Origin of the sequence: Larkinella humicola, from assembly GCF_008727875.1 — a bacterium.
Taxonomy (GTDB): domain Bacteria; phylum Bacteroidota; class Bacteroidia; order Cytophagales; family Spirosomataceae; genus Larkinella; species Larkinella humicola.
The window spans coordinates 172,638-634,010 of the sequence record NZ_VTWS01000004.1 but is presented as its reverse complement, the minus strand read 5'-3'; the positions used below and the strand labels follow the sequence as shown (position 1 = coordinate 634,010).

Genomic DNA, 461,373 nt, shown 5'->3' with positions numbered 1-461,373 from the left:
AAGCTGGAAACGCGTCGGTTTGGAAACCCTCGGAAATGAATTATTTTCGCCATCGATGTCGGCAATCTCCTGAAACGGATCGAGCGTCCACTGCGTCACCTTCTTCGTGGTCGCAATCACCTTGTTGATCTGCGCATCGTTGAACCGCCAGATCTCCGCCGGAAACCGCGCCACCGAATCCGTACCGTCCTCAAACTGCATCCGAATGATCACCGGCATCGGCAAACCGCCCTTGTTCTTCAGCGTCAGCGTATAAAAATTGTTCTTCGATTCGAGCGTTTTGCGCTCCTCCTCGTTGAGTGACGCCAGATAATCCTGGTACTTCTTCCGGTCCGCATCCGTCACCGCAAACGGGTCGTAGCGGTTGTAGAAATCGCGCATCGTCGAGTCTTTGGCCACCACGGTCTGGTCTTTCGTAGCCGCGTCGCGAATCTTGCTCATCGTTTTGGCTTTCGCTTCAGCCTCGGAACGGGCCAGGGCTTTCTCGATTTCGGGATTCTGGGTGTTGAGCGTAAACCAGTCGACTTCGACCAGATCCTGATCGACGGGTTCGACGCCGTAGAACCAGCCTTTCCAGAACCAGTCCAGATCGACACCGGAAGCGTCTTCCATGGTGCGGAAGAAATCGGCCGGGGTGGGGTTTTTGAAGGCCCAGCGGTTGGCATATTCCTTGAAAGCATAGTCGAACAGTTCGCGGCCCATGACGGTTTCGCGCAGAATGTTCAGCGCCGTGGCCGGTTTGGCGTAGGCGTTGGGTCCCAGACTGATTACGTTTTCCGAGGAGGTCATGATGGGCGACAGCACCGATTTGTCGGATTTCATGTAATCAACAATCTGCTGGGGTTCACCGCGCCGGGTCGGAAATTTGTAATCCCATTCTTTTTCGGCCAGATACTGACAGAAGGTGTTTAATCCTTCATCCATCCACGCCCACTGCCGCTCGTCGGAGTTGACGATCATCGGGAAAAAGTTGTGACCCACTTCGTGAATAATTACGCCGATCATCCCGGCTTTTACTGCTTCGGAATACGTGCCGTCCGGTTCAGGCCGACCGCCATTGAAGCTGATCATCGGGTATTCCATCCCCCCCCCAGCGGTGCCGTGGCACGAAATGGCGACTGGATACGGGTATTTAAAGGTGCGGTTTCCGTACGATTTCAGCGTGTGTTCCACGGCGCGGGTCGAATACTGTTCCCAGAGCGGATTGCCTTCCTTGGGGTAAAACGACATGCTCCAGATCTTTTTTCCATCGCCGTAGACGTCGGTTTGCATGGCATCCCAGATGAATTTGCGCGACGAGGCAAAGGCGAAATCCCGGACGTTGTCGGCTTTGTAAATCCAGGTTTTCTTGCCGGTCGGTTTCGCCTTTTCAGCCGCAATGGCTTCGGCCTGCGTCACAATCACAACGGGTGTTTTGGAGGTCGATGCTTTCTGCAACCGCTGGCTTTGCGTGGGCGTGAGCACCTGCTTGTAGTTCTGGCACTCGCCCGAAGCCGCCACAACGTGGTCGTTCGGAACGGTGATGGCCACCTTGTAATTGCCAAAAATCAGGGTGAACTCGCCCTGTCCCAGAAACTGCTTGTGCTGCCAGCCGTTCACATCGTCGTAAGCCGCCAGACGCGGAAACCAGTGGGCGATGAAGTAGTTGTAGTTCCCGTCTTTCGGGAAAAATTCGTACCCGCTCCGGCCGTAATATTCGGTGATGAGGTAATTCCAGTCGACGGCAAACACGAAATTCTGACCCGGTTTCAGCGGGGTCGGCAGATCGATCCGCATCATGGTCTGGTTGATGGTGTATTTCAGGGGCTTACCGGCTTTGTCTTTCACAGCGGTAATCTTGTAGCCAAAATCCCGGTCGGCGGTTGGTCCGCGGCCCCGGCCCGCCGTTGCGGTCAGCGCACCCAGCGACGCGGCCGACATGCCCGTTTCGTTTACACTGCCCGTCCGGGAAATGCCGCCAATTGAGCCTTTTTCGAAGAGATTCTGCTCCAGTTGCAGCCAGATGTATTTCAGTTCGTCGGGCGAATGGTTGAAATACGTCACCACTTCCGATCCGATGATCTTTTGATTGGCATCATCGAGTTCAACTTTAATATCGTAGTCGGCCCGGTTCTGGAAGAAATCGCGGCCCGGTGATCCTGAAGCCGTGCGGAAGGTATTGGGCGTGGGTAACATTGGGCCCATTTGTTCAAAACGATCGTTGGCTTTGTAGGTTGGCGAAGGTGGCGCCTGGGCCCCTGCACCAAATACTATTGCAGTCAATCCCGCAACCAACAGGGAGAATCTCAACTTCATAGTTAGGTATCAGAATATAATTTGTAGATGAATATGGCTATGAAGTTACTAAAAACCGCCAAACAATATCTATTGAACGGTTGCCGGGAACCGCAATGCTGCTAAAGTTTCTATTTATCCCTGTTATTTTCCTAGTTTCTTTCGGCGTAAAAAAGCCTGAAAACCAGCATTTGGCCGGTTTGACAGCCGTAGTGCCGTCAGGCGAAATACGGGTTGTTGATGATCAGGGAGAGCGCCATTCCGGCGACGGTACCAGAAACGATGAGATTCCAGTCGTGCCGGCGGACTTTGAGGATTTCGATCAGAACAAAGGCAATGGTCAACACGCCAAGCACAATAAAAATCTGGCCAAGCTCCAGCCCGATATTAAACGCAAACAAGGGTTTTACGATGCTGGACTGTTGCCCCAGCAAACTCCTGAGGTAATTGGAAAAACCCATCCCGTGAATCAATCCGAACAGGAGCGCCAGCACATACCGCCCCTTGGGCTGTTTGGGTTGTTCATTAAACCGGCTTTTGGGGACTTTGAAGAAAAAGTTACTGATGGCCGTAATCAGGATTGTCACCGGAATCAGCAGTTCGATCAACTCCGTGCTGTAGTTGATGAGTTGCAGGGTAGCCAGTGCCAGGGTGAGGGAATGACCAACGGTAAAAGCCGTCACGAGAATCAGGGCTTGTTTCCACTGGTTCAGGCTGTAAATCGCACACAAAGCCACGACAAACAAAATATGGTCATAGCCACCCGGATCGGTAATGTGCGCAAAGCCCAGTTGGAGATAAGCCCAGAATTCACTCATAAGATCGGTTTCGGTTGGTTAGTTGCCGGTGGGAGCCGGTTGGCATTGTGCCGCAAAAATAGAAAGTTTGTTCATTCTGACCTATTATCCGGTCAGTAACTACGGATTGCATTGTACTTTTGTCGAATAAGTGATATTTCGCACACCATTGCTTTTGTCGTATCCATGCAGACGGTCAACTTCTCAACCATCGGTAAACCTGCCGACACGCTCCAGGTCATCGATACCTTCCTGCCCGAACCCGGTCCCGGCGAAGTCCGGATCAAAGTCATCGCCAGCCCGATCAATCCCTCGGATCTGATGTTCGTGCAGAATCTGTACGGCATTCAGCCCGAATTACCCTCGGGCGCGGGTTTCGAAGGCGTTGGCATTGTCGATGCACTGGGGGAAGGCGTCACGATGCGCACCGGTATTCGGGTGAGTTTTACGGCCATCGGAGCCTGGTCGGAGTATGTGCTGGCCAACCAGCGCAGTTTAATTCCGGTGCCGGACGCGCTCTCGGATGAGGTGGCCGCCCAGTTGTTCGTCAATCCGTTTTCGGCCTACGCCATGTTGGAAGAGTCGGGCCTTCAACCGGGACAATGGGTGCTGCTGACAGCCGCCGGATCATCGTTTAGCAAGCTCGTGATTCAGTTGTGTAAACTCAAAGGCATTCAAACCATCGGTACGGTTCGGCACAATGAACTTGACGACGAGCTGAAAGCGCTGGGCATTACGGCCATCGTCAATACGGAAAAAGAAAAACTGACCAACCGGGTGAAAGCCCTCACGGAAGGCAAAGGCGTAACCTGTGTGCTGGAAGCGGTGGGTGGCAACACGGCCTCCGACGCGCTGAAATGTCTGGCGAAAGGGGGTACCATGATTCTCTACGGGGTGCTGAGCATGCAAAATCCGTCTTTCAACGTAGGCCTGATGATTTTCCGGGAACTTACCATCAAAGGTTTCTGGCTCACCGACTGGATGCGCCGGGTCGACAGCCAAACGCGGCAGAACGTGGCCCGCAATGTAATCACGCTGCTCGTTGGTGGACAGATTCAGGTGCCGGTTGAAGCGACGTATCCGCTTTCGGAAATTAAAAAAGCTGTTGAACACAGCGAACAGGCTGGCCGACACGGCAAGATTTTGATTAAGGTCTAGTCAGTAACTTTTCTGACTATTCTGCTTATTGTTTCGTTATATTTGAACAACCGTCACGAACCCTGTCAGCGGTCGCAGACCCTGACAGGGTTTTGGCTACGATATAGTAAAACACGTCTCTAAACCGCTGTCAGGGTCTGCGACCGCTGACAGGGTTTGAAGACAATAAATCCGGCGGGGAGGACGTTGAGAACGAAGACGTTTGCTCGGCTCCGGTTCCATGGCAACCAGTAAAACCGATTTATCTGATTCATAGCACATGATTCTATTACAAGTTCCAACGGCTGGTGCTCCGGCCGTCGATTCCACGGCAGTAGCCCCGGCCCAAAGCATGCAATTATTCGATCTGGTCGCCAAAGGGGGCTGGGTCATGATTCCGATCTCTCTCCTGTTTTTTTTCGCCTTGTACATGATTATCGAACGCTGGCTGTTCATTCGGAACAATACGAAGGTCGACGATAATTTTATCGACAATGTGAAAGACATGGTTTTGCAGGGCAACATCAAATCGGCCGAGTCATTCTGCAAAAACCAGCGGAATTCCATCGGACGAATTTTTGAAAAAGCCGTTGGCCGCATCGGTTCACCGATTCGGGAAATTGAAGGAACGCTGGAAACCGTCGGACAAATCGAGTTGTCGCGGCTGGAAAAGAATCTGGGCTACCTGGGAATTATTGCCGGTATTGCACCGATGCTAGGTTTCATTGGGACGATCTCGGGGATCATCCGGATTTTCTACGATATTTCGCTGTCTGACAACATCAGTGTCGGCATCATCGCCGGTGGTCTGTACGAAAAAATGATCACGTCCGGTGCCGGTCTGATCGTAGGGGTTATAGCCTACACCGGCTACCACCTGCTGAACATGTTCATTGAAAAATTCACGCTGAAGCTGGAAATCAACTCGTTCGAATTTATGGAAGTGTTGCAAAAACCGACTGAAGCCGCCAGAGTTAGATAAGTTTAACCAGACAAGAGAGAATAGACAAGAGAGTAAAGACAACGTAGGGTACGGTCTTTTATCTCTTGTCTCTTGTCTTTCCTCTCCAATAATGAAATTCCGAAGAAAACATAAGTTTGCCGCCGAGGTTGCTACCTCCTCCCTGAACGACATCATGTTTTTCCTGCTGTTGTTCTTTTTGATCATTTCGACGGTAGCGAACCCCAATGTAATCAAGCTGTTGCTTCCCAAAGCGGCCTCTTCGCAGCAATTGAGCAAGAAACAGGTGACGTTGTCGGTCGATGGTCAGAAGCAGTATTTCATCGATAAAACGCCCATTGCTCCCGAAAACCTGGAGATGGAACTGAAATCGGTGTTGAAAGATGTGGCTGAACCAACGATTGTGGTACGGGTCGATAAAACCCTGGCCGTTCAGGATCTGGTCGATGTGCTGCAAACCGGGGCCAAACTGAACATCAAAATGGTGATGGCGACGTCGAAGTAACCGAACTCCATTTCTTCAATTTCCCATTTCGTTCTTCCGTAATCCAGACGCTTACGCCAGGAAACCGTTTTATCAGCCGCTTGCTTTTCTGAATTCCCGCGACACTGAAGACTTTGGTGAGGGCATCAGCCTGTGTGCCATCGGGTGCTAAAACCGTCGTCTGGGCGTGGTGAAGCAGTCCGAGACCCGTCCGCGGATTCATCAGGTGTGAATACCGTTTGCCGTTGTGTTCGAGATACCGGTGCGTGGCGCCCGAAGTTGTGATGCCCACCTGGCGGAGAAGCAAGGTCGTCGTATCGGCAGCAGCCCCGATCAGAATCCGCCAGCCGCGTTCGCCCGGCGGTGGGTCACTCACCAGAATATCGCCCCCGATATCCAGCAAAGCCGATTTGATGCCCAACTGCTGAAGCACTTTCAGTCCCTCATCGATGGCATATCCCTGTCCAATACCGCCCACATCCAGCCGCATACCCGGTTTTTTCAACCGTACAAAACCCGGTTTTTTCAATTCGATCAACCGGTAATCGACCCGTTGGTGGGCCTTTCGGAGTTCGGGTTTTGTGGGAAAGATTTTGCGCCGAACGGCCCGGCGCCAGAGTTGCGACAGTGGTCCGATGGTGGGGTCGAACAACCCGTCGGAGGCTTTGGCAATGGCAACTGCCCGGCTGAGGATGTCGAACAAATCCGGGGAGACTGACACCCATTGACCCGAACCTGCCGTGGCCGATAACCGGTTGATTTCGCTGCCGTCCAGGTAATCACTCATGATGACATTGAGCGAATCCATCCGGGCATCGACCGCCCGGCGAACCTCTTGGGCAATACGGTCGTTGGGCGCGTAAAAAATCTGCCGGAATTCGGTCCCGAACAGTCCCCGGTCGAAGGTGTACCGCTGGAGTGGCTGGGCAACATTCTTCCAGCCAATCAGCGTGAAGCATAGCGAAAGTACCACTGCTTTTGCCCCCAACCCCCTGAAGGGGGCTTTAACCTCCGGCTTTTCTAAAGCCCCCTTCAGGGGGTTGGGGGTAAATTTCAACTTCACACCTTCGCCCCTTTGTTCCGCAAATAAAAGTCGGCCAGCACCAGCGCGGCCATGGCTTCCACAATCGGAACGGCGCGCGGAACCACGCAGGGATCGTGCCGTCCTTTGCCCGAAACCACCACCGGGTCGCCGTTGACATCCACACTATCCTGATCCTGCATAATGGTAGCCACGGGTTTGAAAGCAACCCGAAAATAAATATCCTCGCCGTTGGAAATTCCACCCTGAATCCCGCCGGAATGGTTCGTCCTGGTCCGAACGCGCCCGGTTTCGTCGCCCGGTTCGATGTAAAATTCATCGTTGTGTTCCGAGCCATGCAATTCGACGCCGGCAAAACCGCTGCCGTATTCGAAGCCTTTTACGGCATTGATGCTCAACATGGCCTTGCCCAGTTCGGCGTGCAGTTTATCGAAAACCGGCTCTCCCCAACCTGCTGGAGCGCCCGTGATGACACACGACACGATGCCCCCGATGGAATCCCCCTGCTTGCGGGTTTCATCGATGTAGTCGAACATTTGCTGCGCCAGTTCCGGATCGGGGCACCGAACGGCATTTTCCTCGGCCTTTGCCAGTTCGAGTTGCTGATACGGGGTTTCGAGCTTCAGTTTCCCGACCTGCGACACATACGCCTGAATGCTGACACCCTGTTGTTTCAACAGCAATTTGGCCAGCGCTCCGGCAGCCACACGAGCGGCTGTTTCGCGGGCAGAACTACGGCCACCGCCCCGGTAGTCGCGTACACCGTACTTTTCCTGGTAGGTATAATCAGCGTGGGAAGGACGGAATTGCTGGGAGATGTGCGAATAATCTTTGCTGCGCTGGTCTTCGTTCCAGATGACCAGGCTGATGGGTGTGCCTTCGGTTTTTCCCTCGAAAATGCCGGAAAGCACCTGAAATTCGTCTTTCTCACGCCGTTGCGTCGTGATTCGCGACTGGCCCGGTTTCCGGCGATCCAACTCCGACTGGATGAAAGCCGTGTCTACTTCCAAGCCCGCCGGGCAACCGTCGATGATCACGCCGATCGCTGCGCCGTGCGATTCACCAAATGTGGCTATTTTAAAAAGCGTTCCGTATGTACTGCTCATTTTGTTCCAGATGTGAGAGGATAGACAAGAGACGTGAGACTAAAAACCCGCTGCTGACCTTTCTTTATTCTCTTGTCTAACCTCTCTTGTCTACGCTTATTTTCTCCAAAATAAATACATCATTCCCACAATCATGCCGACCAGCAGGATATTTACCAGCAATCGAAGCATTTCCTGTAAATTGACCGGCTGCTGCGAACTATCGGTTTGCTCGATGCCGGTATAGATTGAACCCGGCAGACTCACCTGCACGGTATCGCCTTCGGGCAAGGCCGTTCCGCCAACCCGTAACGTAATGGCCGATCGCAAAGTGTCATACCGCTGCTGTTTCAGGTCGAAATAAATCCACTGAAAAAAAGACGCCAGGGGAAAGTTGCCGTTCTGGCGGGGAATGAGGGCGTAGGAAAACGTTTTGTAGCCCGAAACGATGCCGTTGCTCCGGTTGATGACAGTTTTTTCACCCGGGGGAAAAATATCGAACGTCGCGGAGTCGGGCACCACCGGAGCGGGCAGGGATGCGATATTTCCTTCGCCTGTAATTCGGAAATTATACTGGACACTCTGCCCAACGGCGGGATTTTTTCGCAGGCTCGTTTCAATCAGCCGGTATTGTCCGACAGCCACCTGATCGCGAAGCGGGTGGACCGGCAGGGGCGTAACGCTTACGGAAAGGGGACGAGTTGCATAGGCTACCATTTCTTTTTTGCGTTCGCCCCCCGGTTTGGCCGCCGGGCGGTATTGCAGCAGGTTCAACCGAACCGACGGAATCTGGATGGATTGCTTATTGAGCGGAAAAAAGGTAGCCTGGTAGATGCGGTATTCGGCGTAGCGCTTGCCGTTGAAAAAAACCGTATGCCGCGACAGGTCGGTTATTCCTTCATTTTCTTCCCAGCAATTGGCCGGGCGCAATGTTTTCAGAAGTTGTTGCAACTGCTGATCAAGTTCATAAAATGTTAACTCGAATGGATAGGATTCGGCCACGAAAAAAGACAATTTTAGCGAAAATCCCTCGCCAGTGTAAACTGAGCTTTTTGAGGTACTTAACGACAGAAAAACGTCGTTTTTGGCGATCGTTTCGGGGGGAGCAGCCACCGCCCTGACGGTATCGCCGGGAGTAAGTTGCGGTTTGACGGTAATGATGACCTCTTCCGATTGAATCGTTGTTTCGCCCACGATCAGTTCAAAGGGAGGCACCCGGAACTGGCCGGGACGTATAGCGGCATATGATTGGGTAATCACTTGTGAAACAACGGTTTTTCCATTCATTTCGGCCGGTGAAACACTGGTGACCGTTCCTTTTTTAATGAAGCCTTTTATGGCAGGAAAGTTGACCACAGGCCGGGAATCGCTGTTTTTTATGACAACGGAAATGGTAAAGGGCCGTTCAATCGAAATGTCCGTTTCACCCAAATCAATAGAAATCGACGGCTCCTGAGCTAACGCTTTCATGCTCAGTAAGCCATAAAAAAATAATGCAACTAAAAATTGGAATTTTAGAAATTTCATCTCTAAATTTGAGCAACAAAAATATATAGAATGCGTTACAATTTTAGAGATGCCGACGGATCATTTCCGATTCTGCCGGACATCTTTTGAATGTGGAGTAGCTCCTCAAAACTCTAACCAAAAAAACCGTAGTATGTGGTATGGCAACAATGCTGGAGTACATCAAGACTATCCTTCAGAAAGTAAGCTTTGACAAGAAATTGTTTGAGAAGGAATTAAAAAAAGCAATCGGTCTCCTGATTCCCGAGGAGGTGAAACAATTAAAATCCTGGTGTTATGAGAAGTTCAGTAATTTATACCTGTCTATTCTCAACCGATGTTTTTACCGACGAAGGTTAGCGTGACCAAGCGAAATACATAGTAAAAAAAGGCCGACTGGAAAGTCGGCCTTTTTTATTACCGGACAAAATATAACCGTTTTCCCGTTACTGTATCGTTAAACTGTCCATTGGCGTAAGCCAGGTGCCCGGAAACAATCGTATGAGTAATGCCCGTACCGAAAACCGTTCCCTCCAGGGGTGACCAACCGCACTGGTACTGAATGTTTTCTTTGGCAACTTCGGTTTTCTGTTTCGGGTCCACCAGCACCAGATCGGCCCAGTAGCCTTCCCGAACATAACCGCGCCGGTCGATCTGAAAACAATCGGCGGGCGCGTGGCACATCTTTTCCACCACTTTTTCCAGCGACAGTTTTCCCTGCTGAACGGCTTCCAGCATGATCAACAACGGATGCTGCACCAGCGGCAAACCGGAGGGTGCCTGCCAATAGGGTTGCTGCTTTTCGTCCCAGGTGTGGGGCGCGTGGTCGGTGGCAATGATGTCCAGCCGGTTGTCGAGCAACGCCTGCCAGAGTTGCGGTTTGTGATGGGGTGCTTTGATGGCCGGGTTGCACTTGATGAGGTTGCCCAGCCGCGCGTAATCATCGGCATCGAACCACAGGTGGTGAACGCACACTTCGGCCGTAATCCGCTTTTCTTTCAACGGAACCGTGTTGTCAAACAGGGCCAGTTCGTTGGCGGTCGAAATGTGCAGAATGTGCAGCCGGGTGTTATGTTTTTTGGCCAGTTCCACCGCCAGCGACGACGATTTCAGGCAGGCTTCCTCGTTCCGTACCAGCGGATGAATGGCGGCCGTGGCGGCATCGCCATACTGTTCCTTGTACCGGGCGGTGTTGGCCCGGATGGTAGCTTCGTCTTCGCAGTGCGTCGCAATCAGCATCGGGCTCTGCCGGAACACCTCTTCCAGCACCGTCACGTTGTCAACCAGCATATTACCCGTAGAGGAACCCATGAAAATCTTGATTCCGCAGACGGTTGTCGGGTCGGTTTTCAGAACTTCCGCCAGGTTGTCGTTCGAGCCGCCCATAAAAAACGAATAATTGGCGAGCGATGTCCGCGCGGCAATCTCGTATTTCTGAGCCAGCAATTCCTGCGTCAGCACATTCGGAACCGTGTTGGGCATTTCCATGAAACTCGTAACGCCCCCGGCCACAGCCGCCCGCGCTTCGGAATGGATGGTCGCTTTGTGGGTTAAACCGGGTTCGCGAAAATGCACCTGATCGTCGATGACACCGGGCAACAGGTAATTACCGTCCGCATCGATGATGGTATCCGCTGGCTGGCTCAGACCCGAACCAAGTTGCTCGATAAAACCGTCTTTGCAATAGACGTCGGTTTCGCGGATGGTACCTTCGTTTACCAGCCGCGCATTTCGTATCAAAATTGTGCTCATGCCTTTTTCCGGAGTTGGGCGACTTCCTTCGCGAAATACGTCAGAATAATTTTAGCTCCCGCCCGTTTCATGGCCGTCAGAATTTCGAGCATGGCGCGTTCGCCGTCGAGCCAGCCGTTGGCGGCCGCGGCTTTCACCATCGCGTATTCCCCGCTGACGTTGTAGGCAGCAATCGGCAGGTCGAAGTTATCGCTTAATAATTTGATGATATCCAGATACACCATCGCCGGTTTTACCATCAGGAAATCAGCCCCTTCGGCGTAGTCCAGTTCGGCTTCGATGAGGGCTTCGCGGCTGTTGGCGGGATTCATCTGGTACGTTTTCTTGTCGCCAAAACGCGGGGCGGAGTCGAGCGCATCGCGAAACGGGCCATAGAAAGCGCCGGCATATTTGGCGGTATAGGCCATGATGGACACGTTGGTGAAGCCTTCTTTGTCAAGCGCTTCGCGGATGTAACCGATACGTCCGTCCATCATGTCCGATGGCCCGATGATGTCGGCACCGGCGCGGGCCTGCGCCACCGCCATTTTGGCCAGCACCACCAGCGTTTCGTCGTTCACCACTTCAAAACCGTTCGCGCTTTCTTCTACGATCCCGTCGTGGCCGTCGGAACTATACGGGTCCATCGCGACATCGGTCATCAGGGCAATCTCGGGAAAGCGGGTCTTGATGGCTTTTACGGCTTGCAGATACAAGCCTGCGGGATTATGGCTTTCCGTCGCGTATTTATCTTTTTTGCTTTCGGGCAAGTTGGGAAACAGGGCAAAGGTTCGCAAGCCCAGATCGACGCATTCCTGCATTTCTTCGAGCAACAAGTCGAGCGAAAACCGGGCAACCCCCGGCATCGACGTAATTTCGGAGCGAACGCCCTGGCCTTCCATCACAAACATGGGATAAATCAGGTCGGACAACGAAAGAAAGTTTTCCTGGACCAGTTCCCGGATGACGGGCGATTTTCTATTTCTGCGGGGTCTTCGTAGCATAACGCAATTGGTTTCTGACTGCAAAGATAGCACACCGAAACGTTACGCCATGAGTTTAAATCCTTCGCCGTGCAGGTTGACGATCTGCACCGACTCATCCTCCTTCAGGTATTTCCGGAGCTTGGTGATGTAAACGTCCATGCTGCGGGCGTTGAAATACGAATCATCACCCCAGATGAGTTTGAGGGCAAAACTCCGACTGAGCGGCTGGTTTTTGTTCTGGGCGAACAATTTGAGCAGGGCAGATTCTTTGCTGGTCAGTTTGACGTCGGTTCCGTTGCGGGTGAGAAGCTGGTGGGCAAAATCGAACGAAAAAGAGCCAATCTGGTAGGTGGCCGGTTGCTGCATTTCTTCGGTTTTGTGATACCGCCGGAGAATGGCCTGAATCCGCAGCAGCAACTCTTCCATGCTGAACGGTTTGGTCATGTAGTCATCGGCCCCGATCCGGAATCCCTGAATGGTGTCTTCCTTCATCGACTTGGCGGTCAGGAAAATAATGGGCACATCCCGGCCTGACATCCGGACTTCTTTCGCCAGTGAAAAACCGTCCTTTTTCGGGAGCATCACATCAAAGAGACACAGATCATAGGCATGATCGACAAACCGCTGCCAGCCCTGATTGCCATCGATAGCCAAGTCGGTATCATATCCTTTCGAGTTCAGGTATTCCTGCAGCAACATTCCCAGATTCGGGTCATCTTCAACCAGTAAGAGTTTAGGCATTGTATATTTTCCCCTGATAACCTCTGATTTCCCCTGATCAACTCTGTGTAATAGCTTTAAATTGTTACACAGAGTTGATCAGAGAAAATCAGAGGTGAGCGGAGCGTTTAGGTGTGTTGGTATGGCAAAACTAACTCAAAAGAACTTCCTTTTCCCAACTGGCTGTCAACCCGAATGGAACCGTGGTGTTCTTCAACCATTTTCTTGACGTAACTCAGCCCCAGGCCAAAGCCTTTGACATCGTGCAGGTTCCCCGTCGGAACGCGATAAAACTTCTCGAAAATCCGGCTGACCTGGTCTTTCGTCATGCCAATGCCGTGGTCGGCGACGGTAATACTCACGCCATTTTCCACGTTCCGCGTTCGAATGGTAATATCCGGTTTTTCGGGCGAATATTTAATGGCATTGTCGAGCAGGTTATACAGAATATTGCTCAGGTGGAGTTCATCGGCTTCCACAATCTCCTCGGCGGCTTCAAAATCCAGGTGAACTTCGCCTTCTTTTTGTTCGATTTGCAACCCGATCGTATTCAAGACATTGCCGATAGCATCGTGAATATTAACCGACGAGAGCTTGAGCTTCACCGCTCCTTTTCCGGCCGTAGCCCGGTCGAGCAGCGCCATCTGCAACACTTTCTCCACGTGTGTCCCCAACCGCCGGGTTTCGTCGCGGATGATGCCCATGTAGCGGGTCAGGCGCGTGGCCGGTTCTTCTGACCTCTCAATTCCGTGGCTGAGTTGTTCCTGCGCCATTTCCACCGCCAGCGAGATGGTCGAAATCGGCGTTTTGAACTCGTGGGTCATGTTATTGATAAAGTCATTCTTGATGTCGGCGAGTTTTTTCTGACGCATGATGGTGTTGATGGCGATGTAAAAACAGGCCATAATAACCAGCACCAGCACCGCCGAACCCGCCAGAATCGCACTCATTTTTCGCAGAATAAACTGCTGCTGATCGGGAAAATAGACGTAAACGTAATTACCCTTTTCCAGAAAGTTGTTCGGAAACAACACGGCTTTGTAAATCTTCTTTTTCCCCTGCATCTGGTTGTCCGAATGCGACGCAAACAGCAGTTGCGGTTTGTCCAGCCCCATGCCCACGTTGGTCCGCACGCCATATTCAAACGGGATAGTGATGCCTCGCTCGGCAATGGACTCTTTCAACAGCGAATCCAGCAAAGTCCGGTTGATGCGGCTCTCGATGGGACGACTGGCAAACAGCAGATCCCGCACCACGCCTTTGACCATTTCCGATTGCTGTTCCACTTTCTGCAAGCCCACTGTAGAACTGGAAACCGCTACGGTCGGAGCTGGTGGCACCGGCACTTTCCGTTTGGGTCGCAGTTTGCGGACAAGCTGTTCTTTTTTCAGCGGTTTTTGCACTACCAACACGCTGTCAGGCTGGGCATACATTAACCGCAACTGGCGTTCGAACACCTGATCAACCAGCGTATTGAAATGCCGTTGCTGTTGCAGTTGCAAATCCCAGAGTTCGTCGGGGCCCAGAGCATCCTGCTGCCGAACCAGGTCTTCAAAATGCCGCTGCTGAACTTCCGATAACTTCTGAACATCCGATTGAAAGGCGTCCGATGGCGAAACCTGCGTTTGTTGCCAGACTTTCACCGGAACCGTGCCATTTGTGCTTTCCGGTTCAGATACCACCGGTTTGGTTTCGTTCGGCGGGTTGGCCGCATACGATTCCTTACGGTTTTTTCTAGAAAACCGGCTGGCGGCTTTGGCCAGTTGGTCACGGTTGTTCAAGGACTGTGCTGCAACCGTGGGCCGGGAGATGGCGATGAGCTGCCGTTGCTGCTGCTGCTGGTTCATGCGCTGGCGGGCCAGATACAGAATTTCCTTCCGTTCCAATGTCCGCACCACTTCCTGCAACCCATCGGTCACTTTATAATCAAACTGTTCTTTCTGCAACGACAGCGCATTGTCGATCCAGTAGAGTTGCAGCGAAATCAGGCCCAGCAAACCTACCGTCATCAACACGGCAATCCAGCGAATGCGTTGTTTTGTCATTTTTTATTCCTCCTGTGCAACCTTTTCGGTTGCCCTCGCATCTATTGATTGGTTACCTCCCTTAAAAGTACGAAACCCGTGGGCCACCGGCGAAACCGGCCCCGGTGTTTTAACAAACTTTAACAGCGAAACAATTCGATTTGACTTAGGTTTGCCCTGTGTTCTGACCGTAAAAACGAATAACGTACCATGCGTATCCCATCTGTTATCCGCTACCGCCCCATCCTGGCCGCTTTGCTGGTTTGCGCCTGTTCGGCCACGGTGCTGGCCCAATCCGACCCGAAAACGGATGCTGATAAAAACAGCGTCAACGTGAAAATTATCGAGCGTACCAACGCTGGAGAAGTCCGCGAACTGGAACGCACCTACCGCCTGGACGGCATGAAAGACGATGAACGGGATGCGCTGGTCAACCGGCTGGTCGATTCGATCCGAACCAAACGTGGCAATAGCAAAGGACAGATCACGATTGTGATTGATGACAACAGCAATAGCAACACTAACAGCGATTCACAGCATCGGCAAAACCGCAATTCCGACCGGGTTACGAACCGCACACAACGCGAACGTGATCTTACGGCCCGTCGGCCCAATCGCGTCACCGGCCCGAATTCATCCCACGGACCGAGTGAATTCCGATATTACAAAGATGGAAAACTGCAAAACCGCTATCGCTTCGATTCCGACTCGCTGGTTGACCGGCTGAAGCGGTTTGAATTCCGGTGGCCGGAAAATTTCGCGGAACGCATGGAAGACTCGTTCCGCAGTTGGAGCTGGTCGCTCGACGACGATGTGAAAGCTCCCACCATCCGCAATTTGCAGGTGTTTCCCAACAACCCGGAAACCAACCAGTTGAACGTTCGTTTTACGGCCCCGTCGAAGGGTGACATCCGCATCCGGGTGACAACGGCCGATGGCAAAGAAGTGGCGAAGAAAGACGTGAAAGACTTCTCGGGAAGCTACTCCGGACAGATCGATGTCGACAAAAAAGCGAAAGGCGTTTTCTTTGTCAACGTCACCCAAAACGACGACGGGGCAGTGAAGCGGATTGTCATTCCCTGATTTCGTCGGACGGATCAGGTGATTTGTCGGACGCTGACGAAATTTCGTCCTTTCTTTCGGTGGGTTGATCGGTTGTTTTGAGCAGTTCACCTATTTTTACTGGAAAGGTGGGAAAAAGACTGACTACCTTTGCGTTACCTTTTAGGAGAACATACGTCTCAAAGTAAATTGGTTGCATTAGGTTTGGCAAGTCAATACCGTTCATCAAGAAATAGTACCGTTTACGAATTATTTTAGAAAAACAAGGTACTATGTATTGCAAGGTACAATAGAAAACCCATATCTTTGTAAAGAACTTAACAAGGGGCAAGCCCGTGAAGAGTATGAAAACTTTGGTAATTTTTTTCCTGTTGATTGGTGCCAGCCTGAATGCTTCAGCCATGGGTCATCCGCACAACCTGTTCTCTGCTCACCGCAAAGCGAAGCAGTACAAGCCGGTTGTCTGCAAAACGACAACGGTTACCGATAAGCGTACCTTCACAAATTGCGTCAAGGTGGCTGCTCCTTCGGTTATACAGACGTGGGTTACGATACGCAAGAAATTTCTTTAGGCCAGCATAGATTACCTTCCTCAAGGGTAGCGGTGCCATGACTTCGGGTCGTGGCACCGCTTTTTTTTGTGGCACAGGAATTGCCGGATACACAGCAGTCGTTAACAGCCAAAATCGCTCCTGTCGCCCGGGAATCGCACCATTTCCGGCAAAAATATTTTCCTAAAAACCGTCGTTTTATGAATAAATAGGCGAGGGGTTACGCGTTTTTATTAGGCATCTTTTCGTTAATTACTTAACTTTATCGTTTGAATGGAATAAACTGTACAACCTGACGTAACTGTATTTCTTAACCAAAATGCGTACTAAAGTTGTCTCTCGGGTAGTGTTGGCTTTTTTGTTGGCCGGTTTTTTGACAGCTTTTGGATGGGACCGTTCCGGATCGACCCGGCCTGTGTGGCACGGATCAGGCTGGCGGTATGCCTTCTCATCCACGGATCTGCTGGCTTCTTTTTCAAAGAAAGCCCCGGTACGCGCAGCGAAAGCCGAGGTATGGCGTCATAAAATTCATGCGCATCCGGTGGAGGTGTGGGGGTCTGCCCCGCAGCAAACGCGGTGGGTCGACAGTGTGTTCCGGAGCATGACGCAGGAGCAGAAAATCGGGCAGTTCTTCATGGTGGCGACGTTCTCGAACCGGGACGAAGCGCATTATCAATACATCGAAACGCTGGTTCGTCATTATAACATCGGCGGGCTGATTTTCTTTCAGGGCGGTCCCCATCGCCAGGCGGTTTTGACCAACCGCTATCAGTCAGCCGCCAACATCCCGCTTCTCATCGGTATCGACGGCGAATGGGGCCTCGGCATGCGGCTCGACAGCACGATGGATTTCCCGAAGCAAATGACGCTGGGGGCCATCTATGACACGTCGGTGATCTACCGCATGGGCGCCGAAATTGGCCGCCAGTGCAAGCGGCTGGGCATTCACATCAACTTTGCTCCCGTTTCCGACATCAACAGCAACCCCTCGAATCCGGTTATTGGAAACCGCTCGTTTGGCGAATCGCGGGAAAACGTCGCCTTGAAAGCGTCGGCGTACATGAAAGGGTTGCAACATACCCATGTGATTGCCACCGCCAAACATTTCCCCGGCCACGGCGATGCCAGCAGCGACTCCCACCTGACACTTCCGACCATTAATCGCTCCGTTACGCAATTAAATGACATCGATCTGTATCCGTTCCGCAAACTGATTGCGGATAGTCTGATGGGCGTTGTGACGGGCCATCTGCACGTTCCGGTGGTCGATAACACCCCCCGGCTGGCGGCTACTTTATCCGAAAAAATTGTTACCGATCTCTTGAAGAAAGAGTTAGGATTCCGGGGTCTGGTCTTTACGGACGCGCTCAACATGGGCGGTATTGGTAAATTGCCCGCCGAAGAAATCAACCTGCGGGCACTGATGGCGGGAAATGACGTGTTACTCTACCCCGAGAATGTTCCCGACGCCGTTCACCGCATTGCCGAAGCCGTCGAAAAAGGGCGGATTTCGCAGGAATTGATTGACGAAAAGGTTAAGAAAATTCTGCGCGCCAAATACTGGACGGGTTTGAACAAATACCAGCCTATCCAGCTCGAAAACCTCAGCCGCGACCTGAACTCGTCGGAAGCCCAGTTGCTCAAACAGGAGTTGTGCGAACAGGCCGTTACGCTGGTCAAGAATACGAACAACATCCTGCCGGTTCATTCGCTCGATACGCTGCGGATGGCGTCGATCTCGATCGGTACCGACTTTGGCAACGCGTTCCAGAAAATGTTGGGACGGTATGCCCCTTTCAAGCAGATTACCTACGGCGAAAAACCGTCGGGCGATCACAACGTCGAGGAAATGCTGACCCAGGTGGGCGATGCCAATCTGGTGGTGGTCAGTTTTCACCGGATGAGTCCGTCGGCCAAGTGGAGCTACGGCGTCACCAACGCATCCCTGAATCTGATCAGCCGGTTGAAACAAAAAGGCGTTCGGGTAGTGGTTTGTGCCTTCGGGCCGGCCTATGCCCTCCGGCCGTTCATCGGTACGGAAGCCGATGCGGTTTTGTGTGCGTACGAAGACGGCGAAGAAATGCAGCGCGTGGTTCCCCAGATTATTTTTGGGGCGGTTCCGGCCAAAGGCGTGATGCCGGTCACCATCGGCGAATGGCGCATCGGCAACGGTTTGCTGACCGCACCCAGTCAACGGCTGGCCTACAGCCTGCCCGAAAGCGTCGGAATGCGCTCCGGGCAGTTGCGGCACATCGAAACCGTCGTTCAGAAAGCCATCCGCGACCGGGCTTTCCCCGGCTGCCAGGTGCTGGTGGCACGCAAAGGGAAAGTGGTTTTTGACAAAAGCTTCGGTACGCTGGCCTACAACAATGCCGAGCGCGTAACCGACGAAACGTTATATGATCTGGCTTCGCTCACGAAGGTGTTGGCGACCCTCCAGGCGGTGATGCTGCTGAATGAACGCGGAGCCATCGACCTGAACCAGAAAGTAGCGTATTACCTGCCCGAATTTCAGAACAACAGCAAACGCAACATGACCGTCAGCGACGTGTTGCTGCACCAGACCGGTCTGCCGGCGGGTTTGTCGCGGGCCATCGAACGGTCGAAGGCGCCGGGCATGTCGAGTTTCCGCTCCACCCGCGACACGCTCTATTCGCTGCAAGTAGGTCCGAACCTGTTTGCTCCCCCCGCCCTGCGCGATTCGATCTGGCAATGGATTGTCCGGACGCCCCTGACCAACCGCGTCGATGAAGCGGGTCGGTACAATTATCTTTACAGCGATTTGAGTTTTGTGATCCTGCAAAAACTCGTCGAGCGGGTGGCCCAACAACCGCTGGATGGTTTTCTGGATTTAAACCTGTACAAACCCCTGGGCGTTTCAACGCTCTGTTTCAATCCGCTCCAGTGCCACCCGAATTGCCGGATTGCGCCCACCGAGCAGGATACGTATTTCCGAAACTCCCTGCTGCAAGGCACGGTTCACGACCAGTTGGCGGCTTTGCAGGGCGGTTTGTCGGGCCATGCCGGGCTCTTTGGCGATGCCAATGATATTGCCAAAATCCTGCAAATGAATCTGCAACGGGGCAATTACGGCGGAAAGCGGTTTTTGATGCCCGGCACCGTGCCGCTTTTTGTCAAAACACAAAGCGACCGTAGCCACCGCGTGCTGGGGTGGGATAAACCCGAAGTCGACGGCAACAGTGTGTACCACGCCACGCAGGTGTCGCCCCGCTCGTTTGGCCATACGGGCTTTACCGGAAATGTGGTTTGGGTAGATCCCGACTACGACCTTGTCTTCATTTTTCTGTCCAATCGCGTCAACCCCAGCGCAGGCAATACCCTGATCAATACCCAAAAAATTCGCCGACAAATTCACGAGATTATTTATCAGTCGATGTAATTTGTATTTTTGGGCAAATATTCTGAATAATACGAAGTTAAAAGGCTTCTCCTCTTCTTAATCTGGTTCCGTATGAATAAATCATTACGTCTGTATTGGCTTTTGCTGGTTGTGGTTTTAGGGATTTTTGGGAGGGCATCAGCCCAGACGATTACAACGGGAGCCGTGTCGGTGTCTGCGGTTTGTGCCGGAGGAACCATTTCCGTTCCGTTTACGACCTCCACCGCTTCGGGAACATTTGCGGCCGGAAATCAATTTAAAATCCAGCTCGCTCCTTCAACAGGAAACACCTATACCGACATCGGAACGGGTGCTACCAGCCCGCTTACCGGCACTATTCCAAACGGACTCAACGGAACCGGTTACCGCGTTCGGGTGGTATCGACCAACCCGGCGGTCAATGGAAGCATCAGTGCCACCCCCTTAACCATTACCGCCATACCGGGTGCGCCGGGGACAGCCGACATTGCCTATTGCGTAGGCACAACACCGGCCTCTCTGACTGCTACAGCCAGCGCAGGCGCAACTCTGAGATGGTGGGGAACCAGTGCCTCCGGAGGAAGTTCTACCCCGACGGCACCCACGCCTTCTGCGGCTGCCGTTGGCACCACCACCTATTACGTGAGCCAAACGATCAACGGTTGCGAAGGACCGAGGGGAGACATCACCGTTACGGTTAGTGGTGTTCCAGCCGCTCCAACCACCGGAGCCGCACCGGTTTATTGCCAGAGTTCCCCCGCGTCTCCACTAAGTGCAACGGCAACCGGCGGTGCCTCTCTGAATTGGTACGGCACCAGTCAAACCGGCGGAACCGCTTCGGCCATTGCTCCGACACCGTCGACGGATGCGGTTGGCACCGTTACGTATTACGTCAGCCAGTCCATTGGAACCTGCGAAGGCCCCCGAACCGGCATTGTGGTCACCGTTTCGGCCAAACCAGCCCCCCCAACCGTCGTCACGCCGGTTTCGGTTTGCCTGGGTACGCCGGTTCCCGCACTATCAGCTACCCCAAGTGGCAGTAACACGCTGAGTTGGTATGGAACCAATGCCACAGGAGGAGTTGGGTCAACCACGGTTCCAACGCCTTTAACCACAGCCGCCGGTACCACCAATTATTACGTGAGCCAGAAAAGCGCTGGTGGTTGCGAAAGCGACCGTGCGGTGATTGCCGTCACGATTAAAGCCGCACCAGCCGCTCCCGGTGTCAGTGCCCTCAGCTTTTGCCAGAACGTTTCCTCATCGGCGTTAACGGCAACCCCATCCAGCGGGGGAACGCTGAATTGGTATGGCACCAGCCAAACCGGAGGAACCGCATCCGACACCGCACCAACCCCACCCACGAGCGCAACAGGAACAACAACCTATTTCGTTAGTCAAACCGTCAGCGGCTGTGAAGGCCCCCGGGCCGCCCTGGTTGTGACGGTAAAAAGCATCCCAGCCGCCCCCGGAACCACTACGCCACCCGCTTATTGCCAGGATATTACGGCTGCTGGTTTGGTTGCGACACCCAGTTCCGGTGGCACCTTAAACTGGTACGGAACCAATCAAACCGGCGGAACGGCTTCGGGTGTTGCCAGCATACCGACGACAACCACAGCCGGCACTACCAATTATTACGTCAGCCAAACCGTCAACGGCTGCGAAGGCCCACGAGCCGCCATTGCCGTAACCGTTACCCCAAAACCCGCTGCGCCAGCCGTTGCGACTTCCTTTAGCTATTGCCAGGGAATCGTGGCCACACAGCTATCGGCGGTGGTCAGCAGCGGAGGAACCATAAACTGGTATGGCACGAACGCGACCGGAGGAACCGCCAATGCGGTGGCACCGATTCCGGCCACAACGACGCCCGGAACAACGATGTATTACGTCAGTCAAACCGTGGGTGGATGCGAAAGTAACCGGGCCAGCATTGCCATAACGGTTTACGCCACGCCTACCGCCCCCGGTGTAGCGCCCCTGTCGGTTTGTCAAAATCAGCCGGTGACGGCCCTGACGGCAACCGTAACCGGGGTGGGTGCCTTAAAATGGTATGGTACTGCGGCTACCGGCGGTACCGCATCAGACACCGGACCAACACCACCCACGAGTGCAACCGGAACAACCACGTACTACGTCAGCCAGATCATCAATGGGTGCGAAGGGCCGCGGGCGGCATTGGCCGTAACAGTAAAACCACAACCGGCAGCTCCCACGGCGGGTGCGAGCCTCAGCTATTGTCAGGGGTCACCGTCGGTTCCGCTGTCGGCTTCTTTCAGCACGGGCAGCATCGCAAACTGGTACGGAACCAGTGCCACGGGCGGTACGGCTTCGTTGAATGCACCTACGCCATCGACGAATACGGAAGGATCTTTTACCTACTACTTTAGCCAGACCCTGGCCGGGTGCGAAAGCGAGCGGGCTAACGTAGTCGTTACCGTCAAAGCAAAACCGGCGGTTCCAACCACGCAGGACATCCGGTATTGCCAAAGCGAACCCTCGGTTCCGTTAACAGCCGTGCCTGAAGCCGGTGGCTCGTTAAAATGGTATGGCACGGCGTCGGGGCCGTCTTCATTGACAGCCGCTCCGACTCCCAGTACGCAATCCCCGGCGGATTTTACCTTTTATGTGAGTCAGAACGGGGCCAACGGGTGCGAAAGTGACCGGGGTTCGATCAAAGTCAAGATTTTCCCGACTCCCGCTGTTCCCGGCGTCCCCACGCTTCCTGAAGTTTGTCAAAACACAGCATCCGTTACGTTGATAGCCAACGGAGCAAGTCTAAAATGGTACGATGTTCAAACAGGCGGCACTGCTTCGGGAACAGCCCCTGTCCAAAACACCAATACCCCCGGAACGTTTACGTTTTACGTCACGCAGACGGTTGACCTTTGCGAAAGCCCCCGGACCCCGGCTAAAGTCGTCGTTAAACCGCAGCCAGCCCTGCCAGGTGTAGAAAATAAAACCGTCTGCCAGGATTCGCCGGAACAAACCCTGGCGGCTACCGGCGAAGCCTTGAAGTGGTTTGATGCCACCGGAACGGTTTTGGGAGGAGCTCCAAAACCAACTACCAACGTCGAAGAACAACTGGTACTGACGTTCAGCGTCACTCAAACCAGCAATGGTTGTGAAAGCCAGAAAGCCCCGGTAACGTACACCGTCAACGTTACCCCCAAACCAACGGTCGTTACGCCGGTTATTTACTGCCAGAACGCCACTGCCAAACCGCTGGAAGCGACAGGCCAAAACCTGAAGTGGACCAGTCCCTACAGCACGACATCGTCCGCAACGCCAACGCCACCGACCACCAATATTTCGACCAAACCCGAAGGAGACTCGTACTTTGTGACGCAAACCGCTGCCAATGGCTGCGAAAGCCGGAAGTCCGAAATCAAACTGATTGTCAACGCCCCCCCCACCGCCAAAATTGAAGGCACGACGACGGTCAACCTGGGCAATACGGTTCCGGTGACGATCTCATTCACCAGCGTTCCGCCGTTTAGCTACACGCTGTCGGACGGCACCAGCGGCACATCGGCAACCATGCAAAAGGAAATCAATCTGTTGCCGACGAGCAAAACCACCATCTACCGGGTCACCAACATCACCAATTCCTGCGGAGCCGGAACGCCCGTCGGAACGTTTACGGTCAATGCCGTCGTCCCGACCGTTACGACCAGCCCGTTGTCGGTCACCACGATTTGTGTCGGTACGCAAATTCAGGTTCCTTTCACCGCTGTCGGGCCTTTTACCGCCGGGAATACGTTCCGGGTTGAGATGGCCCCCGTGGCGGATACGGCTTTTATCAACAAAACGGAGATTCTGACCGGTGCCCTGCAAAGCCCGATTACGGCCCCCATTCCGACCACACTGGCGCAGGGATTGTACCGGATACGGGTTACGGCGACCAACCCGCAGGTGCCGGTGCCGGGCAGCAGCAGTCCAACCATTCTGAACATCCGCGCGCTGCCGACGGTTACGCTGACGGGTTCGAAAGACATTTATGACAACGAAGGCACTCCGCTTTCCTTTGCCCTGACGGGCGACGGTCCCTGGACCTTTGCGTATTCCGACAGCCTGAAAACGACCCAAATCACAACCAGCACCAACCCGCATCTGATTACGGTAACGCCGGTTAAATCGACGACCTACAAAGCGGTTTCGGTATCGAATGGTTGTGGGAACGGTACGGCGACGGGAACGGCCATTGTACGGGTGCTGCCCGTGCTGGGTCTGGAGCCGGACCCGCTCATCACCGCCGTCAAGGTGTTTCCGGTTCCGACCGAAACCATCCTGACCATCGACATCGACCTGCCCCTGCAAAAAGACCCCGCAAAACTTCAGTTGTCCGACGAAACCGGCCGTATTTCCAAACAACTGACGACCCGGCAACGCCAAACCAAACTGGATTTGAGCCAGCAGGCGGCCGGCACCTATTTCCTGCAAATCCAGATTGGCAACCGGACCACGGTTCGGAAAATCATGAAACAGTAACTTTTGGTCAGGCTACCTCCGTAGTCTGACCAGAAACGTTCCGGCGGATGTTCAACGACGAGTACTTTATGGGAATGGCCCTTCAACAGGCGGAATACGCGTTTGAAGAAGGCGAGATTCCGGTCGGGGCCGTCGTCGTGTGCCGAAACCGGGTTATTGCCAAAGGGTATAACCAGACCGAACGGCTGACCGACGTAACGGCCCACGCCGAACTGCTGGCCCTGACGTCGGCCGAACAATTTCTGGGTTCTAAATACCTGACCGATTGCATTTTGTATGTTACTCTGGAACCGTGTCCGATGTGTGCGGGTGCGTTGTTCTGGGCGCAAATTGGGCGCATCGTTATTGGCGCTCCCGATCCTAAAAGGGGGTATTCCAATGTAAAACCGTCGCTGCTTCATCCCAAAACCCGGCTCACAACGGGCATTTTGGCCGACGAAAGTATGCACTTGCTGAGTAACTTTTTTCGAGGCTTACGAACATAAATGAAAAAGTCGCTGTTATCGCGTTTGACAACTTTCATGTATGTCTAACCTTATAACAAATCATAATATGGCTTTTGAATTAGCTCCCCTGCCTTATCCGAGCAATGCGCTGGAACCCAACATCGACCAACAGACGATGGAAATTCACCACGGCAAGCACCACAATGCGTATGTGACCAACCTCAACAATGCGGTGAAAGGCACCGAATTGGAAGGCAAGTCGATCGAAGAGCTGGTCGCCGACATCAGCAAATATCCGGTGGCAGTTCGGAATAATGGTGGAGGCCATTGGAATCATACGTTTTTCTGGGGCATTCTGTCGCCCGACGGCGGTGGTGAACCCACCGGCAAACTGGCCGACGCCATTATGCAGAAATTCGGTTCATTCGATGCGTTCAAAGAAGAATTTACCAAAGCTGCAACCACGCGTTTCGGTTCGGGCTGGGCGTGGCTGATCGTTACGGCCGACGGTGAACTCGCTGTTACCTCAACGCCAAATCAGGATAACCCGCTGATGGACATCGCCGATGTAAAAGGCACGCCCATCCTCGGTCTGGACGTGTGGGAACACGCCTATTACCTGAAATACCAGAACAAACGCCCCGACTACATTGCCGCCTGGTGGAACCTTGTCGACTGGAAAGGTGCCGACGACCGGTATACGAAAGCGGTTTAAGAAACCCAACGATGAAGGATGGATGATGAACGATGAATGAGACGGCCGAATAAAATTTCATCGCCATCATTCATCATTCATCATTTTTTATTACTTTTGCGTCATAATACGGAGGATGTAGCTCAGTTGGTTAGAGCGCCAGATTGTGGTTCTGGAGGTCGCGGGTTCGAGACCCGTCTTTCTCCCTCCCGATGGCCCTGTTTTTGACAGGGCCTTTTTTACGTCTTTTCGCTTCGTTTTTTGATCCTTTCACCCAACCACTCCGTCATGCCCGATCGATTTTACCGCCCCGTGCTGACGCTCCTCATCCTGGCCTATACCGCAGGCGTCATCGGGTTGCAAACGCCCTCGCTGGCTCCGCTCTTCCGCAGCCTGGTGCCGTATAACCTGCTGGGCTCTCTGCTGCTGTTGCTGGCGTTTCATGCCGACTGGAAACCGTCTTTCCGGTTTTACTGCATTCTGGCTATTTTATGGGGGTTTCTGATTGAGGTGCTGGGCGTTCATACCGGTTTTGTGTTTGGCAATTACGTCTACGGCGAAACCCTCGGCTGGAAGCTCTGGGAGGTTCCCGTTGTCATTGGCATTAACTGGCTGATGCTGACCTATTGCTGCGGGGTCATTTGCGATGCCTTGCCGCTCCGGGTGTATCTAAAAACGATGGTGGCGGCCTCGCTGATGGTATTGCTCGACCTCCTGATTGAGCCGGTTGCCATCCGTCTCGATTTCTGGAATTGGTTCGAAGCCGATGTCCCGATCCGAAATTACCTGGGCTGGTGGATCGTGTCGCTGATCATACTCGGCATCTGGTACGGTTTGCCTTTCCGCAAGCAAAACCGCCTGGCGCTGCCGTTACTGATTCTCCAGTTTCTGTTTTTTGCCGCCATGAATCTGGTATTCTTCCTGACTAAACCATAAACATTTTTAGTCCCAGGCAGTTATACAGGATTGATTGGCATTTATTCAATATCCGATTATTACAATTTTAAAGCCCTTGACATTGTAATATATTAGCAATCTTTGGTATCTTGTCCCTGGTTTTTTAGGGTTTAATTTGATTGAATTGCACATAATGACGATTATACGTCGCTTGTTTTTCAAATCAAATGGCTTAGGTCAACTATAATTTGTACAATTCCCATGAGTAGTTACTCGATCAAAGATCTGGAGCAGTTGTCCGGAATCAAAGCCCACACGCTTCGGATCTGGGAACAACGCTATAATATTATTTCTCCCAAGCGGACGGACACCAACATCCGCACCTACGATGACCTCGATTTGAAACTGGTTCTCAATATTTCGCTCCTGAAAGACCACGGTTTTAAAATCTCCGAGATTTCTAAAATGTCGCTGAGCGAAATGACCAGCGAGGTCATGACCATTTCGGATCGAAAGCTCAATTACCCGGATCAGATTCACGCTCTGACCATTTCGATGATCGATCTGGATGAGGAGCGTTTTGACAAAATAATCAGTACCAACATTCTCCAGTTTGGCTTCGAAAACACGATGATCCACATCATCTACCCTTTCCTCAGCCGGATTGGTACGCTCTGGGTAACGGGTTCCATTGGCCCGGCGCAGGAGCATTTCATGTCGAATCTGATTCGCCAGAAAATCATCGTTGCCATCGACGGTCAGGTGAACAAACAACACCCCTTGTCTAAAAAATACCTGCTTTTTTTACCGGAAGGCGAGTTGCACGAAATCGGGTTGCTGTTTGCCAATTATGTAATCCGGGCGCGGAACAACAAAGTGATTTACCTGGGCCAGAGTCTGCCGTTTAAGGAATTGGAATTTGCCTACAAATTGCATAAACCGGACTGTATCTTCGCGTCCATTACGTCGTCGCCCAGCAACCATGAGGTACAGCCGTATGTCGATAAATTAGCCCGCGCCTTCCCGGAGGCTCACCTGCTTTTTACGGGATATCAGGTGGTTGGCCAGGATATTCGCACCCCACCCAACACCACGATCGTCAACAACGCGGAGGATTTGATTCGGATCGCCAGCACCTGAAAAGCAGACAGCCCTAACAGGGCCGTCTGCCGGACTTTTACCGGTTCATCAGCTCATCGAACGTCAGCGAAACGTAATACATCCCGCCTACGCCTGGATTACCCCACGCCTGGGTATACAATTTGCCCAGCACATTCGTACCGCCCACTTTCAAAACCGACTTGATTCCCGGAATGCGTTTGCTCACCTGTGCGTCGAGGGAACCGAAGGCTGGAATAACGGTTTGCCGGAGCAGTGTCGCTTCAGGATTGGCAAAACTCGATTCCCACAGAAACGAATCCTGGTGCCGGAAAACAACGTTAAAACCAAAACCGCTGTTGCGAATATTACGGTTACTAACCGACAGATTGTACCGGTATTTGGGCGAATTAAAGAAGGTTACAAAACCGGTCGGCAGTTTGTCACGATCCACGAGTGCATTGTAGGCCACGTTGCCCCCAACGATGAAATTACCGGGCAGCAAATAATCGGCACTGACAGCCCAGCCCTGGTTTTTCACCTGCACGGGCGCATTGACATAGAAACCGTAGACCGTTCGCGTGGTGTTGCTCAGAAGCTGAAGCAGCGAAGCCGGGTTGTCGACCGTGGCCGGTTGGGTGCCCTGAATGGTAGCCTGAATCCCTTCAAAATTCAGGAAGCGGTTGTAATAATAATAGGCATCGATGAATAACTTATTCTTGATAAGGGACTTATACCCGATTTCATACGTCTCCACCCGCTCCGGGTCCCACTGGGCGTCCTGGTAGCGTTGCAGCAATTGCGACGCCTGTGGCAACGCCGTTCCTTTTTGCAGCGCATCGCCAAAGGCCCGAACCGACTCAATCGTATACGCCGGATTGGTTCCAAAATTGTACTTGTCCCGGAACTGCTTCAACCCACCAATTAAATGGCTGGTAGGCGTGTTCAGGTCGATGTACTGAGACTGTGCCGTCGGAATCCGGAAACCGCGCTGAAACGACGCCCGGACGTTGTGAGACTTGGCCACGGTCAAAACCGCCGACAACCGGGGGCTAAACTGCCCCTTAAAATTGCTGTTTTTATCGTACCGCACCGAACCCGTCAGCTTCAGGATTTCGGCCACGGTTTTGGAAGCCTGCGCATACCCGCCAAACTCATTGATCCGGTACTCATTGTTCTTTTCATCGAGCGCGAAAATGGTTCCGCTGGAATTCAGGGCGTACTGGCGGTAATTTCCACCCACCAGAATTTCGACCGTTTTCGGATCGATCAGCCTGGTGAAGTTGTACATAAACTCCCCGTGGTAGAGGTTCGTTTTGTCCATAAATTTCGCCCCGAGGTTGGGCAATGAACCGGGCAGCGGCCGCCCCGTCACCGTCGTCAAAGCCTGGTTGAATGGTTCCGTTCCCGGCAAAAACCGCCCCTGATCGGCGGTGGTGCGGGCGGTAGTGTGCAAGGTGCCGGAAACCGCATTCACGGCGTTGAGCGCGGTTTGATAGGCTGTGGCCGGATTGGTGGCCAGCGCCTGCTGGAGCGCCGTGCTGAAGGTTTGCAAAGCGCCACCGGCGTAGGCAAACGCATACTGCGGGAACCACGACCCCACTAAATTGCTCTGGTCCAGGCTGGGCTTCCAGGCTTCGTTGATGCCCTGCCCCAAAATCCCGATGGCAAACGAATCGCCGGAACGTTCCTGGGTGGTGTAGCCCCGGATGAAAAAGTTGGACCCGCGTAATTCGGCTTTATACTGACCAATGCTGAAACCTTTAATATAATAGCGGTCCTGACCGGTATAGGCGGTTGTACCGCTTCCCCAGTTGCCTTGCAAAATAGCCTCCAGATTGTCGTTGATGCGGTAATGGAGCGCGCCGTTTAGCTTCAGACTACTGACTTTGTAATTGATCAGATCGCCTTCGTGGTAGCCCGTTCGGGAAACCGTTACGTTGGGCAGCAGCACATCGTTGACGATCTGCGTAGCCGGTATTTTTGTGGCCGCCGAAAGTTGGTTGACACCGCCGATGATGCGGGCCAGGTCCGGCGAAATCAGGGCGATCTGGGCAACGGGAAGCGGCAAAAGCTGCGCTACTGTGCTTTGAAAAGCGTTCAGATTGGCACTGGCGTCACCGTAAACGTTAATGCCGTCATATCCCGGATTGTTCTGCCGGTTGCCATTTCCCAGCGTAAAACCGTTCGCAAAACCCTGGTCGCGGGTGTCGGTAGCCTGCCAGTCGGTTGCGCTGATATAGGAAGCACTGAGCTTGAAAGCCAGCCGGTTGTTGAATGCTTTGGCGTAGCGAATGCCCGCATCGTAAAAAGGCGTGGTGGCCGTTCTGCGGTTGCTGGCCGACATAATACCGGTTTTGGCATACGCGCTCAAGCCCTGGTACTGAAACGGATTTTTGCTCGTCATCAGCAGCAACCCGTTGATCGCGTTCGGACCATAGAGTGCCGAAGCCGCGCCGGGCAGCAGTTCGACGCTTTCGACGTCCAGTTCTGACATACCAGCAATGTTGCCGACCGAAAAGTTCAGCCCCGGCGCCTGGTTGTCCATGCCGTCGACCAACTGTACCACCCGCGTGTTGCCATTGGCACTAAACCCCCGCACGTTCACCGACCGGAACATCAAACTCTGGGTGCTCATGTCGACGCCTTTCAGGTTAAGCAGGGCATCGTAGAAGGTGGCGGCTGGTGCCGACTGAATGGCCCGAATGTCCATTTTCTCGACCGAAACCGGCGATTGCATCACACTTTCTTCCACCCGTGATGCCGACACAATCACCTCCTGCCCCAGCATCACCTGCTCGCTCAGCTCGATTTTCAATGCCGACTGGTTGCCAACCGCAATTTCCCGGGTTTGAAAACCCACCGACGAAACCACCACGGTTAATGGGCCCGAAGCGGAGGTCGTTAAGGAAAATTGCCCTTTGGCATCGGTAATAGTACCGGCCACCGTTCCCTTTATGGTGATACTCACCCCGATCAGGGGAATTTTGGTGTTGCTTTCAGTTACCGTTCCTGAAATTTTTGTTTGTGCAAAACAACTTATGGTAACCAAGAAATGGAATACAACGGCAAAGGCAAGCTGAGTACTGCTTTTTTTCATAATCACGGCCAGTTAAACAACGGTTCATACGTTCCTGAAAGGGGAACGGGAGAAAATTACAATAAATGCCAAAAATTAGCACAAACCCGTGATTAAATTGTTAAATTATTATTCAAACAATTGAATATCAATAGATTAACAAATTAAGTTTTTATGTAGGCAAGCCGTATTGACCCTGAATACCGGGCTGATCCATATACGTTCTTCACTGGTTTTTATCCATTGCCCACCCTGCAGTGTTCATTTAACGAAATCATGACCTCTCTCCGACCGCATTAATTTTACGATTGCGTACATTTGTCCGATAATTCGATTTGGTGTTTCGATAAGAAAGTCCCGTCTTAACTAACTTTTTAACGCATTCCTTGTAGTTTAGGAACCCCTTCTTCAATTTAGAGGGTTAATCCCATACACAGAATTCTTCACTATGAACCATACCTATGTCGTTATCATGGCTGGCGGAGTCGGAACCCGCTTCTGGCCGTTTAGTCGTACCAACAACCCCAAGCAATTTCACGACGTTCTTGGAACCGGAAAGTCGCTCCTTCAGCAAACCGCCGACCGCTTCGAGGGAATCTGCCCGAAAGAGCATATTTATATTGTGACCAGCGCCGAGTACCAGCAACTGGTGAAAGAACAACTCCCGTATCTCAGCGACGATCAGATTCTGTGTGAACCCGTCCGCCGGAATACCGCTCCCTGCATTGCCTACGCAGCCTACAAAATTGCCCAGCAGGATCCCGAAGCCAACATGGTCGTTGCGCCGGCCGACCATATTATTTTGAAAGAAGAGGAGTTCAGAGACACGATCCGGATTGCGCTGGCAGCCACAGCCACCCAGGATATTCTGGTTACGCTCGGCATCCAGCCCAGCCGCCCCGATACCGGTTATGGCTACATCCAGTATATCCCGGACTCGGACAATCAAGGCAGTAAAAAGGTGAAGACGTTCACCGAAAAACCGCACCTGGAGCTGGCCAAACAGTTTGTGGAAAGTGGAGAATTTGTCTGGAATGCCGGTATTTTTGTCTGGAACGTACAGGCCGTTCGCAAAGCCTTCGAGAGCTACATGCCCGAAACGGCGGAGATTTTTGCCGAGGGCGACGAGTGGTATTTCACCGAAAAGGAGCATTCGTTTATCAACAAAGCCTATTCGCTATGCAAAAACATCTCCATCGACAACGGTATTATGGAAAAAGCCGGCAACGTTTATGTCGTGCTGAGTGATTTTGGCTGGTCGGATTTGGGAACATGGAAGTCGCTGTATGAAGTATCCGAAAAAGACGAGAATGAAAACGTCACGGACGGTACCCACATGCTCTACAATACCAACAACAGCATCATCAAAACACCCAAAGGCAAACTGGTCGTTATCAGTGGCTTAGAAGGCTACATCGTCGCCGAATTTGACGGTGTTCTGATGATCTGCCCCAAAGACGAAGAACAAAAAGTGAAAGAGTTCGTGGCCGATGCCAAGAATCATGGAATACACTTTGTGTAGGGAGTGATGAATTAGGAATGATGAACGATGAATGGGGCTAACGCACGTAATTCATCGTTCATCATTCCCTACTAAAAATGTTTCCATCCCTGCGCCTTGATCTGCGTATATTGCCCCGCTTTGGTGGCCAGCAGAATCGATTCCGGTTTGTCGGTGAGGTAGCCGATGGGCGTGATGCGGGCGTGGTTTTTTAGTTTCTCGAACTCCTGAGGACGGATCGTAAACAGCAGTTCGTAGTCTTCTCCACCATTTAAAGCCGCCGTGATGGGGCTGATGTTCAGTTCGGTAGCGGCCAAATACGTCACATCGTCGATCGGCAGGTTTTCGTCGAAAATAACCGCCCCGGTTTTGGATTGCGTGCAGATGTGAATCAATTCCGACGCCAGGCCATCCGACACGTCAATCATCGCCGTTGGCACGATGCCCAGATCCCGGAGTTCATACACAATGTCGGTGCGCGCGGAAGGCCGAAGCTGGCGTTCCAGCACATACGATCTGTCTTCGCTGATTTCGGGCTGCATGGTGGGATCCGCCAGAAAAACCTGTTTTTCCCGTTCCAGCAGTTGCAATCCGCAGAAAGCCGCTCCCAGATCGCCCGTCACGCAGATGACGTCGTTGGGCTGGGCGGTGTTGCGGTACGTGATTTTATCCCGTTCTACGCGGCCCGTGACGGTTACTGAAATAACCAGTCCCGAACGCGAAGACGTGGTATCGCCCCCAATCAAATCGACCTGATAAGCTTCGCAGGCGGCTTTGATCCCTTCGTACAACTCCTCTACAGCTTCGACCGAAAACCGGTTGCTGAGGGCCACGCTCACCGTAATTTGCAGAGGAATTCCGTTCATGGCGGCAATGTCGGAGACGTTGACCGCAACGGCTTTGAATCCCAGGTGTTTCAGGGGCGTATAGGCCAGATCGAAGTGAACGCCTTCCAGCAGCATGTCGGTGGAAAGGAGCAGGTAGTCCGGCCCACCGGTATCGATCACGGCGGCATCGTCGCCAATACCGCGTACGGTTTCGGGTTGGGAAGTTTGGCCAAACGCCCGGTTGATGCGATCGATCAGGGCAATTTCGCCCAGAGAATCCAGTTCGGTTCGTGTATTCATACTGATACTAAAGCAAAAAAGCCGCTTTCGGTTCGAAAACGGCGAAATATACGGCGCAATTCCCGGTTGATCCCAACCCGGAACCGGACAGATCTATGGATTGGCCAGGGTATATTTGTTGGTGGTGCCGCCGGTTTTGCGGTCTGCCGTTGTCCGGGTCAGTTCCAGGGAGGTTTCAGTAGCCGTGCCGATGTTGAATTCAATGGTTGGCCCATCGGTCGGTGCCGGGCTCAGGCTCTTCAGAATGAGCTTGGTATCGCCCTGCAATTCGTATTGCCCGGTCGATGTAAACCCATCGACCTGTTTGATCACCACGGTGGGTGGATTGCTCAAATCCAGTGAATATTGCGAATAGCCCGGCTTGACATTGCTGGTTCCGCCTTTGGTATAAACCACCACGTTGTTTTCCTCCACTTTTTGCGCCGTCCAGTTTTTCTTGATCCGGTCCGAAAGCGGGGTCGTCTTGTCTTTGTTGCAGCCGGTTAAAACCGCAAACAAGGTCAACACGGCAACAAAGGCGATTGGTGTAGTTTTTTTCATAAAACGTAAAAATTTAAAGACGCGACTGTGTTCATTAGTAAGCGGTTAAAGTTAAGTGTTTTTACGAAATCCCTGTATAAACTTCTCGGTAAAGTTGCATTTTTGCCGACTGAACTGTTGATAAGTCCATGAATGTTGGCAAAGAGGATACGCTGAAAGAATACACCCGCTCGCAACTCGCGCTCCGAAACGGCTCCGACCGCGACGAAATCTGGTGTGCGTACCAGGGCATTATTTACGATGTATCACCAAGCCGACTCTGGCGAAACGGAAAACATTATGAACATTGGGCCGGCCAGGATCTCACCGACGAACTGCCCGATGCGCCCCACGGCGAATGGGTGTTTGGGCGTTTCAAACCGGTCGGAAAATTAATCAGTTAACCAGCAACTCACAGTCCGAATATGATACTCATCGCAGACAGCGGCTCCACCAAAACCGATTGGCGAACCATCGACACCACCGGCCGGGTAGACCAGGCCCGCACCATTGGGTTCAATCCCTATTACCAGGACAGTGCTGCCATCGCTGCCGAACTGCAAACCAGTTTGTTACCAACCATTCAAGAAACGGTGACGGACGTTTTTTATTACGGAACCGGTTGCAACAGCGAAGAATCGTGCGGGGTGGTCGAGAAGGCCATTCGGGCGGTTTTTCCGGATGCACAGAACGTCCAGGTCAGCAGCGATTTGCTGGGAGCGGCCCGTGCCCTGTGCCACCACAACGCCGGGATTGCCTGCATTCTGGGAACCGGCTCCAATGCCTGCCTCTACGACGGCCGCGACATTGTGCAACTGAGCGGTTCGTTGGCCTTCTGGCTGGGCGACGAAGGCAGTGGCGGCTATCTGGGCAAAACGCTGGTGGTTCGGTATCTCCACGACCAGCTCCCGCCGGAATTAGCGGAGAAATTCCGGAAACGTTACCCCAAAGTCGACCGGTTAACGGTGTTGGATCATGCCTATAAACAGCCTTTTCCAAACCGGTATTTTGCGTCTTTCTCCAAATTTCTGTTCGACAACCGGAGCCATCCGGTCGCGTATCAGATGGTCTACGACGCCTTCAGCCTGTTTTTCGATACCTACATCCGCAAATTTGCCGATGCCAAAAACCTGCCGATCCATTTCGTCGGCTCGGTGGCCTTCTATTACAGTGATATTCTGCGGCAGGTGGCCAATGACAAAGGCCTGAGCGTTCGGCACATTCTGGAAACACCCATCGCCGGGCTGACGCTCTACCACCAGGATGCCGAGTCGTTACTGTCTGGTAAATAAGGCAGTCTTTTACTGGAAAAACCAAAAAAGCGACGGACATCCGTCGCTTTTTTGGTTTGTAATCTTTTCTCTCAGGTCTATCGTCTTGCCTCTGAACCTATTGCTTCAACACCTTGATCACTTTCAACACTCCCTCGCCATTGTCGACCCGGAGGAAGTACAAACCGGTCGGCAGTTGCAGGGTTTTAACGTTGAGAACGGCCTTGCGCTGGACGGTATTGATCGTGTTGTCCTGCAATTCCCACTGATTTCCGGTTGTTGACGAAAGCGAAAACCGGTAAGGAGTTGGCGTAGAAGACGGCAGGGTCAGGTTGATTTCTTCCCGAACCGGGTTGGGATACACCAGCCACGCGTCACCGTCAGTTTCGGCATTGTCGGTGATGCTCTGAACGGCGATCCGGCCACCGCCCGGTACGAACGAGAAGGCGATGTTTTTGGTGATAATCGTTTCCCCACTGCCATTGGCTCCCGTGAAAGCCGCCAGCCGAAGCACATACGCGCCGGTCTGTGGTTTGAAACCGTCGTCGTCGCCGAACAGGCCAAACGGTGACTGGTTATCAACGTAGTTGTTCTGCGAGGTACCGGTCAATTCGAAGGAAATACTGCCCACCGGCACGTTCGAGGTGCAGAAGAAATTGACCCGGTCCGGCAAATTGGCAATCCCGATCGAGCTGTTGTTGAGCAACTCCTGAATAACCTGGCGGGACGCTGCGTTGCCGGCCTTCATCAACTGAACCGTTAACTGAGGCTCCCGAACCGTGAGCTTGAACGTAATGCTGCTGCTTTTCTGGTCGGGACCCGTGCTTTTCACCGTTACGATGTACTCTCCGGCCGTTTGCGGTTTTCCGCTGGAGGTCCGGTTGGCCGCGTTGTAAGTAATGCCATCCGGTAAACCGGTCACCTCAAGCTGAACCCCGGCACCGGCTTCCGGCAGCGTAAAGGTGTGGAACAGCCCTTTGGTGATGATCTGGTCGCTGATGGGGCTTTTGCCGTCAGCGCAGGCCGTTGTATAGGTGTATTTCACCACCTTCTGGCTTTGCCGGGCTTCAATATCGAACGTGCTTCCCTTCCGCATGGTGAGGTAAAGCGTATGGGTCGAGGTCGTCGTCCAGTCGGTCACACCAACGGCCCGGTATTCGATCAGCGTGTTGTCACCCCCGCTGGTGCGGAAGGTAATTCGGCCGGTCTGGCAATCGTAGTCCGGTGCCAGCACAACCAGCGCCGGGCTGGTCGGGGTGGTGGGCGTGGTGGCGGCCGGATTGACCGTCAGCGTGATTTCGATGCTGGTTTTGGCGTTCTGCGCATCGGTAGCCGTGTAGGTCAGTTTGTAGCTGCCGGCGGTCGTTGGCGTACCGCTCAGGCCCCGGCTGTTCACATCGAACGACAATCCAGCCGGTTGGCCGCTCAGCGCATAGGTCAGCGTGTTTCCCTCGGGATCGGTGAAAACCGGCAGTTGCGTTAAGTAAGCAACCGCAACCGTGGCCGTCAAACTCAACGGAGCTGGTGCCACCGGAGGCTGATTGGTAGTCGGCGTGGTCGGCGTGGTGTTGCCGGTGCAGGTCAGCGTCTTGGGCGAGCCTTTCAGCAGATACGTGGTTCCCTGAACCCGCGCCCAAACCGAGTAGGTCTGGTTGTTCTTCAGTTCGTCGGCCGTATTCCAGAGATACCCGTGGCTGCCATTGCCTTTGCCACTGTCTTTCAAATCCTGACGGAATACGCTGGCTTCGGTGGTCCCCACCAGTTTGGCAGATTCCAGTGTGCTGCCCACCAGAAATTCAAGAACCAGGGGCGTATTGGGGCGGTTGGCGTCCCAAACCCAGCCGGAAATGTTCTGACAACTCACCAGATCCAGATAGCCTTCAAAGTTCCCGCTCACCGGGCTGGTTGGCGTCGTCGGCGTTGGTGGTGTCGTGGAGGCTGCATTAACCGTCAGCGAGATCTCGATGCTGGTTTTGGCATTCTGATTATCGGTAGCCGTGTAGGTCAGTTTGTAGCTGCCGGGGGTGGTCGGGGTGCCACTCAGCCCCCGGCTGTTCACATCGAATGCCAGGCCCGTCGGTTGACCGCTCAGCGTATAGGTTAGTGCGCTTCCCTCAGGATCGGTAAAACCCGGCAATTGCGTTAAGTAAGCGGTATTGGCGGTGGCCGTTAAACTCGACAGAGTCGGCGCCACCGGGGGTTGATTCGTCCCCGGCGTGGTGGGAGTCGATGGCGTGGTCGGACTACCGGCACAGGTCAAGGTTTTGGGGGAGCCTTTCAGCAAATAGGTTGTTCCCTGAATCCGGCCCCAGATCGAATAGGTCTGGTTGTTCTTCAGTTCATCGGTCGTATTCCAGAGATACCCGTGGCTGCCGTTGCCCTTTCCTTTGTCTTTCAAATCCTGACGGAACAGGCCGGCAACCGTGGTGCCAACCAGCTTGGCCGACTCCAGCGTGCTGCCCACCAGGAACTCGATCGTCAGGGGCGTATTAGGCAGATTGGCATCCCACACCCAGCCCGCGATGCTGGCACAGCTTACCACATCCAGAAAACCTTCGAAATTACCACTCACGGGGTTCGTTGGTGTGGTTGGGGTCGTTGGCGTAGTGGGTGGGGTTACACCCGAACCGGTAACCGTCAGCGTAATCTCAATGCTGGTTTTGGCACTCTGGCTATCCGTTGCTGTATACGTCAGCTTGTAAACTCCCGGAGTTGTCGGTGTTCCACCAAATCCCCGGGTCAGGCGATCAAATTGTAACCCCGCGGGGATTCCCGTCAATTCATACGTCAGCGGTCCCGCGTCGATGAATACCGGCAAAATCGTCAGGTAAGCCACATTAGCCGCAGCGGTTAAGGTCGACAGACTTGGTGGTACCGGTGGTTGATTGGTCGATGGGTCCGTTGGGGTGTTCGGTGTTGACGTACCACTGCAGGTCAGGGTCTTGGGTGAGCCTTTCAGCAAATAGGTCGTTCCCTGAACCCGGGCCCAGATCGAGTAGGTCTGGTTATTCTTCAGGTCCTCCGGCACATCCCAGCGATAGCCGTGACTGCCGTTGCCTTTGCCACTGTCTTTCAAATCCTGGCGGAACAGGCCGGCAACCGTGGTTCCGACCAGTTTGGCGGATTCCAGCGTGCTACCGACCAGAAACTCAATCGTCAGGGGCGTATTAGGCAGATTGGCATCCCACACCCAGCCCGCAATGTTCGCACAGTTCACCACATCCAGATAGCCTTCAAAACTGCCATTCGTCGGATTGGTTGGTCGGGCAATGACCAGCAGATTGAACGCCAGCGAACCAATTTCGCTCCCTTTGTCATCCGTAGCCTTAATGATCAGCCGTGTAGCACCGGTTTTTGCAGGCGACCCGGAGATAATCCGGGTTGCCGTATTGTACGTCAACCCATCGGGCAGTCCAGTAACGACATAGCTAACACCGGCACCGGGATCAGGCAGGGCGTACGAATACGCTTCCCCCACGAAAATGGTCTGGTCGGCCAGCGTCGACGAACCCGGTGGCGAACAGGTCGTCGTGTAGGTGTAACTCACTTCGCGGTCGCCCTGGCGAGCCAGTAACCGGAGTTCCGTTCCGCTCAATTGATTAGCCGCAAGCGTAAACGTCGGGTTGGTGTTCCAGTCGGCAAAACCCGGGATCGAGTAGGTCAGGGCGCTCCCGTTGCCGCCTTCGGTGCGAAGGGTGATTCTACCCGTCTGGCAGTTCAGGGTGGGTGCAATCATCACCAGGGGCTGAGAGGCATTCTCCCGAATGGTGATCACAAAGGCATCTTCGGCCTTGCCACCCCGCTCATCGGTAACCGTAATGGTAACGGTGGTTGCACCGGCTTTGGTTGGAGTGCCCGAAATGGCCCGGGTGTTTCTATCAAACGCCAGCCCTTCGGGTAAAGCACTGGCCGCCATCACGACGGTTGTTGAGGTCTGGAAGGTTTCCGCCGGAATTTTCAGAATCAGAAACTGGCCAATCGGATACGACTGATCGCTCATCGGTTTGGCAACCGTTGGCGGCTCATAGCCTTTGCAAGGCGTTGTGTAGGTAAATCTCACTTCTTTACCACTCTGCCGGGCCTGAATATCGAGGGTCGAGCCATTCCGGAGCCAGGGGGCTACGGTGAAAGTGCTGTTGCCCGTCCATTCCGTAATACCGGCCGCCCGGAACTCAACCGCCGTGCCATCGCCCCCACTCGTACGGAATTTGATTTCACCGGTCACGCAATCCATGGTTGGCTCCAGAATCACCAGTTGGGACGTGGAGCTGCCGTTGTTGATGGTCAGCCGGAATTCGGTCGTCACACTGGCGCCCTTGTTATCGTTGGCTTTTACTTTCACCGTAACCGTACCGGCCGTAACCGGTGTTCCCCTGATGGTCCGGCTATCGGCTTCATACGTGAAGCCATTGGTCAGGCCCGACACTTCCAGGCTCGTAATCTGGCCGTCCGGATCGGTGAAGGTTTCGTTTGGAATGGTGTAGCTGAAACTCTGGCCGACGGTGGCTGTCTGGGCCGGAATGGTTCTGCTGACCACCGGTGCTTTGTTGACGTCGTCCTGTTTGGTAACCGTCAGTTTGAAACTCGTCGAAACGCTGGTTCCTTTGTCGTCGGTGGCCTTGAGAGTAATGGTGGAAACGCCTTCGTTAGTCGGTTTGCCGCTGATCGTCAGCGTTTCGGCGTTGTAGGACAGTCCGCCCGGCAGATCCGAAGCATTGACACTGACTATCCGTCCATCCGGGTCTTTAAATGTTTCGTCCGGGATCCGGAACGAATACTCCAGCCCAACGAGTGCCGTACGATCCTGAATCGGTTGCGAAACCACCGGTGCCTGGTTAGCATTCGGCCCCTGCACGGTAATCTGGAACTGCGTCGTTACCGGCGAATTTTTATTGTCAACGGCCCGAACCGTCACCGTGATCGTGCCGGTCCCGTTGGGCGTTCCCGAAATCGTGACGCCGTTGGCCGACAGCCCCAGAGCCGGCAAGCCGGAGGTAACCTCTACTTTGGTGATGGAACCGTCGGGATCTTCGAAGGTGGACGGGGGAATGCTGAATTCAAACGGTTTTTCCACGTAGGCCGTCTGGTTCGGAATGGTCTGCCGAACGCGCGGATCCTGGTTGGCATTGTCTTCCAGCCAGTCTTCGTTGATGGTGATGTTAACGGCCCGGCGTCCGTTCTGAAAATATTGCCTCGACCACTGGTCACCGGCGCGGCCCTCGGGGTCGGAGACATCATCTCTGACCATCGATGACAATTTGTAGCTGGTGCTGCTGGCGGGTTGTACCTGCGTAACCGGCTGCGTGAGCAACCCCCGGCTTACGACCTGCTGAATCACCTGGTTCAGCGCGGGACGGGCGTCCCAGCCCGCAAAGTTAGCGAGCGTAACCAGTCGGGCACCGTGCTCGAAACTTTCGGCCACCTGGTCGTAGAAACGCGAAACCGGCACACTGGCCTGGTACATGCCATCCACTTCATTACAAATCCAGGCGCCCGGCCGAACATTGCTCCGGGCCACATCGATCGAAAAACGGTGGTTGTAGTCGGGTCCATCGTTGATTTTAAGACCGTCCGAGTTTTGACCCAGGTTTTTGAAAGCGAACGTCGACCGCAACCCACTCTGGCGATCCCAGACGCAACCATGCTGGTTAACCACCTGAATCGATCCGTTGACTTCTTTGATGGTTCGCGTCGTTTCATCCAGAAACCGCTTCAGCATCAGGTGGCGGAAAACGTACCAGTCTTCCCCCCAACGCCCGCGGCCGAACGAGATGTAGGGGTCACTCTGGTTGTAGGGCGTTGGCGTAACCGCGTCCCAGCGACTGAAGTCACTTCCCCAGCGCCGGTTCAACGCATCCAGCGAAAACCGCCCCTGCAACCACTGCCGGAATCCCTGTTTCATGGGCTCACTGTAGTCGAAGGGAATGGGGTAGGTCGAGTCTCCGCGTTGGTTCCGGGGCGAATATTCCGCTTCCTGAATTGGGGAAGCGGTGGCCGACATAAACAGCAGTTGATCCTGATCCTGTAAATACTGGTAATGCTGCGCCACCTGCCGGACAAAATCTTTGGCGAGTTCGAGCGTTTGCTGGTGGGCAAAACTAAACTGGACAGCCCCCCCAAAATTCATGACCGTGTTGTCGGCGGCCACCATGGCTTCAGAATTGGAATAGAACCCGCCGAGCGATTGCGGTTCGCGGGCCAGGTGAACCCGGATGGCGACCTTCATGCCCATCCGAAGCGCGGTATTGACGTGGGAATCGACAACCCGCCAGTTGGGAGCGCTGTTGCGGGTGGGATACACCTTGTCCCAGTGTACGGAAATTTCGGCGGCATTACAGCCCATCCGGCCCGCATTTTCGATTATTTCATCGTCTTTCGACGGGTCGGTTTCGTAGTTGAAAACCACAATGGCCAGGTAACGCTGGCGTTCCGGGATTTTAGGTGCTGAAGCCGGGCGGGTCGATGGCTCAGTTCCGCCATCCGCCATTGCGCTCGTGTACACCAATCCGAAAAACAACAAGAAATGGATAAAGGTTACAGTCAAATTCCTGATCATCAGTGCGATGGGCTATATTTTACTTCGTTTTTCAGCTTGATAAGGTTACAAAAAATCTTAGACGCGGGGAAAATTCCACGTATCCGCAAAATTCGGCACTCATCAATGGCTAAGTTCGGTCTGTCGATTTCAACGCGAGAAAATCTCTGTACGCATTGACCGAATGAGTTGATTTGATTACCAGCCCGGCTGTCGCTTAGCAGGCTGTAATTCGGTTTTGATTACTACGAAAGACAAAAATCATTCCAATGTATCGGAATGCCCGGAACGAAGGCGGAACCACTCTTGCTGCTGCGCAAGTCCCGGCATGAATAAATGAATGGATGAAAGTTGTTTACTTGATACACAAGAGCATGCAGATACTGAATTTGTCGTAATCTGACAAATTCTTCAAAAGGTGTAGCGAATAAGGCCCACAAAAATTGTGCAGACTGCTCCTGAATTTATTATGCGGTAGCAAAAATGGTTACTTCAAGTTAACCAAATGTTAGTAAACGGTAACATTTTTCGAAGCAAAACCGGTCTTTCAGAGGGCTAAAATAGCCTGTTCCCATTTTTTTACCTGAATGGAGGCATCAAACTGGTGGCTTTTTTCAATCAGAAGGTCCGGCTGGTATGAATCCGGGTGGGTCATTACCGTCAGCATGGCTTTCCGGAATTGGTCGGGCGTCGGGTAGTCGATCAGCTCGCCCATGCCCGGCACAATAAACTCTCTGGCCCCTCCGGCGTTGGGCGCCACCAGCGGTTTTCCGAGCGACGCGGCTTCGGTCATTATCTTACCAAACGGTTCTTCGCGCGAAGTCATCACCAGCCCGTCGGCGAGTTGCAGGTAATTATAATAATCGTCGGTCTGCACGTCGACGAAGCTCATGTTGGGCAGATTCAGGGCCTTGATCTGGCTATCGACCAGGTAATTCAGACCGGTCGGCTTCGAATTACCCATCCAGATGAAATGACAGGGCTGGTCGGCGAGGGCCTGGGCAATGAAGGGAAAAATATCGACGCCTTTCCGGTAAATGCGCGTTCCGACCATCGTCCAGACGAAAGCTCCCGGCTGGATGTTCAGCTTTTTCCGCAGGGCCTGCACCCGCTCGGTGGAAATGTTCTTTTTGCTCAAATCGACAATCGGATAAAGCAAAGCCGTCCGTTTGGCGCCCATCACCGTCGCCAGCTCGCAAATCTGCTGCGTAACGCCAATGACCAGATCCGAATACGTCATGGAATGGGCCATTTCGTCGTAGGCAATGGATTCGAAGGACGAATGCAGCTCGTGAATCTGCGAAATCACCTTCACGCCCAACTGTTCGGCCAGCTTCGAAAGCGGAAACATCAGCACGGTATTCAGGTACCAGTAATCGGCTTTGTACTGCTCCTGAAGACGCCGGATGTTGTTTTCGTACACTTTCACCCCCATCGCGTGGGTTACTTTTGAATACACTTTTCGGGCAAAACCGCGGTTAAATGGGGAGGTAAACAGCGGAATATCAGCCGGTAGCTGCGCCGTAAGGGGTCCGCGCTGTTCACTATACAAAGCCGATTGAATCTGCTGCCGGTCATAATTTTGCAGATACGTCCACAACACAACTTCTGAGCCGGTAAAAGACCCGTAGGGCGTAAAGAATAGTATTTTTTTCATGGATCGAACGGAACTTCGGCTGCGAATATCTGCCTAAATAATTATAAAAGCGACGCGAATTGAAATTTGGCGTAAAGAACGGCAAACCTGAATCAACTACAATTTGTTACCCAAACGGATTGGCAATTCAATAGTATATTGCGGCTTCGTCGGCCGACAGTCTCCGGAATGGTTTCCAGTGCTGCTTACTCACCGCCACTAAATGAATGAAGAGGAATCGCTCCGGCGATATTGGAATTATGGCAAATCGTTATTTTTTGAAAGTAAAAGAGGTTGTTCGGCAAACACCGGACGCTGTTACCATCCATTTCTGGCATCCCATCAATGAAGAGGTCCGGTATCAACCCGGTCAATACCTGACGTTTATTTTGCCGTTTGAAGGTCAGAAGGTGCGTCGCTCCTACTCCATGTCCAGCTCACCGCACACGGATGTGTCATTGGCCGTTACCATCAAGCGCCTGCCCGGTGGTGCGGTTTCCAACTACCTGTGCGACCATGCCAAACCCGGCGATGTTCTCGAAACGCTTGAACCGCTGGGAACCTTCGTTCCGAAACTAGACCCTAAAAACCGCCGTCAGATCGTTCTGATCGGAGCCGGAAGCGGCATCACACCCCTGATTTCGATGGCTAAATCGATTTTGCACGTTGAACCGCAGACGCAACTCTGGCTGCTCTACGGCAATCGCAACCGCCAGTCGATTATTTTCGAAAAAGAACTGAACGAACTGGCGCAGCAATCGGGCGGACGGTTTCGAATCACGTATATCTTAAGTCAGCCGGAAAGCAACTGGACCGGTCTGGAAGGTCGGCTGAACCAGTCGGCGATTCTGAAACTGCTCGAAGAGCTCCCCGCTGAGGCCACGCGCCAGGCTGAATACTACCTCTGTGGCCCCGACGGCCTGATGGACGAAGCCCGCGGAGCCTTAAAACTTCTGGGCGTTCCGACCGATCAGGTTCACAAGGAAAGCTTTGCCACGGCTCCGCACGAAACACACGGCGAAGTGGTGGAGGCCGAACCGGTCAATCCGTCGTCGTCGAAACCGGAAGTTACCGTCCTGTACGAAGGCAGTGAATACAAGTTTATTGTCGAACCGCATCAAACGATCCTCGAGGCCGCGCTTGAACTGGACATCGACCTTCCCTATTCGTGCCAGGCGGGCATGTGTACGGCCTGCATGGGTCGCTGCCTGTCGGGGAAAGTGCATCTGGACGAAGAAGACGGATTGGCGGAATCCGAACTGAAAGCCGGGTACATTCTGACCTGTGTGGCCCATCCGATGACCCACGATGTCGTGATTGAAATTGAATAAAAAATGTTTCGCGGAGGTGAAAAAGGAAAGCGAAACCTGCGCTTTTTTCTGCGAAACCAGTCAGTAATTGTATGAATATGGAAACGACACTAACCCTGCCAACGCGACCGGCCCGGCCATTTATTGGCGAAGAATTTGTTCTGAAAACGTGGGACGAAGTGAAACCGTTGTACGATAACCTGGTGGAGCGCCCCCTCAACAACGCCGACGAACTGCGCCAATGGCTGGCCGACCGTAGTGAACTGGAATCGTACTTGTCCGAAAACTTCGCCTGGCGGTATATCCGGATGACCTGTGACACCTCCAACGCCGATTTGATCAACCAGTTCAATTTTTTCATTACCGAAATTCAGCCGCAGTTATCTGCCTACGAAAACACGCTGGATAAACGCACCGTCGAGAGTCCGTACCTGGTCGAACTGCGGGAAAAAGGCTTCGACATTGCCCTGCGCGGCATGAAAAAGGCCATTGAAATCTTCCGCGACGAAAATATTCCGCTACAAACCGACATTCAGACCGAGCAGCGCAAATACGGGGCCCTGGTCGGAGCCATGACCATTCAGATGAACAACGCTGAGGGTGTTTCGGAGGAAATCACACTGCCGCAAGCTGGCACCCTACTCCAATCGCCCGACCGCGCCCTGCGCGAGGAAGTCTGGCTGAAAATTCAGGAACGGCGGTATCAGGACAAAGACCAGCTCGACGAGTTGTATACGCGGCTGCGCGATTTACGTCATCAGGTGGCCGTCAACGCCGGTTTTGCCAATTTTCGCGATTATATGTTTGCCGCGATGGGCCGTTTCGACTACACCCCGCAGGATTGCTTCGATTTTCACGCGTCGGTTTCAAAAGCCGTGGTGCCGCTGCTCGATCAGCTCGCGCTGGAACGGAAAGAGAAGCTGGCCAAAGCGGATGTTTCTTTCGACGTGCTGCGCCCGTGGGATGCCAAAGTCGATCCCGACGGTTTACCGGCGTTGAAACCGTTTGAAACCGGTAATGAATTGCTGAACAAAACCATCACCTGTTTCAACCGGCTCGATGCTGCTGTGGGTGGCTCGTACTTCAGTGACTGTCTGCGGATTATGAAGGCCATGGGCCATCTGGATCTGGAATCACGCAAAGGCAAAGCTCCGGGCGGCTACAACTACCCGCTGGAAGAAATCGGCGTGCCGTTCATTTTTATGAACGCAACCTCGAGCCTCCGCGATCTGGTGACGATGGTGCACGAAGGTGGCCACGCTGTGCATTCGTTTCTGACCCGCGATCTGCCGCTGAAACCGTTCCGCAACCCGCCGATGGAAGTGGCCGAACTGGCGTCGATGTCGATGGAATTGCTGACGATGGATTCCTGGGACGCATTTTTTGAAAATCCTGAAGACCTGAAACGGGCCAAAATTCAGCACCTGGAGTCCATCATCGAAACACTGCCGTGGGTAGCAACCATCGACAAATTTCAGCACTGGGTATACGAAACGGCGGCCGACCCGGCTGCGACCGTCGACGCGCGCAAAACCGCCTGGATACGCATTTTCGAGGAGTTTTCGGATACGATCACGAGCTGGGAAGGGCTGGAGCAATACGAAGCCTGTAGCTGGCAAAAGCAGTTGCATCTGTTCGAAGTGCCGTTCTATTACATCGAATACGGGATTGCGCAACTGGGAGCCATTGGCGTCTGGATGAATTTTCGGCAGGACCCGCAAAAAGGCTTACAGGGCTATATGAATGCACTGAAGCTGGGCTATACGGCGCCCATCCGCGACATTTACCGGGCCGCCGACGTTCCGTTCGACTTCTCGGAAGCACACATCGGGCGGCTGATCCGGTTTGTCTGGGATGAAATCGAGCGGTTGAAAAACTGAGTTTTTGCCCCTAAATCCCCTGAAGGGGACTTGGACTCAGCTTAACCCGGATCTAAAAGGCCCCTTCAGGGGAACGGGGTAACGATCAGAATGATAAAAATTTGAAGTATTATTGGCGAATTGGACGGTAGTCTATAGTTTTGTACTGAATTTTGAAACCGTTTGTATGAAAGGTCTTTTGAATATAGGAGTATTCCTGCTGGTGGTTGGTTCGCTGACTTCCTGCGATTACCAGAAATATAATACCATTCGTCAGAAGGATTTCCGGGATGGTGATAAATACGTATACGGCCCCGGACTGGATTCAGCCGCCGTTCAAACCACGTACAAATATGCTTCCCGGCCCGAATTGGCCGACCGCACGAACAAGATTCGTCAGAAACTGTTCGGCAAGTAAGCGAGTGACGCTGCCCTAGCAAAAAGAAATAAACAAGACGATACAGGCGATGTAAAGGCTTCATGAAGTCATTGCATCGCCTTTTGTTCGACTTCCGGTTTTATCCTGCGGTATAGACTATTATACTTTTTTTGATTTACTTTACACCCGATTTCGAGTGAAGAATAGTATTTTTTTGATGTATCCAACCTTATTTAGTCAAGAAGCGATATGAATATTGCATTAGTTACAGGTTCTGCCGGGCTCATCGGAAGTGAATCAGTTGCCTTTTTCTCAGAAAAATTCGATTTGGTAATCGGCGTTGATAACAACCTCCGACAGTATTTCTTCGGCACGGACGGTTCGACCGATTGGAACCGCGACCGTCTGAAAGATTCGTATACCAACTACCGCCATTATAAAGCCGACATCCGCAAAGTCGAAGAACTTGAGCCCATCTTTCAGGAATACGGCACGGATATTAAACTGATCGTTCACGCGGCTGCCCAACCCAGCCACGACTGGGCCGCCCGCGAGCCCTTCACCGATTTCAGCGTAAATGCCAACGGCACGCTGAACATGCTGGAAATGAACCGTCTGCACTGCCCCGATGCGGTTTTCATCTTCACGTCTACCAATAAAGTATACGGCGATAATCCGAATTATCTGCCGCTGGTGGAAACCGAAACCCGCTGGGAAATCGACGAAAACCACCCGTATTTTGCCAACGGTATCGATGAGCACATGTCCATCGACCACACCAAACACTCGCTGTTCGGCGCGTCGAAAGTGGCTGCCGACATTCTGGTGCAGGAATATGGCCGGTATTTCGGCATGAAAACCGCCGTCTTCCGGGGTGGCTGTCTGACCGGCCCGAACCACTCGGGTGCGCAGTTGCACGGCTTCCTGTCGTACCTGATGAAGTGTGCCATCACCGGCAATCACTACACCATTTTTGGCTACAAAGGCAAGCAGGTTCGCGACAACATTCACAGCCATGACCTGGTGAACATGTTTTGGCACTTTTACCAGAATCCCCGCCCGGGCGAAGTCTACAACGCCGGCGGTGGCCGTCACGCTAACTGTTCGATGCTGGAAGCACGGGTCTTGTGCGAAGAAATCTCCGGGAACAAGATGAATTTCAGCTACTCGGAAACCAACCGCATCGGTGATCACATCTGGTATGTATCCGATTTGTCTAAATTCAAGAGCCATTACCCCGACTGGAACTGGGAATATGATCTGCGTCAAACGCTGGTGCAAATGCACGACAGCATGGTGAAGCGTTTGCAGGTTCAGATCTAACGTATTCTGAAAGCAAGGCAAAGGTCAGCCACCTGCGGGCGGCTGACCTTTTTAGTTCGGAAGGTATGCTCAGTTTTGACTCAAACCCCATCGTATTTCTGGGAATTGGCTACGGCTTGCTCTGGCTGACCGGTGCTTTGGCAGTTGGTCCGGCCTGGCTACGTCCGAATACGATCTGGCAAAGCCGGACTTTGTTTTTGGTGCTGGCGTTGGGTTCCGTGGTTTTCATGCGGTTACCGGTGGTGGTTTTTAACCAGGAACTGAATCCCGACGAAAGCCAGATCATTGCCCAGGGACTAACGCTGAGTGTTGACCCGGTTTTCTGGCGCTCGGTCGACGGCACAACCGGTGGGCCACTGGATAGTTATTTGTTGCTGATTCCCGGCTGGCTGGGCTTCACTTTCGACTACATTGCCGCCCGCATCACTGGGCTTATTCTGATTCTGACCACCCTCTGGCTGCTCTTCCGAACGCTGGAACGCTGGTTTGGCGAAGATGTAGCCCGCTGGGCCTTGCTACCCTCCCTGATTTTGCTGGCCATGACCCAGAATGCCGATCTGGTGCATTACAGCAGCGAACACCTGCCCATTTTTCTATTGGGCCTGTTGTATTACTGGTACGCAGGTCTCCAACAGCAATCCGTTCCGTCGCAAAGCCGGATTTTTTTGGTCGGACTGGTGGCCGGGATGGTTCCGTTCGGGAAGCTCCAGGCGGTTCCGATGATGTTCTGCGTGGGTCTGTTCGTCGCCATCGACCTGCTGACGCGCCCGGATCTGACGGTTCGCCAAAAAACCGGGCGGCTCGTCGGGCTGGTGCTGGGTGGAATGAGTTTTCCGCTGCTGGTTGTGGCGTTGACGTCCCTGACGGGCGTTTTTGACGACATGATCACCTTTTACATCATCGCCAATTTCAATTACGGCGGTGGCGATGGACAAGCCTGGGCGCATTTGCTCCGGTTACCGGCTTTTTTCCAGAAAATCGAAGAGTTCAACTGGTTCGTCGTGCTTTCTCTGTTTTTGGGCATCACGTTTCTGGCTTTTCTGATCCGAAACCGGTTCCGGCTGATCCATACCTGGAAAATCTGGGCTTTTTTGCTCCTGCTGATCGGTTTTACATTCATTGCCATCACCCGAACCGGATCGGAATACACCCATTATTTGCTCTTTCTGATCGGCCCCATCGGCCTTTTGAACGGCTGGTTTCTGAGCGAAATCCGCCATTCCGTGCGCAACCGCCCGTGGGTCGCCCCCCGCATTGCCGCCGTCGTGCTGGCCGCAGCCTTGATTCCGTACGGTGTTCGCTACGTAAGCTGGGCGATAAACCGCACGCCGTTCAATGCCTGCGTGCAGAGCAGTCGAAAAATGCCCCAGTCGGTGGTCACCCGGAAGATTCTGGATTATGCCAAACCCGGCGAAAAGCTGGCGGTTTGGGGCTGGATGTGCAAGTATTACGTCGAAGCGCAAATGCCGCAGGGCGTAAATGAAAACCACACCATCCGCTGCGTTTTCGACCATCCGATGCGCGACATCTACCGCAAACGCTACGTCGCGGATCTGCATCGTTCCATGCCGCCGGTTTTTGTCGATGCCGTCGGGCAATCGCTCTGGCTGAACGACCGGGCGACGCAGGGTCATGAATCGTTCCCGGCCTTGCGGGATTTCGTAGCCGCGCATTACCGCCTGGCCGGTGATCTGGACAAAACACGCATTTACGTCCGCGCCGATCGCTATCAACAACCGATCTCAACTACCAACACCCATGTGGATTAAAAAAGGACTGATTTACAAAACCGACGGACACCTTCCGTTTAGCCGCACCCACGCGCAGGTTCCCTTTGCTTACCCGATCAGCGACGAACGGCTGCGGGTGTATTTTGCCACCCGCGACGAAAACCGCTCCTCGTCTACGTCATTTGTCGAACTGGACGCCAACGATTTGTCGAAGGTGCTGTATGTTCACGACAAACCGTGTTTGAGCAAAGGCGCTGTGGGTATGTTTGACGAAACCGGAGCGATGCCTTCGTGGTTTATCAAACGGGGTGACGAAATCTGGCTGTATTACACCGGCTGGAACAAAAGCGAAACCGCCTGGTACCGGCTCGGCATTGGGCTGGCCATCAGCCGCGACGGTGGCCTTACGTTTGAGCGGGCCTACGACGGGCCGCTGCTCGACCGCTCGATTTACGATCAGGTCTGGATTGCACAGCCCTGTGTGATGGTCGAAACCGAGGCCGACGGAACGGAACGCTGGCGGATGTGGTACCTGTCGTGTACCAAAATCGAAATCATCAACGGCCACCCGGAACCGTTTTACAACGTGAAATACGCCGAGTCGAAAGACGGGATTACCTGGGAACGCACCGGCATCACCTGCATCGGGTACAATGAATTTACGGACGCCATTGGTCGCCCGGCGGTGATTAAAGACGGGGATTTGTACAAAATGTATTATTCCTACCGGAGTGCCACCGACTTCCGGACCAGTGTGGAAAAGAGTTACCGCATCGGGTATGCGGAGTCGAAAGACGGCATTACCTGGGATCGGAAAGACGACCAGGCTGGCATTGAGCGGTCGGAAGACGGCTGGGATTCGTCCATGATGGATTATTGCCACCTTTTCCAGCACCACGGCCAGTGGACGATGCTCTACAACGGCAACGGTTTTGGCGCTTCGGGCTTTGGTTACGCCGTTCAGGAAGAGGAGAACTAAGGAATTATTCCATAACGACTGACCGGCAGGCCATTCCGAACAAAGGGTTCGTTTACTAAAATGCCGCTGATTAAGTTGACATTACCAGTGAGGTAAGGTACCTTTGTCAAGAGTCATCCACATCGTTTACATTAGTTTAGTACTATTTTAACTCATTCATACCGTCATGGCATCACTCCGCGATTCATACAAGCAGGAAGGGTACGTTCTGCTGAAAAATTTTCTGGATAAGGACTTAATTACGGCCATTCACCGGGAAGGCCGCCAGATTTTTGCCTATCAGATTCAACGGACCCTCGGCGAATCGGTGGACATCGACGATCTGCCGTCGTTCGAGCAGGCCATGTACCGGTTTTTTGCCGCCGATTTCACGGCCTTTGCCAACACCGGCAAACAGGTTCAGCACATGGTTTCGCTGCACCGGCTGGGGACGGATGCCCGCATTACGGACACCCTGAAAGAACTCGGGCTGGAATACCCCGTGATTGGCGTTCGACCGGCCATGATGTTCAACAGCCGCCACCTCGCCAAACGCGACGATTACTGGCGGTTGGGAGCCCACCAGGACTGGCGCACGGGTCAGGGATCGCTCGACAGCGTGGTCGTGTGGTTTCCGCTGGTGCCGGCCGGAGCCGATCTGGGCGCGCTTCAGATTTTACCACAAAGCCACCGGACAGGCTTATACGACTCTACGTCAGTGGATTACATCGGTACCATTCCCGACGAACTGCTGACCGACAACTGGCAACAGCTCGAGTTTGAAGTGGGCGACGTGCTGTTTTTCTCCGCCTTTCTGGTTCACCGTTCCGGGATCAACTCGACGGAATCGGTTCGCTGGTCGGTTCAACTTCGTTACAACAACTTATTGGAAAGTACATTCATCGACCGGGGCTATCCGCTAGCGTACATTTACAAGCCCCAGGCCGAGCTGATTACACCCGATTTTCCGGCGGTGAATCAGATGAATGAAATCTTCAATTAAGATGAAGGTAAGCGTCTGTATCGTTACCTATAATCACGCCAAATTTGTTCGTCAGACGTTAGACAGCGTTCTGAGCCAGCAGACGAACTTCGACTTTGAAGTGATTGTGGGCGACGATCTATCGAAAGATAACACCCGCGAAATTCTGGCCGACTACCAGACTCGCTATCCCGATAAAATCCGGTTGCTGCTGCACCCGACCAACATGGGCAACAATGGGATGCACAATGCCCTGAGCACATTTGAAGCGGCCCGGGGGGAATACATTGCGCAAATGGACGGGGACGACTACTGGATAAGCCCGCATAAATTGCAAAAGCAGGCCGACATGCTCGACCAGCACCCCGACTATTCGTGCTGCTTCACCAACGCCCGGGTGGTGTTTGAGGACGAAAAGTACGATTCGGTTTTGCTCGTTGAAGACAAAAAACCGGTGGTGATGATGGATGACCTGATTGGTGAAGATGAGATTTTTTTCATGGCCACCTCCAGCATCATGTTTCGGAAAAATGCCATCCCGGAGTATCCGGCCTGGTATTACCAGTCCCAGAGTGGCGACATTCCGCGGAATGTCTTGCTGGCCAAAGCCGGTCCAATCGGATACATCGACGAGGTAATGTCGGTATACCGGAAAAACCTCGGCGGTGCCAGCTACGCCGACAATGAAAAGGACCGGAAGTTTCTGAACAACCGGATTCTGATGTATTCCAACATCAACCGCGAACTGGATTACAAGTATGACAAAGTACTGCGCAAAAACATCGCCCGGTATTATAAATTGATGCTGGATGCGAACCAGTACAGCGAAAGTTACTTCCGCCGGGCGGGCATCGCCCTGAAGTACCTGTACATGGGGAAGCCCAAATCGTCGATTGCCAAGGATATCATACAAAATTATATTGTGCCGGCACCACTCATGAAAGTGTATAGTGCCATCCGGTTAATGCCTTACCGTTTAATGGATCGATTATGAAATTAAGTGTAGTTATTCCAGCTTATAACGAACAGGAATCCATTCCTGAAACGCTGCGATCGTTGTACCAAACGCTGGCCAAATACGGTATTCCGCACGAAATCTGCGTCACCAACGACAATTCCAAGGACCAGACGGCGCAGGTGCTGGAACAACTAACGCACGAAATTCCGACCCTGGTCTATTACACGAATCCGGGGCCGAACGGTTTTGGCTACGCCGTTCGCTACGGTCTGGAACGGTTTACGGGCGACTGCGTGGCGGTTTTCATGGCCGACATGTCCGACGACCCGGAAGATCTGGTGAAGTTCTACTACAAAATGCTGGAAGGCGATTACGACTGCGTTTTTGGCAGCCGGTGGAGCAAAGGCGGCAAAGTGATCGACTATCCGGAGCTGAAAAAAGTCATTAACCGGACCGCCAACTTCATCGTTCGGATGATGATGGGCATTCGCTACAACGACACCACCAACGCCTTTAAACTTTACAAGCGTGAGACGATGGAAGGACTCAAACCGTTCCTGTCTCCCCACTTCAACTTGACCGTTGAACTGCCGCTGAAAGCGATGGTGCGGGGTTACAACTACGCCGTGGTGCCGAATAGCTGGACGAACCGGAAATACGGCGAATCGAAGCTGAAAATCAAGGAAATGGGAAGCCGGTACTTTTTCATTCTGCTGTATTGCCTGATCGAAAAATACCTGTCGCGGGGCGATTACCGGAAAAAAACCGCCAAGCCGGCAGCACCGGTGAGCCGGTAGTTTACGCGTAGTTTCGCTAATTCGTTATGAGTACGCCGGAACAGCTTCTGGACGACAATTTCAACCGGCACATCCAGGCACTGGCTGCCCAAACCGCTGGCATGGACGTTTGGACCAACGACGGAATTACGGTCGTCAATGCGCAGTTACCGTCCGACACCTTCAATATTGTCCACTTTCAGAACACCAGTCAGGCCAGTTTTGACACCCTGAAAACCGTGGTTGCGTACACGAAAGAGTCCGGGCTACCCTTCTGTTTCTGGCTCAGCGAAACCACAGCCACCGAAACGACACGGAGGCATTTGCAGGAACTGGGGGCGTTTTGCGTGGGGTCTGATCCGGGCATGATCCTGGCACTGGATGCATACCGCCCAATCGGTGATTCGAATCACACAGCAATCAGAGTCGTTAAGACCCAGGACGAACTGGCGGAGTTTGCCAGCATAATCGCCCGGAACTGGACCCCACCGGATCAACAGGTGGAAATCTACTACCAACGGGTTGCTCCAGCTTTGCTGAATTCTCCACAAAATGTGTTTCTGGTGTATGATTGGGAAGGCCAACCGGCTTCCGTCCTCGAATTGTTTCCATCTGATTCTAAAACCGTTGGTATCTACAGTTTAGCTACGCTTCGGGCATTTCGCGGAAAAGGAATTGGAACGGCACTGATGCGTCATGCTTTAAATTACGCGAAACAGGCCGGGTATAAAACCGCACTCCTGCAGTCTTCGGAAGACGGCTTTCGGATTTATCAAAAATTCGGGTTTCGGGCCGTTACTACGTATCACGAATACCGGCTTGCGTGATATAGAGCCGGAATAATCTTGCGGCGACTGCCGCTACCCGTTGATTCGGGCGGTTTATACTGCGTCAGTGGCACTTTTTCGCTGATACAGATTCCGAACGGCTGGTAACAGGGCAACAAAAAGAATCGCCACCGCGTAGAACATGTAGAATGTGTGCAGCCAGTGAACGGCCTGAATAATTACCATCTGGACCTGAATCCAGCTAATAAGGGCAAAGGCGACGTAGAGGCTGTATGTCCACGACCAGTGCATATCCGGGTAAAAATTAAGCAGCTCGGCCCCGTCGAAAGTCGGCTTTTTTAGCAAAGCAAATACCAACCCAACCGGAACCATCCCCAGAACGACGAATAAAATGATTCCCGGCACTAGAAAACTGCGAAAAGGCGATTGATCTGACACCGGCATTCCCATCAGTGTACCATCGGGCGAAAGAATGAAGGTCAACCCTCCTCCCAGGGCTCCCAACCCCAGGAACGCCAGTAATATCAGAAGAATATTCTGCGCTGTTGTTGTTTTCATACCCTGTCTTACCGGTTTCTGCTTATATCGACCAGGGGATTTGGTCAACCACCTGTCTCTTCAAAACTACTTTCGAGCAGACCGTCCCGACATGAGCAGGATCAGCAAAATCCATGATTTGGGTGATGTTCTCCTCTACGGCTCCTTCTATAACTTGGCGGCTGATGAACACACGAGAAAACCGCACGAACAACGGCCATGAATTGGTGGTTCTGAAATTGATTCATACCGTCATCTGGTTCTTTTTTGTAAGCGTTATTGGCTACATCCTGTACTGCGGATTGGCGGACGACATCACCATTTACACGGGAATTGCCATTGGACTGGTTGTTCTGGAAGGATTAACCCTGCTGGTATTCAGCGGCCGCTGTCCGCTAACGCTCATCGCCCGGAACTACTCCGATTCCACTCACGACAATTTTGACATCTTCCTGCCCGAATGGCTGGCGCGTTACAACAAGGTGATTTTTACCACCTTGTACCTCATCGGCGTCATTCTGGTCGTTTATCGAATGCTGAGCTAACGGACAAACCGGTTTTCGTATAATTACAACCGAGAATCCCTAAACGGGCGAAATTTAGGACCGAATCACTTTGTAAATCTCGATCCAGCCCACCCCAACCAGCGCAGCCAGTGCACACCAGCCGAACGATGATGCCGGAATGGGAACAAATCCGAACAGCTCCCGGGCGGGTGGAACAAACAAGGTCACCAGCAAGAGCGCAAACGTCAGCCCCAGCATGAGCCACAACAGGCGGTTTGGCAGCCGAATGGTCTGAAACACCGACTGCATAAACGACCGGTTTACCAGCGTCAACAGGATGTTGCTTAGCACCAGAGTCGAAAAAACCAGCGTTCGAACCAACTCAATGCTTCCCCCGGCCTGCATGGCGACGTAATAGACCCCCAGAACGGCCAGCGTAATTCCCAGTCCCTGCGCAATGCTCCGCCCCAGTTCCGGCCCGGCCAGAAAAGTGTCGGTGAGCGGTCGGGGCGGCTGGCGCATCTGCCCCGCTTCGGCGGGTTCGTTCTCGAACGCAATGGAACAGGTCGGTCCCATCACCAGTTCCAGAAAAATGACGTGAATGGGCGTAAACAGATTTTCCCATTTCCAGTTTGCCAGCAACGGCACCGCCACGGTCAGGATAATCGGGATGTGAATGGAAACAATGTAGGCAATGGCTTTTTTGAGATTCTGGTAAATCCGGCGACCCTGCGCGATGGCGTCGACCATGCTGCTCAGGTCGTCGTTGACCAGCACGAGCGAGGCCGCCTGACGCGCCACTTCGGTTCCGCGTTTTCCCATCGCCACGCCAATGTGAGCCGCTTTCAGTGCCGGGCCGTCGTTGACCCCGTCGCCGGTCATGGCCACCACCTCGCCATTCTGCTTGAGAGCCTCCACCACCCGCAGTTTGGCTTCGGGAAACATGCGGGCAAAAACCGCCGTCTGAGTTGCCTGCTGCCGGAGCGTCGCATCGTCCATTTCCATCACCTGCTGGCCCGTCACAAACGTGTCAGCCGCTGGTAGCCCCACCTGCCGGGCAATGGCCTGGGCGGTTTCGGGAAAATCGCCGGTGATCATTTTCACCTCAATACCGGCTTCGGTAAACGCCCGGATCACCGCACCGGCATTCGGTTTCGGTGGATTTTCAAGGGCAACGAGTCCCAGAAAGGTCCACGCAAAATCATCCTGCTCCGCCGGGAAATGGGGCATATCATACGTTCCTTTGGCCACACCCAGTACCCGAAAACCGCTTTCCGACAACTTTTTGGTTAGCTGACGGATCCGGTCGGCCACCGTCGGATCGGGTCGGCAAACCGCCAGAACATGTTCGACGGCTCCCTTCCCCGCCACCATCACCTCGCCGTTCGGTGCCTTCCGGACGTGGGTCATCATGGGGGGCATCCCCGCCAGCGGATATTCCTGCACCATCGGGTATTGATTCACCGTTTTAGCCGGATCGTCTTCGAAGAAAGCCGCCACAATGGCTTTTTCCATGGCGTCGAAAGGTTCGGTTTCACTCGCCCAGCGGGCGTATTCCAGCACCCGTGCCGCCGAATCGGACAACGGGCCGGGTAGCGAAACCAGCGCATCCGTTGCGACATCGTACAACTGCCGGACGCTCATGCCGTCCTGCGTAATGGTGCCGGTTTTATCGGTGCAAATCACAGTAGCCGAACCCAGGCTCTCGACCGTCTGCGGTTGTTTGGTCAAAACGCCCATGCGACTCAGCCGGGCGGCTCCCAGGGCCATGAAACTGCTGAATGCCACCGGAATTTCTTCGGGCAAAATCGACATAGCCAGCGTCAGACTGAACAACAAAGCCGTGACCCAGTCGCCGGAGCGGGCGAAATTGATGGTCCACACCAGGGCGAACGCTCCTCCACCAATCCACGCCATGCGGATGACAAATCGGTTAATCTGCCGTTGCAGGGGCGTTGTTTCGGTCAGAATAGTACCGATGCTCCGCCCGATGCGTCCGAGTTCGGTTTGGCCGCCAACCGCCGTTACGGTCAGCCACGCACTGCCGGATGCCGTGTGGGTCCCGGCAAAAACCGGGTCGCCGGGTGTTTTGGCAACGGAAACCGATTCGCCGGTCAGGATGGATTCATCCACCGAAAAGTCGTTGGTTTCGTGAACCTGGCCGTCGGCGGGGATGCTTTCGCCCTCTTCGACCAGCACCGCATCGCCCACGACGATGTCTTCCACCGGAATGGTGGTCAATGTTCCATTGCGCCGAACCTGCGCTTTGGGCTGGGTCAGGTCCCGCAAAGCGCCCAACGCCTGGTCGCTGCGAACGGATTGATAGACCGAAATACCGGCTACCAGAAAAAGGGCCACGATCAGCGTAATGCCTTCCTCCAGCCGACCAATCCCGAAATAAATCGTACAGGCTACGACCAGCAGGATAAACATGGGCTCGGTTGCAACTTCCCGGACCGTTGCGAACAGGCCGGAACGGGCATCTGTGGTCAGGACGTTACGCCCCTGTTCAGCGCGCGACCGGACGATGGCGTCATCCGTAAGTCCCTGCAAAGGTTGGAAAGTGGTCGGCATCTTTTCGGTTGGAAAGGTTACAGGAAACGAATGGGTGGAAAGATACGATCTTGTCGCGGAAAACCGCCTGATTAGAAACAACCGGCTACCTAAGCAAGGTCATTCCGGCCGGTGTTCAAAGATGCTGATTTTTCATTTTTTATACCGTTTCAGCCACCTGAATTATTAATCTCTGACAAATCGGTTAATATTGCAATTCAATCGTCAGCCCGTTTAATCAAGGGCCAATTACTATACAAAATCCATATACTTAATCTACAAAAACCACCAACACTTTCATGGCAGAAGTAAACAAAAACCAAACCGCCTTGGGTGACGTTGCGGCCCGGCAGTTGGCCATTGCAACCCGCACCGTACCGCAGATGTCGACCATTACCCCGCGTTGGTTGACGCATTTGCTGAACTGGATTCCGGTTGAATCCGGCGTCTACCGGCTTAACAAAGTAAAAGATGCCGACAACGTCGAAGTCGACTGCTCCGGACGGGATGAACGTCCTCTTCCTCAGACATTTGTGGATTACATTGAGAATCCACGGGAATACAATCTCAGTGCTGTCAACACCGTTTTGGATGTGCACACACGGGTATCAGATTTGTATAGCAAACCATATAACCAGATTAGCGAGCAGTTGCGGCTGACCATTGAAACCATCAAGGAACGGCAGGAAAGTGAGCTGATCAACAACAAAGAATACGGTTTACTGCACAGCATTGCTCCGGCTCAACGCATCAAAACCCGGACGGGAGCGCCCACACCGGACGACCTGGATGAACTGATCACCAGGGTCTGGAAAGAACCGGGTTTTCTTCCTGCTTCATCCGCTGGCTATTGCCGCGTTTGGCCGGGAGTGTACGCGTCGGGGAGTGCCGCCACCAACGGTTTCGCTTTTTGGCTCCCAATTTATTACCTGGCGGGGTCTGCCGCTGATTCCGTCGGACAAGGTCCCCATCGAAGACGGCAAATCGAGTATTTTGCTGCTCCGAACCGGTGAAAGCCGTCAGGGCGTTGTGGGCCTCTACCAACCGGGTTTACCGGGGGAACAATCGCCGGGCTTGTCGGTGCGGTTTATGGGCATCAACGAAAAAGCCATCGCGTCTTATCTGATTTCCCTGTATTGCTCCCTGGCCGTGTTGGTAGACGACGCCATTGCCGTACTGGAAGAGGTCGAAATTGGCAAATACCATGAGTATAAGTACTAACCCCTTCGGCCAGCCTCCAGAGGCTGGTTTTCTAGATGCTGAGGCTCTTGAAAGTTTAGCAAACGAATTTTTCAAGACACTCCCCGGCAGCACCGTACCGCCTTTTGGCGTTTCTCCCCAGTCGGTTCTGCCTACCAACGCTGAGCCCTGGCAAAGTCAGGGAAACCGGTTTAATCCCGGAGAACCGCAGACCAGTTTGCCCGACCCGCATTTTGCCGGGGGACAAATCCCGAAATCCGTAGCCGGAAGCGGGGTTTCACCGTCGGCCATTCAGCAGTGGAATATGTTTAACGTGGCTCCCCAACAGACGACCCCGCCCGACCCAAAGTTTGCAGGCCAGGGTAAAGTGCCGCAGTCGGTGGCCGGCAGTGGTATTTCGCCGTCGGCGGGGCATCAGGGCAATGGCGTCGATTTGGCCAATCCGCAGACCAGTTTACCCGATCCGCATGTTACCGGCCAGGGCAAAGTGCCGCCGTCGGTGGCTGGAAGCGGCATTTCACCGTCCATCGCCCAAAAGAACCACGCGGGTTTTGCGCTGCCGTTTGCGGAGCAATCCTTCGAAACAGACTTACTCCAGGCCCTTGCGTCGGTCAACGTCTTTTCGGTTCAACCACAGCTACCGGTTTCGGCTCCTTCCAGGCTGAACGACTATTATTTTCTGGCCGGAAATCATTCGTTGCCGCACGTTCACGAAACGAATCCGTTTTCGACGGTGGCCCCGTCGAACCGCCACGGGATAAGCAGTCTGGGAAGTCCGCCGTTTGATGTTAATCTGATCAAACAGGATTTTCCCATTTTGCAGGAGCGCGTCAATGGCCGCCCGTTGATCTGGCTGGACAATGCCGCAACGACGCAAAAACCGAAGCCGGTCATTGCGCGAATCAGTTATTTTTATGAGCACGAAAACTCGAACATTCACCGGGCAGCCCATGAACTGGCCGCCCGGGCTACGGATGCTTACGAGGAAGCCCGGGAGAAAGTCCGCCAGTTTCTGAATGCCGGTTCGACCAACGAAATTGTGTTTGTGCGGGGCGCAACGGAAGCCATCAACCTGGTGGCAAAAAGCTGGGGTGAGCAAAATCTGCAGGCCGGCGACGAAATCATCGTCAGCCACCTCGAACACCACGCCAACATTGTTCCGTGGCAGCAGTTAGCCGCCAAAAAAGGGGTCAAGCTACGGGTGATTCCGGTGGATGATGACGGGCAAATTTTGCTTGACGAGTATACTAACTTGCTGAATCACAGAACCAGACTGGTTTCGTTTACGCAGGTATCCAATGCGTTAGGCACGGTAACGCCCGCCAGACAGATCATCGAACGGGCTCACCAGGCGGGGGCCAGAGTGCTGGTTGATGGGGCGCAATCGGTGTCGCACATGCGGGTCGATCTCCGTTCTCTCAACCCCGACTGGTTTGTGTTTTCGGGCCATAAGATTTTTGGTCCAACGGGCATTGGCGTGCTTTACGGCAAAGAAGACCTGCTGAACGAGACCCAGCCCTGGCAGGGTGGCGGCAACATGATCAAAGACGTTACCTTTGAACACACCCAATACCACAACGCACCGTCCCGCTTTGAGGCCGGTACGGGCAACATCGCCGATGCCGTCGGGTTGGGGGCTGCACTCGATTACGTCAGCAAACTGGGCATCGACCTCATCAACCAGTATGAACATTACCTGCTCGTGTATGCAACCCGGTTGTTGAAAGAGGTGCCCGGTTTACGGCTGGTTGGAACCGCTCCCGACAAGGCCAGCGTGCTGTCGTTTACGCTGAACGGGTATTCCAACGATGAAGTCGGTCAGGCACTGAACCAGGAAGGCATCGCCGTTCGGACGGGCCACCACTGCGCGCAGCCCATTTTGCGACGGTTTGGTCTGGAAAGCACGGTTCGACCTTCTTTAGCGTTTTACAATACGTGTTCGGATGTGGATGCCCTGGTTTCCACGCTCCACCGTTTGTCGGGAAATCGTCAGAAAAAGTAAACCCCGAACGCTGGCAGAGCAAACCGCTTTGCCAGCGTTCGTCTCTTATCATCCATCGCAAGCCATGTCAACTGTCAACGCCTTTATCGATATCCTCCATCAAACGCATAAAGCCGAATGGGAGGCCACACCCAACGTTCAGGATTCCATTGTCTGGCTGGATAACCTCTTCGAGTTCCTGTTTCCCAACAACCGGTTACACAAGAAAGAAACGTACATCGGGATTCTGAAAAAGAACCAGATCGATCTGGAGAATATTCTGCTGAGCTACCTCGATCCGGAAAAAGTTGACTTGGAAGCGACGGTTGCTTCCTTTTACGAATCGCTGGAAACGCTTTACAACCACCTTCGGCTCGATGCCACCAAAATCAATGAATTCGACCCGGCCGCTACCAGCGTTCACGAAGTCATAGTTTCGTATCCCGGCTTTTACGCCATTGCGGTTTACCGGATTGCGCATCGGCTGACGGAATTGAACATCCCCGTTTTACCCCGCATTTTGAGTGAGAATGCCCACCGAAAAACGGGAACGGACATTCATCCGGCGGCTCAGATCGGTGTTCCCTTCATGATCGACCACAGCACCGGCATTGTCATTGGTGCCACCGCCATCATTGGCAATAATGTATCGATTTATCAGGGCGTTACGCTGGGGGCGCTGCAGGTGGCCAAGGAATTGGCCGAAACTAAGCGCCATCCCACGGTCGAAGACAATGTCATTATTTACGCCCGCACGACCATTCTTGGTGGGAAAACCGTCATCGGCAAAAACAGCGTGATTGGGGGCAGTGTGTTTTTAACCAAAAGTGTAGCTCCCCATTCGCAGGTCTTCAACACCCACCAGCTTCGGATCGAGGTAAAACAACCGGTTTTGGACTAAGGCGGTTTTGTGATTTTTTAACAAATGACTGCCGATTGGTTTTGGTAGGTTTGTGGCCACACCAGCCGATCATGAAAAAACCGTCTATCCATACGCTACACGAACTGCAGTTGCTGCCCCAACAACCGGGTGACAAAAGTATTCTGGGCCTGTTTGGTAAAACGCGAACGTATGGGGGTCGGGATGCGCTCGAGCTCCTGTTGACTTCGCCCTGTGCTACGCTACCCGAGATCAGGGAGCGGCAGGCTCTTTTTCAGTTCGTAGCCCGGCATCTGAAGCCGCTTACCATCGACGTCGCCCACGCGTATGTGCTGGCGGCCGAAAACCACCTCATCAGCAACCTGGCCTGGAGTTCGGCAACGGGTCGGCTGAAAAAACAGCTACGAGCCTGGTGGTTTTCCGGGTTTCATCCGCACGATTTCAACCGGCTGCGGGGCGGAACGGCTGCGATTCAGCTTGTTTTGCGGGCCATCGAAGAAAAAACCGGGTGGCTCAGTACGGCAAAGCCGCTTCCAGCCTGTCTCCAGTCGGTTTTCGAGAAACTGAATACTTTTTTTGACGATCCGGCCATCCGAATCGCCCTGCGTGATTCGGATCATCCGACAGCGGTTTTGCAAGCCGACTTTATCCTCAGGCGGCAGAAGAACGACGCTGTCCGGGTTGTGTTCGACGCTTTTTATCAACTGGATGCGTATGGCACCCTCGCTCGTTTTACACAAACCGCCGGTTGGGTTTACCCCCGATTTATCGATACGGAGCGGGCGGTTTTTCAGGTTACCGGGCTGGAACATCCCCTGCTCAATGCAGCTATCACCAACGACTACAGTCTGGCGGCTCCCTCCTGCCTGTCTTTGGTGACGGGGGGAAATATGAGCGGAAAAACCACCTTTCTGAAAGCGTGCGGAATTGTCGTTTATCTGGCTCATCTTGGTCTGGCGGTGCCGGCTCAATCACTGCGAATCAGTTTTTTCGACGGTTTATTCACCAGCATTCACCTCAGCGATAACCTGGAACTGGGGCATAGTCATTTTTACAGTGAGCTGATGGGTATCAAAGCCGTAGCGGATGCGATCGCCGATCACCAGACGGTTTTCGTCATTGCTGATGAGTTGTTCCGGGGAACGAACCCGGAAGATGCGCTGGCGTGTTCGCGGCAGGTGATCAATGCGTTCATCCGGCAGCGCGGCAGTTTGTTCCTGGTTTCGTCGCACCTCCCGGAAATCAGTGCGACGTATCGAAACAACGACACCGTGCAGCTTAACTGCTTCAGAACGGAGATCATCGACGGAAAACTAGTATGCCGCCACCAGATTGAACCGGGCCTGGCGGCCGAACGAACCGGTCTCGTTTTGCTGGCACAAACGGGGATTCTGAGTGGGTTGAACGAAATCTAGGTTCTGTATCAAGTCACTGGAATGATTATATTTGTGATTGCACAAGCTAATTCCAACGTTTTTCTGTCGACAGGAGTCCTATGGAAAAAGAAAACAGTCTGCTTCCTTCCTAAACACACGAAAATATGTCCCACAAATTGCTCCACAAATTGCTGTATTACAGTCTCCTTACTGCAATCAGCGCCTGTACGAAACCGGAAGAGATTGCGCCTGAAAACATAACCCGCATTGAATACTCCTCCTATTTCGGTTTTGCTGGATGGACCTGGAACCTTGCCGTAACCCCAACGGAATATACCTTAACGCAGAGCAATCGATCTGGGGTCATCTGCCGAAATCCGGTTTCTGCCGCCGACTGGCAAGACTTGATTCAGGGAATTGACTGGAAAAGTTATCTAAAAGAGCGTTCCACGCCCGTTGGGGAGTGCTGCGACCGGAGCTCGGTTTCCATCAGGGTGACTGCCGGGAAAGTGGTTCATCAAGTGGAACGGTATGGTATTTTGAAAGACTCCACCGCCCTCGGAAAACTGTCGGACCGGTTATCGAAACGGCTTGCTGATCAAACGGCGGTTTGTAAGTAATTCATTGGTGCCAGCTACCAGCGGAAGCCTGAAAATCACCATTTGTAGCTTCAAAGTAACTCGTTAGAAACTGGCACTACCGACGGCTTCATCCCAACGCTATTTTTGTAACCGCTGCCACCGATCCGGTTTACGGGCACGGCGGGCAACAACCGCGTTACGCACTACAAACAGAAAACAACACAATGAATCAGAAAACATCGGCCGCTTTTGTGGGCGCGTCATGGGTTGCTCTTGGCACCGGCATGATTGGGTATTTAATCGGACTTTGGCGTTCCGAAATGCTCTTAAACGAAAAAGGATTTTATTTCACGGTTCTGATGATGGGCCTTTTTTCCGTCGTATCGTTGCAGAAAAGCGTCCGGGACCGGCTGGAAGGCTATCCTGTAACGGATATTTATTACGGACTCTGCTGGTTTTCAACGCTCCTCGCCATTACGCTGCTGACCATCGGCCTATGGAACGCGACGCTGTTGCCGAGTGAAAAAGGATTTTACGCCTTTGCGTTTATGCTGGGTCTATTCGGAGCCATCGCGGTTCAGAAAAACACGCGGGACAACCAGGAATTTGCGAAGAAAGATTGACTGGTGAATAAGCCTGGTAGGAGCGGTTTTTAGAAATCAGAAAAACCGGCTTTTCCTTTTTTCGTTCCGGTTTGAGTACCAAACCCGATTGACCGGTTGACCGATTCAGCCGGTCGCGGGTCTTTTACGTTTCATGGCATTTTACAACCTTTGTGATGCAATCCGGGTCTCCACTCGAACCAACCCGGCATACGGTTTTACGATGAAACGCTTTCTCTCACAGCCTTTGCTGATGCTGCTGACGATCTTCCTTTCCTGTAAAGAGAAAGCCGTCGATCCGACCAAACGCGTACGACCCGTCACGTTGCAAATTGGCGTATCAGGCGCTTTCTATGACCTGAGTTGGGAACCCAATCGGGTGGTTTGCGTTACAGCTCCCTGCCCCGATCTGGCCGACGTAGAAGCCCAGGAATATGCCGTTCAGATTGCCAAAAGTGAGTTAGGGACGTTTCAAACCTACCGGATTCTCGACGCTGACGAAAAATCAATCCGGATTCCCGCTTCGGAGATGGGCGAGCAAATAGTGGCCCGCATTGTCTCGAAAAACAAAGGAACACCCTCCGTGAACTCCAATCTGGTTATGGCCAGCACCGCTTTTCTTTCGCAATCGGCTTACTACCCCGGATTTGGCTTTTTAGAAGACGTCTCCGGGGGGGATGTAACCCCCGATGGCGCGAAAGCAACGTACACCGGATTGGTTCAGGAGACACCCGGTACGTATGTCACACCGCTGTATGTGGCTACCCTGCAAAATGAGCAGCCAATTGCTAAAAAACTCGTGAACCGCCAGGGTGCGGGGGCCTCGTTTTCGCCGGATGGCAAACAGTTGGCTTACCCTTCCAGAACGGAGAATGGAATTATTGTATATGATCTGGCGGCTGAGACGAGCCGAACCCTTCCCGTTGCGGACGCGAGCCGGATTGGGTCGGTTGCCTGGTCGCCCGATGGCCAGTGGCTGGCATACACGACGGTTTCCAGCGAAGAATCCCGCTTGTGGAAAATAGCGACGTCGGGTGGTTCTGCCACGCCCCTCACTCCCGTCCTGCCCGTTCGCGAATCGAATTACATCCGGCAAAGCTTCCTGGACTGGTCGCCCGATGGCAAGTCTATTGCCGTATCACGCGCCCGCACCGACAATTCCAATGACAACTGGCGGACGACGGTTTCGCTGTATTCGCCCGATGGACGTGGCGAACTGAGTCATTTTGAAACCCAACCCGGCTGGATCGATACCCATCCGTCGTTTTCGCCCAATGGCAAGATGCTGGCTTTCCTGAGTTCACGGACCGACGGGCTCACGAAATCGTACAGCCTCTGGGTTCGGGATCTGACAACGGGCCAGGTTCGACAAATCAAACTGCTGCCGGGTCTGAACCCATCGGGGGAATTTGCACCGCGCTGGGTTGGCAATGAGCGGTTGATTTTTAGTGCGGTTGTGCAGGGTAAGAAAGGGTATTATTCCGTGTTTTTGTGAGAACTCCCGAACCGCCAATTCTCTTCACTTCCGCAAAAGCCCATTCCCGCCAAAGCGGCTGAATAGCTCCGGCAATTCGTAGATAGCCAGCGTAAACACAATGCCCCAGAATAAGGCACTGATCAGCATGTAACTGAAAATCAGCGAACGGCTCACTTTAAACGAAACCGCCAGGATCGTCCCACCGATGGGCGTCAGCAGCAGGGGCGTCAGGAAGGCAATGCCCATCATCCCGGCGCGTTTCCAAATCTTCACCGCCAGCCGCGTCCGGGAGGTAAATCGTTTGGGAGCCGAACGCCGAAACCGGGCCATCAGGAGTTGCAGGGCCGTTCCGGCATACGTCACCAGCACCACACTGGCCATCATCCCGATTACCGTGCACAGCCAGGTTTCCAGCCACGTCAGACCCACCGCGACGCCGGTTACGGGGCCGCCAACAAACTTCAACATGCTGGCTACTAAAACCGATAAATACTTTGCAATTTCCATAAGGGGAACCAACCGGACTAAATTTCGTTAAAATTAACAGCATTAACGACTAAAAGGTTATGATATGCCGGTTCTCCGACATTCTTCTTACCCCGGAGCACCCCGGTATTTGATCAATGGTCATTTTGAGACCATTATTCCCAGCATCCTCCGCAAAGTGGAAGGGGTGGTGTATGAACGGGAACGGCTCACCCTGGCCGACGGCGACTTCGTGGATCTCGACTGGATCGACCGACGACGTGATAAATTGGTCATCATGACCCACGGGCTGGAGGGTGACTCCAACCGGCACTACATCAAAGCAACGGCCAAACTTTTTGTCCAACAGGGCTGGGATGTGCTGGCCTGGAATTGCCGCTCGTGCAGTGGCGAGATGAACCGGGCGTTCCGGCTCTACAACCACGGCGAAATTGGCGACATCGCCGAAGTGATCACCCACGTGCTGCAGACCAAACCGTACTGCGAAGTAGCGCTCGTGGGCTTCAGCATGGGCGGAAACATCGTGCTCAAATACGCGGGGGTTCACGGCAGGGAGTTGCCCGACGTCATCCGGAAAGTCGTGGCGGTTTCGTCACCGACGGATCTGGAAGCCAGCGCCAAACAGCTCGATCTGCCCCGAAACCGGTTTTACCGCAATCGGTTTATGAAGAAACTGATCATTAAAATGCAGCAGAAAGCCGACCTCTTTCCGGGTAAACTCGACATGACCAAGCTGGATCAGGTGCGGCTCTGGCGCGATTTCGACCACCATTTTTCGGCTCCGGTGAACGGCTACCGCGACGCGGATGATTTCTACGCACAGGCTTCGGCCGTCAACTACATGGCCGGAATTACCGTTCCGACGCTGCTCGTCAACGCCCAGAACGACCCGTTGCTGTCGCCCGAATGTTCGCCCGCCTGGCTGGCCGAGAAACACCCGTATCTCTACCTCGAAACGCCCAAAACCGGCGGTCACGTGGGTTTTGCCGTTCGCGGGGATGAATTCTCGTGGGCGGAACGCCGGGCATTGGCGTTTGTGATTGGGTCTGTTTAGGAAAAAAATAAAGAATGATAAATATCAAATGATAAATGATGAATGTAAAAGTAGTTTCCAATCCGGCACTTTTACATTTATCATTTATCATTTGATATTTATCATTCTACGAAGCCCATTTTCCCCGTATCTTTCAGCATTCTTTCCCCTTTGCTCATGAACCTCGTTTACGCTGACGCCTACACCCTGAACCCCGGCGACCTCGACTGGACGCCCCTCACCTCCCTCGGCACGGTCACGCTACATGACCGCACCGCGCCCGACCAACTGATCGACCGACTGAAAGAGGCCGATATGGTGCTGGTCAATAAGGTAAAAATGAACCGCGAGACGCTGGAACAACTTCCGAAACTGCGGTACATCGGCGTGACAGCCACTGGCTACGACATCATCGACGTAAAAGCCGCCCGGGAGCACGACATTGTGGTGACGAACGTGAAAGGCTACGGCTCTCCGTCGGTGGCTCAGTTGACCATTGCGCTGCTGCTCGAACTCACCAACCGGGTGGGCTTACACGCTGACAGTGTGCGGGCGGGCGACTGGACCCGGAACCCGGATTTCTGCTACTGGAAAACGCCCCTGGTCGAGCTGGCCGGCAAAACGCTGGGCATCGTCGGTTATGGCGATATCGGAAAAAGCGTGGCGGCCATTGGCCTGGCCTTTGGCATGACTATTCTCGTCAACCGCCGTCACACCGACGAGGAGCCGCCAGCCGGTATTCGCTACGTCGATCAGGCGACGCTTTTTGCCGAAAGTGATGTGGTGTCGCTGCACTGCCCGGTCACCGACGAAAACCGCGCCTTTGTCAACCGCGAGCTGCTGAACCAGATGAAGCCCACCGCATTTCTGATTAATACCAGCCGGGGTGCTCTTATCAACGAACCCGATCTGGCCGAAGCCCTCAACCAGGATCGGCTGGCGGGGGCCGGGCTCGACGTCGTGTCGGTAGAACCCCCGTCGGCGGGCAATCCTCTGTTTTCGGCCCGGAATTGCATCGTTACGCCCCACCTGGCCTGGGCCACGCAGGAATCACGCCAGCGGCTTTTACACGAAACCGCCGAAAACATTCGGGCCTTTTTTGCCGGAAAACCACGAAACGTTGTGAATTAACCCACCAGCCTCCTTCCTTTTTTCTTCGCCCCGCAACGCTTTGCGGGGCTTTTCGGTCTTATACAGTATACCGTTCCGTCAATTTAGGTAACTTATAGACTCGAAACTTCGTATATTTTCGATTCATACGAATACACACCCTATTCCGTCAGCAAGTTTTTTATGCTTCAACCTTCTACGAAACTGTATTATGACCGTGTTGTTGGGTCGGTTCACGTCAGGTGTTCCGGCATTTCGGTGGCTTTGGGTTGCCGTTTGTAGTTTATTCCTGAACCTTGCTCTGCTGCCAGCTGGCTTCGGGAAACACATCTATGGGGGAGACATGAGTCTGCGGGCAACGACCCGTACCAATTATTACACGCTGACGCTCACCTTGTATCTGGATCAGGCCAACTCCACGCCCGACACCTACGAACGCGAGATTATCCTTTATATTTTTCGAAAAAGCGATCACGTCCGCGTCAATACCGCAACCGTCCGGCAAACCGGTTCCCAGCGGGTTCGGTACGACAACCAGGCCTGCGCCGATCTGCGCAACCTGAGTGTCCTGGGCATGAACTACAGCACCGACGTTTACCTCAATCCGGCCACCTACAACGATCCCGGCGGTTATTACGTCGTCTGGGATCGCTGTTGCCGCAGTGCCGACATAAGCAACATCCAGAATCCCGGTGGCGAAGGCATGGTGTTTTACATGGAGTTTCCGGCCATCGTGCGCAGCGGTTCCGCCTTTCTCGACTCCAGCCCGGCGTTCAATTTTCCCAACGGCGAATACATCTGCGTTGGTAAACCGTTTAAACTGGATTTCAGCGCCACCGACGCCGACGGCGATCAGCTCCGCTACTCGCTCGTTACGCCACTGGCCGGTTACACCGACAATACCCCCCAAAACACCGTTGGCGACGGGCGGTCGCACACGACCTACCCGGAAGTAAACTGGTCGCCGGGCTACAGTGCTGCCAGTTCCATTCCCGGAAACCCAGCCTTGAAAATTGACCCACAAACCGGCCAGTTGAGCGTAACGGCCAACCAAACGGGGTTATTTATTTTTGCGGTTTTGTGCGAAGAATACCGCAATGGCGTTCGGATTGGTGCCATCCGGCGCGAGTTTCAGATGCCGGTGGTCGATTGCGGCAACACCACGCCCCCCCCGCCCATCATCAGTTATCGCAACGTCGAAACGCTGGATTTGCCTTTTTGCGAAGGCGCCACCGCCCTGCTTTCGACCGAGTCGAACCCGCTCTGGTCGTATCAGTGGCAACGCAACGGCTCCAACATTCCGGGGGCCACTGCCCCGACACTGACCGTCACGGAAGCCGGTGATTATGCAGTCGTGAAGAGCTTCGCCACCACCTGCGGCAATGATACGACGTCAAAAATCACCCGCGCCAGGGTTTTGCCTCCACCCGCAGCCAAAATTACACCGGATAAAAAACCGCCCATTTGCGAAGGCGCATCGCTGGTGTTGTCGGTTCCGCAGGAAAACGCGGTGACCTACCAATGGACCGCAGACGGCGCGGTTTTGCCGGGAGCCACCAGCACCTCGCTCACCGTTACCAAAACCGGTTTGTACGGCGTCCGGGCTACGTCTTCAATGGAATGCACCAACCGCGACAGTCTCTCGGTTGTCGTCAATCCGAATCCCAAAGCGACGCTGACCAGTTCGGCTTCGGCGATTTGCCAGGATCAGGAAGTCCGGCTGAATGCCCCTGTCGGAAACCCGTATCAATACGAATGGTACTTCAATACGGCCTCGCTCAACACGAGTGATGCCGCCACCCGGCTGGTCGGACAAGGGGGCACCTATCAGGTTCGGATCACGGACGGCAACGGTTGTCAGGCCCTTTCGCCCCCCTTAACGCTGGCGGTTATTCCGCGTCCGGCCATGCAGTTCGACAGCCTGGCTCCCGTGTGCGCCACGCGCTCCGAACCGCTGCTGCTGGTGGCCAGCCCGGCGGGTGGGACGTTTTCGGGGCCGGGCGTAACGGGCAGTCAGTTTGATCCGGGCAAAGCCGGAGCCGGTTTGCATACCATTACCTACACCTATGCAGCAACCTCCGCCTGTCCGGTTACGATCAGCCGGCAAATCCGGGTTGAACCGCCCGCCGATGTGAACCTGCCGGAACGGGTAAGTGTGCTCATGGGCAGTACGGTAACGCTGAAACCGACCGTTAAAGGGCAGACCACCAGTTTTCTGTGGGAGCCGCCCGAACGTCTGTCGGACCCCACCAGCCAGAATCCGGAGGCCAGTCCGGAAGTTCCAACCACCTACAAACTGACGGTTTTGGCCCCCGGTGATTGCCGGACGGAGAAAAGTGTGCGGGTCGATGTGCTGAAGCGGATGTTTATTGCCGACGTTTTTTCGCCCAACAACGACGGCATCAACGACGCGTTTGAAATCCGCAATACCGATCAGTTTCCCGATTGCGAAATCACGATTTACAACCGCTGGGGCGAGGTCGTTTTTCATTCGAAAGGCTACGACAAACCGTGGGATGGCACCTACCGCAGTCAAAAGGTTCAGGCGGGGAGTTACCATTACCTGATCAAAACCAACCAGCCTTTGCTGCCGGAATACCGGGGGGCGGTTTTGGTAACGTATTGATTCACTTCGCTATTCGTTCTCGTTCATTTATATACCATCCAATCCGCTTGGTCTAAAGAATTGGATTTGTAGCACTTCTGTTTACCCCGGAGGGGTCTTCGTAAATAGAAACAGCCCGTAAATCCGTATTCCAAGCCCCGTCAGGGGCGTTCTGATAAAACGTAGTACGCCCCTGCCGGGGCTAAAATCAGCGGTATAGATCGCGCATTTCTATTTACGGAATACCCCTCCGGGGTAACCAGAAGGGCTAAATCCTGAGGGTGATTATCAAATGGAAAGTAGTATCTAAAAGGCTACCGGCTTTTACGGATGTATTACCCGATACCAACGCCTGAGCCATGAACCGGTACTTCCTGAAAACCAGCCTTCTGATTCTCCTATTCACTTATTTTGCCTCGAACCCGGCAGCGGGACAACACAAGGCTGCGGTATTCAATCCCCAAAAAAACGACCACATCATTCTGCTCGGCAACACCTTTGCCGACCGGATGCGGTATTACAACTATTTCGAGACTTTACTTCAGAGGAATTATCCGGACCGGCAACTGACGCTGCGGAACATGGGCTGGAGTGCCGACGAAGTGGCTCTTCAACCGCGTCCCCTCAACTTTCCATGGTTTGGCGAAGACGCCCCCAAAACGACCGAAGACCCGCAGGACCTGTCGTTCCGAAGCTGGTACGACAAACCGATCAAAATGCCGGTCGCCCTCAACATCGAAGGTTTGTATCACGACCTGACCGAGCAGAAAGCCGACATCATTTTCCTGTGTTTCGGCATGAACGAGTCGTTCAAGGGAAAAGCCGGTTTGCCGCAGTTTGAACAGGATCTGAGCCGGTTTATTCAGCTCCTGCAAGCCCAAAAATTCAACGGACGTTCGATTCCACAACTGGTGCTGGTGTCGCCGATTGCCCACGAAAAACGCGGTGGCCACTGGCCCGACCCGGTTTCACACAACGAGAATCTGGCGGTTTATACCGAAGCCATGCGGAACGTAGCGGCATCGCAACACCTCGTTTTTATCGATTTGTTCAAACCGTCGCTGGCCCGGATGACCGCAAAACCGGGCGAACCGATCACCATCAACGGTATCCACCTGAATGACAAAGGCTATCAGGAAACGGCCCGCTGGATGGCCCGGCAACTGGGTTTCGACGCAAAAACCGTCGCCTTAAACCTCACAACGGAGCATTCAACGAAGCTGCGGCAGGTGATTAAAATGAAGGACGATCATTTTTTCTACCGCTGGCGGGCCGTCAATGGCGAATACATCTACGGTCGGCGGAAAGAACCGTTCGGCGTCATCTCGTTCCCGCCCGAATTACGGAAACTAAACCGGATGGTGGCCTCGCTCGATTCGGTGGTCTGGAAACTGGGGAAAAGTCCGGGAACAGAAGCCTATAACCGGGCCGTGGCGATTGTGGACGAACGATCCAACCCGGCAGCTCAGGCGGCTTTTCTCGTGACACACATGACCGGAAAACAAAGCCGGCCGCTCGCCAAAGACGCCCACGCCCACCACACTTCCATTGCCGAAGGCGCATTGCAACCCGCCACGACGGAGAAATTTACGCTACCCAAAGGCTACGAAATCAACCTCTTTGCTTCCGAAAAAGACTTTCCGCTGGCCAAACCGGTTTCCATGGCGTTCGATGCCAAAGGACGGTTGTGGGTTGCCACGATGCCGACGTATCCGCAGTATATTCCCGGCATTCCGGTCCACGACAAAATCCTGATTCTGGAAGATACCAACGGCGACGGACGGGCCGATAAGCACACGGTTTTTGCCGACAATCTGTACCTGCCGCTGGGGTTTGAGTTTGGAAACGGCGGTATTTACGTGTCGCAGGAACCAGATATTCTGTTTTTAAAAGACACCGATGGCGACGATAAAGCCGATGTGCGCGAGATGGTTCTGACGGGTTTTGGCGCAGAAGACAGCCACCATGCCACCCACGCGTTTACGTACGGTCAGGATGGCGCACTGTATTTTCACGAAGGGACTTTTCTGAATACGCAGGTCGAAACGCCCTACGGCCCGGTGCGCACCTACACGGGTGCCACGTATCGCTATGAGCCCCGAACGGGCAAATTGAGCCAGTATATTTCGTACGGCTACAACAATCCCTGGGGAAACGTGTTCCAGCGCTGGGGCATTCACCTGATCGCCGATGCGTCGGACGGTTCGAATTATGACGCCACGCCCCTGCGCGGGAAAATCGATTACCCCGATAAACACCCCCGAATCAACACGTTTACCACGACGCGGGTCCGCCCGACGGCGGGTATCGAGATCGTATCGAGCCGCCAGTTTCCGGACCATGTGCAGGGAAATTTCCTGATCAACAACGCCATCGGTTTTCAGGGCATCAAACAGCACCAGCTCATCGAAACCGGGTCGGGGCTGACGAGTAAGGAAGTGGAACCGCTGCTGCAATCGTCGGACCCGAACTTTCGCCCGGTTGATTTGAAATTTGGTCCCGACGGCGCCCTCTACGTGGTCGACTGGTACAACCCGCTGATCTCGCACGGCGAAAACCCACCGCGCGATCCGGCACGGGATAAACGGCACGGACGCATCTGGCGGATTACCTACAAAGCGAATCCGTTGCTAACAACCAAGGACATTTCCGGGCAGACCATTCCGAACTTACTGAACAATTTGAAAGGGTACGAAGACCGTTTTCGGTATCGCTCGCGGATGCGGCTCCGGGAACAGAGTCCGGAAAAAGTGGTGCCGGAACTCAGGAAATGGGTCACCAAGTTAGATAAAAACCAGCCCGATTATGAACTCCATTTGCTGGAAGCGCTGTGGCTTTTTCAGGATTTCGACGTCGTCGACGAAAGCCTGCTAACAACCTTGTTACACGCCAAAAATTACCGGGCCCGAGCGGCTGCAACCCGCGTGCTGTTTTACTGGCGAGACCGGCTGACCTCTCCGCTGGACCGGTTTCGGGAGCTAATCAACGACCAATCGCCCCGGGTTCGGCTTGAAGCCATCATCGCCCTGAGTCATTTTTCCGGTGAAAAAGCACTGACCACCGCGCTGGATGTATTGAACTACCCAACGGATTATTCCCTCGACTATGCGATCAATGAGACGTTTACGTATCTAAAACCGGTCTGGTTAGCCGGTTTCAAACAAAATCCGGCGTTTCTGGCCGACCACCCCCAAGCCGCTGCCTATTTGCTGGAACGCGCCACGGCCGATGAACTGCAATCATTCCCCCAAACAAGCCCGGTTTTAAACGCCTTGCTGACTAAAAAAGACGTAAAACCGGAGCTAAAAGTGCAAGCCATCCGCACGCTGGCCCAGGAACGGTCGATCAGCCCGGTGGAATTCCTGATTGAAACCCTACAGAAAAAACCGGAACTGACGGGCGACACTGACATCGTTCCCATCCTGTTGAACTGGAATCCGGCAGAGTTAAAAGCGACTGATAAACAATGGATTGGCTTATTGTCTTCCCCGAATCAGGTCACGCAATCAGCCGCTTTTGCGGCACTGATCACCCTCGACCAGTCGGATCAACGGGTTTGGGGGACGGCTTCACAGAATCCAGCAAATCTCGTGAATTACCTGCACGGTATTTCCCGGCTGACCAATCCAAATCAACAAACCGCGCTTCGTGAAAAAGTAAAAACACTGACCCGCGAGGTGCCCGAAGAACTCCGAAACACACAATCGGATCCGGGACTGAAAGGAACGGTTTCGCCTTTTTACCCGGTTCATGCCACCGCCTACGAGGTGCTGTTTTCGATGCCGGGCCACGAGGCCGAACGCGGTGCGGTTCTGAAAAACTTCATCGCCTGGCTGGAGACTACGCCCGAAAGCCAGCGCAATACTGTTCCTTATAATCAGGCGATTACGCTCGGCAAAAAACTGGCGCAAAAATTACCGCCCCGGGAAGCCGCTGCTCCACTGGCCATGCTGGAAAACAGCGGAACCAAGGAGGTTCGACTGGCGGCTGTTCCGGCCAAAATGCTTTTCGATCAGGACACCATTCGCATGCAGACGGGCCGGTATGTTTCGCTGGTATTCGAAAATCCGGACCTGATGCCCCACAATGTGGTCATTCTGAAACCGGATGCCGTAGAGAAAGTGGGCCAGGCCGCCGACGCCATGGCGACCCTGAAAGACGGCTTTGAGAAGAACTTTGTTCCCAATCTGCCCGAAGTCCTGTTTGCGACACCACTGGTCAACGCGGGCCAAAACTACCGGCTTGAATTTAAAGCCCCGGATGTTCCCGGCCATTATCCGTTTATCTGTTCGTTCCCCGGCCACTGGCGGGTGATGAAGGGAATTCTGAAAGTAGTAAAACCGCCGGTCAACTGAGTAGGTGATGGTTGGACGAGATTATCCCTACAATTTTTATAGAAAAAGTATAGTATCGATTGGCGTATCCTATTTTTTTGTACTTTTCAGGGTCAATTGGGCTGAATCACCGCCGTAATCAATCGACTCTATTGGTACGGTAGACCATTGACCTTGTCGTTAAAACCCATGAATGTAGCCACTTCGCGTGCCTTGTCCTCCAAATTACCGTGGGTGGGAACAACCATTTTCACGGTTATGTCGAAATTAGCAACCGACACGGGGGCCCTTAACTTGTCGCAGGGATTTCCCGGTTTCGACTGTTCACCCGAGCTGGTTGCTTTGGTGGACCAGTACATGAAAACAGGATTTAACCAGTATGCACCGATGACGGGCGTTCCGGCCTTGCGCGAAGCATTGGCCCGGAAAACGGAACAACTCTACGGCGTTTCCTACCATCCCGAAACCGAAGTGACCGTTACGTCCGGTGCCACGGAGGCCTTGTTTGCCGCCATTACGGCGGTGATCCGGCCCGGCGACGAAGCCATCGTTTTCGAACCGGCCTACGACAGCTATGTTCCGGCCATCGAACTGAACGGTGGTGTGCCGGTTTATGTGACGCTGAAACCACCCACCTACGGCGTCGATTGGGAGGAAGTTCGCAGTAAAATCACGGACAAAACCCGGCTTATTGTCGTCAATACGCCCCAAAACCCAATCGGCCGCGTCTGGACGGCGGAAGATCTGGCACAACTGGCCGCGCTGGTGCACCACCGGGACATCTGGATCGTGAGCGACGAGGTGTACGAGCACATCCGGTTCGATGGCCGACCGCATCACTCGCTGGCCACCCACCCGGTTTTGCAGGAGCGGACGTTTGTCTGCGGCTCCTTCGGAAAAACGTTTCACGTTACGGGCTGGAAAATCGGGTATTGCCTGGCACCCAAAGAATTAAGCGTAGAGTTCCGGAAAATTCACCAGTACCTGACGTTCAGCACCATCACACCGGTTCAATACGCGCTGGCCGATTATCTGAAAAATCCGGAACACTACGAAACGCTGCCGGCTTTTTACGAACGCAAGCGGGATTTGTTTCTCGACTGCCTTCGCGGCTCCCGGTTTCAGTTCCAGCCCACGGAAGGCAGTTTTTTTCAAACCGTTTCTTATCAGGCCATTACGGATGAACCGGACTATGACCTGGCCATCCGGCTGACCAAAGAAATTGGCGTTGCGTCGATCCCGGTTTCGGTGTTTTACCGCCAGAAGAATGACTACAACATCCTGCGTTTCTGTTTCGCCAAAGACGACGATGTGTTGCGGGAGGCCGGGGAACGTCTCTGCCGGTTATAGCCGGAATTCCCATCGCGATTAGCCGGGTAACGTGCAAATTAAATCGACTGACAAATATCATTAAAGAAAGATAACACCTGAGCGAACTGTTTTAACGCGTATATACGTTATTCGCAGAATGAAGCCGCAACGATTCACTGCATTTCCTGGTCCATAGACTCGAATCGTTGTTTGTAAAGCCGGGAGCCTTATTGCTCTCTCTCTGCGAATTGACACAGACTCACGTATGAAAACGATTAAAAGATAATCTTCTAGTCAGTTTTTTTATAATTTTTTGTAGACAACACGTATGGAATCTCTGGGACTAAACTGGATGGCTTTCGCTGTCCCTTTTTTTCTGTTCTTTATGGGTTTGGAATATCTGGTTTCCAAATGGCAGAAAAAGGACTATTTTCGATTCAACAATTCAGTCGCCAACATCAACGTTGGCATTGCCGAACGACTGCTTGACACCTTCACCGTCGGTGCTTTTTATTTCGTCTACGACTACATTCACAAACACTACGCGATTTTTGATCTGAAACCGGGTATTCTGGGCTGGGTGGCGCTCTTTCTGGCAACCGACCTGGTCTGGTACTGGTATCACCGGCTGGCCCACGAGATCAATTTGTTCTGGAGTGCCCACGTCGTTCACCACCAGAGTGAGGACTTCAACTACACGACCTCCGCCCGGATCACGGTTTTTCAAGCCCTCATCCGAACCGGTTTCTGGACGATTCTGCCCCTGATCGGTTTTCCGGCCGGGATGATTTCGACCATGCTGATTCTGCACGGTTTATACCCGTTCTTTATTCATACCCGCACCATTGGCAAACTCGGCTGGCTGGAATACATTCTGGTGACGCCCTCGCACCACCGCGTTCACCACGCCAGCAACCCCGAATACCTCGACAAAAATTATGGCGATGTGCTGATCATCTGGGACAAATTGTTCGGCACGTTTGTCGAAGAAAAAGAAGACGCCAACGAGTTGGTTTACGGGTTGACCAAACCGCTCGAAAGCCACAGTTTTTTGTGGCAGCAATTCCATTTTATGATGGAACTGGCCGAAACCGTTCGGCGCACACCGGGTTTTGTTCCCAAAATCAAAGTCCTCTTTGGCCGCCCGGACGATATCGACCCGGAAGTTCGGGATGTCCTGGAAAAGCGGTTTTTGTCCCGGTCGACCGTTCATGCCACCAGCCGCCGGTTTCGGGGTTACGTATTGGGGCAACTCATTGGTATTCTGAGTATTCTATTCGTCTTCCTGCTTCTGGAAAACCAGGTTATGGTCTACCATCAGGTGTTGATTTCCCTGTTCATCCTCATTACGCTGGTCAACTGCGGGGCCTTGCTCGAACAGCGGCAGTGGGTGTTTTACCTGGAAATCAGCCGGTTTTCGCTACTGATTCTGATGGCCATTCCGTATCTCCATGATTCCCTGTCGTTCAGCGCCCTGTTCATTGGATCCTTACTCCTCTGGACGTATTTTTCCAACTTGCAGAAACGGTATTTGCGGCTGGTTTACGGCCCGGTTTCGTATTAAGACAAGAGAGGATAGACCAGAGAATAAAGACCATTAAACACAGCGGTTTCGTCTCTATTCTCTGGTCTATCCTCTTTCTTGTCCCTTTTTATCGAATCCGCCCCATCACCTTGTCCAACTCCACCGACGCGGTCAGGAAATCATAAACCGCCTGCAAATGGTTGGATTTGGCCTGGGTGAGCGACAGTTCAGCGTCGGAAAGCTCCAGCCGCGACGCAATGCCCTGTTTCCAGCGGTCGCGGGTGATGCGGTAACCCAGTTCGGCCACCGTTACGGTTTGCCGCTGGGTTTCGATCCGAAGCCGGGCCTCTTCCACGTTGGAAAGGCCAATTTTGACCTCGGCGCGAACCATTTCCTTCAGATTGACCAACTGTGTTTCGCTCTGCTGCCGGGTAATAACCGCCTGCTGAATTCGGGAAACCGTTCGAAAACCGCTGAAAATCGGCACGTTCACTTGCAGACCGACGTACGAACTGAGCGGCCAGCTATAGTCCGCCAGCTTTAAATGATTGGCTTGTGCCTGCGATTGCAGCAGGCCAATCGCCGACAGTTTGGGCGCGCGTTCGGCGGTTTGTAAGGCAATTTGTTCCCGGTTCAGTTTCTCCGTCAATTCCAGCCGGTGCACTTCCGGCCGCGCCTGAACGGCTTCAAAAAACGCATCGGTTCCGGGTGTGACAAACCCGGTTTTATCATACCGCAACGAATCCTGCAATGCAATCGCTTCCTGCTCGTCCAGCCCCATCGTGCGTTTCAAAATCGTTTTGGTGATTTCCACCCGGTTGTTCAGGCGACTGATTTCCGGTCGCAGGTTTTCGGTCGACACAAACGCCCGCAACGTATCCACCCGCGACGCCCGGCCCTGCGCCAGCAGCGAGCGGGAATCCCGCAGCGCCTGTTCGTTCCGCAAAAGACTCTGTTCCTGAAGCCGCAGTTGTTCCTGCGTAATCAACACATCCAGATACGCTTTTTTAACCTCGGTAACCACCCCGGCCCGAACCTCATTCAAACCTTCAGCCGATGCGTTTTCGTAAATCTGCGCGGCCCGAATCCCGGACCGGATACCGGCCTGAAAAAGCGGTTGTGACACCGCAACACCGCCCACAAACGCATTCGATCCGCCGACCCGGAACGTGGCCAACTGATTTTCGCCCAGACCGACGAAACTGCCCGGCAAAAACGAAACCTGCTTCTGGGGAAAATACAAGTATTGGGCCGAAGCCGCCACCGTGGGTAAGGCGTAACTCCGGGCTTCGCGGACTTTCTGTGTGGATTTGGCGGTTTCCAGCGTCGCCACCTGCAAATCACGGTTTTTCTCTAACGCCAGCTTCACGGCGTTTTCCATCGTCAACGGTCGCACCTGCGCGAAGGCCGGTTCTCCCGTGAGGAGAAGAATCGAGATGGTAAAAAGGATCATCTTATACACAAGCGGTTTCATGAGTTTTTATGATTTTCGCTTTTTGCCCCTCAATCCCCTAAAGGGGACTTCTGCTTCCGGATTAAGCTGCGTCCAAGTCCCCTTTAGGGGATTGAGGGACAAAAAGCGAGATTTTCTGTCGTAATACGGTGTTCAGACTAATTCCAGCACTTCTTCTTTTTTCGTTTTCGGGACCCGCGAAAAATAGGAATACACGGCAGGGATGATGTAGAGCGTCAATAATCCGGCGAACAGCAGACCGCCAACGATGACCGTTCCGAGGGAATTACGGCTGTTTTCGGTGAGCGCAATAGGGATCGCGCCAAAAATCATGGCCAGACTGGTCATCAGAATCGGGCGGAACCGTGAGGCTGCTGCCACTTTGGCGGCTTCCAGCGTACTCAATCCCTGCTCCTTGCTGTGGTTGGCGAACTCGACAATCAGAATCCCGTTTTTGGTAATCAAACCGATCAGCGTGATGATCCCGATCTGGCTGAAAATATTCAGCGTTTGGCCGAAAAGCCAGAGGCTGAGCAGCGCACCGGTCATCGCCATCGGCACCGTCAGCAGAATGATAAACGGATCGACCAGGCTTTCAAACTGGGCCGCCAGAATCAGATAAATCAGCACCAGCGCGAAAATAAAGGCATACAACAGGCTCGATGAACTTTCCGAAAAGTCCCGGGATTCGCCGGCCAGCGAGGTTTTGATGGTGGGCGGCAGGATTTTTTTGGCAATGCGGTTCATCTCTTCAACGCCGTCGCCAATGGTTTTTCCCGGTGCCAGACCGCCCGAAACCGTCGCCGAAATCGCCTGATCGTAGCGGTAAATAGCCGCCGGACTGATGCTTTCCCGGAACGAAACGAGGTTGTCCAGCGAAACCATGTCACCGGTTCGGGTGCGGACAAACATCGCTTTCAGGTCATACGGCGTATCGCGTTCCTGACGTTGCAGTTGCCCGATGACTTCGTATTGCCGGTCGTTGTAAATGAAATACCCGTAGCGTTGACCACTCAGCGCCAGTTGCAAACCGCGCGCTATTTCGACCACGGAAATCCCCAGTTCGGCGGCTTTGTCCCGGTCAATTTTCAGGACCAGTTCGGGTTTGTTTACTTTCAAATCCGAATCGACAAACCGCAACACCTCACTTTTTCGGGCTTCAGCCAGAAATTTGGGCAACACTTCGGTGATGGTCGCCAGATTCTGCGCCTGCAACACATACTGAACGGGTTGCGCCTGACCAAACCGGCTCCCGATGGTGGGCGGCTGAACCGGGAAGACCAGTACGCCCCTGAAATTCTGCGCATTGCGGGCGTAAATCTGAAAGACGTCGGCCTGGGTCGTCGTTCGCTGGTCCGCTTTTTTCAGAAAGGTGTTCTGAATCGCGAGGTTGACCGGAGCCGGTGGGCCAAACGTCAACGCCAGAATGGAATAGGTCTGGAACAATCCGGGTGTGGAATCGACCGAAAATTTAGCGATTTCGCTCATGTATTTTTCGGTGTATTCGTACGACGAGCCTTCCGGAGCCAAAACCGCCAGACTGATCTGGGAGCGGTCTTCCAACGGCGCGAGTTCCGACGGGAGTTGTTTGCCAATGACATAAATGAGGGCAAAAGTAGCCGCCAGCGCGACGAATGCCGTCCAGCGAAACCGTAGAAACCACGCCAGCGATTTCTCGTAACCCCGGTTCAGAGCGACAAAATACGGTTCGGTTTTGCGGTACAGCCAGTTCGGTTTTTCCTGCCGTTTCAGCAAATACGCGCTCATCATGGGCGAAAGCGTCAGGGCCACGAAAGCCGACACCAGCACCGAACCGGCTACAACAATGGCAAATTCCTGAAAGAGTTTGCCGGTGATTCCCGGTAAAAAGAGGATCGGCAGAAAAACCGCTGCCAGCGTAATGGTAGTCGAAATAACGGCAAAATAGATTTCGGACGATCCCTGGAGAGCCGCCTGAATCGGGCTCATGCCTTCTTCGACTTTGGCGTAAATGTTTTCCAGCACCACAATCGCGTCATCGACCACGAGGCCAATCGCCAGCACCAACGCCAACAGCGTCAGGATGTTGATGGAATAACCGACCGCGTACATGATGAAAAAAGCCGAGATGATGGAAACCGGGATGGCCACCACCGGAATGATGGTGGAACGCCAGTCGCGGAGGAAAATGAACAGAATCAGAATCACCAGGCCAAAGGCGATGAACAGGGTTTCTTCCACTTCGGCAATGGAATCGCGGATGGGTTCGGTAAAATCTTTGCCAATTGTCAGTTCGTAGTCAGCCGGAATTTCCTTGCGCAGTTCTTTCAACCGCCGGTAAAACTCATCGGCAATGGCGACGGCATTGGCGCCCCGCTGCGGTTCTACAAACACCCCGATCGTCGGGGAATTTCCTTTCAGGCTGTTCTGGATGGCGGTCCGCTCGTTTTCGGCGCCCAATTCGGCAAAACCGATGTCTTTAAACCGAATGATGGTGCTACCCTCCTGTCGGATAATCATGTTGTTAAAATCCGCTTCCTGCGTCAGTCGGCCCAGCGTCCGAACTGTTAGCTCGTTCTGATCCCCTTCGACCCGGCCCGATGGCAAATCGACGTTTTCTTTGCGCAATGCCTGCTCAATATCCGAGGGGGTCAGTTGGTAAGCCGCCAGTTTCGACGGGTCGATGCGCAGCCGCATGGCGTATTTTTTCTCACCCGCAATCCCCACGCGTTTCACACCGGGAATGGTTTGCATCCGTTCTTTGATCACCGTCGAAGCAATGTTGCTCACTTCCAGAATGCTCCGGGTTTTGCTTTCCACGGCCATAAAGATCACAATATCACCGGCATTGGCTTTTTCCACGATGGGCGCATCCACGTCGCCGGGCAGCAACCGCCGGGCTTTGGTCACTTTGTCGCGCACATCGTTGGCGGCCGCTTCCAGATCAGCATCCAGATTAAACTCGACGGTAATGACGCTGGCGGCTTCCCGCGAAACGGACGAAATGGTGCGAATGCCGTTGGCTTCCCCGATGGATTCTTCCAGCGGTTTCGTAATCTGGTAAGCAATGACGTCGGGGCTGGCACCCGGATAGGTGGTCGTGACGGTCACAATGGGCGAATCCGTGACCGGATATTCGCGGATTCCGAGGTATGAAAATCCGACAATTCCGAACAGAATAATCAATACGGACAGCACACCGGCCAGCACGGGCCGCTGAATACTAATTCCTGATAAACTCATGGTTGGTTGTATTAAAATCCCTTATTCGAAATGAACAAGCAGAATGGGACGTAACGATTGTTGGTATACGCAGAAAAGTAGAAATGTTGGTTTTACCCCGGAGGGATAGTATGTCAATAGCAAAAACCACCCGCAACATTTACCTAAGCTCCGGAGGAGCGTCCTATTTTCAGGTGTTGAGGCCGCCCCGCCGGGGCTTGTATCCGTTCGGTGATTGACTTCTCTATTAACAGTATGCTCCTCCGGAGCAGCATTGGCAATTCAATTCCTGGTTCGATTTTGTTAATTCAAACCGGCAGCTTTCACCGGCACACCCGGTTCCAGACGCAGCAGGTTGGTGGTCAAAACCGTATCACCCAGCGACAATCCTTCCAGAATCTGAACGGTTCCTTTGGTCCGGTTGCCGGTTTTCAGTTCCCGCTGGTCGGCTTTGCCGTTTTTGAGCGCAAACAGCGAATAGCCTTTGGCACTGGGAATCAGGGCCTGCGTCGGAATCAGAATGCCGTCGTTGGTGGTGTGCAGCGTAAAGGCGATTTTGGCCGACGAACCCGGGATGAGCTTGCCACCCTTGTTGGCACTGATGGCTTTCACCAGCAAACTCCGCGTGTTCAGATCCGTTTTGGGTTCGGTGGCGACGACTTTTCCGTGGAAAGGCTGGCTGCTGTTTTCGGTCGTAAACTGAATTGGCTGGCCAATCCGAACGGCAGAAGCGTATTTTTCGGGAATGGTGAACGCCACTTCGACCTGACTCACATCGTTGAGCGACGTTAAAACCGTCGAGGGCGTCACATACGCGCCGACATCGACTTTGTTCAGACCCAGTTTGCCGGAAAATGGCGCGCGGATTTCGGTTTTGGCCAGATCGACGTCCACCATCGCCATTTCGGCCTGCAAAACGTTCAGGTTTGTCAAAATCTGGTCGTATTCCTGCTGATTGACGGCTTCGGTGGCCAGCAACTCGCGAAACCGTTTTTCATCGATGCGGGCCAGTTTCTCCTGAAGCGCGATTTTTTTCTTTTTTGCCAGCAAATCCGCATCGTCCAATTTAAAAAGGAGGGCACCCTGCTGAACAAAACTGCCTTCGCGGACATACATTCGCGTGAGTTTGCGGGCCACTTCACTCACCAGATCGACTTCCTGGTTGGCGGCAATGGTACCGGTGGTTTGTAGTTCGTCCGTCACGAGTTCCGGTTTTACCACGAAAATATCCACCATGATCCGTGGATCGTTGGCGAGTGCCGAACTAACGGCCTGTTTTTTGATCGGTTCGGCTTTGTTCGAGAATAGTTTGGGCGTAAACACAAAAAAGGCCACCGTCAGGACAATGATCCCGATCATGAGTGACGTTGTGCGAATGGTTGATTGTTGAGATTCCATAGAGGTTGTCCTTATCGTTCCAATGTTTTATAACTATCGAACTTTATTGTTCTATGGATGTCGAACAATACGGCTAACGAAATCGGTTCCATGATTCTGAAAAAGAATTGAATTTTTTATCCGCCCTTCGTCGTTGTAGTATCGATTCATGTAGCTACTCTTTTTTTTCAGCGGCTACCGGCAAGAAATGGAAAGACTCAAATGAAACCGTATCAGCACCCTACCGTTGACCAAATCACGCTAACGGGCTTACTACACGCACTCAGCGATCCCGTCCGCCTGAACTTTGTCCAGTGTTTGGCGACCCGGATGTGCGAGCAACCCTGTGGAGCGATTCCCACGCCGGTGGCCAAATCCACCATGTCGCACCACCTGCGGGTTCTGCGCGAAGCGGGCGTCGTTCGCATTCGGACGGAAGGCACCCAAAGCCTGACCTCGCTGCGGCTGACGGAAATTGAAGCTAAATTTCCGGGGGTTCTGGGAGCGGTTTTGAAAGCGGCCGACGCTGAAAAACCGTTGGAAGAGCATTCCTAAAAAAAAACCGGTCTGCAAGCAGGCCGGTTTTTTTAGTCCATTAATTCGCGCTCCCTTACCGGCTCATCAGCAGGCGTTTGGTCAGGTTTTGCTGGTTCGTTTTCAACTGAATCAGATACAGCGTCGTTCCTGATGAACGCAGATCGACGGCTTCGCGCTCGATTTGACCCGTTCCCGTCACCGATTTCTGCCAGACGGTTCGACCCATCGGATCAACAATCTGCAAATCAGCCCGCTGTTCGGAAATAACCCGGTATCGGATTTCGACCAGGCCCGGACTAGGGTTAGGGCTCACGCTTAGCTCCAGACTTGTTTCGGCACTTTCAACCCCTTGCCGACCTCCGTTGGGGCAGGTGAGGGTTTTGGGCGACCACTTCAACGTAAAATTGCTTCCCGGCACCCGACCACTGATGACGTGGGACTGGCCATCTTTCAGCGAAACCGGTACATCGAAACTATAGCCATGCGCCCCGTTGCCCTTACCAGCAGCTTGCAAATCCTGGCGGAAAATATTGGCGTCGGTGCGACCGATTACCGTCGTCCCATCCATGAACTCCACGGTAATGGGTGTATTCGGCCGGTTGCGGTCCCAAATCCAGCCCCGGATGCCGGTGCAACTGACCACATCCAGATAGCCCTCGTAGTTGCCCGCACCACTGCCTCCGCTGGTCGGCGGAGGATCGACCGGGCCGCTTCCACCGGCGTTGACCGTCAGCGTAACGGTAGTTGCTACGGCATCACTCTTGCTGTCGGTCGCCGAATACGTCAGACTGAAGGTCCCCTGGCTGGTTGTCGTGCCACTGATTACCCGCGAACCGCTGTTGAAACCCAGTCCGGCGGGCAATCCCGTCAGCGCATACGTCAGCGGGTCCTGGTTGGCATCGGTAAATGCGGGTAAGGCTGCGGAAGCATACGCCGTGTTGGCCGTGGCAGTCAGCGCCGAAACCGCCGGAGCCACCGGGGGCTGATTTGCGGGAGGGACGCTGGTTCCCGCACAGTTGATGGTTTTGGGAGCCCACTTCAAAACAAACGTAGAACCCTGCACCCGCGCCCAGATGCGGTGGTTTTGTCCATCTTTCAGTCCGGCAGGGATCGGAAAATCATACCAGTGTTCCCCATTGCCCTTGCCCGCATCTTTCAAATGCTGCCGGAAGTCGCTGGCCAGAATGGAACCGATCAGCGTGCCGTCGGCAATGGAAGGGCCGTCGAAGAATTCCACCGTAAACGTGTTGTTGGGTTTGTTGCGGTCATACACCCAGCCCGACAGCGTGATGCAGTTGGCTTCCTGCGTCAGATACCCGTCGAAGTTGCCCGTAACAACGGGTGGTGTTCCCCCGGCTACCGTCAGCGTAATCGTCAGGCGGGTTTGCCCATTTCCATCACTGGCCGTGTAAACCAGCGGAAAGTTACCCTGCTGCGTCGGTATTCCGGAAATTGTCCGGTTGCCCGCATCAAAGGACAGACCCGACGGCAGTCCCGTCAGCCCATACGTCAGCGGATTGTTCTCTGGATCCGTGAAAACGGGCAGTGCGGCCGGAGCATACACCACGTTGGCCGTTGCGGTCAACGCAAAAACCGGGGGTGCCACCGGCGGCTGATTAGTGGGTTGGGGCGCAGGATTGACCACCAGCGAAACGTTGATACTGCTTTTTCCCCCTGCCTGATCGGTCGCCGAGTAGGTCAGTTCAAACGTACCGGCCGTGGTCGGTGTCCCGGATATTACCCGCGTACCGCTGTCAAAATCCAGTCCGGCGGGCAAGCCCGTCAGCGCATACGTCAGGGGTGTGTTTTCCGGGTCTGTGAACACCGCCAGCGGATTCGTTATAAACCCGGCATTGATGGTTGCGGCCAGGGCAGAAACCGAAGGCGGAACAGGGAGCTGATTCGCGGGGGGAACGCTGGTTCCCGCACAGTTGATGGTTTTGGGAGCCCACTTCAAAACGAACGTAGAACCCTGCACCCGCGCCCAGATGCGGTGGTTTTGTCCATCTTTCAGTCCGGCAGGGATCGGAAAATCATACCAGTGTTCCCCATTGCCCTTGCCCGCATCTTTCAAATGCTGCCGGAAGTCGCTGGCCAGAATGGAACCGATCAGCGTGCCGTCGGCAATGGAAGGGCCGTCGAAGAATTCCACCGTAAACGTGTTGTTGGGTTTGTTGCGGTCATACACCCAGCCCGACAGCGTGTTGCAACTGACTTCCTGCGTCAGATACCCGTCGAAGTTGCCCGTAACCGGTGGGTTTTCCGTTGGAATTTCTTCAACCGGTTGCGCCGTAGAAAGGGCAGACAACACATACGGAGTCGAATTCGCGAAAAAGGCATCGTTCAGCGCAGTTGACCAGTATTGGGCGGCTTTTGCCGCACCCGCTAATGTCAGGTGAACCCCATCGGCCCGGTCGTTCGACGTAAGCTGGTCGTAATCAGGGCCGGGAAAACAGTTTTGCGTTTGAATCATTCGCTCCTGAGCGCGCCGGATCACGGAATATTTCTTGTAGGGCGTCTGCCGGTTCACCACCACGGCCAGCGACGGAAAACCGATGTCGGAACGGGCCTGATTAACCCAGGTCTGGTAGTAGTGCAACACCTGGTCTTCATTGGTATTGTTCCAGTCGTTTTGCCCCTGGTCGGAAAGAATACCGCGGATGCCCGTTTGGCTGCAATAGACCTGCAGCGCATTCTTGACGTTGATGTAGGGCATTCGGATGGACGAGTTGACGAACGGATGTTCAAATGACTGCCCAAGGGCGGATTTCGCCCAGTGTTCCAGGCTGGTTCCCCCATAGGCCGCATTGAAAAGCAGAACGGGAACATTCAGACGCTGCGTCAGGTACTGCCCCATTTTGGCCCAGAAATAGGTACCGTGCGCAAAGGGAGCGGGCGTTACGCCTGATTCATAGAGGCCAAAACTCCGGGGAAGATAGACCTGGTTGGCCGTACTTTCATAGGACGCATAGGCGGGAGTTCCCGGAAAAACCGGTACCGTATTGACCCGATCGTCGTCGCTGCCGGCCAGGTTGTTCTCCTGTCCCTGGGCAACAGAATGACCGGCCACCACGAACACCTCGCCGACGCCGACCCGTTCGATGCTGGCAGTGCCGACCGGCGTGCTGCCGGCCATGGCGCGCACCTCCAGGGTATACCACCCCCCGGCGGCTGGCAAACTTCCCTGAAACTGCCCGTCCTGGGCGCTGGTCGCAATGGTAAACCAGCCGGTCGTCTGGCCTTGCCCATTCCGGGCAACGGCTCTGGCATCGATCCGCGTGGTGTTGGCGGGCCAGTTGCCGCGGATCGGAATAGCCGCCTTGTTGCTCTGATTACGCTGGTAAACGATGCGGTTGAGGGGGGAAGTCAGGCTGAGCTGAGCCCAGGCATGCAGATGGAAAAGCAAGAGTGCCGACACGAAAGCCAGCCTCTTCAGGTGGTAAAATGTTGAATTCATAAAATTACGTTGAGTAGATAAAACCGGATGCACTAAGAGCCTCTACGGCCCATCATGCACGACCAATTACGGATAGTCGGAGGCAATAATTGAGCCATTCCTTTTTTTACTTGTATTTAAAAAAGCAGGGAAGCTTTCTGAAAGGGCAGTATACCCATAAAGCACAGAGAGAGAGTCCGATACGGCTGTGCGTAGAATCCGCCTTCGGTTTTAGAGAAAAGGGTATCCGTGAACTTGCAACCGGATTATCCCGTTAACCAGTTCGTGTTGCGAGTAATACTACCCGAAAATTTCCTTTATAGAATTTCGACCTTTTTACCATGATAAAACCGCTGCTTCTGCTGCTTTCAGGCCTTGTTTTTTGTTCCGCCATGCTGCCTGATCCGGAAAATGAGCTGGAAAAAAGTATAGCGCGGGGCAAAACGCTCTATGCCGGAAATTGCATCAATTGCCACATGGCCAAAGGCGAGGGCGTGGTCGAGACGTTTCCGCCCCTGGCAAAATCCGATTACGTACTCAAAACGCCCTTAAAAGCCATTCAGGCCATCAAATTTGGCTTGCAGGGACCGATTCAGGTGAATGGGGTTACGTACGACAATATGATGCCGGAACCCGGTCTGGATGAACAGGAAGTGGCCGATGTGATGAATTACATCCTGAATTCGTGGGGGAATTCGTCCGACAAAAAACTGATTACGGCGCAGATGGTGAAGGAGGTAAAACCGGCTGAATAAGCGGTTCAGAAGCTGATGCCAAACTGAAAACCGATGGTGACGCTGGTGGGATGGTTGTTGCCAAACCGCACCGGCACCGGAACGGCCACGAAATACCCGCTGTTTTTGTTCTTTTTGACGATCTTGTTCAACACCGGCGTAAAACCGTAGCGCCCGGCGGTTTCGAAAGCCGCCCGCCCTGCCAGCGTAAAACCGTGTCCCAGACTCACCAAAACGCCGGGATGGAACAACAGATTCGCGACTTTACTGGTCCCGTTCTCGGCCCGGATTAAGGGCACAATTTCAACCGAAAAACCAATTTTCGGGCTTTTCCAGATGTTGATTCCGGTTGGCAGACCCACGATGTAATAGGTATCGAAATTGGTGACGGTTTCTTCCCCGCTGAACGTTACCAAAGGATGCAGAATGCCGACATACCCGGCGATTCGGGGATAAACGGGCGGGGTTTCCTGGGCAATAGCGGTTTTCGATACACCGGCCAATCCCAAACTAAGCAAGCTTAGAAAAGCAATTCTCCTAAAAAAGAACACGACAATCAACGCATTTTGGTGAAACATACCGACACCCGACTCATCGACGGGCATCCTCACTGCAATGCTAGAAAGTCCTGCGCTGGCAAAATAGAACAGAATTAACCTTTGGGATCGGCTTTACGTTTGGCGAGATTTTTCCGGAATTCAGAAGGACTTTTTCCGGTATGCTGCCGGAAAATGCGGGTAAAATGGCTCTGGTCCGAAAAACCGGTCAGGTACCCAATTTCAGAAAGGGAATGGGTGGAGGTGTCGAGCAGTTGAATCGCTTTTTCGATCCGGAGTTTGCGGATGTACTCACCGAACGAGAGGTCATCGAAATACCGGGAAAACTCCCGTGACAAATACGTCGGATTGATGTTCAAATCTTCGGAAACGGTTTTCAGATTCAAACTCAGATTGGTATCGATGTGATTCTGAATCATATTCCGCAGTTCGGCGGTCCAGGCGGGGACTTTCGTTTTTTTCTCGCCTTTTTGGGTCAGGTAGGTCCGGTAAATTTGCAAAAGCAGGTGCTCCGTCGGGCTCTGGACGTGTTTCATCTGCGGCAGATAAGTGGCCCACGTGTAGAGTGAATCGTAGATGAACATCCCTCTTTCCAGCAGTTCGTAATCGTCCCGGATCAGAAACGCCATGCCCGCCGAAATGGCCCATAAACCGGCCGACTGGCTGGCCGCGGCATGGTCGTCGGTATCGGCTCCCCGAATAATGGGCGCCATGACGTGCAGGGCCGGGTCTTTCAAGTCGTATTTTTTCAGAAAATAGTCGAACGTGCACTGGTTTTCGTAGTGCGTAAACTCGACGCCGGGAATGTCGAACGGAATGGCCTGGAGCGTTTCTGCCTGCAATTTCACCTGCGAATCAGGCACAAAAATAATCTCGGCTTCGGGGTCGATAAACCGCCTGATGAGCCAGGGACAGGCAATGCGGTCAATTTTTGGCCGTTCGCGGGTGATCCATTTCATCGCAAAACAAGGAAAAAAGAAAACGGGGTTGGTTACTGATCCCGCACACACCGAAAGCCCAGGTTGTCGCTCCCGCTGCTCACTTCGCCCTTGCCCCGGCTCCCGGCTTTGTAGCGGATGCAATACTGATCGCTGCACAGGAACGAACCGCCCCGCTGGACGTATTTGACCGCGCCCGGTTCGTCGGGATCATAGCTATCGGTTGGGCCTTTGGGGTTTTCTTTCGGACTATTTCGGTAATAATCAGGGCGATACAAATCCTGACACCATTCCCAGACGTTACCGTCCATGTCATATAGGCCGTACGGATTGGCCGGAAACGTCTGAACCGGCGCAATCCCGGCAAAACCGTCGTCCGTCGTGTTCTGATTCGGGAAATTACCCTGGTAAATATTGGCCACCCATTTGCCCGCCGGTTTCAGTTCTTCACCCCAGTAGTATTTCCGGTTGCCTTTGCCGCCCTGCGCGGCAAACTCCCATTCAGCTTCGGTCGGCAGTCGCTTGCCGGCCCATTTCGCATAGGCAGCGGCATCTTCGTAGCAAACGTGTACCACCGGCTGGTTTTCGCGCCCTTTCAAATCACTCTGCGGTCCGGCCGGTTTCTTCCAGCTGGCTCCGGCGACATACTGCCACCAAACCAGTGGATTTTCGAGTGAAACCGCCTGATTTGGTGGCGTAAAAACCGCCGATCCCGGCACCAGTTTATCCGCCGGAACACCGGGGTAATCCTTCGGATTCAACGGTCGTTCGGCTACGGTTACGTACTTGGTTGCTTCCACAAACCGGGCAAATTCGGCATTGGTGACCTCGTGCTTGTCCATCCAAAACCCGTTGACCTTTACGGTATGCAGCGGACGCGAATCGGGAAATTCATCGGAACCCATCTGAAACGAACCGCCGGGAATCAACACCATGTCATCCGTGCTATTTTCGCCCGACGCCGTTACGGAAGCCGCCTGCCGAACAGCTGCCGACCGCGACGGCATTCCCTTCGCCACGCAGTGTGCAGCACTGTCGAGTTTTGCGGCTTCTTCTGCCGATTGATTCTGCGAGTTACAACTGAGTAAGAACCCAGCCAGCACCACAAATACCCCCCATCCCCCTAAAGGGGGCTTTGCACACTGAGTTGAAGCCCCCTTTAGGGGGATGGGGGGTATCATTTTACAACCCACTTTCCACAATTTTGAGTGCTTCATCATCCTTGTATTTCCGGATTTGGTCTTTGAGTCTCGCTTTCAGGTCAGCGGTGATCGCTTCATACCCTTTAACGCCGTAGATGTTCCGAAGTTCCTGCGGATCTTTTTTCAGATCAAACAGTTCCCAGTAATCTTTCGGCCCGTAAAACCGCACCAGTTTGTACTGTTCTCCCCGCAATCCGATGTGCGGATAGACGTGGTGCGGCTGCGGATATTCGTAGTAATGGTAATATGCATCCTTGCGCCAGGCCACTTTTTTCCCGGTCAGCAACGGCAGAAACGACTCGCCCTGGATTTCTTTCGGAATGGCCGTTCCGGTCAGGTTCAGCAGAGTGGGTGCCCAGTCGATGTTGGAAATCAGCTCGTTCACCTGCGTACCCGGCTTGATCACGCCCGGATAGCGAATCACAAACGGCGTTTTCAGCGACTGTTCGTAAATAAACCGCTTGTCGAACCAGCCGTGTTCGCCCAGATAAAAACCCTGATCGGAGGCATAAATGACGACGGTATTTTTGGCCAGACCCGATTTATCCAGATACGCCAGCAGTTCACCGATGTTGCGATCCAGCGAGTTGGCCGTCGCCAGATAATCCCGCAGATACCGCTGGAATTTCCACTCGACCAGGGCTTTTCCGCTCAGCTTTTTCTCGTCAAATTCCCTGCTGATTTTGTTCTCGTAATACGCGTAAAACGCTTTTTTCTCGGCGGGCGAAAACCGGTTATAAGTGCCATTTTTCTCGTAATCCGCGTGTACTTTCAGGTCTTCCTTCAACCGCATCGTTTTGTCGATGGTCATGTCCTGATTCTTGGCGGCTTCCCGGCCTTCGTAGTTGTCATAAAACGTCGCGGGCAGCGGAAAATTCACTTGGTCATACGCCCCCAGATCCTGCAAATCGGGCAACCATTCGCGGTGTGTTGCCTTGTGTCCTACCACCAGAAAGAACGGTTTGGACGTATCCCGCTGGTTGAGCCAGTCCAGCGAAAGTTTCGTCACGACGTTGGTCACATAGCCCGGATATCGGGTTGTATCGCCGTTGGAATTGATGAATGTTGGGCCATAATAATGCCCCTGCCCCGGCAGCACGTTCAGGTAATTGAACCCGTGGGGCAAACTGCCCAGGTGCATTTTGCCTACCCAGGCGGTTTGGTAGCCGTTCTTCTGCAACTCTTCCGGAAAAACCGGCTGGTTGATTTCAAACTTCCGCTCGTTGACCTTATAGCCGTTGAGGTGGCTGTATTTCCCGGTCAGAAGCGTGGCCCGGCTGGGTCCGCAAATGGAATTGGTGACGACGTTGTTGTGCAGAATCGCTCCTTCCCGTGCAATCCGATCGATGTTGGGCGTTTTGGCAAGTTTGCTGCCGTAGGCGCTGATGGCCTGGTAAGCGTGGTCGTCGGAAAAGATAAAAATCACATTAGGCCGGGTTGCCTGAACGGTTTCCGGTTCCTTCGGCGAATACCCCGGAATCACCACCAACACGGCCGCCAGTGCCGAAATGACCACGAGAATTCCTACTCCAATTTTTAAATTCATTATCGTTACTTTTTGATTCCTAGTTAATTGTAGTTTACGGTTTTCGGTATACAGTTGGCTGACGCATTCCAACAAAACGGAGTAACTTGCCGTAAACCGTTCACGGAATTACCTCTTCCGGCCATGCCACCGCTTTACCGGTTTTTTTGAACGTCGGCATCTGCGCGTTCCAGGTCTTTAATTGTTTAGTAAGCAACAAAGCGAGCTGTTTTACTTTATCGGGATGTGCTGTCGCCAAATTTTGTTGTTCGCCAATATCGCTTTTCAGGTTATACAATTCCAGGGCCGCAGTGCGATGGTCATACACCAGTTTCCAGTCGCCCTGCCGAATCCCGCTCGCCCAGTGCAGCATTGGCCCTTCGGCCGGAATCCAGCGGTTGGGGTGGTGCCAGACGAGCGCCCGCGTCGTGTCGTTCACCGCCGGATTTTTCAGCAGCGGCAGAAACGATTTTCCATCAATCGGCTGCACAACCTTCGGTTTTTTCACCCCGGCAATGTCCAGAATGGTCGGAAAAAAGTCTTCGACAATGATATACTGCTCCGACACTCCACCCGGTTTGACCACGCCCGGCCAGCGCACCAGCATCGGCTCGCGAATACCGCCTTCATAGACCGACCCTTTTCCGGCTCGCAACGGCAGGTTGTGCGTGTGTTCTTGACCACCCCGCAACGGCGTGGTACTCAAACCGCCGTTGTCGGACATAAAAATCACCACGGTATTGTCCGTAAGCTTGCGTTCGTCCAGAAAATTCAGCAGGTCACCCAGGCTTTTGTCCATGCCTTCCACCAGCGACGCATACTTGGCTTCGGTGCTGTCCAGACCGGCTTTCAGGTACTTGTCAATAAACCGCTTGTCGGCCATAATCGGCGTATGAACGGCATAGTGGCCGAAATAGAGAAAGAACGGCTGTTTTTTCTGAATCGGCACCTCCACGGCTTTGATGGCTTCGCGGGTCAATGCCTCGCTCAGGAAAACGTCTTTGCCGTGGTAGGCTTCCAGGCCCGGAACGGCGTTGCGGTTGGGCTTCCCATTGCCGGGCCGGTCGTAATTGTCGGTTCCCAGATAACTGGCCGGATGACCGATTTCACTGCCGGCAATGTTCACCTGAAATCCCAGATTTTTGGGGTCAGAACCGGGCGTTCCGGCCGAGCCGAAGTGCGCTTTTCCGGTGTGAATCGTGTAATACCCGTTTTGACTCAGCAACGTTGGCAGGGGCGTCGCATGAAACGTGTGTTCAATTCCGGCGACCGGACTCAAGCCGTTGTAATTCCAGTCGACGGGATTCAGCGTGGTATCCGGGTAATCGGTGTTTTTGTCTTTATTAGGTGATGTCCAGTGCGTAATCCGGCTGTGGGCCGCGTTGACGCCACTCAGCAGACTCGTGCGGGTGGGCGTACAAACCGGCATGGCGTAGGCATTCGTAAACTTCAGCCCTTCCCGCGCCAGCCGTTCCATGTTGGGCGTCCGATACCGCCGGTTCAGCTCCGTCACCTGTTTCCAGAACGGCACCGACGTATCCTGCCAGCCCATGTCATCGACCAGAAAAACGACAATGTTGGGCGGTGTCGGTTTTTGGGCGAACGTACCGCTGATTGCCAGTACTATCAAGCCAATGATCAACCCGGTTTTCATCCAAAATTTACCCATCTCTAATTAGATCTATACGCGAACAAAAAGCCCAAAGGGCTGACCTCACTAGCCCCGGGTAACACCCGGGTAATCCCATGATCCCCGGTTGAACCTCGCCATCCCCGGGTAATCCCGCGATCCCCCGGACAATCCTCACGATCCCCGGCAATCCCGCGCCCCCGGGTGTTACCCGGGGCTAGCGATGTCAGCCCTTTGGGCTTTTTTAGGGAGTGTGAGTCGTTTATTTATACCCTTCATTCTGTTTCAGGCTCGGGTTCCGGTCGATTTCGCTTTGCGGCAACGGAAACAGAACCTGGTAATCGAAAGCGACTTTCCCGCGTGCTTTGGCGTATTCGATGAATTTGCCGTGCCGGATCAGGTCCTGCCGACGGAGTTCTTCCGAGAAAAATTCCCAGCCGCGTTCTTTCAGCAAATGCGCCCGTAATGCGTCTTTGGAGGCAAAATCGCCCAGTTTCAACAACGCAACGCCCGCTTTCGTCCGTACCTGGTTGATCAGGTCGATGGCTTCCGGCGTCGGGCCGCTCAGTTCATTGAGGGCTTCGGCGCGGCTGAGCAGGATATCGGCGTAGCGATACACCGGAAAATCGTTGCCCATCACCTCGCCGGTCGCGCTCAGGTCTTCCTTGAACTTAAAACTACGAACATCATCGGTTCCGAGCTTGATAATTTTTCCGTTGACATCCTCGTACTCCGTAATGATGGCCTGCCGCCGTTGATCAGCCGGGTCGAAAGTATTGTAAAAAGCCGTCAACGTTTTCAATTGCGTCGCATAATTGGTTTTGGGCGCAGTTTTGAATTTGTAATTCGGCGGGGCCGCGTGCGGCATGTAATTATCGCCCAAACCCGGCTGGGCCAGATTGGGACGAATGTAGATAAACTCGCTGTTTTTTTCGTTGGCAATATCGAACAGATTGGTCCGATTCGTTGTATTAAACAACTGATACACATTCAGATCGATGACTTTCCTGGCGGTTTCGGCCGTTTCCTGCCATTTCTTGTTGTTCAGATGAAACCGGGTCAGCAAAGCCAGCGCGGCCCCTTTCGTAGCCCGTCCGTATTGGGTCGAAACCGCCGGCAACACGTCAGCAACGGCTTTGAATTCGGTTTCGACGAAGGCGATAAACTCTTCTTTGGTGGCGCGGCTGGGCCGGTCGTCGCTGCTGATGGTGCTGCTCGTGATCAGCGGAACCGGCCCGAAAAGGTCATACAACGTCTGGTAGGCGCTGGCGCGTAAAAACCGGGTTTCGGCCAGAATCTGGGCTTTCCGGGCGTCAGGCATCACAATCGCAGGCACCTGATCCAGAATCAGATTCGTGCGGTAAATGGTCCGGTAATGCAGGGTCCAGGCGGTTTCGAAAAACTCGTGCGACGCATTCCAGGTAAAATCTTCCAACGGTTGCGCCAGACTCCGCAAACCGCCTTCCCGGTCGATCAACAGGTCGGTATTGACCTCGGCCATCAGCAGATAATTCCGAAAACCCCGGCGTTGTTCCACCGAATAGGCGGAGTTCAGCAAGCCTTCCGCATCGTCGGCTTTCTGGAAGAAGTTATTGGGGCCGAAAGCGGAATAGACTTCTTCTTCCAGCGGGTTTGCGCAGCCGGTCAACAAACTGACAATGAGCAAATAGAATATCTTTTTCATGCGATTTTTACTATTTGGAATGACATTTAGTTCTTTCGATTTGCCCCGTTCCCCTAAAGGACGGTCGGCCGCTGCCGGACTTTAAATCTGGGATGTCAGCGTCCAAGTCCGGCAGCGGCCGACCGTCCTTTAGGGGAACGGGGCAAACTGATTAAAAATTAAGATTCAGACCCACGGTATACGTTCGCGTCAGCGGATACGAATTGTAGTCCGCCCGGACGTTCGACGTGCCAAATGCGCTCACTTCAGGGTCGGAACCGGTGTAGTTCGTGATCGTAAACAGGTTCTGGCCGGTCACATAAAGCTGGGCGCTCCGGATAAAATTCAGTTTTGCCAGCGGCAGGTTATACGCCAACTGAATGGTTTTCAGACGAATGAACGAAGCATCTTCGACGGCGCGGCTGTTGATGTTGGTCGCATACGCCACCTTCGGCGGAATCCCGGACGGGTTGGCGTTGGTCGGGTTCGTGGGCGTCCAGCGGTCGGTGTAGGATTCGGCCAGGCGGTTACGGCGGAACGAGATCGGGTTTTCGGATTCAGTGCGGTTCAGGTTGAAAACGCTGCTGCCCTGAACGCCCTGCAAAAAGAACGAGAACGTCAGTGGACCATAGGCGAAGTCGTTGTTGATCCCAAACGTGTAGCTCGGAAACGGTGATCCCAGAATCGTGCGGTCGGCGGTCGTGATCTGTCCGTCGCCGTTGACGTCCCGGTAGCGGTAATCGCCGGGGCTGGCCAGCGGCTGCGGAGACGATTTGATGTTGTCGCCCAGTTGGTAAACCCCGTCGATGACGTAGCCGAAAAACGAGTTCAGCGGTTCGCCTTTTTTGATGATGCTGAAGTCTTTGGAAAACCCGGCTTCGCCCTGCAGGATGTACGGAAGCCCCGACAGATCCGTCACTTCGTTGCGGATCAGCGAGAAATTGACCGACGACCGCCAGGTGAACGGTTTCTGAATGTTAACCGTGCTCAGCGTGATTTCAAGGCCCTGGTTTTTCATGCCGCCTACATTTTTGAAGGTGGTCGAAAAACCGGTTGTGCGCGGAACGGGAAGCTGCAAAAGCAGATCTTTGGTGTTTTTATTGAAATAGTCGATCGAACCCGTCAGGCGGTTTCCAAAGAAGCCGAAGTCAAGACCGATGTCGAGCTGGCCCGTGGTTTCCCATTTCAGGTTGGCATTGGGCAATTGGGTGGTGGACACGCCGACGTACGAAACACCGTCGAAAATGGCGTTCCCCTGCGGCCCCAGCAACACCAGGGATTTGTAACTCCCGATGTCCTGATTTCCGGTTAACCCGTAGCTTCCGCGCAGTTTCAGATCCGACAGAACCGCTACACGTTTCAGGAAATCCTCTTCCTTGATTCGCCAGCCGAGCGCCACGGAAGGGAAAAAGCCGAATTTGTTGTTTTCGCCAAACCGCGACGAACCGTCGGCCCGGAACGAAGCCGTCAGCAAATATTTATCCAGCAAATTGTAATTGACCCGGCCCAGATACGACTGAAGCTGGTTCTGGTTCCGGCCCGAAGCCACATCGAAGGTCGAGCGGGCACCAGCGGCTAAGTTGTTGAATAACAACGCATCCGACGAGAAATTCTGTGAACCGGCTCCGATGTAATTGTTCTCGAACTGCTGGTAGGTATACCCGCCCAGCACCTCTACTTTGTGAATGTCGCTGAACGTTTTGCTATACCGCGCTGTCAGTTCGAGCAGGTAATTGCTGGCGCTGCTGGATTGCGCATCGGCAATCCCGTTGGTGGCCTGGCCGCGCCGGGTCTGGCGCGAAAGGTAGCTGTCGCGACGGGCGGTTTGCCGATCCGTTCCGGCATTAACTTTCACCGATAGTTCGGGCAAAATGAAGTATTCGGCAAAAATATTCCCGAACGTGCGGTTGGTTTCAGCCACATCCGTCACTTCGTTGGCCAGCGCCACCGGGTTTTCGAGGTTCACGATCAGCGTCTGGGCATAATTGCCATTCGCGTCCCGGATCGGCAACGTTGGGTCCTGAAAAATAGCGGTATTGACCACCCCGGCTCCTTCGTTGATGCTGACGCCGTTCGGTACAAAATCGTCTTTTACCAGACTCGAATTTAGATTCAGCCCAAACTTAAACCGGTCGTCGTTGTAGGTCAGATTGGCGCGGCCAATGTATTTTTTGATCCCCGAACTGATGATGACGCCCTTCTGATCGTAGTAATTGACCGACGCGTAATAGTTGAATTTATCCTGCCCGCCCGAAAAGGCCAACTGGTGATTGCGCGTGTAGCCCGGCCGGTAAATTTCCTGCTGCCAGTTGGTTCCGTTGCCGATGGCGGCAATTTGTTCGCTCGTAAATTCCGGCGCCAGTCCCTGGTCTTTTTTAATATCGTTCAGCAAGCTGATGTACTGGTGCGTGTTCAGCATCGGGATGGTTTTGGTCACATTCTGAAAGGCGGTGTAGGCGTTGTAATTGACTTTCAGCTTGCCCTTCGTTCCTTTTTTGGTGGTCACCAGAATGACGCCGTTGGCACCCCGCGAGCCGTAAATGGCCGTGGCTGAGGCATCTTTCAGAATCTCGATCGATTCGATATCCGCCGGATTGAGCGCATTGAGCGGGTTGCGCACCGCACCGTCTGTGATCACCGGCGAGTTGGGTACCACCGGCGAGTTGTCGATAGGCAAACCGTCGATGACGTACAGCGGTTCGTTGTTGGCGTTGATGGAGTTGGCCCCCCGGATGCGGATGGTGACACCCCCGCCCGGTTCCGCGCTGGCCTGCGTAATCTGCACCCCGGCGGCCCGCCCGGCAATCAACTGATCGACCGACGTTTGCACACCTTTGTTGAATTCTTTTGAATCCAGCGAGCTCACGGCTCCGGTCAAATCGCTCTTCTTCTGCGTGCCATACCCAACCACGACGACCTCATTCAACTGCCGGTTATCTACCACCAGTTTCACGTCCAACTGGCTTTTGCCGTTGACCGGCACTTCCTGCCGAATAAAACCGACACCCGAAAAAACCAGAACGGCATTCGATTCCGTCTGAATCTGGAAGTTACCGGCAGCATCGGTCACGGTACCCTGGGTCGTGTTTTTAATCAGAACGTTGATCCCGGGAATGCCCTGTCGGTCGTCTTCAGAAATAACCTGTCCTTTAACCGGACGTTGGGCATAACCGACCAGGGTGGTCAGCAGTAAAAAAGCAGAGAGAACCCATTTAGGAATAGCGCTCTCATAATCAAGTACATAAAAATGTCTCATGGTGACTGATTTGTTAAACAGGTTTATTTCTATTAATCCTACAGAATATATATATAATATAAACCCATTTCAGGACAAACCGGGCTAAAACCGGAGTGATCGAAAAATGAAAAAAAGAGGAAACGAACTACGGAATTACAGACAGCAACAACAGCAGGAAGAAGGGGCTGTTGGGAAGAATGGGAAAAGACAAGCGACAGCCAGCGTATCTTTCGGGCGGGAATGCTTGCTCAGTTGGGTAAACTTTTTCATGGCGACAGTCCAGTACAAGAAAGGAATTTTATTCCTCTTATTCCAGCAACTTAATGGAGTAACAAAGAAATGACTTATCCGAATTAAAATCAAAGTCGAACCGGCAATAGCTCCGATAAATCAAAGACATTATTTGATTTATACCATTGTTTACCCAAAGTTGGCAGCAATCAACGCCCCAAAACTATGAATGAAGAGACCTGCTATCCTCTTCCTATCAACCTATTTTTACTACTTATCCCGTTTTAATTATAATTATTTTAGTAATCCACTCTCCTTTTCAAAATAATTCTTCTAACGACTTGCTTTGTTAGCCCCGGAATACTTTACTTTGTCTCCCTATTAAGTAGAATTAAAAATATCCATCTTTCCAACCCTTTGTTAACCACCAGCAAAGATCGTTGGATACAACTAACTTTTTTCATTTACTGCAATGAAAAGGATCTCTACGTCTTTTTCGTCATCGCTCCCGGTGACGCAGGTGGTGGTTTTCTCCTACCCCAAATGGGCTGATTCGGCCCCGGTACGCTCCTCCTGTTGCTGTTGTTGCTGACAGCCGTCGCTGCTTTTTGCTTCTGAACACGTATTTGCTGGCTAATCCCCCGACAGGCAGGCCCAACAGGCCCAGCTGAATGGTCGGTGGTTGATTATTCTTAAGGGTCTGCTGGCCTGTCTATCGGGGAACCGCCGGTTCATTTTCTTTTTCATTCTATTACTATATTATGTATATGGAATATATATATTTTATTCATATTTGTCAGAAGGTCTCCCTTAGACGATTCTCCACACTACTTTCCCAGAAAACCGGGGCGGTTTCGGCTTTTATGGCGGGTTTCTGGCTCGTGTTGGCGCTGACGCAGTCTCTCCCGTCGTTCGCCCAGGGTTCTTATCGCATCGAGGGGAAAGTGACCGACAAAACCGGCGAAACCCTGCCGGGTGTGAACATCCGCATCAAAGGCACCAACCGGGGAACGACCTCGGAGGCCGATGGAACCTTTCGGCTTACGCTCTCAGACCAGACGACCCCACTGGTTTTTTCATTTATCGGATATCTAACGCAGGAAGTGAAGGTTGGCAATCAAACGGCGTTAACGATTGCACTGGAACCCGATCAGCGGCAACTGAGCGAGGTCATCGTGGTGGGCTACGGTACGCAGGAACGCAAAAACCTGATTGGCTCAATTGCTAAAATTGATCCGACCGCCACCAAAGACATTCCGACGGGCAGTTTCGACGCCCAGTTGCAGGGCAAAGTTTCCGGAGTTCAGATCAGCTCCAATACCGGTGTGCCGGGCGAAACCGTCAACATCCGGGTGCGCGGAGCCACGTCGATCAATGCTGACAACGATCCTTTGTATGTGGTCGATGGCGTTTTTATCAACAACAACAGCCTGCAAAGCGTGGGAACGGGCGGAAAAGCCACTTCACCCATTGCCGATATCAATCCGTCTGATATTGAGAGCGTTGAGATTCTGAAAGATGCCGAAGCTACGGCGCTGTACGGGTCGCGGGGGGCCAACGGCGTGATCCTGATTACGACCAAACGCGGCAATTTTAATCAGAAGCCGAAAATCAATTTCAATGCGTCGTATGGCGTGGCCAAAGCCGCCAAACTGTGGGAACTGACCACCGGCCCCGAACACGCCCAACTGGTCAACGAGTGGTGGATCAATACCGGAAAAGATACCCCCAGCCTGAACCGGACCGCCGAAAACCGCCCGTTCCGCCCCGTTGCTGAAGGCGGCCGCGGACTGCCGGAAGAGCAGAAAACCTACGACCGGCTGGGCGAATTGTTCCGCACCGGACGACTCCAGAACTACGACCTGTCGCTGTCGGGTGGCACCAAAACCACCAAATACTACATCGGGGGCGGTTATAACCGGCAGGAAGCCATCATCAAACCCATTTATTTTGAGCGGGCTAGCTTTAAGGTCAACATCGACCAGCAGGTGAATGACAAGGTTCAGGTGGGCGTCAGCAATACATTTTCACGGACGTTCCGCAACCAGGCCCGGGCGGGCGACGGCCCCGCGGGGGGCTTGCTGCAGGCAGCTTTGCATACGCCAACCTACCTGTCACCACTCAACGAGCAGGGCGTTCCGGTGGGCCGGGCCGGTTTTGATAACCTAACGTTGCTGATTGACAATTACGACGTTCAGTCAGCCAGTCTGCGGTACATCGGGAATCTGTATGCCGACGCGCAAATCCTGCCCAACCTGCGTTTCCGCACGAGCTGGGGCATCGACTACAACAATTACAACGAGTCGGAATACTGGAACAATCTGCTCATTTCGGGCAGTCCGGCCGGTCTGGCCACCTCCAGCATCACGCAGTTTACGACCTGGCTCAACGAACAAACGCTGACGTACCGGCAGAAATTCGGAAATCATACCGTCGGTGTTTTGGTTGGAAATACGTTGCAAAGTGACGTTTTGACCCGAACTTATGCTGAAGGCCGGGGGTTTGCCAACAACCTGTTCACCCAGATTTCGTCGGCCGCGACGACTGCCAGTTCCCAAAGCTGGTCGAAAAGCAACCTGGCGTCGTTCTTTTCCCGCATCGATTACAATTTTGCGGGGAAATACCTGGTCGATTTCAGCATCCGGGCCGATGGCTCATCCCGGTTTGGAACCCGTAACCAGTGGGGCTACTTCCCGGCCATCGGGGCCGCCTGGCGCATCAAGCAGGAAAACTTCCTGAAAGACTCGCGGATCATCAGCGATCTGAAACTGAAAACCAGCTACGGAACGACCGGGAATCAGAACGGCATTGGCAATTTTGCGGCTCAGGGCCTCTGGACGGGTGGCGCGTCCTACCAGGGCAGCCCCGGCATTGCACCCCAGCAACTCGCCAACCCGAATCTGCAATGGGAACGCACCAACCAGTTCAACATCGGTCTGGATGCGTCCTTCTTCAACGACCGGTTATCGGCGGAATTCAATGTTTACAACAAGTATACGACGAACGGGCTGTTGCAACTGGCGCTGGCCGGCACCACCGGTTTTAGCAATTACTGGAGCAATGCGGCTGAAATCAGCAACAAAGGATTTGAACTGGGCATTCGATCCGAGAACATCCGGCGCGGTGGCCTGACCTGGACGACCAGCTTCAACGTAGCCCAGAATAGGAACAAAATCGAGAAGCTGGAAAACCCGCTGCGCTACGGCAGTCGCGACCTGATTCTGCAGCAACAAGGAACGCCACTCTATTCCTTTTGGGTCTATAAACAACTGGGTGTCAACCCACAAACCGGCAATGTCATTTACGAAGATGTCAACAACGACGGCAAAATCACCGTCGACGACCGGCAGATTCTGGGCAGCATCTGGCCGAAATTCTTCGGTGGTCTGACCAACAACCTGACCTACAAAGGTTTCGATCTGGCGGTATTTTTCGCGTTCCAGTATGGCAACAAGATTTACAACCACAACAAATTCTTCGGCGAGGGCGGTGGTGCCCGCGATGCCGCCCGCATCATTTTTGCCAGCAATAACGCCCGCTGGCAAAAACCGGGCGACATCACCGACGTGCCCCGCCCGGACGGCATCAACATCAACAACTACCGCGACGGCGGCAGCCGCTGGCTCGAAGACGGTTCGTTTCTGCGACTGCGCTCGCTCAACCTCGGCTACACGATCCCGAAACGGCTGACCGAAAAAGCAAAAATTGAAGCCGTTCGCGTCTATGTCGCCGGAAGTAATCTGTGGCTGCTGACGAAATACACCGGTCTCGACCCCGAATCCAGCGCGAGCAGCGACGCCAACCAGCAGGGCATCGACCTCGGAACGCCCCCGCAACCCCGCAGTGTACAAGTCGGTATTAACGTAACCCTCTGATCATGAAACCCATCACCTACTTTTTCTCCATCCTCACGCTGGCGGTTTTCAGTGCGTGCGAGTCGTTTCTGGACGTACAACCCTTGGAATCCATTTCGGATACGCAGACCATTGTTGATAAAGCGACGGCCGAAACGGCTGTTCGCGGCATCTACAGTGCCCTGGGCAGCGCCAATTATTACGGCACCGGTTTTCAGTCCATCGGTTATCTGTCGGGCGACAACATCCAGTGGACCGGTTCGCAATCGCAGATTCAGGAGTTTATCAACCACAACGTGAACGCCGATAACGCGACCATTGCGGGAAGCTGGATTGCCATTTACCAGACCATCAACCGGGCCAACAACGTGCTGGCCAAAGTGCCGGGTGTCACCGATCCAACCTTGACCCAGACTCTCCGGGATCAGTATTTGGGCGAAGCGTATTTCATCCGGGCACTGGCCTATTTCGACCTGGCCCGCACCTGGGGCGGGGTTCCGCTGATTACGAAACCGACGCTGTCTCCCGCCGAAAACTCGGGCATCAAACGCAGCACACAGGCCGAAACCTACGCCCAGGTGCTGGCCGATCTGGAAGCCGCCGAGCCGCTGCTCCCCGCCACCACCGACCGGTACCGGGCGACCAAAAAAACCGTCTGGGCTCTGAAAGCCCGGTATTATCTGTACCGGAAAGACTGGGCCAAAGCCGAGGAGTTTGCCACTAAACTCCTCACCGACGCAACGAATTACGGCCTTCTGAAGCCCTACAACGCCTTCTTCGCCAACGATGCCCGGGGCACACGGGAGTCGGTTTTCGAGTTATTTTACAACGGCACGACGGAAGTCAACAGCCACCGGGGTCAGTGGCAACCGCAAACCAACGGCGGCACCCGGCAGTGGGCACCGAATGACGCGCTGGTGGGGTTGGTGAACAACCCGGCCATTGGCGGCAACCGCAGTGTGCTGGTGGCCAAAGACAACCAGAATCGCTGGTATGGCACGCTCTATTACCGCAACCCGGCCTCCGATCCCACATACCTTTTCCGCATCGCCGAACTCTACCTGATCCGCGCCGAAGCCCGCGCCCAACTGAACAAAACGACCGACGCCCTCAGCGATCTGAATGCCGTTCGCGACCGCGCCGGTCTGCCCGCCAGTACGGCCGCAGCTCAGGCCGCTCTGTTGCTCGCCATCGAGGACGAACGGCGGGTCGAATTTGCGCTGGAACCCCACCGCTGGTTCGATCTCGTTCGAACGGGCCGGGCCGCTGCGGTCCTGAACGTGACCGACCCGAACCGGCTTTTACTGCCCATTCCAGTCAATCAGCTCCTGACTGACAAGACGTTAGAACAAAACCCCGGCTATTGATCCTACGAAGATGAAAGACGTGAGACCTGAGCGTATCGACATTGAGCCGAAAAACGGGGCGGTTTTCAGCCGCCCCCAAACCGGTAGCTCCGACCAGACCGAATGGCCGAGCTACGAGAAAACCCTATTCCGGATCGTTTTTTTGTATTTCATCCTTCAGGCCGTTCCGCTCGACCCGAAGTTTTACCGGGACCTGTTCTCGGTCAACTGGGCCGCGTTGTCGTATGGCGACATTTTTCAGCTCGCCCGCTACCAGCCCCGGTTTTTCGACGGCCCCGACACCTTCGCCAACTGGGTGGTTATCTTCGTAATCGCGTTGCTGGGGGTCATCATCTGGAGTTTCCGGGATCGGGATCGGAAAGAATACAATAGGCTCTATTATTGGCTGCGCGTTGTGCTGCGGTACCGGCTGGCGGTCGGTTTGCTGGCCTACGGTTTCATCAAGCTGTTTCCGATTCTGGCCCCGGCACCGTCGATCAGCAACCTGAACACCAACTACGGCGACCTCACCGACTGGAAGCTTTTCTCGCTGAGTCTGGGCATTGTGCCATCGTATGAGTCGTTTCTGGGCGGGGTCGAAATTCTGGCGGCTCTGTTGTTGCTTTACCGGAAAACCGCTTCGATTGGCGCGTTTCTCACGGTGTCGTTTCTGGGCAACGTCTTCATGTCGAATCTGGCCTACGAAGGGGGCGAATACATTTACAGTTTCTACCTGATCACCCTCGCGCTGGTGTTGCTGGCATTCGATGCCCAACGGATTTTTACGTTGCTCGCCCTCGAACGACCCACGATTCCGAATCGGTTCAACCCCGATTTTTCGGACCAGCAGAAAACCGCCCGGCTGGCGCTCAAAAGCATTTTTGTGCTGTTTTTTGTGGGGTTATATGGTTACAAAACCTACACCGGTTACCGGGAAGGCTCCTACCAGTTTCCGCAGGAACCCGGTTTGACCGACGCCAGCGGGCTGTATACCGTCAGTGAATTCCGCATTAACGGGCGGGAACTGCCCTACTCGGCGACGGATTCGGTTCGCTGGCAGGATGTGGTTTTCGAAAAATGGGCCACGCTCAGCATTCGCTCCAACCGCCCGGTAACGCTGGATCGTACGAACGTTGAATTCATCCAGGTGAACGACAGCGACCGAAATTATGAGTTTTCGGGCTCGGCAGGTCGGCATTATTACCACTACGATGCCGACGCGTCCAACCAGCAGCTAACGCTCCGGAATCGCAATCCGAACCATGCCACCGAAACGCTGCAACTGCACATCAGCCGCCCCAATCCCGGCACGATTGTCCTGTCGGGTGTCGATCAAAACCGGGACTCCGTTTATGCGGTCTTGCAGAAAATCGACAAAAAATACCTGCTCGATGAGGCCCGGAAAACGGGGCGTCGCGGGGCCCTAAAACTCTAACCAAAACCGGTCATGGCCATTCAAAAAAACACCTCAGACGGTTTCGTACTGGAACCAAAACCGGCTCGCGACGGGCAACCCGGCGCAAACAAAACCGCTTCGGATTCACTCGGCCGCCCCTGGACGACGTTCCAGAAAGTGCTTTTCCGCGTCGCCTTCGTCTTTTTCGTTTTATTCTCCATACCGCTCAGCCCCGAGTGGTACCAAAATCTGTTTGAACTCGACTGGCTGCATCTGCATTACCGTGATCTCTACGAAATCGCCCGGTTTTCGCCCAGTTTGCTGCGGTATTTCGTCGGTGGCCGGGGCGGTGGTGGCGAAGGCGGTGGGGCCTTGCTGCTGGGGTATGCAGATTGGTTCATCGTGCTGGGGATCGCCATCGTCGGCGGACTGATCTGGACGGCATTGGACCGCAAACGTCAGGAATACAACATTTTATACTACTGGCTTCGGGTCATCGTGCGCTACCGGGCCGGTATCGGCATCATCGGTTTCGGTTTCACCAAACTGTTTCCGACCCAGATGCCCTATCCGTCCGAGGGCCTGCTGAACACCGATTTTGGCGATTTCACGGCGCAGAAAATCTTCTGGTTATCGGTCGGCATCGTGCCCTGGTATCAGGTGTTTACGGGGCTGGTCGAGATTCTGGCGGGCGCGTTGCTGTTTTTCCGGGGAACCACCACCATCGGGGCCGCTTTGCTGCTCGGGGCGCTGGGCGACATTGTTTACGTCAATTTCGCGTACGACGGCGGGGTTCACGTCTACAGCTCCTATTTCGTTGTGATGGCCCTTTTTCTGCTGGTTTACGACGCCCGGAATATCTACAACCTGCTGATTCTGGAGCGGTTTACGGTTCCCCTTCGCTTTTACCCGGATCTGTCGAAAGGCTGGAAACGCTTCACCCGCATCGGCCTGAAAACCGCCACGTTCGGCATTTTTCTGGTCTGGCTGACCTACCTGCAATGGGTCAACCTACGCTACGACCCCTACAAACAACCGGCAGTCAAAGGCGTTGCCCAATTGCGGGGTTTGTATAACGTGACCGAATTCCGGATCAACAACAAGGTAATCCCTTATTCCCCTTTGGACACGGTTCGCTGGCAAAATGCGACGTTTGAAAAATGGTCGTCGTTCACCTTCAAGGTCAATCGCCCGACGAAACTGGATCTGTCCAACGGCGGTGGTTCGCCCATGCGCGACATCAACCGGACGTTCGAGGTGTCGGGCGTGGCCGGTGGCAAACGAGTGTTCTACTACGATGCCGACACGGTGAACCAGGTGTTGTATTTGCAGGATAAAATCCGGCAGACGAACCGCGCTACGGTCGATGGGCGGGAACTGAGCGGTCGGGAAGGCCGAAACCGCCGGGAGAGTCAGGAAGCGAAGCCCGACAACTGGATTACCAAAGCAGCACTGGCCAACATTGGCGATGAAGACCACAAAATTGACCCCAGAGCCTGGTCAACCCGCCGAACCCGGGGCATCGCCGAGGAATCCCGTCCCGTGAAACGCAACCGCATGATCCTGACGTATTCCACCACCGACGGATCGCATGTCATTCTGACCGGGATCGACGATCGAAAAGACTCCATTTACGTGGTTCTGGACCGCGTCAACCGGAAATATGCCCTGTCGGAAAGTAGCTTGCAGGCGGGAAAGTATTGAGGAATAATTCTTGAAAATAACGAAAATAACCCGCTTCAGGAACCGGTGTCAATCGCTATTTTTGATCAGCATATAGCTTGGTTCGAATGCGGGTTCTCTGTTTTCATCTGGTATAACATGATTCCTAAAACCGCCTGCTTAAAAATCCTGGGTGCCGGGCTAACTGGTTTTTTACTCGTCGCAGTGCAGGCCAGTGATCAGGCCTGGGGCAACAGCCCGGTATCCGAACAATCGGTAAAACCGGATACGCTCGGCTGGCCCGCCCGGTTTGGGTTAGGTCGCCCGGCCACGGCGAAGGAAATTGCGGTTGTAGACATCGACGTTTGGCCCGACGGAACCGGTTTGCCCGCTGGTTCCGGCACCGTTTCAGCCGGAAAAGCCCTTTATACCGCCCAATGCACGGTTTGCCACGGGGCTACGGGTACGGAAAGCGCCACTCTTGGTGGTCGGCTGGTGGCCACGTCGCTGACGGGACGAGAAAAAGCGATTGGCAATTACTGGCCGTATGCGACCACCCTGTTCGATTACATCCGCCGGGCAATGCCGCTGACAGCACCCGGTTCGCTGTCCAACGACGAAGTGTATAGTTTGACGGCTTTTTTGTTACAGGCCAATCAAATCATCGATTCAACGGTGGTAATCAACGCCAAAACCTTACCCAAAGTGGTAATGCCCGCGCAGAAATTCTTCGTGCCGGACGACCGAAAAGGGGGGCGAGAAATTCGGTAACCCGCCTGCACCTGCAAGGTCTTGAAGACCTTGCAGGTTTTCTTAACGAATGCCTGCAAGATTTCAAAGACCTTACTGACTTTTGCAAACAACACCTGTAAGGTCTTGAAGACCTTACAGGTGTACGGAATCAAGTGTACTGTATCATTACTTTATGCGCAAAAAAATAAGCCGTCGGATGTTGCTGGGCGGAGCCGCCACAGCCGCCGTTGCCATTACGCAAACCTCGTTTGCCAAAGCGGTACAGATCGGTATTCCGGAGAAAGCGTTCGGGCCGGATGACCCGACCAAAGTGCCGGGCGCTCCGCCGGGCGAGTTGGGCACGCGCTCAAAGTTCGAGAAACTGCTCAAAAGCCCGTCGGAAATCTCGTCACGGACGCCCTTGCAGGATTTATACGGCATCATCACGCCCGCGGATCTGCACTTTGAACGACACCACGGCGGTGTGCCGGTGATCGACCCGGCGAAGTACGAACTGGTGATTCACGGGATGGTCGACAAACCGACGGTGTTCACATTGGCGGATTTGAAGCGGTTTCCGTCGGTTTCACGCATCTGTTTTCTGGAGTGTTCAGGAAATTACCGGGGCCGGGGTACCAATCAAAAACTGAGTCCGCAGGATATTTGCGGGCTAACCAGCCAGAGCGAATGGACGGGGGTGCTGCTTTCGACCCTGTTTCGGGAAGTGGGCGTCCAGCCCAAAGCCACCTGGTTTCTGGCCGAAGGCTCCGATGCCGCCGTCATGACCCGCAGCGTTCCCGTCAGCAAGGGTTTTGACGACGCCATGATCGTTTACGCCCAAAACGGCGAACCGCTGCGACCGGAACAGGGCTACCCCGCCCGCCTGTTTCTGCCCGGTTGGGAAGGCAACGCCAGCGTGAAATGGCTCCGCCGACTCGAACTGGCCGACCAGCCCTTCATGACCCGCGAGGAAACCTCAAAATACACCGAACCGATCAGAAACGGAAAAATCCGGCAATTCAGTTTCACCATCGACGCACGCTCGGTGATTACGTATCCGACTTATCCGGCCACCATTCAGAAAGGCTGGCTCGAAATCCGGGGCCTGGCGTGGAGCGGTCGCGGAAAAGTCCGGCAGGTGGAAGTCAGCACCGACAACGGAAAAACGTGGCACCTCGCCCAGTTGCAGGGACCGGTGCTGGACAAAGCCCACACGCGATTCCGGTATCTGTGGCAATGGAACGGCAGCGAAACCGTCATCATGAGCCGGGTAATTGACGAAACAGACTATCTCCAACCCACACTCCGTGAGCTTCTTACCGCGCGCGGGGCCGACACGGGCGGGTATCATTTGAACCCTATTACGGCCTGGGAGGTTAAACCCAACGGGCAGGTGCTTTTCCGGCCGGAAGTTTAAACTGTTACACAGAGTTGAGCAGAGGATATTTAAACAAAAACTCTACTCAACTCTGCGAAATAACTCTCAAAACGTGCATAAAACTGACTTTGACGCCGTCGTTGTGGGTTCTGGTCCGAATGGGCTGGCAGCCGCCATCACCTTGCAACAGGCCGGGCTTTCGGTGTTGGTGCTGGAAGGCAAGCCCGAAATCGGGGGCGGACTGCGGTCGGCGGAACTGACACGGCCTGGTTTTATCCACGACACCTGCTCGGCCATTCACCCGCTGGCGGTCAACTCGCCGTTTTTCCGAACACTACCCCTCGGCGCTTTTGGCCTGGAATACATCGAGCCCCCCATTGCCGCAGCCCATCCGTTCGACGACGGCACAGCGGCCCTTTTGACCCGATCGGTGGAAGAAACCGCCCGCTGGCTGGGGCCGGATGAAAAGACCTATCTGAACCTGTTCAAACCGCTGATCGAGCAGTGGCCGCGCATCGACTTCGATGTGTTAGGTCCGTTAACGTTCCCGAAACACCCGCTGGATTTTGCCCAATTTGGTCTGAAAGCCCTGCCGCCGGTGACCTGGCTGGCAAAAGCATTCGAGACCCCACAGGCCAAAGGGTTGCTGGCGGGCATGGCCGCCCATTCGATTCAGCCCCTGTCCAATTTTGCAACCTCAGCCATTGCTGTCGTGCTGATGACGGCGGCTCACGTGCGGGGCTGGCCCTTACCCAAAGGTGGTTCTCAGCAGATTGCCAGGGCATTAGCCGCTTACTTCACCTCGTTAGGCGGCAAAATCGAAACGAATTTTTACGTCTCTTCGCTGGCGCAGCTTCCCTCCTCGAAGGCGGTTTTGTTCGACATCACGCCTAAACAACTCCTGCAAATCGCCGGACACCGGTTTTCGGCACTTTACCGCTGGCAACTGAACCGATACCGCTATGGCATGGGCGTTTTCAAGGTCGACTGGGCACTGGACGGCCCGATTCCGTTCACCGCGGAAAGCTGTCGGCAAGCCGGTACCGTTCACCTGGGAAATACGCTGGAAGAAATCGCCGACTCGGAATTGCGGGCTTCGAAGGGCCAGCATCCCGAAAAACCGTATGTTCTGCTCGCCCAGCAAAGTCTGTTCGATGCGACGCGGGCTCCGGCGGGGAAGCACACCGCCTGGGCCTATTGCCACATTCCCAACGGCTCGACGGTGGACATGACCAAGGCCATCGAAAACCAGATCGAACGCTTTGCTCCCGGTTTCCGCGACCGGATTCTGGCCCGGCACACCATGAATCCCGCTCAGATGGAAGCGCACAATCCCAATTACATCGGGGGCGACATCAACGGCGGCATCATCGACATCGGCCAGCTTTTCACCCGGCCCGCGCTGCGCTGGTCGCCCTACCGAACTTCGGCAAAAGGGCTGTATATCTGCTCGTCATCTACCCCACCGGGGGGCGGTGTGCACGGCATGTGCGGGCATCATGCCGCGCTGAGAGCCTTAAAGGATGTTTTTACCCCGTAATTTCGGCGACTAGTCGGCTATTCCATTCTGCGGTTTATAATTCCGGTTCACGAAAGCCGGTTTTGAAGGGATCGCAATGGCCGTATCGCCCAAACCACCCCGGCGCTGGTGTTCCCGGTAGCCGGTAATCTCCTGCGCCTTGCGGTTCCGAATCCGGAATTCAACGCCCGCTTCCGGCTCCCACTGACGGGCAGCGGTTATCTTATTCGGATGTTTATAAGCAGCCGTCGAATACGTCAGATCATTTTTCAATCGATTCTGCGCAGCCACCTCAGTCACCTCATTGGGAGCGACGGATTTGGAGAGGTCAGCCTGGGCGGAAGGAACGCTCATCAGCGTCAGGGAAGAAGCAACGAACAGGGAGTGGAGGATCGTTTTCATGGCGTAGGAAGTTTGGTTTGGTTGTCCGTTTTGGATGCATGAAAGGTCCGCTTTCGGATGGAAAAACGCTGTCACAAATGCGTCAATCCCTGCTACTTTTGAGAAAAGACGGGGATGTCCGGGTAAACCCCGGCGGGCTGCGCCATGTCTTCGCCCAAATGCGTCCTGCCTGAAAGAAAGTACCAGAATTGCACCTAAAAGTAAAAGAATAGCCAACCGGCAGAGGTTACTTTTGTACAGCATCGGTGACCCTACTGGCGGAAATCACCCCACATTCCCTTAACGAGTTGTCATGAGATCTGAAAAAATGAAAACCCGGCGAGACTTCCTGCGGACGGGTTTGATCAGTGCCACGGCCGTTCCGGTCTTGCCAAATCTGCTGGAAGGTTCATCAGAAAACGAGCCGGTTTCGTCCACCGGTGAGCAACTGGCTACACCGCCCAAAAAACCGGCATTGGACAAACACCGCAACCTGTTCAACGGCGACACCTGCGTGTATTTTTATAACCCGGAACTCTGGCAACCCGAAGACTATTCATTGAAAACCGTTGCCAATCCCCGCACCGGCAAGATGGGCACGAAACCGGTGGCGGTGGGCGGGCCATTCAAAGCCAAGGCGATTCACCGGTACGTGGACATCTTGGCCGACAACGGCATCGATACCTTCGTGATCAACGCCAACGCCAACCGGGCCTGGTATCCCAGCAAAAAAATCCCCAGCATTCTCGACGGCTACAAACGCGGTGACCGTAACTATTTCCGGGGTCACGCCGTCTGTCAGGGCATTACCGAACCCGAAGCGGTGGAGGAATTTCTTGACAATTTCACCCGCTTCATGAACCGGTATCAGGATTTGATCGACGCGGGCGTGGACTGGCTGGCCGAAACCTCGAAAGCGTGCCGACGCCGGAAAATCTCGCCCTGGGTCAGCATCCGGATGAACGACATGCACGGGAGCCGCAACCCGGAAGGCAGCTTTTTCAATCTGCCGCTTTTTAAGAAGAAAGAGATGCGGCTGCAACACGCTTCGTACGGGTTGCAGAACGCGCAGGACCGGATCGGGTTGAATTACGAAAAACCGGAAGTGCGCGCCCTGATGTTCGAGCAGATTCGGGAAGTGGTGGAAGATTACGACTATGAAGGCCTGGAACTGGACTGGTGGCGCCAACCGCTCTGCTGCGAACCCGGTGCCTCGCCCGAAACCATCGCGATGATGAACGACTGGTTTCGCCAGATTCGCGCGCTCACGCAGCGTCAGGCCAAGAAAACCGGAAAACCGTATCCGTTCGGGATGCGCATACCGGGGGCACTCGATCAACTGAAAGCCATTGGCGTGGATGTGGTCACGCTGTGTCAGGAAGGCACCCTTGATTTCGTCATTCCGGCGGGTTTCTGGGCCACCACCTGGGACATGCCGCACGATGAATTCCGAAAACGCCTGGGCGACCGCGTAACCATCTACGGTTCCGTGGACGATGGTGCCAACAGCCTCCCCACGCAGAACGAATCGGGAACGGTCAAAGAGCGGATGCGGTACATTAGCGCCAGTCCGGAAATTGTGCGGGCCAATGCGGCCGGGAAACTGGCGATGGGCGCACAGGGCATTGAATGGTTCAACTTTTTTTGTACGGATCAACCGCTGATTCCGGGCATTCGGTCCGATTACACGGCCTTGCGCGACATCGACAAGCCCGATTTCCTGCGGGGAAAACCCAAACACTATTGTTTCAGCACCGCCGGAGCGTTTTTCAACCCAACCCCGTTTGAGCTTCCCGCCCAGTTGCCCGCCAGCATCGGCCCTTTCGCACAACGTTCGTTCCAACTGGCCATGTGCGCCGAACCCGCCGACCAGAATCTGGAACTGCTGGTGCAGGTGGTGCTGAAAGCCGGTGAAAAACCAATGTATATGCCGGTTTCGATCAACGGCTGCTGGCCGAATCTCAAAAACGCATCGACCGACAAACTGCTCCGCCCCTGCGGCTCGCTGACGCATTTGACCAACGATCATGTGGGCTACACGTACCGGTTTCCGGTTTCGCTCATCACCGACGGCTGGAACAAGATTGTCGTTGAAAACCAAAGCAAAGAACCCATTACAGTGGCCGCCCTTGAAATCGCCGTTCAATCGAAAGCGGTTTAAAAGTTGCCCCCAACCGAAGCGTCGGCCCGCCCCAAAAGCTACTATTGCAGGGAATTATATGTAATGAAAATGATTGGTAAAAAGTAACTCCGGAGGTGTTCACGGTTAATAGGAATTCATTAATCGCAGTTCGTCCAGCCCCGGCAGGGGCGTCCTAAAGTGTGACTTTGATTGAGGACGCCCCTGCCGGGGCTGGAACAACGCGTTGGTACATTTGACTATTAACAGAAGACCCCTCCGGGGTAAATTTGCAAGATCCCTGCAAGAGTAACCCTGAAGGGGCTAAAAGTACTCGGATTGTTAAAAGCCGCCTTTAGTGGCCGACCCGACGCTTTGGGGTAACTGATTAAGCGGTTTCTTAAAGAAGTCACCGAAGCAACTCATGAAAATTACCAACGTCGAAACCATCCTGCTGACGGGTCCCTGCACGAACGACCCGTATCTTTCCGAAGCGCGTCAACTGCGCAGTGCGGCTTTTATTCGCATCGAAACCGACGCCGGGCTGACCGGTTTGGGCGAAACCTACGCCGGGTATTTTTTCCCGGAAGGCGTCCCCGCTATCGTGGAGTTTTTCAAACCGATTCTGATCGGCAATACCGTCGATGACATTCCGGCATTGTGGCAACGCATGTACCAGTGCGGCAATTTCTGGTGCCGCGTCGGCCTGGGCGCCATCGTGCTGGCCGGAATCGAAGCCGCTTTGTGGGATTTGAAAGGGAAATTGATGGGCGTTCCGGTTTACAAACTACTGGGCGAAGCCTGGAAAGGCAGTTTTCCACAAACCGCAGGAAACCCATTTGCCGCCCCGGATTACCTTCCCTGCTACGCAACGGGTGGCCCCAGTAATTATCCCCTGGAAAAACTGGGCGACAAAGTGGACTTTTACCAATCGCTGGGGTTTCGGGGGGTTAAAATCGGAGCCGGAGCGTATTGGAAAGCGGGCGGTTTTCAAATTTCCATTGACCCCACGGAAGCGGCTGAGCTGGAAGCGACGAAAGCCGCGTATGTCCGTCAGCAATTTGGCAACGACCTCTGGCTCTTGTTCGACGCCCACATGGGCAACAGCCCGACACTGACCTGGGGACTCGAAACCGCCACGGCGGTCGCGCGGGCGCTGGAACCGTATGCGCTTTTCTGCCTGGAAGAACCGCTACACTACACCCGGCCCGATCTCTACGCCGAACTGCGCCGGAACACCCAAACGATCATTGCCGGGGGCGAGTGCCTGACGGCGGTTTGCGAATGGCAGACGTTCATCGAGCAGGACAGTTTTGGCATCGGCCAGCCGGATGCTTCCTTTACCGCCGGTCTGGATCAGTTTATGCTGGTCGCGTCCAGTCTGGCGCAACGCGGACAGAAAATTGCACCCCATGCCTGGGGTGCGGGCGGTTCGCAAATGCAGAATATCCATTGCGGTTTTGCCTGCCCGAACACGGTGATTCTGGAAGTCGCCCCGGCCTACGGCCCGCTGCACAGCGAAGTCATCGGCGACAGTCTGCAACTGAAAAACGGTTACGTAGTGCGTCCCGAAAAACCGGGTTTGGGCATTGAACTAAGTGAAGCGACGATTCGCCGGTTCCCGTTTATTCCCGGCAGCGGTGAATTTAACAGCGTTCCCGGCAAAATTCTGACGACCTGAAACCATGCTGAACGTATTGATTGACATGCCGGTTTACGAACCGGTCTTCCGTTCGGTGCAGCAACTACCGGGCGTTTCGGTAGCGGTTGTGGAGCAGCCGGAAGAAAAGGTTCGACCCTTGCCGGTCAGCCAGATTCAGGATTGTGACGTCCTTTTCTGCACGTTTCTCCCCGAAAACCACGAAGAAATGAAGCGGCTGAAGCTGGTGCAGATCAGTTCGGCCGGGTACAGCCAGTTGTTCGGCAAAAATCTGGTGGAACGGGGCATCCGGGCCTGCAATTCCCTGGGCGTTTTTGATGTGCCGATTGCCGAATGGAACATCGCCATGATGATTAATCTGGCCCGCGATCTGCGCGGTCTGGTTCGGAATCAGGAGGGCCGGATCTGGGATCGGTCGGCCCGGTTTCAGAACGAAATTCGCGGGTCGGTGGTGGGCATCTGGGGTTACGGCGGGATTGGCCGCGAAACCGCCCGGCTGGCCAAAGCCCTGGGCATGACGGTTCACGTGTTGGTTCGGCAGCCGATTCAGCCGAGGGATGCGGTTTATAATGTCCCCGGAACTGGTGATTCCGAGGGCAATCTACCCGACCGCGTGTTTTACGGTTCCGAGAAAGAAGCGTTTCTGAAGAGCCTGGATTTTCTGGTGATGGCGATTCCACAAACGGGAACCACCACGGGAATCATGGGCGAATCCGAACTTCGGCTGCTGAAACCCACGGCTTTTTTGCTGAACCCGGCGCGGGGTCCCTTGATTCAGGAAGCAGCCTTGATCAAAGCCCTGGCGGAAGGCTGGATTGCGGGCGCGGCTCTCGATACCCATTACCACTATCCGATGCCGCCGGACCATCCGCTCTGGCACTTCCCGAATGTCATCCTGACGCCCCACATTTCGGGCTCCAGCCTGAGCCCCCGGTTTCTGGAGCGGGTTTCTGAAATCTTTTTGCAAAATGTAGAGCGGTTTCAACAGGGAGAACCATTGTTGAACGAGTTGACGGCTTCGCAATTGGCGGGGAATTGATCGATTTTATACAGTTAAAAACCAACGCTGCATTGTTGAATCCCTCCGGGATTACTGAATATAACCATCCAAACCGTGGTCAGTGTCATCTCCTAAAGTATATACACATCTTTAGGTGGGTTTTGGGTCAGTAATAATCCCTGCCAATATTCGTAGAATCGCTGTAAGCCCATAAAGAAGTCTGTACGGCTCTCCCAACCCGAAGGTCCTGCCCCCGTTTCGTAAACTCAGTTAATTAGATCGCTGATTGGTTTCCAGCCAGTATTGACAAATCAGCGAGAGGGTCACTCTTACTGATTCACGAAGGGTCGTTTTCAATTAAAACGAATTGGTGCCTGCTTAGTAGCGATCCATTTCCTTTGGTGATGGATCGCTACTAAGCATCAATGCCGGAACGTCATTCGGATTGAAGAATGACGTTCCCATGACTCCTCATTGGGGTTTAGTGTAAAAATGCCCAAATGGTATTCCAGTAAATTGGTATCGTTTTAGCAAAATGGAACATCCCTTATGGTATTTGGAACATGGGTTATGTTCAGTCCGTTTTTCTTCCCGTAGGTTTGTGAGCCGTTGTTTATCCTGATCTTTTCCAATCACCATCCTCTTTTCTCATGGCAATCGGAGGCTTGCCATAGGTTGTTTTACCGAACTAAAAATCCCACTCAGTGCCAGTCCGATTGATGGAATCTCAACCAATCACCTAATCTCAAAATAGAGCATGACAGAAAATAGTCTACTTCCTGCCCATTGTTAACGGAGTCGTTGGGCGGTTCTGTTTTCTAATTTTATCCCATTTTACCCTAACATCCCATGCATTCATTTTTAATACCGAAAATTAAATACCCTGGTTTCGTCCCGGCTCTGTTCCGAACTACTCCCGCCCGGTGGGGGCTCGTTTTTCTCCTGCTGGCCGGACTTCATAGTGGAGCCCGGGCCATTGGTTTTACCGCTCCCATCCATTCCGTAAAGACAGGATCAACACCTTCGAAGAGCAAAGTCGGCGGGGCTGCCCATTTCGGGCGCACCAGACCCCAACTGGCCAATCCCTGTTCAATCACGATGGCGGCTCCGGCCAGCCAGACCCTTTGTGCGGGCAGCACCACCGCTCCCGTTCCTTTTACCGGAAACGGAACCGTTTACCGCTGGACCAATTCCAACCCCTCGATCGGCCTGCCCGCCAGCGGCACCGGCACCATCGACTCCTTTACCGCACTCAACACCACCCCTTCAACCCAGACGGCCACCATCACCGTCACGCCCCTGGGGCAGGGACCGACTTTAGCCTATACTGTTAATAATAATTATCGAGATTATAACGATCAGGTCCCGAGCAACATAAGCGTGATCGATGTAGCCACCAATACGGTTTTGCCAAACACCATCCCGTTGCCGGGTCGTTCCCCATCAGGCATGGCTGTGAGCCCCAACGGCACCCTCATCTATGTTGGCAATTATTTGTCGGATAATGTCACCGTAATCGATGCGGTCACCCAAACGGTGTTGACGACCATTGAGGGGATAGACGGCCCGACTGCTGTCGCGTTTAGCTCCGACGGCACTCGCGTCTTTGTCGGGAGTTTTAATTCGCCTACCGTCAGCGTGATCGATGTGGCTACCAACACAATCACGGCCACTATCCAGGTGGAGGGTGAGCCAAATGGTGGTGCCGTTATGAGCCCTGATGGCAAGCGCGTTTATTTTACCATGCAAAATTTGGGAAATCCGTCGTATGGTTTCAGTGTGGCGGTGATCGATGTAGCTACTCAAACGTCGATCGCCACCATTCCGGTGCCCGATGGCGCGGGTGCCATCTGCATAACTCCCGACGGCACCCGCCTTTATACCACGTCTGTTCTAACGAATAAAGTTACCGTGATCAATACGGCCACCAATACCGTTTCGGCCACCATTGAAACGGTTCAATATGGATTCCAGTTTTCCCTGGTCGTGAGCCTGGACGGCCAGCGAGTCTATGTCTCGACAAACCCGAAAAGGGTGACCGTGATCGATGTGGCTACCAATACCGTCTCGGGCAAGATCGATTTTGAGCCTTTTTCCCCGGCAGGACTTGGTATTACCCCCGATGGGAGTAAAATCTATGCAGTGGAACCTACGCAGGACAGGGTGAGCGTGATCGATGTGGCTACCAACACGGTTTTGCCAAACACCATTCCGGTGGGAAACAATCCGAGTTTCGGTGGTTTTGGAACAATCCCCTGTGAGGGTCCTTCCCAAAGTTTCACCATTACCGTGGATCCGGCCGTAACGGCCAGCATCACTCCGTCATCACCGACCCTTTGTGCAGGCTCCAGCACCACGCTTACCGCCACTGGCAGCCCGGCTTCCGGTACCAGCACCTACCGGTGGAACACGGGCGCTACCACGTCTACCCTGCCGGTTTCCACCAGCGGTCCCTTTTCGGTGACCGTAACCACGGGCAGCTGTTCCGCCACGGCCTCCACTTCAGTAACCGTGAACACACCTCCCACGGTCAGCATTTCACCCAGCCTCTCCACCACCGTCATTCAGGGCCAGAGCGCCAGCCTGACGGCTTCCGGGGCCGATTCATACCGGTGGTCGACCGGAGAAACCAGCCCGATTATTTCCGTCAGTGTCGCCGGACCCTATTCCGTGACGGGAACCACCGCGGGTTGTTCAGGCAGTTCCAGCGTGACGCTGGTGGTCACCAATCCGGCCTCCGCCAGTCTTTCGGGCAGTACTACCCTGTGTCCCGGCCAACCCGCCACACTCAGTGTTGACCTGACCGGAACGGCTCCCTGGTCGCTCACGTACACCGATGGGACCACGCCGGTCACGCTCGACGGAATCACCAGTTCTCCCTACACCTTTACGGTCAATCCGGCTGCCACCACCACCTTCAACCTGCTGGCGGTTGCCAGCTCCGAAGCGCCCACCGGCGGAACCGTTAGTGGGTCGGCCACCGTCACTCGCCCGGAAGTGCCACCCGTTCCCACCCTGACGCCCTCCAGCACCAGCGTGATTCAGAATACGCCCAATGTGACACTGACCATCAGCGGTTGTCCGGGAGCACTCAGTTGGTCGGGCTCCAACGCGACCAGCGGAACCGGAACCACGATTTCCGTTCCGACTTCGGCCATAGGTACAATTGTGTATTCAGCGAGCTGCGTCAGTACCTGCCCCGGTGTACCCGGTTCGGCCACCGTCACGGTTACGACACCAACCGCCACCGGTTCTTTCGACGGCTTTGTCAACGGCGCCGATTGCGGCAGTTTCCGGGGCTGGGCCTGGGATCGGGGCAAGGGAAATACTGCCGTCTCCGTTGAAATCCTGGATGGTTCCACGGTGATCGGGACGTTGCTGGCCGGGGATTTTCGCCAGGATTTGCTCGATGCAGGGAAAGGCAATGGCAAACACGGTTTTCGCTTCACGATTCCCGAATCGATCAAAGACGGTTTGTCACATACTCTCTCGGCCCGCGTCGCTGGCAGCAGCTTTATCCTGAAAGACTCACCCAAGGCCCTGATCTGTCAGGGCAGTAGTACGCCCAGCAACAAAGCCCCGGTGCCGCCTTCACCCACGGTCCTGGTGGCACCCCTGAGTGCGCAGGTGGGTGTGCCATTCTCGGGAACCCTGGTGCCTTTTACTGATCCGGAAGGACAGCCGCTAACGTATGCACTAACCGGTTTACCCGACGGCTTATCGATCAACATGACCAGCCGCGTGATCGCGGGAACACCCACACAGTCGGGCTCCTTCGTGCTTACCTATTCCGCCAACGACGGGGTGCTAACCAATTCGGTGAGCTTTCCGTTGACAGTTAATCCGGAATCAATGACTACAGTGACGGGTAGTTTCGAAGGCTATCTGGACAAAGTGGAATGCGGTAGTATCCGGGGGTGGGTCTGGGACCGCAATAAACCCAACACGCCGGTAACGGTGGAGTTTTATACCAGCAGTGCCGTTTTGGGCAGTGTGGTAGCCAACATCTACCGGGCGGATCTAAAAACCGCCGGAAAGGGCAATGGGGTGCATGCTTACAGTTTCGAAGTGCCGGCCAACTTGAAAGATGGGACGATGCGGGTGATTTACGGCCGGGTGCAGGGCAGCACCTATGTGTTGAAGGATTCGGGAAAACCGTTGACGTGCAATTCACCGATACGTCTGTCGGCAGAAAGCAGTCCGGAACTTCAGGTAAAGGTGTTAGGCAATCCGGCACATGATGAGATAAAAGTAGAAATTCGCGGAGCGGAAGGCCAGCCGCTCCGGTTGCAACTTACTGATGCCAGTGGCCGACTTGTCAGTCAACGATTGATCGAAATGACAAAGCCGGTCGAGCAACAGTCGCTATCGGTTCAGCAGCAACCGGCGGGACTACTGCTGTTGCGGGTTACTAGCGGTGTAAAAAGCGTGACAATGAAAATAGTGAAGCAGTAGCGTTTTAGAGAGTATTCCTTGAAGAAATGGCGCGGGTCGGTGATCTGCGCCTTTCTGTGAGTCAACTTACTGAAACTGGTATAAACAACGCCGGCTGCTGGAACAACTATTCAGGAGCCTCAAAAGCAAGTATTTGCGATTTGAATCCAGTCAGTTAAGCAGGTATGAAAAACTGCTTGAATTGATGATCGTGGCCTTAGTGGAAGCTGTCAAAGTGCGGCAATTGATCAAAGCGCGCGATGGCCAGACGGGTCAGGAACCGGGATCTGTTCTGGGCTTGAGGAGCAGGCTTTTTCACGGGTGCTCAGTCCGGGTCTGGCCGGCAAAACGGATCGACTGATAAATCCTCACCCGGCAAGGAGTCTGTCTATCGGAGTCAGCGACCACCAGGACCACCGGACTTCTTTACGGGCTTACAGCGATTCCACGAATATTGGCAAGGATTTTTACTGGCCCAAAACCCACCTAAAGATGTGTATATACCGTAACTTTAGGTGAAGACACAGACCACAGGTTTGTCTGATCACGGATTTAATTGATTCTTATTGAATAGCTGAGCCAATCTCGTAGGATTGTAGGATTAAACAGCACAGCGTTGGTAGTAACTACGCTGTGCTGTTTAGCCTCTGAAGGGGCTACAAACGACTTCTCTATTACTCAATAAGTTTGAGCTGTCAAAATAATCTATGCAACTCAAAAACCGTTTCTACCCTAGGCCAACTATGTACCATCAAAAAAACCGAAGAAAGATTATAACGCTAATCGCCTTTCTGATGGTTGGGAATTGGTCGGTTTTGGCGCAGGAAATCAACTGGGACAGCACCGTTCGGCCCGATATTTACAAGGCTAGGGTCGATCTGTTCCGATCGCTGCCGCATTCGCGCAAAGACGTGGTTTTTCTGGGCAACAGCCTGACCTTCTGGGCCGACTGGAGCGATTTACTGGGCGATACGCGGTACAAAAACCGGGGCATTCCGGGCGACATCACCTTCGGGGTGCTGGAACGGCTCGACGAAGTGATTCAGGGAAAACCGGCGAAGGTTTTTATCCTGATCGGCATCAACGATCTGGCACGAAACATCCCCGACGCCGTCATTCTGCAAAACTACCGGCGGATGGCCCGACGGTTGAAAACCGGCACCCCATCCACCCGGATTTACTTTCAGACGCTGCTGCCCACCAACGATTCATTTCAGAAACTCAGGAGCCACTACAACAAAGAAGGCCACATCCAGACGCTGAATGCGGCCCTGAAAGAAATGGCCCGTACGGAAGGTTTCGAAGTCATCGACCTCCACCCGCATTTTGTGGATGAAACCGGGAAGCTGAAAAAAGAATATTCCTGGGACGGTGTTCACCTGACGCTGGCGGGTTACCATCGGTGGGCCGAGGTACTGAGCAACGGCAAGTACGTGAAGTGGCGGCATTAAGCATTCAAACCGCCGTCCATCAGAATGTTTTCACCATTGATGTAGGCCCCCGCCTGGGAAGCCAGCAGCACGATCAGCCCCTTGATGTCGTCCTGGTTCGCCATGCGTCGCAGGGGGACTTTTTTGGTGTAATTCTCCAGAAACCGTTCCGGCTGGTGGTTGAACAAACCACCCGGACTGACGCAGTTGACGCGTACGTTTTTCCCAGCCAGAATCTGGGCCATGTATTTTGTCAGGTTGAGTAAACCAGCGTTGTGAAAGAAATAATCGGGGGGCGGATTGCCCATCGTGGTGCCTTCGTAATTCGACAGATCCGGGCCGAACATGCCCATCATCGAGCCGATGTTGATGATGCTGCCACCCCCGTTTTCGACAATCAGGTCGGCCATTTCGCGCAGAATGTCCATCGAACCGGTCGCATTGACCCGCATCGATTCCGCAAAATCCGAGAGGGGCGCATCGTAGCCCTTCATGGGCCGCGAAACCGCATTGTTGACAAACACATCCAGCTTGCCGAACTGCAAACGGATTTGGGTTTTCAGGTTTTGCACCGAATCCGGATCACCCTGATCGACCGGCAGAGCAAACACCTCCAGCCCACGAGCCTGAAACTGGTTGGCGACTTCCTGCCCGGCGGCCAGGTTTCGGGAAGCCGTGATCACCGTCGAACCGGCTTCCGCCAGCCCTTCCACGATGCACTTTCCGTAGTTGCCCGCGCCACCCGTTACCAGACTCACTTTGCCGGTTAAATTGAATAAATCGTTGATATGCATAAGGTTGTTCGCAGTTAGTTTAACCAGCCCATCCGGTCCCAGTGGGGCAGGTTGAGAAAAGCGGGGTCGGGATAGGCCCGATCTTTCGCCCGGGCCAGGGTTTCAGCATCCAAGTGAGGACCGTTCACGGCCGCCAGCGACTGGTGCAAATAAGCCGGTTTGTCGATGCCCACCAACAGGGAAGACACTTCCGGAAAGGTAGCCACGAACCGAACCGCCAGCGTGGACAAATCCGGAAAACCGGTAGCCACCAGGTCATCAAACCGGCGGAGGTGGATTTCGACGTCCGCCAGGGCCGGGTGCAGGTGCTGGCCTTTGCTGGTCAGTAAGCCTTTCATCAAAACCGACCGAACAACGATGCCGACGCCCTTTTCTGCGGCAAGTGCAAACGCCTGCGCCTGTCGCTGGTCCATTAGGTTGAACGGCAGTTGAATAACATCCCACACCCCGGTTTCGATGGCTTTCTGCGTTTCTTCAACCGAATAGGTTGAGACGCCCGTACTCCGAATGGCACCCTCTGCTCTTAAATCGGCAAAAATTTGAGGAATTTCGGCATTCTCCAAAATGCCCAAATCGGCCTGATGGAGCATGAAAATGTCGACATAATCCGTCTGCAAAGCCGTTAAGCTCTCCATCAGTGAGGTTTTAATGAGCTTTTTCAGGGCAAAACCGGTCGGAAGTTCGCCGTTGCTATCGCGCAACTGGCGGCATTTGGTCCCGATTACGACCTGTTCGCGCCGGTCCCGAAAAGCCTTGCCCATGATGGTTTCACTCGCGCCATACAGGCGGGCGGTATCGAAAAAATTGACACCCGATTCCGTGGCTTCGTGCAGCAATCGGATCGATTCGTCTTCCGAGAGCATATCAGCTTCGCTTTTGACGCCAATGCCGTAGGGCAGTCCGATTTCAACCCCACCGAAAGCCAGTTCTGAAACCGCAATGCCGGTTTTTCCCAGTTCCCTTTTTCTCATTATTTATAGCCACCCTGAGCTGATTGAGCCGGTGTTGTTTCTTTGTTGAAGCGATTGATCAGACCGTGACAATAGTTACTGACGCCCACGACATCGGCACCCACGCTGACGAACTTGTAGCCCATCGCGACGAACTCTTCCAGCCGGTCGATAGGCCCGGTGGTGGCGGCAAATTTGCCGTGTTTGACGCACACTTCGGCAACGCGTTTGCGGGCCGCAACGAGCCTGGGGTGGTTCCATTCGCCGGGCGCACCGATGGCCTGACTGAAATCGCCGGGGCCGAAAAAGAGCATGTCCACGCCATCGAGGGCGGCAATTTCCTCCAGTTCGTCGAGCGGTTCGGGGTCTTCGATCTGAAGCGCGACAAACCGCTGCTGGTTGGCCTGCCGGAGGTATTCGTGGAAATCCAGGTTGGTGTAAGCCCCGTCGGCATTGCCGCCGTCGATGGCCCGCAGACCCAGGGGATGAAAACGGGTCATCTGAACCACTTTCTTCGCGTCTTCCAGGCCCATGCAGTGCGGCACCAGAATACCGGTGGCGTCCAGTTCCAGCGGTTTGACGTAATCGCTGTAGCTGCCGCGCGGCACCCGAACCATGATGTCGGCATCCTGCGATTTGGTCGCCCAGATGTGCGAACTCACCACCGACCAATCCTGTCCCTGGTGTTCGCGGTCGATCCAGATGCAGTCAAAACCGGTTAAGGCCACCAGTTCGGAAGCCTGACCATCGCCAAAATTCACTTTAAAGCAACTGACCACTTCGCCAGCTCGTAACTTCTTCAATACCCGGCTTTCGCGCATTTTCATGGTAAAATCTGTTTTTCCGTTTCGTTATACCCGCTTTAACTGCATGGGATACACGTTATTGGCATTCCACTGGCAAACGTACACGTTCTCGTCCGCGTCGATGCAAACGTCGTGCGGATGGACAAAAACCGGGCGGTGTTGCGATTGCGTTTGTAAGATACCGTTTTCATAGATCGGTTCGGTGCCACCCGGCGTCGAGATCACCCGATCATGTTCATCCAGAATCGTGATGTAGCCCGAGCCAATAGCCCGGTTGGTGGTCGACCGAAAGACAGCCGCAAAAACATAGTGATCGTGTAGAACCGGTCGGCAGACAAACGAACCAGGCAGCGGAATCGTGCTGACATACTGCCCATCCAGCGTAAAACGCTTGAGCACATTATGGTTCCGGGAGGTAATCAGCAGGCTCGGCTGATCCGGTTTTCGGGTGTCAAGCGCAATCCCGTGTACGCAGTCAAACTGCCCGTTTTCATCGCCCCGCCCGCCCCAGTGCCGGATGTATTCGCCCTGGCTGGTGTACTGAATGACGTATTGCAGGCCGTAGCCATCGGTTACATACAGATCACCGGTGGGGCCAACTGCGGTTTGGGTCGGCAGAAACTGGTCGGCGGAGGTATAGGCACTGATTTCTCTAGGATAATCCAGAACCATCACAACCTGACCCGTTAGCGTCGTTTTAATGACCTGGTGGCGATCAATGTCCGTAATCAACAGAAATTCTTCACCGTTTTCGTTAACTAACGTCAACCCGTGGCCGCCCGGATAGTCCGTTCCCCACGAATCCAGCAGTTTTCCCGACCGGTCGTAGAGCAGGATGTTGTTGCGGGTTTCATTGGTCAGCATAAAAATCCGGCCTTTGGCGTCGATCACCATTTCGTGGCAATCCTTCACCGGATGCGTCGCCGGATTCAGCTTGCCCCAGTCCGGGAAAACCTGATACCGGTGCGTGCCGTGACCAATAAGCGTGTCCGGATCGATCATCTCAGAGGGTTTCAGCGTGTAATTTCTTCTGGTAAGCCGCTTTCGCTTCGGCATCTTCCTTCGCCGATTCGGCCCAGTAAATAAGGCCGATGGCTTTGCGGGTGCGGTTTTCGGTGCGGTTGGCTTCCGCCCAGTGAATCGTCATCGAATGGTGAATCAACAAATCACCCGGTTTGGCGGGAAAAGCGACGGCCTTGGCCTGATCGTCTTCGGTCCAGAAATCCGTGATGCCCTGCGAGAACCCGAGCGTCTGGGTCCGGCCGTGCGGTCGAATGCCGTTTCGGTGCGAACCGGTCACGTAGCGAACGCAACCGTTTTCGGCATCGACATCCTCCAGCGCCAGCCACATCGTCACCGCTTCGGTCGGTTTCAGCATGAAATAATAGTTGTCCTGGTGCGGGGGCGTCGGTTTGCCGATTTTGGGCGGTTTATTGAAATATTCAAGGGTTTTAGGAATAGCCACATCGTCCAGCAGAAACTCGGCAATTTGCTTGAATCTGCTGTTATTCAGCATCACATCGAAATAGGCATTGTATTTCTGCATATCGATGAGCTGCTTCAAGGTCGCCGGATCGTTCTTGTCTTCGTAGAAGACGAGTTCTTTGGGCATCGCGGGGACTTCTCCGCTGATAAAATTTTTAACCTGCTCATTGAGTTCACCCACTTCGGCGGGGGATAAAAAACCGGGTAGAAAAACGTATCCGTCCCGGCGAAAGGCTTCTTTCAGGTCTTGCGCGTTTCCTGTTTCCATGCGAATTGAACCGTTAGTTGATCGTTATACTTCGTAGTTTACTGCCTCTAAATCCTTTTTATCCAGCAAGTCCACCAGTTTAGTTCGAATGCGTTCCTCAGCGCTTAGTTCCAGAAAACTGGTCCGGCACCGCCAGGTTTCGTAACCGCCCCGCTGAATTTCATGCGCGGGTGGCACGTAGCCTACGTAACCATTGGCCATGGTGATGGTGAAATAAGGGCTGCCCGACCGGTTTTGTTTGAGCCGCAAACCGGTTTCGGCAAAAAACTCTCCACCCAACGCCCCAATCTGCCCGGTACCGATTTGGATGGCCTGTACCGGAAACAGAATCGTGTCCGGATAATCATTCAGCAACACCTGTTCGCGGGCATAAATCCGGTGCAACGCATCGGCATCGACCTGTTGAATGGCTTCATACTGCGACACGGCCACCACACTCCGGGCGGTTTCCAGTTCGTCGGCCGACGGCTTGCGAACGCCCGTCGGAACCTCGGCATAGCGGGCAAAAAGATCTGGATTCGTCTGCCAGTCAACGATTTGCAACGCTTTGCCAACCCGGGCGGCAATGTCCTCTCCAATCAGATTACTTTTGGCAAAATGCTCTTTCGGATAGCGGTCGGGGTCCAGAAAATCCCAGATGTTGGCTTCTCCGCTCGTGCCGTTGCTCATCATGCCGACAAACGCCGAACCCGCACCCAGTTGACGGCGTAGTTCATCGGAAAACACCCCAAAGTAATCAGCGGTGATCGTGCCGTTTTCCCAATCGCCGACGTAATGCAGCGAGTAATTTGCCAGGACGCTGATCCATTGGTCGTCCAGTCCTTTCACGGCCAGAAAACCAACTTGCGGATCGATGGGAACCACACGCCGGTCGATCTGTTGCTCATCGCCAAACGGGTTGGTTTTCACGCCATCGAGTCCGCCGGTGACGGGATTGCGGGCGGCATAGCCTTCCTTCATGAAAAACCGGCGGCAAACCACGTGTTCCGGCACTTCCACCGCCCCGAATCCGACTTTGGCCGGACGGAGTTGCTGCGTCGCTTCCACGACGGCTTCCACAAGGAAACCGGGTAATTTTTGCCGGTAGGGTAAATCGGCCGCTCCTAGCAACAGACTCGCGACGGAGCCAGCCGCGTGGGTGTGCGTACTGGCAATCAATACATTCTGTGGGACAATGCCGGTCTGGTTCTGGATGAGTTGTTTGACTTCGTCCAGCAAATCTTTCGGCATGGCGCAGATGTCGACCATCACCAGGGCCACCAGCGTGTTGTTCCGTTGCAGAACCAATGCCTTGGCGTACAAGGGGTCGTGGATATAGCGGGCGTAATGGGTGATAAAATCGCCGTTGATCAACGTTCCCAACGGCGGGGTAATATCCACCTGAGCCGCACCGGCCTGAAAGTTCATAGTTTTGTTCGGTTTGCCCCCAACCCCCTGAAGGGGGCTTAGCTCTGCCATTTTTAAGCCCCCTTCAGGGGGTTGGGGGTATTTATTTCCAGGCTTTGCGTAAAAACCGCAGCCAGTTTCCGTGAAAAATATTGTCGATATCGGTGGGTTGGTAGCCCCGACGGGCCAGAATGTCCTCGTATTTCCGCAAATCGGCAATCGAGTTCATGTCCCAGGGCGACTGCTCGGTTCCGAAAATACCGTCCAGATCGCTTCCAATGGCCACGTGATGGCTGTTGCCGGCAATCTGACAGATGTGATCCCAGTGATCGACAAGGTTTTCGAGCCGGATGTCCAGTTGCCAGGGGTCCGACACCGTATCGATAAACCGGATGTCCATCGCCCAGCAGTCCAGCATTCCGCCAATCACGGCGTCCCGTTCAATGAGTTGTTTAATCTGCTCATCCGTCAGCTGGCGCTGGTTCGGTACAATCTTCCGAACGTTGTGGTGACTGGCCCAAACCGGCCCCTGATAGCGATCCATCACCTGCCGGAAGCCTTCGTCGGTGAGGTGGGTGACGTCCAGAATCAGGTTGAGTTTGTCCATTTCGGCCAGTAATTCCAGCCCCGACGGCGTCAGCGGTCCTTCCATTTTCGTACCCGGTGCGTATCGACCCGGCCCGAAATGCGACAATCCCATCGCCCGCAACCCGTAGTCATAGGCCCGGTGCAAATACGAAATATCCACCAGCGAATCCGCGCCTTCGAGGCTCAGAATATACCCGATCGGTTTCTCTTCGTCCGCTTGTTCGGTATTGTTCCACAACGCCAGATGGGTTTCCAGTTCCGTCCGATTGGTGATCTGGACCATCTCGCCGAGGGCTTCCATCTCGCGGTACCAGACCAGCTGTGCCTGGGTCATGGCCCAGGCTTGCTGTGGCGAGTGCCAGCCGGGCAGCGAACTTCCCAAAGGCGTCACCCGCGACAATTGCGTGGCCACCACCAGACCAATACCGCCTTTGCGGAGTTCGGGTAAACAAACGGTTCCTTTGCCCCGGTCGGGTTTGTCTTTCATGCCCATTTCGCGCTGCCGGATTTCGACCAGCGGGCGCGACAGATCCCGGTTCCATTCCAGGGCGTTCATCGCCAGGTCGAGGTGGGCATCAAAAATCAGGCGCTTCGTCATACTACCACGGTCTGTTTGGCCACTCGCTGCGGAGTTTCGGCGTAATTGAACGGGTATTTGCTGATCAACTCCTGAATCTGGAGGCTAAATTCCCGAAACGATTCTTCCCATTGTTCCACCTCCCCGGCTTCGTATGCGTAGAGTCCTTTTTCGGTACTCATGCCCAAACCGCCGTTCTCCACGATTTCGGTAAAAAACCGGGGGACGTGACGGGCTTTCGACAATTCGGGAAACAGATCCTGCATGACGACGCCGTAAATGAACGTTCCCATCAGGTCCATATACCGAAAATTGCCCGAAAAGGGCAAATAATAGCCCGGATCATTCCGGCAGGCGCGGTCGACATCCTCGACGGAAACGTAGCCGTTTTCCACCAGATAAAACGCTTCCCGAATCATGGCACACAGCATCCGGGTTCGAATACCGGTATCATTCTGAACCACATAGGGGTCTTTTTGCCAGAATAATTTCGCCGTGGTATAAAAGTCATCGACCCGCTTGGTGTCGCTTTTTTCGTTGGTGATGATTTCCAGAAAATACGTCGTATCGGCGGGTTCCGTCCAGTTTACGCCGATGATCCGTTCGGGATGGCGGGCGTCCTGCTGGAGACTGCTGAGCGGAATGCTTTCCGTATTGATAGCAATCAGTGCCTGGGGCGAAAGAACCGCTTCCAGTTGCCGGATCAGGGCTTTTTTCTGAGCCTCATGCTCATCCGTACCGGCAATGACCAGATTGACCGGCAACGGACTATCCAGGTGCCGGATTTCCTTCACCTGCCGGTCCGAGGCATCGATTTCCACCAGGGTAGGCGAAACCGGGCCACAGTCGGTCGTGTCAACCGGGCGGGTGGTATATACCGTAACCGGGTGGCCAGCCTGGCGCAAACAGGCAATGATCCCCGTTGTCCGCTTGCCCCATCCCGTTACGACGATTTCCTCTTTTTCAGGTGATGTGTTACCCATAATTCGTTGGTGTTAAAACGCTGAAAATAAGCGCAGCAGCCGTCTTCTTTTCGTATCGTCACCAGCCCAGCTCCTCACTTCCCAGCACTTCCCGGGCCGTTTTGATGGCGTGATCAATATCGTCTTCGGTATGGGCCGCACTGATGTACCACAGGCCCCGGCCAATGACCCGGACGCCCCGATCGTGCATACCCGCAATGAATTTAGCAAGTTTAACCCGGTTATACCCCAGCGTACCCCGGTAATCGGTTGCGGATGGCTGGTCGGTAAAACCGGCGTGGAACATCGGTCCGAGCCCCTGCACGCGCAGATTCTGGCCCGTTTCGGCTGCGGCTTGTTCCAGACCCGTCATCAGTTTTTGACCAAACCGGTACAAGCGTTCATACGGCTGATCTCTTTCCAGTACCTGAATCGTGGCTAAAGCGGCCGCGATGGTCGGGTTGCTGGCATTCATCGTGCCCGCGTGGATCACCTTCGCTTCCTCGACCAACTGCATCCAGGCACGTTTGCCCACGATGGCACTGATGGGATACCCGCTGGCGATGGCTTTGGCAAAAATGGACAGATCGGGCGTGATGCCGAAATAATCCTGGGCGCCTTTGAGTGAAACCCGAAAACCGGTGATGACTTCATCGAAAATCAGCGCCATTCCGTACTGATCGCAGAGGTCGCGGAGACCTTGCAGAAAACCGTCCTGCGGCAGAATGCAGCCGTTGTTGCACATAATTGGCTCGGTGATGATGGCGGCCAGTTCGTGGTGGTGCTCGGCGACGGTTTTCCGAACCAGTTCCAGATCGTTCCAGGGCAGAATGATGAACTCATCGCGGGAATTCGGAGCCAGACCGGCGCTCCAGGGATACACGTTCGGGGCTTCCCGGTCGCCCAGGGCTTCTACCGAAGGCGTCGACAACCCCCAGGCGACGTTGTCGAGCCAGCCGTGGTAATGTCCTTCAAAACGCAGAAATTTGGTTTTGCCAGTTTTGGCACGGGCCACCCGAAAGGCGGTTTGCACGGCTTCGGAACCGTCCAGGCAAAACCGCATGAGGTCGGCAGACGGAATCAGGTCGGCCAGTTTTTCGGCCAGTTCAATTTCTTTGTGGTGCTGGCCGGCAAAAAGCTGGCCCTGTTCGGAATAGTCGTGGATGGCCTGCAACACCTCCGGGTGCGAATGCCCGAGCAACAGCGGCCCCTGGCTCAGCGTAAAATCCAGGTATTCGTTGCCGTCTACGTCGTAGATCCGGCTTCCTTTTCCGTGCGTATAAAAAATGGCGTGGGGATGATTGTACTTGCGAAACTCGGACGAAACGCCCCCGGCCAGCACTTTTTTTGCCCGTTCGAGCAAGGTGGCCGATTCGGTGTAGTGTGTCATTACGTTGGTTTAACCGATTCGTTGGTCAGTCCGGAACGGATACCGGGCCGCCAATTGATAAATGTCTTTATTAAAAACCGCAAAGGCTTTGTCCCACTCCTTCGCTTCTTCTTCGGTGTAGTCATACAGGCCCTGCGCGCTCTGGGTGCCCCGCAGCTGCCGGTCCACGAGGTGCTGCATCAGCTTCGGAACCGCTTCGGAATTGCTCAGTTGGGGGAAAATGCGCCGGAAGATTTCGGGGTAATCCTGCAAACCGGTGTAGTCCATCCGCCGGAAAATGCCCATCATTGTAATCCAGGAACCGGCATCGTAGCGAAACGCCTTGTCGACATCGTCCAGGCTGGCGGCCCCGGTTTCCACCAGGTGCAGTCCTTCGCGGTAAATGGCATACATCAGGCGGTTGGTTACAAAACCGCGAATGTCCTTTCGTAACAGGGTAGGCTCTTTTTTCCAGTGGTGGGCCAGTCGAAACACCCAGTCGGCGAGGTCCACCGAGGTGTGGGTGCCGCAGGTGATTTCCATAAACCGGGTCATGTAGGCCGGTTCGGCCCAGTGAACGCCCATAAACCGCTCCGGATTCGGCACGTATTGTTGCAACATACTGATCGGAATGGCCGATGTATTGCTGGCCAGCACGGTATCGGTGCTCACCACGGCGGCTATTTTCTCGTAAACGGATTGTTTGATCGGTATTTTTTCGGTAACACACTCCAGCACCAGCCGGCAGTCGTGCAGTTCGCCATAATCCGCCGAAAGGGTCAGCAGGGTGACGGTTTTTTCCAGCGGCTGCGTGAGCAGTTCGGCTTCTTCGCCGTGTTGCAGTTGGCTGGTAATGCGCTGGAGGGCGTCGGCCAGTTCATTGGGCAGGGGGGCGATGGCTTTAACCGGGTGACCAGCCATCAACAGGGCGGCCACGATACTGCTGCCCATCAACCCAAGCCCCACAACGCCTACGCTGATCTCACTCGTTTGTATAGTCTCATCCATTCGCCGAACAGGTTTTCAGGCCGGGAGTTTAACAATGCAATCAATTTCTACTTTCAACCCCTCAGCCAGCACCGATTGCACGGTGGTTCGGGCCGGTTTTATCCCCGGAAAATAGTGGGCATATACCGTATTATAGCGGTCAAATTCGGCGATGTCAGCCAGGTGAACGGTGCATTTGACCACATCCTCCAGCGTGGCGCCCGCCGATTCCACAATCGTTTTGATGTTCTGTAAGGTACGGTGGGTTTCGTCTTCAATGGTACCCAGCAAAAATTGAGACGTTTTAAAATCAACGGCCGCCTGTCCGCTGACAAATAGAAAGCCGCCGGCAATCACCCCGTCTGAATAGGCTCCGGTCGCAAAGGCAGGGTCACGGTCAGGGTGAATCACTTTTGTTTTACTCATGCGTGAAAAAGCAGATAGAAAGGTTGTATTCATCAGGGCCGACAGGTCGACCCTGTACGTATCAGCAAAAGTAGTTGGGAGAGTTTGCTATTTCTGTTACTTTTATCCATATTTCTGATACTATTCTTCATAAGTTTCTGACCAATTCAACAATTATACTATACTTACTGACCGGTTTTACTTTATACGTCCGATTCGCCATGAAAACTATCGAATTTCGGTTACCACAGGAATACGACAAATCTTTTATTGTGTTTCAGGAGATTGGCCAATTTTTCCCCTGTCCATGGCACTACCATCCCGAGTACGAACTGGTGCTGGTGCTGAAAAGTACGGGTCGCCGGATGGTAGGCGATCACATCGGGTATTTCGACGCGGGCGACCTGGTGTTTATGGGGCCTTCGCTGCCCCATGTCTGGGTGAACGATCCCGAATTTTTCAAGGGAGAAGCGGGCTACCAGGCCAACGCCATCGTCGTCCAGTTTGTCGATTCCTTTCTGGGCAAAACGTTCATGGAAATCCCCGAAATGGAAGCCTTCCGGAGTTTCCTGATGCGGTCGAACCGGGGGATGGTCATCAAGGGCGATACCCGGGAAAAGATCGCCGATACGATGACCCGGATGCTGACGATGAACGGTTTACAGCGGCTATCGGCCCTGTTGTCCATTTTCGATCTTCTCGCCCAAACCACTGACTATGAGTTACTGGCCAGCCCCGGTTATGTCCAGAATACCCACCTCAAATCCTCCGACCACCTGCGAAAAATCAACCAGTATATCATGCAGAATTTTCAGGAAGAAATCTCGCTGCCCGAAATTGCGAGCGTTGCCAACATGGCCCTGACGACCTTCTGCTGTTTTTTCAAGGAACACTACCGCGTCTCCTTCGTCGAATACCTGAATACCGTCCGGATCGGGTACGCCTGTAAACTGATTTCCGAGAAAGACCTGAACATTGTTGAAGCCGCCGGCGAAAGCGGTTTCAATAACCTGGCGAACTTCAACCGGCAATTCAAAAAAATCAAGAACATGACGCCCAGCGAGTACCGAAAGACGCTGAATCTCGTCTAATCTTGTTTTCTTCCGAAAAAAAGTACCTTTCCGGCTTTTCCGAAAAATAGTATTACAAATACAGATAAAAGTAGCAGGATGCGATAGAACCGAAACTTAATTTTGCTATCGTCAAATTTGGTATGACTTTCTATCTAAGATACTATGGAAAAGAAAACTTTACCTGCTCTTTCTTTCGGAAAGCGCTATTTTTTGTTGGTTACGCTACTCGTCAGTAGCCTCGCTGTTTTCGCCCAACAAGCGCGCTCGGTCAAAGGTAAAATTACCGATGAACGGAACGAAGGTTTGCCCGGTGTCAGCATCGTTGTGAAAGGCACAACCAGCGGAGCCACAACGGACGCCAACGGTCAGTACACCATCAACGTTCCCAGCGACCAGTCCGTCCTGGTCTTCAGTTTTCTGGGGTATGAGTCGCAGGAGGTCATGGTGGGCAACCAGGCTCTGCTCGACATTACCCTGAAAGGGGACAGCAAAACACTGAACGAAGTCGTGGTAGTCGGTTACGGAACGCAGTCGCGCGAAGTGCTGACCACATCCGTTTCCAAACTGGATACCAAAGTGCTGGAGAACACACCCTATGCCAACGCGGCTTCGGCCCTGCAGGGAAACATCCCGGGCGTTCGGGTACAGGCCCCCGCCAACGGCGGTCAGCCGGGCGCAGCTCCCCGGATCATTGTGCGCGGAGGAACCTCCATCAACAACCCGAATGGCGCGGCACCGCTGTACATCATCGACGGCATCATTCGGACCAACATGAATGACATCAACCCCGACGATATTGAATCACTGCAAGTATTAAAAGATGCCGCTTCGACGGCTATTTACGGCGCCAGAGGGTCAAATGGCGTCGTCATCATCACCACCAAAACCGGTAAAAGCGGCAAAACCAAAGTAACCTATTCCTACGACCTGGTTTTCTCCAAACCGGGTAAAATGTATGAAATGGCGAATGCCCGCGACTACATTTACCTGCAACGGCTCGGAGCGGTTCGCTCGGCGAAAAAAGACCCGACCGCTACGCGCCAGTTGACACTGGCGACGGGAGCCGGAACTGGTAACGACCTGACCAACAACACGATTTACACGACCCAGTATCTGTCGGACGCCAACAAGCACAAGCTGAACGAAGGCTGGGAAAGTATGCCGGACCCGCTGGATTCCTCCAAAACCATCATCTTTCAGAATACGGACTTCCAGAAACTGATTTACCAGGACGGCGTTTCGCACAACCATTATGTGGCCCTGACCGGCGGGACCGAAAAGGCGACCTTCAATGCGGGTGTCGGGTATCTGAACAACCAGGGAACAGTTATTACGACCAAGTATGACCGCTTGACGTTTAACCTGAACGGTGAACTCAAAGTGCGGGACAACCTGACGTTTTTCGGGCGGACGATGTTTACCCGTTCAAGCAATAACGAGGTCTATAACATTTCGCAAATCTTCTACCGCTCAGCCGCCAACGTGCCGACCTCGAAGCTGTATTATGAGGACGGCACGCTGGCACCGGGTGCCAACCGGGGCAACGGAAATGCCGCGTACTTTCTGAACAAAGACAAACGGGGCAACTCCATCGAAAACATGACGCTGTCGGTCGGTGGGCGCTGGGACATTTTGCCGGGTCTTTCGTTCGAGCCACAGATTTCGATGTATAAATTAGCCACGGATGGCTATTCGTTCCTGCCATCGTATTACAACGGAACCACGGCGGTAACGACCCGGGCAGCCTCGGCGAGCTACACAAAACTAACTCAATATCAGGCAGATGCGGTATTGTCGTACGATAAAACGTTTGCGTCTTCCCATAATCTGTCGATAAAAGGCGGTTTTTCCTACTTTGGACGGAATAGCTACGCCATGTCGGCCAGCGGCCAGGGGGCGGCTACGGACTTGATTCCAACGCTGAATGCGGCTACTACCCCGGTTTCGGTGGGTGGTTCGGTCAGTGACCAGGTGATTCTGGGTTATTTTGGCCGGGTTAACTACGACTACAAACAGAAGTACCTGTTCTCACTGAATGCCCGCTACGACGGAGCTTCCAACCTGGGAGCCAACCACAAATGGGGCTTCTTCCCGGGCGTTTCGGTCGGCTGGAACCTGCATCATGAAGAGTTCTGGAATGCGCTTCCTGCCGATTTAATTCAGTTAAAACTACGCGGAAGCTATGGGGTCAACGGGAATATCAGCGGACTTTCCGACTTCCAGTCGCAGGGCGAATACGGTGTCGGTGCGCGGTATCTGGGCGTTTCGGCCGTGCAGAATACCGTGATTCCGAACCCGGCACTGAAATGGGAGCAGTCCAAAACGTTTAACGTGGGGGCCGACCTCGGTTTGTTCAAAAGCCGGGTGAATGTGATTGTCGATGTGTACCGGCGTGTGACCGACAACCTGCTGACCAGCCTGACGCTGCCGCCATCGACCGGTTTTTCCAGCATCTTTACGAACCTGGGTAGCCTGGAAAACAAAGGGATTGAACTCGAACTCAGCGCACAGATTTTATCACCTTCTTCCCCGCTGCAATGGCAGATTGGCCTGAATGCCGCCAAAACCAGGCACAAAATTCTGACCCTGCCCTACAACGGCACGCCCAATAACCGGATCGGTGGGTACAATGTGTATGACCCCGCCAGCGCATCGTACGTCTGGGGTGGTGGCTTGCGCGAAGGAGGACGGATTGGCGACCACTATGCCTGGAACCAGATTGGGGTGTATGCCACGGACGAAGCCGCCAAATCGGCCCCGGTGGATCAGCTCATCACCTACGCTGATAAAACCAAATACGGGGGGGACGCCATCTTTCAGGATGTGGATGGCAATAACATCATCGATGAACGGGACCGCGTCTACATGGGTAATCCGTTCCCGGTCTGGACGGGCGGTATTTCCAACACCCTGTCGTACAAGAACTTTAACTTTGTTGTTCGACTGGATTACGCAACAGGACACACCATTTACAATTACGCCCGGGCGTTCATGGATGGTCAGTGGGCCGGGGTGAGCATGACGAAAGAAATGGTCGAAAAGTCCTGGAAAAAACAGGGTGATGTCGCCAGCATGGTACAGTATCAGCCGGGTATCGGGAACTACAGCAACTGGCGCGGATCGGCCTGGCACGAGTTGACGACCAACTCGACCTATTATGAAAAAGGCGACTACCTGTGTCTCCGGGAAATTACACTCAGCTACAGTGTTCCAACGGCGGTTTTGCAGAAATTTAAACTCAGCAACCTCCGCTTCAACCTGACCGGCAACAACCTGCATTACTTTACGGCCTACAAAGGACTGAATCCGGAAGATGGCGACCGGGACAACGGACGGTATCCGATTCCGAAAAACATCGCGTTTGGAGCTTCTCTTACCTTCTAATCACTCGCTGAACCATGAAATCACGCTATAAACTAGTTTCGGGATTAGTACTGGGGCTGCTGATCAGTACCTCATCCTGCACGGATCAATTAGAACTCGACCCGACGAGCGTAATCACCAATGCGTCGTTCTGGAAAACGGAAGATGACGCCAAAGGCGGTTTGAACGGGATGTACGTAAAACTGCGGAATGAAGCCCTGCTCAATCTGTACATCTATGGCGAAGGCCGCAGCGAGGTGATGCAGAAGTCGCTGGCCGGCACCCTGGATTATGACCGCTTTTATCTGAACACCCTCAACCAGGCAGGTGCCGGTCCCGACTGGATCGGCCTGTATTCGGCGGTCAATGCCGCCAACCTGATTCTGAAATACGTACCGACGATTACCTTTAATTCGGAAAGCACGAAAAACAGCACCCTGGCGCAGGCGTATGCCATGCGGGCTTATCTTTACTTCGTCATGGTCAGAACCTGGGGCGACCTGCCGCTGCGAACCACCCCCACCGAAGGTTTCGACCCGGAAACCACGTTTCTGGAACGATCGCCCGCAGCAGACATCTATAAATTAATCAAGGAAGATATTGAAAAAGCCCTGCAGCTCTTCCCCGACAATGCCTTTACGAACGGCCGGAGCATGTGGTCGAAACCGTCGGTCAACGCTCTGAAAGCCGATGTATATCTGTGGACGGGCAAACGCGCCAACGGTGGACAGGCTGATTTTACGACGGCCTTAGCGGCCTGCGACGAAGTGGCCAAAGCCGACGTTTCATTGCTGGCCGACTATGCCAGTCTGTTCAAATATGCCAACAAAGGCAGCAAGGAAATCCTGATGTCGGTGGGCTTCCGGTATCTGGAAGTCGGGGACAATTACTTCAATAACATCTACATGGCCGTTGGGGCGCTACCCGCCAATGCTGAAGCCGCTTCCAAAGCCATCGTCGGGGTGTCGGGGGGCAACAACGTCTGGGAACCCAGCGCACTCGTCCGAAACCAGTTTTCGACCGATGATCAACGCCGGGCCGGTACCTTTCACGAGGTCTACACGACGGGTGCCAATGGAGCCCGAAACTATTTCATCTCGGTGCAGACGAAAGGACAGGGAACCGTTGAAGGGGGCGTCCGGTTTTTTGTCGACGACATCATCCTGTACCGTTACGCCGATGTGCTATTGATGAAGGCTGAAGCCAAAAACGCCTTGGGCCAGGACCCGAGTACGGAAATGAATCTGGTGCGGCAACGGGCTTATGGGGCAAAATTCGATGCCTACAAATTCGTCAACGGAACCAAAGAGGCCAACGATGCGGCCATTTTGAAAGAGCGACTGCTGGAACTGATGCTGGAAGGCAAACGCTGGTGGGATCTGGTCCGGTTTGGCAAAGCATTCGACATCGTTCCGTCGCTGCAGGCTCAGAAAGGCAAGGATCATTTGCTGCTGTTCCCGATTTCGAGCAACGTACTGAGTCTGGAACCCAAGATCAAGCAAAATCCGGGGTATTAACAACCGGCACTAAATTCAGGGCACCTCCTAAACCCTTTTACAGACCAAGACGATGAAGAAGAAAATTCTTTTTCTTACCGGTTTAGTGTGCCAATGCTGGGCCGTTCAGGCCCAGCATTCTTCCCCTACAACCTGGAACGAAAACACCGGCGCGCCCCTTACCATCCAGCCCGAAATCCCGGTATTTGGCCAGTCGACCATTGAGTATAAACGGAAAGGAAAATCCGTTTTAAAGGTTCAACTCGCGGAACCCGCCCTCATCACCGTAGCTTCTAAACCGGAAAAATGGGGCTACGTTCAGTTTCCGGACATCACCCGCACAACGGACGGCACCATCGCCACCAAATGGAACATGGCCGACGATGCGATGGAAGCCTATGGACATGCCCCGACGCCGTCGGCGATTTCGACCGATGGCGGAAAAACCTGGAAACAGAATCCGAATCGGTGGGAAGATTCCGGGGCGGGCGAAGGCGTGCAACTTCCCAACGGCGACTGGATCAAAATCATGACGCCACCGGCAATCAAAGACGAAGAGCTGACCCTGCCGAAACCCGCTGGTACCGTTATCCGGGGCAAAACCGCCTACACGATGTATAAGATAAGCGAACTGCCACCCAACCGGCAGGGCGTTTTTCTGGCCCGGCGCAGGAAAGGCGAACGGACGTGGCAAGCCGAACAGGCTACCCTCGACGATCCACAGGCATTGCGCTACAGCCTTCGCGGCATGATTCCGGTCGTGTGGTGGGGCGATCTAAAAGTGGCGGCCGACGGCTCGGTCATCGCGGGGGTCTATCCCGGATATTACCTCAAAAACGACGGCATGCCGGACCAAAAAGGCGGCACTTTTTTTTACCGCTCAACCGACAACGGCCATTCCTGGAAAATCCTCAGCCGGATTCCGTACCAGCCCGACCTGCGCATCGATACCAGCGGTCATCGGCATCAGGGATTCACGGAACCGGCTTTTGAGATTTTAAACGATGGTACCTACCTGTGTGTGATGCGCACCACCGACCGCGATTACGGCCCAATGTATGCCAGCCATTCGACCGATGCCGGAAAAACCTGGTCGAAACCGAAAATCATCACTCCGAATGGCGTATTGCCCCGGTTGCTGCAACTGAAAAACGGGGTCACGGTGGTTTCGGCGGGTCGTCCGGGCGTTCAACTCCGGTTTTCGACGGACGGCAAAGGCGAAACATGGACCAATGCGTTCGACATGCTGCCCTACGAAAAAGGCGAGAGCGTTTCGTCCGAGCGGATTACCTGCGGCTATACCGGCTTACTGGCCACCGGAGCCAACACGTTTCTGGTCATCTATTCGGATTTTGCCCATAAAAACGAGCAGGGCGAAATTCGCAAGGCCATTAAAGTCCGCGAGGTAACGGTCTCTCCGCTTTGACCACCACCCACTTTTTGAAACCGCTTAACCCAATGCATAGATTTCCTCTCGTTGTTCTGCTCTGCGCCCTTGCTTTGACCGGCCGAAGTCAGGAAAAACCGCCGGTTTCTTCCCTAAGCTGGGAGGAACGGAAAAATACCTCCCTCTCGAACATTACGCCCGGCATTCCGGCCTTTGGCAAAACGGAAGTCCTGTATAAACAGAATGGCAACGACAAATACAAGGTAACGCTCGGGCAACCCGTTGTCGTGACAGTAGCCGATAAGGCAGTAGGCTGGGGCTATTTCCAGTTCCCATCGCTTTACCGAAGCGTCGACGGATCGCTGGTAGCCTCCTGGGCCATGCACTCCGATCATGCCGAAAGTTACGGCAAGGATAGCAATGGCTACGCCCTTTCGACCGATGGCGGAAAAACCTGGACCCCACACCCGGGTTCACGTCCCCTGGGCGACGGTCTGGTGTTACCCAACGGCGATCGGATCAAGAACTATACACCAGCCGCACTCGACACCAGCACCCTGAAACTCCCCAAAAAAGTGGGGACGACCCCGGAAACGTACGGCCGGAGTTTCTCCTATTATAAAGTGGATGAATTACCGGAAAAGCTACAGGGCGTTTACATCAACCGGCTGAAAAAAGGCCAAAAAGAGTGGACGCTGGAACACAACCAACTCATTGATCCAACGGCGGTTCGCTACACCGACGACAAGCTTTTTCCGCTGGTGTGGTGGGGCGACATGCGGGTGGAAGCGACGAAGGCAATCATGACGGGCACCTACCCCGGTTTTTCGATTCAAAACGGAAAAGTGGCGGCATCCGGGGTGCATTTTTACCGATCGACCGATCAGGGTAAAACCTGGAAAATCGTCGGCCGAATTCCTTACGCGCCGGATTTAACCCATGACCCCAACGGCAACAAACGACTCGCGCTGGGTTTTACAGAACCCGCCTTCGAAATTCTGAAAGACGGTTCTTACCTGTGCGTCCTCCGAACCACCGACGGACTGGGCAACAGCCCGATGTATGTCAGCCGGTCGACCGATAAAGGCGCAACCTGGAGTCACCCGAAGGCGTTCACGAGTTCGGGGGTGTTGCCCAAATTGCTGCAGTTAAGCAATGGCGTCACGGCTTTGGCTTCGGGTCGGCCTGGTATGCAGCTCCGTTTTTCAACCACCTCGAACGGTTTGCAATGGACCGACGCTTTTGAAATGCTGCCCTTCGGTGACCCAAAAGACGCGGTTTCGTGCGGATATCCGGAACTGTTGCCAACGGGGCCGGACAAATTTTTACTGATTTACTCGGATTTCAAATACAAAAACGAAAAAGGCGAAATCCGTAAAGCCATCAAGGTTCGGGAGATCACGGTTTCTCCCCGCTAACTCCCCCTTTTATTCACTCAACACCCTCACTTTCAATGACGAAACCCTACCTCCTTCTCCTTTTCGGGCTTATTTTGGGCGGCTGCAAAACCGCCCAAAAAGCAGCGGTTCCCGCCCTGGAATGGACCGAACGAAATGAGCCCCTTTCCGTCATCAGGCACGGGATTCCGGCGTATGGCAAAACCGATGTTCTGTATAAACAGAATGGCAAGGAAACATACCGGGTAACGCTGGGTGAACCGGCGGTGGTGAGTGTCGCCGATAAAGTAGAAGAATGGGGCTTTTTCCAGTTTCCAACCATCGCCGGCACTGCCAACGGGGCGATTCTGGCCAAATGGCACATGGCCAAAGACGCCATGGAATCCTACGGAAATACCCTGTCTCCCTCATCTATTTCCACCGATGGCGGGAAAACCTGGAAACAAAACCCGAAAAGCTGGGAAGAAACCGGCGCCGATGAAGGGTTGCTGCTGCCCAATGGCGATCGCCTTAAAATCCTGACCCCGAAGCCCCTCAAAGAATCCGAGCTGGCGATGCCCCAATCGCTCGGTTCGATGACCCGCAGAAAATACGAACACAAGTTTTTTAAGTTGTCGGAAATGCCGGCGAGTCGGCAGGGGGTTTTTCTGGCCCGCCGGAAGAAAGGCGAAACCGCCTGGCAGGAAGAACATGCCACCCTTGATGATCCGCAGGCCCTGCGCTACAGCCTGCGCGGTATGGTGCCGGTGGTGTGGTGGGGCGACATGAAAGTAGCCGCCGACGGCGCGGTCGTGGCCTGTATCTATCCGGGATTCCACATTCGGGAAGACGGAAGTGTGGACATCAAGGGCGGGGTTTTCTTTTACCGATCCACCGATTCGGGAAAATCCTGGAAAATTCTGAGCCGCATTCCGTACCAGCCCGACACCAAAATCGACACCAATGGCGTGAACAAGTACTGGTTTACCGAACCAGCCTTTGAAATTCTGGCCGACGGCACCTACCTCAGCGTCATCCGTTCGCACGATATTTACAGCGGCCCGATGTACGCCAGCCGCTCCACCGATCAGGGTAAAACCTGGACCAAACCGAACGTCATTACGCCGAACGGTGTACTGCCCCGCTTGCTGCAGTTGGCCAATGGTGTCACGGTGGTTTCGGCCGGTCGCCCGGGCGTTCAGCTCCGGTTTTCGAACGATGGCAAAGGCGAAAAATGGACCAACGGTTTCGAGATGATGTCCTTTGGTCAATCCGATTCGGAACCATACATCGAAAATGACCGGGGCAGAACTGAACCGGTTTCCTGCGGCTACACGGGTTTGCTGGCCACCGGGCCGGACAAATTCCTGGTGATTTATTCCGACTTTATGCATAAAAACGCGCAGGGACAAACCCGCAAGGCCATCAAAGTGCGGGAGGTTACGGTTTCTCCACTTTGAAAAGCGACAACTTTCTTATGGGAGGTGATGTGGCTGGTCGCGTAGCGACCGAATGTTTGTAGCCGGAATGCCTTTGTCGTCGCTGTGATCGCGTAGCGATCGAACCTGCCGGAACAGTTCGATCGCTACGCGACCAGTGTTTACGTTCAGTGAGAATCTTGCTACAAACATTTAGTCGCGTAGCGACCGGAATTTTATAAGTTAATTCAAACGGTTTTGCAATACTTAAATTCATTCAGCATGAATTATCGCATTTGGCCTTTTCTGGTCCTGGGTTTAGTTTGCACGGTAGCTGTTGGCGCCACGGATGGGAAAGTTGCGGTTGCGGCTCAAAAACCGCTAACCGCCGATTCGAGCCAAACATCCCGCACAAAAAAGCCAAAGAAAGAAGCCGTACCGTTTTTATACAGTCCACCAGCGGCACCATCGCCCCGCTTGCTGTTTGATTATTACCACCGCAAAGGACCCAGCACCAAAGTCGGCAACTACATGGTGACGGGTTCCTGGACCACGATTAACGGTCGCTACGGCTGGGACGATTTCGTGCATACCAACACGTTTGACCCGGTTTTTGTGGCTTTGGAAAAAGAATATGCCATTTCGATGGCGCAGGAACCGTATTCCGAAACCCTGCTGGCGACGAAAGACGCCGTTATCATTGTCAATCCCGACAATCCGAAACTGGACCCCACGGCCAACCTCATCACCGATGCCGAGATTGCGATGCTTCGGCGGTATGTCGAGAAAGGCGGCAGTTTGATGGTGATGATCAACAGCGGGGGCGACGACCGGGCTGCTGAAGATTTTGAAGGCGTCCAGTTGCGCAAACTGGTGCGCAGTTTCGGCCTCGACTGGAACAGCGACGACACGCATTATTCCGACGTGGTGATCGGCGAAAACCACCCGTATTTCTACGACGTACCCATTTTTCACTACGGTTCGGGCTGCACGCTTAAGATTTTGCCGGAAGCCAAAAATCCGACGGTTCTGATGCAGGTTGCTTCCGACGCGGGCTACCCCGACCGCAACGTCAAAGGCCCCGGCATCGTGATGACGCGACCGGGAAAAGGAAAATTCATTCTGGTGGGCGACAACGGTTCGTGGACCGGCAACATGTCGCGCCCCTGGGCCGAGAACGAACGGATTCTGAAGCAGTTGTTCCGGTATTTAAAACCCGACCAGGGCGTTAAAGCGCCCCAGTTACCGGCCGAAAAAAACTTCACCTACGAAGTAACCGTGGCCGAATTACAAGGCATTCCGGTGACAAACACGCTGACGAAAGTTGAGCACCCCCATTTCAAGCTATTTTCACCCCGACCGGCCACCAACATGCCGTACCTGGAAGCAACCGCCAGCCTGACGCTGAAAATTGGCAAACACGGGGCCGAAGAAGCCGCTCCGCTGACCGCCGAGGTGAACGGTTTTCGGTGGTTCGACGAAAGTCCTCAGGCAAAACAGCAGATTAATTTTGTGGCCAGCCGGCAGGGAAAAGTGAGTCAGATTGCGGCAAAAGGTCAGGCGGCTCAGTGGCTGGCGCCGGACATTCCGGTGTTGGTGCCGCTATTGCCGGTGGATGGCATCCGTCCGGGCGATCACTGGGAAAGCCTTGAGAACGTGCGGATTCCAATGCTGAACGGCACGGATTTGCCACCGGTTAAACCGACCACCATGAGCATGACCTACATCAGCGACACCGAGCTGGCAGGCCGGGCGTGTCGATTGATTCGGGCCACCGGCGAAGTCTGGCTCAGTAACCTGGGCGTTCAGGTGGAAGATTTGTTGCCCGACGAAGAAGCCCGACAGGTGGGCGGTTCCCGCTACCGGTTTTTCAACGAGCACGGTGGGAAGATACTGTACAAACGCGAGCAGTGGGTGGACCGGGAAACCGGGACGGTGATCAAGGGCCGGGTTCAAACGCGGATTGTCGCCTGGATTCAGGACAAAACCGTACCCGTCGGCAGCAGCAACGCCGTCAAAGACCAGCAAATGATCGTGTCGATGGCCCACAGCACCACGTTTACTCTGAAGGAAACAAAATGAGAGGTGAATTAGCGGGAACAATACTTCGTGCCTTTCTAATCGCAGAAACGCTATTTTCTTCGCTCACGATGGCGCAGGAAAACCGGGCGTCGAAAGTGCCGTTTTACACCTTTGGAACGACGCTGGAGGAGCAGGAAAAGCAATTGAAAGCCAATCCGATGCTAAAGCGGTTCGATGATTCTCGCAAAGAACTCGCCAAAGACCACCACCGGCCCACGTACCATTACGTGAGTCCGGAAGGAATCATGAATGATCCGAACGGATTGTGTTTCTGGCAGGGCCGGTGGCACCTGTTCTACCAGGGTTTTCCGCCGGAAGACCCACGCGTACACTGGGGACACGCGGTCAGCACCGATCTGATCCACTGGCGGGATTTGCCGTACGCCATTTACCCCAATCCCGAGGACCGGGTGTATTCGGGAACGACCTTCGTGGAAAAAAACCGGGTGATCGCCATGTACCACGGCGTGGGTTCCGGCACGATGGTAGCTACTTCCACCGATCCACTGTTGCTGAACTGGACCAAACTGGGAAACAAACCGGTGATCCCGATTCCGAAACCGGGCGAGCAACTGCCGTACAACGTTTTCGATCCGGCGATCTGGAAAAAAGGGGATCAGTATTACAGTGTGCTGGCCGGTCGGCGTCCGGTTGGGCCGGGGGGCAAACTGGTCCGTGCGTTGTTCCTGTTCCGCTCACCGGATCTGGCTAACTGGCACTATCTGCATCCGTTTATTGAAAACGATGGGTATGGGATGGTCGGGGATGACGGCGCCTGTCCGTATTTCTGGCCGATTGGCGACCAGGGCAAGTATATTCTGCTGCATTTCAGCCACATGAGTGGCGGCAAATACCTGCTGGGCGATTACGACCAGGTCCATGACAAATTCATCGTCACCGACGGGGGTAATTTCAACCACGGTCCGATGCTGCCCAACGGGGTGCATGCGCCCTCGGCATATCCCGACGGGAAAGGCGGTATTAACGTCATTTTCAATATCAACGAAGGCAAGACCGACAAAACCTGGGGCCGGATTATGACGCTGCCCCGGCTGCTGACGCTGGACGAAAACGGAAAATTACTAATGTCTCCCACGGGCGATATTGCGTCTTTACGGTCGAAAAAAGTAACCGTGGCTGAAACGACGCTGCCCGCCAATCAGGAAATCGTGTTGCGGGCGGTTTCCGGGAATGCGCTGGAAATGCATGCGGTTATCGATCCGAAAGATTCGCCCACGATTGAACTGAACGTGCTCCGGTCGCCGGGGAAAGAGGAATACACCCGGATTCTGTTCTACAAAAACGGTGGTTTCTGGGATCGGTCCGAAGCTAAAAACGTGCAATACAGCGCGATTTCCATCGACAATTCGACGGCTTCAACGCTGGAAGGCGTCCGGTCGCGGGTGCCGGAAACCGCTTCGGTTTTTATAAAAGATGGGGAATTGATCGATCTGAGGATTTTTGTCGATAAGAGTATTGTGGAGGTATTCGTCAACGGTCGGCAGTGCGTGGCGGTGCGCATGTATCCGGGTCGGAGCGACAGCCAGGGCGTTTCCATTCAGGCGCACGGAAGTGGCGCAACGCTAAAATCGCTGGAAGCCTGGCAAATGGATAACCTGTTCGCCAAACCTTGAGATTGATACAATCATTCAAAAACCGTCCGACCAATCGGTAATCCTGTCGGTAACTTTGAAAAATAGTACAACAAATCGAAACAAAAGTAGCAGGATGACTAATGGACAAAACTTAATTTTGCATACGTTCCATCGCAAAGAATAAAATACCGTTCAATTTCAAATCGATAAACGAAATCCGATAACCCTAACCCGCCCTCATGATCGTAAATCTGAAAAGTGCCTGTTCGTTTTTCCTGCTTTCCGGCGTTATTGCCCTCGGCCTGATGTCGTTTGTTTCGGAAAACGCCCCTGCCCCTCAAACCACCGCTGTTCCGCCCGCCCGGAAAGTAAAGGATTTCGTAATTTATAAGGACGAGCGGTTTTATGCTTCGTTTCCGTCGATTGTTAAGAAACCAAACGGCGAGTTGCTAGTGGCCTTCCGGCGCGCACCGGATCGAAAAGGGTTTGGCGAAAAAGGAACAACGCACGTAGACCCCAATAGCTACCTGGTGGCGCTCCGGTCGAAAGACGGCGAAACCTGGACGAAAGAACCGGAACTGATTTACTCCCATACATTCGGCGGCTCGCAGGACCCCTGTCTGCTACAACTGAAAAACGGCGATATTCTGTGCGCCAGTTACGGCTGGGCATTCCTCCGTCCCGACGGCATGGCCAATCTGAAAAAACCGTATTTTGAAGCGGGTGGGGCCATTTTTCTGGGCGGCTACCTCGTTCGCTCGACCGACGGAGCCAAAACCTGGCAGGGGCCGATTTACCCAACCCACATTACCCCCGAAATCAATTTCAGTCCGCTCGGCGGAGTACCCATTCCGGCCTATAACCGGGGGGCATTGTATGAGGGGAAAAGTGGCCGGATTTTCTGGGTGGTGGCCGCCAGCGATTCCCAGTCACCGAAAAAGACCTCCAACCACCTGATCGTCTCGGACGACAAGGGACTGACCTGGAAATATGAAAGCGTCGTCGCCATCGACGATAAAATAGCGTTCAACGAAGCCTCCGCGTACGAAACACCCAAAGGCGACATCATCGGTTTTTTGCGCACCGCAAACATGGACGATCAGGCGTGTATTGCCCGCTCGACCGACGGCGGGAAGAGCTTTAAATGGGAATCGATGGGTTTTCAGGGCCATCCGATGCAGGCCACGCGGCTGGCCGACAACCGCGTGTTGCTGGTTTACGGCTATCGCCACAAACCGTTTGGCATCCGCGCCCGTATTTTGAATGCCGAATGCACTGATTTTAAAACTGCCCCCGAAATCATCCTGCGGGAAGATGGTGGCAACAGCGACATTGGGTATCCCTGGTCGGTGCAGCTCGACAAGAAACGCGTGCTGGTGGTGTATTACTACAACCTGGAGAACAACACCCGTCACATTGCCGGCTCGATTCTGGAGCTTCAGTAAACAGACTATTCCTGCGGGCATTAACCTCCGAAACGTTATATGAAAACCGATACGCTAGCTATTCCCCCGAAAGTTTCCGCCCTGCCCGCAGGGGCCTGGCTGGCCGTAGCGCTTCTCTGCGTGGTCGGCTGTCTGAATTACCTCGATCGTACCATGATCACCACCATGCGCGAATCGATCAAGACGGCCATTCCGATGACCGACGCCCAATTTGGGCTACTGACGGCGGTTTTTCTATGGATTTACGGCCTTATGAGCCCTTTCGCCGGTTTTCTGGCCGATCGTTACAACCGCAGCCGGGTTATCATCGGCAGCCTTTTCGTCTGGTCGCTGGTTACGTGGCTAACTTCCCAGGCCACTACTTTCAACGAATTGCTGGCGACCCGGGCGCTGATGGGCATTAGTGAAGCCTGCTACATTCCGGCCGCCATGGCCCTCATCGTCGATTACCACCGGGGCTCCACACGCTCGCTGGCGACGGGGATTCACATTGCCGGGGTTATGGTGGGGCAAAGCCTCGGTTTTGTTGGCGGCATGATTGCTGAAAGCCACGACTGGAGTGTCGCTTTCAGTGTTTTCGGGCTGGTCGGTGTGGTGTACTCGGTCATTCTGCTTTTCTTTCTGCGGGATGCGCCAAACCCGGCGGAAACGCCAAAAACCGCTACACAATCGGTAATTCCCGTCCGATTCGGCGATGCGGTTCGTCATTTATTCAGCAATCCTTCGTACCTGATGCTGCTGATTTTCTGGGGCTTGCTGGGTGTGCTCGGCTGGCTGATTGTGGGGTGGTTACCAACCTTTTATCAGGAACAGTTTAATCTTTCGCAGTCACAGGCCGGTTTATACGCGACCGGTTATTTTCACACGGCCGCCCTCGTCGGCGTTCTGACCGGTGGTGCTCTGGCCGATCGGGTGAGTCTGAAAAACCCACGTGGACGGATTCTGGTGCCGGCCATCGGGCTCTGCATTGCCGCTCCGGCCATTTTTCTGGCGAGTACAACGGATATTCTGTCGGTGGCCGTTGTCGGCTTCGTCTTCTATGCCTTCACCCGCGTTTTTAGCGACGCCAATATGATGCCTATTTTATGTCTGGTTGCTGACCCCCGCTACCGGGCCACCGGCTACGGAATTCTGAATTTGTTCAGTTGTATCATCGGCGGACTTGGCCTCTACGCCGGTGGTGTTTTGCGCGATGCGCAGGTTAGTTTCAGCCAGATATTCCAGGTTGCTACCGGACTGCTGGTCATCTGTGCGGTTATTTTATTTCTGCTTAAACCTAAACTAAATCCCGAACAGTGACGCAATAGATACGATGAAAAAATTACTGCTATTCCTAAGCCTGATTTCTTGCTGTTTCTGGTCGGCGCGCGCGCAGGACGGGACGTTCCCGGACTACGTGCGTGTCGCCAAAATCTGGGACCAGCCGCCCCACAGTGCGTTTACGGACCTGGTGTTGTTCAACAATGCATTCTACTGCACGTTCCGCGAAGGGTTTTCGCACGTCGATACCACCAACAGCGGCAAGGTGCGTGTGCTGAAATCCAGGGATGGGAAAGACTGGACGAGTGTCGCGCTGCTGGCGATTCCGAAAATCGATTTGCGCGACCCCAAACTGACCATTACGCCGGATAAAAAGCTGATGGTGACGATGGCCGGGGCGGTTTTTGCGTCGGTCAACAACAAGAACAAAGTGCAGCGGATTGCACCGATGGTTTCATTTTCAGACCTGAAAGGCGCGAATTTCTCAGTTCCGCAAAAATCGACTCTGGACCCCGCCATTTCGCCTTCATTAGACTGGATCTGGCGCACCACCTGGCACAACGGCGTTGGTTACGCCATTGACTATCAGGTCGTAACGGATGACAAATGGGTAATTTATCTACTCAAAACCAAAGACGGGATCAAGTATGACAAAGTCTCGGATTTAGAAGTGAACGGCAGGCCGAACGAATCGACCATCCGGTTTGACAAAAACGGCAAAATGGTTGTGCTGATTCGCCGGGAAGCCGAGGATCAGATGGGCCTCGTGGCGGAAAGCCCGGCCCCCTACACCAACTGGACGTACCACAAAATGGCCATTCGGCTGGGTGGACCGAACTTTCTGTTTTTGAATGATCAGAAACTGGTGATCGGCTCCCGAAATTATGCCTCCCCGAACAAAATGGCGTTGTATCTGACCGATCGGCAGGGCAACATCACCAAAACGATTCCGTTCCCGAGCAGTGGCGACGCGAGCTACCCCGGCATGGTCATTCACCGGAATACACTCTGGGTTTCGTACTATTCGACCCACGACGGAAAATCCGCCATCTATCTGGCGCAGGTTCCACTCGATAAACTTAACTAGTTCGCGATGCCTGTTGAACCACCTTCCGCAACCCGCCCGCTTGAAGCCGCCGATATTCGCGGCACCTGGGCCACGCTGATGCTCCCCATCAACGCGGATGATTCCATCGACTATAAACGGTTGGAAAAGGAAATCGATCGAGTCATCGGGTTCGGCGTCAACGGGTTGTATTCCAACGGCACGGCGGGTGAATTTTATAACCAGACTGAAAGCGAATTCAGGCGTATTCACCGCTTGCTCGCCCACCGTTGTCGCGAAGCCGGTCTTCCGTTTCAGATTGGCGTGAGCCACATGAGTCCGTGGATTTCCCTAAACCGCCTGAAATGGGCGATCCGGCAGGAACCGGGTGCCGTTCAGCTCATTCTGCCCGACTGGTTTCCGCCGACCGAAGCCGAAATCATTTCATTTTTGAAGAAAATGGCCGCCGTTTCGGCGGACGTACGGATCGTGCTGTACAACCCGCCCCACGCCAAAGTGCGGCTGACGCCCGGGCAGTTCGGTCGGCTGAAAGACGCGGTGCCGCAGCTCGTTGGCGTTAAAGTGGCGGGTGGTGATGCGGTTTGGTATGAGCAGATGCGCGAACACATGGCCGGATTATCGGTTTTTGTACCAGGCCATCGGCTGGCGACCGGTTTTCGGGAAGGCGCCCACGGTTCGTATTCGAATGTCGCCTGCCTGCATCCGCAACTGGCGCTGGACTGGTACCACCTGATGCAAACTGATTTGCCCCAGGCACTGGAATGGGAACAGCGCATTCAGCAATTCATGACGGACTACATCGTTCCGTACATCCTCGACCAGAAGTATGCTGACCCGGCCTGCGATAAGTTTTTGGCCGCCGTGGGTGGCTGGTCGTCGGGCGATTGCCGGATGCGCTGGCCGTATCGCTCCATTCCAGCGACCGGCGTGGCGGAAGCCCGGGCCGGAGCGCGGGCCTTAATCCCGACTTTTTCAACCCTTGTTCCCGAATGAAACGAATCCAAACCCTGCTATTTTTTTTTCTTTTTATGATTGAATTTGCCTCTACGCCGGTTTCTGCCCAATCCACTTCCGATGCCTTACGGAACCAGTGTCTTCAGGAACTGCGGACGGTTTTGAAGACCGAACAAGAATGGATCAAAGTACACGCGGCCGAGTATTTGCTCTGGATCGGCGAACCGGCTGGCGTCCGGGAAGTTTATCTGGAAGAACTGCGACAGTTCGAGAAAAAATCACCGTATCGCATCGGCATCTGGCGGGTGCTGGCGCAGGCTTCCACCACCCCGGCGGAAAAGAAAAAATGGACCGATCAAATTGCCGCAGCGTTTGCCGACCCCAACGGCACCGACCGCATCCATGCCGCCGAAACCCTGGCCAAACTCGGTATTTCACCCACCACGGTCGATGCTGAAGCCGCCAAAAAAGCGATTGCCGGAGAAAACCGGGCGTTGTCGCTCTACACGCTGTGGGGAGCAACGCTGTCGGATGCGAAATCGGCTCCGGCCAACCGGCAGAAATTTCTCGATCTGGCCCTCGCCCGCTCGGAAGAAACCGCCCCCCGAAAACTGGGGGCTTTTATCATCCGCCGTTTGGGTGGGCTGACCACCGCCGAGTGGAACCGTCTGGCCGAAGCCGCCTTGTCGGAACCGGTTTCGTCGGGCCTTCAATTGAATCTGGTGCATGCCGCTCTGGTGACGGCTTCGCCGAAGGGCCGGCAGTCGGAGCCATACCGGCTGCTCCGGATCAAAATGTTAGCCGCGAAGGCGTCCCCGGCCCTCGGCGACCAACTGGAACTGGCAACTGCACTGTCCGAAAGAGGCATTGCCGCCGACCTGCCGGTTTTGATTCCGATGCTGAAACACGAAAATGCCGATGTGCGCGCCGGGGCCGCATACGCAATTTTGAAAATTACGGCGAAAAAGGAATAAAACGCATTTGTTTGGAACCGCACGGGCGGGATATGAATACAACCTATAAAAACTGTGGTAAAACTCGGAATCATTGGAATGAGTGCGGGCAACGCCCATCCGTACTCCTGGTCGGCGATCATCAACGGTTACTTTGATGCGGCTGAAATTAATCGGGTCGGGTATCCTGGTGTATCGGCGTATCTGACGGCTAATCGCGATCTGCTGGGCATTCCGGGAGCGCGGGTAACACACGTCTGGGCGCAGGATCGGGCCATTTCGGAAAGCATAGCCAGCGCCGTCCAGGTGGAGCACGTGGTGGACAAAATGACGGATTTGATTGGTCAGGTCGATGCGGTTATTCTGGGTCGCGACGATATAGAAAATCACGTCGAAATGGCCCGACCCTTCATCGAAGCCGGGGTTCCGCTTTTTATCGATAAACCACTGGCAGGCAGCCCGGAAGATCTGGCGTATTTTTCGGAACAGGTCGCCAAGGGCAAGTTCATCATGTCCTGCTCGTCCATGCGCTACGCAACGGAATTGCGGGCGGTGAAAAACGAGTTCGGCGCCCTGGGAAAACTGCAACTTGCCACGTCCGTAGGGAAAAAAGACTGGATCAAGTACGGCGTTCACATGCTCGAAGGCTTGTTCATGGTGCTGGACGATCCGACGCCCGTTTCGGTCCGGCACGTCGGGCGCGACGGCGGGGATGTGGTGTACCTGGAGTTTGCCGACGGTTTGCAGGCCACGGTGCATCTGTTCATGGACATTGCCCTGACGTTCCAGATTTCGTTGTTTGGCAAGGACGGCTGGCGGCTGATCGAAGTCAAAAACTGGTTTGGCATGTTTCGGGATAACCTGATCGAGTTTATCCGATCGGTCGAGGAAAACCAGCCCCGGCTGTCGTTTGCCAAAACCGAAAACATCATCAAAACCTTGCTGGCGGCCCGGGATAGTCTTTCGCAGGGCGGCAAAATCATTTATTTAAATTCGTAGCATGGCGGATTTATTCACGGACGCATTCGGCCTGACCGGGAAAGACATCTGGGTCATTGGCGGGGCCGGTTATCTGGGCCAGGCCACGGTTCGCTTGCTGCAGGCTGCGGGGGCCAGCGTCCTCTGCGCCGATCTGGACGACCGTGCAACTGCCTTTGTAACCTCCGCCCAATTGGGTCCGCAGGTTACCCCGGCCACGCTCGACATTCGCCAGGGCACTGCCATTCAGGTATTTGTCAGCGAGCAAATTCAACGTCGGGGCGTCCCGCAAGGTCTGGTCAATCTGGCCTTTGCCTCGACCGGCAAAAAACTCGAAGAGTTGACCGAGCAGGATTTTGATGATGTAAACCACGGCGGACTCACGGCCACGTTTTTGCTCGCCCGATCGGTCGGTCAGGAAATGGCCCGGCTGGGTCGGGGGAACATCGTGCTGTTTTCCAGTATGTACGGTTCTGTGTCGCCCGATCCGGCTGCTTATGAATCCCCGATGAACAAAAATCCGATTGAATACGGCGTCGGCAAAGCTGGCATTATTCAGATGACCCGCTATCTGGCGGTGCATTGGGGTCGGCAGGGCGTGCGGTGCAACTGCATTTCGCCTGGCCCGTTTCCCAATCCGGCGGTGCAGCAAAACGAGCCGGCGTTTGTCGAACGTCTGGCGCAAAAAACGCCCCTGGGCCGCGTCGGACAGTCGACCGAAATCGCGGGTTCCGTGGCTTTTTTACTCTCCGATGCCGCATCGTACGTGACGGGCCAGAATTTGATGGTGGATGGTGGCTGGACTTCCTGGTAGAATTTTCTGTTATTGTATTGGGTTCTTCTTATCTTGGTTGTTTGAAAATTTGCGACCGGATATGAAAACCGCCTTAACCTTAAACTTCTTCCTCCTCAGTCTTTCCATCGTTTCCGCTCAGGATAAGACCAAATCAAATATTCCGGCCGACGCCCAAACCGCCGTTCAATCCGTAAAACCGGAAGCCATCCGCGCCCACATGCGCTTTCTGGCCGACGACGCCATGGAGGGCCGGAAACCGGGAACGCGCGGCTACCGGCTGGCGGCCAATTACGTAATTTCGCAGTTTGAAGCCCTCGGCCTGCAACCGGCGGGCGACAACCAGACGTACTTACAGAAAGTCCCGCTGCGCCAGTGGCGGGTAAACGAAGAAAACAGCTCGCTGACGTTGATCGGCAAGAAGGGCGAACAAACGTTGAACTTCGGAAAAAACTACATTTTAGCCCCGGTGTATGGCAGCGAAAAAAGTGAGGTCACCGCTCCCGTTGTCTTTGTCGGTTTTGGCGTCACGGCACCCGATCTGAACTACGATGATTATAAAAACATTGACGTCAAAGGCAAAATTGTGGCTTATTTCAACGGCGCTCCGGCGGCTTTTCCGTCTAACCAGCGGGCGTATCACGGTTCGGCCAAGCTGGAAAATGCGGCTGCCCACGGTGCGGTTGGCGTGATTTCGTTCAGCCTGCCCACCGACGTCCGAAACCGCATGGAAGCCTCGGCTCCTCGCGCCCGGCAAGGCACCTACCGCTGGCTGGACAAGGGCGGCAAACCGCAACGGGTTTTCCCGGAACTAAAAGGCGTCGCTTCGCTGGGCGACTCAACGGCGCGGACGATTTTTGCGGAATCCGGCCACGCCCTGGCTGATGTCATTGCAGCCGCCAACAAAAGCATTCCACAAACGTTTCCACTCAATTTTTCGGTTCGGATGAAAACCGAAACCCAATCCGGGGGCGACATTGCCGGGTATAACGTGGTCGGTGTGCTGCCCGGAACCGACCCGGTTTTGAAGAACGAATACGTCGTGTACGTTTCGCACCTCGATCACCTCGGCATTGGCCGCCCCGTCAAAGGCGACTCCATTTACAACGGCGCACACGACAACGCGTCGGGCGTTGGCATCAACCTCGAAGCGGCCCGGATGTACGCGTCGCTGCCGACCAAACCGAAGCGTTCGATTCTGTTTGTGGGCGTCACGGCGGAGGAAATGGGGCTGTTGGGTTCCGATTATTTCGCCAGCAACCCCACGGTTCCGAAAGAATCGATTGTGGCCAACCTGTGTCTGGATATGCCGTTTTTCTTTCACCCGCTGGTCGACATTGTGCCGTATGGCTACGAGCATTCCAGCATGGCGAAGGCCGTCAATGCCGCAGCTTCGTATCTGGGCGTGAAGGTCGCCAAAGACCCCATTCCCGAGCAGGTGGTGTTCATGCGCAGCGATCATTTCAGCTTCGTTCGGCAGGGCATTCCGGCTATTTACGTGAAAAGCGGGACGGATTCGGGCAACCCGCAAGTCGACGGATTGAAGCTGAACCTCGACTGGCGGGCGACGATTTACCACTCCCCCCAGGACGAAATCGACCAGCCGTTCGACTTCAACGCGGCCGCCAAACACGCCCAGCTCCAGTTCCTGATTGGGTATCTGACCGCCCAGAATCCGGAGCGGCCCACCTGGAATCCGGGGGATTTCTTCGGCACTAAATTTGGGACAAAACCGGGGAATCAAGTACCGGCGGATAGCGGAAAGTAGGTGTCTTTATCGTCCGAAAACTCAGGTTAACGGGTAAAACAGTCTGTTACGGTTTGCCATGGAACATGCCGGTGGCTTGCGGTGAATGCGTTGCTAGGCGTAGTTTTTACTACTTTTTGTTGGTCGTTTTCTAGTTTTTTGTTGGCGCAGTTTCTTCTGCATCCGAATATATTCGCTGATCTTCTGATGTTCTTCGAGTGTCAAATCACGGCCATCAACTATAAAATCAACGTCTTTGGGTTCTTTAATGAGTCCCATTTTGATTAAGATTTGAAGTATCGGTTAATTAGTTTCAGTGCTTCTGTTGTATCGATAACCATGGTGTCACCGTACAATATTTTAGCCCCTAATGTTTGCTCATAATGGGTTTTTAAAGCCGTTTTAGCAATAAACGAAATAAAGCCCTCGTATCCTTTTTCCAGGGAAACCCTACAGGCAAAAGCAACCAAATTACCAGGAACACCCAGATACACTTTGTCTTTACCTTTATTAAACACTGCACTTTCAATTAAGTGCATAAACACATGATCTCCTTTGTCCTGAATGCTTAATAAACCCTGAATAATAGTCGGATTGTTGACTGTCGTCAGTTTGTAAGCTTCCCGGTTTGGGTCTTTAAGCTCTTGCTTCCAATTAAACTGCCAATCTCTCTTTTTGATTTGTTTTTCGTTTTGGGGTATTAATCGAGTGACTACTGTATCGAAAACTTCGCCAGTAATGGCATTTTCGATGGAATTAGTCAACTTGTCAATTTCTATATTAAGTGGAAACGGCGGATTAGCAAGCATAATTAAAGATACAAAAAAAACAGGGTTGTGGCCAACCCAAGTTTTTTCTTACATAAATTAACTAAAGGTATGTCAGTTGCTTGCGGGCTAGGTGAATTAATGATCCAGATACCGCTTTAGTTCCGAATTGGTCCGGATGCCCAATTGCTCCGCCTGTGACTCGCGCATCATCAGGGCGTAGGTGTTGTTGAAACCCAGCGGTTTCAGCCAGCTTAACTGGTATTTTTGGGCAAACTCCCGGCTGACGTACTGATAAACCGCTTTGGTGCTCACTTGCAACGTGTCGGATACTGCCAGCGGAGGTTGCAGGATGACCAGCAAGCCGGTGCCGGTGTATTCCGGATAGAGATCAAGATCCCCGGCGATCAGAGCATCGAAGCAGATTTTGGTGCCGCCCAGACCGGTTTTCGTAATGACTTCCAGCGCCGTCCGGTTTTCGACCAACTGCCGCACGATTTCGGCCAGGATATACTGCTCCGTAAAGATCATGGCTCCGATCACGATATTTCCCTGCCGTTTCTGGTCCTCCCGTTTCCGAAGCAAACCGGCGCTGGTCAGAAACTGCCGGGCCACGGCGGCTGGCGATTGGTGCAGGTGATCGACCTGGTAGTTCAATTCGGTCATGGACGAATCCGAAAGCTGCCCGGCCAGCAGATCCAGCGTGGGTTGCAGTTCCGGGTGCTGTTTCAACGTATTCTGCCGAACGACCAGGGCGGCTTCGTAGGGCGGAAACGCGTGTTTGTCGTCCGTCAGCGTCCGCAGATTGTAGGCTTTGATGCGCCCGTCGGTTGAATAGCCGCTGATGATGTCCACCAGATCGGTGCGGACAGCTTCATACATCAGATTCTGGTCGATCAGCCGCGACGCCAGATGCAGGTTATACGTCCGAAGCAGAGCCGGGTAGCCATCGGCCCGCCCGTAAAATTCGTGGGCAAAACCGGCACTTAGTTTAGGACGGCCCGCGCCCGGCACCAGATAGAACGACGACAAAACCGGCACCAGCAGGAAGAAAACCGCCATCACGCGATACCGTCCCAAACCGCGCAGTTTCTGCAAACGTGCCAGCCCGGCATCCAGCAGAATCGCCAGCAGGGCCGACGGAATGGTACCGGCCAGAATCATGTTGGTGTTATTCAGGGCAATACCGCCGAAGATGAACTCCCCCAGCCCGCCAGCCGCGAGGTAAGCCGCCAGTGTGGCCACTCCGACATTGATGACCGTGGCCGTGCGGATTCCGGCAAAAATAACCGGCAAGGCCAACGGAAATTCAAGCCGGACCAGCACCTGCCAGGGCGTGAGGCCCATGCCCCGCGCGGCTTCTTTCAGCGCCGGACTCACTTCCCGAATGCCGACGTAGGTGTTCTGAACAATGGGCAGCAGGGCATACAGGAACAGGGCAACAATGGCCGGTCCCGGACCAATCCCCAGCAGTGGAATCATGAAACCCAGCAAGGCAATGCTCGGAATGGTTTGCAGCACGCCTACCGATCCCAGAACCACCCCGACGATGCGGGGACGAAATGTAATCAATACACCCAGTGGGATGCCAATGATGAGTGCGATGCACAGCGACAGGAACGTCAGGCCGATGTGGGTCAGCGTTTGTTCGGCCAGTTTATCCGCATGTTCAACGATGAATTCGAAAAATTCCTGCACGGTCGGTACGGTTTACGATACGGATTGATTCTGGAGCAATTGTCCCAAAGCGGGCCAGATCGTGGCCGACTGAATGGTTATAAACCGTTGATTGGATTGGAAAACGATGGTTTCGGGGCCGGACAGTTCGCTCATCACATCGGCCAGTTGGGTGTGGGCCGGAAAAAGCCGCGCTTCGGGGGGCGAAGTGGCTTCGTCGGGCAGGTAGGGCGATAAATCCTGGAGCGAAAAGGCGTGCAACTGGAGCGACAGCCACTGGTCGGCGAAAAAATTGCGGACAAATTCATTGACTGGGCGCAAAAGTAGCTCGCGGGGTGTTCCGATCTGCTGGATGCGTCCGCCGTCCATCAACGCCACGCGGTCGCCGAGTTCGAACGCTTCCCGGATGTCGTGCGTCACCAAAACGATGGTTTTCTGGCGTATTTCTTCCAGATTCCGGAATTCCCGGCGAATGGCGCTTCGCGTAACGGGATCGAGCGCACCCAGCGGTTCGTCCATCAGCAGAATCGACGGTTGAGCCGCCAGTGCCCGGGCTAAGCCCACCCGCTGCCGTTGTCCGCCACTGAGCTGGCTGGGATAGGCTTTGAGGAAGGTTTCGGGCAGGCGGAGCATCGCCATCAGTTCGCGAATCCGGTCCTGAATTTTCCGTTCGTCCCATTGCAACAACCGGGGCACCAGCGCGATGTTTTCGCCAATGGTGTAATGCGGAAACAGGCCGGTTTCCTGAATCACGTAGCCAATTTCGCGCCGGAGTTCGTGGAGTTTCCGCTCGCCGATTGCCGTTCCGTTCACCTCGATGACACCCGACGTCGGCTCAATCAGCCGGTTGATCATCTTCAGTGTAGTGGTTTTGCCGGAACCGCTGGTTCCCAGCAGCACCAGCGTTTCGCGCGCGCCCACTTCGAAGGAGACGTCATCGACGGCCAGGTGCGTCGGGTATTGTTTGGTCAGATGGCGAACAGCAATCATAGAAACAGGGTTAAGAATCAGCTTATTCCGTAACTTCCCGAATTACCCGGCACGGATTTCCGGCGGCAAACACATTCGCCGGAATGTCCCGCGTCACGATGCTCCCGGCCCCAATTGTGGTGTTGTCGCCGATGGTTACGCCTGGACAAACGACGACATTGCCAGCCAGCCAGACGTTGTGGCCAACTGTGATGGGTTTCGCAATATCCGACCCCTTCTGAATGCGGTGACTCGCCAGTAGCGGATGGGAGGCAGCATACAGGCTCACATTGGGGCCAATCAACACGTTATTGCCAATGGTGACCGGGCAGTAATCCAGGATGGTGCAGTTGTAGTTGATGAAAACGGTGTCGCCCAGATGAATATAAGCGCCATAATCGCAATAGAAAGGCGGCTGAATGTCGGGGTTTTTGCCAAATGATCCCAGCAGAGTGCCCAATATTTCTTCCCGGAGCGGCTGTTCACTGTTCAGCGTTTGGTTATACCGCATGAATAATTCCCGGGCGCGCGCCCGCATCGCCAGCAATTCGGGGTCATTGGCCCAATACCATTCCCCGGCCAGCATTTTTTCCCGTTCGCTCATACGTTGGTTTAGGTAAAAATACCGTCATAAATCAAGCCAATATCATACGATTTTCTGCACAAAGCATCCTGTCCCTGAAAAAGATAGCGAACGGTTTTTTCTCCTCCAGGCAAAACCCACAACGACTTCCGCTTTGTACATAAGTCTAGTATCGAAACACCGTCGGCTTCCTGCCGTCACGTTCCCAAAATACGGTTCCCTGATTCACAAAATCTCCCCCACGAGTAAATCCGCGCCCAAATTTCCTTAATTTGGCAGATTAGAACCTGGATCCTAAACCGACCCTTCATGAAAACCAAACGCAGAGCTTTTTTACAACAGACCTCCGGCCTGCTGGGACTCGCCGGCTTGCTGAGCCTGGCCGAAAACGAAGCCCTCGCCAACCGACTGAAATCTCCCGCCAAAGCCGGAAAACCGTATATCGTTTTTGTTGCGGGCGACCATGAATACAGCGGTGAGCAAACCCTGCCGCTGATTGCCGCCGAATTGGAAAAAAATTATGGCTTCCGGACCAAAGTCATCAAATCGGCTCCGGACCAGAATGCCGAAAAAAACATCCCCGGTCTGGAAGCCCTGCGGGAAGCCGATCTGGCGGTATTTTTCCTGCGCTGGCGGCAGTTGCCCCCCGACCAACTCCAGTACATTGACGAATACCTCAAATCGGGAAAACCGGTGATGGGTTTCCGGACGTCCACGCACGCGTTTAATTTCCCGAAAGGCGATACTTCGGAGGAATGGAATGCCTTCGGCGAACGGGCTTTTGGCTCACCTCCCGGTTGGGGAAAGGCGGGGCATACGCACTATGGCCACGAAAGTACGACCGATGTCACGATCATACCGGAAGCGGCCAAGAACCCCATCCTGACGGGCGTCGCCCCTTCGTTTCACGCGGCTTCGTGGCTCTACCGGGTCCGTCCGGACTATCCCCCGAAGGATGCGACGCTCCTGCTGATGGGCAAATCGGTCAATCCGGACAAACCGGCCATCGATAACCCGGTTGCCTGGACGTGGAAAAACAAAGCCAATGCCAAGGTGTTCTTCACCACCCTCGGACACCCCGAAGATTTTCAACAGGAAAGCGTTCAACGGCTGACCATCAATGCCATACACTGGCTTCTGGGCAAGCCGGTTCCTAAAAAATGGAAGGGTAAAATAGCCATCAATGTGCCTTACCGGGGTATCGTGAAGTAGTTACCCAAAGTCCCGCCGTTTCGAATCCGTATTACACAATAGAAGTTATAGAAATGTCTAAACCCAGGAAAAATAGCCTCATCGGACTGCTGATCGCCGTTGGATTGGGGCTCATCGCGTTCAGTGCTTTTCAATCGAACCGGGGTTTCTTTTCGGGAGCCGAACCGATTCCGCTCAAAAAAGGGTCGCGCATCATGCTGCTTGGCAACAATCTGGGGTCAAGGATGATGAATTACGACAACTTTGAGACCGAACTACAGGTTCGCTACCCCGATAGCGAGCTCTTCATCCGGAACATGTGCGACGGGGGCGACACCCCCGGTTTTCGGCCCCACGCCAGCCGGAATTCTCCCTGGGCGTTTCCCGGTGCCGAAAAATTTCAGACCGAATACGCCAATCCCTCCCAAAGTGAAGGCCATTTCGAAACGCCCGATCAGTGGCTCACCCGCCTGAAAACCGATGTTATCGTCGCTTTTTTCGGGTATAACGAATCGTTTCAGGGGCCGGCCAAACTGGACAACTACAAAGCCGAACTGGACGCTTTTATCAAATGGACACTGAGCCAGAAATACAACGGCACGAGCGCTCCGCAACTCGCCATCGTTTCGCCCATCGCCTTTGAAGATTTATCCGCCAAGATGGACCTGCCAAACGGCAAAAAGGAGAATGAAAACCTGCTGCTGTATACCAAAGCCATGAAGGAAGTGGCGGAGCAGAACAACGTACTCTTTGTCGATGCCTTTACCCCTTCCCAGCAATGGTATGCCGACAGCGCCGAACCGCTAACCATTGACGGTTCGCAGTTGAACGAAGCAGGCTACAAAAAACTGGGTGTGTTGCTGGTTGATCAGGTTTTTGGAAAGGCAGCCCCCAAAGCGGAAACCAACCGGAAGCTGATTCACGAGGCCGTGATGGAAAAAAACTGGATGTGGCACAACGATTTCAAAATTCCGAACGGCGTGCACGTCTACGGACGTCGTTACAATCCGTTTGGTCCGGAAAACTACCCCGCCGAAATTCAGAAAATTCGGGAACTGACTGCCATTCGGGACAGTGCCATCTGGCTGGCGGCTTCCAAAGGTGAGAAACTGGATCTGGCGGTGGCCGATAAAAATACCTCCCCGCTCCCACCCGTAAAAACCAACTACAACCCAGAGAAAAACGGCAGTTTGACCTACCTCTATGGCAAAGAGGCTCTGGCAAAACTCAAAGTACCCACGGGTTACAAAATTGAATTATTCGCTTCCGAAGAAGAATTTCCGAACCTCGCCAAACCGATGCAGATGTCGTTCGACGGCAAGGGGCGGCTTTGGGTGGCGGTGATGCCAAGCTATCCGCACTACAAACCGGGCGACTCCAAACCCAATGACAAGATTCTGATTTTCGAAGATACCGACGGCGATGGCAAGGCCGACAAGGAGACGGTTTTTGCCGATGGATTACACCTGCCGCTGGGCTTCGAAATCGCGAAAGAAGGCGTTTATGTTTCGCAGGGAACCAATCTGAAGCTCTTTACGGATACCAACGGGGATGACAAAGCAGACAAAAGCGAAATTCTGCTGAGTGGTTACGATGACCACGACACCCACCACAACAGCCACGCCTTTTGCGTAGATCCTTCCGGCGCCATTTACTCGGGCGAAGGCGTGTTTTTGCATACCAATGTCGAAACGTCATATGGCCCGGTTCGGGCCACCAACGGCGGTTTTTACCGGTATACGCCCCAGCGCCACAAGCTGGAACGCACCGCGCAACTGTCCATTCCGAATCCCTGGGGTATTGCTTTCGATGACTGGGGACAGCCGTTTTTTGCCGAAACCTCCAGCCCCGATGTTCGTTGGATGATGCCGGGAACGGTATTGCCGCGCTACGGTCAGGCCACGCATAAATCCGTACAGTTGATCGAAGAAGCGCACCGCGTGCGTCCAACGTCCGGTCTGGAGTTTGTTTCGAGCCGCCATTTCCCCGACGAATTGCAGGGCGATTTCCTGATCAACAACACCATCGGTTTTCTGGGCATGAAAGAACACACGCTGGTCGACGATGGAACCGGCTATAAAAGCAAGCATCGGATGGATCTGGTGGTGAGCGAAGACCGCAACTTCCGGCCCGTTGACATGGAGTTTGCGCCCGACGGTTCGCTGTACCTGATCGACTGGCACAACATTTTGATCGGTCACATGCAGCACAACGCCCGCGATCCGCTGCGCGACCACTCCCACGGTCGGGTCTACCGGATTACGTATCCCTCACGTCCGCTGGTCAAACCGGCGAAAGTGGACGGGGCCACGATCGAGGAATTGCTGGATAACCTGAAACTGCCCGAATACCGCACCCGCTACCGCACCCGGCGGGAGCTGCGCGGCCGCGATGTGAATCAGGTGTTGGCCAAACTGAAAACCTGGGTGGCGAAACTGGACAAAAACGATCCGCGCTACGAACACCACCTGCTGGAAGGGTTGTGGGTGAGTTGGGGAATGAACAAGGTCGATCAGCCGCTGCTGCGCCAGGTGCTCAAGGCGAAAGATTACCACGCCCGGGCCGCAGCCGTTCAGGTCGTTCGGTACACGGGCCATCAGGTGCCCGACCAGGCGGCTTTGTTGATGCAGGCGGTGAAAGACGACAACAGCCGGGTTCGGCTGGATGCGATTGTGGCAGCATCCTGGATCGGAAAGGAAAAAGGACTGCCCATTCTGGCCGAGGCCAAGAAAAAACCGCTCGACGACTGGATGATTCACGCCTATGAAACCGCCGTTGCGCACCTGAACGACGTCAATGTCAAAGCGGTAAAAGAAGTAGCTGAAAAATCCACGCTGAAAGGTGCCGAACTGGCGCTGTTTAACCAGGGAAAAGAAATTTACGGCAAGGAAGGCTATTGCACCACCTGCCACCAGCCCGATGGCAAAGGACTGGCGGCTTCCGGTTTTCCTCCGCTGAATGGCACGAAGTGGGTGTCCGGCAACGAAGACCGTCTCATCAAAATTGTGCTGAACGGGCTGCTGGGACCTATCGAAGTAGCAGGCAAAAATTACCCCGGCCAGGTTCCGATGACCCCTTTTGGCGGTTTGCTGAAGGACGATGAAATTGCAGCGGTATTGACCTACGTCCGAAATTCATTCGGAAACCAGGCACCGGCCATTCTGCCGGCGAAAGTGAAGCAGGTCCGGGCGGCTATTGGCAGCAAAAAGGATTTTTACGCGCCGGATCAGTTGCTGAAAGAACACCCGATGGAGAAATAAGTCTATTCCCCACAGTCTGATGGCTGTGGGGAATACATAAAAAATGGTGATAAAGGAATACAATTCATGGTTTTTGTGTTATTAAACGGTAACAAACTCGGTTTTTTTCGTAGATTTGTCATTCAGGAGTTGTTACAACCCGCCGGAAATCCCTACTTTTAAGTCTCTGCGCACCTCGTTGAGGTGATTTAAGTTTAGTATTTACTCAATGTCAATCGCACCGCCGAAGCGGTAGATTTCCTGAATGAACGTGTTATTAATCGTTGCAACGACTTTACTTGCTTATCTGTTGGGTTCCATTCCGACTGCCGTTTGGTATGGAGAGGGTTTTTTTGGATTAGATATTCGTAAATACGGAAGTGGAAACGCCGGTGCGACCAACACCTTTCGCGTTCTGGGCAAACGGGCCGGTACGGTCGTCATGCTGATCGACGTACTGAAAGGTTACACCGCCACCATTCTTGCCTCCCTGTTGTGGTATTTCGACGTGATCGGGACCCACGAAATCCTGACGTTTAAACTGGTTTTTGGCCTTGTGGCCGTTATCGGGCACGTTTTTCCGATCTGGGCCGACTTCAAAGGTGGCAAAGGCGTTGCCTCGCTTTTGGGCATGGTTCTCGCCATTCACCCCGAAGTGGCGGCTGTCTGCATTGGCATTTTTCTGGTGGTGGTCATTGCCTCGCAATACGTTTCGTTGGGTTCGATGATGGCTGCTCTGGCCTTTCCGGTGCTGTTGCTGCTGCGGGCGTTCGGGCAAAAAGAACATCCGCTGCTGATTGTTTTCGGAGTAGTCGTTTTCCTGTTTGTGGTACTGACCCATCAGAAAAACATCACCCGGCTGCTGAACGGCGAAGAAAGCCGGACACGGCTGATCAAATTCCGGAAGAAAGAAGACGAAGAATAAGTTTCAAGCTATTCCTGGTTGCATGACGCCCCGAAGTGATTAACTTCGGGGCGTCATTTTTTGGTACTATTTCCTTTGTCGATCCGACAAAAACCCGTCAACACCATGTTATCAACCTATTTTGCGGAACATAAAGAGCGGTTTCTGAACGAACTCTTCGAATTGCTGCGGATTCCGTCCGTGAGTGCCGATTCTAAATTTAAACCCGATATGCGCCGGGCGGCTGAATTTGTCCGGGATAAGTTGACGGCCGCCGGTCTCGACAACGCTGCGCTGCACGAAACACCGGGCCACCCGGTCGTTTACGCCGAAAAACTGATCGATGATGCGTTGCCGACGGTTTTGGTGTACGGCCACTACGACGTCCAGCCCGCTGATCCGTACGAACTCTGGAACACCCCGCCTTTCGAGCCGACCATTCGCAACGAACGCATTTATGCCCGGGGTTCGTGCGACGACAAAGGCCAGTTTTACATGCACGTCAAAGCGCTGGAAGCCATGCTGGCCACCGACGGTTTGCCCTGCAACGTCAAAGTGATGATTGAAGGCGAAGAAGAAATTGGCTCCGATCACCTGGGCAATTTTGTGGCCGCCAACCGCGATAAACTCAAATGCGACGTGATTCTGATCTCGGATACCAGCATCATTGCCAACGATGTGCCGTCGATTGAAGCCGGTTTACGGGGTCTTTCCTACGTCGAAGTAGAAGTCGTTGGGCCGAACCGTGATCTGCATTCGGGCGTTTACGGTGGCGCGGTTCACAATCCGCTCAACGTGCTGTGTCAGATGATTGCCTCCCTGCACGATGAAAAAGGCCGGATCACGATCCCGGGTTTTTACGATAAAGTTGATGAATTGACACCCGAAGAACGGGCGGCTCTGGCCGAAGCCCCCTTCGATGAAGAAGAATACAAACGCGATCTGAACCTTAAGGCGGTTTTTGGCGAAGAAGGCTATTCGTCGCCCGAACGCGCTTCGATTCGCCCGACGCTGGATGTGAACGGCATCTGGGGTGGCTACATTGGCGAAGGGGCCAAAACCGTGTTGCCGGGCAAGGCGCAGGCCAAAATCAGCATGCGGCTCGTGCCGCGTCAGGACCCCGACGAGATTACCGAACTGTTTACGAAGCATTTTATTTCCATCGCTCCGCCGACGGTAACCGTAACCGTTACACCCCACCACGGCGGTCAGCCGTACGTAACGCCCACCGACTCGGTCGAATTTGAAGCCGCCCGCCGGGCCTTCCGCGAAGCCTGGGGCAAAGAAGCCATTCCGACCCGGGGCGGTGGCAGCATTCCCATCGTGGCGCTGTTTGAGCAGGAACTGGGTGTCAAATCCATCCTGATGGGGTTTGGTCTGGACATCGACGCGCTGCATTCGCCGAACGAGAGCTACGGTTTGTTCAATTTCTACAAGGGAATCGAAACCATTCCGTACTTCTATAAACACTACGCCGAATTGAAGAAAACGGGCGTTGAGGCTTAAAAAAACTCTCTGTTGTCACCCTCCGGCCTGAAAACCGGAGGTTTTTATTGCGCGATGAAACCTTATTTACTGTCCTTTCTTCTCTTCACCGGATCGGTGGGTGCGTTGGCGCAGGAGCTGCCCGACACCCTCGTGATTCGCCACGCGACCCTCACCGAGCCGACGTTTCCGCGCCGGGAATTTCTGCCCAAAGGCCACCTCTTCGATCCCATTTTGCTGGACCCCATCGAAGCCCAAACCAGCGTCAGCGTCCTGCCCGGCTACTGGATGGACGGCGACAAATACGACGGCACCATCGTCCCGTTTGCGTTCGGACTTCGAAAACCGCTGATTCGCTGGTACAAATCCGCCGACCGCAGCAGCGAGTTTTCGTTCGACGTGGCTTCGTTTACGCAGTTTGAAGTGTATCACGACGACAAGCTGAACAAACAGAAACGGCAGTTGATGAACACCGATTACCGGCTCAGTTTCCTCTACAACATCAAAGTCCGGAATCACAGTTGGCGGTTGCGGTTGTATCACCTCTCGTCGCACCTCGGCGACGATTATCTGTTTCGCAACCAGATCAATTATTACCTGCCCAATCCGGTTAATTACGAAGTGATCGACGTGACGTACAACCACGAGAAGAACGGTTTACGGAAATACGTAGGCGTCGGCATTGGTCTGCGCAAACCGGAAGAACGCGAGCGGCTGAGCGCTCAGGCGGGTTTTTATTACCGCAAACCGTCGCAGGCCTTTGCCCGGTTTGTGGGGGGGGTGGATCTGAAAGTCTGGCAGCAAACCGACTTCCGGCCTGGCGTCAAGGCCGGTTTGGGGCTGGAGCTGGGCCGCACAACTAACAACCTGACGTTCCTGCTGGAAAGCTACACCGGTTTCCGGCCCTACAGCGTCTACGAAAATCAGAAAACCCGCTGGTTCGGCATCGGCGTGTATTTCAATCCGATTTAGATTCATTTTGCCCCTAAATCCCCTGAAGGGGACTTGGACACTTATACTTCAGATGCAAAAAGTCCGGCTCCGGCCGCCCGGCCTTCAGGAGATTTAGGGGCTATCCAAGCACAATCATGCAGGATTTTTTCGACTTTTTGGTTCAACAACGGGACAAACTGGCCGAACAAACCCTGACGCACATCGGCCTGACGTTTCTGTCGCTCTGTCTGGCGTTGCTGGTTGGCCTTCCGCTGGGCATCCTCATCACATACCGCCCGCGTTTGGCTTCCGTCGTCCTGGCAGTCGTGGGCATTCTGCAAACCATTCCGAGCATTGCCCTGCTGGGTTTTCTGATTCCATTATTGGGAATCGGCATCTGGCCGGCCATTACCGCCTTGTTTCTGTATGCTTTATTGCCGATTGTTCGAAACACGTACGTGGGCATTCGGGAAGTGAGTCCGATGCTGAAGGAAGCGGCTCTGGGCATGGGCATGACCACCGGGCAGATGCTAATCCGGGTGGAACTGCCACTGGCTCTGCCGGTTATTTTTGCCGGGATTCGCACCGCCACCGTCATCAATGTGGGCGTGGCCACGCTGGCGGCTTACGTGGCCGCCGGGGGGCTGGGCGAGTTTGTCTTTGGTGGGATTGCCCTCAACAACAGCAACATGATTTTGGCGGGCGCTATTCCGGCGGCTTTGTTAGCGATTTTCTTCGATTTTTTGCTGGCCCGGCTGCAACAGTTGCAGGGATTACGGCTTCGCCGGGTTGCCCTCGCTTTTCTGCTGATCACTCCCATTTTATCGGCTTTTTACTGGGTACCGCTGGGGAGTCAGGCAAAGCTGACAGCCGGTTTTGCCCACGAGTTTTACGGCCGCGCCGACGGGTATCCGGGCCTGGTTCGGGCCTACGGTTTGCAGATGACACCCAAACTCATCGACCAGAATTTGATGTACGAAGCGGTTCGTCGCGGACAGGTCGATCTCATCAGCGGGTATTCGACCGACGGACGGATCAAGGCGTTTCAGTTGCGGGTTTTGGAGGATAACAAAAATGCGTTTCCGCCCTACGAAGCCGCGCTGGTGGTTCGAAATGCGATTCTGAAGCAATATCCCGACGTTATTAAAACGCTGCATTTACTGGAAGGGCGGCTGTCGGATTCGGTGATGACGGAGTTGAACTACCGCGCGGATTTTCTGCACGAATCACCCGAAGCCGTGGCCCGGCGGTTTTTGCAACAAACCAGATTGCTGATTCCACCGGTGCAAACCAAACGCGCCGGAAAGATCGTGATCGGCACCAAGATTTTTACGGAACAATACATTCTGGCCGAAATTCTGCGGCAATTGCTCGAAAACCGCACGACGCTGGAAGTGATTACGAAAACCGGTCTGGGCGGCACCAAAATCTGTTTCGACGCCTTGGCGGCCGGCGACATCGACCTCTATCCGGAATACACCGGAACGGGTTTGCTCGTGATTCTACAACCGCCCCCGGCCCTAGCCGATTCCATCAAATCCGACCGAAAAGCGGTTTTTCAGTATGTCAGTCGCGAATTTCAAAACCGTCATAAACTGACCTGGCTACCTCCGCTGGGTTTCAACAATACCTACGCCCTGATGATGCGCCGGGCGCAGGCCGATCAACTGGGCATTCAATCCATTTCAGATTTGAAACGGTATCTGGGCCGGTAACCGTCAGAAAAAACCGTCAAAATCCCCCGCTTTCTGAATCCGGTATGACTTCAGCCACTGCTTCATCAGGGCAGCGTCCTGAAAGGCTTTCAGATCATTTTTCAGGTTCTTGATGCTGCGTTTTAACTCCTGCACGTCGGTTTTGAAGCTAAATTCCAGACTCATCGGTGATGAGACAAACAGCAGCGATTTTCCACTGATGGCTGCAAGCTGCGATTGCAGGCCGTAAAGTTGCTCTTCCAGTTCCTGCGTCTGCTGTTTCAGAATTTTGTTGTAATACTTTAACTGTTCTTCGGCCAGCGTTTCGAGGTGGTCCTGATCGATTCGGTTAAACTCCAGTTGTAACCGGAGCAAGGTCAGCAAATCGCTTTTTTCGTAGGCTTCCGTAATCCGCTTCATCACCTCGGTTTTGCGCAGTTTCTCAGCTTCATCCGGTTCCCGGTCGGGGTGAAAGGCCTTCACCAGATCCATGTAAACCGTCCGCACGGCTTTCGTCGTGCTGCGTTCTTCGGTCTGTTTTTTAGCTTCCCGCTCCAGTTGTTTTTTGGTTTTGGGCCTCTGGGCGCGTCGCTCCTCGGTTTGCCGTTGCTGTTCCTCGAAGGCAGTTTGCTGCTCTTCCAGTTTTTGCCGCAGGTGTTCCGCCATTTTTTCGGGGGAACTCACGTCTGCATCGTCGTCAAACTCAACGCCGAACATACTGCTGTACATCGCCTTCATGGCCTCCGACGTCAGCTCATCGGCTTCGGCCGTGGTGGCATCGAAACCGTCGGGGTCATATTTGTCGTAAATCGGCTTCAAATCATCCCGGCCGTGTTCGGAAATGAGGTCATACGTTAGATTCAGGATGATGTCGACCAGTTTTTTCCGTTCATTGGCCTTGAACGCGCCGGAATCGTGGGCGCGATCAAAAACCCGAACCAGCGCGGCCCGTTGTTCCTGAAATTCGGTCTGCAGCGGCAGGAGTTCGGTCTGAATGCGTTGCTGAATGCGGGTTGAAGCCTCCCGGTATTCCACCAGCTCTTTTTCCAGCGTCTCGATTTTCCGGGTCAGGCGGTTAAACTCCTTCTGGGGTTTCGACAGCATGTCCTTGTCTTTCGTACTCCCGATCCGGATAATCTGCTGAGCTTGTGGTTGCATGGGGCGTTGACGTGATAATTGGCAAAAGTAAGAAAACCCGGTTTGGAAAAAATTCCGGAGAACCGCTCATCCAAAAAAAACCGTTAGCAGCTTCTGGTTGCCGGGTGCCGTCAATCGCCGAAATTTCCTCAATCTCTTTGCTAATCAGAACGCCCGTTTTTACAAATTCCCCAACGCTTTCCGAACCTGAACCTGCCCGAGTAACACGTCATAAACCGCCCGCAGGTAGTTGTTTTCGGCCTGTTGCAGGCTGTATTCGCTGTTGCGAAAGTCGGCCAGCAGCAGCGCCCCGGCGTCGAAACGGACGCGGTCGATGGCCAGAATGTTCTGGGCCTGGGTGATGTTCTTCTGCGTTTCGGCGAGGTTCCCGCGGGCTTGATCGAGCGTGTTCCGGGCCGCCCGGAGTTCGTAGTCAACGTCGTTTTTCAGTTGTTGAAGCGTATTCTGATTGATCTGGGCCCGCCGGACGTAATCCTGTTTGTTCAACCGCGTTTGTCGCCCGTCGAACACCGGGACGTTGACCCGCAAACCGACATAATTGTACGGAAACCAGGTTCCGCCCTGGAATGGATTGAAAGCATCGGAAAATTGCTGGGCGAAATACGCGCCGTAGGCCGTTACGACCGGTGCCAGCCGGGCCTGTTCCCGGCGCTGGTTGAGTTCGTTGACCTGCCGGTTCAGCTCTTCCGTCCGCAGTTCCGGGCGATTACCGGCCGTTAGTTCCAGCGTTTGAAATTCCGCAAACAAGGCCCGGAGCGAATCGGCGGGTTCAATGGGTTGCGGGGCGTTGATGCGGTAGCGGAGATTTTCCAGACTCAGTGTATAGTCGCGCTGGTCGTTGCGGTAGGTCAGTTCGGCATTGCTGAGGTCCAGCGAAAACCGGTCGAGCTCGCTTTCCAGCAACGTTCCGGCCCGAAAACGGATCTGCGCCTGTTCCAGATAGCCCTGCGCCCGGCTGCGGGCGCGTTCCGACAGCCGCTGTTTTTCGCGATTGAAAACCGTCTGGTAATAGGCTTCGGTTACCTGTTGACGCACCTCGACATTCCGTTTTTCCAGCGTCGTCTGCTGATTTTCGGCGTTCAACCGGTTGATCGAACGATCGATGCGGCTTTGGGCGTCGTAGACCTTCTGCTCGGCCTGCACGTTCAGGATGTTGTTGAAAGGCGTACCAAACCGCAACACCAGATCCTGCCCGTTGGCGAACGGCGCGTTTTTGATTACGCTTCGCTGAATCTGTGTGTTCCAGCGAAAATCGGCTCCGGCATTGAGCTGCGGTTGCCATTGGGCGCGTCGCCGGGCTTCGTCACTCTCTGTAATCTGCGTCTGTAACCGCTGATTCGTCAGTTCCAGCCGATTCGCCTGCGCCTGCTGCAACGCCTGAGCGAGCGTGATTTTAGTGACCGGGCCGCCGGGCGGTGATTGAGCGAATGCGTGATGGAGTGAAAGCAGGCCGGCGAGCAAAAGCGCGAATCGGGCTACGAAAGTGGAGTTAAAATGCAGAAGATATTCTATGTGGGCTATTCGTTTCATGTTACTTTTGAAGAGTAAGATGGCACAATAAGTATTAACTAGCCGAGCCTGATCACTCAATCGCTCAACCACTCATTCACTCAATGAAATTAGCCCCTGAAAACCGTGGCCGGTTCCAGCGAGTTGATGCGCCGGATGGCGAATACCGAACCGCCCAGCGAGATGACCAGCGTGATGACGAACAGGGCGTATTCAAACCAGATCGGGAAGAAAAACAGCGTTCCCGACTGCGCAATGCCCAGCCGGAAAGCCTCGGCCAATCCCCGACCCACCACGTAGCCTACGACAGCAAACAGCAGTGCCTGGGTCAGAATCAGGCGGCTGACGTAACCGTTGGTAGCGCCAATCGCTTTGAGGGTGCCGTAATCCTTGATGCGGTCAATGGCTGCCGAATAGAGCGTTAGTCCGATGATGACCAGTCCGGAAATGACCGCAAAACCGATCAGGCTACCGAACGAAGCCGCAATCCCGTTGGTAGCCAACACGGTTTTGACGGTAACCTGCGAGAGGTCATCGGCATTCCAGGCCCGCACACCGGTGATGCTCTGGTTAATCTGCTGAATAACCGTTGCTTCCAGGACACCGGTTTTGGGTTTGACGAGGTAAAAGCTCACCTTGTTGGTCGGGATGTTGGCCAGATACCGGGCGCGTTCGATGGTCGTGAAGGCCAGTAATCCCCCGCCAAACGAGCGCGCGCCCCGCGTCAGCCCGGCGTTGTACACCTTCTTCCCGTTGACTTCGAAATAATCGCCGGGTTTGAGTCCGCCGAGGGCTTTGGCATCGTAGAAATCAGTAATCAGAGCGCCTTCCGGAATCATATCAGCCGGTTTGGCAGTGTAGAGCCGCCACGGGCCACCGGCAAAAGCGGGGGCTTCGGAGCCAATCAGCGAAAAACCGCTCGTGGTGCCGTTGGCAAATTTGGCCCCGGCTCCGGCGATGACCACCGGATACACCCGCTCCACGCCCGGCAGCGAACCGATTTCGTAACCTTTCCGAACGTCGAGCGGACTGAGCTGGTTGGCGTTGGTCGTGGTTTCGTCCGTCACCCAGATGTAGCCCTTGTTGTTGTCAACAATGCTCCGCATGGCGTCGGTCAGGAAGATGAAAATACCGGCCTGCTGCCCCACCAGAAACACTGAAATAACGATCCCCGCCAGTGCGCCGAGCGACTTGGCCACATCGTACCGGATGAATTTGAACGCGATTCTAAACATGGTAAAAGGCGGTTTTTGCCTTATTGAATTGAAATGAGACATTCGACCCGGGCGCCGATGATGACGTTGCCGGGGTCGTCCAGTTGCACCCGAACTTCGCGAACGCGCCGGTCTTCGAGGTTGGCGGCATTGTCGGCAAAGAGCGATTTTTTGCGGAGGTAGGGCGACGTCAGCACCACCGTGCCCGTGGTCAGACGTTCGTCGCTGCCCTGGGGCCGGATGTAGGCTTTCTGGCCCACTTTCACCTTTAGCGCAAACAGTTCGTCGATTTCGGTCAGGGCCACGAGCGGACCCGCCGGGGCAAAATCGCCGATGGACTGGTTGCTGGACAGAAACTGGCCGACTTTGGCATCCAGGCTCAGCAACGTTCCATTTTCGGGTGCTTTCACGGTTTTCAGCCCGGCCACCGTCGAGGCATACTGAATGTCGGCCCGGAGTTCACTGATGCGCCCCTGAGCCTCCCGAACCTGGGCTTCCGACGCCCGGATTTGCTGTTGCAGGTTCGTCACTTCATACTTCGAATCGTCCAGATCCTTCTGCGTCAGCGCTTTTCCGGCAAACAGCGTCTGGTTCCGTTGCAGATCGGCTTCGGCTTTCTGGAGTTGTACGCGCAACGTCTGCACGTTTTGCCGGGCGGTTTCAATGGCGTCCTGCTGGGTTTTGATTTTGACGCTGGCCTGTCGTAGTTGAGCCGATTCGACGGCGTTATCCATCGTCAGAATCACCTGCCCTTTTTTCACTTCCTCGCCGATGTTGACGGCAATGCTTTTGACCAGCCCACCGGTTTCGGCCGATAGCTGGCTGATTCGCTTTGCCGGCTCGATCACCGCGATGCCCAGCACCTCGTCGATGCGCTTCGGCGTTTGCACCGTCCGAACAGAATCCTGCGACTCCGCAGTCTTGTCTTTGCTGCCTCCACAGGACGCGAGTCCAATCAGTAGACCAAATAAGTAAACCGGTTTCATAGCCTTAGTCGTTAAATTCGTTCACTTCGTTTACTACCCCGTTATCGACCTCCACGATCCGGTGGGCGTATTGTTTCAGGCGGGGATCGTGGGTTACGACGGCCACCGACTTGCCTTCGTCGGCCAGCGCGCGGAGTTCCTGCATGACAATGCCCACCGAATTTTTGTCCAGCGATGCCGTCGGCTCGTCGCACAGCACCAGTCGGGGGTTGGTGACGAGGGCGCGGGCGATGGCGATTCGTTGTTGCTGCCCGCCCGATAATTGTTTCGGGAGGTTCCGACGCCGGTCGGTCATGCCCACGGTTTTGAGGGCCTGTTCGGTGCGGGCGCGGGCTTCGGCGCTGTTCACGCCCTGCAGTTTCAGCGGCATGATCACGTTCTCTTCGGCAGTGAGCGGAGCCAGCAGGTTGAAATTCTGGAAAACAAACCCGATGGTATTCAGCCGGAGACGAGCCAATTCGCTCTGATTCAACTTATTGACGTTTTGTCCATCGACCCAAAGGTCGCCGTAGCTGGGATAAATGACACAACCCAGCAACGAGAGCAAGGTCGTTTTGCCCGAGCCCGACGGCCCAATGATGAGCAACAGTTCACCCTCGTTCAGTTGCAGGGTGGTGGGTTGCAGGGCCACAATGGTTTGATCGCCGGTTTGGTATTCCTTACCAACGCCTTTTAATTCTGCTATCATCGGTTTTGATAAGCTAAATGCATTCTGTGATGACACTTCGACCAGGGAAGCAAAACTACGATTTCGTAATTATACACTGTATACATTTGCAATATTACTACGAAAACATAATTAATGTTTACTATATTTGAAAAAATATTTTATTTCCGTAGTTAAACACGAGTGCTAATCCGTTATTTTGTACGAAATCATAGTGATATGGACCGGGGAGAACAGCAACTTATCGATTTAGTGAATGCGTGGGCCAAATACAGTGAGGCTACGCCCGATGCGGATGTGGCCGGCTTTTGTCTGCATTATTTAACCGAAACCGCTCAGCCTGCTGTCCTCAATCAGCACAGCCCGGTGGCTTCTCCTGACGGGTTATACGATGAAAAATGGGTGGAGAGCCTGACGGGAACCGCAAACCGGTCGCTGACGGAGATCCGGCCATCGTCGCGGCTGGCTGCGTTGGTCGGGCGGTTGTCGAAGTACGGTTATTTTTATTCCAAAAAAGCCATGTTTCCACTCAACTTCAAAAGCATTGAGGAGCCGGTTTATCTGATCGTGCTGGCGCAAATGGGAACGCCCAAGAAGAGCGAGTTGATCTACGAAATGATGGTGGAGTTTGCCTCCGGAATCGACGTGGTGAACCGGCTGGTGGGCATGGGGTATATTGAAGAATTTCCGGACGAAAACGACCGGCGTTCCAAACGCCTGCGCATCACCGAAGCGGGTCTGACCATCCTGCAAGAGTGTTTTCCGGTGATGAACCGGGTGGCCGATGTCGCCTACAGTTCGTTGACCGAGGGTGAAAAAGCCCTGCTGATTCAGATTCTGGACAAACTCGACCGCTACCACGCGGAGCATTACAAACTAAGCAAAAACGCCGGGTTCGACGAGGTATATGACCGCATGGTGACGTAGAATGATCTTTTGCTAAAATCCTGGTCAAGACCAAGATTTCTGACGAAAAACGTCTGCAACTTTGCCTCGTAAACCAACAACTACGACGAACATGCAAACGCAAACGATTGCAAAACGGGCCGCCCAGGTATTCATCCTGCTGTCGGCTTTGGCTCTCCTCTCGGTCAGTATGATGGCTTTTGCCGACCCCCAATCCGTTATGGATCTGGTTCACGTTCAACTCAACAACACGGATGCTTTTAGCTCCATTCGGGGCGTGTATGGCGGAGTTGGTCTGACCCTATTTATCAGCCTCATTTACCTCATGCTCAATGACGTCAACAAGGGTCTGGCTTTTCTGTGTCTGCTGTGGGGCTTTTACGCACTGTCGCGCACCATCACGGTTTTCGCCGAAGGGGCTTTGGGCGATTTTGGCCGGCAATGGCTGGTGACCGAATCGGTATTCTTTGTCATTGCGCTGATGTTGCTACGGGCCAATTCCCGAACCACGGCGGTTTCGGTTCGGGTGAGCCAATAGTGAAGGAAAAAGAAATTTTAAATGTTAAATGATGAACGCTAAATGTAAAAGTTAGGAGCTTATCACACCAATTTTACATTTAGCGTTCATCATTTAATATTTATCATTTCAGTATAATCCTCAGGCTGCTACCGACGCCTTCTCCGGATTCCATTCCAAAATAGGCCGCACCCGGTATTTCATCAACTCGATGATTTCCTGTTCGTTCTGAAACGCACCGTTGACGTTGACGACGTGTTTGGCCAGTCGATTATACTGTTTGCTCAGGAGTAAGCCGAAAACCTGTCCATAGTCGAGTCCTTCGAAAACAATGGCTTTGTGGGCCGCATACTGGTCGAGGGTTTTTAGGAAAAACCTGGGATGCTCGCTCCAGTGCATGGCCGGGCGGCAGTGGTGGCTGATGTGGTACCCGTCGTTCCAGCACATGCGGTTATACTTGACGTTGATGCAGGTAATGCTGTTTTTGTAGGCATTCGCCGGATCGTTCCGGTCGATGAAAGCGTGTTGCGTCCAGTTGCCGATCATACCAAAAACGCGCGTCATGACAAACGGAAGCAGAAACACCACAATCGTAGCCGGGGCATTTACCCACAGCAGAACCGCGCACATCGTCAGAAAGAGGATTTCACCGCTCATGGCTTTCTCCGCCATTTTCTGGCGGTTTTTCCGCTTCAGATAACCGATCAGTGTGATTACGCCCAGAAAGAAAAAGTTAGCCAGATACATCAGAAAGCCCCTGACGCTGTCGCGCTTGTAGGTCATCGTACTGCTCAGATCTTCGGGCATGTTATTCTCGGGATGGTGCATACCGATGTGGTGACTCTGGTAGGTGTCGGGCGACATCCCGAAGAAAAGCGCCAGAAATGTCGGCATGTAATAGTTCAACGCACTGTATTCCCGTTTGAACAGCGGCCGGTGGGCCGCGCAATGCACCATGAGTCCAAATGGCCCTTTATAAATAGCATACGATGCAAAACAGGCAAATGCCAACACGCCCCACACCCAGCCGGTGATGCCCGGGATGAACAACAGAATACCCAGCGGAACCAGCGTAAACGAGATTTTCAGCGTCAGGTAGACGAACGGCAGGTCGCGGCTGTCCCGGATAAAGCGCAGTAAAAAACGATCGATAGCGGAGGAAGGTGGGGCTACGGAACTAGGATCCTGAAGGGCAGGCAATCTTCTCATTGGCAAACAAATTTCGTGATTCGCAGAGTAAGGTAGGCATTTTCAGCCAAAACCAAGCCTTTATCCCAGTATAGTTATCCTGCTACCCCTGTTTCCCGTCGTCGTTCGAAATCTTTTTCTTCTCGCGGTTTTGACCGGCGTTCATTTTTCCAAACCGCCAGTTGACCGACAAACGGATGTTTCGGATGACGTTGTAGTTGGAGCCATCCGAGATGAACGTGGGCGTGCGGAGCAAGGTCACAATGGTGTTATAGCGCCGAAAGGGATTCTCGGCACTGGCGGTGATCGTCACTTTCTGTTTTTTGAATTCCTTCCGGCCCGAAAAACCGTAGTAGTAAAAACCGGACGATTGCCCCTGCAACAGAATCCGGCGCGAATTGTAAGAACCGTTGGCCTGCAGGCTGATGTCGTGGGGCAACTGGAGCGAGGTGTTCAGGTTAACCCGATAACTCCAGTTTTCGTTGGTAATGTTCAAGGCGTTGCTGTTCAAAATGTTGTAGTTCAGCCCAAACGACCCGCTGATGTTCCACTGTTTCACCGGACGCGCCGACCCGAACAGGTTCATGCCGTAGGTCGAATTCTGGGCGATGTTCCGGTAGGTGCTGCTCGAAATGCCGCTCGTGTCGACCGTCGTGATGCGCTCGATGGCGTTGTTGGTTTGCCGCCCGAATAGCATCGCGTTCACAGTTGTTCCGCCTTTGGTAAAGGTACTGTACGACAATTCGACCGAATGCGCCAGTTCCGGGTCCAGATACGGGTTGCCGGTCTGGATGTTTTTCGGATCGGAGTAGTTGACGTACGGGTTCAGGTAGAAAATAGACGGCCGCTGAATCCGCTGGCTGTAATTCAGTTTCAGCCGTCGTTCTTCGCCAAACCGCTTCGAAATGGTCACGTTCGGCAGGAAATTCTGGTAGCGGTCGGTAAATTTCGTGCTGGTCGAAATAAAATTGGCGTTGATGTTCGTCATTTCCATCCGTCCGCCGAGGCTAAAACCCCACATTTTGCTGGTTCGCATCCGAAACGACGCATATGACGACCAAACCCACTGCTGGTAGTCGAACGTATTGGCGCGGGTGGGGTCTTCCCGGTAATTCAACGAGCCGTCGGGCGCATTTTCCAGGCGGTAATCACTGCCCACATCGCGCAGAATGGCCTTGGTTCCAACTTCCAGAATCCGGCGTTTGACAGTGGAGAACGGATGGGTGTAGTCGGTCTGGATTGTGAATTCCTTTTGCTGGTTGTCGTTGTTGTTGCGCTCCCGGTAGTCGATCACCTCGCTTTCGGGCAGCGGAAACTGGTTCAGCGAATAGTTGCTGTGGTTGTTGTTGCGGTTATACTGCGCCAGAAAGGTGTATTCCTGCTCCGGACTCCGCTTGAACGTTTTCGTGTAGTTGAAATTGACGTCCATGTTGCGGTTGCGGTTTTGGGTATGGTTATACCGCCGGAAATTCTGCGGATCGTCGGACGTTACCCGCGTATCGCGCGTGGAATTCGTGTTCCGTCCTTCCCCACCAAAGCTGGCATCGACGCCAATGCGGTTTAGTGAATCGAGGTCATAATCGACACTCACGGAGCCAAACCCCGACCGCCCTTTGTTTTTGTAGGCATTGATCTGTTCAATCGTGCTGATGACCTGACCGTCCAGCAGGTTTTGCCGCATGGTTTCGGAACCACCGAAATAATTATTCACGTTACCACCGCCATACGAGGTGATACTCAGCTTATTTTGCTTGAAATTAAAGTTTCCGCCGAGGTTGTTCCGGCGGCTCCCAACCGAGGCATTCACCCCGCCCGTCAGGCCCTGCAACTGGTTTTTGGTGATGATGTTGATCACACCGGCGGTTCCTTCCGCGTCGTATTTGGCCGAAGGAGCCGTTACGACTTCCACTGATTTGATCAGCTCCGCCGGAATCATCTGGAGGGCTTCGCTGATGCTGCGGGCCATGATGCTCGACGGTTTGTTGTTGATCAGCACTTTAATGCTGCTGCTGCCTTTCAGGGTAACCGTCCCGTCGGGATCAACCGTCAGCAAAGGCACTTTTTTCAGCACGTCGATGGCCGTGCCACCACTGTTGGTGATGTCTTTGTCGGCATTGTAAACCAGCCGGTCGTCTTTGTCTTCGACCAGCGGTTTTTCGGCCGTCACCACCACCTCGTTCAGCGTCCGCGAATCGGTTTGCATCTGCACAACGCCCAGCGCCACCTCGGCCCCTTCCGAACCGACCTGGACGGTATTGATGGTCTTATTTTCGTACCCGATAAAACTGATCACGACCCGATAGACACCGGCATCCACCCCGCTGATGGTAAATTTACCGGCTTCGCTGGTGGTGGTTCCGCCAACAATTTTCTCGGTTTTGGGATTCAGCAGGGCCACCGTAGCAAACTCAACGGGTTTGTTCTGAGCAGCATCCATCACCACGCCCGTGATTTTCGCTTTCAGGCTGGCCTTAATGGTGGTTTGAATCGCCGGTACGGGCGGCATGGAAGCTGGATTTTGAGCCCGAGCTGAAACAACTATACATAATACTAGCAGGAGTAGGATTTTTTTCATACTTCGGGCAACCACTTCAACCAACAACCAAGGAGATTATAAACAGACAAGAAAATTAATGAGCTAATTTACTGATCTTTTTATAAAAATAATACCAATGTTAGTTACTGGAACTTATCTTAATAAGATTGCCCGGTTTTTGGATTTTAGAACGGTTTTAATTGGCAGGGAATACCCTTTACGGAACCATCAGCCCCGTTTGAATCAGCCAGTGGCGACACCGGCCAAACCACTCGTCGAAGGCCGGTGTTTTCAGATACCCATGTTCGCCTTTGGTATAGATATGAAGATCGGCAAGCACTTTATTTTGCTGAAGGGCTTCGTAGAACAGCAGACTGTTTTTGACCGGCACCACCGTATCGTCACTGGCGTGGGTGATGAAAGCCGGCGGAGTGGATGACGTGACCTGCAACTCATTGGAATACAACGTCACCTGTTCCGGTTTGGGTGAAGCACCCAACAGATTTTTGCGGGACCCGGAATGACCAACCTGGTCTGTAAAGGAGATAACCGGGTACACCAGAATCATGAAATCCGGCCGAACACTGACTGCTTCCGGATTGTCGATCACTTTCTGGTTAAAATGCGTTCCGGCGGTGGCTGCCAGGTGGCCGCCCGCCGAGAAACCCATGATGCCAATTTTTTTCGGATCAACGCCCCATTCCGCAGCCCGTTGCCGCACGGTTTTGAGGGCTTGCTGCGCGTCCTGCAACGGCCCGACGGACGGGTCGATCATGGTTTTTTCGTTCGGCAGGCGGTATTTCAGTACGAAAGCCGTCACGCCCATTTTGTTGAAGGCTTCGGCCACATCGTAGCCTTCGCGTTTCATCACCAGCACGCCGTAGCCCCCACCCGGACAGATGATCACCGCCGTTCCGTTGGCCTGGCCGTTCGGCGGTTGATAGACTGTCAGCGTAGGCTGAATGACTTGGCTCACCACCTGATCGGGTCGTTTCACTTCCTGGACGTCCGACGGTTTCGCATTCGGCACTGGGCCGGAATACAACGGCATTTCGGTCTGAGCCAGGGAAAGCAGGGCCGAAAGGCCACAAAAGGCGCTCAGCAGCAGTTTTTTAAACATTATCATTCAGGGTTAGGAGACAGCTAAAATAAGCAACAGAAATCTGAAACCGTTGCTTGTTGAATAGAATTTATACCAATTAAAGTTTTACTGAACAACTGAACGGGTTTATCTAAAGCGTTTAATCTGCACGCCTGTCTTAGCCCCCTATCAGTTTGCCAATTCAAAAACCAATAAAGTGTTTGTTGATTAGGGTGTTGTCTATTATTATTGCCTAATTGTGCAATTTCAACCGTAGCTTCTGTGACTGCCGTTAAAGCTTATCTAAGTGCTTTTTTTATTCTCTTGCTCGGTTCAGTTCTTCTTTTAAGGGGCGAAAAGGATAAAAACGAATTCCATTCAATCTCGGGCAAAATTATTTATCAGGGAAAGCAGTTTGAACAGCATCCTAACCGAGACCTTGGAAAGTATCGGTATATTCAGATTAAAGAATATCCTTACCCATTTGAAATCTTCATTGGTAAGGATGCTGGGGATTTTAAGCCAAAGTTCGAGAGAATCGACGAGTTAAAGGTCGGGGAAATAATCACGGTTTATTACGATGAAACACAAAATACCAAAGATGAGCGTCTTAACCGACTTGTGCAGTATATAGACAAGCAGACAGAACCCTATTACGCAAGAGGAACCTGGGATAAAACCCTGGGGAAATTCATAATTGTGTGCGGAGTACTCATTGCAACGGCTGTTTTCTTTCTAAAAAAAGCCGGAAAGTTATCTTAGCTTATACGCTGGCGAAGCAGCTAATTGCACAGAATAGTTATTTATGACTGCCAAGAGCAATAAATTTGGACGTTACCAATGTCCGTGTTGTGAGTATTTCACCTACTATGAGCCTCCTTTGGGCCAATACGGTATCTGCCTGGTATGTTGGTGGGAAGATGATCCAATTCAACTGGCCGAACCTGATTATGAAGGCGGTGCGAATACTATAAGTCTTCATCAAGCTCAATCAAATTTCAAGCTATATCAGGTTTGTGATCCCGCTTTGAAGCATCTGGCTAAAAAGCTTAATCCTCAAGAACTTCCGGATTGATTACAATTCTGGAAGCTGATAGATAAGACTTTTTTTGGCGTTATAATTACCTGCTTTGGCTAACATTCAGAATTTAATCTACTTCGTAAGTGGTTCCCCAAATGATACTTACCTGGGGTTTAAGAGTAAGAAGAAAGTCCTTTAATAAGGTATCACGATGAAAAGTCACTTTAAGATGTTCACTTTTGGATTCTTTCAAAATTTGGATGGCCTCAATGTTGTGTAGGCTGAGAATAAGTTTTGCTTTTTTGATTACTAACCAACGTTAAGTCTAAATCTCCATAGGCTGGTGAAAACGTACAGTATAACAATTCATCAGCGTACTGTTTTTGAAAGGTAATAGTATTGTAAAACCAAGGTACATCAGTATCTAACACCTCTGGCTCTACCTCAAAAAAACTGATTAGATCATAGTCTTCAGGGAATACGTTTACTGCCATAATAGTTTAGGAATTTCCAGAAGCGTTAGTGCTGACTATTATTCCCATATTGAAAATTAATGCAAAATATCATTTATTCACTCGCTTCTATTACACTACCTGAAGAATCATGCCAAACTTGTTTCAGTGTATAGTTTATTAGATCATGGTCAGGATAATTACCATCGAATGACCAAATTTCTAATCTATCGACTATACCATCTCTTAGAAAAACTGTAGCATCAGCACCAATTTTAAGCTCTGGTGAAACTATAGTTACACCGTTGAGAACCAGGTCGTCTTTAGTAAGTTTGTGCTCAAAAATCTCTTCTGAATGTAAGAAGCTAACAAAAACACCGCCACCGTTTGTATACTCATACTCCGCATCACTTAAGAAGGGGATTTGTAGTTTAGCCGCTTTTCCATTTTCATCACCATCTAATAGCAATTTTAAAACATCTAAAATGTACTTTGATACGATCATATCTCTGATAGTAGCGTGCTGGGTATCTATATACCAGACAAGTATCTTATAATAAATGAAATTCGCCGAATATCAACGGTGGATACAGGGTTGTAATCATCAGGAGTCAGTTTCTTCAATTCCAGGACTGTATCCTGCAAGGAGCCAAGATTTAGATCCTCCGAATTGATATCAGCGTATACGTTATAGAGACTATTTTTCTCAATATGCCAGAAATAGTCTTTAGTAATAGCGATTTCCTGATCTGGGAAATTTTGATCTAAAAATGCTGAAACAAGCTTACTAATTATCAAATTCAGTTCATCTTTCCCAATAGTTATATCCATCTCCGAGTGTTATTTCCTGTATGAATCAAACGATTTAGCGTTAGGCGGTGAGCCCGGGAGACGATCTCCCGGGCTTTTTTGTGTTCTACAGGATCAAAACAAGCTACTATTTTTGGTCAAAAACAGCAAACTTCTGACCGGATTAGAGATCGGACCGACTAAGCGTAGTAACCTCGAACTCTTTTCCTTCCGATGACTTTCTGACCCCTTTCTCCTTCAGCATCTGACTTATTTGATTCACCAGATCGATCGAAGCCTCGATCTCTGCTTTGCGAATGGCAACACTTTCGATATTGAAACCAAACGGGATGGCGTGTTTCAAACAGATGGTGGTCAGTGCCGAGGCAATGTCGAGGCAAATTCTCACCGATTTCTCCAGCATATCGTCCGATGCGTTCAGTTCTGCTTTCACTTCATCCGGTATGTGGATACCCAACCACTCCATAAAATGCAGGGTTTTGGCCGATCCGCAGGCGGTAATCGTGAAAATGAGCGTCGGTGGAGTGACCCCTTGCCGTTTACAACGGATGGCCAGATCTTCGATCACTTGCCGGGCATAGTCCAGATTGAAGACACATTGGGAAATAAAGTACGAAACCCCGTGGTTCATTTTATCCAGCACCCTCACTTCTTCATCTTTCAGCACATGATGCCTTTCAGGAATGGTAACAGCGCCCATAACGGACGTGTCCCGGTGCTTGCTCCAGAGTTGATAGGCTTCCGGAAGGCTCGTTTTTACCGGAAAATCCGGGGCCGGAATGCCGACAAAAACGGGATAGAACTGCTGTCTGTGCAGCTCTTCCAGCCAGTCGGACAACTCATTGGCAGAAAATTTTCCGGCTGGCCGATAGACTATTTTGGGAATGCATAAAGTGCTCAGATAATCGGCGGCAAAATCCAGCGGGTCCAGTGCATTGATAAAGGGAAAGGGCCTTTCTTCATTTGTCCGCGCCGACTCATCCTGTACATCATACACCACCAGCGCATCAATATCCAGAACAGCGAGTCGGTCGATTGTTTTTTGGGCAATTTCGGCAATTCGATCAGGAGCGGTACTGACTTTAGGAGGTGTAATGCCATACAGCAGCACCCCTGATTCGCCGGATTTGATTTTTTCTATAAACATATTGCAACGTAAATAAGGACTTGAGGCTTCGGGGAACATTGCTTCCGATACTAAAACCCGTGCGCTGGTATCCGTCAATTTATCCCTTTTTCTAAAGAAAATCCTGCTAAAATATACTTGCCATTCGACTTATCCCGGTATTCCCATAGAGTTTCACTCCCACACCTCCGCCGGAAACGGTTTTTCCAGCAAATACCGGTAAATGAACCGGGCGGTCTCGGCCTGGGCGTGTTTGACCTTGCCGGTTGTACCAAAACCGTGCCGCGCACCGGGATAAATCATGAATTCAAAATGCTTGTTGAGCGTTTCCAGTTGATCGACCAACTGGACGGAATTCTGCATGTGGACGTTGTCGTCCATCGTACCGTGGACAATCCGCAACGTTCCTTTCAGCCGGTCGGCATACGGCAGCACGGAGCTTACTTTGTAGCCTTCGGGGTTTTCGGCGGGGGTATCCATGAACCGTTCCGTGTATTCGGTGTCGTACAACTGCCAGTCCATGACGCCGAAGTTGGCGATTCCGTGCGTAAAAACGTCGGCACCCCGCGTCAGGGCCAGCGCCGTCACGTAACCGCCGTAGCTCCCGCCCGTAATCGCCACTTTTTTGGGATCGACCAACCCTTTGTCAACCAGCCACTTCACCGCCGTACTGTAATCCTCCAGTTCCCATTTTCCCAAGTTGCGGTGCATGAAATTCTGCCCGGTTTTGCCAAAATGCCCCGAAGCCCGGTGGTCGATGGCGACCTGCAACAAGCCGTCCTGGGCATACCACTGCGCAGCCGGGGTGTAGCTCCAGCGGTCATAAACCGACCCGGCATTGGGGCCGCCGTAGATGCTGATCAAAACCGGGTAGCGTTTGCTGGGGTCGAAGTTCGTGGGATATTTGATCGTCATCGGGAGCTGAAACCCGTCGGTCGTCGGCACCCGCACCAGTTCGGTTTTGGCGACGGTAAACTTGTCAAAATCAGCACCTTTCGCATCGCCCAGTTCCCGAATCAGCTTGCCATTTTTGTCCAGCAGCGCCATTTTCGGCGGGGTCTGGAGGTTGGAATAGGTCGTAATGAAATGACTGCCGCCGGGCGAAACCTGTACCTGATGGCTGAACTCCCCGAACGTCAGCCGCTGCAATCCCTTGCCATCGAGTTTCACTTTATAGAGATCCGTCCGGGCCGAATTTTCCTTGCGGGCCGTGAAATAGACCAGACCGTTTTTGGCATCGACGAGCGAAACGCCCGTCACCGTATAGTCTCCGCTGGTCACCGGGTTTTTCAGCTTGCCATCCATCGTATGCAGGTAGAGGTGCATCCAGCCCGACGCGTCGCTCATCCGGATAAACTGCTTGCCATCGCTCAAAAAGTGAACCGTCGTCAGCCAGTCCACCCAGGTTTTCTGACGCTCATCGACCAGTTCGGTTTTGCTGCCGGTTGCCGGGTCGATCGCAATCAATTTCAGGTTGTCCTGACCCCGGTTTTTCCACTGCATCCAGAGGTCTTTTGAGTCGGGTGTCCAGAACGGCGTGCCGAAATAGTGATCAGCATTAGCGTCGTAATCCGCCCAGACGGTTTTTCCGGTGGCGACTTCCACCACGCCCATTTTCACCAGTGGGTTCGGATCGCCCGGTTTGGGATACCGCTGGCTTTCCAGATACCCGTGTTGCCCGGTGGCTCCGGCAATCGGAAAAACCGGCACCTTGCCCTCATCAAACCGCATGAATGCCAGGTATTTACTATCTGGCGACCACCAGAAAGCCTTGTGCTGCGTGGCCCGGCCCAGCACTTCCTCCCAATACAGCCAGGCTGCGTAGCCATTGTAAATGGTTTCCGAACCGTCGGTGGTCAGTTGGTTTTCCTTCCCGGTTTTCAAATCCCGCAGGTAAAGGTTTTTACTGTCACGCGTGTACGCCAGCCACTTCCCATCGGGCGAATACGTACGGTTCTGGCCTTTGTCATCAGGCGAAGCCGATAAAGGCGGATAAATCACCCAGCCACCGGTTTCCTTGTGTTCGCTTTCCTGCCCGGTTTTGACATCGACGGCATAGGTTTTCTCACCCTTCGTCAACAGATAATGTGCATCATCGGCCCAGCCCTTGATGGCAGGCAGCGTTTGCAGGGTATTTGTTTTTTCGTTTTTGAATAACTGAGCCGCCGTAAAAGGTTGTTTTTGGGCGTAGGAAGCTCCATTGAGCAGCAAAAACAACACACTAATCCTGAATTGCATGAAGAACTACTTCGTTTAGGTTGATGAAAGGACGTCGGTTTGGGTCCGACGCGAAAACAAAAGTTACTTTTTTCTCTCACATAACCAACAGCGACAGACCGGGCTTGGGGATTTTCAAAAAACCGCGTATTATTGCCTCATCGTACAGGAAATGGTGTCTTCCTGCTGAAACCGCCCCGCTCCGGGGATGATGGCGCCTATTAGGTTCAAAAGCTGTTTTGTATCCCTGATAGGTATTTTTATGATGGCCTCGTCTCGCTTTCGTCTTTTTCGCCCGCTTACCCCGCTTTTCTGGCAGCAACCGATTCTTTTTTTTCTGGTTAAATGGCTGTTGCTCTCGGCCATCGTTGGCCTGTGCGTCGGCTCCGCATCGGCCCTGTTTCTGGTGTCGCTCGATTGGGTTACGCACTGGCGGGAAAATCACCGCTGGATCATTGCCTTTCTGCCCCTCGGCGGTTTTCTGATCGGTTGTCTCTATCACTATTGGGGGAAGGACGTCGAAGCCGGGAATAACCTGCTTCTCGAAACGATCCACCGACCGGCCCAAATCATTCCGCTGAAAATGACTCCTTTCGTGCTGATCGGCACCCTCGCCACGCACCTGTTCGGAGGCTCGGCGGGGCGCGAAGGAACGGCTTTGCAAATCGGCGGCTCTCTGGCCGACCAGTTCACCCGCCTGCTGCGGCTGCGTCCGCGCGACCGGCGACTGCTGCTCGTGGCTGGCATCGCGGCCGGTTTTGGCTCGGTTTTCGGCACTCCGTTGGCCGGGGCGGTTTTCGGGCTGGAAGTGTTCCTCCTCGGCCGCCTGAAATACGATGCCCTGTTTCCTGCCTTTGCCGCTTCCGTTTTTGCGGATCTCACCACACGGGCCTGGCAGGTCGGGCACACCCACTACCACATTCCGCTGGTGCCGGAACTCTCCGCCGGGGCGGTTCTCTGGTCAATGGTCGCCGGGGCGGTTTTCGGGATTTGTTCAGTGGTTTTCAGTGGCCTGACGTACGCCATCAGCGGTTTTTTCAAACGCAAAATTGCCTATCCTCCCTTGCGACCCCTGATTGGCGGAGCACTGGTGGCGCTGGCGGTGCTGGCCCTCGGCACAACGAAATACATCGGACTGGGCATCCCGACCATTCTGGACGCCTTTTTGGTTCAGCTTCCGCCCTACGATTTCGCCCTCAAAATCCTGTTGACGGCCCTCACGCTGGGAGCTGCGTTCAAGGGCGGAGAGGTAACGCCCTTGTTTTTCATTGGCGCGACCCTGGGCAATGCGCTTTCGTACATCGTTCCGCTGCCCACCGGCTTGCTGGCTGGCATGGGGTTCGTGGCGGTTTTTGCCGGAGCGGCCAATACGCCCCTGGCCTGCACGCTGATGGCCATTGAGTTGTTCGGGGCCGATTGTGGCGTTTATGTAGCCCTGGCCTGCGTTGTGGCTTATTTTTTCTCCGGCCACCGGGGCATCTACGGTTCTCAGGTGGTGGGGCAGCCCAAACATCTTATTTATGGCCGTCATGAAGGCCGGAACCTGGCCGCGCTCCGGGGCAACCCCAAAAACCGCTTTCCCGACAAACCCTGATTCCGCTTTTCGCCCTTGATAGATACTGTAAATTGTGGAAAAAGTGATTTATTATATGTCTATACAAGAATTTTTGCGTATACTAGTTGCTCGAAAAGCAATCCATTTTCAATCAAATCCTGAAATTTTATGAAAAAAGTCACCCTATTTATTGCCTGTCTATTCGCATCCGCAGCCACTTTTGCACAAACCTGGACCGTGGACAAAGCACACGCCAAAGTTGGTTTTACGGTTACTCACCTCCTGGTTTCGGATGTCGATGGGAATTTTAAGACGTTCGATGCCAAAATCACCTCCTCGAAACCCGACTTTACGGATGCCGTTGTTGAACTGACGGCCGACGTAAACAGCATCGATACCGGCAACGACCGCCGTGACGCCGATTTGAAAAGTGATAAATACTTCGATGCGGCCAAATACCCCACGCTGACCTTCAAAAGCAACTCGTTCAAGAAAGTAGAAGGCAAGAAATACAAAGTGACCGGTGATCTGACGATGCATGGCGTGACTAAACCCGTTACGCTGGACGTTACGCTCAATGGCCCCATTCCGCATCCGATGAATAAGAAAGAGATTGCCGGATTCAAGATTGCCGGTGAACTGAAACGCTCGGATTTTGGCATCGGAACCGGTACGCCGGTGGCGGTGGTGAGCGATGAAATTACCATTCGCGCTAACGCCGAATTTGGCAAACAATAAGCCCGGTGACGTTTTCTGAAAAGAAAGAAGAAGGACAGGCCCGTTAACGGCTTGTCCTTTTTGTTAGCTTTGCGATCTGATTATTCCCCTTGACGAATGAAAAAATTATTCACGGTAACCGCCCTGCTCTTTAGCCTGATGGTCAACGCGCAATCCCCCAAAGAAGTCCTCTACGTCGGAACGTATTCGACCCGGGGCAGTGAAGGCATTTATGTGCTGGAATTTGACCGGGCCAATGGCTCACTGAAACAACTCCAGACGGTTTCGAACGCCAAAAGTCCTTCGTTTCTGGCCATTCATCCAACCGGCAAGTATCTGTATTCGGTCAACGAAGCGGCTCCCAATTCCGGGGGCGTTAGTTCCTACACCATCGAGCCCAAAACCGGCAAGCTGACGATGATGAACCAGCAGTCGTCGCACGGCCGCGGCCCCTGCCACATTGCCATCGACCAAACCGGCAAGCTGGCGTTTGTGTCGAACTACGGCGGTGGCACGTTCACGGTTTTGCCCATCCAGAACGACGGCACCCTGGCCCCCGCGACGGACACCCTAAGCTACGAAGGCAAAGGCCCCAACACCCAACGGCAGGAAAAACCGCACATTCACTCGGCCACGGTGTCACCCAACAACCGCTTTGTGTACGTCTGTGACCTCGGCACCGACAAGGTTTATATTTACGAATTTGACAAGGCCACCGGCAAAGTAAAACCGGCGGCAACGCCCTACGCGACGGTTTCGGCGGGTTCAGGACCGCGCCACATCACGATCCATCCCAACGGGAAATACCTGTATCTGGTGGAAGAACTGACCTCCAGCGTCGCGACCTTCGCGCTCGACAGCAAAACCGGTGCGCTGACGATGATTCAGGACAATGTAAAAACGCTTCCGGACGATTTTACCGACAAAAACACCAGCGCCGACATCCACACCGACCCGAAAGGCAAGTTCCTGTACCACTCGAACCGCGGTTATAACGCGCTGGCAATCCTGTCGATTGCCAACGATGGCAAGGTCACGCTAATCGGCCAGCAGCCCACCGAAGGCAAAACGCCCCGCAACTTTCTGGTCGATCCGAAAGGCGAATACGTGTTTGCCGCCAACCAGGATACCGACAACATTGTGGTGTATAAACTGGATTCGAAAACCGGCAAACTATCGCCGACCGGTACGCAGGTGAAAGTCCCGGCTCCGGTTTGTCTGAAGCTGTTTTCGGTGAAATGACCGCATCAGAACTCGGTCAGTTTGTTGACTCCCTCCATGAAAGCCTTGCTCCTCTGATCTTGAAAAAGCTGGAGGAGCAGTTGCAAACCAGTTTGCTGCAAATTGAAAACCGGCCGGAAGCCTTGCTGGACACGCTGTTTCTGAAAGCGATCCGCGATCATGTTCAGCCACAGGCCGGTTCACACGAGCATCTGTATCTTCAGCAGTACGAGATTCCGCAGATTATTCTCTTCGATCTGTTGATCAATCAGTTGCCGTTTGTAGTGATGAGTCATGCCCTTACGAACCGGGCAATGGTCAACGAGCTGAAGCTGGCGGAACAGGCCGTGGTGATGGATGTTGGTATTGGGCGCGGTATTCAGATTGCCCGCCTGATCGACGAATTAGTGGCCACCCGAACCCGACTGAAACACCTGACGGTGGTGGGCGTCGAACCATTTGCGGATGCCGTAGCCTATGCTGAAACGCTGATCCGTCAGGCGGCTGAAAAAGCTCCGTTTTCCGTTGAATTTATGCCGGTCGTTTCGCTGGTTGAGGAGTTGGCTCCCGATGCGTTGCTCCGGGCTTTCCCGAAACACTACGACGTCCTGGTAGTCAACAGTTCGCTCACCATTCACCACCTGCCGACGGTTGCGCAACGGCAAGCTTTTTTCCATTTCATGCGCTCGGTCAGGCCCAATGCGTTGCTCCTGACCGAACCTCATTCGAATCATCTGGAACCGGACTGGCGTCGGCGTACGCTGAACGCCTATGAGCACTACCGGGCAGTATTCGGTGTTATCGACGGTTTGGCCATTGATCGTACCGCCAAAAACGGACTGAAAATGTTCTTCGGACGCGAAATTGACGACGTGGTCGGGAATCCTGACGACAGTCGGTTTGAGAAACACCAGGAAGGGTACCAATGGGTTCGGTATTTACAGGAAAGCGATTTTTGGCTCCAGCCCAACCTGGAGATCCCGGCGTCATTTCCGCCTTCACCGGTTACGTTACGAACCCATCCCGACGGCTATTTAGTGCTGGAGCATGATGGTGTCACGGTAGTGTCGATTTTTCGGGCGGTGGCTGGCGGTTGCTGATCAAGCTTACAAACGTGATCAGCACACCTACACTTTCTCAAACACCAGCCGGTAATGATCCATCGTCTCGCGTTCGAAGCAAACCCGGTTTGGGCTGACCCGGAAAACGGCGATCAGATCCCGCATGGCCTTGTTGGTTAGAAACCGGGGCAACAGCGAAGCGTACAATGCGTATTTCTTTAGATTGAATGCCCGAAACCGCTTCCGCCATTGACCGATGGTTTCGATGTAGTCGAGCCGCCCGCTGCTTTGCGAAATCAGCTTGAAATGAGGGGCCGCGTTCCGGATCACCTGCTCGGGGCCGTAAGGCAGCCACGAACCCGGAAACTGGGCAATCATCAGCGCGAGGGCATAGGAATCCGAGTCTTTGGGTGCCTCCAGACTGATTTCTTCCAGCGGCAGCATGTTCTTGCTGAAAACCATCGTCTGCATGTAAAACCGCCCACCCACGGGAAGCAGGTTGTAAAGATTTTTGAAAAAGTCGGCATACACCGCATTCTGCTGACCGGCTTTGTACTGCTCGATCGAACAGAAATGCTCCATGCCCCCGATGCAACTGACGGCATCGAAGGTGCCGTAATCGGCGGGGGTAATCAGGCGGCAGTCTTTCACTTCCACCGTCAGGCCATTCTGCACACAGGCCGCAGCCTGCGCCGACGACAGCGTTACACCCCGGCCAATTGCCCCCTGGCCCTTGATGTAGGTCAGGAACGGCCCCCAGCCGCACCCCATGTCGAGCACTTTTGTGCCTTTGGTAATGCCCAGACTCTCCGCGATGAAACGGTGTTTCTGGCGTTGAGCCTCCTCCAGCGTCAGCTTAAAATTGCCGTTGTACATCGCCCCGCTGTAGTCGCCGGTCTGGCCCACGCTGAGACGGAAAATTTGGTCAATCGTGGAATACGTAAATTCTAAATCGTTCTGGGAAGCCATCGGTGAACAAGCGGGTGTTCGCCAATTTAGTTTTTTTATTTCTCCATTGAACGATTCATTCGCGAAAAATTTCCGGTATCGGGTTGAAAGACAACCGGAAAAAGAAACCGCTTTGCTCCCTTTTTTTATCGCCATCACGGCCAGCGTGGCCCTCTCGCGATTGTCGCAATCCACCCCGTAGATTGCCGTTTTCACACGCTCTCCGAGTCCGTATCCGGTGGTAAATTTGTCCTGTAAACAAACAACACCTACTGCCATGAAAAAGACGAAAATTTTGTACTGGGTTTTTACCGGATTATTCGCGTTTGTTATGCTGGGTTCTTCTATTCCCGATATTTTGGTTATACCGCAAGCCGTCGAAGGGTTTAAACAGATCCATCTGCCCGCCTACCTGCTCCCGTTTCTGGGGTGGGCGAAACTGCTCGGCGTGCTGGCCATTCTGATTCCCGGTTTTCCCCGGATCAAGGAATGGGCGTATGCCGGACTGATTTTTGATTTACTGGGTGCCACCTATTGCGTCTTCAGCGCGGGAAAAGCCCCGATGGATTGGGCACCGATGCTTGTTTTTGTGGCTTTAGGGGCTGCCTCGTACGTTTTTTACCACAAAAAACAGGTGTCTGCAACTTTCCCTGAATCCGGAAACCAGAATTCTCTGCGAGCGGTTTTAGGCTAGCGGACCGTTTGCCCCAGTAAACAACAGACTCATGACGAACCGATTTTACGCCCTTCTCGCCAATACGCTAACCGCTTCCGTCATCAACAATTGCGTCTGGTTTGCGTTGACGTTCTGGTTATACCTCGAAACCAAGTCGGTGGTCGCCACGTCGATCATGGCCGGCATTTACCTGGGAACCGTTGCCGTTTCCGGCTTTTTTCTGGGTTCACTGGTCGATCACAACCGCAAAAAAAACGCCATGATGCTGTCCAGCGTCGGTTCTCTGGTGTTTTATCTGGTGGATCTGCTGCTCTACAGCGCGTTTCCGTCCTCCACGTTTTCCAACCCGTCAAGTCCCATCCTGTGGCTCTTCATCCTGTTTGGGCTGCTGGGCGCCATTGCCGGTAACATTCGCACAATTGCCATTGCTACCCTCGTGACGATTCTGATTGACGAAGACCAGCGCGACAAAGCCAACGGGCTGGTCGGAACGGCCAACGGCGTGTCGTTTCTGGTCGCGTCGCTCTTCAGCGGTTTGGTGATCGGTTTTCTGGGCATGTTCTGGATGCTGGTGCTGGCCATTGCGCTGACAGCCCTGGTCATCGTTCACCTGAGCCTCCTTTCGATTCCTGAACCGGAAATTGTCGTTGCGGAAACGAAACCCAATCACCTCGACATCCGGGGCACGCTGAAGTCCGTACAGCAGATTCCGGGTTTACTGGGACTCATTTTTTTCAACACCTTCAACAATTTCCTGGGTGGCGTTTTTATGTCGCTGATGGATGCCTACGGCCTGTCACTCGTTTCGGTACAGGTTTGGGGGACATTGTGGGGTGTGTTGAGTCTGGGCTTTATTGTCGGTGGCATGGTGGTGGCCCGTAATGGGCTGGGTGCCAAACCGCTGCGAACGCTTTTTCTGGCCAACCTTGCCATGTGGACGGTTTGCATTTTCTTCACCATTCAGGCGTCCATTATACTGCTTGCCGTTGGCATGTTTATTTATCTCTGCCTGATTCCGGTGGTGGAAGCGGCTGAGCAAACCATCATCCAAAAATTGATTTCGCCCGAACGGCAGGGCCGGGTTTTCGGATTTGCCCAGAGTGTCGAGCAGGCGGCCTCGCCCATTACCGCCTTCATCATCGGACCCATTGCCCAACTGGTGTTTATTCCCTTCATGACCACCGGTGCGGGCGTGGATTTGCTGGGGTCGTGGTTCGGCACCGGAAGTGCCCGGGGGCTGGCGCTGTTGTTTACCGTAACCGGCGTCATTGGTCTGCTCGTTACGCTGATCGCCATGCGCTCCGATTCGTACGGAATCCTTGCAAAAAAATACCAGCAGGCCCCCGAACTCGCTAATCAGGACCGGGCAACCGGCGCCGTTGCATCCTGATTCGATCCTTCACGAGTGTAAGAAGCCATTCACAATGGTTCCAATCCGGTAGCTATGGACCGAGTTCAAAACCTGATCGTGGCTGGCTTCCAGCCAGTGTTCTTCAAAACCGGTTTTAGCAAACAACTGCCAGCGAAAATCGGGCCGTATCTCGTACTGAAAAGCGGACGAATCGCTCGCCCGAAAGAGCACAATGGGGCAGGCAACCGGAATTTTTACCTCGGCCTGCCGCGCGTATTGGTCGACCGCAGCGAAACTCGGTTCCTGCCAATTGACGGCCTGTGTCCCCCCATCTGCACGGGTCGTCCGACTCGTTAAGCGGTTGCGATACCGCGCAACGGCCCGCTGCCAACTGGCGTTCCAGTCAACCGGCCGCTCCGTTTTAAAACCCGCAACCACCTTTCGCCCGATCCGGTGTACATCTTTCCGTAAGGATTCCCGAAACGTGATTCGCCGGTAGAGGGGCGTGTCCAGTAAAACAAGCCGGTTCAGGGTCGGTTGCTGGCTTTGCTCCAGGGCCAAAGCCACCTGATAGGCCACCAATCCGCCAAACGAAAACCCAATGAGCAGGCTATCCGCCGGTCTGTCAATCGCCCGGGCGATCTGCCCAACCAGATCAGCCAGCGGAATCAGCGTCCCATCCGTTGTATACGGCTCGTAATGAACATAGTATACATTACAATGCTGATTCAGATGGCTTTCAATGCCGCGATACATGCGCCGATCGCCCGGCAATGGCGGGATGAAATAGACGTGTTTTCGGTTGCGTTCGGGTTTATTCAACGGAATACACTGAACCCGATGCCGCGCATAGCCCGTGAGGTAATGCGCTAACGCTTTAGGCGTCGTATACGAAAAAACCGCCTGAACCGGCACGGTTTTTCCGATCCGGTTTTCCAACCCGGCCAGACAGCTCTCCGCCATCAGCGAATCGCCCCCGAGGTCCTGAAAAAAGTCATCATAGTCCGACAGAGCCGTTGTCAGCCCCAGTTCTTTTTGCCAGACGGACTTAATCAACGGAACGAAATCCCAGGCATCGGCTTCATCGGCCAGCGGATGATCAGAAAGCTGACTTTCCGGCTCCGGCAGCGCGGCCAAATGAAGCCGGTCAATTTTACCCGTTTTAGTCTGTGGCAATGCATCGAGCAGGATATACCGGTCAGGGAGCATAACGACCGGTAACCGCTGCGCCAGGAATTGCCGGAAACCAGCCAAATCAAAATCGGGTTCGGTACACAGAAACGCTTTCAGAATGAACCGGTTTTCGTGGGAAGTATCGTAAAGAACCGCAGCATTTTTTACGCCCCTCCCGCTTTTCAATTCCTGTTCGATTTGAATCAGGCTTACCTTTTGTCCGTTGATCTTGACTACAAAATCCGTGCGGCCACACCAGAACAAATATCCATCGGCGTCCAAAAAGCCCAGATCGCCGGTCGCATACGCGATCATCCCGTCGGGCAGGCGTTGGTAGGCCCGTTGCGTAGCATCCCGATTATTCGGATAATCTGAGGGAATCCCCGACGCCTGAACGATAATTTCACCCACCTGATGGCGGGGTAGGGGCGCACCCGTTTCGGACCGAATCCAAACCGTTCGCCCGGACACCGGTTTGCCCACCGAAAAAAGATGATCCGTTACCGGCGTGTCGGTTCGCACTTTATAATCCGAAATCGTCCGGGTTTCAGTCGTCGCATAGGCCACCTGCAGCGTCGTATGGGTCGAAAAACGTTTCTGAAAGCCTGTAATATCGGAGGACTGTATGGGTTCGGCACCGATGGAAAGCATCCGCAAGCCGGATAAAGCCTTAAAATCCGTACCGGTTTTTAACAACAGCCGAAACGTACTGACCGACAAACTGCTGAATGTGATTTTCTGCTGCTGCCAGAAAACCGGCAACGACAACACGCCTTCTTTCTTCAGGTCGTAAAACACCAGCGTTGCGCCCGTCAGCAAAGCCGGAAAAATACAGGCCAGTGAGGCACTGAATTCGAGCGAAAACAGCAGGTCGATCCGGTCGGTAGCCGTAATTTCGTTGTCGGTTATTTGCCGGAACGTGTCGGCCAGAACACTCGCGTGCGAGTGGATTACCTGCTTTGGCTGGCCGGTGCTGCCCGAGGTCATAAAAAGGCAAAAAGGCGTTTCCGGCGAAACGATCGGGCACGACTGCGGGGCAAGACGATCCGTTGGCAGCGTTTCGGTAAGGAGCGTTGGCAAGCCCGGATGGTTCGGAACTACCAGCGGCAACCGACTGATCAGACCGGGGCAGGCCCGCGACTGCACGACGTCGCCCAAGGATTCGACTGATTGCGGATGGACTGAATGGTAGTAATTACCGGACAATAAAACTCCGATCAAGGCGGCAACGTGTTCCAGCGGATCGTCGAGCAGAACGGGGATGCACTGCTGTCTGAAATTCCGAACCAGCAGCGCATCAGCATACTGATGAGCCCGGTGGAACAGCATTTCATAGGTTATGGTGCGGTTTCCCTCGCAAAAAGCAGCTTTGGTGGAATACCGTTGAGCGATTTCCGTCCACCGAAGCCGAAATTCATCGTTCATACAGGCGGTAACATTTATAAGGCACTAGTCCCACTTTTAACATGTTTCGGTAACTTGCGCCACCGTCGTAGGCCCACGAAATAACGCTCCGGGCGTTTTGGGCATTTGCCTGGTTGAGACGCGTTACCAGCGCGGTCGTATGATACCCCCGGTTTCGGAAGGCCGGCAGGATGGCCCCGCCCGCCAGAAAAAAATCGCTTTCAATTCCGTACAAAACCGCAATCCCTACCGGCTCGGCCTGATCCCTGACCCGAAACAGAGCAATGTTTTCATTGTCTAGCAATTGCCTGAAATTAGTGATCACAGGTGCCGTATTTTTCTGTTCCGACTCAAAAGCGGCCAGATAATCGCTTGTAAAATCCGGAAGCGTAGCCGCCTGAACCCGTTCGAGTTGAAGATTTTCCGGGATCGGCTGCGAACGGTGCTGAAGCATTGGATCCTCAACCGCCATCAGCCGTTCTTTCAGGCGATATCCGTTGTCCAGCAAAAACCGGTACTGGTTCTCATCGCTACGGGCTTCATCGAGGAGGAGTTTGTGGTGATGAATGGATCGGGAGGAATAAAACGCATTGGCTTGTCCGACAACATCAACGATCTTCGCCGGTTCGTGGCATACGCAATAATTGAAATAGCCAACCTCCGTAAAGGAAAGCAGCAAATGAGTAGGATACGATTCGATGGTGATTTTACCGGTATTTTCGACAACACCAGCGTAGCGACGAAGTCGTTCGATATCGTATTCAAAAAATAAATCCATGAATGGGTACTATAGGTTTAGAAAATGCAATAGTACCATTTTTTGGAAAAAGTAACTTTATGTATACTCAATCTACTTATTAAGAAATGATCCAATGTTCCTTTTAAGGCATGAATCGTGCTGAAAAAACTGAAAAAATTTGCCACTTATTTTTCAAACCGAATAACAATTTACGCCGGGGCGCGTTATATATCTGTATTTCGCTCGTGGTAAGGATATTAACGGAGACGTGGATTATCCTTACAATCGGGTGAAACAAAAAAGCCAGGTGACTTCGGTCGTCTGGCTTTCTTTTTTGGCAAAAATCATCCCCTTTGCTGCCTGATCGAATCGCAGTCCGATTTCCCTACCCCTCTTTTTTCGATGCAAACCAGATTTGTGTCAAAAGACTGATCAGTCTGTTTGCTTGCGAGAACGGAACCTGAACGACCATGCAGGAACCATCAAGCGGTTCGCTGTCGCCCACTGAAAACCATCCCAACACCGCTCTACTTTATACAACCCATCCTTATTTGGGTTTGTCTGCTTTGGGTTTGAGGCTTCCCCGGGCAATGGGCTCCGGTTTTGATTTGGGGTCCGTGAAACGTAGCAGCGTCGCCGTTGGAAATACCGCTTTGGGAGCCTTGAGAATAACGAGTTGATACGACCGCGTGCCAATCACCAGATTGTAATACGACATATCGTTCTCAGCCGCTTGGGGCAATCCCCAATTCGCCACTGGTTCTTTCGCGAGCAATTTTTCGTCCTCCTGCGACAAGGCGGCAAAAACCGTATCGGGTAAAAACTGTTTGCCGGTAACCCCTTCAATAGCCGTGACGACGGCGGGTGGGGTGGATTTGGTTTGCGCCTGGGCTGACACTCCGATCAGCAGCAAAGGCAATACAAAAAGCAGTATTTTCATGACGTTGAAGTAGATTCGTAGGTAATAAACTCATTTGTGGTCCGCTGGTTTTCAAAACCACTCCTGTGGTCTTTGGTGAGTTTGTAGAAGCAGGCTCTCGTCGTACCCATTGTCCATCTCGCCATTGGTGTTAATTTTACAGCTTCTCGACCAAACACATTGACCAACCTGATGATGAAACGACCGCACGGTATTCTGACACTCCTTTTTCTGGCTCTTTTTTACCAATCCGTCCTCATTGGGCAACCGGTTTTGGGCCAGTCCAAACCCAAAAAATACGTTCTGATCGGCTACGTCGGCGGGGGCGGCTGGACCAAAAACGACATCGAACCCCAGAAACTGACGCACATTAATTACGCATTTGCCGTACCCGCCCAAAATGGCGAACTGGCCCCAATCAAGGCAAAAGATTCGGTCAATCTGGCTACGCTGAACACCCTGAAAACGATCAATAAAGACCTGCAAATCCTGATTTCCATTGGCGGCTGGGGCGGTTGCCGGTATTTTTCCGATGCCTCGCTGACCGATGCAGCCCGGAAGAAATTTGCAAAAAGTGCGGTTTCGTTCATGAAAAAACACCGGCTCGATGGCGTCGATATAGACTGGGAATATCCGGATCAGATTGGCGAAAACAACATCTTCCGGCCCGTAGACAAACAGAACTTCACGCTGTTACTGAAAGAGTTACGGGAGCAACTGGATGCGCAGGGCAAAAAAGACAATCGACCCGCATCCCGCCATTACCTGCTAACGGCAGCCACCGGGGGCGACACGGCTTTTGTAAACCACACCGAACTGGGCAATGCACAGAAATACCTTGACTACGTCAACATCATGACCTACGACTTGTATCACGGCAACGATAAAAAAACCGGTCACCACAGCCCGCTGTACCAATCGGCCCTGAGCGACCGGTCGCGCAACAGCTCCGACGACGCCGTCAACGGCCACATCAAAGCCGGGGTTCCGGCCCGCAAAATTGTGCTTGGCCTGCCTTTTTACGGACGCGGCTGGACGGCGGTCAATCCGGTCAACAAGGGCTTGTTTCAACCCTCGGCGGGCAAACACATGAGCCCGAATTATGATGATCTGGTGGCTAATTACGTCAACAAAAACGGGTATACCCGGTATTGGGACGACAAAGCCAAAGCGCCGTATCTGTGGAACCCGGAAAGCCGTACGTTCATTTCGTATGCCGACAAGGAATCGATGAAACACAAAATTGATTACGTCAAATCCAAGGGGCTGGCCGGGGCCATGTTCTGGGAATACACCCTTGATTTAAAGGAGGATAAACTATTGGATGTGCTGGTGAAAGAATTGGCGAAATGAGTAAAAGTTGTATCGCGGAGTTGAGCGGAGTGAAAAGAGTTAAGCGGAGAAAATTAAAAAAACTCTGCTTAACTCTTTTTACTCCGCTCAACTCCGCGAAATAGTTCTTCTTGTTTAGTTAAACAGGTACGTTTTAGTTAATATCCCATTGTTATCTTTCGACGAAAGACACCTGATTTTTAGCCAATACCTTATTCATTGCAGGGTTCTCTGTTACATTTGTGCAGGTAATCCGCTAAACCGTATGAAAACCGCTTGTTTCAATTTCATCACCGTCGTCACCCTGTTTACCGGTTTCGCGGTTCAGAGTATGGCACAAACCAAAGTGATTGCCCACCGGGGCGCCTGGAAAAATACCGGTGCCCCCCAAAATTCGATTGCGTCGCTGCAACAGGCCATCAAACTGGGCTGTTACGGCAGTGAGTTCGACGTTCACATGACCGCCGATTCGGCCCTGGTGGTCAATCACGATCATACCTTGCAGGGCGTCAACCTTGAAACGGCCCCGGTTGCCGACATCAACGCTCTCAAACTTAGCAACGGCGAATCGCTGCCGACGCTGGAAAGCTATTTGAAAGCGGGTTTGAAACAGAAGAAAACCCGGTTGATTTTGGAAATCAAGGCGTCGAAGGTGAGCAAGGAACACTCACTGGCGCTGGCAACCAAATGCGTCCAGGCCGTGAAAGCGCAAAAAGGCCGGAAATTGGTCGACTACATCAGTTTCGATTATGACGTCTGCAAAAAGGTGAAAGAACTGGACCCATCGGCCAACGTGGCCTACCTCAATGGTGATAAAGCCCCCGACCTACTGGCCGCCGACGATTTATACGGACTTGATTACCACCAAAGTGTGATGAAAAAGAACGAAAACTGGATTCAGGAAGCCCACCAGAAGAAGTTGACCGTGAACGTCTGGACCGTCAACGACCCGGAAATGATGGCCTGGCTGCTGGAACGCAAAGCCGACTTTATCACGACCGACGAACCGGAGAAATTGCTGGAACTAACGAAGTAATTGACCGTAAATTTAGCTCCGGAGGAGCGTTCTATCAATAGTTCCCGGATTCATAGAAGCGTCAAAGCCCCGGAGGGGCGTCCTAAGATCAGCCAGGACGCCCCTCCGGGGCTTTACCGTTTTTAGAGCATATTTTTCTATTAACAGAAAACCCCTCCGGGGCATAACCCCTACATTCGTGTACCTAACCCTTATTCCGCCGTTTTGACTTTGCCCGCCATCAGCGCCACGCACAAACCCATACCGGCAATGATGACGAAGGAAATGCGGAGACTGGTAGCTCCGGCGACGAAACCGATCAGCGGAGGGCCGATCAGAAAGCCCAGAAAACCGATGGTCGAAACAGCGGCCAGGGCCACCCCCGGCGACAGAACCGTGGACTTTCCGGCCGCACTATACACCAGCGGCACCACCGACGAAACCCCAAAACCGACCAGAAAAAAGCCGACAATAGCCGTACCCAGATACGGAAACGAAACGGCGGTCAGCAAGCCCGAAGCAATCAGAACGCCACTCAGTTGCAGCGTGCGCTTTAACCCGTAACGTGTGGCAAACCAGTCGGCGATGAACCGCCCGAGGGCCATCGTGCTCATGAAAGCCGTGTACCCCGCGCCCACCATCGCTTTTTCGGCCAGAATGACTTTCTTGAAATAAATACCGCTCCAGTCGAACATGGCACCTTCACAGATCATCGCACAGAAGGCAATGATGCCCAAAATCAACAGGGCTTTGTCGGGTTTGGCAAAAATGGGTTGATCCGAATTCGTGTTGGCGTCTTCCGGTAAAATATACCGGGAAGCAACAGCCAGAGCCGCCAGAGCGAAGAACAGGACTGCCGCAAAATGCTGATAAGGGACGATGCCCGCACCAATCATAACCGCTCCCAGCATGGCTCCCGCAAAACCCGCCAGACTCCACAGCCCGTGAAACGAAGCCATAATCGGCCGTTTGTAGAGGGCTTCAACGCCCACCGCCTGCGTATTGATTGCAATGTTGGCCATGTTGCCGACCAAACCAAAAACGAACAGACAGGCCATCAGTTGCAGCGTCGTTTGCGCAAATCCCAGACTCAGGAGCGTGAGCGCGTAGAGACCAACGGCCAAGGTGGCCACTTTACGACTTCCGATTTTGGTCGTCAGCCAGCCCGCAATCGGCAGCGAAAGCATCAGACCTGCCGGAAGAGCCAGCAATACCCCACCCAGTTCTGCATCCGACAAACCCAGCGTCTGCTGAATGCTCGGAATCCTGGACGCCCAACTGGCAAACGACAGTCCCTGGAGGAAAAACAATGCCCCAACAGCCCCGCGGTGGATGGTACGCGTGGAAACCCGGGGTGAAAGAAGATGACTAACGGTAAAATTCATTATTGAAAAAATTCAAATTTCAGGTTGTATTCAGATCACTCTTAATGAGTAGAAAGCGCAAAAATAGCTTTATAATCAATACTTAAAGCAGCTTTCTCTGACCATAAAATAAAAATCACCAAAATTAAGTTCTTAGATTTAGTCAATTCTGGAAGAGTTCGTATAGATTGTACGGATAATACAAAAAAGACGCCGATCACCAAAAAGCCTGAAAGGCTTACATCACTAGCCCCGGGTATCGCCCGGGGTTTTGGTGGGCGGAACGGGGGTTGGCGAACGCGATGGGGATTGGCGAACGCGATGGGGTGACGGGAATTGATGGAATGGCGATTGATGAACGCGATGGTAATTGATGAACCGGATGACGTCCACCAACCCCGCCCCGGGCGATACCCGGGGCTAATGATTGAAGCCTTTCAGGCTTGTTTGATCTGGGCTAAATCGTTTTTGGGGCTGTTTTGTGATTGAGGACTCTTTTTGACTACCTGTTGCATCCTTTTATCCCATAGCTTTGCCGGATGAAGTCACTGGTTTGTTTGTTGATGAGCGTTCACCTGCTGGTGTTGTCCGCCTGGCCCTGCGCCGACGGCTGCCTGGGCGTGCGCGCCGATCAACAACGTACGACTACCGTAGCCAGTGATGACCACCAACACGACGGCGACCCGGCGGGAGCGGATTTGTGTTCGCCTTTCTGCGGCTGTGCCTGCTGCGGCACGGTGCTGGAATCCATGCCGGTTTTTACCTTCACTTTTTCGGCTTTCTCTTTTTCTTCCGTTCAGTACGCTACCCTCCAATCCCGCTTACCCTCTCCCCCGGTTTCCTGCTGGCAACCACCCCAAATCGGCTAAGACAGGATACCTGCGCCCCATCGGTTCTGTGCAACCGGGTTGCATTTATCGCCCTTGATCGGCGATTTCACTCCTTCTCTATCTTAACGCCGTACCGGTATGCTGGATTCTATCATCCGCTTTTCCATCCGTAACAAACTCATTGTCGGCCTGTTGACGCTGGCGCTGGTGGTGTGGGGCGGTTATTCGCTCAGCCATTTGCCCATCGACGCCGTCCCCGACATTACCAACAACCAGGTTCAGATCATCACCCGCTCGCCCGCGCTGGCGGCCCAGGAAGTGGAGCGGCTCATCACCTTCCCCATCGAACAAACGATGGCGACCATTCCCGAAATCGACGAAATCCGGTCATTTTCCCGCTTTGGTCTGTCGGTTGTCACGATTGTTTTTCAGGAATCGACTGACCTGTACTGGGCACGACAGCAAATCAGCGAACGGCTTTCCAGCGCGCGAAGCCAGATTCCGGCGGGGACGGGCGAGCCCGAAATGGCCCCGGTTACCACCGGTTTGGGCGAAATTTACCAGTATGTCATCTACGCCAAACCGGGTTATACGCAGAAATATTCCCCAACCGAACTGCGTTCCTTACAGGATTGGGTTGTCCGGCGGCAGTTGCTGGGAACACCCGGCGTGGCCGACGTCAGTAGTTTCGGCGGATTACTCAAGCAGTACGAAATCGCTATCGACCCTGACCGGCTCCGCTCCTACGGACTCAGTATCAATGACTTGTTCACCGCTCTATCCCGCAACAACCAGAATACCGGGGGAGCCTACATCGACAAAAAACCCAACGCCTATTTCATCCGCTCTGAAGGACTGGTGGGCAATCTGGCCGACATTGGCCGCATTGTCATTCGCCGGACCAAAAACGGTACGCCGGTTCTGATTCGCGATGTGGCGCAAGTCAATTACGGTTCAGCACTGCGGTATGGCGCACTGACGCGCAACGGACAGGGTGAAGCCGTGGGCGCACTGGTGCTAATGCTGAAGGGTGAAAATGCCAACGAAGTCATTGGCCGGGTCAAAAACCGCATGGATCAGATTCGCAAAACCCTGCCCGAAGGTGTTGACATTCACGCGTTTCTGGACCGGAGCGAACTGGTAGGCCGGGCCATCAGCACCGTCACCCGCAACCTGATCGAGGGCGCGCTCATTGTCATTTTTGTGCTGATTTTGTTTCTGGGCAACTGGCGGGCCGGGCTGGTCGTGGCGTCGGTCATTCCCCTTTCGATGCTCTTTGCCGTCGGCATGATGCAGATTTTCGGCGTATCCGGCAATTTGATGAGCCTCGGAGCCATTGACTTCGGCCTGATTGTCGATGGTGCCGTCATCATTGTCGAAGCGACCTTGCACCATTTACACAAGCGAGAGGGTGAAAGAATGAAAGAGCGAAAGAGCGAGCCATCGCACACGCTTTCGCTCTCTCGCTCTTTCGCTCTTTCACAAGCCGAAATGGACGAGGAAATCTACCAATCCGCCAGCCGGATTCGCACCTCGGCAGCTTTCGGCGAACTCATCATCCTGATTGTCTATTTACCAATTCTGGCGTTGTCAGGCATCGAAGGCAAGATGTTCGGCCCGATGGCGCAGGTCGTCGGCTTCGCCATTGCCGGGGCGTTTATCCTCTCGCTGACGTATGTACCCATGATGTCGGCCCTGGTTCTGAGCAAAACCGTTTCCACCAAACGCACCATTTCCGACCGGATGATGGACGTTTTTCAGCGGCTGTACGAACCCGTTATTCAAGCGGTGATGCAACGAAAGGCCTTGGTGCTGAGCGTCGCGGTTTTGCTGCTGGCGGGTGCGGGCTGGCTGTTCACCACGCTGGGTGGTGAGTTTATTCCAACCCTGGACGAAGGCGATTTTGCCGTTGAAACCCGCGTTCTGACCGGTTCGTCGCTGAGCCAGACGGTAGACAAAACGACCCAGGCGGAGCGGGTTTTACTGCAAAAATTTCCGGAAGTAAAGGAAGTTATCAGCAAAATTGGCGCGGGCGAAATTCCGACGGATCCCATGCCCATTGAAGCCGCCGACATGATGGTTATCCTGAAACCGCGTTCGGAATGGACTTCGGCATCGAATCGCGAGGAACTGGCGGAAAAAATGACGGAGGCTCTGGAAGCCATTCCGGGCGTCACCTTCGGCTTTCAGCAACCCATTCAAATGCGCTTCAATGAGTTGATTTCGGGAGCGCGGCAGGATGTGGCCGTTAAGATTTTTGGCGAAGACCTGGATGAACTCACCCGCCTGGCCAAACGCGTGAGCGGTTTGATCACGGGCATCAAAGGAGCCACGGATTTGTACGTAGAACAAGTGGAAGGACTGCCCCAGATCGTCATCAAACTGGATCGCGAAGCCCTCGCCCGCTACGGGTTATCGGTAGATGATGTCAACCGTACGATCAGCACGGCTTTTGCCGGCGAAAGCGCGGGGCTGGTTTACGAGGGCGAACGGCGGTTCGATCTGGTGGTGCGGCTGGCGGGCGAAAACCGGCGGAGCATCAACGACGTTCAGGCACTGACCATTTCCGGAACCGACGGCCCGGCCATTCCACTCTCGGAAGTCGCCACCGTCGAACTGATTCCCGGCCCCAACCAGATTCAGCGCGAAGACGCCAAACGGCGGCTTACCATCGGTTTCAACGTTCGTGGGCGCGATGTGGAAGGGATCGTGAGCGAGCTGCAACAGAAAATCGGTCGGCAGGTCCCGTTTCCAACCGGCTATTACGTCACCTACGGCGGTCAGTTCGAGAACCTGATCGACGCCCGGAACCGGCTGCAAGTGGCAGTTCCGGTGGCCTTGAGCCTAATTTTTCTTTTACTCTTTCTAACCTTTCATTCCTTGCGACAGGCATTACTGATCTTTTCGGCCATTCCGCTGGCGGCCATTGGCGGGGTTTTGGCCTTGTGGCTGCGCGGTATGCCGTTCAGCATTTCGGCGGCTGTCGGGTTCATTGCGCTGTTTGGCGTGGCGGTTTTGAACGGTATTGTGCTGCTGGCCGAATTCAACGACCAGCGCCGGAACGGCATTACGGATCTCAAACAGGCCATTTTCCGGGGAACCCGCATCCGGTTGCGCCCCGTCCTGATGACGGCGACGGTAGCATCACTCGGTTTTTTACCGATGGCGTTATCCAATACCGCCGGGGCTGAAGTGCAGAAACCGCTCGCAACCGTCGTCATCGGCGGCTTGCTCACGGCAACGCTGCTAACATTGCTGGTCTTACCGGTTTTGTATTTACTCATCGAACAGCGGTTTGGGAAACGGGATCAATCGTTACTGCCTCAACCCAAAACCGTCGTAGCCATCGGATGGCCTTTCATCGGTTTGCTGACGCTCGGATTCAGCCTTGTTTCGCCGGGAAGTAAGGCGCAGGCAACCGCTCAACCAACACCCCTTTCGCTGGAACAGGCGCTGAAACAAACGTTTCAGAACAATCCACAGGTACGGGTTTCGACCCTGAACGTCGATTATCAGCAGGCGTTGCGCGGTACGGCTTCTGACGTTGGCAAAACCGACCTGATGGTAACTGCCGGGCAATACAACAGCCGCTACGTCGATCAGTCGCTGCAAATCGGCCAGCGGCTTCCCGCACCGGGTTTGATCCGAAGCCAGAAAGCCCTGGCCGACGCCCGGATTGGCGGAGCCGAAGCCGAAAGCCGCGTGACGCGTCAGGAACTGGCTTTCCAGCTTAAATCGGCGTATTACGGACTCGTTTACCTCCAGACGCTGCACCGCGAACTGACCCGGCAGGACAGTCTTTTTGCGGCCGTCGCCCGGGCGGCTGGCATCCGGCGACGAACGGGCGAAGGCTCCCTGCTCGAACAAACGACGGCCGAAGTGGAAGCACGGCAACTCCAAATGACGCTGCTCCAAAACCGCGCCGACCAGCAAATACAGTCCCGGCGACTGCAAACACTGCTCGGAACCGACCAACTGCCCCGGATTGCGGATTCGGTCTTGATCGCCCGCGTCATTCGCTTGCCGGATTCGGTTGCGTTAACGCAAAACCCCGAGCTGGCGCTGTTGCAGCAGCAGATTGAGATGGCCCGGCGCGAAACCGAGGTCGAACGGGCGCGGCTCAAACCCGATTATTCGTTCAGCGTGGTGAATCAGTCGCTGCGGGGCATTCAGACGATCAACGGCACCGACCGGTTTTACACGGGCGTCGATCGGTTTACCTACGGGCAGGTTGGCATCTCGATTCCGATTGTGGCCAAACCGCTCCGGGCGCGCGTTCGGGCGGCTGAACTGGGCCAGCAACGCACGGAAGCACAGCTCAACGCCCGTCGGCGCACCCTCGAAGGTGCTTTTGCGGAACTCCTGCAAACGTATCGCAAAAACCGCGAGACGCTGACGTATTACGAAGAGTCTGCTTTGCCACAAGCCACGCTGATCCGGCAGCAGGCCGACCGCTCGTACCGTGCCGGAGAAATTGGCTACATCGAACTGTTCCAGAACCTCCGAACAGCAAGCGGTATTCAGACCGGTTATCTGGCTGCCCTAAACGACCTGAATCAGACCATTATCCACCTTGAATACCTTCTGGGAAGCACTGAACCATGAAAAATACGCTAGTAGAATTAAAAGACCGCCTGCATCAACTGCCCCTAAATCCCCTAAAGGGGACTTGGACACGGCTGACCGGGATGTTGAAAGTCACTTTTAGGGGATTTAGGGGCAGTCATCGCCTGTCTTATTGTATGCTTCTTCTCCTAACGGGCATCACGCTCAGTTTTTCAGCCTGCAACCGCCAAAAGGACACCGCAACCGAAGCCCATACCGATACGGCTGAAAAAGGCGAAGAACACCACGATGAGCACGAAGAAGGGCTGGTGGAACTGACCGACGAACAGTTCAAAACCGTCGGCATCCGGCTCGGCGGACTGGAAGAGCGGACGCTCAGCAACCTCATCCGCGTGAACGGGGTTGTGAATATACCGCCCCAGCAAAAGGTGTCGGTTTCGACGCCCTACGGCGGCATTCTGACCTCGACACCCCTGCTGCCGGGGCAGGCCGTCAAACAGGGGCAACTGCTGGCAATGCTCGAAAATCCGGAATTCATCCGGCTGCAACAGGAATACCTGGAAACCACCAGCCAACTAGAATTTCAGGAGCAGGAATACGAACGCCAGCGCGAACTGAGCCGCGAGAACGTCGGAACGCTCAAAACGTTTCAGCAGGCCACGTCGCAGGTCAAAATTCTCCGGTCGCGGGCCGAAGGATTACGTCAGCAACTGGCGCTTCTGGGCGTATCGATGAACGCGTTATCGTCGGGGAAAATTACGCGAGCCGTTGCCGTCCGCTCGCCCATCACCGGAACCGTGACGGAAGTCAACGTGAACCGGGGGCGGTTTGTCAACGCCAACGATGTGTTGTTCGAATTGATCAATACATCGGGGCTGTATGCCGAATTAACCGTTTTTGAAGGCGATATTGCGAAGGTGCAGGTCGGGCAGCGGGTTCGGCTTTCCATCATTGGCGAAAACGGCGGGGGAACGCCGGGCGAACGCATCGGGCGCGTGCGGTACATTAACCGCGAAACCGGTGCCGACCGAACCGTGCGGGTGTTTGCCGCGCTGGAAAAACCGGATGCGCAACTCCGCCCCGGCACGTTTCTGAAAGCCCTGATCGAAACCAGAGCCGCTCCCGAACCGGCTTTGCCCGAGGTCGCGGTGATCAAATCGGGAACGGGTTCGCAGGTTTTTGTTTATGAAGGGAAAGAAGAACACGAAGGCACCGTCCACCACCAGTTCCGGCCGGTTCCGGTCCGTACCGGGGTCAGCCAAAACGGTTATCAGGCCGTGACGTTACCCGAATCGATAAAAAAAGATGCGCAGATTGTAGTGGCCGGTGCGTATGACCTGCATTCCGTTTTAAATAATTCGGAGGAAGCGGGCGGTCATGTTCATTAAGAAGAAAACCCATGCTTTTCAATCTATTGATCGGTAGTATTTTGCTGGGAGCCGTCCACGCGGCCATCCCGAACCACTGGCTTCCCGTGGCCCTCATCGGTCGCAGCGAGGGCTGGACGATGCGCGAAACACTGGGGGTAGCAGCTTTGAGCGGTTTTTTTCACACGCTCAGCACGGTTATTCTCGGGGTGTTGATTGGCGCGATTGGCGTGGAATTATCGGCCCAACTGGAGGACCAAACCCGCTGGATTGCGTCGCTGATCCTGATTTTTATGGGACTGGTGTATTTCGCCGTTCACAACCCACACAGCGCCCACGAACACGTTCCGAAAGGCTTGTCCGGTCGCTCCAAACGGGCGATCATCGGCACGCTGGCACTGGCTATGCTGCTGTCGCCCTGTCTGGAAATCGAAACATTTTTCTTCACGGCGGGTACGCTCGGCTGGCCCGCCGTTGCGACACTCAGCGTTGCGTATACCGCCGTCACCATCCTGTGCATGGTCGGGCTGACGGCCTTGTCATTCCGGGGGCTGGCCAAAGTGCAGTGGCATTGGCTCGAACACCACGAAAAACAGATCACCGGCGGCATCCTGATTGCCCTCGGTATCCTCAACTTTTTCATTGAACTTTAAGGACTATGGCAAAGCATCACGATCATTCCCACGACGACGGGCATACGCACGATCACGATGAGCTGGATCTGGACGAAACTGAATCTTCGGAGGAAACGATTGGTTCAGAAAAACCAAAATCTATATTTGGCAGACTGGAAGAATACATGCCGGTTATCATCAGTTTTTTGCTGCTGCTGGGCGGTATTTTACTGGATCATTACGCGCCGAACCGGTTTCGGGATCCGTGGCGGTTTTTCTGGTATTTAGCGGCTTATTGGCCTGTTGGCCGACCGGTTCTCCGCCGTGCCGGAATGCGAATTTTGAAAGGCGATGTCTTCACCGAATTTTTCCTGATGGGTGTCGCCACCATGGGTGCGTTCCTCATCCGGGAATATCCCGAAGGCGTCGCCGTGATGCTGTTCTACACCATCGGCGAGTTGTTTCAGGATGCCGCCGTGATGCGGGCGCGTCGTTCCATCAAGGCGCTGCTCGACGTTCGACCCGACACGGTGACGGTTTTGCGCGACGGAAAAACCGTACCTACCAAAGCCGCGCATGTGAAAATAGGCGAAGTCATTCAGATCAAACCGGGTGAAAAAGTGGGTTTGGATGGCAAATTGACGTCCGACATCGGTTCGTTCGACACGGCGGCTCTGACCGGCGAAAGCGTTCCGCGCACCATTGCCAACGGCGAAGACGTGCTGGCGGGGATGATCAACCGGCAAACCCTGGTGGAAATGGAAGTGACCACGCTCTACCAGGATTCCAAGCTGTCGCGCATCTTGAAACTGGTGCAGGAAGCCACCGGACGCAAGGCGCAGACGCAGGAATTCATCGCCCGGTTTGCCAAAATCTACACGCCGATGATCTGCGCGCTGGCGCTGGCCATAACGCTGTTGCCGTATTTTTTTGTGGCGGATTACCGCTTTCAGGACTGGCTCTACCGCGGTCTGGTTTTTCTGGTCATCGGCTGTCCCTGTGCGCTCGTGATCTCCATTCCGCTGGGCTATTTTGGCGGGATCGGCGCGGGATCAAGGCATGGTATTCTGTTCAAAGGCTCGGTTTTCCTGGATCTGATTACGCAGGTCAAAACCGTCGTCATGGACAAAACCGGCACGCTCACGCAGGGCGTTTTCAAGGTGCAGGAAGTTCGGGCGCAGGGCCTGACAACGCCCGAATTAGCCCAGTTGACGGCTGCTCTGGAAAGCAAATCCACCCATCCGGTGGCCACAGCCATTCTCGCCTACGCGGGGCCGAACGAACCGCGTTTGCCGGTAGAAAATGTGGAAGAAATTCCGGGGCATGGCTTGAAGGGAACCGTAGACGGCAAAACCGTGCTGTCCGGAAACGCCAAATTGCTGCAAAAATTCAACGTAACGTTTGACGAAGCACTCACGGCAATTCCCTTTACGGTGGTGCTCGTCGCCGTCGATGGCCAGTTTGCCGGGTATTTCACGATTGCCGACGAGGAAAAACCGGATGCCGCCGACACCGTTCGGCAATTGCACGCGCTGGGTCTGAAAACCGTCATGCTGTCGGGGGATAAATCGGCGGTGGTTCAGGCGGTTTCCCAAAAAGTCGGCGTCGATGAGGCCGTTGGCGATCTGTTGCCGGAGGATAAAGTGCGGGAAGTCGAGCGATTGAAAAAGGCCCTTTCCGGTAACCCTAAAGCCAAACTGGCGTTTGTGGGCGACGGCGTCAACGACGCACCAGTGGTGGCGCTGGCCGATGTGGGCATTGCGATGGGCGGCCTGGGCTCCGACGCGACCATTGAAACCGCCGACGTGGTGATTCAAAATGACCAGCCGTCGAAGATTGTCACGGCGGTGAAAATTGGCCGGGCGACGCGGCAGATTGTCTGGCAAAACATCACCCTCTCGCTGGTCGTCAAAGCCATCGTTTTGTTGCTGGGGGCTGGTGGCATTGCGACCATGTGGGAAGCGGTTTTTGCCGATGTGGGCGTCGCGTTGCTGGCGATCCTGAACGCCGTTCGGGTGCAGAATCTGAAGTTTTAAGTAGTTTCGTATCCGCAGGGACTTTAATATACAAAATCTAAGTTTCAGTTTATCTGTGTATACTGCAACTTGGCAAAAGCGGACATTATAGGATTAGAAATATTAGTTACATTTACTAATTAATTAGAGATTTAAAATCTACTAACGTGCACCAATTAAACATCAGCTACAAATATTTTATTGATCCTAAAAATGGCATATCCTTAGAAGTTGACAATGATTTAAAGGATTTTACTTCTGAATTGCTAAATATTGGCGATTTGAAAACTCCGTCTAAGCCTGTAGAAGTACTTGCCGTAATAATGGACTTGGAAGGGTTCACTACCTTTACAAGACAAGTAGATCCTAAACTAGCCATTCCCAGTTTTGTATCTGATTTTTTCAACTGGTTATTTGACAAAATAAGGGATGAAATGCACATTTCAAAAGAAAATAAAACACTTTGGGCAGAGTTGCCATTTTTCTCTAAGTTTTTAGGGGATGGCGTCTTGTTTCTTTGGAGAATTGACACTGATAAGATTTCAGCTATAGATAGTCAACTAAGTTCTGAACGAATAAATCACCTAACTCAAGAATTAATTTGTAACATTATTGCGACTTTATACGAAATTTGTAGAGATTACCCCAATTTTCTTAAGGAACGAGAATTAAACTATGTAGACCCTCCAACTCGACTAAGGTGTGGTATTGCTAGAGGTGATGCATTTCCATTGGGAATAAATAAAGATTTTGTCGGACCATGCATCAATATTGCTTCAAGGTTACAAAAATTTAACGATTTATCGTTTGGAGTTAGTGCTAGAGGAATAGATCATAATTATTTTGGTGAAGGCTATAAAAAATTTTTCTTAAAAAAGAAAGTATATATAAGAGGCATTGGAGAAAATGAAATCATTTATCTACTTAATGACGAATATAAACAGCTCTCAGAAGAGGCAAAAATGATATTTAAATAGAAAAACATTTGTATCTATATATAGATATTAACAGAAAAAGGCTCTGTAAATAGTTCACATACCGAATAACAATACGTTTTTTTACAAAAAAACGTATTGTTATTCGGTATGCCTCGATTAAAAATTATTTTATGAGCTTTATTTATAAATAAAAACCATTAACTATAGGCCAAGGCTGATAGATGCCAACCTTTTTCGCAACACCCGCCGAGTTCCGCCAGTGGCTGGAACAGCACCACGAAACCGAGAAAGAATTGTTCGTCGGTTTTTACAAAGTGGGTTCCGGCAAACCCAGCATCACCTGGCCGCAGTCGGTCGATGAAGCCCTGTGTTTCGGCTGGATCGACGGTATCCGGAAATCCATCGACGAAACGAGTTACATGATCCGGTTTACGCCCCGGAAAACGAAAAGCATCTGGAGTGCAGTCAACCTTAAACGGATCGGTGAACTCATCGAACAAGGGCTGGTAAAACCCACCGGTCTTGCCGTTTATCGGGAACGGGATTTGAAAAAAGCCGGACTCTATTCACACGAAAAAGAAGACCAGCCACTGGCCGCAGCTTTTGAAACGCAGTTGAAAGCAAACGAAAAAGCCTGGCAGTTTTTTCACCAGCAAGCCCCCTCCTACCAGAAAACGGTTCGACACTGGATCATGGGCGCCAAGCAGCCCGAAACCCGTTTAAAACGCCTGATGAGCTTGATCGAAGACTCGGAAAACGGGCGGAAAGTGGCACCATTTAGGCGTAATGGCGAATAACGTTGCCTTTGAATTCTGTCAGACAATCGTTAAAATGAGTCGCAAACAAGCCCGGATGACAAAATCCGCCAGCGTTTTGCGGTATATATGGAAACTTTTGCACTTCTCTTTTCCCGAAACCCATTTCTCATCCGGTTTTTTCAAACCCTGACGTTTGCTGCGGTTTTTCTCGTCACCATCCCGCATGCATTCGGACAAAAAAAAGTGGGAAACCTGGCGTTTACAGTTTCAATGGAAGACCCCGCCACACACCTCTACCACGTTACGTTTCGTTGCGAAGGCATCCCGGGTGATACGCTGAATTTGAAGATGCCGGTCTGGACACCCGGGTATTACCAGTTGATGAATTACGCCCAGCAGGTGCAGAACTTTCAGGCGACCGATGGTTCCGGCAAGCCTTTGAAATGGGAGAAAACCGCCAACAGCCGCTGGAAAGTCTATCCGAAACAGACCAAATCGGTTACGCTCACCTATGACGTCAAAGCCACCCGGAATTTTGTGGCCGGAAATTATCTAGACGAAAACCGGGGCTATATTTCACCGGCAGGTGTGTTTCTATACCCCGAAGGACAACTCAACCACCCGCTTACCGTGACGCTAAAACCGTATGCGAAATGGAGCGGCCCCATTGCCACGGGTCTGGATTCAATTACCGGACAGGACCATACGTTTGTGGCACCCAACTACGACAGTCTCTACGACAGCCCGATTTTGATGGGGAACCTCGAGCAATTGCCGTCGTTTACGGTGCAGGGAATTCCGCATTATTTTATCGGCTATAACCTCGGCAACTTCGACCGGCAGCAGTTTATGGCCGATCTGAAGAAGATCGTCGAGGGTTCGGTGGCCGTGATTGGCGACATTCCCTACAAACACTACACCTTCATTGCCATTGGGCCGGGCGGGGGCGGCATTGAGCATTTGAATTCCACGTCGATCAGTTTCAGCGGGGATCAACTGAAGACGAGAGCCGGAAAAAACCAGCTCTACAACTTTCTGGCGCACGAATATTTCCATCATTACAACGTCAAGCGCATTCGCCCCGTTGAACTGGGGCCGTTCAATTACGACCAGCAAAACCGCACCCGGATGCTCTGGGTTTCGGAAGGGTTTACGGTCTATTACCCCTACCTGATTCTGAAAAAAGCCGGTTTAATGACGGAGGAAGAGGTTTTTGGGGCGTTGCAGCGAAACGTTGCCAGCTACGAGAACAAACCCGGCCACCGGTTTCAGTCGGCCACCCAGGCCAGTTTCGAAACCTGGGAAGACGGCCCTTTTGGCCGAACGGGCGACGAAGCCTACAAAACCATTTCGTATTACAGCAAAGGTCCGGTTTTGGGTGCTATGCTCGACTTTAAAATCCGGCATGAAACCCAGAATAAAAAGTCGCTCGACGACGTAATGCGGGCGCTGTACCAGACCTATTATCAGACAGAGAAGCGCGGTTTTACGGAGAACGAATTCTGGGCGGAATGCGAAAAAATCGCCGGAACGTCGTTGAGAGAACTGTTCGATTATGCTTCGACCGTGAAGGAAATCGATTATCCAAAATACTTCGCGTATGCTGGTTTGGCCATCGACGCCACACCCAAAGACGTACCGGGCTCGTGGCTGGGCATCTCGTTTACCGAAAAGGTGGACAGCCTGCTCGTCACGGAAGCCGAATGGGAATCACCCGCCTGGAAAGCCGGGCTCCGCAAAGGAAGCGTTATTCTGACGATCGACGGGCAAAAAGCGGACATTCAGGCCCTGAGCGCGCTAATGAAAGCCAAAAAACCGGGTGATCCGGTCAACCTGCTGGTTTTGCAGGGCAACCAGCCCAAAGAAGTACGGGCGGTTTTAGGTAAAAAATCCGAACGGAGCTTTGAAATAAGCCGACTTCCCAACCCGACGGCACTGCAAGCGGCCATTTTGAAAGCGTGGCTGTGAAGGAGAGTAAAGAGAATAGACAAGAGAATAAAGATCCGAAAACAGTTCTTGTTATCCTCTAACTTCTCTTGTCTTACCTCTCTTGTCTTTTACACCGTTTCCGATTGCAGGCTTTCGACGGAAGCGCTTTCCTGGTAGCTGTCATAATCGGTGTTAATTTCCCACAAATCGTGCTTTACCCCGGAAACGATGTTCTCAGCCGCCAGGATGCCCATCAGAATGGAGTGGTCCTGGTTGTTGTATTTGAAGGAGCCATACCGGCCAATGACGCTCAGTCCTTTTAAACTTGAAAGATACTCCTGAATCGGTTTCAGGATCTCTTTGTAGCCTTTTGAGTAAACCGGATAACTCCGCGCCAACCGCTTGACGAAACCGGCCGAAATGGTCGCGCCGGGAATCAGCCCGGTTTTGGTCAGTTCGTTCGATGCCAGTTCGATCAGTTCCGCATCCGTTTTTTTCCAGATCTCGTCCTGTTCATAACACCAGTATTCCAACGTCAGAATGCTGGCTTTTTCACCGTTGGTGATTTCCGGAACCCAGTTCCGGAAGTTGGTAATCCGCCCGGTCAACAGTTCTTTCGAGTGGATATACAGCCAGTTATCGGGAAATAAATCACTGGATTCTACTTTCAGATACACCAGAATCGTATTGCGAAACCGCAGACGGCTCACCTGGTTTTTAACAGCAACCGGCACATCCGGCAACCGGTTGACCAGCAGCGTCAGGGGCATGGTCGAAATCACGTGGTCGAACGCTCTGACGGTGCCGTCTTCCAGCTTTACCCCATACCGCCCCTCGTGGTCGGTAACCACCGAATGAACCGGAGTTTTCAGGTGAACCGCTCCGCCGTAGCGTTTAACGTAGTCGGCCATCCGCTCGTAAATCATCCCGTTGCCACCAACCGGGTAGGCAAACTGGTCGATCAACGTTTTGTGCGTATTGCCTTTTCCACCTTTGAAAGCATTTTTGACGGCTTCCCCGAGCGAGAGTTTTTTGATCCGCTGGGCTGCAAAATCTTCGTCCAGATCGGTGCAGGCAATCCCCCAGAGCTTTTCGGAATAGGTCTTGAAAAAGGTGGAATACAGTTTGTAGCCAAACCGCCGAACCACCCACGACTCGAACGTTTGCTGGTCGGGCGTTGGAGTTATTTTCTCCCGAAAATAACTATTCATGCTGCTAATCGACTGGCGAACCCCCAGCTTGCGAAGGGCATCGAAGGGTTTGAGGGGGTAATAAAAGAGTTTGGAGTTGTAATAAATTCGGGTCAGGCGGTTTACCATCCGGAAATCAGAACCGGCGACCTCGAACCACACTTTGTTGATGCGGGCATCGCTGCTAAAAAACCGGTGCGGTCCCAGATCAACCGTTTGATTCCATAACTGGAAGGACTGTGATAATCCGCCTACAGTAGGCCCTGCTTCAAACACCTCAACGGCAATTCCTGCTTTGGCGAGTTCATAGGCTGCCGTTAAACCCGCCGGGCCAGCCCCGATAATTCCAACTTTTTTGTCCAGTTTTGTGCGCATCTGTCTCTCTGATAGCACGGGCTACCAGGGTTTAGGCCCCGTTTGCCTTCACTACCATCCTCACGGATTCATGCCAAAAGGGGCCGCTCTGTTTTTCATTGTGAACGTGAATATACTTATTTACCTTAATAATCCTTTCGGTAACATCCACTTCCACCAAATTTTGAGCAACCGGCAACGGCAATCGGTTAGTTTTCTTTCTCTTTCCACAGCCACCGCAGCGATTCCGGCAGAATAGAACCACCGTGTTTGCCATTGTGTCCACCCGTCCCGCCGACAAATCGGTAGTCGTATTGGCGGAATTTCAAAGCCGCATCCATCTGCAGATTTCCCAGCCACCAGTTTCCGTGGGCATTGTCGAGGTCGTTACTGCCGTCTTGCAGAAACACTTTGATGTCGCGTTTGGGAGCTTTTCGGATGAGCGACGGATAAACGTGTCCGCCTTTGATGTTCGTAAAACTGCCGACATGGCTCAACACTTTCTGGAAATAATCGGGCCGTTGCCAGGCCACCGTGAAGGCGCAAATACCACCGGAAGAAATCCCGCCGATGGCGCGCATCTTCGGCGAATCGGCCAGCTTGTAGGTCTTGCCGAGTTCCGGAATCAGTTCTTCGATGAGCAGCCGGGCGTACTGGCTGGTGAGTGTGTCGTATTCAAAACTCCGGTTATCGGCCCGCCAGGGATCGTTGGGCAGGTCGTTGCCGTGCTGACCGGGATTGATGAACAGCCCAATGGTCACCGGCATGGCTTTCTGGTGAATGAGGTTGTCGAAAACCACCGGAACCCGAAAATCGCCGTCTTCTTTCACGTAGGCATGTCCGTCCTGAAACACCATCAGGGCCGCTGGGCTGTCGGCCTTGTACTGCGCCGGTACGTAGACATAATACTCCCGAACGGTATTCGGGAAAACCGTACTTCTCCAGACGAACTTCGTCACCTGCCCTTTCGGAACGCCCTCGTGCCGCTGCGAATCCGGGCCATAGGTGGCGGTTTCGGGCTGCGCAAACCCGGCGGTAAACGCCAGCACCGTCAGGCACAGACCGGCTGCGAATGGTAGAAAATGGTTCATGGGAGGGAAGGGATAAGGGGTTAATTTTAAATGACAAATGATGAACGCTAAATGTAAGAATAGGCTGACGCGGTCCAAACACTTTTACACTTAGCGTTCATCATTTGAAATTCTTATACAAGCTGTTTGAGTTAACCGGGGAGAGCCCTAGAAGGGCGGTCTGTCAATAGTCAGTAGACGATATCAACTCGTGGTAGCTCCGGAGGAGCGGTCTAAAGCATCATCAGGCCGCCCCTCCGGAGCTACTACGAGTTGATATCGGCTATTGACTATTGACAGGACAGGCCTCCGGCCTTCATTCAAACAACTTCTTAGTGATCAGCTCCGTTTCATTGCAACCCGGTACAGAATAACCGCCAGCCCCAAAAAGAGCAACGCACCCAGCAGTTGATAGCCTTCAACCCCCAGGGCGCTCTCCAGCGCGGGTTCCAGGGTCAATCGGGACAGAAAATTGTAAACCGATTCATTCACCGACAGCAGGGCGACGACCACCCCCGCCAGGGCGCCACCGGCTACCAAACCGGTTGAAAACAAACTACCCCGGCCGAGGTCGGCGTCTTCTTCGACTATGCCCTTCCGCTTGAAATTCCAGTCGACCAGCGCCTTGACGCAGCCCCCGGCGAAAATCGGCAGTGTTGTCGAGAGCGGCAGATACAACCCGACGGCAAACGCCAGCGCGCTGATGCCGCAAATTTCGACCACAAACGACATGAACGCGCCCACGAGCACAAACTGCCAGTCGAGGTTGAACGACAGCAGCCCTTTGATGAGCGTGGCCATAAGCGTTCCCTGCGGAGCCGGAAAACGGTCGCTGCCGATGGCGTGGGTGATGCCCTGGGCCACAAGATCCGGCGTAGGCGTATCCAGAATTTTGACCGTTGCCCCTACCGCCAGCGACGACACAATTACGCCGATGAACAGGGCGATTTGCTGGTATTTGGGCGTTGCTCCGACGAGGTAACCGGTTTTCAGATCCTGAGACGTTCCACCGGCGTTGGCCGCTGCAATGCAAATCATTCCGCCCACCACCAGCACAGCGGGTTCGTAGACTTTACCCGTCAGCCCCACCCCGATGAATACCAAAGCCGTTCCCATGATGGTAGCGATGGTCATCCCCGAAACCGGCGAGGAACTGGAGCCGATCAGGCCCACAATCCGGCTGGCCACGGTGACGAAGAAAAAGCCGAACACGATCACCAGAACCGCAATCAGCAACTTGGTCAGGACCGAATCACCGGGAATTTGCGGTAAAATGACCATCAAAGCCGCCAGGGCGATGCTCCCGAAAATAACCACGCGAACCGACAGATCCTGCTCCGTCCGCCGAACCTGCGTTCCTTCGGCCGCGACATCTACTTTTTTGAAGCTATCGCGAAACGACGAAACGATGGTCGGAATGGTTTTCAACAGGGTCATAAAACCGCCCGCCGTAACGGCCCCGGCCCCAATTTGCCGGATGTAGGCCCGGTAGATGGCAGCAGCCGTATCGCCAAAGCCGTGTGTTTCGGGATTCCAGCCGCCGGGGCCACCGGCAGTTTGCAGATTGGTGAGATACCCCAGTTTGATCAATTGCAAGGCAATCGTGTCGCCTGGCACCAGCGTTGCCAGCAGCGGAATCAGGGCCAGCCACGCCAGAATGCCGCCCCCCACCAACACCGCCGAAATGCGAAACCCGATGATGTAGCCAACGCCCAGGTACTCCGGAGTGATTTCGCCGGACACCTGCGCTGACGGAAAATAGCGGTTTACCTGGTTTGTTGCCCAGACTGGTGCTTCGGCAATGACGTGCAGCACTTTTTGGAGAATGGCGTAGAGCAAGGCCACGCCCAGGCCCCGGTAGGCCATTTTGGCAAAATCACCACCCCGCTCCCCCGCAATCAGTACGGAGCCACAGGCCGTGCCTTCGGGATAGGGCAGTTTGCCGTGTTCCTCCACGATGAGCGCCCGGCGCAACGGAATCATCATGAGCGTGCCGAGCAGCCCGCCCAGAATGGCCAGGGTCAGAATGGTCCAGTAATTGAAGAAATCGTCGCCAACGCCGTCGGTCAGAAACAGAAAACCGGGTAGGGTAAACACCACGCCCGACGCGATGGACTCCCCCGCCGAGCCGGTGGTCTGAATGATGTTGTTTTCGAGAATGGTGGTTTTCAGAAACCGCCGACCGAGCGAAATCGCCAGCACCGCAATGGGTATCGAAGCCGACACCGACAATCCGGCTTTCAGGGACAGATAGACGGTGGCGGCTCCGAACAGGACGCCGAACAACGCCCCGGTGACCACGGCTTTGAACGTAAATTCGGCCGTGCTGGCATTGTCGGCAACATACGGTTTAAACGCGGGCGGTTTGGTTTCCATAAGAAGGGTCAGGATTTGCGCGTAAGATCAAACGATTTTGGAATAATACAAAGCCCCCACCCCCGGAGGTGGCGGAATCCGTGAATTTACGCGGATAAATTTTTAGTTGGCGGCCAAAAAGACGGGACACTCGGTTGTCGCTCGGGATTCACCGAAATCCCTTGACTTTTCCATTCTTTCTTTAAACATTTGTAGTCCATCAGCGGGAGTAGCTCAGTTGGTAGAGCGGCAGCTTCCCAAGCTGCAGGCCGTGGGTTCGAACCCCATTTCCCGCTCGTTTTTAGTTCGCTGTAAATGAAGTACTTAACTGAGAGGTTGGGTACTTTTTTTAGTCTAATATGAATTGAGGTCCTCCCGAAAAGCGTACCCGTCAAAGATTTAGGATCGGACGTTCATTTGTTAATGTTTCTTTCCCCATTCCGCCCTCACCCGGCGTTCGTCCTCCTAATGAACTGTGAGGGCGAAAGGCGTTGTACTCTTGACGCCAACTCTCAATTTTTTCGCGGGCATCTTCGAGCGATAAGAACCAGTGGGCGTTAAGACACTCATCCCGAAAACTCCTATTAAACGACTGCGCGGGCAGCCCCGTCAATAAATGGGTTATCAGTAGGTTTCCCTGGCCGAGAAAAGTCCAGTGTTACATGGTTATCATATGCCCATAGATCCAATGCTTTGGAAATAAATTCACTGCCGTTATCGACTTGGATGCGTCCAGATACCGATAACCAATTTTAATTGATTCATCACAGCCACCACGTCTTCGCCTTTCAACGACTGGCCGACATGAATGGCTACGCACGGGCGGCTATAATTATCGACCACACGGGCGGACCCGTACAGTTAAGGCTCGGATTTTTCGCCCACCAAAGAGCTGATCAGCCACAAAGTCCATGCTCCAGCACTGATCGATACTGGAGAGTTCAGGGCGATCCAGCCGATGCGCGGCTGAGCGTTTACGGCGAGGCCGCTTGCTACGCAGATTTAGCCCTTCTAGACGATACAGGCGGTGGATTCGCTTATGGTTATCGCGCCAGCCCTCCCGTCGGAGTAGCGTGAAAATGCGTTGACATCCGTACCGTACTCGGGTTTCCGCAATCTCTCGAATCCGGTTTTTGATGACGGAATCATCTCGGGACCGAGCCTGGTAGAACCAAGTCGAGCGCTGTAGGAGGACGACTTCGCAGGCTCGACGGTTGGATATCTGGTAATCATTCATTAAGCCTTGGGCCAGCCCCCGACGTTGAACTGGCCTTAAAGCTTTTTTTTGATTACCTCTTGAAGCATCTGCTTATCCAGACTCAAATCGGCGACTAATTGCTTCAACTGCTGATTCTCTTCTTCAAGCTGGCGAAGCCGTCGGAGTTCAGGAACACCTAGACCACCGTACTTCTTCCGCGCGGGCGGCCCCGTTCCAATTATAAAAAGTGGCCTCACTAATTCCCATCTTTCGGCAAATCTCAGCGACGACTGTTCCTGTGTCAGCTTGGCGAAGCGCAAATACTACGCTTCTGTGAATTTGGTCTTCTTCATAGCGATTATTTGGTTATTAAAATACCGAAAAATCGCCCGAAAACTCTGCTTTAGATTGGTCCAGTTTTTAGGGAGGACCTCAGTGTTTTCAGAGTCGGCTTACCCGAAGGTGGTGCAAAAAATTCTTGAAGCGGTCCGACCAACGCTGAGATTTAGTCAGAAAGCACATCGAACCATTTCACGGTATAATGTCCGCTTAGCGACAAGTTGAATGGGCCGATAAACCCGGCCATCTCAATTAATCATCCGATAGACATAGCTCTATTCCTGAAGTAATTATCAGTCGCTTGTTTTTTGATTTGGCTTCTGAAACTATCTGCGACACTTTTTCTTTTTCCTTTTGTAATTCGGGAATTCTTTTTTGAGCCGCTTCGTCTGGCCTTCCAAACCGTTCCCGCGAACTAAAATCTCTCATTCGATGGAAATTGATTTTGGCAGAATAAAGAGCCATTAAGATCTCCCAGGCTTCTTCTTCTGAGAAATTGCCTTCGATCAAGCTTAACGTTTCAAGTTTATTCATTGCTCCTGTTTGTTTTGAGTTGATAGATTGTCAGAGGCAGCAGCGCTGGGTCTTTTTTATGAGCTTATGTTCATCAAACGAACGGATGCAGGCTCATGCAGGGACACACACTGGCGAAAAAGCCCCAGCATTTTCCGAATCGTGACGTTGAGACCTTTGTAACTGCCCCCCTGTGGGGTTGCAATGGGTGCTTTAAGAAACACTTTGTTACGCCGGATTACGTCCCAGGATTCAGTAGAAATACCGGACATATTTCCGGCCAGATAAACCTGCTCGCCCACTTCAATCTCATCCAACTCGATCTGAGCGTCGGCGGCCAGCAGAATGGCCAGGGTAGCATTCATAATTTCAGGACAGATTCCATCGGTCGCTACGCTTATTCTTGTCATTTACCTACTTGTTGAAAGATGTGCCGCAAAGGTGTAGGAAGATATTTATAAATAAAAATTTATATATTTTATGATTATCATAATGATTTTTTATGCATTACACTTTGCACCAACTACACGTCAATGTCAAAATCTCACAAACCTTGAGCATCCCCCGATCTCCCGGGCGGCCGAAGAACTCCATCTGACTCAGCCCGCGGTATCCATCCAGTTGAAAAACTACCGGGATCAATTTGATATTCCATTCGTAAACTTTGCACGATGGATAAGTTCATGGCTTCCTCGGTGCAACCCCAATCCATAGCTGAATAAAGGATTGACCTTCGTTTATAAGTTAGTTTGCTTTACTACCTTTATCGTTTTACCAAACACATTTATGACTAAACAGCGAATCTGTTTTACCGGGGGATCTGGGAAAGCCGGTAGGCACGTCATTGCCTACTTACTGAAGCAAGGCCATACCGTGATGAATGTTGACCTGAGTCCGTTGCAGCACCCGGGAGTCACCAATTTGATCGCCGACATTACCGATTCGGGTCAAATGTTTAATGCGCTCAGTGCCTATGCCAGCTTCGACGAGTTGGAACCCGGTACGGGCATACCCCGATTTGATGCCGTCGTTCATTTTGCCGCCGTACCCCGCATTTTACTCAAACCCGATAACGAAACCTTTCGGGTCAATACCCTGGGTACCTACCATGTGATTGAAGCCGCGGTTAAACTGGGGATTCAAAAAATTATTATTGCTTCCTCGGAGACCACTTATGGCATCTGCTTTTCGGATGGGCAAACCAACCCGAAAGTTTTGCCCCTGGAAGAGGACTATGACGTAGATCCCATGGATAGCTACGGCTTATCGAAGGTGGTCAATGAACAAACGGCCCGCAGCTTTCAGCGACGCTCGGGCGTGGATATCTATGCCCTGCGGATTGGCAATGTGATTGAACCCCATGAATACGGGGAGCTGTTCCCTTACTATCTGGCTCACCCTGAAGTACGTCGCCGTAACGCTTTTTGTTATATTGATGCGCGGGATCTGGGCCAGATTGTCGACTTATGTTTGCAAAAAGATGGGCTGGGCTACCAAGTATTCAATGCCGGGAACGACCACAATGGGGCCATTCTGTCCAGTAAAGAACTGGCGGAACAATTCTTTCCCGGTGTACCACTCCGTCGCGAGTTGGAAGCGCATGAAGCCCTATTTTCCAATCGCAAAATCCGGGAAGTGCTGGGCTTTAAGGAGCAACATAACTGGCGGAAGTACGTAAAATGAGGTAACCTACGGATGTATTATTCATCCCATTGGCCAGGCTAATCGTAGGCTTGATCATAGAGAAGTAAAGGGGAGTCTACTAACCGAATCGCGATTATCCAACCGATCCGTTCGAGGCTCCGGCGGGTCGGCCGGGCGATGCTGGAAAGCCAGCAATACACCTGCCAGATTTCGGAATTGCCCCTCTACCACTATACGGCGTTGCTGCTGCCGCTGAAGGGCTACCCGCTCTGCCAGTGGGATATGTACGTGGCCGAGGACATCGGGTTTGCCAAGTGTGCCCCTGCCACCCAAAACCGGACCCGGACACTGAAGAGTAGCAAAATCAGGCCATTAAGACTAAACCGCAAATACAAACCGCGCCAAAGCCTGCTCAAGTTTCCCGGGAACTACTAATTTTAGGTCCATGAACCGCAGAAATTTTCTGGCCCTGGCCGTCGGTGCTTCCGCTGCGACCGGGCTTTCCCCGGCGGACCGGACGGAGGATACCGCCATCCCGGTCATTGACACCCACATTCATTTGTTCGATACGGATCGCCCGCAAGGGGTGCCCTGGCCGACCAAGAAAGACGGCATTCTGTATAAACCCGCGTTGCCGGACCGCTACCGCAAGATTGCGGTGCCCCTCGGCATTGTGGGCGCAATGGTCGTGGAAGCCAGTTCCTGGGCCGAAGACAACCAGTGGGTACTCGACGTTGCGGCCACGGACAAAATCATCGTCGGAACCGTGGGCAATCTTGAGCCGGGCAAGCCGGACTTCCGCCAGCAACTCGAACGCTTCCAACGCAATCCGCTGTTTCGGGGAATTCGCTACGGAAATCTCTGGGAACACGATCTGTCCCGCCAACTAGCCAATCCCCGGTTCGTAGCGGACCTTCGCTTCCTGGCTCAGGCCGGACTGGTGCTGGATACGGCGAATCCGAATCCAGCGCTCCTGGCGGCCATCGTGCGGGTTACGGATCTGGTGCCGGATCTGCGGGTCATCGTCGATCATCTTCCCCAAATGACCATGCCGGAAGCGGCTGCGGCCCGAAAAACCGCTGAAGCCGACCTGCAGGCGTTGGGCAAGCGGCCCCAGGTGTATGCGAAGATTTCTGAAGTCCTGCGCCGGGTGGACGGAACGATTCCACAGACGCTCAGTTTCTACAAGGCACGGCTGGATGAGCTCTTCGATCTCTTTGGCGAAGATCGGTTGCTTTATGGCAGTGATTGGCCGAATAGCGACCAGTGGCGGCCTTTTCACGTCGGATTGGGCCTGGTTAGGGAATACTTCAACGCGAAAGGCCGAACCGTAGCCGAAAAGTACTTTTGGAAGAACTCGGTTGCGGCCTATCACTGGCAAAAGCGCGACCCTTCACAGCCCGGGTGAAACCAGTATAACCCGCTGACGGACAAGATCCCATTTCCTGCCAAATTTACACTGAGTCAATATCCGCCACGGCTAATATATACAGGAAAAGCCTGTTTTCTATATATATTAGCCGACACATGTATAGAAAACGTACGTTTTTTATACATGTGTCGTAACTATTAATTTCCGTCATGCCATTTATTCTAGAACCCTTACCCCCAATCGCTGATCTTGAATCCCGCGCCATCCTCCGCAAAGTAGCGGCTGCTCATCGGTATCTGGCTGAGTTGAAGGGCGTGGCTGCTACGATTCCAAATGAATCAATTTTAATTAACACACTGGCATTACAAGAAGCGAAAGATTCATCAGCAGTAGAAAATATAATCACAACGCACGACGATCTTTTCCGGGCTGAGCTGTTTACAGGCCTCCTCACCAGCCCTGCTACGAAAGAAGTGCAACGTTACGCCAACGCGCTCAAAAAGGGCTTTGCGCTGGTGCGTGAGCAAAAGCTGCTAACATTACGGCATATTCTCGCTATCCAACAAGAGTTAGAGCAAAACAATGCTGGTTTCCGTCGCTTACCGGGAACAGTACTTCGCAATGGTCAAACGGGAGAGGTTGTCTATACGCCACCGCAGGAAGCAGACATGGTGATAAAACTGATGAGCAACTTAGAGTTATTTATCAACGATGATACGATGCTTGATGTCGACCCCCTCGTAAAGATGGCCGTTGTGCATTACCAATTTGAAAGTATTCACCCTTTCTACGACGGCAACGGCCGCACCGGGCGTATCATTAATATTCTGTATTTAGTGCAGAAGGAGCTACTCAACCTACCGATTCTTTATCTGAGTCGTTACATTATTCAGAACAAAGCCGGTTATTATGAACATCTTCAAGCTGTAAGGGACCAGCAGAATTGGGAAAGCTGGATACTCTATATACTGGACGGTGTAGAGCAGACCGCCCGGCAAACGATTGTGCTCATACAGGCTATTCGAGATATGATGCAGCAATATAAGCATAACCTTCGTGTACAGCTGCCCAAACTCTACAGCCAGGATTTGCTAAATAATCTATTTCGGCACCCTTACACCAAGATTGATTTCCTGATGGACGACCTTCGCGTAACCCGTCTGACAGCGACACGCTACCTGGAACTGCTGACGGAGCAGGGTTTTGTGCATAAGCAGAAAATTGGCCGCAGTAACTATTATGTTAATCAGCCACTGATGAAGCTCTTTGTTGAAGTAGGCAATAGTTTACCCCAAACACCGGTTCCGCTGATCCGCACAATAACTAACCAGTAATCAACCTCTAATTTAATGATAGTTAGTGCTTTATATAATTAACGAAACCATAATACCTTCCCAAACAGACCTCAGCCAGTTGGTTATTAAACCTGTACTCCACAAAAACCCGCCCAACTCTGGTGAATCGGGCGGGTTCATTTATACTTAAAATCGAGAAAATCAGGCGACTGTGGCAGCTTTGGCTTTCGGGTCGGCACCATATTCATTGACGCCACGCGTGCCTTCGGTGCAGGCCAGGATCAGGTTATAAAACGGAATCAGAGCATACCAGCCGCTCTTGCCGACATCGTGCATCCGCCGGATCGCTACGGCAACCGAAGGAACCAGGATCGCCAGGTTAAACAGCATTGTTATCCAGCCAATCACCGCCAGACCGTCGAAAAGCAGGATGTTGGTAAAATTGATCGCCTGCGTAACCAGCATGTTGATCAGGAAAAAATACCAGTACTCGCTCCGCCGGGCGCGCCCGTTGAAATCATTGTACTTTTTCAGGACCGAAACGTAATTGTCCAGAATCGAATTGGTGGTCGAAGAAGGGATGGATGTGTTCATCGTAGTGTTTGTAAGGAATTGTTTGGAATGATGTGAGAGTCCGGGTTTCGCTGTTTTTTGGCCCGTTGTTGCATCAAAAGTAGTGGGTCGGCCAAGGGGCCACAACGCCGGAGTGGTAACTGGTAGCAAAAATCTGGTAACTGGTGGACCCATGGCAGTAACTGGTTGACAACCACCTGAAAACCGGAAATTAGCCCATCCTTTCGGCACAAAAAAACGGCCTGCTCGGGGAGCAGGCCGTCCGGCTTAGCCGATTTCGATGCGTCTCGGGCCTTTTTGTTTGGCCTCTTCCCGCTTGGGAATTGTCAGATGCAGCAGGCCTTTTTTGTATTTGGCCTCAATCCGGTCTTCATCCACCACGTCTTTGGGAAGCACGAAGCTGCGCTGGAAGGATTGGTAGCTGAATTCCCGGCGCGAATAATTTTGCGCTTCTTTTTCCTCGCTGTGCTGTTTTACTGAGGAAATCGTGAGCTGATTGCCGTCCAGTTCAACATTGAAATCTGTTTTTTCCATACCGGGCGCTGCCAGTTCTACCTCAAACGCTTCGGTGGTTTCCTTAATGTTGACCGACGGAATGGTCGTTTGCGTTGTGGAAAAATTGCTGTTGTTCCAATTAAAAAGATCCCGGCTAAAAAAGTCATCGAACAAAGCCGGAAACGCCGGGGACGAAGCCCCATTCCTTTTGATGAGTGACATATCAACCTCCTTTTTTAAAAGTTAAACAATACAGAAATGAACATCGATGAGCGGTTTTCACCGTCAGAAACCGGTTTTTCAAACCCTGTGCCAACGGGATTTCTGGCAGAAAAAGTGGCAGAATCAGGACCGGTTTTCTGCCAAAAGTACCGTCAAAAAAGAAATTTTGTCAGTAAGAATGACTTGACCTACACCGCGTTGCTCCTGCTGACAGACTTTGAAGCGTCTCTCCTTTTCAGTAGCTTTACCAGAGCATAAAAACCGCGGGGAGACGCGATCCAACCCGATTTAAATCCGCAAAGGCATGGAAATTTCCGCTTCCCTCAAAAATACCTTCCAGCAGCACGAGGTGGTCGTGCAAACCAACGGCGATGCAAAAACCGTCCAGATTTCCCCGAAACCGTCGGGCTACGGATCATCGCTCAACGGGGGCGAACTTCTCCTACTGTCGCTGGCAACCTGCTTCTGCAACGACATCTACCGGGAAGCCGCCGAACGAAACATCACCGTGTCGGAAGTGGAGGTTGTTTGCACCGGCCAGTTCGGGGGCGTGGGCGAACCGGGGAGCAATTTTCAATACAAAGCCCGGGTCGTCTCCGACGCTCCTGCGGAAGCAATTGACGCGCTGATTAAACACACGGACCGCATTGCTGAAATCCACAATACCTTGCGGCAGGGACTGAGCATCACGCTGGTTTCGTAAGCGCAAGTGAATGTTGGCGATGTGGATTTTTTGCACACATTTGCAGTGTTTTAACGCCCTTGCCTAAACACACCTTCATGTTGGACCGACTCCATAACCGCGGGCTCCGGATTGGTGGCATTCTGCTGTTGACACTGCTGAGTGTCAGCTCAACCGGGTATTTGCGCCCGCCGATCACCCAGCTCGGTCTGATCAAAATCGCCATTGCTCTGGTGTTCATGACCGTCATTTGGGAAATGAACCGGTTATTGATCGGATTTTTTCTGAAGCGGTATCCACACCGCTCGCAGGTAATCAAACGCCTGGTGTGGACCGCACCGGTCTGCTTTATAACAACATGCGTTATCCTGGTTCTGGTTAGCGGGATTTCGTCGTTCCTGTTGACGGGGCGTGTGTCGTTTCAAACCCGATCAAGTGACAGTCTTTTATCCAGTGCCACCACCATCACACTGGTGATTCTGGGCGTCTACGAAGCCTTTCGCATTTCGATCCTGCTCAGCCAATCAGAAAAAGAAAAGGAGCAACTCAAAATCGCCAACCTGCAAAGCCAACTGGAAGCCCTGAAGCAGCAGGTCAATCCGCATTTTCTGTTCAACAGCCTGAACTCACTCGGCGCCCTGATCGAAGAAAATCCGAAACAGGCGGGTCAATTTCTGGAGGAACTCAGCAGCGTTTATCGGTATTTGCTGCGCTCCAACGAGCAGGATCTCATTTCGCTCACGACCGAACTTGATTTTATCCGCTCGTATTTTCACCTCCTGAAAACCCGCCACGGCGATGGGCTGGAACTCCGGTTGCGCGTAGATGAACGGTACCGGAGCCACCAACTGCCCCCGCTGACGCTCCAGCTTCTGGTGGAAAATGCCGTCAAGCACAACATGATTCTACCCGACCAGCCCCTGCTGATTGAGATCGCAACCACCGACGAAGGCACGGTGCGGGTCGCCAACAACCTGCAGCGGAAACCCTCCCGCATTTTTTCGAATGGCGTCGGAATCTCCAATATTTTGAGTAAATACCAGATGTTAAATCAACCCCGCCCGACCGTACACGAAGAGAATGGACAATTTTTGGTCACGCTCCCCCTCATCAAACTGGATTCCTGACGTTCTGATTTTCACTCTCTATTTCTGTCCTTCCATCCGCCTTAACCAACCATCCATCACCCCCGGCTTGCGTCCTGCCAATTTGTCTTGTTCCTTGCGATTCCTGAGATCAAAACCGGCTAGGATTGATTTTTGCAGTATTCTTAAAACATTGCCGTTGAATTTTTTATTATCCGTTAAATAGTCTTTCTCAAGCGCTAACCCCTTGATTCTATGAAACATCGCTACTTGTCACGCATCCGTATGTATTGAACCCGAGAAAAAAATGGATGCCATTTAATTTTCATTTGTAATTTTATGACGACGATGCCCGAAATTATGTCAGATACGCAACTCCAAGGGTATACAGACGAACAAAAGTACCAGGTCTTCAACAAGGAGTTCATGCCCCACATCGACTCCATGTACAACTTTGCCTTCCGCCTGACGATGGACGAAGATGACGCGAACGACCTGGTGCAGGATACCTATTTAAAAGCTTTTCGATTTATCTCCTCCTTCGAACAGGGAACTAACGCGAAAGCGTGGTTGTTCCGCATTCTGAAGAACAGCTTCATCAACGATTATCGCAAGAAAAGCAAAGAACCGGCGAAGGTTGATTATCAGGATGTAGAGACAACCTACAATTCTGACGAAGCATCGGAAACCGAGCACACGACGGACCTTCGGTTCGAAACGGTGCAGGACATGATTGGTGACGAAGTGGCCTCCGCGCTCAACTCGCTGCCGGTCGATTTCCGGACGGTTATTATCCTCTGTGACATCGAAGGATTCACCTACGAGGAAATGGCCAAAATTCTGGATATTCCGATTGGAACGGTTCGCTCACGGTTACACCGTGCCCGGAATCTATTGAAAGACAAGCTGAAAGAATACGCAGCGTCAATGGGTTACAACAAAAATGATGACTAACTGAAACTTTTTGAGATAGATACTTGGTTGTTATGTCAAGTTACATATTGTAGAACAATTTCTGGAATAAATTAAACATTTCCAATGTCAGGCACATTGCATTCGTCGACTACGGTTGGTGTAGAGGGTAGGCAGGCGACCGCCCCCATGAAGGAAAGCTGCGAACATCAGGCCGAGTGCCTGAAACGGATTCAGTCGATTCTGGACGGTGGGGCTACCGAAGAAGAAAAAGAACATTTCAAGCAACATATCGATATCTGCAAACCATGCATCGATATGTACCACCTTGAAAAGTGTATCAAAGAAGCCCTGCAGGGCAAAGTTGAAAAGAAGTGCTGCCCCGACAAAATTGCGGCCGCAATTCGATCCGAAATCACTAAATAAGCGGCATTGGACGGCAAACTGATTATTTTTTCGGCACCCTCCGGTTCAGGTAAAACCACCATTGTCAGGCACTTGTTAGCCACAAACCCGAATCTGGGTTTTTCAATCTCCGCCTGCACCCGCGACCGCCGGGGCCGCGCAGAACAAAACGGCAAAGACTATTACTTTCTGACTCCCGAAGATTTTAAGGAAAAAATTGACAACGACGAGTTCGTCGAGTGGGAAGAAGTGTATGTCGGCGCCTTCTACGGAACGCTCAAATCCGAGATCGAACGCGTCTGGAGTAACGGAAAGCACGTTTTGTTCGATGTCGACGTTCAGGGCGGGTTGAAACTCAAGAAATACTACGGAGACAAAGCCCTGGCCATTTTTGTGAAAGTGCCGGACGAAGAAACCCTGAAACAACGCTTACTGGACCGTGGAACCGAAACCGATGACAGCCTGTCAAAACGGCTGTTTAAGGTCCACTTCGAAATGAGCTTTCAGGATCAGTTCGACGTTATTCTGGTGAACGACGACCTGGAAACAACCCTGGAAAAAGCACAGAAACTGACGGATAATTTCCTGAACGAGAACATCATTCCGGAAAAAGCTACTGTCGTATAATACGAACCGGATGGTAAGTCTGAACGCGGTCTGCTCATGAAAATCGGCTTATTCTTCGGCTCTTTCAATCCCGTACACATTGGCCATCTGATCATCGCCAACACCATGGCGACCACCACCGATCTCGAACAGGTCTGGTTTGTGATTTCTCCCCAAAATCCGTTTAAAAAGAACAAAAGCCTGCTGCACGAGTTCGACCGCATCGATCTGGTGGAGCGGGCTATTGCCGACAATTCGAAACTGAAAGCGACGGACATCGAATTCTCCATGCCCCGCCCCAGCTTCACGATCGACACGCTGATCCGGCTGCAGGAAAAATACCCGCAGCACGCGTTTAAACTCATCATCGGGGGTGATAACCTGGCGCAGTTTCCGAACTGGAAGAACCACGAACAGATTCTGGAGTATTTTGGGCTGTACGTCTACCCGCGCCCGAATAGCGAACCCAGTCCGCTGGAGCAACACCCGAATGTGCGGTTTGTGCAGGCACCCCTGCTCGATATCTCCGCCACCTTCATCCGCGATTCCCTGAAAAATAACCGCTCGATTCGCTATCTGGTCCCGGACGTAGTGGGAGAGATTATTGAACGGAAAAAGTTTTATATTTAGATTCGGTGGGTTTTAACCGGGGGAGGAGCATGGAAACGTCAGGGCCTCCCTCGTTGAAATGTAATCTCCGTCACCAATCCAATCGCACTGATCCGCAGCGCCACCGAGCGGCTGTCGGTTTTCACCTTTGGGTCCTCGCAGTGTACGCCTTTTTCGAGAAAGTAAATGTAGAATTTCTGGTTGCGGTCGTCCAGTTGCTCACTGTCCGGGCGACCCAGAATCTGGCCAATTTCATTCGAGGATTTTCCTTTCAATTCCTGCCGAACGGTTTTGAAATCATCGACCAGTGTGGCTCTAACGCCGTTGCAACCACCCCGATCCGTCCGCCATTTGACCAGATCCAGCTTACCAAGCTGATCCGGCGGAGGAGAGCAGCTTGCTAGAAGGAACAAAGCACCCGGAAGGATGAACAGCCGAAGAAAAAACCGCCGACCCGTCCTGAAATCAAATGCGGTTAACGGTTCATTGTTCATTGTATAGCGTTTGCAGCAATACCTGGCCGACGGCTTTGAGCGTGCCGCGGTCAATGTTGTCCATGTCGTCGTGGGCCGTGTGCCAGTCTTTGAAGAAACTTCCCGACTCCACTTTCAGGTGGATAATATCGATCATCGGAATTTTAGCGACTTTGTTGACCGGCAGGTGATCATCCGTAATGGCGGGACCCGATTGGCCCGTGTCGACAAAATACTGGTTGTAGCCCATGCGGCTGGCCGTTTCCCACACTTTGTTGACCACCGTGGGCGCATACTGCATGGAATTGCCTTCTTTCAGGAACGTAGCCCCTTTGGCACCCACCATGTCGAGCAAAACGCCGTAATAAGCTGCATATCCCGGTTTATGCTTATTGGCTGCCCAATATTGCGACCCCAGGCAAAAACCGCCGTATTCGTCTTTCGCCTGTTCGGAATTACCCCAGTCCTCGGCATCGAAGAAAATCAGATCGATACCCACATCGGGCTTCACGCCGGATTGCTGAATGGTCCGGGCCATTTCGAGCAAAACACCGACACCACTGGCCCCGTCGTTGGCACCGATCACCGGTTTGGTCCGGGCCACGCTGTCCTGATCGGCAAACGGGCGGGAATCCCAGTGGGACGCCAGAACAATCCGCTTGGGCGCATTCGGATTGATGCTGCCGATGATGTTGCGGGCGTTTAATTTGAGATTGTCGTAGGTCGTAGCCGTAAAGTTCTGCACCGTGACCTCACAGCCGAATTGCTTCAGTTGGGCAATCAGGTAGTCTCCACAACGCCGGTGCGCATCGGTATTGGGCACCCGCGGCCCAAACGCCACCTGCTTCGCAACGTACGCGTAAGCCGAATCCGCATTGAACGCCGGAGCCGTAACCGTTTTGACTTCGGTGGCCTGATTTTCCTGCTGATCCTGTTTTTTGCTTTTGCAGGAACTGACGGTGATCACCGCAGCCAGCCAAAAGAGAATGATTTTCCTGTTTAGGCGCATGTTTTACCGATAAGATTTGACTACTCTTCGTAAGCCCAGTCGATCCGGTGCTTCATATCTTTGATGGCCAGCCCCTGCGCCTTGAAATAGGAACGGACCTGATCCACTTTATCGTATTGCTTCTGGTCTTTATACTCCCGGTATAACGTCAGCATACCATCCAATACCGCATTACTCTCGGTCTTTTCTTCGGTCAGTCCCAAAACGCCTTCCATGAATTGAATGAACGACTCTTTCAGTTCCGTAAAGATTTCTTCTCCCAAAGCCGCCGGCTGAAGCTGATTTGCATACAGCATGTTAACGTATTTCAGCAACGCAAACAGTTGGGCAATGCCCACCGCCGTGTTCAGATCGTCGTTCAGGGCACCGTAAAAATCGGCGATCGCCTTGCGAATTTCCTGCTGCTTTTTCTCATCAACCGTCACGTCATCGGCTGCGGTATAGGTCAATGTCTTCGCGATTCGCAACCCGTTTGCCAGCCGTTTGTAACCTTTCTGGGCCGCTTTGAGGGCTTCGTTCGAAAAGTCGAGCGTGCTCCGGTAATGCGATTGCAACATGAAAAACCGCACCGTCATCGGGCTGTAGGGCTGTTCGAGCAGGTGGTGCGTTCCGGTCACCAGTTCCGACGGCAGAAAGGAGTTGCCCAGTGACTTCGACATTTTCTGTCCGTTCACCGTCAGCATGTTGGAGTGCATCCAGTACCGCGCCGGTTCTTCGCCGTAAATGCTTTGTCCCTGCGCCACTTCGCATTCGTGGTGTGGAAATTTCAAATCCATTCCACCCCCGTGAATGTCAAACTGTTTCCCCAGGTATTTGGTACTCATGCAGGTACACTCCAAGTGCCAGCCCGGAAAACCGTTGCTCCAGGGCGACGGCCACCGCATCAGGTGTTCGGGGGCGGCTTTTTTCCAGAGGGCAAAATCCAGCGGATTCCGCTTTTCCGACTGACCATCCAGATCGCGGGTTTCGTTCAGCAGATCCTCCAGAATCCGCCCGGACAGTTTGCCGTAGTTACCGCCCTGCTGGTTGTATTGCAAAATATCGAAATACACCGAGCCATTCGATTCGTAGGCCAGCCCTTTGTCGATCAGCACGCGGACGGCTTCGATCTGCTCGACCATATGGCCCGTTGCGGTGGGTTCGATGCTGGGCGACAGCAGGTTGAACAGCTCCGTTACCGAATGAAAATCGTTCGTGTAGCGCTGCACGATTTCCATCGGTTCGATCTTCTCCAGTTTCGCCATCCGCCCGATCTTATCTTCGCCATCGTCGCCGTCGCCCACCAGGTGGCCCACATCCGTAATATTCCGCACATACCGAACTTTGTAGCCGATGTGCGTCAAATACCGAAACAGTGTATCGAAAGTCAGAAACGTGCGGACGTTGCCCAAATGCACGTAGTTATAAACCGTTGGCCCACAAACGTACAAGCCCACGTAAGGCGCGGCAATCGGTACAAACAGGTCTTTCCGGCGGGTGAGCGTATTGTATAACTTTAGCGGCTGTGTCGGTGTTGTCATTCTTCAATCGGTCGATCCGACCCTACGGTTTTCTTCGACCACAAATCTACACAATGTTCGTCGGAAGTCAGCGCGTTGTGACGAGTGGCAAATGGCGTAGTTTTCCTATCTTCGCAACAATCTGGGGCTGGCAGTCAGCCTTCTGTTCGTTCAACAAGTTAGTTCACACTGTATTTATTCAATCAGCATGAGTTTGTTAACCGTTGGTTCAGTGGCTTTCGATGCGCTGGAAACGCCTTTCGGCAAAACCGATAAAATCATCGGCGGAGCCGCCACGTACATTACGCTGTCAGCATCGTATTTTACGAATGAAAACAACCTGGTAGCCGTCGTCGGCGACGATTTCCCGCAGGAGATGATCGACATCCTCGAGAGCCACGGCGTCGATACCACCGGGCTGGAAATCCGGAAAGGCGAAAAAACGTTTTTCTGGTCGGGGAAATACCACAATGACATGAATACGCGGGATACCATCGATGTGCAGTTGAATGTGATGGAAAAGTTCGACCCCGTTATTCCCGAAGCTTACGGCAACTGCGAATTTCTGATGCTGGGCAACACCGCCCCAGCCATTCAGAAACTGGTCATCGAACGGCTTCCGAACCGCCCGAAACTGATCATGCTCGACACCATGAATTTCTGGATGAACATCGCCTGGGACGACCTCATGGACGTGATCAAACTGGTGGATGTGCTGACGGTGAACGACGAGGAAGCCCGCCAGTTGTCCGGCGAATATTCCCTGGTGAAAGCAGCTGCCAAGATTGGTGCGATGGGACCCCAAACCGTGATCATCAAGAAAGGCGAACACGGCGCGCTGCTGTTCCACGGTGGCCACATCTTTTTTGCGCCCGCGCTGCCCCTCGAAGAAGTCTTTGATCCAACCGGTGCGGGTGATACGTTTGCGGGCGGTTTTATCGGCTACCTGGCCAGCACCGGCGATGTGTCGTTCAACAACATGAAACGCGGTATTATTTACGGTTCCGCCATGGCGTCGTTCTGCGTCGAAAAATTCGGTGCCGAACGGCTTTTCAATCTAACGACCGACGAAATCAACGAGCGTGTCGCGAAGTTTGTGGAGTTATCGGCGTTTGAAATTCAGTAAGCACCCGTGGACTTATTGATTTAAACAAAATAATCGCTGGATTCATATTTGGTTTATCAGCCCACAGCTAAAGCAGTGGGTTGATAAACCTTCACTTCGGCGGTTATTTTGTTTAAATCAATAAGTCCGTGAGTACTATTTCCCCCCAACCACCACCTCAATCAATGACCCATCCGGCAAATACCGGTTGGCCATTTCCAGAACCTGTTCGGCCGTGACGGCACGAATGTGTTCGATGTAGGTCGAGATGTAATCGGCGGGTAAACCGTCGAAGAGCAACGCTTTGTAGCGGTCGGCAATTTCAAACGGCGTATTGAGATTGCCCACGTAGGAGCCCGCCATGTAGTTCCGAACCGTTTCCAGTTCGTTTTCCGGCACCAGTTCCTCGCGCAGCCGCCCGATTTCTTTCCCGATTTCGTCGAGTGTTTCCTGCGTATTTTCGCGTTTGACGTCGGTTCCGATCAGGAACGATCCCTCATTGGGGTGCATCGCCAGGTTCGACCAGATTCCGTACGTAAATCCTTTTTCTTCCCGAATGTTTTTCATCAGCCGGGAGCCGAAATAACCACCCAGCACTTCGTTCATCACCAGCGTCGGAAAATAATCCGGGTGTTTGCGGGTAAACAGCAACCGCCCCAGCCGGATCGACGATTGCAGGCTGTCGGGTTTGTCGACCAGACCCGGCGATAGATCGCTGATGGCGGTTTTGGCCGCATTAGCGGTTTCCGGAACGGTTTCAACCACCTGATGGCCCAGGTATTGATTAATCAGGGAAATTTCGGTTTCGGTAATTTGTCCGGCCACCATGACCCGGAAGGGCCGTTGCCGAATGCGTTGCCGGTAATACGCTTCAATACCTTCCCGCTGAATCGCTTCCAGCGTTTCCGGTTTCTGGTTATGGCCGTAGGGATGGTGAGCTCCAAAAACCTTTTCCCGAATCAGGCGGCTGGCAACGAAGTTGTTTTTTTCCAGATTCACCCGCAGTGTTTGCAGCGTAATGTTTTTCTGGTGATTTAGTTCTTTTTCCGGAATAACCGACTCCATCAGCATTTCCTGAATCATCGGCAACAACGCCGGCAGGTGCTTTGTCAAACCGTAAACCGTCAGGCTGGCGCGGTTGGTCCCGCTTTGCTGCTCGACGAAAGCCCCGTAGCGGTCAAAATATTCACTGATTTGGGCCGAAGAGTGAGAATGGGTTCCTTCCGTCAGCATTTTCATCGCCAGCGACGACAGCCCCGGTAAGGGTTCATACCACGCCCCGGCGTCGAAAATCACTTCCAGCCGGATAACGGGCTGTTGTCCGGCGTTGATCCAATACAGCGGCTGACCATTGTCCATCGTCAGCGTCGCGATGGCTGGCACCCTGACCTCTTCAATTCGTTTGTATTCGGGTGCTTCGGTTCGGTTTACAACTTCCATTGTTCAATCAATTGCAATGCTCAGGCGGTAAAAAAAGAATGGCACGCCCGAAGGGTGCCATCGTTACAAGTGGAGTTAGGTTCGCTTATTCAAGATTGTCATCGGCATCGTCCACTTCGGCCGATTTGGCTTTTTTGTCGATGTCGATAATCAGCGAAATCCGGAAGGTTTGCGCCAGCGGGCTACCCTGCGTGACCGGAATCAAATAGGCAAAGTCGATCCCGTATTTCTGTTGCAGCCGAATGCCCAAACCGGTGGTAAAGTATTGGCGGCCACCTTTCAGGCGAGGTTCGTGGTAATACCCGACGCGGGCAGCGAACTGTTCGTTATACCAGTATTCAATACCGGTGGCAATGTTGATTTCCTTCACCTCTTCCGAGAAGCCGTCAGGCGCATCGGAGAATGAACCAAAAATGGAACTGAGCGTAGCCCGGTTCGGATCTTTTCCCTGCGCAATGATAGGCGTGGTACCGTTGTACTGAACCACCCCATTGACGGTTTTGTACACCGGCGGAGTAGGTACCATCAACTTGTTCAGGTCAAGGATAAAGTTGAATTTGTTGAATTTATCGGTATACAACGTCAGCGCCGTCCCTAATTTCAGGTTGGTTGGGATGGGCGCAGGTGTAGACGTACCATACGTTACTTTACCGCCAATGTTGGAAATAATCCCGCCGAAAGCCCACTTGAACCCTTTGCCGGTAATATCGTCCCGCACTTCGTTCTGGTAGAAAGCACTGATGTCGAAAGCCGCCGTCGACGCCGGTTTCAGCGAGACGCCATTGACCGAGTAATTGCCGGAAAGGTTCGAGTTGATGTACCGCAGGTTGACGCCCATCGAGAAGTTCTGAAACAACCGGCGGGAATACGAAGCCGTAACGGCATATTCTCTGGAGTTGAACGAACCGGCCGGCTGACCCAGAATGGTGGTAAAGTCGATGGTTCCCATATCGAAATACATCAGTGAAAGACCGATCACATCGTTCTTGCTCACTTTTTTGTAGCCCGATAAGAACGTAAAATACATATCGTCTACCCCGATACTCCGCAGCCAGGGCGTATACGACAACGCCAGCCCCTGATTCTTCTCGGCAAAAACCAGCTTCGCCGGATTCCAGAAAACCGCATTGGCGTCGGCACCCAGCGCGGCACCGGCATCTCCCAACCCGGCACTACGGGCGTCGGGCGTAAAGTTCAGGAACGGCAAAGACATTTGAGGAATCCGGTACGCGACCGTGTCCTGCCCCAATAACCCCCCACTAACCTGGGCATTTGAAACAAGCGGAAGTGTCAGGCAACCAAGTAAACAAATTGACGATAAGGTACGTGTCATAAAAGAGGTTTAATTAACTCCCGAATCAGCGCGTTCGTTGGGTAACCAGGGTAAGAACGCCAAATTTACGATGTTTAAGATAGAATATAAAAGGACGATTAGAATATATTTTTATAACTATCTAACGTAGAGCAACTTGCCCGAATGCATGGCCGACGAGCCATCCGACATTGAACGCAAAATAAGCCGATATACATACAAACCGGGTATAACGGCAGCTCCGCCCGGCATGGTTCCGTTCCAGCTTAGTCCGGTAATAGACGCGTTGCAGTTGGAACATTGATCGATTCGTTCGCTCACCGTTCGGCCGCTCAAATCGGTAATCAGCAGCGTACTCTCTAACGCATCGCCGGGCCGATTGTGTTGCAAACCGAAGTTTGCCTGTTCCTGAAATGGGTTGGGTGTTACAGCAACCGACCGAATGACCAGGGGCGGTTGTGCGGAAACTACAAAAGTCAACGTTGTTTCCGACGGATTATTGTAAACATCCCACGCTTTTACCTGAACTGTGTACGCACCCGGTGGCAGGTTCGGCCAGTCATACTGAACCGTCCCGCCCCGCGAATCATCCAGATTGGGGGTAAAATACGCATTCACCACAACCGGCGTCCCCTCGTTCAACCGGACCGTTATTTCGTGACCAATACCGTTACGCGCAATATTGATGCCATTTTCGTCATTAAGTTTGGCAATCAGTGTAGTAATCGGTCCAAAAACCGTTCCGCCGTCTACAAAAGTCGTATCGTTCATAAACAGCCGGATGACCGGCGGCTTCGTATCGGCCACCGGATTAGGGACACTGCTACCAATTAATAAATTATCGTAACTCCCGGCGGCTTCGACCAGACTGTCCGCCTGAACAGCATACAGAAACAGTTTTCCCAGACCAACGCGGTAGTCCAGATCTTTGGGCATCACAAACTGACAGACGAACCGGCCATTCTGAACGCGCACCTGACCGGCATATAACGGACTTCGGTAGTCGGCATAGTTCATGGGCGGACTGAACTCGGTGCCGTTGGTCGTTACGGTGTCCGCTTTGTCGAACAGCGTCACTTTTACGTACCCATTAAATGGATTCAGAACCGACCGGCCCTGCTGAACTTCGCCTTCCAACCGAACGGTTTCCAACGCCCGGAGCGTGTCGGCCTGGGCTCCAACGGTTTTTCCGTTGATGCGGGTCAACACGGCCTGGGCCGTTGGAAAAGCCAGTTGCATGGACGGATCGCCCAGAAGCGTAAAATTGCGGTTCAGACTACCGCTGAGGCTACCATTTTTAGTTAGACGGATCAAATCGCCCAGCCGGGGCGCACCGTCGGCGGTGTTTTGGGCGAGGGCATCGTAAAACGCGTTGTTCAACAGATAATTCGTACTGGCGTAAACTGGTCGGGCCGTCGTCAGGAGGGCAATGCTGCCGCCCTGCGGGTTCAGTAAAGCCAGTTCGGCTCCGGACGTCTGCGCCGGATCGTCGTAGCGACCAAACTGGCAGGTGGCCGTCACAAAAATCGGGAGCCGTTGGTTGGTCCAGCCCAGAATATCCTGCAAAGTCACCACCTGTTCCTCGGCCCAGCCCGACTCGCCCCCGTGGCCCGTATAATTGACAATCAACCGACCGTCGTTCAACGCTTTCGTTATGGCCTGATTCACGAGCGGAGCTTTTTGCCCGCCAGGGCTCGACTCCTGGGTAAAACTGTCCAGATACAGCTTTTCGGTCCGAAACGGCGGTCGTAAGGTCGTTATTTTCTGGGCCAGCCGGTCGGCATCGGTTTGGTGAATGTTCGGAAAGTCGCGGTCGCCATCGTCGGCCACAAACGATATTTTCGTCTGCCAGTCGCCCGGCAGTTTCCCCGTAGCGGCATAGCGGATCAGCTTATCGACCATCGTCCGGGCTTCTTCAGCGGATTTCACCGGCAGTCGGCCCACGCCAATGTCCAGTGAATGGTCGCCCGAAAAATCTTCCGTCCATTCGCCCTCGGCGGTTTCCAGAAACCCGAAATAATCGTCGGAACTGTAGCTCAAAACCGGGTGCAGCGACTCCCGGCTTTCGTAGGTTGGCAGCGTAGCCGCCAGTTGAGCCGGGGTCAGCAACTTCGAATAGTTTTTGTAATCGAACGTCGCATCGCCAAACAGCAGCAGGTATTTGAGCTTACCCGGTGTCTGGTTATTCAGCAAACGGGCGAAATCCCGAAGGGCCGTGGGGTCGGGCTGACCGGACGCAAATTCGTTGTACACTTCCTGCGAACTGACAACCAGCACCGTGAGCTGATCGTTTTTCCGGCGAAAATCAGCCAGCCGTTCGGCCTGCACTCGCCAGCTTGCCGGGGTAATGATCAGCAAATCGGGCGTTTCGCGGCTTTGGAGATTCTGGTTGGCAACCGCAACGGCGGTTTCGGGCGCGCTTGCCTGCTCCGGCGAAAAAATCAGGTATTCCCGCAAGCGGTTTCCCACGGCCGGCAGGCTTCCCTCCTGCTTGTCATTGACCGTGACGGGCATCGAAACCGGCCGTTGCCGGTTGGTCACATCCCACACCTGCATCGTCGCATTGGCCTGTTGAATAACATAGCGAACGGTTGCGAAACGGACCGATTCCAGCGATCGGAAAAGAAAGGGTTCGTCATACCGGCGAAGGATGCGCCGGGTCTGAAGCGCCAGCGATTGGAGATAGCCCTGCCCGTTTCTGTCGTACGTCAATGTCAGTTTCACCGCACTTTCCAGCGAAACGGGCGTTAGGGTAAACGTCTGGCGGTTTTGACGGCCTTTCCGATCATACTGGTAATCCGTTACGCTTTCGATGGCCTGGTTTCCAACGGATTGCGCCCCCCATTTCAACTGAAACTGGGTATTGATCAGCGCACGCCCTACGACATCGGAGGTCACCAGCGCACTCGAACCGGTTACTATACCAGGCAAATTGAACGATACGGTTTTATCGGTTCCAATGCCGAGGTATTCCAGCCACTCCCGGCCCGACCGAACCAGGTTGGTCATTTCCCCGCCCGCTTTGTAAAACGCGTAGTCGTCAAATTCGGTGATTACCGTACCGGTTTGCGGCAGCGTAGGCTGAGTGGCGATGCGTTTGCCGGTTTTCTGGCCGAACGTCAGAAAATAATACGTCGTATCGGTGTAGGGGTTGATCTGGTGCGAAAATCGCCGGGTGGTCGAATCGTAAGAAATGGGGTGCGGACTTTCGGCAAAAAAATAGACGGCATCGCTGGCATCGAACCGGCCGTCGGTTTCGCCGGTTACCCAGGTGGCATTTTCGGTGAGGTCGCGCGGACGGTCTTTGTGGTTGGCCTGCGGTAAGGCAGCCCCGCCGTTGCCAAAAAGTCGGATCGTGCGCGGGTCGACGGTCGAAACCGGGACGCCCGATTTCGTCAGAAAAGCCGCATCGAGTTTGTAGATACCGGTTTTAGTAATCCCTATTTTCAGCCACGCCCCCTCGGCCAATGCGGACGGTATCGGTTGCGCCTGCGTAGCCAGAGCCCATCCGATTCCAAGCAGCCAAGCAGCCAACCCGCATCTAGTCCGTTTTTTCCACCCAAACATGCGCCCAAATCGATACTCTCAATCCTGTAGTTTTCTCCGTACAAACGACGCGGGTTCGCCGTTTCATGCCCCGGATGTATTCTTTCTGCAAAAAACGAAACGTCTCCCCTTCCGGCATCTCCACCAGCAACTGTTTCCCGGCAGGTTGCTCGTCCATTTCCCGCAACGAACGGGTGAGCGTCGGATGTGCCCCCGTCGAAGCCGCCGGGTTACTCAGGTACTGTTTCAACGGAATCAATACGGTTTTGGGAAAAACCGACTCGTGCAACACAGGCTGCATGACTTCCCGGAAGGTTTTTTTCCAGATCGGTCCGTGCGGCTGCCCAAACCGGCGGTAGCGTTGATAAACGAGCAAATGAGCCACTTCGTGCAGGTACGTAATCAGAAAAGCGTAGGGATTCAGGTCGCTATTGACGGTAATGGTCAATCCTTTTCCGGGCTCGGCCCGAAAATCGCCCAGCTTCGTACGCCGGGGACGCGACGCAACAAATGTGAAGGGATGGTTTTTCCACAAATCGTAACAATAGGTGACGGCATGGCCCGGCAGGTGTTTTTCAAATAGACGAAGTACTTCCATTCCCACTAAAAACAAAAAAGCCCTATCATAAAGATAAGGCTTTTTCCGTCAGTTCGTTTTCAGATCGTCGGATTACTTCGTCGTATCGGCAGCCGCGCTGTCAGCCGGAGCAGCCGTTGCGCTGTCGGTCGACATGGTGCTGCTGTCTGATGACATCGTAGCCGTGCTGTCTGTCGTTGTCGTTTCTTCCGTTTTGGGTTTGCTTTGGCAAGCTGCGAAAGTAAGCATGCTGCCTACGAACAGAAGTGCGAATACTTTTTTCATTTCGTCTCGGGGCGTTTAAGGTTTGAGTCGTAAATTTAACATAAAATCAAAAAATACAATAACATCCTGCCTCTCAACTGGTAAAATATAGGATAGGCTTCTTATTATCACATTACATATGGTATTTATTCAGTACCACGACCGGATCGGGCTTTGAACCGGTCATACATGCCGGTGCTGCGGAAGGTCAACAGTTTATGCCCAAAATAATTGGCCAGAAAGCTGAATCCCATTCCGACGACGTGTGAGCTTTTTTCGCGCCAGAATAACGATACCGCTGGAAAATACGGATTGGCCACCCATTTCAGCGTCGCAACGGCCATGCCCACCTGTACGCCCCAGGCAACCAGTGCGATCACCAGAAACTTGACGACTTCACGACCGGTGTTGCCGGTTTCACGGGCCGCAAAAGCGTAATTCTTGGTCGGGAGAAAACTGACCACCGTGGCTGTCAGGTAGCCCAATAAAACGCTGGTGTCAAAATTGAAGAATTTCCGGTAAAAGATCTGGGAAACGAAATTGACCGTTGCCCCTAAAAGCGCCGTTAAAAAGAATGTAAAAAAGCTTTTCCCTTTTACTTCTTTGGTTTTAGGTTGGCTGTTATTCACACTGATCACCTGGTGCAGAGGATTTTAGTTGTCTGAGAACTCAAAGGTAAATAACTGCCCGGCTTACACCTTTACTGGTGAGGAGTTTATGAGCCAACGGTTACCATGCTCTACATCAAATTCTGAAATAAACCGGGCACCAGCCCCAGAATGATCGTGATGGCCGTGGCCGCGATCAACACAAACCGGTAGAACGGAGCCACCTGAATGTAGGTCGATGAGCCTTCCCGGAAATACATGGCGATCACCACCCGGAAGTAGTAATAAATCCCTACCGCCGACATCAACACCGCCAGCACCAGAATCCAGACCATGCCTTTGTCGATTGCCGCCGAGAAAACCATGAATTTGCCCCAGAAACCGGCCGTCAGCGGAATCCCGGCGAGTGACAACATGGAAACGGCCAGAATGAACGCCAGCAACGGGTTCTGCCGCGATAATCCGTTGAAAGCGGTATAGGTGTCGTCGGGGCGTCCGTCGAAAGCACGCTGTTTGGCCACCACCAGCAGAATGCCAAAGGCCGCGATGGTAGCAACGGAATAGGCCAATGAATAGAAGACCAGCGCCTGCTTCGATTGTTGACCCAGAGCCGCCAAACCGATCAGCAAATAACCGGCGTGGGAAATGCTCGAATAGGCCATCATTCGTTTAAAGCTGTCCTGGTAAGCTGCTGTCAGGTTTCCGATCAGCAAGGTCAGCCCGGTAATAGCCGCCAGCGTAATCCACCAAAAACCGTAAATGGCCCCGAAAGCAACCGACAGCAACTGGAGCAAAGCCGCAAAACCGGCGGTTTTTACGACCGTCGACATAAAAGCGGTAAATAAGGTCGGTGCGCCTTCGTAAACGTCGGGTGTCCAGAAGTGAAACGGAGCCGCCGATACTTTGAAGAGCATGCCGATCAGCACCAGCAATACGCCCATATACAGCAGCAGCGAAGGACGACCCTGCGCCAGCGCGATGTAGCCTTTGATATCGGTCAGCGTGAACGAACCTGCCGCTCCGTACAACAACGCCATGCCAAAAAGCATGATGCCGGTGGCAAAAGAACCCATCAGAAAATACTTCAAAGCCGCTTCGTTGGAACGCAGATTCCGCTTGTCGCTCCCCGTCAGGACGTACATGGAGACCGATAGAATTTCGACGCCAACAAAGAGCATAATCAGGTTTTCGTAGGCGATCATCATGATGGCACCGACGATGGAAAACAACAGAATGGCGTAATATTCAGCGGGTTGAGCGGCTTCATCGTCCAGAAAATCGCCGGAAAGGGCAACGACCATAAACGCTGAAATCAGCACGATGCTGGTAAATAAAATGGCAGTGTTGCTGATCAGCAGCATGTCGCCGAAATACAGATACGATTTATTCCACTCCAGAAAACCGGCTCCCAGGGCAAGCAGGATAAAAAATAAAGTCGCCGGTAACAGAACCGCCCGGGACTTCAGAAAGCCCAGGTACAGAAGTACGATTCCAAATACAGACAGCAGTATAATCGAAAGCATATCTTTTATCGTTTGAAGTATCAGGTCTAAAGTTTAACGTTTAGTCTGTTATCAAGATGGTCGATCTTTAAACATTAAACTTTAAACGTCAAACTATTTTATAAACTGTAACAGATTCGCGACGGCCGGTTCGGTCAGTTTCAAAAACGAGTTGGGAACCAGACCAATCCAGAAAACCATGATGCAAAGTGGAATGAACACCCAGCTTTCGCTTCCGGAGACGTCTTTGAAACCGGTCGTTATCTCCGTGGTTTTGCCAAACATGGCCTTTTGGAACAACCGCAGCATGTAAACCGCCCCAAAAATGATGGTCAGACCGGCTACGGCACCGAGAATGTTGTTGTATTCGAACACACCGGCCAGCAGCAAAAACTCACCGACAAAACCGTTCGTCAGTGGCAGGGCCACACTGCCCAGCAGCAGAATCATGAAATACACCGTCAGTTTCGGCGTGTAACGGGTGATGCCGCCCATCTGGTCAAGCAGCCGGGTGTTGGTGCGCGACGCGATGATGTCGGCCACGAAAAACATGCCGACCACGTTAATCCCGTGAGCCAGCATCTGCACCAGCGCGCCCTGAATACCATAGGACGTTTGCGAGAAAACCCCGGCGGCCATTAAACCGACGTGCGAAAAGGATGAATAGGCAATCAGACGCTTGATGTCGCGCTGGCGAATGGCGATGATTGCGCCATACACGATGCCGATTACGGAAAGAACGATGGCCGTGGTTCCCCAGAGGTTGACGCCTTCGGGAACAATCGGTAATAAAAGACGAATAACGCCATAAACCCCCATTTTCAGCATAATACCGGCCAGCAGCATGGTGGCGGGGGTCGGTGATTCGACGTAGGTATCGGGTTGCCAGGTATGAAACGGGAAAACCGGCATTTTGATGGCAAAGGCGATGAAAAAGGCCCAGAAAATCCAGGTCTGCTCGGTTGCGCTCAGCGTCAGGTTATACAGATCCGTTATCGCTGACGAATGCAGGCCGGCTGCGGTCGACGTTTTGAAGTACAGATAAACCAGTGCCACCAGCATGAAGAGACTCCCGAAAATCGTGTACACGAAGAACTTGAACGTGACCGCGATCCGGTTTTCGCCCCCCCAGGAAGCGGCCAGGAAGTAAATCGGAATCAGAGCCGCTTCGAAATACAGGTAGAACAAAAACGCATCCCGCGCCGTGAAAACCCCCATCAGGGCGGCTTGCATGAACAGAATCAGGGCGTAAAAAACCGCCGGCCGTTCGTAGGTATGGCGAAAAGCCGATAGAATGATCAGGGGGGTCAGGAGGCCGGTCAGCACCACCAGCAACAGACTGACGCCGTCGATCCCGGCACTGAAGCGAATGCTGCCCGCGGCAATCCACGGGTAATCGAAGGCGAATTGCGACGTTGCGTCGGGGACAAAACTAAAAAAAGCGTAACCCGACAAGCCCAGTTCGACCAGAGCGCCCAGAAAAGCGATTTGTTTGGCCTGTTTCCCCCCAACAGCCAGCACCAGCAGGGCCGCCAGAATCGGAAAGAGCAGAATAGAAAGTGTAAGCATCTACTAGTTGTATGATAAGTGACTGTTGACCAATCCGCCCATGCATTAAAACTTGATAAAAAACCGCAGCCACAGAATGGTGGCAATGCTGACGACCATCGCGAAAAGGTAGAAACCGATTGAACCGGTCTGCATTTTCCGCAACTGCCCCGACGTTTGTTTGACGCCCCAGCCGATGCCGTTCACGACGCCGTCGATGATAAATTCACCGAAACTATAGAAGGCATCTGACAACCCGCGGGTTGGTTTCACAATGATGGTTTCGTACAGTTCGTCGATGTAATATTTGTTGTACAGCACTTTCTCGACCACCGGGCGATCGACTGTATCCGGCTCGGGCATCGTAACCCGCTGGATATACAGAACGTAGGCCACCACCAGCGACAAAATGGCGACACCCGACGAAATACCCATTAGCATGTATTCCTCGCTGTGGGTCAGTAGGGTTTCGTTAAACGCTTCGGGTCTGACTTTGTGCGATAATTCAAAAATCGGGTTCAGAAACTCCGCCAGATGGGCGCTGCCGCCCAGGGCTTCCGGCACATTGAAGAAACCGCCGATGACCGACAAAACCGCCAGTACCAGCAACGGAACCGTCATTGTTGCGGGAGATTCGTGCAAATGTTCGCGCGTGTGCTCCGTGCCACGGAACCGTCCGAAAAACGTCAGGAACAGCAGTCGGAACATGTAGAAGGAAGTCATGGCCGAGCCGATCACACCCAGAATCCAGAGGAATTTGTTGTGCTCGTAGACGTGCATCAGAATTTCGTCTTTCGAGAAGAAACCGGCGAACGGCGGAATACCGGAAATGGCAATGGTGGCAATCAGGAAGGTCCAGTAGGTAACCGGCAGGTATTTGCGCAAACCGCCCATTTTCCGGATGTCCTGCTCATCGGCCATCGCGTGGATCACGCTACCGGCTCCGAGGAACAGCAAGGCTTTGAAGAAAGCGTGGGTCATGACGTGGAACATGCCGGACGTATAGCCCATCACGCTCAATCCGAGGAACATATATCCCAATTGGCTGACCGTGGAGTAGGCCAGTACTTTCTTGATGTCGTTTTGAACCAGACCAATCGACGCAGCCAGCAAAGCCGTGGCGATGGCAATGCCGCCCATAATTTCGAGCGTAATCGGCGACAGGGTGTAAAGAACGTTCGAGCGAACGACCATGTAGATGCCCGCCGTCACCATCGTGGCTGCGTGGATCAGGGCCGAAACCGGCGTTGGCCCGGCCATCGCGTCCGGAAGCCAGGTATACAGCGGAATCTGCGCTGATTTTCCCATCGCTCCGACAAACAGCAGCATCGTGATGGCGACGACCGTGGGATCGCTGACGGGAAAACCGGCTGCCTGTTCGAACACTTCGAGGTATTCGACGGTGCCGAACGCGCCCATGATCATGAAAATACCGAGCAGGAAACCGAGGTCCCCGATGCGGTTCATGACGAAGGCTTTCCGGGCCGCGTTGTTGTAACTCGTATTTTTATTCCAGAAACCGATCAGCAGGTACGAGCAAAGCCCGACGCCTTCCCAACCGATGAACATGACGACGTAGTTAGACCCCATCACCAGCAGGAGCATGAAGAACAGAAACAGGTTCAGGAAAGCCATAAACTTTCCGTAACCGTCGTCGTGTTTCATGTAGCCGATGGAATAAATGTGGATCAGCGATCCGACACCGGTCACAATCAGCAACATGATCAGCGAAAGCTGGTCGATCTGGAACGAAAACGGAATGTTGAAGTGGCCGACCGTGATCCAGTCGAACAAAACCGTTCGGATGGGGGCGGCATTCCCTAGTTCGGAAATGGTGGTAAAACCGTCGAACACCAGCAGAACACAGGCAAAAGCGGCCAGCGGCCCCAGGGCACCAATGATTCCGACCAGACTGGTGGGTACCTTCCGAAAACCAATTCCATTGATAATGAATCCGATTAAAGGCAACAGCGGAATCAAGAGTATCAGTAAATCCGTCTGCATTTCTTAGAGCTATAGCGTTATTTTGAATGATGAATGATGAGTTATGAATTATGAATTAAATACGTCAGCCCAACGTGTGGACGGCACCGTCATCGTTCATCATTCATAATTCATCATTTATTAAAACTTACCACTTGAGTTTATTGAGCAAGCCGACGTCAATTGAACGGGTATTGCGGTAAATCATCACGATGATGGCGAGCCCAATGGCTACTTCGGCCGCAGCAACTGCCATGATGAAAAAGACAAAAACCTGACCGGTAGGATCGGCCCGGTAGGATGAGAAAGCAATGAGCATCAGATTGACGGAGTTGAGCATCAGCTCAATCGACATGAAAATGATGATGGCATTTCGCCGGGTCAATACACCGATAATGCCGATGACAAACAGCGCCGTGCTAATGATGAGGTAGTATTTCAAGTCGATCAGTTGGATCACTTCGGGTACTTGAATCGGCACTTGGGTTGGCTGCATACGACTCTGAAGTTCGATTACTACTGGTTAAGGCCTTGTTCCGGTTCTGGCGGAGCAGCGGAGAAGACCCGGCAAAGTTAAGTAATATTCCCGCTTACTCAAACGGTTTGGGAATTTGGAATGAGTACAGGTTACCGGACGGTTTTCTGCCGCGATTACCGTTTGTTGAACATCCGCAGTTTGATCTCCGTCAGTTTCCGTTTGGTATCGAGCGGAAATTCACTCTTCAGAATCCAGTCGTAGAAAGACGGTTCTTTTTGCAGCACATCGACCACCAGCGTGCCTTTGTGCTTGCCAAAATTGACCACTTCCTTGCCTTCTTTGTTGTAGACCATATGCCCCCGCAAGTCGACGTTGTTGTTCAACATCAGCTTGTTAAGAACATCCACATCGTTGCCAATGATGATTTCGTTGCCTTTTTCGTCGTTGACAATGGCGCCATCGTAGCGAACCACCATCGACTCCAGCACCTCAAAGGTGGCAACGGTATCGGCTTCCGCGCTGTGGGCGTTGATCAGGTCTTTGCCACAATAAAACTTGTAGGCGGCTTTCAGCGTCCGCGGTTCCATCATGTGAAAAATCCGCTGGACGTCGATCAGACGCCGGTTTTTGAGATCGAAATCGACATTGGCGCGCAAAAATTCTTCCACTAACAGGGGAATATCGAAGCGGTTGCAGTTGTAACCACCCAAATCGCAGCCGTCCAGAAACTGGGCCATGGAGCGTGCCACGGTTTTGAAGGTCGGTTCGTCTTTTATGTCCTCGTCGTATATACCGTGAATCAGACTGGTTTCGATCGGGATGGGAATGGTAGGATTGATGCGCTGGGTTTTGATGACCACTTCGCCATTGGGAAGTGCCTTGGCGATACTGATTTCAACAATCCGGTCTTTCATCGGGTCGATACCCGTGGTTTCCAGATCGAAGAAAGCCAGTGGTTTTTTAAGAATGAGCGTATGCGTCATAGCCGGTTTACGTACGTGTACGGGATGTACGGCTGCAAAAATACGCAGGAGTATGGTCTCCGCCCTCCTGTAGTCACCGAATTAATTCAGTGACTACAGGAAGACTGGTTAATTTTCCCAGCCAAACGACCGTTCAACGGCTTTTTGCCAACCGCGATAAAACCGTTGTTGATCGGCCTCGGCCATCTGGGGTTCGAAGGTTCGGTCGACGCCCCAGTTCTGGCGCAGGTCGTCAAAATTGCTCCAGTAGCCCACCGCCAGACCGGCGGCATAGGCCGCACCCAGGGCTGTGGTTTCGGTCATTTTCGGTCGAATCACGGGGACACCCAGCATATCGGCCTGGAACTGCATCAGTAATTCATTGACCGTCATGCCCCCATCGACCCGCAGCGAACTCAGTTCAATACTGGCGTCTTTTTCCATTGCCTGCACCACGTCCAGCGTCTGGTAGGCCGTGGCTTCCAAAACCGCCCGCGCGAGGTGGGCTTTGGTAACAAACCGCGTCAAACCGGCAATGACGCCCCGCGCGTCGGCTTTCCAGTAGGGGGCGTACAAACCGGAAAACGCCGGAACGAAATAGGCCCCGCCGTTGTCGGCCACGGTTCGCGCCAGGGTATCGACCTCGGCGCTGGTCGAAATCAGGCCGAGGTTATCGCGCAGCCACTGAACCAGCGCCCCGGCAATGGCCACGCTGCCTTCCAGGGCGTAGTGAACGGGCTGATCACCAAACCGGTAGGCCACCGTCGTCAGCAAACCACAGGTCGAATGGCGCAGTTCGGTGCCGGTATTCATGAGCAGAAAACAGCCGGTTCCGTAGGTATTTTTAGCCTGACCCGGTTCAAAACACGTCTGCCCGACCAAAGCCGCCTGCTGGTCGCCCAGAATACCGGCAATGGGAACGCCTGGCAGCACTTCCGAGGTCACGGTGCCGTAGACTTCACTGCTCGACCGGATTTGCGGCAGCATCGCCCGCGGAATGTCGAAGGCTTCCAGCAAAGCATCGTCCCACTCCAGCGTTTCCAGGTTCATCAACTGGGTCCGGCTGGCGTTGGTCACATCGGTGATGTGCTGCCCGTTGTAGATCCCGCCCGTCAGATGCCAGATCAGGAACGTATCCATGTTGCCAAACAACGCCAAACCGCGCTCCGCATCCTCGCGCACACTCGGAACATGGTCGAGAATCCACTTGATTTTCAGGCTGCTGAAATAGGTGGCCATGGGCAATCCGGTGGCCGTCCGAAACCGATCCTGCCCGGCTTCTTCTGAATAGCTGGCCACCAGATCGCCGGTGCGGGTATCCTGCCAGACGAGGGCATTGTAGTACGGTTTTCCCGTTTTCCGGTTCCAGACCACGGTGGTTTCACGCTGATTCGTGATCCCGACGGCGGCAATGTCGCTGGCCTGAAGCTGGGCATTGATGCGGGCCCGCGCAATGACCTCCTGCGTATTGCGCCAGATTTCCTCCGGATCGTGTTCCACCCAACCGGGTTGCGGATAAATCTGGGAATGTTCTTTCTGTCCGATGGAGACGATGTTGCCCTGGCGATCAAAAACGATGCAACGGGTACTGGTGGTGCCCTGGTCGATGGCGGCTATGTAAGTGGGCATAAGGGGCTGAAATTCGGCTGATTTTAGGAATGATGCTGCAAAAAAGCCGTAATATAGGAATTTATCGCTATCGAATAGGATTTCGACAAATTCGTTAGCGAGATGATGGTAAGGAATAGAGTACGTGGAGAAGCAATTACCTTAACCGTCTTATTCTAATTTTGTGGGGAGTAATTGTCGTAAAACAACCAATAAATTCGTCAAACCGCTCAGACAATAGCTTTGATAAAATAGCGGTTATTTCCTGGATGTCTCTAAAATGGTAACGTAAAAAAATGACGCTGATATCATTTACCTGGTGAGAAAAGACCCACTCTCCAAAATCTTTATCCTCTGTCAGGATGATTCGGGGCGGATTTCGAGACGACTCAATGATGTCTTCATCCCGGATGCCACGATCGGACTCATAAATAGAATAAATCTCTATTCCTGCTGAGCGCAAAGTAGCGATTATGGAGTGATCGATGTTTTCGTCTGCGATAATCATGCCGCCGACAAATCAATCATCTCTTCATTTGCCATTAAATCGGAAGCATACATCAACGCAGCCAACACATCTTCTTCCTGCAAATGAGGATACATTCTCAGCAGATCGGGAATGGCTGCACCTTCGGACATTTTACGCAAGATCAGTTCCACAGTAATTCGCGTTCCCTTGATTACCGGTTTTCCCAACATAATTTGATGGTCAGCAATAATTCTCTCTCTGTAGTTCATATTTCAAATTGGACATGTAAGTTTTATTAACATTTGCATGCCACTAGTTTTAACATGTCCAAAAATAACAAAAAGATATGACCCAGAAGCCAGAGAATTAATTCCGCGAAAAATACTGCACCAGCATAATCGTTACGGAGGTGAATACCGTACTGGCGACAATTTTTACCATGGCTGGCAGAAAAAGGAGGACGTTATTGGCTTCGATCAGGAAGAGCGCGAAGTGGTGGATGAAGGTGAGCATCAGGACGTAGTAAAAGAAATTGCGCGAACCCATTTCGTGAATCGAAAAGACAATCCGGCTGTCGAAGCCCCGCTGGGCCGCCTGAAACCGCACCACCGCCGGCCGAACGTAAGCCATCAATACCGTCGCGGCCGCGTGCATTCCGAGCGTGTTGTAAAACGTATCGACGACAATTCCGACCCCAAAAGCCGTCAGTAACGTAGCCGACAGGCTCATTTCGGCGGGCAGTAACAATATACAGGCCACGTAAACAAAGCAAAACGCCACATCGAACAGCACCAGATTCCGGACAATCAGAATCTGGAGGGCCAGGTACAACACAAACAGGAAAATGATGTTCAGTATTTCGCGTAACGTCATGGGTTTGTGTTGACTTTATCTCCGTTCCGGTTCGGTGGTTTCTTCCAGTTTTTCCTGTTCGCCCTGCAATTTATTCTCGACAACGTAAACGAAAGACAGGTTATTAAAATCCGTCCCCACGGACAGGGTGACATCGTGGAAAGTTTGATTGGGCATTTCGCCAACCCGGATGACGCGGCCCACCAGAAGCCCCGACGGGAAAATGGCGTTGTATTCCGACGTGACCACCGAATCGCCCCGGTACATTTTCGTGTTGCGCGAAATGTCCAGCATTTTCATCCGGGTCGGATTGATGCCATCCCATTTAACGGTCCCGATGACCCCGGCTTTCACCAATTTGGAAGAAACCATGTAATCCGAATGCAGAATGGAAGTAACGATCGAAAGGTGTTCGGAACAAATTTTGACTTTGCCGACAACGCCGGTGGGCGAAATAACCCCCATGCCGGGTTTGATGCCATCGGCGCTGCCTTTGTCCAGCGTGATGTAATTGTTGGGGTGCTGCGTGGTGTTGTTGATCACCCGGGCCACTCGGTACTGAAACCGGGTGGCGAAAATCGAATCCGTCTGGTAGCTGGTAGGAGCTTGCGGTTTTTGCTGCTGAAGTTGGGTAACGAGCGTATTGAGCCGCCGGTTTTCTTCGGCCAGATCGGTGTTAACCTGCCGCAGCCGGGCATATTCCTGCGCCTTGTTCGACCAGTCCAGAATTTTGGCTGCGTAATAATTGGAAGTATTGAAATACCGAACGCTCCAGTAGTTATTGGTATTGATTATAAAATAAAAGCTCAGCACCTCGAGCAGAACAAACAAAATGATGTTCCGGCTTCGGACGATGAACTGGAATAACTCGAACATGAGCTAAAAATGATGAATGATGAACGATGAATGATGAACGATTATAATAGAACATCATTCGTCGTTCATCATTCATCATTTCTATTAGCTAATTAGGACGGATTTGTACATGTCGAGGTTTTTGATGACCTCGCCGGTTCCTTTCACAACAGCCTTCAGCGGATCGTCGGCCACGTGGATCGGCAGCTTGGTTTTGGCACCGATCCGCTTGTCGAGACCGTGTAGCAATGCGCCACCACCCGTCAGGTGAATCCCGTTCGTATAAATATCGGCGGACAATTCCGGTGGCGAAATTTCCAGCGCCTTCATCACCGCTTCTTCAATCTTCGAAATGGATTTATCGAGGGCGTAGGCAATTTCGCTGTAAGTAACCTTAATTTCTTTCGGAATCCCGGTCATCAAATCGCGGCCCCGGATTTCGTAGTCTGCCGGTGGATTGTCGAGTTCGGGCAGCGCCGAACCCACCTCCATCTTGATTTGTTCCGCCGAGCGTTCGCCGATCAGCAGGTTGTGTTCCCGGCGCATGTAATCGACAATGTCACGGGTGAACACGTCACCGGCAATCCGGATCGACTGTTCGCAGACGATTCCTGAGAGGGCAATAACCGCAATTTCTGTGGTTCCTCCGCCGATGTCGACAATCATCGTTCCGTTCGGTTGGGTAATATCGATCCCGATTCCGATGGCTGCCGCAATCGGTTCGTGAACCATGTACACTTCTTTGGCTCCGGCGTGTTCGGCAGAATCCTTGACGGCCCGCTTTTCCACTTCTGTGATACCAGACGGAATGCAGATCACCATCCGGTGGGAGGGTGAAAACAGCCGGTTGCCCGTATCGATCATCTTAATCAACCCGCGAATCATCAGCTCAGCGGCCGTAAAGTCGGCGATGACACCGTCTTTAAGCGGGCGGATTGTTTTGATATTCTCGTTCGTCTTTTCGTGCATTTGCATCGCCTTGTGACCAATCGCCAGGACTTTCCCATTAATTTTGTCCATAGCGATGATCGAAGGCTCATCCACCACAATCCGGTCTTTGTGAATAATCAGCGTATTGGCGGTACCGAGGTCAATCGCAATATCGCTTGAAAGAAAGTTAAATAGTGCCATTCGTTATTTTCGTGCAAGCACGGTGTAGCTCCTGTTTTTGGAGGTGCAAAAATATACATAATTCGAGACAACTATCGCTAAATAATTGGATTTTTATTATTTTTTATCCATGGGGGTTGTTTACTAAAAAAACGACGGTTTGGAACACCGGGCCGGGTTGTTCAGAATATCATTCCCCCGGGATACATTAGCGTAAAACTGTTACCTTTGCGGGGCTATGGGAATCCGATCAGTATTGAGCAAGCCACTGGCGCAGTTTGTCGTACAGCGGCAAAAGGAGTGGATGCACCGACCGGGCGAGACGCAGCAACGGTGGTTTCAGGCCCTGCTCGAGGGGGCCAAAAATACCGCTTTTGGCCGCGATCACCGGTTTAAAGACATTAACTCCTACCCCGAATTTCGGCAGGCCGTTCCCATCCGCGACTACGAAGACCTCAAACCGTATATCGAGCGGATTCTGGCCGGTGAGTCGGATGTATTGTGGAAAGGGAAGCCGGTTTATATGGCCAAAACGTCCGGAACCACTTCCGGCACAAAGTACATTCCAATCACCAGAGAGTCGATTCCCAACCACATCAACTCGGCCCGCGACGCCCTGCTGAACTACATTCACGAAACCGGAAAGGCGGCTTTTCTGGACAAGAAGCTGATTTTTCTGTCGGGTAGCCCCGAATTGGTCGTCAAAAACGGCATCAACATCGGGCGGCTTTCCGGTATTTCCAACCACCATGTTCCGGCCTACCTACGCACCAACCAGTTGCCGTCGTACGAAACCAATACTATTGAGGACTGGGAAACCAAACTGGAAAAGATCATCGACGAAACGCTGACGCAGCCGATGTCGCTGATTTCGGGCATTCCGCCCTGGGTGCAGATGTATTTCGACCGGATTCAGGCGCGAACCGGGAAGAAAATCAAAGACGTTTTTCCTGACTTTTCGCTGTTTGTCTACGGCGGTGTCAACTTTGAACCCTACCGGGCGAAATTGTACGAATCCATTGGCAAGAAAATCGACAGCATTGAGACGTACCCGGCTTCGGAGGGCTTCATTGCCTACCAGGATACGCAGTCAGAAGAAGGGCTGCTGATGATGCTGAACAGTGGGATTTTCTTCGAATTCATCCCGGCTGAAGACTATTTTTCCAAAAACCCGCGTCGGTTGACCATCGAGCAGGTCGAACTGGGTAAGAATTACGCCGTGGTCATTCACAACAACGCCGGTTTGTGGGGTTATTCGCTGGGCGATACCGTTAAGTTTGTCTCGAACGACCCCTATCGGTTGCTGGTAACGGGGCGCATCAAGCACTTCATCTCGGCCTTTGGCGAACATGTCATCGGCGAGGAAGTTGAAAAAGCCCTGTACTACGCGATGGAGCAACACCCCGAAACGGAAGTGGTCGAATTCACCGTGGCCCCGATGGTTTCGCCCCGCGAAGGACTGCCGTATCACGAGTGGTTTGTTGAATTTGCGACGCCACCGCACGATGCCGAAGCCTTCGTCCGCGACCTCGACCGCCGGTTGACCGAATTGAACGTCTATTACAAAGACCTGATTTCGGGGAGCATCCTGCGTCCGCTGAAGCTGACGGTTTTGCCCCGCGAAACGTTCCGGAATTACATGAAGTCGCAGGGCAAACTGGGCGGTCAGAACAAGGTACCCCGGTTGTCGAACGATCGGATGATTGGGGAAGGGTTGTTAGAGACGATGCAAACGGTATAGAGATGGAAACAAGCATTAATCCTGCCGGCCATTTGGCAACCCTTCCAGACCACATCCAGTCCCTTATTAAGGCAGTAAAATCAAGGCTGGAAATCTGGTATAAAAGTCGGCTTGATCGAATTATTTTATATGGTTCTTATGCACGTGGCGATTACCATGAGGAATCTGACATTGATCTACTTATCATATTGAAAGACAAAAAAGTATCAAGATTACAAGAGATCAACGACCTTGTTGCCTTAAAATATGATTTGATGATCAGCAACAACATACTATTGTCGACAAAGGCCGTTACTGAAAGCGACTATAAAAATAGACCAAACGCGATCTATTATTTTATCAGACGTGAAGGCATTGTATTATGAAAGATGCCATCCGGTTACGAATTAAGAAAGCGGATGAAAATTTGGCCGCTACAAAATCAAATCTTGAGGATGGGTTCTTTGGAGTCGCTGTCAATCGAGCTTATTACGCTATGTTTTGCGCTACGCAAGCCTTGCTACTAATTCATGGTTTGCACGTTAAAACTCACAAAGGAATGCATGTAAAGTTTGGAGAGCTTTATATACAATCAAATATACTTCCTAAGGAAATGGCGACGTTATTGACTGCTACCGAAGATTTGCGGATAGAAGCCGATTATGATTTTGACGAAACGATAACGCATGAAGAAGCCTCCGTTGGCTTTCAGAATGCAACTTTTTTTGTCAATAAAGTTAGAGAATATCTACGTTCACAAGATTTACTGGATGACTAACCCCAAACGCCATATCGCCATTCTGGGCTCCACCGGCTCCATCGGAACGCAAACGATCGACGTGATTCGCGCCCATCCCGATGCATTCGAAGTCGAAGTGCTCGTGGCCAACAACAATGCCGAACTGCTGATCGAACAGGCCGCGCTGGTGCGCCCTAACGTGGTGGTGATCTGCAACGAAGACCGCTACGACCAGGTGTTTTCGGCGCTCGATCCGCTGGGCATCAAGGTCTATGCCGGTGCGGCAGCGGTTTCGTCGGTGGTGCAGATGGAACGCATCGACATCGTGCTGACGGCCATGGTCGGCTACGCGGGTTTGCTGCCCACCATCAAAGCCATCGAAGCCGGGAAGCACATCGCCCTGGCCAACAAGGAGACCCTCGTGGTGGCCGGCGAACTGATTACCAAACTGGCGCAGGAAAAAGGCGTCAACATTCTCCCCGTCGATTCGGAGCATTCGGCCATTTTTCAGTGCCTGGCCGGTGAACTGCATAATCCGATCGAGAAGATCATTCTGACCGCTTCGGGCGGGCCGTTCCGGGGAAAAACGCGGGAGTTTCTGAAAACCGTGACCAAAGCCCAGGCGCTGAAACACCCGAACTGGACGATGGGGGCCAAAATTACCATCGATTCGGCCACGCTCATGAACAAGGGGCTGGAGGTCATCGAAGCCCGGTGGCTGTTTGGGCTGGAACCGTCGCAGATCGAGGTGATCGTTCACCCCCAGAGCATCATCCATTCGATGGTGCAGTTTCAGGATGGCAGCATCAAGGCGCAGATGGGTTTGCCCGACATGCGGCTGCCGATTCAATGCGCGCTGGCGTATCCCTACCGGCTGCCCTCCGATTTTCCGCGCTTCGACTTCACGAAATACCCGTCCTTCACATTCGAACAGGCTGATCTTGAAACATTTCGTAACTTGCAACTCGCTTTTGACGCGCTCGGACGGGGTGGCAACGTTCCCTGCATCGTCAACGCGGCCAATGAGGTAGCGGTAGAAGCCTTTTTGCACGACGAAATCGGGTTTCTGGAAATCTCCGAAATCATTGAAGAAGGTATGCAGAAAGTGGCTTACATAGCCCGGCCAACCTACGAAGACTACGTTCGGACGGACGAAGAAACCCGGCGCATTGCCACCGCCCGAATTAAAAGTTTCGTTTAATTGTTTCCCGATAAAAGCGAATTAATTCGTGGCTTTTCGGAAGTTTTTTAACTACGCAACGTTATCTACGTATGGATTTTTGGGTTTGGTTTATCATTGGGTTGGTGATTGGCTTCGTTCTGCTCAAGGTATTTCGAAGAGAAAATAAAGGCCGACCTTAAAAATAAGGAGAGTATGCTGCTGATCAATCAGGCCTTCTGGAGTGGGTTTATCGAGGCCCTTGTGGTCTGTTCAGTCATTTATGGCATTACCTACCTCCTGAAATTTAGAAAGCAGAAGCAACAATAGAATAAAAACTAATCAATTAACAAGCAGGCGGTTCGCTGCAATAATCAAAGTTTGAACGAATGGAAATAGTAATCATGGCAGGACAGCTCATTTTGGGCCTGTCAATATTAGTGGGTTTGCACGAATTGGGACACCTGCTGGCCGCCAAGGCGTTTGGGATGCGCGTGGAGCAGTATTTCATCGGTTTCCCGCCGAAAGTCTGGAGCATCAAGCGCGGAGGAACGGAGTATGGTCTCGGTGCCATCCCGCTCGGTGGTTTTGTCAAAATCACCGGGATGATCGACGAATCGCTCGATACCAAAGCGATGCAGCAGGAACCGCAGCCCTGGGAATTTCGCTCCAAACCCGCCTGGCAGCGGCTGATCGTTATGTTGGGCGGCATCATCATCAACGTCATCACCGGGATTGTCATCTTTGTTGCCCTCACTTACAAAAATGGAGAAACGTATCTTTCGGCCCGCGATGCCAAATACGGTATTGTCGCCTACGAATTGGGCAAAGAAATCGGCCTGAAAACCGGTGATAAGATCGTTCGCATCAATGGCAAACCTTTCGACGATTTCAGCGACATCCGGAGTTCGGAGGTCTTTCTGGGCTCCGACAGCTACTACATCGTTGAACGCACGGGTGCCGACGGGAAAGTGGAGGAAGTGACCATCGACATTCCCAACGACTTTATCAACAAGTTATCCGACAAGAAGAATGCCGGGATGTTTGTTGAGGCCATTCAGCCCTTTCGGGTCGGTGAACTGGTACCGGGAATGCCCGCCGAAAAGTCAGGTCTGAAAAAAGGCGACATCATCACCGCCGTCAATGGGCAGCCCACACGGTTCTACCACGAGTTTCAGGACATTGTCAAGGCGAACGTCAACAAACCAATTACGCTGACCGTACAACGCCCGAACGTTCCCCAGCCGGTTTCGCTCAAAACAACCGTGACCGACAAAGGTCAGATCGGTTTTGGTGCCGAAACGCTGCTGAAAAAGACCCACATTGACTACACGTTTGGCCAGGCGCTGGTGAAAGGAACAGAACAGGCTTTCGGCGTGGTTTATGACAACATTAAAGGTTTCGGCAAAATCTTCCGGGGCGACGTATCCGCTTCCAAGGCGTTGAGCGGCCCGATTGGCATCGCCCAGAATCTTTTTGGCGGTGTCTGGATGTGGGAGCGATTCTGGTTCGTAACCGGCCTGCTGTCCATGGCACTCGCTTTCTTCAACATTCTGCCGATTCCGGCCCTCGACGGCGGTCACTCGACGTTGTTGCTCTACGAAATGGTGTCGGGACGGAAACCGTCGGACCGGTTTCTGGAAGGAGCCCAACGGGTTGGCATGGTGATTCTGCTGAGTTTGATGGCGTTTGCAATCTTCAATGATGTATTCAAAGCGGTTTTTTAAGTTAGTACACAGAGTTTATCAGAGAAAATCAGGGTTTATCAGAGAAAAATCTTTTTTAACTCTGATTTTCTCTGATAAACTCTGTGTAATAGCTTTTTTATTACTCACCGCTAGTCGGCCGGTGCATCCGGTGCATACCAGCATTACGCAAATGCAGTACAATGCGGCTGAGAAAACGTTTGAAGTCAGTTTGCGGGTGTTCACCGACGATCTGGAAGAAGCCCTGACGAAAGAGAACAACAACCAGCGCGTGCGGCTCAGTGATAAAGACGCCAACGGCCCCCTCGTGGAACGCTACGTCCGGAAGCATTTTGGCCTGACCAGCGCCAGCCGTCAGCGCAAACCGTATCGGTATGTGGGCAAGGAACAGGAAGTGGATGCCACCTGGATTTACATCGAAATCCCGTATAATGAACCGGTTCAGGGCAGTTTACTCCAACAATCTATGCTGACGGATTTATTCGATGACCAGATGAATCTGGTGAACGTAAGCTACCTGGCCGAGAAAAAAACCGTCCTGTTTCGAAAAAGCAATACGCAGCAGGTACTGACCTGGTAGGTGTACTTACCCGGAGGAAATGCATTGATTCTGCGTACGCTTTGAGTTTCATTTGCTTTTTTGTTACTTGTATCGATACAGACAATTCTGCCTGTTTTTTCACACAAAATCTTTGGCATACCCCTTGCGCTAGTTATCAATCTTTGTTTCTCAATACCTATTAAGCCTGTATGATACGTTAAGACTGTCAGTTTGGCAGGCACCTAATTATGAGTGTAAACAGTAAATACGATACCCAATTGTGGTTAGCTGAGTCGGATCTGGACAATCTCGAAATTGTTCCGTTGGGATCAGCCGATGATGCCGACGACGACTACATTGTCCCCAGCGACCTGTCGATCCTGCCCGTACGGAATACGGTTCTCTTTCCGGGCATGGTTATTCCGGTGACGGTGGGGCGGCAGAAATCGATTAAACTAGTCAAGAAGGCTTATAAAGGAAACCGCATTATTGGCGTCGTAGCGCAGTCGAACCAGCAAAAAGACGAGCCGACGGCCGACGACCTTTACCGTCTGGGAACGGTCGCGTACATCATCAAAATGATTACGCTGCCCGATGGCAACATCACCATCATCATTCAGGGGAAAAAGCGGTTTGAAATTGTCAACTACCTCCAGGAAGAACCGTATCTGACGGCCAACGTCCGCCAGATCGACGACCATTTTCCGAGCCCGAACCGCAAGGAGTCGAAAGCCCTGATTCAATCACTGAAAGAATCAGCCTATAAAATTCTGCGTCTGAATCCGGAAATTCCGCAGGAAGCCCGGATTGCCCTCGACAACATCGAAAGCCCGATGTTTCTGATGCATTTTCTGTCGTCGAACATCGAAGGGGAGGTTGCCGATAAACAAAAATTACTGGAAACGACTGAAGGCGCGCAACAGGCGACGCTTCTGCTCGAATTCATGCTGCGGCAAATTCAGTTGCTGGAGCTCAAACGCGAAATTCAGACCAAGGCTAGTTCAGACATCGATCAGCAGCAACGCGACTATTTTTTGCGGCAACAGATCAAGGTGTTACAGGACGAACTCGGCATGGACAGCCCCGACCGCGACCTGGAAGAAGTCCGGATGCGGGCCGCCCGCAAAAAGTGGACCCCAGCGGTTCAGGCCCATTTTGACAAGGAACTCAACAAACTGCAACGGATCAACCCGATGGCACCCGAGTATCCGGTGACGATGAATTACATCGAGTTGATGGTCGATCTGCCCTGGAACGAGTATTCAAAAGACAACTTCGATCTCCGCCGGGCGCAGAAAGTGCTGGACAGCGATCACTTCGGGCTGGAGAAAGTGAAGGAACGGATGATTGAATACCTCGCCGTTCTGAAACTGAAAAACGACCGGGCTTCCGAAGGCATGAAAGCCCCGATTCTGTGTTTATACGGCCCTCCGGGTGTCGGAAAAACCTCACTCGGCCGTTCGGTTGCCAAAGCCCTGGGCCGGAAATACATCCGGATGGCGTTGGGTGGCGTTCACGACGAAGCCGAAATTCGGGGTCACCGGAAAACGTATATCGGCGCGATGCCGGGCAAAATCATTCAGAATATCAAGAAATCCGATTCTTCGAACCCGGTTTTTATTCTGGATGAAATCGACAAAGTAAGCTCCGATTTCCGGGGTGATCCGTCGTCGGCCCTGCTCGAAGTGCTCGACCCGGAGCAGAACTCGACGTTTATCGACAACTACCTCGAAGTAGAATACGATCTGTCGAAAGTATTGTTCATTGCCACCGCCAACTCCCTCGACACCATTCACCCGGCCCTGCGCGACCGGATGGAAATCATTGAACTGACGGGGTACACGGTGGAAGAGAAAATTCAGATTGCCAAGAAATACCTGATTCCGAAGCAGCGGAGAGAACACGGTTTGAAGCCGAAAGATCTGATGGTAGACGATAAGGCCATTCAGCGGATTATCGAAAGCTACACCCGTGAGTCGGGTGTTCGGAATCTGGAGCAGAAAATCGGCGCGCTGGTTCGCAAAATCGCCAAGTCGATTGCCCTGGAAGAAGACTATCCGAAAACCATCAAACCGGCAGATGTGCTGAAAATGCTGGGCGCCGAAATCTTCGACCGTGACCTGTATTCCGACGACGACATTGCCGGTATTGTGACCGGTTTGGCCTGGACGCAGGTGGGCGGTGAAATCCTGTTCATCGAGTCGAGCCTGAGCCGGGGCAAAGGGAACCTGACGCTTTCGGGCCAGTTGGGCGATGTCATGAAAGAATCGGCGGTGACGGCCTTGTCGTACCTGAAAGCCCATTCCGACCAGATCGGTCTCGATTACAACGTTTTCAGCCACTACGACCTGCACGTTCACGTGCCGGCCGGCGCCGTGCCAAAGGACGGCCCTTCGGCAGGGATTACAATGCTGACGTCGATGGCATCCATTTTCACCCAACGGAAAGTACGGCCTTTTCTGGCGATGACGGGAGAAATCACGCTGCGCGGAAAGGTGTTGCCGGTGGGCGGTATCAAAGAAAAGATTCTGGCGGCCAACCGGGCGGGTGTGCGCGAAATTCTGCTTTGCTCGAAAAACCGGAAGGATGTGGAGGAAATCAACCAGAACTACATCAAGGATCTGACCATTCACTACGTCGATACGGTCGATCAGGTGCTGGAAACGGCCCTTTTGCCCCAACAGGTTTCCAAACCGATGAAATTTGTGTTCCCGAAGGATAAAGAAAGCGAACCCGCCGTTCCGGCCACCGTAACGGTTTTGTGATCTTTTAAGTTAATTACAAATGCAAAATGATGAATGCTCAATGTAAAAGTGAAGAGGCTAGCGCACTCTACTTTTACATTGAGCATTCATCATTTTGCATTTGTAATTCTTAAAAAAGAGAGGTCATCGATACGATGACCTCCTTCCAATAACCTACCTTAAAACATAGTATTAGTCAACATCCCAGAACAGTTTGGTGCTGAAGGCATCAATTGTCCCTTGTGCGGTTACGTTGGTACCGTTTGAACCCAACTCGGTATTGGGGTAATAAAAGCGTACGGGACGTTTTGCATCCGCAACCTGAATGCTTTGGGGCAGAACCGGCAGGTTCGTACGGCGGTATTCCGTCCAGGCTTCCAGACCACTGAAGTTTGTCAGGGCAATCCATTTCTGAATGGCGATGGCCGTCAGCTTGTTCGTAGAGGCATCCCAATCGTAGTTCTCAATTTTACTTCCCTTGAAAGCTTCTGCACCGGCGACATTCGCACCCAGCACACGGAACGACTGAGTGATGCCCGCTTCAAAATACGATTTGGCAGTCCCCGGCAACGTTACATCGGTAAACCGTTGTTTGGCTTCGGCCAGCAGGAATTGAACTTCCGACGCCGTCATCAGAATGGCGGGCCGGTTGTATTCTCCTTTCACAATCAGGCTGGGTCCCAGCGAAGTAGTATTGGCTGGCAGATAACCGGAACTAACCCCAAACGGCGTACCCGAATAGTTGGCCGACACTTCTTTCAGAATACTGGTGCCCGGAACAGTCGCGTTTTCGCCACTGTTGGCATACGCAATTCGCTTCATCCGCAGCGTATCACCGGCAGCTTTCAGGCCATCGATGAGAAATTTGGTGGGGCGTGGAAAGTTGTTCAAGGCTCGTTTGGCCCCGTTGGCGTCATAACCCCAGCGGTCGTAAACGCCGTTCAACTTTCCGGCGGTTGCCAAAAAGAAAGACGGTCCACCGACACCCACCTCTTCACCCGTGATGAAACCCGAGCCTTCGGTCACAATTTTATTGATCTCCGTTTTGATATACGTCTCTTTTCCGGCCACTTTCGACTGACGAATCAGGATTTTCATCTTCAGCGAATTGGCAAACTGCGCCCACTTGGTAACGTTGCCTCTGAAAACGATATCGGAACCTGTGAAGGCGCTGGCGAAGGGATTGGCTTTTAAATCGACAATAGCTTCATCCAGCAGCGTAATCAGCGATTCATAAATGGCCTTCTGATCATCGAATTTCGGAGCCAGCACTTCGCCCCCTTTCAGAGCTTCCGTATACGGCACGTTTCCATACATATCGACCAATTGCTGAAACAGCATGGCTTTCATCACCTTCGCCGGCCCTTTCAGGTATTTTTGATTATTGGCGTCGGCGTTGTTGATCACAAACTGGTAATCCTGCAGGTTGTCGTAGTAGGCATCCCAATACGTGAAATCACCGTTGGTAAAGTTGTAAGCAAAAATGGTCGTGTTGATAATGTACCCGTTCCCCTGCGACCACTGGCCCGCCCAGTAATAACCGAGTTCGTTAGGCTGGGTTCCGGTTGCACTGTTTCCGATCAGGTTCGTAGACGTTGTGTTCAGCGCATTCGTGAAAACAAAGCTCGGCGACGCCGTTGGCAATACGTTCGGGTTGGTATTGATGTCCAGAAAAGATTCTTTACACGAAGTACCAAGCAGGGCCACAACGGCAACTATGAAGAATGATTTTAATTTCATGTCAAGACAATTTCAGTGAATACTAAAATGTAAGGTTGATATTTACCCCATACTGACGCACCGGCGGAGTCTGGCCGGTCGTGTTGATTCCCACACTATTGGCGGTCGTCGTGCCTGGAATGGCCGTATTTCCCGGTGTCTGATTCCCGACGTTGCTGAATTCAGGATCCGTGTAGTAATTAAGCTTGTCCACGATGGTGAACACATTCCGTCCGTAGATGGAGATACTGGCACCAGACAGGAACTTCGTTTTAGTAAGCAGATCGGACGGAAGACGATACGACAGGTTGATGTCGCGGAGTTTGATAAACCAAGCTGGTGCCACGAAGTTTTCGGAGATCAGCCGGTAGTTATCCACCCAAAGGCCGTATTCCGCTTCACGCACGTTAACCGTTGTATTGTTGACCACGGTTTTGCCATCAGTATCCAGATAAGCCGAGTTCGGGAAGATGTGCGGAGCGCGGTTTTCGGTCCATTTACCAGTTCCGGTGAAGGTCATCTGGCGGCCCAGGTCGCTAAACATCACGTTGCCACCCCGGTATTCGAAGTTAAACGTAAAGCCAAAGTTGCCATACTCCATTTTGGAACCCAGACCGGCAATGTGCTTGGGCAATACACCACCCCGGGTTGACAAGGCCGCATTGCGCAAGGGATACCCCGTGGTGGAATTTACCAGCACACGGCCCGATCCGTCCGCAGCGTACTGATACCCATCGGTTTTCAGCATTGGGAAGCGGGACCCTTTAATTACGTTGGTGTTGGCGTAGGCAAAGGTGCTGTTGAGCTGGAATTCATTCACGCCCGGATAGAGATCATTCACAATGTTGTCGTTGAAAGAGTAGCGAACGCTGGCATCCCAGGAGAACTTACCGCCCCGCGCAATCAGGTATTTCAATTCAGCCTCGTAGCCCCAGTTTTTGGTCTCTCCCACGTTGATCAACAGGTTATTAAAACCGGTCGAGTTCGGAACCTTAACCGTGATCACCTGTCCTTCAGAACGTTGCGAGTAGGCCGATACATCCACGTTGATGCGGTTGTTCAGCAACTGAAATTCACCCCCGATTTCGGTCGAGTAAACTATTTCGGGCTTCAGATTGCCATCGGGTAATACGTTCCCGACCGACAGACCGACTACGTTACCGTACGGGAAGTTCGCGCCATTGGTATAGGCCAGATCAAGTCCATACAACGGGATGTTGTCGTTGGCATTTTTGTTGGCGTTTAACCGGAGCTTGGCGTAGTTCAGGATATTGCTTTTGAGCGATGGAAAGGCATCAGTTGCAATGAATGAAAGGGCAGCACCGTAGTACGGATACGACCAGGTGTTGGCCGGACGATCGGGTTTGTAGAACCGGGACGTCGCATCGAACCGGAAGGTACCGTTCAGAATCAGCCAGTTTTTATAATTCATGGTCAAGTCAGCATAGTACCCAAACCGGCGCTCCTGCGAGCTGATTTCACCACCCTGCAATTCGCCCTGGCGGTTGGCGACGTTATACACATCGGGCACTACAATGGAGCTGGAACCAACCCCAATGGCTTTGGTCGTGCGTTGGTAAACGCTGTTTCCCAGAATCAGTTTGTTCGAGAGCGGACCAAAGTCTTTCGACAATTGAATCAGGAATTCATTGTTGATGACATTTTCCGTACCCGAATAATCCAATACCGAGCCGAGTTGGTCCGTAATGGCCCGGTAGACGCCCGTACCGTCGCCATCCCGAAAGAAGGGAGCCGGAATAAAGGCTTTGGTTTTAGCCCAGTCCGTATACAAAAACTTCCCAACCGTGTTCTTGCCCGTCCGGGAGTTGTTCATGGCTCCCAACCGCTCGGTAAACATCAACCAGGGAGTTGGCTTGAATACCAGGCTCACATTCCCGTTCAGGTTGGAGTCCTTGTATCGCATCCGCTGGTTATCAGCGTTGAAATACGGGTTGTTATAATAATCGTTATAAAAACCGTTGGGGTTTGCAAACTGATTCGTCTGCCAATCGCGCAGATCTTTCAAAGGCAGGTTGGCGGGCTGGTTGAGGACGTCATTGTAAAAGTCAGCCGAGGTCCGGTCATAAGCCGCCTGGGTATAAGCAGCATTGAAGCTGGTGGTTAGTTTGCCGTATTCTTTCGTTGCCGACAGACGCGCACCCGTCCGATCGCTCTTGTCGTGCGGTACAATCCCGTGTACGGTCTGGTTTTCAATCGACATATAGAACGAACTGGTTTCGTCGCCCCCCGAGAAATTGACCTGGTTGTTCATCGATATACCCGTATCGAAGGCCTTCCGGCGGGCGTCTTTGATGGCGGAGTACGGCAGCATATACTGACCACCGCTTTCCGTTGTCCGGCCCTGCATCCGCATAGAGCCATCGAAGGCGTCGCCGTACTGCTGGTTTTCATAGGAGCGCCAGTTGTCCTTCATCCGTTCCAGGTAATCGGTTTTATAACCGGCTCCCCCGAAGGAGGTCGCATAGTGAGATCCCGAGCCATATTTGTCCTGGAGCTTGGGCAGAAAGCTGATCTGCTCAAAGTTCGTGCTGTTTGAATACGACACTTTCAGCTTTCCTTTGGCTCCCCGCTTGGTGGTAATGATCAGTGCGCCATTGATCCCGGCCGATCCATAGAGGGTAGCCGCCTGGCCCCCTTTCAGAATCGATACACTCTCAATGTCGTTCGGGTTGATGATGGCCAGTACGGTGGAGGTGGTTTGCATTCCGTCCAGCACCACGAGAGCTTCGTTGTTCCCCGTCAGGGAGCGATAGCCCCGCAAGACGACCTTCACGGCCGGATCGACGCTGTTGTTGACGTTGTAAACGGCCAAGCCCGTTACTTTTCCCGAAAGGGCCTGAGCCAACTGGGGCGAACGGCCTACGGTTACGTCATCGGTGGTTACATTCGAATACGCATACCCGATTTCCCGCTGGTTTTTCCGAATGCCCTGGGCCGTTACTACGATCTCCTGCAATTGGGAAACGTCGGATTTCAGGGCAATATCGACCTTGGTTTTTGTATCAATCGTAACGCTTTGGTTCAGAAAACCGATGAAACTGAATTGCAATACCGTTCCTTTTCCAACCGTAATCTGGTACGTACCATCGGCACTACTCGTCGTGCCTTTCGTGGTTCCTTTCACAATCACATTCACACCGGGAAGTGGCGAACCATCTTCAACAGCCGTGATCCGACCCGATACGGTAAGATCCTGCGCCCACAAAGGCAGGCAGAACACCAGTGACAGCAGCAAGCTACTGAGTAAATTTCTTTTCATAATACAATTGTAGTTTGTTTGGTTAATTCAACGAACTGGCAACCACGGTGACGACACGCGATGGTCCGTTCCCGTCATCCTGTTTCAGAAAAGTTTCCCGCAGAAAGCAGGCAGTATGGACTCTTGTTCATACATCCAAAAACCGTATAGTCATGGTCGACCAGCCACGAATCGAATCGGGTACGGAATCGTACCGAATCCAGAAGTGATCACTCCGGTTGACAACCTGGTTTTCAGGATCTACGCAACTACCAATGCTGTACTATACGCTGAGATTGGGGGTGTAATTTTTTAACTCCGCTGCTGACCAGCACAGTTGGCAAACGATGAGTGGAATGACCCGATGACGCGATCGGAACGTAGTGAGCCCTCTTCTCCGGAAATCATTTCATCCGGCCGGGATCTCTGTCGTGGAGGAGACTCGACCACCGTATCGGAGAGATACAGTGGGTTAAGCAGTACATTTATCTTCATGTTTTTAGCGTAGGTTAATGAATAATAACGGCCAATATACAAAATATACTATCCGCAAATATTCCAAACCGCAAAATTTTGTTCTCCTGTCCTGCGTTACTGTAAAATTTAATGCGTTTTTAATCTCATGCCTGAAAAAGTATCGTCGGCTCTTCATGTTTCATCGAAGTAAATGCGTTTCTCCAGCCCTCTCTAAACAAAAGACTTCCTCCCCGCGGTGGCAGAGAGGAAGTCTTAACGAGTGAGTAGCCTGAACCAGGTTGCTTAGGGCTTATCCCACCATACCCGGGTATACGGATCATCGGCTCCCTGGCTGGCGATCACGGCGTTGTAGTTGGCCGTGTTCAACGTTCCTTCGGTCGAGACCGGATAAGCCAGACGACGGGGGATAGCCGTGCCGCCATTGAGGGGTGAAGCCGCCGGTTTCAGCGTCGGGAAGCCCGTCCGACGCCAGGAGTTCCAGGCCGATGTTCCCTGGTTGAACAACGCGATCCAGCGCTGGGTCGCAATTTGCTCGATCCCTTTAGCTTCCGTATACGCCACATCCGGCTGAGCGACATACGTCGTGTAAACGGCATCCGTATAGGCAGTGCCCATCCATTGTTGCAGCGAAGCCTTGATGGCGGCTTCGTACAGCGTTTTGGCAACGCCTGTTGTCCAGCCCAGCTTGGCCGCTTCGGCCTGCGCGAACAAAACCTCGGCATAGGTTACGATGTTGGCCGGAGCGTTTTGCGCAGCAACGGTCGTTGCCGCCAGCGAGAAGTTCTGCGCCGGGCCTGTAGCCGGGAAAACCGCATACGGAACGCCTACGTATTCACCGCGCTGGTTGGGAGCCGCCAGGTAAGGCAAACGTGGATCGCTCACTTTCTTCAGATAATCCACAAACGTGTTGCTCACCGCGAAATCTTTCCGATTACTCCGGACATAGTTGGTATACAACGGATTCTCGTTATTGGCATCCGACAGAAACGTGTAGCGGACGTTATCCGCATTCGACGCCAGAACGCCATCGGCCACAGCAGCCGTAAATTCGGCTTTCCCTTTCGTAGGGTCCACTTTCGACAATTGCAGCGCGGCCAGCATTCGTTGTGTCGCGGCAAACTTTTTCCAGCGGGCAGCATTTCCGCTGAGCAAAATATCACCCTTCACGGTGGCACCGGCGTCAAACTGGGCCGCAGCTTCCTTGTATTCCTTAAACAGATCGGTATAAATATCCTGCTGTTTGTCGAAAGCCGGTGAGAAGTTCTGATCGCCTTTCAACGCCTGTGAATACGGAATATCGCCCCAGCGGTCGGTCATCCACTGATAAATATATGCTTTCAGAATCCGGGCAATGGCAATCTGGTTGTTGTTCGATCCGTACGTCGCCACACTGGCGCGGGTTGCCTCGTTGGTATTCTGATCGATGATGGCCTGCAGGTTGACCAGCGGCCCGGCATACAAGCCGTTGTAGCTGAAGTTGATGGTCTTATACCGCGAGTCCTCGATATAGGTTACATCGCCAAACTGCTGGACATACAGTGCCGGGGTGATGTTGAATCCGGCAGGCCCCACCTGGCTGTTCATCGTTCCGACCGTTCGGATGGCATTCGTAAACAAACTGGCCGTGTTGGGCAACAGCGGACTGTTCGGGTTGACGTTCATTTCTTCGAAATCGCTGCAGGCGACTGTCGTCAGCATCAACCCGGCAAAAAGAATGGACTTATAAAGTTTCATGATGTCTGTTTTTGAAGTGTTGATTAAAGACCGAGACGCAGGTTGATACCGAACGAGCGAACGGGCGGCAACTGACCGCCTTCATACCACAGGGTCTCCGATTCAGAAATATCGATACCGCCACCAATCGCACTGTAAATCAGCAGTGGGTTGCGGGCGATCAGCGAAATATTGGCCGATTTGATGAATTTACCCAGCATGCTTTTCGGGAAATTGTACCCTACGGCTACCTCGCGCAGTTTGATGTAGGATTTATTGTAAATCCAGTACTCGTTCAGGGCGAACAGCCAGTTTTCGTACAGGTTCTGGGCATCGACGCGCGTTGTGTTTGGCTGGCCATCTTCGGTTACACCATCCAGCAGCACACCACCGCCATCCGCTACCGCATCACGAATGGGTTTGCCCAACTCGTTCAAACCAGCGGTTTCAGCACCCAGTCCGGAGTAGTTGTTGAACATTTTCGTGGTCGAGAAGAATTTCCCCCCGGCGATAAAGTCGGCATTGACCCGCAACGACAGCCCCTTGTACGTGAAGGTATTCAGGAATCCACCCTTGAATTTCGGCAGAACAGAGCCCAGCGGCACGTTCTCTTCCTTGATGTATAAACCGGCATTGGCGCCACTGCCGTAGACCAGTTTGTTGCCGTTGGCATCTTTCTTGATTCCCTGCCCCACCAGCAGACCCCAGTCTTCGCCTTCACGGGCGTTGAGGGTCAACGTCCGCCATTGGGGGCCGTCGATCTGGTAGTTGGTCAGCCCTTCCCGCAATTCAACGACCTTCGAGCGGTTGCGGTCCAGGTTGATGTCAAATTCCCAGGTGAACCCGGAAGCCGACCGAACCGGCGTCGCGTTAATGTGCAATTCCAGACCGCTGGTTTGAATCAGACCGGCGTTGATAACGGCGTTGGTGTAGCCGCTGGTCGGTGTAACCGGCACCGGAATAATCTGGTTTTTGTTGTCGTTGCGATACGCCGTAAATTCAAAACCCAGTCGGTTATTCAGGAAACGCAGGTCGATACCCCCTTCATAGGATGATGACAGACCCGGTTGTAGATTCGCATTCGGCAAAAGCGTCGGTAAAGCCAGCGTAGCATTGCTTGAATACGGCACCCCGGAATTATACGCCAAGGCCGTCTGATACGGACCAACGTCCGTACCAACCTGGGCATAACCGGCCCGGATTTTACCGTACGACAGAATGCTGTTCTGCGGAATCAACTCCGAGAAGACCAAACCGGCCGACACCGACGGATAGAGATACGAGTTGTTGGCTTTCGGCAGAGTCGACGACCAGTCGTTCCGAATCGACGCTTCTACGAAAACAAAATCTTTGTAACCGACACTCACGTTCCCGAACACACTGTTGACCTGTCGTTCGTATAAGTAGTTGTTCGACAACGGCCGGTCAATGGAAGCAGCAATGTTGTAGAAATTGGGTGCCGAAAGTCCCCCTACCGTGGCCTGGAACTGGCCGTCGATGCGGTTGTAGCGAATGTTTCCCCCGGCGTTAGCGACCACCGACAGGTTGGCAAACTCCTGGTTGTAACTGGCCAGAAACTCGTAGTTGTTCTCGCGGGCACTGGCTCCCAGGGTTGAGTAAGCACCCAAACCGCCGGCATTCAGCGTTCCCTGTGCCACGCGCGATTCCTGGGTAAAGTAATTCTGGTCGCGCCGGACGGTGGCCGAAGCTTTCAGGAAAGGCGTAAATTCATACGTCAACCCAATGTCTCCAAACAGCCGGTCACTGCGGTTGGTGTTCGTATTTTCGTACACCTGCGTATACGGGCTATCCCAGTATTTCGGCCGGGGGTCGGTAGGGCTGCCAATGTTCCAGCTCCGGAACGTACCATCCGGATTCTTGTAGTTCTTGAGGTCGTCGATGCTGAGCTGACGCTGAAACCACTGGTTAAACGAACCGATCGTCTGGTTATAGCCATTCAAAGTAGCGTTCGAAATACCGATCGGGCTGTTCGACGGTGTCGTGCCACCCGTCGAACCGTAGCGGTCAGCCGGCAGGTTGTTCGTTTTGAACGCCGTATAATTGACATTCAGGTTGGCCGACAGTTTGGTGCCAAATTTGATCGTGTTTTTGGCACTGACAAAATCGCGGGTTTGCGACGAGTTTGGAACAATCCCGTTATTGATGATGTGCGTGTACGAAATCCGGCTTTGGAACGCTTCCGTTCCGCGCGAAAAGGCGATGTTGGTGTTGTTGCTGATCGGTTTGGCGAAGAAATCGCGCACGTTGTTGGGGTTCGCCGAATACGGCGTCAACTGTCCGAAACCGGGGCCTTGCTGCCAGGATGCCGCCGAGCGGTGGGGCGAGTTGTCGATACGGGGACCCCAGCTTTCATCAGCCGAATAATCCAGGATTTTCTGCCCGTTAAAGGCTGACCAGGCAGCCGGATGCAGCGTCGGATCGTATTCAAACGTTTCCCAATCCTGCGAGTAGCCCCCGCCGTATTCGTTCTGGTATTTGGGCAGCAGACCCACCATATCGATGGTGGTGCTGTGGTTGATGTCCAGCCGGGTTTCGCCCGCTTTGGCCCGTTTCGTCGTGATGACAATCACCCCGGCCGAAGCCCGGTTTCCGTACAAAGCCGTTGCCGAAGGGCCTTTCAGCACCGACAGCGTTTCCACATCGTCCATGTTGACCTGGCTCACATCGGTGGGCGTTCCGTCTACCACATACAACGGATCACCACCCGTCAGCGAGTTGACCCCCCGAACCCGAATGCTGGGGCTGCCAAATTTGGCGGCCGACTGGCCCAACACCTGGACGCCCGCAATCTTACCAGCTAAGGCATTTCCCACATTCTGATCCCGGGCAATGTTCAGTTTTTCCTGTTTCAATTCCTGAACGGCGTAATTGAGGGCCTTCTTCTCCCGCGAAATACCGAGGGCCGTTACCACAATTTCCTGAAGTGTCGACGCATCGGGCTGTAGCGCCAGATCAACCGTCGAGCGATTACCGATGGAAACATCAGTCGTTTTAAATCCAATAAACGAAAACGTTAACGTTCCGGCATTATCAGGCACGCTGAGGGTGTATTCGCCGTTGGCATCGGAAGTAGCTCCGCGGGAAGTTCCTTTGACAACAATGTTTACGCCGGGAAGTGGAGAGGTGTCTTCGGCGGAGGTCACTTTGCCTGAAACCGTACGGGTTTGAGCAAAAGAGAAACCAACCGTGCCCAATAGGCACAGTGAGGCAATGAGTAAACGCTTTAACATGTTCTTAGTTAGGTTAATGAAGCAATGCACAAAAATAGCAATACACTAATTTTGTATAGTGAAATTACTACAAAATTTTGTTTTGTCAATCAGTAATAAGACACTAATCCAAGCTAAAATATTTTGCAAAATGAATGAACACCCATAGAAAAACACTCTAATTATAGGTTAACTAATTGTTAACCAAATAATTAATATCAGTAACATTGCTTTTACATCAACCTGAATTCCTATTCAATGGCCATTCTGGTGTAAGCGAACAACTCAGAAAAATTATATATTTGTCCGATGAGTGACATTCCTTTACCTGCCCAATTCCGGCACCAAATGGAGCAGCAACTGGGGCCTGATTATCCGGCTTTCCTGGCAGCTTTGCAGCAATCTCCCCCCGTTAGCATCCGGGTGAATCCCCAAAAGATGGCGTTGCCAACGGCTGATCTGGAATCGGTTTTGTGGTGTCCCGAAGGCTTTTATTTGCCGGAGCGGCCGGTTTTTACGCTCGACCCTTTGTTTCAGGCCGGTGCGTTTTATGTCCAGGAAGCATCGTCGATGCTGGTAGCAGAAGCGCTGCGCCAAACGGCCCGGTTAAAACGCCCGCTGCGGGTGCTGGATCTGTGCGCGGCTCCCGGCGGCAAAAGTACCCTGCTCGCATCCCTGCTAAACGCCGACAGTTTGCTGGTCTGTAACGAAGTCATTCGCAGCCGGATCCCGGTTTTGAAAGAAAATATGGAAAAGTGGGGGCATCCCAATGTTGTCATCAGCAACCACGATCCGGAAGAGTTCAAGGCGCTGAACGGTTTTTTCGATGTCGTGCTGGTGGATGCCCCCTGCTCGGGCGAAGGACTGTTTCGGAAAGATCCGGAAGCCATGCTCGAATGGTCGCCGGACAGCGTTGTGTTCTGTGCCGCCCGCCAGCAACGGATTCTGACGGCCGCCACGCCCCTGCTGTGCGACGATGGACTGCTTCTTTATAGTACGTGTACCTATAATGACGAAGAAAACGGACAAAATGCCGCCTGGCTCAGCAAACATGGTTTTGAAAACGTGCCGCTCCAATTACCCGAATCCTGGGGAATTGCTGAAAAAACGCTGGACCAAACCGTCGGCTACCAATGTTATCCTCACCGGGTGACCGGCGAGGGATTTTTCCTGAGTGTGTTCAAAAAGAAACAACGGTCCAGCCCGGAAATGAACGTTCCGCGGTCGTTTCGGTCGCTCAAACCGGTTCGCAACTGGCAGGAGAAAATCTTAAAAACCTTTCTGAAACATCCCGACGCCTTTTCGTTTTATGTGAAACCGAATGAGGACGTTTTTGCGATCCCGGAAACCCTCTCGGCCGACCTCCGCGTGCTGGATGCAGCCCTCCACAACAAAGGATTTGGGCTGGAAATGGGCACGTTCAAAGGCAACGATTTCATTCCGTCGCACGCGCTCGCGCTCAGTAACGCCCTGGCCGAAAACCGGCCGGGATTTGACTTATCCAGAGAAGATGCCCTGCGGTATTTCAAGAAAGAAAACCTGGTGTTGAACGAACCGGTGAAGGGCTGGCTGCTGGCCCGCTACAACGGACTGAACCTGGGCTGGCTAAAAGGCGTGGGCAATCGGGTGAATAATTACCTGCCGAAAGAATGGCGCATCCGCATGGATATCAAGGAATATTGATCCGCAAACCCGGCCCGGTGCAAACGCCGGTGTTGGCATTCCAGCAAAAAAAGTAGTTACTTTGCCCCCTTCTGAATCGACACGATCACCCAACAAAGCAACTCAAATTCATGGCTTACGGATTATTGAAAGGCAAGCGAGGAATCATCACCGGAGCATTGGATGAAAAGTCCATTGCCTGGAAAGTAGCACTGAAAGCGAAAGAAGAAGGCGCAACATTCACGCTTTCCAACGCACCGATAGCCATGCGAATGGGTGCGATCAAACAACTGGCGGAGCAATGCGACGCCGAAATCATTTCCGCCGACGCAACATCTCTGGAAGATATTGAGAACCTGTATACCAAATCAATGGACGTGTTGGGCGGCAAAATCGACTTCGTGCTACACTCCATCGGCATGAGCCCCAACATCCGCAAGAACAAACCGTACGGCGACCTGAACTACGAATGGTATCAGAAAAGCCTTGACGTTTCGGCTCTGTCGTTTCATAAAATGATGCAGACCGCCGAAAAACTGGACGCCATCAATGAGTGGGGTTCCTTCGTTGCCCTCAGTTACATTGCCGCTCAGCGGACGTTTCCGTTCTATACCGACATGGCCGATGCCAAAGCCGTACTCGAATCCATCGCCCGGGGCTACGGCTACCGCTATGGCAAACTGAAAAATGTGCGGGTCAATACCGTCTCGCAGTCGCCGACCATGACCACAGCCGGTTCCGGCGTGGGTGGTTTCGATGTTTTCTACGAATATGCCAACCTCATGTCTCCTTTGGGGAACGCAACCGCCGAAGATTGTGCCAATTATGTCATTACCCTCTTCAGCGATCTGACCCGCATGGTAACGATGCAAAACCTGTTGCACGACGGCGGTTTCTCAAGCGTCGGCATTTCGGAAGACATGGCTGTAAAACTGACTGCTATTCAGCAGCAGCAACAGTAGACTTTGAAGGGTATGATTGGCTGGGCTTTTGTTTCTGCCCCTAAATCTGCAAAATCATACCCTTCACACTTCAATCACGCTGATCTTACTATTTCCGTCCATTCCTTTCTCCACCTGAATCTGCACGCTGATCCGCTCCTTGATCTCGTGCCGGTGGGAAATGATGCCAATGGTTTTTTTGCTGTCGTGCTGTAGTTTTTCCAGCATAGCAACCGCCGTATCGAGCGAATCCGGGTCGAGCGTTCCGAAGCCTTCGTCAATGAACAGGCTTTCAATCTGTACGTTTTGGGAAGCCAGATCGGATAAACCCAATGCCAGCGCCAGACTGAGCGTAAACGTTTCGCCCCCCGACAGGCTGGACACCGAGCGTTCGGTGCTGCCCTGGTACATATCCACGACGTAGAGTTCATCCTGCCCGTCGCGCGGTTTCAACAACAAATACCGATCCGACAGCTCTTTCAACCGCCGATTCGCCAAACCGATCAGTTGCGCCAGCGTCAATCCCTGCGCAAACTTGCTGTAGTCATCGCCTTTCGCGCTGCCGATGAGCCGGTCCAGCTCGCGCCAGGGCCGGGCTTCGGTTTCGAGCTTTTCGAGGTCTTTGGTCAACTGCTTGAATTTCCGGCGTTTCTCCTTGTCTTCCTCCAGTTGTCGTTTGTAATACCCGATATTTTCCCGCTCACCGGATTCTTCTTTTTTAGTCGCCAGCAGTTTGGCCGTCACCTCATCCAGTGGCAAGGCGGTTTGGCAGGCTTCGGCGGCTTCCCGGCGTTTCAAGGTTTCTTCCTGCTGCTTCCGGATAATCTCGTCGGCTTCTTTTTCCAGGGCGGTTTTCAGTTCCTGCAACTGCCGGACTTTCGGCGTTTCGAGCAAACAGGCGCGGGCGTCGGCCAGGTCATTAAAACCACGTTCGACCAAAACCGGCTGTAATTCCGTGGTCAGCGTTTGGTAGTTTTTGTCCGAATCGGCATAAGTGGCGGTGGCTTTTTCGAGCAGACTCCGCTGCGTACTGATTTTCGCCCGAACGGTAGTATACTGATTGACAAGCTGTTCACATTGAAACCGCACATCATCGCCTACAAACAACTGCTCCTTTTGCGCTTTCAGCACTTCCGCCTGATTTTTACTCTGCTGCACGGTTTCCAGGTCACCCGAAAGCCGTCGCAACAGACTTTCTTCCTCCCAGAGCGTTTGAATCTGGTTCAGTTCTTTCCGCTGAATCTGAATCTCCTGCTGAGCATCTTTGATCTGTTCCGGCGACAGCGTGGGGTCCAGCGCGAGCGTGGTCAACCGGTTTGAAATGAAGTTCCGTTTTTCAGAATAGGCTTTTCGAAGTGCGTTCCGCTGTTCAGAATACAGCTCCAGTTCCGACTGTATTTTCAGCAATTTGCCCTGTAAGGCATCAAATTCCTTTTTCTTATGCTCCAGATCCTTCGTAGCCAGCCGCAATTCCAGTTCCAGTTTGCCGGTCTGGTTGATGTAATGCTGGGCGTACGGATGATCCAGCGAACCGCATAACGGACAGGGTTCGCCATCCTGCAACGCTTTTCGAAGTTCTTCCAGATCCGCTTCTTCGGCCAGGCGTCGTTTGGTATTCTGCAACTGCTCAATTTTCTGCTGAAGCACTTCCACCTCCGCCAAAAGCTGACCCAACGGTTTTTGGTGTTCGTTCAGAAAAGCCGTATGGTCGTTGATTTTGCCGTTCAGCGTCGTTCCGTCGAGCAAACGTTCCTGTTGCTGAATGAGCAACGTCCGCAGTTCGGCCAGATTCCCGTCCTGCTCCAGCAGCCGGTTTAATTCGTCCTGAATCGAAGCCGGGCTTAGAGCCGCATACTCCTGTTCAATCTGCACCAACTGAACGTTCAGCTCATGCAATCGCCCGTTGACCAACGCCGTCATCTGGTCGACATCCCGCAGATCGAGCGACTTAAACCACGTCAGTTTCGTACTTTCCAGTTCTTTTTTGATCGAACTGAATGCCGGTTTGGCTTTATCGCGTTCGGTTTGGTACCGGTTGGTCAGATCCAGCACGGTTTCCCGAAAGTCATTCAACGCTTTTTCAAAGGTCTGTTCCGACAGCCCGGTTTTCTGCGTCAGCGTTTGCGCTTTCCCCATCAAAACCGTCTGCTGTTTCTCCAGATCGTGCAGATTCGTGCGGGCCGCTTGCTGATCCTGTTCGGCGGTTTTTCGGTTGCGTTCGGCGTTGGTAATGTCGGAGAAATGAGCGGCCAAATCGGCAACCTGCTCGTGGCGTTGCAGTCGCAGCGCATCCGGCACAAAGGCCTGTTTTTTCTCTTCCGACACCTGCTGCCGCTTGGTCAATACCGCAAGCTGCTGATCGGCATCGGCAATCTGGCGCAGGAATTTTTCTTCGTTCGTATAAAAGACAATCTCTTTGGCGAGTTCATCCAGCCGACTACCAATCGCTTTCTGGCGGCTTTTCAACTCGTCGACCTGCTCGTCGTTCAGCACTTTGATCAACTCGACTTCCTGCCGTTTGTCCTTAATTCGTTCGTCGTAGGTTTTATTGACCTGGTGCGCCCGCTGGCCCAGTTGCCGGTAAATTTCGGTTCCGGTGATCCGTTCCAGCATCTTGCTTCGTTCAGCCGCCCGCGACTTTAGAAACTGGTCGAACGCACCCTGCGCCAGCACGATGGACCGGATAAACTGGTCGTAGGTCAGGCCAATGAGTTCTTCGTTCTTCTTCGGAAATTCACTTAAACCTTTGATCGGCAGCAACTGACCTTCTGTTTGCCCTTCGGGGAGAAAGGCAATTTCCATTTCGTAGTTGTTCCAGTTGCCGTTGCGGTTTTTCTTGATCGACCAGCGCGAGCGGTAGGCTTTCCCGCCCACTTCGTACTCAATCTCCGCATAAGCCGACGTTCCGGGTTCCCGGGCCGCCTGCTGATTGACCAGAATGCCTTCGTCGATGATGCTGGTATTGGAAATGCCACCCGAAATCCGCGGCACCCGGTTGAACAACGCCAGCGTAATGACGTCCAGCAAAGTCGATTTTCCGGCACCGGTGGGCCCGGCAATCACGAACAGGCCGGTACTGTTCAGCAGCCCTTCGTTAAACTGAATCGGCGGGTGTTCGCCGTAAAAGGAATTGATGTTACGAAAGCGAATTTGTCGGATTTTCATGCAGGAGTACAGGATGGGCTGCTTGTTCCGTAACCAAACGATACAATTCTTTATACGCTTCCAGAAGTGCCGTCCGCTCGTCGCCTTCCACCAGCGATGCATCCAGCCGACGGCCAAACACATCGAGGTAGGAAAGGTCCTGCAACTGCGTGTCGGCCACGTAAAGCGAATCTAACCCTTTTAATTTATTGCGAAAAATCAACCGGGATTTGGCAATCAGAAACGGCGCTTCGGCATAATCGCGTTGCAACTGCTCAAAATGCTGTCGAACTGTCAGACTTTCGTTTTCTTCTTCGACCAGAATTTCCACCATCGTGGCCAGCGCGTCGGTTTCTTCCAGTTTTTCCAGCGTTTCCCGAACGGCATCCAGCGTTCCGGCCACCTGACGCAACGAGCGAAAATGCGGAACCGGAACGGATTCGATGGTTTTGATCTTCCCGTTTTCGACGGTTAATTCCAGCACCTGATGCCGGTTATCGCGTTCGGCAAAACTCAGCGGAAGCGGAGCGCCACTGTAGCGAACGGTTTCAATCCCGCCAATCTGCTGCGGGACGTGAATATGTCCCAGCGCCACGTAATCGAAACCGGGTGGAAAATGCTCGGACGAAAAAGCCGCCTGTCCGCCCACCGCGTGAATTTCCCGTTCGCTTTCCGGCGAAACCGTGGCACCATTCACGTATAAATGACCCATCGCCAGAACCGGCACATCGCGGTATTCTGTCTGGCAATGATCGACAATGCGTTCGTAATGATTCCGGATGCCCATCCGCACGGCGTCGATGCGCTCTTCGTAGGTCTGCCCCGAAATGGATTGTCGCAAATCGCTGTCGCGGAGATAGGGAACGGCAGCAACCAGCAAATCGATGGAACCAGTGGTCAGCCGGATCACTTCTTCGGCGCAATCGCCGGTCGTACAGCCAACAACATGAATATTGAGGTGCCGGAGCAGTTCGCGCGGGGCGTTGAGTTTACTGGGCGAATCGTGATTGCCGCCGGTGATGATGATTCGGCGTTCCAGCGGCAGCATTCGGGTCAGAAACTGGTAATACAACTGCATCGACCCGTCGTTGGGGTTTGTTGTATCGAAAATATCCCCCGAAATGATCAGCACATCGATCTCCCGACTTTCGACGGTTTCCGCCAGCCAGTCCAGAAACCGGACGTGATCGTCGCGGAGTTCATGCTTATACAGTCGTTTCCCTAAATGCCAGTCTGCGGTATGCAGAATTTTCATGAAATCGGAGCGAGAAACCCCGCGCCTTTAGGGCGGGGAGGAAAGTGACCGGTGTCAGCCGAACCTTCCGGTGAAACATAACTTTTCAATGACTGAATGACTTTTCGTATCTTTGGGTTGTGAAGCTGACTGCCAAAATAAAACTCCTGCCCACCCCCGAACAGGCTCAAAACCTGATTGATACACTCAGTCGAGCCAATCAAGCTTGTAATGCTTTGAGTGAAATTGCCTGGGAGAATAAACAGTTTAAGCAGTTTGGACTTCACAAATTGGCCTACTACCCCATCAAAGAACAGTTCGGGCTGTCGGCGCAAATGATTGTCCGGGGCATTGCCAAAGTGGTCGATGCCTACAAACTGGATAAGAAAACCAAACGGGAATTTCGACCCACCGGAGCTATTGCCTACGATAGCCGGATTATTTCGTACAAGCCCCCTAGAAAGACCGTGTCGATCTGGACTATTCAAGGTCGCCAATCGATTCGCTACGCAGGAGGTGAGCACAATGAAGCCCTTTTGAAGTTTCAGCAGGGTGAATCGGACTTGCTGTGCCGCAAAGGCAAGTGGTTTTTGTTGGCCACCTGCGATGTGCCGGATGAACAAACCAGTGAGATTAATTCTATACTCGGCGTCGATCTTGGCATCGTCGATCTGGCAACTGACTCGGACGGTCAACGGTTTACGGGCTCTGAAATTCGGAAATATCGAAAGAAACGAGCCTCTATTCGTGCCAGTGTTCAGGCCAAAAAGAACGCGAAGGCTTCTAAGTCTACCATTAAGAATACCCGCCGTTTGCTCAAACGAATCAGTAAAAAAGAGCAAACGACCTCTACCATCATTAACCACACGATCAGTAAAAGATTGGTTAAGAAAGCCCAATCTTCTGTTCGTGGCATTGCGTTGGAGAACTTGAAAGGCATACGGGATCGAACCGTACCACGGCTCCGCAAGAAACAACGCAATGAACACAGTTCGTGGCCATTCTCTCAATTGCGTCAGTTTATTGCATACAAAGCGCAATTGGCCGGTGTTCGGTTGGTAATCGTTCCACCGGCTTATACCAGCAAAACGTGCCACGAATGCCATCACCTCGGACACCGTTCTGGCAAGTCCTTTACGTGTACAAACTGCGGTAATTGCTCGGATGCTGACCATAATGGCGCACAGAACATTGCTGCGGTCGGGGCTAGTGTAACTTGGCCTGAAAACTCGACTCTGTATTGCGCGTTGCATCGGTGTTAGGGTAAAAAGCCGCCTTGCTTTTGCGGGCGGATTAGTTACATGCCAGAGCTTCTAATACCGGAAGTTAGCGAAAAATACCGGATGCTGGCGAAAATCAAATGCGGAAAATGACGAATCAGGCTTGGTACAGGGCGGGTTGTGACTCGGCTTTTTCGAGTTCGGAGCTATAATACAGGAGGTTCCAGTTGCCGTCGTGATCTTCGACCAGCGCACTCAGCGATTCCACCCAGTCGCCGGAATTCATGTAAATCAGGTCGTCGAACTGGCGGATGGCCGGTTGGTGAATGTGGCCGCAAATGACGCCGTCGCAATTGCGGGCTTTGGCCAGTTCGGTCAGTTTTTCTTCAAAATCCGAGATGTAGCTCACCGCCTGTTTCACCCGGCTTTTGATCTTTTGCGACAGCGAATAATACGAAAGTCCCCGCCAGGCGCGGTAGTTGTTGTAAAATTTGTTGACCCAAAGCAGAAACGTATAGCCGATATCACCTAGGTAGGCCAGCCATTTCATCTGCGTCGTGATGGTATCGAAAACGTCACCGTGGGTAATGTAAAACCGTTTTTCGCCGGAATTTAGGACGTAATCTTTCCGGATGGAAAAGAATTTACCGAGCCGCAACGGCATGATCTGGTCCAGAAAATCGTCGTGATTGCCGCGCAGGTAGATCACGCGGGTGTCGTGCCGGTCCATCGCCTTTAAAATGGCCCGCCAGAACGCCGTGTGTTTCTTTTTCCACTCGCCCCCCCGGCGCAGTTGCCAGCCGTCGATGATGTCGCCATTCAGAATTAATTTCTGACAACTGTAGTACTTCAAAAAGTCAGTGACTTCCTTTGCCTTCGAACCGCTCGTTCCCAAATGCACATCCGAAATGACGATCGTTCGGAAATGAGTGTTTTGTTTCATGTCCGAAAATACGGTTTGCGTATGAGTCCGGTATTTCCTCAATTTTACCGGATTGCAAACTTTTTCGGACGGTTATGTGGTTTGTTAACAATACCTTAATGTAATTCAATCAACATGGAGAATCCGGTACTCATCTTGGGAGCAGGCAGTTTAGGCGTCACGGCGTTGGATATTTTTCAGCGCAACGGTGTAGTCGTCTACGGTTTGCTGGATGACGATAAAAAATTACACGGCAAAGAATTCGGGGATGTGACGGTGTTGGGCGAAACCGACGACGACGGTTTTCTGAAGCTCATCGGCCATAAATGTGAAGCCTTCGTGGCCGTGGACGACACCCGCGTCCGGAAAAAACTGGTCAAAATGCTGAACGACCGGCGGCACGTTCAACCCGTCAACGCCATCCACGATACCGCCATCATCGCGGCTACGGCCACCCTCGGCCACGGGAATCTGATTGCGGCCCGGGTCGTCATCAACCCCTTTGCTGAAATCGGGCAGCATTGCATCATTCAGTCGGGTTCGGTGATCGAGTCGCAAACCAAACTCGGCGATTTTGTTCACATCGGAACGGGCAGTTCCATTAATTCGGCGGTCACCATTGAGGAAGGTACTTTCATTGGTACGGGTGTAACGGTGATTGCGGGCGTCACGATTGGCAAAAACGCCCGGATCGGGGCCGGTTCCGTGGTGATCGAAAACGTGGAAGCCGGGACGACGGTGTTCGGTAATCCGGCGAAGAAAGTCGGGTAAAAGAGTTTAAGAGTTATTTCGCGGAGTTGAGCGGAGAAAAGGGAGTTAAGCGGAGTTATTAATTTACTCTGCTTAACTCCCTTTTTTTCTCCGCTCAACTCCGCGAAATCTATTTGAATTGTATTTCCGCAATTCTTACCGCATTCCCGTCGATTTTTACCGGTCCTCTCCCGACCATCAGCCGGATCTTTGTCCCGGTCATTTCGAGTAATCATTCTAAAATCATACCTCATGAAAAACGCCACCTCAAAAACCGTCGTATTCATCACCGGTGCATTTGTCAGCCACACCTGCTGGGACGAATGGCGGACCTATTTTGAAAGCAAAGGCTACACCACCTTTGCACCACCCTGGCCTTACAAAGACGCCCCGGCCGTCGAACTCCGTGCCCGCCAGCCCAATGACAAGCAACTGGCGCTGTTAACGCTGGGTGAACTGGTCGATCATTACGCAGACTTCATCCAGGCACTCCCCGAAAAACCCATTGTGATCGGGCATTCGTACGGCGGAATGCTGACGCAGATCATGGTAAACCGGGATCTGGCTGCGGCTGGTGTCGCCATCCACTCCATCCCGCCCCTAGGTGTGTTTCCCTACGAGTTTTCGTTTCTCAAAGCTGGCTGGAAATCGCTGGGCATCTTTACCGACCTGGAGGAAACGTATCTGATGTCGTTTGAAGACTGGCAATATGCCTTCGTCAACGGCATGCCGCTGGAGGAACAACAGGCTTCGTACGAAAAATACATCATCCCGGAATCAAAAACCGTTGCCCGGGGCGCCCTGACAAATGTCTCCAAAGTGGATTATGCCAAACCGCACGCGCCCCTGCTGTTTACGGCGGGCGATCTGGACCACATCACCCCGGCTCACCTGAACATCCGCAATTTCAGAGCCTATGAATTCAACGGTTCCGTGCTGGATTACAAGTTATTCAGTGGCCGCAATCACTACGTGCTGGGGCTTCCGACCTGGCAGGAAGATGCCGATTTTATTCTGGACTGGATCGATACGAAAGTTATGGTGAAAAAAGCCGCTTCAGTGTAACCGCCAAAACCGCTGCGTATACAAAATACCGTTCTTTTTCTCCACACCATTCTTTTTGATTCTAACCACACTTTTTATCTCATAAACAAGTCTGAAATCATGAAATTTCTACTGATGCTTATTGTCCTGGCCTGTCCGTTTCTGGCAACGTCCTGCGACGACGACAATACAGAAGCGGCCCCCAAACCGACTTTTGTCTTTGTGCATGGTACCTTCGCCGATGAGTCGGCCTGGCAGTTAATCAAGCCTAAGCTGGAACAGGCTGGTTATTCGGTGGTTGCTTTCAATTTGCCCGCCCACGGCACCGATCCGACGCCCGTGAGCAAAGCCAATTTTGAGCTGTATGTCAGTACCGTCGTCCAGAAAATCAATGCCATTTCGGGGAAAGTGGTCCTGCTGGGTCACAGCATGGGCGGGATGGTCGTTACCCAGGTGGCGGAGCAGATTCCGGCCAAAATCGAGAAGCTGGTGTATCTGTGTGCTTTTCTGCCTAAAAACGGCCAGACGTTGTACGAACTGGCCAGTTCCGATACCGAGAGTTTGCTGGGACGCAGTCTGCACCCGGAAGCGGATGGCCTGACGGCTTCTCTGCCGCCGAATGTGCTGGTTCAGGTTTTTGCCGTCGATGCGCCGGAAGCCATTCAGAAAGAGGTGGCGAAAACCCGGCCTGAACCGCTGGCGGTTTTTGCGGCCAAGGCCAGTCTGACAGACGCCAACTTCGGCAAGATCCCCAAATACTACATCAAAACGCTGAAAGATGAGGGCGTTACGCCCACGTTACAGCAACGCATGATCGACGGCTACCCGGGCAAAATCGCGAAAATCTACACGATGAACACGAGCCACAGCCCCTACTGGGCCAAACCGGACGAGCTGGTGACCATTTTGAAGGAGATTAATTAAGTCACTTCACCCACTTCTCTTTAAACAAACATGGAAATACAGATACTGCCCGTGATCGAACCGCTCGATCCGGCAACGGACCCCGCCATGGAGAGCCACACCAAAGCTTTTCTGAACGCCCTGAACAGCGGTGGAGGCACGCCGATGGAGCAACTCAGTCCGGCAGAGGCCCGGGCGGTGCTGGAATCGGCCCAAACGTCGGTCGAGGTCGATTTGTCCGGCGTTTATGTTTCGCAACAGACCATCTCGCAGGACGGTTTAAGTGTGGATCTGGACATTGTTCGCCCGGCGGGTGTCGCCGGGATTCTCCCCGTTTTCCTGTTTTTCCACGGCGGAGGCTGGGTGCTGGGCGACTTTCCGACCCACCAGCGGCTGGTGCGCGATCTGGTGGTCGAGTCGGGGGCCGTAGCGGTCTTTGTCAATTACAGCCGCTCGCCGGAAGCCCGGTTTCCCATCGCACTCCATGAGTCGTATGCCGCCCTCCGGTGGGTAGCCGAAAACGGGGCGGAGCTGAATGTCGACGGTTCGCGGCTGGCCATCGTTGGCAACAGTGCCGGGGGCGACCTGACAGCCGCCGTCGCGCTGATGGCCAAAGACAAAAACGGCCCGAAAATCCGGTTGCAGGTGCTGCTGTGGCCCGTTACCAACGCCGATTTTGACACGGTTTCGTACCATCAATACGCGACCGACCGGTTTTTGACCCGCAACATGATGATCTGGTTCTGGGACAGTTACGCCCCAAATCCGGAAGACCGCCGTTCGTATTATGCGGCCCCGCTGCAAGCCACGCTCGACCAGTTGAAAGGATTACCGCCAACGCTGGTCCAGGTGGCTGAAAACGATGTGCTGCGCGACGAAGGCGAAGCGTATGCCCGCAAGCTGGACGAAGCCGGGGTGCCCGTTACGCTAATTCGCTACCAGGGCATGATTCATGACTGGGGGTTGCTCAATCCGTTGAGTTATATTCCGGGAACGCGCTCGCTCATCACCCACGCAGCGGCTGAGTTGAAGAAGTTTTTGAGCAGATAACCGCCTTGTTGCTCCGTCGGCGACTCCGCATGGGTTCTGTAGTAAAATTAAAAAGAGAAAAACCGTTGATTCAAAGTCGTTTACCGGCGTATTTTTAAGAAACAGAAACCAAGTTCACACCGTCGACCTATTTCGTTGAAGCAACACTCGTCCAAAAGTGTTGCTTCAATTTGTTGTTCTAACTTCCTGCGTTCTGATGAGACGATCCATTTTTTTCTTTCTTTTTTGGGGAATATGGCTGCTTTGTAAGCAGGTTGCTCAAGCGCAAACAAAGACTCATTCGATCGATAGCTTAAAAGTGCTGCTCCAGCAAAGCCGTCCCGACACCAATCGGGCCAATCTGTTGCTGGAAATGGCCCGGAGCTACATCCTCAAACCGGGCGAACAGGCAAGCGATCTGGATACGGCCTTGGTGCTGGTGCGTCAGGGGTATTCGGTCAGTCGGCATTTGCAGTATGAGAAAGGAGAAGGAACTGCGTATTTGATTGGCGCACAGGCATATCGGGAAAGCGGAAATACGCAGCAAGCCCGCCGGTTTGCACAAACGGCCATCCATCGTTTTACAAAAAACCACCATATAGCCGAACTGGCGGCAGCGTACATGGAACTGGGCAACACTTATGGCAGTTCCGATGAAGATCTAAAGCACCGAATCAAGTATTACGAACGGGCGCTGCCTTTATTTCGGCAGGTTGGCAATCAAGAGCGTGAGGCCACTACCTTACGGGAGCTTGCCGACTTTTACCATATCCTTTTAAATACCACCAAAGCAATTGAACTGGTGAAAAAATCACTGGCGATTTATAAACAAATCAACTATCCAAATTTGCAAGGTGTGTATGATTTATTAGGGGTATTATATAACACGACCGGCGATTTTAGAATGGCGACAAAATATGGGTTATTAGCCTTGAAAACCGCTGAATTACAAAATGATACCACTCTGCAGCTATGCACCATTTATAACCGGATTGGCATAAATTACGATGATGCGCGTGATCACAAACAGGCCATTTTTTACTTCCTTCGCTCGCTGGCTGTCGCCAGGCGGTACAATGACCTGCCCTCCATCGGTCTGGTGGGCGCGAATCTGGGCACATCCTATTTTAAATCAGGCCAATACGATCTGGCCATTGCCTTCCTCTCGAAACTGAAAAAAGAATATACCGCGCCTGATTTATATTTCAACATCAGGGTAAATAGCTTATTCCTCAAGATTTATCAAAGCAAGAACCAGTATAAACAGGCCCAGTATCATTACAATCAATTGATCGATCAGGTTGCGCAATTTAAGAAGACATATCCAGGCTATCTATCCATTATCCTAGTTTACCCGCCCCTGATTGATTTCCTGATCAACACGCATCAACTTGAGCAGGTGAAACCCCTTTTAAAGGAACATGTTGAAAATGCGGAGCAGATGGGAAATAAAAGTATTATCGCCACCAGCCATCTTATGCAGTTTCGATTGGATTCCGCGCAGGGCCATTACCTAACCGCCATCAATCACTTCAAGACCTACAAATCACTTCAGGATTCGCTGTATAGTGAGAATAAAAACAAGGAAATTGCGCGATTAAATGTAGAGTTTCAAACCGAAAAAAGAGAGCAGCAACTCGATCTCAACCAAAAAAATATTCAACTCCTGACCAGTGCGAATCTGGCGCAGAAATCCCGCAATGAAATCGAACGCAACAGCATGGTTGGCGGGGCCGTTCTGCTCACCCTGCTCCTGGGATTGACCTATAACCGTTACCGGCTGAAACAACGCACCAACCAGCAACTCGAAACGAAACAGCGGCTGATCGACCAGAAAAACCAGTCACTCCAGGAGGTATTGAGTGACAAAGAACGACTTTTGGAAGAACGGGAATGGATGTTGCGGGAGATTCACCACCGGGTTAAGAACAATTTGCAGGTCATTTCCAGCATGCTCAATTCCCAGTTTGATTTCCTCAACGACCCGACCGCTTTGGCCGCCATCCGCGAGAGTCAGAACCGGGTGCAGGTTATGGCGCTGATTCACCAGAAACTCTATCAATCCGACAATCTGGCCCAGATTAACATGCGGGAATACATCCACGAAATTGTGGATTACCTCATCGAATCCTTCGATCGGTTCAACACCATTCATCCCCAGGTCATGAGTGTCGATGTCCAGTTCGATGTAGCCCTGGCCACGCCTTTGGGCCTGATTATCAATGAGGCCGTTACGAATTCGCTCAAATACGCTTTTCCCCAAAACCGTCCCGGCACCGTTATCGTCACCCTTACCAGCGTCGAAGACCAAACCTACCGACTGATGATCAGCGACGACGGGGTGGGATTGCCTGCCGGGTTCGATGTTACCCGCAGCAACTCACTGGGCCTGACGATGATTCGCGGGCTTAGCAAACAGATCAAGGGGCAATTGGAGATTACACAGGAAAACGGGGTAGAAATCAGCCTGTTATTCAGCGTGGCTAAAAAACCGGTGCGTACGGTTTTGCAGACGAGCTAATGGATTAAACGGGCCGAACGGTGATGTTCAGCTTTTTCATGCGCGCTTCCAGCGTCGTCGGTTTGATGTTCAGGAGTTCGGCGGCTCCGCCTTCGCCCCGGATGCGGTTACCGGATTTTGCCAGAGCCGCCAGAATCGCCGTTCGCATCGTGGTTTGCAAAGGTTCCACACCCGCAGCAGACGGTGAAACAACCGACGGAATCGCCAAACCCGTCAGCAGCGGCTCGGCGAGTTCCAGCGTGGTGGTGCGCGACAGAATGGCCGCCCGCTCCAGCACGTGTTCCAGTTCCCGAATGTTGCCCGGCCAGGCATAGTGCCTCATCTGTTGCAGCGACGAATTGGCAATCCCGGTCAGCGGTTTTCCCAGTTTTTTGCCGATTTTTTGCAGGAAATGCGTCGTCAGCGGCAGCAAATCCTCCAATCGCTCGCGCAGGGGCGGCAATCGGATCGGAAAGACATTCAGTCGGTAATAGAGATCCGAGCGAAACCGGCCCGCCGTCACCTCCTGCTGTAAGTTTCGATTCGTAGCCGCAATGATCCGGACATCCACTTGGATCGGTCCCTTTCCGCCCAGCCGTTCAATCTCTTTTTCCTGAATCACCCGGAGCAGTTTGGCCTGTAGTTCAAGGGGAAGCTCCCCAATTTCGTCCAGAAAAATAGTGCTCCCGTTCGCCAGTTCAAATTTGCCAATTCGCTTTTCGGTAGCCCCCGTATAACTGCCGCGCTCGTGGCCAAAAAGTTCGGATTCAATGAGTTGTGGGGGTAGTGCCGCACAGTTGACTTTCACCACCGACCGGTTTTTGCGGTTCGACTGGTTGTGGACTGCCCGGGCAATCAGCTCTTTCCCTGTGCCGGTTTCGCCCGTAATCAGTACGGTAGAATCCGTTTTAGCGACCTGCCCCACACTTTCAAACACGGTTTTCAGGGCCAAACTGGTCCCAATAATCTCCTCGAAATTATGACCGGTTTTTATTTCCTCCGTCAAATACGTCTTCTCCTGTTCCAGTTGTTCGCTTAGATCCCTGATTCGCTCATAGGCTATCAGATTTTCCAGGGCCAGCGCGATCTGACTGCTGATTTCCTGCAAAACCAGTACATCTTTTCGGGTAAACGCATACGGGGCTTTGCTGCCCAGCAACAGCGATGCCACCGTCTGGCCTTTACTCATAATCGGGACGTAGAGGAACGATTTCCAGTCGGCTCCTTTGCCATACACGGCCTCGGCCAGTCTCCGCTGCTTTTCCGTTTCCGGCGATTGTTGGTCCGCAGGTTCCGTAAACCAGGGCGTCATTCCAGTCAGAGCGGCCACGGAGTCCTGGGCGGGCAGCAGAGTGAACGAACCGCCGACTTTCTGTACCACGGTTGTTGTGGCAGATGATGCCGCCGTGGATTCAATCCGAAAGATCGCCAACCCGTCGATGGGCAGGAGGTTGTTGAGCGCTTTTGCTACCAGCGGAACGATCTCGCCCCGGTCTTTGCCATTCCGAAAAGCCGTCACGATGGCCAGTTCCGTCGCTTTGGTCTGCCGGTGGGCTTCGATTTCCTCGTAGGCCAGCAGGTTGTTCAGGGCCAGGGCAATCTGGGGAATAATCAGACTAATCGTATCATACTCTTTCCGGGAAAAACCGTCGGCAAGCGTACTGGACAAAAGAATGGTGGTAGACGATTCCCGCTTCAATTGAATCGGAAAAACCGCCAGCGAACGAACGCCGAAACGGTCCCGGCAGGAGCGAATGGTCGGGTACCGTTCGCACAGTTGATCAAAGGCGGTTTCGGTGAAAATGCCGCCCTGCGCACCCGGTTGGCCTACTGATTCCCGTTCCAGTTCGTCGATCCTTTCGTGCCGCAACTCACTTTGCACCAACGACGTGAACGCAATGCGCTCAAAGACTCCGGGAGCGATCTTTTGCAGCATCAACCAGTAACTGGCGGTTTCATCGGACAAACCGATGCGGAGGTTGAAGAACGAAAACGGAACAATTTGATCGATTTGATCGGCAATAGCCAGACAAAGCTGACTGCGATCCTGAATGGTTACAATGGCATTGTTCACGGCCATTTGCAGCGCCTGTTGCTGCCTCAACCGGGCTTCTTCGCTATGTGCGTGCCGGTAGCGGGCGATTTCCAGTGTGGACAGAACGTCTTTTTCGCGAAACGGCTTGTTCAAAAACCCGAACGGGTGCGTTTCTTTGGCCAATTCCAGCACACGGCTCGTCAGGTTGGCCGACAGGTAAACGAAGGGCGTATTTTTTTCACGCAACCAGTGCGCCAAATCGATGCCGGTCTGATCGCCATCCAGAAAAATGTCCAGCAAGACAATATCCGGTCGCTGCTTTTCGACCATCGTGATCGCTTCCGGAACCGATCCGGCCAACCCGATAACCTGGTAGCCCGCCTTTTCCAGGATGCGCCGAAGGTCGTTGGCAATCATAAATTCGTCCTCGACAATGAGCAAGGTAGGCGACGGGACCAATTCGTTCGGAGACAGCATTTTTTCTGGATTTTGGATTCGGTTCCCGGTACGGTGAACCCAAAGATACGAACAAGAATACACGGGTGTAACCTCCAAAATCCAACTCCACTATACTGGAGGCACTCCACTATGTTGGAGGACATTACCAGCCACAGGCAGGCTTAAGGCAATATATAAAATACTGAAAACCAGATCATTAACTATCACCTACGGTTTACTTTCATTCGTAAAGGAGGGGTGGCATTTCATTGGTATACAGCGTCTGTGAATTGATCCCTAACAACCTGAAACGCTCCCCGGTATGAAACGCTACCTCCAACAAGAACCGCTGCTCGTTCAGCAAGTCGAAACCAGTCAATGGCTTTTGCCGGTTCATACGCACGACTTCTATGAACTCATTCTGATCGGCAAAGGCAGTGGGTACCACATCATCAATGATAACCGCTTCCCGTATACGACGGGCGACGTATATTTTCTCGGCCCTTCAGACCATCACTCCTTCAGCGTGGTTGAAAAAACCCAGTTCTGTTTTCTCACGTTCACCGATGCGTACCTGAGTGGTTTGGCCAACGTCAAAAATACCGTCTGGAAGCGAATCAAAACCTATAGCCTGCACACCACGCAGGGTTTTACGGGGAGCCTGGTTAAAACCGCAACGGATCAACAACACCTGAATGCCCTGTTGTCTATTCTGCTGAGCGAACAAAAAGGCCCCCGCCAGCTCTCTTCGCCGATCGTTGATGCCCTGATGGGCGTTATGCTGAGTCTGATTGAGCGTCAGATTACGCAACAACAACTCAAATCGATCCACACGTTAACGCCTTCTGCCGATCTGATCCCGAAAATTATAGCCTACATCTGTCAGCACATCATGCAACCCGAATCCCTGCGCATCGAGCAGTTGGCCGATGTTTTCCATTATTCACCCGGTCATCTGAGTGCACTGTTCAAACAGCAGGTCGGCGAATCGTTGCAGCACTACATCATCCAATACAAACTGAAGCTGGTTGAAAAACGGCTGCGGTTGAGTTCACTGACGGTTTCGCAAATCGCCGACGAGTTTGGGTTTACCGACATCTGCCACCTCAATAAACTCTTCAAACGGTATTACCGGCATACGCCAATGGTCTATCGAAGGGTGCGGGTGTGATTTGAGTTGTTTCGCGGAGTTGAGCGGAGAAAAAGGAGTTAAGCGGAGCTATTTATTTTCTCTGCTTAACTCTTTTTACTCCGCTCAACTCCGCGAAACAACTCAAATCACTCCACATACAACTCCACATTCGCCAGGAAATCCTGGTACGTCTGTTCCACACCGTCTTTCAATTCTGTAGTGTGTTTCCAGCCCATGTCGTGAAGCCGTGAGACGTCCATCAGTTTGCGGGGGGTGCCATCGGGTTTGTCGGTATTCCAGCGGACTTCGCCTTCGTAGCCCACCACCTGCTGCACCTGCTCCACCAACTCCCGGATCGTGACGTCTTCGCCGGTGCCGATGTTGACAAACAGCTCCTCGTCGTAGTTCTGCATCAGGAAAAAACAGGCGTCGGCCAGGTCATCGGCGTGCAGGAATTCCCGGCGCGGTGTCCCCGTCCCCCACACTTCCACGAACGGCTGGTCGTTGACCTTGGCTTCGTGAAATTTGCGAATCAAAGCGGGTAAGACGTGCGAGCCCTGCAAATCGTAATTGTCGTTTGGCCCGTAAAGATTGGTCGGCATGGCCGAAATGAAGTTGCAACCGTACTGACTGCGGTAGGCTTCACACAGTTTTATGCCGGTTATTTTGGCGATGGCGTAGGGCTCATTGGTCGGTTCCAGAAAACCGCTCAGCAAATATTCCTCTTTCAACGGCTGGGGAGCCAGTTTCGGGTAAATGCAGGAGGAGCCCAGAAACAGCAGTTTCTTGACGCCAGCCACGTAGGCATGATGAATGATGTTGGCTTCAATCAGCAGGTTATCATACAAAAACTCGGCCCGGTAGGTGTTATTGGCGACAATACCGCCCACTTTTGCCGCAGCCAGCACCACGTAATCCGGCTTTTCGGTTTGAAAAAAATCTTCGACGGCGGCCTGGTTGCGCAGATCCAGTTCCGACGAGGTGCGAACCAGCAGATTTTCAAATCCTTCCGCCTGTAATTTCCGGACGATGGCCGATCCAACCATCCCCCGGTGACCAGCTACGTATATTTTAGCGTCTTTTTCCACAATTCAGTATTTTAGTACTAAAGTTAGGCACGGTTTCTGACAAAATAAAACCACATCAAAAACGTTGCATTGATAAGGTTAAACCGGTCAAGCCGCTGAGACTGATTTACGCTGCATGAAACGAATTACGATACTTGGGTTATTACTGGGTAGCGGGCTGGTGGGAACAGCCCAGACGACTACCTCACCCGTTCAGAACTCCTTTACCACCTCGCAAGCACCGGTTACGGAGAAGTCGGCCAAGGGCGACAAACCCGGCCTGTCGCTGGTGCCAACGGGTGTGGAGAATCTGGTGAGCGAAACGCTACCCGATCTGGGGCTGAAAGTCAAGCAATTCAAGAAAGACCAGAAGGATAAATCCGAACGCAAGAAGAAACAAAGGCTGGCCCGGACGGAATACGAAGGTATCCCGATCGTGGAACAATACACGAAGTTTGGCAGTGGCGACCGCACCATCATCGAGAAGTTTACGGTTTTGAAGCAATACCGCCAGCCGAATGCCTACGTCCGCGAAACCTACTGGTTTGACCCCAAAGCCCAGCGGATTTCGTCGGCGTTGATCAAAGACAAGGAAAAAGTCATGATCATGCACGGGCCGTATAAGCGGTATCAGAACGGGATTCTGCTCGAAGAAGGCTACTATTATGTGGGCGCCAAAGACGGTCGCTGGGAAAAATACGACGCCAACTACAAACTCCTCGATAAGCAAAAATGGGATCGCGGTTTTCCTGCCGAATCCGAGATTACGTATTACGATTCCGCGCATACGAAAGTCAAGGAAGTGCTGCCGAAGGAGTTTGGGAAAGTCAACGGGCAGTACATGGCGTTCTACGAAGGGGGCCAACTGGCGGCTGAAGGCAAGTATGACAACGGCGTGAAAGTCGGTCGCTGGATCGAATATTACCAGTTCCGGCGGCAACGCAAGAAAATCACCCAATACGGCCGCGACCGCTGGACCGAAGAATTCGAACCGTACGTCATCAGTGAGTGGGACGACAAAGGCAAGATCACCTACGAACGCCCGAAAGAAAAAGAGGTCACAGAAGACGATCAGTAAAGCTACAGCAATTTCTTGACCACCGGCAGGGCTTTTTCGGCCCACTGGCGGTATTGTTTCCCCGAAAAATGCAACCCATCTTCGGCAATTTGCGACGGATCACCGGCCGCCGTGCGCGACGTTGGCGTAATATCCACGTACACAATACCGGCTTTTTTGCATTCATCCAGCGCCACGGCATTAAAGGCGTCAATCTCTTTCGCGATCTGCTGCCGATCCCGGCCTGACCCGGCGGCATAGGGCGTTACCCCCCAATCGGGAATAGACAACACAAAAACCCGCCCCGGTTTTCCACCCGCAAACCGGGTGGCGGTTTGCAGCAAGGCTCGAAATTCCGTGCGGTATCGCTCGACGTCCTGCCCCCGGTATTGGTTGTTGACCCCAATCAGGAGCGACACCAGTTGGTACGTTTTCTGGTTTCCGCTCTGTTTGATGGCATCGCTCAATTCGCTGGTGGTCCAGCCGGTCCGGGCAATGATGTCAGGATCGGTGATGGTTAAACCGTCTTTTCGCAGCAAACCGGCCAGCAGAACACTCCAGCGGTCGGCTTCCGGAACGCTCTCGCCAATGGTGTAAGAATCGCCGAGGGCGAGGAAGTTGGCGTCAGTCGACGCGCCGGGCTTGGGTGTCATAAGGTTGTCTTCGGCACCGGGTTGGGCGCAGGCCAGAAGGAGAAAAAGAAACAACAGCGTTACGCAGCATCGTAAAACGTTAAAAGTCACCGGAATAAAACGGACTGAAGACGTAATAACTGCTGTCGCGTTTGGCCCGTTTGGGCGCGGTTTTGATAAGAAGCGCATACCGGCTTTGGCGTTTTTCAGTCCGCATCCAGTTCGTAAAGGGCCGTTCGTGGGTGTAAAGCCGGTCTACTTCGCGGACATGCACGGTTTCCACCTCTTTCGGATCAACCGGAATGCCGTTGATGAAGACGTCGATGTCGCTGATAAACTCCTCCTGAATTTTCAGGTGCTGGTTTTTCGTCCGTTTCACGAATACGTCTTTATACCCGAAAAAGGTGGCTTCCAGCAGTTTATTCATCGTATACGTGTGCGTAACGCCCAGCGGATGATCCGACATCCCCGCAGCCTTCAGCATCGCGACCAACTGCTGGCGCTCCGGCCTCATCGGAATGGATTGCTTACTGATTTGAATCAATATACGATACGGATGGGGATCCGGATTGTCGATGCCGTCAAACTGGTGCAGAACGAAAAGCTCCTCGATGTAATCGATTTTCAGCTTCGCCAGCAGAGCCGCCGACACCGGTTTGCCGTTGATGTACACCAGCGTTTGGGTTTTGTAGTTTTCCGCCAGCGTCAGAACGTTGTCTTTCAGGTTGATAATAAACGGGGCATTGAATTGAAAAAAGGTTCCGGTTTTGAGCTTACTTTTCCGTTGGTAGTACGTCAGTGACCGTCCCCAGAGCGGACCGTCTTCCAGTTTGGTCACCAGAATGCGGGTCGGGTTGATCAACGGAAAATCAGGACGATGGGTCACGTTCACTTCGCGGGGGGTCTGTTCGCCCTGGCACGCCATCACCACCAGCACCGTTGCGACCCAAAGGAGCATATACCGCCACCAGGCTTCATCAGAACGGGCCTGGTTCATCATCTGAATGCGGTTTTTCAATCCGGCGTATTCAAATTGGTTCGTGAACCGGTAGCGGCATGGGCGTTTGTGCTTCATGATCATCTCTTTACCAGGAAGATACTCACCTTGATGAAGGTAGTCAAAATAGCCCTGAATTCCCTAATTCGATTTCAAAAAAAACCGTTCTTTAACCTTCCCCTGGTTTGAATCGGGGCTACAAAATGAATCATCCCTCCGGGATTATTAAATTCAACAATCCGGAGGGATGATTCATTTTGTAGCCCCCGGTTGATGAACAACGCGGGGTTTAATACCCGAAAATCTCCTCCAGCGACACCTTTTTTACGTTACCATATTGGCTCAACTGATCCGCGTTCACCCGTTTTTCCGAGGCTACAATGCAATACGTATACGGTTTGTTGGCCAGGTGCTCGTCACTGAACTTTTTCAGGTCGGTATAGCTCAACTGGTCGAGGGCGTCGTAAATTTTCCGGCGTTCGTCGTAGTCCAGGCCTTTTTCTTCGGCGGCCAGGTAGCTGTAAATCACGGCGTCCTGCAAAACCCGCTCGGTTTCGTAGCCTTTTTTCATCCCTTTCCGGGCCGCATCCAGGGCCACCGGCGATTCGGGCAGGGCATTCAGCAACTCATTCATCCCGGCGACGGCTTCGGGCAGTTTGTCAGCCTGACTGCCGATGTAACCGATCAAAGTATACTGCTCGTCTTTTTTGGCAGGTGTGTCGTAATAGGCATAGGTCGAATAGGCCAGTGCTTTCGATTCGCGGAGCGTCTGGAACACCACCGAAGCCATGCCGCCCCCGAAATAGTTGTTGAAAAACTCGACAACCGGGGTTTGAGCCGGATCATAGGCCCGGGTGTTGCGCACCCACGAGATTTCGGACTGCACCATGTCGTAATCCGCAAACAAAACCTGGTTTTCATTCTGCGCAACCTGCTTGAAAGCCCGCTTCGTGGGAACGGCGGCAAACGTCGCAGGCAGTTTGTGCAGGCTCACGATCTGCTTTTCAAAAACCGCCAGCGGTTTCGGACCGTAATAAATGATCTGATGCGGCAGATTGACCAGATTATGCAGAAAAGCGACCAACTCCGCAGCCGTCACCTTTTGCAGTTCGTCGTTGGTCAACTGGTTGTTGAACGGATTTTGGGGACCGTACTGCGCGTATTGCATCAATCCCTGCATGATCGTCTCTTTGCTCAATTTGGCGTCGGAGCGTTGTTTTAACACCCGTCCTTTGAGTTCTTCCAACGCTTTTTCATCCGGTTTACAGGTCCTCAGCAACGTTTCGAGCAGGTTCACTGCCGGTTCGAAATTTTCCTGCAAGCCACTCAACCGGATGGTCGTATACTCATTGCCGGGCTGAATGGAGTAGCTACAGGCCAGGCTGTAGAACTCGGTACTCACCTGCTCGGCACTCAGATTCGGTGTACTCAGGAAAGCCAGGTATTGCGTTGCCAGGCCCAGAAGTTTGCTGTGGTAGGTCCCTATTTTTAGCCGGTAGCCCAGTCGGAAAATCTCGTTTTCTACATTGGCCGCATACAGCACGTCCGCCATTCCGGCTTTGCCGCGTTTCACGTCTTTCTTGTAATCGAGCCACACCGGTTTGATCGGGGCCATCGGCAGGTCGTTGACGGTTTCCAGAAACGGCGATTGCTTGTCGGTATTGGTCGCAACGGGCGTAATGGCCGGTTTTTCCACTTTCTGAATGCTCTTGTCCTCGCCTTTCCGTTTGTAAACCACCACGTAATTGTCTTTAAACCACTGATTGGCAAAAGCCACCACGTCTTTCTTCGTGATCTTGCTCATCTCGTCCAGGCGACGCGTGTAGTCGACCCAACTTTCGCCTTTGTCATTGACGAACGCATCCAGCATCGGAGCGACCCGGCTGTAGTTGTTTTCCAGGCCACGAATGGCGTTCAGTTTGTAATTGTTAATGATGGCCCGCAGGATTTTCTCATCGAACTCCCCGCGCTTCAGTTTCTCCACCTGCCCGATCAGCAGATCTTTCACTTCTTCGAGCGTCTGCCCCTGTTTGGGTCGGCCCGACATCGTCCAAATGGAATAATCCTTCAGTTTTTCGATGGTCGAGCCACCACCCAGAATCTTTTGCTGTTTGTTGAGGTTGAGGTCAATCAGACCAGCTGCCGAGTTCGACATCACCTCATCGGCCAGCGTCGCCAGCAACGATGATCGCACGTCGAGCACTCCCGGCAGGCGGTAGCCGATCCGGACGTTGTCGGGCGTGGGGCCAAACACTTCCCGGGTTTGAATCCGGGTCAACGGGGCTTCGGGGGCCGGATTGTAGAGTTTTACGTCTTTCGGTTGCCAGTAGCTGAATTTCTCGTCAATTTTTTTGATGACCTCATCCGGGTTCAGATCCCCCGCCATGATGATCGCCATGTTGTTGGGTACGTAGTAGTTGTTGAAATACTTCCGGATTTCGAGCAGCGACGGATTTTTGAGGTGTTCGACGGTTCCGATGGTGGTTTGCTGGCCGTAGTTATGAACCGGAAACAAGGCCGCCATCAGGGTTTCTTCCACTTTCCAGGGATCGTTGTCGAGACTCCGGTTTTTTTCTTCGTACACCGCTTCCAGTTCGGTGTGGAAAATGCGCAGAACCGGATTACGAAACCGTTCAGCCTGCAACGTCAGGTAACGATCGATGGCGTTGGCGGGAATGTCTTCGAGGTAGCAGGTGACTTCATAACTGGTGAACGCATTGGAATTCTGCCCCCCCATGCTGGCAATCATTTTATCATACTCGTTGGCAATGGCAAACTTCGCAGCCTCACCCGATTTCTGGTCAATTTCCCGGTAAATGGCCTTCCGTTGAACCGTGTCCGTCGTTTGGTTGTAGCGTTCATAGAGCGCATCGATCTGGTCGAGCAGCGGTTTTTCCTTCGCCCAATCCAGACTACCGTAGCGGTCGGTGCCTTTGAACAGCATGTGTTCGAGGTAATGCGCCAGCCCGGTATTGTTTCGCGGATCGGTGTTGGAACCGGCCCGCGTCGGCATGAATGAGAAGATGCGCGGTTCTTTTTTATTGACACTGAGGATAACCGTCAGTTGGTTTTTGAGGGTATAAAACCGGGTTTGCATCGGGTCGTTGGTCACGTAGCGATACGTATAGCCGTTGCTGATGGCGGTTTTCCATTCGGTAGCCACGCCGGTTTTCTGGCCCATTATTGACGGCACGATTACCAGCAACAGGCTCAGCGATAACAGAAATTGTCTCATTTTCAGGGGAAGTAAAGTTACGTTTTATAGAGAATGGGAACACGGATTTAACGGATGGAACGGATTTACACCGATTAAAATAAAAATCAGTTTTTTGATCCGTTAAATCCGTGTTCCCATCAAACACTATTGGCTGAAGAAAAGCTGGACATACCGCTTTTTCCGGCCCGGTCCGGCGGATTCATCCCGAACATCGTTGATAATGACCGTATGAAGCTGCTTCGGATCAAACATCGCTACCTGGTCGGCACTCACCGCCTGTCCATCGATGAACAACGAAACATTTTCCGGGTGATATAACTGAAGCTGGCCATTTGCATTGATAAAAACGCCCAGCCCCTCATTCCGGCGGCCAGGGTTATCGCGCAGCCACTGCCCTTTTACTGTCGACTTGCTGCCCGCCATAAATTTCTGATTTTTCTGGATCAAATAAGCCATTCGGCTTTCGGTCACCAGGCCCGCAACGGACGCTTCATCTTCTTTCACGACCTGGGCCAAACATCCGGCATTCCAGAACCGGCCATGCCCATGCCCAGCGAACCGCTCTCGGCTAGATAGCCGCCAATCGACTTGATCGGTTCGCCAGTCTCATCCCCATTCGACGTTGAACCGGAACTACCATTCTGTTTATGAACTTTTACGCCAATGGCATTGATATAGACCTGAAACGGATCAAATTTGACGTGTGTAAAATCAAAGGTAAACCGGGATTGTTCTTCTATCGTTTGTTTCAATTCCGCAAGGTCTTTGAACGACATTTTGGGCGTAATTACCCAGTACAGCAACTTCCCTTCCCGGACAACATACCGGCTTTGTTTTTCCGTATTCACTACCGGTATTTCATTAGCAACCTGCGCCGAATCGGGAATCGCCACGGATTTTTCGCCCAGTTCTTCCACCGGTTTCGGCACGATTTTCAAGTCGGATTCTATGGGCGAATCAGCCTGCTCAACAACCGCAGAAAAAACGGGTTTTGGCTTCGCGATCACTACCGGCTTCTTCTTTACCAAAGCCGATGACGGTTTTTTCGGCTTTTCCACCGCAGCCATCGTCGTCACCAGTCCGGTAACCGTAAACAACACCAGATAGACCAGCCACGACCACCGGGATTGGGATGCCTGATTCATCATTTGAATGCGGTTTTTCAAAAACCGGGGACCGAACTGGTTGACGAAGCTGAACTGCTCCGGGTGCTGCCGAAAAATACCATTCGTTTTCATACGCGGGTTCAGAAAAACCGATTATTCCGCCAGCAACTGGCGCTTGGTTGTAACCACCACAAGACCTTTGGTCGTGAACATCGGCTTGACCATTCCCGCCGATCCTTTGTCAAAAACCGCTACCGAAATCTTGTCGTCGGCAGCCAGTTCCCGAAACGCCTGGTATGAACCCCGCTTGCCGTCGATCAGAAAGGTAAAGTGGGTGAGTTGTTCCGGTGAGAGTGTTTTCCTGTACAAAAGCTGGCGGCCCATCGCCATCACCTCCGGATTGGCCGAAAAAACCGCATCCAGAATTTTTCCGTCGATCATCGTGGCCCCGTAGCGCCCGGTTTTGCCGAACCGTTTCATGGCTTCCTGCGCCGTCAGCACGGTGCGTTTGTAGTCGGACACGGAACCAAAACCAAACGGCTGACCCGGCCGCAGGTTCAGCACCCGGCCGTTGAGCACCACCACCGGTTTTTCGTGTTCCCAAATCGAAAACAAGGTATCGGGCAACTGCATCACCCGCCGGGTGGTTTGCACCACAAACGGCTTCGACGGGTCGGGTTGAATGGCCGTGATCACAAAGGGCGGTATTTGGTTGAGCGTCCGGGCAACGACCTGTTTCCCATTTTTCACTTCCACCGAAATGTGATCGATCTGGCCGGAACGATTGACGTCGGCCTGGTAACGCATCATGATGCCCCGTTCCGCAAAAACCGCCTGCATCACGTCCAGATCCTGCACCGAGGTAACCGCCGTAATCAATCCGAACACACCAAACCGGTTGTCGACCACGTACCGGGAAACGGTTTTTGGCGTGGTAAAGGCCGAACAGGAGAGGATAATACTAACGCTAAAAAGCAGGTAGGTTTGCCATCCCCGGTTCGACCGGGGCCGGTTCATCATCGAAATCCGGCTTTTGAGCTGCGGCTGATTGAACGAATTGGTCGCCGGTCGGACGGGAACCGGCGTTTCGCCCGAAAGGCTGGCTTTCAGCAGGTAATACTGGTATTTTTTCTTCTCGATGCCTTCATCCAGCACTTCCCGGTCGACCAGGTATTCCAGGTTTTCCTGCACCAGCCGCTGGTGCCACCAGGCAAACGGATTGAACCAGAAGATGACCCGCAGCAACTCGGCCAGCAGCATATCCAGGCTGTGCCACTGCCGGCAATGCACCCGTTCGTGCAGCAGAATCTGGTCGAATTCGTCCTGTTCATACAGTTCCGGATTCAGAATGACCCAACGAAAAAAGGAAAAAGGAGCATCGACCTCCGCGTTGACCACCAGCCAGACATCATCCTCCCACGAACGCTCCGAGCGCGCAATCAGCCGCGCCAGCGACAAAAGTTGCACCAGCAGTCGCCCGCCCAAAAAGATTACTCCTGCCAGATACGCCCACAACGCCAGTTTCTGCCCGCTAAAAGTCGATTCTTCCGGCTGGATTTCCGGGACGACATTCGGCACCTGAGCGGGCGGTTTTTGAAATTGGGGAGCGGGTTGGGCCGGTTTCAGCCGCGACCAGTCCAGAACCCGCAGGTTCGGAACGGTTTGCTGCACCAGATTCCGGACGGGCGCAGGCCGAAAGTCGGGCAACTCGACCAGCGGCAGCACCAACGCCAGCGCCACGTTCAGCGCGAGCAAATACCGGTTCAGGCCAAACCAGGTGGCCCGGCGGAGCAACAGCCGGTAGCAGAGCGTCAACACCGCCAGAATCAGACCCGCTTGCAGGAGGTAAATCAACAGGCTCATGGCTACTGCCCCTTCTCGATCATCGTGATGATTTCTTTCAATTCGTCTACCGAAATTTTATCCTTTTTGGCAAAGTAGCTCACCAGGTTTTTGTAGGAATCATCGAAATAATCCGACACGACTTTCTTCAGCACAAAGCGGTTCTGGTAGTCTTCCTTGCTGATAATCGGGTAGTATTCGTGGGTGTTGCCATACGCCTGATGGCCGACATATCCTTTTTCTTCCAGATTCCGGATAATGGTCGAAACGGTGTTGTAATGCAGGGGCGGATCGGTGAAATAGGCCAGCATGTCTTTTACAAAAGACTGTTCGACTTTCCACAAGACCTGCATGATCTCTTCTTCTTTGGCAGTTAACTTTTCCATCGCGCTTATTTTAGGTTAACAAAGTGCTGTCCGGACAAAAAACCGGTGACCCTTTACAAGGTCCTGACTCCATAATGACGAATATAGAACGGTTTGCGTAGCTTGCAAACTATTTTCGTAGTTTTTTATTCTACCCCCCGGCAACCGCCTTAATTTGAATCTACGCGGGAGGGTCGTAGTTTTGTGGAAAGACAGCTTACGCTCCATGAAGAAATTACCGATAGGATTACTGGCCGGTTTGTGGCTGCTGCTGGCGGGTTGCGACGAAAAGGCGGTTTATAAAGGAATCGATGACATCGAAGACGGCACCTGGTACATCAAAAATACGCCGGAGTTTACGTTTGAGATTGCCGATACGACAGTCACCTACTCCATTTATTACAACATCCGGAACAGCGTTTCGTATCCGTACTACAACCTGTACATCCGTCGTTATTTGCTGGACGGAACCGGAAAAATGCTGGAGTCGAAGCAGGACGAGCTAACGCTGCTCGACCCGAAAACCGGAAAACCGTATGGCGACGGGTTGGGCGATCTGTTCGACCACCGGATCAGCATGATGAAAAAATACCGCTTTCCGCGAAGTGGAAAATACACCATCCGCTTGCGGCAATACATGCGCCAGAACCCCCTGCCGGAGATTTACAGCGTGGGCGTGACGGTGGAAAAAGACTTGTAGTATGGAAATTTATTTGCCTCTCTTCCCGCTGAATCTGGTTGTGTATCCCAACGAAGATCTCAACCTGCATATTTTTGAAGAACGCTACCGGCAGTTGATCGCGGAATGTCTGGAAAAAGACCAAACCTTTGGCATTCCGGCGTTTATCAACAACAAACTGCCCGGCTATGGCACCGAAATGAGCGTTACCACGCTGCACAAACGCTATGACGACGGACGGATGGATATCAAATCGAAGGGAATCCGGATTTTTCGGGTTGCTAACTTCGAAAATCCGTCGCCGGGGAAACTCTACGCAGGCGGCACGGTGCAGGTGGTGGAAGTCGAACCCGAAATGGGCGATCACCTGGATGAACTGATTGTCAAACTGACCCGGCTGTACCGGCTGCTACAGATCAAATCTGAAATCGACGAAGAAACACCCCTCCTGTCGTTTCGGGTGGCGCACAAAATCGGTTTGTCGGTTGAGGAAGAATACGAGCTGCTGACGATCGACCACGAAAACGAACGCCAGCGGTTTCTGATCCGCCACCTCGACCGGGTGTTGCCGGTGGTTTCGGAAATGGAGCGCACCAAAGACCGCATCAAAATGAACGGCCATTTCAAGAACCTGGACCCGTTGAAGTTTTAATAAACCCCTGAAGGGGACTTGGACACAGCTTAAACCGAATGCCAAGTCCCCTTTAGTCCGGGCCGACGTTTCGGGATTTAGGGGCGTCAATCCACCAAATCCTTGACCTTTTTCGGCAGCTTATCCGTCAACTCCTTGACATTCATCGGTTTTTTCTGCCGCTCGGCTTCACCCAGCAGGAAACCGTACGGTTTGAGCGGTTCGACGGCATCGAAAACGACTTTGAGGATGGCCGTCATGGGCAGCGCCAGAATCAGGCCGGTTACGCCCCACAACTGCCCCCAGAGTAACAGGACGATAATGGCCGCCAGCGGGTTGATGCTGACTTTGGATCCTACGATGTAGGGCGTAATGAAGTTGCCTTCCAGAATCTGGACGAACGAAAACACGCCGATGACACCCAGGGCGACCAGCGGATTGTCGTGGGTCAGCAGCGTGAACAACGCCGGCAGCAGTGACCCAATCAGAATGCCGATGTACGGGATCAGGATCATGAACGCGCCCAGAAACCCGAAAAAGACGGCGTAATCGATGCCCAGAATCAGCAGACCGACCGTGTTCAGCACGCCCACAATGATGATGACAAGCACCAACCCAACCAGATAATCCTTGACAACGGTGTAGATCCGGCCAAAAACGACGTCGATCTTGGCCCGCTTCGTGCTGCTGAATACTTTGTAGAAAAACGACCGGAAGAAGTCTCGGTACAGCATCAGAAAGAAGATATACAGCGGCACAATCGAGATGGTCGACAGCGTGTTGGTGGTGGCCAGCAAGGTAGAGGTCAGAAAAGAACCGCTTTCGCGAATCAGGTTGTTGACATAACTCCGGGCTTCGGCCACCATTTTCGAGCGTTCGATGTGAAACCGGTCTTCCCCGAAGGTCTGCAGTTTGTCCAGAATCTGATTGCCCCGTTCGAGCAATTTGGGAGCCTCACTGGTGAAACTGGAAATCTGCAGGGAAATGAGGTAAAAGAGCAGGTAAAAAAAGCCGATCATGATTACCAGACACACCAGAATAGCCGGTACGCGCGGCACCCGCCAACCTTCGAGCCGGTGATTGATCGGATACAGGATCATGGCGAACAGAATCGAAAAAACCAGCGGAACGATCAGTTCCTGCATGGCCGACAGCCAATAGACCAGAATCGTTAGCACAATCATGATGCAGGCAAACCGGACGTACGACGGCAAATTGACTTCAGATACTTTATTTTCCATACTTTTAGGTGCGGTGTTCGAACTATGACCTCTTTTCTTCTTTTTTTATTTTCGCTCAAGGTGGCCCTTTGCTCCTGCCACTCGGAGAACAAACGCAGCGGTTTTCGCAGCGGACGAACTCAGTATGCGGTTTCGCGGGTTGGTCAGCTGGCACCGGTAGTCAACGAAAGTTCGGGGCTGTCGTATCGCGCCGGTCGCAACACATTCTGGACGCACAACGACAGCGGAGGCCGACCCACGCTCTACGAAGTGTCCCGCGACGGTTCGCTCGTCGATTCGCTGCCCCTGCCAATGCTGAAAAACCGGGACTGGGAAGCCCTGACGAGCCAGGACACGACGGCGGTGTTCATCGGCGACATCGGCAATAACGCCAACGCCCGAACGGATCTCCGCATTTACCGGGTCGATCCCAAACAACCTAACGATTTTCAGTCCATTCCGTTTCATTACGCCCGGCAGAAATCGTTTCCGGCGTCGAAAGATACGCGTAATTTCGACAGTGAAGCCCTTTTTGCCGCCAAAGACAGCCTGTACCTCATCTCAAAAAACCGCTCGCAACCCCGGCGGCCAGTCAATCTTTACGGGATGCCCGCCCAGGGCGGGGACCACCCCCTCGTTCCTACCGACAGCATTTTCCTGAACCGGATGGTGACCGATGCCGCCCTCAGCCCCGACGGCCAAACGCTGGCGGTGTTGACTTACGGCAAGATTTTCCTGTTTGAGCAGAAAAATAACCGCATCGATTTTCAGCATCCGACGCGCTGCCTCCGGATTCCACGGGGACAAACCGAAGGGCTGGCGTTTGTGAACAACACGGATTTGGTGATGACGAATGAACGGGGAAGGATGTATTTGATTCGGAGGAAGTGATCGTATTGAGTCCGTTGTTACTTTTATTTTGCCCCTAACAAAAGCACAGTTCTTCATTTATTAATTTGAAAAGTTTATATTCGACCCGACAAACCGCCTTTATTATCTTTTGAAGCCTTTTTGAGTCCTGACTAAAAACGTTGGTAATCATGAGAATCAGCTTCTACCTTCTGGCAGCAATGGGCTTGTTTTGCAGCCAATGTACCCAACAGTATACGGCAACGCCAAAACCGGTAACTCCTAAAATAGATTATGACCAGGTCAGTATTCAACTCATGCAGAATCTGGCTCCTGAAATCATCGGTACATGGACGCTTCAAAAAGTAGTCGTAAAGCACAATCCAAGACGCTATTTCCGTGAACACGTCAAGTTGACCAAAGACAGCACTTTTCTGAACCTAGCTACATTGACCATCCGGCCAGCAGCGGTTGCCCGGTCTACTCCCAGAGACATCCGGCGCGGGGAATACGATGGCACGATTGAATACGGCGGAAAAGCCTATCCGGTTCAGTTAAATTTACGCGCTGATTTTGGCTGGCTGGTCAATAGAGAAGGTCCCCAGGCCATTTCGCTGTTTGAGTACCATTTTCCGAATGGCACGCGTATCGTTGAACCCGAAGAAGCGTTCCTGAAAGACCTTGGTTTGATCAACGATAATTTTTCAATCGAAGTCATCAACGGACAGCGGAAAATGGTTTGGCGTGGCTTTGATCGCGGGGTTGAACAGGTTGATCTCGTAAAGCAGTAACCTAGCCAGGCTCATTACCACGGTTTAGATCGACAGGTCTACCTCTCGCTATTTGTCGCCCGGTTTTTCTTAATCTGCTAAAACCGTCTTTAGGGTACGATCCTGCCAACCGGATCATCAAGGCAAATAAGGCTTCCCGACCACCAGTTTATCGCCCGAAAAGTCTACTTCGAACAAATGCGGAACCCGGTGCGTACGACCGTTGGTACTTTTATGGCTGTGAAGCGACATCAACCAGTTGCCGTTCAGGGTCCGAAACAACATGCCATGACCAAAATTGGGCGGGGTAATGGGCTCTTTTTCGTGGAGCCAGGGGCCATCCAGCGTGCCGCTTTTCGAATAGGCAATGCCTTGTGTGTAGACATCCCCGATCCAACTCGTCCAAAGCATGGCAAGCCTGCCGGTTCCGGTACGGAATAAGTACGGTCCGTCCGTCACTTTGTTGGGGCCGGTCCCGCCGTTCTCACGACTCCAGGGGCTTTCGCTGGCCCGAAACAGCAGTTTTCCTTCGCCAACCGACCCGCTTAAATCCGGTTTCAGTTCGATCTTCTCAATGGTTCCATTCAGGTTTTGCAGCCATTCGTAACAATAAACCATATACGGTTTTCCGTCCTTCTCCACCCATAAGGTGCCATCCAGCGTCGGCTTATCGGCAGGCAGGTAGGTAGGGTCTTTCATCGGAACGTAAGGCCCTTCCGGCTGATCGCTGACCAGAACATGGCTGGCACGACGCTCGATGATATTCTCGCCGACCGTATCGATTTTCACCGCCCGGTTGGTGAAGGTCGCAAAATAGTAGTATTTGTCTTTGTACTGATGAAGTTCGGCCGCCCAGATCATCGGGTTCGGCCCCATCCAGGAGCCAGGATCGGTGCGGGTTACTTTGAAAGGGCCGGTCCATTTTTTCAGGTCTTTGCTTTTCCATAGCATGCCCCCCGTACCGGTCATGTAGTACGTCGATGTATTCTTGTCCGCCAAAATAAACGGGTCGCTCAGGCGAATGGAATCCAGCGGCACATCCTGCCGCAACACAGGCTCCCGGTTTTGCGAAAAAACCGGGGTCAGATGAACGGTAAGCAGGACGACGATCAATACGGCTTTTTTAATCATGGGGCTGCGGTCTGCTAATGATCGGACAATTCAGTTCTTTTCAGCGATTTATCACGCTAAATGTATCACTATTTTAGTCGTTTTAAACAGGAGAACCAAAGAATACCTTCTAGTTTGACCGTGTACTTGTTCCCCCTTTTTTTTAATGCTTCGTATTGTGCCGGGTAACGCCACTGCGTGTTAAGTTTTTGTTAACAATAGAGTTAACTTCGTAAAATTGCTGACACAGCACGTACCTTCGATTCCAAATTACACCAACAAACCGTAGAATGAGTGCCACGAAGACTTCCCAACAACTCCACCGTGTGCTGGTGGTCGACGACGACCCCGACATTGTCGAACTGTTGCAATACAATCTGGAGAAAGAAGGGTACGACGTCCGCACCGCGCCCGATGGCCGAAAAGCCCTCGATACCGCCCGCTCGTTTGTTCCCGAACTGGTGTTGCTCGATATCATGATGCCGCAACTCGACGGGATCGAAACGGGTCGTCAACTCCGCAATTTGCCTGATCTGCGCCAAACGTTTATTCTCTACCTCACCGCCCGCTCCGAAGAATATTCGGAGGTGGCCGCCTTTGAAATCGGGGCCGACGACTATATTACGAAGCCTATCAAACCGCGCGCGCTGATGAGCCGCATCAACGCCCTCTTCCGGCGCGAAGCCCAGAAAGCCGATCCGGGCGAGAAAATCGAAATCGGCGGGCTGGTCATCAACCGCCTGAACTACACCGTGACCACCAGCGACAAAACCGTCGTGCTGCCCAAAAAGGAGTTCGAACTGCTGTTTTTCCTCGCGCTGTCGCCTAACAAAGTATTTGGCCGGGAAGAGTTGCTGCAAAAAATCTGGGGAGTCGATATCTACGTCCTCGAACGCACCGTCGATGTGCACATCCGGAAATTGCGGGAAAAAATCGGCGAAACCTACATCAAAACCCTGAAAGGCGTGGGGTACATGTTCAATGATGAAGGTTAAGCGGTTATCTTTACTTCATGTCGCTTAGCCCCCGTATTGCTGCGTTTCTGCTGGCCGGTCTGATTTCGGCCCTGACGGTCGTGTTTCTGACGTTTGTGGAAGGCGTCACGCGCAGCATGTTGTTCGTGGTGGCGATTTCGTCGTTGATCGTTTCGTTTTTCCTGATTCTGTACGCCATCGAAATTCTGGTGTACCGCGAGGTGAACAAACTTTACAAAACCATCCACAAACTGCGCATCAAGGATTTCACGATTTCCCGGACCACCATCGTTAAAAACAGCAATCCGTTCAAGAAACTGAACGACGAGATTTTTGTCTATGTGGCCCGCAAACAGAAGGAAATCGAGGAACTCCGGCGGCTCGAACAGTTCCGGCGTGAGTTTCTGGCCGACGTCTCCCACGAACTGAAAACGCCTATTTTTGCCGCGCAGGGCTTCGTACACACGCTCATCGACGGGGCCATCGATGACGAGAAGGTGCGGGATAAATTTCTGGCCAAAGCCGCCAAAAGTTTAGACGGGCTGGATGCGCTGGTGAAAGACCTCGTCGCGCTGTCGCAACTGGAAACCGGTGAGGTGAAGATGCATTTTGAACCGGTGGATATTTACCAGATTACGCTGGAAGTGTTTGAGCAACTGGAAAATAACGCGCTGGCCCGCCAGGCTTCCTTAAAAATCAAATCCGATCAGCCCGGCGGTATTCTGGTCAAAGCCGACCCGCAACGCATCACGCAGGTGCTCACCAACCTGATCGAAAACGCCATTAAATACGGCAACAACGGCGGCAAGGTGGTGGTCAGTTTTGAAGAGGAAAAGAAGCAGTACATCATTCAGGTGCGCGACAACGGCCCCGGCATTCCGCCCGAACACCTCAACCGCATCTTCGAGCGGTTTTACCGCGTCGACAAAAGCCGCTCGAAAGAACGGGGCGGCACCGGTCTGGGACTCGCCATCGTGAAGCACATTCTGAACGCCCACAAATCGAAAATCACGGTGATGAGCAAACCGGACAAAGGAACGGTTTTCAGTTTCAAGCTCGACAAAGCCGATTAACGCCCCGCGGCCCATAACGGCTTTTTCTCCAGCACTTTTTCAAATACCGGACAGTCGGCCGCGTGGGCGCCGGGCAGATAGCCGATGCTCATCAGGAACTCGTTCACGATTTCACCGCCCGTAAAGCGAAACGTTTTTTTGAACAGCTTCACCCAGTCTTCTTTGGTTTTGGGATGGTGAAGTTCCAGCCAGCTTTCAAACGAACCGTGTTCTTTTTGCAGTTCCAGAATGGTTTTGGCATTTTCGATGGCGGCATTGACTTTCAGCCGGTTGCGGATGATGCCCGCGTCGGCCAGCAGTCGTTCGCGGTCGGCGTCGGTATAAGCCGCCACCTTGGCAATGGAGAAATGATCGTATGCTTTCCGAAAACCGGCTTCCTTTTTCAGGATCGTTTCCCAACTCAAACCGGCCTGATTGATTTCCAGCACCAGCCGGCAAAACAGCTCGTCGTCATCGTGGATCGGAAAACCGTAGAGGTGGTCGTGATAGGCTTTGTGGAGGGCCTTCCGGTCGGCGGGCATGAAATCGATGGCGGTGCAGTACGACATTGGAAAACGGATTGGTCAAATTTTAAGCCCACCGTTAAAACGGTGGGTGGTGAGGCAAAAACGGCGTCGATAAAAACCGTTTCAACGGTTTCAGGATCTCAAAACCGTTGAAACGGTTGGGCGTTCCGGCGTTATGCCCGGTTTTCCCACGGTTGAAACCGTGGGCTAAATTAAAACCTGATCCGGTTATTACCCAATAAAATCGATCGTTACCGTTATCTTACAAGGTCATCATTCAAACCACACATCACGCCTTTACGCGTTAATGAATGGCACAAAATTCCTGAATTGTGAAAGATAGTGTACCCAAAAGCGCGACATCAATCACCCGGTTTTTCGACAGGGAATCTTTTTGGCTTGGATAGCATTCTGTTGTTCAGGACCTTTGTACTATGAAACTGAATTTTGAAGAGCTGATTGTTTTCGAGAACGACGATTATATTTTAATCAATAAACCCGCGAATATTGCTTCGCTCGACGAACGGAATGCCGATAAGTCGCAGAGTATCCTGCGATTAGCCAAAGCTTACCACCCCGACGCCCAGCTCGGCCACCGCCTGGACAAAGGCACGTCGGGCATTCTGGCGATTGCCAAAAACCCGGCTGCCTACCGCCACCTGGCGATGCAGTTCGAACACCGGGAAGTAACCAAACGGTACCACGCCGTCGTGGATGGCATTCACGATTTCGAAGGTATTTCGGTGTATCTGCCCATTTCGCCCATCAAAGACGGAACGGCGGTGAAAATAGACCGGCAAAAAGGGAAAGAGGCTGAAACTATTTTCAATACGCTGAAAGTATACCGGATGCATACCTTGATGGAGTGTCTGCCAATTACGGGCCGGATGCACCAGATTCGGGTTCACCTCATGTGTTTGAAAGCCCCCATTGCCAACGACCCGACGTACGGCGGAAAACCGGTTTTTCTGTCGGATCTGAAGCGGAAATTCAACCTGAAAAAAGACACCGAAGAACAGTCGCTCATTCAGCGCGTGGCCCTGCACGCCCGCTCGCTGACGTTTACGTTGCTGGATGGTGAACGAACGATTTTTGAAGCGCCCTATCCGAAAGATTTCGAAGTATTGGTGAAGCAGTTAGAGAAAAATAGTTAGTTTTCAGGCTCAATTTGGCGTTAACTCCTAAAACCGTACCGGCGAACCGGTCGAAAAACAAGCATGTTTGTTCATACCGTATATTTCTGGCTCACGAACCCCGAAAGCGACGACGACCGCCAGGCGCTCCGCGCCGGCCTTGAAACGCTCAAAGGCATTACGCATTTTGAAGCGTTGTACATTGGCAAACCCGCCGACACCCGTCGGCCCGTGATCGATCATTCCTACGACTGGTCACTGACCTATATTTTCAGTGATCAGGCGGCCCACGATGCGTATCAGGAAGATCCGATCCACCTGAACTTTGTGGAAACCTGCGCGCGGTACTGGAGCAAGGTTGTGGTGTATGATGCGGTAGAATAAAAACTCATCTTTGAGAAAACGAAAAAACCGGCCTTGCGACCGGTTTTTTCGTTTTTAGGCTTTTCCGTTCTCCGGGCGGCCGTTCGAAGCCGTCGGCTCACCACCACCGGCTGACGGTTTTTTCTTCTTCCGTTTCTTCTTCCGATCGCTGCGGTCGCTGAATTTTTTGTCCAGCTTTTCCAGATCGCTGTTGAGGGAGTTCAACCCTTTGGCGGTTTCTTTCCGCTCGGCCATCGGTTCCAGCAGGTCGAACGATTCGGGAATAATGCCCTTTTTGTTCAACTCCTGAATCTCCATGACACGCGCGATGGGCAGCGGATACCAGGTGCTTTCAGTGCTGTAGCCAAACCACATGATCCGCCGGAAAATGTCGGTTTTCTGGAGCGACGCCCGGCCTTTCTGGGTTTCGAGCGGTTTTTCCACCTGCGGAATATCGCGCAACGCATCCACGTAGGTTTCGAGTTCGTAGTTCAGGCAGCACTTCAAACGGCCGCACTGGCCCGATAACTTACTGGGATTCAATGACAAATTCTGATACCGGGCTGCCGAGGTCGTGATGTTTTTGAAATCGGTCAGCCAGGTGGAGCAGCACAGTTCGCGGCCGCAGGAGCCAATCCCGCCTAGCCGCCCGGCTTCCTGCCGCAGGCTGATCTGCCGCATTTCGACCCGGATTTTGAATTCGGCCGCCAGAATCTTGATCAGTTCCCTGAAATCGACACGCTCGTCGGACGAATAATAGAACGTCGCCTTCGTGTTATCCGACTGGTATTCAACGTCGGACAGTTTCATATTCAGCTTGAGTTCCTTCACCACTTCGCGGGTGCGGTACATCGTCGTCAGGTCGCGAGCGATGGCCTGCTCGTGTTTTTCGAGGTCTTTCTGCGACGCCACGCGGTGAATCACTTTCAGATCGTCGGAAAACGGGATGTTTTTCTTCAACATCTGCAAGCGAACCAGTTCCCCCTGGAGTGATACGCAGCCGATGTGATAGCCCGTCTGCATTTCACAGACGACATAGTCGCCCGTTGTCAGATTGATCTGGTGCGGGTTGCGGTAATATTCCTTCCGCCCACCCTTGAATTTTACTTCTACGGTTGCATCGTACCGGCGCGTGGAGGGCGTCTCCATGTTGCTCAACCAGTCGAACACATTCATTTTATTGCAACCGCCGGTGCCACAGGCCCCATTATTTTTGCATCCGCCCACGGCTCCGGTTGCGGTTTTGGTCCCACAACCGCCGGTCGTACATGATTTGCATCCCATAACTCTATCTATAGTTAAGAGCTAATAGTGAAAAATTAAGCGTGAAAAGTAAAAAGTAGACTAGAGAACCGTTTACTTTTAATTTTTAACTCTTAACTCTTCATTCATAACTCGTGATCGTGCGGGCGGCCCCGCCTTCTTTTTTTGCCTTCATCCGGATCACATTTTATATAGATCCGAATTCGGCTGTGAATACGCTACTCAACCGGTTAATGCCGTTCACGAACCGATCACCTCAAAATTATACCCTAAATTAATAAAAAAAGGCATAAATGGCTGCATGATCCTAACTACCCCGGGCAGGTCGGGGAAAAATCGCATCCATGACAGTCAGAGATCAGACCAAAACCGTCGTCTACTTGCTTTTGTATTCCCGAATGTAGTCGCTGGGAGACATGCCCGTGGTTTTTCTGAAAACCCGGTTAAAATTGGTGGCACTGTTGAAACCGGTCGAATAGGCGATGCTGGAAATTCCGTCGTTGCTGCTGTTAATGATTCGCTTGCAGGCTTCGTTGATCCGGATTTCGTTCAAAAATGTGTTGTACGTTTTGCGGGTGTGTTTCTTGAAGTATTTACAGAACGCGTGCGGGGTAATGTGGGCGATGTCGGCAATTTTGTCGAGCGTGATGGGCTCGGCATAATGATCGAGCGTATACTGGAAGACGTCATTCATCCGCATGCCGTCCGAATCCGAGAAGGAATAGTCGGCGAAACCGGTTTGCAGCGACTTCCAACCTTTTACTTCCTTCGAAAAATATTGGAACAACTGAATAACCGCCAGCAGCCGGTCCAGATTGGTTTTATCTTCCAGGGATTTCAGGACTTTGGCAACGGATTCGGCGTGTTCAGCCGGCAGTTGCAGGCCATTCTGAATGAGGTCGAGAAACCGGCTGATCGACTCCATTTCGGGCAGGGCCAGAAAGGCTTTGGGAATCCGTTCCAGGTCGAAAAAAATGTGGATGGCATGGGCGTTTCCAAGCCGGGGATTCGTAAAATGCCCCGGTTCCGATTTGAACATGTGGGGCTGGTTCGGCCCCAGAATGTAGACTTCGCCGGGCCGGAAAGCCTGGCTGTAGTTTCCCACCATCAGGATGCCTTTTCCTTTGAGGATGAGCGTGATCTGGAGTTGTTTATGCCGGTGAAAATGATTGTAAAAATGGGTCAGGAAATCCTCGTCTACAATTACGGAATCCTCTTTGGGGGCAGGCGGAGTAAATTGTAGTACTTTCATACAGTCAAATCATATAATTGTATACCTATTAAATCTACAAATAATACAATTAGAGATGGCGAGGTATTGCAGGAAGACCGGCAATATTCATTGACCGGGCCTTCTGTGAATTGGGCAGTTGCTGCGTAAAGGATATACCAATATTATCATTGCTTTATCTGTATTGCAAGTTTTGGGATAATATTCGTTGAACAATGGTTAATCCTGTTAAAAAAGCAGGCATCAAAGCCCTCTACCAGAACCGGCTTCCAGTCGGGTAGCGGTTTCGTTTCGACTCTTGGAATGATTACAATTTCGGAATAGCACCCTTGTAGCGTTTCCTTCTGGCTACTTCTTTCCGGATCAGAAATAATTCCCGGCTGGTTTGCCCGGCCACCGAACTGTTTTCCTGCGCTCGTCTCATCAAATACGGAATGACATCGGCAATGGGCCCGTAGGGTAGATACTTGCTGACGTTGCACCCCATTTTGGCGAGGTTGAACGTGATGTGGTCGCTCATGCCGAAAAGCTGGGAGAAATGGAGGTGCGGGTGGTTGAGCAGCAGGCCAGCGTCCAGCAATTTTTCGACGGTGTGTTGCACGCTGTATTCATTGTGCGAGGCTACAATCAGCGAAATCCGGTCGAGATGATCCAAACAGAAATCAATCGCAGCGTTGAAGTCCCTGTCACTGGCCGCTTTATCAGGCTGGATCAAAACCGTTTCGTTGCGCTCCAGCGCCCGTTTTCGCTCTTTCTCCATGTAGGCACCCCGAACGATTTTGACACCCAAAATAGCTTTGCGGTTTTGGGCCAGCGCAAAGCTCCGTTTCAGAAACGCAAGCCGATCGTGGCGGTATAGCTGGACGGTATTGAAAACGACGGCGGCCTTTTGGTTGAAAACCGTCATCACCTGCATCGTCAACGCATCGATCGTATCCTGAATCCACGATTCTTCAGCATCTATTACTATTCCAATGTTGAGATCAGCGCCCGTTTCGCAGATTTCAACCGTTCGGCTGACCACCCGCTCCCATTCCTGCCTTTCGGCAGACGTCAGCGAACCGGTATCGATCTCGACGGTCTGATCGGTCAGCCGAACCAGGGTGTTCAGCTTTTCCAGTAAGGCAAACCGCGCCAGGCCCGTAATCTTGATGCCCATCAACGGCACATTGGGGCGGGTAGCGGCAAACCGAACGACCCGAATGAACTCTTCCTTCGTCCGGTCGAAGTCGGCTTCGGTTTCCTTGCCTTCCGCGCCATAATCCAAAATGGCCTCCACGTTGAATTGCTCCAGCGTTTTGATGGTATCTGTCGTTTGATCAAGGCTTTCCCCACCAACAAATTGCTCGAAAATGGTGGATCGAATCAGGCCTTTGACCGGCAGATTCCATTTTACAGCCAGGGCCGTAAGCCCCGCTCCCAGCCGCACCAGCCAGTTTTGATTCATCAGGGTGAACATCACCTGCGCTTTCCGCAACTGCTGATCGGTTTTATAGGCGAACGCATCGGCGGTATTGGTCAGGTCTATTTTCGTTCCGTTTTTCATCGTCTGTATTTTGTCCCCTAAGGTATAGCGGGAATTTCGGGTATGGCGGTTTTGGCAATTTTGGATGACATTTGGACAATTTTGGATGCAAAGGAAAAACCGGGGTACCATACCTTTGAAGGACTGATTTAATCACCACTAGTTTATGTCAAAAGGATTTTTCCGTGTTCCGGAGCCCCGGAATGAACCGGTTTATTCGTATGCACCCGGGACTCCCGAACGAGCCAACTTGCAGGAAGCCCTGGCGAATGCCCGGGCGCAGGAAGTGGACATCCCCCTCTACATCGGGGATCGCGAAGTACGAACGGAAACCAAACGAGCCATTCGCCCCCCCCACGACCATCACCATATTCTGGGCTATTACCACGAAGGCGATGCCAGCCACGTTCAGGAAGCCATCGAAGCCGCCCTTGCGGCCAAACCCCGCTGGGAAGCCCTGCCCTGGGAAGAACGCGCGGCTATTTTCCTGAAAGCCGCCGAACTGGTCGCTGGACCATATCGCTATAAAATCAATGCAGCCACCATGCTCGGCCAGTCGAAAAATGCCTACCAGGCCGAAATCGACTCCGCGTGTGAGCTAATTGACTTCCTGCGGTTTAACGTTTCGTACATGGCAAAAATTTACGACATCCAGCCCAATTCTTCGCCGGGCGTCTGGAACCGGCTGGAGCAACGTCCCCTGGAAGGCTTCGTGTTTGCGCTAACGCCCTTTAATTTCACGGCCATTGCCGGCAACCTGCCAACCTCGGCAGCCATGATGGGAAACGTAGTGGTCTGGAAACCGTCTGAAAACCAGGCGTATGCGGCTCAGGTGATCATGGACGTGCTGAAAGAGGCCGGTTTGCCCGCTGGTGTCATCAACCTGATCAACGTGGATGGTCCCGTTGCCGGAGCCGTTATTTTTAGCCATCCGGATTTTGCCGGTATTCATTTCACGGGCTCGACGGCGGTTTTTCAAACGATCTGGAAAACCATTGGCAATTCCATCGCTACCTACAAAAGCTACCCACGCATTGTGGGCGAAACCGGCGGGAAAGATTTTATTCTGGCGCACCCTAGCGCCAATGTAGAAGCCGTTGCCACCGCTCTGGTGCGGGGTGCGTTCGAATACCAGGGACAAAAATGCTCGGCAGCTTCCCGGGCGTATTTGCCCGCATCGTTATGGCCCGCGATTCGGGACAGAGTGGTGCAGGATCTAAGTACCATTAAAATGGGACCGGTCGAAGATTTTGGTAATTTTGTGAATGCCGTGATTTCCGAACGCTCGTTCGACAAGCTGGCCCGCTACATCGATCAGGCTAAAAACGACGAGGGCGTTGAGATCGTGGCTGGCGGATCGTATGACAAAACCGTTGGCTATTTTATTCAACCGACGGTTTTGCGGGTCGACAATCCGCAGTACGTGACGATGTGCGAAGAACTGTTTGGCCCGGTTTTGACAGTCTACGTCTACGAAGATGACGAATATGAAGCCATGCTGGACCTCATCGACAAAACGTCCATCTACGCACTCACCGGATCGATTCTGTCCCGCGACCGGTATGCCATTGACTTGGCAACCAGTCGCTTGCGGAATGCTGCGGGCAACTTTTATATCAACGACAAGCCGACCGGCGCGGTGGTGGGTCAACAACCGTTCGGGGGCGCACGGGGATCGGGAACAAACGACAAAGCCGGGTCGGAGCTGAACCTGTTACGGTGGGTGTCGGCCCGAACCATCAAGGAAACCTTCGATGCTCCTAAAAACTACCGCTATCCTTTTTTAAATCCCGATTGATCGCACCCCCGCTTACTCGCTGTCGGCAGTGAATGTACCGGTATGACAACCCCGTCATACCGGTATTTTTTTTAGATAAAATAGGGATTTGCTTTTATCTTTTCCCGATTCGGAAGGCATTTTGAAAAAACAGAAATTCATAATTTTAAAGCCCTTCTCTTTTCCAGATTGGCCGAATATTATTCTACGATAAAAGGAGTTGGGGAGTAATTCTTTGGAGGCTTAACAAAAATTATCTATTGATAAATAGATTTTAGCCGAATCCCCGTGCCCCTATTTTAGGAAGGAAAATGTTGCTTTTCTTTGTTTGAGACCACTAAACCGTAGTCACTATGAAGCAATCTATCCTATCAACCCGTGGCCTCCTGCCCATGCTTATCGCCTTTTTCTGCCTTTTGACGGGGACTAGCGCCATTGCAGGTGGGCAACCCGCAAAATTGGCGGACATTGAAGTCAATGGTGTTGTGACTTTTAAAGAGGATGGCAACCCACTGCCGGGGGCGTCTATTTTAGTGAAAGGCACTACCAATACCGGCACCATCACGGATGCCAGCGGTAAGTTCCGGCTTTCCGTCCCCGAAAACGCCACGCTGGTGGTGAGCTACATCGGTTTTCTGCCCGTGGAAATTCCGGTCAACGGACGGAGTACGATTTCCATTGCGCTGGAATCAGATGCAAAGCAACTGAGTGAGGTGGTCGTCACCTCGTTCGGGATTGCCCGCGACCGGAAAACGCTGGGCTACGGCGTCAGTGAAGTGAAAGCCGAACAACTCAGCCAGGCCCCAACCACGGATGTAACCAACTCACTGGCCGGAAAAGTAGCCGGAGTGCAGGTCACCGGTGCGGGCGGTGGTTTTGCCGGTTCCAACGTAACCATTCGCGGTTTCTCCACCTTTACGGGCAGCAACCAGCCGTTGTACGTGGTCGACGGGATTCCACTGGACAATTCCGGGGGTGGCAACTCCGTTAATACCGGCGTGGTGAACTCCAGCCGGATTTCGGACATCAACCCGCAGGACATCGAGAGCGTCAACGTCCTGAAAGGGGCGGCTGCTACGGTTTTGTACGGTTCGCGGGCGGCTTCCGGTGCCATCCTGATCACTACCAAAAAAGGCAAGAAAGGCGTCAAAAAGCAGATTTCGTTCTCGACCAATGTCGCCGTCGGAACGGTGAGCCGGTTTCCGAAATTTCAGAACGAATACGCCCAGGGCAGCAACGGAAATTACATTAACAACGTGGCTGGTTCCTGGGGACCCCGGATTGCTGGACAAACCGTAACGAACTGGTTTGGCGAGTCGGAAACCCTGCAGGCGTATCCGAATAACATCCGGGATATTCTTCAAAGCTCCATTTCTTCGCAGAATGACCTGAGTTTTTCGGGCGGAACCGATAAGTACGATTACCGGGTTTCCTACGGTTTTTCGGCCGAAACCGGTCTAGTTCCGAACAACAAACTGAACCGGAACAACCTCTCGGTGAATGCCGGAACCCAACTGACCGACAAATTCAGAATCTCGACCTCGTTCTCCTACGCCAACAACGTTTCTGACCGGACGCAATCCGGCAACCAGGGAGCGAATTCGCTCTGGCGCGGGATTTATACGCCCCGCAGCTATGACCTGACCAACAAACCGTTCCAGGATGCCGCCGGAAATCAACTGTGGTTTGCCGCCGAAGATCACCCCTACTGGTCGCTGGAGCACATCAAGAACCACCAGGAAGTGAACCGGTTTTTCGGAAATGTGAACCTGAAGTATGACATTCTGGACTGGTTACAGGCCGATCTGAAAATTGGTACGGATATTTTCAATTTCACCACCAAAGGGTTCGACGACAAAGGCGTTCGCAGCAACGCCAACACCAACTCGGCTGGGGCCGGTGGGGTGCTGGACCGCTCGCAACTGATCCGAAACCTGAACTCGTATTTCACGCTGACCGGAAACCGGAAAATCACGCCCGACATCAACCTGATTGCAACGGTTGGGAACGAAATCATTGCCAACTACAACAGCGAAATGCAGAACATCGGTCTGGGAATCGTGGTGCCGGGCTTCGACAACATCAAAAACTTCCTGACGTTCAACCCTACTTCTTCCGTTACCGAGCAACGGGGCGTCGGGGTGTTTGCCGACCTCGTTTTCGACTACAAAAGCTGGCTTTCGGTGAACGCCAAAGCGCGGAATGACTTCTCTTCTACGCTGGCTCCGGGCTACCGTTCCATCTTCTACCCGGCCGTCGCCCTCAGTTTTGTACCGACGGAAGCGTTTCCATCCCTGAAATCGAAAATCCTGTCCTCGGCCAAAATCCGGGCCAACATGGGCGAAGTGGGCAAGGGAGCCAGTCCGTACGCCATCAACACCTATTACGGCAAAGCGAGTGCGGGTGACGGTTTGGGCTCGACGGCGGTCAACTTTCCATTTGGCGGACTGGCGGGTTATACCTACGACAACAGCACGGGGAATCCGCAGTTGACGCCGGAATTTACGCGGGAAATCGAGTTGGGCGCGGAAGTAACGCTGTTTAACGGTCGTCTTTTCATCGACGGATCGGTTTACAAACGCGACAGCCGCAACCTGATCTTCTCGGTTCCAGTTCCTTCCACCTCCGGTTTCACCAGCCTGGTAACGAACGCGGGTAAGCTTTCGACCAATGGGATTGAGTTGCTGATTTCGGGAAATCCGATCCAGAAAGAGAACTTCACCTGGGAATCGTCGCTCAACTTCACCAGTTTCCGGTCCATCGTGAAAGAACTGGCCCCTGGCGTCGCCAACATCTCGATCGGTGGCTTTACGTCACCCAACATCCGGCTGGTGTCGGGCGAGGAATATGGTCAGATCTGGTCGAATGCCTATCAGCGGGATGCGCAGGGTCGCATGATCATCGGCGCCAACGGACTGCCGAAAGTAACGACGGCGGTGCAGCGGGTTGGAAATCCGAATCCACGGTTTACGGCCGGTTTTACCAACACGTTCAATTACAAGAATTTCAGCCTGTCGTTCCTGCTCGACTACAAACACAAAGGCGATCAGCTTTCCCGTACCATCGGCGATTTGCGCATCAATGGCGTAGCCGCCGAAACGGCCGAGTTCCCCCGGTTTAACGCCGACGGCACGCCCAACCGGCCCTACATTTTCGATGGCGTTCGGGAAGACGGCACGCCAAACACCATTGGCGTAACGGCGCAGCAATACTACAGTTTGCAGGGCAAATATGTGGCCTGGGAGGGTTACGTGCTGGACGCTACGTACCTGAAACTGCGGGAAGCAAATCTGACCTACAAAATCCCGGCCTCCGTTCTGGATCATGTAAAATTCATCAAAGGACTTCAATTGTCGGTATACGGTCGGAATCTCTTTATTCATGCCCCGAATTACCCCCACCTCGATCCGGAACAAAACCTGCTGGGTGTCAGCAACGCGCGCGGTCTGGAGTTTGGCATTCAGCCCACCGCCCGAACCATCGGCGGAAGTTTGAGAGCGACGTTTTAACGGGTGATTACGAATCGTACAAACCATTGAGATCATGAAGAAATTACTTTATACTTCCCTTCTTGCCACGGGGCTGTTTTTCAGCTCCTGCAGTTCTTACCTGGATGTCAACGACGATCCGAACAACATCCAGCGTGTTCAGGTGTCGCAGTTGCTCCCTTCCGTTACGGTCAACATCGGCTACATGGGTGCCAGTGACCTTTTCCGCTACGCCAGCCTGCTCTCGCAGCAGTTCAGTGGCCAGGGACCCAATACCGGTTTCGGGACGTTTAAAGAATACGAGCGGTACAACATCAACGACTCCGACGTCAACGGGCAGTGGGTCCGGATCTTCGGCACGACGGTGAGCGACCTGGAGCTGATGATTGCGCAGGCCACCCGCGAAGGCAGTCCGCATTATGCCGGGGTCGGAAAAATCCTGAAAGCGTATGTTTACCAGATTGTTGTCGATGCCTGGGGTGATGTTCCCTATACACAAGCCGGTAAGCACAGCGAGAATTTCTACCCGGCTTTTGACGACGACGAGGTGATTTACAAGGACCTGACCCGCCTGATCGACGAAGGACTGACGGATGTCAATGCCGCCACCTCGGCGCTGTCGCCCAACCAGTTCAGCACGATTTACAGCGGAACGACCTGGGCGGTTTCCAAAGACAAATGGATCAAGTTTGCCAATACGCTGAAACTGCGGATCTTCCTGCACTATTCGGCCAAAGACCAGGCTTATGCTTCCCAGCAAATCACGGCGCTGGTGAACAGCGGAGCCAAATTCATGGAAAGTCCGGCGGACAATTTTCAGATGGCGTTTCTGGCCGAATCGCAACGGCAGAATCCGCTGTACAGCATGGAAAACGGCCAGTTCAAGAACCAGTTTTTCCCGAACCGGTTCATCGTCAACCTGATGAACGGCAAGAGTGACCCCCGCCGGTCTGCGTATTTCATTCCGTTTCCGTTCAACTCCAGCCCGGCTACGTTCAAGGGGGCCAGTGTGCTTGATACCGATCCGTCGTCAGCCTATTCCCGGAACTATCAGTATATTTACGGAACGCCTTCGGCACCCAATACGGCCATGATCAATCCGGATGGTAGCCTGCGGGACGGAGCCATTACGTTCTCCGGGGCGGGTCCGGCCCGGTTGCTGACTTTTGCTGAATACAACTTTATCCGGGCCGAAGCGGCTTTGCTGTACGGCGCACCCGGCAATGCCCAGTCGTTTTTCGAAGCCGGTATCCGGGCATCCATGACCGACGCGGGCGTGGCCGCAGCGAATGTGACAACCTACCTGGCGACTCAGGGAACCCTGACCGGAACCAACCAGCAAAAACTGGAGCAGATCATTACGGAGAAATATGTAGCGAACCACGCGGTTTTGATGGAACCCTGGACAGATTACCGCCGGACGGGCTATCCGGCCCTGACTCCCCACAAAACACCAATGGCCATTTACGACGAAGTGCCCCGGTCGCTGTTTTACGCGCAATCGGAGATCAACAACAATCCGAATGCGAAGCAAAAGGCATCCATGCTGGATCGTGTTTTCTGGGATACCCGCAAGTAAGCTTGTTCCGATTGGACCTAAACCTTTTTTTACATGCTGAAAAAGTCTATTTCGCTTCTTTTCCTGCTCGCCATTACCACTGCGGTAATGGCGCAGCAGGTTGGTGATACACGCCGGGTGCAGGCCGATCTCGAAAAAACACGCGCGGAGTTGCTCAGTCAGGTGAACCACACGACGGGCAAGGCCAAAACCGTCAAAAAAATGCTGGACCTCGGGCTGTGGCCGCAAGCCCTGGCCGAGATGAAAACCGGAAAAGGGCTGACGGTGGTTGAAAAGCTGTTGCTGCAGGCCGAATACGACTGGTTGAACAATGACTTCAAAAAGGCCGAAGGCTCCGTCACAAAAGCCCTGTCGCTGGATAAAAATAACCGCTGGGGTCGGCAATTGAAAGCGGTTTTGGCCATTGAAGCCTGGGATTTGCAAAACGCGGTCGAGCAGTGCCGGTCCATTCTGGCCAGCCATCCAACGGATGCAGAAACGTCGATCGTGCTGGGCCGCGCGTTGCTGTTGCAGAAGAACTACACCGAGGCTATGGCCGTCGCCAAAAAGCTTCAGAAGCAGAATCCGTCGCTGGCAGCCGCCTACCAACTGGAAGCGAATGTGTATTTCTGGGATCAGCACCCCGAAAAAGCCGAAGCGCCCCTGGTGAAATCGCTCACGCTCGATCCGTTCAACGCCGATGCCCGTTTCAGCTACGGCTACGCCATCTGGCGCCGGATCGATGCTACGCAGCTCAACGACATGGCAGCTCAGTGGCAACTCGCCCTGAACATCAATCCCCTGCATTTCCAGACGCACTGGCATTGGGGCAACGGCCACACCAACCTGACCTATGCCGACTATGCCGACAAGGATGAGAAAGAAATTCGGGAAAAGCTGAAGGAAGCCGACCGACTGTTTCGGACGAACCAACTGGCCAACGCCCTGGCCGTGACGCACCGGGTCGGCAAGGAATATCCGCAGTCGGTTTTGCCCGCCATGCACCGCGCTTCACTGTATTACAGCGATTTTGACAACCCGAACCGGAAAAGCAACCTGGATTCGGCCGAAACCATCTTCCGGTCTATTCTGGCTACCAAAACCCACTACGGCCCGGCCCACAACGGCTTGTCGGCGGTGATTAAATCCAAGCGAATTCCGTATCTGATGACGTACGATTCGACCACGAACATACTGAAAACCACCCGCATCAGCGACCCGGAGAACTTTGTCAATGTGTTTCCCGACCTGAGCTATTATCCCGGCGACCGGGCCAAGGCTATGGTCTGGAATCAGATGTACACCAGCGTGGTGTATTTCCCCTTCCTGTCCAAACAGGACAATGCCTTTGTGGTGCCGCCCCTGCACATCGACCTGGCGCTGGCCATGCGTGCGCCCCATTTCCGGTACAACACCACCTTTGACAACCGCCAGTGGATGGACATTCGGGGCGTGGGAAGCGGGGCTGCGGCCATTGAATACGTCGAGCGAGGAGCGTATCAGGAACGGAATGTCGTTTTGCACGAATATGTCCACCTGTTCCACGGCCGCGTGCTGACCGATGCCGAAAACCGGCAAATTCGGGCCTTGTATTACAACGCCATGAAAAACGGATTGACGCTGGACTATTACTCCCAGAACAACGAATCGGAGTATTTTGCTCAGACCTACCCGGCGTATTTCGAACCCATGAAAGTGCATCCGCTCGACTTCAAGTCGATGAACACGACGGCGGAACTGAAAAGCCGGGACCCGAAAATGTATGCCTTTCTGGATGCGCTGGTGAAAAAGGAACGGGCGTATCTCAACGGCGACAAGGCGGTGATGGCTTCCAACTGGGCGCAGGTTTACCTGAACATGAGCAACAAAGTTGTCAGAACCGATCCGGCCAAAGCCGCTGCGTTTCTGGATACGTCCCTGGTCTATGATAAAAAATACCAGCCGACCTATCTGGCCTACGCGCGTCTAAAACAGCAACAGAAAGCGTATGATCAGGCCTTCACGTATATCAAAACCGCCGAAGAAATCGACCCGAACTACGCGCCGGTGTATGCCGCCTATGCGCAGTGGGAAGAAGCGAGCCATACGCCGGACAAAAACCACGTCGAGCTGATCAAAACCCAGGCGCGTTGGCTGCAAAAGGCGCTGGACCTGGAAAAAGATTACCAGACCCGGGCCATGCTGTCCATTCAGTTGCGGGAAATGTATGTGCAAAATGCCCTCCTGGGACCGGCCATCAAAGCGGCTGAGGACTACGCAGCCAACGGGCCGGATGTCTCGACCTACCTGCGCGACCGGCGTGATGATGCCCGCGCCTTTGCTGCAGCCCGACGCGCCATGCTGGGCCATGCCGACCAGCTCGATGGGCTGAAAAAACTGGTGTTGCAACGGCCCCAGAATTATGAGTTACGGGGTTTGTACGCCGACGCCCTGCTGGCGAATGGTCGCTACCAGGAAGCGATTGAAACCATGAAGCAGGTGCAGCGGATTCTGGATGCGGGGAAAAACGCCCGCCCGGATTTTGATCTGCGGATTGCGGAGGGCTATGCCAAACTGCAAAAACCGGACTCCGTTTCCTATTTCCTGACAAAAACACTGGCTGACAAACAAACCCTGACGGGGCTGTATAAACAACGCCTGGTGCGGCTACTGGCCGAATCCAACCGGTTGCCGGAAGCCGAAACGCTGTATAAAACCCTGTCGACGGAGGGCGATGCGGTTTACCAATCGGCGGCTTTGCAATCGGATGGGGTGTTACTGCTCCTGAATAAAAAACCCGAGGAAGCGGTAGCTGCCTTTAAAAAGTCGCTGGCGCAAAATCCGTATAATACCGAAAGTTATGTAGCGCTGGCAAAACTGTATAAGCAAACGGGCCAACAAACCGAGTTCAATGCCTTAAACGCAACGGTCAACCTACTGGACATCAAACCTGGAAAACTCACGGGCTTATGAACACAGGACTTTCGCTTTTGCCCCTAAATCCCCTAAAGGGGACTTGGACGCAGCTTAATCCGGATGCAAAAGTCCCCTTTAGGGGATTTAGGGGCAAAAGCGAAAGGGTGATAGAATTATCAGACATAAGTCCTGAACCAGTAATACCTAAAAATCAGTCCTTTTAACCCATCACATCATGAAATACCTTGCTCCCCTCTTCTGGGCGTGCTTTCTGACTACCCTTTCTTCCTTTGCCCAAAACCGCATGCTGAAACTGGATGCGGCCGTAACGACCACCGATCAGGTTACCATTAAAGGCAAAGTAGTTCCCTACAAAGCAACCGCCGGAACGCAACCGGTTTATGATGAAAACGGCAAGCCCATCGCCAGTTTGTTTTACGTCTACTACGAACGTTCCGATGTGACCGACCGGACGACGCGGCCCCTGTTCATTTCCTTCAACGGTGGGCCGGGCGCAGCTTCCTGCTGGATGCACATCGGCTACACCGGTCCCAAGCGCGTCAAAGTCGACAGCGAAGGTTACCCCGTTCAGCCGTACGGCGTCACGGACAATCCGCATTCCATTCTGGATGTGGCCGACATTGTGTATGTCGAACCCGTCAACACCGGTTTTTCGCGGCCCGTCAATGATTCGATTCCGAGGTCGAAGTTTTTTGGCGTCAATGCCGACATCAAATACCTGGCCGAGTGGCTCAATATGTTTGTGAGCCGCAAAAACCGCTGGCCGTCGCCCAAATACCTCATCGGCGAAAGCTACGGAACGACGCGGGTTTCGGGCTTGGCGCTGGAGTTGCAAAATGCCAATTGGATGTACTTGAACGGCGTGATTCTGGTGTCACCGACCGATTTGGGCATCGACCGGAAAGGGCCGGTAGCCGCTGCCAACATGCTCCCGTATTATGCCGCCACGGCCTGGTACCACAAGGTGTTGCCCACCGATTTGCAGCAGAAAGATCTGGATGCCATTCTGCCGGAAGTCGAACAGTTTACCATCAATGAATTGACACCGGCCATCGTCAAAGGCGGTTTTCTGGAGCCGGAAAAAAGAAAGCAGATGGCGGCTAAAATTGCCCGGTATTCCGGTTTGTCGGAGAAGGTGGTGCTCGAACACAATCTGGCGGTTCCTTCGTCTTTTTACTGGAAAGAACTGTTGCGGGATAAAGGCTTCACGATAGGTCGGCTCGATTCGCGGTATCTGGGAATCGACCGGCAGGGCGCGGGCGAGCGGCCCGACTATGCGGCTGAGTATGATTCCTGGAAACATTCGTTCACACCCGCCATCAATTACTACCTGCGCGAAAAACTGAACTACAAAACCGACCTCAAGTATTTCATTTCCGGCCAAACCGGGCAGTGGGATCGCGCCGGGCAGAACACCGACCGGACGGGCGAAAACCTCCGGCAAGCCGTGGCCCAGAATCCGTATCTCCACGTGATGATTCAATCGGGCTATTACGACGGCGCGACTGATTATTTCAATGCCAAATACAACCTCTGGAACATGGACCCGAGCGGCAAACTGAAAAACCGCCTGCAATGGAAAGGCTACCGGGGCGGTCACATGATGTACCTGCGTGACGAAGACCTCGCCACCTCAACCGAAGACATTCGCGAATTCGTCAAAAAAACCTTGCCAAAACCGGACCAACCCGCCAAATACTAAACCGAACTACTTGATTTTATAACCCCAACAAAACATGAAACGAATTGTAGTTTTACTCCTGCTGGCCGTTACCACGGGTTCCTTGTCTTTTGCGCAACGCCGACAGGGCGGTCCGCCACCGGCGGCTGCGGAAACCACTCCCCGGCCAGCGGGTGCGCCTTCGGCCAAACCCGGCCCCAATGATTTGAGGCTCCCGATGGACTCCACCATAACGACATCGCATACCGTTACGATCAAGGGCGTCAAAGTGCCTTATACGGCGATGGTGGGAACACAACCGGTTTGGGACGAAGAGGGCAAGCCCATTGCTGGGGTGTTTTATACCTACTACGAACGGTCGGATGTGAAAGACCGCACCACGCGCCCGCTGGTCATTTCGTTCAACGGGGGGCCGGGAACCGCATCGGTGTGGATGCACCTGGCCTATACGGGGCCTAAATTGCTGAACATCGACAGCGAAGGTTATCCGTTGCAGCCGTACACGCTCAAAGACAATCCCAACTCCATTCTGGACGTGGCCGACATCGTCTACATCGATCCGGTCAACACGGGCTATTCCCGCCCGGCCAGCAAGGACGTGCCCCGCTCGAAGTTTTTCGGGGTCAATTCCGACATCAAATATTTGGCCGAATGGCTGAACACCTTCGTAAGCCGCAAAAACCGCTGGCCATCGCCCAAATACCTCATTGGCGAAAGCTACGGAACCACGCGGGTTTCGGGCCTGGCACTGGAGTTGCAAAATGCCAACTGGATGTACCTCAACGGCGTGATTCTGGTGTCACCGACGGATCTGGGGATCGAACGGTCCGGACCAGTGGCGGCTGCCAACATGCTGCCTTTTTATGCGGCCACGGCCTGGTATCACAAAGTGCTGCCCGACGACCTGCAAAAGAAAGACCTGACGGCCATGCTGCCGGAAGTGGAGCAATTTACCATCAATGAGTTTATTCCGGCGCTGACGATGGGCGGTTTTCTGGACCCGCAGAAGAAAAAGCAGATTGCCGCCAAAGTCGCCCGCTATTCCGGTTTGTCGGAAAAAGTGGTGCTGGAGCATAACATGGACATTCCGGCGTCTTTCTTCTGGAAGGAGTTGCTACGCGACAAAGGCCATACCGTTGGTCGGCTGGATTCGCGCTATCTGGGGATCGACCGGGAAGATGCGGGCGAGCGTCCGGATTATTCCCCGGAGCTGACGTCCTGGCTGCACTCGTTTGCCGCTCCCATCAACTACTATTTCCGGGAATTCCTGAACTACAAAACTGACCTGAAATACTACATGTTCGGGCCGGTGCATCCCTGGGATCGCGCGGGGCAGAACGCCGACCGGTCAGGCGAAAACCTGCGGCAGGCGATGGCCCAGAATCCGTACCTGCATCTGCTGGTCCAATCCGGCTATTACGACGGGGCCTGCGATTACTTCAATGCCCAGTATAATATGTGGCAGATGGACCCCAGCGGAAAACTCAAAACCCGGATGGACTGGAAAGGCTACCGGAGCGGCCACATGATGTATCTGCGTCAGGAGGATCTGGTGACGTCCAACGAGGACATTCGGAATTTCATCAAAAAATCAACACCGAAGCCCAATCAACCTGCGAAGTATTGAGGTTGAAGCGGTTTTATTCAACCCATCAACTGACTTCAATTCATAGTAGCTAGCTTCAGGACATTTATCTGATCAGAAGAAAGGCCTGAAGCTAGCTGAAAGGCAACAAAAAAACCGCCCCACTTTGGGGCGGTTTTTTTGTAAAGAGGTGTCGGATTAATCCTGGTAGCGAATCAAATCCAACCCAATATCTTTCCGGTAGTATTTTCCTTCGAACTGCACCGCGCGGGCCGCTTTCTGCGACTTCATCACGGCATTTTCGAGTGAATTGGCGACGGCCGTCAATGCCAGCACGCGGCCCCCGTCGGTCAGCACGTGGCCGTTGAAACCCGGTTTGGTTCCGGCATGAAAAGCCGTTACGTCGTCCAGCATCGTGAGTTCGGTGATCGACTTGCCTTTCTCGTATGCATCCGGGTAGCCCCCCGACACAACGACGGTGGTGACGGCCGTTTGTGGGGAGATCAGAAGCTGAATTTTATCCAGTTCGCCGTCGGCGGTTGCCACCATCAACTCTACAAAATCATTCTGAATCCGCGGCAGCACGACTTCCGTTTCCGGGTCGCCCATCCGGGCATTGTATTCAATGACGTAGGGTTCTTCTTTAACATTGATCAAACCGACAAAGATAAAGCCCTGATAGCGAATCTCTTCCTTTCGCAAACCCGCCAATGTAGGCTTGACAATTTTTTCTTCGACTTTATTTAAAAACTTGGCCGTGGCAAATTTTACGGGGGAAACGGCCCCCATACCGCCGGTATTCGGGCCGGTGTCGCCCTCGCCGATGCGCTTGTAATCTTTGGCTTCGGGCAGAATTTTGTAGTTGACGCCATCGGTCAACACAAAGACCGACAACTCAATGCCTTTCAGGAATTGCTCGACAACGACTTTATTTCCGGCTTCGCCAAATCGTCCGCCGGTCAGCATATCGGTCAATACCGCCCGGGCTTCGGCAATGGATTCGGCAATGATAACGCCTTTTCCGGCCGCCAGACCGTCGGCTTTCAACACCACCGGCAGTTGATGCGTGTCCAGATACGCCAGCCCTTCTTCCAGCGTTTCAGCGGTAAACGTCCGCGATGCCGCCGTCGGAATACCGTGCCGCTGCATGAATTGCTTTGAAAAATCCTTGCTGCCTTCGAGTTGGGCTCCGCGTTGATCCGGTCCGACAATCCGCAGTTTTTCCAGATTTTTTCGAGTCCGCAGCGTATCGACCAGCCCTTTCACGAGCGGTTCTTCCGGGCCAATAATCAGCAAATCGATTTGGTGTTGTTGAATGGCCTCCGCGATGGCATCGGCATCGTTGAAGGCAATCGGCAAATTGGTGGCGACCAGGGCGGTTCCGGCATTACCGGGTGCGACAAACAACGTGCTACACAGTGGACTTTGCGCTATTTTCCAGGCAAATGCGTGTTCCCTTCCGCCCGATCCAAGTATGAGTATATTCATTCTCTGAGTTAAGAGTTAAGAGTTAAGAGTTAAGAGTTAGAACGTTACACTGCGGTTTAATCCGTCAGCCAACCGCACGGGCGGCCCCGTCTTCACTCTTCACTCTTCACTCTTAACTTAATTAGCTACTTCCGATAAAAACTTGATACGCATTAACCGCAATTCTTCTTCTGAATAATCGTCGTTGGCAAACTCCCGCATGGCCACCCCGATGTTGTCGGTTTCGGCCCGCATGAAGTAGTCGTAAATATCGTCCTGCCGGTCGCTGTCCATGATCTGGTTGATGTAATAATCCAGATTCAGACGCGTTCCCGAATAACAGATGTGTTCGATTTCTTCAATCAAATCTTCCATCGTCAGGCCTTTCGACTCCGAGATTTCCTCCAGATCCACCTTCCGGTCGATCTGCTGAATGATGAAAATCTTGACCTTCGACTTGTTGACCATCGACTTCACCACGACATCCTTCGCCGTTTCGATGTCGTTTTCTTCAACGTATTTGGCAATCAGGTCGATGAACGGTTTGCCAAATTTCACCACTTTCCCCATGCCGACCCCATTGATCTGGGCCATTTCTTCCCGCGTGGTCGGGTAGGTCGTTGCCATTTCCTCCATCGACGGATCCTGGAAAATGACATACGGGGGCAGGTTCTTTTCTTTGGCGATTTTCTTCCGCAGGGCTTTGAGCAGACCCAACAGGGCTTCGTCGTAGGCACTGCCCGACGACATGCCGCTGTCCTTGTCTTCGTCCTCGGCCTTTTCCTCGTCGATCTCGTAGTTGTGATCTTTCGACAAGGTGATGGAATACGGATCCTCGATGTAGTGTTGCCCTTTGGCCGACAGTTTCAGGACGCCGTAGTTGTCGACATCTTTATCCAGATACCCATAAATCGTAATCTGCCGGATGAGCGAACACCAGAATTCAACGCTTTCGTTGAACTCTTTGCCCTTACCGTAAACGTCGAGTTTATGGTGCTCATAACTCGTAATATACTGGTTTTCAGTACCGGTCAGCACATCGGCAAGGTGGGCGGCATCGAAGCGATGATCGGTTTGCAAAACCGCCTGAAGCGCCAGCACAATCTCGTCCTGGGCTTTAAACTTCTCAGTCGGTTTCATGCAATTATCGCAGAATCCGCAGTCCTTGTCCTGGTATTCCCCGAAATAACTCAACAGTTGCCGACGACGGCAGACGCCCAGATTCGCATACGACACCATTTCCATGAGCAGGTGTTTGGCGTTGTCGCGTTCCGTAACCGACTTGTCTTTGTTGAATTTCTCCAGTTTAACAATGTCATCGATGCTGTAGAACATCAGACAGTTGCCTTCCAGCCCGTCGCGACCCGCCCGACCGGTTTCCTGGTAGTAGCCTTCCAGCGACTTGGGCGCGTCGTAGTGAATCACAAACCGGACGTCTGGTTTGTCGATGCCCATACCAAACGCAATCGTAGCCACCACCACATCCACATCTTCGTTCAGGAAGGCATCCTGGTTGTGCATCCGCGTCTGCGAATCCAGCCCGGCATGATACGGCAGCGCCTTGATGTCGTTGACATTCAGCAACTCTGCAATCTCTTCCACCATTTTCCGGCTCAGGCAATAGACAATGCCTGACTTGCCTTTGTTGTTCTTGATGTAGCGGATGAGCTGCTTTTTCGCGTCGGCTTTCGGGCGAATTTCGTAGTAAAGATTCTTGCGATTGAAGGACGTTTTGTAGATGTGGGCATCCTCCATTTGCAGGTTTTTCTGGATGTCCAACTGCACTTTCGGCGTTGCTGTGGCTGTCAAAGCAATCACCGGCAGATTCCCAATGTTGTCGATGATGCCCCGGATTTTGCGGTATTCAGGCCGGAAATCGTGGCCCCATTCCGAAATACAGTGCGCTTCGTCGATGGCCACGAACGAGATGTTGGCTTTCTTCAGAAAGTCGAGGTTTTCTTCTTTCGTCAGCGATTCGGGGGCGATGTAAAGCAGTTTCAGCGTACCGTTCAGGGTATCTTTCTTGACTTTGTTCATCTCCGCCTTGCTCAGCGTCGAATTCAGAAACTGGGCGTTGATACCAAAGGCATTCATTTGATCGACCTGGTTTTTCATCAGGGCAATCAGGGGAGAAATGACAATGGCCGTTCCCTCTGAGGAAATGGCCGGAAGCTGGTAGCACAGGGATTTGCCAGCTCCAGTAGGCATAATTACAAATGAATTGATCCCTGCCAGAATATTGTGGATAATGGCTTCCTGGTCGCCCCGGAATTGGCTGAATCCGAATATATCTTTTAGCTTCTCTTTTAGAGATACCTGCACCGATGGATCTAACTGCGTCGTCGTCATCTCAAAATTGCGGAAGGTTACTACACTTTATTTGGTTGTATCTTTGCCTTTATAAAATTAGTCAAAAACCGATTGACAAAAGCAACATTGAAATTAGTTAAAAAAAATATTCAGTCTACCGCCCGAAATGTGCTGCTGGCTGAGTCGGAAGCCATTCGGCAGGCGATGGACTGCATCGACGACCAATTTGAGCAAATCGTTGAAACGATTCTGCAAACTTCCGGTCGAGTCGTGGTCACCGGGATTGGAAAGAGTGCAATAATCGGACAAAAAATTGTTGCCACTCTCAATTCCACCGGCACGCCCTCGCTTTTTATGCACGCAGCCGACGCGATTCACGGCGACCTGGGAATGATTCAGGCCAACGATGTGGTGATTTGCATCTCCAAAAGCGGGAACACCCCCGAAATTAAAGTTCTGGTGCCGCTTTTAAAACGAACCGGTGCCAAATTGATCGCACTGGCTTCCCAAACCAGCTCCTACCTCTGCGTACAGGCCGATTTTGTTCTGAAAGCCTATGCCGAACAGGAAGCCGACCCGCTCAATCTGGTTCCGACCACCAGCACCACCGTGGCCCTCGCACTCGGCGATGCGCTGGCCGTTAGCCTCCTCAACGCCCGGGGATTTACCAGTCAGGACTTTGCCCGTTTCCACCCCGGCGGGTCATTGGGCAAAAAGCTGTACCTAAAAGTTAGTGATATTTATCCACATCACGAAATTCCGACCGTTCCTCTCAACGCGACGGTTCACGAAGTGATTATCGAGATGACCTCGAAACGGCTGGGAGCCACCGCCGTCGCCGACGAAAACGGTCAACTGGCGGGTATTGTCACCGACGGTGATTTGCGACGGATGCTCAATCGCTTCGATACGCTGGACCTCGGGCATCTGCGGGCCTGCGACATCATGACCCCTTCGCCCCTGTCCATCGACCCCGACGAATACGCGACGCACGCCCTCAAAATGATGCAGGATCGGAGCATTACGCAGTTGATTGTCGCCGTCGATAACCAAATCAAAGGCTTCATCCACCTCCACGATCTGCTGAAAGAAGGCTTGGTTTAAGTTAAAAATTAAGAGTTAAAAGTTAAAAATAGGGTGACACATCACACTCTACATTACTTTTAATTTTTAACTCTTAATTTTTAACTCCTCTAGCGCAGGCGGTTCGACTCCTGGACCAGCTTTTCGTCCCGGCGGATAAACCGGTTGGCCAACATGTTGAAAATCAGGGCGGCTACGATGGCGAAAAAACCGTAACGGAAATGGCCCTGATCATCCGGGTTGAAAAAATCCTTGCCTTTGTAGAGCGTCAGGTACAGAACAAACCCCATCAGGGCGGTCAGCACGATGGCATTGATGGCGCAAAGACCCATTTGCAGCAACCGGTTCCGGTATTTGAAAATGGTGAATAACGAAACCCCGGCCACCACCAGCGCCATAAGAGCGAGGTAATAAACCGGCGTAATTTGTGAGCTAATGCCTTGGGTATAGACCAGTTGCCAGGCCGTCAGGCTGGCGGTTTCGGTGGGAGCCGCCCCGGTTTTTTCCCAAATCGGGAAGCCCAGCACCACGGCCATGGAAACGACAATGAGGAACAGAAATATGGTTTGGATGCGTTGAAGCATAGTATTGAATTTTTGAGCTTGCGAAGATACATGAGGAATCCTGAAAAGAAAACAGAAACTCGCATCGTTCTAACCCACGACGGTTCTAGTTCGGCTTACAATTCGGAATTTAAGCAGCATTATCACTCCGTTTTTGGGGCCTTGCAGGAATCGCAGCGGGTTTATATCGAACTGGGTTTGTATGAAGCTTTCAAACGGTTTGAACAGATCAGCATCTTCGAAATGGGTTTGGGGACGGGTTTGAATGCTCTTTTGACGCTGTTGGAAGCCGAAAAGTCACAACGGGCCGTTACGTATACGGCGGTGGAAACCCAACCGCTGTCGCTGGAGGAAGCCAGCCAGCTTAATTTCGATGCTTTGCTGGGCAGTCACTACCTGAATTCAGTGCATGAAGCACCCTGGAATCGCCCGGTCGCGATTACGCCTTTTTTTCAAGTCCTGAAACACGAAGGCTGCTTGGAGGATTTTCGAACCGAAAACCGGTTCAATCTGGTCTATTTTGATGCTTTTGCCCCGGAAGCTCAACCGGAACTCTGGACGCAGGCGGTTTTTGAACAACTGGCCGCCATGATGCATCCGGGCGGATTACTGACGACCTACTGTTCAAAGAGTTCGGTGAAACGGAATCTGAGAGCCGCCGGTTTTCTGGTTGAGAAACACCGGGGGCCCGCCCATAAGCGGGATGTGTTGCGGGCGGTTAAGCTCGCCTGAACGGACGGTTTTAAACGCGGCTGCTTTTTTACAGGAACGAGGTGATGAGCGCGGCTATTTTCTCCAGTTCCCGTGCGTCCACCTCGCTGAAATCGTTCAGTTGGTCGCTGTCAACGTCCAAAACCATCGCGACAGCACCGGTTTTGTCGAAAACCGGCACGACCACTTCCGATTTTGAAGCGGAACTGCACGCAATATGCCCCGGAAACAACTCGACATCTGACACCAGAATGGTTTCTTTGCGCGAATAACTGGCCCCGCAAACGCCTTTATCAAACTGAATCCGGGTGCAGGCAATCGGTCCCTGAAACGGCCCCAAAACCAATTGATTGCCTTTTTTGAGGTAAAAACCGACCCAGAAAAAACCGAAGGCTTCCTTTAAGGCCGCCGAAATATTCGCCAGATTGGCAATCAGATCCGGTTCACTGTCGGTCAGGGCCCGGAGTTGCGGCAGCAAACTTTTGTAGATTTCCTGACGGTGGGCGGTTTTCGGAAGTACCAGCGATTCGGCCATGATGCAATCAGACGGCTACGTTTTTGAAATACCGTTTCAGCCACGAATCAGCGGCCTTGATCTGCCAGTTATTGCGCAATTCCGCTTTGGTGGCAACGAGGTTATTGAAAACCGTGGTGTCGGGCGTCAGGCGTCCTTCAGCGACGGCGGTTTTGATCTGTGGCAGGGCAACGGTTTCAATCGACCCATCAGCCGTTACAAAAGCCGCCGACCGGTCAAAAAAATCGGTGTTGAGCGTCTGCCCGATTTCCCGCACCCAGCGAACGGACGAATCGATGGAGCAACCGCTCGGCAGGTGATGGCCCTCATCGACGGCAACGATCAAAAACCGGTTGTTCAGCAATTGGGCCGAACCCAGCAGCGGTGTTCCGTGAGCGGCCCAGCCATCGACGGCGGGTTGCAGATCGGTTTCAATGGCCGCCACTTCGGCGTCGGTCAGCGGGCGGGCCGACTGGTAAACCCAGACGCGGGCCGTATCAGGAAGTTGGTTGAAGGAAATCCACATAGCGTTTCAAATCTTACTTTACAAACTCTGCGCCTGCGCAACGAGTTCCGCGAGGTCGTAGACTTTGACCGAATCCTCCCGGTCTTTGTTCTTGATGCCGTCGGTCATCATCGTCATGCAAAACGGGCAGGCCACGGCAATGGTGTCGGCACCGGTCGAAAGGGCTTCTTCGGTGCGTTCCACGTTGATGTCTTTCCGGCCGGGTTCCGGTTCTTTAAAATACTGCGCACCTCCGGCTCCGCAACACAGCCCCTTCGTTCGGGAGCGTTTCATTTCCACCAGATCCGCGTCCAGCGCCTGCAACACCTCGCGGGGTGCTTCGTAGACTTTATTGGCGCGACCCAGGTAACACGAATCGTGGTAGGTAATCCGGCGACCTTTAAACGCCCCTCCTCCCTTGAGGGTCACTTTGCCTTCGTTGATGAGTTGTTGCAGAAACTGCGAATGGTGGATCACTTCGTAGGTGCCACCCAATTCCGGATACTCATTTTTGAGCGTATTGAAGCAATGCGGACAGGCCGTCACAATTTTTTTGATTCCGTAGCCGTCCAGCACCTGAATGTTGGCTACGGCCTGCATCTGAAACAGAAACTCGTTGCCCGCCCGACGCGCCGGGTCTCCGGTGCAGGTTTCTTCCGTTCCCAAAACGGCGAATTTGATGCCGACGTGGTTCAGGATTTTGACGAAAGCGATGGTCACTTTTTTATATCGGTCGTCGAACGAACCGGCACAGCCCACCCAGAAAAGCACGTCCGGGGTTTCGCCTTTGGCGGCCAGGTCGGCCATCGTCGGCACCTGGTAGTTGGTTTCGGTGTTCATCGTTGGTTATCGGATTGTTGGAAACTCGGCCGGTGCATTGGCGTGCTGGAATTGATTGTGACTGATCATTTGGTAAAGGTGGTGGAGAAAATACACCAGACAACCCATAATGGTCAACTCCATGGCGTATTCGATCAGGTTCGCCATCGACGTCAGATCGCTCCATTGCGTAAAAATCGGATTGCCCATGCGCCACCAGTACGAAGGCTGGATCACCACCAGCGCATTGAACAGGATCAGCACCGCCACCTGTCGTCGACTTCTGAGATCGACCGTATTGAGCAGCATCGGCATCAGAAAGATAAACGCGTAGTTACTGAACGAGTTTTTATGGATAAACATCATAAAGCAAAAACACAGGGTCCACAAAACCGGCAACGCTTTGGCGTATGACATCCGCTGCTTCAGTATCATGGCGCCCAGGGTGGTAACGACCACGGTCAAGCCAACGCCACCCCACAGCAACAGACTGGAATAGCTCCGAAAATCGCCGGTGATCGGACTCAATACCGTCCAGAGATTGGGCGCAAAAGGCAGCTCGGCAATCGACATGGGCGTCGTGAATTTGGTTCCCACGAGTGCCACCAGAATTCCCAGCGCGGGCAAACCGGTGATGGCTAATCCGAGAATATAGCGCAACGGTTTTTCAACCAGAAACAGAACCGGGATGATCAGTAAAACCGGCAGGGCTTTGGTGAATATCAGGGCCAGAGCCAGCACCACGCCAATCCATAAACTGTCGCCCGTGCGTTGCCATACCAACACGGACAGAGCCCCAAAGAGCCACATCCAGATGTCTTCCTGCCCCCCTAACACACACAGCACCATCGGGCCGACGAGCGTAAGATACGTCAGCATTCGCAGAAAAAGGCCCCGAATTTCGGTTCGGTAGGCGCGCCAGGTCAGCCAGAGCGCCACGCCTTCCATGAGGATCATCAGAAGGACAATCGCGTTCGGGCTATTCCAGAAAGGCAGCAACAGTGTGGTAACATACGGAAATAGCGGGCTGTAAGGCGTCCAGAAATCGCGGTAGACCACTTCCCCCTGCATGGCATGGAGGGCGGCATCGTAGAAAACCGGGATGTCGGAACCCGATTTCTGGCCCATCAGAATGTAGACGACGATAAACGGGATGATTCGCAGCAACACGAAAACCGTCAGCAGAATCGGTCCCTGTTGCCGCAGGCTCACCTGATCAATCGTTTTCCGGAAACGCACGACCCCGATCGTCACCAACGAACCAGCCAACGCAATAGCGATCTTCAAAAAAAGTACGGACATACAAAAGTGGCAACGACCCCGGGAGTTGTTATCTCCTCCTTCATTTTAGTTAGGGAGTAAAAGTAGCCAGTTTTTTCAGGATGGCGCAGAGGCACCCTAAAAATCCAGCCGACGGCCAGTGTCCCTCGTCTACGGATTGACCTGATCGGCCCAGTTGAACCGGTCGCCGGGCGAAAATTTCCACGGGGCCATGTTGTTTTCAACGTTGCTGAACATGGCGTTCCACGAAGCCGGCGCCTGCGCTTCTTCCATGATTTTATACCGGCGGAGTTGCAGAATAATGTCCAGCGGATTGATGTTCACGGGGCATTCCTGTACACAGGCCTGGCAGGTCGTGCAGGCGTTGATTTCTTCGGCGGTAATGTAATCGCCCAGTAATGTTTTGCCATCGTCATGCTCGGGGCCGTTTTGCTGCCAGCCGCGCTGAATGTCTTCCAGCCGGTCGCGGGTGTCCATCATGATTTTGCGCGGAGACAGTTTTTTGCCGGTGATGTTGGCCGGACAGGCGGCTGTGCAGCGTCCGCATTCCGTACAACTGTAGGCGTCCATCAGGTTTTTCCACGTCAGATCCCGTACGTCTCTGGCGCCAAACCGCCCGGGTTCTGCCGGGGTCTCGTTCGGATCGGCCTGAGCGATGCCGAGCGCCAGTTGCACCTCCTTCGTGATGTCGGCCATGTTCTTCATTTCGCCTTTGGGTTTCAGGTCGGAGAAGTAGGTGTTCGGGAAAGCCAGCACAATGTGCAGGTGTTTGGAATAAGTCAGATACACCGCAAAGAAAAGAATGCCCAGAATGTGGAACCACCATGTAAACCGCTCGCAAGCCACCAGTGCCGCGTCGCTCCAGTTGGCAAACAACGGCATCAAGAACTGGCTGACGACAAACGTGCCGACGGTACTCAACTCGCCATAATGCCCCACTTCGCGTTCGCGCAGAACGCTGTCCGACGCATTCCAGGTCAGGAAAGCCGTCATGAGCAGAATTTCAAGAATCAGGATCAAAGCCGCGTCGGTGCGGGGCCAGCGGGCCATTTCGCGGTGCCGTTCCGGTTGGAAACGCGGCACTTTCGTCACAAACCGCCGGATCAGAAAAACCACGCAGACGATCCAGACACCCAGCGCCAGAATTTCGAAGGTATTGATCAGGAACGGATACAGCGCTCCGGTGTAGGGCGCAAAGAGCCGGTGGGTGCCCAGAATTCCATCGAGTACAATTTCCAGTACCTCGATGTTGACAATGATAAAGCCGACATAAATGACAAAGTGCAGGAGCCCAACGGTGAGGTTGGTCATCATTTTTTTCTGTCCGAAAGCCACGCGCAACATGATGGAAAACCGCTCATTGGGCCGGTCGGTGCGGTTTTCCGGTTGCCCGAGCTGAATGGCGCGCCGGATCAGTCCAGCGCGTCGGATGAGAAACCAGGCCGCCGTTGCCAGGGCCGCTACAAATAAAATCTGCTGAAGAATTGCCATACTATTTGGTATAAAAGAAAAAAGCTATACATTTGCACCCACAAAAATTGCTACCGACAATACCTGGTGATGTAGCTCAGTCGGTAGAGCAAAGGACTGAAAATCCTTGTGTCGGCGGTTCGATTCCGTCCATCACCACTCTTAAAATGAAGCAGTTACGACGAAAGTGGTAACTGCTTTTTTTTTAGGTCGTAACCGGGTTGGTAAATCCATTTATAATCGCCTTGGTGTAGTAATGAGACCGGCAAGTAAATTCATGCTATTGTGCAGTCCAACATTCTGCCTGAAAAGATTTTTTTCAGCCCGCTCTCTGCAACGGCCGAATTGCTAAAACGGCACATTTCCTTAACAGCAAAAACCTTATCCCCATACATAAAAATAACCTAAAGCATTCCTTTCGGAATACCTTAGGTTATAGACAAAGTCACTCGGTTACTTAAAAGCGGAAACCGAGGTTGAAAGCAAACGTCCGGCGTTTGGCATCAGCATCATCGAACACATTCTGAAAGCCGTGGTTATAAACCGCATCCAGCGTCAAAGGTCCCAGATTGATACCGGCGCCCAGCAGACCATTCAGAATCGTGCGATTCAGATCGTCTTTCTCCAATTGAAAATTGTTGTCGCCAATCGCCACCAGCGAAGACAGTTCAGCCCCTGCCTGGACCCGCAAGCCTAATGCACTGCCAATCCGTAGGCCGACATAAGCCGGAATCGCTAAAAAATGCTGGTCAATTTTGCCACGAATTTCGTTGGAAACCGATCCCGGCGTAGTGCCTTGGCCCGTCCGGATCAAATCGGTGGTTGAATTTCGGTATTCAAGACCGATCTGCCCAAAAACCGTTCCGCCCGTCCGACCGTAAAGGCCGGCCTGCCAACCAGCCCGGTAGGAGCTGGCGGGGATGGGTTCGTTCATAAAACGGGAGAAGTTGACCCCCGCATAGATCCCGAATTTACCGTCTTTTCCCGCCGGTCTATCCGCCTTATCCCGGCTGTTCCGGCTCATTTGGTCGTCCGCCGATGAGGTGGTCGTCGTCGTTGTGGTCACGGTATTGGCGCTGTTCGCAGCGGGAGCAGGAGTCGTTGAATAGGTCGTACCCGTTGTCTGCGTTGCATTGTTGTCCGTCGACACGGTGCTTGGCGTCGTTGAATAAGTCGTACCGGTTGCTCGGGTCGTGTCTGTCGCCGGTGCGCTATAGGTCGATGTGCTCGTTGTAGACGTCGTGTTGGTAGTGTTCTGACCAGTAGCCAGTTGCGCCCCCAAAAGACAGGTTGCCATTAATGTGAATTGTGCTTTCATAACGGTTTGGATAACGTTGATTAATAATAAGGCGCAATATGCATTGCGCCTTATTAAACCGTGTTCGCCTGTACAATGTTTTTCTACCTAAACTTCAATCCATGAGTCCGGATAGAACAATTAGATTAATTAACTGATAATCAATTTATTAAAAAATAGAATATTGTATGGGTAAAAAAAATTACATGGTGAAGTTTATAGTAAGACACGCGCTTTGGCCAGCCAAACGTTCTTGGTATTGAACGCAGTATCCGGTGTTCAGCCCGGACGACACACGCGCTACCGGAAAGTCCGGCCCAGTTCTGATTCCCGAAAAGGTTTAATACTTTTGTTCCATAAACCCCTACTTCATGAAACGACGTACCGCCTTAAAAAGCCTGATGATGGCAACCGGGAGTTTGGTGACGCTACCCGCCTGGGCCACCGGCTGGACGCCCGAAACCGTTGGCCAGACCACCTTTGCATCCCGCGCCGAAGAAACGATGCTGGCCGAACTGGTCGAGACGTTCATTCCCGAAACCACCACGCCTGGCGCCAAATCCCTGAAAGTACATCAGTTCGTCATGCGCATGATTACCGATTGTTACGATCAACCAGCGCAGGAACTCTTCAAAACCGGCCTGGCCAAAACCGACCAGTTTGCCCAGCAGACGTACAGCAAACCGTTTACGGCCTGCGATGCCACCCAACGCACCGACCTCCTGCGGCAACTCAGCGCGGCTGTCGAGCCGGAAACACAGCAATTCACCAACCTAATCAAAGGCCTGACCATCCGGGGGTATACCAACTCGGAATATTACCTCGTCAACGTCCGAAAATACGTCATGGCACCCGGTTTTTACCACGGCTGCGTGGACCTTATCAACAACTGACCCTTCCTCTCCTATGTCATACTTCAATATCGATTCGGTAAAAGACCGCACCTACGATGCCATCGTCATCGGCTCCGGCATCAGTGGCGGCTGGGCAGCTAAAGAACTGTGCGACAAAGGCCTTCGCACGCTGGTGCTGGAACGCGGCCGCGACGTCAAACACGTGACCGACTACCCCACGACGATGATGAATCCCTGGGAATTTGAACACGCGGGCCAGATTCCGAAGGCGCTGAAAGATGCCAATCCGATTGCCAGCCGCTGCTACGCCTTCAACGAAGACGCGGCCCATTTTTTCGTCAAAGACGCCGAACATCCGTACGTTCAGGAAAAACCGTTCGACTGGATTCGGGGCTACCAGGTCGGCGGGAAGTCGCTGATGTGGGCGCGCGGCACCCAACGCTGGTCGCAGTATGATTTCGAAGGTCCCGCCCGCGACGGTTTTGCGGTGGAATGGCCCATCAGCTATGCCGACATCGCGCCCTGGTACAGCCACGTGGAGCGGTTTATCGGGGTGGCCGGCAACAAAGACGGTCTGGCGCAATTGCCGGACGGCGAATTCCTCCCTCCCCACGAGCAGTCGTGTGTGGAAAAACACTTCACCGACCAGATGGCGACGCATTACAAAGGCGCGCGACCCATCATCATCGGCCGCTGTGCGCACCTGACCCAACCCAAGGAAATTCACCTGAAGCAGGGACGCGGACAGTGCCAGAACCGGAACCTGTGCCAGCGGGGCTGTCCGTTTGGCGGGTATTTCAGCAGCAACTCGTCGACGCTGCCCTGGGCCGCCAAAACCGGTAAAATGACGCTCCGGCCCGATTCTGTGGTGCATTCGATTCTGGTTGACGGCAAAAAGAACAAGGCGACGGGCGTACGCGTGATCGATGCCAACACCAAGCAGGAGACGGAATATTTTGCCAAAATCATCTTCGTCAACGCGGCTTGTCTAAACTCCAACCTGATTCTGTTGAATTCCAAATCCAGCCGGTTTCCGAACGGTCTGGGGAATGACAACGGTTTGCTGGGCAAATACATGGCTTTCCACAATTTCCGAACAACCATTTCAGCCGAATACGAAGGCTTGCTCGACAAAACCACCGACGGTATCCGGCCCAACGGCAGCTACATTCCGCGTTTCCGCAACGTCTTCAAGCAGGAAACTGACTTTCTGCGGGGCTATGCCGCCGGTTTCAGCGGCAGCCGCGTCACCAGCAACGATACGGCGGGTATTGGTGAAGAACTGAAGGCAGGTCTGTTCAACCGGAAATACGGCAACTGGCGCGTCGGCTCGCACATGATGGGCGAGACCATTCCCAAAGAAGAGAGTTTTGTGGCCCTGGATTCGGAGTTGAAAGACGCCTGGGGCATTCCGCAACTGCGGGTGTCGGTGGGCTATGACGATAACGACGAAAAGATGATCCGGGATTTCCACGAGCAAATGTCAGAAATGCTGACGCTGGCCGGTTTCACTAACATCCAGACCCACGACAAACCCGACAAAGCCCCCGGCCTCGACATCCACGAAATGGGCGGTGTGCGGATGGGCAAAGACCCAAAAACGTCGCTGCTCAACAAGTGGAACCAGTTTCACACCTGCAAAAACGTCTTCGTCACTGACGGCGCCTGCATGACGTCCACCTCCACCCAAAACCCGTCGCTGACCTTCATGGCCATCACGGCGCGGGCGGCCAATCACGCGGTGAGTGAGCTGAAAAAGGGGAATTTGTAGGAAGACGGGTGATAAGCTAAGAGTTAGCTTATCACCCATTCTTTTTAGTATTTTAAATGCTTGCTCAAGCATTTAAAATTATCCCAATCATTTGATCATCCCGTAGGGATACAACACTAATAACCTCCACCACCATGCCAAACACCTACACCCAAATTCACCTGCATTTGGTCTTTGCGGTGAAACACCGAACCGCCGTCATTTCGCCATCGTGGAAATACAAACTGTACAATTACATGACGGGCATCATCCACAACCATACGCACAAACTCCTCGCCATCAACGGCCCGTTGGAATGAGGTTCCATCCTGTCGTTGTTGTAATTCTCACAAAATAGCGGTTCCATTTGTCCCGAAGGGACATAACAGCGCAGCGTTGGTAGCAACGACGATTTCCCCAACGCTCCCGCGTGCCGTATGGCACGCAACGATTCCCATTAAACAGCCGGTTGTGTGCCATACGGCACACGGGGAGGGCGGGGAATAACCGAATCGGCTACCGACGCTACGCTGTTCAGCGCCTGACGGCGCAAAAAAGCGGCACAACAGTCCCGGCTTGTCGATAGATTTGTCTTGCTATGATTTACCTCGACAACAACGCCACCACGCGGATTGACCCTAAACGTTCTGCAATTCTCGACCACCTCATGGAAGACATGCCCTACACTGTTCAAACAATCCAGCGAAAAATTGACAAATTTGGAGGTTTACAGTATGCCCGGGAGGATGCTTTTAAATACGTCTCAAAAAAGGACGGACAGCTCGGGTTATTTGATTGGTTATCGCCTAAAGCGTTCCCTCAAATGCCACCCGAAATGCTCCGTTTTCGGGTAATGAACTTCCCCAATGGGTAACTGCAACGGTTTTCCGTGGAACTGCCGCAGGTTATAGGGGCTTTGTGAATTCTCCGCTATTAACGGCGAAATTACTACCCGCAACCGGTCGTCCACACTAATCATCCCCCTGTCAAAAGCCGTATGTAAATTCGGGCAAAGGGCAATCCCATTCGTAACTTTATCATCACCGGAAATACTGATCGGTACAATATGACAGGCTTCCACCAGCGAAGATCCGTCTACAGCAATTACTTTCATTCCTGAAATAGCGCAGGTGAAATCATATACTTTTGGTATTAATCTTTTAAACAAGCCACCCCGGACGAAACGCGTTTCTTCGTCCTCAACTGGCTGCAAAACCGGGTAAGTGGCTTCTTTTTCATTTAGCAGATCCGATTCCAAATCCTGCAAGTAGCTCCGCCCGTAGTTTTTGATTTGGAGAAATGCCTGTTTAGTTTCGCCAAAATAAGTGTCGAGAAGTAGTTGCTTAAGTTGGAAATGAGCATCACTGATTAGCAGATTAAATAAATCATCGGCCAGAAAAGCATACTCCAATCGGTCACTTAAGGTTTGAACACTACGGATATACGTGTCAATCTGAAAACCCGGTTTTGCTTTTAAAAACCAGAAACCTTCACTTTGGAGGTAATAAAATGGTTGTGTAAAGTCATCTTTATGGGCGGTTTTAACCAACAGAGCAAAGTTTTCCTTGAATGTCGCAACGAGTTCAGGCGTGATAAGCAGACGGTTTTCGGTGATAAGTCGTTTTTCAATGAGTTCGATTATAGTCAACAGAAAAACCGGCTTGTGTGGCGCTTTGCCATACCGTGTTCCGCCTTGCTTCAACTTCTGAAAGGCGCGAATGTATTTTCTAAGAATAGATGGTTCAGGAATCATAAACTTACAATTTATAGAGCTTAGCGCGAAAAACCCAAAACCTGTAAGGTCTTGAAGAACTTGCAGGTTTCTAAACTCCCCTCACCTTTCCTAAAAAAAACAGGGGCCAGTTCCCAAAGAACCGCCCCCGCTTTCACCCAATACCAATTCCGAAACCTACTGCTTCGTGTAATACGGATCGAGAAACAGATACCGCGCCCGGTTTTTCTCCGTCTCCAGGCGGGTGTTCACGTCGATTTGCATAAACTGAATGCTGTTGCCGCTGTTGATGGCGGGCCAGTTGGGCAACCCGGAACCGTTCGGATTCCCGGTTTTGACGAAGTTGGCGAAATACTTCTGCATCACCTCGGACACTTTGTAATCATCGGGTGTCCAGGCGTAAACCTTGTTTTTTGGCAGGTTCCCCATCGCATACTCGATCTCGGCCGAGTGGACGGCCCCCCGCGCGGGCGGTACTTTTACAGCATTAGCATCCGTTGATTTTACCACGCCACCCGCCAGACCGGGAGCGGCATTCCCCATTTCGGGCACCATCGCCGGGCGCGGACGCGAGTAGTAATAGCGGTAGACCGGTTTACCACCGCCCGTTTTGCTCTGCAAATCCGCCCATTTCCAGGTGCTGTAGGCCAGAAAACGGTCACCCGCCAGCGCCGTCGCCGATTCCAACACTTCTTCTTCCGTCGAACCGGGATACAGTTTCAACACCTCCTCGGCGCGGTCGTTGTAGAGTCGTTTCACGGCATTGGCATAGCCTTCGGGCGTCGGTTTTTCCTGTCCCAACACCGCCCGGGCGTTCATTTCTTCCGAATTCCAGCCCGCCAGCAACGGCACCTGCGCCTGCTCGCCAGCGGCAAAAATTTCCATTGGCGGTTTCGGGAAGAAATATCCGTCCACCGTCGCGCTAAACCGGGGGGTGCCGGGTTTGCCCGTAGCTTCGAGCAGTTTTTCCGCTGGCATGGCCCGTAACTCCGCTAAGGAACCGGCACCTACGCCCTTCGCAAAAGCCGCTCCGGCTTCTTCGCCTTTCGCCAGCGGAACGGGCGGCAACCCGCCCAGCAACGAACCGCTTTCGCCAATGGCTCCGGCAATCAGGCCTTTCGACAAGGGCGACGCCATCAGGCCGCTCACCGCAATCGACCCCGCCGACTCTCCGGCAATGGTCACCCGCTTGGGATCACCGCCAAAAGCCGCAATGTTTTGCTGCACCCAGCGCAAAGCCGCAGCCATGTCCAGATACGCATAATTCCCGGACGACTGATGGGCCGACTCCTTCGTCAACTCGGGATGCGCCATGAAGCCAAACACATCGAGCCGGTAGTTGACCGTGAGGGCCACCATGCCCTTGGCTGCCATGCTCTCGCCGTCGTAACGGCCTTCGGAGCCGTCACCCGCGATAAAACCGCCCCCGTAGAAATACACCAGAACCGGCAGTTTCTCCTTGTCCGACTTCGCGGGTGTCCACACGTTCAGGTACAGGCAATCTTCACTCATGCCATTCGACCGGAATCCCATGTCGCCAAAAACCGCGCGTTGCATGGCCCGGGGTCCAAACTGAGTGGTTTTCCGGACGCCCTGCCAGTTTTTAACGGGCTGCGGTTCTTTCCAGCGTAGCTCACCAACGGGCGGCTGGGCAAACGGAATGCCTTTAAAAGCCCGGATTCCCGTAGGCTCAGTAACGCCCTCGACCACGCCATTGGCGGTTTTGGCTTGCGGGGTCGTCTTGTTCAATTGCGCATTTGCCATCTCGGCTACCTGAATCGTCAATACCGTCAGGATTAAAAAGGTTTTCATAGTCTTTTGTTTCGTATAAAATGAGAACTTGCAAAGCATCCATCCAAAGCACACGACTTAGGAATAAGCGAATCTTTTATTGTCTCATTTTGTGAACAATAATAGAGATTTACCCCAACCTTTACAACGGCAGGCCGTAAAGACCTTGATCCGATCGACCCTGTATGGCTTCCATCCGCTTCGAACTCACCACCCCCGACGACGACCGACCCGTATTTATTTCTGGCCCATTTTGCCAGTGGTATCCGGATGTGGAGCGGTTTCAGCTACAGAAAACCGGGCCGGGGAAGTATGGTATTGAACTGCCAGCCGGTTTTGCTCCGCTGGAATACAAATACACGCGCGGAAGCTGGGATTCGGTCGAGCTGAGCGCGGCTGGCGAAGGCGTTCCGAACCGGGTTTCCCGTCGCCAGATTGGCACCCGCCGGGATGTGGTTCTGCACTGGCGGTGGCATGGCTTGCCGTTCAATCCGGCTTTTCTGCCCAAAATCAGCTTGGTCAGCGATGCCTTTGACGCGCCACAACTCAATACGACGCGCCGGATTCGGGTGCTGTTACCCCACGACTATGACGCTTCCAGCGCCCACTACCCGGTTTTGTATTTGAACGACGCGCAAAATCTGTTTGGCGAAGGTTCATCGTTTGGCAACTGGACCATCGACCAGAAACTGGCGATTCTGGCGCACCGGCATCACCACCAAATCATCATTGTTGCCATCGACCACGGTGACAGTGAACGTGTTGCGGAATTTCTGCCCTACAACACCCGGCTCGCCGATGGAAAAGGACATCATTACCTCGACTTTATCGTTTACACGCTAAAACCGCACATCGACGCCCGGTATCGTACCTTGCCCGACCGAACTCACACCGGTATGGGCGGCAGTTCGATGGGCGGTTTAATTACCGTTTACGCCGGTTTATGGCATCCGTCGACCTTCGGAAAGCTGCTGGTTTTCTCGCCTTCGCTCTGGGCGGCTCCCAACGTGTACGCCGATGCGATGCGGTTTTACCATCCCGAACCGACGAAAGTGTATTTGTACGGCGGGAAAAAGGAGTCGGCCTACATGATTCCGGCCCTGCAGCGGTTGCAGGAATCCCTGCTGCGGCCCAAGAGCCACCCAAATCTGAAAATGCACTTATCCGTCGATCCGAACGGAAAACACACCGAAAGCCGCTGGGGCCGGGAATTTCCGCAGGCCGTAGAATGGTTGTTTTTTTGATCGTTACCTTTGCTGTAACCTTATTTTCCGATGCAAATCCAACTCACGACCACCCAGCCGCTGTCTGCCGACACGCTCATTCTGCCGATTCAGCAAACCGATGACTTGCCGGAAGTGCTGAATGCCCTGGCCGACCGGTTTAACCTGACACCGGCGGCTTTGCAGCACGATTTCAAAGCCGATTTCCGGGAAATTCTTCCGCTCTATCAATCCGAAGGACGAAAAACGTATCTGCTGGGCTTGGGAAAAGAACTCACTGCCATGATCTGGCTGCGGGCGTTTCGAGATCTGTTTTTCCGCCAGAAAGACCGGCTGACCCCAACCGTCGGCGTCGATCTGAGCGGTTTTGATGCCGACGTGATCGAAAGCGTGGTGCTGGGCATTCGCTGGGGTGGTTATGACCTGAAACTGCACAGCACGGCTAAACCCAAAACCACTGAGTTTTATTCGGAAGAAGGAGTTCTGGAAATCTATATCACTGATCAACAGCAGGGTATCGCCGAAGAAGTTCTTCACCGCGCGGAAGCCATCGCGGCCACGCACCGGCAGATGCTGGATCTGATGAATTCGCCGTCCAACTACAAAATTCCGCAAGTCCTGGCCGACTGGGCCATTGCTTCCGGCCAGCAACACGGTTATTCGGTGACGGTTTTCGACAAAGCCGAAATCGAACGACAGGGACTTTTGGCTCTGTTGAGCGTCAACAAAGGCAGCGAACATCCACCGGTTTTTATTATCGCGGAATACAAACCCGACAATCTACCGGACGCTAAAAAAGTGGGACTGGTGGGCAAAGGTGTTACGTTCGATACGGGCGGTATTTCCATCAAACCGTCGACCGGGATGCACCTGATGAAGAGCGACATGGGCGGAGCGGCAGCGGTTTTGGGAACGATGGAAGTGGCCGCTAAACTCCGGTTACCGGTTCACCTGATTGGCATTATTCCGGCAACGGAAAACATGGTCGACGGCCACGCCACCAAACCCGGCGATGTCATCGGCTCCTACCTCGGCAAAACCATTGAAGTGATCGACACCGACGCGGAAGGCCGCATCATTCTGGCCGACGGCTTGGGCTATATGGTCCGAAATTTCCAACCCGACGTCCTGATCGACCTCGCCACCCTAACCGGCAGTGTGATCGGCACACTGGGGTATCATGCCGCCGGTTTGTTCAGCAACAACGACGATCTGACCAGCCAGCTCCTGAAATCCGCAACCCAAACCGGCGAACGGTTGTGGCCGCTGCCACTCTGGGATGTGTACAAGGAGGACATTCAGTCGGATGTGGCCGACCTGAAAAACTTCAGTGGAAAACCGCTGGCCGGTGCCATCAGTGCCGCCAAATTTCTGGAAGTCTTCACCGAATCGCACCCCGCCTGGGCGCACCTCGACATCGCCGGCATGGCGTTCACCGACACGGAATTTGGAACGCAGAAGAACGCAACCGGTTTTGGGATTCGGTTGTTGATTGATTTTTTAAGAAATGGTTAATAATAGATGGTTTGATGGTTAAAATGGTTTTGATGGCTACATTGTTAAAAATGGTTAGATTGGTAAGGGGCATCGTGAAAAAAAATAGCCCCGGATTAAAATCCGGGGAAAAGAAATCGCGAAATTGACGATGAACCGTTTCAACGGTTTAAGCGCTCCAAAACCGTTAAAACGGTTGATAAACCGGGCACTTCCATCACGAGCCCCACGGTTAAAACCGTGGGCTAATTATCAACCATTCAACCACCAAACAATCATTATAACCATTCAATCATCAACAACCATCCCATCTTCATGAGCCAGAAACTGTCCTTTCTCTGCATCTCAACGTATTTCAAAGGCGAAGCTTTTCTGAAAGCCTGCAAGGAAGCGGGCAACACCGTGTATCTGCTGACCTACGAGAAACTGGCCGATCATCCGTGGCCGCGGGAAGCCGTCGACGAATTCTTTTATTTGCCGTCGCAGGACAATTCGTCGCAGAATCTGGATGTGATGATTAACGGTCTGGCGCACATCATGCGATCGCATCAAATGGATCGGGTGGTGGCAATGGATGATTTTGATGTCGAAAAAGCCGCCCTGGTGCGCGAAACGTTCCGGATTCCCGGCATGGGCCAAACCACGGCGCGGTTTTTTCGGGATAAACTGGCGATGCGGATGCGGGCGGCTGCCGATGGCATTCGGGTTCCGGCGTTCAGCAGTCTGTTTCACGACGAAACCATCACCGACTTTCTACGAAATACGGAAGCGCCCTGGCTCATCAAACCGCGGGCCGAAGCGTCGGCGACCGGGATCAAAAAAGTGCATTCGCTGGACGAAGCCTGGCAGGTGATTCATTCGCTGGGCGACCTGCGGCATACCTTTTTGATCGAACAGTTCAAACCGGGCCGCGTGTTTCACGTCGATTCGCTGTCGCAAAACGGGAAAACGATCTTTACCCGCGCCAGCCAGTATCTGGCTACGCCGATGGACGTAGCCCACGGCGGGGGCGTTTTCCGAACGGCTATTTTACCCTTTGACTCCGACGAAGCCCAAAGTCTGTACGAACTGAATGATGCCGTAATGGCCGCGTTTCGGATGCAGTCGAGTGCTTCCCATTCTGAATACATCCGGGGTGATCACGATGGCGAATATTATTTTCTGGAAACGTCGTCGCGCGTGGGTGGGGCCAACATTGCCGAACTGGTCGAAATCTCGTCGGGCGTTAACCTCTGGGCCGAATGGGCCAAACTCGAATCTGCCATGGCCCGGAATGAACCGTATCAATTACCGGCCGTTCAACACCACTATGCCGGGCTGATTATTTCGCTCGCCCGCCAGCCGTGGCCCAACACCGACGGTTTTACGGACAGCGAAATCCAGTGGCGCATGAACAAGGAACACCACGTCGGTTTCATCGTCCAATCGCCCGACCGCGAGCGGGTTTTGCAACTCCTCGACAACTATATGGAACGGATTTATCAGGAATACCACGCGTCGGCGCCGGTTCCCGACAAACCGACGAATTAGTATTCCCCCCAACCCCCTGAAGGGGGCTTAAAATTCAAACGGTTAAGCCCCCTTCAGGGGGTTGGGGGTGTCTTCCTGAAATTTGTGCATTTCAATGCCAATGGATTCCATCAACTGGCTGGCGTTGAAGCTGCGGCAGACGCCGTTTCGTAGCTGGTAGTCGAAATGCAGCTTGCCATCGATTACGTCAGAGTTAAAACTGTAGTTGTGGACAAATGGATGCATAGCGGCTAAATCGCCCAGTTCGACATCGTGGGTGGACACAAAACCGGAGGCTGAGGTTTCGTGCAATTGGAGAATCAAGGCCCGCGCACCCCGGTGACGGTCGGCGGAGTTGGTACCTTTCAGAATTTCGTCCAGAAAATACAAAACCGGCCAGTTGGACGTTTGCCGCGTGCGATCGATGAGCGTTTTCAGGCGTTTCAGTTCGGCGTAAAACGAAGAGGTGTTTTCTTCCAGCGAATCCTGCGTCCGCATGCTCGTAAACACCTGCACCGGCGAACAAACCAGCTTCTCTGCCGCCACGACCGAACCCGCCAGGGCCAGCACGACGTTGGTGCCAATCGTCCGGAGAAACGTACTTTTCCCCGACATATTCGAACCGGTAATCAGCATCGTTTGCCCGTTTCCGTCGATTTTCAGGGAGTTGGCGACACTTTTGTTGGCCATCAGCATCGGATGCCGGGCCTGTTGCGCATCGAGTTGCAGCGGTTCCTCTCTAAACTCCGGAACGGCGTATTCAGGATGGGCGTAGGCCAGACCCGCCAGGCTGTTCAAGGCTTCGGCTTCGGCCAGCGCATCGAGCCAGTCGTTCAGGTGTGGGCCGTAGGTGCGCTGCCAGCGATCGAGGGCCTGCAAATAGTGAATATCCCAAAGGGTAACAATACCGACGAGCAGAAAGAAATACGGATTCCGGCGAAAATTGAGGTTCTCCACCAATTGGCTCAGCTTGCCAATGGCAGCCGCTGCCGACCGGTTTTCAAGATTCGTTACGGCCTGCAACCGGTGCAGAATGGCCGATTCAAAGCGCGGACTTTCGAGGTGCTTCAACAGATCGCGGTACGTTTTCAGGGCCTGCGACATGGCAAACGTCTGTTCACTCACGTTTTTCGCCCGTTCAGCCGCCTGCCCCAGCAACACGCCATGCACCAGCAGCGAAGCCGTAACGGCCCAACCCGGCAAATAACCGGTCATCCAGAGCGCCAGCAAGGTTAGCGTGATGGCGGGAAACAGCCAGCGGGCGATGGTTAAATATACCGGCAAAGGTTCGGACGGTTTGGTTGCCCAGTTTTTCAGGGCCTGCGGGGATTCGCCAACGGACGGATTGAGGTACGACAGAGCCGCCAGTTCCTGCCGCCAGTCGAGCAGAGGTCGCAACTCAGCCACGGCATCCTGACGAAGCAATACCTCATCAACGGGAACGGGCGACCGCAGATAAGACGCCAGTTTGCGGCTCCCTTCGTACGTATACGTCCGGTTGAGCAATCGAAAAATGGAATGATTGCCGAAAATATCGAGATCACCGGCGTAGGGATGGTTGGCATCGGCAAACTCAAGGCCGGTTTCAGGGCGCAGAAATTTGCGTTCCAGCCGGGCGGTTTCGTCGCGGTTGATAAAGGCCAGCCAGCGGACGCGATCGCGTCGGCGCTGAACGGCCTGGTGGCGTTTCAACAGCACAAGAAAACCGATAATGCCCAGCAAACCAACGCCGATGGCGAAGCCATCTTGTCCGCGGTCGGCCAGAAAATACACCAGAAAAGCCACGCCAACAAACCAGATTACCCGGATGATGGACAGGCGGTTGTAGCCCGCACGGGCTTTTAGTTCTTCCTGTAAAAACCGGGTTTCACGTTCCGCAAAAATCGAATGGGGCATTACAACGCGATGTTTTTATTACAAAGCGAACACACGCCCTGAATCAATAGATTGGTTTCTTTGCGACTATATCCGGAGGGTAAGCTGACCGCCGGAATCAGGGTATTTTCCAGACAGGTCGTTTGTCCACACTGTTCACACTTGAAATGAACGTGGTCGTGGTGGTGGTGATCGTGGGCGCAGGCTTCGCGGCAAAGGGCGTATTTCAAACCGCCTTCGTCGTCCAGCACTTTGTGCAGAATGCCCTTGTCGACAAACGTTTTGAGCGTCCGGTAAATCGTCACCCGGTCGAAGTCGTCTTTCAGGCTTTCTTCAATATCGTGGTGCGCCAGGGCATAATTGGCGGTAAAAAACGTATCCAGCACTTCCTCCCGACAACTGGTATGTCGCAGGTGAAAGTCATTCAAAGTCTGTTTAATGGCAGTGTTCATACGCTTAAAAACCGGTTGATCCTGTTTACCCCCAACCCCCTGAAGGGGGCTTCAAATCCGGTTTTTTTAGCCCCCTTCAGGGGGTTGGGGGCAGTGAGGTGCATTTTAACTATCCGTCGTTTCAAACTGTAATTTAACCAAATTCGCGTACAAACCGTCTTCCAGCGTGCTCAGTTCGTCGTGCGTACCGGTTTCGGTTATCTGCCCTTCGCGGAGCACGTAGATGGTATCCACCTTCCGAATCGTTGCCAGCCGGTGCGCGATGATGACGGTCGTGCGGTTTTGCATTAGCACGTCCAGCGCTTCCTGCACCAGCCGTTCCGACTCGGCATCGAGCGAACTGGTGGCTTCGTCCAGAATCAGAATCGCCGGGTCTTTCAGAATGGCGCGGGCAATGGCAATCCGCTGCCGCTGACCACCCGACAATTTAACGCCCCGCTCACCCACAATCGTCTGGAATTTCTCCGGAAACGATTCGATAAAGTCCAGCGCATTGGCTTTCCGGGCGGCTTCCATCACCTCGGCATCGGTCGCACCCGGTTTTCCGTACGAGATATTTTCGAGAATCGTCCCGCCAAACAGAATCACTTCCTGCGGAACCACGGCAATATTCTGGCGCAAATACCGGATGTCGATCTCCTGAATCGGTCGTCCGTCGATGGTGATCGAGCCGCCCGTGGTGGCATAATACCGCAACAACAACTGCACGATCGTCGATTTACCGGCTCCGCTCTGACCCACCAACGCAATTTTATGACCCGCCGGAACCTCCAGCGAAACACCTTTCAGCACTTCGACGTCGGGGCGCGACGGGTATGAGAAATGAATGTTGCGAAACCGGATGTCGCCCTGCAACGGCATGGCCAGTCGAATCGGTTCCGTTTCGGGCAGTTCCACTTCCGATTTTTCTTCCAGAATGTCCAGAATCCGTTCCGAAGCCCCAATCGTCCGCTGAATCTGGGCGTACAGATCGCCCAAACCGCCAACGGCCCCGCCGATGTACATGGTATAAATGACAAACGTGACGAGTTGCGCAAACGTCAGCTCACCCGCCAGCATCAGTTGGGCACCGTACCAAACCACGCCGACAATGCCGCCAAACAGCGCAAAAACGATAAACGACACAAAACCGCCCCGGTAGTTGGCCACCCGAAGCGAGTTCTGCACCACTTTGTCGAGCGCCGTCGAATACCGCCGGATTTCATACGGTTCGTTCGTGAAGGCTTTCACCACGCTAACCGATTGCAGCGTTTCTTCCACCACGACGTTGGCCTGGGCCAGTTCGTCCTGCGCTTTCCGCGACAGTTTGCGGATGAATTTTCCGAAGAAAATAGCCGCCACGATCACCACCGGCACCGTTGCCAGCATGAATCCTGTCAGTTTCAGCGACGTGAAGGAAATGAGGGCTACCCCAGCCAGCAGCGTAATAATCTGGCGAAGAAATTCGGCCAGCGTGGTCGATAACACATCCTGCAACTGGGTGACGTCCGACGAAATGCGGCTGGTCAGTTCACCAACGCGCCGTTGTTCGAAGAAGAAAATCGGCAGGGTCACAATTTTCTTGTAAACCGCCCGCCGAACATCGGCCATCGACCGTTCGCTGACCTGCGCGAACAGGTAGACCCGCGCAAACGAAAACGCCGACTGGATTACCAGCAACCCGAATAAAAGCAGCGTCAACTCATTCAATGAACCAGCCGACAGCTTGTTTTCAACTACTTTCAGGATATCGCCCAGCAGTTTCGGAAACACCAGCGTCGTGGCCGACGACAGCAACAGGAATACCAGCCCCGTAATGAAATACCCCTTATACGGTTTGATGAACCGGAACAGCCGCAACGATTTTTTCAGCGCATCCCGGTTCACCTTCACTTTTTTATCTTCTTCGTTCTCTTCAGAACCCCTTCCTCTCTTTGCCATTCTTTTTTTCCTGTAAAGTCGGCGAACCGATCATTTTATTTTACTCCTTGTCGTCTTTGAGTCCTTTATAACCGGATTGCTCAAAAATCTGCCGGGCGTTCGCGTTGTCCATCAGCGCTTTAATACCGGGTTCTTTTTCGTCATAATATTTCCTGACAATCCGCCAGCCCAGCCAGCGGCCAATCGCTCCGGGACTTTTCGAGCTGATTTCTGCCGTAAAAGGCCGTTCGCTCAGGTACCGGTTTTTGATGGCCGGACTCACTTCGTAGAGCAACTGGGCGTCGATGAAATAGGCCCAGATGTCCTCCTGAACGTTGTTGGTCTGCGTCAGTTGCTGGTCGGTGTAGCCGATGATGAGGCTGTCGGGCGTGGAGGGCAACATGGTTTTCGTGAACACGTAGCTTTTCCCGTAATAAATCATGTCAGCCAGTAACGTCTGGTCCTGCTGATTGGTCTTGTTAAACCGCTCAGACAGCGCAAAGAGGACGGTTGGCACGATGAATGCTTTCTGATACCGACGTAGAATATAGGCCGGTAATCCTTTGGGGCGGTATTTGGCCTCGGGGCCCGCAAAATAATCCAATCCAATCACCACCAGCGAGTCGCTGATGATCAGATCCGGCCCCATGAAACCGGAGACCATCGTGACGACTCTCGGCGGCCTGAAATCCGGGAAGTTTTCGTGCATCCGGTTGAAGGCTTCCGACAGTTGATCCTGCACGTCGCCGAGCGTTCCAAACTCCGCATTAACCTGCTTATACAATACGTCAAGCTCCTTATCGTTAACTCGTTTGAGCAATTCGTTCACCAGAGCCGTATCCTTGCCGAAGGTGGTGGTTCCGAAATAGACTTGAGCAATATCTTTGTGATCGTCCAGCCACTCGCGGATGGCTTCCGGCTTTCGGGAGCCAAAAAGCGTCTGTTCCGGCCGTTCAATCGTTACCAGTTCCTCGGTTTTGGAACACGCATTGAAAATGAGTATACTTACTAAGCAAAAAACAACGGGTGAAATCTTCATCCTTCCTAATGGGCGTTCTCTTGGAAACATACAAATTTATGAAAAAGTTGGGTTCATACCGGTGTTCCGGGCAGATGATTGCGGTGGCCGTCCTGCTTTTGGGCTTGGTGGGGAACGCCCATAGTCAGGGCCGGGTAACGGTGCAGGAACCCAGTAAATCGAACAAAACGACGGATGACGATGGCTGGGGGCAACCGGCACCCCGGAAAAATAACCGCCGGGCCAATGAGCAAAACCGCCCCAGTCGCGAAACCGAAAAGGTATTTCGCCGGATTCAGGAGGATGATATCGACTACGCGCCCCCGCAAAAGCTGATTGAAATGAGTTTTCGTGTAGCGCCCTCCGTGACGCTCAATACCGCCGAAGGCTTCAATTCGTATGCAGGGTTCCGTGACAATGGAGCCGCCCTGCGCATGAGCATTGGTCCCAGCATCGATTATTTCTTTTTTAAAGACCGGTATTCACTCAGTTCCGGCATCTGGTATACGATTCACCGGTCGGGGTACCGGATTCCGGGGCAATTCGGGCAGACCGTGTGGGACCCCGGGGCCAAACTTCAGCAGTCTTCCTATAATTTGCAGTATATCCAATTGCCCCTGGCGGTTAAAATGTACGCCAACAACCTGTTTCCCAACGCCCGTTTCTATATTCAGACCGGTGGTTTGATCAACATCAAACTGGCCGAAAAACCGCTCGACTCTGTGCATAACGCTCTGTTTCAGAATGCCGAAGATGGTGGTAACTACAGCCGTCAGTATAGCCGGGGCAGTCTTAGCCTGTTGCTCGGAACAGGCATCCAGTACCGGCTAAACCAGAGTCAGGCGTTGTTGCTGGGCATCAGCTACCAGCGCGGATTGACGGATGTGGCCCGGGCGCGCGATCTGGTGTCGAAAAACCATGTCGTTTCGCTGGATCTGGGGCTGAAATTCTAACGGTTCTGGTTTTCTTTCAGCAACCAGTCGATGTCCTGAATGATGCGGTCGGCTTCCACCGCCAGCGTGCCGTTGTAGAGTCCACGAATGTGACCCTGTTGATCGACCAGAATCAGATTTTCGGAGTGTAAAAACCGGGCAGAATCGGCGAGAAAACCCTGCTCCTTTTCCACAAAATAACTCAGACGCGCTACGGTATTGATCGATTTTCGTTTACCGGTTAGTAAATGCCACTGATGCCCCTCAATGCCTTTCCGCTCGGCATATCGCTTCAAAACGGTGACGCTATCCCGCTCGGGCGTTACGCTGTGCGACAGGAATTGCACCGCCAGATTGCCCCGGTAGTGATCATAGACGACGCGCACGGTTTCCATCATTTTCGGACAGATGGAGGGGCAGGCCGTGAAGAAAAAATTGGTCAGATAAACCGTGTTCGCAACGGTTTGTTCCGTGATCGTATCGCCAAACTGGTCGGTCAGCCGGAAAGGAAAAACCGTATGCAGCGTGTCGATCTGGTTTTGATCCGTTGTCCAGATGGGCGTAAAATCGGCCGTGTGGTAATACGGAACACCATCCGGTTCTGAACAACCCGCCACCCACAGGCTACTCAGCAGCCACCCGAACCGAATCGTTCTGCCAAATCGACTGGCAGTTTTTCCGGCCAATGTTCCCGTAATTCCGTCCCTTTCGGGCTTCATAATTCGCAAGGAGGGCGCCGTCGGTATCCCAAACCCGTTGCAGCCCCTGTTCGTAGCCCGCCTGATAGTGTGATTGTTTGAAAAGCTGCCCGTTGGCGTGCCATTCGTGCTGAACACCGCTCCATAAATCCTGCTCAAACAGGTAGTCAAACCGCTTAGTCCCATTTTCCCAATAGCCGATATGCCGGCCTTCTTTTTCTCCCTGATTAAAAAGCCGGACCTCCCGCAACCGCCCTTTTGCATACCAACTTTTCTGAACACCGTGTTCCAGTCCGTTCTGGTAGGTGCCAAGAAAAACCGTATCCGCCCACTCGTTCAGTTGGTAGAACTGGCCGGTAAACGGTTTTTCATTCAGGTAATACCGTCCATTTTTCACCGATACGGTGGCCGTATCGCGGTTCATAACCAACCGGTTTGGGCTTGTCAAATCCGCGCACGAAGCCAGTCCCAGGAGGGCAAGAGCCAGCATCGCAACCCGGTTATTTGGTATACGTCCCCGGCGTCCCATAATAGTCGTTGCCGTTGATGTAGGGCTCGGTGGCCGTGATGTGGTAATGGTAAATGCCTTTCGGATAATCTGCTGTCGCGTGGGAATGACCGTGGTATTTATCCAGATCGCTGTTTGTAACGGTTTTGCCATTTTCAACGGGCCCGTAGACCGGAAAACCGTCGAGCAAAAAACCCAGCAGGGCTTCTTTGCCTTTGTTGGCGGTTAGGTAAGTCGGTTCGGCGTGGTAGTGGTAATCTCCAGCCTGGGCGGGGTGGCCGTTATACTGATCGAAACCGTTGATTTCATCCGTAAGTGGAGCCTGCATGGCGGCATATTGGTTGAAGAACGGAACGCCGTTGAGGGAAACGCCAATGGGGCCGCCCGCCGTCGCCGATTTGGTGGTTGCTTCTTTCGGCGAAACCGGCAGCCGGAAGGCATAGCTAAAGGACACGATTTTGTTCGGATTTTGCTTCCAGGCGGTATTGGTCCCGGTATAGGCTTCGTATTGCGCCGTGGCCCAGCGGGTATTCTGAAAATACGGGCTTTTATGGTCGGGAACGCCCGTTGTTTTGATCGTTATGTAATCGCCGGAACGCGTGATGCTGGTGGCACCGTAGATTTTTTGATACACCTCCGGCACGTCCGTCAAAATGATTTCAAACTCGGGATCGGGATCATCCTGGCAGGCAATGGGTATACCAGCAGCGGTTAGCAGGATCAGGCCGGTCAGAAAGATGGCCAGGTTCTTTTTTCTCATCGGTCAGTTTGCGAAGGGCTTTCCCTTTAGACGCGCGGAATCGCCAAAGGCACATTTTCCGCCAAAAACTTTTCATCACGAACTCAGGTAGCCCCGGTCTTTCAAATCCTGTTCCGGAGCCTCCAGCCGGACGGTTCGCCCGCCGGTATTAAGAAAGTAGACGGAATCGCTGAGATCCAGCACGGAGCGATAGAGATGATCGGACAGAAGAATGCCTTTGCGCCGGGATTCCTGCCGGATCGTCGCGTGCAACTGCTCAATCTGAACCGGCATCAGGTGTGAGAAGGGTTCATCCAGCAAAACAAAAGCCGTATCGGATTTTAGAACCAGCAAAATCTCCGCCAGCCGCTTTTCGCCCCCCGACAAACGGCCCATCCGCTGGTTTTTCAGGGCAGCAATTTTTGGATAGTCCCCGGCGATTTCGTCCAGGTTCACGCCGTACCAGTCGAAAGCCGCCCGGATGGTCAACGAGGGGGGAACGAACGAATGCTGGGGCAGATAACGGATCAAATCAGGCTGCTGATACGGTTTTTCAACGTAGTGACCATCAACCCGTACGGACCGGGTTTCGGTCGGCATCAGGCCCATCATGCTTTTCAGGAGACAGGATTTCCCGCTCCCGTTGCGGCCCAGCAAACCTGTCAGGTGGCCAGTTTGCAGTTTGATGTATACACTCTGGAGAATTTTTCGACTGCCGAACTGCAGCCAGATTCCGTCGGCTTCCAACACAGTCGACTGGCGGTTCATAGGACGCGCATGAGTTGATACGCCAGACCGATCAACAGAAAGGCGATCAGCAGATCGATTGCAAAAGCCCCAGCGAACAAGGCGGTTTCTGACAAACCCAGATTGTGGTAAAACCAGAACCGCGGTTGGTAATTTTTCCGTACCAGATACCAGACCGCCACCTCGGAAAGCAGCTTGAACCACAGGAAATAAACCAGAAAAAGCGGGAAGTATTCGACAAGCTTTAGCAGACTAACGCCGATCAACCCCACGGTTACGAGGTTGCTGACTACCCAAAACGTTCGGTAAAAGAGGAAAACGGCCTGTAATTTCAGAAGACGCATGCGGAGCTGATTTCGGGCAAAATACCGGAATTCCATGACCTGGCGAAATGCCTTAACAAACTTTAACAGCCACTAAAAAGGGCCGGACGAACGGCGTTTAAATACCGTGTATACCCTCTGTTTTTTGCCAAACCAAATGCTTAATTTGCCGAAAACCGTAAGCCCATGAAGCCGCACCTCCAACTCCTCTCCTCTCTGATCCTGCTCGTTCTTTCCGGTTCATTCACCCTGGCCCAATCGCCCAAACTGGCAATCCGGGCCGATTCACTTTTTCGGGAATGGAAAAAAACCGGTAGCCCCGGAGCTGCCGTCGGGGTGGTGCATCAGGGCAAGCTGATTTATGCCAAAGGATTTGGTGAAGCCGACGTGGAAACCGGGGCGCCGATTGGCCCGGAAACCATTTTCCACGTGGCTTCTTTGTCGAAACAGTTTACGGCCTTCGGGATTGTGCTGCTGGCGCAGGAAGGCAAACTATCGCTGGACGATGACATTCACAACTACCTGCCGGAAGTGCCCGATTTTGGCAAAAGGATAACCATCCGGCACCTCATTCACCACACCAGCGGCTTGCGCGACCAGTGGAATCTGCTGGCGATGGCGGGTTGGCAACTGGACGACGTCATTACCAAAGAACAGGTTTTCAACCTCGTCAAACGGCAGCAGGAACTGAATTTTGAGCCAGGTTCGGCCTACACCTATTGCAATACGGGGTATACATTACTGGGTGAAATCATCGCCCGCGTAACGAAACAACCGTTTCGGGAGTGGATGCAAGCGCGGGTTTTCAAGCCGCTGGGCATGAAAAACACCTTGTTTTACGACGATCACGAACGGATTGTCAAAGGTCGGGCGTATTCGTTTTCGAAAGGCGACGGCCCGAATGCCTACAAAAAAAGCGTGCTGAGTTACGCCAACGCGGGTGCCACCAGTTTATTCACGACGGTGAACGATCTGGCGCACTGGATTGGCAATTTCCGCTCGCCCGCCGTCGGCAACCAGGCCACCATGACACAGATGCTGGAACGGGGGCGGCTTACCAAAGGCGACACCCTGCCCTATGCTTTTGCGCTCGTGCATGGCCAGTACAAAGGGTTGTCGCACATCAATCACGGGGGCAGCGACGCCGGTTTTCGGTCCTTTCTGTGCTATTTTCCGAAAGAAGACTACGGTTTTATCGTGTTGAGCAACCAGGCCGAGTTTGATCCGGCCAAAAAAGCCTTCGAGCTGGCCGATATTTACCTGGCTTCGCAGTTAAAAACGGACAAGGTCGTGAAAGCCCCGACGGCTCCGACTCTTGCCAACGTGCATGCCATTGACCCCGCGCTCTTCGATACCTATGCCGGTGAGTATGAACTTTCCGAAGCACCCGGTTTTATCCTGTCGTTCAAGCGGGACGGCAACCGGTATTTCACACAGGCCACGGGGCAGCCTCAGGCCGAGGCCGAGCTGTTTCCATCGTCCGACACCACGTTCTTTTTAAAAGTCGTGGATGCCAAAGTAATCTTTCATCGCCCGCAAACCGGAAAAGTGAGCCAGATCACGCTTATCCAGAATGGCCATCATCCGGGAAAACGGGTCAAACCGTTTGAGATTTCGGCGGAGCAGAAGAAACAACTCGTCGGCCAGTATTACAGCCCGGAACTGGAAACCATTTATACCATCATTCAGAAAGACGATACGCTGAAACTAAGGCATGTCCACCACGGCGAAGTGTCCATCAGTGTTGTTTCTAAAGACCGTTTGCAGGCTCCCTGGTGGTATGTGCAAACCATCGATGTGGTTCGCAACCCGGCGGAACAGATTTTGGGCATCCGGATGTCGAACGGGCGGGTTCGCAATCTGTGGCTCCAGCGACTGCCCGATGATTTTGGCACCGGAAAACCACCCATGACGGGCAAATAGATGATGAAAGGGAATTAGTAGTATTTTTTATACCTTAGATGCCAAAATTTTCATATCCACCCATGAAACGTTGTTTTTACATCCTGTTTTTGCTATCAATGTCGTTGGCGGTTCGCGCCCAGACCGCTTACAAAGATTTCGAAGTCGATTCGGCGGCCCGGCCCATTGGCGGTATCGCACTGCTGGAAAAGTTTATCGACGTTAACCTGCGAATGCCGTATCCGGCCGAAGTGAGCCGGATCAAAGGTATCGTCATTCTGTCGGGGGTGGTTGAACCCAACGGCACGGTTTCGGAAGTAAAAACGCTCCGCAGCCTCCGCCCCGATTGCGACCGCGAGGCCATGCGGGTTTTGAGTCTGTTCAACGCCTGGAAACCGGCGTTGAAAGGTGGCCAGCCGGTTCGCCAGCAGTTTACGTATCCGGTTCGGTTTGCGCCAACGGGTCTGGACTACAAACAGGATAGGGTCAGCCGATATTTTGATGACAAAGCACTCTTGATTACGGATGAAAGCAAAGCCTCGTACCTGCTTGATACACCGGTCGATACACTCGGTTATCCAAACGGAGATCCCATTATTTACCGGAAATCAGGAAAGAACTGGAAAGAATTTGACCGATATCAGTTTAAGAAAGCGCCCTTTACCTACCACAACGATCATGATCCGGCTCTGCCCGATTCAGTAGAGGCTTATCGTCTTCAAACTTTCGATAAAAAAGGCATAGTTCAGGAAACGCAGTATTCTTTTTTTGCAGATGGCTCACTGCTATCGGTAGAACCCCATAGTGATGGCCTAGGCTCCCGATCATCACTTTATTATTACCGAAATGGGACGGTAAAGCGTCTGGAGGAGTCGATCGATGAGAAGAAAACCCAGGAATGGCTCTGGTATCCAAATGGTCAACTTCGTCAAATTGCCTTGCGCGACCTCAGTGCAGAAACTTCCATTCATTTTCAATTGATCAGCCAGTTTGACTCGACGGGTCATCCTACAGTTATAAAAGGAACCGGACAAGCAACCTATGCTTCACGAAGCAACGGGAAACTGCTTCTGGAAAGCGGAGCACTGAAAAACAGTTTAAAAGATGGTGAATGGATCGGGCGATTCAGAAATGATCAGTTAGCTTACCGGGAAACGTACGAAAATGGTAAGTTTCTCACCGGCAAGCTGTATAACGAAAAAGGTGATGTTATGACGTACGATGAACCTGAAAAACAGCCGGAATTTAAAGGTGGGATGTCGGCATTGGGAAGGTTTTTAGGCAGCACTATTCGTTATCCGGTTGAAGCTTCCCGAGCGAGAGTTCAGGGAAGAGTTGTTATCGGCTTTGTTATCGACACGGAAGGGAATGTTGAGGATGTAAAAGTTATGAAAGGTATTGGTTATGGTGCGGATGAAGAAGCTGTTCGAGTCGTGAAAGCCACCAGTGGAAAATGGACTCCAGGTATTCAACGCGGCCGAAAGGTAAAAGTTAAATACACCATGCCAATAAATTTTGCTTATCAATAATGTGTAATAGTATTCGGTTAAGTGGTTGTGGCCCATCAACCAGCCCCTAAAAACGTGAGAAGCCCTTCGCTCAGCGTCAGTTGCAACGCCCGGGGCTTTTTGGATTTAATCAATTGGTCGTCCAGGTGCATTTCGACGCCTTCCCACTGCATGTGGATGGATTTTCCTTTCAAAACCGTTCCCCAATAGTCGCCTTCGACGCCCTGGAGCCGGTTCTGCACGTAGGTCAGCAGCCCGTCGCGCTGGCTTTCCGAAACCAGCACCACCTCGAACAGCCCGTCGCCGGGATCGGCGGCCGGAGCCAGCACCAGATTGGGGCCGATGGAGCGAATGTTCATCACCTCCACCAGCAGATACTCGCCCGAATAATCGACGCCATCCACTTCAATCCGGCACGACTGAACCTGGTACGTCTGAACGATTTCCGAAAGGATTTCCAGCGCTATACGAAGTTTGTCTTCCGGCGAATCGGACGAATTGACCGGATGCTCCTTCATCTCTTTCATTAACTGGGGAAAAACGCCGTACCCGATTCCCTCCAGGAAAAACTGCTTTTTGGGTAAGCCTTGCACCAGCCCGACATCGAACCTCTTCCGCTGATCCGTGCGCCAGCTTTGGACAACTGGTTGTGGATCGTCAGCCGGAATGTTCAATGTCCCCGCAATGTTATTGGCCGTTCCGCTGGGCAACAGGGCAATTGGCAACGGTTTTTCGATTAGCTTCCGGTTCAAAAGATGTTTGGCGACCTTTCGCACGGTGCCGTCTCCCCCCGCAACGACCAGAAAATCGACGTCGGATTTCAATTCTTTCCAGTCGTTTTTCTTCGTAGAAGCATATCGGCAAACAAAACCTTCCGATTCAATGAGTGCCATGAGTTCTTTCCGGGAATGTTCCTCATCACCGGCACCGGGATTATGTAAGAGCTGAGCGATTTTCATAAAGTCCGTTCGAATGATCTATTAAACATCCCGAACGGTTTTTCTGTTGGAATAAGAAGACAAAAATGGTACTGCCATGAGAATTTTAATCACCAACGATGACGGCATATACAGCCCGGGCATTGCCGCTCTGGCCCAAATAGCCTCCCGGTTCGGGGAAGTTCGTGTTGTCGCTCCCGACGTAGAGCAATCGTCGATGGGCCATGCGGTCACCCATTCCCGACCGCTTTCCTACAAAACCTCCCCCATCAAGTTTGAAGGCATCGACGCCTACCGCGTCAACGGCACCCCCGCCGATTGTGTGGCACTGGGAACGCACTTGTGGGGACATACTGATGTAGTGTTGTCGGGGATCAACATGGGGCCGAACCTGGGCAACTCCATGTGGCATTCGGGAACACTGGCGGCTGCCAAGCAGGCGGTTTTGCTCGGCATCAAAGGCATCGCGCTCAGTACGCCGGTCGGCAAGACCGAGCCGGACTTCAAGGCCCTGGAGCCGTTTGTGGCCAAAACACTGGAGTTGTTACTGAAAGATACGGAGTTGTCGCTCTACAACGTCAATTTTCCCCAGCAACCGACCGAGATCCGGTGGACCCGGCAGTCGGTTCGGCTATACGATGGTACGATTGTGCCGGGTATGGACCCGTTGGGGCGCAAACATTACTGGTTTACGGTAACCCCGTTGGAACCGGCCGAAGAAGGAACCGACCGCTGGGCTATCGATCAGGGCTATGTATCCATCACACCTTTGCGGCTTGATTTAACCGACGAAAAAGTGCTCCGGAAAGCACTGGAGCAACCCGCTATTGTCTAGAAAAAGCGAGCGACGCTTCCGGACAGCCGGAAGCGTCGCGCCTAATTGATCATGTCAAACCCGCAATACGGCACCAGCACCTTCGGAATCCGAACGCCTTCCGGCGTCTGGTTATTTTCCAGAATGGCCGCCAGAATCCGGGGCAACGCCAGGGCCGAACCGTTCAGGGTATGCAGCAGTTGGGTTTTTCCCTCGACCCGTGAGCGGAGTTTCAGGCGGTTGGACTGATAGGTTTCAAAGTTGGATACCGAACTCACTTCCAGCCAGCGTTGCTGAGCCGCCGACCACACTTCCATGTCGTAGGTCAGCGCAGACGTAAAACCCATATCGCCCCCGCAAAGCCGCAGGACGCGGTAGGGCAGTTCCAGTTTCTGCAACAATAGCTGGACGTGCAGACTCATTTCTTCCAGTGCCTGATACGATTCTTCCGGTTTGCGGATTTGCACAATCTCTACTTTATCAAACTGGTGCAAGCGGTTCAAACCCCGAACGTGTGCGCCCCAGGAACCGGCTTCGCGCCGGAAACAGGGCGTGTGCCCAACGTTCTTGACCGGCAATTGATCGTCCGATAAAATGACGTCACGGTATAAATTAGTGATAGGTACTTCCGCTGTTGGAATCAGATACAGTTTGTCCTCGGTGGCAAAATACATCTGCCCTTCTTTGTCGGGCAACTGACCCGTGCCAAACCCCGAATCTTCGTTGATCAAAATCGGCGGCTGAATTTCGAAATAACCGGCTTTCAGTGCCTCGTCCAGAAAGAAATTGATCATCGCCCGCTGAATCCGTGCGCCTTTTCCCCGGTACACCGGAAAACCGGCGCCGGTGATTTTATTGCCCAGTTCAAAGTCGATGATCTCGTATTTTTTGATCAGATCCCAGTGCGGCAATGCGCCTTCGGGCAAGGTTGGAATTTCGCCATGTTCCAGAACCACCTCATTATCCTCGGGCGTACGACCTTCCGGAACGCTGCTGTGGGGCAGATTCGGCAAGGTCACCAAAACCTCCTGCAACTGCTGCTCGGCGATTTTCAGGCTTTCTTCCAGTTCTTTCGAGCGCGTTTTGAGTTCGGCGGTTTCGACTTTGGCGGCCTCTGCTTCGGCTTTTTGTCCGGCTTTCATCAACGCCCCGATTTCTTTGGCTTTGGCGTTGGAGCGGGCCAGGACGTCTTCCAGTTCTTTTTGGGCATCGCGCCGTTGCTGATCGAACGCCAGCACCTGCTCGACGGCGGTTTCTGCATTGGCAAACCGTTTCTTTTTCAGCCCCGCCAGGGTGGCTTCTTTATTGTCGCGAATGAATGGAAGTAAAAGCATGTTATTCAGCTACTAACTGCCGGACGGCAGCAATGAATTGTTCGGTTTCGTCTAGTAATGGCAAAATCTTTTCTGACGAATGATAGATAAAATTGCCATAATCGCCACTTTGACGTGTATTAAATAGGTGACCGTAAATCTTACTAAATCGGACGTCTAGCCGACCGGTTTTCACAAAATGCAGGCCGAGCATATGTTTTGCACCATCGTGGGAAGTAATCTTAATTTCATGTTTTACCATGAGTGCGACTACCACATAGTAAGCTGCATAATAAAGACGGTTTGCGGCACCGTTCCAGCTTTCTATCGCAATTAGGGCCTGTGCATCTTGCAAAGATTCAGTTGGGCGGGATAGTCTGTACTTAATCTCTTCCTCCTTGTAATTATTCATATTGGTTTACCATCAGTAAGAACGTTCCAATAGAAAGGAGAAAAAGGGTGTTTTATCCACTCCTGCTTTTCTTGCACCACGGGATTTATAATCTGCTCAGACGCTAATTCCAGTTCTGTAAACGTATCCCAGATCGCATATTCCAATTGCTGGTCTAATTTCTTCTCAGTTAACACCAGAAAATCCCAATCCGAATCCTTGCGATGATTACCCCGCGCCCGTGAACCGAACAGATAGACATCAGCCTGTGGATCAATCGAATGCACCGATTCTTTGACCTTTTGCAGAAATGCTTTGTTGGTAAGGCGGTTCATGGCCGTAACGGTTTGGGGACAAAATTAGCCAGACCTGACCGGTTTTGAAAACCGGTCAGGTGTTCCGTTTTTTCAGGCTTCTTTCAGTTCAAAAAGTCCTTCGTTCAGCGCATTCAGGGCTTCGGCTTTGTAGCGACCATGAACGAGCAGCGAAATATTGTGTTCGGTACCGCCGTACGAAATCATCCGGATCGGGATGCCTTCCATCGCTTTCAGAACCTGTAAGGCAATACCGGCCTGATCGGCACTGAAATTTCCGACAATACAGATAATGGCCTGGTCGTAATCCGGTTCTTCCAGTTCGCAGAACGTCCGCAACTCCGCCATCAGTTCCGTCAGGTTGTCGGTTTTGTCAATCGTGACCGAAACCGATACTTCCGAAGTAGCAATCAGATCGACCGGCGTTTTGTATTTTTCAAATACTTCAAAAATCCGGCGCAGAAAACCGTAGGCATTCAGCATCCGCAGCGAATGAATGTACAAAGCCGTGATGCTGTCTTTGGCCGCGATGGCCTTGAACACCTGATCGGACGTTTTGTTGGCAATCAGCGTTCCTTCCGCCGTCGGGTCCATCGTGTTCTTCAACCGAACCGGAACGCCAAACATTTTGGCCGGCGTAATGGTGGACGGGTGCAGGATTTTGGCCCCAAAATAGGCTAATTCAGCGGCTTCTTCAAACGTCAACGCCCGGATCGGGAAGGTCTTCTTGACAATCCGGGGGTCGTTGTTGTGCATGCCGTCGATGTCGGTCCAGATCTGGATTTCGTCGGCGCGAATGGCCCCGCCAATCAGCGAAGCCGTGTAGTCCGAACCGCCCCGTTTCAGGTTGTCGACTTCACCGCGCGGATTCCGGCAGATGAACCCCTGCGTCACAATGAGTTTTTTATCACCGTGCGCCCGCAGCAATTCCCGCAGTTTGCGTTCCGTATAATCCAGTTCCGGTTCGCCATCGGCGTCGATTCGCATAAACTCCAGCGCAGGCAGCAGAATGGAGTCGTGCTCCAGTTCTTCCAGATACGCCTGAAAAATTTGCGTGCTCAGCAATTCGCCTTCGGCCACCAGCTCTTTTTCCTGTTTCAGCGTAAACGGTTTGATGCGGGTCAGCGATCGAATGAACGAGAATTCGTTTTCGATGATCTTCTGTCCCTTCGTCAATCCTTCGCTGGTCTTGTACAAATCGCGAACGAACGAATCGTAATGCGCTTTCAGGTGCTCGATTTTCTCGGCCGCTTCACCGGGCTGATCCGCTTTCAGGGATTCGCCGATGGACAACAGGGCGTTGGTAGTGCCGGACAGGGCCGACAGAACGATGATTTTTTGCTGATCATCGGAGGTAATCAGGTTGCGAATCGAATGCATCCGTTCGGGCTTGCCAACGGACGTTCCGCCAAATTTCCAGACTTGCATAATTAATGAGTGAATGAGCGAATGAGTGAATGAGTGAATAGCTCCGCGAAGACCAAAATTTGGGAACGCTATTCACTCATTCTATCATTCACTCATTCAAAATTAGATGATTATAAACTGTACACTTGCTGTTGTAATCCTAACATTTTGATGGCGGTCATGGCGGCTTCGTCGCCTTTGTTGCCGTGAACACCGCCCGCGCGGTCGAGAGCCTGCTGCTGGTTGTTCGGTGTCAGAACCCCGAAGATGACCGGTTTTCCGGTTTGCAGTCCAACGTTCGTCAATCCCTGCGCCACAGCGTGGTTGATGTAATCGTTGTGTTTGGTTTCGCCCTGAATCACGCAGCCCAGCGCAATAACCGCATCGATTTCCGTGCGTTGGGCAAACCATTGTGCGCCCAAACTCAGCTCGAAACTCCCCGGAACATTACCCCGGACGATGTTCTCGACCTTCGCGCCGTAGTTGATCAACGTCTGGTAGGCACCCGAAAACAGGGCTTCGGTTACTTCTGCATTCCACTCGGCCACCACGATGGCAAACTGGCGATGACTGATGTCGGGCAGGTGATCGGTTGAAAAAACACTTAAGTTCTTTAATTCGGATGCCATTCTGAACCAGGATTTAACTGATTAAAGGGATTAACTATGATTACAATAAGTGAGTACGGTTGCCGGGATTAGTAAAACGATTGACAAGATAAATCAGAGTTCATCATTCCAATCAGCTAAATCCTGGTCAAAAAAAAGGACAAAACCCGGTCGGCTTTGTCCTTTCGCAATGGTTGAATTAACGCTGCTTACGACTCACCGACCGTGCTTTCCAACACCGATTTATACTTCTTGGCGTTAGCGGCTTCCGAAGAGGTAGGGTATTTGTCGATAATCGAACTGTACGTATCAATTGCATCCTGGTTTTGCTTGTTTTGCTCGTAGGCCAGTGCCAGCTTCATCAGGTAAGCAGGTGTAAAGTATTGGTTGGGCTTGTAATCAGCCGCTTTTTTGTAATACTCGATGGCGTCGCCGTAGGCTTTCTTTTCCATGTTGGCATCACCAATCAGGGCGTAGGCACGGGCTTGCACCAGCAAATCCGACGATTTGAAACTTTTCAGTTTTTCAATGGCCTGGTCGTACTGGCCTAATTTCAGGAAAGCGACTCCAGCGCGGAAACTGGCGACGTTACCGGTAGGAGTGGCGCTATATTCTTCAGAAACGGCGACGAGACCTTCGTTAGCGCCGTTACCATTCAATGCTTTTTTCAGTGAATCGGCCTCCCATTCGTAAACCGACGGGAACACGGCCGTTTGCGCTTCCTGGTCCTGGCTGCTCACCCAGTAGCGATAACCGATAAAACCGGCCACCACCAAGACAATACCGCCCAGCAGACCCAGAATCAGCTTCTGATTTTTTTCAAAAAACAACTCCGCCTTCCCTAACGAACCCGCCAGAGCAGCGGGATCTTCCAGAAACTCCAGTTTGGAGTTTGTTTGTGTCTTACTCATTTATAATTATCCAAAATTTCGGACTGCAAATTTAGTAAATCTCTGGATAATAGAAAGAACATAGACAAAGTTTTGCTACCAAAGCCCGAACAATCGACATGAAAAAAGGAAGATGGCGTAGAAAGAGACCAGCCGAAAACCGTTTCTTTCCTTCCCCTTCCCTTTCTACGGGTACGCTTCTTTTGATTATTCCATGATAAACGGATAATCTTTCTGCATGTAGACGTCGCGGAAAGCCTCTTCCGGTCCCGGATAGGGCGACTCTTCGGCAAACTTCACCGATTCGTCCACGATGCCTTTGATTTTCTGATCGATGGCCGCCAAATCCTCTTCGGTCGCCAGTTTCTCTTTCAGAATCGTCGCCCGGACGTTCTCGATCGGGTCGCGTTGTTTGTATTGCTCCAGCTCGTCTTTCGTGCGGTATTTCTGCGGATCGGACATTGAATGACCCCGGTACCGGTAGGTTCGGAATTCCAGGAACGTCGGCCCGTCGCCTTTGCGCGCACGCTCGGCGGCCCGGCTCACGGCTTCGTGAACGGCTTCCACATCCATCGCATCGACGGGTTCCGACGGCATGTCGTAGGCTTCACCCAGCGTATACAGATCCGTTACGTTCGACGTACGGGCCACGGACGTTCCCATCGCGTAACCGTTGTTTTCCACGACAAAAATAACCGGCAGTTTCCAGGTCATGGCCATGTTCAGCGTTTCGTGGAACGAACCTTGCCGAACGGCACCGTCGCCCATGAAACACATGCACAGGTTGGTGGTTTTGTTATACTTCTCGGCAAAAGCGATCCCGGCTCCCATCGGAATCTGGCCACCCACAATGCCGTGGCCGCCCATGAAATTCACCGACTTATCGAAAATGTGCATCGAACCGCCTTTTCCTTTTGACGAGCCGGTTTGTTTGCCAAATAACTCGGCCATAATGGCTTTCGGGTCAGAACCCAACGCCAGCGGAATACCGTGGTCGCGGTAGGCCGTAATCCATTTATCATCTTTGGTCAGGGCTGAATACGACCCTGAAGAGCAGGCTTCCTGCCCAATGTAGAGGTGACAGAAACCCCGGATTTTCTGCTGTCCGTAGAGCTGACCGGCTTTTTCTTCAAATTTACGTTGCAGCATCATCGACTCATACCAGTACAGGTAGCGTTCTTTCGGATGCTTGGTTTTTGCAGCGGCTGGCGATGCGTCGCCCGGCGAAGCGTCGCCCGGCTTAGATTTTTCCTTTACACTTGCCATAGAGTTCGTTGGGCGTAAAAAAAGGATAACCGAATAAAACGGAAATCGTTGTGCGATACAGGTAACCGGTCCTAACGTAACAAACGACCTGTATCTTTGTTGCTTAAACACGCGGCTGTTACCACCACGATGCCGCGAAAATACGCAATTCCTGCTAACAACCATACCGATGTATTTGGAAAAACTCAACCTGACCAACTTCAAAAACTACGAGGAAGGGAGTTTTACATTTAGCGAACAGATTAATTGCATCGTTGGACCGAATGGAAGCGGGAAAACCAACCTGCTCGACGCCGTTTATTTTTTGTCGCTGAGCAAGAGTGCGTTTCATAACCAGGATGCCTTGAGCATTCACCACCAGAGCGATTTCTTCATCATCGACGGCATTTTCCGCCACGACGATAAACCGACGCAGATCACCTGCAGCCTGCAACGCGGACAGCGGAAGGTGTTGTTGTCGGACAAAAAACCGTATGAGCGCATCAGCGAACACATCGGGCGGTTTCCGGTGGTGATGCTGGCGCCCAACGACACCGATCTGGTGCGCGAACACAGCGAAGAACGGCGGCATTTTTTCGACGGCGTTCTGTCGCAACTGGATGCCGACTACCTCCGCGATTACCTGTTCTACCAGCAGATTCTGAAACAGCGAAACGGTACGCTAAAACTGTTTGCCGAACGGAATTACCTGGATGAAGAGTTGCTGGAAACCTACAACGAACCGCTGCTGCAACTGGCCGGGCGAATTTACCAACGCCGGAAACAGTTCATCAGCGACTTTCTGCCCATTGTTCAAAAGCATTATGCCTACCTGAGCGACGCCCGCGAAGCGGTCGATATCATTTACGAATCGGAAGTGGGCAACGAGGAATTCCCGAAAGATTTCCGCCGAAACCGCCAGCGGGATATTCAGTTGCAGCGTACCAACAAGGGCGTTCACAAAGACGATTACGTGTTTGAAGCCAATGGCGTGGCGTTGAAGAAATTCGGTTCGCAGGGGCAACAGAAAACCTTTGTCATTGCTTTAAAACTCGCGCAGTTCGAGCAACTGCAAGCCGAAAAAGGCGTAAAACCGATGTTGCTGCTTGACGATATCTTCGATAAACTCGATGACCGCCGGATCGACAAGCTCATCACCTTGATGGAACACCACACCTTCGGCCAGATTTTTATCACCGACGCCCGGCCCGACCGCACGCGGGAACTGCTGACGTCGGTAAAAGCCGATGTGGCGTATTTTCGGACGGAAGGGTAAATCATGGCCAAATCCCGGATTGTTATGATATTCTAGGATTGAAATCCAGAAATATCATACTAAAAATGGATTTGCACTCACCCCGCCCAATTCTCCCGGTCCAGACTCCGGTATTGAATGGCTTCAGCCAAATGCTCAATTTCGATGTGTTCCGCTCCCGCCAGATCCGCAATCGTACGCGACACTTTCAGAATCCGGTCGTAGGCGCGGGCCGACAAGCCCAGCCGTTCCATGGCGGTTTTTAACAACGCCAAACCCGCCGGGCTGATGACGCAAACTTCCTTCACCATTTGCGACGGCATCATGGCGTTGGAATAAATACCGGATTGCTCGCCAAACCGCTTGGTCTGGATTTCCCGCGCCTGGATCACTCGCTCCCGGATGGTTTCGCTGCCTTCCGACGGGCGGTTGGCAGTCATCTGGTCGAACGAAACCGGCGTCACTTCCACGTGCAGGTCAATGCGGTCGAGCAAGGGCCCGCTGATTTTGTTCAAATACCGCTGTACGACGCCCGGGCCGCAAACGCATTCTTTTTCGGGGTGGTTGTAATACCCACACGGACACGGATTCATGCTGGCGATCAGCATAAAATTGGCCGGAAATTCCACCGCCCATTTGGCGCGCGAAATGCTCACTTTCCGTTCTTCAAGCGGCTGGCGCATCACTTCCAGCGCGGTCCGCTTGAACTCCGGTAATTCGTCCAGAAACAAAACGCCGTTGTGCGATAACGAGATCTCGCCGGGCTGCGGAAAACTGCCGCCACCCACCAGAGCCGCATCGCTGATGGTGTGGTGCGGTGACCGAAACGGACGCGTGGCAATCAGCGTGGCCCGGCTGCCCAACTTGCCCACCACGGAATGAATCTTGGTGGTTTCGAGGGCTTCATGCAGCGTCAGGGGCGGCAAAATACTGGGCAACCGCTTCGCCAGCATGGTTTTCCCGGCCCCCGGCGGACCAATCATGATCACATTATGACCACCGGCAGCCGCAATTTCCATCGCCCGTTTGATGTTTTCCTGCCCCTGAACGTGGGCAAAATCGGCATCGTAGGCATTTTGGGTATTCGTAAACAGTTCCCGTGTGTCGGTCACCAGCGGTGTGATTTCTTTTTTACCCTCAAAGTATTCCACCGCATCCATCATGGTTTCGACCCCGATCACATCGAGGTTATTGACGATAGCGGCTTCCGGTGCATTCTCGGCGGGCAACACAAACCCTTTAAAACCGCGTTTCCGGGCTTCGATCGCAATGGGCAACACGCCTTTGATGGGCCGCAACTTGCCGTCGAGCGACAGTTCGCCCATGATGACGTAGTCTTCCAGGTTGCGCACCAGCGTAATTTGTTCCGATGCCTGCAGCACGCAGAGGCCGATCGGCAAATCGTAGGACGAGCCTTCCTTGCGGATGTCGGCCGGAGCCAGATTGACAACGACTTTTTGCCGGGGCATCCGGTAGCCGAAATATTTCAGGGACGATTCGACCCGTTGTTCGCTTTCTTTGACGGCACTGTCGGGCAAACCGACCATGAAAAAGTGTAATCCCTGTGCCACCGTGATTTCAATGGTAATGATGGTGGCACCAACGCCGTGAACGGCGCTTCCAAAGGTCTTTGCCAGCATAAAAGCAGGATTTGGATTGTGATCGTTACTCTGCTTAGACGCGTAACCAATCGAAAGGACACAGGAAAACCGGGACTTTCTTTGCCATTGCCGTTCGAAGGCGTAGCAAAGTTTTTTTGTCTGAATCGACAGATTTCCCACGGGCTTGTTTGTAAACTGTAAAAAGGCAGCAAAATTTGGAACCGAATTGGAATCTCTGTTAATAAAAAAGTCCCTTAACACTCATACTATGATTGCTCAGCATCCTTACATTCACCAGATTGAGGCTGTTTTTCGGAAGGAATTTAACCGGCAACCGGCGTTGCTGCTGCGCGGGCCGGGCCGGATTAACCTGCTGGGCGAACACACGGACTACAACGGTGGCCTGGTGCTGCCCGCCAGCATCGACAAGGAAATTATCTTCGCCATCGCCCGGCGCTCCGACCGGACGGGTCGTATCGTTGCCGAAAATTTGAATCAATCCTTTTCCTTCGCGCTCGACGATTTTACGCAGTCTCCGCTGGGCTGGCCCAATTACCTGATGGGCGTGGTCGATCAGTTGCAGAAAGCCGGGCATCAGCCGGGCGGTTTTGACCTGGTTTTTGGCGGAAACATTCCCTCCGGGGCGGGTTTATCGTCGTCGGCTGCGCTGGAATGCGGGCTGGCGTTCGGCCTGAATGAACTGTTTGGTCTGGGCCTTTCGACCATCGACATGGTGAAATTCAGCCAACGCGCCGAAAATCAGTTTGTTGGGGTCAATTGCGGCATCATGGATCAGTTTGCCTCCATGTTTGGGCGCGAACAGTCGGTGATTCAACTGGATTGCCAATCGCTGCACCACGAATATTTCCCGTTCCAGACCACCGATTACGCCCTGATTTTGTGCGATACGGGCGTAAAACATTCCCTCGGCGACAGTGAATACAACACCCGGCGGGAAGAATGCGAAACCGGGGTTGCCATTTTGCAAAAATACCAATCGGACATCCGCCTGCTGCGCGACGCCACCACAGAACTGGTGGACGCCCACCGCGACGAAATGCCGGGCAAGGTTTACCAACGCTGCCGGTATGTGACCGAAGAAATTCAGCGCGTCCGGGAAGCCTGCGAATTTTTACTGCAAAACGATCTGGCCGCTTTTGGCCGGAAGATGTACGAAACCCACGAAGGTTTGCAGCACGACTACGAAGTCAGTTGCCCGGAACTGGATTTTCTGGTTGACCAGACGCGGCAGGACGCTGCGGTTTTGGGCGCGCGGATGATGGGGGGTGGTTTTGGCGGCTGCACCATCAACATGGTCGAACGCGAAGCTGTCGATGCGTTTATTAGCCGCATGAGTACGGTTTATCAGGAAGCCTTCAACATTGCGTTAAAATGCTATCCGGTGCGGATCACGGACGGGACATCGGCGCTTGCGTTTTCTGCTGGCCAATAACCACTTTCAGCGGCAAAGAACGCAAAAGGACTCCGCTCAAAATGCTATCTTTGTAAAAAGAGAAAATTATGGTCATTGAGCGTCAAAATAATGAAATAGTCATTCGACTCAACAGTTCCTTAATTGACATGGAGGAAGTGCAGAAGTTTGTCAATTATTTTAGATTTCTGGAATCCAATGCCAGCAACCAGGGAACAGAAGAACAAGCTACAGAATTAGCACGGGAAGTGGACACGAAATGGTGGAAAGAAAACAAGCATCGTTTCATTCCATGATTGTTACCGTTGATGCGAATATTTTGTTTAGCGCCCTAATTTCAGCCAACGGCAGAATAGCACGCCTTCTGACTGATCCTTCTCTCTCGCTCCGACGCGTCAGTTGCCATTATGCAGTAGTCGAGCTATTCAAACACCAGCCAAAAATCGTCAAATACGCCAAAAAGCCGCTTGAGGACGTAATCGATGATCTCTCTATGCTCATTGGTAATTTGAAACTATATAATGAAAGCCTGATTGAGCCTCACCATTGGCAAGAAGCGGAACGCCTTACAACCAATGTTGATCATTTCGATATCAGTTACGTTGCTCTGACCTTGCAGACCGGTGGATGGCTCTGGACTGGAGATAAAAAACTGACCACCCATTTGCAGGCATTGGGCTTTAACCGGGTTCTCAATACGGAAGAGTTGTATCAGATGCTGAATCAGCCTGAGAAAGAAGACTAATTACGCTCTTTCCCAAGCTGACATCAGGATTACCTACAATAACCGATTCTTAGTACTGCTCTTCATAAGGCTTACACCACCAAACTCCAACCCTCCCGATACTCCCGCTTCACATACTGGTTGGCCAGGTCGTAATTCGTGATTTTCATGTTGGCAGCATCCCAAAGCAGCTTTTTCCGGCCATTATACCGATCCGCCGAGCGTTTCGCCGTCGGATTGTCGCGCAGCATCCAGCTCCGCAGGGCCAGATTCCCGATCAGAATGCTTTCGGCAAACGGCGCAGCGTATTCGAACGGCGAACTCGTTACGCCTTTGCCATACCCGGCGATGCAGGCATCGACCCATTGCAGATAGTGATCTTCGTTTGGCACACGGGCAATGGTTTCCGGAATGTTAAGCGTCTCGTTGGCTTTCAACGGCAGCAGTCGCGGATTGGCACCGTAACAGTCGGCCATCAGTTTCCCTTTCGACCCAATGAACAACACGCCCCCGTCGGAATTCCCGAAGGCTTCGCCCGGCTGGAGTTCTTCCGGGAGTTCGGGTAAAATGCCGCCGTCATACCAGCTTAGTTTAATGTCGCCTTTGTTGTCTTTCCGGGGATAATTCAGGTGAATCGACGACGAGAACGGCGTCCAGTCCGGGTTATGATCCTGTTCGCGGAGCGTAAAGGTCCAGGTACCGGCCACGCTGCATTCTACCGAATTGGGATAATCGAGCGGCAAAATCCGGAAAACCGGGTCCAGAATGTGGCAGGCCATATCGCCGAGCGCACCCGTTCCATACGGCCACCAGCCCCGCCAGTTCCACGGCAGATACGACTGATTGTACGGCACTTTTTTGGCAGGACCCAGCCACAGATCAAAGTCCAGTTCTTTCGGAATCTCGTACGACTGATCGGTTGGAACGGCTTGTGGCCAAACCGGGCGGTTGGTCCAGGCCAGCACTTTATGCACCTCGCCAATCGTGCCGGCATCGTAGATTTCTTTCATCCGTCGAACGCCGTTGCCCGAACCGCCCTGGTTACCCATCTGGGTGATTACCTTGTATTTTTTAGCCGCCTGCCCCAGAATCCGGGATTCGTAGATATCGTGCGTCAGCGGTTTTTGGGTATACACGTGTTTGCCCAGTTGCATCGCGGCCAGCGTAGCCACAGCGTGGGTGTTGTCGGGCGTCGAAATGGAGCAGGCATCGATGTTCTTGCGTTCTTTCGACAGCATTTCCCGAAAATCCTTGTAATACGTCGCTTTGGGATATTTGGAGCGGGAGTCAACCGCCTGACGGTCATCCACATCGCAGAGCGCGACAATGTTCACATGAGGACTTTTGGCAAACGATGCCAGGTCGCTTTTCCCTTTTCCGCCTACGCCAATCCCGGCAATGTTCAGTTTATCGCTGGGGGCGATGAAGCCTTTTCCCAGGACATGCCGGGGAACGATCAGAAAAGAAGTAGCCGCCAGTGACGACGTTTTCAGGAAATTCCGACGACCGGAATCTTCCGCAGTAGCGTGGTTGTCTTCCATAAAAAGAGGGTTTAGAAAGGAGAAAATGCAGGCTTGTACGCATGGCAATGCGCTAAGGCTGAAATCAATACGACAAAAGGGCGCGATTGGGCTAGTGCAACCCCAAAATAGTGGTCAAAATTTTGATCGCATAACCAAAAAAACGCCCCCGTTAAACCGAAACCGGTTTAACGGGGGCGCTCAATCTGATGCGTTTTATTGGAAAGGGAACTTACTCCTTCCAGCGCCATTCGTTCGCGATTTGCAGGGGCGTCCTGAGGCCCTGCGCAATCAGGAAATCGCGGGTTTTGGTGTCGTCCATGCGTTGCGTCGGAATTGCATCGGCGTTGGCGAGCGCGTAGAGCAACATCGCCGAATAACGGACAGTATTTTTCAACTGGTCTTTGTTGACCAGATTCATGTTGTCACAATTGGCGTGGTAACAATCCAGCACGTTCCGGTCCAGATGACCACTCATGCCGACCACCGGCACGCCTTCCATCATAAACGGCTGATGATCACTGTGCAACCCGGCCTGATTCGATACCGTATTCTGGAAACCCGGTTCGACCAGCTTGACCGTTTCGCCAATTTCAGTCAGGAAAGGCACCATTTCGCTCCGGCCAAAAGCATTAAAACCGCTCGGGTCGTTGGTCATGTCCAGATTCAGGATGTACCGGACGTTGTCCAACTGGCCGCTTTTTTTCAAATCGTCCACCAGACTGCGCGAACCCAGCAAGCCCTGCTCCTCGCCCATGAACATCACAAACTCGATGGTGCGTTTCGGCTTTATTTTCAGGGCTTTGAACGTGCGGGCAATGTCGAGAATGGAGAACGAGCCAATGCCGTTGTCGATGGCGCCCGTGGCCAGATCCCAGGAGTCGAGATGGCCGCCAATGATGATTTTTTCGTCGGGAAACTGCGACCCTTTCAGCGTTGCGACGACGTTCCGCGCCCGGATTTTTCGGCTCACGTTGGTCATGTCGATCACCGCCTGCAGGTTTTTCTGCTCCTGCATCCACTGGCGGATTTCCTGACCACTTTCCAGCGAAATGCACACCGATGGAACCGGAATGAGCTTGCCGGTTACGGAGGCCGTTCCGGTCAGCAGCACATTGCCCGGCACCAGATTGACCATAATCACACCAATGGCCCCATGCTGAATGGCGAGAGCGGTTTTTTCGGAGCGGTGGAGGTTCCGGGCGCCCTTCGTGGGAGCCGCCAGACCGATGTTCACCAGCGCAATTTTCCCTTTGATCCGGTCTTTCAGTGCCGCAAAATCACCTTCCAGCCCGTTGCCAATGTCAATGATTTCCCCCTGAACGTGGGCTTCAACGGGCGAATGCGCCAGGGCAACCACTTCGACATCCCGGAAATTATCGCTTTTCCGGGGTACCACCGCCAGCGTCACTGTGTCGCGCATCCACGATTCCACTTCAAAAGGGGCATATTTCGTATCCGAATAGCCGTATTGCTTCAGCAGGTTATAGGTATATTCCTCCGCGCGGCTTCCGTTGGCACTGCCCGTCAGCCGGTGGCCAATTTTTTGCGTGGCATCGGTGAGGGTTTCAAAAACCCGGCTGTTTTGCAGTACTTCCTGATTGATTTTGGCAAAAACTTTTTCCAGCGTTGGGCGGGTTTGTCCTTCGTCGATCCGGTCACCCTTTTTTTTCAGTGTGTAGGCACTCAGCAAACAAATACCGCCAGAAAGCAGCAGATAAGCGTAGACTTTTTTTCGCATAGTGAGGATATCCGTATAACTCCTCAAAATAACAAAAAAGCGAGGGAATGCCGCGTAAGTGGCGAAAAAACTTTAAGTTTCTTGCCCAAATCGAAACACCTCAACGAATCCTGAAAAAAAGGTGTTATTGGGTTTCGTATTCAGTCCCATCGAATTCTATGACAAACGCGCAGACGACACCGGTTTTGCCCCAGGCGGCCATCAAACCGACCGAACTGACCACTCACGGCCACACCCGGATCGACAATTACTACTGGCTCAACGAACGGGAAAATCCCGAGGTGATCGACTACCTGAAAGCCGAAAATGCGCATCTGGAAGACGTATTGGCACCCGTCAAAGACTTTCGGGAGAAGCTGTTTGAGGAAATGAAAGGCCGCATCAAACAGCAGGACGAATCGGTACCCTATAAGGAAGGCAACTATTACTATTATACCAAGTTTGTCGAAGGGGGTGAATACCCCGTGTATTGCCGGAAACCCGGTTCGCTGGACGCCGAAGAGGAAATCATGCTGGATGTCAACGAAATGGCAAAACCGTATTCGTACTACAACATCGGCGGCCTGGAAGTGTCGGACAATGATGAACTGGTGGCCTACGGCGAAGATACCGTTAGTCGGCGGATGTATACGCTGCGCATCAAAAACCTGAAAACCGGGGAGATTTACCCGGATGCCATTCCCGACACCGAAGGCGGCAGCTACGCCTGGGCGGCTGATAACCAGACACTTTTCTACATCCGGAAAGACCCGCAAACGCTGCTGGGCTATCAGGTATACCGGCACGTGCTGGGCACCGATCCGGCGCAGGACGTGCTGCTTTACGAAGAAACGGACAACCAGTTTTACATGGGCCTGGGCCGCATGAAGTCGAAAAAATACATCGCCGTGGTGTCTGACCACAACGGCGTGGCGACGGAATACCGGCTTTTGGAAGCGAGCAACCCGACGGGCGAGTTTGTCGTTTTTCTGCCCCGCGAAAAAGGCCACGAATACGACATTCAGCACCTGGAAACGAGCTTCTACGTCCGAACGAACTGGAAAGCCGAAAACTTCCGGCTGATGGAAGCGAAGGAAACCAAAACCAACGACCGGTCGGCCTGGAAAGAAGTCATTCCGCACCGCCACCACGTTTATTTACAGCAACTGGATGTCTTCAAAAACCACCTGGTTCTGGGCGAACGCAGAGAGGGATTGATTCATCTGCGGGTGATCGATCGCCGGAACAAGGAAGAACATTACCTGGATTTTGGCGAACCGGCTTATGTGGCCGGGATTGGCTATAACCCGGATTTCAATTCCACTACCCTGCGTTTCGGTTATTCGTCGCTGACGACGCCCAGCTCGACCTTCGATTACAACATGGAAACGAAGGAAAAAACGCTGATGAAACAGCAGGAAGTGCTGGGTGGTTTTGATCCGGCGAACTACACGTCGGAGCGGTTTTTCGTCAAATCCCGCGATGGTGCCCGAATTCCGGTTTCGATTGTCCACCGAAAAGACACGCCCAAAGACGGTTCCGCTCCGCTGCTGCAATATTCTTACGGTTCCTACGGTTATTCGACCGACCCCGGTTTTAGCTCCACGCGCCTGAGCCTGCTCGACCGCGGTTTTCTGTTCGCCATTGCCCACATTCGGGGTGGTCAGGAAATGGGCCGGAAGTGGTACGACAACGGCAAAATGCTCAAGAAGAAAAACACCTTCAACGACTTTGTGGACGTTTCGGATTATTTGATTCAGCACAACTATACGAGCGCCGACAAGCTGTTTGCGATGGGCGGCAGCGCGGGCGGTTTGCTGATGGGTGCGGTTGTAAACCAAAAACCGCAATTGTACCGGGGCGTCGTGGCGTCGGTGCCGTTTGTCGATGTGGTCACAACCATGCTCGACGAAAGCATTCCGCTGACGACCGGCGAGTTTGAAGAATGGGGCAATCCGAAGATCAAGAAATACTACGATTACATGCTGTCGTATTCACCTTACGACAATGTGAAGGAGCAAGCCTACCCGAACATGCTGGTGATGACCGGTTTACACGACTCGCAGGTGCAATACTGGGAACCGGCCAAATGGGTTGCCAAACTCCGCACCATGAAAACCGACACCAATCAGCTCCTGCTGCACACCAATCTGGAAGCTGGCCACGGTGGGGCATCGGGGCGGTTTGAAGCCTTGAAAGAGATTGCGTTGGAATACGCGTTCATGCTGAACCTGGTGGGAATCAGGGAGTAAAATAGCAATTTCAAAAGTAAAAAGTCCCCGGTTGCTGTGACAATCGGGGACTTTTTACTTTTGAAGGAAAGGGTACGGTCTCGCTGCCTTCCCAGTGTCGATGGATCCGGATGGACAGGAAGCCCGCAGGGCAAGGGCCGTTTTTGTCTTGGCCGACCTGCCAAACCAGACCGCAACCTGAGACTTAACAAGCCCCGGCAGCCTGATCGCTTGCCTAACTTCTCCGCTCTGCGTACTTTGCACCTCGTTTGTATCTGAACCTTGCGTACCCCATGTATCTCCTTGGATTTGATGTCGGCAGTTCGTCCGTAAAAGCCTGTTTGCTCGAAGTTGAAACCGGTGCGGTGGTGGCCTCCGCTTTTTTCCCCGAATCGGAAATGCCCATCGACGCGCCCCTGCCGGGCTATGCCGAGCAAAACCCCGATGCGTGGTGGAAAAATGCCTGTCTGGCGTCCAAAACCGTGTTGTCGAAAACCGGCGTGAAACCGGAAGACGTGAAAGCCATCGGCATTTCGTACCAGATGCACGGCCTGGTGATTGTCGACAAGGAGTTAAACGTGCTGCGTCCGTCCATCATCTGGTGCGACAGCCGGGCGGTTTCCTACGGTGAAAAAGCCTTCGAAACCGTTGGTCGGACCAAAAGTCTGCAACACCTGCTTAACTCGCCGGGCAACTTTACGGCCGCCAAACTGGCGTGGGTGAAGGAAAACGAGCCCGCGATTTACAGCAAAATTCATAAATTCATGCTGCCGGGCGACTACCTGGCCGCCCGCATGACCGGCGAAATCGTCACGACGCCCTCCGGGCTGTCGGAAGGCATTCTGTGGGATTTTCAGAACGAAAAACCGGCGGATTTTCTGCTGGATTATTTCGGATTCGACCCCTCGCTCGTTGCCGACATCAAACCGACATTTTCCGTCCAGGGCGAACTGACGTCGAAGGCCGCCAGCGAGTTGGGCCTGGCCACCGGAACGCCCGTGACCTACCGCGCGGGCGACCAGCCCAACAACGCGTTTTCGCTCAACGTACTGGAACCCAACGAAATTGCCGCCACGGCGGGTACGTCGGGCGTCGTCTACGGCGTCAGTGATCAGGCCAAATACGATCCACAATCCCGCGTCAACACCTTTCTGCACGTCAGCCACACGCCGGAAGCCCCGCGCTACGGTGTTCTGCTCTGCATCAACGGCACCGGCATTCTGAATAGCTGGCTGCGGAATCACCTGCTTCGCGGTTCGGTTGGTTACGCCGAAATGAACGATCTGGCGGCCCACGCGCCCGTCGGTTCCGACGGTTTGCTGTGTTTGCCCTTTGGCAACGGCGCCGAGCGCGTGCTGGAAAACCGCGATTTAGGCGCTTCATTCCACGGTTTGCAACTGACGCGCCACAGCCTCCCCCACTGGATTCGGGCTGCTCAGGAAGGCATTGTCTTCTCGTTTTACTACGGCATTCAGGTCATGGAGCAAGTGGGCGTTGGTCTGAAAACCATTCGCGCCGGGGAAGCCAACATGTTCCTCAGTCCGCTGTTCCGCGACACGCTGGCGAACCTGACCGGTGCCGAAATTCAGCTTTTCAATACCGATGGTGCACAGGGTGCGGCCCGGGGTGCCGGATTGGGACTCGGTATTTACAAAAACCGCCAGGAAGCCTTCACCGGTTTGAAAGTAACGCGCACCATCGAACCGGATATGCGGGCGCAGGAAGCCTACCGCGATGCCTACGAGAAATGGCGGAACGTGCTCGCAGACTGATAATGATCTGTCTATAATTACCCCGGAGGGGTTCAATGTCAATAGTCCTGTTTTTTTAATTACCCCGGAGGGGTGCTCTGTCAATAGAAAAACGCTATAAATAGTCATTCAAGCTCCGGCAGGAGCGCCCTGACAACGCCAGGATTTAGGTCGCCCCTGCCGGGGCTTAAAACCATCGATGATACCGTTTTCCTATTAACAGAACACCCCTCCGGGGTACGTAAAATGCCTATATGTAAAAACGTCGCCGACTATTGACATTAGCCTAGTCAGAAAAGCTACGTTCAGAAAACCGCACTCTGCTCCCGAACCACTAGCTCGGGCTCCAGGATTACATTTTGCAAATCCGTTGGAGCAATCTTCCCGTTGATCACGTTGAGAAGAATTTCAGCTGCCATAAACCCGATCTGGTACGGATGCTGTTCGACCGATGCCAGGGGTGGGTGTTCGAGGTAGGTATTGAGCGGCAGATTGGCAAAACTGACAAACGAAATATCCTGATTGACGACCAGACCGTAACTGCGGCACACCTGCATGGCATCCAGCGCGACATAATCGTTGAACGTCAAGACCGCATCCGGCCGGGTGGGCGATGACAAAAGCTGATTCATTTTCAGGACGGTTTCCGGCGTTGTGAGATCACTGCGCTTGATCAGGGCGTTTTCGACAGGCAATCCTTCTTCCACCAAGGCCGTGATATACCCCCGATACCGCTCCTCGCTGGCGATCAGGGCGTGGGGGCCGTTCAGCAGCGCAATGCGTCGATGACCGCGCCGGGCCAGCCATTTGGTGGCTTCATAGGCCCCTTTCTCCATATTACACTCGACCCGGTGAGCCGCAATGTGGGGCGGAATGCGGTCGAACAACACCAGCGGAATCTGGCGATCCAGTAATTCCTGAATGTGGTGGGTCTGCTGGGTTTCTTTGGCAACCGACAGCAACACGCCATCCACCCGATTGGAAGCCAGCACGGTCAGAATCTGCTTCTCGCGGTCGAACCGGTCGTGCGATTGGTAGAGGGCCACCGTCACCTGGTGTTCAAACGCCAGTTCTTCCACGCCATTGATCACTTCCGAGAAAAAATTCTCCCGAATTTCCGGCAACACCATCCCGATCACGCCCGTCCGGCCCCGCTGGAGATTGCGGGCCGTCGTACTGGGCAGGTATTTCAACTGATCGGCCAGCGCATGAACGGCATCGCGGGTGTGTGCGCTGATGCGGGGGTGGTTCTGCAAAGCCCTGGACACGGTGGATGGCGACACATGCAATTGCCGGGCAATCTCCTTAATCGTAATAACATCCTTCATCGCGCGTCCTGTTCAGCCTTACAATTTACTCTTATTCCTAAAAAACGCAAAATTTCCTTCGGTTTTGCACAAACGTTTGCGCAGGTCTGAACAAACGTTTGCGCAGGCCAAAACCGTCAGAATCAGAGCCCTGAAGCTCCGGTTTTGATTGATCGGTTGTCGGCTTTTCGCCAATTTCAGCATGGAATTGAACCTGAACCCTCAACCTAACGCATTCGTCCACTCAGCTAACTCCCCCTATGCCTGTTTCTTCCCGCCGAAATTTTCTGCGTACGGCCGCCCTCAGCACCGCTGCTGCGCCCTTTATTCCTTCGCTGTTCGAACCGGCCGCAGCCGCTTCGAAACCGTCGGCTTTGTCACAGGTCCGTCTCGCTTTTATCGGGGTCGGTTCGCGGGGTCGCAGCCACGTCCGCCAGGCCCTTTTCCGCGACGATGTGGTGATCACGGCCATCTGCGATCCCGACCCGGAAGCCATCAGCCGCACCAACGCCATGATCGAAAAAAGCGGCAAAAAAGTGCCGGTTGCTTTCACGAAAGGTGGTGAGGATTTTGTGAACATGCTCAAGCGCGACGACATCGACGGCGTCGTGATTGCCACCCCCTGGGAATGGCACGTGCCGATGGCCGTTGCCACCATGAAAGCCGGGAAATATGCCGGAGTGGAAGTATCGGCGACCGTCACCCTGAAAGAATCCTGGGATCTGGTCAATACGTTCGAAAAAACCGGGTCGCATTGCATGATTCTGGAAAACGTCTGCTACCGGCGCGATGTGCTGGCGGTTTTGAATATGATTCGTCAGGGTATGTTCGGCGAAATGCTGTATGCCCACTGCGGGTACCAGCACGACCTGCGGAATGTCAAGTTCAATGGCGGCATGGGTAAAGAAGGGGTGGAATTTGGGGCCAAAGGGTATTCCGAAGCCCGCTGGCGGACCCAGCACTCCGTCGATCGTAATGGTGATTTGTACCCCACGCACGGTCTGGGGCCAGTCGCTCACTGGCTGAACATCAACCGGGGCAACCGGTTTTTGTCCCTGACCTCAACCGCCACCAAAGCCCGGAGCCTGCACAAATATGTGGTCGATAAAGGTGGGCCCGATCATCCCAACGCCAAGGTCAATTTCAAGCTGGGCGATGTGGTTACCACCGTGGTCAATTGCGAGAATGGCGAGAACATCGTCATCATGCACGACACGAACTCCCCCCGCCCCTATTCACTCGGTTTCCGGGCGCAGGGAACGCAGGGCATCTGGATGGACGACGGCAAAACGATTTACCTGGAAGGAACCAGCCCGAAACCGCACCAGTGGGAACCGTTCGCGGCCTACCAGGATAAATACGACCACCCGCTCTGGAAACAACACGGCCAAACGGCCCAGAGTGGCGGCCACGGCGGGATCGACTTTTTCGTGATGCGGGCCTTCATCGAATCCATCAAAGCCCAAACCGCTCCACCGATCGACGTCTACGATGCCGCCGTCTGGAGTGCCATCAGTCCGTTATCCGAACAATCCATTGCGCAGGGCAGCAAACCCATCGAAATCCCGGATTTCACCCGGGGAAAATGGAAGACGAACCGCCCCATTTTCGGCCTGAACGAAATTTACTGATCTGATTTGCTCAACTATTCCACCTGGTCAAAACCGTCCGGTTTTGACCAGGCTACCCTTCGCTTGTCTTTACCGAATGCCCTAAGCCCTTGACCTTCTGATTTTTTACGCTCCACTTTATCAATCTTCCAACCCATGAAACAGCTTTCCGTAAGTTTACTCCTATGGCTCTCGGTAACCGTTTGCGGTTATGCGCAGTCAAGCCTGCGGGGCACCATCCGCGACGATGCCGGGCAACCACTGCCGGGCGCCACCATCATCGTCCGCGGCACCACGCAGGGCACCACCACCGACGACAAAGGCACCTTCACAGTTCGAACGACGCCAACGGACGTGCTGGAAATCAGTTCCATTGGCTACCAGGGAACCACCGTAACGGTCGGAAACCGCACGACGGTCGAGATTGCCCTCAAAAAAGCCGACACCATGCTCGATGAGGTGGTCGTGATGGGCTATACCACTACTAACCAGCGCAACCTGACGGGTTCGGCGCAGGTGGTGACGGCCAAAGAATTGAAAGACGTGACGGCCAACAGCGTCGGCCAGATGCTGCAAGGCAAAGCGGCCGGCGTCTTCGTCGGCAACAGTTCCGGCGACCCGCGCAGTACGCCCAAAGTACTCGTTCGGGGTGTCGGCACGCTCACGGCCAGTTCTAATCCGCTTTATGTGGTCGATGGTGTCATTGGCGGGCTTCCCAACCCCAGCGACATCGAATCGATCACCGTGTTGAAAGATGCCTCGGCAACGGCTCTGTACGGAGCGCGGGCGTCCAATGGGGTCATTGTCATCACCACCCGCCGGGGTGTGTCCGGCAAAACCCGCCTGACTGCCCGGCTGAATCAGGGCGTCGGCACGCTGAGCCTGGGCAATTTCCGGTTGCTGGACGGTCCGCAACTGTATGACTTGCAGAAAAAAGTATTTCAGCGCGACCGGCCAACGGGCGTTCTGAACGATTATCTGCCCACGCCGGAAGCCAACGCCAATACCAACTGGTTCGATCAGGCTTTCCGGACGGCCAGCAACACGCTCGCGGAACTGAGTGCCTCGGGCGGTAGCGACAAAACCAAGTTCTTCCTGAGCGGGAACTACTACAAGGAGCAGGGCATTTTGCAGGGAACCGGCCTCGACCGGTTTGGCGCACGGCTGAACTTCAGCCACAACATCAGCGATAAATTCCGGGTGAATGTCAACGGGGCCGGGTTGTCGACGCGCGGCTACGACAACAGCAACGGCGGTCTTTATGCGGCTTATACGTACCTGCCCTACGACGATCCGTACTACAACGGACAACCCTACAACCCCGTAACCGGTGCCAAAAAATGGTATGGCCGCGATAATGCCAACTTCATTTATAACCGCCAGTTCAACACGTTCAAGGAAAATACGCTGTCGGGCGACTTGTTGTTCAAAGCCGAGTACGACGTATTGCCCTGGCTGACGCTGACGACCACCAACCGCGCCCAAACCAGTTATTACGGCAGTGAAAGCAGTCAGGACATGCGTGGCCCCAGCGCCCTGGATGTGCAGGGACGGCTGGCCAGAACCAACACCCGCGATTATACCTTACTGACGTCGAACCTGTTGCGCTTCCGGCATAGTTTCAACGGCGGGCATACGCTGGACGGTTTGGCGGGTTACGAATACCAGACCTACTACTATGAATCGCTGGCGGCCACCGGAAAAGGCATTTTCTCCGGCCTGAGCATTCTGGATGCAACCTCGCAACCCGAAACCATCGGCGGAACCAAAACCGACAACGCGTTCTCCTCGTATCTGTTTCAGGCCAACTACGGCTACCAGGATAAATACCTCGTTACAACCTCGTTCCGCCGGGACGGTTCGTCCAAATTCGGTCGGGATAAGAAATACGGCAACTTCTACGCCGTCGGCCTGACCTGGAATGCCTCCAACGAAGCCTTTCTGCGCAGCAATCCGCTGCTGACCAACCTCAAATTCCGGTTGAGCTACGGAACCACCGGCAACGCCGATGGCATCAACGATTATGCGTCGCAGGGCCTGTATAACCTGACAGGCCAATACGCCGGTATTCCATCCGCCTACCCAACCCGCATCGAAAACCCGAACCTGTCGTGGGAAGTATCGAACAATACCAACTTCGGAATCGACGCCAGTTTGTGGAACCGCCTTTCGCTCACCGTTGATCTCTACAACCGCCTGACCAATAACTTATTATTTAACCGCCCGCTCCAGGCCACCAGCGGTTACACGTTCATTACGGAAAACGTAGGCGCGGTTCGAAACAAAGGTCTTGAAGTGGTTTTATCGGCCGACATTTTGCAGAAAACCGCCCTAAAATGGCGCATGGACATCAATGCGGGGATGAACCGAAACACCGTAACCGCGCTTTACGGCGACCGCGTTCTGGTGGCCAACGGCCAACGCCCTTACGCCCTCGATCGGCCGCTCAACAGTTGGTATCTGCGCCGGTGGATGGGCGTCGATCCGCAAACCGGTGGACCGCTCTGGGAAAAAGTGGGCACCGACGGCACCAGCACCACGACGAACAACTACAACGATGCGACCATCCAGTTTATCGGCAACAACGCCAACCCCAAACTGTTCGGCGGTTTTCGGCAGGTGTTGAGCTGGAAAGGGCTGGAATTGAACGCCTTCTTCACCTACAGCACCGGTTCTATTCTCTACAACGGCGACCGGAACCTGTTCGACAACGACGGTGCCTACGATCGCTATAACCTCATGGCGTTGCAGGAGGGTTGGAGCCGCTGGGAGCAGCCCGGCGACATTGCCACGCATCCGAAGTACGTCATCGGCGGGAACAACAACGCGCAACGCCCCTCATCCCGGTTTCTGGAAAACGGCAACTACCTTCGTCTGCGGAACATCAGCCTGACGTATGACCTGCCAACGGCGCTGGTCAACAGAGCCAAACTGGATGGGGTTCGGCTGTCGGTTTCGGCGGATAACGTGTTCACGATCACGAAGTTTTCCGGTATCGACCCGGACGTAACCGAGACGGGCGAAGTGGGTACGAAATACCCGTTCAGCCGGAAATTGGTTTTTGGTCTCCAGTTTAACTTTTAATCATCAACACCCATGAACTTCTCTCTTTCGCGCTTTTTGTTGCTGGGCTGTGTGGTGGTAACCACCTCCTGTGAAATTGATACAACCCCGTACAACGGTTTATCCGAGTCGGCCATTCTGCAAGGGGTGCAGGGGCTTCGGGCGGCTACCGACGGAAATTACACCTTCCTGAAAGAGTCCGACTACACCCGTAACCTGTTCATTATGAACGAATATCCGGGCGACAACCTGACCCTCAGCGGAACCACTACCGATGCGCTTTTTCTGACGTATACCTACCGGCACACCTCCGATCAGGCCAACGCGCTCCAGATTTACCGCAAAGCCTATCAGGTTATTGTCGGCGCCAACAAAGTGATTGCGGCCGTTCAGGAAGGAACATCGAAGGAAATGGATCAGATTCTGGGCGAGAACATCTTTCTGCGCGCCATGGTCCATTTCGAGCTGGTCCGGCTTTTCGGACGGCCGTATGCCCAAAGTCCGGAAACGAATCTGGGCGTAATCATCAAAACCGACACAAAAGCCGACGACAATGCCGCCCGGGCGACGGTGAAAGAGGTCTATGCGTTTGTGGTCAGCGAGTTGCAGAAAGCCGCCAAGCTGATGACGGTGACGCGCACCAGCAGTTATGCCACGGCTGCGGCCGCCAACGCGCTGCTTTCGCGGGTGTATCTGTACATGAATGACAATGCCAACGCTATTAAATACTCCGATCTGGTGATGGCGGAAAACCGGTTTACGCTGGCCACCCCGACGCAGGTTCCCGATTTTTACACGGTGGAAAATGAGCAGAACAAGGAAGTTATTCTGGCCATTAAACACACGCTGAAAGACGACCGCGCCTGGAGTTCACTGGGTTCGATGCTCTACACCTCACCGGGTGGCGTCGGCTGGGGCGAGGTTTACGCGTCGCAGGACTATCAGGATCTGGTGAACAAAAACGCGAACGACAAACGACGGACGTTTCTGGTTCGGAAACTGACGGCGCAGGGAGCGCAGGAAAAGCGGAACGGCATCGACAAAGTATACGTCACGAAGTTTTCCAACCAGGGCGGTATTGCGACGCTCAGCTCACCGATTCTGCTGCGGCTTTCGGAAGTATACCTGAACCGGGCCGAAGCCTACGCCAAAACCGGGGCCACGGACAAAGCCATCGCGGATGTCAACCTGATTCGGCAACGGGCGGGGCTGACCGGCACCGAACTGTATTCAGCAACCGATCTGAAAGGATTGCCAACGGTTCTGGACGTGGTGTTGCAGGAACGTCGGCTGGAACTGGCGTTTGAGGGCCACCGGGCGTATGACCTCTACCGCAACGGCCGGAGCCTGGTTCGGAATTATCCCGGTTATCACAACACCACAACCGGCCAGCAAACCGTTCCGGCGACCGACAAACAAGTGGTTCACCTGATTCCTGAAGCGGAAATTGTGCTAAATTCCAACCTGAAACAGAACCCCTTGTAGTGACCTTCGAATGACTATCCTAAATCCAATCCTTTTTTTAGTGAGTACCTGGTTTTTCACGCTGACCGGCGATTCGCACGATGCGAATCGCCGGTCGGTTCCCATCGGCGGCAACGCCTGGGTAACGAAACCGTCTCATTCTCCCGAAAAAATCACCAACGACGGCCTGACCGGCTGGACCCATCCGGAAAGTGTCGTTTCCACCTACATCCGGTTCGACCGCGCCGGAACGCTGAAACTATCGGCCACGATGAGCGTTCCGGAAGGCGAAAGCAAGATCCGGGTGAGTGTATTGAATAAAGCCGTCGAGTTTTCGGCCAGCGGCAGTACTGACAAGGACTATTACGTCGGCGAATGGGCCGTTCAAAAACCGGGCTATGTCCGGATTGACTTACAGGGCCTGACCAAATCCGGCCCGGTGTTCGGGCAGCTTCGTGAACTCGGTATCAGTGGCGATTTAGTCGATGACAGGACGGTTTTTGTCCGCAACAACCAGGGCAATTATTTTCATTGGGGCCGGCGCGGGCCGTCGGTTCACCTGAAATATGCCACCCCGGACAATTCGGATTCGGAGTGGTTTTACAACGAAATCACGGTTCCGGAAGGCAACGACGTGCTGGGTTCCTACTTCATGGCGAACGGTTTTGCGGAGGGCTATTTCGGGATGCAGGTCAATTCGCCGACCGAACGGCGGATTTTATTCTCGGTCTGGAGTCCGTTCAAAACCGACAATCCGAAAGACATTCCCGACGATCAGAAAATCTTGCTGGAGAAAAAAGGTGAGGGCGTAACGACCAACGATTTCGGCAACGAAGGGTCCGGTGGCCAGAGTTACCTTCGCTATCCCTGGAAAGCGGGCCGAACCTACCGGTTTTTGCTCCGGGGCCGACCAACGGAAAACGGGTACACCACCTACATCGCCTATTTCTCCGATGCTAAAGACAAAGACTGGCAGTTGATCGCCAGTTTTAAACGCCCGAAAACGACGACGTACCTCAAATCGCCCCACTCGTTTCTGGAGAATTTCATGCCGAATACGGGTAATACGTCGCGGCAGGTGGCTTTTGGAAACCAGTGGGTTCGGAGCAAAGAAGGCGTCTGGCAGGAATTGGCAAGCGCCAAATTTACCGGCGACGCCACCGCCCGGGCCGGTTTTCGGCAGGATTACGCGGGCGGTTTACAAGCCGGTGAGAAGCAATTTTTCCTGAAAAACTGCGGTTTTTTTGACGACAATGTCCCACTCAATACCGATTTTACCCGAAAACCGCTCAAAAAAGCACCGTCGATTGATTTTTCCCGATTACCCTAATTTGTGATTGTTTGATTATGTCCTTTCCGCTGTCTATATCCACGCCGGGTCGCATCTGTCTATTCGGAGAACACCAGGATTATCTGGGCTTGCCCGTTATTGCCGCTGCCATTTCCCAACGCATCCGGATTACCGCCGAACCCACCACGAAGCCGGAGATTCGGCTGTTTCTGCCCGACATCGACGCCGAAGAGCGGTTTTCGTTGGCAACACTGCCGCTGACGTACCGGCAAGACCGGGATTACTTCCGCAGCGCGGTCAACATTCTGTTGCGGGAAGGTTTCCGGTTTTCGACGGGGGTTCAGGGCGAAATCCGGGGAGAGATTCCCATCAATGCGGGTACATCCAGTTCCTCGGCCCTGCTGATCACCTGGTTGGCCATTCTCGCTCAATTCGCCGACAACCCGAAAACGCTGGCCCCCGAAAAACTGGCGGAACTCGCTTATGCCGCCGAAGTGCTGGAATTTGGCGAACCCGGCGGCATGATGGACCACTACGCCACGGCGGTTGGGGGCGTAATTTACCTGGAATCCGTTCCGAACATTCACCTCGAATCGTTTCAGCCCCAACTCGGCGCGTTGGTGCTGGGCGATTCGCGCCAGCCGAAAGACACCATCGGCGTTCTGAAACACGTCAAATTCGGGATGCTGCGGGCGATGGAAAAAATAAAACAGTATGACCCGGCCTTTTTGCTCACGACCTACCCGCTGGAAGCCGCCGACGAATACCGGTCGATCCTGACGCCCGACGAAATGGCGTTGCTGAAGGGCAACCTTTCCGACCGAGACGTCTTGCGGGAAGCCCTGACGATGTTCAAAAGCGGAACCGTCGATCACCAGCGGCTGGGCACTTTGCTCACCACTCACCAGGCCAGTTTGCGGGATGCCAAGCGCGTTTCGACGCCTAAAATCGACCACATGATCGACGAAGCCCTCAAAGCCGGTGCGTACGGCGGAAAAATCAACGGTTCCGGGGGTGGGGGCTGCATGTTTGCCTACGCACCCGAAAAACCCGAAGCCGTGGCCGAAGCCATCGAGCGGGCGGGCGGCAAGGCGTACATCATCCGGGTCGATCAGGGCGTTTCGGTTCTGCCGCAACCTCTGTCGGTTGAAGATTAAGCCTGACACATTGAGCATTGTTCCGGTGCCGTTAGGCATCTGATGTTTGTAGGCACACCGCTACGGATGCTTTCAGCCGCCTGCCGTAGGTAGGGGATGGTTGACTACCTACAGCAGGCGGCTTTTAATGAGGCTATTGATCTAGAGACATTCTGCCTCTACGAGACGATTCACAGTGAAAATTTATTTATTTCACTATTACCCTATAAAAAATATAGATTTAGTTTGGAATATAAAAAATCGTGTTCTACTTTTGTATCGTTATCTCAATTACTACTTCTGGTAACCAGTAATTGCCGGTGCGCCGGTTCGAGATTTATACAGAAAGGGGGAGAGACAGGCTCGATGAACCCTTAGCAACTTTCCGAACGATCCGAGGAATCAGTGCTAACCTGCCTAAATAAATTAGGAACTATAAATTAACAACCATCATGAAAACGCAAACAACGCAGCAACGTTGTGACCCCGATCAGGACTGGCATCTTTGTCCGATCCGGTAAGTCACACACCACACAAATGCGAATAGCCAACGACCAGAGTCATTGGCTATTTGCATTTTCAGCCTTTCTTTTTCGTTCAATAGGCCAGCAAGCGGCCACAGGCAATGGTCCCCAGCCAGAGTAGAATGGAACAAACGGCCGCGGCTTTTGCGCCAACCGGAATTCGACCGGTTTTCCAGGCAGTCGTTGAGCGAAAGGTTATTCGGTGAAAAACCGCCACGTTGATGCCAGCAACGGCCAAAAGCGCCATTTTCAACCAGAAGGTCGGGTCTTTTCCCAGCGCTTCAGCGTTGGTGCTGAACAGCAGCAAACCGGAGGGAATCACCAGAATCATCCCCCTCCGCGACCAGGGCAGTACGTGTGTGGCTAGATCGGCAACCGGTATTTTTTTCGAAAAGCCCAACAGCCGGAAATCAAACAGAAACGCTCCGCCCACCACCAGAACGATCCCGACGATATGCACAATTTCCAGGACCGGATACAGCCACAGCGACTGACGAACAGCAACGGCCAGCGTACTGTTTTCAATGCCTTGCAGCCACTCGGCGGGAATGCTCAGCCTCATTTACGCAATTCGTACTTCTTCCCGTCGATGAAGATGCGTTCCGCCCGCATTTCATTTTTGACGGTTTTATGTGGATAACCCACCACCCGCATCGAACTGCCTTTTTTCAGCATGGCCGCGCTTACTCCCCGCTCGTTCATCCGGCTTGTGGGGGCCAGGTATACCAGCCACGTTTTGTCCTTGTCTTTCACTTTGGCCGTGGCATGCGGATTTTCGTACTTCGATTCCTCGATGGTGCCGGTATAATCCAGCACTTTGGTCTGGTCATAATCACCCCAGCCGTGGTGGAGGGGCGCAAAGGCGGTTCCGAAGAAAAAGAGTAGCGCGAACGAAGCGATTTTGAGCAAGTTCATGATTGGCTGGGTTTTAAGAAGAGCAAAGACCGGAGAGCAGAGATCAATATCTCCTCAATCAATAACGTGCAAAAAAGCAATTTGTTGATGTCAGCCTTTCTCCTGCACGAGAAAATCCTTCAGGCAACCGCGAATCGCGACGATCAGGTCATATTCGGTTGATTCCAGAACGAATTTTTCAGGAAGTTTACAGAATTGCATGAAAGCCGTCAGCCGCTCCTCTTTTAGCTCCGTGATGCGCGAAATCCAGATGGGGTCCAGCCGCGCCTGGTAGCGTTTCCTGTTTTGCTCGGCTTGGGTGAATTGCTGTAATTTCCGCTCGTTTTTGGCTTCTTTGCTGAACTTGCCGTACAGCGCAGAAACCGGCCCTTTCAGCGTCATTTTGGGGGCCAGAGTCGCGTAGTCGTAGCCCATACGCCCAATGTTTCCCATGGAAATGCCGACGAGTTCCGGCGGTGTCTTGATTTCGATGAGCGGTTTTTCGGCAATGTTCAGCTTCATAAATTCCTGCTTGAAGCGGCTTTCGGTCCAGCCTTTGATGACGACTTCGTTCAGCATTTTCACATCCTGAACCATCTCAATCACCAGTTCCTGCTCCGTGGGCGGAACGGGGAGCTGGACGGTTTTATAACCAATGCAGGAAATCAGCAGGGTGTCGTTGGGGAAAGCCGTAATCCGAAAATGACCGGCTTCGTTGCTGAGGGTGGCCCGGCGGAGCGACGTGTTTTGAACGGTGGCCGACACGATCGGTTTCTGGCTGCTTTTATCAACTACCGAACCGCTTCGGATGTCCTGAGCGCTGCCGACCGCTGCCGTTAGTACCGAAAACAAAAAGAAAAGTAGTGCTTTTTTCATACCCGCTGGAAACCTGTGCTATCAACCGAACGCAAACTAACCGTTTTTAGGATAAGCCGCGTGGATTTTAACATTTTTTAGGTTTCCGGGAGCCGCCGAATCAGCGCCAAACCGTCCGGTCAATGTTCTTCTTCGGCCGTCTGAATGAACGCTCTGGCTTTGCGGATATTGGCGTTCATGAGGTCGGTTTCAATCAGCCCATCCCGGAGCCGGACAATGCGGTGGGCGTATTCGGCAATGTCTTCTTCGTGCGTCACCATAATAACCGTGTTGCCCTTGCTGTGAATCTGATCGAAGAGATCCATGATTTCGTACGACGTCTTGCTGTCGAGGTTACCCGTCGGCTCATCCGCCAGCAGAATACTGGGATCGTTCACCAGTGCCCGTGCCACGGCCACGCGTTGCCGCTGACCACCGGAAAGTTCGTTGGGACGGTGGCCCGCCCGATGTTCCAGCCCGACGTTTTTCAGGGCCTGCATGGCTTTTTCTGTGCGGTCGGCTTTGTTAAACCCCGCATAAATCAGCGGCAAGGCGACGTTTTCCAGCGACGTCTGGCGGGGCAGCAGGTTGAAGGTCTGGAACACAAAACCAATTTCCTTGTTCCGAACTTCCGCCAGCGCATTTTCGCTCATATTGCTAACGTCCAGGCCATTCAGAATATACGTGCCGGACGTGGGCGTATCCAGGCAACCAACGATGTTCATGAGCGTCGATTTGCCCGAGCCCGACGGTCCCATAAACGCCACGTATTCGCCTTTTTTGATCGTAATGGTCACCGATTTCAACGCTTCGATGACTTCACTGCCCATCACATACCGTTTTGAGATCTCGTTGGTTTCAATAATATTCTTGCTCATGATCAGTTAGAAACGTCAGCGCCATACGAAAACCGCATGACAACGGTGACTAGGTGGCGGCAATTTTGCGTTTACGCAAAAAATAATTTCGGACAAACAAGCCCGTCAGGATCAGCATTTCGGCATTCGGCAAGTCGGTCACCAGCTCAATGGTCCCTTCATCGGCCAGGAAAAGCCGGGTGCGGTCGTAATGAACAATTTCTTTACCGGTTTTTGATTCCGGCGTATCAGCCACGATACTCCATTCGTGCATCATGAAGTTTTCACGTTGCCAGGTGTATTTTTCACCGTTTTCGAGATGCACGACCGCGCCATTGAAACCTTCAAAATCAATCCGGCCAATGATTTTATTACCGGCGTTTTTGTCATGAATGTTGACCGAGTGAACCAGAAAACCTGCAACGTCAAAAAAAAGTTGAACCCCGTTCAGATGTGCATCGACATCCCGAACCAACAGGTCGCGGTGCATGCCCCCGACGACTTCCTCGCCATTCATAATCACCACGCTCCGGCTGAACGCTGCTTTAACCCAGTGAAGTTGCTTTTCCATAAAAGATGGGGAGTAGAAACCACCTCTTAAACTTACTCAATTTATTGAAATGCCTCCCGCTGTTTTTCAATCAACGCTCGTTTAGCCTGATAGCTTACCAGAAATGCCTGATAATCGGCAGGAGACGTGGCCGCCCGCAACCGCGCCAGACTCTCTTCGGCGTAATCGGCCAGGCCCAGATCGAGGCAAAGCAGGGCATACAGTTTCAGCAGGGCCGGATTCCGTTCATTCAGGGGCAAGGCTTCGAGAACCTGATTATAGGCTTTTTCGGACTGGCCGTTTTCCCGCTCAAAACCGGCTGCGGCTGCCACCAGTTCGGCCTGGAACGGTGCTTGCCGAAGCGCGCTTTCATACAACCGGCGAGCCTCAGCCGGTTGTTTTTTAGCCTCATAGGCCTGCGCGACTACCCGTTCTTTTTCCGCCTGAAAAGCCGCTATAACCGATTGCCGGGCGTCCGCAATCGTTTGGTCATATTGCCCTTTCGCATTCCGCAGCTGCAGGTAAGCGACGGTCATCGCGGAGCCGGCATAGGCATTCAGTTTCGCTTCCTGCGGGATTTGTTCGTACCAGCTTTGGGCAACCGGTACCTGTTTTAAAACCAGATACCGGCTGGCCAGTGTCGATGCAACAATCGTTTTCAGGTTATCATCCCGCATGGATTGGTACAACGTCCGTTGCGGCCCGGCCTGATCGATTAGGGGGTCATACAGCAGCACAAAGGCTTTTTCGAGATCGGACGAGGGTTGCTTTCGGCCGTATAAAACCTCCGCCAGACTCCGCACACCGGGGTCGTTCTGTGCGGCAATTTCCCAGAGCGGCCGGGCCATGAGCGGATCACCGGATTTGGTCAGCGCCAAGGCCTGATAATACATCGAAAGTGTATCGGCATTTTGCGCCAGCATATCGGCGGCCTTGCGATTCAGGCCCTGTTCCATCATCCAAAGTCCCGAGATGAAATGGTAAAACGCCCCGTTCTGCTGGTTGTCGCGGGCCAGTTGCTCGGTAATTTCAAAAGCGACGCGTTTGTTACCGGTATAATACTGGGTTGCCGATCGGGCAAAGAGCAAATCGTCCGTAAAATCCTGATTCGCCGGATTCTCGCCCATTCGTCTCAGAACCGTGAGCAAAGTCGTGTCGGCAGTCCGGTTTTGAACGGCATAATTATACAACCGGGCAAACCGTGACACATTCAGTCCTTCTTCCGTGTGCGGTTCATTGAGCCAGGCCGGACGCGGAACGCCCACGCTGTCGGCGGTATTCCGGAAAAAAGACAACGCGGCCCGGTTGGCTTCATACGATTCATACGTGCTTGGTTCGGCAGCATACGCCAGCGAATCGAGCGAAACCAGCCGTGGATTACGCGCCCAGAACGCCAGCAGATTGGTTTGCGGAACCTCTTCGCGAGCGGTGTTGCCGGTCGAAGCCGCCAGATAATAGTAGGCCGAATCGGCCACGCTGGTCCGGGCGTAGAGGTAGCCGAGGTTATTTTGCAATTCGCCGTTTTTGGGGAAAGCACGAATGCCCCGTTGCAGCATTTTGATTGCTTCAAACAACAGATTATCACCCAGCAACACCGACGTCAGCCCCACATAGGCCTGGGGTGAGGGCTGTTTCAACAACGCCTGATTGAAATAATAAGCCGCCGTGACCTTGTCGCCCTGCGTCAGGGCCAGCGATGCCAGGGCGTAATTGGATTTATGGTTTTGGAATTCACTGGCTAACGCGAGGGTATAATATTGCTCCGCCACGCGCAGTTCGCCCGTAGCGGCATGAAAATCACCCACGGTATTGAAATACCCGGCGGTGGCCTGCTTGAAGGTGAAGAAACTTTGGTAGGCCCCAATCAGAACCGTCAGCACAGCGGCAATCAAGCGGGTTTGCTGCAACGAAAGCTGAGTCGGTTTGTACAACACCTTGTAAACCGGCAGGCCCTGGCGGTAGATCGGCAGAAAATTAAAAAACACGTAAACGACAAATAACAATCCGCCAGCCAGGTGGGTATACACAATCATGTCTTCCAGAGCCTCCACCAGCGGATCGTTGGCCGAGGCAAAGGCGTAGGTGATGGTCATAACCGTGATGAGGGCCAGACCGAGGTACAAAAACGCCCCGCCATCACGAAACGACAGAAAGGCTTCATTCTGGCGCAATTGCTGCCGAAACCCCCAGATGCCCAGCACCAGCGAAACTATAAACAAAACGAAGGGGCTGATCACCACCGGATTCCAGGCAATCACTTTGGTGTTACTCAGCCAGATCAACAGCAGGTTGACGAGATACAACAAACTGATCAGCAGGAAATTGTTCATGCCCAGCGGGCGTCCCGAACCGTCGCTGCGGTTGGTGCGGGTCACCGAAGTGAGGTAGACCAGAGCGGCAATGCTTTCCGTTGAAATCCAGAAAATGAATCCCAGCGAGATTACCAGCAAACCCGGCAGCGCATAGCCCACAAAAGCCGATGCTGGTAAGGGCTGCCCGGCCAGCCGGTCGACCACCAGCCAGCCCAGCACGATCATGCCTGCGAAAACCGCAAGCCGAACGGGCAGCGAAACGTACGATTTGAACGCATGGAAATAATAGCTGACCAGACCGAGCGCCAGCACGACGAGCACAAACGGCAACCGCCCACCGAAAGCCGTTCCTAAAAAACCGGGTAGTTGCAGCACTTCCAGCCGGAACGTAGCGACGAGCACAATCAACACGCCCATGGCGATCAGATACGGCCAGCGTTGCAGCCGCGTGACCGCCGACAGAATGAATGCCAGCCCCAGGCAAATGCCCAGCGTAACCAGCTTGGCGGCCACCACATTCACCTGCATGGCTGACGCAACGAACTGTTCCGTAACGACATAGGCTTTACCCGCAACGGAGTAATCAAACAAACCGTCGGTAAAGGTGCCGATGGACGTCGGCAATTCCGTCAGCTCGCTCAGCACATCCCAGCGAACGACGTTTTGCAAACCTTTCATCCAGGCCCAGATCATGCCCGTGATGGCCGTAACGAATAGCAATAAACCCGCCCAGTAGGCGATTCGATGGGCGGTATTCCAGTTTTTCCAGAAAAAAAGCATAGGATCAAAAACGAACCGGCAAGTTTCAAAAACTTTGCCGGTTAAACTATCCATAGCAACGCTGGGGCGGATGAGTTAGTGCGTAGTGCCGGGTTTGATCCGGTAAATCCATTTATTTTTACCGCCCCGTAGCCAGGCGGATCAATTCCTCTTCAACGGTCCGAAGACGAGCCGCTTAACCTGTTTACATACAAATAAGACGGATTCCGGCGGGAATCTTTGTTTTGTGCAAACCGCAGGATTCGGGTTATTATCAGCGAACTAACTGGAACAAAAACGATTTCGTCTTGTAAATCTTAAAAATAGATTAAAAGGCAACTTGGGTTTAAGCAAATTATCATCTAATTTTGCGGTCGCATTGAGTACGCTTTTCCTATTAAAATTTCTCAACTTCATAGCATGACAACTGCAACAGCAACGAATACGGGTAAAATCACGCAGGTGATCGGCCCGGTTGTTGACGTGAGTTTTGAGGGCGAAGGGTCGCGGCTACCGTCGATTCTGGATGCTCTGGAAGTCACAAAAGCCAATGGCCAAAAAGTTATATTGGAGACCCAGCAGCACCTCGGTGAAGACCGCGTCCGGACGATTTCGATGGATGCCACCGAAGGACTGGAGCGCGGGATGACCGTGGTCCACCTGGGCACTCAGATTACCATGCCGACTGGCGACGGAATTCGCGGACGGTTGTTCAACGTCGTGGGTACGGCCATCGATGGGATTCCCCAGCCGAAAAGCACCGGCGGTTTGCCCATTCACCGGAACGCTCCGAAGTTTGAGGACCTCGCCACATCGACCGAAGTACTTTTCACCGGGATCAAGGTTATCGACTTGCTCGAACCCTACGCCAAAGGGGGAAAAATCGGTCTGTTCGGTGGTGCCGGGGTAGGAAAAACCGTATTGATTCAGGAATTGATCAACAACATTGCCAAAGCATACGCTGGTCTTTCGGTATTTGCCGGTGTGGGAGAACGGACCCGTGAAGGGAATGACCTGCTGCGCGAAATGATCGAAGCCGGTATTATCAAATACGGCGACAACTTCAAGCACTCCATGGAAGAAGGCGGCTGGGATTTGTCGAAAGTTGATCCGGAAGAATTGAAGGAAAGCCAGGCTACCTTCATTTTCGGTCAGATGAACGAACCTCCCGGAGCCCGCGCTCGTGTTGCCCTGTCAGGTCTGACCATTGCGGAACACTTCCGCGATGGGGACGGAACCGGACAAGGCCGTGACATTCTGTTCTTTATCGATAACATTTTCCGGTTTACGCAGGCCGGTTCGGAAGTATCGGCCCTTTTGGGTCGGATGCCTTCGGCGGTAGGGTACCAACCCACGCTGGCCACCGAAATGGGAACCATGCAGGAGCGGATTACGTCGACCAAACGCGGCTCAATTACCTCGGTACAAGCGGTTTACGTACCGGCCGATGACTTGACTGACCCGGCACCGGCCACGACCTTTGCCCACTTGGATGCTACGACGGTATTGAGTCGGAAAATTTCCGAGTTAGGAATTTACCCGGCGGTGGATCCGCTGGATTCAACCTCCCGGATTCTGACCGCCGAAATCCTGGGTGATGAGCATTACAATACCGCTCAGCGCGTGAAGGAGATTCTGCAACGCTACAAAGAATTGCAGGATATCATCGCCATCCTCGGTATGGAAGAACTTTCGGAAGAAGATAAGCAGACGGTAAACCGCGCACGTCGGGTGCAACGCTTCCTGTCGCAGCCGTTCTTCGTGGCCGAGCAGTTCACCGGTTTGAAAGGCGTACTGGTTCCGATCGAAGAAACCATCCGGGGCTTCAACGAAATCATCGACGGCAAGTGGGATCACCTGCCCGAAGCAGCCTTCAACCTCGTTGGAACCATCGACGACGCAGCCGCCAAAGGTGAGCGTCTGTTGAAGGAAGCGGGCAAATAAAGGTCGTTTAAGGTTTAAAGTCTAACGTTTAAGGTAGAACTTAGGCGTTAAACCTTAAACCTTAAATCTTAAACGATAAAAAAATGCATCTCGAAATCATTACACCCGATAAGAAGGTCTTTACCGGTGAGGCTACCGCCGTTACTTTTCCGGGTACCGAGGGTCAGTTTCAGGTTCTGAACGACCACGCCCCCATTGTCAGCACGCTGGCGCGGGGACCGGTTACGGTGGCTACCAGCTCCGGCACCCAGACGTTTACCGTCGATGGTGGCGTGGTGGAAGTACTGCACAACAAAGTATTGGTGCTGGCGGAAGCGGTTATTGCGGCTTAATCGGTTATCGATTATACTACACGAAAAGCGGACCGGTCTGGAAAGATCGGTCCGCTTTTCGTGTAGTATAATCCGGGGTTATTATCCTGAGTCAACCCTGAAAAGGTTGTTGGGACCTGTCTTACCGCGCCGTCATTTTCCGTTTTCCATCCTGAATTAGTTCCAGTGCTTTTTCCAAATCCCGGTCGCGCTGCTTGATCCGGTCCGTAACGGTGTAGTCAATGGGGTAGTCGGGCATCACACCGCGCCCCTGGTCGGGATTTCGGCTGGCGGTGGCAATCCAGAAAACCGGAAACCGCACCCGGAGCCGGGTTTCGGGCAAGGTCAGGGTTTGAATAATGCCGCCATTGCAACCCGCTTCGCCCCCACCGGTTTCCTGCCCGATGATGGTAACGGGCCGCTGGGCTTTCAGGCTGGCGGTAAAAATGGAAGCTGCCGAGAAGGTTCGGCCACTGGTGAGAATATATACTTTTCCGCTAAACCGATGATCGGAAGCCGGTTTGTTCCAGCCAACATTGGATTTACCAAACTGGTAGCGGCCACCGTCCGATTTCATGTAACGGAAATTCTGCCGCAACAGCCGCTTTTCTTTCCGGTCGAAATACGAACAGGAATTAGGCCGACGGACGCGGCATTCGGCCCGGTCGACCTGCCGGAAATCCGACTTCATCAGGTACGACATCAGATCCGAGCCGATTTCGGCGTTTCCGCCGGTATTCTGGCGCAAATCAATGACCAGATCCTGCACTTTCAGTTTTTCCAGCGTTTCAAACACCTCCCGGTGATAGGATCCGTAGTGATCGTAGCCAAAACCGTTGATGATCAGCATAGCCGCCGTCGAATCACCGTTCAGAAAATGCAGCGAGCGCATGAGTTGCAATTTGGCATCCTCATCGAAAAAAGAAGCTTCCGTTTTAGACCGGTTTTTCCGGCTTCGCTTGACGGTCGCCGGGGCTGGCGTCGTCGGAATATCCCCCGTACTGACCGGACGGCGACGAACGGTGGTGATGCGTTCAGAACTCGTGGTGTCCCGTACGGTCAGCGTCCAGGGCGAATGGCCGTCAAAATGTCGCCAATAGGTTTCTTCCAAATGGTATAATTCCAGAAAATAATTCTTGAAAGTCTGGTTATAACCGTCTGATGGCCAGCGGTCCCGGGCGGCCTGAATAATTTCTTTGACCGGATGCCCCCCCATTTTGAGCACTTCCGTACCGCAAACCAGCGAAGAATCCGTGCTCCGGTTTCGGCCAATGAACATCCGGTCATTTTGCAGAATGATATCGAAGGGTAACCATTCGGGCTGTGGTTTTTGCCCTTTCCGGCTGGAAGAGAGCGATTCCTGTACATCCGTGTGGCCACACCGAATCTGGACAATCAGCGGGCGTAGCAACTCGCGAAACTCCACTTCAGACATCGGGCGGTAGAGTTGCCGGGCCACGGCGTCGAACTTTTGGTTCATCTCCTCGCGCGGGGCATACCGGTACATGCTCGGATGGCGCTCTTCCAGCATCTTCCGCAGTACCGCAAAGTCGCTCCGCAACTGCTCGACCGTATACATCCGGGGGCGATACGTCGCTTTTTTCGGATGACCCGGAAACCCATAAGCTGTGCTGATGGTGAGTGCCAGCAGCAACGCAAGGAACCGCATACTCGTTTTCTGACTAAATCAGTAAATTCGGTTCCCGAAACTACCTTTTTTTTTATGGGAAACAAAATTAGTAAAAGGCATCTTCAATGTGTTTCACATTCACCTCTTCCGGCGTCATCGTCACGGCAACAATGTCGAAACGGACGTCGTGTTGCCAGTCTTTCGCGAAAATATAATGCTCGGCTGCTTTCATGACCAGCCGCGCTTTGGCGGAGTTCACAAACTCTTCCGGGTAGCCGAAACGGGTGCTGGTCCGCGTTTTTACTTCCACAAAAATGACCATCTTGCCTTTCTGGGCGATCAGGTCGATCTCGGCGTGTTGGTGGCGGTAATTGCGTTCCAGAATCTCGTAACCGTTCTGTTGGAGGTAGCGAACGGCTTCCTCTTCGCCCTGTTTGCCTGTGTCATTGTGCTGTGCCATCGATCGTTTTTACTACTTAGACGGAAAACCGATTGAATGGATACGAACGAAACCGACCCGCTTTGGTGTTTTTTCTGTATTGATTACGCAAAAAATGAATAGTCATTGCAATAAACAGGTACAGATTCAGGATCTGGGCCTCCTCGATTACCAGATTGGCTGGGATTACCAGGAGCGGTTATTGGCAGAAATTGTGGCGGCAAAAATCGCCAACCGCAGCCAGCCCGCCGACCAGCACCGTCTGACGTCCAATTACCTATTATTCTGCCAGCACCCCCATGTGTATACGCTGGGGAAAAGCGGAAAGGAAGATCATCTGCTCGCGAACGCTGCGTTTCTGGAAAGCATCGGGGCCACCTATCATAAAATAAACCGGGGAGGTGACATCACCTACCACGGGCCGGGCCAGTTGGTGGGCTACCCGATTCTGGATCTGGATAATTTCTTTACGGACATTCACCGCTACATGCGCTTGCTGGAAGAAGCCATCATCCGAACGCTGGCGGATTACGGCCTGAATGCGGGCCGAATCGACGGGTTGACGGGGGTTTGGCTGGGGTATGAATCCGACGAAAACCGCCGGAATGGAACCGCCCGGAAAATCTGCGCCATGGGCGTCAAAGCGAGCCGTTGGGTAACGATGCACGGATTTGCGTTGAATGTCAACACGGATTTGCGTTATTTTAATCATATTGTGCCCTGCGGCATTGCCGACAAGGCCGTTACGTCGATGCAGGCTGAACTGGGCCGGGAGGTTCCGGTTTCGGACGTGATGGAACACGTCAGCCAACATCTGGCGGATTTATTTGAAATGGAGTTAATTCGTTAGAATGAAGAGAGATATTTCGTTTTTACCCGTTGAAGGAGTACAAGTCGTCATTGCCCGGAAACCGACGGAACTGGATCAGTATGACTGGCAGGTGTATTTGATCAATCAGAATGACGCGATGATCCGGAACGTTTTTGTGACGTCGAAAGGATACGGTTTTCTGGATGAAACCCAAAAAGAGCAGCAAACGACGTCGACATTGCGGCATTATTTTGCTGAACTTCAGCCGAATGAGTACGTTGCCGTCGAAACCATCATGCCGGATGTGTTTCACCTGAACAACCAATATTGGGTTAGCTATTACATTGGCGACCAGATTTTTGACAAAAAGTTTATCTTCGTGCCGGACAGCATTACCGAACAGAACCTGATCTTGATCAGTGAATTGGGGCTGGAAGGAATCCTGCACGCCTGAACCTGGTCATTCCGCTTTTTTGCTATTCCATTGCCATGCCCGTATCCTGGAAAAAACGCCTTAAAAACCTGTTGTTTATCGACATTAAAACCGTTGCCGGAGCGCCTTCCTACGATGAACTGGACGAGCGAATCCGGCAGCAGTGGAGCCAGAAAATCAGCTATTTCCAGAACGAAGAACACTGGTCGGTCGCGAAATGGTACGACAACCGGGCTTCGTATTACGCCGAATACGGCAAAATCGTCTGCATCGGCATCGGCGGTTTATACTGGGACGAGGAAGAGAACGTATTCCTGAAAGTGAAAACGCTGGCCAACGATGACGAAGAGGCCCTGCTCGGCGAGTTTATCAACATCATCGAAAAATACCCGCCCAGCGAATTGGTTCTCTGCGCCCATAATGGCAAGGAATTTGATTATCCGTACCTGTGCCGCCGGATGCTGGTTCATCAGCATCAACTACCGGCCACGCTCCGGCTGTCGGGGCGAAAACCGTGGGACATTCCGCACCAGGATGTGCTGGAAATGTGGCGGTTTGGCGATAGTCGCCACTTCGTCCCGCTCGATCTGCTGGCAGCCGTTCTGAACCTGCCCATTAAACCGCTCGAACTGACCGGCGACCAAACCAGTTTAGTCTATTACCAGAAGCAGGGAATGGCCAAAGTGCGCGAATACGCCCGTTCGTCCATTGTGACGCTGGTGCAGGTGTATCTGCGCTTACTGGGCGCCCCGTTGGTGAAAGACCAACACATCACGCGCTTGGAGTAAGGGCTATAACACAGAGTTAAGCAGAGAAAATCAGAGTTAAGCAGAGAAACTTTGATAACCCCTGATTTTCTCTGATCAACTCTGTGTAACAACTCCTTTACCGCCAACGTCTTTTAAACGAAAAACATGAGAAATAACCGAAGTAAACCACGAGAACAACAAAGCCGCAGAAGCCCGCAGAACCGCCCGGTTCCGTCGGCCGACTCATTTCTGGACGAAATGAAGAACGACATTGCGGCTTTTTTTGAAATAAATAGCAAAGATTCTTTTTCCCAAAACGATGTCCTCGACAACTTCGACATCGTTGACCGGAAAACGAAATTTATCGCCCACGGCTTGCTGGGCGAACTCGCCGACGAAGGCCAGTTGACCCGCCACCCCGACGGAACGTATCAGTTTAACGAAACCGACCGAACAACCGAAGGTACCGTCGACCACGTGAACCCCCGGTTTGCCTTCGTCAGCACCGGCAGTGGCGACCGCGACAATGATATTTACGTCAGTACCGACGACCTGAATGGAGCCATCGACGGCGACAAAGTGAAAGTGGTGCGACTGAGCGGATCGTCCAATTCCGGCGGTTTTTCGCGCGGTTCGCAAACCCGGAGCCGCCGGATCGAAGGGAAAGTGGTCAGCATTGTGGAACGCGGTCGTTCCGAGTTGGTTGGCCGGATTTCGACCTGGCCGAACTACGGGCAGGTGATTCCCGACAGCAAGAAAATTTACGAAGAAGTTTATATTCCGAAAGATAAACTGAGCGACGCGAAAGATGGCGACAAAGTCATTGTTCGGCTCACGCGTTTTCCCGACAGCCGCCACCGGCCCGAGGGCGAAGTCATCTCCGTGTTGGGACCCGCCGGGCAAAACAATACCGAAATGCACGCGATTCTGGCCGAATTTGGCCTGCCCGTGGACTTTCCGGATGCGGTAGAAAAAGAATCGAATGGGATTTCGGAGAAAATTCCGAAGAAAGAAATCACCAAACGGCGCGACATGCGCGGCATTACGACGTTTACGATTGACCCTGACGACGCTAAGGATTTTGACGACGCGCTGTCGATTCAGATGCTGGACAATGGCAATTACGAAATCGGGGTTCACATTGCAGACGTCACCCACTACATTCAGCCGGGTACGGCTTTAGAAGATGAAGCCTTCAAACGCGGAACGTCGGTGTATCTGGTAGATCGCGTAGTGCCGATGTTGCCCGAAAAACTGTCGAATAACCTGTGTTCGTTGCGGCCGAATGAAGATAAACTGACGTTTTCGGCGGTATTTGAACTGACGCCCGACGCCAAAATCAAAAAAGAATGGTTTGGGCGGACGGTGATTCACTCCGACCGCCGGTTTGCCTACGAAGAAGCGCAGGACATTGTCGATCGCGGTCACGGGGATTACCTGGAAGAACTGCGGCTGTTGAACGACCTCGCCTTCAAGTTTCGCGACGACCGGTTTCGGCACGGTGCCATCAACTTCGAAACCGTTGAGGTCAAGTTTAAGCTGGACGAAAATGGGGTTCCGCTGTCGGTTTATCCGAAAGTACGGAAAGACGCCCATAAGCTGATCGAAGAGTTCATGCTGCTGGCGAACAAGCGGGTCGCCGAATTTATCCACGGTTTGTCGCGCGGAGAGCACCCAAATGTGATGATTTACCGGGTCCACGATTCGCCTGATTTCGAGAAGCTGAAGACGTTTGCCACGTTTGCCGGGCGGTTTGGGTATAAACTCCAGATCGATAGCGAAAAAGAGCTGTCCAAGTCGTTCAACACGATGATGGAGAGCCTGGAAGGACAACCCGAGCAGAATGCGTTGCAGCAGCTCGCCATTCGGACGATGGCGAAAGCCCGGTACAGCACGGAAGACATTGGCCATTTTGGTCTCTCGTTTCGGCGGTATTCGCACTTTACGTCGCCCATCCGTCGCTACCCTGACATGATGGCCCACCGGCTGTTGCAGCACTACCTCGACGGCGGTAAATCGGTCGATAAGGAAGAATATGAAGCGCGCTGCAAGCATTCGTCCGACCGCGAACGCGTGGCCGTCGAAGCCGAACGGGCTTCTATCAAATACAAGCAGGTCGAGTTCATGAACCGCATGGACCGCGACCAGGAGTTCAAAGGGATCATTACGGGCGTAACGGATTTTGGTCTGTTTGTCGAAATCACCGAAACCAGCGCGGAAGGGCTGGTGCGCATGACCGATCTGGGCGATGATTTCTACGATTTCGACAAGGACAATTACCGGCTGATTGGCAAACGGAACAAAAAAATCTTCGCGTTTGGCGATGCCGTAACGGTTCGGGTGAAAGAAGCCAATCTGGCCCGCCGGAGTCTGGATCTGTTCCTGGTCGATGACAAAGGATCCTTGAAAACGCCCCTCAAAAGCCGCCTGACCCGCCGGGAAAACACGGAAGGCGAAGGTCGTTCGCAACGACGTTCCGGTTCGTCGTCGGGTAGCCGTCCGAAAGCCGAGAAACCGGGTAAAGACCGCCGACGGCGTTAAATCTGTAAAGCCCCAAAGGCTGCAGGCGTTTCATCACTAACCCAGGGAAAATCCCTGAGAATTTTATGAACGACGAATTCATGCAGGAAGCCATCCGTCAGGCCCGCAAGAGCCTTTCGGAAGGCGGCATTCCCATCGGCTCGGCCCTGGTGAAAGACGGCAAGCTGGTGGCTTCGGGTCACAACAAGCGGGTGCAGGAAAACAACCCCATTCTGCATGGTGAAATGGATTGCCTCAACAACGCCGGACGGGTGGGTTCCTTCCGCAATACGGTGATTTATTCGACGCTTATGCCGTGTTATATGTGTGCCGGAACCATCGTGCAGTTCAAGATTCCGAAAGTGATTGTGGCAGAATCGCGAACGTTTCCCGGTGCACGGGAGTTCATGGAAGAACACGGCGTGGAAGTCATCGACCTCGATCTGGCGGAATGCGTTGACATGATGAACCAGTTTATCGCTCAGAAACCGGAGGTGTGGAATGAGGATATTGGGGAGTTGTAGTCGCGCGGAGCAGCCGCGTGGAGCAGTCACGCTGTGCGAATCCAATTGAACCAATCACCATGTACAATCTGAAAATTATCAATTCGACCGTGCGGCCCAGCCGCAAAGGCCCGCTGGTTACGGCCTGGATCGCGGAAGTAGCCCGGCAGCACGACGGTTTTACCGTCGAAGTGCTGGATCTGGCCGACATTAAGCTCCCTTTTATGGATGAACCCGCTCATCCGCGTTTGAAGCAGTATGTTCACGAACACACGAAAAAATGGAGTGCCAACATCGACGAAGCTGATGCCTTTATTTTCGTGACGGCCGAATACGACCACAGTTATCCGGCACCCTTGAAAAATGCCCTGCAATACCTGGTGCAGGAATGGGCCTACAAAGCCGCCGGTATTGTCAGTTACGGTGGCATTTCGGCCGGAACCCGAGCCGCCAGTCACCTCAAATCAGACTTGATCGCGCTAAAGGTAGTTCCCCTGTTCGAAGCCGTCAACATTCCGTTTTTCGATCAGTTCATCAACGAGCAGGAAGAATTTGAGCCCAATGAATCAAGCCAGCGAGCAGCCCAGACCATGCTTACTGAGCTGGTACGCTGGACGAAAGGCATGATGGTCATTCGCAAAAACGAGTGATCAGTCCGCTTTCACATCCAGCAGCCGACGGTGGTAATTGATCTGCCCCAGGTGGTAGGTTAAATGAGTGGTCAGATGAACCAGGAAGTATTCGGTGCTGGTTTTTTCGTCAAACACCAGCAGGGGATACTCCTCCTGAAGCTGCTCTTCCTGCACCTGATCGAGGGCATGGAGAACGACTTGGAGCGTATCATCTACGCTCTGAAGCAGTTCACTTCGGGGAATGTCACGGAGCGAAAACTCGAGTTCACGATGCCGGATGTAGCCGGTATGGCCCAAAACCGCCCCGATATAGGTGTTCAGATTGCCTACGAGATGCAAACACAGATTGCCAGCCGGGTTGGTAATGGCCCGGTCGGCAATCCATAAGTTCGCTTCATCCTGATACAGTTCGATTTCCCGTTTCAGCCGGAGAAGGTCTCTGTTGAAGAGGGATTTTAGGGTTTGAATCATAGCGGTTCGGGAGACGCAACTCAGTGGTCTATCGGAAGTTCGTTGCTTACCAGCCCACGGTTAAAACCGTGGGCTAATTTTATAATACCTTACAGCCGGTTCAGTCGCTTCACCAGTAAAAACAACGGATAACTCAGGATGATGAACCCAACGGCGTAGGCACTACTGTAGAGATCGCTGTAAATAACGCCCACCAGAAACGCCAGCGACGCAATCAGCATCAGCCAGGTCGTCAGCGGGTAGCCCCAGGCCCGAACCGGGCGCGGGAGTTCCGGGGCGGTTTTTCGCAACCGGATCAGCGAAGCAAAAGCCGCTGCGTAACAGAGCACGAAAAAAAACGAGGCTACATCCGACAGTTTGCTGTAGGTGCCGGTCACAATCATCAGAATCGACATGGCGACGGTCAGAAACATGGCCGGAGCGGGTGTTCCGCCGGTATTGACGCGGGTAAAGGCTTTGGCAAACAACCCATCACGGCTGATGGCAAACAACACCCGCGGGTTGAACATGATCTGTGCGTTGATAATCCCCATAATCGAAATCATCAGTAACAATGTCACCACTTTCGCGCTGGCGGGGCCAAAAAGCACCTGAACCGCGTCGGCAGCCGGGAGTTTCGATTTGGCCAGTTGCTCGATGGGCAGCACATGAAACAACGCCAGATTGACCAGCAGATAAATTCCGATGATCAACAAAACGCCGATCATCATCGAACGCGGCAGGTTTTTGTTGGGATTGATGTCTTCTTCCGTGAAATAAGCCGCCGTGTGCCAGCCATCGTATGTATAAAAAACCGACTGCAAAGCCGCCAAAATACCGACCAGCAGCGACCCTTCGATAGGAATGGTGTTGTCGCCGGAAAATTGCAGCGGTTTGTCAGGTGTATACGCAAAGCAAATGACAACAAAGGCCAGTAAACCCAGCGCCTTGATGAAACTCATGACCTCCTGCGCCCGGCTGGCGAGCCGGACTCCGATCAGGTGAAAGGCCGTGAAAGCCAGCAATATCCCAATCGCGATGACCTTGATATACGCCGTCAGGGGCGGCACCAGCAGCGCAATGTACTCCCCCATCACAGCCGCGCCAAAGGCCATGGCCGCAATGCTCCCGAGCCAGCTACTGATCCCGATCACAAATCCGACGTAATCACCAAACGCCCGGCGCGCGAACACATACCACGCCCCCGCTTTCGGAATCATGGTGCCCAGTTCAATCACCTGCAGCGAGCCAATCAGCGCGTAAACACCCACCAGCGCCCACACCAGCAACGCAAGCGACGGTTGCCCCAACTCCTGCGCAATGGTACCGGGTCGGCGGAGAATACCGGTGCCGATGGTGCCACCAATGGTGACGGCAACGCCGAAGCCTACGCCCAACAGGCGGAGAAGTTGGGAAGGACGGTTTGTTTCGGGGGGTGTCATGCTACAATAATAGGCTTTTTCGCCAAAAACCGGCTATTTTTAGCACCAGATTTGGCAGAAACGATCAGGAATCCATTTCGACCGGTTTTTTTACGGGATTCACAGCATAAACGAATGACAAAGATGTTGAAATCTACTACCGCCTTTTCGATCTTTGCGTTTAATTTAGTCATAATGACCACCGCATCCAGTCAGGATTTGACCTTCTCCCGGCACTTATTCGATACGTACGACACGTACCGCGATACGGCCCTCACCCACCGCCGGTTCAAGCAGGCCGACATTCTACCACTCATCGACAAGCTGAAAACCGACAGCCGGTTTGACATCACGAAAGTGGGCGAATCCGTCGAGAAACGGCCGATTCAGATGATTAAAGTCGGCAATGGCCCGCGGAAAGTGCTGCTGTGGTCGCAGATGCACGGCGACGAACCCTCGGCAACGATGGCGATTTTCGACATCTTCAACCTGCTTCGGGCCGATGGAGAATTTGAGGAGTTCAAAACCAAGCTGCTGGCCGAAACGACGCTCTATTTTGTGCCGATGCTGAACCCCGACGGTGCCGAACGGTATCAACGCCGGAACGCCCTGGACATTGATCTAAACCGGGATGCGTTGCGGCTGCAATCGCCGGAATCGGTGATTTTGAAAGGCTTACAACAATCGCTGAAACCGGAAGTGGGTTTTAACCTCCACGACCAGAGCACCCGCTACAGCGTCGGCCATACGCCCAAACAAGCCACCATTTCGTTTCTGGCGACGGCCTACGACGAAGCCCGGAACATCAATCCCGTTCGCGAACGGTCGATGCAGTTGATCGTGGGCATGAACCGGGTCTTGCAGCAATTTATTCCGGGGGGTGTCGGGCGGTATTCCGACGAATTTGAGCCGCGGGCCTTCGGCGATAACATCCAGAAATGGGGCACGACGCTGATTCTGATCGAATCGGGCGGTTATCCAAACGATCCCGAGAAGCAATTCATCCGCAAACTGAATTACGTGTCCATTCTAACGGCTCTACAGGCCATTGCGACGGATTCGTACAAAACCGAATCCCGCTCGGAATACAACACCATTCCCGAAAACGAGCGGTATTTGTTCGATGTGCTGATTCGGAAAGCGCAGATCATGCGGGGTGGAAAACCGGTTACGGTCGATATCGGCATCAACCGGTACGAAGTGAACGTCGGCAATGCAGCCACGTTCGGCTACCGCAGTTCCATCGACGATTTTGGCGATTTGTCCACCTTTTTCGGAATTGAGGAGATTGACGCGACCGGTTTGACGGTTTCTCCGGGGCAGATTCACCCGGACACGTTGCGTTCGCTGGCGGATTTGAAAAAATACCAACTGGATTCACTCGTGCAGAAGGGCGTCACCACGTTCCGGCTGGCCGCACCATCGCGCGCCACGACACATCTCGCGCCGGTTCACCTGCTCCAACCCACTACCTCGGCGGCCCGGCCCATCCAGACCGGCCGGATTCCGACCTTCGTCCTGCGCCGGGGCAATCAGTTGCGGTACGTCTTTGTCAACGGATTCTGGCTGGATGTCAGCAACAATGCCAATAAACTAGGCACCGGCGTGGTGGAATAATCGTCTGGAAGTACTATCCAACAAAGCAATTTCATGAATTTTCCCGCACAATACTGGATCGATGCCTACCGGATGCAAGCCCATCCCGAAGGCGGTTATTTTGCTGAGACGTACCGCTCCGCCGAAAAAATACCGCATGAGGCCCTGCCTGCCCGGTTTTCCGGAGAACGGAGTTTCAGCACCGGCATTTTCTTTTTGCTGGAAAACCACAACCTATCAGCTTTGCACCGCATTCAGGCCGACGAAATGTGGCATTTCTACGCCGGTGGCCCGCTGCTGGTGTACGTCATTCATCCGTCGGGCGAACTGGAAATCATTCGGTTGGGGAATAATCCGGAACGGGGTGAAGTCTTTCAGGCCGTTGTGCCAGCCGGGTGCTGGTTTGGCTCGAAACCGGCACCGGAAACGGCCTACTCGCTGGTGGGTTGCACGGTGGCCCCGGGATTTGATTTTGCGGATTTTGAGCTGGCCAAACGGGCTGATCTGTTAAACGACTATCCGCAGTGCCCGGAAGTGATCGAGTTGCTCACGCCCTATTGAAATTTCACGTCGCCGAAGGTTGACACCACGCGGACTTTGGTGGCGGTTCCTTTTCCGACTTTGCCGCTGTATTGTTTCTTCAGTTTCACCCCCCGATCGTCGTCGTTGGGCTGGGCGTTGATCATGATCCGGCCATCGGAAGGATACTTGAATCCGCCGTAGCTCACCGTCACGTCAAAATTGTAATCGCTGCTCTGCGCCATCGGCAACACAACCGACGAATAATTGGCCTGGATGTCGATGTTATCGACCGATTTGTTCAGTTGGTCAATCTTGAACCCGCCCGAGAAATCCAGTTTGATGTTGCATGACTGTTTGATCGTTCCGATTTTGGCCCCCGAATAGCCAATTTTGCCATCGAGTCGGCTTACTTCACCAATCCAAAGTCCGCCAAACTGGTTGTTCAGGTTGATGTTGTTGGCCTTCTCCAATTGCAGTTTTGAATATTGAATGTTCAGTTTTCCGTTACCCATTTCCTGAATATCGGCTTTCCCGAAGCGTACGTCGACATCGACCTGATTGCCATTCAGTTCCGTAGTCGAGAAATTACCGTACTGCTGATTGATGGTCAAGGGAGCGCTGAACGTCGGAATGGTCGTGTTACCGAAGGAGTTTTTCACCGTCAACGCGTTGGTTTTCGGCATGGAAACCTGGTAATCGATCTGAACAAAATTCTTCTCGCCGTCTTTGTTGCGGTTCATGATCCAGTTTCCGCCGAAACCGCTTTTATCGATGGTCGTTTTCAGGATAATCTGGTCGCCGTTGCGTTTTTCGCTGATGTCGACTGCATCAAGGTATTTCTGAACACGGTCTTCGGAGCTGGAACTCGCTTTGATGGTAATGTCTACCCGGATTTCATCCCGGTTCCACAAGTTGATATTAACGTTACCGAACTGATTTTCAACCATTAAGTGATCTTTGGACGTTACGTCGTATACTTTTACGATCGTCTTTTTCCGCTCGCTCAGTTCCGTGTTTTCGGCCATAACCAGACCGACAGACAGGGTGCTGACCAGCAGAAAATTACACAGGAAGTTTATTCGTTTCATTGTTTTGTTGCTTAATACGCTGAATAATCATCAACTGCTGGTTTAGCAAGTCGATTTGGGTTTTCAGGTTTTGTACCATCGCCTGAATCATCATTTCCTGATTGGGTGTTTTCGGAAGCTCCTGCTTTAAGTTCTGGTAGGTTTTCTCCAGCCGGTCCAGATCAGACGCAAACTGTTGGTAGAGAGCCGGGTTACTTTCCAGGACCGTTTTCAATTCGCCCCGTTTGTCTTCAATCAGACGGGTATACTGCTGGACTGTCCGGGCATAGGTTGGATTGAAAGCCATCATATCCGGCTGCTCCGTCACGCCATACTTCTGGTTAACATACCAAAAACCGCCCAGCCCGAGAATCAGCAAAACGGTGGCCGCAACCTGCCAGACCATCCGGCGGGATGCGTTCAAGCCTGACCATCCCAACCCCAACGGACGTTGCCACAACGGACGTTCTTTGTGCCCGAGTCCTTTCTCCAGATCTTTCCATAAATCTGCTCTGGGCTCAAATACATCGAAATCTTCCCGGTTATCCCGGACAAATCGTTCTAATTTGTCTTTCATCATAACTCAATGAGTGAATGAGTGAATGATAGAATGAGTGAATATTCTCCACGGAGGTTTTATTCTATCATTCACTCATTGTGTCATTCAAAATTTATTTTAATAACTCCAAAAGCCGCTTTTTTGCCCGCATGTACTGCGTCCGGGAGGTGGTTTCGCTGATGCCCAGTACGGCTCCGATTTCCTCATGATCATAGCCTTCGAACAAATACAGCGATAAAACCACCCGATAGCCTTCCGGCAGCCCCTGCATGGTTTGGCGCACCCGATCGACTTCCAGTTGAATACCGTCCTCGTCAAACGGTTCGGTGTCGGCCACATCCAGGCCATCATCTTCTCCCAGACGCTGCGAGTCGAGATCGACCCATTGGAGACCGGAGCGGCTTTTCCGGCTCCGAAGGTGGTTAATAGCCCGATTGACGACGATTTGCTTCAACCACGCTCCAAACGTCGATTGATTGCGGAACGAATGGAGATTGTTGAAAGCATCTAAAAAGGCTTCCTGCAACACATCCTCGGCCTCCCCCACGTGGTTCAGGATGCGCATACAGACGTTGAACATGGCTTTCGAATAATGCTTATACAATTCGTATTGAGCACGTCTTTCACCTTGTTTACACCTTTCTACGAGTTCGACATGTCGGTCTATATACAACTTTGTTTCCAAGCGGCCTGAGGAATCGGATGCGGCTAATTTTCTTCTCAATGACACAGCGTGATGAGTCAACGTTGCACAAGGTATTATTTTTTTTCAACGGACTGTACTAAAACCGTTTGCCGACCGTTTTTCGAAAATTTCATATGAAGAAAAAGGATCACCCAATCGAAGCGGCCCGGATAAACGTCATGATCAGGGGACTAAAACCGGAATCGAACCGGTGGTCTGACAACCGTTTAGCGTGGCGGTAAACTGGTAGGTAAAATTGCCCGAAGACAGGGATTGGGTGATGGTGACCTGATCGATGCCGCTGCCCGCGTCGGGCAAGGGATTTCCGCCCGGCGTTCGGGTCCAGGTAATGGTTGCTCCGGCGGGAGTCGTTTTGGCCACGACGGTTGAGGTATTGCAATTGCAGCCCGTCAGCGACACAGAACCGGGCAGAAGTGTGAGTTGCGGTTTGGGGGTAACGAGTACTTCAACGACGGCGGTACCGGAACACTTCCCAGCATCGCTGACAATGACCGTATAACTGCCGCTGGCAGCCGTTGTCGCATTCGGAATCGTCGGGTTGGCACTGGTGCTGGTAAAGGCATTTGGCCCGCTCCAGGTGTAGGACGGACTGGTTCCGCAGGTAACCGACGCACTCAACGCCACCGTACTGCCTTCACAAACGGTTTGGCTGCCAGCGGGTGAAACATTCACGCAGGCATTGCTTGAACACACAACATTTTGTTTTAAAAAGAGACTTCCCTCCTGGTCGATTTGGGCAAGAACAGCCGCGTTGGCATAAATGGCATTGTGGTCTCCACCAGCAACGGTATACAATTGATTGGGTACACCGGCGGCCGTAGCCTGGGTGGCCAGAACAGAACTTCCAAATACCGGTGTAATATTGACCACCACGGGAACCTGGGGCGGTGAGGTCAGAAAACCGGCGCCGTAGGGAACCACCGCATCCTGGTCGCCGTGGGTCATAAACAAGGGAGGATCACAGGCATCGATGTAGTTTTGTGCATCGATCGCACCCGACAAACTCCAGACGCCCTGTACGTCGGACGAATAACCGGCCGCCGAGCTAACGGGGTGATCCGTATTGCCGTTGATGCCGCCATTGGCGGCAAAAACCGGGGCCAGATAGGCCGGTATTTCGGCGGCATCCACGTAGCCGGCATGCAGGGCCGTTATGGCTCCGGCTGAATAACCGCCAATGATGATGTAATTGGGTTCGATGCCGTAGGTATTGACGGTAGAAGCATCCTTCCGGAAAAACCGCACGGCCGCTTTCATATCCGACACGGCTTTCACCACTTCATCCATAAATACCGACTGATTTATATACGCAAACAGATTTCCATCGTATAAACGGTAATCAATGGTGGCAACCACGTAGCCTTTCCGGGCAAATTTGCGGGCATAACTGTCCATATCCGTGCGTTGGCCACCCAGAAAGGAGCCGCCAAAGGCCAGAATAATCAGTGGACGCCGGGTCGACACATCGCCGGCAGGTTGATACACATCCGCCAGCAGCGTTTTTGTAACCCCGCCAACGGTGACATTCTGTCCATAGGTAACGCTGGTGGAGACGGTTACGGTCGGAAAAATGTCCGTAGAATACCGCTGGGCATCGCAGTCGGGAAGTTGGGCAACCGCTCCGGTTGTGAAACAAAATACGGCACAAATGAATAACAAACGGGCATAGAGTTGGCTCATGGCGCTGACTTTTAACGTGGTGAAATTATGTATGGCGTCAACGTTGAGCAACCCACCTGATTTTATGGTTCTAACTCCAGAATCGTCTGTTCAATCAGATCGCACGCTTCGTGCATCTGTTCGTCGGTAATGACCAAAGGCGGAGCAAACCGGATTTTGTCGCCGTGGGTCGGTTTGCACAGTAAGCCCTTGTCTTTCAACCGCAGGCAAATTTCCCAAGACGTTTTTTCGCCGTAAGCCGGATGTTCGCCAATAACGATCGCGTTCAGCAACCCTTTTCCGCGCACCAGTTTCACCATGCCCGTTTTATCAACCAGCGCATTCATGCGGCTCCGAAAAACCTCACCCAGAGTTGCAGCATTTTCAGCCAGCTTCTCGTCTTCTACCACACGCAACGCTTCTAATGTCACGGCGCAGGCCAAGGGGTTTCCGCCGTAAGTAGAACCGTGTTCCCCCGGTTTGATGGTCAACATCACCTCGTCGCTGGCCAAAACCGCCGAAACCGGCATGGTTCCGCCGGACAGGGCTTTTCCCAGCACCAGCAAATCCGGTTTTACGTCTTCGTGATCGCAGGCCAGCCGTTTGCCGGTTCGTCCGATGCCGGTTTGCACCTCGTCGGCAATGAACAGCACATTGTATTTTGTACACAATTCCCGAACGCCTTTCAAATAGCCTGCGTCCGGCACCACCACACCGGCTTCGCCCTGAATCGGCTCCACCATAAACCCGGCGATGTGGGGTTCTTTCCGGAAAATGGCTTCCAGGGCATTCAGATCGTTGTACGGAATCAATAGATACCCCGGCAACAGCGGTCCGTAATCATTGGTACTTTCGGGATCGGTCGACGACGAAATGGCCGCCAGCGTCCGGCCCCAGAAGTTGCCGGTTGCATACACCGTTTTCGCCTGGTTCTGCGGAATGCCCTTCACTTTGTAGGCCCACTTCCGCGTCAGCTTCAGGGCGGTTTCGCCACCCTCCGCGCCCGAGTTCATCATTAAGACTTTATCATAGCCAAAATAGTCACATAGGTATTTTTCGCATACGCCCAGTTGATCGGTATGAAAAGCCCGGGAGGTCAGCGTCAGCCGCTGGGCCTGTTCAACCAGGGCGTTGATGATGCGGGGGTGGCAATGCCCCTGACTAACCGCACTGTAGGCCGACAGAAAATCGAAGTATTTTCGCCCTTCCACATCCCAGAGAAAAATGCCTTCTCCGCGATTCAGCACAACCGGAACCGGTTTATAATTGTGCGCGCCGTATTTCCATTCCAGGTCAATGGCCTGTTGGGTCGCCGATATCGTTGGTAGAGTTTCCATAGTGCTATGCAGGAGGTGAGTGGGTAAATTGTTGGCGGATGCGTAATTTTAGAGCCAAGCCGATGGGTAGTCGATGGCTTCAAAAGTACAATTCCTTACTCAGTCAGACAAACAATGCCGTCTACTAACCCCAAAAAGCCCCAAATTGAAGGGCTGGATGATGAAGATTACTACTACAACGAACAGGGGTACGTCGTTTTCACAACGGTTTATCACCTGAAACGCGGCTACTGCTGCAAAAATGGCTGCAAACACTGTCCCTGGCGGGGGGAGTTAAAAGTTAAGAATTAAGAGTGAAGAGTTGGCTGACGCAAGCTGTAAGTGAATGCGTCAGCCAACTCTTCACTCTTAATTCTTAACTTTTAACTCGTTACGGTTGTATTTGAATAAAATATTCCCCAATTTTGCAGGCTCATTCAGAAAAAGGTATTGTCATGGCACGAGTTTGTCAAATTACAGGAAAGCGGACGCGGGTTGGTAACAACGTATCACACGCTAACAATAGAACAAAACGGAAGTTTTATCCCAACTTGCAGAAGAAACGCTTCTTCCTTGAGTCTCAGGGAGCATGGATCACGTTGAAGGTAGCTACTTCAGCCATGCGTACCATCAACAAGAAAGGTCTTGAAGCCGTGTTGAAAGATGCACACAGCAAGGGAACGCTGTCTGTTTAAATAATTCACGGCAGTTGACGGTTTTCCGGGTAATTGATCCTGCGAAATCCGGTCACTTCTTTAGGTAAAACGCAAAATACAGGCGAATAAATGGAAAGGCATTCTTTCACATTCATTCGCCTGTATTTTGCGTTTTATTGATTTACAGCGTTCAAATCATTCGCTTCAGCGCAAATTGCGCAAAAACGATATTGCCATTGCGCCGAACAAGGATGCTGACTTCTTTGCCTTCGCCTTTTTGCAGCATCTTGTAGATCTCGCTCACGTTCAAGTCGCCCGCTGGCATGTTGTTGATAAACAGAACCTCATCCCCATCCCGCAACCCGGATCGGCTGGCTGGCGAATCGTCGATCACTTTCTCGATGTAATAATTCCGGAAATTATCCCCGCGCGCTTTCAATTCGAGTCCGCTCATGTCGTGTTCGAACGATTGTTTCAGAATGCGCTTGATGGGTTTCAGAACCATGTATTTGTCCTGGTAATTGAACGTGACCCGGAACCGTCGCAGGATTTCACACCCCAGATTGCCGTTCCGTTCGGCGGCATGTTCGGCGATTTTCAGGCCAAATGACGTGCTGTCGGGAAAAGACGCCACGACATTGTCCATCTCGAAATTACCCAGCCGGATTTTCTCGATTCGCCCCAGATTTCCGTTGATGACGCCACTTAACCCACGGCCCAATTGCGCCCGGATCACTTTGTCGGGCAGCCGAATGTCGTCGCCATTGCTGCGATTGATGAGCAGCGCGTGGCCCGCACCCGTATCGATCACCACGCGGATTGGCAGGGTTTTGCCACCTTCGAGCAATGCCATCACATCCGTATACGGTTTCGTATCCTGAATCGCAATGGGATAACGTGACCCGTGCGACCGGCGATAGCGGTAGTTTTTGGGCGTATTCAAGACCAGTTCACGGCGCTGAAAATCAATGGTTACCACAAAATTATTGAACACTTCGTAGCCAAAAATACCATGAATCGGAACGCCGACGTATTCCGACAGCCGCAGAATGTCATCATCCAGCACAACGATATTCTGATGCGTTGCCCGCATGTGTCCCATCATCAGCAAATTGTCGATCGCTACCGACGCCATCAGTTGACCGCCCTCGCCGGCACCGGTTAACTTCACTTTCCGCGTGAAACGCAGGGGCTGCCGCCGGATGGCTGCGGGGTCCGTTATGATCACCGAACTAACGCCGGTATCGAGAATAAAGTGGAGTGTGTCAGAATTGTTAATCTGAATCGGAACGATGATCAGATTGGAATGCAGTTGGAACGGAATCCGGGTTTGCTTCCGGTTATTAGCAATGAAATACCCATATCGCTCACTCAGCTCGTCATTATTTGCTAAACCCCCCTGCCAGCAAAGCAATAATCCGAAGAAAACGACAAACAGCTTCATGGCTTTTTTTGTGAATACGTAAGAAAGTTACAACTATTTTGTCTAATAACACAATTTTTTTAAAATCGTTGCGCAACAATTTTTATACTTTTTATTTGAATGGCAAATGCTGTTGAAAAACCGCTAATTTCGTCCTGCGAGTGGCTGAACAAGAAACCGTAAAATTAAGTTTAGAGGCCCCCTGTTTTCTGTATTCGATTCGTAATCAGGGCTTAAACCATCCAATAACCAATGCGTAAAAAAATTGTTGCCGGAAACTGGAAAATGAACAAGACGCTCGACGAGGCTGTCGCGTTGGTGTCAGAAGTGGTCAATATGATCAAAGATGAGGTAACGGGAGAGGTAGACGTCGTGCTATGTCCCCCGGCTCTTTACCTCACCACCCTCAAACCCTATCTGGAAGGACAGACACGGGTGGCACTGGGTGCGCAGAATTGCCACGAAAAGGCTTCCGGAGCGTATACGGGTGAAATTTCGGCTCCCATGCTGAAGTCAATTGGTGTTCGGTACGTGATTCTGGGCCACAGCGAACGGCGGCAGTATTTCGGTGAAACGAACGCGCAACTGGCTGAAAAAGTAAACAGTGCGCTGGCCAACGGCCTGACCCCCATCTTCTGCTGTGGTGAGTCGCTGGAACAACGTCAGACCGAAGTCCACCTGGATTTCGTACGCGCCCAACTGACCGAAAGCCTGTTCCACCTTTCCCCGGAGCAGTTTGCCAACCTCGTCATTGCCTACGAACCCATCTGGGCTATCGGCACGGGCCTAACGGCCACCTCGGACCAGGCGCAGGAAATGCACGCCATGCTGCGGCAACACATCGCCAGCCAATACGGCCAGGAAGTAGCCGACGACACCTCGATTCTGTACGGGGGTAGCGCCAACGAGAAAAATGCCGCCGAACTCTTCGCCCAGCCGGACGTCGACGGCGGTCTGATTGGCGGTGCTTCCCTGAAATCCCGCGAATTCACCCTTGTCGTGAAGGGAGTGAAGAATTAAGAGTGAAGAGTTAAAAATTAAAAGTAGGCTGACGCACTTTTTTCAATCTTGCGTCAGCCTACTTTTAATTTTTAACTCTTCACTCTTAATTCTTTTGCCGCCACTTCCAGACGGAGAAGCCGATCCAGGCGATGGAACTCCGGTTATCGCCTTTGCTGCTAAAAAGCCGTCCCATATCGCTGAAGCCGAGCGTGATGGGGCCTAAGCGGGTCGACATCCCAACCGCAACCCGGCTGTCGGCACCGATAATGGAAATCGGCAGGCCAAACTCAACGTCCTCATCTTCAAACCGGGGCGTGATAATCAACATGTTTGGCATCTGAGTCGATGAAGCCGCCGACAGGTTCTTCATCAACAAACCGTTGACGTAAAAGGACGGCATCAGGCGCATATCCGCTTCAAAATGAACCATACGCGGTAGGGCAACCTTGCCAGGATTGTATTGCTGCGGACTACTACCGGCTTTGGTAGTCAGATAATCCGTCGGCGCGTTGCCGAATTTCTCCAGTTCTTCCTGCTGAAACGTCAACCGACCACTTCCGGTTACCGACTGGCCCGCCGGGTAGTTGATACTTCCCCCATTCATCAAAGCCGCCGATAACCGCAGCCAGTAGGCCGGACGCGGATCTTTTGTCGACGCATACGAATCATAGCCTCTTCCGGTGGTTCGGCGGCCAATCTCATACGTAGCGCCGAGATCATATCCCCAACCGCTGCCATAGGCGCTGGAAAAAACGGACGAAAGGCCAAAATCCTTGCGGGGCGTCGTTTGGCCTAATTCGTATTGTAGATTGGTAATGTCCAGCGTTTTCTCCACATCGCCGTTGTTCTGGAGAATCGCGTAATTGCCCTGGGCGTTCAGGTAACTGAGCTGAGCCCCCACAATCCGCCGAACCGTAGCCCCCACATTCAACCGGTGCCAATGCCCGTCGAAAACCTGCAAACCGTAGGTCAGGCCAATTTCGCCGTAGCTGTTGTGCGCCAGGTTGAAATCCATGCTTCCCGCCGACGGTTGTAAGTTTTTGTAAAAAAGCCGGTTGCGATAGGCTTCGGTTAAATTTTCGGGCAAAGTGGAGCCATACAGGTAACTTTTCATCCGTGTGTGGAGCGCAATCGTCTGGTTGCCGTCGACATTGAGCAAAATGGACGGCCCCAGAATTTCGGAATACGACGTGGTTCGGGGCGCATTCGTAATGGAACCAATCGTTCGAAGCGGCAGGCTAAGTCCCTGGCTATAGGGTAACTGAATCGTTTGAAACAGGCCCTTCGCTACATATTTCGTGTATAGCGAATTAACGGAAGATGTGCCGGTGAAGGCAATGATCTGAAATTTGTACCGCGAACCGGCAATGGAGGACGGATTCTGAAGCATTCGGTGAATACCACCGTAGTTGCTGCTTACTAAACCCGGCTGGTATTGTGCCCGGACCATCAAGGAAGTAGAACCCACCAGAACGGTCAGGAGCAAGCGTAAAACAGAGTTTTTCATGTACTTATCGTTGATTCATTGTGTTCATTCTGTGCAAATTACCGACGGCATCGATCCGCAACTGCTCGTCGGCCAGCATCTGGCGGAGAACGGCGGAAAGCCGGTCGGTGGTCAGATTCAACCGATCGGCCAGCAACCGGGGTGCAAGCCCCTGTCCGCCCGCAGCATCGAGGTGCTGCAAAATCCGCTGCTGGAGTTCATCGGAATCCGGCGGGTGCTGGTTTTGACTTAAACAGTGGTCGCAAACTCCGCAGGCATCGCCGGGTGTTTCGCCAAAATAAGCCTGCAACAAACGCGTTCGGCACTGCACCGGGTTTTGAACGTAATCGACCATCGCCCGCACTTTGGCCAGGTCCCGCTGCTTTCGCTGTTCCAGTTGCATGACGTTGACCGGCAAATTCCGGGCATCGAAACGCGAGGTCAGGAACGTCAGTTGCGGTTTGTCTTTTTGTTTTTCATACACCACAATCGACCGTTGCGACAGTTGTTCCAGATACGAAAGAACCTCGGGTTCCGGCATTCGCGTGGTTTTGGCCAGCGAACTTTCCGAAATGCTGACGAAATTGGTGAACAGCTCGCCCCCGTAAATCCGCAGCAACAGCTTCAGAAACGAATCGTAATGCGGATTCATGACCTGAAACTCATACAACGCCCGGTTATCCACCGCAATCATCACTTTCGATGGACTGAAATAGGCTTCACTCAACTCAATAAAACCTTCCAACTGCAACTGTTTTAGCGCATAATGCGTATCCGTTACCGGCAATTGAAACGCCTGACAGAACGCTGTCAAATCAAAATCAATGTCGGAGAATTCCCCCCCGCCGATGGCCAGGTTGGCATAGTTCGCCAGTGCCTGATACACCCGCCGGAGCATCTCAACCGGTTGGTATTGCTGAATAACCCGCTGTTCGATGTCACTTAAGTCCTTGTGGCTGTACAGTAAAACCGCATACGCCTTTTTCTCATCGCGACCCGCCCGCCCGGCTTCCTGGTAATAGGCTTCCAGGCTATCCGGCACATCCAGGTGAACAACCGCTCGGACGTCGGGCTTGTCGATTCCCATGCCAAAGGCATTTGTAGCCACGATCACCCGTATACGGTTATGAACCCAGGCATCCTGTTTATCAGACCGTTGCTTCGCCGTCAACCCCGCGTGGTAATAATCGGCACGGATGCCCTGGTGGTGCAGCCACTCGGCCACGTCCTGCGTTTGCCGCCGACTGCGCACGTAAACAATGGCCGAACCTGGAACCCCCTGCAACACTTTCAGCAAGCGGGTTTCTTTATTCTCTTCGTAAAACGCAGAATACGACAAATTCTTGCGGGCGAACGTTTGGCGAAACACCTGCGGCTGTCGCATTTCGAGCCTTTCAACGATATCCGATTGCACCTCCGGCGTGGCCGAAGCCGTCAGGGCCACCACCGGAACGCCCGGCAGCAGGTCGCGAAAAGCTGCAATCTGGAGATAAGGAGGCCGAAAATCGTAGCCCCAGGCCGAAATACAGTGCGCTTCGTCAACGGCCAGCAAACTAATTTTCATCTGCTTGACCCGTTCAATCAGAATTTCGGTCTGGAGTCGTTCGGGCGAAACGTACAGAAACCGGACGTTGCCGTAGATGCAGTTGTCGAGCGCCCGATCGATTTCCCGCCAGTGCATGCCCGAATAGATCGCTACCGCCGAAATACCGCGTTTCCGCAATTGCTCGACCTGGTCTTTCATTAAGGCAATTAGCGGGGTTACGACGAGGCAAACACCGCCCAGCGCCAGGGCCGGAACCTGGAAACAAACGGATTTTCCCCCGCCGGTGGGCAGCAGCACGAGCGTGTCACGCCGGTCGAGCACGGAGCGAATGATGTCCTCCTGCAAAGGCCGGAACGACTCGTAGCCCCAGAATTGTTTAAGAATTTGGTGGATGGTCATAACCGACTGTAAAGATAAATCAATCTAAAATTAGTTTATGTTCGTAACTGAACTTTCGCTGAACGACTACAAAAGTTATCGGCTGAAAAGGTGGCGTACAACCAAATAAAAATCATGATCACGAAAGTCATTAAAACCGATGAAGAATGGCGCCAGCAACTGACGCCTGAACAATACCGGGTTGCACGCCAGAAGGGGACCGAACGGGCCTTTACGGGCGAATACTGCGAAAGCCATGACCCCGGTGTTTACCAATGCGTTTGCTGCGGCACCGACCTGTTTGAATCCAAACAAAAATTTGATTCCGGCACCGGCTGGCCCAGTTTTACCGAACCCATGGATCCGGAATTGATTCACCTCGAAAACGATTATACCTACGGGATGTCGCGGGTCGAAGTGCTGTGTGCGGTTTGCGACGCCCACCTCGGCCATGTTTTTAACGATGGACCTCCGCCAGCAGGCCTACGATACTGTCTGAATTCCGTATCGCTGAAGTTGAAACCAGCGTGATTTTTAGGAAAACCGCCCGGATCACAACGATTCGGGCGGTTTTTTCATTCTAGAGGATTTAAGTAATCCATCTTTCCGGTCTTAGGACTTCCGTCTGATAATTCTTTACACTTTCGCATTTGCCCCTAAATCCCCTGAAGGGGACTTATAGCATCCAGATTAAGCTGTGTCCAAGTCCCCTTCAGGGGATTTAGGGGCAAATGCGAAAGTCCTGGGTCGATTCGCTCTGGTAAACGCAAAAAACCGTATTTTGGGGTATGCGATTCACCGTATACCTCCTCTGCCTTTGGCTGGTGCTGACCGGCTGCTCGACCTACCGCCCGATTCAGCGCCAACTTCGCCAGAATCCCCAACTCACCGATCATGCTACCGGTTTTGCCTTGTATGACTGGGAAAAGCAGAAAATGGTCGTGCAACACCAGGCCCATCTGTATTTTACCCCGGCATCCAACACCAAGCTGTTCAGTTTTTACGCCGGTTTAGTCACCCTCGGCGATTCCATTCCGGCTTTGCGCTACGTCACGCGCTCCGACTCCCTGATTTTCTGGGGAACCGGCGACCCTTCCCTGCTGAACCAGAATCTGCCCGACACCACGGTGTTGCGGTTTTTGCGAAACCGTGCCGAACGGCTGGTTTTTTCAACAACGAATTACAGCGGCCAACGCTTCGGACCCGGCTGGGCCTGGGATGATTTCAACGATGACTATTCGGCAGAATTGGCCCCGCTTCCCTTATACGGTAATTTTGTTCGCTTCGGTTCGCCGGATCGTATCGCGCGGCTGGACGTCGAACCCCGGTTTTTCCGGGATAGCGTGTCGGCGGTTTCGGAGCGGAAATTTTCGAGAAACGTTCAGCGCGACGAGCATCGCAATCGTTTCGACCGTCCGGCAGCCGTGCGGCCGTTCCATCAAGACGTTCCCTTTCGCTGGTCTCCGCAACTGGCCGCGCAATTGTTGGCCGACACCCTGCACCGCGAGGTTGCCACGGCTTCCATCCCTTTCGACCACTCGGCCAAAACATTGTATAGCCAACCCGCGGATTCGCTTTACAAACGGATGTTGCAGATCAGTGACAACACCCTGGCCGAGCACCTGATGCTGTTGTGTTCGTCGGTACAAGACACGCTGAATAGCACGCTGGGCATTCAAACCGTTCTGAAAAAGCATCTGGCGGATTTGCCGGACAAACCCAACTGGGTCGACGGTTCGGGCCTGTCGCGGTACAATCTGTTCACCCCGCGTTCGATTATCAGTTTGTTGCAGAAAATTTATAAAACCGTGCCACAGGAGCGGCTGTTTCAGTTGCTGGCGATTGGCGGCTCAACGGGAACCATTCAGCGGGTCTACAAAACGGATCGCCCGTTCGTGTTTGCCAAATCCGGATCGATGACGGGCGTTTATAACCTGAGCGGTTATTTGATTACGAAGAAAGGGAAGGTGTTGCTGTTCAGTATGATGCATAACAATTTCGCCGGATCGGTGGCCGATATGCGGAACCGAACGGCGGCTTTTCTGACGGAAATCCACCAGAACTATTGAGTGAATACCGTAAATTTCTCTAAAAAAACGGGCGGTTTCCGTTGAAAGCCACGGTTTCACCTGCTAATTTTGGTCCTGCACAATGCCCCACCGAATCAGACCATACACACCATGCAGGAGGACTACAACCTCGACCAGTTGCGCCAGAAAATCGCGACCATCTCCGGGCTTGAGCTGATCCGGTTGCAGTCGTTTCTGGAAAGTGAAATCCGACGGCGAAAACAGATCCTCAGCGAAATTCCCGCCATCACCCTTGAACAAATCCCGCTGCGGGTGCAAACCCGAATGACGTTTTACTCCATCGTCCGGCGCCGGAAAGTCTGCAATCTGGCGGAAGTGGGGCGACTGACGCTCATCGAAACCCTGGCGGTGTTGAAACCGGCGGATCTGCAAAGCCTGAAAAGCCTCAACCAACGGGCTTATAACGAGTTGGTCAATGAGTTGTCCAAACTAAACGTTTCCCACGATTCCATTGCGCTCTGGGACCAGAAGATGCTGGATACGAAGCCGGTTAGCCCGCTTCCCTCCCGAACCATCAACCCCACGGAGCCCGCTGCCAACCGGGGCCATACCGATCAACGATAGGTTTCCCAACCCGGTTTACCTACGAAAAACAGCCGCAGTAAAACCGCATCAGTAGGTGATGCGGTTTTACTGCTTTTTGGGATAACTCCTTATCCTATAGCCTCGTTCAATGGATCTTTTTCAACTCAAAAAAGCCCCGACGGTTTACGACGCCATCGTCGTCGGATCGGGTGCCGGGGGCGGCATGGCAGCCTACATGCTGACCAAAGCCGGGGCCAAAGTGCTGCTCCTCGAAGCCGGCGGGTATTTCGATCCGGCCGATCCGAAATACATGACCCAGCTTAAATGGCCGTATGAATCGCCCCGGCGCGGGGCCAGCACCACGCGGGCGGGCGGTGATTTCGATGCGGCCTGGGGTGGCTGGGAAATCGAAGGTGAACCGTATTCCTCAAAACCCGGTGCCGATTTTCACTGGTTCCGCTCCCGGATGCTGGGCGGTCGCACCAACCACTGGGGCCGGATTTCGATGCGCTTCGGTCCCGACGATTTCCGGCGTGGTTCCCTCACCGGAATCGGCGACGACTGGCCCATCACCTACGACGACATGAAACCGTTCTACGACCGGGTGGATAAGCTCATCGGCGTTTTCGGGTCGGTCGAAAACATGCACAACGAACCGGATGGCCATTTTCTGCCACCACCCAAACCGCGTCTGCACGAGCTGATGCTCAAAAAAGCCGCTACCGGCATCGGTATTCCGGTAATTCCGTCGCGTTTATCCATTCTGACCCAGCCCATTAACAAGGAGCGCGGGCAGTGTTTTTATTGCCGGCAGTGTAACCGGGGCTGCTCGGCCTACGCCGATTTCTCGTCGTCGTCGGTGCTGTGCATTCCCGCCATGAAAACCGGAAATCTGACGCTGCAAAACAACGCCATGGTTCGGGAAGTGCTGACGGACTCGAAAACCGGTCTGGCGACGGGTGTTTCTTACGTCGATACGATCAGTATGCAGGAAGTATCGGTATACGCCAAAACGGTTATCCTCGGGGCCAGTACCTGCGAATCGGCGCGGCTGCTGCTCAATTCCAAATCGGCGCGGTTCCCGAACGGGCTGGCCAATTCGAGCGGTGTGGTTGGTAAATACCTGAACGATTCGACGGGGGCGTCGCGCTCCGGGTTTGTGCCCGCGCTGATGGACCGCAAACGCTACAACGAAGACGGCGTGGGCGGGATGCACGTCTTTACGCCCTGGTGGCTCGATAACAAAAAGCTCGATTTTCCGCGCGGCTATCACATCGAATACGGCGGTGGCATGGGCATGCCGGGCTACGGTTTTGGCGGTGGCATCGAAGCCCTGAACGGCAAAATTCCCGGCCGCGATGGCAAGATGAAAGCCGCAGGCGGCTACGGTGCCGGATTGAAAGACGACGTTCGCCGGTTTTATGGTGCCTACGTGAGCATGTCGGGCCGGGGCGAACCGATTCCGCTGGAGAGCAATTACTGCGAAATTGATCCGAACACGGTCGATAAATACGGGATTCCGACGCTGCGGTTTCACTACAAATGGTCGGATAACGAGGTCAAGCAGGCCAAGCACATGCAGGACACGTTCGAGCAGATCATCGAAGCGATGGGCGGGATGCCGATGGGCAACAAACCGGGCAAGGAGCAGAACTACGGGTTGGCGGCTCCCGGCCGCATCATCCACGAAGTCGGGACGGTGCGGATGGGCAACGACCCCGCCAAGTCGGCACTGAACAAATACCAGCAGGCCCACGACGTCAAAAACCTGTTTGTGGTCGATGCCGCGCCGTTCGTTACGCAGGGCGATAAAAACGTCACCTGGACCATCCTGGCCGCATCCATGCGCACGAGTGAGTATTTGATCGATCAGGTGAAAAAGAAGAATATTTAATCGGTTTACGGTTTTCAGTTTACGGTATACGGTTTTTCGGTATGCTGTACTAATTCGACAAATGGCCAAGATTAACCGATTTGAGGATTTGGAAGTTTGGAAACTATCCCGAAAACTAGCTGAAGACATCTTCTGGCTAACGCAGGAAGGGAGCTTTTCAAAAGATTTTGAGCTAAAAAATCAGATAAACCGGGCAAGCGGTTCGATTATGGACAACATTGCCGAAGGCTTCGGCCGGGCGAATCGGGCGGAATTTATTCTGTTCCTTGGTTATTCAACCGGATCGGGTACAGAGGTTAAATCACAATTATACCGGGCTCTGGATCGTCAGCATATTAGTCAGGAGCAATTCGAATTGCTCTATTCAATGGCAGATCGTGTTGGAAAAATGCTTTTTGGCTTAATTCAATCCCTGAAAAAATCGCCAGTACGCGGTCTGAAATACAAAGTTTCTGAGGATGAAGTAACCTATGAAATTGAGGAGGATGTCGATTTGCTACCGAAAATTGAAAACCGTATACCTTTAAAAACATGAAACGCAGAGATACACTTAAAGCCCTATCGGTCGCGTCATTTGGTATGGCGGTCGGACCAGTCGAAGCGGCTGTTCCCGAGCCGCCCGAACCCAAACCCGCCGTCAAACTGCTGCCGGGGCGGCAGAAATTCGAGGCCGAACGCGATCTGAAACTCCTCGCGGCTGAGAAATTCTTTACGCCGGCGGAGTTGCAAACCGTTACCATCCTGAGCGACATCATCATTCCGGCCGATGCCAAATCGGGCAGCGCGTCGCAGGCCGGCGTACCGGCTTTCATCGAGTTCATGATGCGCGATCAGCCCCGCAACCAGACGCCGATGCGCGGTGGACTGCGCTGGTTGAACGCCAAATGCGTCAGCCGCTACGGCAATCCGTTTGCGAAATGCACCAAAGCGCAGCAAATCGACATGGTCGAGCAGATTGCGTATCCGGCCAAAAAAGTACCGGCTGACCTGACGCAGGGCGTCGCGTTTTTTACCATGATGCGCAATTTCGTGCTGGGCGGTTTTTACACCAGCAAAATGGGCATCGAAGACCTCGGCTACGTCGGCAATACGCCCAACAAATGGGACGGCGTCCCGGACGACGTGCTGAAACAGTACGGATTGAGCTACGACGAACCGAAGAAATAGCACATGACCGCTTTTGGACGGGTTCTGACACTGAAAACATAGCCCCTAAATGGTTACCTTAGTGGTATCTTATAACGGTATTCTATGTTCGATCGCCTGAAAGCCAGCTTAGACCGTTTACTGCCACTTACGCAGGAAGAGTTTATTCACTTTGTAATGCTGTTAAAGCCCCGTAGGTTAACTAAGAATGAGCATTTTCTTCGGGCGGGCGAGATTTGTACACACCTCGCCTTTATCAACCTCGGCTGCCTGCGTTATTATTATCTCAAAGACGGGGAAGAATTCAATGGGCAATTTTTCTTTGAAGGGGCCTGGGTAGGCGAATACCAAAGTTTTTTGACGGGCCAGCCAGCAGTTCAGTATTTCAATGCGTTGGAAGACACAGAACTGCTGGTCATGCACCGTAGTGACCTTCAGCAGTTGTATGCTGACGTACCCAAGTTTGAGCGCTTTGGCCGTGTCTTGGCTGAGAACGTTGTCATTGGCTCCCAACACCGAACGGCCTCTCTTCTATTCGAAACGCCCGAAGAACGGTATTTAAAATTACTGAAGGAGCGCCCTAAAGTAATGGAGCGGGTTCCGTTGCACCACATCGCGTCTTACCTCGGCATCAAGCCCGAAAGCCTTTCCCGAATTCGGAAACGGATTGCCGAAAACCGGTAAAAGCCTTTTTTCTTAACTCAGGTTAAGTAAATGAACAGCGTTTCTAACCCACGTCAAGGCACGGGGCCTCGCGATGGTTGACCTTTGTAGCATCCAAACAAAGATCAACCAAATCAGCTATGCGTATCAAAACCGGCCTTCTGCTTCTGTCTACCACTCTGGCCATCCTCGCTAACACATCTACTCTGAAAGCGCAGGGGACCGAATCGAAATTATCCAAACTACCTATCTACGGAAACATCAGCATCGGGTATGGAAACACCTTTTTTTCGGGTACACTGGCCGAAAAAGAAACCATCAATGATGATCGGGGCTATGGCCGCAATCAGGGAAACACGCTAACTACCTGGTTTTATGTAGCCCCCGTTCGCTGGAAAGGCCTGGGAATTGGTACAGGTGTCAAAGGATTTTTCGCTACACCCAACAATGGCGGCACGAACGAAACCTACCTGTTCAATTATTACCACGTTGGCATCGGCGGCAAATATTACCCGTTCTCCAGGGTTTTTAACAAAGGCTTTTGTCTGAAAAGTAGTTTTGGTATCGGTCAAATGACCGAAAAAACCAAATTTAACAATACGCTTACCTACGAGCATCAGTTTGCTATCGGCACCACGCTACTGGCGGGGCTTGGCTATTCTGTTCCAGTGTTCAAAGGGAAATCGGCTCTGAACATCGACTTTGATTATGAAGTTTCCAACCGACGTGGCGATGTTACCGGCATTGGCGAGAATCAGTCGTTCAATAACAGCCATATCAGCCTGAACATTGGACTAGGCTTCTGACAAAGCGTTTACCCATAACCACGATCCGTTTATAACCCGGCAACGCATTAAATTTTCTTCAAACCTTCCGCTTTCTCAATTTCTTTTGCGTACTTACCGATCCTCATTTTTTTAGTTTTTAGTCGTAATCGTTATCCAGAATGTCCATCGTACCGGCGATTCGAAGCAAATACGGGTTCTATCGGAAATTGCTGCGGGAGCATAAGTATGTGCTGCGGGATACGGTCGATGTCGTCAAAATGCCCGGCAATTCAACCTTTCTGGAGGGAAAAACCGCCGTGTCGCACAGCGATCTCGACGCGGAAATCACGCTGACGGTTCGGGTCAAATGCAACGATCACGATTTTTTCCGGTTCGAACTGCGGTGCCTTGAACTGAGCGAAGAACCGTTTTTTGAGTTTCACAGCGACGGTTGCACCCACCGGAACGCCGACGAGTCGATTCCGCTCGCCCAGCAACGCGTCACCACGCCCCACTTCAGCCAGTATAACCAGCAGGGAGCCAATGTGACCTATCCCGTGCCGGAAACGACGGAGGATACGGATATTACCCGTAGTTTGGTGTATTTTTGTCAGGAAGCGAAGCTGAATCTGCGCGACGACGAATTTCCCATGATCCGGGTGTTGCCCAACGCGCTGCCGCTGCACGTGACCCAAAAAGACCCCAACTCAACGGTTTTATTTCTGTAATGGTATTCGAGGAGATTTACAACGACATCAAAACCGCCTTCGGCCAGCTCTGGACGTTCAAAGAGCGGGGAAAATCACTGGAAATTATTACGCCGTATACCACGACGACGCAGAAATTCATTTCCGTTTTCCTGTCGTTCAAAGACGAGGAATACATCGTTTCCGATGGCGGCTGGCTCGACAACGGGTTCTACGAAAACTCGTTCAATCTGGAAGACGACACCTTCCGAAAAATTGCGCACCACTATTTCAACGCGTTCAGTATCAAGGAGATCAAAGGTCCCAGCCAGAAGACCTATTTCTACAAAAAAACCATCACGCCCATTGCGGTTCCATCGCTGGTTTTCGATATGGCCAATTTTATTGCGGCCATGGTCAGCACGTCCGAAATCGAGTTTGTGGAACGCGAGGAGCGGGAAACCAAGGAGCAATTCCGGCGGTCGGCCAACGAATACCTGCAAACTGTCATTCCCAAAGAGAAAATCGATCTGGGCGTTTACCTGGACGAAAAGAAGCAAATCCGGCTGCACGCCGTCGTCAAACAGTCGTCGTCGCGACTGGTTTTGATCAACTACATCACCGGCAGCAATCCGTATTTTTTCAACAACAGCATCACCAAAACCAATTTTCTGTTCGAACTGGCGGAGAAATCCACCGTGGGCCGGTTTGTCAAACGCAAGATTTCGCTGATTGACACCACGGCATCCGGCTACGTTCCCACCCGGATTGCGACGTTCATCAATCACCTGCTGGAAAATACCGGCTCCGAAAAGATTGACTGGTCGGAGCGCGAAAAACTCCACGACATGGTCTGATCACTTGATCACTTTCGTGACCTCAAATGTGCCCTGCCGGCTTCCGGCCCGGCCATCGGCCGTAATCCCGTTGATCATAAACCGGTACGTTCCTTCTTCATCCGACGTATAAAACTCCAGTTTTCCTTTGCCCTGTCCATCGGTTTTCAGCGTGGGAGCCCAGTGTAGCAGGTTGCGCAAATCCGGCATCCGGCTTCCCGACCGCTGGGGCGTATCGTAGCGGGGCGTGTAGAAATCGCGCGGAATCTGCAAGCCTTCGTAGTCGGCCAGCAAGGCTTTGGCATCCGGCCGATAGCCCGCCAGATCGCCTTTGTAGGTCGTAAAACTGATGATGCCGTCGAAAACCAGCGGCCCAACGATGTAGCGCCGGGTCATGACGTCCAGCCGCTGCACTTTCCGCGGATCGATTTCCATCACTTTGTCCATGTCGAAAATCGGAACGCCATCCAGCAAGGCCAGGGGACTTCCGTCAAAGAACTGCTTGTGGGGCGTATCGAGCAGGCTGATCACGTAACCATCCCGGCGTTTTCGCGCCATCACCCCCGGCACATATTCGCGAAAAACCTCTTCCATCACCGGAAACCGGGTGAAATCGTCAAGCCGGTATCGTTCATCCGGAACGCCATAAAACGCCACGCTATCGACTTGGGGCAAGCGGTAGCGGCTCAGATTTTCGCGGTAATAGGCGTTCTGCACCTGCATCGGAATGCTGCGGGCCAGCAGCGGCTCTTTCAAAGCCGTCGGAAAATCGAAAACCGGCAGCCGGGAAGCCGAAAACCGGTCGTAAAAAGGACTCAGCAGTTCAATCCGGAACAGGCTGTCTTTCGGATTGAGCTGCACAACGAGGTCTTTGGGGCCAAAAAACTCCTTCATTTCAAAGTGAATGCGTCCCGTTTTGTCCGACCGGGAACCGTATAACAGAATGTGTTTGCCCGGCACCGACAGATACGAACTGATGTTGTATCCCGGCTGGCCCGTTCCCGGATGAATCACTTTTCCGCGGATAAAATGCCCGTTCACCTCCGGCAAATGCGCTTCGGCTGGGCGGTCGGTTTGCAAAACCGTCTCCCACCGAAACCGGCGCCAGCCCTGGGTCAACATTAGATTATCCGTCACGTCATTTACCTCGGCTCCTGTAGCCTGAAAATAATAGTCCGGCGATTCGACCCCGCCCCGCAGATCGGATGTCAGGAGCAAATAACTCAGAATATCCCCGGATTCTGCCGGTTGGAGCGAATCGAGCCGGTAGACCGCCACGGAAAGATCCGTGAGCGCGGGTTTGCCGGTTTCATCCTGCGTCGTAACGTCAAAAACCGCTTTTTCACGGGTCGATAGCGCTCCGCTCGTCAGTTTGGCGTCGATCGTCAGCCGCCGTTCCGGGCGTTTGAAATACAGCCGTTCGCACACCGGTTTCCGGCTGGCTTCGAAAACCGTCAGGTGTGAAATGCCTTCACCCAGCGTCTTTTTATCGATCAGAAACGAGGCCGTATGGTCGCGCAGGCCTTGCTCATCGGCACGAATGGCCGCCAGTCGCGTGTGTGTCAGCAAATACACCAGCGAAGCCGCCGGAGCCGTGGTTTTCACCGTCACCCGAAGCTGGTCTTTGCCCTCCTCTTCGACCTGCATCGTGTAGCCCTGCTCCTGAACGGCGGGCAGCGGACGCGTGAACGTCTTCCCGGCGGCATCGGTCAGCACCGCCCGGTATTGCTTTCCTTCAGCGGGGGTCAACGCAAAACGCCCCATGCCGAACTTCAGCGGTTTAAAGCGGACGACGGTGTCGTTGCTTTGATCCAGAACAACACCCTGTAAATCAACGCCTTTTCCGGTTGTTCCAACCATTTTGAAGGCCACCTTGCCGGGCAGGTTCCGAACCAGATTACCACCTTCCGGAAAAAACTGAACATCATAGGCCAGCGAATCTTTCAAAACCGGCAATTCCAGTTTCCGGAAGGTGTTGACAACCGTGACCGGTTTTTCGAAGAAATAGTCGGGGTCGGTGTTTTTCATCCAGTTGGTATACGCCCGGACGAGGTAATTCCCCGAACCCAGCGTGGTGGGCAGAAACAGGGAACCAGTGCCCGAACCATCGGCCAGGGCCACTTTGGTTTGCAAAACCGGGCGGTTTTCTTTGTCGAACACCTCCAGATAAGCCACTTTACTCAACGACAAGGGCTGGTGAAACGTCCCATCGACGTAATTGATCTTGAACCACATCAACTCCCCGGCTACGTAAAACGAGCGGTCGAGGTGGACAAACAGTTTTTCCTGCAACGTCTGGTTTCGGTAGGCATCGAGTTTCGTCTGGATCGGATTCTCCGATTGTCCCCAAACCGGCACGATGCCGACGAGCGTGAGGAGGAGGAAAACGGCCTGAACGGTTTTTTCAAGTGAATTCATGGTTTTTGAGATCATCACCAGAAAGTCGGTTTGACGTTGGTACCCGATGTCCGGCAATCGACGCAATAGGCCGAGCTCATCCGGTAAGCGATTATTTGCCCCATGGGAGACAGAATTTCATCGATGGGAATGGCCCCCGACTCCGCCTGATCGGCCGCCGACGGTTTTTCCGGCGTTCGGAAGAGGGGAGCGGTATCCGGCAGACAGGCTTCGTACATGCTCGGAATTCGCCAGGGCGGCAGTTCGGAGGCATTGACGAAAATACGCTTTTCTTCCACCGAATAGCCGCTCAGATAACCCACCACGGGTTCGTTCGGGTCGGTTACGCCGTGGAGATTACCGATGACCTGAAACGGCTGCGGATCGAAAATCGACCCCAGACTTTCGGTGTTTTTCCGCAGGTTTTGCCAGTATTCAAACGATTCTGCGGTTTGGGCATACTGCTTGACCAGCAGGCTGTACCGAACCTTCAGGCGATTGGAAGACGTATTGGAAACGAATACCAGCGGAAATTGATTGATCACGTCCTGCGTCAGTTTCTCCGACGAACCGATGAAAATACCGGTCGATTTTCCGTTACTCCAGCAATGGTTGACGTCGTCCATCCGGGAAACGAATTGCTTCTTCTGGTATTCGACCCGGGAGTAAAATGCGGAATAAAACTCCCAGGTTTCTTCGTACTCCCAACGGTAATATTTCGTGTTGTTCGTCGGATCGTGGGTCGTTACATAAAACTGCACGCCCTGATCCTGCGCCTTCCAACTTACGTTATCGATTTTGGGGGTTTGCTTGATGGTTACGTAGTCGGACTGATAACTGCGCCCGGCGGCTGTTTTGATGCTCAGGCGGTATTTTTGATTAAACTGCAACCCGCCAGCGGCCAGCGTATACGTCCCGTCGCCTTTGTCGACGAAGGTTTGGCTCCCCCCTTTTTCGCCCTCCACTTTTACCGTCGCTTTGGTCTCCACCGTGGGTTTTCTACCGTCCGAGAGGTTCTGCGTACGCGTCAGCCGAATGCTGCTGACACCCGATCCATTCAGAAAACCGTCGACCACCAGATAGGTGTTGGGAGCCGAAACCGCTGGTGGCCGGTACGGATCGACGCAACCATCGATGAGGATGGTTGCGATCAAGAGAAGACTACGCCAACTAAAGTTGATTCGATTCATGAGCTAATTGAATATCAATCGATAACACTATACATCCATCTACGTCTTTTACCAGAAACCGGGTTTCACATTCACCCCTGCGGTTCGGCAATCGATGCAGGTGGGCGACCCCATCAGGTACGCAATTAAAATACCCTGCGGGGAGAGGTAGCCCTCGATCGGAACCCAGCCCGCCCCCGCCATCTCTGCGGCCGATAAGTCGGGCGGAGGGGGCGCGAGCAAAACCGTATCCGGCACACAGGATTCGTAGCCACTTGGAATTCGCCAGGTGGACGGCAGTTGCGTCGGGCTAACAAAAAGGCGTTGTTCCTCCACCGAATAACCGCTCAGATACCCCACCACGGGTTCGTCGGGATCGGTCACGCTGTAGAGATTACCGACGACCTGAAACGGTTGCGGATCGAAAATCGACCCCAGACTCTCGGTATTTTTCCGCAGATTCTGCCAGTATTCGAACGCTTCCGCCGTCAAGGCCGACTGCCTGACCAGCAGACTGTAGCGGGTCTTCAGGCGATTGGAAGACGAATTGGAAACGAACACGAGCGGAAATTGATTGATCACGTCCTCCGTCAGTTTGACCGACGAAGCCACAAAAATGCCGGTCGATTTTTCGGTCCGCCAGCAATGGTTGATATTTTCTGCCCGACTCACAAACTGCTTGTTCAGGTAGTCGACGCTCGAATAATAAGCTGAGTAAAACTCCCAGGTTTCTTCGTACTCCCAGCGGTAATATTTTGTGTTGTTCGTCGGATCGTGGGTCGTCACATAAAACTGCACGCCCTGATTCTGCGCCTGCCAGCTCACGTTGTCAATTTTCGGCGTCTGCTTCACGGTTACGTAATCTGACGCATAGCTGCGCCCGGCGGCTGTTTTGATGCTCAGGCAGTATTTCTGACCAACCTGTACGCCACCGGCAGCCAGCGTATACGTCCCATCACCCTGGTCGACAAAGGTCTGGCTCCCGCTTTTTTCGCCTTCCACTTTCACCGTCGCTTTGGTCTCGATTGCCGGTTTTTTGCTCTCCGACAGATTCTGCGTCCGCGACAGGCGGATGGTGCTCGCCCCCGTAGCGTTCAGAAAACCGTCGACCACCAGGTAGGTGTTGGGAGCCGAAACTTCCGGCGGCCGGTACGGATCGACGCAACTCCCGATCAGTAGTGTAATCCCTATCGTCACGTATTTTCTCATGCTCAGAATTTGAAATTGTACGTGAGCGTCGGAATCGCCTGCCCAAAAATGGAAAGTTTGTAGCCTCGTACTACTCCGCCCAAGGAGGTGAAATACACCGAATAGGCGTTTCGTCGGCCTGTCAGGTTGTAAACGGCCACCGTCCAGGAGCTGTGCGCCAGCTTTTTAACCTTGTGGTTGCCCTCGATGTTGAGCGATAAGTCGGCGCGGTAATAATCCGGAATCCGGTACTGGTTCCGCTCCGAATAATAGACCCGGGGCGAACCCGCCAGCTCATACTTCGCCAGCGGCAGCGTAATGGGCCGACCCGTACTGTACGTAAAATTGAGTGAAACGCTAAACCGGCGGTTGATGCGGTAATTGCCCACCCAGGTCACGTCGTGCGGTTTATCGAAATTGCTGGGGTAGTACTCGCCCTGATTGATGTTCTCCTGCGGCACGCTCTGATCCACACGCAAAAACGTGCGGGAATACGTGTAACTCAGCCAGCCGTTGAACCGCCCGGTGATTTTTTTAACCAGAAATTCAACCCCATACGCCATTCCTTCCGCCCGAACCACCTCCGTTTCGGGGTGATGATTCATGATCAGCGTGGCACCGCTGCGGAAATCCAGCACGTTGTCCATCGTTTTGTAATAGCCTTCGACCGAGGTTTCGATGGTGTTATTTTTGAAGTTCTTGTAGAGACCGACCGAAAACTGATCGCCCACCTGCGGCAAAATATTCGGATCGCTCAGCTTCCAGATGTCGGTGGGTGCCATTGCCGTGGTGTTCGACAGCATGTGGAGGTATTGCCGCATCCGGTTGAAACTGACCTTGATCGACGCATCGGGCGTGAACGCATACCGCGCCGAAATCCGGTATTCCGGACCATGATAGGTTTTGATGTTTTTTCCGGCTCCGTACGAAAGCGTGTCCAGGATATTGGCTTCGGTTTTGGGCGAACCGTTGGGATACACGTAAACATCTTTTGGGCCGAGGTAATTGAACAGCGAATACCGCAAGCCGAAGTTGATCGAAAACCGGGGCGAAATATCAAACCGGTCGCCCACATAAAACGCGCTTTCCAGCGCCTGCTCCGTCGGCACCACATCCGGCCGAACCAGCGACTCGCCCCCCAACGGCTGAAATTGACCCGGACGCAGTTTGTACAGATTCGAACTGACGCCAAAATCGATGGTGTGTTTGGCCGTCGGATAATAGTTAAAATCGGTTTTGAACGTTGTCTGATCGATCTGAAACGTAAGCTTGTAGGCATTGACCGGATTCTGGTCGCTGGAAACGGAATATTTATACCGGCTGGTGGTTCCCGTAAAAACGCTGTAGAGCTTGGTGTTGAAGATGTGTTTCCACTTCAGCGTCGCGTTCATGTTGTTGTAGTTGTAAACCGTATCGCTGTTGAGCCGAAACTCATCCTGGCTGTAGTAGCCGGTGAGGTAAATCGTATTTTTCTCGTTGAATTCGTGGGTAATGTGAGCGTTCAGATCGTAGAAGTTCGCCCGGCTGTTTTTGAATGCCGGATTTTTCAGGCTGCTGAGCAACCAGTCGGAATACGTCGACCGCGCTCCGATCAGAAACGACGATTTTTCCTTGACAATCGGCCCTTCCAGCGTCAGCCGCCCCGTCAAAACGCCAATTCCGCCGGAACCCGACAGCTTTTTCTTGTTGCCGTCGCGCGTGGTCACCTCCAGCACCGATGACAGCCGCCCGCCATACCGCGACGGAATACCGCTTTTGTAGAGTTCGACGCTTTTGATCATATCCGGATTGAAGGCCGAGAAAAAACCGAACAGGTGCGACGGGTTATAAATCGTCGCGTCATTGTATAAAATCAGGTTCTGGTCGGTCGAGCCACCCCGCACGTTCAGCCCCACGCTGCTCTCTCCCACCGACTTGACGCCCGGTAAGGTCAGCACCACTTTCAGCAGATCGGCTTCACCAAAAGCCGTCGGCACCTGCCGGAGCGTTCGGATGTCCAGCCGTTCGAGGCCCATTTGCAGCCCCGACACGTTCACGTCCTTCTCCGCTTCGATCACCACTTCTTTCAACGCAATCACGTCGTCCTCCATCTCAATTTCCAGCTTCCCGTCCGAATAGAGCATAATTTGCCGTTTCGTATCCTTCATCCCGATGCTGCGCACCCGGAGTTCGTGCCGACCGCGCGGCAGCGTAATCGAGTAATAGCCAAACTGATCGGTGACGACGCCGATGCGCGGTTTTTCGATATACACCGCCACGCCAATCACCGGTTCGCCCGAAGCGGCATTCCGGATGTGGCCCGCGAGGTTGGCGTTGCCGGGTCGAACGGGGTTGGTGGCCCGGCCGATGTTGAACAAGCGGGTTTCGAGCGTAATCCGGCGTTTTTCTTTTTCAGCCAGGTAATCGACCACATTCGTGTCGCCCTCGCCTGTGCTGTTGCCCCGGTCAAAAAAACCGATGGGCAACTCCGTCCGAATGGCGCGTTCCGGCGTGATGAAAACCTGTCTTCTGGCGTCGATGGCGTAATACAGGCTCATGCCTTGCAGCACCTCCTGCAAAACCGCCGGCAGTTTCTGGCCGCTTTTTTCGTAGTTGACCCGGATGCTGTCGACATCGCGGAGGTTGTAGAAAAACCGGTAATCGGTCTGGGTTTCCACTTCCCGGACAAACTGCTCGAAGGATAGGTTGGTGAACGGCCCGCGAATGGTTTTTTCAGCCGCCTGCTGCCCGAAACCGGCGGTGAGCGAGCCCGCAAAACAGCACAACAGGAATAAGGTGCGGTAGAATTTCGTCATAACGATCGGGTTGCTGCGTCGTACTGCTGCGTGAGTTTTACAATGGCGGCTTCGCGGTTTTTCGCAAATTTGATGCGGTTTTCGCGGAGGTATTTGCGCAGTATTTTCTTTTGATCGGCAAATAGATTCAAGACCGATCGTTTGGTTTTGACGGGATAGAAGAGGCCGTTTTTGCCGATGTAGAAACTATTTTCCGATAAGTACTCCTCCTTGACGGCGTTCTGTACCAGCTCGGTTCGGATGGTTTTGACCCGTTTTGCCAGCACTTTCGACCGCCCATCGTACAATTGGTCGTAAAAGCCCGTTCGCAGGCCGATGTTGTGGGCCGTATCCCGCACAATCCGAATGAAGTGGTGGTCGGCAATCGAAAACTGGCTTACTTTGATGTTTTGTAACTGCATCCGGTATACGCTGTCGATGTGGGGCACCACCACGACGTCATCCACCAGATCGTAGAGCAGGCGAATATTCTGGTAAGTGATGCCATCGTAGGTGACGGAGCCGGTGCGCCAGAGCGAGTCGAGGTAGGGATAGCCTTTGATGGTCGGAAGGTGGCCGACGTATTCGGCGCCATTGTACAACCGCGCCTGGTCGGCGGTTGAACGAACATAACGGGCGTGTGCGTACCGAATGGCCTGTTCCCGGAATGAACTGTCTACCGAAGCACGCTGTCCGAAAACCGTGCAGGGCAGAAGAAGGGCGATCAAAATAACCCAGATAACACGATGATTCATTAGCAAGGGGAGTCGGTCAGGGAGCTTAGGTTGTAATTAAACTAGATTAACTTAGCAATTATACTGTAATTTCCGGTTCTTTCGGTTACTTCCTGCTTTATAGTAGCCGTATAGACAACTTTTTGCGTCAATCCGTTGGAAAACACCTCAATTAAATTTCCTGCTGCTTTTCAGGAGCTTCTTTCGGCCCAACTGACGCTAACGCCGTTCGAAACAACAGCCCATACGCCGTTTTCCCTGTTCCGCGTTGCAGACACCTCTCTTCTTCTGCACTGCATCGACTCGGAGACCTATTCCCGACTCCGGCAGCAAACGGAGGTACGGTATTTTTTCCAGCAGCTTTCCACCCGGTTTTCCATCGACAACCAGCAGTTGATTCATCTTTGGGAAGATGTCTGGCGGCAACGCCCGGCCGTTGTCCTTTCACGCCTTCGGGCGATGGTGGGCCTTTCCGAACGGATTCCGGCCCGGCTGACGCAGGTTCGACGCATCGACAAGCCCACTGCCGGGCGGTTTTTGCAGGAAAATCATTTGCAGGTCGCGACGAACGCCAAATACAAATACGGTTTGTTTCTGCCCGCGCGGTATTTTCGGGTTCTGTCGCCAGATTTTCCCCTACAACCCGCCAACGCGACGGAACTGCTGGTGGCCGTTGCCACTTTTAGCCATCCAAGGTCGATCACCCGCAACGGCATAACGCATCGCTCGGTCGAACTCGTGCGGTTTGCCAATCACCTGAATTGCACGGTTGTTGGCGGACTGGACAAACTTCTGAAAGCCTTTGTGACCGACGTTCGGCCCGACGACATCATGACCTACGCCGACCGCGACTGGTCGAACGGCCGGAGTTACGAAAAACTGGGTTTCAGCCGATTGGAGTTAACTGAACCCAACCACTTCTGGGTTCGTCCGGGCGAGTGGATCCGGCATTATCCCAGTCAGTTGCCCGGCGGTTTAACGGAAATCGAGAGGGCGGATAGCGGGTACATTCCGGTTTATAATGCGGGGAGTGTTAAGTTTGTAAAAATTCTTTAACGGTTTACGGTTTTGGGTTTACGGTATTCGGTGGGCTGACGCATCCATAGCCGCTTGCATCAGCCCACCGAATACCGTAAACCCAAAACCGTAAACGAATCCGCTACTTGAAAACCATCGTCATCCTCGGTCCGACCGCGAGCGGAAAAACCCGGTTGGCCGTGCAGCTTGCCCGGCGGCTGAAGGGTGAAATCATCAGCGTGGATTCCCGGCAGGTCTACCGGGACATGGACATTGGCACCGGCAAGGATCTGGACGAATACCGAATTGATAATCAATCGATTCCGTATCATCTTATCAACATCGTCGACGCGGGTAGTGATTACAATTTGTTTCAGTATCAACAGGATTTCAACCGCGTTCTGCCCGAAATCCTGGCGCGGGGCCACGTTCCGATCCTCTGTGGCGGTACCGGTTTATACCTGGAAGCGGTTTTGAAAGGGCATCGGTATACGGCTATTCCCGTCAATCAGACCTTGCGCACGGAACTGGAAACGAAAAGCGACGACGATTTACTCGAACGATTTCGGAACGTTCCTTCCGAGTATAGCAATCTGGCCGATACGTCCACCCGCAAGCGGCTGATTCGGGCGATTGAAATTGCGACGTATTTAACCGAAAATCCGTTGACGGATCTGTTGGCCCCGGTTTCGCAACCCGACGCGGTGGTTTTTGGAATCGATTTACCCGTCGATGTTCGGCGGCAGCGAATCACCGACCGCTTGCTCCAGCGGTTGCAAAATGGTCTGATCGACGAAGTTCAACGCTTACTGGAAAGCGGGATTCCGGCCGAAAAACTGATTTTTTACGGATTGGAGTATAAATTCATCACGCAGTTTCTGCACGGCGAACTGGATTATGCGACCATGACCGCCCGGCTGGAAACCGCCATCCACCAGTTTGCCAAGCGCCAGATGACGTTTTTCCGCAAACTGGAACGCGACGGTTTGTGCATTCACTGGCTCGGCGGTTTACAGCCAACGGCGTACTTAGTTGATCGTATCCTATCTGAAGCACAGGCTATTTCCTAAACTCTTCACTCATAACTCCTAACTAGTAACTCCCATTCCGGCAGTTTTCCGTATTTTTGAGCCATGACCCAAACCACCAACCCGCTTGTTTTTTTAGAAGCGCTTCATCAGGAGATTCAACAAACGAAATACGGCCAGCAACCCGCCGAATTATACGACCCGATCAGTTACATCATGAACCTGGGCGGCAAGCGGATGCGACCGCTGCTGACGCTCATGGCCGCCTACCTGTTCGGGGACAACTGGCGAAAAGCCCTCAAACCCGCCGTGGCCGTTGAGGTTTTTCACAATTTTACGCTCATGCACGACGACATCATGGACCAGGCTCCCCTGCGCCGGGGTCAGCCGACGGTGCACGAGAAATGGAATCACAACATCGCCATTCTGTCGGGCGACGTGATGCTGGTCAATGCCTACGAATTGCTGCTGGATGTCGAAACGCCGTACTTGAAAAAAGTGCTGGCCCGCTTCAACCGCACAGCCGCCGAAGTTTGCGAAGGCCAACAGTTCGACATGAATTTTGAGACCCGCTGGGATGTTTCGGAAGACGAGTACATCGAGATGATCAAGCTCAAAACGTCGGTTTTGCTCGGTTTTGCGCTCGAATTGGGCAGCATCATTGCTGGCGCCGACGACGTGGAAAGCCAGCGGCTGCGCGAAGGCGGTATCAACATCGGGCTGGGATTCCAGTTGAAAGACGATCTACTGGATGTCTACGGAGATCCGGCGAAGTTCGGAAAGCAGGTTGGAGGGGATATTATTGCCAACAAAAAAACGTTTTTACTCATCGAAGCCCTGCAACAGTCGGGTGGCGCGTTGAAAAATGAACTCATCGGCTGGCTCAGTGCAACGGAATTTGACAAGCAGGAAAAGGTTCAGGCCGTCACCGCCATCTATGATCAGCTCGGCATCCGGCAACTGACGGAAGCCCGAATCAATGACTTTTTTACGCGGGGCTTTGCTAATTTCGAACAACTTTCGGTCGATCCGGCCCGGAAAGCCCTGTTGCTGGATTTTACAGAACAGCTTATCGGACGGGAAAGCTAATAATGAAAGACCAGGCTTCGTCTGAATTTCTGCCTGATTACCCCGTACTCGCCAACTTCTTACTCCACAACACGTTATGACCGTTACGCTTGCCATTATCGTTATTACCGGACTCGTGAGCTTTTACGCCTGGCGAAACGAGTCTTTTCTGGACAGTATGATTCTAAACCCGCAAAAAGTGCTCAAACGGGGCCAATGGTACCGGCTTCTGACTTCGGGATTCATTCATGCCGACCTCAGCCATTTGCTGTTCAACATGTTCACGCTGTTTTTTTTCGGAACCTTGATCGAGCAGGTTTTCGGGTCCCTGTTTGGTCCTTCCGGACCACTTTATCTGCTGATTTTCTACCTCGTCGCGATTGTGGTGTCTGATATTCCTACGCTGATCCGGCAACGCAACAAATCCAATTACAATTCACTGGGGGCGTCGGGGGGTGTTTCGGCACTGCTGTTTGGCGCAATTATGTTCCAGCCCACCGAAAAGATTTACCTCATGGGCATCATCGGCGTGCCCGGTTTTATTTTCGGCGCCCTCTACATGGGCTATTCCTTCTATGAATCCCGGCGCGGACGCGGCACCATCAACCACGATGCCCACTTATACGGTGCCATTTTCGGAATTTTCGTCGTTGTTCTGCTCTATCCGCCCGTTGTTCCGTATTTTATCCAACAGATTTCGAACTGGAAATTGTTTTGAAAATTGACGATTGACCATCGTCCATGGTCAATCGTCAATCGTCCTCAAACCATGTGGCAGCTACTGAATCAACCGTATCCGTGTGAAGACCCGGTTCGCCGACGGTGGGCCAAGGCGTTTTGGATCGGGGTTTTTGTGGGATTGTTTCTGCTGATTTTCCAACCTTTTGGACTGAATAGCTGGGTAACGCCTTACAAAACCGTCAAAATCCTGGGGTTTGGCCTGATTTCGTTTCTGGTGACGGCCGGTCTCAGCCTGCTGCTGCCAGTTTTTCTCCCGAAGCTTTTCACCAACGAACGCTGGACGGTGGGGCGCGAAATTCTCTGGATAACGGCCCACATCACGCTGATCGGGCTGGTCAACTACTTCTACATCAATGCACTGATCGCCAACCCCATTCACGCGATTGAGCTGTTCGGGATGATCGTCGTCACGTTTGTGATTGGCATCTTTCCTTCGGCGGGGTCTGTGCTGGTCAATTACATTCTCAAACTCAAAAAGTACCAGCAGGCCGCCCGGGAAATACCGGTTCGGGAACACCAGGCAGACAACCCCGGTGCGGAGTCGGCCCAACCGGTTTTGATGACGCTTACGGCCGAAAACGAAAAAGATACGATCAGCTTCCCGCCCACCGACCTGCTCTATATCGAATCCAGTGACAATTATTCGACGGTGGTGTATTTGAAAAATAACCAGCCCGTCAAAACCTTGCTTCGCAGTAGCCTCAGCCGACTGGAAACGCAGTTTGCCGGCAACGCCGTTCTGGTGCGGTGCCACCGGTCGTTCATTGTCAATCTGGAAAAAGTGGAAAAGGTGACGGGCAACGCACAGGGCTACAAACTCCATCTGCACGACGGTTCTTTTCAAATACCGGTAGCCCGGAAATACAATGATACGCTGGTGGCCCAACTCAAATCGATGGCCTGAGCCCTTGCCAAACGTCCCAGCCGCTTTGCCAAACACCCTGAAGCTTGCCAAACGCCCCAAAAAACCGCTATACACCCCGTTAATTTGCCCGATTTAACGGCTCCACGTAGGTTTGTTTCAACGAATTGACACAACTAAACACTTTCGGAGTCATGAATCTCTTGTTAAAACTCATGTTAATTATCCACATCACGGCGGGTTTTCTGGCCTTGCTGGTGGGCATTGTTCCTATGGTATCGAAAAAAGGGGGTCGCCTGCACAAACTAACCGGGCAGGTGTTTTACTGGTGCATGGCCGCAGTCTGCCTGACGGCCGTTTACCTGGTTTTCTTCAAACCCAGCACCTTATTTCTGCTTTTCATTGCGATCCTGAGTTTCTACTTCTGCTTTTCCGGCCGGCGCATTCTGCGGCTAAAAAAAGCACAAAACCGGTTGACTCAAACGGATCAGCTTGCCGCATATGGAGCTTTGGGCGCGTCGCTGGTCATGTTTGGTCTGGGTGTTCAAGCGGTTGTGGGATGGTTTTCGACGGGCAGTCTCTCTACGTTTGGCATCCTCTATTTCTTCTTTGCCGGTCTTCTGTTTACCAATGCCCTATACGATGTCAGGTTATTCCACAATCCGGAAAAAGCCCGGTACGGCAAGATGGAGTGGTTCTTTGGGCATATCAGCCGCATGTGCGGTTCTTACATTGCCACACTAACGGCTTTCGCGGTGGTCAATACCCGGTATTTGCCCGACCATCATTTCATGATCGACATCGCAGCCTGGGTATTGCCGGGGGTTATTGGGGGCATTCTGATTGGTCGGACGATCCGGTACTACATGCAGAAGTTTAATCCGGACCAAGCAAAGACCGTTGCGGTTTAAATCAGCCACCCGTATTGGGTATTTATTTGAAAAAGCCTTTGGGATCGGGCATTTTCTCGCGGAGTTCCTGGAGGTAAACGAAGTCAACAGCGCCCAGATCCAGTGCGCGGCCTTTGTGCAGGTTCTCCCAGGCTGCGGAATAATCGCCCTTGGAAAAATTGGCCCACGACAAGCGCATGAAGGTATTGGCGTTCGTTACGTCGTACTGAAGCGCTTTGTTGAGTACCGAAATGGCATCTTCGAGCAGTTCGGCATCTTTGTTTTCTTTGTACTGCTTGAGTTCTACCGTGGCGAGGTCGGTCATCAGAACGGCATTGCTGTCGGCCACGGCCAGTCCTTTTTTCAGGAGTCGAATCGACTCAGGCATCTTGTTTTGCTGGTAGCTGATAACGCCCAGACCCCAATACGTATCGGAATTTTTGTCGTCCAGAAGCCAGGCGAGATTAAAGCGGTAGGTAGCGGTATCCAGTTGCCCTTCCGTCAGGTATTCCCAGGCGCGGGTCGAGAAAAACTGGCTCGCTTCCTTCCGGTTGGCAAAGCTCTGGTCGCATTCGTTCAAAAACCGCACTTCCCAGTCAATGTGCTTGGCCGATTTTGCCTGTTCCCCAAACAAAGGCGTCACCATGGGGTTAGCTACTGTGCGGCTGGGCTCTTTGGAAACCTCAACAACGGTATCACTCTTACCGGCTTCGACCTTCCGGGCAGAACTTACCAGTGATCCGGTCTGTGCAAAAACGCCCAGGGGCAGGCAAAGCAAAAGACCGAAAAACCGTATTCCTTTTGTCCGATTATTCATGTGACGTTCAACGTACTAACCCCTATAAAACGTAGGGGGATTCAATTTAGTACAAAATATTGAAAAACGGTTACGTCTTCCGGCGCCGGGGTGGGCCGGTTTTGGGTTTGCCACTGCGGGCCGTCGGACTTTTGGGGGCTTTTCCGCGCGTCGACGTGCTGCGGGTGGGCGCTGTTTTGTTGGAATTTGTACGGCCTTTGACGGGAATTCCTTTTTTCTCGTGAAACGCCCCCTTAAACGTTGGATCTTCCTTTTTCCGCTGGTCGTCGATCTCCCGCAGATAATCCTGCTGTTCGTCGAACGGGGTTTCGGTAATCGGCACGGCCTCCGGGATGGGTTCGCGTGGAATCTCCATCCGGATAATTTTCTCAATCTGCCGGATGTGGTACTCTTCCGCCATCGTTACAAACGTAATGGCTTCGCCAGTATGGTTGGCGCGGCCCGTCCGCCCGATCCGGTGGACGTAATCTTCGTAAATCAGTGGCACATCGAAATTAATGACGTGACTCACCAGGTTGACGTCGATGCCCCGCGCCGTCACGTCGGTGGTCACCAGCACCCGAATGTTTCCTTCCTTAAAGGCTTCCATCGAATTGATCCGCGTATTCTGGCCTTTGTTGGCGTGCAGAACACGAATCCGGTCGTCGGCAATGACTTTTCGGGCCAGAAATTTATAGATGTTATTGGCGGTTTCTTTGGAGCGTGCAAACACAATTACCCGGCTGGCGGCTTCGAAACTCATGAGATGGGCCAGCAAGTCGATCTTGGTCCTGAAATTAGGAACGGCGTAGATTTTCTGCGTCACCATATCGGCGGTCGACGCCTGGGGCGTCACCTCTACCCGCATCGGAAACTCCAGAAATTCGTAGGACAGCTCTTCTACTTTTGGCGGAAACGTGGCCGAAAACAGCAGGTTTTGCCGTTTCACCGGAATCACTTCCAGAATTTTCCGGATCTGCGGCATGAATCCCATGTCCATGATTTTGTCGGCTTCGTCCATCACCATCGTCGTCAATTGCTTCACCACGATTTCGCCCCGCGAATAAAGATCCGAAAACCGTCCCGGCGTTGCCACCAGAATATCGACGCCTTTCTGAACGGCTTCAATCTGCGCTTTCGGTCCAATTCCGCCGTAGAGCGCCATATGCCGGATGTCGGTGTATTTGGCCAGTTCCGTAATGGCGGCATCGATCTGCATCGCCAGTTCGCGCGTGGGCGCCAGAATCAAGGCCCGGGGATGTTGCCCCTGCGCGTATTTGATTTTCATCAGCAGCGGCAACAGGTAAGCCGCGGTTTTGCCGGTGCCGGTCTGCGCAATGCCCAGCACATCGTGCCCCGCCATCGCCAGCGGAATGGCCTGTTGCTGGATGGGGGTGGGTTGCTCATACCCCGCTTCCGCGACCGCCGTTAGCAACTGTTTATTGAGCTTAAAATCTTCGAATGAGTTGATTTCCATATAACTACGTAATTTGAACCGGACTGATTCAAAACCGATTCAACACCCGCTCAATCCCACTGAGGTAACCCGTTCCAAACAAGTTGAGGTGTACCAGCAACGGATACAAATTGTAAATCGGGATCCGCTCCTGAAAACCGTCTTCCATCGGAAACGCTTCATCGTAGGCATCGTAAAACCGCTCATCGAAACCGCCAAACAAGGTCGTAAACGCCAGTTCAGCTTCGCGCAAACCGTAATAAACCGCCGGATCGATGAGGGCTGCGTCGCCCTGCTCGTTCACCATCACATTGCCCGACCACAAATCGCCGTGTAACAAGGCCGGGCGTTCGACCGGTAATAAATCAGGAAGCCGTTGGTATAATTTCTGAAACTTAGCGTATAACTCTTTCGAAATAAGTCCTTTGTAAAGAGCCATACCGGCCTGCGGCTGAAGACGCTGTTCGATGTAAAACGTGATTCCGTTGTCTGTTAATGTGTTGCTTTGCAGCAGCGAACCGATGTAATTATCAAAGTGTAATCCGAATTTGGACTGCGTGTGTGAATGTAACAACGCCAGCGACTGCCCGAATGATTCCCAGTAGTTGGATTTAGGCACGACCGGATCGATGTATTCGAGCACCAGATAGGTCTTGTCGCGGTATTTTCCGTAGCCAATGACTTCGGGAATGTAGATGGCTTCCGTTGACCGGAGCAGGTCCAGCCCGCGCGCTTCCCACTCAAACATGTCGACATTCTCTTCGGGGTTCCATTTTACGAAAAACAGCCCTTCCGACGAAAAAACCTGCGCAGCCGTGTTGACATTACCACCCACCAAAAACCGGGCTTCCAACACCTCGACCGATCGGCCCAGGGTCTGGAAAAATACCCCCTCAAAAAAATCAAACTGTTCTTCTCCCAGCCACATCGCTAGTTACTGTTTCGGTTGTCGTGGTTCACTGTTTCGATTTACAGTTTCAAGTTGGTACTTTTGCCAACTTGTCCCCGCGCTATGAACATCCAGATACAACACCTTTATGAATTGGCCCAACGCCCGGAACGCCGGATCGTCGGGCTGATGTCGGGTACTTCGATGGACGGTCTGGACGTGGCCCTTTGCCATATTAAAGGCTTTGGCCCCCAAACCGACGTGTCGCTCACCCATTTCGAGACCGTTCCGTATACCGACGACCTGAAGGCGGAAATACGGAAAGTTTTTGCCAAAAAAGAAATTGATTTTCAACATCTGTGTCTGCTCAATGCCTGGATTGGGCAATTGCACGGCCAAATGGTGACCGACTGCCTTCGCCACTGGAACCTGACGGCCAGCGATGTCGATCTGGTGGCCAGCCACGGCCAGACGGTTTTTCACGCGCCCAAAAGCCAGCACAAACTCGCTCAATTCCCGAATGCAACGCTCCAGATCGGTGACGGTGACCACGTTGCCGTGACCACGGGCATCATAACCCTCAGTGATTTTCGTCAGAAACACATTGCCAAAGGGGGCGAAGGCGCTCCACTGGCCGTGTATGGCGATTATTTTATTTTTTCAAAGAAAGACGAAAACCGCCTGATGCTCAACATGGGCGGTATTGCCAATTTTACCTACCTGCCGGGCAACCTGGACGCCAACGAAGTCTTTACGACCGATACCGGCCCCGGTAACACGCTCATCGACGCCTTTACCCGGCAGCTTTTCAACAAACCGTACGACGCCGATGGCCGGATTGCCGCCAGCGGGTCCGTGAATCAGGATTTAGTGCAACTATTGAAAAAAGATTCGTTTTTCAAGGCTTCCTTTCCAAAAACTACAGGACCGGAAGTATTTAACCCCGATTACGTCGAACAGGCGCTGCAACGCAGCCAGACCGGCAACCACCTGACGCCCGAAGATCTGATTGCAACCCTGACCCGGTTCAGCGCGGAAACCATCGCCGAAGCCATTCAAACCGTCATCAAACCGGGGGAATCGTATGTCGTTTACCGCAGCGGGGGCGGCATGCACAACCCGGTTCTGACTGGCGCGATTCAGGAATTGTTGCCCGACTGCCGCTTCGCCAACACCGACGATCTCGGTATTTCCGGTGATGCCAAAGAAGCCATTCTATTTGCGGTTTTAGCAAACGAAGCCGTCGCAGGAGGCTTCACGTCGTTCGGCAATCGGCAGGGCGTTCCGACGGTGTCGATGGGCAAGGTTTCTTTTCCGAATTAAATAGTAAGCGGTTTTTTTTTGCTAAAAAACGCTAAATGTAAAATGATGAATATCAAATGTAAAAGTGTTTCAGCAACGCATTCTTAACTTTTACATTTGATATTCATCATTTTACATTGATTATTCTGTTTTTATGATGTTTCATCCTCCAAAAGTAAAGTGACATGAATGACATCATTATCATCGGGGGCGGTATTGTCGGGCTGGCGACGGCGCTGCAAATCAAGCGCCAGCGGCCCGGCCTTTCGGTCACCGTCATCGAGAAAGAAAACCGGCTGGCCGCCCACCAAACCGGCCACAACAGTGGCGTTATTCATTCGGGGCTGTATTACAAACCGGGCAGTCTGAAAGCGACCAACTGCATCCGGGGCTACTGGATGCTGCTCGAATTCTGCGAACAGGAAAATGTTCCGTATGAACTCTGCGGCAAAATCGTCGTGGCGACTAAACCGGAAGAAGTACCACTTCTGGACAATTTATACCAGCGCGGACAGCAAAACGGTCTGGAAGGACTCAAAAAGCTAACGCTGTCCGAAATGCACGAAATCGAACCGCACGTTCGGGGCGTTGAAGGGATGTGGGTGCCGCAAACCGGTATTATCGACTACGTACAGGTGTGCGAAAAATACGCCGAAAAGCTGCGCGAACTGGGGGGAGAAATTCGGCTGGGCGAGAAAGTGACCCAGATCACCCCGGGCAACACGCTCTCGGTGGTGGTGACCGACCGGGCCACCTACGAAACGAAGCTGGTCATCAACTGCGCCGGGCTGTATTCCGACAAAATCGCGCAACTCACCCAACGCCAGGAGATTGACGTCCGGATTATTCCCTTCCGGGGCGAATACTTCAAGATCCGACCTGAAAAAGAATACCTCGTCCGGAACCTGATCTATCCGGTTCCGGACCCGAACTTTCCTTTTCTCGGCGTTCATTTTACGCGCATGGTGCACGGCGGTGTCGAAGCCGGGCCGAATGCGGTTTTGGCGTTTCAGCGGGAGGGCTACCGGAAGTCGGATATTAATTTAAAGGAGATGTACGAAACCCTGAGCTGGCCCGGTTTTCAGAAAGTAGCGGCCAAATACTGGGAAACGGGGCTGGGCGAAATGTACCGGTCTTTCTCGAAGTCGGCTTTTACGAAAGCCTTGCAGGAATTGATTCCTGAAATTCAGGAAAACGACTTGATGGAAGGCGGTTCGGGCGTCCGCGCCCAGGCCTGCGACCGAACCGGCGGCTTGCTCGACGACTTTGCGATTCTGGAAACCGACCGGGCGATCCACATCTGCAACGCGCCGTCTCCGGCGGCCACCTCTTCCCTGTCAATCGGGCTGACGGTCTCGGAAAAAGCCCTGGCGCGGTTTTAAAAGACCGAATAATTAGAAAAAGCTTAAAAAGAGAAATAATGCAAAAATCCATTTGTTACCTTCCCCATTTGCTTCGTAACTTGCAGAGCTTTAGCGTTAACCCTAAAATAATTTTATTATCCCTAACAAAAAATATGAAAAATTTCCTGCTTGCCATTGCCCTCTTAACCGTAATTACCTCCTGTAAAAGCAAAAAGCGATTAGCTGAATTGCAAACCGTTCATGATAAAGTAAAAATGGAATTGGAAGATTGCGCCAAAAAAACGGCCAGTCTGCAGAGCACCATCGGAACCAAAGACGCGGAACTACTCACCAAAAACGGCCAGATTACGGATTTACAGAGCCAGTTGGATTACCTGAAAAAAACCAACACAAACCTGTTGGACCGGATGGCTGATCTGTCGATTGTCAGCAAAGCGGGTGCCGAAAGCATCCGTCGGTCACTGGAAACGCTCTCGAATGTTTCCTCTTCTGCCCAAAGAAGAGATTCCATCAACCTGTTATTGGTGAAAAACCTGAAACGGTCTCTGTCCGACATCAACGACAGCGATGTACAGGTGGAAGTGAAAAAAGGCGTTGTATACGTTTCTATCTCCGACAAAATGTTGTTTCCTTCCGCCAGTTATGTGCTGAACAAACAGGCAGAATCGGTATTGGGTAAAGTAGCGCAGGTGATCAACGACCACCGCAACCTGGATGTGCTGGTGGAAGGCCACACGGACGTTTACCCGATCTCGACGCAATTCCTGAAAGACAACTGGGATTTGAGCGTTATGCGGGCAACTTCGGTGGTTCGGACCCTGCAAACCCAGTTTGGCGTAGCACCGTCCCGCTTAACGGCGGGTGGGCGTTCGGAATTTATCCCGAAAGAAGACAACACCACGGAAGCGGGTCGTCAGGCCAACCGCCGGACCGAAATCGTTCTGTTGCCAAAACTGGACGAATTCTTCAACCTGCTGACGGAGCAGAAATAAATTAAAACAATGCTGATTCATCCCAAAATTTGGGGTGGTTTCTGCAAAAGTAAGAAAAGCTCCTGTTGTGTGGTTTTGCGGCCACACGACAGGAGCTTTTCGCATAAATAAAAGACCCACAATTCTGATATTATTTTCTTTTCGACTCCAACCTATTGGCCTGCCAATCGGGTCTTTGAATAGCAGAAGGTCATTCATCAGAACCACTCGTTTCTGGTAGCAAAATGAAGATTCTGCATTCACTTACTACTTTAAACCTGGCAACTTTATGAAGACTTTACTTTTCCTCTTCGTGGCCTGTACCCTTCTGTTTTCGTGTGCAGAAATCAAACCGGCCATTCGGGTTAAATTCGTCAATTTGACCGGCAAGACCCTGACTCACGTTCAGACCACGAAAGGATCAATAGGGACGCTTATGCCTCAGGCTACCAGCAAAGAGGTTCGTTTTCAGGAGTTAAAATCAATGACCCATCCTCAACTGGAAATTAAATTTTCGGCTGAAATAGATGGTCAAAAATACATCCAATTACCTGAGCATTTATTATTTGACCCAATGTCCGCTTCTCAATCACCAGGCAAGTATCTATGTGAAATACGACTTTCAACAACCCCTACTCAAATTAATGGTTTTTTCATAAAGTGGGTAAAACAATCTTGACGGTTAGCCTTTGCCAGCCATTAGTGATTGTCACGCTTTTTAAGCGGAGGTCATTATACCCCAATCGTATACCCGGTTTCAAACAAACCATTCGGCTCAACGTGCTGAATGGCTTCTTTTTCTTCGAACGGCACGGGCGTTCCCTCGCGGTCGGCACAGCCCAGCCAGGGTTCGATGCAGACAAACTTCCCGCCCGGTTTGGCCCAGATGCCCAGATATGGAAACGCCGGAAAGCTAACCGTTACGGCATGATCGTGGTTGCGGCTCCGGATCGTTACGCTCCGGGAAGCCAGGTTTTTGAACACCAGCGCGTCGTCATTGAATAAATCGGCGGTCAGCGGCAACTGTTTGTCGACGGTCAGAACCGGCTCGGTTTCGCCCGTAAAATAGCCTTTGGCCGACAGCATGTGGCGTTCCAGCGGTTCTTCGTTCTGAAATTCCAGGTAATAATCCTCGTATTTTTCGTTCGGAAAAAACGGCACCGCAAAGGCCGGGTGCGAGCCCACGGAGAAATACATCCGTTTGTTTTCCCGGTTGAAAACGCGGTAAATAAGCGTCAGCACCTGGTTATCGATCTGGTATTCGATCTGGAAATCAAATTCATAGGGGTAAACCGCCCGTGTTTTTTCGTTGGATTTCAGGGAAAAACAGGCCTTGGTTGGTGTGGCTTCAACCACCGCAAATTCAGATTGCCGCGTAAAACCGTGCCGTTCCATCGGATATGGTTCTCCTTCGACGATAATCTCGTTGTTCAGGCAGCCGCCCACTACCGGAAACAGATTCGGCGCGTGCCAGCCCCAAACTGCCGGATCGGCCTGCCAGAGGTGTTCAAGGCCCGTTTTTTTGTTATAAATGGAGGTTAGTTCAGCGCCCTGGGAACGGATGCTCACTTTGATAAAGTCGTTTTCGAGTGTTGTCATCGTCGGAATGAATGGTTTCGGCAAGTTCGTGACAAAAATGGGCAGAAAGCCGTAACTTTGGGCAAAATTTTACCGCATGGCTCCACAACGCAACCGGGCGCTGACGTTCATCTTCATTACCATTCTGATTGACTGCACGGGCATTGGCGTAATCGCTCCCATTGTTCCCCGATTGATTGAAGAACTGACCGGCGGGGACCTCAGTGAAGCATCGCAGTATGGCGGCTGGCTTACGTTCTCGTACGCCATCATGCAATTTGTATTTTCCCCAATTCTGGGCGGTTTAAGCGACCGCTTTGGCCGACGGCCGGTTCTGCTGATTTCGCTCTTCGGCCTGGGCCTCGATTATGTCTTCTGTGCCTTCGCGCCCACCATCGCCTGGCTATTCGTGGCCCGGTTTATTGCCGGCGTTTGCGGAGCCAGTTTCACGACGGCATCGGCCTACATTGCCGACGTCAGTCCACCGGAAAAACGGGCGCAGAACTTCGGTTTGGTCGGCGCAGCTTTTGGGCTGGGGTTCATCGTGGGTCCCATCATCGGCGGGGTTTTCAGTCAATACGGCAGCCGGGTTCCCTTCATGATTTCGGCGGGGCTGTCGCTCCTGAATTTTATCTACGGGTATTTCATCCTTCCGGAATCGTTGCCCCAGGAACACCGCCGGACATTTGAATGGAAACGGGCCAATCCGATTGGTTCGCTGGCTCGGCTGAAGCGGTATCCAACCATCCTGGGTCTGGTCAGCACGATGGTGTTGCTGTACATTGCCGGTCAGGCTCCCCAATCGACCTGGACGTATTATGTCATCGAAAAATTTCGATGGAACGAAGCGTGGGTAGGCTATTCGCTCGGCTTCATCGGGCTGAGCGTGGCCATTGTTCAGGGCGGTTTGATTCGGGTGGCGATTCCGAAACTAGGGCAGCGAAAGGCGGTTTTTACCGGAATGATCTTCTCCATCATTGGGTTCACGCTGTTTGCGTTTGCCACGCAGGGCTGGATGATGTTTGCGTTTATGATTCCGTATGCACTGGGCGGTTTGGCGGGCCCGGCCGTTCAGGGGCTCATTTCGTCGCAGGTGCCGCCCAACGAACAGGGCGAACTTCAGGGTGCGCTGACGAGTCTGGCGAGCATGACTTCCATCGTTGGCCCCTTGCTAATGACGCATTTGTTTGCGTATTTTACCAAACCCGAAGCGCCGGTGTATTTTCCGGGAGCGCCCTTTCTCATGGGCGCGGTGTTGACGCTCATCAGCGTCTTTTTAGTGGCAAAGGCCTTGGGAGCTGATCCAGTACTGGTACCCAAAACGGAAGAAGCATCTTCCCGCCTTTAACCACAATATGCAATACCGTACGATTTACGACATCGCTGCCCAAGGCTACGAAGAGTGGTTTTTTGCATACATTTCTGCCGGATTTGCTATCGCAACGCTTATTGTTTTCCTCTTTTTTCGGACCTGGAAACACCGGAAGGTCCTTCTCATCGTTACCTGTGTTCTTGCTGCGGTCACTGTTGGGATACCCTATTGGGATTACACCCATCTGAAAAGCAAGTTGGAAGACCCGAACTGCCTGAAAGCCGAGGGCATTGTAACCGGCTATTGGGAGAAAATCTGGCGCGACAAAGATGCCAGCAACAAATGGCAGAATTACCATTATGAGAGCTTCATGGTCAATAACGTGAAATTTGGCTATTACATCCGGGGAGGAGGCAGTGCGGCTGGTTTTCAAAACAATAATGCGGTTCGAATTCCGATTCGCGACGGAATGTACATGCGGGTTCATTACTACGACGAACCCGTCATCACCGATGGAACGGTTAATAACCGGATTCTGAAGCTGGAAGTCGCCCCGTGAAATAACGATCTTCTGAGTTTGTGTCTCACAAGCCTTTCCGGCTTGCCTGTGGATAACCCCGGGTGCAACCCGGGGCCATCCCGGAGCCATCCGGACTCTCCTCACCCGTGCTCCTGCCCCGGTTGCTCCCCTCATTGTGCGTGCTCCTGCCCCGGGTTGCACCCGGGGTTATCCAGAGGTAAGTCCTTTGGACTTGCTGTGACGACGATCCTCCTTTCCCACTTGTCGTTCAGTACGTAGAAGTACCTGTTTTGAAGAATCCGTACATTCCCTCTAAAAAAAAGCCGCGCCATCCGCCACCTTTGTAGCGTCGAAAGACACAGCAACAACAACTACTGAACAACAAGAACAACAACACGTACTAATGAAAAAGCAAGCCTGGGCCGAATCGTGGGAAGATTCGAACACCCGCTTTCACCGTCCGGACGTTCACCCGTACGTACTGAAACACCTGACGCCGTTTGCGTTGATGGAAAAGTCGATTTTTGTGCCGCTCTGCGGCCGGTCGCTCGACCTGATGTATTTCAGTCAATTTGCGGAACGCGTCGTGGGTGTGGAGAAGGTTGAGAAAGTGATCCTGCAGTTTTTTGCGGAAAACCAGCTTGCGTATGAAAAAGTCGGGGAGCGGTATATCTCGAACAATCTGACCATTTTTTGCAAAGATCTGTTCGCCTTAACGCCCGAAGAAGTCGGTGAGATTGACCTCGTTTACGACCGGGCTTCGTTGGTTGCGTTACCGCTTCCCCTGCGGGTCGAGTA

The 461,373-nt window shown here is 53.0% G+C and carries 369 protein-coding genes, 3 tRNA genes, 6 pseudogenes and 2 riboswitches (2 of these 380 running past the window's edge); of the genes and pseudogenes, 204 read left to right on the top strand and 174 right to left on the bottom strand.

The window, feature by feature from the left end:
* Both F0P93_RS18545 and F0P93_RS18540 read right to left on the bottom strand, forming a co-directional pair.
* Positions 1-2,295: the 5' portion of a M1 family metallopeptidase gene (locus tag F0P93_RS18545; protein ID WP_150878534.1), read on the bottom strand. 108 nt of this gene lie to the left of the window's left edge; only the first 2,295 of its 2,403 coding nucleotides appear in the window; the start codon lies at positions 2,293-2,295; its stop codon lies beyond the left edge, outside the window.
* Positions 2,296-2,492: 197 nt separating this feature from the next.
* Positions 2,493-3,092: a HupE/UreJ family protein gene (locus F0P93_RS18540; protein ID WP_150878532.1), complete on the bottom strand. Its 600-nt coding sequence runs from the start codon at positions 3,090-3,092 to the stop codon at positions 2,493-2,495.
* Between the two features lie 165 nt (positions 3,093-3,257).
* Between F0P93_RS18540 and F0P93_RS18535 the strand changes: the two genes are divergently transcribed.
* The 3 genes from F0P93_RS18535 to F0P93_RS18525 all read left to right on the top strand — a co-directional run bounded on the left by F0P93_RS18535 (position 3,258) and on the right by F0P93_RS18525 (position 5,674).
* Entirely contained in the window at positions 3,258-4,229 is a 972-nt protein-coding gene (locus tag F0P93_RS18535; protein WP_150878530.1) for a zinc-dependent alcohol dehydrogenase family protein, read from the top strand.
* A 259-nt stretch (positions 4,230-4,488) separates the two neighbouring features.
* Positions 4,489-5,190 (top strand): MotA/TolQ/ExbB proton channel family protein, encoded by a 702-nt coding sequence (locus tag F0P93_RS18530; protein ID WP_138995055.1) that lies wholly within the window; start codon positions 4,489-4,491, stop codon positions 5,188-5,190.
* A 91-nt stretch (positions 5,191-5,281) separates the two neighbouring features.
* A complete protein-coding gene (locus F0P93_RS18525) occupies positions 5,282-5,674 on the top strand; it encodes an ExbD/TolR family protein (RefSeq protein WP_114404336.1) in 393 nt (130 codons plus the stop codon).
* Here F0P93_RS18525 and F0P93_RS18520 read toward each other — a convergent pair.
* The 3 genes from F0P93_RS18520 to F0P93_RS18510 all read right to left on the bottom strand — a co-directional run bounded on the left by F0P93_RS18520 (position 5,646) and on the right by F0P93_RS18510 (position 9,250).
* Positions 5,646-6,626, bottom strand: coding sequence for an FAD:protein FMN transferase (locus F0P93_RS18520; RefSeq protein WP_225309544.1), 981 nt, complete (start codon positions 6,624-6,626; stop codon positions 5,646-5,648). The genes F0P93_RS18525 and F0P93_RS18520 overlap by 29 nt on opposite strands.
* An 86-nt stretch (positions 6,627-6,712) precedes the next feature.
* Positions 6,713-7,801: a chorismate synthase gene (aroC, locus tag F0P93_RS18515; RefSeq protein ID WP_150878528.1), complete on the bottom strand. Its 1,089-nt coding sequence runs from the start codon at positions 7,799-7,801 to the stop codon at positions 6,713-6,715.
* Positions 7,802-7,897: 96 nt separating this feature from the next.
* Positions 7,898-9,250, bottom strand: coding sequence for a BatD family protein (locus F0P93_RS18510; protein WP_191908849.1), 1,353 nt, complete (start codon positions 9,248-9,250; stop codon positions 7,898-7,900).
* A 197-nt stretch (positions 9,251-9,447) separates the two neighbouring features.
* Between F0P93_RS18510 and F0P93_RS31740 the strand changes: the two genes are divergently transcribed.
* The gene (locus tag F0P93_RS31740; RefSeq protein ID WP_114404339.1) at positions 9,448-9,651 is read left to right on the top strand and encodes a hypothetical protein; all 204 of its coding nucleotides are present in this window, start codon (positions 9,448-9,450) and stop codon (positions 9,649-9,651) included.
* 52 nt (positions 9,652-9,703) lie between these two features.
* Here F0P93_RS31740 and F0P93_RS18500 read toward each other — a convergent pair whose 3' ends face one another.
* From F0P93_RS18500 to F0P93_RS18485, 4 genes are all read right to left on the bottom strand, one after another.
* Positions 9,704-11,038 carry a dihydroorotase gene (locus F0P93_RS18500; protein WP_150878524.1) on the bottom strand — a complete coding sequence of 445 codons (1,335 nt, stop codon included), beginning with the start codon at positions 11,036-11,038 and terminating at the stop codon, positions 9,704-9,706.
* Positions 11,035-12,021, bottom strand: coding sequence for a porphobilinogen synthase (hemB, locus tag F0P93_RS18495; protein WP_114404341.1), 987 nt, complete (start codon positions 12,019-12,021; stop codon positions 11,035-11,037). Before hemB ends, F0P93_RS18500 begins: the two co-directional genes overlap by 4 nt.
* Positions 12,022-12,063: 42 nt before the next feature.
* A complete protein-coding gene (locus F0P93_RS18490; protein WP_150878522.1) occupies positions 12,064-12,744 on the bottom strand; it encodes a response regulator transcription factor in 681 nt (226 codons plus the stop codon).
* 107 nt (positions 12,745-12,851) lie between these two features.
* Positions 12,852-14,768 (bottom strand): sensor histidine kinase, encoded by a 1,917-nt coding sequence (locus tag F0P93_RS18485; RefSeq protein ID WP_150878520.1) that lies wholly within the window; start codon positions 14,766-14,768, stop codon positions 12,852-12,854.
* A 189-nt stretch (positions 14,769-14,957) separates the two neighbouring features.
* Between F0P93_RS18485 and F0P93_RS18480 the strand changes: the two genes are divergently transcribed.
* The 9 genes from F0P93_RS18480 to F0P93_RS18440 all read left to right on the top strand — a co-directional run bounded on the left by F0P93_RS18480 (position 14,958) and on the right by F0P93_RS18440 (position 27,404).
* Positions 14,958-15,830, top strand: a complete 873-nt coding sequence (locus tag F0P93_RS18480) for a T9SS type A sorting domain-containing protein (protein WP_150878518.1) — start codon at positions 14,958-14,960, stop codon at positions 15,828-15,830.
* 323 nt (positions 15,831-16,153) lie between these two features.
* Positions 16,154-16,381 (top strand): hypothetical protein, encoded by a 228-nt coding sequence (locus F0P93_RS18475; protein ID WP_150878516.1) that lies wholly within the window; start codon positions 16,154-16,156, stop codon positions 16,379-16,381.
* A gap of 394 nt (positions 16,382-16,775) precedes the next feature.
* The gene (locus F0P93_RS18470) at positions 16,776-19,760 is read left to right on the top strand and encodes a serine hydrolase domain-containing protein (protein ID WP_310588005.1); all 2,985 of its coding nucleotides are present in this window, start codon (positions 16,776-16,778) and stop codon (positions 19,758-19,760) included.
* A 72-nt stretch (positions 19,761-19,832) separates the two neighbouring features.
* Positions 19,833-24,227 carry an Ig-like domain-containing protein gene (locus F0P93_RS18465; protein WP_150878512.1) on the top strand — a complete coding sequence of 1,465 codons (4,395 nt, stop codon included), beginning with the start codon at positions 19,833-19,835 and terminating at the stop codon, positions 24,225-24,227.
* 47 nt (positions 24,228-24,274) lie between these two features.
* A complete protein-coding gene (locus F0P93_RS18460; protein ID WP_150878510.1) occupies positions 24,275-24,712 on the top strand; it encodes a nucleoside deaminase in 438 nt (145 codons plus the stop codon).
* A gap of 67 nt (positions 24,713-24,779) precedes the next feature.
* A complete protein-coding gene (locus F0P93_RS18455) occupies positions 24,780-25,388 on the top strand; it encodes a superoxide dismutase (RefSeq protein ID WP_150878508.1) in 609 nt (202 codons plus the stop codon).
* Between the two features lie 110 nt (positions 25,389-25,498).
* Positions 25,499-25,574: transfer RNA gene (locus F0P93_RS18450), tRNA-His, on the top strand.
* 81 nt (positions 25,575-25,655) lie between these two features.
* A complete protein-coding gene (locus tag F0P93_RS18445) occupies positions 25,656-26,303 on the top strand; it encodes a carotenoid biosynthesis protein (protein WP_150878506.1) in 648 nt (215 codons plus the stop codon).
* A gap of 222 nt (positions 26,304-26,525) precedes the next feature.
* Positions 26,526-27,404: a MerR family transcriptional regulator gene (locus F0P93_RS18440; protein WP_150878504.1), complete on the top strand. Its 879-nt coding sequence runs from the start codon at positions 26,526-26,528 to the stop codon at positions 27,402-27,404.
* A gap of 37 nt (positions 27,405-27,441) precedes the next feature.
* Here the strand turns inward: F0P93_RS18440 and F0P93_RS18435 are convergent, their stop codons facing one another.
* On the bottom strand, positions 27,442-30,462 hold the full coding sequence (locus F0P93_RS18435; RefSeq protein ID WP_150878502.1) for a TonB-dependent receptor: 3,021 nt from the start codon (positions 30,460-30,462) through the stop codon (positions 27,442-27,444).
* Between the two features lie 427 nt (positions 30,463-30,889).
* Here F0P93_RS18435 and F0P93_RS18430 point away from each other — a divergent pair, with 427 nt between their 5' ends.
* Complete coding sequence (locus tag F0P93_RS18430; RefSeq protein WP_138995071.1) at positions 30,890-31,963, top strand: mannose-1-phosphate guanylyltransferase; 1,074 nt, start codon at positions 30,890-30,892, stop codon at positions 31,961-31,963.
* A 71-nt stretch (positions 31,964-32,034) separates the two neighbouring features.
* Here the strand turns inward: F0P93_RS18430 and thiL are convergent, their stop codons facing one another.
* Complete coding sequence (thiL, locus tag F0P93_RS18425; protein ID WP_150878500.1) at positions 32,035-33,069, bottom strand: thiamine-phosphate kinase; 1,035 nt, start codon at positions 33,067-33,069, stop codon at positions 32,035-32,037.
* Between the two features lie 93 nt (positions 33,070-33,162).
* Positions 33,163-33,609 (bottom strand): hypothetical protein, encoded by a 447-nt coding sequence (locus F0P93_RS18420; RefSeq protein WP_138995073.1) that lies wholly within the window; start codon positions 33,607-33,609, stop codon positions 33,163-33,165.
* Positions 33,610-33,737: 128 nt separating this feature from the next.
* Here F0P93_RS18420 and F0P93_RS18415 point away from each other — a divergent pair, with 128 nt between their 5' ends.
* The gene (locus F0P93_RS18415) at positions 33,738-33,992 is read left to right on the top strand and encodes a cytochrome b5 domain-containing protein (protein ID WP_138995074.1); all 255 of its coding nucleotides are present in this window, start codon (positions 33,738-33,740) and stop codon (positions 33,990-33,992) included.
* A 21-nt stretch (positions 33,993-34,013) separates the two neighbouring features.
* Complete coding sequence (locus tag F0P93_RS18410; protein ID WP_150878498.1) at positions 34,014-34,880, top strand: N-acetylglucosamine kinase; 867 nt, start codon at positions 34,014-34,016, stop codon at positions 34,878-34,880.
* Between the two features lie 97 nt (positions 34,881-34,977).
* On the opposite strand, the gene F0P93_RS18405 is transcribed toward F0P93_RS18410, so the two are convergent.
* Together F0P93_RS18405 and F0P93_RS18400 are read right to left on the bottom strand one after the other, a co-directional pair.
* Positions 34,978-41,415 (bottom strand): putative Ig domain-containing protein, encoded by a 6,438-nt coding sequence (locus F0P93_RS18405; RefSeq protein WP_150878496.1) that lies wholly within the window; start codon positions 41,413-41,415, stop codon positions 34,978-34,980.
* A 526-nt stretch (positions 41,416-41,941) separates the two neighbouring features.
* Positions 41,942-43,051 carry a glycosyltransferase family 4 protein gene (locus F0P93_RS18400; protein ID WP_150878494.1) on the bottom strand — a complete coding sequence of 370 codons (1,110 nt, stop codon included), beginning with the start codon at positions 43,049-43,051 and terminating at the stop codon, positions 41,942-41,944.
* A 239-nt stretch (positions 43,052-43,290) separates the two neighbouring features.
* On the opposite strand from F0P93_RS18400, the gene F0P93_RS18395 reads away from it, so the two are divergent.
* From F0P93_RS18395 to F0P93_RS18350, 10 genes are all read left to right on the top strand, one after another.
* Positions 43,291-44,361, top strand: a complete 1,071-nt coding sequence (locus tag F0P93_RS18395) for a ferredoxin--NADP reductase (protein ID WP_150878492.1) — start codon at positions 43,291-43,293, stop codon at positions 44,359-44,361.
* Positions 44,362-44,432: 71 nt separating this feature from the next.
* Positions 44,433-46,220 (top strand): M3 family oligoendopeptidase, encoded by a 1,788-nt coding sequence (locus tag F0P93_RS18390; protein WP_150878490.1) that lies wholly within the window; start codon positions 44,433-44,435, stop codon positions 46,218-46,220.
* Positions 46,221-46,386: 166 nt separating this feature from the next.
* On the top strand, positions 46,387-46,617 hold the full coding sequence (locus tag F0P93_RS18385; protein ID WP_114404362.1) for a hypothetical protein: 231 nt from the start codon (positions 46,387-46,389) through the stop codon (positions 46,615-46,617).
* 210 nt (positions 46,618-46,827) lie between these two features.
* On the top strand, positions 46,828-47,901 hold the full coding sequence (locus F0P93_RS18380; RefSeq protein ID WP_114404363.1) for an NAD-dependent epimerase/dehydratase family protein: 1,074 nt from the start codon (positions 46,828-46,830) through the stop codon (positions 47,899-47,901).
* Positions 47,902-47,966: 65 nt separating this feature from the next.
* A complete protein-coding gene (locus F0P93_RS18375) occupies positions 47,967-49,670 on the top strand; it encodes a hypothetical protein (protein ID WP_150878488.1) in 1,704 nt (567 codons plus the stop codon).
* Complete coding sequence (locus tag F0P93_RS18370) at positions 49,660-50,610, top strand: glycoside hydrolase family protein (RefSeq protein ID WP_150878486.1); 951 nt, start codon at positions 49,660-49,662, stop codon at positions 50,608-50,610. The genes F0P93_RS18375 and F0P93_RS18370 overlap by 11 nt, the downstream gene beginning before the upstream one ends.
* Before the next feature lie 166 nt (positions 50,611-50,776).
* Positions 50,777-51,592: a phytanoyl-CoA dioxygenase family protein gene (locus F0P93_RS18365; RefSeq protein WP_150878484.1), complete on the top strand. Its 816-nt coding sequence runs from the start codon at positions 50,777-50,779 to the stop codon at positions 51,590-51,592.
* Positions 51,576-52,565: a glycosyltransferase family 2 protein gene (locus F0P93_RS18360; protein ID WP_225309543.1), complete on the top strand. Its 990-nt coding sequence runs from the start codon at positions 51,576-51,578 to the stop codon at positions 52,563-52,565. Before F0P93_RS18365 ends, F0P93_RS18360 begins: the two co-directional genes overlap by 17 nt.
* The gene (locus F0P93_RS18355; RefSeq protein ID WP_150878479.1) at positions 52,562-53,326 is read left to right on the top strand and encodes a glycosyltransferase family 2 protein; all 765 of its coding nucleotides are present in this window, start codon (positions 52,562-52,564) and stop codon (positions 53,324-53,326) included. Before F0P93_RS18360 ends, F0P93_RS18355 begins: the two co-directional genes overlap by 4 nt.
* Positions 53,327-53,352: 26 nt before the next feature.
* Positions 53,353-54,132, top strand: coding sequence for a GNAT family N-acetyltransferase (locus F0P93_RS18350; protein WP_150878477.1), 780 nt, complete (start codon positions 53,353-53,355; stop codon positions 54,130-54,132).
* Positions 54,133-54,186: 54 nt separating this feature from the next.
* On the opposite strand, the gene F0P93_RS18345 is transcribed toward F0P93_RS18350, so the two are convergent.
* Positions 54,187-54,651 (bottom strand): hypothetical protein, encoded by a 465-nt coding sequence (locus tag F0P93_RS18345; protein WP_150878475.1) that lies wholly within the window; start codon positions 54,649-54,651, stop codon positions 54,187-54,189.
* Between the two features lie 164 nt (positions 54,652-54,815).
* Between F0P93_RS18345 and F0P93_RS18340 the strand changes: the two genes are divergently transcribed.
* Positions 54,816-55,175 (top strand): hypothetical protein, encoded by a 360-nt coding sequence (locus tag F0P93_RS18340; RefSeq protein ID WP_150878473.1) that lies wholly within the window; start codon positions 54,816-54,818, stop codon positions 55,173-55,175.
* A gap of 54 nt (positions 55,176-55,229) precedes the next feature.
* Here F0P93_RS18340 and F0P93_RS18335 read toward each other — a convergent pair whose 3' ends face one another.
* The gene (locus tag F0P93_RS18335) at positions 55,230-57,710 is read right to left on the bottom strand and encodes a cation-translocating P-type ATPase (protein ID WP_150878471.1); all 2,481 of its coding nucleotides are present in this window, start codon (positions 57,708-57,710) and stop codon (positions 55,230-55,232) included.
* Positions 57,711-57,988: 278 nt separating this feature from the next.
* On the opposite strand from F0P93_RS18335, the pseudogene F0P93_RS31875 reads away from it, so the two are divergent.
* The 8 genes and pseudogenes from F0P93_RS31875 to F0P93_RS18300 form a co-directional block, all read left to right on the top strand.
* Positions 57,989-58,462, top strand: a pseudogene (locus F0P93_RS31875) (hypothetical protein); the annotation flags it as partial.
* Positions 58,463-58,574: 112 nt separating this feature from the next.
* Positions 58,575-58,910: a hypothetical protein gene (locus tag F0P93_RS31870; protein ID WP_374756778.1), complete on the top strand. Its 336-nt coding sequence runs from the start codon at positions 58,575-58,577 to the stop codon at positions 58,908-58,910.
* Complete coding sequence (locus tag F0P93_RS18325; RefSeq protein ID WP_150878468.1) at positions 58,894-60,891, top strand: family 2A encapsulin nanocompartment cargo protein cysteine desulfurase; 1,998 nt, start codon at positions 58,894-58,896, stop codon at positions 60,889-60,891. The genes F0P93_RS31870 and F0P93_RS18325 overlap by 17 nt, the downstream gene beginning before the upstream one ends.
* A 64-nt stretch (positions 60,892-60,955) precedes the next feature.
* The gene (locus F0P93_RS18320; RefSeq protein WP_150878466.1) at positions 60,956-61,771 is read left to right on the top strand and encodes a serine O-acetyltransferase; all 816 of its coding nucleotides are present in this window, start codon (positions 60,956-60,958) and stop codon (positions 61,769-61,771) included.
* 71 nt (positions 61,772-61,842) lie between these two features.
* Positions 61,843-63,165, top strand: a complete 1,323-nt coding sequence (locus F0P93_RS18315) for a MutS-related protein (protein ID WP_150878464.1) — start codon at positions 61,843-61,845, stop codon at positions 63,163-63,165.
* A 125-nt stretch (positions 63,166-63,290) separates the two neighbouring features.
* Positions 63,291-63,746: a hypothetical protein gene (locus F0P93_RS18310; RefSeq protein ID WP_150878462.1), complete on the top strand. Its 456-nt coding sequence runs from the start codon at positions 63,291-63,293 to the stop codon at positions 63,744-63,746.
* A 185-nt stretch (positions 63,747-63,931) separates the two neighbouring features.
* Positions 63,932-64,330: an inner membrane protein YiaA gene (gene yiaA / locus F0P93_RS18305; protein WP_114404373.1), complete on the top strand. Its 399-nt coding sequence runs from the start codon at positions 63,932-63,934 to the stop codon at positions 64,328-64,330.
* 202 nt (positions 64,331-64,532) lie between these two features.
* Entirely contained in the window at positions 64,533-65,804 is a 1,272-nt protein-coding gene (locus tag F0P93_RS18300; protein WP_191908848.1) for a TolB family protein, read from the top strand.
* Positions 65,805-65,828: 24 nt separating this feature from the next.
* On the opposite strand, the gene F0P93_RS18295 is transcribed toward F0P93_RS18300, so the two are convergent.
* Positions 65,829-66,293, bottom strand: coding sequence for a hypothetical protein (locus tag F0P93_RS18295; protein ID WP_150878458.1), 465 nt, complete (start codon positions 66,291-66,293; stop codon positions 65,829-65,831).
* Positions 66,294-66,357: 64 nt separating this feature from the next.
* On the opposite strand from F0P93_RS18295, the gene F0P93_RS18290 reads away from it, so the two are divergent.
* The 6 genes from F0P93_RS18290 to F0P93_RS18265 all read left to right on the top strand — a co-directional run bounded on the left by F0P93_RS18290 (position 66,358) and on the right by F0P93_RS18265 (position 78,229).
* Positions 66,358-67,326, top strand: coding sequence for a YheT family hydrolase (locus F0P93_RS18290; protein WP_150878456.1), 969 nt, complete (start codon positions 66,358-66,360; stop codon positions 67,324-67,326).
* Positions 67,327-67,482: 156 nt separating this feature from the next.
* Complete coding sequence (locus F0P93_RS18285; protein ID WP_150878454.1) at positions 67,483-68,436, top strand: D-2-hydroxyacid dehydrogenase; 954 nt, start codon at positions 67,483-67,485, stop codon at positions 68,434-68,436.
* A gap of 190 nt (positions 68,437-68,626) precedes the next feature.
* A complete protein-coding gene (locus tag F0P93_RS18280; RefSeq protein ID WP_150878452.1) occupies positions 68,627-71,041 on the top strand; it encodes a T9SS type B sorting domain-containing protein in 2,415 nt (804 codons plus the stop codon).
* A 338-nt stretch (positions 71,042-71,379) separates the two neighbouring features.
* Positions 71,380-75,375 carry a PVC-type heme-binding CxxCH protein gene (locus tag F0P93_RS18275; protein WP_150878450.1) on the top strand — a complete coding sequence of 1,332 codons (3,996 nt, stop codon included), beginning with the start codon at positions 71,380-71,382 and terminating at the stop codon, positions 75,373-75,375.
* Positions 75,376-75,543: 168 nt separating this feature from the next.
* On the top strand, positions 75,544-76,704 hold the full coding sequence (locus tag F0P93_RS18270; protein WP_150878448.1) for a methionine aminotransferase: 1,161 nt from the start codon (positions 75,544-75,546) through the stop codon (positions 76,702-76,704).
* Positions 76,705-76,993: 289 nt separating this feature from the next.
* Positions 76,994-78,229, top strand: a complete 1,236-nt coding sequence (locus F0P93_RS18265; protein ID WP_225309542.1) for a sterol desaturase family protein — start codon at positions 76,994-76,996, stop codon at positions 78,227-78,229.
* 88 nt (positions 78,230-78,317) lie between these two features.
* Here the strand turns inward: F0P93_RS18265 and F0P93_RS18260 are convergent, their stop codons facing one another.
* From F0P93_RS18260 to F0P93_RS18250, 3 genes are all read right to left on the bottom strand, one after another.
* A complete protein-coding gene (locus F0P93_RS18260) occupies positions 78,318-79,664 on the bottom strand; it encodes a TolC family protein (RefSeq protein ID WP_150878446.1) in 1,347 nt (448 codons plus the stop codon).
* A gap of 132 nt (positions 79,665-79,796) precedes the next feature.
* Entirely contained in the window at positions 79,797-82,865 is a 3,069-nt protein-coding gene (locus tag F0P93_RS18255; protein ID WP_150878444.1) for an efflux RND transporter permease subunit, read from the bottom strand.
* 282 nt (positions 82,866-83,147) lie between these two features.
* The gene (locus F0P93_RS18250) at positions 83,148-84,242 is read right to left on the bottom strand and encodes an efflux RND transporter periplasmic adaptor subunit (RefSeq protein ID WP_150878442.1); all 1,095 of its coding nucleotides are present in this window, start codon (positions 84,240-84,242) and stop codon (positions 83,148-83,150) included.
* Positions 84,243-84,443: 201 nt separating this feature from the next.
* Here F0P93_RS18250 and F0P93_RS18245 point away from each other — a divergent pair, with 201 nt between their 5' ends.
* Positions 84,444-84,776, top strand: a complete 333-nt coding sequence (locus tag F0P93_RS18245) for an ArsR/SmtB family transcription factor (protein WP_150878440.1) — start codon at positions 84,444-84,446, stop codon at positions 84,774-84,776.
* Between the two features lie 55 nt (positions 84,777-84,831).
* On the opposite strand, the gene F0P93_RS18240 is transcribed toward F0P93_RS18245, so the two are convergent.
* Positions 84,832-88,215, bottom strand: a complete 3,384-nt coding sequence (locus F0P93_RS18240; RefSeq protein ID WP_150878438.1) for a putative Ig domain-containing protein — start codon at positions 88,213-88,215, stop codon at positions 84,832-84,834.
* Positions 88,216-88,535: 320 nt separating this feature from the next.
* On the opposite strand from F0P93_RS18240, the gene F0P93_RS18235 reads away from it, so the two are divergent.
* Positions 88,536-88,949 (top strand): c-type cytochrome, encoded by a 414-nt coding sequence (locus F0P93_RS18235; RefSeq protein WP_225309541.1) that lies wholly within the window; start codon positions 88,536-88,538, stop codon positions 88,947-88,949.
* A 5-nt stretch (positions 88,950-88,954) separates the two neighbouring features.
* Here F0P93_RS18235 and F0P93_RS18230 read toward each other — a convergent pair whose 3' ends face one another.
* The 7 genes from F0P93_RS18230 to F0P93_RS18200 all read right to left on the bottom strand — a co-directional run bounded on the left by F0P93_RS18230 (position 88,955) and on the right by F0P93_RS18200 (position 99,699).
* Positions 88,955-89,533 (bottom strand): hypothetical protein, encoded by a 579-nt coding sequence (locus F0P93_RS18230; protein WP_225309540.1) that lies wholly within the window; start codon positions 89,531-89,533, stop codon positions 88,955-88,957.
* Between the two features lie 47 nt (positions 89,534-89,580).
* Positions 89,581-90,444: a chromate resistance protein ChrB domain-containing protein gene (locus F0P93_RS18225; RefSeq protein ID WP_150878436.1), complete on the bottom strand. Its 864-nt coding sequence runs from the start codon at positions 90,442-90,444 to the stop codon at positions 89,581-89,583.
* A gap of 32 nt (positions 90,445-90,476) precedes the next feature.
* Positions 90,477-91,526 carry a formylglycine-generating enzyme family protein gene (locus F0P93_RS18220; RefSeq protein ID WP_225309539.1) on the bottom strand — a complete coding sequence of 350 codons (1,050 nt, stop codon included), beginning with the start codon at positions 91,524-91,526 and terminating at the stop codon, positions 90,477-90,479.
* A 79-nt stretch (positions 91,527-91,605) separates the two neighbouring features.
* Positions 91,606-93,171 (bottom strand): sulfatase family protein, encoded by a 1,566-nt coding sequence (locus tag F0P93_RS18215; protein WP_150878432.1) that lies wholly within the window; start codon positions 93,169-93,171, stop codon positions 91,606-91,608.
* Between the two features lie 100 nt (positions 93,172-93,271).
* Positions 93,272-94,819: a sulfatase gene (locus F0P93_RS18210; protein WP_225309538.1), complete on the bottom strand. Its 1,548-nt coding sequence runs from the start codon at positions 94,817-94,819 to the stop codon at positions 93,272-93,274.
* Between the two features lie 223 nt (positions 94,820-95,042).
* On the bottom strand, positions 95,043-96,464 hold the full coding sequence (locus F0P93_RS18205) for a RagB/SusD family nutrient uptake outer membrane protein (protein ID WP_150878430.1): 1,422 nt from the start codon (positions 96,462-96,464) through the stop codon (positions 95,043-95,045).
* A gap of 151 nt (positions 96,465-96,615) precedes the next feature.
* Positions 96,616-99,699 carry a SusC/RagA family TonB-linked outer membrane protein gene (locus F0P93_RS18200; protein ID WP_150878428.1) on the bottom strand — a complete coding sequence of 1,028 codons (3,084 nt, stop codon included), beginning with the start codon at positions 99,697-99,699 and terminating at the stop codon, positions 96,616-96,618.
* A 106-nt stretch (positions 99,700-99,805) separates the two neighbouring features.
* Between F0P93_RS18200 and F0P93_RS18195 the strand changes: the two genes are divergently transcribed.
* The 8 genes from F0P93_RS18195 (at position 99,806) to F0P93_RS18160 (ending at position 111,820) form a co-directional block, all read left to right on the top strand.
* Positions 99,806-100,024, top strand: coding sequence for a hypothetical protein (locus tag F0P93_RS18195; protein ID WP_150878426.1), 219 nt, complete (start codon positions 99,806-99,808; stop codon positions 100,022-100,024).
* Between the two features lie 655 nt (positions 100,025-100,679).
* Positions 100,680-103,787 (top strand): SusC/RagA family TonB-linked outer membrane protein, encoded by a 3,108-nt coding sequence (locus F0P93_RS18190; RefSeq protein ID WP_225309537.1) that lies wholly within the window; start codon positions 100,680-100,682, stop codon positions 103,785-103,787.
* Between the two features lie 2 nt (positions 103,788-103,789).
* Positions 103,790-105,133: a RagB/SusD family nutrient uptake outer membrane protein gene (locus tag F0P93_RS18185; RefSeq protein WP_150878424.1), complete on the top strand. Its 1,344-nt coding sequence runs from the start codon at positions 103,790-103,792 to the stop codon at positions 105,131-105,133.
* A gap of 10 nt (positions 105,134-105,143) precedes the next feature.
* A complete protein-coding gene (locus F0P93_RS18180) occupies positions 105,144-106,547 on the top strand; it encodes a DoxX family protein (RefSeq protein WP_225309536.1) in 1,404 nt (467 codons plus the stop codon).
* 12 nt (positions 106,548-106,559) lie between these two features.
* Complete coding sequence (locus F0P93_RS18175; protein WP_225309535.1) at positions 106,560-108,212, top strand: hypothetical protein; 1,653 nt, start codon at positions 106,560-106,562, stop codon at positions 108,210-108,212.
* Positions 108,213-108,329: 117 nt separating this feature from the next.
* Positions 108,330-108,941 carry a c-type cytochrome gene (locus F0P93_RS18170; protein ID WP_150878422.1) on the top strand — a complete coding sequence of 204 codons (612 nt, stop codon included), beginning with the start codon at positions 108,330-108,332 and terminating at the stop codon, positions 108,939-108,941.
* 154 nt (positions 108,942-109,095) lie between these two features.
* Positions 109,096-110,319: a sulfite dehydrogenase gene (soxC, locus tag F0P93_RS18165; protein ID WP_150878420.1), complete on the top strand. Its 1,224-nt coding sequence runs from the start codon at positions 109,096-109,098 to the stop codon at positions 110,317-110,319.
* Positions 110,320-110,392: 73 nt separating this feature from the next.
* Positions 110,393-111,820 (top strand): phytoene desaturase family protein, encoded by a 1,428-nt coding sequence (locus F0P93_RS18160; protein WP_150878418.1) that lies wholly within the window; start codon positions 110,393-110,395, stop codon positions 111,818-111,820.
* 9 nt (positions 111,821-111,829) lie between these two features.
* Here F0P93_RS18160 and F0P93_RS18155 read toward each other — a convergent pair whose 3' ends face one another.
* Positions 111,830-112,201, bottom strand: coding sequence for a hypothetical protein (locus F0P93_RS18155; protein ID WP_150878416.1), 372 nt, complete (start codon positions 112,199-112,201; stop codon positions 111,830-111,832).
* A gap of 307 nt (positions 112,202-112,508) precedes the next feature.
* Between F0P93_RS18155 and F0P93_RS18150 the strand changes: the two genes are divergently transcribed.
* The 5 genes from F0P93_RS18150 to F0P93_RS18130 all read left to right on the top strand — a co-directional run bounded on the left by F0P93_RS18150 (position 112,509) and on the right by F0P93_RS18130 (position 122,844).
* Positions 112,509-114,341 (top strand): glycoside hydrolase family protein, encoded by a 1,833-nt coding sequence (locus tag F0P93_RS18150; protein WP_225309534.1) that lies wholly within the window; start codon positions 112,509-112,511, stop codon positions 114,339-114,341.
* Between the two features lie 382 nt (positions 114,342-114,723).
* Positions 114,724-115,980, top strand: coding sequence for a mandelate racemase/muconate lactonizing enzyme family protein (locus tag F0P93_RS18145; protein WP_150878412.1), 1,257 nt, complete (start codon positions 114,724-114,726; stop codon positions 115,978-115,980).
* Positions 115,981-115,984: 4 nt separating this feature from the next.
* Positions 115,985-116,998 (top strand): D-2-hydroxyacid dehydrogenase, encoded by a 1,014-nt coding sequence (locus F0P93_RS18140; RefSeq protein WP_150878410.1) that lies wholly within the window; start codon positions 115,985-115,987, stop codon positions 116,996-116,998.
* Positions 116,999-117,808: 810 nt separating this feature from the next.
* Positions 117,809-121,414 (top strand): putative Ig domain-containing protein, encoded by a 3,606-nt coding sequence (locus tag F0P93_RS18135; RefSeq protein ID WP_150878409.1) that lies wholly within the window; start codon positions 117,809-117,811, stop codon positions 121,412-121,414.
* A gap of 773 nt (positions 121,415-122,187) precedes the next feature.
* Positions 122,188-122,844, top strand: a complete 657-nt coding sequence (locus tag F0P93_RS18130; RefSeq protein WP_225309533.1) for a GDSL-type esterase/lipase family protein — start codon at positions 122,188-122,190, stop codon at positions 122,842-122,844.
* Here F0P93_RS18130 and F0P93_RS18125 read toward each other — a convergent pair.
* The 11 genes from F0P93_RS18125 to F0P93_RS18075 form a co-directional block, all read right to left on the bottom strand.
* Positions 122,841-123,617 (bottom strand): SDR family oxidoreductase, encoded by a 777-nt coding sequence (locus F0P93_RS18125; protein WP_150878406.1) that lies wholly within the window; start codon positions 123,615-123,617, stop codon positions 122,841-122,843. The two genes, F0P93_RS18130 and F0P93_RS18125, sit on opposite strands and share 4 nt — an antisense overlap.
* 14 nt (positions 123,618-123,631) lie before the next feature.
* On the bottom strand, positions 123,632-124,588 hold the full coding sequence (locus tag F0P93_RS18120; RefSeq protein ID WP_150878404.1) for an aldo/keto reductase: 957 nt from the start codon (positions 124,586-124,588) through the stop codon (positions 123,632-123,634).
* The gene (locus F0P93_RS18115) at positions 124,588-125,394 is read right to left on the bottom strand and encodes an HpcH/HpaI aldolase family protein (protein WP_150878402.1); all 807 of its coding nucleotides are present in this window, start codon (positions 125,392-125,394) and stop codon (positions 124,588-124,590) included. Before F0P93_RS18115 ends, F0P93_RS18120 begins: the two co-directional genes overlap by 1 nt.
* A gap of 24 nt (positions 125,395-125,418) precedes the next feature.
* Positions 125,419-126,375: an NHL repeat-containing protein gene (locus F0P93_RS18110; protein ID WP_150878400.1), complete on the bottom strand. Its 957-nt coding sequence runs from the start codon at positions 126,373-126,375 to the stop codon at positions 125,419-125,421.
* A 1-nt stretch (position 126,376) separates the two neighbouring features.
* Positions 126,377-127,126: a phytanoyl-CoA dioxygenase family protein gene (locus F0P93_RS18105; RefSeq protein WP_150878398.1), complete on the bottom strand. Its 750-nt coding sequence runs from the start codon at positions 127,124-127,126 to the stop codon at positions 126,377-126,379.
* Positions 127,127-127,150: 24 nt separating this feature from the next.
* On the bottom strand, positions 127,151-128,533 hold the full coding sequence (locus F0P93_RS18100; RefSeq protein ID WP_225309532.1) for a neutral/alkaline non-lysosomal ceramidase N-terminal domain-containing protein: 1,383 nt from the start codon (positions 128,531-128,533) through the stop codon (positions 127,151-127,153).
* A gap of 82 nt (positions 128,534-128,615) precedes the next feature.
* On the bottom strand, positions 128,616-129,698 hold the full coding sequence (locus F0P93_RS18095) for a dipeptidase (protein ID WP_150878394.1): 1,083 nt from the start codon (positions 129,696-129,698) through the stop codon (positions 128,616-128,618).
* Positions 129,695-130,660 (bottom strand): 3-hydroxyacyl-CoA dehydrogenase family protein, encoded by a 966-nt coding sequence (locus F0P93_RS18090; RefSeq protein WP_150878392.1) that lies wholly within the window; start codon positions 130,658-130,660, stop codon positions 129,695-129,697. The genes F0P93_RS18095 and F0P93_RS18090 overlap by 4 nt, the downstream gene beginning before the upstream one ends.
* Positions 130,661-130,718: 58 nt before the next feature.
* Positions 130,719-132,029: an aspartate aminotransferase family protein gene (locus tag F0P93_RS18085; RefSeq protein ID WP_150878390.1), complete on the bottom strand. Its 1,311-nt coding sequence runs from the start codon at positions 132,027-132,029 to the stop codon at positions 130,719-130,721.
* Between the two features lie 9 nt (positions 132,030-132,038).
* Positions 132,039-133,016, bottom strand: a complete 978-nt coding sequence (locus F0P93_RS18080; RefSeq protein ID WP_150878388.1) for a 3-hydroxyacyl-CoA dehydrogenase family protein — start codon at positions 133,014-133,016, stop codon at positions 132,039-132,041.
* Positions 133,017-133,031: 15 nt separating this feature from the next.
* Positions 133,032-133,421 carry a RidA family protein gene (locus tag F0P93_RS18075; protein WP_150878386.1) on the bottom strand — a complete coding sequence of 130 codons (390 nt, stop codon included), beginning with the start codon at positions 133,419-133,421 and terminating at the stop codon, positions 133,032-133,034.
* Between the two features lie 200 nt (positions 133,422-133,621).
* Here F0P93_RS18075 and F0P93_RS18070 point away from each other — a divergent pair, with 200 nt between their 5' ends.
* From F0P93_RS18070 to F0P93_RS17995, 16 genes are all read left to right on the top strand, one after another.
* The gene (locus tag F0P93_RS18070; RefSeq protein ID WP_150878384.1) at positions 133,622-134,491 is read left to right on the top strand and encodes an AraC family transcriptional regulator; all 870 of its coding nucleotides are present in this window, start codon (positions 133,622-133,624) and stop codon (positions 134,489-134,491) included.
* Between the two features lie 144 nt (positions 134,492-134,635).
* Entirely contained in the window at positions 134,636-137,857 is a 3,222-nt protein-coding gene (locus F0P93_RS18065) for a SusC/RagA family TonB-linked outer membrane protein (protein ID WP_150878382.1), read from the top strand.
* A 14-nt stretch (positions 137,858-137,871) separates the two neighbouring features.
* Positions 137,872-139,353, top strand: coding sequence for a RagB/SusD family nutrient uptake outer membrane protein (locus F0P93_RS18060; RefSeq protein WP_150878380.1), 1,482 nt, complete (start codon positions 137,872-137,874; stop codon positions 139,351-139,353).
* A gap of 52 nt (positions 139,354-139,405) precedes the next feature.
* The gene (locus F0P93_RS18055) at positions 139,406-140,758 is read left to right on the top strand and encodes a sialidase family protein (protein ID WP_150878378.1); all 1,353 of its coding nucleotides are present in this window, start codon (positions 139,406-139,408) and stop codon (positions 140,756-140,758) included.
* Positions 140,759-140,790: 32 nt separating this feature from the next.
* A complete protein-coding gene (locus F0P93_RS18050) occupies positions 140,791-142,137 on the top strand; it encodes a sialidase family protein (RefSeq protein ID WP_150878376.1) in 1,347 nt (448 codons plus the stop codon).
* Between the two features lie 35 nt (positions 142,138-142,172).
* On the top strand, positions 142,173-143,555 hold the full coding sequence (locus tag F0P93_RS18045; protein WP_150878375.1) for a sialidase family protein: 1,383 nt from the start codon (positions 142,173-142,175) through the stop codon (positions 143,553-143,555).
* Positions 143,556-143,795: 240 nt separating this feature from the next.
* On the top strand, positions 143,796-145,595 hold the full coding sequence (locus F0P93_RS18040) for a hypothetical protein (protein ID WP_150878373.1): 1,800 nt from the start codon (positions 143,796-143,798) through the stop codon (positions 145,593-145,595).
* Entirely contained in the window at positions 145,592-147,229 is a 1,638-nt protein-coding gene (locus F0P93_RS18035) for a glycoside hydrolase family 32 protein (RefSeq protein ID WP_225309531.1), read from the top strand. The genes F0P93_RS18040 and F0P93_RS18035 overlap by 4 nt, the downstream gene beginning before the upstream one ends.
* Positions 147,230-147,429: 200 nt before the next feature.
* Positions 147,430-148,635, top strand: coding sequence for a sialidase family protein (locus F0P93_RS18030; RefSeq protein ID WP_225309530.1), 1,206 nt, complete (start codon positions 147,430-147,432; stop codon positions 148,633-148,635).
* A 39-nt stretch (positions 148,636-148,674) separates the two neighbouring features.
* Positions 148,675-149,934, top strand: a complete 1,260-nt coding sequence (locus F0P93_RS18025; protein WP_150878371.1) for a spinster family MFS transporter — start codon at positions 148,675-148,677, stop codon at positions 149,932-149,934.
* Between the two features lie 13 nt (positions 149,935-149,947).
* The gene (locus F0P93_RS18020) at positions 149,948-150,982 is read left to right on the top strand and encodes a hypothetical protein (protein WP_150878369.1); all 1,035 of its coding nucleotides are present in this window, start codon (positions 149,948-149,950) and stop codon (positions 150,980-150,982) included.
* 6 nt (positions 150,983-150,988) lie between these two features.
* A complete protein-coding gene (locus tag F0P93_RS18015; protein ID WP_150878367.1) occupies positions 150,989-151,954 on the top strand; it encodes a dihydrodipicolinate synthase family protein in 966 nt (321 codons plus the stop codon).
* Positions 151,951-152,889, top strand: a complete 939-nt coding sequence (locus tag F0P93_RS18010) for a hypothetical protein (protein WP_150878365.1) — start codon at positions 151,951-151,953, stop codon at positions 152,887-152,889. The genes F0P93_RS18015 and F0P93_RS18010 overlap by 4 nt, the downstream gene beginning before the upstream one ends.
* 54 nt (positions 152,890-152,943) lie before the next feature.
* A complete protein-coding gene (locus F0P93_RS18005) occupies positions 152,944-153,867 on the top strand; it encodes a Gfo/Idh/MocA family oxidoreductase (protein ID WP_150878363.1) in 924 nt (307 codons plus the stop codon).
* A 1-nt stretch (position 153,868) separates the two neighbouring features.
* Positions 153,869-154,660 (top strand): SDR family oxidoreductase, encoded by a 792-nt coding sequence (locus F0P93_RS18000; RefSeq protein ID WP_150878362.1) that lies wholly within the window; start codon positions 153,869-153,871, stop codon positions 154,658-154,660.
* 61 nt (positions 154,661-154,721) lie between these two features.
* Entirely contained in the window at positions 154,722-156,407 is a 1,686-nt protein-coding gene (locus F0P93_RS17995) for a M28 family metallopeptidase (protein ID WP_150878360.1), read from the top strand.
* 93 nt (positions 156,408-156,500) lie between these two features.
* Here the strand turns inward: F0P93_RS17995 and F0P93_RS31525 are convergent, their stop codons facing one another.
* The 5 genes from F0P93_RS31525 to F0P93_RS17975 all read right to left on the bottom strand — a co-directional run bounded on the left by F0P93_RS31525 (position 156,501) and on the right by F0P93_RS17975 (position 160,403).
* Positions 156,501-156,665, bottom strand: a complete 165-nt coding sequence (locus tag F0P93_RS31525) for a hypothetical protein (protein ID WP_165840849.1) — start codon at positions 156,663-156,665, stop codon at positions 156,501-156,503.
* Positions 156,666-156,670: 5 nt separating this feature from the next.
* Positions 156,671-157,195, bottom strand: a complete 525-nt coding sequence (locus F0P93_RS17990) for a hypothetical protein (RefSeq protein ID WP_150878358.1) — start codon at positions 157,193-157,195, stop codon at positions 156,671-156,673.
* Between the two features lie 96 nt (positions 157,196-157,291).
* The gene (locus F0P93_RS17985) at positions 157,292-158,851 is read right to left on the bottom strand and encodes an ABC transporter permease/substrate-binding protein (RefSeq protein ID WP_150878356.1); all 1,560 of its coding nucleotides are present in this window, start codon (positions 158,849-158,851) and stop codon (positions 157,292-157,294) included.
* 12 nt (positions 158,852-158,863) lie between these two features.
* Entirely contained in the window at positions 158,864-159,820 is a 957-nt protein-coding gene (locus F0P93_RS17980; RefSeq protein ID WP_150878354.1) for an ABC transporter ATP-binding protein, read from the bottom strand.
* Positions 159,821-159,842: 22 nt separating this feature from the next.
* Positions 159,843-160,403 (bottom strand): sugar O-acetyltransferase, encoded by a 561-nt coding sequence (locus F0P93_RS17975; protein WP_150878352.1) that lies wholly within the window; start codon positions 160,401-160,403, stop codon positions 159,843-159,845.
* Positions 160,404-160,691: 288 nt separating this feature from the next.
* On the opposite strand from F0P93_RS17975, the gene F0P93_RS17970 reads away from it, so the two are divergent.
* The 6 genes from F0P93_RS17970 (at position 160,692) to F0P93_RS17945 (ending at position 169,849) form a co-directional block, all read left to right on the top strand.
* Entirely contained in the window at positions 160,692-161,594 is a 903-nt protein-coding gene (locus F0P93_RS17970; protein WP_150878350.1) for a ThuA domain-containing protein, read from the top strand.
* A gap of 53 nt (positions 161,595-161,647) precedes the next feature.
* The gene (locus F0P93_RS17965; RefSeq protein ID WP_150878348.1) at positions 161,648-164,833 is read left to right on the top strand and encodes a PVC-type heme-binding CxxCH protein; all 3,186 of its coding nucleotides are present in this window, start codon (positions 161,648-161,650) and stop codon (positions 164,831-164,833) included.
* 244 nt (positions 164,834-165,077) lie between these two features.
* Positions 165,078-165,737, top strand: coding sequence for a glycerol-3-phosphate 1-O-acyltransferase PlsY (gene plsY / locus F0P93_RS17960; protein WP_150878346.1), 660 nt, complete (start codon positions 165,078-165,080; stop codon positions 165,735-165,737).
* A gap of 105 nt (positions 165,738-165,842) precedes the next feature.
* A complete protein-coding gene (locus F0P93_RS17955) occupies positions 165,843-167,222 on the top strand; it encodes a dipeptidase (protein WP_150878344.1) in 1,380 nt (459 codons plus the stop codon).
* Between the two features lie 54 nt (positions 167,223-167,276).
* On the top strand, positions 167,277-168,173 hold the full coding sequence (locus tag F0P93_RS17950; RefSeq protein ID WP_150878342.1) for a DUF1207 domain-containing protein: 897 nt from the start codon (positions 167,277-167,279) through the stop codon (positions 168,171-168,173).
* A gap of 116 nt (positions 168,174-168,289) precedes the next feature.
* Entirely contained in the window at positions 168,290-169,849 is a 1,560-nt protein-coding gene (locus F0P93_RS17945; protein ID WP_150878340.1) for an ABC transporter permease/substrate-binding protein, read from the top strand.
* Between the two features lie 3 nt (positions 169,850-169,852).
* On the opposite strand, the gene F0P93_RS17940 is transcribed toward F0P93_RS17945, so the two are convergent.
* The 5 genes from F0P93_RS17940 to F0P93_RS17920 all read right to left on the bottom strand — a co-directional run bounded on the left by F0P93_RS17940 (position 169,853) and on the right by F0P93_RS17920 (position 175,383).
* Positions 169,853-170,986, bottom strand: coding sequence for a J domain-containing protein (locus tag F0P93_RS17940; RefSeq protein ID WP_150878338.1), 1,134 nt, complete (start codon positions 170,984-170,986; stop codon positions 169,853-169,855).
* Positions 170,987-171,145: 159 nt separating this feature from the next.
* Positions 171,146-172,516, bottom strand: a complete 1,371-nt coding sequence (locus F0P93_RS17935) for a TolC family protein (protein ID WP_150878336.1) — start codon at positions 172,514-172,516, stop codon at positions 171,146-171,148.
* 89 nt (positions 172,517-172,605) lie between these two features.
* The gene (locus F0P93_RS17930; protein ID WP_150878334.1) at positions 172,606-173,730 is read right to left on the bottom strand and encodes an ABC transporter permease; all 1,125 of its coding nucleotides are present in this window, start codon (positions 173,728-173,730) and stop codon (positions 172,606-172,608) included.
* A gap of 20 nt (positions 173,731-173,750) precedes the next feature.
* Positions 173,751-174,695, bottom strand: a complete 945-nt coding sequence (locus F0P93_RS17925) for an HlyD family secretion protein (protein ID WP_150878332.1) — start codon at positions 174,693-174,695, stop codon at positions 173,751-173,753.
* A gap of 4 nt (positions 174,696-174,699) precedes the next feature.
* Positions 174,700-175,383, bottom strand: a complete 684-nt coding sequence (locus F0P93_RS17920) for an ABC transporter ATP-binding protein (protein WP_150878330.1) — start codon at positions 175,381-175,383, stop codon at positions 174,700-174,702.
* 198 nt (positions 175,384-175,581) lie between these two features.
* Between F0P93_RS17920 and F0P93_RS17915 the strand changes: the two genes are divergently transcribed.
* Together F0P93_RS17915 and F0P93_RS17910 are read left to right on the top strand one after the other, a co-directional pair.
* On the top strand, positions 175,582-176,289 hold the full coding sequence (locus tag F0P93_RS17915; RefSeq protein ID WP_150878328.1) for a MarR family winged helix-turn-helix transcriptional regulator: 708 nt from the start codon (positions 175,582-175,584) through the stop codon (positions 176,287-176,289).
* 91 nt (positions 176,290-176,380) lie between these two features.
* Complete coding sequence (locus tag F0P93_RS17910) at positions 176,381-176,806, top strand: DUF4345 domain-containing protein (protein ID WP_150878326.1); 426 nt, start codon at positions 176,381-176,383, stop codon at positions 176,804-176,806.
* Between the two features lie 120 nt (positions 176,807-176,926).
* On the opposite strand, the gene F0P93_RS17905 is transcribed toward F0P93_RS17910, so the two are convergent.
* From F0P93_RS17905 to F0P93_RS17895, 3 genes are all read right to left on the bottom strand, one after another.
* A complete protein-coding gene (locus F0P93_RS17905; RefSeq protein WP_150878324.1) occupies positions 176,927-177,994 on the bottom strand; it encodes a fatty acid desaturase family protein in 1,068 nt (355 codons plus the stop codon).
* Positions 177,995-178,076: 82 nt separating this feature from the next.
* Positions 178,077-180,479, bottom strand: a complete 2,403-nt coding sequence (locus F0P93_RS17900) for a TonB-dependent receptor (RefSeq protein WP_191908846.1) — start codon at positions 180,477-180,479, stop codon at positions 178,077-178,079.
* A gap of 247 nt (positions 180,480-180,726) precedes the next feature.
* Complete coding sequence (locus tag F0P93_RS17895; protein WP_150878321.1) at positions 180,727-181,629, bottom strand: alpha/beta hydrolase; 903 nt, start codon at positions 181,627-181,629, stop codon at positions 180,727-180,729.
* Between the two features lie 243 nt (positions 181,630-181,872).
* Here F0P93_RS17895 and F0P93_RS17890 point away from each other — a divergent pair, with 243 nt between their 5' ends.
* Both F0P93_RS17890 and F0P93_RS17885 read left to right on the top strand, forming a co-directional pair.
* On the top strand, positions 181,873-182,352 hold the full coding sequence (locus F0P93_RS17890) for a hypothetical protein (RefSeq protein WP_150878319.1): 480 nt from the start codon (positions 181,873-181,875) through the stop codon (positions 182,350-182,352).
* Between the two features lie 43 nt (positions 182,353-182,395).
* Positions 182,396-182,665, top strand: a complete 270-nt coding sequence (locus F0P93_RS17885; protein WP_150878317.1) for a CPCC family cysteine-rich protein — start codon at positions 182,396-182,398, stop codon at positions 182,663-182,665.
* A gap of 212 nt (positions 182,666-182,877) precedes the next feature.
* Here F0P93_RS17885 and F0P93_RS17880 read toward each other — a convergent pair whose 3' ends face one another.
* The 5 genes from F0P93_RS17880 to F0P93_RS17860 form a co-directional block, all read right to left on the bottom strand.
* Complete coding sequence (locus F0P93_RS17880; RefSeq protein ID WP_150878315.1) at positions 182,878-183,105, bottom strand: hypothetical protein; 228 nt, start codon at positions 183,103-183,105, stop codon at positions 182,878-182,880.
* A 73-nt stretch (positions 183,106-183,178) separates the two neighbouring features.
* The gene (locus F0P93_RS17875; RefSeq protein WP_150878314.1) at positions 183,179-183,568 is read right to left on the bottom strand and encodes a hypothetical protein; all 390 of its coding nucleotides are present in this window, start codon (positions 183,566-183,568) and stop codon (positions 183,179-183,181) included.
* A gap of 26 nt (positions 183,569-183,594) precedes the next feature.
* Positions 183,595-183,894: a hypothetical protein gene (locus F0P93_RS17870; RefSeq protein WP_150878312.1), complete on the bottom strand. Its 300-nt coding sequence runs from the start codon at positions 183,892-183,894 to the stop codon at positions 183,595-183,597.
* A gap of 142 nt (positions 183,895-184,036) precedes the next feature.
* The gene (locus tag F0P93_RS17865; protein ID WP_225309529.1) at positions 184,037-185,098 is read right to left on the bottom strand and encodes a methylenetetrahydrofolate reductase; all 1,062 of its coding nucleotides are present in this window, start codon (positions 185,096-185,098) and stop codon (positions 184,037-184,039) included.
* Between the two features lie 75 nt (positions 185,099-185,173).
* The gene (locus F0P93_RS17860) at positions 185,174-187,237 is read right to left on the bottom strand and encodes a S9 family peptidase (protein ID WP_150878310.1); all 2,064 of its coding nucleotides are present in this window, start codon (positions 187,235-187,237) and stop codon (positions 185,174-185,176) included.
* Positions 187,238-187,375: 138 nt separating this feature from the next.
* Positions 187,376-187,444, top strand: a riboswitch (Fluoride riboswitch).
* A 34-nt stretch (positions 187,445-187,478) separates the two neighbouring features.
* Between F0P93_RS17860 and F0P93_RS17855 the strand changes: the two genes are divergently transcribed.
* From F0P93_RS17855 to F0P93_RS17840, 4 genes are all read left to right on the top strand, one after another.
* Positions 187,479-188,810, top strand: a complete 1,332-nt coding sequence (locus F0P93_RS17855) for a voltage-gated chloride channel family protein (RefSeq protein WP_225309528.1) — start codon at positions 187,479-187,481, stop codon at positions 188,808-188,810.
* Positions 188,811-188,939: 129 nt separating this feature from the next.
* On the top strand, positions 188,940-189,509 hold the full coding sequence (locus tag F0P93_RS17850) for a YceI family protein (RefSeq protein WP_150878308.1): 570 nt from the start codon (positions 188,940-188,942) through the stop codon (positions 189,507-189,509).
* 96 nt (positions 189,510-189,605) lie between these two features.
* Positions 189,606-190,730 (top strand): lactonase family protein, encoded by a 1,125-nt coding sequence (locus tag F0P93_RS17845; RefSeq protein WP_150878306.1) that lies wholly within the window; start codon positions 189,606-189,608, stop codon positions 190,728-190,730.
* Positions 190,727-191,809, top strand: coding sequence for a GRAS family protein (locus F0P93_RS17840; protein WP_150878304.1), 1,083 nt, complete (start codon positions 190,727-190,729; stop codon positions 191,807-191,809). The genes F0P93_RS17845 and F0P93_RS17840 overlap by 4 nt, the downstream gene beginning before the upstream one ends.
* A gap of 27 nt (positions 191,810-191,836) precedes the next feature.
* On the opposite strand, the gene F0P93_RS17835 is transcribed toward F0P93_RS17840, so the two are convergent.
* Complete coding sequence (locus tag F0P93_RS17835; RefSeq protein ID WP_150878302.1) at positions 191,837-192,739, bottom strand: SAM-dependent methyltransferase; 903 nt, start codon at positions 192,737-192,739, stop codon at positions 191,837-191,839.
* Positions 192,740-192,785: 46 nt separating this feature from the next.
* Here F0P93_RS17835 and F0P93_RS31905 point away from each other — a divergent pair, with 46 nt between their 5' ends.
* The 3 genes from F0P93_RS31905 (at position 192,786) to F0P93_RS17825 (ending at position 194,784) form a co-directional block, all read left to right on the top strand.
* Positions 192,786-192,920 (top strand): hypothetical protein, encoded by a 135-nt coding sequence (locus tag F0P93_RS31905; RefSeq protein WP_255472216.1) that lies wholly within the window; start codon positions 192,786-192,788, stop codon positions 192,918-192,920.
* Positions 192,921-192,995: 75 nt separating this feature from the next.
* Positions 192,996-193,412 (top strand): DoxX family protein, encoded by a 417-nt coding sequence (locus F0P93_RS17830; protein WP_150878300.1) that lies wholly within the window; start codon positions 192,996-192,998, stop codon positions 193,410-193,412.
* Positions 193,413-193,443: 31 nt separating this feature from the next.
* Positions 193,444-194,784 (top strand): MFS transporter, encoded by a 1,341-nt coding sequence (locus tag F0P93_RS17825; protein ID WP_150878299.1) that lies wholly within the window; start codon positions 193,444-193,446, stop codon positions 194,782-194,784.
* A 9-nt stretch (positions 194,785-194,793) separates the two neighbouring features.
* Here F0P93_RS17825 and F0P93_RS17820 read toward each other — a convergent pair whose 3' ends face one another.
* The 3 genes from F0P93_RS17820 to F0P93_RS17810 all read right to left on the bottom strand — a co-directional run bounded on the left by F0P93_RS17820 (position 194,794) and on the right by F0P93_RS17810 (position 199,001).
* Positions 194,794-197,343: an AMP-binding protein gene (locus tag F0P93_RS17820; RefSeq protein WP_150878298.1), complete on the bottom strand. Its 2,550-nt coding sequence runs from the start codon at positions 197,341-197,343 to the stop codon at positions 194,794-194,796.
* Complete coding sequence (locus tag F0P93_RS17815) at positions 197,333-198,100, bottom strand: hypothetical protein (protein ID WP_150878295.1); 768 nt, start codon at positions 198,098-198,100, stop codon at positions 197,333-197,335. The genes F0P93_RS17820 and F0P93_RS17815 overlap by 11 nt, the downstream gene beginning before the upstream one ends.
* A 508-nt stretch (positions 198,101-198,608) precedes the next feature.
* Complete coding sequence (locus tag F0P93_RS17810; RefSeq protein ID WP_150878293.1) at positions 198,609-199,001, bottom strand: hypothetical protein; 393 nt, start codon at positions 198,999-199,001, stop codon at positions 198,609-198,611.
* Between the two features lie 171 nt (positions 199,002-199,172).
* Here F0P93_RS17810 and F0P93_RS17805 point away from each other — a divergent pair, with 171 nt between their 5' ends.
* Both F0P93_RS17805 and F0P93_RS17800 read left to right on the top strand, forming a co-directional pair.
* Positions 199,173-200,333, top strand: a complete 1,161-nt coding sequence (locus F0P93_RS17805; RefSeq protein ID WP_374756777.1) for a glycoside hydrolase family 18 protein — start codon at positions 199,173-199,175, stop codon at positions 200,331-200,333.
* Positions 200,334-200,577: 244 nt separating this feature from the next.
* On the top strand, positions 200,578-201,348 hold the full coding sequence (locus F0P93_RS17800) for a glycerophosphodiester phosphodiesterase (protein ID WP_150878291.1): 771 nt from the start codon (positions 200,578-200,580) through the stop codon (positions 201,346-201,348).
* A gap of 191 nt (positions 201,349-201,539) precedes the next feature.
* On the opposite strand, the gene F0P93_RS17795 is transcribed toward F0P93_RS17800, so the two are convergent.
* On the bottom strand, positions 201,540-202,712 hold the full coding sequence (locus tag F0P93_RS17795; RefSeq protein ID WP_150878289.1) for an MFS transporter: 1,173 nt from the start codon (positions 202,710-202,712) through the stop codon (positions 201,540-201,542).
* A 518-nt stretch (positions 202,713-203,230) separates the two neighbouring features.
* Here F0P93_RS17795 and F0P93_RS17790 point away from each other — a divergent pair.
* The 8 genes from F0P93_RS17790 (at position 203,231) to F0P93_RS17755 (ending at position 215,747) form a co-directional block, all read left to right on the top strand.
* Positions 203,231-203,560, top strand: a complete 330-nt coding sequence (locus F0P93_RS17790) for a DUF6660 family protein (protein WP_150878287.1) — start codon at positions 203,231-203,233, stop codon at positions 203,558-203,560.
* 99 nt (positions 203,561-203,659) lie between these two features.
* Positions 203,660-208,126 carry a CusA/CzcA family heavy metal efflux RND transporter gene (locus F0P93_RS17785; protein WP_150878285.1) on the top strand — a complete coding sequence of 1,489 codons (4,467 nt, stop codon included), beginning with the start codon at positions 203,660-203,662 and terminating at the stop codon, positions 208,124-208,126.
* A gap of 137 nt (positions 208,127-208,263) precedes the next feature.
* A complete protein-coding gene (locus F0P93_RS17780; RefSeq protein WP_150878283.1) occupies positions 208,264-209,475 on the top strand; it encodes an efflux RND transporter periplasmic adaptor subunit in 1,212 nt (403 codons plus the stop codon).
* Between the two features lie 11 nt (positions 209,476-209,486).
* Positions 209,487-210,107 carry a hypothetical protein gene (locus F0P93_RS17775; RefSeq protein WP_138992766.1) on the top strand — a complete coding sequence of 207 codons (621 nt, stop codon included), beginning with the start codon at positions 209,487-209,489 and terminating at the stop codon, positions 210,105-210,107.
* 5 nt (positions 210,108-210,112) lie between these two features.
* Positions 210,113-212,104, top strand: coding sequence for a heavy metal translocating P-type ATPase (locus tag F0P93_RS17770; protein ID WP_150878281.1), 1,992 nt, complete (start codon positions 210,113-210,115; stop codon positions 212,102-212,104).
* A 146-nt stretch (positions 212,105-212,250) separates the two neighbouring features.
* Positions 212,251-213,060: a hypothetical protein gene (locus tag F0P93_RS17765; RefSeq protein WP_150878279.1), complete on the top strand. Its 810-nt coding sequence runs from the start codon at positions 212,251-212,253 to the stop codon at positions 213,058-213,060.
* Positions 213,061-213,242: 182 nt separating this feature from the next.
* Positions 213,243-213,818 (top strand): YdeI/OmpD-associated family protein, encoded by a 576-nt coding sequence (locus F0P93_RS17760; RefSeq protein ID WP_150878277.1) that lies wholly within the window; start codon positions 213,243-213,245, stop codon positions 213,816-213,818.
* Positions 213,819-213,905: 87 nt separating this feature from the next.
* Positions 213,906-215,747: a M61 family metallopeptidase gene (locus F0P93_RS17755; RefSeq protein ID WP_150878275.1), complete on the top strand. Its 1,842-nt coding sequence runs from the start codon at positions 213,906-213,908 to the stop codon at positions 215,745-215,747.
* An 89-nt stretch (positions 215,748-215,836) separates the two neighbouring features.
* Here the strand turns inward: F0P93_RS17755 and F0P93_RS17750 are convergent, their stop codons facing one another.
* The 3 genes from F0P93_RS17750 to F0P93_RS17740 all read right to left on the bottom strand — a co-directional run bounded on the left by F0P93_RS17750 (position 215,837) and on the right by F0P93_RS17740 (position 220,698).
* A complete protein-coding gene (locus tag F0P93_RS17750; protein WP_150878273.1) occupies positions 215,837-217,273 on the bottom strand; it encodes an FAD-dependent oxidoreductase in 1,437 nt (478 codons plus the stop codon).
* Between the two features lie 188 nt (positions 217,274-217,461).
* Positions 217,462-218,343, bottom strand: coding sequence for an alpha/beta hydrolase (locus F0P93_RS17745; protein ID WP_150878271.1), 882 nt, complete (start codon positions 218,341-218,343; stop codon positions 217,462-217,464).
* A 318-nt stretch (positions 218,344-218,661) separates the two neighbouring features.
* Positions 218,662-220,698, bottom strand: a complete 2,037-nt coding sequence (locus F0P93_RS17740) for an OPT family oligopeptide transporter (RefSeq protein WP_150878269.1) — start codon at positions 220,696-220,698, stop codon at positions 218,662-218,664.
* Positions 220,699-220,900: 202 nt separating this feature from the next.
* On the opposite strand from F0P93_RS17740, the gene F0P93_RS17735 reads away from it, so the two are divergent.
* Positions 220,901-220,973: transfer RNA gene (locus tag F0P93_RS17735), tRNA-Gly, on the top strand.
* Between the two features lie 95 nt (positions 220,974-221,068).
* Here the strand turns inward: F0P93_RS17735 and F0P93_RS17730 are convergent.
* The 3 genes and pseudogenes from F0P93_RS17730 to F0P93_RS17720 all read right to left on the bottom strand — a co-directional run.
* Positions 221,069-222,214 (bottom strand): annotated as a pseudogene (locus F0P93_RS17730) (IS3 family transposase).
* 252 nt (positions 222,215-222,466) lie between these two features.
* Entirely contained in the window at positions 222,467-222,748 is a 282-nt protein-coding gene (locus F0P93_RS17725) for a hypothetical protein (protein WP_150878267.1), read from the bottom strand.
* Positions 222,749-222,824: 76 nt separating this feature from the next.
* Positions 222,825-223,137, bottom strand: a pseudogene (locus F0P93_RS17720) (isocitrate/isopropylmalate family dehydrogenase); the annotation flags it as partial.
* A gap of 92 nt (positions 223,138-223,229) precedes the next feature.
* On the opposite strand from F0P93_RS17720, the pseudogene F0P93_RS17715 reads away from it, so the two are divergent.
* The 5 genes and pseudogenes from F0P93_RS17715 to F0P93_RS17695 all read left to right on the top strand — a co-directional run.
* Positions 223,230-223,381: pseudogene (locus tag F0P93_RS17715) on the top strand (helix-turn-helix domain-containing protein); the annotation flags it as partial.
* Between the two features lie 132 nt (positions 223,382-223,513).
* Positions 223,514-224,410: an NAD-dependent epimerase/dehydratase family protein gene (locus F0P93_RS17710; protein WP_150878265.1), complete on the top strand. Its 897-nt coding sequence runs from the start codon at positions 223,514-223,516 to the stop codon at positions 224,408-224,410.
* Between the two features lie 138 nt (positions 224,411-224,548).
* On the top strand, positions 224,549-224,806 hold the full coding sequence (locus tag F0P93_RS17705) for a hypothetical protein (protein ID WP_150878263.1): 258 nt from the start codon (positions 224,549-224,551) through the stop codon (positions 224,804-224,806).
* 10 nt (positions 224,807-224,816) lie between these two features.
* Positions 224,817-225,779, top strand: coding sequence for an amidohydrolase family protein (locus F0P93_RS17700; protein WP_150878261.1), 963 nt, complete (start codon positions 224,817-224,819; stop codon positions 225,777-225,779).
* A 173-nt stretch (positions 225,780-225,952) separates the two neighbouring features.
* On the top strand, positions 225,953-227,077 hold the full coding sequence (locus F0P93_RS17695) for a Fic family protein (RefSeq protein ID WP_150878259.1): 1,125 nt from the start codon (positions 225,953-225,955) through the stop codon (positions 227,075-227,077).
* Positions 227,078-227,239: 162 nt separating this feature from the next.
* Here F0P93_RS17695 and F0P93_RS17690 read toward each other — a convergent pair whose 3' ends face one another.
* Together F0P93_RS17690 and F0P93_RS17685 are read right to left on the bottom strand one after the other, a co-directional pair.
* Positions 227,240-227,632, bottom strand: coding sequence for a DUF805 domain-containing protein (locus F0P93_RS17690; RefSeq protein WP_114404513.1), 393 nt, complete (start codon positions 227,630-227,632; stop codon positions 227,240-227,242).
* A 246-nt stretch (positions 227,633-227,878) separates the two neighbouring features.
* Positions 227,879-228,328 carry an Hsp20/alpha crystallin family protein gene (locus tag F0P93_RS17685; RefSeq protein ID WP_150878257.1) on the bottom strand — a complete coding sequence of 150 codons (450 nt, stop codon included), beginning with the start codon at positions 228,326-228,328 and terminating at the stop codon, positions 227,879-227,881.
* Positions 228,329-228,364: 36 nt separating this feature from the next.
* Between F0P93_RS17685 and F0P93_RS17680 the strand changes: the two genes are divergently transcribed.
* The 3 genes from F0P93_RS17680 to F0P93_RS17670 all read left to right on the top strand — a co-directional run bounded on the left by F0P93_RS17680 (position 228,365) and on the right by F0P93_RS17670 (position 230,137).
* Entirely contained in the window at positions 228,365-228,586 is a 222-nt protein-coding gene (locus F0P93_RS17680; protein ID WP_150878254.1) for a hypothetical protein, read from the top strand.
* A 46-nt stretch (positions 228,587-228,632) separates the two neighbouring features.
* Positions 228,633-229,031, top strand: coding sequence for an OsmC family protein (locus tag F0P93_RS17675; RefSeq protein ID WP_150878252.1), 399 nt, complete (start codon positions 228,633-228,635; stop codon positions 229,029-229,031).
* A 77-nt stretch (positions 229,032-229,108) separates the two neighbouring features.
* Positions 229,109-230,137 carry a sensor histidine kinase gene (locus F0P93_RS17670; protein WP_150878250.1) on the top strand — a complete coding sequence of 343 codons (1,029 nt, stop codon included), beginning with the start codon at positions 229,109-229,111 and terminating at the stop codon, positions 230,135-230,137.
* An 18-nt stretch (positions 230,138-230,155) separates the two neighbouring features.
* On the opposite strand, the gene F0P93_RS17665 is transcribed toward F0P93_RS17670, so the two are convergent.
* Positions 230,156-230,359 (bottom strand): hypothetical protein, encoded by a 204-nt coding sequence (locus tag F0P93_RS17665; RefSeq protein WP_114404519.1) that lies wholly within the window; start codon positions 230,357-230,359, stop codon positions 230,156-230,158.
* Positions 230,360-230,434: 75 nt separating this feature from the next.
* Here F0P93_RS17665 and F0P93_RS17660 point away from each other — a divergent pair, with 75 nt between their 5' ends.
* From F0P93_RS17660 to nadD, 4 genes are all read left to right on the top strand, one after another.
* Positions 230,435-231,049, top strand: coding sequence for a sigma-70 family RNA polymerase sigma factor (locus F0P93_RS17660; protein ID WP_114404520.1), 615 nt, complete (start codon positions 230,435-230,437; stop codon positions 231,047-231,049).
* Positions 231,050-231,133: 84 nt separating this feature from the next.
* On the top strand, positions 231,134-231,433 hold the full coding sequence (locus F0P93_RS17655; RefSeq protein WP_225309527.1) for a zf-HC2 domain-containing protein: 300 nt from the start codon (positions 231,134-231,136) through the stop codon (positions 231,431-231,433).
* 6 nt (positions 231,434-231,439) lie between these two features.
* Positions 231,440-232,039, top strand: a complete 600-nt coding sequence (gene gmk / locus F0P93_RS17650; RefSeq protein WP_138992718.1) for a guanylate kinase — start codon at positions 231,440-231,442, stop codon at positions 232,037-232,039.
* Positions 232,040-232,075: 36 nt separating this feature from the next.
* Positions 232,076-232,648, top strand: coding sequence for a nicotinate (nicotinamide) nucleotide adenylyltransferase (gene nadD / locus F0P93_RS17645; RefSeq protein ID WP_150878248.1), 573 nt, complete (start codon positions 232,076-232,078; stop codon positions 232,646-232,648).
* Positions 232,649-232,686: 38 nt separating this feature from the next.
* Here nadD and F0P93_RS17640 read toward each other — a convergent pair whose 3' ends face one another.
* From F0P93_RS17640 to cysS, 3 genes are read right to left on the bottom strand one after another with little or no spacing between them, the layout of a single operon-like run.
* On the bottom strand, positions 232,687-233,121 hold the full coding sequence (locus tag F0P93_RS17640; RefSeq protein WP_225309526.1) for a hypothetical protein: 435 nt from the start codon (positions 233,119-233,121) through the stop codon (positions 232,687-232,689).
* Positions 233,111-234,109, bottom strand: coding sequence for a M28 family peptidase (locus F0P93_RS17635; RefSeq protein WP_150878246.1), 999 nt, complete (start codon positions 234,107-234,109; stop codon positions 233,111-233,113). The genes F0P93_RS17640 and F0P93_RS17635 overlap by 11 nt, the downstream gene beginning before the upstream one ends.
* 20 nt (positions 234,110-234,129) lie before the next feature.
* Positions 234,130-235,629 carry a cysteine--tRNA ligase gene (gene cysS, locus F0P93_RS17630; protein WP_150878244.1) on the bottom strand — a complete coding sequence of 500 codons (1,500 nt, stop codon included), beginning with the start codon at positions 235,627-235,629 and terminating at the stop codon, positions 234,130-234,132.
* Positions 235,630-235,816: 187 nt separating this feature from the next.
* On the opposite strand from cysS, the gene F0P93_RS17625 reads away from it, so the two are divergent.
* On the top strand, positions 235,817-236,734 hold the full coding sequence (locus F0P93_RS17625) for a PfkB family carbohydrate kinase (protein ID WP_150878242.1): 918 nt from the start codon (positions 235,817-235,819) through the stop codon (positions 236,732-236,734).
* A 135-nt stretch (positions 236,735-236,869) separates the two neighbouring features.
* On the opposite strand, the gene F0P93_RS17620 is transcribed toward F0P93_RS17625, so the two are convergent.
* The 17 genes from F0P93_RS17620 to F0P93_RS17545 form a co-directional block, all read right to left on the bottom strand.
* Positions 236,870-238,153 (bottom strand): M16 family metallopeptidase, encoded by a 1,284-nt coding sequence (locus F0P93_RS17620; RefSeq protein ID WP_150878240.1) that lies wholly within the window; start codon positions 238,151-238,153, stop codon positions 236,870-236,872.
* A gap of 85 nt (positions 238,154-238,238) precedes the next feature.
* Complete coding sequence (gene porV / locus F0P93_RS17615) at positions 238,239-239,486, bottom strand: type IX secretion system outer membrane channel protein PorV (RefSeq protein WP_150878238.1); 1,248 nt, start codon at positions 239,484-239,486, stop codon at positions 238,239-238,241.
* Between the two features lie 117 nt (positions 239,487-239,603).
* Positions 239,604-242,999: a type IX secretion system sortase PorU gene (gene porU / locus F0P93_RS17610; RefSeq protein WP_225309525.1), complete on the bottom strand. Its 3,396-nt coding sequence runs from the start codon at positions 242,997-242,999 to the stop codon at positions 239,604-239,606.
* A gap of 7 nt (positions 243,000-243,006) precedes the next feature.
* Complete coding sequence (locus F0P93_RS17605) at positions 243,007-243,609, bottom strand: SprT-like domain-containing protein (RefSeq protein ID WP_138992710.1); 603 nt, start codon at positions 243,607-243,609, stop codon at positions 243,007-243,009.
* 72 nt (positions 243,610-243,681) lie between these two features.
* A complete protein-coding gene (locus tag F0P93_RS17600; RefSeq protein WP_150878234.1) occupies positions 243,682-243,873 on the bottom strand; it encodes a hypothetical protein in 192 nt (63 codons plus the stop codon).
* Positions 243,874-243,998: 125 nt separating this feature from the next.
* Positions 243,999-244,490: a GtrA family protein gene (locus F0P93_RS17595; RefSeq protein WP_150878232.1), complete on the bottom strand. Its 492-nt coding sequence runs from the start codon at positions 244,488-244,490 to the stop codon at positions 243,999-244,001.
* A 101-nt stretch (positions 244,491-244,591) separates the two neighbouring features.
* A complete protein-coding gene (locus F0P93_RS17590) occupies positions 244,592-245,983 on the bottom strand; it encodes an NADH-quinone oxidoreductase subunit N (RefSeq protein WP_150878230.1) in 1,392 nt (463 codons plus the stop codon).
* Between the two features lie 93 nt (positions 245,984-246,076).
* Positions 246,077-247,531 (bottom strand): complex I subunit 4 family protein, encoded by a 1,455-nt coding sequence (locus F0P93_RS17585; protein WP_150878228.1) that lies wholly within the window; start codon positions 247,529-247,531, stop codon positions 246,077-246,079.
* 45 nt (positions 247,532-247,576) lie between these two features.
* Entirely contained in the window at positions 247,577-249,514 is a 1,938-nt protein-coding gene (gene nuoL / locus F0P93_RS17580) for an NADH-quinone oxidoreductase subunit L (RefSeq protein ID WP_114404534.1), read from the bottom strand.
* 127 nt (positions 249,515-249,641) lie between these two features.
* Entirely contained in the window at positions 249,642-249,989 is a 348-nt protein-coding gene (nuoK, locus tag F0P93_RS17575) for an NADH-quinone oxidoreductase subunit NuoK (protein ID WP_114404536.1), read from the bottom strand.
* 155 nt (positions 249,990-250,144) lie between these two features.
* Positions 250,145-250,954, bottom strand: a complete 810-nt coding sequence (locus tag F0P93_RS17570; RefSeq protein ID WP_138992705.1) for a 3'-5' exonuclease — start codon at positions 250,952-250,954, stop codon at positions 250,145-250,147.
* A 108-nt stretch (positions 250,955-251,062) separates the two neighbouring features.
* The gene (glpK, locus tag F0P93_RS17565) at positions 251,063-252,562 is read right to left on the bottom strand and encodes a glycerol kinase GlpK (RefSeq protein ID WP_150878227.1); all 1,500 of its coding nucleotides are present in this window, start codon (positions 252,560-252,562) and stop codon (positions 251,063-251,065) included.
* 136 nt (positions 252,563-252,698) lie between these two features.
* On the bottom strand, positions 252,699-253,049 hold the full coding sequence (locus tag F0P93_RS32040; RefSeq protein WP_191908844.1) for a DUF5615 family PIN-like protein: 351 nt from the start codon (positions 253,047-253,049) through the stop codon (positions 252,699-252,701).
* The gene (locus F0P93_RS17560; protein ID WP_150878225.1) at positions 253,046-253,279 is read right to left on the bottom strand and encodes a DUF433 domain-containing protein; all 234 of its coding nucleotides are present in this window, start codon (positions 253,277-253,279) and stop codon (positions 253,046-253,048) included. The genes F0P93_RS32040 and F0P93_RS17560 overlap by 4 nt, the downstream gene beginning before the upstream one ends.
* Before the next feature lie 97 nt (positions 253,280-253,376).
* On the bottom strand, positions 253,377-253,883 hold the full coding sequence (locus F0P93_RS17555) for a hypothetical protein (RefSeq protein WP_150878223.1): 507 nt from the start codon (positions 253,881-253,883) through the stop codon (positions 253,377-253,379).
* A 15-nt stretch (positions 253,884-253,898) separates the two neighbouring features.
* A complete protein-coding gene (gene mreC / locus F0P93_RS17550; protein ID WP_150878221.1) occupies positions 253,899-254,738 on the bottom strand; it encodes a rod shape-determining protein MreC in 840 nt (279 codons plus the stop codon).
* A gap of 84 nt (positions 254,739-254,822) precedes the next feature.
* Positions 254,823-255,848 carry a rod shape-determining protein gene (locus tag F0P93_RS17545; protein WP_114404541.1) on the bottom strand — a complete coding sequence of 342 codons (1,026 nt, stop codon included), beginning with the start codon at positions 255,846-255,848 and terminating at the stop codon, positions 254,823-254,825.
* A 217-nt stretch (positions 255,849-256,065) separates the two neighbouring features.
* Between F0P93_RS17545 and F0P93_RS17540 the strand changes: the two genes are divergently transcribed.
* From F0P93_RS17540 to lon, 7 genes are all read left to right on the top strand, one after another.
* The gene (locus tag F0P93_RS17540) at positions 256,066-257,568 is read left to right on the top strand and encodes a GH3 auxin-responsive promoter family protein (RefSeq protein WP_150878219.1); all 1,503 of its coding nucleotides are present in this window, start codon (positions 256,066-256,068) and stop codon (positions 257,566-257,568) included.
* A 2-nt stretch (positions 257,569-257,570) separates the two neighbouring features.
* Positions 257,571-257,933 (top strand): nucleotidyltransferase domain-containing protein, encoded by a 363-nt coding sequence (locus tag F0P93_RS17535; RefSeq protein ID WP_150878217.1) that lies wholly within the window; start codon positions 257,571-257,573, stop codon positions 257,931-257,933.
* Entirely contained in the window at positions 257,930-258,325 is a 396-nt protein-coding gene (locus F0P93_RS17530) for a HEPN domain-containing protein (RefSeq protein WP_150878215.1), read from the top strand. The genes F0P93_RS17535 and F0P93_RS17530 overlap by 4 nt, the downstream gene beginning before the upstream one ends.
* Positions 258,318-259,487: a 1-deoxy-D-xylulose-5-phosphate reductoisomerase gene (locus F0P93_RS17525; protein ID WP_150878213.1), complete on the top strand. Its 1,170-nt coding sequence runs from the start codon at positions 258,318-258,320 to the stop codon at positions 259,485-259,487. Before F0P93_RS17530 ends, F0P93_RS17525 begins: the two co-directional genes overlap by 8 nt.
* Positions 259,488-259,834: 347 nt before the next feature.
* Positions 259,835-261,172 (top strand): RIP metalloprotease RseP, encoded by a 1,338-nt coding sequence (gene rseP / locus F0P93_RS17520; protein ID WP_150878211.1) that lies wholly within the window; start codon positions 259,835-259,837, stop codon positions 261,170-261,172.
* Between the two features lie 130 nt (positions 261,173-261,302).
* Entirely contained in the window at positions 261,303-261,731 is a 429-nt protein-coding gene (locus tag F0P93_RS17515) for a DUF6702 family protein (protein ID WP_225309524.1), read from the top strand.
* Positions 261,732-261,940: 209 nt separating this feature from the next.
* Positions 261,941-264,457, top strand: a complete 2,517-nt coding sequence (lon, locus tag F0P93_RS17510; RefSeq protein WP_150878209.1) for an endopeptidase La — start codon at positions 261,941-261,943, stop codon at positions 264,455-264,457.
* A 171-nt stretch (positions 264,458-264,628) separates the two neighbouring features.
* Here lon and F0P93_RS17505 read toward each other — a convergent pair whose 3' ends face one another.
* From F0P93_RS17505 to F0P93_RS17490, 4 genes are all read right to left on the bottom strand, one after another.
* On the bottom strand, positions 264,629-266,176 hold the full coding sequence (locus F0P93_RS17505) for a SusD/RagB family nutrient-binding outer membrane lipoprotein (protein ID WP_150878207.1): 1,548 nt from the start codon (positions 266,174-266,176) through the stop codon (positions 264,629-264,631).
* A 22-nt stretch (positions 266,177-266,198) separates the two neighbouring features.
* The gene (locus F0P93_RS17500; RefSeq protein ID WP_150878205.1) at positions 266,199-269,435 is read right to left on the bottom strand and encodes a SusC/RagA family TonB-linked outer membrane protein; all 3,237 of its coding nucleotides are present in this window, start codon (positions 269,433-269,435) and stop codon (positions 266,199-266,201) included.
* 738 nt (positions 269,436-270,173) lie between these two features.
* Positions 270,174-271,625, bottom strand: coding sequence for a SusD/RagB family nutrient-binding outer membrane lipoprotein (locus tag F0P93_RS17495; RefSeq protein WP_150878203.1), 1,452 nt, complete (start codon positions 271,623-271,625; stop codon positions 270,174-270,176).
* Positions 271,626-271,648: 23 nt separating this feature from the next.
* A complete protein-coding gene (locus F0P93_RS17490) occupies positions 271,649-274,855 on the bottom strand; it encodes a SusC/RagA family TonB-linked outer membrane protein (protein WP_150878200.1) in 3,207 nt (1,068 codons plus the stop codon).
* A gap of 288 nt (positions 274,856-275,143) precedes the next feature.
* Here F0P93_RS17490 and F0P93_RS17485 point away from each other — a divergent pair, with 288 nt between their 5' ends.
* The gene (locus F0P93_RS17485) at positions 275,144-276,517 is read left to right on the top strand and encodes an RsmB/NOP family class I SAM-dependent RNA methyltransferase (protein WP_150878198.1); all 1,374 of its coding nucleotides are present in this window, start codon (positions 275,144-275,146) and stop codon (positions 276,515-276,517) included.
* Positions 276,518-276,627: 110 nt separating this feature from the next.
* Positions 276,628-277,458 (top strand): enoyl-ACP reductase FabI, encoded by an 831-nt coding sequence (locus tag F0P93_RS17480; RefSeq protein ID WP_138992689.1) that lies wholly within the window; start codon positions 276,628-276,630, stop codon positions 277,456-277,458.
* 63 nt (positions 277,459-277,521) lie between these two features.
* Here F0P93_RS17480 and F0P93_RS17475 read toward each other — a convergent pair whose 3' ends face one another.
* Together F0P93_RS17475 and F0P93_RS17470 are read right to left on the bottom strand one after the other, a co-directional pair.
* Positions 277,522-280,602 carry an AAA family ATPase gene (locus tag F0P93_RS17475; protein ID WP_150878196.1) on the bottom strand — a complete coding sequence of 1,027 codons (3,081 nt, stop codon included), beginning with the start codon at positions 280,600-280,602 and terminating at the stop codon, positions 277,522-277,524.
* On the bottom strand, positions 280,574-281,836 hold the full coding sequence (locus F0P93_RS17470) for an exonuclease SbcCD subunit D C-terminal domain-containing protein (RefSeq protein WP_150878194.1): 1,263 nt from the start codon (positions 281,834-281,836) through the stop codon (positions 280,574-280,576). The genes F0P93_RS17475 and F0P93_RS17470 overlap by 29 nt, the downstream gene beginning before the upstream one ends.
* A 119-nt stretch (positions 281,837-281,955) precedes the next feature.
* Between F0P93_RS17470 and F0P93_RS17465 the strand changes: the two genes are divergently transcribed.
* Entirely contained in the window at positions 281,956-283,077 is a 1,122-nt protein-coding gene (locus F0P93_RS17465) for an RNA-guided endonuclease InsQ/TnpB family protein (protein WP_150878192.1), read from the top strand.
* A gap of 115 nt (positions 283,078-283,192) precedes the next feature.
* On the opposite strand, the gene F0P93_RS17460 is transcribed toward F0P93_RS17465, so the two are convergent.
* Positions 283,193-283,978 (bottom strand): UDP-2,3-diacylglucosamine diphosphatase, encoded by a 786-nt coding sequence (locus F0P93_RS17460; protein ID WP_114404556.1) that lies wholly within the window; start codon positions 283,976-283,978, stop codon positions 283,193-283,195.
* A 114-nt stretch (positions 283,979-284,092) separates the two neighbouring features.
* Here F0P93_RS17460 and F0P93_RS17455 point away from each other — a divergent pair, with 114 nt between their 5' ends.
* From F0P93_RS17455 to F0P93_RS17435, 5 genes are all read left to right on the top strand, one after another.
* Positions 284,093-284,728, top strand: coding sequence for an acetyltransferase (locus F0P93_RS17455; protein ID WP_150878190.1), 636 nt, complete (start codon positions 284,093-284,095; stop codon positions 284,726-284,728).
* Positions 284,729-284,959: 231 nt separating this feature from the next.
* The gene (locus tag F0P93_RS17450) at positions 284,960-285,772 is read left to right on the top strand and encodes an alpha/beta hydrolase (protein ID WP_150878189.1); all 813 of its coding nucleotides are present in this window, start codon (positions 284,960-284,962) and stop codon (positions 285,770-285,772) included.
* 99 nt (positions 285,773-285,871) lie between these two features.
* Positions 285,872-286,675, top strand: a complete 804-nt coding sequence (locus tag F0P93_RS17445; RefSeq protein WP_150878187.1) for an alpha/beta fold hydrolase — start codon at positions 285,872-285,874, stop codon at positions 286,673-286,675.
* A 30-nt stretch (positions 286,676-286,705) separates the two neighbouring features.
* A complete protein-coding gene (locus F0P93_RS17440) occupies positions 286,706-287,704 on the top strand; it encodes an alpha/beta hydrolase (RefSeq protein ID WP_150878185.1) in 999 nt (332 codons plus the stop codon).
* A 196-nt stretch (positions 287,705-287,900) separates the two neighbouring features.
* Positions 287,901-290,204 carry a tetratricopeptide repeat-containing sensor histidine kinase gene (locus F0P93_RS17435; RefSeq protein ID WP_150878183.1) on the top strand — a complete coding sequence of 768 codons (2,304 nt, stop codon included), beginning with the start codon at positions 287,901-287,903 and terminating at the stop codon, positions 290,202-290,204.
* Between the two features lie 4 nt (positions 290,205-290,208).
* On the opposite strand, the gene F0P93_RS17430 is transcribed toward F0P93_RS17435, so the two are convergent.
* Positions 290,209-292,695 (bottom strand): sigma 54-interacting transcriptional regulator, encoded by a 2,487-nt coding sequence (locus tag F0P93_RS17430; protein ID WP_150878181.1) that lies wholly within the window; start codon positions 292,693-292,695, stop codon positions 290,209-290,211.
* Positions 292,696-292,978: 283 nt separating this feature from the next.
* Here F0P93_RS17430 and F0P93_RS17425 point away from each other — a divergent pair, with 283 nt between their 5' ends.
* The gene (locus F0P93_RS17425) at positions 292,979-293,827 is read left to right on the top strand and encodes a helix-turn-helix transcriptional regulator (RefSeq protein WP_150878179.1); all 849 of its coding nucleotides are present in this window, start codon (positions 292,979-292,981) and stop codon (positions 293,825-293,827) included.
* Between the two features lie 107 nt (positions 293,828-293,934).
* Here F0P93_RS17425 and fcl read toward each other — a convergent pair whose 3' ends face one another.
* Positions 293,935-294,876, bottom strand: coding sequence for a GDP-L-fucose synthase (fcl, locus tag F0P93_RS17420; RefSeq protein ID WP_150878177.1), 942 nt, complete (start codon positions 294,874-294,876; stop codon positions 293,935-293,937).
* Positions 294,877-294,991: 115 nt separating this feature from the next.
* Between fcl and F0P93_RS17415 the strand changes: the two genes are divergently transcribed.
* Entirely contained in the window at positions 294,992-295,933 is a 942-nt protein-coding gene (locus tag F0P93_RS17415) for a toxin-antitoxin system YwqK family antitoxin (RefSeq protein ID WP_225309523.1), read from the top strand.
* 2 nt (positions 295,934-295,935) lie between these two features.
* On the opposite strand, the gene F0P93_RS17410 is transcribed toward F0P93_RS17415, so the two are convergent.
* The 7 genes from F0P93_RS17410 to F0P93_RS17380 form a co-directional block, all read right to left on the bottom strand.
* A complete protein-coding gene (locus tag F0P93_RS17410; protein WP_150878175.1) occupies positions 295,936-296,565 on the bottom strand; it encodes an SGNH/GDSL hydrolase family protein in 630 nt (209 codons plus the stop codon).
* Positions 296,566-296,644: 79 nt separating this feature from the next.
* Positions 296,645-297,619, bottom strand: a complete 975-nt coding sequence (locus tag F0P93_RS17405) for a hypothetical protein (RefSeq protein ID WP_150878173.1) — start codon at positions 297,617-297,619, stop codon at positions 296,645-296,647.
* Between the two features lie 211 nt (positions 297,620-297,830).
* Positions 297,831-300,776 carry a M16 family metallopeptidase gene (locus tag F0P93_RS17400; protein WP_150878170.1) on the bottom strand — a complete coding sequence of 982 codons (2,946 nt, stop codon included), beginning with the start codon at positions 300,774-300,776 and terminating at the stop codon, positions 297,831-297,833.
* Positions 300,777-300,902: 126 nt separating this feature from the next.
* Complete coding sequence (locus F0P93_RS17395) at positions 300,903-301,274, bottom strand: hypothetical protein (protein ID WP_150878167.1); 372 nt, start codon at positions 301,272-301,274, stop codon at positions 300,903-300,905.
* Positions 301,259-301,996 carry a hypothetical protein gene (locus tag F0P93_RS17390; RefSeq protein WP_150878164.1) on the bottom strand — a complete coding sequence of 246 codons (738 nt, stop codon included), beginning with the start codon at positions 301,994-301,996 and terminating at the stop codon, positions 301,259-301,261. The genes F0P93_RS17395 and F0P93_RS17390 overlap by 16 nt, the downstream gene beginning before the upstream one ends.
* Before the next feature lie 21 nt (positions 301,997-302,017).
* Positions 302,018-303,727 carry a M56 family metallopeptidase gene (locus tag F0P93_RS17385; RefSeq protein ID WP_150878161.1) on the bottom strand — a complete coding sequence of 570 codons (1,710 nt, stop codon included), beginning with the start codon at positions 303,725-303,727 and terminating at the stop codon, positions 302,018-302,020.
* Positions 303,728-303,729: 2 nt separating this feature from the next.
* Complete coding sequence (locus tag F0P93_RS17380) at positions 303,730-304,092, bottom strand: BlaI/MecI/CopY family transcriptional regulator (RefSeq protein WP_114404570.1); 363 nt, start codon at positions 304,090-304,092, stop codon at positions 303,730-303,732.
* 205 nt (positions 304,093-304,297) lie between these two features.
* On the opposite strand from F0P93_RS17380, the gene F0P93_RS17375 reads away from it, so the two are divergent.
* Both F0P93_RS17375 and F0P93_RS17370 read left to right on the top strand, forming a co-directional pair.
* Positions 304,298-304,771 (top strand): gliding motility lipoprotein GldH, encoded by a 474-nt coding sequence (locus F0P93_RS17375; RefSeq protein ID WP_150878157.1) that lies wholly within the window; start codon positions 304,298-304,300, stop codon positions 304,769-304,771.
* A 1-nt stretch (position 304,772) separates the two neighbouring features.
* On the top strand, positions 304,773-305,402 hold the full coding sequence (locus F0P93_RS17370) for an LON peptidase substrate-binding domain-containing protein (RefSeq protein ID WP_150878154.1): 630 nt from the start codon (positions 304,773-304,775) through the stop codon (positions 305,400-305,402).
* Between the two features lie 86 nt (positions 305,403-305,488).
* On the opposite strand, the gene F0P93_RS17365 is transcribed toward F0P93_RS17370, so the two are convergent.
* Entirely contained in the window at positions 305,489-306,622 is a 1,134-nt protein-coding gene (locus tag F0P93_RS17365) for an AI-2E family transporter (protein WP_150878151.1), read from the bottom strand.
* Positions 306,623-306,646: 24 nt separating this feature from the next.
* Between F0P93_RS17365 and F0P93_RS17360 the strand changes: the two genes are divergently transcribed.
* Together F0P93_RS17360 and F0P93_RS17355 are read left to right on the top strand one after the other, a co-directional pair.
* Complete coding sequence (locus tag F0P93_RS17360; protein ID WP_150878148.1) at positions 306,647-307,492, top strand: YjiK family protein; 846 nt, start codon at positions 306,647-306,649, stop codon at positions 307,490-307,492.
* A 149-nt stretch (positions 307,493-307,641) separates the two neighbouring features.
* Positions 307,642-308,241 carry a hypothetical protein gene (locus tag F0P93_RS17355; protein WP_150878145.1) on the top strand — a complete coding sequence of 200 codons (600 nt, stop codon included), beginning with the start codon at positions 307,642-307,644 and terminating at the stop codon, positions 308,239-308,241.
* Between the two features lie 117 nt (positions 308,242-308,358).
* On the opposite strand, the gene F0P93_RS17350 is transcribed toward F0P93_RS17355, so the two are convergent.
* Positions 308,359-309,351 (bottom strand): glycoside hydrolase family 43 protein, encoded by a 993-nt coding sequence (locus F0P93_RS17350; RefSeq protein WP_150878142.1) that lies wholly within the window; start codon positions 309,349-309,351, stop codon positions 308,359-308,361.
* 269 nt (positions 309,352-309,620) lie between these two features.
* Here F0P93_RS17350 and F0P93_RS17345 point away from each other — a divergent pair, with 269 nt between their 5' ends.
* Positions 309,621-310,325 (top strand): response regulator transcription factor, encoded by a 705-nt coding sequence (locus F0P93_RS17345; RefSeq protein WP_150878139.1) that lies wholly within the window; start codon positions 309,621-309,623, stop codon positions 310,323-310,325.
* 17 nt (positions 310,326-310,342) lie between these two features.
* Positions 310,343-311,377, top strand: coding sequence for a sensor histidine kinase (locus tag F0P93_RS17340; protein WP_150878136.1), 1,035 nt, complete (start codon positions 310,343-310,345; stop codon positions 311,375-311,377).
* On the opposite strand, the gene F0P93_RS17335 is transcribed toward F0P93_RS17340, so the two are convergent.
* Positions 311,374-311,925: a DNA-3-methyladenine glycosylase I gene (locus F0P93_RS17335; protein WP_150878133.1), complete on the bottom strand. Its 552-nt coding sequence runs from the start codon at positions 311,923-311,925 to the stop codon at positions 311,374-311,376. The two genes, F0P93_RS17340 and F0P93_RS17335, sit on opposite strands and share 4 nt — an antisense overlap.
* A 392-nt stretch (positions 311,926-312,317) precedes the next feature.
* On the opposite strand from F0P93_RS17335, the gene F0P93_RS17330 reads away from it, so the two are divergent.
* Both F0P93_RS17330 and F0P93_RS17325 read left to right on the top strand, forming a co-directional pair.
* Positions 312,318-313,037, top strand: coding sequence for an RluA family pseudouridine synthase (locus F0P93_RS17330; protein WP_150878131.1), 720 nt, complete (start codon positions 312,318-312,320; stop codon positions 313,035-313,037).
* A 63-nt stretch (positions 313,038-313,100) separates the two neighbouring features.
* On the top strand, positions 313,101-313,400 hold the full coding sequence (locus tag F0P93_RS17325; RefSeq protein ID WP_150878128.1) for a Dabb family protein: 300 nt from the start codon (positions 313,101-313,103) through the stop codon (positions 313,398-313,400).
* Between the two features lie 54 nt (positions 313,401-313,454).
* Here the strand turns inward: F0P93_RS17325 and F0P93_RS17320 are convergent, their stop codons facing one another.
* The 3 genes from F0P93_RS17320 to F0P93_RS17310 all read right to left on the bottom strand — a co-directional run bounded on the left by F0P93_RS17320 (position 313,455) and on the right by F0P93_RS17310 (position 317,419).
* Positions 313,455-314,663, bottom strand: coding sequence for a PSP1 domain-containing protein (locus F0P93_RS17320; protein ID WP_150878125.1), 1,209 nt, complete (start codon positions 314,661-314,663; stop codon positions 313,455-313,457).
* A gap of 355 nt (positions 314,664-315,018) precedes the next feature.
* Positions 315,019-315,894, bottom strand: coding sequence for an AraC family transcriptional regulator (locus F0P93_RS17315; protein ID WP_150878122.1), 876 nt, complete (start codon positions 315,892-315,894; stop codon positions 315,019-315,021).
* Positions 315,895-316,180: 286 nt separating this feature from the next.
* On the bottom strand, positions 316,181-317,419 hold the full coding sequence (locus F0P93_RS17310; RefSeq protein ID WP_225309522.1) for a proline dehydrogenase family protein: 1,239 nt from the start codon (positions 317,417-317,419) through the stop codon (positions 316,181-316,183).
* 145 nt (positions 317,420-317,564) lie between these two features.
* Between F0P93_RS17310 and pruA the strand changes: the two genes are divergently transcribed.
* The 6 genes from pruA to F0P93_RS17280 all read left to right on the top strand — a co-directional run bounded on the left by pruA (position 317,565) and on the right by F0P93_RS17280 (position 330,445).
* Entirely contained in the window at positions 317,565-319,196 is a 1,632-nt protein-coding gene (gene pruA, locus F0P93_RS17305; RefSeq protein WP_150878119.1) for an L-glutamate gamma-semialdehyde dehydrogenase, read from the top strand.
* Positions 319,197-319,528: 332 nt separating this feature from the next.
* Positions 319,529-322,684, top strand: coding sequence for a SusC/RagA family TonB-linked outer membrane protein (locus F0P93_RS17300; RefSeq protein WP_150878116.1), 3,156 nt, complete (start codon positions 319,529-319,531; stop codon positions 322,682-322,684).
* A gap of 34 nt (positions 322,685-322,718) precedes the next feature.
* A complete protein-coding gene (locus tag F0P93_RS17295) occupies positions 322,719-324,242 on the top strand; it encodes a SusD/RagB family nutrient-binding outer membrane lipoprotein (RefSeq protein WP_150878114.1) in 1,524 nt (507 codons plus the stop codon).
* A gap of 33 nt (positions 324,243-324,275) precedes the next feature.
* Positions 324,276-327,173, top strand: coding sequence for a tetratricopeptide repeat protein (locus F0P93_RS17290; protein ID WP_150878111.1), 2,898 nt, complete (start codon positions 324,276-324,278; stop codon positions 327,171-327,173).
* 178 nt (positions 327,174-327,351) lie between these two features.
* The gene (locus F0P93_RS17285; RefSeq protein WP_150878108.1) at positions 327,352-328,839 is read left to right on the top strand and encodes a S10 family peptidase; all 1,488 of its coding nucleotides are present in this window, start codon (positions 327,352-327,354) and stop codon (positions 328,837-328,839) included.
* Positions 328,840-328,873: 34 nt separating this feature from the next.
* Complete coding sequence (locus tag F0P93_RS17280) at positions 328,874-330,445, top strand: S10 family peptidase (RefSeq protein ID WP_150878105.1); 1,572 nt, start codon at positions 328,874-328,876, stop codon at positions 330,443-330,445.
* Positions 330,446-330,601: 156 nt separating this feature from the next.
* Here F0P93_RS17280 and purD read toward each other — a convergent pair whose 3' ends face one another.
* Positions 330,602-331,891, bottom strand: a complete 1,290-nt coding sequence (purD, locus tag F0P93_RS17275) for a phosphoribosylamine--glycine ligase (protein ID WP_150878102.1) — start codon at positions 331,889-331,891, stop codon at positions 330,602-330,604.
* Positions 331,892-332,008: 117 nt separating this feature from the next.
* Complete coding sequence (gene recQ / locus F0P93_RS17270; protein ID WP_138992654.1) at positions 332,009-334,219, bottom strand: DNA helicase RecQ; 2,211 nt, start codon at positions 334,217-334,219, stop codon at positions 332,009-332,011.
* Between the two features lie 87 nt (positions 334,220-334,306).
* On the opposite strand from recQ, the gene F0P93_RS17265 reads away from it, so the two are divergent.
* A complete protein-coding gene (locus F0P93_RS17265; protein WP_150878099.1) occupies positions 334,307-335,284 on the top strand; it encodes a KpsF/GutQ family sugar-phosphate isomerase in 978 nt (325 codons plus the stop codon).
* Between the two features lie 89 nt (positions 335,285-335,373).
* Here F0P93_RS17265 and F0P93_RS17260 read toward each other — a convergent pair whose 3' ends face one another.
* The gene (locus tag F0P93_RS17260) at positions 335,374-335,847 is read right to left on the bottom strand and encodes a DUF4293 domain-containing protein (protein WP_150878096.1); all 474 of its coding nucleotides are present in this window, start codon (positions 335,845-335,847) and stop codon (positions 335,374-335,376) included.
* 30 nt (positions 335,848-335,877) lie between these two features.
* On the opposite strand from F0P93_RS17260, the gene mnmC2 reads away from it, so the two are divergent.
* A complete protein-coding gene (gene mnmC2 / locus F0P93_RS17255; RefSeq protein ID WP_150878094.1) occupies positions 335,878-336,558 on the top strand; it encodes a tRNA (5-methylaminomethyl-2-thiouridine)(34)-methyltransferase MnmC2 in 681 nt (226 codons plus the stop codon).
* 28 nt (positions 336,559-336,586) lie between these two features.
* Here the strand turns inward: mnmC2 and msrC are convergent, their stop codons facing one another.
* From msrC to F0P93_RS17230, 5 genes are all read right to left on the bottom strand, one after another.
* Entirely contained in the window at positions 336,587-337,072 is a 486-nt protein-coding gene (msrC, locus tag F0P93_RS17250; RefSeq protein WP_150878091.1) for a free L-methionine (R)-S-oxide reductase MsrC, read from the bottom strand.
* A 7-nt stretch (positions 337,073-337,079) separates the two neighbouring features.
* Positions 337,080-337,577 (bottom strand): hypothetical protein, encoded by a 498-nt coding sequence (locus tag F0P93_RS17245; RefSeq protein ID WP_150878088.1) that lies wholly within the window; start codon positions 337,575-337,577, stop codon positions 337,080-337,082.
* Positions 337,578-337,595: 18 nt separating this feature from the next.
* Complete coding sequence (locus tag F0P93_RS17240) at positions 337,596-338,396, bottom strand: (Fe-S)-binding protein (protein WP_150878085.1); 801 nt, start codon at positions 338,394-338,396, stop codon at positions 337,596-337,598.
* A 6-nt stretch (positions 338,397-338,402) separates the two neighbouring features.
* Positions 338,403-339,677, bottom strand: coding sequence for a hypothetical protein (locus F0P93_RS17235; RefSeq protein WP_150878081.1), 1,275 nt, complete (start codon positions 339,675-339,677; stop codon positions 338,403-338,405).
* 129 nt (positions 339,678-339,806) lie between these two features.
* Positions 339,807-341,147 carry a 4Fe-4S dicluster domain-containing protein gene (locus F0P93_RS17230; RefSeq protein WP_150878078.1) on the bottom strand — a complete coding sequence of 447 codons (1,341 nt, stop codon included), beginning with the start codon at positions 341,145-341,147 and terminating at the stop codon, positions 339,807-339,809.
* 65 nt (positions 341,148-341,212) lie between these two features.
* Here F0P93_RS17230 and F0P93_RS17225 point away from each other — a divergent pair.
* Positions 341,213-341,285 (top strand) — tRNA-Phe (locus tag F0P93_RS17225).
* Between the two features lie 298 nt (positions 341,286-341,583).
* On the opposite strand, the gene F0P93_RS17220 is transcribed toward F0P93_RS17225, so the two are convergent.
* Positions 341,584-342,444, bottom strand: a complete 861-nt coding sequence (locus F0P93_RS17220) for an outer membrane beta-barrel protein (protein WP_225309521.1) — start codon at positions 342,442-342,444, stop codon at positions 341,584-341,586.
* A 350-nt stretch (positions 342,445-342,794) separates the two neighbouring features.
* On the opposite strand from F0P93_RS17220, the gene F0P93_RS17215 reads away from it, so the two are divergent.
* The 3 genes and pseudogenes from F0P93_RS17215 to F0P93_RS17205 form a co-directional block, all read left to right on the top strand.
* Positions 342,795-343,316, top strand: a complete 522-nt coding sequence (locus F0P93_RS17215) for a gluconate 2-dehydrogenase subunit 3 family protein (protein WP_150878075.1) — start codon at positions 342,795-342,797, stop codon at positions 343,314-343,316.
* Between the two features lie 13 nt (positions 343,317-343,329).
* Positions 343,330-345,048, top strand: coding sequence for a GMC oxidoreductase (locus tag F0P93_RS17210; protein ID WP_150878072.1), 1,719 nt, complete (start codon positions 343,330-343,332; stop codon positions 345,046-345,048).
* 134 nt (positions 345,049-345,182) lie between these two features.
* Positions 345,183-345,335: pseudogene (locus tag F0P93_RS17205) on the top strand (transposase); the annotation flags it as partial.
* Between the two features lie 491 nt (positions 345,336-345,826).
* Here F0P93_RS17205 and F0P93_RS17200 read toward each other — a convergent pair.
* A complete protein-coding gene (locus F0P93_RS17200) occupies positions 345,827-346,780 on the bottom strand; it encodes an HNH endonuclease (protein ID WP_150878070.1) in 954 nt (317 codons plus the stop codon).
* A gap of 156 nt (positions 346,781-346,936) precedes the next feature.
* Positions 346,937-348,571: a carboxylesterase/lipase family protein gene (locus F0P93_RS17195; RefSeq protein ID WP_150878067.1), complete on the bottom strand. Its 1,635-nt coding sequence runs from the start codon at positions 348,569-348,571 to the stop codon at positions 346,937-346,939.
* Positions 348,572-348,735: 164 nt separating this feature from the next.
* Between F0P93_RS17195 and F0P93_RS17190 the strand changes: the two genes are divergently transcribed.
* From F0P93_RS17190 to F0P93_RS17180, 3 genes are all read left to right on the top strand, one after another.
* Positions 348,736-349,794 (top strand): alpha/beta hydrolase, encoded by a 1,059-nt coding sequence (locus tag F0P93_RS17190; RefSeq protein WP_150878066.1) that lies wholly within the window; start codon positions 348,736-348,738, stop codon positions 349,792-349,794.
* Positions 349,795-349,824: 30 nt separating this feature from the next.
* Entirely contained in the window at positions 349,825-351,288 is a 1,464-nt protein-coding gene (locus tag F0P93_RS17185; RefSeq protein WP_150878064.1) for a leucyl aminopeptidase family protein, read from the top strand.
* A gap of 294 nt (positions 351,289-351,582) precedes the next feature.
* Entirely contained in the window at positions 351,583-352,797 is a 1,215-nt protein-coding gene (locus tag F0P93_RS17180; protein WP_150878061.1) for an ATP-grasp domain-containing protein, read from the top strand.
* Between the two features lie 42 nt (positions 352,798-352,839).
* On the opposite strand, the gene F0P93_RS17175 is transcribed toward F0P93_RS17180, so the two are convergent.
* The 4 genes from F0P93_RS17175 to gldB form a co-directional block, all read right to left on the bottom strand.
* Positions 352,840-354,672: a MutS-related protein gene (locus F0P93_RS17175; protein ID WP_150878059.1), complete on the bottom strand. Its 1,833-nt coding sequence runs from the start codon at positions 354,670-354,672 to the stop codon at positions 352,840-352,842.
* The gene (locus F0P93_RS17170; protein WP_114408695.1) at positions 354,672-355,103 is read right to left on the bottom strand and encodes a Fur family transcriptional regulator; all 432 of its coding nucleotides are present in this window, start codon (positions 355,101-355,103) and stop codon (positions 354,672-354,674) included. Before F0P93_RS17170 ends, F0P93_RS17175 begins: the two co-directional genes overlap by 1 nt.
* 105 nt (positions 355,104-355,208) lie before the next feature.
* Entirely contained in the window at positions 355,209-357,023 is a 1,815-nt protein-coding gene (locus F0P93_RS17165; RefSeq protein WP_150878057.1) for an ABC transporter ATP-binding protein, read from the bottom strand.
* A 40-nt stretch (positions 357,024-357,063) separates the two neighbouring features.
* Positions 357,064-358,041, bottom strand: coding sequence for a gliding motility lipoprotein GldB (gene gldB, locus F0P93_RS17160; RefSeq protein WP_150878055.1), 978 nt, complete (start codon positions 358,039-358,041; stop codon positions 357,064-357,066).
* A 38-nt stretch (positions 358,042-358,079) separates the two neighbouring features.
* Between gldB and F0P93_RS17155 the strand changes: the two genes are divergently transcribed.
* Positions 358,080-358,973 carry a porin family protein gene (locus F0P93_RS17155; RefSeq protein WP_150878052.1) on the top strand — a complete coding sequence of 298 codons (894 nt, stop codon included), beginning with the start codon at positions 358,080-358,082 and terminating at the stop codon, positions 358,971-358,973.
* Here the strand turns inward: F0P93_RS17155 and F0P93_RS17150 are convergent.
* From F0P93_RS17150 to F0P93_RS17135, 5 genes are all read right to left on the bottom strand, one after another.
* Entirely contained in the window at positions 358,970-359,671 is a 702-nt protein-coding gene (locus F0P93_RS17150) for an SCO family protein (protein WP_191908843.1), read from the bottom strand. The two genes, F0P93_RS17155 and F0P93_RS17150, sit on opposite strands and share 4 nt — an antisense overlap.
* On the bottom strand, positions 359,577-360,074 hold the full coding sequence (locus F0P93_RS31515) for a toxin-antitoxin system YwqK family antitoxin (RefSeq protein ID WP_191908842.1): 498 nt from the start codon (positions 360,072-360,074) through the stop codon (positions 359,577-359,579). The genes F0P93_RS17150 and F0P93_RS31515 overlap by 95 nt, the downstream gene beginning before the upstream one ends.
* A 76-nt stretch (positions 360,075-360,150) precedes the next feature.
* Positions 360,151-360,918, bottom strand: coding sequence for a YHYH protein (locus tag F0P93_RS17145; protein WP_150878047.1), 768 nt, complete (start codon positions 360,916-360,918; stop codon positions 360,151-360,153).
* 75 nt (positions 360,919-360,993) lie between these two features.
* A complete protein-coding gene (locus F0P93_RS17140) occupies positions 360,994-361,665 on the bottom strand; it encodes an ATP-binding cassette domain-containing protein (RefSeq protein WP_150878044.1) in 672 nt (223 codons plus the stop codon).
* Entirely contained in the window at positions 361,662-362,024 is a 363-nt protein-coding gene (locus tag F0P93_RS17135; RefSeq protein WP_150878041.1) for a hypothetical protein, read from the bottom strand. The genes F0P93_RS17140 and F0P93_RS17135 overlap by 4 nt, the downstream gene beginning before the upstream one ends.
* A 129-nt stretch (positions 362,025-362,153) precedes the next feature.
* Here F0P93_RS17135 and F0P93_RS17130 point away from each other — a divergent pair, with 129 nt between their 5' ends.
* Entirely contained in the window at positions 362,154-363,890 is a 1,737-nt protein-coding gene (locus F0P93_RS17130; RefSeq protein WP_150878038.1) for a serine hydrolase, read from the top strand.
* Between the two features lie 212 nt (positions 363,891-364,102).
* Complete coding sequence (locus tag F0P93_RS17125) at positions 364,103-365,398, top strand: TonB family protein (protein ID WP_191908841.1); 1,296 nt, start codon at positions 364,103-364,105, stop codon at positions 365,396-365,398.
* A gap of 35 nt (positions 365,399-365,433) precedes the next feature.
* On the opposite strand, the gene F0P93_RS17120 is transcribed toward F0P93_RS17125, so the two are convergent.
* Entirely contained in the window at positions 365,434-366,336 is a 903-nt protein-coding gene (locus F0P93_RS17120; protein WP_150878033.1) for a diacylglycerol/lipid kinase family protein, read from the bottom strand.
* A gap of 76 nt (positions 366,337-366,412) precedes the next feature.
* Between F0P93_RS17120 and surE the strand changes: the two genes are divergently transcribed.
* The gene (gene surE / locus F0P93_RS17115; protein WP_150878030.1) at positions 366,413-367,150 is read left to right on the top strand and encodes a 5'/3'-nucleotidase SurE; all 738 of its coding nucleotides are present in this window, start codon (positions 366,413-366,415) and stop codon (positions 367,148-367,150) included.
* A 41-nt stretch (positions 367,151-367,191) separates the two neighbouring features.
* On the opposite strand, the gene serS is transcribed toward surE, so the two are convergent.
* The 7 genes from serS to pdhA all read right to left on the bottom strand — a co-directional run bounded on the left by serS (position 367,192) and on the right by pdhA (position 373,318).
* A complete protein-coding gene (gene serS / locus F0P93_RS17110) occupies positions 367,192-368,463 on the bottom strand; it encodes a serine--tRNA ligase (protein ID WP_150878028.1) in 1,272 nt (423 codons plus the stop codon).
* A gap of 1 nt (position 368,464) precedes the next feature.
* A complete protein-coding gene (locus F0P93_RS17105; protein ID WP_150878025.1) occupies positions 368,465-368,854 on the bottom strand; it encodes a HEPN domain-containing protein in 390 nt (129 codons plus the stop codon).
* Positions 368,851-369,168: a nucleotidyltransferase domain-containing protein gene (locus F0P93_RS17100; RefSeq protein WP_150878023.1), complete on the bottom strand. Its 318-nt coding sequence runs from the start codon at positions 369,166-369,168 to the stop codon at positions 368,851-368,853. Before F0P93_RS17100 ends, F0P93_RS17105 begins: the two co-directional genes overlap by 4 nt.
* A gap of 72 nt (positions 369,169-369,240) precedes the next feature.
* Positions 369,241-370,575: an aspartate kinase gene (locus tag F0P93_RS17095; protein WP_150878020.1), complete on the bottom strand. Its 1,335-nt coding sequence runs from the start codon at positions 370,573-370,575 to the stop codon at positions 369,241-369,243.
* Between the two features lie 110 nt (positions 370,576-370,685).
* Positions 370,686-371,183 carry a 6,7-dimethyl-8-ribityllumazine synthase gene (gene ribH / locus F0P93_RS17090; RefSeq protein WP_150878018.1) on the bottom strand — a complete coding sequence of 166 codons (498 nt, stop codon included), beginning with the start codon at positions 371,181-371,183 and terminating at the stop codon, positions 370,686-370,688.
* 188 nt (positions 371,184-371,371) lie between these two features.
* Positions 371,372-372,073, bottom strand: coding sequence for a tetratricopeptide repeat protein (locus F0P93_RS17085; protein WP_150878015.1), 702 nt, complete (start codon positions 372,071-372,073; stop codon positions 371,372-371,374).
* Positions 372,074-372,259: 186 nt separating this feature from the next.
* Positions 372,260-373,318, bottom strand: a complete 1,059-nt coding sequence (gene pdhA, locus F0P93_RS17080; RefSeq protein ID WP_114408677.1) for a pyruvate dehydrogenase (acetyl-transferring) E1 component subunit alpha — start codon at positions 373,316-373,318, stop codon at positions 372,260-372,262.
* A 169-nt stretch (positions 373,319-373,487) separates the two neighbouring features.
* Here pdhA and recF point away from each other — a divergent pair, with 169 nt between their 5' ends.
* A complete protein-coding gene (gene recF / locus F0P93_RS17075) occupies positions 373,488-374,573 on the top strand; it encodes a DNA replication/repair protein RecF (protein WP_150878013.1) in 1,086 nt (361 codons plus the stop codon).
* Between the two features lie 77 nt (positions 374,574-374,650).
* Here the strand turns inward: recF and F0P93_RS17070 are convergent, their stop codons facing one another.
* A complete protein-coding gene (locus F0P93_RS17070) occupies positions 374,651-376,192 on the bottom strand; it encodes a YifB family Mg chelatase-like AAA ATPase (RefSeq protein ID WP_150878011.1) in 1,542 nt (513 codons plus the stop codon).
* 229 nt (positions 376,193-376,421) lie between these two features.
* On the opposite strand from F0P93_RS17070, the gene galK reads away from it, so the two are divergent.
* From galK to F0P93_RS17055, 3 genes are all read left to right on the top strand, one after another.
* Complete coding sequence (gene galK, locus F0P93_RS17065) at positions 376,422-377,606, top strand: galactokinase (protein WP_150878009.1); 1,185 nt, start codon at positions 376,422-376,424, stop codon at positions 377,604-377,606.
* A gap of 68 nt (positions 377,607-377,674) precedes the next feature.
* Positions 377,675-377,881, top strand: a complete 207-nt coding sequence (locus F0P93_RS17060; RefSeq protein ID WP_138992612.1) for a hypothetical protein — start codon at positions 377,675-377,677, stop codon at positions 377,879-377,881.
* Positions 377,878-378,330 carry a PIN domain-containing protein gene (locus F0P93_RS17055; protein WP_150878007.1) on the top strand — a complete coding sequence of 151 codons (453 nt, stop codon included), beginning with the start codon at positions 377,878-377,880 and terminating at the stop codon, positions 378,328-378,330. Before F0P93_RS17060 ends, F0P93_RS17055 begins: the two co-directional genes overlap by 4 nt.
* 71 nt (positions 378,331-378,401) lie before the next feature.
* Here the strand turns inward: F0P93_RS17055 and F0P93_RS17050 are convergent, their stop codons facing one another.
* Positions 378,402-379,850, bottom strand: a complete 1,449-nt coding sequence (locus F0P93_RS17050) for a Gfo/Idh/MocA family protein (protein ID WP_150878005.1) — start codon at positions 379,848-379,850, stop codon at positions 378,402-378,404.
* A gap of 211 nt (positions 379,851-380,061) precedes the next feature.
* Entirely contained in the window at positions 380,062-381,570 is a 1,509-nt protein-coding gene (locus F0P93_RS17045; RefSeq protein WP_150878003.1) for a M20/M25/M40 family metallo-hydrolase, read from the bottom strand.
* 158 nt (positions 381,571-381,728) lie between these two features.
* Between F0P93_RS17045 and F0P93_RS17040 the strand changes: the two genes are divergently transcribed.
* Positions 381,729-383,801 (top strand): S9 family peptidase, encoded by a 2,073-nt coding sequence (locus F0P93_RS17040; protein ID WP_150878001.1) that lies wholly within the window; start codon positions 381,729-381,731, stop codon positions 383,799-383,801.
* Between the two features lie 272 nt (positions 383,802-384,073).
* On the top strand, positions 384,074-385,552 hold the full coding sequence (locus F0P93_RS17035; RefSeq protein ID WP_150877999.1) for a xylulokinase: 1,479 nt from the start codon (positions 384,074-384,076) through the stop codon (positions 385,550-385,552).
* Positions 385,553-385,836: 284 nt separating this feature from the next.
* Here the strand turns inward: F0P93_RS17035 and F0P93_RS17030 are convergent, their stop codons facing one another.
* Positions 385,837-386,859 carry a LacI family DNA-binding transcriptional regulator gene (locus F0P93_RS17030; RefSeq protein ID WP_150877997.1) on the bottom strand — a complete coding sequence of 341 codons (1,023 nt, stop codon included), beginning with the start codon at positions 386,857-386,859 and terminating at the stop codon, positions 385,837-385,839.
* Positions 386,860-387,098: 239 nt separating this feature from the next.
* Between F0P93_RS17030 and F0P93_RS17025 the strand changes: the two genes are divergently transcribed.
* From F0P93_RS17025 to F0P93_RS17005, 5 genes are all read left to right on the top strand, one after another.
* The gene (locus F0P93_RS17025) at positions 387,099-388,469 is read left to right on the top strand and encodes a Gfo/Idh/MocA family protein (protein WP_150877995.1); all 1,371 of its coding nucleotides are present in this window, start codon (positions 387,099-387,101) and stop codon (positions 388,467-388,469) included.
* A gap of 135 nt (positions 388,470-388,604) precedes the next feature.
* The gene (locus F0P93_RS17020; protein WP_150877993.1) at positions 388,605-391,532 is read left to right on the top strand and encodes a SusC/RagA family TonB-linked outer membrane protein; all 2,928 of its coding nucleotides are present in this window, start codon (positions 388,605-388,607) and stop codon (positions 391,530-391,532) included.
* Positions 391,533-391,544: 12 nt separating this feature from the next.
* Positions 391,545-392,996: a RagB/SusD family nutrient uptake outer membrane protein gene (locus F0P93_RS17015; protein ID WP_150877991.1), complete on the top strand. Its 1,452-nt coding sequence runs from the start codon at positions 391,545-391,547 to the stop codon at positions 392,994-392,996.
* Between the two features lie 40 nt (positions 392,997-393,036).
* A complete protein-coding gene (locus tag F0P93_RS17010; protein WP_225309519.1) occupies positions 393,037-394,305 on the top strand; it encodes a DUF3472 domain-containing protein in 1,269 nt (422 codons plus the stop codon).
* Positions 394,306-394,322: 17 nt separating this feature from the next.
* Positions 394,323-395,423, top strand: coding sequence for a GHMP family kinase ATP-binding protein (locus tag F0P93_RS17005; protein ID WP_150877988.1), 1,101 nt, complete (start codon positions 394,323-394,325; stop codon positions 395,421-395,423).
* Between the two features lie 313 nt (positions 395,424-395,736).
* Positions 395,737-395,844, top strand: a riboswitch (SAM riboswitch).
* Positions 395,845-395,999: 155 nt separating this feature from the next.
* Here F0P93_RS17005 and F0P93_RS17000 read toward each other — a convergent pair.
* From F0P93_RS17000 to F0P93_RS16975, 6 genes are all read right to left on the bottom strand, one after another.
* Complete coding sequence (locus tag F0P93_RS17000; RefSeq protein ID WP_150877986.1) at positions 396,000-396,488, bottom strand: DUF6644 family protein; 489 nt, start codon at positions 396,486-396,488, stop codon at positions 396,000-396,002.
* On the bottom strand, positions 396,485-396,841 hold the full coding sequence (locus F0P93_RS16995) for a DUF6152 family protein (RefSeq protein ID WP_150877984.1): 357 nt from the start codon (positions 396,839-396,841) through the stop codon (positions 396,485-396,487). The genes F0P93_RS17000 and F0P93_RS16995 overlap by 4 nt, the downstream gene beginning before the upstream one ends.
* 90 nt (positions 396,842-396,931) lie before the next feature.
* Positions 396,932-397,696, bottom strand: coding sequence for a carboxypeptidase-like regulatory domain-containing protein (locus F0P93_RS16990; protein WP_150877982.1), 765 nt, complete (start codon positions 397,694-397,696; stop codon positions 396,932-396,934).
* 119 nt (positions 397,697-397,815) lie between these two features.
* Positions 397,816-398,553 carry an ABC transporter ATP-binding protein gene (locus F0P93_RS16985; protein ID WP_114408651.1) on the bottom strand — a complete coding sequence of 246 codons (738 nt, stop codon included), beginning with the start codon at positions 398,551-398,553 and terminating at the stop codon, positions 397,816-397,818.
* Positions 398,554-398,602: 49 nt separating this feature from the next.
* Positions 398,603-399,103 (bottom strand): hypothetical protein, encoded by a 501-nt coding sequence (locus tag F0P93_RS16980; RefSeq protein WP_150877980.1) that lies wholly within the window; start codon positions 399,101-399,103, stop codon positions 398,603-398,605.
* A 41-nt stretch (positions 399,104-399,144) separates the two neighbouring features.
* Entirely contained in the window at positions 399,145-402,174 is a 3,030-nt protein-coding gene (locus F0P93_RS16975) for a tetratricopeptide repeat protein (protein ID WP_150877978.1), read from the bottom strand.
* A gap of 399 nt (positions 402,175-402,573) precedes the next feature.
* Between F0P93_RS16975 and atpD the strand changes: the two genes are divergently transcribed.
* Both atpD and atpC read left to right on the top strand, forming a co-directional pair.
* Positions 402,574-404,097 carry a F0F1 ATP synthase subunit beta gene (gene atpD, locus F0P93_RS16970; RefSeq protein ID WP_150877976.1) on the top strand — a complete coding sequence of 508 codons (1,524 nt, stop codon included), beginning with the start codon at positions 402,574-402,576 and terminating at the stop codon, positions 404,095-404,097.
* An 83-nt stretch (positions 404,098-404,180) separates the two neighbouring features.
* A complete protein-coding gene (gene atpC, locus F0P93_RS16965; RefSeq protein ID WP_150877975.1) occupies positions 404,181-404,429 on the top strand; it encodes an ATP synthase F1 subunit epsilon in 249 nt (82 codons plus the stop codon).
* Positions 404,430-404,550: 121 nt separating this feature from the next.
* Here atpC and F0P93_RS16960 read toward each other — a convergent pair whose 3' ends face one another.
* Positions 404,551-406,077 (bottom strand): S41 family peptidase, encoded by a 1,527-nt coding sequence (locus F0P93_RS16960; RefSeq protein ID WP_150877973.1) that lies wholly within the window; start codon positions 406,075-406,077, stop codon positions 404,551-404,553.
* A 67-nt stretch (positions 406,078-406,144) separates the two neighbouring features.
* Positions 406,145-406,498, bottom strand: coding sequence for a YraN family protein (locus tag F0P93_RS16955; protein ID WP_150877971.1), 354 nt, complete (start codon positions 406,496-406,498; stop codon positions 406,145-406,147).
* A 94-nt stretch (positions 406,499-406,592) separates the two neighbouring features.
* On the opposite strand from F0P93_RS16955, the gene lipB reads away from it, so the two are divergent.
* From lipB to F0P93_RS16925, 6 genes are all read left to right on the top strand, one after another.
* Positions 406,593-407,327: a lipoyl(octanoyl) transferase LipB gene (gene lipB, locus F0P93_RS16950; RefSeq protein ID WP_150877969.1), complete on the top strand. Its 735-nt coding sequence runs from the start codon at positions 406,593-406,595 to the stop codon at positions 407,325-407,327.
* Position 407,328: 1 nt separating this feature from the next.
* Positions 407,329-407,742 (top strand): hypothetical protein, encoded by a 414-nt coding sequence (locus tag F0P93_RS16945; RefSeq protein WP_150877967.1) that lies wholly within the window; start codon positions 407,329-407,331, stop codon positions 407,740-407,742.
* Positions 407,743-407,777: 35 nt separating this feature from the next.
* Positions 407,778-408,509: a 3'-5' exonuclease gene (locus F0P93_RS16940; RefSeq protein WP_225309518.1), complete on the top strand. Its 732-nt coding sequence runs from the start codon at positions 407,778-407,780 to the stop codon at positions 408,507-408,509.
* Between the two features lie 126 nt (positions 408,510-408,635).
* The gene (gene rnr / locus F0P93_RS16935; protein ID WP_150877963.1) at positions 408,636-411,011 is read left to right on the top strand and encodes a ribonuclease R; all 2,376 of its coding nucleotides are present in this window, start codon (positions 408,636-408,638) and stop codon (positions 411,009-411,011) included.
* Between the two features lie 65 nt (positions 411,012-411,076).
* Positions 411,077-411,514, top strand: a complete 438-nt coding sequence (locus F0P93_RS16930) for a nucleoside deaminase (RefSeq protein WP_150877961.1) — start codon at positions 411,077-411,079, stop codon at positions 411,512-411,514.
* 59 nt (positions 411,515-411,573) lie between these two features.
* The gene (locus tag F0P93_RS16925; protein WP_150877959.1) at positions 411,574-412,143 is read left to right on the top strand and encodes an NADPH-dependent FMN reductase; all 570 of its coding nucleotides are present in this window, start codon (positions 411,574-411,576) and stop codon (positions 412,141-412,143) included.
* Here F0P93_RS16925 and F0P93_RS16920 read toward each other — a convergent pair whose 3' ends face one another.
* Entirely contained in the window at positions 412,144-412,596 is a 453-nt protein-coding gene (locus tag F0P93_RS16920; RefSeq protein ID WP_150877957.1) for a DUF1572 family protein, read from the bottom strand.
* 89 nt (positions 412,597-412,685) lie between these two features.
* The gene (locus F0P93_RS16915) at positions 412,686-414,017 is read right to left on the bottom strand and encodes an APC family permease (RefSeq protein WP_150877955.1); all 1,332 of its coding nucleotides are present in this window, start codon (positions 414,015-414,017) and stop codon (positions 412,686-412,688) included.
* A 174-nt stretch (positions 414,018-414,191) separates the two neighbouring features.
* Here F0P93_RS16915 and F0P93_RS16910 point away from each other — a divergent pair, with 174 nt between their 5' ends.
* Both F0P93_RS16910 and F0P93_RS16905 read left to right on the top strand, forming a co-directional pair.
* Positions 414,192-415,613: a M14 family metallopeptidase gene (locus F0P93_RS16910; protein ID WP_150877953.1), complete on the top strand. Its 1,422-nt coding sequence runs from the start codon at positions 414,192-414,194 to the stop codon at positions 415,611-415,613.
* Positions 415,614-415,646: 33 nt separating this feature from the next.
* Complete coding sequence (locus F0P93_RS16905) at positions 415,647-416,153, top strand: cupin domain-containing protein (RefSeq protein WP_150877951.1); 507 nt, start codon at positions 415,647-415,649, stop codon at positions 416,151-416,153.
* On the opposite strand, the gene F0P93_RS16900 is transcribed toward F0P93_RS16905, so the two are convergent.
* The 5 genes from F0P93_RS16900 to rocD form a co-directional block, all read right to left on the bottom strand.
* The gene (locus F0P93_RS16900) at positions 416,147-417,202 is read right to left on the bottom strand and encodes a hypothetical protein (protein WP_225309517.1); all 1,056 of its coding nucleotides are present in this window, start codon (positions 417,200-417,202) and stop codon (positions 416,147-416,149) included. The genes F0P93_RS16905 and F0P93_RS16900 overlap by 7 nt on opposite strands.
* Complete coding sequence (locus F0P93_RS16895; protein ID WP_225309516.1) at positions 417,177-417,758, bottom strand: hypothetical protein; 582 nt, start codon at positions 417,756-417,758, stop codon at positions 417,177-417,179. Before F0P93_RS16895 ends, F0P93_RS16900 begins: the two co-directional genes overlap by 26 nt.
* Before the next feature lie 94 nt (positions 417,759-417,852).
* Positions 417,853-418,425, bottom strand: a complete 573-nt coding sequence (locus F0P93_RS16890) for an RNA polymerase sigma factor (RefSeq protein WP_138992578.1) — start codon at positions 418,423-418,425, stop codon at positions 417,853-417,855.
* 183 nt (positions 418,426-418,608) lie between these two features.
* Positions 418,609-420,126 carry an alpha/beta hydrolase gene (locus tag F0P93_RS16885; RefSeq protein ID WP_150877947.1) on the bottom strand — a complete coding sequence of 506 codons (1,518 nt, stop codon included), beginning with the start codon at positions 420,124-420,126 and terminating at the stop codon, positions 418,609-418,611.
* 62 nt (positions 420,127-420,188) lie between these two features.
* Positions 420,189-421,442, bottom strand: a complete 1,254-nt coding sequence (gene rocD / locus F0P93_RS16880; protein WP_150877945.1) for an ornithine--oxo-acid transaminase — start codon at positions 421,440-421,442, stop codon at positions 420,189-420,191.
* 114 nt (positions 421,443-421,556) lie between these two features.
* Here rocD and F0P93_RS31510 point away from each other — a divergent pair, with 114 nt between their 5' ends.
* Positions 421,557-421,733 (top strand): C1orf53 family protein, encoded by a 177-nt coding sequence (locus F0P93_RS31510; RefSeq protein WP_191908840.1) that lies wholly within the window; start codon positions 421,557-421,559, stop codon positions 421,731-421,733.
* Between the two features lie 143 nt (positions 421,734-421,876).
* Complete coding sequence (gene rpmB / locus F0P93_RS16875) at positions 421,877-422,116, top strand: 50S ribosomal protein L28 (protein ID WP_114408630.1); 240 nt, start codon at positions 421,877-421,879, stop codon at positions 422,114-422,116.
* Positions 422,117-422,267: 151 nt separating this feature from the next.
* On the opposite strand, the gene F0P93_RS16870 is transcribed toward rpmB, so the two are convergent.
* Both F0P93_RS16870 and F0P93_RS32035 read right to left on the bottom strand, forming a co-directional pair.
* Positions 422,268-423,521: an aspartyl protease family protein gene (locus tag F0P93_RS16870; RefSeq protein WP_150877943.1), complete on the bottom strand. Its 1,254-nt coding sequence runs from the start codon at positions 423,519-423,521 to the stop codon at positions 422,268-422,270.
* A 42-nt stretch (positions 423,522-423,563) separates the two neighbouring features.
* A complete protein-coding gene (locus F0P93_RS32035; RefSeq protein ID WP_114408734.1) occupies positions 423,564-423,629 on the bottom strand; it encodes an SEC-C metal-binding domain-containing protein in 66 nt (21 codons plus the stop codon).
* 123 nt (positions 423,630-423,752) lie between these two features.
* On the opposite strand from F0P93_RS32035, the gene tpiA reads away from it, so the two are divergent.
* Positions 423,753-424,520, top strand: a complete 768-nt coding sequence (gene tpiA, locus F0P93_RS16860) for a triose-phosphate isomerase (protein WP_150877940.1) — start codon at positions 423,753-423,755, stop codon at positions 424,518-424,520.
* Between the two features lie 85 nt (positions 424,521-424,605).
* Here the strand turns inward: tpiA and F0P93_RS16855 are convergent, their stop codons facing one another.
* Together F0P93_RS16855 and F0P93_RS16850 are read right to left on the bottom strand one after the other, a co-directional pair.
* Positions 424,606-426,009, bottom strand: coding sequence for a DUF5723 family protein (locus tag F0P93_RS16855; protein ID WP_150877938.1), 1,404 nt, complete (start codon positions 426,007-426,009; stop codon positions 424,606-424,608).
* 4 nt (positions 426,010-426,013) lie between these two features.
* On the bottom strand, positions 426,014-427,933 hold the full coding sequence (locus tag F0P93_RS16850) for a RecQ family ATP-dependent DNA helicase (protein ID WP_150877936.1): 1,920 nt from the start codon (positions 427,931-427,933) through the stop codon (positions 426,014-426,016).
* A 114-nt stretch (positions 427,934-428,047) separates the two neighbouring features.
* Here F0P93_RS16850 and msrB point away from each other — a divergent pair, with 114 nt between their 5' ends.
* The 10 genes from msrB to F0P93_RS16800 all read left to right on the top strand — a co-directional run bounded on the left by msrB (position 428,048) and on the right by F0P93_RS16800 (position 436,540).
* A complete protein-coding gene (gene msrB / locus F0P93_RS16845; RefSeq protein WP_150877934.1) occupies positions 428,048-428,443 on the top strand; it encodes a peptide-methionine (R)-S-oxide reductase MsrB in 396 nt (131 codons plus the stop codon).
* Between the two features lie 257 nt (positions 428,444-428,700).
* Complete coding sequence (locus F0P93_RS16840) at positions 428,701-429,981, top strand: D-alanyl-D-alanine carboxypeptidase/D-alanyl-D-alanine-endopeptidase (protein ID WP_150877932.1); 1,281 nt, start codon at positions 428,701-428,703, stop codon at positions 429,979-429,981.
* A 111-nt stretch (positions 429,982-430,092) separates the two neighbouring features.
* Positions 430,093-430,566: a hypothetical protein gene (locus F0P93_RS16835; RefSeq protein WP_150877930.1), complete on the top strand. Its 474-nt coding sequence runs from the start codon at positions 430,093-430,095 to the stop codon at positions 430,564-430,566.
* A 109-nt stretch (positions 430,567-430,675) separates the two neighbouring features.
* Complete coding sequence (locus F0P93_RS16830; RefSeq protein ID WP_150877928.1) at positions 430,676-432,421, top strand: GMC oxidoreductase; 1,746 nt, start codon at positions 430,676-430,678, stop codon at positions 432,419-432,421.
* A gap of 61 nt (positions 432,422-432,482) precedes the next feature.
* Positions 432,483-432,956, top strand: coding sequence for a four helix bundle protein (locus F0P93_RS16825; protein WP_150877927.1), 474 nt, complete (start codon positions 432,483-432,485; stop codon positions 432,954-432,956).
* The gene (locus tag F0P93_RS16820; RefSeq protein ID WP_150877925.1) at positions 432,953-433,588 is read left to right on the top strand and encodes a gluconate 2-dehydrogenase subunit 3 family protein; all 636 of its coding nucleotides are present in this window, start codon (positions 432,953-432,955) and stop codon (positions 433,586-433,588) included. Before F0P93_RS16825 ends, F0P93_RS16820 begins: the two co-directional genes overlap by 4 nt.
* Positions 433,589-433,672: 84 nt before the next feature.
* Positions 433,673-434,251, top strand: a complete 579-nt coding sequence (locus F0P93_RS16815) for a Crp/Fnr family transcriptional regulator (RefSeq protein ID WP_150877923.1) — start codon at positions 433,673-433,675, stop codon at positions 434,249-434,251.
* A 119-nt stretch (positions 434,252-434,370) separates the two neighbouring features.
* Positions 434,371-435,036, top strand: coding sequence for a hypothetical protein (locus F0P93_RS16810; RefSeq protein WP_150877921.1), 666 nt, complete (start codon positions 434,371-434,373; stop codon positions 435,034-435,036).
* A gap of 140 nt (positions 435,037-435,176) precedes the next feature.
* Complete coding sequence (locus F0P93_RS16805; RefSeq protein ID WP_150877919.1) at positions 435,177-435,725, top strand: hypothetical protein; 549 nt, start codon at positions 435,177-435,179, stop codon at positions 435,723-435,725.
* Positions 435,725-436,540 (top strand): hypothetical protein, encoded by an 816-nt coding sequence (locus tag F0P93_RS16800; RefSeq protein WP_150877917.1) that lies wholly within the window; start codon positions 435,725-435,727, stop codon positions 436,538-436,540. Before F0P93_RS16805 ends, F0P93_RS16800 begins: the two co-directional genes overlap by 1 nt.
* On the opposite strand, the gene F0P93_RS16795 is transcribed toward F0P93_RS16800, so the two are convergent.
* Genes F0P93_RS16795 through F0P93_RS16775 form a run of 5 tightly spaced genes read right to left on the bottom strand, consistent with a single transcriptional unit; the run spans position 436,541 to position 444,802 of the window.
* Complete coding sequence (locus F0P93_RS16795; RefSeq protein WP_150877915.1) at positions 436,541-438,937, bottom strand: hypothetical protein; 2,397 nt, start codon at positions 438,935-438,937, stop codon at positions 436,541-436,543.
* 14 nt (positions 438,938-438,951) lie between these two features.
* On the bottom strand, positions 438,952-440,106 hold the full coding sequence (locus tag F0P93_RS16790; protein WP_150877913.1) for a DUF4249 domain-containing protein: 1,155 nt from the start codon (positions 440,104-440,106) through the stop codon (positions 438,952-438,954).
* A 48-nt stretch (positions 440,107-440,154) separates the two neighbouring features.
* Positions 440,155-441,294, bottom strand: coding sequence for a DUF4249 domain-containing protein (locus tag F0P93_RS16785; RefSeq protein WP_150877911.1), 1,140 nt, complete (start codon positions 441,292-441,294; stop codon positions 440,155-440,157).
* Between the two features lie 2 nt (positions 441,295-441,296).
* Positions 441,297-444,068, bottom strand: coding sequence for a TonB-dependent receptor (locus F0P93_RS16780; RefSeq protein ID WP_150877909.1), 2,772 nt, complete (start codon positions 444,066-444,068; stop codon positions 441,297-441,299).
* Complete coding sequence (locus tag F0P93_RS16775; protein WP_150877907.1) at positions 444,065-444,802, bottom strand: hypothetical protein; 738 nt, start codon at positions 444,800-444,802, stop codon at positions 444,065-444,067. The genes F0P93_RS16780 and F0P93_RS16775 overlap by 4 nt, the downstream gene beginning before the upstream one ends.
* 135 nt (positions 444,803-444,937) lie before the next feature.
* Here F0P93_RS16775 and F0P93_RS16770 point away from each other — a divergent pair, with 135 nt between their 5' ends.
* The 6 genes from F0P93_RS16770 to F0P93_RS16745 all read left to right on the top strand — a co-directional run bounded on the left by F0P93_RS16770 (position 444,938) and on the right by F0P93_RS16745 (position 450,408).
* The gene (locus F0P93_RS16770; RefSeq protein ID WP_150877905.1) at positions 444,938-445,837 is read left to right on the top strand and encodes a hypothetical protein; all 900 of its coding nucleotides are present in this window, start codon (positions 444,938-444,940) and stop codon (positions 445,835-445,837) included.
* Between the two features lie 107 nt (positions 445,838-445,944).
* Positions 445,945-446,868 carry a tRNA (adenosine(37)-N6)-dimethylallyltransferase MiaA gene (gene miaA, locus F0P93_RS16765; RefSeq protein ID WP_225309515.1) on the top strand — a complete coding sequence of 308 codons (924 nt, stop codon included), beginning with the start codon at positions 445,945-445,947 and terminating at the stop codon, positions 446,866-446,868.
* Between the two features lie 63 nt (positions 446,869-446,931).
* The gene (locus F0P93_RS16760) at positions 446,932-447,915 is read left to right on the top strand and encodes a polyprenyl synthetase family protein (RefSeq protein WP_150877901.1); all 984 of its coding nucleotides are present in this window, start codon (positions 446,932-446,934) and stop codon (positions 447,913-447,915) included.
* 76 nt (positions 447,916-447,991) lie between these two features.
* Positions 447,992-448,612: a rhomboid family intramembrane serine protease gene (locus tag F0P93_RS16755; RefSeq protein WP_150877899.1), complete on the top strand. Its 621-nt coding sequence runs from the start codon at positions 447,992-447,994 to the stop codon at positions 448,610-448,612.
* A 51-nt stretch (positions 448,613-448,663) separates the two neighbouring features.
* Positions 448,664-449,539 (top strand): LytR/AlgR family response regulator transcription factor, encoded by an 876-nt coding sequence (locus tag F0P93_RS16750; protein ID WP_150877897.1) that lies wholly within the window; start codon positions 448,664-448,666, stop codon positions 449,537-449,539.
* 152 nt (positions 449,540-449,691) lie between these two features.
* The gene (locus F0P93_RS16745) at positions 449,692-450,408 is read left to right on the top strand and encodes a DUF2306 domain-containing protein (protein ID WP_150877895.1); all 717 of its coding nucleotides are present in this window, start codon (positions 449,692-449,694) and stop codon (positions 450,406-450,408) included.
* Between the two features lie 22 nt (positions 450,409-450,430).
* Here F0P93_RS16745 and F0P93_RS16740 read toward each other — a convergent pair whose 3' ends face one another.
* The 3 genes from F0P93_RS16740 to F0P93_RS16730 all read right to left on the bottom strand — a co-directional run bounded on the left by F0P93_RS16740 (position 450,431) and on the right by F0P93_RS16730 (position 453,567).
* Positions 450,431-451,204: a tetratricopeptide repeat protein gene (locus F0P93_RS16740; RefSeq protein WP_150877893.1), complete on the bottom strand. Its 774-nt coding sequence runs from the start codon at positions 451,202-451,204 to the stop codon at positions 450,431-450,433.
* A gap of 70 nt (positions 451,205-451,274) precedes the next feature.
* The gene (locus tag F0P93_RS16735) at positions 451,275-452,660 is read right to left on the bottom strand and encodes a DEAD/DEAH box helicase (protein WP_150877891.1); all 1,386 of its coding nucleotides are present in this window, start codon (positions 452,658-452,660) and stop codon (positions 451,275-451,277) included.
* 28 nt (positions 452,661-452,688) lie between these two features.
* Entirely contained in the window at positions 452,689-453,567 is an 879-nt protein-coding gene (locus F0P93_RS16730; protein WP_150877889.1) for a fructosamine kinase family protein, read from the bottom strand.
* Between the two features lie 84 nt (positions 453,568-453,651).
* On the opposite strand from F0P93_RS16730, the gene F0P93_RS16725 reads away from it, so the two are divergent.
* The 4 genes from F0P93_RS16725 (at position 453,652) to F0P93_RS16710 (ending at position 457,844) form a co-directional block, all read left to right on the top strand.
* The gene (locus tag F0P93_RS16725; RefSeq protein WP_150877887.1) at positions 453,652-454,851 is read left to right on the top strand and encodes an anhydro-N-acetylmuramic acid kinase; all 1,200 of its coding nucleotides are present in this window, start codon (positions 453,652-453,654) and stop codon (positions 454,849-454,851) included.
* A 164-nt stretch (positions 454,852-455,015) separates the two neighbouring features.
* Entirely contained in the window at positions 455,016-456,212 is a 1,197-nt protein-coding gene (gene lhgD, locus F0P93_RS16720; protein ID WP_150877885.1) for an L-2-hydroxyglutarate dehydrogenase, read from the top strand.
* A 134-nt stretch (positions 456,213-456,346) separates the two neighbouring features.
* Entirely contained in the window at positions 456,347-457,186 is an 840-nt protein-coding gene (locus F0P93_RS16715; RefSeq protein ID WP_150877883.1) for an OmpA/MotB family protein, read from the top strand.
* A 268-nt stretch (positions 457,187-457,454) separates the two neighbouring features.
* Positions 457,455-457,844: a hypothetical protein gene (locus F0P93_RS16710; protein ID WP_150877881.1), complete on the top strand. Its 390-nt coding sequence runs from the start codon at positions 457,455-457,457 to the stop codon at positions 457,842-457,844.
* Between the two features lie 53 nt (positions 457,845-457,897).
* Here F0P93_RS16710 and F0P93_RS16705 read toward each other — a convergent pair whose 3' ends face one another.
* The gene (locus F0P93_RS16705) at positions 457,898-458,764 is read right to left on the bottom strand and encodes an aldose 1-epimerase family protein (RefSeq protein ID WP_150877879.1); all 867 of its coding nucleotides are present in this window, start codon (positions 458,762-458,764) and stop codon (positions 457,898-457,900) included.
* A 70-nt stretch (positions 458,765-458,834) separates the two neighbouring features.
* On the opposite strand from F0P93_RS16705, the pseudogene F0P93_RS16700 reads away from it, so the two are divergent.
* The 3 genes and pseudogenes from F0P93_RS16700 to F0P93_RS16690 form a co-directional block, all read left to right on the top strand.
* Positions 458,835-460,091: pseudogene (locus tag F0P93_RS16700) on the top strand (TCR/Tet family MFS transporter); the annotation flags it as partial.
* Between the two features lie 7 nt (positions 460,092-460,098).
* Positions 460,099-460,614, top strand: coding sequence for a hypothetical protein (locus F0P93_RS16695; RefSeq protein WP_150877875.1), 516 nt, complete (start codon positions 460,099-460,101; stop codon positions 460,612-460,614).
* A gap of 364 nt (positions 460,615-460,978) precedes the next feature.
* Positions 460,979-461,373: the 5' portion of a class I SAM-dependent methyltransferase gene (locus F0P93_RS16690; protein ID WP_150877873.1), read on the top strand. The gene runs 298 nt beyond the window's last position; the window shows 395 of its 693 coding nt (coding positions 1-395); it begins with the start codon at positions 460,979-460,981; its stop codon lies off the right edge, out of view.

What these genes read in the sequence shown, in the direction of transcription:
- F0P93_RS16745 (WP_150877895.1), top strand. Translation starts at nt 449,692, where the DNA reads ATGAATCTCTTGTTAAAACTCATGTTAATTATCCACATCACGGCGGGT.
- F0P93_RS18025 (WP_150878371.1), top strand. Translation starts at nt 148,675, where the DNA reads ATGAAAACCGATACGCTAGCTATTCCCCCGAAAGTTTCCGCCCTGCCC.
- rnr (WP_150877963.1), top strand. Translation starts at nt 408,636, where the DNA reads ATGAGAAATAACCGAAGTAAACCACGAGAACAACAAAGCCGCAGAAGC.
- F0P93_RS17800 (WP_150878291.1), top strand. Translation starts at nt 200,578, where the DNA reads ATGAAAACCGCTTGTTTCAATTTCATCACCGTCGTCACCCTGTTTACC.
- F0P93_RS17405 (WP_150878173.1), bottom strand. Translation starts at nt 297,619, where the DNA reads ATGAAGCACAAACGCCCATGCCGCTACCGGTTCACGAACCAATTTGAA.
- F0P93_RS17970 (WP_150878350.1), top strand. Translation starts at nt 160,692, where the DNA reads ATGAAAACCAAACGCAGAGCTTTTTTACAACAGACCTCCGGCCTGCTG.
- F0P93_RS16830 (WP_150877928.1), top strand. Translation starts at nt 430,676, where the DNA reads ATGGATCTTTTTCAACTCAAAAAAGCCCCGACGGTTTACGACGCCATC.
- F0P93_RS16855 (WP_150877938.1), bottom strand. Translation starts at nt 426,009, where the DNA reads ATGAAAAACTCTGTTTTACGCTTGCTCCTGACCGTTCTGGTGGGTTCT.
- F0P93_RS17450 (WP_150878189.1), top strand. Translation starts at nt 284,960, where the DNA reads ATGAAAAACGCCACCTCAAAAACCGTCGTATTCATCACCGGTGCATTT.
- F0P93_RS17415 (WP_225309523.1), top strand. Translation starts at nt 294,992, where the DNA reads ATGAAACGAATTACGATACTTGGGTTATTACTGGGTAGCGGGCTGGTG.
- F0P93_RS18355 (WP_150878479.1), top strand. Translation starts at nt 52,562, where the DNA reads ATGAAATTAAGTGTAGTTATTCCAGCTTATAACGAACAGGAATCCATT.
- F0P93_RS17485 (WP_150878198.1), top strand. Translation starts at nt 275,144, where the DNA reads ATGAGTGACATTCCTTTACCTGCCCAATTCCGGCACCAAATGGAGCAG.
- F0P93_RS16895 (WP_225309516.1), bottom strand. Translation starts at nt 417,758, where the DNA reads ATGAAAGACAAATTAGAACGATTTGTCCGGGATAACCGGGAAGATTTC.
- F0P93_RS17030 (WP_150877997.1), bottom strand. Translation starts at nt 386,859, where the DNA reads ATGAAGGATGTTATTACGATTAAGGAGATTGCCCGGCAATTGCATGTG.
- F0P93_RS17285 (WP_150878108.1), top strand. Translation starts at nt 327,352, where the DNA reads ATGAAATACCTTGCTCCCCTCTTCTGGGCGTGCTTTCTGACTACCCTT.
- F0P93_RS17695 (WP_150878259.1), top strand. Translation starts at nt 225,953, where the DNA reads ATGCCATTTATTCTAGAACCCTTACCCCCAATCGCTGATCTTGAATCC.
- F0P93_RS16920 (WP_150877957.1), bottom strand. Translation starts at nt 412,596, where the DNA reads ATGATTCAAACCCTAAAATCCCTCTTCAACAGAGACCTTCTCCGGCTG.
- F0P93_RS16760 (WP_150877901.1), top strand. Translation starts at nt 446,932, where the DNA reads ATGACCCAAACCACCAACCCGCTTGTTTTTTTAGAAGCGCTTCATCAG.
- F0P93_RS16995 (WP_150877984.1), bottom strand. Translation starts at nt 396,841, where the DNA reads ATGAACTTGCTCAAAATCGCTTCGTTCGCGCTACTCTTTTTCTTCGGA.
- F0P93_RS17140 (WP_150878044.1), bottom strand. Translation starts at nt 361,665, where the DNA reads ATGAACCGCCAGTCGACTGTGTTGGAAGCCGACGGAATCTGGCTGCAG.
- F0P93_RS17760 (WP_150878277.1), top strand. Translation starts at nt 213,243, where the DNA reads ATGCCAACCTTTTTCGCAACACCCGCCGAGTTCCGCCAGTGGCTGGAA.
- F0P93_RS17350 (WP_150878142.1), bottom strand. Translation starts at nt 309,351, where the DNA reads ATGATTAAAAAAGCCGTATTGATCGTCGTCCTGCTTACCGTTCATCTG.
- F0P93_RS17035 (WP_150877999.1), top strand. Translation starts at nt 384,074, where the DNA reads ATGTATCTCCTTGGATTTGATGTCGGCAGTTCGTCCGTAAAAGCCTGT.
- F0P93_RS18245 (WP_150878440.1), top strand. Translation starts at nt 84,444, where the DNA reads ATGAAACCGTATCAGCACCCTACCGTTGACCAAATCACGCTAACGGGC.
- F0P93_RS18030 (WP_225309530.1), top strand. Translation starts at nt 147,430, where the DNA reads ATGATCGTAAATCTGAAAAGTGCCTGTTCGTTTTTCCTGCTTTCCGGC.
- F0P93_RS16750 (WP_150877897.1), top strand. Translation starts at nt 448,664, where the DNA reads ATGTGGCAGCTACTGAATCAACCGTATCCGTGTGAAGACCCGGTTCGC.
- F0P93_RS17175 (WP_150878059.1), bottom strand. Translation starts at nt 354,672, where the DNA reads ATGCCCCATTCGATTTTTGCGGAACGTGAAACCCGGTTTTTACAGGAA.
- F0P93_RS16725 (WP_150877887.1), top strand. Translation starts at nt 453,652, where the DNA reads ATGAACATCCAGATACAACACCTTTATGAATTGGCCCAACGCCCGGAA.
- F0P93_RS32040 (WP_191908844.1), bottom strand. Translation starts at nt 253,049, where the DNA reads ATGATTATCGCAGACGAAAACATCGATCACTCCATAATCGCTACTTTG.
- F0P93_RS18335 (WP_150878471.1), bottom strand. Translation starts at nt 57,710, where the DNA reads ATGCCGACCACTTTCCAACCTTTGCAGGGACTTACGGATGACGCCATC.
- F0P93_RS18135 (WP_150878409.1), top strand. Translation starts at nt 117,809, where the DNA reads ATGCATTCATTTTTAATACCGAAAATTAAATACCCTGGTTTCGTCCCG.
- F0P93_RS17335 (WP_150878133.1), bottom strand. Translation starts at nt 311,925, where the DNA reads ATGTCGTACTGCACCGCCATCGATTTCATGCCCGCCGACCGGAAGGCC.
- F0P93_RS17315 (WP_150878122.1), bottom strand. Translation starts at nt 315,894, where the DNA reads ATGAAAGTACTACAATTTACTCCGCCTGCCCCCAAAGAGGATTCCGTA.
- F0P93_RS17830 (WP_150878300.1), top strand. Translation starts at nt 192,996, where the DNA reads ATGAAAAAGACGAAAATTTTGTACTGGGTTTTTACCGGATTATTCGCG.
- F0P93_RS18370 (WP_150878486.1), top strand. Translation starts at nt 49,660, where the DNA reads ATGTGGATTAAAAAAGGACTGATTTACAAAACCGACGGACACCTTCCG.
- F0P93_RS17170 (WP_114408695.1), bottom strand. Translation starts at nt 355,103, where the DNA reads ATGAACACTGCCATTAAACAGACTTTGAATGACTTTCACCTGCGACAT.
- F0P93_RS17875 (WP_150878314.1), bottom strand. Translation starts at nt 183,568, where the DNA reads ATGATCGTATCAAAGTACATTTTAGATGTTTTAAAATTGCTATTAGAT.
- F0P93_RS18145 (WP_150878412.1), top strand. Translation starts at nt 114,724, where the DNA reads ATGAAAATTACCAACGTCGAAACCATCCTGCTGACGGGTCCCTGCACG.
- F0P93_RS17190 (WP_150878066.1), top strand. Translation starts at nt 348,736, where the DNA reads ATGGCTTCCATCCGCTTCGAACTCACCACCCCCGACGACGACCGACCC.
- F0P93_RS18075 (WP_150878386.1), bottom strand. Translation starts at nt 133,421, where the DNA reads ATGAGTAAAACAAAAGTGATTCACCCTGACCGTGACCCTGCCTTTGCG.
- F0P93_RS17915 (WP_150878328.1), top strand. Translation starts at nt 175,582, where the DNA reads ATGGACCGGGGAGAACAGCAACTTATCGATTTAGTGAATGCGTGGGCC.
- F0P93_RS16705 (WP_150877879.1), bottom strand. Translation starts at nt 458,764, where the DNA reads ATGACAACACTCGAAAACGACTTTATCAAAGTGAGCATCCGTTCCCAG.
- F0P93_RS18270 (WP_150878448.1), top strand. Translation starts at nt 75,544, where the DNA reads ATGAATGTAGCCACTTCGCGTGCCTTGTCCTCCAAATTACCGTGGGTG.
- F0P93_RS18540 (WP_150878532.1), bottom strand. Translation starts at nt 3,092, where the DNA reads ATGAGTGAATTCTGGGCTTATCTCCAACTGGGCTTTGCGCACATTACC.
- F0P93_RS16825 (WP_150877927.1), top strand. Translation starts at nt 432,483, where the DNA reads ATGGCCAAGATTAACCGATTTGAGGATTTGGAAGTTTGGAAACTATCC.
- F0P93_RS16775 (WP_150877907.1), bottom strand. Translation starts at nt 444,802, where the DNA reads ATGAATCATCGTGTTATCTGGGTTATTTTGATCGCCCTTCTTCTGCCC.
- F0P93_RS18345 (WP_150878475.1), bottom strand. Translation starts at nt 54,651, where the DNA reads ATGAAAACAACAACAGCGCAGAATATTCTTCTGATATTACTGGCGTTC.
- F0P93_RS16810 (WP_150877921.1), top strand. Translation starts at nt 434,371, where the DNA reads ATGCGTATCAAAACCGGCCTTCTGCTTCTGTCTACCACTCTGGCCATC.
- F0P93_RS16990 (WP_150877982.1), bottom strand. Translation starts at nt 397,696, where the DNA reads ATGAAAAAAGCACTACTTTTCTTTTTGTTTTCGGTACTAACGGCAGCG.
- F0P93_RS17310 (WP_225309522.1), bottom strand. Translation starts at nt 317,419, where the DNA reads ATGAAAAACGGAACGAAAATAGACCTGACCAATACCGCCGATGCGTTC.
- F0P93_RS18200 (WP_150878428.1), bottom strand. Translation starts at nt 99,699, where the DNA reads ATGAGACATTTTTATGTACTTGATTATGAGAGCGCTATTCCTAAATGG.
- F0P93_RS17750 (WP_150878273.1), bottom strand. Translation starts at nt 217,273, where the DNA reads ATGCGCACAAAACTGGACAAAAAAGTTGGAATTATCGGGGCTGGCCCG.
- F0P93_RS17430 (WP_150878181.1), bottom strand. Translation starts at nt 292,695, where the DNA reads ATGCTGTCTCCGAACGAATTGGTCCCGTCGCCTACCTTGCTCATTGTC.
- F0P93_RS16790 (WP_150877913.1), bottom strand. Translation starts at nt 440,106, where the DNA reads ATGAATCGAATCAACTTTAGTTGGCGTAGTCTTCTCTTGATCGCAACC.
- F0P93_RS17380 (WP_114404570.1), bottom strand. Translation starts at nt 304,092, where the DNA reads ATGGAAAAGTTAACTGCCAAAGAAGAAGAGATCATGCAGGTCTTGTGG.
- F0P93_RS16980 (WP_150877980.1), bottom strand. Translation starts at nt 399,103, where the DNA reads ATGGAAAAGCAACTTCACTGGGTTAAAGCAGCGTTCAGCCGGAGCGTG.
- F0P93_RS18265 (WP_225309542.1), top strand. Translation starts at nt 76,994, where the DNA reads ATGGAATCTCTGGGACTAAACTGGATGGCTTTCGCTGTCCCTTTTTTT.
- F0P93_RS16850 (WP_150877936.1), bottom strand. Translation starts at nt 427,933, where the DNA reads ATGACCATCCACCAAATTCTTAAACAATTCTGGGGCTACGAGTCGTTC.
- F0P93_RS17535 (WP_150878217.1), top strand. Translation starts at nt 257,571, where the DNA reads ATGGAAACAAGCATTAATCCTGCCGGCCATTTGGCAACCCTTCCAGAC.
- F0P93_RS17020 (WP_150877993.1), top strand. Translation starts at nt 388,605, where the DNA reads ATGAAACAGCTTTCCGTAAGTTTACTCCTATGGCTCTCGGTAACCGTT.
- F0P93_RS17165 (WP_150878057.1), bottom strand. Translation starts at nt 357,023, where the DNA reads ATGGCAAAGAGAGGAAGGGGTTCTGAAGAGAACGAAGAAGATAAAAAA.
- F0P93_RS17455 (WP_150878190.1), top strand. Translation starts at nt 284,093, where the DNA reads ATGGAGAATCCGGTACTCATCTTGGGAGCAGGCAGTTTAGGCGTCACG.
- F0P93_RS17085 (WP_150878015.1), bottom strand. Translation starts at nt 372,073, where the DNA reads ATGAGTAAGACACAAACAAACTCCAAACTGGAGTTTCTGGAAGATCCC.
- F0P93_RS17635 (WP_150878246.1), bottom strand. Translation starts at nt 234,109, where the DNA reads ATGCGCCTAAACAGGAAAATCATTCTCTTTTGGCTGGCTGCGGTGATC.
- F0P93_RS18390 (WP_150878490.1), top strand. Translation starts at nt 44,433, where the DNA reads ATGAATATGGAAACGACACTAACCCTGCCAACGCGACCGGCCCGGCCA.
- F0P93_RS18395 (WP_150878492.1), top strand. Translation starts at nt 43,291, where the DNA reads ATGGCAAATCGTTATTTTTTGAAAGTAAAAGAGGTTGTTCGGCAAACA.
- F0P93_RS17795 (WP_150878289.1), bottom strand. Translation starts at nt 202,712, where the DNA reads ATGAATTTTACCGTTAGTCATCTTCTTTCACCCCGGGTTTCCACGCGT.
- F0P93_RS18240 (WP_150878438.1), bottom strand. Translation starts at nt 88,215, where the DNA reads ATGAATTCAACATTTTACCACCTGAAGAGGCTGGCTTTCGTGTCGGCA.
- F0P93_RS17640 (WP_225309526.1), bottom strand. Translation starts at nt 233,121, where the DNA reads ATGAACAATGAACCGTTAACCGCATTTGATTTCAGGACGGGTCGGCGG.
- F0P93_RS17685 (WP_150878257.1), bottom strand. Translation starts at nt 228,328, where the DNA reads ATGTCACTCATCAAAAGGAATGGGGCTTCGTCCCCGGCGTTTCCGGCT.
- F0P93_RS18360 (WP_225309543.1), top strand. Translation starts at nt 51,576, where the DNA reads ATGAAATCTTCAATTAAGATGAAGGTAAGCGTCTGTATCGTTACCTAT.
- F0P93_RS17320 (WP_150878125.1), bottom strand. Translation starts at nt 314,663, where the DNA reads ATGGGATGCAAATCATGTACGACCGGCGGTTGTGGGACCAAAACCGCA.
- F0P93_RS16815 (WP_150877923.1), top strand. Translation starts at nt 433,673, where the DNA reads ATGTTCGATCGCCTGAAAGCCAGCTTAGACCGTTTACTGCCACTTACG.
- F0P93_RS17680 (WP_150878254.1), top strand. Translation starts at nt 228,365, where the DNA reads ATGAACATCGATGAGCGGTTTTCACCGTCAGAAACCGGTTTTTCAAAC.
- F0P93_RS18250 (WP_150878442.1), bottom strand. Translation starts at nt 84,242, where the DNA reads ATGGAATCTCAACAATCAACCATTCGCACAACGTCACTCATGATCGGG.
- thiL (WP_150878500.1), bottom strand. Translation starts at nt 33,069, where the DNA reads ATGAATACACGAACCGAACTGGATTCTCTGGGCGAAATTGCCCTGATC.
- F0P93_RS17445 (WP_150878187.1), top strand. Translation starts at nt 285,872, where the DNA reads ATGAAATTTCTACTGATGCTTATTGTCCTGGCCTGTCCGTTTCTGGCA.
- F0P93_RS18000 (WP_150878362.1), top strand. Translation starts at nt 153,869, where the DNA reads ATGGCGGATTTATTCACGGACGCATTCGGCCTGACCGGGAAAGACATC.
- F0P93_RS18090 (WP_150878392.1), bottom strand. Translation starts at nt 130,660, where the DNA reads ATGGGTAACACATCACCTGAAAAAGAGGAAATCGTCGTAACGGGATGG.
- F0P93_RS17495 (WP_150878203.1), bottom strand. Translation starts at nt 271,625, where the DNA reads ATGAAACTTTATAAGTCCATTCTTTTTGCCGGGTTGATGCTGACGACA.
- F0P93_RS17780 (WP_150878283.1), top strand. Translation starts at nt 208,264, where the DNA reads ATGCTTCTTCTCCTAACGGGCATCACGCTCAGTTTTTCAGCCTGCAAC.
- soxC (WP_150878420.1), top strand. Translation starts at nt 109,096, where the DNA reads ATGCGCAAAAAAATAAGCCGTCGGATGTTGCTGGGCGGAGCCGCCACA.
- F0P93_RS17525 (WP_150878213.1), top strand. Translation starts at nt 258,318, where the DNA reads ATGACTAACCCCAAACGCCATATCGCCATTCTGGGCTCCACCGGCTCC.
- F0P93_RS18440 (WP_150878504.1), top strand. Translation starts at nt 26,526, where the DNA reads ATGAGTAGTTACTCGATCAAAGATCTGGAGCAGTTGTCCGGAATCAAA.
- F0P93_RS18065 (WP_150878382.1), top strand. Translation starts at nt 134,636, where the DNA reads ATGGAAAAGAAAACTTTACCTGCTCTTTCTTTCGGAAAGCGCTATTTT.
- F0P93_RS17775 (WP_138992766.1), top strand. Translation starts at nt 209,487, where the DNA reads ATGCTTTTCAATCTATTGATCGGTAGTATTTTGCTGGGAGCCGTCCAC.
- glpK (WP_150878227.1), bottom strand. Translation starts at nt 252,562, where the DNA reads ATGCCCACTTACATAGCCGCCATCGACCAGGGCACCACCAGTACCCGT.
- F0P93_RS18120 (WP_150878404.1), bottom strand. Translation starts at nt 124,588, where the DNA reads ATGAGAAAAAGGGAACTGGGAAAAACCGGCATTGCGGTTTCAGAACTG.
- F0P93_RS17460 (WP_114404556.1), bottom strand. Translation starts at nt 283,978, where the DNA reads ATGAAACAAAACACTCATTTCCGAACGATCGTCATTTCGGATGTGCAT.
- F0P93_RS17385 (WP_150878161.1), bottom strand. Translation starts at nt 303,727, where the DNA reads ATGAGCCTGTTGATTTACCTCCTGCAAGCGGGTCTGATTCTGGCGGTG.
- pruA (WP_150878119.1), top strand. Translation starts at nt 317,565, where the DNA reads ATGTCAAAAGGATTTTTCCGTGTTCCGGAGCCCCGGAATGAACCGGTT.
- F0P93_RS18130 (WP_225309533.1), top strand. Translation starts at nt 122,188, where the DNA reads ATGGTTGGGAATTGGTCGGTTTTGGCGCAGGAAATCAACTGGGACAGC.
- F0P93_RS16930 (WP_150877961.1), top strand. Translation starts at nt 411,077, where the DNA reads ATGAACGACGAATTCATGCAGGAAGCCATCCGTCAGGCCCGCAAGAGC.
- F0P93_RS18465 (WP_150878512.1), top strand. Translation starts at nt 19,833, where the DNA reads ATGAATAAATCATTACGTCTGTATTGGCTTTTGCTGGTTGTGGTTTTA.
- F0P93_RS17120 (WP_150878033.1), bottom strand. Translation starts at nt 366,336, where the DNA reads ATGAAAATCGCTCAGCTCTTACATAATCCCGGTGCCGGTGATGAGGAA.
- F0P93_RS17770 (WP_150878281.1), top strand. Translation starts at nt 210,113, where the DNA reads ATGGCAAAGCATCACGATCATTCCCACGACGACGGGCATACGCACGAT.
- F0P93_RS18100 (WP_225309532.1), bottom strand. Translation starts at nt 128,533, where the DNA reads ATGAACTTTCAGGCCGGTGCGGCTCAGGTGGATATTACCCCGCCGTTG.
- F0P93_RS17860 (WP_150878310.1), bottom strand. Translation starts at nt 187,237, where the DNA reads ATGCAATTCAGGATTAGTGTGTTGTTTTTGCTGCTCAATGGAGCTTCC.
- F0P93_RS16910 (WP_150877953.1), top strand. Translation starts at nt 414,192, where the DNA reads ATGACCACCGCATCCAGTCAGGATTTGACCTTCTCCCGGCACTTATTC.
- F0P93_RS17855 (WP_225309528.1), top strand. Translation starts at nt 187,479, where the DNA reads ATGATGGCCTCGTCTCGCTTTCGTCTTTTTCGCCCGCTTACCCCGCTT.
- F0P93_RS18435 (WP_150878502.1), bottom strand. Translation starts at nt 30,462, where the DNA reads ATGAAAAAAAGCAGTACTCAGCTTGCCTTTGCCGTTGTATTCCATTTC.
- F0P93_RS17660 (WP_114404520.1), top strand. Translation starts at nt 230,435, where the DNA reads ATGACGACGATGCCCGAAATTATGTCAGATACGCAACTCCAAGGGTAT.
- F0P93_RS18230 (WP_225309540.1), bottom strand. Translation starts at nt 89,533, where the DNA reads ATGCCCGTCGATGAGTCGGGTGTCGGTATGTTTCACCAAAATGCGTTG.
- F0P93_RS18405 (WP_150878496.1), bottom strand. Translation starts at nt 41,415, where the DNA reads ATGATCAGGAATTTGACTGTAACCTTTATCCATTTCTTGTTGTTTTTC.
- F0P93_RS18105 (WP_150878398.1), bottom strand. Translation starts at nt 127,126, where the DNA reads ATGGAAACAGGAAACGCGCAAGACCTGAAAGAAGCCTTTCGCCGGGAC.
- F0P93_RS16985 (WP_114408651.1), bottom strand. Translation starts at nt 398,553, where the DNA reads ATGAGCAAGAATATTATTGAAACCAACGAGATCTCAAAACGGTATGTG.
- F0P93_RS16735 (WP_150877891.1), bottom strand. Translation starts at nt 452,660, where the DNA reads ATGGAAATCAACTCATTCGAAGATTTTAAGCTCAATAAACAGTTGCTA.
- F0P93_RS17625 (WP_150878242.1), top strand. Translation starts at nt 235,817, where the DNA reads ATGAGTTTGTTAACCGTTGGTTCAGTGGCTTTCGATGCGCTGGAAACG.
- F0P93_RS18040 (WP_150878373.1), top strand. Translation starts at nt 143,796, where the DNA reads ATGAATTATCGCATTTGGCCTTTTCTGGTCCTGGGTTTAGTTTGCACG.
- F0P93_RS17055 (WP_150878007.1), top strand. Translation starts at nt 377,878, where the DNA reads ATGATTGTTACCGTTGATGCGAATATTTTGTTTAGCGCCCTAATTTCA.
- F0P93_RS18080 (WP_150878388.1), bottom strand. Translation starts at nt 133,016, where the DNA reads ATGGATGAGACTATACAAACGAGTGAGATCAGCGTAGGCGTTGTGGGG.
- F0P93_RS17705 (WP_150878263.1), top strand. Translation starts at nt 224,549, where the DNA reads ATGCTGGAAAGCCAGCAATACACCTGCCAGATTTCGGAATTGCCCCTC.
- mreC (WP_150878221.1), bottom strand. Translation starts at nt 254,738, where the DNA reads ATGTTCGAGTTATTCCAGTTCATCGTCCGAAGCCGGAACATCATTTTG.
- F0P93_RS17725 (WP_150878267.1), bottom strand. Translation starts at nt 222,748, where the DNA reads ATGAATAAACTTGAAACGTTAAGCTTGATCGAAGGCAATTTCTCAGAA.
- F0P93_RS17500 (WP_150878205.1), bottom strand. Translation starts at nt 269,435, where the DNA reads ATGAAAAGAAATTTACTCAGTAGCTTGCTGCTGTCACTGGTGTTCTGC.
- F0P93_RS17555 (WP_150878223.1), bottom strand. Translation starts at nt 253,883, where the DNA reads ATGACGTTACGCGAAATACTGAACATCATTTTCCTGTTTGTGTTGTAC.
- msrB (WP_150877934.1), top strand. Translation starts at nt 428,048, where the DNA reads ATGATCACGAAAGTCATTAAAACCGATGAAGAATGGCGCCAGCAACTG.
- F0P93_RS17240 (WP_150878085.1), bottom strand. Translation starts at nt 338,396, where the DNA reads ATGAACACCGAAACCAACTACCAGGTGCCGACGATGGCCGACCTGGCC.
- F0P93_RS18155 (WP_150878416.1), bottom strand. Translation starts at nt 112,201, where the DNA reads ATGAAAACGATCCTCCACTCCCTGTTCGTTGCTTCTTCCCTGACGCTG.
- F0P93_RS17590 (WP_150878230.1), bottom strand. Translation starts at nt 245,983, where the DNA reads ATGCTTTCGATTATACTGCTGTCTGTATTTGGAATCGTACTTCTGTAC.
- F0P93_RS16900 (WP_225309517.1), bottom strand. Translation starts at nt 417,202, where the DNA reads ATGAAACGAATAAACTTCCTGTGTAATTTTCTGCTGGTCAGCACCCTG.
- F0P93_RS17655 (WP_225309527.1), top strand. Translation starts at nt 231,134, where the DNA reads ATGTCAGGCACATTGCATTCGTCGACTACGGTTGGTGTAGAGGGTAGG.
- F0P93_RS17195 (WP_150878067.1), bottom strand. Translation starts at nt 348,571, where the DNA reads ATGAAAACCTTTTTAATCCTGACGGTATTGACGATTCAGGTAGCCGAG.
- F0P93_RS18510 (WP_191908849.1), bottom strand. Translation starts at nt 9,250, where the DNA reads ATGAAAGCGTTAGCTCAGGAGCCGTCGATTTCTATTGATTTGGGTGAA.
- F0P93_RS18170 (WP_150878422.1), top strand. Translation starts at nt 108,330, where the DNA reads ATGATTCCTAAAACCGCCTGCTTAAAAATCCTGGGTGCCGGGCTAACT.
- F0P93_RS17245 (WP_150878088.1), bottom strand. Translation starts at nt 337,577, where the DNA reads ATGTGGATTTCCTTCAACCAACTTCCTGATACGGCCCGCGTCTGGGTT.
- F0P93_RS18310 (WP_150878462.1), top strand. Translation starts at nt 63,291, where the DNA reads ATGTCCCACAAATTGCTCCACAAATTGCTGTATTACAGTCTCCTTACT.
- F0P93_RS17675 (WP_150878252.1), top strand. Translation starts at nt 228,633, where the DNA reads ATGGAAATTTCCGCTTCCCTCAAAAATACCTTCCAGCAGCACGAGGTG.
- F0P93_RS31515 (WP_191908842.1), bottom strand. Translation starts at nt 360,074, where the DNA reads ATGAACCGCGATACGGCCACCGTATCGGTGAAAAATGGACGGTATTAC.
- F0P93_RS17900 (WP_191908846.1), bottom strand. Translation starts at nt 180,479, where the DNA reads ATGCCGCCCGTACCGGCGATTCAAACCACCATTAAGGCCAGCCTGAAA.
- F0P93_RS17005 (WP_150877988.1), top strand. Translation starts at nt 394,323, where the DNA reads ATGTCCTTTCCGCTGTCTATATCCACGCCGGGTCGCATCTGTCTATTC.
- F0P93_RS17870 (WP_150878312.1), bottom strand. Translation starts at nt 183,894, where the DNA reads ATGGATATAACTATTGGGAAAGATGAACTGAATTTGATAATTAGTAAG.
- F0P93_RS18195 (WP_150878426.1), top strand. Translation starts at nt 99,806, where the DNA reads ATGAAAAAAAGAGGAAACGAACTACGGAATTACAGACAGCAACAACAG.
- lon (WP_150878209.1), top strand. Translation starts at nt 261,941, where the DNA reads ATGAGTGTAAACAGTAAATACGATACCCAATTGTGGTTAGCTGAGTCG.
- F0P93_RS17955 (WP_150878344.1), top strand. Translation starts at nt 165,843, where the DNA reads ATGTTATCAACCTATTTTGCGGAACATAAAGAGCGGTTTCTGAACGAA.
- F0P93_RS18150 (WP_225309534.1), top strand. Translation starts at nt 112,509, where the DNA reads ATGAAAACCCGGCGAGACTTCCTGCGGACGGGTTTGATCAGTGCCACG.
- F0P93_RS17150 (WP_191908843.1), bottom strand. Translation starts at nt 359,671, where the DNA reads ATGAAGCCCGAAAGGGACGGAATTACGGGAACATTGGCCGGAAAAACT.
- ribH (WP_150878018.1), bottom strand. Translation starts at nt 371,183, where the DNA reads ATGGCATCCGAATTAAAGAACTTAAGTGTTTTTTCAACCGATCACCTG.
- F0P93_RS17000 (WP_150877986.1), bottom strand. Translation starts at nt 396,488, where the DNA reads ATGAGGCTGAGCATTCCCGCCGAGTGGCTGCAAGGCATTGAAAACAGT.
- F0P93_RS17105 (WP_150878025.1), bottom strand. Translation starts at nt 368,854, where the DNA reads ATGAATAATTACAAGGAGGAAGAGATTAAGTACAGACTATCCCGCCCA.
- F0P93_RS18205 (WP_150878430.1), bottom strand. Translation starts at nt 96,464, where the DNA reads ATGAAAAAGATATTCTATTTGCTCATTGTCAGTTTGTTGACCGGCTGC.
- F0P93_RS16885 (WP_150877947.1), bottom strand. Translation starts at nt 420,126, where the DNA reads ATGAGCCAACTCTATGCCCGTTTGTTATTCATTTGTGCCGTATTTTGT.
- F0P93_RS18530 (WP_138995055.1), top strand. Translation starts at nt 4,489, where the DNA reads ATGATTCTATTACAAGTTCCAACGGCTGGTGCTCCGGCCGTCGATTCC.
- F0P93_RS18290 (WP_150878456.1), top strand. Translation starts at nt 66,358, where the DNA reads ATGCCGGTTCTCCGACATTCTTCTTACCCCGGAGCACCCCGGTATTTG.
- F0P93_RS17060 (WP_138992612.1), top strand. Translation starts at nt 377,675, where the DNA reads ATGGTCATTGAGCGTCAAAATAATGAAATAGTCATTCGACTCAACAGT.
- yiaA (WP_114404373.1), top strand. Translation starts at nt 63,932, where the DNA reads ATGAATCAGAAAACATCGGCCGCTTTTGTGGGCGCGTCATGGGTTGCT.
- F0P93_RS18280 (WP_150878452.1), top strand. Translation starts at nt 68,627, where the DNA reads ATGACCGTGTTGTTGGGTCGGTTCACGTCAGGTGTTCCGGCATTTCGG.
- F0P93_RS17920 (WP_150878330.1), bottom strand. Translation starts at nt 175,383, where the DNA reads ATGATAGCAGAATTAAAAGGCGTTGGTAAGGAATACCAAACCGGCGAT.
- F0P93_RS17540 (WP_150878219.1), top strand. Translation starts at nt 256,066, where the DNA reads ATGGGAATCCGATCAGTATTGAGCAAGCCACTGGCGCAGTTTGTCGTA.
- F0P93_RS16695 (WP_150877875.1), top strand. Translation starts at nt 460,099, where the DNA reads ATGCAATACCGTACGATTTACGACATCGCTGCCCAAGGCTACGAAGAG.
- F0P93_RS17945 (WP_150878340.1), top strand. Translation starts at nt 168,290, where the DNA reads ATGCAGGATTTTTTCGACTTTTTGGTTCAACAACGGGACAAACTGGCC.
- msrC (WP_150878091.1), bottom strand. Translation starts at nt 337,072, where the DNA reads ATGGCCGAATCGCTGGTACTTCCGAAAACCGCCCACCGTCAGGAAATC.
- F0P93_RS18385 (WP_114404362.1), top strand. Translation starts at nt 46,387, where the DNA reads ATGAAAGGTCTTTTGAATATAGGAGTATTCCTGCTGGTGGTTGGTTCG.
- F0P93_RS17235 (WP_150878081.1), bottom strand. Translation starts at nt 339,677, where the DNA reads ATGTCCGTACTTTTTTTGAAGATCGCTATTGCGTTGGCTGGTTCGTTG.
- F0P93_RS16905 (WP_150877951.1), top strand. Translation starts at nt 415,647, where the DNA reads ATGAATTTTCCCGCACAATACTGGATCGATGCCTACCGGATGCAAGCC.
- gldB (WP_150878055.1), bottom strand. Translation starts at nt 358,041, where the DNA reads ATGAAGATTTCACCCGTTGTTTTTTGCTTAGTAAGTATACTCATTTTC.
- F0P93_RS17665 (WP_114404519.1), bottom strand. Translation starts at nt 230,359, where the DNA reads ATGTTTCATAGAATCAAGGGGTTAGCGCTTGAGAAAGACTATTTAACG.
- F0P93_RS16975 (WP_150877978.1), bottom strand. Translation starts at nt 402,174, where the DNA reads ATGCTTTTTTTCTGGAAAAACTGGAATACCGCCCATCGAATCGCCTAC.
- F0P93_RS16955 (WP_150877971.1), bottom strand. Translation starts at nt 406,498, where the DNA reads ATGGCACAGCACAATGACACAGGCAAACAGGGCGAAGAGGAAGCCGTT.
- F0P93_RS17805 (WP_374756777.1), top strand. Translation starts at nt 199,173, where the DNA reads ATGATGAAACGACCGCACGGTATTCTGACACTCCTTTTTCTGGCTCTT.
- F0P93_RS18455 (WP_150878508.1), top strand. Translation starts at nt 24,780, where the DNA reads ATGGCTTTTGAATTAGCTCCCCTGCCTTATCCGAGCAATGCGCTGGAA.
- F0P93_RS16710 (WP_150877881.1), top strand. Translation starts at nt 457,455, where the DNA reads ATGAAGACTTTACTTTTCCTCTTCGTGGCCTGTACCCTTCTGTTTTCG.
- F0P93_RS17560 (WP_150878225.1), bottom strand. Translation starts at nt 253,279, where the DNA reads ATGAACTACAGAGAGAGAATTATTGCTGACCATCAAATTATGTTGGGA.
- F0P93_RS17980 (WP_150878354.1), bottom strand. Translation starts at nt 159,820, where the DNA reads ATGATTGCTGTTCGCCATCTGACCAAACAATACCCGACGCACCTGGCC.
- plsY (WP_150878346.1), top strand. Translation starts at nt 165,078, where the DNA reads ATGAACGTGTTATTAATCGTTGCAACGACTTTACTTGCTTATCTGTTG.
- F0P93_RS16780 (WP_150877909.1), bottom strand. Translation starts at nt 444,068, where the DNA reads ATGACGAAATTCTACCGCACCTTATTCCTGTTGTGCTGTTTTGCGGGC.
- F0P93_RS18410 (WP_150878498.1), top strand. Translation starts at nt 34,014, where the DNA reads ATGATACTCATCGCAGACAGCGGCTCCACCAAAACCGATTGGCGAACC.
- F0P93_RS17820 (WP_150878298.1), bottom strand. Translation starts at nt 197,343, where the DNA reads ATGAACGATGAATTTCGGCTTCGGTGGACGGAAATCGCTCAACGGTAT.
- F0P93_RS17925 (WP_150878332.1), bottom strand. Translation starts at nt 174,695, where the DNA reads ATGAAACCGGTTTACTTATTTGGTCTACTGATTGGACTCGCGTCCTGT.
- F0P93_RS17220 (WP_225309521.1), bottom strand. Translation starts at nt 342,444, where the DNA reads ATGAAAGCACAATTCACATTAATGGCAACCTGTCTTTTGGGGGCGCAA.
- F0P93_RS18050 (WP_150878376.1), top strand. Translation starts at nt 140,791, where the DNA reads ATGCATAGATTTCCTCTCGTTGTTCTGCTCTGCGCCCTTGCTTTGACC.
- F0P93_RS17340 (WP_150878136.1), top strand. Translation starts at nt 310,343, where the DNA reads ATGTCGCTTAGCCCCCGTATTGCTGCGTTTCTGCTGGCCGGTCTGATT.
- F0P93_RS17910 (WP_150878326.1), top strand. Translation starts at nt 176,381, where the DNA reads ATGCAAACGCAAACGATTGCAAAACGGGCCGCCCAGGTATTCATCCTG.
- F0P93_RS17710 (WP_150878265.1), top strand. Translation starts at nt 223,514, where the DNA reads ATGACTAAACAGCGAATCTGTTTTACCGGGGGATCTGGGAAAGCCGGT.
- F0P93_RS17050 (WP_150878005.1), bottom strand. Translation starts at nt 379,850, where the DNA reads ATGGAAGACAACCACGCTACTGCGGAAGATTCCGGTCGTCGGAATTTC.
- F0P93_RS17135 (WP_150878041.1), bottom strand. Translation starts at nt 362,024, where the DNA reads ATGGAATTCCGGTATTTTGCCCGAAATCAGCTCCGCATGCGTCTTCTG.
- F0P93_RS18430 (WP_138995071.1), top strand. Translation starts at nt 30,890, where the DNA reads ATGAACCATACCTATGTCGTTATCATGGCTGGCGGAGTCGGAACCCGC.
- F0P93_RS16915 (WP_150877955.1), bottom strand. Translation starts at nt 414,017, where the DNA reads ATGACACCCCCCGAAACAAACCGTCCTTCCCAACTTCTCCGCCTGTTG.
- lhgD (WP_150877885.1), top strand. Translation starts at nt 455,016, where the DNA reads ATGAATGACATCATTATCATCGGGGGCGGTATTGTCGGGCTGGCGACG.
- F0P93_RS17605 (WP_138992710.1), bottom strand. Translation starts at nt 243,609, where the DNA reads ATGGAAGTACTTCGTCTATTTGAAAAACACCTGCCGGGCCATGCCGTC.
- F0P93_RS17845 (WP_150878306.1), top strand. Translation starts at nt 189,606, where the DNA reads ATGAAAAAATTATTCACGGTAACCGCCCTGCTCTTTAGCCTGATGGTC.
- galK (WP_150878009.1), top strand. Translation starts at nt 376,422, where the DNA reads ATGATTGCTCAGCATCCTTACATTCACCAGATTGAGGCTGTTTTTCGG.
- F0P93_RS18500 (WP_150878524.1), bottom strand. Translation starts at nt 11,038, where the DNA reads ATGAGCACAATTTTGATACGAAATGCGCGGCTGGTAAACGAAGGTACC.
- F0P93_RS17930 (WP_150878334.1), bottom strand. Translation starts at nt 173,730, where the DNA reads ATGTTTAGAATCGCGTTCAAATTCATCCGGTACGATGTGGCCAAGTCG.
- F0P93_RS17690 (WP_114404513.1), bottom strand. Translation starts at nt 227,632, where the DNA reads ATGAACACATCCATCCCTTCTTCGACCACCAATTCGATTCTGGACAAT.
- F0P93_RS17365 (WP_150878151.1), bottom strand. Translation starts at nt 306,622, where the DNA reads ATGGAAAATAAAGTATCTGAAGTCAATTTGCCGTCGTACGTCCGGTTT.
- F0P93_RS17995 (WP_150878360.1), top strand. Translation starts at nt 154,722, where the DNA reads ATGAAAACCGCCTTAACCTTAAACTTCTTCCTCCTCAGTCTTTCCATC.
- F0P93_RS18485 (WP_150878520.1), bottom strand. Translation starts at nt 14,768, where the DNA reads ATGACAAAACAACGCATTCGCTGGATTGCCGTGTTGATGACGGTAGGT.
- F0P93_RS17965 (WP_150878348.1), top strand. Translation starts at nt 161,648, where the DNA reads ATGTCTAAACCCAGGAAAAATAGCCTCATCGGACTGCTGATCGCCGTT.
- F0P93_RS31740 (WP_114404339.1), top strand. Translation starts at nt 9,448, where the DNA reads ATGGCAACAATGCTGGAGTACATCAAGACTATCCTTCAGAAAGTAAGC.
- F0P93_RS18460 (WP_150878510.1), top strand. Translation starts at nt 24,275, where the DNA reads ATGTTCAACGACGAGTACTTTATGGGAATGGCCCTTCAACAGGCGGAA.
- F0P93_RS16715 (WP_150877883.1), top strand. Translation starts at nt 456,347, where the DNA reads ATGAAAAATTTCCTGCTTGCCATTGCCCTCTTAACCGTAATTACCTCC.
- F0P93_RS17370 (WP_150878154.1), top strand. Translation starts at nt 304,773, where the DNA reads ATGGAAATTTATTTGCCTCTCTTCCCGCTGAATCTGGTTGTGTATCCC.
- F0P93_RS18475 (WP_150878516.1), top strand. Translation starts at nt 16,154, where the DNA reads ATGAAAACTTTGGTAATTTTTTTCCTGTTGATTGGTGCCAGCCTGAAT.
- cysS (WP_150878244.1), bottom strand. Translation starts at nt 235,629, where the DNA reads ATGACAACACCGACACAGCCGCTAAAGTTATACAATACGCTCACCCGC.
- F0P93_RS17850 (WP_150878308.1), top strand. Translation starts at nt 188,940, where the DNA reads ATGAAAAAAGTCACCCTATTTATTGCCTGTCTATTCGCATCCGCAGCC.
- F0P93_RS17045 (WP_150878003.1), bottom strand. Translation starts at nt 381,570, where the DNA reads ATGCGAAAAAAAGTCTACGCTTATCTGCTGCTTTCTGGCGGTATTTGT.
- F0P93_RS17840 (WP_150878304.1), top strand. Translation starts at nt 190,727, where the DNA reads ATGACCGCATCAGAACTCGGTCAGTTTGTTGACTCCCTCCATGAAAGC.
- F0P93_RS18340 (WP_150878473.1), top strand. Translation starts at nt 54,816, where the DNA reads ATGAACACACGAGAAAACCGCACGAACAACGGCCATGAATTGGTGGTT.
- F0P93_RS18125 (WP_150878406.1), bottom strand. Translation starts at nt 123,617, where the DNA reads ATGCATATCAACGATTTATTCAATTTAACCGGCAAAGTGAGTCTGGTA.
- F0P93_RS16925 (WP_150877959.1), top strand. Translation starts at nt 411,574, where the DNA reads ATGTACAATCTGAAAATTATCAATTCGACCGTGCGGCCCAGCCGCAAA.
- F0P93_RS18085 (WP_150878390.1), bottom strand. Translation starts at nt 132,029, where the DNA reads ATGACACACTACACCGAATCGGCCACCTTGCTCGAACGGGCAAAAAAA.
- F0P93_RS17475 (WP_150878196.1), bottom strand. Translation starts at nt 280,602, where the DNA reads ATGAAAATCCGACAAATTCGCTTTCGTAACATCAATTCCTTTTACGGC.
- pdhA (WP_114408677.1), bottom strand. Translation starts at nt 373,318, where the DNA reads ATGGCAAGTGTAAAGGAAAAATCTAAGCCGGGCGACGCTTCGCCGGGC.
- F0P93_RS17425 (WP_150878179.1), top strand. Translation starts at nt 292,979, where the DNA reads ATGAAACGCTACCTCCAACAAGAACCGCTGCTCGTTCAGCAAGTCGAA.
- nuoL (WP_114404534.1), bottom strand. Translation starts at nt 249,514, where the DNA reads ATGCAGACGGATTTACTGATACTCTTGATTCCGCTGTTGCCTTTAATC.
- F0P93_RS17325 (WP_150878128.1), top strand. Translation starts at nt 313,101, where the DNA reads ATGTTTGTTCATACCGTATATTTCTGGCTCACGAACCCCGAAAGCGAC.
- F0P93_RS17230 (WP_150878078.1), bottom strand. Translation starts at nt 341,147, where the DNA reads ATGGCAATTCTTCAGCAGATTTTATTTGTAGCGGCCCTGGCAACGGCG.
- F0P93_RS17620 (WP_150878240.1), bottom strand. Translation starts at nt 238,153, where the DNA reads ATGGAAGTTGTAAACCGAACCGAAGCACCCGAATACAAACGAATTGAA.
- F0P93_RS17740 (WP_150878269.1), bottom strand. Translation starts at nt 220,698, where the DNA reads ATGGAAACCAAACCGCCCGCGTTTAAACCGTATGTTGCCGACAATGCC.
- rocD (WP_150877945.1), bottom strand. Translation starts at nt 421,442, where the DNA reads ATGGAAACTCTACCAACGATATCGGCGACCCAACAGGCCATTGACCTG.
- recQ (WP_138992654.1), bottom strand. Translation starts at nt 334,219, where the DNA reads ATGACGACGACGCAGTTAGATCCATCGGTGCAGGTATCTCTAAAAGAG.
- F0P93_RS18055 (WP_150878378.1), top strand. Translation starts at nt 139,406, where the DNA reads ATGAAGAAGAAAATTCTTTTTCTTACCGGTTTAGTGTGCCAATGCTGG.
- F0P93_RS18225 (WP_150878436.1), bottom strand. Translation starts at nt 90,444, where the DNA reads ATGAAATGGATCACCCGCGAACGGCCAAAAATTGACCGCATTGCCTGT.
- F0P93_RS18535 (WP_150878530.1), top strand. Translation starts at nt 3,258, where the DNA reads ATGCAGACGGTCAACTTCTCAACCATCGGTAAACCTGCCGACACGCTC.
- F0P93_RS17070 (WP_150878011.1), bottom strand. Translation starts at nt 376,192, where the DNA reads ATGCTGGCAAAGACCTTTGGAAGCGCCGTTCACGGCGTTGGTGCCACC.
- F0P93_RS17905 (WP_150878324.1), bottom strand. Translation starts at nt 177,994, where the DNA reads ATGAGAAGATTGCCTGCCCTTCAGGATCCTAGTTCCGTAGCCCCACCT.
- F0P93_RS18320 (WP_150878466.1), top strand. Translation starts at nt 60,956, where the DNA reads ATGTCAACTGTCAACGCCTTTATCGATATCCTCCATCAAACGCATAAA.
- atpC (WP_150877975.1), top strand. Translation starts at nt 404,181, where the DNA reads ATGCATCTCGAAATCATTACACCCGATAAGAAGGTCTTTACCGGTGAG.
- F0P93_RS16840 (WP_150877932.1), top strand. Translation starts at nt 428,701, where the DNA reads ATGCGATTCACCGTATACCTCCTCTGCCTTTGGCTGGTGCTGACCGGC.
- F0P93_RS17300 (WP_150878116.1), top strand. Translation starts at nt 319,529, where the DNA reads ATGAAGCAATCTATCCTATCAACCCGTGGCCTCCTGCCCATGCTTATC.
- F0P93_RS18255 (WP_150878444.1), bottom strand. Translation starts at nt 82,865, where the DNA reads ATGAGTTTATCAGGAATTAGTATTCAGCGGCCCGTGCTGGCCGGTGTG.
- F0P93_RS17375 (WP_150878157.1), top strand. Translation starts at nt 304,298, where the DNA reads ATGAAGAAATTACCGATAGGATTACTGGCCGGTTTGTGGCTGCTGCTG.
- atpD (WP_150877976.1), top strand. Translation starts at nt 402,574, where the DNA reads ATGACAACTGCAACAGCAACGAATACGGGTAAAATCACGCAGGTGATC.
- hemB (WP_114404341.1), bottom strand. Translation starts at nt 12,021, where the DNA reads ATGCTACGAAGACCCCGCAGAAATAGAAAATCGCCCGTCATCCGGGAA.
- F0P93_RS17755 (WP_150878275.1), top strand. Translation starts at nt 213,906, where the DNA reads ATGGAAACTTTTGCACTTCTCTTTTCCCGAAACCCATTTCTCATCCGG.
- F0P93_RS16945 (WP_150877967.1), top strand. Translation starts at nt 407,329, where the DNA reads ATGAAGAGAGATATTTCGTTTTTACCCGTTGAAGGAGTACAAGTCGTC.
- F0P93_RS16800 (WP_150877917.1), top strand. Translation starts at nt 435,725, where the DNA reads ATGGTATTCGAGGAGATTTACAACGACATCAAAACCGCCTTCGGCCAG.
- F0P93_RS16835 (WP_150877930.1), top strand. Translation starts at nt 430,093, where the DNA reads ATGCAGGAGGACTACAACCTCGACCAGTTGCGCCAGAAAATCGCGACC.
- F0P93_RS18375 (WP_150878488.1), top strand. Translation starts at nt 47,967, where the DNA reads ATGCTCAGTTTTGACTCAAACCCCATCGTATTTCTGGGAATTGGCTAC.
- F0P93_RS16740 (WP_150877893.1), bottom strand. Translation starts at nt 451,204, where the DNA reads ATGAATAATCGGACAAAAGGAATACGGTTTTTCGGTCTTTTGCTTTGC.
- F0P93_RS18235 (WP_225309541.1), top strand. Translation starts at nt 88,536, where the DNA reads ATGATAAAACCGCTGCTTCTGCTGCTTTCAGGCCTTGTTTTTTGTTCC.
- F0P93_RS17975 (WP_150878352.1), bottom strand. Translation starts at nt 160,403, where the DNA reads ATGAGCGAACGGGAAAAAATGCTGGCCGGGGAATGGTATTGGGCCAAT.
- tpiA (WP_150877940.1), top strand. Translation starts at nt 423,753, where the DNA reads ATGCGTAAAAAAATTGTTGCCGGAAACTGGAAAATGAACAAGACGCTC.
- F0P93_RS16795 (WP_150877915.1), bottom strand. Translation starts at nt 438,937, where the DNA reads ATGAATTCACTTGAAAAAACCGTTCAGGCCGTTTTCCTCCTCCTCACG.
- serS (WP_150878028.1), bottom strand. Translation starts at nt 368,463, where the DNA reads ATGCTTTTACTTCCATTCATTCGCGACAATAAAGAAGCCACCCTGGCG.
- F0P93_RS18380 (WP_114404363.1), top strand. Translation starts at nt 46,828, where the DNA reads ATGAATATTGCATTAGTTACAGGTTCTGCCGGGCTCATCGGAAGTGAA.
- F0P93_RS17290 (WP_150878111.1), top strand. Translation starts at nt 324,276, where the DNA reads ATGCTGAAAAAGTCTATTTCGCTTCTTTTCCTGCTCGCCATTACCACT.
- F0P93_RS17345 (WP_150878139.1), top strand. Translation starts at nt 309,621, where the DNA reads ATGAGTGCCACGAAGACTTCCCAACAACTCCACCGTGTGCTGGTGGTC.
- F0P93_RS17545 (WP_114404541.1), bottom strand. Translation starts at nt 255,848, where the DNA reads ATGGCACTATTTAACTTTCTTTCAAGCGATATTGCGATTGACCTCGGT.
- F0P93_RS18210 (WP_225309538.1), bottom strand. Translation starts at nt 94,819, where the DNA reads ATGGGTAAATTTTGGATGAAAACCGGGTTGATCATTGGCTTGATAGTA.
- F0P93_RS18350 (WP_150878477.1), top strand. Translation starts at nt 53,353, where the DNA reads ATGAGTACGCCGGAACAGCTTCTGGACGACAATTTCAACCGGCACATC.
- F0P93_RS17125 (WP_191908841.1), top strand. Translation starts at nt 364,103, where the DNA reads ATGCCGTATCCGGCCGAAGTGAGCCGGATCAAAGGTATCGTCATTCTG.
- F0P93_RS18215 (WP_150878432.1), bottom strand. Translation starts at nt 93,171, where the DNA reads ATGAATTTAAAAATTGGAGTAGGAATTCTCGTGGTCATTTCGGCACTG.
- F0P93_RS18365 (WP_150878484.1), top strand. Translation starts at nt 50,777, where the DNA reads ATGGCATCACTCCGCGATTCATACAAGCAGGAAGGGTACGTTCTGCTG.
- F0P93_RS17185 (WP_150878064.1), top strand. Translation starts at nt 349,825, where the DNA reads ATGCAAATCCAACTCACGACCACCCAGCCGCTGTCTGCCGACACGCTC.
- F0P93_RS16820 (WP_150877925.1), top strand. Translation starts at nt 432,953, where the DNA reads ATGAAACGCAGAGATACACTTAAAGCCCTATCGGTCGCGTCATTTGGT.
- F0P93_RS17505 (WP_150878207.1), bottom strand. Translation starts at nt 266,176, where the DNA reads ATGAAATTAAAATCATTCTTCATAGTTGCCGTTGTGGCCCTGCTTGGT.
- F0P93_RS18445 (WP_150878506.1), top strand. Translation starts at nt 25,656, where the DNA reads ATGCCCGATCGATTTTACCGCCCCGTGCTGACGCTCCTCATCCTGGCC.
- F0P93_RS18185 (WP_150878424.1), top strand. Translation starts at nt 103,790, where the DNA reads ATGAAACCCATCACCTACTTTTTCTCCATCCTCACGCTGGCGGTTTTC.
- F0P93_RS17530 (WP_150878215.1), top strand. Translation starts at nt 257,930, where the DNA reads ATGAAAGATGCCATCCGGTTACGAATTAAGAAAGCGGATGAAAATTTG.
- F0P93_RS17950 (WP_150878342.1), top strand. Translation starts at nt 167,277, where the DNA reads ATGAAACCTTATTTACTGTCCTTTCTTCTCTTCACCGGATCGGTGGGT.
- F0P93_RS18490 (WP_150878522.1), bottom strand. Translation starts at nt 12,744, where the DNA reads ATGCCTAAACTCTTACTGGTTGAAGATGACCCGAATCTGGGAATGTTG.
- F0P93_RS18110 (WP_150878400.1), bottom strand. Translation starts at nt 126,375, where the DNA reads ATGATCGATCCGGACACGCTTATTGGTCACGGCACGCACCGGTATCAG.
- F0P93_RS18480 (WP_150878518.1), top strand. Translation starts at nt 14,958, where the DNA reads ATGCGTATCCCATCTGTTATCCGCTACCGCCCCATCCTGGCCGCTTTG.
- F0P93_RS18020 (WP_150878369.1), top strand. Translation starts at nt 149,948, where the DNA reads ATGAAAAAATTACTGCTATTCCTAAGCCTGATTTCTTGCTGTTTCTGG.
- F0P93_RS18045 (WP_150878375.1), top strand. Translation starts at nt 142,173, where the DNA reads ATGACGAAACCCTACCTCCTTCTCCTTTTCGGGCTTATTTTGGGCGGC.
- F0P93_RS17835 (WP_150878302.1), bottom strand. Translation starts at nt 192,739, where the DNA reads ATGGCTTCCCAGAACGATTTAGAATTTACGTATTCCACGATTGACCAA.
- F0P93_RS18035 (WP_225309531.1), top strand. Translation starts at nt 145,592, where the DNA reads ATGAGAGGTGAATTAGCGGGAACAATACTTCGTGCCTTTCTAATCGCA.
- F0P93_RS17155 (WP_150878052.1), top strand. Translation starts at nt 358,080, where the DNA reads ATGAAAAAGTTGGGTTCATACCGGTGTTCCGGGCAGATGATTGCGGTG.
- F0P93_RS18415 (WP_138995074.1), top strand. Translation starts at nt 33,738, where the DNA reads ATGAATGTTGGCAAAGAGGATACGCTGAAAGAATACACCCGCTCGCAA.
- F0P93_RS17885 (WP_150878317.1), top strand. Translation starts at nt 182,396, where the DNA reads ATGACTGCCAAGAGCAATAAATTTGGACGTTACCAATGTCCGTGTTGT.
- F0P93_RS18400 (WP_150878494.1), bottom strand. Translation starts at nt 43,051, where the DNA reads ATGAAAAAAATACTATTCTTTACGCCCTACGGGTCTTTTACCGGCTCA.
- F0P93_RS17260 (WP_150878096.1), bottom strand. Translation starts at nt 335,847, where the DNA reads ATGCTTCAACGCATCCAAACCATATTTCTGTTCCTCATTGTCGTTTCC.
- F0P93_RS17745 (WP_150878271.1), bottom strand. Translation starts at nt 218,343, where the DNA reads ATGAACCATTTTCTACCATTCGCAGCCGGTCTGTGCCTGACGGTGCTG.
- F0P93_RS17585 (WP_150878228.1), bottom strand. Translation starts at nt 247,531, where the DNA reads ATGCTTACACTTTCTATTCTGCTCTTTCCGATTCTGGCGGCCCTGCTG.
- F0P93_RS18190 (WP_225309537.1), top strand. Translation starts at nt 100,680, where the DNA reads ATGGAATATATATATTTTATTCATATTTGTCAGAAGGTCTCCCTTAGA.
- F0P93_RS17025 (WP_150877995.1), top strand. Translation starts at nt 387,099, where the DNA reads ATGCCTGTTTCTTCCCGCCGAAATTTTCTGCGTACGGCCGCCCTCAGC.
- F0P93_RS18525 (WP_114404336.1), top strand. Translation starts at nt 5,282, where the DNA reads ATGAAATTCCGAAGAAAACATAAGTTTGCCGCCGAGGTTGCTACCTCC.
- porV (WP_150878238.1), bottom strand. Translation starts at nt 239,486, where the DNA reads ATGACACGTACCTTATCGTCAATTTGTTTACTTGGTTGCCTGACACTT.
- recF (WP_150878013.1), top strand. Translation starts at nt 373,488, where the DNA reads ATGTATTTGGAAAAACTCAACCTGACCAACTTCAAAAACTACGAGGAA.
- F0P93_RS18175 (WP_225309535.1), top strand. Translation starts at nt 106,560, where the DNA reads ATGGCCATTCAAAAAAACACCTCAGACGGTTTCGTACTGGAACCAAAA.
- F0P93_RS17570 (WP_138992705.1), bottom strand. Translation starts at nt 250,954, where the DNA reads ATGACGCATACGCTCATTCTTAAAAAACCACTGGCTTTCTTCGATCTG.
- F0P93_RS18300 (WP_191908848.1), top strand. Translation starts at nt 64,533, where the DNA reads ATGAAACGCTTTCTCTCACAGCCTTTGCTGATGCTGCTGACGATCTTC.
- F0P93_RS17015 (WP_150877991.1), top strand. Translation starts at nt 391,545, where the DNA reads ATGAACTTCTCTCTTTCGCGCTTTTTGTTGCTGGGCTGTGTGGTGGTA.
- aroC (WP_150878528.1), bottom strand. Translation starts at nt 7,801, where the DNA reads ATGAGCAGTACATACGGAACGCTTTTTAAAATAGCCACATTTGGTGAA.
- F0P93_RS17935 (WP_150878336.1), bottom strand. Translation starts at nt 172,516, where the DNA reads ATGAAACGAATAGCCCACATAGAATATCTTCTGCATTTTAACTCCACT.
- F0P93_RS31510 (WP_191908840.1), top strand. Translation starts at nt 421,557, where the DNA reads ATGCCGTCTACTAACCCCAAAAAGCCCCAAATTGAAGGGCTGGATGAT.
- F0P93_RS17880 (WP_150878315.1), bottom strand. Translation starts at nt 183,105, where the DNA reads ATGGCAGTAAACGTATTCCCTGAAGACTATGATCTAATCAGTTTTTTT.
- F0P93_RS17200 (WP_150878070.1), bottom strand. Translation starts at nt 346,780, where the DNA reads ATGATTCCTGAACCATCTATTCTTAGAAAATACATTCGCGCCTTTCAG.
- F0P93_RS18010 (WP_150878365.1), top strand. Translation starts at nt 151,951, where the DNA reads ATGAAACGAATCCAAACCCTGCTATTTTTTTTTCTTTTTATGATTGAA.
- F0P93_RS16785 (WP_150877911.1), bottom strand. Translation starts at nt 441,294, where the DNA reads ATGAGAAAATACGTGACGATAGGGATTACACTACTGATCGGGAGTTGC.
- F0P93_RS17600 (WP_150878234.1), bottom strand. Translation starts at nt 243,873, where the DNA reads ATGAAAAAAGTATTCGCACTTCTGTTCGTAGGCAGCATGCTTACTTTC.
- F0P93_RS18180 (WP_225309536.1), top strand. Translation starts at nt 105,144, where the DNA reads ATGAAAGACGTGAGACCTGAGCGTATCGACATTGAGCCGAAAAACGGG.
- F0P93_RS18070 (WP_150878384.1), top strand. Translation starts at nt 133,622, where the DNA reads ATGAAAACTATCGAATTTCGGTTACCACAGGAATACGACAAATCTTTT.
- F0P93_RS17180 (WP_150878061.1), top strand. Translation starts at nt 351,583, where the DNA reads ATGAGCCAGAAACTGTCCTTTCTCTGCATCTCAACGTATTTCAAAGGC.
- F0P93_RS18015 (WP_150878367.1), top strand. Translation starts at nt 150,989, where the DNA reads ATGCCTGTTGAACCACCTTCCGCAACCCGCCCGCTTGAAGCCGCCGAT.
- F0P93_RS17410 (WP_150878175.1), bottom strand. Translation starts at nt 296,565, where the DNA reads ATGACACCCAAGCCCGGCGCGTCGACTGACGCCAACTTCCTCGCCCTC.
- F0P93_RS17100 (WP_150878023.1), bottom strand. Translation starts at nt 369,168, where the DNA reads ATGAACCGCCTTACCAACAAAGCATTTCTGCAAAAGGTCAAAGAATCG.
- F0P93_RS17790 (WP_150878287.1), top strand. Translation starts at nt 203,231, where the DNA reads ATGAAGTCACTGGTTTGTTTGTTGATGAGCGTTCACCTGCTGGTGTTG.
- F0P93_RS17825 (WP_150878299.1), top strand. Translation starts at nt 193,444, where the DNA reads ATGACGAACCGATTTTACGCCCTTCTCGCCAATACGCTAACCGCTTCC.
- F0P93_RS17130 (WP_150878038.1), top strand. Translation starts at nt 362,154, where the DNA reads ATGAAGCCGCACCTCCAACTCCTCTCCTCTCTGATCCTGCTCGTTCTT.
- F0P93_RS16730 (WP_150877889.1), bottom strand. Translation starts at nt 453,567, where the DNA reads ATGTGGCTGGGAGAAGAACAGTTTGATTTTTTTGAGGGGGTATTTTTC.
- F0P93_RS17785 (WP_150878285.1), top strand. Translation starts at nt 203,660, where the DNA reads ATGCTGGATTCTATCATCCGCTTTTCCATCCGTAACAAACTCATTGTC.
- F0P93_RS17295 (WP_150878114.1), top strand. Translation starts at nt 322,719, where the DNA reads ATGAAGAAATTACTTTATACTTCCCTTCTTGCCACGGGGCTGTTTTTC.
- F0P93_RS18285 (WP_150878454.1), top strand. Translation starts at nt 67,483, where the DNA reads ATGAACCTCGTTTACGCTGACGCCTACACCCTGAACCCCGGCGACCTC.
- F0P93_RS17480 (WP_138992689.1), top strand. Translation starts at nt 276,628, where the DNA reads ATGGCTTACGGATTATTGAAAGGCAAGCGAGGAATCATCACCGGAGCA.
- F0P93_RS16940 (WP_225309518.1), top strand. Translation starts at nt 407,778, where the DNA reads ATGCCCGTATCCTGGAAAAAACGCCTTAAAAACCTGTTGTTTATCGAC.
- F0P93_RS17815 (WP_150878295.1), bottom strand. Translation starts at nt 198,100, where the DNA reads ATGGATTTATTTTTTGAATACGATATCGAACGACTTCGTCGCTACGCT.
- F0P93_RS17095 (WP_150878020.1), bottom strand. Translation starts at nt 370,575, where the DNA reads ATGCAAGTCTGGAAATTTGGCGGAACGTCCGTTGGCAAGCCCGAACGG.
- F0P93_RS17040 (WP_150878001.1), top strand. Translation starts at nt 381,729, where the DNA reads ATGACAAACGCGCAGACGACACCGGTTTTGCCCCAGGCGGCCATCAAA.
- F0P93_RS18140 (WP_150878410.1), top strand. Translation starts at nt 115,985, where the DNA reads ATGCTGAACGTATTGATTGACATGCCGGTTTACGAACCGGTCTTCCGT.
- F0P93_RS18060 (WP_150878380.1), top strand. Translation starts at nt 137,872, where the DNA reads ATGAAATCACGCTATAAACTAGTTTCGGGATTAGTACTGGGGCTGCTG.
- F0P93_RS18275 (WP_150878450.1), top strand. Translation starts at nt 71,380, where the DNA reads ATGAACCGGTACTTCCTGAAAACCAGCCTTCTGATTCTCCTATTCACT.
- F0P93_RS16755 (WP_150877899.1), top strand. Translation starts at nt 447,992, where the DNA reads ATGACCGTTACGCTTGCCATTATCGTTATTACCGGACTCGTGAGCTTT.
- F0P93_RS17700 (WP_150878261.1), top strand. Translation starts at nt 224,817, where the DNA reads ATGAACCGCAGAAATTTTCTGGCCCTGGCCGTCGGTGCTTCCGCTGCG.
- purD (WP_150878102.1), bottom strand. Translation starts at nt 331,891, where the DNA reads ATGAATATACTCATACTTGGATCGGGCGGAAGGGAACACGCATTTGCC.
- F0P93_RS17390 (WP_150878164.1), bottom strand. Translation starts at nt 301,996, where the DNA reads ATGAAAACGAATGGTATTTTTCGGCAGCACCCGGAGCAGTTCAGCTTC.
- F0P93_RS18295 (WP_150878458.1), bottom strand. Translation starts at nt 66,293, where the DNA reads ATGGAAATTGCAAAGTATTTATCGGTTTTAGTAGCCAGCATGTTGAAG.
- F0P93_RS17355 (WP_150878145.1), top strand. Translation starts at nt 307,642, where the DNA reads ATGAGAATCAGCTTCTACCTTCTGGCAGCAATGGGCTTGTTTTGCAGC.
- F0P93_RS17470 (WP_150878194.1), bottom strand. Translation starts at nt 281,836, where the DNA reads ATGAAAATTCTGCATACCGCAGACTGGCATTTAGGGAAACGACTGTAT.
- F0P93_RS16805 (WP_150877919.1), top strand. Translation starts at nt 435,177, where the DNA reads ATGTCCATCGTACCGGCGATTCGAAGCAAATACGGGTTCTATCGGAAA.
- F0P93_RS17210 (WP_150878072.1), top strand. Translation starts at nt 343,330, where the DNA reads ATGTCATACTTCAATATCGATTCGGTAAAAGACCGCACCTACGATGCC.
- lipB (WP_150877969.1), top strand. Translation starts at nt 406,593, where the DNA reads ATGAATAGTCATTGCAATAAACAGGTACAGATTCAGGATCTGGGCCTC.
- F0P93_RS17280 (WP_150878105.1), top strand. Translation starts at nt 328,874, where the DNA reads ATGAAACGAATTGTAGTTTTACTCCTGCTGGCCGTTACCACGGGTTCC.
- nuoK (WP_114404536.1), bottom strand. Translation starts at nt 249,989, where the DNA reads ATGCAGCCAACCCAAGTGCCGATTCAAGTACCCGAAGTGATCCAACTG.
- F0P93_RS18325 (WP_150878468.1), top strand. Translation starts at nt 58,894, where the DNA reads ATGAGTATAAGTACTAACCCCTTCGGCCAGCCTCCAGAGGCTGGTTTT.
- F0P93_RS18420 (WP_138995073.1), bottom strand. Translation starts at nt 33,609, where the DNA reads ATGAAAAAAACTACACCAATCGCCTTTGTTGCCGTGTTGACCTTGTTT.
- F0P93_RS17810 (WP_150878293.1), bottom strand. Translation starts at nt 199,001, where the DNA reads ATGAAAATACTGCTTTTTGTATTGCCTTTGCTGCTGATCGGAGTGTCA.
- F0P93_RS17940 (WP_150878338.1), bottom strand. Translation starts at nt 170,986, where the DNA reads ATGCAACCACAAGCTCAGCAGATTATCCGGATCGGGAGTACGAAAGAC.
- F0P93_RS18095 (WP_150878394.1), bottom strand. Translation starts at nt 129,698, where the DNA reads ATGACGAAGCGCCTGATTTTTGATGCCCACCTCGACCTGGCGATGAAC.
- F0P93_RS17895 (WP_150878321.1), bottom strand. Translation starts at nt 181,629, where the DNA reads ATGTTTAAAAAACTGCTGCTGAGCGCCTTTTGTGGCCTTTCGGCCCTG.
- F0P93_RS16870 (WP_150877943.1), bottom strand. Translation starts at nt 423,521, where the DNA reads ATGAAGCTGTTTGTCGTTTTCTTCGGATTATTGCTTTGCTGGCAGGGG.
- nadD (WP_150878248.1), top strand. Translation starts at nt 232,076, where the DNA reads ATGAAAATCGGCTTATTCTTCGGCTCTTTCAATCCCGTACACATTGGC.
- F0P93_RS17670 (WP_150878250.1), top strand. Translation starts at nt 229,109, where the DNA reads ATGTTGGACCGACTCCATAACCGCGGGCTCCGGATTGGTGGCATTCTG.
- F0P93_RS17215 (WP_150878075.1), top strand. Translation starts at nt 342,795, where the DNA reads ATGAAACGACGTACCGCCTTAAAAAGCCTGATGATGGCAACCGGGAGT.
- mnmC2 (WP_150878094.1), top strand. Translation starts at nt 335,878, where the DNA reads ATGAGGAATCCTGAAAAGAAAACAGAAACTCGCATCGTTCTAACCCAC.
- F0P93_RS17435 (WP_150878183.1), top strand. Translation starts at nt 287,901, where the DNA reads ATGAGACGATCCATTTTTTTCTTTCTTTTTTGGGGAATATGGCTGCTT.
- F0P93_RS17440 (WP_150878185.1), top strand. Translation starts at nt 286,706, where the DNA reads ATGGAAATACAGATACTGCCCGTGATCGAACCGCTCGATCCGGCAACG.
- F0P93_RS31525 (WP_165840849.1), bottom strand. Translation starts at nt 156,665, where the DNA reads ATGGGACTCATTAAAGAACCCAAAGACGTTGATTTTATAGTTGATGGC.
- F0P93_RS17360 (WP_150878148.1), top strand. Translation starts at nt 306,647, where the DNA reads ATGACCTCTTTTCTTCTTTTTTTATTTTCGCTCAAGGTGGCCCTTTGC.
- rpmB (WP_114408630.1), top strand. Translation starts at nt 421,877, where the DNA reads ATGGCACGAGTTTGTCAAATTACAGGAAAGCGGACGCGGGTTGGTAAC.
- F0P93_RS17400 (WP_150878170.1), bottom strand. Translation starts at nt 300,776, where the DNA reads ATGAGACAATTTCTGTTATCGCTGAGCCTGTTGCTGGTAATCGTGCCG.
- F0P93_RS18315 (WP_150878464.1), top strand. Translation starts at nt 61,843, where the DNA reads ATGAAAAAACCGTCTATCCATACGCTACACGAACTGCAGTTGCTGCCC.
- F0P93_RS17145 (WP_150878047.1), bottom strand. Translation starts at nt 360,918, where the DNA reads ATGAGAAAAAAGAACCTGGCCATCTTTCTGACCGGCCTGATCCTGCTA.
- rseP (WP_150878211.1), top strand. Translation starts at nt 259,835, where the DNA reads ATGGAAATAGTAATCATGGCAGGACAGCTCATTTTGGGCCTGTCAATA.
- F0P93_RS18260 (WP_150878446.1), bottom strand. Translation starts at nt 79,664, where the DNA reads ATGAAACCGCTTGTGTATAAGATGATCCTTTTTACCATCTCGATTCTT.
- F0P93_RS16960 (WP_150877973.1), bottom strand. Translation starts at nt 406,077, where the DNA reads ATGCGGTTCCTTGCGTTGCTGCTGGCACTCACCATCAGCACAGCTTAT.
- F0P93_RS18115 (WP_150878402.1), bottom strand. Translation starts at nt 125,394, where the DNA reads ATGAAAATGCGCGAAAGCCGGGTATTGAAGAAGTTACGAGCTGGCGAA.
- F0P93_RS17330 (WP_150878131.1), top strand. Translation starts at nt 312,318, where the DNA reads ATGAAACTGAATTTTGAAGAGCTGATTGTTTTCGAGAACGACGATTAT.
- F0P93_RS17990 (WP_150878358.1), bottom strand. Translation starts at nt 157,195, where the DNA reads ATGCTTGCTAATCCGCCGTTTCCACTTAATATAGAAATTGACAAGTTG.
- F0P93_RS17490 (WP_150878200.1), bottom strand. Translation starts at nt 274,855, where the DNA reads ATGTTAAAGCGTTTACTCATTGCCTCACTGTGCCTATTGGGCACGGTT.
- surE (WP_150878030.1), top strand. Translation starts at nt 366,413, where the DNA reads ATGAGAATTTTAATCACCAACGATGACGGCATATACAGCCCGGGCATT.